Annotated in this window: 415 protein-coding genes, 2 tRNA genes, 6 pseudogenes and 1 riboswitch (2 of these 424 only partly in view); of the genes and pseudogenes, 253 read left to right on the top strand and 170 right to left on the bottom strand. The window is 71.1% G+C overall.

Translation table 11 applies throughout. The annotated features are described in order from the left end of the window. The 4 genes from sdhA to AS594_RS41050 form a co-directional block, all read right to left on the bottom strand. Window positions 1-656: the 5' end (the start) of a succinate dehydrogenase flavoprotein subunit gene (sdhA, locus tag AS594_RS13680; RefSeq protein ID WP_069927307.1), read on the bottom strand. 1,099 nt of this gene lie to the left of the window's left edge; only the first 656 of its 1,755 coding nucleotides appear in the window; it begins with the start codon at window positions 654-656; its stop codon lies beyond the left edge, outside the window. Between the two features lie 24 nt (window positions 657-680). Next, window positions 681-1,157, bottom strand: coding sequence for a succinate dehydrogenase hydrophobic membrane anchor subunit (locus AS594_RS13675; RefSeq protein ID WP_069927306.1), 477 nt, complete (start codon window positions 1,155-1,157; stop codon window positions 681-683). A 5-nt stretch (window positions 1,158-1,162) separates the two neighbouring features. After that, complete coding sequence (gene sdhC / locus AS594_RS13670) at window positions 1,163-1,543, bottom strand: succinate dehydrogenase, cytochrome b556 subunit (RefSeq protein WP_079144618.1); 381 nt, start codon at window positions 1,541-1,543, stop codon at window positions 1,163-1,165. Window positions 1,544-1,691: 148 nt separating this feature from the next. Beyond that, window positions 1,692-2,375: a 2-oxo-4-hydroxy-4-carboxy-5-ureidoimidazoline decarboxylase gene (locus AS594_RS41050; protein ID WP_240509005.1), complete on the bottom strand. Its 684-nt coding sequence runs from the start codon at window positions 2,373-2,375 to the stop codon at window positions 1,692-1,694. Window positions 2,376-2,502: 127 nt separating this feature from the next. Here AS594_RS41050 and AS594_RS13660 point away from each other — a divergent pair, with 127 nt between their 5' ends. From AS594_RS13660 to AS594_RS13615, 10 genes are all read left to right on the top strand, one after another. Beyond that, window positions 2,503-4,134, top strand: a complete 1,632-nt coding sequence (locus AS594_RS13660) for a beta-N-acetylhexosaminidase (RefSeq protein ID WP_079144882.1) — start codon at window positions 2,503-2,505, stop codon at window positions 4,132-4,134. Between the two features lie 176 nt (window positions 4,135-4,310). Beyond that, window positions 4,311-5,141, top strand: a complete 831-nt coding sequence (locus tag AS594_RS13655) for a DUF4328 domain-containing protein (RefSeq protein ID WP_079144620.1) — start codon at window positions 4,311-4,313, stop codon at window positions 5,139-5,141. A gap of 32 nt (window positions 5,142-5,173) precedes the next feature. Next, on the top strand, window positions 5,174-5,680 hold the full coding sequence (locus AS594_RS13650) for a hypothetical protein (protein ID WP_069927303.1): 507 nt from the start codon (window positions 5,174-5,176) through the stop codon (window positions 5,678-5,680). 97 nt (window positions 5,681-5,777) lie between these two features. After that, a complete protein-coding gene (locus AS594_RS13645) occupies window positions 5,778-6,365 on the top strand; it encodes a hypothetical protein (RefSeq protein WP_069927302.1) in 588 nt (195 codons plus the stop codon). Window positions 6,366-6,487: 122 nt separating this feature from the next. After that, the gene (locus AS594_RS13640) at window positions 6,488-6,751 is read left to right on the top strand and encodes a S1 domain-containing protein (protein WP_069927301.1); all 264 of its coding nucleotides are present in this window, start codon (window positions 6,488-6,490) and stop codon (window positions 6,749-6,751) included. A gap of 132 nt (window positions 6,752-6,883) precedes the next feature. Continuing rightward, complete coding sequence (locus AS594_RS13635; protein ID WP_069927300.1) at window positions 6,884-7,252, top strand: cupin domain-containing protein; 369 nt, start codon at window positions 6,884-6,886, stop codon at window positions 7,250-7,252. A 192-nt stretch (window positions 7,253-7,444) separates the two neighbouring features. Then, window positions 7,445-8,074 carry an RNA polymerase sigma factor gene (locus tag AS594_RS13630; RefSeq protein ID WP_069927299.1) on the top strand — a complete coding sequence of 210 codons (630 nt, stop codon included), beginning with the start codon at window positions 7,445-7,447 and terminating at the stop codon, window positions 8,072-8,074. Continuing rightward, entirely contained in the window at window positions 8,071-9,063 is a 993-nt protein-coding gene (locus AS594_RS44655; RefSeq protein WP_069932915.1) for a hypothetical protein, read from the top strand. Before AS594_RS13630 ends, AS594_RS44655 begins: the two co-directional genes overlap by 4 nt. A gap of 283 nt (window positions 9,064-9,346) precedes the next feature. Then, complete coding sequence (locus AS594_RS13620) at window positions 9,347-10,102, top strand: RNA polymerase sigma factor (protein ID WP_069935110.1); 756 nt, start codon at window positions 9,347-9,349, stop codon at window positions 10,100-10,102. Further along, window positions 10,102-11,187 carry a hypothetical protein gene (locus tag AS594_RS13615; protein ID WP_069932916.1) on the top strand — a complete coding sequence of 362 codons (1,086 nt, stop codon included), beginning with the start codon at window positions 10,102-10,104 and terminating at the stop codon, window positions 11,185-11,187. The genes AS594_RS13620 and AS594_RS13615 overlap by 1 nt, the downstream gene beginning before the upstream one ends. A gap of 310 nt (window positions 11,188-11,497) precedes the next feature. On the opposite strand, the gene AS594_RS13610 is transcribed toward AS594_RS13615, so the two are convergent. Next, complete coding sequence (locus AS594_RS13610; RefSeq protein WP_167368019.1) at window positions 11,498-12,259, bottom strand: L,D-transpeptidase family protein; 762 nt, start codon at window positions 12,257-12,259, stop codon at window positions 11,498-11,500. Window positions 12,260-12,659: 400 nt separating this feature from the next. Between AS594_RS13610 and AS594_RS13605 the strand changes: the two genes are divergently transcribed. From AS594_RS13605 to AS594_RS13585, 7 genes are all read left to right on the top strand, one after another. Further along, window positions 12,660-14,240: an acyl-CoA mutase large subunit family protein gene (locus AS594_RS13605; RefSeq protein WP_069927294.1), complete on the top strand. Its 1,581-nt coding sequence runs from the start codon at window positions 12,660-12,662 to the stop codon at window positions 14,238-14,240. Between the two features lie 87 nt (window positions 14,241-14,327). After that, entirely contained in the window at window positions 14,328-14,978 is a 651-nt protein-coding gene (leuE, locus tag AS594_RS13600; protein WP_069927293.1) for a leucine efflux protein LeuE, read from the top strand. Between the two features lie 437 nt (window positions 14,979-15,415). After that, the gene (locus AS594_RS41040) at window positions 15,416-15,613 is read left to right on the top strand and encodes a hypothetical protein (protein WP_079144622.1); all 198 of its coding nucleotides are present in this window, start codon (window positions 15,416-15,418) and stop codon (window positions 15,611-15,613) included. Between the two features lie 13 nt (window positions 15,614-15,626). Then, complete coding sequence (locus AS594_RS13595) at window positions 15,627-16,121, top strand: DUF6879 family protein (protein ID WP_240509004.1); 495 nt, start codon at window positions 15,627-15,629, stop codon at window positions 16,119-16,121. Further along, the gene (locus AS594_RS13590; protein WP_079144623.1) at window positions 16,118-16,948 is read left to right on the top strand and encodes a helix-turn-helix domain-containing protein; all 831 of its coding nucleotides are present in this window, start codon (window positions 16,118-16,120) and stop codon (window positions 16,946-16,948) included. Before AS594_RS13595 ends, AS594_RS13590 begins: the two co-directional genes overlap by 4 nt. A 280-nt stretch (window positions 16,949-17,228) precedes the next feature. After that, window positions 17,229-17,471 carry a DUF7848 domain-containing protein gene (locus AS594_RS48380; protein ID WP_079144625.1) on the top strand — a complete coding sequence of 81 codons (243 nt, stop codon included), beginning with the start codon at window positions 17,229-17,231 and terminating at the stop codon, window positions 17,469-17,471. Window positions 17,472-17,945: 474 nt separating this feature from the next. Continuing rightward, the gene (locus tag AS594_RS13585) at window positions 17,946-18,155 is read left to right on the top strand and encodes a DUF397 domain-containing protein (RefSeq protein WP_069927291.1); all 210 of its coding nucleotides are present in this window, start codon (window positions 17,946-17,948) and stop codon (window positions 18,153-18,155) included. Window positions 18,156-18,492: 337 nt separating this feature from the next. Here AS594_RS13585 and AS594_RS47250 read toward each other — a convergent pair whose 3' ends face one another. Together AS594_RS47250 and AS594_RS47915 are read right to left on the bottom strand one after the other, a co-directional pair. Beyond that, entirely contained in the window at window positions 18,493-18,984 is a 492-nt protein-coding gene (locus AS594_RS47250) for a phage major capsid protein (protein WP_079148210.1), read from the bottom strand. A gap of 107 nt (window positions 18,985-19,091) precedes the next feature. Continuing rightward, window positions 19,092-19,916 (bottom strand): annotated as a pseudogene (locus tag AS594_RS47915) (phage major capsid protein); the annotation flags it as partial. 344 nt (window positions 19,917-20,260) lie between these two features. Between AS594_RS47915 and AS594_RS13575 the strand changes: the two are divergent. The 3 genes and pseudogenes from AS594_RS13575 to AS594_RS13565 form a co-directional block, all read left to right on the top strand. Continuing rightward, a pseudogene (locus tag AS594_RS13575) lies at window positions 20,261-20,395 on the top strand (leucine efflux protein LeuE); the annotation flags it as partial. 159 nt (window positions 20,396-20,554) lie between these two features. Then, on the top strand, window positions 20,555-22,072 hold the full coding sequence (locus AS594_RS13570) for a hypothetical protein (protein WP_167368018.1): 1,518 nt from the start codon (window positions 20,555-20,557) through the stop codon (window positions 22,070-22,072). Continuing rightward, window positions 22,069-24,399, top strand: coding sequence for a glycosyltransferase (locus tag AS594_RS13565; RefSeq protein ID WP_069927288.1), 2,331 nt, complete (start codon window positions 22,069-22,071; stop codon window positions 24,397-24,399). Before AS594_RS13570 ends, AS594_RS13565 begins: the two co-directional genes overlap by 4 nt. A 104-nt stretch (window positions 24,400-24,503) precedes the next feature. On the opposite strand, the gene AS594_RS13560 is transcribed toward AS594_RS13565, so the two are convergent. Together AS594_RS13560 and AS594_RS13555 are read right to left on the bottom strand one after the other, a co-directional pair. Then, window positions 24,504-25,838 carry an alpha-2,8-polysialyltransferase family protein gene (locus tag AS594_RS13560; RefSeq protein WP_069927287.1) on the bottom strand — a complete coding sequence of 445 codons (1,335 nt, stop codon included), beginning with the start codon at window positions 25,836-25,838 and terminating at the stop codon, window positions 24,504-24,506. Further along, window positions 25,838-26,827, bottom strand: a complete 990-nt coding sequence (locus tag AS594_RS13555; RefSeq protein WP_069927286.1) for a glycosyltransferase family 2 protein — start codon at window positions 26,825-26,827, stop codon at window positions 25,838-25,840. Before AS594_RS13555 ends, AS594_RS13560 begins: the two co-directional genes overlap by 1 nt. A 187-nt stretch (window positions 26,828-27,014) precedes the next feature. On the opposite strand from AS594_RS13555, the gene AS594_RS13550 reads away from it, so the two are divergent. The 22 genes from AS594_RS13550 (at window position 27,015) to AS594_RS13445 (ending at window position 55,200) form a co-directional block, all read left to right on the top strand. After that, window positions 27,015-28,307, top strand: a complete 1,293-nt coding sequence (locus AS594_RS13550) for a DUF6716 putative glycosyltransferase (protein ID WP_079144629.1) — start codon at window positions 27,015-27,017, stop codon at window positions 28,305-28,307. Next, window positions 28,304-29,593 (top strand): acylneuraminate cytidylyltransferase, encoded by a 1,290-nt coding sequence (locus tag AS594_RS13545; protein ID WP_069927284.1) that lies wholly within the window; start codon window positions 28,304-28,306, stop codon window positions 29,591-29,593. The genes AS594_RS13550 and AS594_RS13545 overlap by 4 nt, the downstream gene beginning before the upstream one ends. A gap of 29 nt (window positions 29,594-29,622) precedes the next feature. Further along, entirely contained in the window at window positions 29,623-30,549 is a 927-nt protein-coding gene (locus AS594_RS13540) for an N-acetylneuraminate synthase family protein (protein WP_069927283.1), read from the top strand. A 22-nt stretch (window positions 30,550-30,571) separates the two neighbouring features. Beyond that, entirely contained in the window at window positions 30,572-31,654 is a 1,083-nt protein-coding gene (locus tag AS594_RS13535; protein WP_107357935.1) for a hypothetical protein, read from the top strand. Window positions 31,655-31,899: 245 nt separating this feature from the next. Beyond that, a complete protein-coding gene (locus tag AS594_RS13530) occupies window positions 31,900-33,147 on the top strand; it encodes an amidohydrolase (protein WP_069927282.1) in 1,248 nt (415 codons plus the stop codon). A gap of 137 nt (window positions 33,148-33,284) precedes the next feature. Beyond that, on the top strand, window positions 33,285-34,328 hold the full coding sequence (locus AS594_RS13525) for a BMP family lipoprotein (protein ID WP_069932917.1): 1,044 nt from the start codon (window positions 33,285-33,287) through the stop codon (window positions 34,326-34,328). Window positions 34,329-34,571: 243 nt separating this feature from the next. Then, a complete protein-coding gene (locus AS594_RS13520; protein WP_069930499.1) occupies window positions 34,572-36,098 on the top strand; it encodes an ABC transporter ATP-binding protein in 1,527 nt (508 codons plus the stop codon). Then, window positions 36,098-37,210: an ABC transporter permease gene (locus AS594_RS13515; RefSeq protein WP_069927280.1), complete on the top strand. Its 1,113-nt coding sequence runs from the start codon at window positions 36,098-36,100 to the stop codon at window positions 37,208-37,210. The genes AS594_RS13520 and AS594_RS13515 overlap by 1 nt, the downstream gene beginning before the upstream one ends. Next, the gene (locus tag AS594_RS45400; protein WP_069927279.1) at window positions 37,210-38,472 is read left to right on the top strand and encodes an ABC transporter permease; all 1,263 of its coding nucleotides are present in this window, start codon (window positions 37,210-37,212) and stop codon (window positions 38,470-38,472) included. The genes AS594_RS13515 and AS594_RS45400 overlap by 1 nt, the downstream gene beginning before the upstream one ends. Beyond that, entirely contained in the window at window positions 38,469-38,891 is a 423-nt protein-coding gene (locus tag AS594_RS13505) for a cytidine deaminase (protein ID WP_069927278.1), read from the top strand. The genes AS594_RS45400 and AS594_RS13505 overlap by 4 nt, the downstream gene beginning before the upstream one ends. A 6-nt stretch (window positions 38,892-38,897) precedes the next feature. Further along, a complete protein-coding gene (locus tag AS594_RS13500) occupies window positions 38,898-40,175 on the top strand; it encodes a thymidine phosphorylase (RefSeq protein ID WP_069927277.1) in 1,278 nt (425 codons plus the stop codon). A gap of 688 nt (window positions 40,176-40,863) precedes the next feature. Next, window positions 40,864-41,109: a hypothetical protein gene (locus AS594_RS44645; RefSeq protein ID WP_167367940.1), complete on the top strand. Its 246-nt coding sequence runs from the start codon at window positions 40,864-40,866 to the stop codon at window positions 41,107-41,109. 536 nt (window positions 41,110-41,645) lie between these two features. After that, a complete protein-coding gene (locus AS594_RS13495) occupies window positions 41,646-43,214 on the top strand; it encodes an RICIN domain-containing protein (protein ID WP_069927276.1) in 1,569 nt (522 codons plus the stop codon). A 1,646-nt stretch (window positions 43,215-44,860) separates the two neighbouring features. Next, window positions 44,861-45,130, top strand: a complete 270-nt coding sequence (locus tag AS594_RS13485; protein WP_240509003.1) for an STAS domain-containing protein — start codon at window positions 44,861-44,863, stop codon at window positions 45,128-45,130. Between the two features lie 274 nt (window positions 45,131-45,404). Then, on the top strand, window positions 45,405-46,580 hold the full coding sequence (locus AS594_RS13480; protein WP_069935108.1) for a glycosyltransferase family 4 protein: 1,176 nt from the start codon (window positions 45,405-45,407) through the stop codon (window positions 46,578-46,580). After that, window positions 46,577-48,031, top strand: coding sequence for an exopolysaccharide biosynthesis polyprenyl glycosylphosphotransferase (locus AS594_RS13475; RefSeq protein ID WP_069932920.1), 1,455 nt, complete (start codon window positions 46,577-46,579; stop codon window positions 48,029-48,031). The genes AS594_RS13480 and AS594_RS13475 overlap by 4 nt, the downstream gene beginning before the upstream one ends. Before the next feature lie 2 nt (window positions 48,032-48,033). Further along, complete coding sequence (locus AS594_RS13470; protein WP_069927272.1) at window positions 48,034-49,356, top strand: O-antigen ligase family protein; 1,323 nt, start codon at window positions 48,034-48,036, stop codon at window positions 49,354-49,356. After that, complete coding sequence (locus tag AS594_RS13465; RefSeq protein ID WP_079144630.1) at window positions 49,353-51,218, top strand: lipid II flippase MurJ; 1,866 nt, start codon at window positions 49,353-49,355, stop codon at window positions 51,216-51,218. The genes AS594_RS13470 and AS594_RS13465 overlap by 4 nt, the downstream gene beginning before the upstream one ends. Continuing rightward, window positions 51,208-52,020: a polysaccharide deacetylase family protein gene (locus AS594_RS13460; RefSeq protein ID WP_079144631.1), complete on the top strand. Its 813-nt coding sequence runs from the start codon at window positions 51,208-51,210 to the stop codon at window positions 52,018-52,020. The genes AS594_RS13465 and AS594_RS13460 overlap by 11 nt, the downstream gene beginning before the upstream one ends. After that, window positions 52,017-53,204 carry a glycosyltransferase gene (locus AS594_RS13455; RefSeq protein WP_069927271.1) on the top strand — a complete coding sequence of 396 codons (1,188 nt, stop codon included), beginning with the start codon at window positions 52,017-52,019 and terminating at the stop codon, window positions 53,202-53,204. The genes AS594_RS13460 and AS594_RS13455 overlap by 4 nt, the downstream gene beginning before the upstream one ends. Beyond that, window positions 53,201-53,896: a YveK family protein gene (locus AS594_RS13450; RefSeq protein WP_069927270.1), complete on the top strand. Its 696-nt coding sequence runs from the start codon at window positions 53,201-53,203 to the stop codon at window positions 53,894-53,896. The genes AS594_RS13455 and AS594_RS13450 overlap by 4 nt, the downstream gene beginning before the upstream one ends. Further along, the gene (locus AS594_RS13445) at window positions 53,896-55,200 is read left to right on the top strand and encodes a GNAT family N-acetyltransferase (RefSeq protein ID WP_079148211.1); all 1,305 of its coding nucleotides are present in this window, start codon (window positions 53,896-53,898) and stop codon (window positions 55,198-55,200) included. Before AS594_RS13450 ends, AS594_RS13445 begins: the two co-directional genes overlap by 1 nt. On the opposite strand, the gene AS594_RS13440 is transcribed toward AS594_RS13445, so the two are convergent. Together AS594_RS13440 and AS594_RS13435 are read right to left on the bottom strand one after the other, a co-directional pair. After that, entirely contained in the window at window positions 55,154-56,518 is a 1,365-nt protein-coding gene (locus AS594_RS13440) for a glycoside hydrolase family 26 protein (protein WP_069927269.1), read from the bottom strand. The two genes, AS594_RS13445 and AS594_RS13440, sit on opposite strands and share 47 nt — an antisense overlap. A 259-nt stretch (window positions 56,519-56,777) precedes the next feature. Further along, window positions 56,778-58,088, bottom strand: coding sequence for a cytochrome P450 (locus AS594_RS13435; protein WP_069927268.1), 1,311 nt, complete (start codon window positions 58,086-58,088; stop codon window positions 56,778-56,780). Window positions 58,089-58,230: 142 nt separating this feature from the next. Here AS594_RS13435 and AS594_RS13430 point away from each other — a divergent pair, with 142 nt between their 5' ends. The 3 genes from AS594_RS13430 to AS594_RS13420 all read left to right on the top strand — a co-directional run bounded on the left by AS594_RS13430 (window position 58,231) and on the right by AS594_RS13420 (window position 60,297). Beyond that, the gene (locus AS594_RS13430; RefSeq protein WP_069932921.1) at window positions 58,231-58,737 is read left to right on the top strand and encodes a hypothetical protein; all 507 of its coding nucleotides are present in this window, start codon (window positions 58,231-58,233) and stop codon (window positions 58,735-58,737) included. Between the two features lie 158 nt (window positions 58,738-58,895). Continuing rightward, the gene (locus tag AS594_RS13425; protein ID WP_240509002.1) at window positions 58,896-59,417 is read left to right on the top strand and encodes a tyrosinase cofactor; all 522 of its coding nucleotides are present in this window, start codon (window positions 58,896-58,898) and stop codon (window positions 59,415-59,417) included. A 19-nt stretch (window positions 59,418-59,436) separates the two neighbouring features. Next, window positions 59,437-60,297: a tyrosinase family protein gene (locus tag AS594_RS13420; protein WP_069930494.1), complete on the top strand. Its 861-nt coding sequence runs from the start codon at window positions 59,437-59,439 to the stop codon at window positions 60,295-60,297. Window positions 60,298-60,360: 63 nt separating this feature from the next. On the opposite strand, the gene AS594_RS13415 is transcribed toward AS594_RS13420, so the two are convergent. From AS594_RS13415 to AS594_RS13405, 3 genes are all read right to left on the bottom strand, one after another. Continuing rightward, window positions 60,361-60,624: a chaplin gene (locus AS594_RS13415; protein ID WP_069927266.1), complete on the bottom strand. Its 264-nt coding sequence runs from the start codon at window positions 60,622-60,624 to the stop codon at window positions 60,361-60,363. Between the two features lie 230 nt (window positions 60,625-60,854). Continuing rightward, window positions 60,855-61,853, bottom strand: a complete 999-nt coding sequence (locus tag AS594_RS13410) for a sigma-70 family RNA polymerase sigma factor (protein ID WP_069927265.1) — start codon at window positions 61,851-61,853, stop codon at window positions 60,855-60,857. Between the two features lie 102 nt (window positions 61,854-61,955). Continuing rightward, window positions 61,956-63,254 (bottom strand): MFS transporter, encoded by a 1,299-nt coding sequence (locus AS594_RS13405; protein WP_069927264.1) that lies wholly within the window; start codon window positions 63,252-63,254, stop codon window positions 61,956-61,958. A 62-nt stretch (window positions 63,255-63,316) separates the two neighbouring features. Here AS594_RS13405 and AS594_RS13400 point away from each other — a divergent pair, with 62 nt between their 5' ends. Beyond that, on the top strand, window positions 63,317-64,270 hold the full coding sequence (locus tag AS594_RS13400) for a LysR family transcriptional regulator (RefSeq protein ID WP_069927263.1): 954 nt from the start codon (window positions 63,317-63,319) through the stop codon (window positions 64,268-64,270). 12 nt (window positions 64,271-64,282) lie between these two features. On the opposite strand, the gene AS594_RS13395 is transcribed toward AS594_RS13400, so the two are convergent. Beyond that, entirely contained in the window at window positions 64,283-65,383 is a 1,101-nt protein-coding gene (locus tag AS594_RS13395) for a calcium:cation antiporter (protein WP_069927262.1), read from the bottom strand. 79 nt (window positions 65,384-65,462) lie between these two features. Here AS594_RS13395 and AS594_RS13390 point away from each other — a divergent pair, with 79 nt between their 5' ends. Then, on the top strand, window positions 65,463-65,747 hold the full coding sequence (locus AS594_RS13390; protein WP_069927261.1) for a hypothetical protein: 285 nt from the start codon (window positions 65,463-65,465) through the stop codon (window positions 65,745-65,747). 19 nt (window positions 65,748-65,766) lie between these two features. Here AS594_RS13390 and AS594_RS13385 read toward each other — a convergent pair whose 3' ends face one another. Next, window positions 65,767-66,534, bottom strand: a complete 768-nt coding sequence (locus AS594_RS13385) for an alpha/beta hydrolase (protein ID WP_069927260.1) — start codon at window positions 66,532-66,534, stop codon at window positions 65,767-65,769. A 102-nt stretch (window positions 66,535-66,636) separates the two neighbouring features. Between AS594_RS13385 and AS594_RS13380 the strand changes: the two genes are divergently transcribed. After that, window positions 66,637-67,791: an adenosine deaminase gene (locus tag AS594_RS13380; RefSeq protein ID WP_069927259.1), complete on the top strand. Its 1,155-nt coding sequence runs from the start codon at window positions 66,637-66,639 to the stop codon at window positions 67,789-67,791. A gap of 126 nt (window positions 67,792-67,917) precedes the next feature. Beyond that, on the top strand, window positions 67,918-68,289 hold the full coding sequence (locus tag AS594_RS13375) for a hypothetical protein (RefSeq protein WP_069927258.1): 372 nt from the start codon (window positions 67,918-67,920) through the stop codon (window positions 68,287-68,289). Window positions 68,290-68,392: 103 nt separating this feature from the next. On the opposite strand, the gene AS594_RS13370 is transcribed toward AS594_RS13375, so the two are convergent. From AS594_RS13370 to afsQ1, 5 genes are all read right to left on the bottom strand, one after another. Beyond that, a complete protein-coding gene (locus AS594_RS13370; protein ID WP_069927257.1) occupies window positions 68,393-68,593 on the bottom strand; it encodes a PspC domain-containing protein in 201 nt (66 codons plus the stop codon). A 92-nt stretch (window positions 68,594-68,685) separates the two neighbouring features. After that, on the bottom strand, window positions 68,686-69,249 hold the full coding sequence (locus AS594_RS13365) for a VanZ family protein (RefSeq protein ID WP_079144633.1): 564 nt from the start codon (window positions 69,247-69,249) through the stop codon (window positions 68,686-68,688). A gap of 183 nt (window positions 69,250-69,432) precedes the next feature. Continuing rightward, the gene (locus AS594_RS13360) at window positions 69,433-70,041 is read right to left on the bottom strand and encodes a hypothetical protein (RefSeq protein ID WP_069927255.1); all 609 of its coding nucleotides are present in this window, start codon (window positions 70,039-70,041) and stop codon (window positions 69,433-69,435) included. After that, window positions 70,038-71,579, bottom strand: a complete 1,542-nt coding sequence (locus AS594_RS13355) for a sensor histidine kinase (RefSeq protein ID WP_069927254.1) — start codon at window positions 71,577-71,579, stop codon at window positions 70,038-70,040. Before AS594_RS13355 ends, AS594_RS13360 begins: the two co-directional genes overlap by 4 nt. Then, a complete protein-coding gene (afsQ1, locus tag AS594_RS13350) occupies window positions 71,576-72,253 on the bottom strand; it encodes a two-component system response regulator AfsQ1 (RefSeq protein WP_176733210.1) in 678 nt (225 codons plus the stop codon). Before afsQ1 ends, AS594_RS13355 begins: the two co-directional genes overlap by 4 nt. 159 nt (window positions 72,254-72,412) lie before the next feature. Between afsQ1 and AS594_RS13345 the strand changes: the two genes are divergently transcribed. Continuing rightward, on the top strand, window positions 72,413-73,174 hold the full coding sequence (locus AS594_RS13345) for a SigE family RNA polymerase sigma factor (RefSeq protein ID WP_069932922.1): 762 nt from the start codon (window positions 72,413-72,415) through the stop codon (window positions 73,172-73,174). Between the two features lie 279 nt (window positions 73,175-73,453). Here the strand turns inward: AS594_RS13345 and AS594_RS13340 are convergent, their stop codons facing one another. Both AS594_RS13340 and AS594_RS13335 read right to left on the bottom strand, forming a co-directional pair. After that, window positions 73,454-74,041: a DUF1062 domain-containing protein gene (locus AS594_RS13340; protein ID WP_069932923.1), complete on the bottom strand. Its 588-nt coding sequence runs from the start codon at window positions 74,039-74,041 to the stop codon at window positions 73,454-73,456. A 379-nt stretch (window positions 74,042-74,420) separates the two neighbouring features. Beyond that, window positions 74,421-75,116, bottom strand: coding sequence for a uridine kinase family protein (locus AS594_RS13335; RefSeq protein ID WP_069927251.1), 696 nt, complete (start codon window positions 75,114-75,116; stop codon window positions 74,421-74,423). Between the two features lie 54 nt (window positions 75,117-75,170). On the opposite strand from AS594_RS13335, the gene AS594_RS13330 reads away from it, so the two are divergent. Next, window positions 75,171-75,587, top strand: coding sequence for a hypothetical protein (locus AS594_RS13330; RefSeq protein ID WP_069927250.1), 417 nt, complete (start codon window positions 75,171-75,173; stop codon window positions 75,585-75,587). Between the two features lie 96 nt (window positions 75,588-75,683). Here the strand turns inward: AS594_RS13330 and AS594_RS13325 are convergent, their stop codons facing one another. From AS594_RS13325 to deoC, 3 genes are read right to left on the bottom strand one after another with little or no spacing between them, the layout of a single operon-like run. Continuing rightward, on the bottom strand, window positions 75,684-76,574 hold the full coding sequence (locus tag AS594_RS13325; RefSeq protein ID WP_069927249.1) for an aldehyde dehydrogenase family protein: 891 nt from the start codon (window positions 76,572-76,574) through the stop codon (window positions 75,684-75,686). Next, window positions 76,567-78,003, bottom strand: a complete 1,437-nt coding sequence (locus AS594_RS13320; protein ID WP_069927248.1) for an aldehyde dehydrogenase family protein — start codon at window positions 78,001-78,003, stop codon at window positions 76,567-76,569. The genes AS594_RS13325 and AS594_RS13320 overlap by 8 nt, the downstream gene beginning before the upstream one ends. A gap of 5 nt (window positions 78,004-78,008) precedes the next feature. Continuing rightward, a complete protein-coding gene (gene deoC, locus AS594_RS13315) occupies window positions 78,009-78,965 on the bottom strand; it encodes a deoxyribose-phosphate aldolase (protein ID WP_069930493.1) in 957 nt (318 codons plus the stop codon). An 89-nt stretch (window positions 78,966-79,054) separates the two neighbouring features. Between deoC and AS594_RS13310 the strand changes: the two genes are divergently transcribed. After that, window positions 79,055-79,708: a PH domain-containing protein gene (locus AS594_RS13310; protein ID WP_069927247.1), complete on the top strand. Its 654-nt coding sequence runs from the start codon at window positions 79,055-79,057 to the stop codon at window positions 79,706-79,708. A gap of 338 nt (window positions 79,709-80,046) precedes the next feature. On the opposite strand, the gene AS594_RS13305 is transcribed toward AS594_RS13310, so the two are convergent. The 4 genes from AS594_RS13305 to AS594_RS13290 all read right to left on the bottom strand — a co-directional run bounded on the left by AS594_RS13305 (window position 80,047) and on the right by AS594_RS13290 (window position 84,660). Then, complete coding sequence (locus AS594_RS13305; protein ID WP_167368017.1) at window positions 80,047-81,255, bottom strand: glycosyltransferase family 39 protein; 1,209 nt, start codon at window positions 81,253-81,255, stop codon at window positions 80,047-80,049. 152 nt (window positions 81,256-81,407) lie between these two features. Further along, window positions 81,408-83,060 (bottom strand): phospho-sugar mutase, encoded by a 1,653-nt coding sequence (locus AS594_RS13300; RefSeq protein WP_069930492.1) that lies wholly within the window; start codon window positions 83,058-83,060, stop codon window positions 81,408-81,410. Between the two features lie 229 nt (window positions 83,061-83,289). Next, the gene (locus tag AS594_RS13295; RefSeq protein WP_069927245.1) at window positions 83,290-84,120 is read right to left on the bottom strand and encodes a purine-nucleoside phosphorylase; all 831 of its coding nucleotides are present in this window, start codon (window positions 84,118-84,120) and stop codon (window positions 83,290-83,292) included. A 102-nt stretch (window positions 84,121-84,222) separates the two neighbouring features. After that, window positions 84,223-84,660, bottom strand: coding sequence for a gamma-glutamylcyclotransferase family protein (locus AS594_RS13290; RefSeq protein ID WP_069930491.1), 438 nt, complete (start codon window positions 84,658-84,660; stop codon window positions 84,223-84,225). A gap of 193 nt (window positions 84,661-84,853) precedes the next feature. Here AS594_RS13290 and AS594_RS13285 point away from each other — a divergent pair, with 193 nt between their 5' ends. Then, window positions 84,854-86,293 (top strand): NAD(P)H-quinone dehydrogenase, encoded by a 1,440-nt coding sequence (locus AS594_RS13285; RefSeq protein WP_069927244.1) that lies wholly within the window; start codon window positions 84,854-84,856, stop codon window positions 86,291-86,293. A gap of 157 nt (window positions 86,294-86,450) precedes the next feature. After that, the gene (locus AS594_RS13280) at window positions 86,451-87,428 is read left to right on the top strand and encodes a DeoR/GlpR family DNA-binding transcription regulator (RefSeq protein WP_079144634.1); all 978 of its coding nucleotides are present in this window, start codon (window positions 86,451-86,453) and stop codon (window positions 87,426-87,428) included. Between the two features lie 12 nt (window positions 87,429-87,440). Here AS594_RS13280 and AS594_RS13275 read toward each other — a convergent pair whose 3' ends face one another. Then, window positions 87,441-87,998, bottom strand: coding sequence for a TetR/AcrR family transcriptional regulator (locus AS594_RS13275; RefSeq protein WP_069927242.1), 558 nt, complete (start codon window positions 87,996-87,998; stop codon window positions 87,441-87,443). Between AS594_RS13275 and AS594_RS44640 the strand changes: the two genes are divergently transcribed. Then, entirely contained in the window at window positions 87,997-88,134 is a 138-nt protein-coding gene (locus AS594_RS44640; protein ID WP_167368016.1) for a hypothetical protein, read from the top strand. The two genes, AS594_RS13275 and AS594_RS44640, sit on opposite strands and share 2 nt — an antisense overlap. A 46-nt stretch (window positions 88,135-88,180) precedes the next feature. On the opposite strand, the gene AS594_RS13270 is transcribed toward AS594_RS44640, so the two are convergent. Continuing rightward, window positions 88,181-89,935, bottom strand: coding sequence for an acetyl/propionyl/methylcrotonyl-CoA carboxylase subunit alpha (locus AS594_RS13270; protein ID WP_069927241.1), 1,755 nt, complete (start codon window positions 89,933-89,935; stop codon window positions 88,181-88,183). A 361-nt stretch (window positions 89,936-90,296) separates the two neighbouring features. On the opposite strand from AS594_RS13270, the gene AS594_RS13265 reads away from it, so the two are divergent. Further along, window positions 90,297-90,767: a hypothetical protein gene (locus AS594_RS13265; protein WP_069930490.1), complete on the top strand. Its 471-nt coding sequence runs from the start codon at window positions 90,297-90,299 to the stop codon at window positions 90,765-90,767. A gap of 15 nt (window positions 90,768-90,782) precedes the next feature. Here AS594_RS13265 and AS594_RS13260 read toward each other — a convergent pair whose 3' ends face one another. Both AS594_RS13260 and AS594_RS13255 read right to left on the bottom strand, forming a co-directional pair. After that, window positions 90,783-91,478, bottom strand: coding sequence for a B3/B4 domain-containing protein (locus AS594_RS13260; RefSeq protein WP_069935106.1), 696 nt, complete (start codon window positions 91,476-91,478; stop codon window positions 90,783-90,785). A 16-nt stretch (window positions 91,479-91,494) separates the two neighbouring features. Next, window positions 91,495-92,100, bottom strand: a complete 606-nt coding sequence (locus tag AS594_RS13255; protein ID WP_069927239.1) for a LysE family translocator — start codon at window positions 92,098-92,100, stop codon at window positions 91,495-91,497. 28 nt (window positions 92,101-92,128) lie between these two features. Here AS594_RS13255 and pdxR point away from each other — a divergent pair, with 28 nt between their 5' ends. After that, the gene (gene pdxR / locus AS594_RS13250) at window positions 92,129-93,679 is read left to right on the top strand and encodes a MocR-like pyridoxine biosynthesis transcription factor PdxR (protein WP_069930489.1); all 1,551 of its coding nucleotides are present in this window, start codon (window positions 92,129-92,131) and stop codon (window positions 93,677-93,679) included. On the opposite strand, the pseudogene AS594_RS13245 reads toward pdxR, so the two are convergent. The 3 genes and pseudogenes from AS594_RS13245 to AS594_RS13240 all read right to left on the bottom strand — a co-directional run bounded on the left by AS594_RS13245 (window position 93,660) and on the right by AS594_RS13240 (window position 95,157). Beyond that, window positions 93,660-94,264, bottom strand: a pseudogene (locus tag AS594_RS13245) (nucleoside triphosphate pyrophosphatase). The gene pdxR and the pseudogene AS594_RS13245 overlap by 20 nt on opposite strands. A gap of 60 nt (window positions 94,265-94,324) precedes the next feature. Beyond that, a complete protein-coding gene (mmpB, locus tag AS594_RS47240) occupies window positions 94,325-94,453 on the bottom strand; it encodes a morphogenic membrane protein MmpB (RefSeq protein ID WP_256096930.1) in 129 nt (42 codons plus the stop codon). Window positions 94,454-94,524: 71 nt separating this feature from the next. Then, on the bottom strand, window positions 94,525-95,157 hold the full coding sequence (locus tag AS594_RS13240) for a TetR/AcrR family transcriptional regulator (RefSeq protein ID WP_107357936.1): 633 nt from the start codon (window positions 95,155-95,157) through the stop codon (window positions 94,525-94,527). Window positions 95,158-95,228: 71 nt separating this feature from the next. Between AS594_RS13240 and AS594_RS13235 the strand changes: the two genes are divergently transcribed. Further along, a complete protein-coding gene (locus tag AS594_RS13235; RefSeq protein WP_338120159.1) occupies window positions 95,229-96,308 on the top strand; it encodes a GDSL-type esterase/lipase family protein in 1,080 nt (359 codons plus the stop codon). Then, window positions 96,305-96,481 carry an SGNH/GDSL hydrolase family protein gene (locus AS594_RS47565; RefSeq protein ID WP_338120158.1) on the top strand — a complete coding sequence of 59 codons (177 nt, stop codon included), beginning with the start codon at window positions 96,305-96,307 and terminating at the stop codon, window positions 96,479-96,481. Before AS594_RS13235 ends, AS594_RS47565 begins: the two co-directional genes overlap by 4 nt. 59 nt (window positions 96,482-96,540) lie before the next feature. Here AS594_RS47565 and AS594_RS13230 read toward each other — a convergent pair whose 3' ends face one another. Together AS594_RS13230 and AS594_RS13225 are read right to left on the bottom strand one after the other, a co-directional pair. Then, a complete protein-coding gene (locus AS594_RS13230; RefSeq protein WP_069927236.1) occupies window positions 96,541-96,750 on the bottom strand; it encodes an acyl-CoA carboxylase epsilon subunit in 210 nt (69 codons plus the stop codon). A gap of 12 nt (window positions 96,751-96,762) precedes the next feature. Then, entirely contained in the window at window positions 96,763-98,349 is a 1,587-nt protein-coding gene (locus AS594_RS13225) for an acyl-CoA carboxylase subunit beta (protein ID WP_069932924.1), read from the bottom strand. A 105-nt stretch (window positions 98,350-98,454) separates the two neighbouring features. Here AS594_RS13225 and AS594_RS13220 point away from each other — a divergent pair, with 105 nt between their 5' ends. The 5 genes from AS594_RS13220 to hutH all read left to right on the top strand — a co-directional run bounded on the left by AS594_RS13220 (window position 98,455) and on the right by hutH (window position 104,785). Beyond that, window positions 98,455-99,336, top strand: coding sequence for a biotin--[acetyl-CoA-carboxylase] ligase (locus AS594_RS13220; protein WP_069927234.1), 882 nt, complete (start codon window positions 98,455-98,457; stop codon window positions 99,334-99,336). A 361-nt stretch (window positions 99,337-99,697) separates the two neighbouring features. Further along, the gene (locus tag AS594_RS13215) at window positions 99,698-100,846 is read left to right on the top strand and encodes an adenylate/guanylate cyclase domain-containing protein (protein ID WP_069930487.1); all 1,149 of its coding nucleotides are present in this window, start codon (window positions 99,698-99,700) and stop codon (window positions 100,844-100,846) included. Between the two features lie 43 nt (window positions 100,847-100,889). Next, on the top strand, window positions 100,890-101,690 hold the full coding sequence (locus AS594_RS13210; protein ID WP_069927233.1) for an enoyl-CoA hydratase/isomerase family protein: 801 nt from the start codon (window positions 100,890-100,892) through the stop codon (window positions 101,688-101,690). A 44-nt stretch (window positions 101,691-101,734) separates the two neighbouring features. After that, window positions 101,735-103,027 carry a GGDEF domain-containing protein gene (locus AS594_RS13205; RefSeq protein ID WP_240509001.1) on the top strand — a complete coding sequence of 431 codons (1,293 nt, stop codon included), beginning with the start codon at window positions 101,735-101,737 and terminating at the stop codon, window positions 103,025-103,027. A 213-nt stretch (window positions 103,028-103,240) separates the two neighbouring features. After that, window positions 103,241-104,785, top strand: coding sequence for a histidine ammonia-lyase (gene hutH, locus AS594_RS13200; RefSeq protein ID WP_069932925.1), 1,545 nt, complete (start codon window positions 103,241-103,243; stop codon window positions 104,783-104,785). A gap of 48 nt (window positions 104,786-104,833) precedes the next feature. Here hutH and AS594_RS13195 read toward each other — a convergent pair whose 3' ends face one another. Then, window positions 104,834-105,136, bottom strand: coding sequence for a hypothetical protein (locus AS594_RS13195; RefSeq protein ID WP_069927230.1), 303 nt, complete (start codon window positions 105,134-105,136; stop codon window positions 104,834-104,836). Window positions 105,137-105,252: 116 nt separating this feature from the next. On the opposite strand from AS594_RS13195, the gene AS594_RS42940 reads away from it, so the two are divergent. The 4 genes from AS594_RS42940 (at window position 105,253) to AS594_RS13175 (ending at window position 109,428) form a co-directional block, all read left to right on the top strand. Then, entirely contained in the window at window positions 105,253-105,579 is a 327-nt protein-coding gene (locus AS594_RS42940) for a hypothetical protein (RefSeq protein ID WP_069927229.1), read from the top strand. A 199-nt stretch (window positions 105,580-105,778) separates the two neighbouring features. Then, entirely contained in the window at window positions 105,779-107,047 is a 1,269-nt protein-coding gene (locus AS594_RS13185; RefSeq protein ID WP_069927228.1) for a L,D-transpeptidase, read from the top strand. Window positions 107,048-107,224: 177 nt separating this feature from the next. After that, window positions 107,225-108,688, top strand: coding sequence for an ABC transporter permease (locus AS594_RS13180; RefSeq protein WP_069927227.1), 1,464 nt, complete (start codon window positions 107,225-107,227; stop codon window positions 108,686-108,688). A 53-nt stretch (window positions 108,689-108,741) separates the two neighbouring features. Further along, complete coding sequence (locus AS594_RS13175; RefSeq protein ID WP_069927226.1) at window positions 108,742-109,428, top strand: ABC transporter ATP-binding protein; 687 nt, start codon at window positions 108,742-108,744, stop codon at window positions 109,426-109,428. A 47-nt stretch (window positions 109,429-109,475) separates the two neighbouring features. Here AS594_RS13175 and AS594_RS13170 read toward each other — a convergent pair whose 3' ends face one another. After that, complete coding sequence (locus AS594_RS13170; protein WP_069927225.1) at window positions 109,476-109,940, bottom strand: GNAT family N-acetyltransferase; 465 nt, start codon at window positions 109,938-109,940, stop codon at window positions 109,476-109,478. Further along, window positions 109,937-110,785 carry a helix-turn-helix transcriptional regulator gene (locus AS594_RS13165; protein ID WP_079144636.1) on the bottom strand — a complete coding sequence of 283 codons (849 nt, stop codon included), beginning with the start codon at window positions 110,783-110,785 and terminating at the stop codon, window positions 109,937-109,939. Before AS594_RS13165 ends, AS594_RS13170 begins: the two co-directional genes overlap by 4 nt. A 119-nt stretch (window positions 110,786-110,904) precedes the next feature. On the opposite strand from AS594_RS13165, the gene AS594_RS13160 reads away from it, so the two are divergent. After that, complete coding sequence (locus tag AS594_RS13160; RefSeq protein WP_069927224.1) at window positions 110,905-111,972, top strand: NAD(P)-dependent alcohol dehydrogenase; 1,068 nt, start codon at window positions 110,905-110,907, stop codon at window positions 111,970-111,972. A 170-nt stretch (window positions 111,973-112,142) separates the two neighbouring features. After that, the gene (locus tag AS594_RS13155; protein ID WP_069927223.1) at window positions 112,143-112,484 is read left to right on the top strand and encodes a DUF1330 domain-containing protein; all 342 of its coding nucleotides are present in this window, start codon (window positions 112,143-112,145) and stop codon (window positions 112,482-112,484) included. Between the two features lie 74 nt (window positions 112,485-112,558). Here the strand turns inward: AS594_RS13155 and AS594_RS13150 are convergent, their stop codons facing one another. The 6 genes from AS594_RS13150 to AS594_RS13125 all read right to left on the bottom strand — a co-directional run bounded on the left by AS594_RS13150 (window position 112,559) and on the right by AS594_RS13125 (window position 117,239). Further along, complete coding sequence (locus AS594_RS13150) at window positions 112,559-113,629, bottom strand: hypothetical protein (RefSeq protein WP_079144637.1); 1,071 nt, start codon at window positions 113,627-113,629, stop codon at window positions 112,559-112,561. A 51-nt stretch (window positions 113,630-113,680) separates the two neighbouring features. Next, a complete protein-coding gene (locus AS594_RS13145) occupies window positions 113,681-114,289 on the bottom strand; it encodes a GNAT family N-acetyltransferase (protein WP_069927222.1) in 609 nt (202 codons plus the stop codon). A 114-nt stretch (window positions 114,290-114,403) separates the two neighbouring features. Further along, the gene (locus AS594_RS13140) at window positions 114,404-114,823 is read right to left on the bottom strand and encodes a DUF7919 family protein (RefSeq protein WP_069927221.1); all 420 of its coding nucleotides are present in this window, start codon (window positions 114,821-114,823) and stop codon (window positions 114,404-114,406) included. After that, complete coding sequence (locus AS594_RS13135) at window positions 114,820-115,386, bottom strand: hypothetical protein (protein WP_069932926.1); 567 nt, start codon at window positions 115,384-115,386, stop codon at window positions 114,820-114,822. Before AS594_RS13135 ends, AS594_RS13140 begins: the two co-directional genes overlap by 4 nt. A gap of 8 nt (window positions 115,387-115,394) precedes the next feature. Further along, window positions 115,395-116,063 (bottom strand): peptide-methionine (S)-S-oxide reductase MsrA, encoded by a 669-nt coding sequence (gene msrA, locus AS594_RS13130; RefSeq protein WP_420877783.1) that lies wholly within the window; start codon window positions 116,061-116,063, stop codon window positions 115,395-115,397. A gap of 72 nt (window positions 116,064-116,135) precedes the next feature. Next, window positions 116,136-117,239 carry a hypothetical protein gene (locus AS594_RS13125; RefSeq protein WP_069932928.1) on the bottom strand — a complete coding sequence of 368 codons (1,104 nt, stop codon included), beginning with the start codon at window positions 117,237-117,239 and terminating at the stop codon, window positions 116,136-116,138. Between the two features lie 69 nt (window positions 117,240-117,308). Between AS594_RS13125 and AS594_RS13120 the strand changes: the two genes are divergently transcribed. Continuing rightward, window positions 117,309-118,454: a cystathionine gamma-synthase gene (locus AS594_RS13120; RefSeq protein WP_069932929.1), complete on the top strand. Its 1,146-nt coding sequence runs from the start codon at window positions 117,309-117,311 to the stop codon at window positions 118,452-118,454. A 66-nt stretch (window positions 118,455-118,520) separates the two neighbouring features. Here AS594_RS13120 and AS594_RS13115 read toward each other — a convergent pair whose 3' ends face one another. The 3 genes and pseudogenes from AS594_RS13115 to AS594_RS13105 all read right to left on the bottom strand — a co-directional run bounded on the left by AS594_RS13115 (window position 118,521) and on the right by AS594_RS13105 (window position 119,834). Then, a complete protein-coding gene (locus AS594_RS13115) occupies window positions 118,521-118,772 on the bottom strand; it encodes a hypothetical protein (RefSeq protein ID WP_069927216.1) in 252 nt (83 codons plus the stop codon). Further along, window positions 118,769-119,253 (bottom strand): annotated as a pseudogene (locus AS594_RS13110) (sigma factor-like helix-turn-helix DNA-binding protein). The gene AS594_RS13115 and the pseudogene AS594_RS13110 overlap by 4 nt, the downstream one beginning before the upstream one ends. Before the next feature lie 32 nt (window positions 119,254-119,285). Next, on the bottom strand, window positions 119,286-119,834 hold the full coding sequence (locus tag AS594_RS13105) for a MarR family winged helix-turn-helix transcriptional regulator (protein WP_069927214.1): 549 nt from the start codon (window positions 119,832-119,834) through the stop codon (window positions 119,286-119,288). 149 nt (window positions 119,835-119,983) lie between these two features. On the opposite strand from AS594_RS13105, the gene ilvA reads away from it, so the two are divergent. From ilvA to AS594_RS13090, 3 genes are all read left to right on the top strand, one after another. Further along, window positions 119,984-121,213 carry a threonine ammonia-lyase gene (gene ilvA / locus AS594_RS13100; protein ID WP_069927213.1) on the top strand — a complete coding sequence of 410 codons (1,230 nt, stop codon included), beginning with the start codon at window positions 119,984-119,986 and terminating at the stop codon, window positions 121,211-121,213. 142 nt (window positions 121,214-121,355) lie between these two features. Further along, window positions 121,356-122,327 carry an ATP-binding cassette domain-containing protein gene (locus AS594_RS13095; RefSeq protein WP_069932930.1) on the top strand — a complete coding sequence of 324 codons (972 nt, stop codon included), beginning with the start codon at window positions 121,356-121,358 and terminating at the stop codon, window positions 122,325-122,327. Then, window positions 122,324-123,184 carry an ABC transporter permease gene (locus AS594_RS13090; RefSeq protein WP_069932931.1) on the top strand — a complete coding sequence of 287 codons (861 nt, stop codon included), beginning with the start codon at window positions 122,324-122,326 and terminating at the stop codon, window positions 123,182-123,184. Before AS594_RS13095 ends, AS594_RS13090 begins: the two co-directional genes overlap by 4 nt. A 63-nt stretch (window positions 123,185-123,247) precedes the next feature. Here the strand turns inward: AS594_RS13090 and greA are convergent, their stop codons facing one another. Next, window positions 123,248-123,745 (bottom strand): transcription elongation factor GreA, encoded by a 498-nt coding sequence (greA, locus tag AS594_RS13085; RefSeq protein ID WP_069927210.1) that lies wholly within the window; start codon window positions 123,743-123,745, stop codon window positions 123,248-123,250. A gap of 146 nt (window positions 123,746-123,891) precedes the next feature. Beyond that, complete coding sequence (locus AS594_RS13080; RefSeq protein ID WP_069932932.1) at window positions 123,892-124,311, bottom strand: DUF4307 domain-containing protein; 420 nt, start codon at window positions 124,309-124,311, stop codon at window positions 123,892-123,894. Window positions 124,312-124,408: 97 nt separating this feature from the next. Between AS594_RS13080 and mca the strand changes: the two genes are divergently transcribed. Further along, window positions 124,409-125,290: a mycothiol conjugate amidase Mca gene (gene mca / locus AS594_RS13075; RefSeq protein WP_069927208.1), complete on the top strand. Its 882-nt coding sequence runs from the start codon at window positions 124,409-124,411 to the stop codon at window positions 125,288-125,290. After that, window positions 125,283-125,591 (top strand): hypothetical protein, encoded by a 309-nt coding sequence (locus AS594_RS13070; RefSeq protein ID WP_069927207.1) that lies wholly within the window; start codon window positions 125,283-125,285, stop codon window positions 125,589-125,591. The genes mca and AS594_RS13070 overlap by 8 nt, the downstream gene beginning before the upstream one ends. A gap of 86 nt (window positions 125,592-125,677) precedes the next feature. Here the strand turns inward: AS594_RS13070 and AS594_RS13065 are convergent, their stop codons facing one another. Then, complete coding sequence (locus tag AS594_RS13065) at window positions 125,678-128,995, bottom strand: tetratricopeptide repeat protein (RefSeq protein WP_069932933.1); 3,318 nt, start codon at window positions 128,993-128,995, stop codon at window positions 125,678-125,680. A 217-nt stretch (window positions 128,996-129,212) separates the two neighbouring features. Here AS594_RS13065 and AS594_RS13060 point away from each other — a divergent pair, with 217 nt between their 5' ends. Then, window positions 129,213-131,234 carry a thioredoxin domain-containing protein gene (locus AS594_RS13060; RefSeq protein WP_069932934.1) on the top strand — a complete coding sequence of 674 codons (2,022 nt, stop codon included), beginning with the start codon at window positions 129,213-129,215 and terminating at the stop codon, window positions 131,232-131,234. 88 nt (window positions 131,235-131,322) lie between these two features. On the opposite strand, the gene AS594_RS13055 is transcribed toward AS594_RS13060, so the two are convergent. Continuing rightward, entirely contained in the window at window positions 131,323-132,549 is a 1,227-nt protein-coding gene (locus tag AS594_RS13055) for a glycosyltransferase (RefSeq protein ID WP_420877782.1), read from the bottom strand. Continuing rightward, complete coding sequence (locus AS594_RS13050; RefSeq protein WP_240509000.1) at window positions 132,546-133,760, bottom strand: glycosyltransferase; 1,215 nt, start codon at window positions 133,758-133,760, stop codon at window positions 132,546-132,548. Before AS594_RS13050 ends, AS594_RS13055 begins: the two co-directional genes overlap by 4 nt. 407 nt (window positions 133,761-134,167) lie before the next feature. Between AS594_RS13050 and AS594_RS13045 the strand changes: the two genes are divergently transcribed. Both AS594_RS13045 and AS594_RS13040 read left to right on the top strand, forming a co-directional pair. Then, on the top strand, window positions 134,168-135,661 hold the full coding sequence (locus AS594_RS13045; protein ID WP_240508999.1) for an ArnT family glycosyltransferase: 1,494 nt from the start codon (window positions 134,168-134,170) through the stop codon (window positions 135,659-135,661). A gap of 50 nt (window positions 135,662-135,711) precedes the next feature. Then, window positions 135,712-138,111 (top strand): galactose oxidase early set domain-containing protein, encoded by a 2,400-nt coding sequence (locus AS594_RS13040; RefSeq protein WP_079148212.1) that lies wholly within the window; start codon window positions 135,712-135,714, stop codon window positions 138,109-138,111. A gap of 178 nt (window positions 138,112-138,289) precedes the next feature. Here the strand turns inward: AS594_RS13040 and AS594_RS13035 are convergent, their stop codons facing one another. Together AS594_RS13035 and trhA are read right to left on the bottom strand one after the other, a co-directional pair. Then, the gene (locus tag AS594_RS13035; protein WP_069935105.1) at window positions 138,290-138,919 is read right to left on the bottom strand and encodes a TetR/AcrR family transcriptional regulator; all 630 of its coding nucleotides are present in this window, start codon (window positions 138,917-138,919) and stop codon (window positions 138,290-138,292) included. A gap of 49 nt (window positions 138,920-138,968) precedes the next feature. After that, entirely contained in the window at window positions 138,969-139,679 is a 711-nt protein-coding gene (trhA, locus tag AS594_RS13030; RefSeq protein WP_069932937.1) for a PAQR family membrane homeostasis protein TrhA, read from the bottom strand. 222 nt (window positions 139,680-139,901) lie between these two features. Here trhA and AS594_RS13025 point away from each other — a divergent pair, with 222 nt between their 5' ends. After that, window positions 139,902-141,725 (top strand): phosphoenolpyruvate carboxykinase (GTP), encoded by a 1,824-nt coding sequence (locus tag AS594_RS13025; RefSeq protein WP_069927200.1) that lies wholly within the window; start codon window positions 139,902-139,904, stop codon window positions 141,723-141,725. Window positions 141,726-141,956: 231 nt separating this feature from the next. Here the strand turns inward: AS594_RS13025 and AS594_RS13020 are convergent, their stop codons facing one another. Together AS594_RS13020 and AS594_RS13015 are read right to left on the bottom strand one after the other, a co-directional pair. Continuing rightward, on the bottom strand, window positions 141,957-142,346 hold the full coding sequence (locus AS594_RS13020) for an SCO4983 family protein (RefSeq protein ID WP_069932938.1): 390 nt from the start codon (window positions 142,344-142,346) through the stop codon (window positions 141,957-141,959). 129 nt (window positions 142,347-142,475) lie between these two features. Then, window positions 142,476-143,687 carry a pyridoxal phosphate-dependent aminotransferase gene (locus AS594_RS13015; protein ID WP_069927198.1) on the bottom strand — a complete coding sequence of 404 codons (1,212 nt, stop codon included), beginning with the start codon at window positions 143,685-143,687 and terminating at the stop codon, window positions 142,476-142,478. Between the two features lie 256 nt (window positions 143,688-143,943). On the opposite strand from AS594_RS13015, the gene AS594_RS13010 reads away from it, so the two are divergent. From AS594_RS13010 to mptB, 3 genes are all read left to right on the top strand, one after another. Then, entirely contained in the window at window positions 143,944-145,146 is a 1,203-nt protein-coding gene (locus tag AS594_RS13010; protein WP_240508998.1) for a low temperature requirement protein A, read from the top strand. A gap of 244 nt (window positions 145,147-145,390) precedes the next feature. After that, window positions 145,391-146,227: a S1 family peptidase gene (locus AS594_RS13005; protein WP_069932940.1), complete on the top strand. Its 837-nt coding sequence runs from the start codon at window positions 145,391-145,393 to the stop codon at window positions 146,225-146,227. Window positions 146,228-146,289: 62 nt separating this feature from the next. Further along, a complete protein-coding gene (gene mptB, locus AS594_RS13000) occupies window positions 146,290-147,870 on the top strand; it encodes a polyprenol phosphomannose-dependent alpha 1,6 mannosyltransferase MptB (protein ID WP_069932941.1) in 1,581 nt (526 codons plus the stop codon). Window positions 147,871-147,957: 87 nt separating this feature from the next. On the opposite strand, the gene AS594_RS12995 is transcribed toward mptB, so the two are convergent. Continuing rightward, window positions 147,958-149,568: an N-acyl-D-amino-acid deacylase family protein gene (locus AS594_RS12995; RefSeq protein WP_069932942.1), complete on the bottom strand. Its 1,611-nt coding sequence runs from the start codon at window positions 149,566-149,568 to the stop codon at window positions 147,958-147,960. Between the two features lie 61 nt (window positions 149,569-149,629). Beyond that, complete coding sequence (locus tag AS594_RS12990; RefSeq protein ID WP_069932943.1) at window positions 149,630-150,910, bottom strand: amino acid deaminase; 1,281 nt, start codon at window positions 150,908-150,910, stop codon at window positions 149,630-149,632. A gap of 189 nt (window positions 150,911-151,099) precedes the next feature. On the opposite strand from AS594_RS12990, the gene AS594_RS12985 reads away from it, so the two are divergent. The 5 genes from AS594_RS12985 (at window position 151,100) to AS594_RS12965 (ending at window position 155,549) form a co-directional block, all read left to right on the top strand. Further along, window positions 151,100-152,188: a sugar kinase gene (locus tag AS594_RS12985; protein ID WP_240509252.1), complete on the top strand. Its 1,089-nt coding sequence runs from the start codon at window positions 151,100-151,102 to the stop codon at window positions 152,186-152,188. Then, window positions 152,185-152,958, top strand: coding sequence for an IclR family transcriptional regulator (locus AS594_RS12980; protein WP_069927192.1), 774 nt, complete (start codon window positions 152,185-152,187; stop codon window positions 152,956-152,958). The genes AS594_RS12985 and AS594_RS12980 overlap by 4 nt, the downstream gene beginning before the upstream one ends. Beyond that, window positions 152,955-153,371, top strand: coding sequence for a RidA family protein (locus AS594_RS12975; protein ID WP_069935103.1), 417 nt, complete (start codon window positions 152,955-152,957; stop codon window positions 153,369-153,371). The genes AS594_RS12980 and AS594_RS12975 overlap by 4 nt, the downstream gene beginning before the upstream one ends. Window positions 153,372-153,494: 123 nt before the next feature. Next, complete coding sequence (locus AS594_RS12970; protein WP_069935102.1) at window positions 153,495-154,976, top strand: GntP family permease; 1,482 nt, start codon at window positions 153,495-153,497, stop codon at window positions 154,974-154,976. Between the two features lie 114 nt (window positions 154,977-155,090). Further along, window positions 155,091-155,549, top strand: a complete 459-nt coding sequence (locus AS594_RS12965) for a hypothetical protein (RefSeq protein ID WP_069932946.1) — start codon at window positions 155,091-155,093, stop codon at window positions 155,547-155,549. Between the two features lie 59 nt (window positions 155,550-155,608). On the opposite strand, the gene AS594_RS12960 is transcribed toward AS594_RS12965, so the two are convergent. After that, a complete protein-coding gene (locus tag AS594_RS12960) occupies window positions 155,609-156,967 on the bottom strand; it encodes a M14 family metallopeptidase (protein ID WP_069927188.1) in 1,359 nt (452 codons plus the stop codon). Between the two features lie 201 nt (window positions 156,968-157,168). Between AS594_RS12960 and AS594_RS12955 the strand changes: the two genes are divergently transcribed. Continuing rightward, window positions 157,169-158,482, top strand: coding sequence for an Nramp family divalent metal transporter (locus AS594_RS12955; RefSeq protein ID WP_069927187.1), 1,314 nt, complete (start codon window positions 157,169-157,171; stop codon window positions 158,480-158,482). Between the two features lie 76 nt (window positions 158,483-158,558). Here AS594_RS12955 and AS594_RS12950 read toward each other — a convergent pair whose 3' ends face one another. Continuing rightward, window positions 158,559-160,211 (bottom strand): chitinase, encoded by a 1,653-nt coding sequence (locus AS594_RS12950; protein ID WP_069933926.1) that lies wholly within the window; start codon window positions 160,209-160,211, stop codon window positions 158,559-158,561. A 306-nt stretch (window positions 160,212-160,517) separates the two neighbouring features. On the opposite strand from AS594_RS12950, the gene AS594_RS42935 reads away from it, so the two are divergent. The 15 genes from AS594_RS42935 to AS594_RS12875 all read left to right on the top strand — a co-directional run bounded on the left by AS594_RS42935 (window position 160,518) and on the right by AS594_RS12875 (window position 174,468). Beyond that, complete coding sequence (locus tag AS594_RS42935) at window positions 160,518-160,712, top strand: hypothetical protein (protein ID WP_069932947.1); 195 nt, start codon at window positions 160,518-160,520, stop codon at window positions 160,710-160,712. Window positions 160,713-160,743: 31 nt separating this feature from the next. Beyond that, entirely contained in the window at window positions 160,744-161,178 is a 435-nt protein-coding gene (locus AS594_RS12940; RefSeq protein ID WP_069932948.1) for a VOC family protein, read from the top strand. 540 nt (window positions 161,179-161,718) lie between these two features. Next, entirely contained in the window at window positions 161,719-162,609 is an 891-nt protein-coding gene (locus tag AS594_RS12935; RefSeq protein WP_069935100.1) for a hypothetical protein, read from the top strand. A gap of 195 nt (window positions 162,610-162,804) precedes the next feature. Continuing rightward, a complete protein-coding gene (gene cpaB / locus AS594_RS12930; protein WP_069935099.1) occupies window positions 162,805-163,512 on the top strand; it encodes a Flp pilus assembly protein CpaB in 708 nt (235 codons plus the stop codon). A 10-nt stretch (window positions 163,513-163,522) separates the two neighbouring features. Beyond that, window positions 163,523-165,154, top strand: coding sequence for a CpaE/TadZ family protein (locus tag AS594_RS12925; RefSeq protein ID WP_069927182.1), 1,632 nt, complete (start codon window positions 163,523-163,525; stop codon window positions 165,152-165,154). Beyond that, entirely contained in the window at window positions 165,151-165,540 is a 390-nt protein-coding gene (locus AS594_RS12920; protein WP_107357938.1) for a TadE family protein, read from the top strand. Before AS594_RS12925 ends, AS594_RS12920 begins: the two co-directional genes overlap by 4 nt. A 73-nt stretch (window positions 165,541-165,613) precedes the next feature. After that, a complete protein-coding gene (locus tag AS594_RS12915; RefSeq protein WP_240508997.1) occupies window positions 165,614-167,146 on the top strand; it encodes a TadA family conjugal transfer-associated ATPase in 1,533 nt (510 codons plus the stop codon). 7 nt (window positions 167,147-167,153) lie between these two features. Then, window positions 167,154-168,089 carry a type II secretion system F family protein gene (locus AS594_RS12910; RefSeq protein WP_069927180.1) on the top strand — a complete coding sequence of 312 codons (936 nt, stop codon included), beginning with the start codon at window positions 167,154-167,156 and terminating at the stop codon, window positions 168,087-168,089. A gap of 160 nt (window positions 168,090-168,249) precedes the next feature. Beyond that, the gene (locus AS594_RS12905; protein ID WP_069927179.1) at window positions 168,250-169,137 is read left to right on the top strand and encodes a DUF5936 domain-containing protein; all 888 of its coding nucleotides are present in this window, start codon (window positions 168,250-168,252) and stop codon (window positions 169,135-169,137) included. Window positions 169,138-169,142: 5 nt separating this feature from the next. Beyond that, window positions 169,143-170,936: a sensor histidine kinase gene (locus AS594_RS46115; protein WP_079148705.1), complete on the top strand. Its 1,794-nt coding sequence runs from the start codon at window positions 169,143-169,145 to the stop codon at window positions 170,934-170,936. A 97-nt stretch (window positions 170,937-171,033) separates the two neighbouring features. Further along, entirely contained in the window at window positions 171,034-172,137 is a 1,104-nt protein-coding gene (locus AS594_RS12895; protein ID WP_069932951.1) for a response regulator transcription factor, read from the top strand. A 191-nt stretch (window positions 172,138-172,328) separates the two neighbouring features. Continuing rightward, window positions 172,329-172,565: a hypothetical protein gene (locus tag AS594_RS12890; protein ID WP_069932952.1), complete on the top strand. Its 237-nt coding sequence runs from the start codon at window positions 172,329-172,331 to the stop codon at window positions 172,563-172,565. 41 nt (window positions 172,566-172,606) lie between these two features. Then, window positions 172,607-173,167 carry a hypothetical protein gene (locus AS594_RS12885; protein WP_069932953.1) on the top strand — a complete coding sequence of 187 codons (561 nt, stop codon included), beginning with the start codon at window positions 172,607-172,609 and terminating at the stop codon, window positions 173,165-173,167. Between the two features lie 34 nt (window positions 173,168-173,201). Next, window positions 173,202-173,813: a hypothetical protein gene (locus AS594_RS12880; RefSeq protein WP_069932954.1), complete on the top strand. Its 612-nt coding sequence runs from the start codon at window positions 173,202-173,204 to the stop codon at window positions 173,811-173,813. A 4-nt stretch (window positions 173,814-173,817) separates the two neighbouring features. After that, complete coding sequence (locus AS594_RS12875) at window positions 173,818-174,468, top strand: OmpA family protein (protein WP_069932955.1); 651 nt, start codon at window positions 173,818-173,820, stop codon at window positions 174,466-174,468. A gap of 134 nt (window positions 174,469-174,602) precedes the next feature. Here the strand turns inward: AS594_RS12875 and AS594_RS12870 are convergent, their stop codons facing one another. Then, the gene (locus tag AS594_RS12870) at window positions 174,603-175,118 is read right to left on the bottom strand and encodes a nuclear transport factor 2 family protein (RefSeq protein ID WP_079148704.1); all 516 of its coding nucleotides are present in this window, start codon (window positions 175,116-175,118) and stop codon (window positions 174,603-174,605) included. A gap of 101 nt (window positions 175,119-175,219) precedes the next feature. On the opposite strand from AS594_RS12870, the gene AS594_RS12865 reads away from it, so the two are divergent. Next, window positions 175,220-175,810, top strand: coding sequence for a PadR family transcriptional regulator (locus tag AS594_RS12865; protein ID WP_069932956.1), 591 nt, complete (start codon window positions 175,220-175,222; stop codon window positions 175,808-175,810). After that, entirely contained in the window at window positions 175,797-176,597 is an 801-nt protein-coding gene (locus AS594_RS12860; RefSeq protein WP_069932957.1) for an SGNH/GDSL hydrolase family protein, read from the top strand. Before AS594_RS12865 ends, AS594_RS12860 begins: the two co-directional genes overlap by 14 nt. Window positions 176,598-177,554: 957 nt before the next feature. Here AS594_RS12860 and AS594_RS12855 read toward each other — a convergent pair. After that, window positions 177,555-178,490 (bottom strand): PDDEXK family nuclease, encoded by a 936-nt coding sequence (locus tag AS594_RS12855; protein ID WP_079149152.1) that lies wholly within the window; start codon window positions 178,488-178,490, stop codon window positions 177,555-177,557. 291 nt (window positions 178,491-178,781) lie between these two features. Here AS594_RS12855 and AS594_RS12850 point away from each other — a divergent pair, with 291 nt between their 5' ends. The 3 genes from AS594_RS12850 to AS594_RS12840 all read left to right on the top strand — a co-directional run bounded on the left by AS594_RS12850 (window position 178,782) and on the right by AS594_RS12840 (window position 181,729). Then, on the top strand, window positions 178,782-179,534 hold the full coding sequence (locus AS594_RS12850; RefSeq protein WP_069932958.1) for a sensor domain-containing protein: 753 nt from the start codon (window positions 178,782-178,784) through the stop codon (window positions 179,532-179,534). Between the two features lie 88 nt (window positions 179,535-179,622). Then, complete coding sequence (locus tag AS594_RS45395; protein WP_206281714.1) at window positions 179,623-181,338, top strand: hypothetical protein; 1,716 nt, start codon at window positions 179,623-179,625, stop codon at window positions 181,336-181,338. A gap of 13 nt (window positions 181,339-181,351) precedes the next feature. Further along, window positions 181,352-181,729, top strand: coding sequence for a hypothetical protein (locus AS594_RS12840; protein ID WP_141746848.1), 378 nt, complete (start codon window positions 181,352-181,354; stop codon window positions 181,727-181,729). 127 nt (window positions 181,730-181,856) lie between these two features. Here AS594_RS12840 and AS594_RS12835 read toward each other — a convergent pair whose 3' ends face one another. Further along, window positions 181,857-182,237, bottom strand: a complete 381-nt coding sequence (locus AS594_RS12835) for a DUF192 domain-containing protein (RefSeq protein ID WP_069932961.1) — start codon at window positions 182,235-182,237, stop codon at window positions 181,857-181,859. Window positions 182,238-182,349: 112 nt separating this feature from the next. Between AS594_RS12835 and AS594_RS12830 the strand changes: the two genes are divergently transcribed. The 3 genes from AS594_RS12830 to AS594_RS12820 all read left to right on the top strand — a co-directional run bounded on the left by AS594_RS12830 (window position 182,350) and on the right by AS594_RS12820 (window position 185,000). After that, a complete protein-coding gene (locus tag AS594_RS12830) occupies window positions 182,350-183,174 on the top strand; it encodes a prepilin peptidase (RefSeq protein WP_069932962.1) in 825 nt (274 codons plus the stop codon). A 157-nt stretch (window positions 183,175-183,331) separates the two neighbouring features. Then, complete coding sequence (locus AS594_RS12825) at window positions 183,332-184,450, top strand: baeRF3 domain-containing protein (RefSeq protein WP_069932963.1); 1,119 nt, start codon at window positions 183,332-183,334, stop codon at window positions 184,448-184,450. Window positions 184,451-184,604: 154 nt separating this feature from the next. After that, on the top strand, window positions 184,605-185,000 hold the full coding sequence (locus tag AS594_RS12820; protein ID WP_420877781.1) for a winged helix-turn-helix transcriptional regulator: 396 nt from the start codon (window positions 184,605-184,607) through the stop codon (window positions 184,998-185,000). Between the two features lie 286 nt (window positions 185,001-185,286). Here the strand turns inward: AS594_RS12820 and mgrA are convergent, their stop codons facing one another. After that, window positions 185,287-186,324 carry an L-glyceraldehyde 3-phosphate reductase gene (gene mgrA, locus AS594_RS12815; protein ID WP_069935096.1) on the bottom strand — a complete coding sequence of 346 codons (1,038 nt, stop codon included), beginning with the start codon at window positions 186,322-186,324 and terminating at the stop codon, window positions 185,287-185,289. Window positions 186,325-186,490: 166 nt separating this feature from the next. Here mgrA and AS594_RS12810 point away from each other — a divergent pair, with 166 nt between their 5' ends. From AS594_RS12810 to AS594_RS12790, 5 genes are all read left to right on the top strand, one after another. Then, window positions 186,491-187,252: an isoprenyl transferase gene (locus AS594_RS12810; RefSeq protein WP_069927162.1), complete on the top strand. Its 762-nt coding sequence runs from the start codon at window positions 186,491-186,493 to the stop codon at window positions 187,250-187,252. A gap of 317 nt (window positions 187,253-187,569) precedes the next feature. Continuing rightward, the gene (locus tag AS594_RS12805; protein ID WP_069927161.1) at window positions 187,570-188,892 is read left to right on the top strand and encodes a PhoH family protein; all 1,323 of its coding nucleotides are present in this window, start codon (window positions 187,570-187,572) and stop codon (window positions 188,890-188,892) included. A 393-nt stretch (window positions 188,893-189,285) separates the two neighbouring features. Next, window positions 189,286-190,029: an aggregation-promoting factor C-terminal-like domain-containing protein gene (locus tag AS594_RS12800; protein ID WP_069927160.1), complete on the top strand. Its 744-nt coding sequence runs from the start codon at window positions 189,286-189,288 to the stop codon at window positions 190,027-190,029. Window positions 190,030-190,152: 123 nt separating this feature from the next. Next, window positions 190,153-191,499 carry an AI-2E family transporter gene (locus tag AS594_RS12795; RefSeq protein ID WP_069935095.1) on the top strand — a complete coding sequence of 449 codons (1,347 nt, stop codon included), beginning with the start codon at window positions 190,153-190,155 and terminating at the stop codon, window positions 191,497-191,499. Further along, window positions 191,496-192,236, top strand: a complete 741-nt coding sequence (locus AS594_RS12790) for a hypothetical protein (protein WP_069935094.1) — start codon at window positions 191,496-191,498, stop codon at window positions 192,234-192,236. Before AS594_RS12795 ends, AS594_RS12790 begins: the two co-directional genes overlap by 4 nt. A 69-nt stretch (window positions 192,237-192,305) precedes the next feature. Here AS594_RS12790 and AS594_RS12785 read toward each other — a convergent pair whose 3' ends face one another. Continuing rightward, window positions 192,306-192,839: an alkyl hydroperoxide reductase gene (locus tag AS594_RS12785; RefSeq protein ID WP_069927157.1), complete on the bottom strand. Its 534-nt coding sequence runs from the start codon at window positions 192,837-192,839 to the stop codon at window positions 192,306-192,308. Window positions 192,840-192,842: 3 nt separating this feature from the next. Next, window positions 192,843-193,397, bottom strand: a complete 555-nt coding sequence (locus AS594_RS12780; RefSeq protein WP_028813086.1) for a peroxiredoxin — start codon at window positions 193,395-193,397, stop codon at window positions 192,843-192,845. A 132-nt stretch (window positions 193,398-193,529) separates the two neighbouring features. Here AS594_RS12780 and AS594_RS12775 point away from each other — a divergent pair, with 132 nt between their 5' ends. Further along, window positions 193,530-194,513: a hydrogen peroxide-inducible genes activator gene (locus AS594_RS12775; protein WP_240508996.1), complete on the top strand. Its 984-nt coding sequence runs from the start codon at window positions 193,530-193,532 to the stop codon at window positions 194,511-194,513. A gap of 64 nt (window positions 194,514-194,577) precedes the next feature. Here the strand turns inward: AS594_RS12775 and AS594_RS12770 are convergent, their stop codons facing one another. The 3 genes from AS594_RS12770 to AS594_RS12760 all read right to left on the bottom strand — a co-directional run bounded on the left by AS594_RS12770 (window position 194,578) and on the right by AS594_RS12760 (window position 196,444). Then, window positions 194,578-195,102 carry a PadR family transcriptional regulator gene (locus tag AS594_RS12770; RefSeq protein WP_069927155.1) on the bottom strand — a complete coding sequence of 175 codons (525 nt, stop codon included), beginning with the start codon at window positions 195,100-195,102 and terminating at the stop codon, window positions 194,578-194,580. 125 nt (window positions 195,103-195,227) lie between these two features. Next, complete coding sequence (locus AS594_RS12765) at window positions 195,228-195,485, bottom strand: type II toxin-antitoxin system antitoxin (RefSeq protein ID WP_069932967.1); 258 nt, start codon at window positions 195,483-195,485, stop codon at window positions 195,228-195,230. Further along, the gene (locus AS594_RS12760; protein WP_069927153.1) at window positions 195,482-196,444 is read right to left on the bottom strand and encodes an SPFH domain-containing protein; all 963 of its coding nucleotides are present in this window, start codon (window positions 196,442-196,444) and stop codon (window positions 195,482-195,484) included. The genes AS594_RS12765 and AS594_RS12760 overlap by 4 nt, the downstream gene beginning before the upstream one ends. 249 nt (window positions 196,445-196,693) lie before the next feature. Here AS594_RS12760 and AS594_RS12755 point away from each other — a divergent pair, with 249 nt between their 5' ends. After that, a complete protein-coding gene (locus tag AS594_RS12755) occupies window positions 196,694-199,018 on the top strand; it encodes a transglycosylase domain-containing protein (RefSeq protein ID WP_069932968.1) in 2,325 nt (774 codons plus the stop codon). A 94-nt stretch (window positions 199,019-199,112) separates the two neighbouring features. Here the strand turns inward: AS594_RS12755 and AS594_RS12750 are convergent, their stop codons facing one another. From AS594_RS12750 to AS594_RS12740, 3 genes are all read right to left on the bottom strand, one after another. Then, window positions 199,113-200,957 carry an ATP-binding SpoIIE family protein phosphatase gene (locus tag AS594_RS12750; RefSeq protein WP_069927151.1) on the bottom strand — a complete coding sequence of 615 codons (1,845 nt, stop codon included), beginning with the start codon at window positions 200,955-200,957 and terminating at the stop codon, window positions 199,113-199,115. 262 nt (window positions 200,958-201,219) lie between these two features. Continuing rightward, window positions 201,220-201,894, bottom strand: coding sequence for a cytidylyl-2-hydroxypropylphosphonate hydrolase (gene fomD, locus AS594_RS12745; protein ID WP_069927150.1), 675 nt, complete (start codon window positions 201,892-201,894; stop codon window positions 201,220-201,222). Window positions 201,895-201,938: 44 nt separating this feature from the next. Further along, window positions 201,939-203,330: a class II fumarate hydratase gene (locus AS594_RS12740; RefSeq protein WP_069932969.1), complete on the bottom strand. Its 1,392-nt coding sequence runs from the start codon at window positions 203,328-203,330 to the stop codon at window positions 201,939-201,941. Between the two features lie 107 nt (window positions 203,331-203,437). Between AS594_RS12740 and AS594_RS12735 the strand changes: the two genes are divergently transcribed. Continuing rightward, on the top strand, window positions 203,438-204,973 hold the full coding sequence (locus tag AS594_RS12735) for a ricin-type beta-trefoil lectin domain protein (RefSeq protein ID WP_069932970.1): 1,536 nt from the start codon (window positions 203,438-203,440) through the stop codon (window positions 204,971-204,973). Between the two features lie 136 nt (window positions 204,974-205,109). Here the strand turns inward: AS594_RS12735 and AS594_RS12730 are convergent, their stop codons facing one another. Then, entirely contained in the window at window positions 205,110-206,786 is a 1,677-nt protein-coding gene (locus AS594_RS12730; RefSeq protein WP_069932971.1) for a fumarate hydratase, read from the bottom strand. A 166-nt stretch (window positions 206,787-206,952) separates the two neighbouring features. On the opposite strand from AS594_RS12730, the gene AS594_RS12725 reads away from it, so the two are divergent. After that, the gene (locus tag AS594_RS12725; RefSeq protein WP_069927146.1) at window positions 206,953-207,654 is read left to right on the top strand and encodes a DUF1707 SHOCT-like domain-containing protein; all 702 of its coding nucleotides are present in this window, start codon (window positions 206,953-206,955) and stop codon (window positions 207,652-207,654) included. 102 nt (window positions 207,655-207,756) lie between these two features. Continuing rightward, window positions 207,757-208,125 carry a WhiB family transcriptional regulator gene (locus AS594_RS12720; protein WP_069927145.1) on the top strand — a complete coding sequence of 123 codons (369 nt, stop codon included), beginning with the start codon at window positions 207,757-207,759 and terminating at the stop codon, window positions 208,123-208,125. A gap of 151 nt (window positions 208,126-208,276) precedes the next feature. Here AS594_RS12720 and glpX read toward each other — a convergent pair whose 3' ends face one another. Beyond that, window positions 208,277-209,308: a class II fructose-bisphosphatase gene (gene glpX / locus AS594_RS12715; protein ID WP_069927144.1), complete on the bottom strand. Its 1,032-nt coding sequence runs from the start codon at window positions 209,306-209,308 to the stop codon at window positions 208,277-208,279. A gap of 171 nt (window positions 209,309-209,479) precedes the next feature. On the opposite strand from glpX, the gene AS594_RS12710 reads away from it, so the two are divergent. Further along, on the top strand, window positions 209,480-209,995 hold the full coding sequence (locus tag AS594_RS12710) for a DUF4245 domain-containing protein (protein WP_176733211.1): 516 nt from the start codon (window positions 209,480-209,482) through the stop codon (window positions 209,993-209,995). A gap of 91 nt (window positions 209,996-210,086) precedes the next feature. On the opposite strand, the gene AS594_RS12705 is transcribed toward AS594_RS12710, so the two are convergent. The 4 genes from AS594_RS12705 to AS594_RS12690 all read right to left on the bottom strand — a co-directional run bounded on the left by AS594_RS12705 (window position 210,087) and on the right by AS594_RS12690 (window position 213,652). Next, window positions 210,087-210,677: a malonic semialdehyde reductase gene (locus tag AS594_RS12705; protein WP_069927143.1), complete on the bottom strand. Its 591-nt coding sequence runs from the start codon at window positions 210,675-210,677 to the stop codon at window positions 210,087-210,089. Window positions 210,678-210,802: 125 nt separating this feature from the next. Next, the gene (locus tag AS594_RS12700; RefSeq protein WP_069927142.1) at window positions 210,803-211,015 is read right to left on the bottom strand and encodes an exodeoxyribonuclease VII small subunit; all 213 of its coding nucleotides are present in this window, start codon (window positions 211,013-211,015) and stop codon (window positions 210,803-210,805) included. 45 nt (window positions 211,016-211,060) lie between these two features. Then, window positions 211,061-212,269 carry an exodeoxyribonuclease VII large subunit gene (gene xseA, locus AS594_RS12695; protein WP_069932973.1) on the bottom strand — a complete coding sequence of 403 codons (1,209 nt, stop codon included), beginning with the start codon at window positions 212,267-212,269 and terminating at the stop codon, window positions 211,061-211,063. Between the two features lie 9 nt (window positions 212,270-212,278). Continuing rightward, window positions 212,279-213,652, bottom strand: a complete 1,374-nt coding sequence (locus AS594_RS12690) for an APC family permease (RefSeq protein ID WP_069935093.1) — start codon at window positions 213,650-213,652, stop codon at window positions 212,279-212,281. Between the two features lie 87 nt (window positions 213,653-213,739). On the opposite strand from AS594_RS12690, the gene AS594_RS12685 reads away from it, so the two are divergent. After that, complete coding sequence (locus AS594_RS12685) at window positions 213,740-214,729, top strand: 4-hydroxy-3-methylbut-2-enyl diphosphate reductase (RefSeq protein WP_079144887.1); 990 nt, start codon at window positions 213,740-213,742, stop codon at window positions 214,727-214,729. Between the two features lie 54 nt (window positions 214,730-214,783). Next, window positions 214,784-215,536 (top strand): polyphosphate--glucose phosphotransferase, encoded by a 753-nt coding sequence (gene ppgK / locus AS594_RS12680; protein ID WP_069927138.1) that lies wholly within the window; start codon window positions 214,784-214,786, stop codon window positions 215,534-215,536. On the opposite strand, the gene AS594_RS12675 is transcribed toward ppgK, so the two are convergent. Beyond that, on the bottom strand, window positions 215,533-216,141 hold the full coding sequence (locus AS594_RS12675) for a GNAT family N-acetyltransferase (protein ID WP_069935092.1): 609 nt from the start codon (window positions 216,139-216,141) through the stop codon (window positions 215,533-215,535). The genes ppgK and AS594_RS12675 overlap by 4 nt on opposite strands. Window positions 216,142-216,192: 51 nt before the next feature. Between AS594_RS12675 and AS594_RS12670 the strand changes: the two genes are divergently transcribed. Further along, the gene (locus AS594_RS12670) at window positions 216,193-217,269 is read left to right on the top strand and encodes a winged helix DNA-binding domain-containing protein (RefSeq protein ID WP_240508995.1); all 1,077 of its coding nucleotides are present in this window, start codon (window positions 216,193-216,195) and stop codon (window positions 217,267-217,269) included. A 33-nt stretch (window positions 217,270-217,302) separates the two neighbouring features. Here the strand turns inward: AS594_RS12670 and AS594_RS12665 are convergent, their stop codons facing one another. Beyond that, a complete protein-coding gene (locus AS594_RS12665) occupies window positions 217,303-217,902 on the bottom strand; it encodes a DUF6542 domain-containing protein (protein WP_167368015.1) in 600 nt (199 codons plus the stop codon). Window positions 217,903-218,174: 272 nt separating this feature from the next. Here AS594_RS12665 and ychF point away from each other — a divergent pair, with 272 nt between their 5' ends. Beyond that, window positions 218,175-219,263, top strand: a complete 1,089-nt coding sequence (ychF, locus tag AS594_RS12660) for a redox-regulated ATPase YchF (protein ID WP_069927134.1) — start codon at window positions 218,175-218,177, stop codon at window positions 219,261-219,263. Window positions 219,264-219,352: 89 nt separating this feature from the next. On the opposite strand, the gene AS594_RS12655 is transcribed toward ychF, so the two are convergent. Together AS594_RS12655 and AS594_RS12650 are read right to left on the bottom strand one after the other, a co-directional pair. After that, window positions 219,353-219,934: a Uma2 family endonuclease gene (locus AS594_RS12655; RefSeq protein ID WP_069932976.1), complete on the bottom strand. Its 582-nt coding sequence runs from the start codon at window positions 219,932-219,934 to the stop codon at window positions 219,353-219,355. Between the two features lie 94 nt (window positions 219,935-220,028). Next, complete coding sequence (locus tag AS594_RS12650; RefSeq protein ID WP_079144647.1) at window positions 220,029-220,898, bottom strand: helix-turn-helix domain-containing protein; 870 nt, start codon at window positions 220,896-220,898, stop codon at window positions 220,029-220,031. A 49-nt stretch (window positions 220,899-220,947) separates the two neighbouring features. Here AS594_RS12650 and AS594_RS12645 point away from each other — a divergent pair, with 49 nt between their 5' ends. After that, window positions 220,948-221,379, top strand: coding sequence for a DUF2000 domain-containing protein (locus AS594_RS12645; RefSeq protein ID WP_069927132.1), 432 nt, complete (start codon window positions 220,948-220,950; stop codon window positions 221,377-221,379). 163 nt (window positions 221,380-221,542) lie between these two features. Here AS594_RS12645 and AS594_RS12640 read toward each other — a convergent pair whose 3' ends face one another. Continuing rightward, window positions 221,543-222,157: a hypothetical protein gene (locus AS594_RS12640; protein ID WP_069932977.1), complete on the bottom strand. Its 615-nt coding sequence runs from the start codon at window positions 222,155-222,157 to the stop codon at window positions 221,543-221,545. A 261-nt stretch (window positions 222,158-222,418) separates the two neighbouring features. On the opposite strand from AS594_RS12640, the gene AS594_RS12635 reads away from it, so the two are divergent. Beyond that, the gene (locus AS594_RS12635; protein WP_069932978.1) at window positions 222,419-223,492 is read left to right on the top strand and encodes a class I SAM-dependent methyltransferase; all 1,074 of its coding nucleotides are present in this window, start codon (window positions 222,419-222,421) and stop codon (window positions 223,490-223,492) included. A gap of 42 nt (window positions 223,493-223,534) precedes the next feature. On the opposite strand, the gene AS594_RS12630 is transcribed toward AS594_RS12635, so the two are convergent. Beyond that, the gene (locus AS594_RS12630) at window positions 223,535-223,966 is read right to left on the bottom strand and encodes a nuclear transport factor 2 family protein (RefSeq protein WP_069927128.1); all 432 of its coding nucleotides are present in this window, start codon (window positions 223,964-223,966) and stop codon (window positions 223,535-223,537) included. A gap of 151 nt (window positions 223,967-224,117) precedes the next feature. Continuing rightward, window positions 224,118-225,290 carry a threonine synthase gene (locus AS594_RS12625; RefSeq protein WP_420877779.1) on the bottom strand — a complete coding sequence of 391 codons (1,173 nt, stop codon included), beginning with the start codon at window positions 225,288-225,290 and terminating at the stop codon, window positions 224,118-224,120. 230 nt (window positions 225,291-225,520) lie between these two features. Here AS594_RS12625 and AS594_RS12620 point away from each other — a divergent pair, with 230 nt between their 5' ends. The 6 genes from AS594_RS12620 (at window position 225,521) to AS594_RS12595 (ending at window position 232,420) form a co-directional block, all read left to right on the top strand. Continuing rightward, entirely contained in the window at window positions 225,521-227,095 is a 1,575-nt protein-coding gene (locus AS594_RS12620; protein ID WP_069932980.1) for a S8 family peptidase, read from the top strand. 302 nt (window positions 227,096-227,397) lie between these two features. Continuing rightward, a complete protein-coding gene (locus AS594_RS12615) occupies window positions 227,398-228,150 on the top strand; it encodes a GntR family transcriptional regulator (protein WP_069932981.1) in 753 nt (250 codons plus the stop codon). A gap of 216 nt (window positions 228,151-228,366) precedes the next feature. Next, window positions 228,367-228,546 (top strand): hypothetical protein, encoded by a 180-nt coding sequence (locus AS594_RS12610; RefSeq protein ID WP_069927124.1) that lies wholly within the window; start codon window positions 228,367-228,369, stop codon window positions 228,544-228,546. Window positions 228,547-228,602: 56 nt separating this feature from the next. Next, window positions 228,603-229,022, top strand: coding sequence for a (deoxy)nucleoside triphosphate pyrophosphohydrolase (locus AS594_RS12605; protein WP_069932982.1), 420 nt, complete (start codon window positions 228,603-228,605; stop codon window positions 229,020-229,022). Window positions 229,023-229,188: 166 nt separating this feature from the next. After that, on the top strand, window positions 229,189-229,617 hold the full coding sequence (locus tag AS594_RS12600) for an ATP-binding protein (RefSeq protein ID WP_069927122.1): 429 nt from the start codon (window positions 229,189-229,191) through the stop codon (window positions 229,615-229,617). 199 nt (window positions 229,618-229,816) lie between these two features. Then, window positions 229,817-232,420: a SpoIIE family protein phosphatase gene (locus tag AS594_RS12595; protein ID WP_420877896.1), complete on the top strand. Its 2,604-nt coding sequence runs from the start codon at window positions 229,817-229,819 to the stop codon at window positions 232,418-232,420. 6 nt (window positions 232,421-232,426) lie between these two features. Here the strand turns inward: AS594_RS12595 and AS594_RS12590 are convergent, their stop codons facing one another. Continuing rightward, window positions 232,427-233,137: a PspA/IM30 family protein gene (locus AS594_RS12590; RefSeq protein WP_069932984.1), complete on the bottom strand. Its 711-nt coding sequence runs from the start codon at window positions 233,135-233,137 to the stop codon at window positions 232,427-232,429. A 209-nt stretch (window positions 233,138-233,346) separates the two neighbouring features. Here AS594_RS12590 and AS594_RS12585 point away from each other — a divergent pair, with 209 nt between their 5' ends. Next, window positions 233,347-234,549, top strand: a complete 1,203-nt coding sequence (locus tag AS594_RS12585) for an IS110 family RNA-guided transposase (RefSeq protein WP_069932985.1) — start codon at window positions 233,347-233,349, stop codon at window positions 234,547-234,549. 135 nt (window positions 234,550-234,684) lie between these two features. Here the strand turns inward: AS594_RS12585 and AS594_RS12580 are convergent, their stop codons facing one another. The 6 genes from AS594_RS12580 to AS594_RS12555 form a co-directional block, all read right to left on the bottom strand. After that, window positions 234,685-236,769, bottom strand: a complete 2,085-nt coding sequence (locus AS594_RS12580) for a TPM domain-containing protein (RefSeq protein WP_069935090.1) — start codon at window positions 236,767-236,769, stop codon at window positions 234,685-234,687. A gap of 214 nt (window positions 236,770-236,983) precedes the next feature. After that, a complete protein-coding gene (locus AS594_RS12575) occupies window positions 236,984-237,847 on the bottom strand; it encodes an arylamine N-acetyltransferase family protein (protein WP_069935089.1) in 864 nt (287 codons plus the stop codon). A gap of 83 nt (window positions 237,848-237,930) precedes the next feature. Then, on the bottom strand, window positions 237,931-238,701 hold the full coding sequence (locus AS594_RS12570; RefSeq protein WP_069932988.1) for a succinate dehydrogenase/fumarate reductase iron-sulfur subunit: 771 nt from the start codon (window positions 238,699-238,701) through the stop codon (window positions 237,931-237,933). Beyond that, window positions 238,701-240,650 (bottom strand): fumarate reductase/succinate dehydrogenase flavoprotein subunit, encoded by a 1,950-nt coding sequence (locus AS594_RS12565; RefSeq protein WP_069932989.1) that lies wholly within the window; start codon window positions 240,648-240,650, stop codon window positions 238,701-238,703. Before AS594_RS12565 ends, AS594_RS12570 begins: the two co-directional genes overlap by 1 nt. 22 nt (window positions 240,651-240,672) lie before the next feature. Beyond that, complete coding sequence (locus AS594_RS12560; RefSeq protein WP_069927115.1) at window positions 240,673-241,500, bottom strand: hypothetical protein; 828 nt, start codon at window positions 241,498-241,500, stop codon at window positions 240,673-240,675. Between the two features lie 62 nt (window positions 241,501-241,562). Next, window positions 241,563-241,856 (bottom strand): hypothetical protein, encoded by a 294-nt coding sequence (locus tag AS594_RS12555; RefSeq protein WP_069927114.1) that lies wholly within the window; start codon window positions 241,854-241,856, stop codon window positions 241,563-241,565. Between the two features lie 304 nt (window positions 241,857-242,160). Here AS594_RS12555 and AS594_RS12550 point away from each other — a divergent pair, with 304 nt between their 5' ends. From AS594_RS12550 to AS594_RS12520, 7 genes are all read left to right on the top strand, one after another. Beyond that, the gene (locus AS594_RS12550) at window positions 242,161-244,509 is read left to right on the top strand and encodes an ABC transporter family substrate-binding protein (RefSeq protein WP_069927113.1); all 2,349 of its coding nucleotides are present in this window, start codon (window positions 242,161-242,163) and stop codon (window positions 244,507-244,509) included. A 313-nt stretch (window positions 244,510-244,822) separates the two neighbouring features. Beyond that, window positions 244,823-246,694 (top strand): translational GTPase TypA, encoded by a 1,872-nt coding sequence (gene typA / locus AS594_RS12545; RefSeq protein ID WP_069927112.1) that lies wholly within the window; start codon window positions 244,823-244,825, stop codon window positions 246,692-246,694. A gap of 410 nt (window positions 246,695-247,104) precedes the next feature. After that, window positions 247,105-248,718 (top strand): peptide ABC transporter substrate-binding protein, encoded by a 1,614-nt coding sequence (locus tag AS594_RS12540; protein ID WP_069927111.1) that lies wholly within the window; start codon window positions 247,105-247,107, stop codon window positions 248,716-248,718. Window positions 248,719-248,850: 132 nt separating this feature from the next. Continuing rightward, window positions 248,851-249,780: an ABC transporter permease gene (locus AS594_RS12535; protein ID WP_069927110.1), complete on the top strand. Its 930-nt coding sequence runs from the start codon at window positions 248,851-248,853 to the stop codon at window positions 249,778-249,780. Continuing rightward, window positions 249,773-250,723, top strand: coding sequence for an ABC transporter permease (locus AS594_RS12530; RefSeq protein ID WP_069927109.1), 951 nt, complete (start codon window positions 249,773-249,775; stop codon window positions 250,721-250,723). The genes AS594_RS12535 and AS594_RS12530 overlap by 8 nt, the downstream gene beginning before the upstream one ends. Before the next feature lie 11 nt (window positions 250,724-250,734). Then, complete coding sequence (locus tag AS594_RS12525; protein ID WP_069927108.1) at window positions 250,735-251,793, top strand: ABC transporter ATP-binding protein; 1,059 nt, start codon at window positions 250,735-250,737, stop codon at window positions 251,791-251,793. Next, complete coding sequence (locus AS594_RS12520) at window positions 251,786-252,940, top strand: ABC transporter ATP-binding protein (RefSeq protein WP_069927107.1); 1,155 nt, start codon at window positions 251,786-251,788, stop codon at window positions 252,938-252,940. The genes AS594_RS12525 and AS594_RS12520 overlap by 8 nt, the downstream gene beginning before the upstream one ends. A 76-nt stretch (window positions 252,941-253,016) precedes the next feature. Here AS594_RS12520 and AS594_RS12515 read toward each other — a convergent pair whose 3' ends face one another. Then, the gene (locus AS594_RS12515; protein ID WP_069927106.1) at window positions 253,017-253,568 is read right to left on the bottom strand and encodes a hypothetical protein; all 552 of its coding nucleotides are present in this window, start codon (window positions 253,566-253,568) and stop codon (window positions 253,017-253,019) included. Window positions 253,569-253,907: 339 nt separating this feature from the next. On the opposite strand from AS594_RS12515, the gene AS594_RS12510 reads away from it, so the two are divergent. The 5 genes from AS594_RS12510 to AS594_RS12490 all read left to right on the top strand — a co-directional run bounded on the left by AS594_RS12510 (window position 253,908) and on the right by AS594_RS12490 (window position 259,592). Beyond that, window positions 253,908-255,530 carry a peptide ABC transporter substrate-binding protein gene (locus AS594_RS12510; protein ID WP_069927105.1) on the top strand — a complete coding sequence of 541 codons (1,623 nt, stop codon included), beginning with the start codon at window positions 253,908-253,910 and terminating at the stop codon, window positions 255,528-255,530. Window positions 255,531-255,572: 42 nt separating this feature from the next. Continuing rightward, complete coding sequence (locus AS594_RS12505) at window positions 255,573-256,496, top strand: ABC transporter permease (RefSeq protein WP_069927104.1); 924 nt, start codon at window positions 255,573-255,575, stop codon at window positions 256,494-256,496. Then, window positions 256,489-257,496, top strand: a complete 1,008-nt coding sequence (locus AS594_RS12500) for an ABC transporter permease (protein WP_069927103.1) — start codon at window positions 256,489-256,491, stop codon at window positions 257,494-257,496. The genes AS594_RS12505 and AS594_RS12500 overlap by 8 nt, the downstream gene beginning before the upstream one ends. 76 nt (window positions 257,497-257,572) lie before the next feature. Next, complete coding sequence (locus AS594_RS12495; RefSeq protein WP_069930475.1) at window positions 257,573-258,544, top strand: ABC transporter ATP-binding protein; 972 nt, start codon at window positions 257,573-257,575, stop codon at window positions 258,542-258,544. Beyond that, window positions 258,537-259,592 (top strand): ABC transporter ATP-binding protein, encoded by a 1,056-nt coding sequence (locus tag AS594_RS12490; protein WP_069927102.1) that lies wholly within the window; start codon window positions 258,537-258,539, stop codon window positions 259,590-259,592. Before AS594_RS12495 ends, AS594_RS12490 begins: the two co-directional genes overlap by 8 nt. A gap of 317 nt (window positions 259,593-259,909) precedes the next feature. Here the strand turns inward: AS594_RS12490 and AS594_RS12485 are convergent, their stop codons facing one another. Continuing rightward, window positions 259,910-262,036, bottom strand: coding sequence for a S9 family peptidase (locus AS594_RS12485; protein WP_069927101.1), 2,127 nt, complete (start codon window positions 262,034-262,036; stop codon window positions 259,910-259,912). A gap of 168 nt (window positions 262,037-262,204) precedes the next feature. On the opposite strand from AS594_RS12485, the gene AS594_RS12480 reads away from it, so the two are divergent. From AS594_RS12480 to AS594_RS12465, 4 genes are all read left to right on the top strand, one after another. Next, complete coding sequence (locus AS594_RS12480; RefSeq protein WP_069927100.1) at window positions 262,205-262,399, top strand: hypothetical protein; 195 nt, start codon at window positions 262,205-262,207, stop codon at window positions 262,397-262,399. Window positions 262,400-262,423: 24 nt separating this feature from the next. Next, entirely contained in the window at window positions 262,424-263,305 is an 882-nt protein-coding gene (gene mshB, locus AS594_RS12475) for an N-acetyl-1-D-myo-inositol-2-amino-2-deoxy-alpha-D-glucopyranoside deacetylase (protein WP_069927099.1), read from the top strand. Continuing rightward, entirely contained in the window at window positions 263,302-263,676 is a 375-nt protein-coding gene (locus AS594_RS12470; protein WP_069927098.1) for a DUF6113 family protein, read from the top strand. The genes mshB and AS594_RS12470 overlap by 4 nt, the downstream gene beginning before the upstream one ends. A gap of 167 nt (window positions 263,677-263,843) precedes the next feature. Then, window positions 263,844-265,910 carry a peptidoglycan binding domain-containing protein gene (locus tag AS594_RS12465; RefSeq protein ID WP_069927097.1) on the top strand — a complete coding sequence of 689 codons (2,067 nt, stop codon included), beginning with the start codon at window positions 263,844-263,846 and terminating at the stop codon, window positions 265,908-265,910. Window positions 265,911-266,145: 235 nt separating this feature from the next. On the opposite strand, the gene AS594_RS12460 is transcribed toward AS594_RS12465, so the two are convergent. Both AS594_RS12460 and AS594_RS12455 read right to left on the bottom strand, forming a co-directional pair. Next, window positions 266,146-266,979 (bottom strand): transglutaminase family protein, encoded by an 834-nt coding sequence (locus tag AS594_RS12460; RefSeq protein ID WP_069927096.1) that lies wholly within the window; start codon window positions 266,977-266,979, stop codon window positions 266,146-266,148. Window positions 266,980-266,996: 17 nt separating this feature from the next. Then, the gene (locus AS594_RS12455) at window positions 266,997-267,992 is read right to left on the bottom strand and encodes a GNAT family N-acetyltransferase (RefSeq protein WP_069932990.1); all 996 of its coding nucleotides are present in this window, start codon (window positions 267,990-267,992) and stop codon (window positions 266,997-266,999) included. Between the two features lie 141 nt (window positions 267,993-268,133). Between AS594_RS12455 and fdxA the strand changes: the two genes are divergently transcribed. After that, complete coding sequence (gene fdxA / locus AS594_RS12450) at window positions 268,134-268,454, top strand: ferredoxin (protein WP_018089397.1); 321 nt, start codon at window positions 268,134-268,136, stop codon at window positions 268,452-268,454. Between the two features lie 154 nt (window positions 268,455-268,608). Then, on the top strand, window positions 268,609-269,709 hold the full coding sequence (locus AS594_RS12445; RefSeq protein WP_069927094.1) for a bifunctional succinyldiaminopimelate transaminase/glutamate-prephenate aminotransferase: 1,101 nt from the start codon (window positions 268,609-268,611) through the stop codon (window positions 269,707-269,709). A gap of 146 nt (window positions 269,710-269,855) precedes the next feature. Here the strand turns inward: AS594_RS12445 and AS594_RS12440 are convergent, their stop codons facing one another. After that, on the bottom strand, window positions 269,856-270,305 hold the full coding sequence (locus AS594_RS12440) for an ATP-binding protein (protein ID WP_069927093.1): 450 nt from the start codon (window positions 270,303-270,305) through the stop codon (window positions 269,856-269,858). Between the two features lie 300 nt (window positions 270,306-270,605). Continuing rightward, window positions 270,606-271,613: a VldE C-terminal domain-containing protein gene (locus AS594_RS12435; protein ID WP_079148220.1), complete on the bottom strand. Its 1,008-nt coding sequence runs from the start codon at window positions 271,611-271,613 to the stop codon at window positions 270,606-270,608. A gap of 84 nt (window positions 271,614-271,697) precedes the next feature. Between AS594_RS12435 and dapE the strand changes: the two genes are divergently transcribed. After that, window positions 271,698-272,777 carry a succinyl-diaminopimelate desuccinylase gene (gene dapE, locus AS594_RS12430; protein WP_069927091.1) on the top strand — a complete coding sequence of 360 codons (1,080 nt, stop codon included), beginning with the start codon at window positions 271,698-271,700 and terminating at the stop codon, window positions 272,775-272,777. Window positions 272,778-272,846: 69 nt separating this feature from the next. After that, on the top strand, window positions 272,847-273,596 hold the full coding sequence (locus AS594_RS12425; protein ID WP_069927090.1) for an LOG family protein: 750 nt from the start codon (window positions 272,847-272,849) through the stop codon (window positions 273,594-273,596). A gap of 204 nt (window positions 273,597-273,800) precedes the next feature. Here the strand turns inward: AS594_RS12425 and folP are convergent, their stop codons facing one another. Next, window positions 273,801-274,661, bottom strand: a complete 861-nt coding sequence (gene folP / locus AS594_RS12420; protein WP_069927089.1) for a dihydropteroate synthase — start codon at window positions 274,659-274,661, stop codon at window positions 273,801-273,803. Between the two features lie 106 nt (window positions 274,662-274,767). On the opposite strand from folP, the gene AS594_RS12415 reads away from it, so the two are divergent. Both AS594_RS12415 and AS594_RS12410 read left to right on the top strand, forming a co-directional pair. Next, window positions 274,768-275,145, top strand: a complete 378-nt coding sequence (locus AS594_RS12415) for a DivIVA domain-containing protein (RefSeq protein WP_069927088.1) — start codon at window positions 274,768-274,770, stop codon at window positions 275,143-275,145. Beyond that, entirely contained in the window at window positions 275,142-275,735 is a 594-nt protein-coding gene (locus AS594_RS12410; RefSeq protein ID WP_069927087.1) for a DNA-3-methyladenine glycosylase I, read from the top strand. Before AS594_RS12415 ends, AS594_RS12410 begins: the two co-directional genes overlap by 4 nt. A gap of 77 nt (window positions 275,736-275,812) precedes the next feature. Here the strand turns inward: AS594_RS12410 and chcB are convergent, their stop codons facing one another. Beyond that, complete coding sequence (chcB, locus tag AS594_RS12405; protein WP_069927086.1) at window positions 275,813-276,613, bottom strand: 2-cyclohexenylcarbonyl CoA isomerase; 801 nt, start codon at window positions 276,611-276,613, stop codon at window positions 275,813-275,815. Window positions 276,614-276,926: 313 nt separating this feature from the next. Here chcB and AS594_RS12400 point away from each other — a divergent pair, with 313 nt between their 5' ends. Continuing rightward, window positions 276,927-277,094 carry a DUF3117 domain-containing protein gene (locus AS594_RS12400; RefSeq protein ID WP_003966491.1) on the top strand — a complete coding sequence of 56 codons (168 nt, stop codon included), beginning with the start codon at window positions 276,927-276,929 and terminating at the stop codon, window positions 277,092-277,094. A 140-nt stretch (window positions 277,095-277,234) separates the two neighbouring features. Here the strand turns inward: AS594_RS12400 and AS594_RS12395 are convergent, their stop codons facing one another. After that, the gene (locus AS594_RS12395; protein ID WP_069927085.1) at window positions 277,235-277,900 is read right to left on the bottom strand and encodes an O-methyltransferase; all 666 of its coding nucleotides are present in this window, start codon (window positions 277,898-277,900) and stop codon (window positions 277,235-277,237) included. A gap of 142 nt (window positions 277,901-278,042) precedes the next feature. Here AS594_RS12395 and sigE point away from each other — a divergent pair, with 142 nt between their 5' ends. The 5 genes from sigE (at window position 278,043) to AS594_RS12370 (ending at window position 283,042) form a co-directional block, all read left to right on the top strand. Next, entirely contained in the window at window positions 278,043-278,825 is a 783-nt protein-coding gene (gene sigE, locus AS594_RS12390; protein WP_176733142.1) for an RNA polymerase sigma factor SigE, read from the top strand. Continuing rightward, complete coding sequence (locus AS594_RS12385) at window positions 278,822-279,775, top strand: anti-sigma factor family protein (RefSeq protein ID WP_069927083.1); 954 nt, start codon at window positions 278,822-278,824, stop codon at window positions 279,773-279,775. The genes sigE and AS594_RS12385 overlap by 4 nt, the downstream gene beginning before the upstream one ends. 93 nt (window positions 279,776-279,868) lie before the next feature. Then, the gene (locus AS594_RS12380; protein WP_069927082.1) at window positions 279,869-281,596 is read left to right on the top strand and encodes a trypsin-like peptidase domain-containing protein; all 1,728 of its coding nucleotides are present in this window, start codon (window positions 279,869-279,871) and stop codon (window positions 281,594-281,596) included. Window positions 281,597-281,751: 155 nt separating this feature from the next. Further along, window positions 281,752-282,240: a sec-independent translocase gene (locus AS594_RS12375; protein WP_069927081.1), complete on the top strand. Its 489-nt coding sequence runs from the start codon at window positions 281,752-281,754 to the stop codon at window positions 282,238-282,240. 118 nt (window positions 282,241-282,358) lie between these two features. Beyond that, entirely contained in the window at window positions 282,359-283,042 is a 684-nt protein-coding gene (locus tag AS594_RS12370; protein WP_176733143.1) for a hypothetical protein, read from the top strand. A 112-nt stretch (window positions 283,043-283,154) separates the two neighbouring features. Here AS594_RS12370 and AS594_RS12365 read toward each other — a convergent pair whose 3' ends face one another. From AS594_RS12365 to AS594_RS12355, 3 genes are read right to left on the bottom strand one after another with little or no spacing between them, the layout of a single operon-like run. Continuing rightward, the gene (locus AS594_RS12365; RefSeq protein ID WP_069930473.1) at window positions 283,155-284,288 is read right to left on the bottom strand and encodes an Mrp/NBP35 family ATP-binding protein; all 1,134 of its coding nucleotides are present in this window, start codon (window positions 284,286-284,288) and stop codon (window positions 283,155-283,157) included. A 43-nt stretch (window positions 284,289-284,331) separates the two neighbouring features. After that, window positions 284,332-284,919 (bottom strand): DUF1003 domain-containing protein, encoded by a 588-nt coding sequence (locus tag AS594_RS12360; RefSeq protein WP_069927080.1) that lies wholly within the window; start codon window positions 284,917-284,919, stop codon window positions 284,332-284,334. After that, window positions 284,909-286,207 (bottom strand): magnesium transporter MgtE N-terminal domain-containing protein, encoded by a 1,299-nt coding sequence (locus AS594_RS12355; protein WP_069927079.1) that lies wholly within the window; start codon window positions 286,205-286,207, stop codon window positions 284,909-284,911. Before AS594_RS12355 ends, AS594_RS12360 begins: the two co-directional genes overlap by 11 nt. A gap of 174 nt (window positions 286,208-286,381) precedes the next feature. Between AS594_RS12355 and AS594_RS12350 the strand changes: the two genes are divergently transcribed. Then, complete coding sequence (locus AS594_RS12350; protein ID WP_069927078.1) at window positions 286,382-287,167, top strand: hypothetical protein; 786 nt, start codon at window positions 286,382-286,384, stop codon at window positions 287,165-287,167. On the opposite strand, the gene AS594_RS12345 is transcribed toward AS594_RS12350, so the two are convergent. Next, window positions 287,164-287,676: a hypothetical protein gene (locus AS594_RS12345; protein WP_069927077.1), complete on the bottom strand. Its 513-nt coding sequence runs from the start codon at window positions 287,674-287,676 to the stop codon at window positions 287,164-287,166. The genes AS594_RS12350 and AS594_RS12345 overlap by 4 nt on opposite strands. A 155-nt stretch (window positions 287,677-287,831) precedes the next feature. On the opposite strand from AS594_RS12345, the gene AS594_RS12340 reads away from it, so the two are divergent. Further along, window positions 287,832-288,800, top strand: coding sequence for a DMT family transporter (locus AS594_RS12340; protein ID WP_079144650.1), 969 nt, complete (start codon window positions 287,832-287,834; stop codon window positions 288,798-288,800). Here the strand turns inward: AS594_RS12340 and AS594_RS12335 are convergent. Then, window positions 288,778-289,893: a magnesium and cobalt transport protein CorA gene (locus tag AS594_RS12335; RefSeq protein WP_069927076.1), complete on the bottom strand. Its 1,116-nt coding sequence runs from the start codon at window positions 289,891-289,893 to the stop codon at window positions 288,778-288,780. The genes AS594_RS12340 and AS594_RS12335 overlap by 23 nt on opposite strands. 461 nt (window positions 289,894-290,354) lie before the next feature. Between AS594_RS12335 and AS594_RS12330 the strand changes: the two genes are divergently transcribed. The 4 genes from AS594_RS12330 (at window position 290,355) to AS594_RS12315 (ending at window position 293,500) form a co-directional block, all read left to right on the top strand. After that, window positions 290,355-290,939, top strand: coding sequence for a suppressor of fused domain protein (locus AS594_RS12330; RefSeq protein WP_069927075.1), 585 nt, complete (start codon window positions 290,355-290,357; stop codon window positions 290,937-290,939). 216 nt (window positions 290,940-291,155) lie between these two features. Continuing rightward, on the top strand, window positions 291,156-291,794 hold the full coding sequence (locus AS594_RS12325; RefSeq protein ID WP_069927074.1) for a DUF6758 family protein: 639 nt from the start codon (window positions 291,156-291,158) through the stop codon (window positions 291,792-291,794). Window positions 291,795-291,920: 126 nt separating this feature from the next. Next, window positions 291,921-292,787 (top strand): PHP domain-containing protein, encoded by an 867-nt coding sequence (locus tag AS594_RS12320; protein ID WP_069927073.1) that lies wholly within the window; start codon window positions 291,921-291,923, stop codon window positions 292,785-292,787. Between the two features lie 107 nt (window positions 292,788-292,894). Then, window positions 292,895-293,500, top strand: a complete 606-nt coding sequence (locus AS594_RS12315) for a MarC family protein (protein ID WP_069927072.1) — start codon at window positions 292,895-292,897, stop codon at window positions 293,498-293,500. A gap of 77 nt (window positions 293,501-293,577) precedes the next feature. Here AS594_RS12315 and AS594_RS44635 read toward each other — a convergent pair whose 3' ends face one another. Further along, window positions 293,578-293,730 (bottom strand): hypothetical protein, encoded by a 153-nt coding sequence (locus AS594_RS44635; RefSeq protein WP_093799180.1) that lies wholly within the window; start codon window positions 293,728-293,730, stop codon window positions 293,578-293,580. A 202-nt stretch (window positions 293,731-293,932) separates the two neighbouring features. On the opposite strand from AS594_RS44635, the gene AS594_RS12310 reads away from it, so the two are divergent. Next, window positions 293,933-294,850, top strand: a complete 918-nt coding sequence (locus AS594_RS12310) for an NYN domain-containing protein (RefSeq protein ID WP_069927071.1) — start codon at window positions 293,933-293,935, stop codon at window positions 294,848-294,850. 78 nt (window positions 294,851-294,928) lie between these two features. Here the strand turns inward: AS594_RS12310 and AS594_RS12305 are convergent, their stop codons facing one another. Together AS594_RS12305 and AS594_RS12300 are read right to left on the bottom strand one after the other, a co-directional pair. Beyond that, the gene (locus tag AS594_RS12305) at window positions 294,929-295,777 is read right to left on the bottom strand and encodes an alpha/beta fold hydrolase (protein WP_069927070.1); all 849 of its coding nucleotides are present in this window, start codon (window positions 295,775-295,777) and stop codon (window positions 294,929-294,931) included. A gap of 91 nt (window positions 295,778-295,868) precedes the next feature. Further along, window positions 295,869-297,902 carry a DEAD/DEAH box helicase gene (locus tag AS594_RS12300; RefSeq protein ID WP_240508994.1) on the bottom strand — a complete coding sequence of 678 codons (2,034 nt, stop codon included), beginning with the start codon at window positions 297,900-297,902 and terminating at the stop codon, window positions 295,869-295,871. 450 nt (window positions 297,903-298,352) lie between these two features. On the opposite strand from AS594_RS12300, the gene AS594_RS12295 reads away from it, so the two are divergent. Next, window positions 298,353-299,093, top strand: coding sequence for a ferritin-like fold-containing protein (locus tag AS594_RS12295; RefSeq protein ID WP_069930471.1), 741 nt, complete (start codon window positions 298,353-298,355; stop codon window positions 299,091-299,093). Between the two features lie 15 nt (window positions 299,094-299,108). On the opposite strand, the gene AS594_RS12290 is transcribed toward AS594_RS12295, so the two are convergent. The 4 genes from AS594_RS12290 to AS594_RS12275 form a co-directional block, all read right to left on the bottom strand. Next, window positions 299,109-299,375 (bottom strand): hypothetical protein, encoded by a 267-nt coding sequence (locus tag AS594_RS12290; RefSeq protein ID WP_069927068.1) that lies wholly within the window; start codon window positions 299,373-299,375, stop codon window positions 299,109-299,111. Window positions 299,376-299,618: 243 nt separating this feature from the next. After that, the gene (locus tag AS594_RS12285; protein ID WP_069927067.1) at window positions 299,619-299,846 is read right to left on the bottom strand and encodes a DUF3107 domain-containing protein; all 228 of its coding nucleotides are present in this window, start codon (window positions 299,844-299,846) and stop codon (window positions 299,619-299,621) included. 203 nt (window positions 299,847-300,049) lie between these two features. After that, window positions 300,050-300,688, bottom strand: coding sequence for a TetR/AcrR family transcriptional regulator (locus tag AS594_RS12280; RefSeq protein ID WP_069930470.1), 639 nt, complete (start codon window positions 300,686-300,688; stop codon window positions 300,050-300,052). 153 nt (window positions 300,689-300,841) lie between these two features. Further along, window positions 300,842-301,078, bottom strand: coding sequence for a hypothetical protein (locus tag AS594_RS12275; RefSeq protein ID WP_069927066.1), 237 nt, complete (start codon window positions 301,076-301,078; stop codon window positions 300,842-300,844). Window positions 301,079-301,194: 116 nt separating this feature from the next. On the opposite strand from AS594_RS12275, the gene AS594_RS12270 reads away from it, so the two are divergent. From AS594_RS12270 to moeZ, 7 genes are all read left to right on the top strand, one after another. Continuing rightward, on the top strand, window positions 301,195-302,160 hold the full coding sequence (locus AS594_RS12270) for an alpha/beta fold hydrolase (protein ID WP_069927065.1): 966 nt from the start codon (window positions 301,195-301,197) through the stop codon (window positions 302,158-302,160). An 8-nt stretch (window positions 302,161-302,168) separates the two neighbouring features. Then, a complete protein-coding gene (locus tag AS594_RS12265; RefSeq protein ID WP_069932993.1) occupies window positions 302,169-303,497 on the top strand; it encodes a DUF3152 domain-containing protein in 1,329 nt (442 codons plus the stop codon). 231 nt (window positions 303,498-303,728) lie between these two features. Next, entirely contained in the window at window positions 303,729-305,414 is a 1,686-nt protein-coding gene (locus tag AS594_RS12260; RefSeq protein WP_069933931.1) for a DUF3492 domain-containing protein, read from the top strand. A 319-nt stretch (window positions 305,415-305,733) separates the two neighbouring features. Next, a complete protein-coding gene (locus AS594_RS12255) occupies window positions 305,734-307,089 on the top strand; it encodes a hypothetical protein (RefSeq protein ID WP_176733144.1) in 1,356 nt (451 codons plus the stop codon). A gap of 337 nt (window positions 307,090-307,426) precedes the next feature. Continuing rightward, window positions 307,427-308,437: an NAD-dependent epimerase/dehydratase gene (locus AS594_RS12250; RefSeq protein ID WP_069927062.1), complete on the top strand. Its 1,011-nt coding sequence runs from the start codon at window positions 307,427-307,429 to the stop codon at window positions 308,435-308,437. Then, a complete protein-coding gene (locus AS594_RS12245; protein ID WP_069927061.1) occupies window positions 308,425-309,210 on the top strand; it encodes a spherulation-specific family 4 protein in 786 nt (261 codons plus the stop codon). Before AS594_RS12250 ends, AS594_RS12245 begins: the two co-directional genes overlap by 13 nt. Window positions 309,211-309,273: 63 nt before the next feature. Next, complete coding sequence (moeZ, locus tag AS594_RS12240; RefSeq protein WP_069927060.1) at window positions 309,274-310,452, top strand: adenylyltransferase/sulfurtransferase MoeZ; 1,179 nt, start codon at window positions 309,274-309,276, stop codon at window positions 310,450-310,452. A 142-nt stretch (window positions 310,453-310,594) separates the two neighbouring features. Here the strand turns inward: moeZ and AS594_RS12235 are convergent, their stop codons facing one another. The 5 genes from AS594_RS12235 to AS594_RS12215 all read right to left on the bottom strand — a co-directional run bounded on the left by AS594_RS12235 (window position 310,595) and on the right by AS594_RS12215 (window position 318,410). After that, a complete protein-coding gene (locus AS594_RS12235; RefSeq protein ID WP_069927059.1) occupies window positions 310,595-311,398 on the bottom strand; it encodes a ParB/RepB/Spo0J family partition protein in 804 nt (267 codons plus the stop codon). Then, window positions 311,398-312,162, bottom strand: coding sequence for a ParA family protein (locus AS594_RS12230; protein WP_069935087.1), 765 nt, complete (start codon window positions 312,160-312,162; stop codon window positions 311,398-311,400). The genes AS594_RS12235 and AS594_RS12230 overlap by 1 nt, the downstream gene beginning before the upstream one ends. A 108-nt stretch (window positions 312,163-312,270) precedes the next feature. Next, complete coding sequence (locus AS594_RS12225; protein WP_069927057.1) at window positions 312,271-313,887, bottom strand: alpha/beta hydrolase; 1,617 nt, start codon at window positions 313,885-313,887, stop codon at window positions 312,271-312,273. Between the two features lie 196 nt (window positions 313,888-314,083). Continuing rightward, window positions 314,084-315,640, bottom strand: a complete 1,557-nt coding sequence (locus AS594_RS12220) for an alpha/beta hydrolase (protein ID WP_069935086.1) — start codon at window positions 315,638-315,640, stop codon at window positions 314,084-314,086. Window positions 315,641-315,737: 97 nt separating this feature from the next. Then, the gene (locus AS594_RS12215; RefSeq protein WP_069932994.1) at window positions 315,738-318,410 is read right to left on the bottom strand and encodes a lysylphosphatidylglycerol synthase transmembrane domain-containing protein; all 2,673 of its coding nucleotides are present in this window, start codon (window positions 318,408-318,410) and stop codon (window positions 315,738-315,740) included. 176 nt (window positions 318,411-318,586) lie between these two features. On the opposite strand from AS594_RS12215, the gene AS594_RS12210 reads away from it, so the two are divergent. From AS594_RS12210 to nudC, 5 genes are all read left to right on the top strand, one after another. Next, window positions 318,587-318,979, top strand: a complete 393-nt coding sequence (locus tag AS594_RS12210) for an MGMT family protein (RefSeq protein ID WP_420877778.1) — start codon at window positions 318,587-318,589, stop codon at window positions 318,977-318,979. A 314-nt stretch (window positions 318,980-319,293) separates the two neighbouring features. After that, entirely contained in the window at window positions 319,294-322,677 is a 3,384-nt protein-coding gene (locus tag AS594_RS12205; protein ID WP_069930468.1) for an ATP-dependent helicase, read from the top strand. Between the two features lie 231 nt (window positions 322,678-322,908). Beyond that, window positions 322,909-326,886 (top strand): UvrD-helicase domain-containing protein, encoded by a 3,978-nt coding sequence (locus AS594_RS12200; protein ID WP_069932995.1) that lies wholly within the window; start codon window positions 322,909-322,911, stop codon window positions 326,884-326,886. 10 nt (window positions 326,887-326,896) lie between these two features. Beyond that, window positions 326,897-328,297 (top strand): dipeptidase, encoded by a 1,401-nt coding sequence (locus AS594_RS12195; protein WP_069927052.1) that lies wholly within the window; start codon window positions 326,897-326,899, stop codon window positions 328,295-328,297. Window positions 328,298-328,383: 86 nt separating this feature from the next. Further along, window positions 328,384-329,466 (top strand): NAD(+) diphosphatase, encoded by a 1,083-nt coding sequence (gene nudC / locus AS594_RS12190; protein ID WP_240508993.1) that lies wholly within the window; start codon window positions 328,384-328,386, stop codon window positions 329,464-329,466. Between the two features lie 117 nt (window positions 329,467-329,583). Here nudC and AS594_RS12185 read toward each other — a convergent pair whose 3' ends face one another. Next, window positions 329,584-329,838: a glutaredoxin family protein gene (locus tag AS594_RS12185; protein WP_069927051.1), complete on the bottom strand. Its 255-nt coding sequence runs from the start codon at window positions 329,836-329,838 to the stop codon at window positions 329,584-329,586. A 94-nt stretch (window positions 329,839-329,932) separates the two neighbouring features. Between AS594_RS12185 and AS594_RS12180 the strand changes: the two genes are divergently transcribed. The 5 genes from AS594_RS12180 (at window position 329,933) to AS594_RS43900 (ending at window position 333,920) form a co-directional block, all read left to right on the top strand. Then, a complete protein-coding gene (locus AS594_RS12180; protein WP_079144654.1) occupies window positions 329,933-332,221 on the top strand; it encodes an ATP-dependent DNA helicase UvrD2 in 2,289 nt (762 codons plus the stop codon). 183 nt (window positions 332,222-332,404) lie between these two features. Next, on the top strand, window positions 332,405-332,707 hold the full coding sequence (locus AS594_RS12175; protein ID WP_069930466.1) for a hypothetical protein: 303 nt from the start codon (window positions 332,405-332,407) through the stop codon (window positions 332,705-332,707). A 158-nt stretch (window positions 332,708-332,865) separates the two neighbouring features. Continuing rightward, the gene (locus tag AS594_RS12170) at window positions 332,866-333,252 is read left to right on the top strand and encodes a WhiB family transcriptional regulator (RefSeq protein ID WP_069927049.1); all 387 of its coding nucleotides are present in this window, start codon (window positions 332,866-332,868) and stop codon (window positions 333,250-333,252) included. Further along, window positions 333,249-333,572 (top strand): hypothetical protein, encoded by a 324-nt coding sequence (locus AS594_RS12165; RefSeq protein WP_069927048.1) that lies wholly within the window; start codon window positions 333,249-333,251, stop codon window positions 333,570-333,572. Before AS594_RS12170 ends, AS594_RS12165 begins: the two co-directional genes overlap by 4 nt. A 120-nt stretch (window positions 333,573-333,692) precedes the next feature. Continuing rightward, window positions 333,693-333,920: a hypothetical protein gene (locus tag AS594_RS43900; protein WP_141743772.1), complete on the top strand. Its 228-nt coding sequence runs from the start codon at window positions 333,693-333,695 to the stop codon at window positions 333,918-333,920. Between the two features lie 9 nt (window positions 333,921-333,929). Here the strand turns inward: AS594_RS43900 and AS594_RS12160 are convergent, their stop codons facing one another. Both AS594_RS12160 and AS594_RS12155 read right to left on the bottom strand, forming a co-directional pair. Then, on the bottom strand, window positions 333,930-335,327 hold the full coding sequence (locus AS594_RS12160) for an ABC1 kinase family protein (RefSeq protein WP_069927047.1): 1,398 nt from the start codon (window positions 335,325-335,327) through the stop codon (window positions 333,930-333,932). A 42-nt stretch (window positions 335,328-335,369) separates the two neighbouring features. Next, window positions 335,370-336,524 (bottom strand): ThiF family adenylyltransferase, encoded by a 1,155-nt coding sequence (locus tag AS594_RS12155; protein WP_069927046.1) that lies wholly within the window; start codon window positions 336,522-336,524, stop codon window positions 335,370-335,372. A gap of 210 nt (window positions 336,525-336,734) precedes the next feature. Between AS594_RS12155 and AS594_RS12150 the strand changes: the two genes are divergently transcribed. The 4 genes from AS594_RS12150 to AS594_RS12135 all read left to right on the top strand — a co-directional run bounded on the left by AS594_RS12150 (window position 336,735) and on the right by AS594_RS12135 (window position 340,543). After that, window positions 336,735-337,310: a M48 metallopeptidase family protein gene (locus tag AS594_RS12150; protein WP_069927045.1), complete on the top strand. Its 576-nt coding sequence runs from the start codon at window positions 336,735-336,737 to the stop codon at window positions 337,308-337,310. A 107-nt stretch (window positions 337,311-337,417) separates the two neighbouring features. Beyond that, window positions 337,418-339,076 (top strand): TerD family protein, encoded by a 1,659-nt coding sequence (locus AS594_RS12145; protein WP_069935085.1) that lies wholly within the window; start codon window positions 337,418-337,420, stop codon window positions 339,074-339,076. Window positions 339,077-339,087: 11 nt separating this feature from the next. After that, window positions 339,088-339,768, top strand: coding sequence for an AIM24 family protein (locus tag AS594_RS12140; RefSeq protein WP_069927043.1), 681 nt, complete (start codon window positions 339,088-339,090; stop codon window positions 339,766-339,768). A gap of 19 nt (window positions 339,769-339,787) precedes the next feature. Further along, window positions 339,788-340,543 carry an AIM24 family protein gene (locus AS594_RS12135; protein ID WP_069927042.1) on the top strand — a complete coding sequence of 252 codons (756 nt, stop codon included), beginning with the start codon at window positions 339,788-339,790 and terminating at the stop codon, window positions 340,541-340,543. 84 nt (window positions 340,544-340,627) lie between these two features. On the opposite strand, the gene AS594_RS12130 is transcribed toward AS594_RS12135, so the two are convergent. Together AS594_RS12130 and AS594_RS12125 are read right to left on the bottom strand one after the other, a co-directional pair. Beyond that, window positions 340,628-341,149 (bottom strand): NUDIX hydrolase, encoded by a 522-nt coding sequence (locus AS594_RS12130; protein ID WP_069927041.1) that lies wholly within the window; start codon window positions 341,147-341,149, stop codon window positions 340,628-340,630. Continuing rightward, window positions 341,146-342,612 (bottom strand): zinc-dependent metalloprotease, encoded by a 1,467-nt coding sequence (locus tag AS594_RS12125; RefSeq protein WP_069927040.1) that lies wholly within the window; start codon window positions 342,610-342,612, stop codon window positions 341,146-341,148. The genes AS594_RS12130 and AS594_RS12125 overlap by 4 nt, the downstream gene beginning before the upstream one ends. A gap of 191 nt (window positions 342,613-342,803) precedes the next feature. Between AS594_RS12125 and AS594_RS12120 the strand changes: the two genes are divergently transcribed. From AS594_RS12120 to AS594_RS12110, 3 genes are all read left to right on the top strand, one after another. Then, the gene (locus AS594_RS12120) at window positions 342,804-343,937 is read left to right on the top strand and encodes an SDR family oxidoreductase (RefSeq protein WP_069927039.1); all 1,134 of its coding nucleotides are present in this window, start codon (window positions 342,804-342,806) and stop codon (window positions 343,935-343,937) included. A gap of 208 nt (window positions 343,938-344,145) precedes the next feature. Beyond that, a complete protein-coding gene (locus tag AS594_RS12115; RefSeq protein WP_069930465.1) occupies window positions 344,146-344,607 on the top strand; it encodes a molybdenum cofactor biosynthesis protein MoaE in 462 nt (153 codons plus the stop codon). A gap of 408 nt (window positions 344,608-345,015) precedes the next feature. Next, a complete protein-coding gene (locus tag AS594_RS12110; RefSeq protein ID WP_069927038.1) occupies window positions 345,016-346,104 on the top strand; it encodes a YlbL family protein in 1,089 nt (362 codons plus the stop codon). A 47-nt stretch (window positions 346,105-346,151) separates the two neighbouring features. Here AS594_RS12110 and AS594_RS12105 read toward each other — a convergent pair whose 3' ends face one another. Then, on the bottom strand, window positions 346,152-346,709 hold the full coding sequence (locus AS594_RS12105) for a PPA1309 family protein (RefSeq protein WP_069933932.1): 558 nt from the start codon (window positions 346,707-346,709) through the stop codon (window positions 346,152-346,154). Between the two features lie 136 nt (window positions 346,710-346,845). Here AS594_RS12105 and AS594_RS12100 point away from each other — a divergent pair, with 136 nt between their 5' ends. From AS594_RS12100 to AS594_RS12085, 4 genes are all read left to right on the top strand, one after another. Beyond that, window positions 346,846-349,797, top strand: a complete 2,952-nt coding sequence (locus AS594_RS12100; protein WP_079144655.1) for a UPF0182 family membrane protein — start codon at window positions 346,846-346,848, stop codon at window positions 349,795-349,797. Window positions 349,798-349,847: 50 nt separating this feature from the next. Continuing rightward, window positions 349,848-349,921, top strand: a tRNA-Met gene (locus AS594_RS12095). 213 nt (window positions 349,922-350,134) lie between these two features. Continuing rightward, on the top strand, window positions 350,135-352,444 hold the full coding sequence (locus AS594_RS12090) for a tetratricopeptide repeat protein (RefSeq protein WP_069927035.1): 2,310 nt from the start codon (window positions 350,135-350,137) through the stop codon (window positions 352,442-352,444). A gap of 201 nt (window positions 352,445-352,645) precedes the next feature. Then, window positions 352,646-352,719, top strand: a tRNA-Met gene (locus AS594_RS12085). Window positions 352,720-352,879: 160 nt separating this feature from the next. Here AS594_RS12085 and AS594_RS12080 read toward each other — a convergent pair. Further along, window positions 352,880-353,296, bottom strand: a complete 417-nt coding sequence (locus AS594_RS12080; protein WP_069927034.1) for a Fur family transcriptional regulator — start codon at window positions 353,294-353,296, stop codon at window positions 352,880-352,882. 124 nt (window positions 353,297-353,420) lie between these two features. Here AS594_RS12080 and AS594_RS12075 point away from each other — a divergent pair, with 124 nt between their 5' ends. Beyond that, window positions 353,421-354,890: a catalase gene (locus tag AS594_RS12075; RefSeq protein WP_069927033.1), complete on the top strand. Its 1,470-nt coding sequence runs from the start codon at window positions 353,421-353,423 to the stop codon at window positions 354,888-354,890. Between the two features lie 138 nt (window positions 354,891-355,028). Here the strand turns inward: AS594_RS12075 and AS594_RS12070 are convergent, their stop codons facing one another. After that, window positions 355,029-355,442, bottom strand: coding sequence for a CBS domain-containing protein (locus tag AS594_RS12070; RefSeq protein WP_069927032.1), 414 nt, complete (start codon window positions 355,440-355,442; stop codon window positions 355,029-355,031). A gap of 188 nt (window positions 355,443-355,630) precedes the next feature. Then, complete coding sequence (gene hisN / locus AS594_RS12065; protein WP_069927031.1) at window positions 355,631-356,425, bottom strand: histidinol-phosphatase; 795 nt, start codon at window positions 356,423-356,425, stop codon at window positions 355,631-355,633. 160 nt (window positions 356,426-356,585) lie between these two features. Here hisN and AS594_RS12060 point away from each other — a divergent pair, with 160 nt between their 5' ends. After that, complete coding sequence (locus AS594_RS12060; RefSeq protein WP_069927030.1) at window positions 356,586-357,263, top strand: TetR/AcrR family transcriptional regulator; 678 nt, start codon at window positions 356,586-356,588, stop codon at window positions 357,261-357,263. Here AS594_RS12060 and AS594_RS12055 read toward each other — a convergent pair. The 4 genes from AS594_RS12055 to AS594_RS12040 form a co-directional block, all read right to left on the bottom strand. Then, window positions 357,229-357,552 (bottom strand): DMT family transporter, encoded by a 324-nt coding sequence (locus tag AS594_RS12055; RefSeq protein ID WP_069927029.1) that lies wholly within the window; start codon window positions 357,550-357,552, stop codon window positions 357,229-357,231. The genes AS594_RS12060 and AS594_RS12055 overlap by 35 nt on opposite strands. A gap of 89 nt (window positions 357,553-357,641) precedes the next feature. Continuing rightward, entirely contained in the window at window positions 357,642-358,652 is a 1,011-nt protein-coding gene (rsgA, locus tag AS594_RS12050; protein ID WP_069927028.1) for a ribosome small subunit-dependent GTPase A, read from the bottom strand. 15 nt (window positions 358,653-358,667) lie between these two features. Next, window positions 358,668-360,011: a 3-phosphoshikimate 1-carboxyvinyltransferase gene (aroA, locus tag AS594_RS12045; protein ID WP_069930464.1), complete on the bottom strand. Its 1,344-nt coding sequence runs from the start codon at window positions 360,009-360,011 to the stop codon at window positions 358,668-358,670. Window positions 360,012-360,247: 236 nt separating this feature from the next. Continuing rightward, complete coding sequence (locus tag AS594_RS12040) at window positions 360,248-360,961, bottom strand: M50 family metallopeptidase (RefSeq protein ID WP_069927027.1); 714 nt, start codon at window positions 360,959-360,961, stop codon at window positions 360,248-360,250. A 49-nt stretch (window positions 360,962-361,010) separates the two neighbouring features. On the opposite strand from AS594_RS12040, the gene AS594_RS12035 reads away from it, so the two are divergent. From AS594_RS12035 to AS594_RS11995, 9 genes are all read left to right on the top strand, one after another. Beyond that, window positions 361,011-361,826 carry an SOS response-associated peptidase gene (locus tag AS594_RS12035; RefSeq protein ID WP_069927026.1) on the top strand — a complete coding sequence of 272 codons (816 nt, stop codon included), beginning with the start codon at window positions 361,011-361,013 and terminating at the stop codon, window positions 361,824-361,826. A gap of 54 nt (window positions 361,827-361,880) precedes the next feature. Next, the gene (locus AS594_RS12030) at window positions 361,881-362,513 is read left to right on the top strand and encodes an alpha/beta hydrolase family protein (protein WP_069927025.1); all 633 of its coding nucleotides are present in this window, start codon (window positions 361,881-361,883) and stop codon (window positions 362,511-362,513) included. A 308-nt stretch (window positions 362,514-362,821) separates the two neighbouring features. Further along, the gene (locus AS594_RS12025; protein WP_069927024.1) at window positions 362,822-363,484 is read left to right on the top strand and encodes a sigma-70 family RNA polymerase sigma factor; all 663 of its coding nucleotides are present in this window, start codon (window positions 362,822-362,824) and stop codon (window positions 363,482-363,484) included. Then, window positions 363,481-363,807, top strand: coding sequence for a mycothiol system anti-sigma-R factor (gene rsrA / locus AS594_RS12020; RefSeq protein WP_069927023.1), 327 nt, complete (start codon window positions 363,481-363,483; stop codon window positions 363,805-363,807). The genes AS594_RS12025 and rsrA overlap by 4 nt, the downstream gene beginning before the upstream one ends. Before the next feature lie 141 nt (window positions 363,808-363,948). After that, the gene (locus AS594_RS12015) at window positions 363,949-365,382 is read left to right on the top strand and encodes an HD-GYP domain-containing protein (protein ID WP_069927022.1); all 1,434 of its coding nucleotides are present in this window, start codon (window positions 363,949-363,951) and stop codon (window positions 365,380-365,382) included. A gap of 298 nt (window positions 365,383-365,680) precedes the next feature. After that, window positions 365,681-366,925: an HD-GYP domain-containing protein gene (locus AS594_RS12010; protein WP_107357941.1), complete on the top strand. Its 1,245-nt coding sequence runs from the start codon at window positions 365,681-365,683 to the stop codon at window positions 366,923-366,925. 115 nt (window positions 366,926-367,040) lie between these two features. Beyond that, window positions 367,041-368,027, top strand: a complete 987-nt coding sequence (locus tag AS594_RS12005; protein WP_069927021.1) for a tetratricopeptide repeat protein — start codon at window positions 367,041-367,043, stop codon at window positions 368,025-368,027. Between the two features lie 116 nt (window positions 368,028-368,143). Further along, window positions 368,144-368,776, top strand: coding sequence for a peptide deformylase (gene def, locus AS594_RS12000; RefSeq protein ID WP_069927020.1), 633 nt, complete (start codon window positions 368,144-368,146; stop codon window positions 368,774-368,776). A 177-nt stretch (window positions 368,777-368,953) separates the two neighbouring features. Further along, window positions 368,954-369,694: a D-Ala-D-Ala carboxypeptidase family metallohydrolase gene (locus tag AS594_RS11995; RefSeq protein ID WP_069927019.1), complete on the top strand. Its 741-nt coding sequence runs from the start codon at window positions 368,954-368,956 to the stop codon at window positions 369,692-369,694. A 248-nt stretch (window positions 369,695-369,942) separates the two neighbouring features. Here AS594_RS11995 and AS594_RS11990 read toward each other — a convergent pair whose 3' ends face one another. Then, complete coding sequence (locus tag AS594_RS11990) at window positions 369,943-370,911, bottom strand: helix-turn-helix domain-containing protein (protein ID WP_069927018.1); 969 nt, start codon at window positions 370,909-370,911, stop codon at window positions 369,943-369,945. A gap of 82 nt (window positions 370,912-370,993) precedes the next feature. On the opposite strand from AS594_RS11990, the gene AS594_RS45390 reads away from it, so the two are divergent. Beyond that, entirely contained in the window at window positions 370,994-371,212 is a 219-nt protein-coding gene (locus AS594_RS45390; RefSeq protein WP_069930462.1) for a hypothetical protein, read from the top strand. Between the two features lie 143 nt (window positions 371,213-371,355). On the opposite strand, the gene AS594_RS11980 is transcribed toward AS594_RS45390, so the two are convergent. Both AS594_RS11980 and AS594_RS11975 read right to left on the bottom strand, forming a co-directional pair. Further along, window positions 371,356-372,378 carry a ribonucleotide-diphosphate reductase subunit beta gene (locus tag AS594_RS11980; RefSeq protein ID WP_069927017.1) on the bottom strand — a complete coding sequence of 341 codons (1,023 nt, stop codon included), beginning with the start codon at window positions 372,376-372,378 and terminating at the stop codon, window positions 371,356-371,358. Window positions 372,379-372,380: 2 nt separating this feature from the next. Next, a pseudogene (locus AS594_RS11975) lies at window positions 372,381-374,772 on the bottom strand (ribonucleoside-diphosphate reductase subunit alpha). Window positions 374,773-374,913: 141 nt separating this feature from the next. Continuing rightward, window positions 374,914-375,037, bottom strand: a riboswitch (cobalamin riboswitch). A gap of 111 nt (window positions 375,038-375,148) precedes the next feature. Between AS594_RS11975 and AS594_RS47560 the strand changes: the two are divergent. Continuing rightward, on the top strand, window positions 375,149-375,298 hold the full coding sequence (locus tag AS594_RS47560; protein WP_338120157.1) for a hypothetical protein: 150 nt from the start codon (window positions 375,149-375,151) through the stop codon (window positions 375,296-375,298). A 293-nt stretch (window positions 375,299-375,591) separates the two neighbouring features. Here the strand turns inward: AS594_RS47560 and AS594_RS11965 are convergent, their stop codons facing one another. The 3 genes from AS594_RS11965 to AS594_RS11955 form a co-directional block, all read right to left on the bottom strand. Beyond that, complete coding sequence (locus tag AS594_RS11965) at window positions 375,592-375,795, bottom strand: YbdD/YjiX family protein (protein ID WP_069927015.1); 204 nt, start codon at window positions 375,793-375,795, stop codon at window positions 375,592-375,594. Further along, window positions 375,792-378,011: a carbon starvation CstA family protein gene (locus tag AS594_RS11960; RefSeq protein WP_176733146.1), complete on the bottom strand. Its 2,220-nt coding sequence runs from the start codon at window positions 378,009-378,011 to the stop codon at window positions 375,792-375,794. The genes AS594_RS11965 and AS594_RS11960 overlap by 4 nt, the downstream gene beginning before the upstream one ends. Window positions 378,012-378,262: 251 nt before the next feature. Next, window positions 378,263-379,033, bottom strand: coding sequence for a GntR family transcriptional regulator (locus AS594_RS11955; RefSeq protein ID WP_069927014.1), 771 nt, complete (start codon window positions 379,031-379,033; stop codon window positions 378,263-378,265). 283 nt (window positions 379,034-379,316) lie between these two features. Between AS594_RS11955 and AS594_RS11950 the strand changes: the two genes are divergently transcribed. From AS594_RS11950 to AS594_RS11935, 4 genes are all read left to right on the top strand, one after another. Next, on the top strand, window positions 379,317-380,597 hold the full coding sequence (locus tag AS594_RS11950; RefSeq protein WP_069933000.1) for an extracellular solute-binding protein: 1,281 nt from the start codon (window positions 379,317-379,319) through the stop codon (window positions 380,595-380,597). An 80-nt stretch (window positions 380,598-380,677) separates the two neighbouring features. Then, window positions 380,678-381,691, top strand: a complete 1,014-nt coding sequence (locus AS594_RS11945; protein ID WP_069927012.1) for a carbohydrate ABC transporter permease — start codon at window positions 380,678-380,680, stop codon at window positions 381,689-381,691. Further along, on the top strand, window positions 381,688-382,566 hold the full coding sequence (locus AS594_RS11940; protein WP_069927011.1) for a carbohydrate ABC transporter permease: 879 nt from the start codon (window positions 381,688-381,690) through the stop codon (window positions 382,564-382,566). Before AS594_RS11945 ends, AS594_RS11940 begins: the two co-directional genes overlap by 4 nt. A gap of 7 nt (window positions 382,567-382,573) precedes the next feature. Further along, entirely contained in the window at window positions 382,574-384,112 is a 1,539-nt protein-coding gene (locus tag AS594_RS11935) for a glycoside hydrolase family 3 protein (RefSeq protein WP_069927010.1), read from the top strand. An 82-nt stretch (window positions 384,113-384,194) separates the two neighbouring features. On the opposite strand, the gene nagB is transcribed toward AS594_RS11935, so the two are convergent. Then, on the bottom strand, window positions 384,195-384,980 hold the full coding sequence (gene nagB / locus AS594_RS11930) for a glucosamine-6-phosphate deaminase (RefSeq protein WP_069930460.1): 786 nt from the start codon (window positions 384,978-384,980) through the stop codon (window positions 384,195-384,197). A gap of 155 nt (window positions 384,981-385,135) precedes the next feature. Here nagB and AS594_RS11925 point away from each other — a divergent pair, with 155 nt between their 5' ends. Together AS594_RS11925 and AS594_RS11920 are read left to right on the top strand one after the other, a co-directional pair. After that, entirely contained in the window at window positions 385,136-386,182 is a 1,047-nt protein-coding gene (locus AS594_RS11925) for an SIS domain-containing protein (RefSeq protein ID WP_069927009.1), read from the top strand. A 333-nt stretch (window positions 386,183-386,515) separates the two neighbouring features. Next, window positions 386,516-387,991, top strand: a complete 1,476-nt coding sequence (locus AS594_RS11920; protein ID WP_079144658.1) for a sensor histidine kinase — start codon at window positions 386,516-386,518, stop codon at window positions 387,989-387,991. Between the two features lie 209 nt (window positions 387,992-388,200). Here the strand turns inward: AS594_RS11920 and AS594_RS11915 are convergent, their stop codons facing one another. Both AS594_RS11915 and AS594_RS11910 read right to left on the bottom strand, forming a co-directional pair. After that, complete coding sequence (locus AS594_RS11915) at window positions 388,201-388,458, bottom strand: WhiB family transcriptional regulator (RefSeq protein ID WP_004937597.1); 258 nt, start codon at window positions 388,456-388,458, stop codon at window positions 388,201-388,203. Between the two features lie 317 nt (window positions 388,459-388,775). Beyond that, window positions 388,776-389,744, bottom strand: a complete 969-nt coding sequence (locus AS594_RS11910; protein ID WP_069927007.1) for a diacylglycerol/lipid kinase family protein — start codon at window positions 389,742-389,744, stop codon at window positions 388,776-388,778. 73 nt (window positions 389,745-389,817) lie between these two features. On the opposite strand from AS594_RS11910, the gene AS594_RS11905 reads away from it, so the two are divergent. Further along, window positions 389,818-390,249 carry a hypothetical protein gene (locus AS594_RS11905; RefSeq protein ID WP_069927006.1) on the top strand — a complete coding sequence of 144 codons (432 nt, stop codon included), beginning with the start codon at window positions 389,818-389,820 and terminating at the stop codon, window positions 390,247-390,249. A gap of 110 nt (window positions 390,250-390,359) precedes the next feature. Here AS594_RS11905 and AS594_RS11900 read toward each other — a convergent pair whose 3' ends face one another. The 3 genes from AS594_RS11900 to AS594_RS11890 all read right to left on the bottom strand — a co-directional run bounded on the left by AS594_RS11900 (window position 390,360) and on the right by AS594_RS11890 (window position 392,310). Continuing rightward, on the bottom strand, window positions 390,360-391,403 hold the full coding sequence (locus AS594_RS11900) for an RNA polymerase sigma factor SigF (RefSeq protein ID WP_079144659.1): 1,044 nt from the start codon (window positions 391,401-391,403) through the stop codon (window positions 390,360-390,362). Next, entirely contained in the window at window positions 391,400-391,813 is a 414-nt protein-coding gene (locus AS594_RS11895) for an ATP-binding protein (protein WP_028811722.1), read from the bottom strand. Before AS594_RS11895 ends, AS594_RS11900 begins: the two co-directional genes overlap by 4 nt. 236 nt (window positions 391,814-392,049) lie before the next feature. Next, entirely contained in the window at window positions 392,050-392,310 is a 261-nt protein-coding gene (locus AS594_RS11890) for a UBP-type zinc finger domain-containing protein (RefSeq protein ID WP_069927005.1), read from the bottom strand. A gap of 48 nt (window positions 392,311-392,358) precedes the next feature. Between AS594_RS11890 and AS594_RS11885 the strand changes: the two genes are divergently transcribed. After that, window positions 392,359-393,957 carry a Na+/H+ antiporter gene (locus AS594_RS11885; RefSeq protein WP_069927004.1) on the top strand — a complete coding sequence of 533 codons (1,599 nt, stop codon included), beginning with the start codon at window positions 392,359-392,361 and terminating at the stop codon, window positions 393,955-393,957. On the opposite strand, the gene AS594_RS11880 is transcribed toward AS594_RS11885, so the two are convergent. Beyond that, window positions 393,936-394,919, bottom strand: coding sequence for a 1-aminocyclopropane-1-carboxylate deaminase/D-cysteine desulfhydrase (locus AS594_RS11880; RefSeq protein ID WP_069927003.1), 984 nt, complete (start codon window positions 394,917-394,919; stop codon window positions 393,936-393,938). The two genes, AS594_RS11885 and AS594_RS11880, sit on opposite strands and share 22 nt — an antisense overlap. Window positions 394,920-394,978: 59 nt before the next feature. Next, window positions 394,979-395,569 carry an N-acetylmuramoyl-L-alanine amidase gene (locus AS594_RS11875; RefSeq protein WP_176733213.1) on the bottom strand — a complete coding sequence of 197 codons (591 nt, stop codon included), beginning with the start codon at window positions 395,567-395,569 and terminating at the stop codon, window positions 394,979-394,981. 251 nt (window positions 395,570-395,820) lie between these two features. On the opposite strand from AS594_RS11875, the gene AS594_RS11870 reads away from it, so the two are divergent. The 5 genes from AS594_RS11870 to AS594_RS11850 all read left to right on the top strand — a co-directional run bounded on the left by AS594_RS11870 (window position 395,821) and on the right by AS594_RS11850 (window position 400,665). Further along, window positions 395,821-397,233: a family 2B encapsulin nanocompartment shell protein gene (locus AS594_RS11870; protein ID WP_069927002.1), complete on the top strand. Its 1,413-nt coding sequence runs from the start codon at window positions 395,821-395,823 to the stop codon at window positions 397,231-397,233. A 76-nt stretch (window positions 397,234-397,309) separates the two neighbouring features. Beyond that, complete coding sequence (locus tag AS594_RS11865) at window positions 397,310-398,353, top strand: family 2 encapsulin nanocompartment cargo protein polyprenyl transferase (RefSeq protein ID WP_079144889.1); 1,044 nt, start codon at window positions 397,310-397,312, stop codon at window positions 398,351-398,353. Window positions 398,354-398,536: 183 nt separating this feature from the next. Next, on the top strand, window positions 398,537-399,130 hold the full coding sequence (locus AS594_RS11860) for a GNAT family N-acetyltransferase (RefSeq protein WP_069927000.1): 594 nt from the start codon (window positions 398,537-398,539) through the stop codon (window positions 399,128-399,130). Between the two features lie 94 nt (window positions 399,131-399,224). Beyond that, window positions 399,225-399,866, top strand: coding sequence for a dihydrofolate reductase family protein (locus AS594_RS11855; protein WP_338120156.1), 642 nt, complete (start codon window positions 399,225-399,227; stop codon window positions 399,864-399,866). A 49-nt stretch (window positions 399,867-399,915) separates the two neighbouring features. Further along, window positions 399,916-400,665, top strand: a complete 750-nt coding sequence (locus AS594_RS11850) for a DUF6304 family protein (RefSeq protein WP_069926998.1) — start codon at window positions 399,916-399,918, stop codon at window positions 400,663-400,665. Window positions 400,666-400,712: 47 nt separating this feature from the next. Here the strand turns inward: AS594_RS11850 and snpA are convergent, their stop codons facing one another. Then, window positions 400,713-401,351: a snapalysin gene (gene snpA, locus AS594_RS11845; protein ID WP_069930457.1), complete on the bottom strand. Its 639-nt coding sequence runs from the start codon at window positions 401,349-401,351 to the stop codon at window positions 400,713-400,715. A 201-nt stretch (window positions 401,352-401,552) separates the two neighbouring features. Between snpA and AS594_RS11840 the strand changes: the two genes are divergently transcribed. From AS594_RS11840 to AS594_RS11830, 3 genes are all read left to right on the top strand, one after another. Continuing rightward, window positions 401,553-402,617 (top strand): LysR family transcriptional regulator, encoded by a 1,065-nt coding sequence (locus tag AS594_RS11840; protein ID WP_079144660.1) that lies wholly within the window; start codon window positions 401,553-401,555, stop codon window positions 402,615-402,617. A gap of 90 nt (window positions 402,618-402,707) precedes the next feature. Beyond that, window positions 402,708-403,589, top strand: a complete 882-nt coding sequence (locus AS594_RS11835; protein ID WP_069926997.1) for an NAD(P)H-binding protein — start codon at window positions 402,708-402,710, stop codon at window positions 403,587-403,589. 29 nt (window positions 403,590-403,618) lie between these two features. Beyond that, window positions 403,619-404,803 carry a winged helix DNA-binding domain-containing protein gene (locus tag AS594_RS11830; RefSeq protein ID WP_069926996.1) on the top strand — a complete coding sequence of 395 codons (1,185 nt, stop codon included), beginning with the start codon at window positions 403,619-403,621 and terminating at the stop codon, window positions 404,801-404,803. 11 nt (window positions 404,804-404,814) lie between these two features. Here the strand turns inward: AS594_RS11830 and AS594_RS11825 are convergent, their stop codons facing one another. After that, on the bottom strand, window positions 404,815-405,480 hold the full coding sequence (locus AS594_RS11825) for an HNH endonuclease family protein (RefSeq protein WP_069926995.1): 666 nt from the start codon (window positions 405,478-405,480) through the stop codon (window positions 404,815-404,817). A 139-nt stretch (window positions 405,481-405,619) separates the two neighbouring features. On the opposite strand from AS594_RS11825, the gene AS594_RS11820 reads away from it, so the two are divergent. Next, window positions 405,620-406,498 carry an ATP-grasp domain-containing protein gene (locus tag AS594_RS11820; RefSeq protein ID WP_069926994.1) on the top strand — a complete coding sequence of 293 codons (879 nt, stop codon included), beginning with the start codon at window positions 405,620-405,622 and terminating at the stop codon, window positions 406,496-406,498. A gap of 73 nt (window positions 406,499-406,571) precedes the next feature. Here AS594_RS11820 and sodN read toward each other — a convergent pair whose 3' ends face one another. After that, on the bottom strand, window positions 406,572-406,967 hold the full coding sequence (gene sodN / locus AS594_RS11815) for a superoxide dismutase, Ni (RefSeq protein ID WP_069926993.1): 396 nt from the start codon (window positions 406,965-406,967) through the stop codon (window positions 406,572-406,574). A gap of 144 nt (window positions 406,968-407,111) precedes the next feature. On the opposite strand from sodN, the gene sodX reads away from it, so the two are divergent. Then, window positions 407,112-407,537 carry a nickel-type superoxide dismutase maturation protease gene (gene sodX, locus AS594_RS40995; RefSeq protein ID WP_069933002.1) on the top strand — a complete coding sequence of 142 codons (426 nt, stop codon included), beginning with the start codon at window positions 407,112-407,114 and terminating at the stop codon, window positions 407,535-407,537. Here sodX and AS594_RS11810 read toward each other — a convergent pair. After that, window positions 407,441-408,070: a CGNR zinc finger domain-containing protein gene (locus AS594_RS11810; RefSeq protein WP_069926992.1), complete on the bottom strand. Its 630-nt coding sequence runs from the start codon at window positions 408,068-408,070 to the stop codon at window positions 407,441-407,443. The two genes, sodX and AS594_RS11810, sit on opposite strands and share 97 nt — an antisense overlap. A gap of 86 nt (window positions 408,071-408,156) precedes the next feature. Here AS594_RS11810 and AS594_RS11805 point away from each other — a divergent pair, with 86 nt between their 5' ends. Next, the gene (locus tag AS594_RS11805; protein WP_069926991.1) at window positions 408,157-408,933 is read left to right on the top strand and encodes a class I SAM-dependent methyltransferase; all 777 of its coding nucleotides are present in this window, start codon (window positions 408,157-408,159) and stop codon (window positions 408,931-408,933) included. A gap of 66 nt (window positions 408,934-408,999) precedes the next feature. On the opposite strand, the gene AS594_RS11800 is transcribed toward AS594_RS11805, so the two are convergent. Genes AS594_RS11800 through AS594_RS11790 form a run of 3 tightly spaced genes read right to left on the bottom strand, consistent with a single transcriptional unit; the run spans window position 409,000 to window position 411,732 of the window. Continuing rightward, on the bottom strand, window positions 409,000-409,752 hold the full coding sequence (locus tag AS594_RS11800; RefSeq protein WP_107358108.1) for an amino acid ABC transporter ATP-binding protein: 753 nt from the start codon (window positions 409,750-409,752) through the stop codon (window positions 409,000-409,002). Window positions 409,753-409,762: 10 nt separating this feature from the next. Next, complete coding sequence (locus AS594_RS11795; RefSeq protein ID WP_069926989.1) at window positions 409,763-410,731, bottom strand: amino acid ABC transporter permease; 969 nt, start codon at window positions 410,729-410,731, stop codon at window positions 409,763-409,765. 44 nt (window positions 410,732-410,775) lie between these two features. Continuing rightward, entirely contained in the window at window positions 410,776-411,732 is a 957-nt protein-coding gene (locus AS594_RS11790) for an ABC transporter substrate-binding protein (protein WP_069926988.1), read from the bottom strand. Window positions 411,733-412,254: 522 nt separating this feature from the next. On the opposite strand from AS594_RS11790, the gene AS594_RS11785 reads away from it, so the two are divergent. From AS594_RS11785 to AS594_RS11765, 5 genes are all read left to right on the top strand, one after another. Beyond that, the gene (locus AS594_RS11785) at window positions 412,255-413,478 is read left to right on the top strand and encodes an NAD(P)-dependent malic enzyme (RefSeq protein WP_069926987.1); all 1,224 of its coding nucleotides are present in this window, start codon (window positions 412,255-412,257) and stop codon (window positions 413,476-413,478) included. A 195-nt stretch (window positions 413,479-413,673) separates the two neighbouring features. Continuing rightward, window positions 413,674-414,639 carry a zinc-binding dehydrogenase gene (locus AS594_RS11780; protein ID WP_069930456.1) on the top strand — a complete coding sequence of 322 codons (966 nt, stop codon included), beginning with the start codon at window positions 413,674-413,676 and terminating at the stop codon, window positions 414,637-414,639. Between the two features lie 60 nt (window positions 414,640-414,699). Continuing rightward, window positions 414,700-416,109, top strand: a complete 1,410-nt coding sequence (locus tag AS594_RS11775; RefSeq protein WP_240508990.1) for a cellulase family glycosylhydrolase — start codon at window positions 414,700-414,702, stop codon at window positions 416,107-416,109. 32 nt (window positions 416,110-416,141) lie between these two features. Then, the gene (locus AS594_RS11770) at window positions 416,142-416,351 is read left to right on the top strand and encodes a helix-turn-helix domain-containing protein (protein WP_069926986.1); all 210 of its coding nucleotides are present in this window, start codon (window positions 416,142-416,144) and stop codon (window positions 416,349-416,351) included. Then, window positions 416,351-416,929 carry a Clp protease N-terminal domain-containing protein gene (locus AS594_RS11765; RefSeq protein ID WP_069926985.1) on the top strand — a complete coding sequence of 193 codons (579 nt, stop codon included), beginning with the start codon at window positions 416,351-416,353 and terminating at the stop codon, window positions 416,927-416,929. The genes AS594_RS11770 and AS594_RS11765 overlap by 1 nt, the downstream gene beginning before the upstream one ends. 251 nt (window positions 416,930-417,180) lie before the next feature. Here the strand turns inward: AS594_RS11765 and AS594_RS11760 are convergent, their stop codons facing one another. Both AS594_RS11760 and AS594_RS11755 read right to left on the bottom strand, forming a co-directional pair. After that, window positions 417,181-418,194, bottom strand: coding sequence for a helix-turn-helix transcriptional regulator (locus AS594_RS11760; protein ID WP_069926984.1), 1,014 nt, complete (start codon window positions 418,192-418,194; stop codon window positions 417,181-417,183). A 1-nt stretch (window position 418,195) separates the two neighbouring features. Further along, on the bottom strand, window positions 418,196-419,065 hold the full coding sequence (locus AS594_RS11755; protein ID WP_069926983.1) for a DUF4097 family beta strand repeat-containing protein: 870 nt from the start codon (window positions 419,063-419,065) through the stop codon (window positions 418,196-418,198). A 149-nt stretch (window positions 419,066-419,214) separates the two neighbouring features. Between AS594_RS11755 and AS594_RS11750 the strand changes: the two genes are divergently transcribed. Next, window positions 419,215-420,063 (top strand): hypothetical protein, encoded by an 849-nt coding sequence (locus AS594_RS11750; protein WP_069926982.1) that lies wholly within the window; start codon window positions 419,215-419,217, stop codon window positions 420,061-420,063. An 86-nt stretch (window positions 420,064-420,149) separates the two neighbouring features. On the opposite strand, the gene AS594_RS11745 is transcribed toward AS594_RS11750, so the two are convergent. After that, window positions 420,150-420,335 carry a DUF6104 family protein gene (locus tag AS594_RS11745; protein ID WP_010061466.1) on the bottom strand — a complete coding sequence of 62 codons (186 nt, stop codon included), beginning with the start codon at window positions 420,333-420,335 and terminating at the stop codon, window positions 420,150-420,152. A 139-nt stretch (window positions 420,336-420,474) separates the two neighbouring features. Here AS594_RS11745 and AS594_RS11740 point away from each other — a divergent pair, with 139 nt between their 5' ends. The 6 genes from AS594_RS11740 to fxsT all read left to right on the top strand — a co-directional run bounded on the left by AS594_RS11740 (window position 420,475) and on the right by fxsT (window position 432,214). Further along, entirely contained in the window at window positions 420,475-420,945 is a 471-nt protein-coding gene (locus tag AS594_RS11740) for a CU044_2847 family protein (protein ID WP_069926981.1), read from the top strand. Window positions 420,946-420,952: 7 nt separating this feature from the next. Beyond that, entirely contained in the window at window positions 420,953-423,028 is a 2,076-nt protein-coding gene (locus AS594_RS11735; RefSeq protein ID WP_069926980.1) for a VMAP-C domain-containing protein, read from the top strand. A 149-nt stretch (window positions 423,029-423,177) separates the two neighbouring features. After that, window positions 423,178-424,209 (top strand): AAA family ATPase, encoded by a 1,032-nt coding sequence (locus tag AS594_RS11730; protein ID WP_069926979.1) that lies wholly within the window; start codon window positions 423,178-423,180, stop codon window positions 424,207-424,209. A 7-nt stretch (window positions 424,210-424,216) separates the two neighbouring features. Next, window positions 424,217-427,444: an SAV_2336 N-terminal domain-related protein gene (locus AS594_RS11725; protein WP_069933003.1), complete on the top strand. Its 3,228-nt coding sequence runs from the start codon at window positions 424,217-424,219 to the stop codon at window positions 427,442-427,444. Between the two features lie 397 nt (window positions 427,445-427,841). Further along, window positions 427,842-429,119 (top strand): aKG-HExxH-type peptide beta-hydroxylase, encoded by a 1,278-nt coding sequence (locus AS594_RS11715; RefSeq protein ID WP_240508989.1) that lies wholly within the window; start codon window positions 427,842-427,844, stop codon window positions 429,117-429,119. Between the two features lie 71 nt (window positions 429,120-429,190). After that, a complete protein-coding gene (gene fxsT / locus AS594_RS11710; RefSeq protein WP_069935084.1) occupies window positions 429,191-432,214 on the top strand; it encodes an FxSxx-COOH system tetratricopeptide repeat protein in 3,024 nt (1,007 codons plus the stop codon). Window positions 432,215-432,293: 79 nt separating this feature from the next. On the opposite strand, the gene AS594_RS11705 is transcribed toward fxsT, so the two are convergent. From AS594_RS11705 to AS594_RS11685, 5 genes are all read right to left on the bottom strand, one after another. Then, complete coding sequence (locus tag AS594_RS11705) at window positions 432,294-436,145, bottom strand: multifunctional oxoglutarate decarboxylase/oxoglutarate dehydrogenase thiamine pyrophosphate-binding subunit/dihydrolipoyllysine-residue succinyltransferase subunit (protein ID WP_069926974.1); 3,852 nt, start codon at window positions 436,143-436,145, stop codon at window positions 432,294-432,296. 264 nt (window positions 436,146-436,409) lie between these two features. Next, window positions 436,410-437,528, bottom strand: coding sequence for a HAMP domain-containing sensor histidine kinase (locus tag AS594_RS11700; protein ID WP_069930454.1), 1,119 nt, complete (start codon window positions 437,526-437,528; stop codon window positions 436,410-436,412). 68 nt (window positions 437,529-437,596) lie between these two features. After that, window positions 437,597-438,334 (bottom strand): response regulator transcription factor, encoded by a 738-nt coding sequence (locus AS594_RS11695; protein ID WP_069926973.1) that lies wholly within the window; start codon window positions 438,332-438,334, stop codon window positions 437,597-437,599. 74 nt (window positions 438,335-438,408) lie between these two features. Continuing rightward, the gene (locus AS594_RS11690) at window positions 438,409-439,146 is read right to left on the bottom strand and encodes a spermidine synthase family protein (RefSeq protein ID WP_069926972.1); all 738 of its coding nucleotides are present in this window, start codon (window positions 439,144-439,146) and stop codon (window positions 438,409-438,411) included. A 332-nt stretch (window positions 439,147-439,478) separates the two neighbouring features. Beyond that, window positions 439,479-440,141, bottom strand: coding sequence for a GNAT family N-acetyltransferase (locus AS594_RS11685; RefSeq protein ID WP_069926971.1), 663 nt, complete (start codon window positions 440,139-440,141; stop codon window positions 439,479-439,481). Window positions 440,142-440,331: 190 nt separating this feature from the next. On the opposite strand from AS594_RS11685, the gene lon reads away from it, so the two are divergent. Then, window positions 440,332-442,734, top strand: a complete 2,403-nt coding sequence (gene lon, locus AS594_RS11680; protein ID WP_069926970.1) for an endopeptidase La — start codon at window positions 440,332-440,334, stop codon at window positions 442,732-442,734. A 176-nt stretch (window positions 442,735-442,910) separates the two neighbouring features. Beyond that, complete coding sequence (locus tag AS594_RS11675; protein WP_069926969.1) at window positions 442,911-443,453, top strand: SAM-dependent methyltransferase; 543 nt, start codon at window positions 442,911-442,913, stop codon at window positions 443,451-443,453. Window positions 443,454-443,531: 78 nt separating this feature from the next. Here AS594_RS11675 and AS594_RS11670 read toward each other — a convergent pair whose 3' ends face one another. After that, window positions 443,532-444,416, bottom strand: a complete 885-nt coding sequence (locus AS594_RS11670) for a lysozyme (protein ID WP_069926968.1) — start codon at window positions 444,414-444,416, stop codon at window positions 443,532-443,534. A gap of 222 nt (window positions 444,417-444,638) precedes the next feature. Here AS594_RS11670 and AS594_RS11665 point away from each other — a divergent pair, with 222 nt between their 5' ends. Then, window positions 444,639-445,133 carry a MarR family winged helix-turn-helix transcriptional regulator gene (locus tag AS594_RS11665; RefSeq protein ID WP_069926967.1) on the top strand — a complete coding sequence of 165 codons (495 nt, stop codon included), beginning with the start codon at window positions 444,639-444,641 and terminating at the stop codon, window positions 445,131-445,133. A gap of 154 nt (window positions 445,134-445,287) precedes the next feature. On the opposite strand, the gene AS594_RS11660 is transcribed toward AS594_RS11665, so the two are convergent. Continuing rightward, window positions 445,288-446,070 carry a protein phosphatase 2C domain-containing protein gene (locus tag AS594_RS11660; protein WP_069926966.1) on the bottom strand — a complete coding sequence of 261 codons (783 nt, stop codon included), beginning with the start codon at window positions 446,068-446,070 and terminating at the stop codon, window positions 445,288-445,290. 386 nt (window positions 446,071-446,456) lie between these two features. Here AS594_RS11660 and AS594_RS11655 point away from each other — a divergent pair, with 386 nt between their 5' ends. From AS594_RS11655 to AS594_RS43895, 6 genes are all read left to right on the top strand, one after another. Beyond that, on the top strand, window positions 446,457-449,453 hold the full coding sequence (locus AS594_RS11655; protein WP_069930452.1) for a sensor histidine kinase: 2,997 nt from the start codon (window positions 446,457-446,459) through the stop codon (window positions 449,451-449,453). Further along, window positions 449,450-449,935, top strand: coding sequence for a roadblock/LC7 domain-containing protein (locus AS594_RS11650; protein ID WP_079144661.1), 486 nt, complete (start codon window positions 449,450-449,452; stop codon window positions 449,933-449,935). Before AS594_RS11655 ends, AS594_RS11650 begins: the two co-directional genes overlap by 4 nt. Beyond that, window positions 449,932-450,339, top strand: a complete 408-nt coding sequence (locus AS594_RS11645) for a DUF742 domain-containing protein (protein ID WP_069926964.1) — start codon at window positions 449,932-449,934, stop codon at window positions 450,337-450,339. The genes AS594_RS11650 and AS594_RS11645 overlap by 4 nt, the downstream gene beginning before the upstream one ends. Continuing rightward, on the top strand, window positions 450,320-451,030 hold the full coding sequence (locus AS594_RS11640; protein WP_079144662.1) for a GTP-binding protein: 711 nt from the start codon (window positions 450,320-450,322) through the stop codon (window positions 451,028-451,030). Before AS594_RS11645 ends, AS594_RS11640 begins: the two co-directional genes overlap by 20 nt. A gap of 40 nt (window positions 451,031-451,070) precedes the next feature. After that, window positions 451,071-452,306 (top strand): styrene monooxygenase/indole monooxygenase family protein, encoded by a 1,236-nt coding sequence (locus tag AS594_RS11635; RefSeq protein WP_069926963.1) that lies wholly within the window; start codon window positions 451,071-451,073, stop codon window positions 452,304-452,306. A 463-nt stretch (window positions 452,307-452,769) separates the two neighbouring features. Then, window positions 452,770-453,330, top strand: a complete 561-nt coding sequence (locus tag AS594_RS43895; RefSeq protein ID WP_141743773.1) for a hypothetical protein — start codon at window positions 452,770-452,772, stop codon at window positions 453,328-453,330. A gap of 75 nt (window positions 453,331-453,405) precedes the next feature. On the opposite strand, the pseudogene AS594_RS46110 reads toward AS594_RS43895, so the two are convergent. The 4 genes and pseudogenes from AS594_RS46110 to AS594_RS11620 all read right to left on the bottom strand — a co-directional run. After that, window positions 453,406-453,558, bottom strand: a pseudogene (locus tag AS594_RS46110) (YdcF family protein); the annotation flags it as partial. A 93-nt stretch (window positions 453,559-453,651) separates the two neighbouring features. After that, window positions 453,652-454,329: a histone deacetylase gene (locus AS594_RS11630; RefSeq protein ID WP_069926962.1), complete on the bottom strand. Its 678-nt coding sequence runs from the start codon at window positions 454,327-454,329 to the stop codon at window positions 453,652-453,654. A gap of 82 nt (window positions 454,330-454,411) precedes the next feature. Further along, the gene (locus tag AS594_RS11625; RefSeq protein WP_069926961.1) at window positions 454,412-455,629 is read right to left on the bottom strand and encodes a C40 family peptidase; all 1,218 of its coding nucleotides are present in this window, start codon (window positions 455,627-455,629) and stop codon (window positions 454,412-454,414) included. A 235-nt stretch (window positions 455,630-455,864) separates the two neighbouring features. Next, on the bottom strand, window positions 455,865-457,262 hold the 3' end of the coding sequence (locus AS594_RS11620; RefSeq protein ID WP_069933004.1) for an outer membrane protein assembly factor BamB family protein. Its footprint extends 1,476 nt past the window's final position; the window shows 1,398 of its 2,874 coding nt (coding positions 1,477-2,874); its start codon lies off the right edge, out of view; its stop codon occupies window positions 455,865-455,867.

The following is a 457,262-nucleotide window of genomic DNA, read 5'->3' as shown; positions in this document are numbered from 1 at the left end:
GTCAGGGTGTGGGCGTTCGACGTCACCTTGAAGAACTTGCCGGTGCCGCCGGAGGCGAAGATGACGGCCTTCGCCTGGAAGACGTGGATCTCGCCGGTCGCCAGCTCGTAGGCGACGACGCCCGCGGACTTGCGGACCCCGTCGACCTCCTGCATCAGCAGGTCCAGGACGTAGAACTCGTTGAAGAACTCCACGCCCTCCTTGACGCAGTTCTGGTACAGCGTCTGGAGGATCATGTGGCCGGTGCGGTCCGACGCGTAGCAGGACCGGCGGACCGGGGCCTCGCCGTGGTTGCGGGAGTGACCGCCGAAGCGGCGCTGGTCGATGGTGCCGTCCGGGGTGCGGTTGAACGGCAGGCCCATCTTCTCCAGGTCGAGGACCGAGTCGATGGCCTCCTTCGCCAGGATCTCGGCGGCGTCCTGGTCGACCAGGTAGTCGCCGCCCTTGATCGTGTCGAAGGTGTGCCACTCCCAGTTGTCCTCCTCCACGTTCGCCAGCGCGGCGGCCATGCCGCCCTGCGCGGCGCCCGTGTGGGACCGGGTGGGGTAGAGCTTCGTCAGCACGGCGGTGCGGCTGCGCTTCGTCGACTCGATGGCCGCGCGCATGCCCGCGCCACCGGCGCCGACGATGACGGTGTCGTACTTGTGAATCTTCATGGGTGGATTACCTCAGCCCCGGGCCTAGCGGATGTTCGGGTCGAAGGTGAAGATCACCAGCGTGCCCAGAAGGACGGTGAACACCGTGGCGGTGTACAGCAGGTTCTTCAGCCAGAAGCGGGTGTTCGGCCGCTCCGCGTAGTCGTTGATCACGGTACGCAGGCCGTTGGCGCCGTGCAGCATCGCCAGCCACAGCATGAGCAGGTCCCAGGTCTGCCAGAACGGCGAGGCCCAGCGGCCGGCCACGAAGGCGAAGCCGATCTTGGACACGCCGCCGTCCAGCACGAGCTGGATCAGCAGGTGGCCGAGGACGAGGACGACCAGCACGATGCCGGACAGCCGCATGAACAGCCAGCCGTACAGCTCGAAGTTCGTGCGCGTCGACCTGGGTGTCTTCTTGGTACGAGCGCGGGGGGCCTCGATGAGGGGAGCCGGGTTGTCGACGTCGTACAGGCTCTCACCCTCGACGGGGCCAACCGCGGAATTGGTCTCGATCGACATCTGCGTCAGCTCCCGAAGACTTCGCGTACGGCGTGGCCGAGCACGGGGTAGAGGGCGCCTGCCATCAGCACGATCCAGATGCCCATGACGGCCCAGAGCATCTGCTTCTGGTACCTGGTGCCCTTGGACCAGAAGTCCACGGCGACGACCCGCAGGCCGTTCAGCGCGTGGAAGAGGATGGCGGCGACAAGTCCGTACTCGAGCAGGGCGACGAGAGGGGTCTTGTAGGTGGCCACGACATCGTCGTATGCCTCGGGAGAGACGCGGACGAGAGCGGTGTCGAGGACATGCACGAACAGGAAGAAGAAAATGAGGACGCCGGTGACTCGATGAGCCACCCAGGACCACATACCTTCCCGGCCGCGATACAGCGTTCCAGCCGGCACGGAAAAACCCTCCGGGAGCGGGGATAGGGGCCATGCCGGCTTCAGTGTCGGTCTGGCCCGGCCGGGTACGGTCCACCGGCCCCGGCCATCGTAGCGACGACTTGTCGGTTCGTTCGCGCGGGGTCCACTGGTGTGATCAAAGAGGCAATCAAACAGCCACGGACGGGCTATCGGGGCGGTCCCCGCAACCGCTGTGGCCTGCGAGATCGGTGTTTGTCGGACAAACATCCGCTTTCCCGGGATCCGAAACAAGATGGGCGAGCCGTCCCCGTGCGAGCCGGCGCAGCTCGTCGGCGGCGACCACCCGTTCCTCCTCAGCCTCGTTGCCCAGCCGTGACCGGATGCCCGCCAGGACGTGGTCGAGCCGCTCCTCGGGCCGGTAGCCGTCCAGGCAGATCACGAAGGCGTGGCCGAAGCTGCTCTCGTACGCCGCGTGGGCCGCGCGCAGCGCCGTGAGCGCGGCGGGGGGAGCGCCCTCGCCGAGACCGGTGGAGGACTCCCTGGTCAGCGCGTCGGCGATCTCGTCCCGTGACAGGTCGTACGCCGCCTCGTCGGCCGCGGCCAGCAGCGCGTCGACATCCGGGTACGGGCGGTGGGCGGCGACCCGGCGCGCCCAGCGCAGGCTGGCGCAGCAGGTGATCAGTGCGGCCTCGGCGGCGTCGCAGGGCGCGGCGTTGAACCGGTCGAGACCGGCGGCGACGGGCCCCCGGCACTGCGCGGGTACGGCCGTGCGTCCCGGCGATTCGCTGGACAGCGGGAGCTCCTCGGAAGGGGGCCGGCGGGGAGGGGTGGGGCGGACGAGACCGGGAAGGCTGGGACGGAAGGGACGCAACGCTATCGACGCTCCGGTAAGGCTGTCCGACGGATGCGCGAACCTCACCCGAACGGGAGAGGTTGGCCACACATACTGGACGATTGGTGGACGTATGGGGGGCTGATTGGGCATCGTTCGCCCAATGATGTCGCAATTCCGGGGGCCGCTGGCCGTAGCCGCGGTCTCCCTGATCGTCCCGCTCGTCGCCACCGTCGCGAAGCCGGCGCCGTCCGCGCCACCGGCGTCGCCCGCCGAACCGGCGGCTCAGCCGAAGCCGGCGGCGCCACCCGCCTCGTCCGCACCGCCGAAGCGGTCGGCGCCCGCCGCGAAGGCCGCGCCGCCTGTGAAGGCGGGACCGACCAAGGCGCCCAGCGCCGTCCCCTCGGTGCGGCAGTACGACGCGGCCAAGGGCCCCGGCTGGCAGCCCCAGCGCTCCACGCGTGTCGTCGTGGCGCCGGGCGACAACCGTGCCCTCGGCGACGAGGGCCGGCTCCTGGCCCAGGAGCTGAAGCGCGGCTTCTCGGCCGCGGGGGCGGGCCGCGCGGGCGACATCGAGCTGGCGCTGAAGCCCGGCGGCGCGCCCGAGTCGTACACCCTCACCGTCCGCGACGGCCGGGTGCGCGTCACGGGCGCCGACGAGGCCGGTGTCTTCTACGGAACCCGCACCGTCAAGCAGGCCCTGGCCGCCGACGGCCGCCTGTCCGAGGGCGTCGTGCACGACAAGCCCGCCAAGCCGCAGCGCGGAGTGATGCTCGACACCGCGCGCAAGCACTTCACCGCCGACTGGATCGAGGACACCGTCCGCGAGATGGGCGACCTCAAGCTCAACCAGCTCGGTCTGCACTTCTCCGACGACCAGGGCTTCCGCATCGAGTCGGACAGCCACCCCGAGATCGTGTCCGAGCAGCACCTCACCAAGGCCGAGGTCCGCCGGATCGTGAAGCTGGCCGCGAGCCGCCACATCACCGTCATCCCGGAGATCGACTCGCCCGGCCACCTCGGCGCGGTCATGGACGCGCACCCGGACCTCCAGCTGCGCGACACGCGCGGTGTGGCGACGCCCGGCGCGGTGGACATCGCCAACCCGAAGTCGGCGCGGATCGTGGACGACCTGCTGAGCGAGTACGCCGACGTCTTCCCCGGCAGGTACGTGCACCTCGGCGGCGACGAGTACGCCGCCCTGCTCAAGCGGAACCCGGAGCTCTCGTACCCGGGCCTCGCCGGCGAGGCGGTCCGCAAGTACGGCCCGAACGCGAAGGTCCAGGACCTCGCCACCGGCTGGCTCAACGACCGCGCGGCGGCCCTGCGCCCGCACGGCAAGATCCTCAAGGCGTGGAACGACGGCCTGCACGCGGGCGGTGTGGTCAAGTCCGACCAGGACCGTGAGGTCGAGTACTGGACCGGCAAGGAGATCGGCGCCCGGCAGCCGCAGGAGTACCTGAGCGAGGGCCGCAAGGTGGTCAACGCCAACGACGAGTACCTCTACTACGTACTCGGCGAGCCCAACACGTTCACCTATCCGACGGGCCGCCGCATCTACGAGTCCTGGACCCCGCTGGTCCTGCGCGGCACAACCCCGGTGCCCGCGCGCTACGCCGACCAGATCCTGGGCGGCCGCCTGGCCATCTGGTGCGACCTGGCGAACGCCCAGACGCAGGAGCAGGTCGCGCGCGGCATCCACCTCCCGATGCGCGCCCTGGCGCAGAAGACCTGGGACGCGGGCACGCCGACGCTGGACTGGGAGGGCTTCAAGGCCCTGTCGCAGCGGACCGGCTGACCGGCTGACCGGCTGAGCGGCCGACCGGCCGCCCGACGGGCCCGCCGGGCCCGGGAACGCGATGGACGGCCCGGCCGGCGGCGGCGTATGTTCCGCGGGCGCGCGCCGGTCGGCGCCCGCGCCGTCGCCACCCCTCGGGGGAGGGGCGTCCCGTCACCTTGGGGGGTCGCCCAGCCGTGCTGTGCGCCAATTGCGGTACCGAGAAGGCCACCACCGGCACAGGGCCCTGCGAGGGCTGCGCGGCCGCCCCCGCGAACGGCGCGCCGCCGCCGGGCCCGCCCGCGCCGCTGCCCGCCGCCCCCGCGGCGCCCCGCTCGCCGGTCGGGCTCGCCCGCGCCGTGACGGTCCTGCTCGGCGCCGTCGTCGTGGCCGACGTGTTCTCGCTGTTCGTCTCGTTCCGGGCCCGGGGCCACTGGGACGACCGGGTGACCGAGGGCTTCGCCGCCGTGCCCGTCGAGGACCTGGACCTCACCGACACCCTGATGACCGTCTCGTCCACGGCCTACTCGGCCGTCTTCCTCGCGACGGCCGTCGTGTTCATTGCCTGGTTCTCCCGGGTGCGGAAGAACGCCGGCGTCTTCGCCCCGGACCTCCAGCGCAAGGGGCCCGGCTGGGCGATCGGCTCCTGGTTCGTCCCCATCGGCAACTTCTGGCTCCCGCGAGGGGTTGCCGTGGACGTCTGGGCGGCCAGCAGGCGGGACCCCCACGGCCCGGACGCCCGCGAGCAGGAGCCGCACACCGTCCTGACCGCGTGGTGGACGGCATGGGTCGTGGCGGCGCTCCTGGGCCGTCACGCCGTCAAGCGCTACGCGAAGGCCGAGGAGCCGGGCGCGCTCCTCGGCGCCCTCGACCAGATGATCGTCGCCGATCTCCTCGACATCGCGGCCGCCGCGCTCGCGATCCTGTTCGTACGCGCGCTGACGCGCATGCAGAGCGACAAGGCCGCCACCCTGCCCTTCGCGTCGACCCAGCCGCCCGCGAAGTCACTCGGCGCAGGCAGAATGTGACAGCACTGTAGGAACCATGGGGGGAGCGGGGCATGGGTTTCTGGGGTTACTTCGTCGTGGGCCGCAGCGCGCGGCCGCTCTCCGAGCTGGCCTCGCTCGCCGAGGTACGGGAGGGACTGTCGCTCCACGAGACGCGGGGCGACGGCTGGCAGGTGTGGGCGCGGCCCAGTGAGCCGCAGGTCGGTGACATGGGGGCGCTCGCCCGGGGGGTGTGCGGGGAGACGGGAACACCCGCGATCTTCGCGTTCGTCATGGACAGCGCCTGCGTGGTCGTGGAGGCCGCCACTTCCGCCGAGGCGGCCGGGTCCTGGTTCGGCTGCCTCGGACGCGAGGCGATGGCGGGCCACCTGGGCGCCGACGGACTGGTGCTGGAGGACCTCTTCCTGCCACCGGAGCGAGCCGCGGCGAAAGCGGTCGAATGGGCGGCCGCGACCGGCCGGACGGTGGCCCCGGGCGCGCTGCTCGACGTACTGCGCGAAGAGGCCGATCCCGTGGCCGAGGAGCTCTTCGCCCGCTTCCTGGACCGGCTGGGACTGTGAGCGGCGATGAGCGGACTGTGACGTAATCGCGGCCCGGTACGCAGTCGGAAGGAGAAGGGCCGCACCGGGCGGGCCCTGCTGTGCCGAGGGAGGCACCGTGACCCTGGTGGAACTGATCGGCCGCGCCGACGAACGGACCCTGGCGGCGAGCGCGGTGGCCTGCCTGGACCGGTGCCTGCCGCTGCTGGAGTACGTCGAGGGCGCCGAGCGCATAGGTCTCGACACGGACGAGGCGCTGAGACCGCTGTGGGTCGCGGTGGAGGGCGGCGACGCCTGGCTCGGCCGGCTGCGCAGGGTCGCCGCCGTGGTGGAGCGCGTCGCGGGCGCCGCCCCCGGGGAACTCGCCGGCTTCGCCATCCGGATGGCCGCCGCCGTCCCCGCCGCCTACGACCGGCCCGCGCTGCGCGCCTGGGCCGAGGACTGCTCGGCCGCGGTGCTGGAGGTCCACCTGCGGCTCGACGGCGTCGAACCGGGCGGCCACGAGGCGCGGGTGAAGGCGTACCGCGACGGCGACACCGACGGCATCAGCCCGCTCACGGCCGGCGAGCTGCGCCGCCAGTGCCAGCTCCTCGACATGCTGTCCGAGGACTCGGGCGGCGGCCTCAACCATGCCCTCCAGCTCTCGAACGAGGGCAAGCGCGTGCTGCGTGCGGCGGCGTCGCGCCGGGCCCGCGGCAGTGCCTGAAGCGATGCCCGTGAGCGACCGCACGACGGCCGAGCACCTCACCGTCCGCATCGAGGCCACCGAACGGCGTGCGTCACGGCCCGATGAGCGAGCCGGGGCCGCCGCAGAGGAAGGGACCCGGAATGCGTGACGCCTGGACCGCACTGAAGCAGGAGTTCCCGTTCGGCAGCGAGGTGACGGGCACGGTGGACCGTGTCGCTCCCTTCGGCATCTTCATCTCGATCGACGGCGGCCGGCCGGGCAGTGCCTTCGCGGATGTCGCCGGGATGCACCACGGCGGCACCGACGGGTCGCTGGTGATGTGGCCCGAAGTGGGCGACCCGGTCACCGGAGTCGTGGTGGACCACACGGACGGCCATGAACAGCTCAAGCTTCACCTGCGGTGATCGGGCCGGTGGCCGCCGGGCGGACGTCCGTTCGCCGGGCGGTTCCACCGTGTCGCACGGGTGCGAGCCCGGGGACAGACTGGGAGGAGGCGGGACATCCCGAGCCTCCCAAGAGCCCGCCGTGGAGGAGCCATGCAGGCAACGACCCGGAACGACGCTCCCGTCGAGATCGAGGGCGGCGGAGTGGAACTGCGCATGCGGGAGGTCGGCGGAGGCATGACCGTCGCCTTCGCACGGTTTCCCAGAGGTACGGACATGGGGCCGCTGGCCAAGGGCCTGCCCGACGACCTCTGCCAGTGCCCGCACTGGGGATACCTGCTCAAGGGGCGGCTGAAGATGCGGACCAAGGACGGCGAAGAGGTCTACGAGGCGGGCCAGGCGTTCTACTGGGCGCCCGGCCACGTGCCGGAGGCCCTGGAGGACTGCGAGTACGTCGACTTCTCGCCGACCGAGGAGTTCAACGAGGTCGTCGGTCACATCAAGGCGCAGATGGGCGGCTGACGGCCGGACACCCGCAGGACATAGGCCGCGCGGTGCTCCGGCGCCGGGTCCGGCGCCGGAGCCTCGTCGTGGGCCCGTGCGGGGGAGGGCTGTGACGTTTCCGTGCCCGCGGGCGCAGAGCAATGGGGGGCCTCGTGCTCCCGAGGGGCATGGGCACGGTGACCAGTGCCGAGTCGGCACGAAGAGGGACGTGTGGGCAAGGGCGGGGAGCGGCGTCGTACACAGGCGTGCGACGAGGAGCTGGGGGCTGCCGTCGAGCGCGCCCAGCAGGGGGACGAGGACGGATTCGCGACGGCGTACCGGCTCGTGCATCCGGGGCTGCTCGGGTACGTACGGGGGCTGGCGGGTGAGGACGCCGAGGACGTGACGTCCGAGGCGTGGCTGGAGATCGCGCGCGACCTGGGGCGGTTCCGCGGTGACGGGGCGGGGTTCCGCGGCTGGACGGCGACCATCGCCCGCCACCGCGCGCTGGACCACCTGCGCAAGCAGAAGCGCAGGCCCCGTACCTCGGTGATCGAGCAGGACGTACTGGAGCTTCCCGGACGGCAGGACACCGCCGACGACGCGATCGAGGCGCTGTCGACCGGGCAGGCGCTGGAGCTGATCGCCACGCTGCCGCGCGAGCAGGCCGAGGCGGTGCTGCTGCGCGTGGTCGTCGGGCTCGACGGGCCCGCGGCGGCCCGCGTGCTGGGCAAGCGCAGCGGATCGGTGCGGACGTCGGCATACCGCGGGCTCAAGCGGCTGGCCGAGCAGCTGGCGGACGGCGGCCGGGCGGGCGTTGTGACGTCCGCGGCGCCGCGCACGCTGAAGGATGAGACATGAGACGGATATGGGAACGGGCGTCCGATCAGGACGCGGTGGCCGAGCATCCGGCCACCCCGGAGGTCGAGGCGTTGCTGGCCGCCGTACGCCGGTCCACGGACCGCTCCGGCGGCGCGGGCACGGAGGCCGGTGCGCGGGCGGCGCTCGCCGCGTACCGCCAGGCGCGCGACTCCGGGGCACACGCCCTCCGGGGCCGCTGGTGGCGGGCCCGCAGGCGTGACGACTGGCGGCCGTCCCGGCGGCGGCGCGGCCCCCTGCCGGTCGGCGCGGCCTTCGCCTCGATCGCGGCGACGGTGACGCTGGGCGGGGTGGCGCTGGCCGCCGGCACCGGGATCATCCCGGCGCCGTTCGGCATGGGCGACGGCGGTACGGGTGGCTCCGGTGCTCCGGCGGCCGGCGCCACCCGCAGCGGCGCCCCGGCCGCCCCCCGGGCGAAGCGGGCGGGCGAGGACGGGGCGGGGGCGGCACGCCTTCCGTCGGCCGGCGTCACCCGCTCCGGCGCCGCGCGCCCGCCCCGGACGGGGGACGACGTGGCGCACTGCGTCGCGTACCTGGTGTCCCTCGGGCGCTCGGCCTCCGGCCCAGGTGCGGCTCCCGCCCCGCTGGCGGCCGGCGCCGCCGACGCCGGACTGACGGTGGAGGAGTACTGCGAGGGCGTGCTGGAGAGCGGGGAACGGCCGCCGGGGCAGGGAGCGGGGGACAAGGGCGCAACCAAGGCACCGAAGGGCTCGAAGACCCCGAAGCCGGCCGCCTCGTCCGGAATCCCTGACCAGCCGCGGGCCGGGCAGGACGACGGCGCCAAGCCGGACGACGCCAAGCCGGACGACGAGGCCGAGCCGGACGACGGCACGGCAGCGGATCCCGCGAACCCCGACGATGCCGCGAAGCCCGCGGGTGCGGGCGAGGACGAGGGCGACAGCGGCGACGGCGGCCGGCCGGGCGGCAGCGGCACCCGTGGCGACGGCGTGGGCGGAACCCGCGCGCGGTGACGCGGGCCCCGAAGGCGCAAGATGGGGCCGCCGCCGGCCGAGGAAGGACGACCGGGGCCGCCACCCCCCACAGGAGAGGCCCCGGTCGCCGTCCGCGGACCGTGCGGCGGCCCGTACTACTCTCAGCGCCGGGGATGCGTTTTCTGTCACAGCGCTCTCTGTCAGCAGGCAGTTGCGCGTTGTACAAGACGTGGACGCGACCCCTCGGAACGCCGTAGCGTGCTGGTTCGCGCGGAGCTGCGCGGCAGTGGTGACCAGCTGCGACTTGGAACAGGTTGAGGGAGTGCGGGGGGACGACGCGGAGCTGACCACCGCGGTGCTCGCGGCGCAGGACGGGAACGAAGACGCCTTCCGTACTGTGTACCGCGCCGTGCACCCGCGGCTGTTGGGCTACATACGAACGCTGGTCGGCGACCCGGAGGCAGAGGACGTCGCCTCCGAAGCGTGGCTCCAGATAGCCCGCGACCTCGACCGGTTCAGCGGTGACGCCGACCGGTTCCGGGGCTGGGCGGCGCGCATAGCGCGCAACCGCGCTCTCGACCACATCCGGATGCGCGGCAGGCGACCCGTCGTCGGCGGTGACGAGACGGAACTGGCCGCGAAGCCGGGCGCCTCCGACACCGCCGGCGAGGCGATGGAAGCCCTGGCCACGGGTGACACCCTCGCCCTCATCGCCCAGCTCCCGCAGGACCAGGCCGAGGCCGTCGTCCTGCGCGTCGTCGTCGGGCTCGACGCGAAGAGCGCCGCCCAGACCCTCGGCAAGCGCCCCGGCGCCGTACGGACAGCCGCGCACCGCGGTCTGAAGCGGCTGGCGGAGCTGCTGAACGCGGCGGACGCCGCCGCCGTGGACGCCGCCCTCGTGGGCGGCGGCGGGGGGATCGGCGGCGAAGGCGGTGAGGCCGTCAGCGGTACCGTTGCGGGCCCGGCCGGCGGAAGGCCGGAGCTCGGCGCCGTACCGCCCCAGCGACGTCCGCGACCGGGGCAGGTGACTTCCGCCGGTGTGACGCATTCATGCGCGCGGACGCAGAAGGACATGTGATGGCCGACGAGCGTTACGAGTGGCTCGACAAGGACGCGGCGGAGCGACTGCTCCGCGGAGAGCCGGTCGGGCCGCTCGGCGAACACGCACGCGCCGAGGCCGAGCGCCTGACGGCGGCACTGGACGGCGTCGCCCGGGCCGGCGGCCACGAGGCGCGGGAACTCCCCGGCGAGGCGGCCGCGCTGGCGGCGTTCCGCACGGCGAGGGCCGCGTCCCCCGAAGGCTTCTCCACGATACGTATCGGACGCAGGGCGGCCGTGCCGGTGCGCTGGGCCCGCCCCGTACGGATCGGACTGGCCGGGGCACTCGCAGGTGTCGCGCTCGGCGGCGTCGCGGTGGCGGCGGGCACGGGCGTACTGCCCAGCCCCTTCGGCCGCGACAGCGGCCCGGCGCCCGCGTCCACCGTGTCCGCCGCCGCCACGCCGCCGCCCGTCAACCCCGGGACCACCACCGCCGCACCCGGCGAGCCCGGCGGGCCCACCCCGGAAACCACCGGCACCCCCGACGGCGATCACCGCGGTCCGGGCAGCGGGGACGGCTCCGGGGAAGGCGCGGGCGCCGGTACGCACGAGTCCTCACCCGGGTCCGGCACCGGAGTGCTTCCCACGCTCCCCGGCCGGACGGGCGACGACGTACCGGGAACGGATGACGGCGCCGGCGAGGCTGCGGACTCCCGCGACTGGTATCGCAAGACCGCCAAAGCCTGCCAGGACTACCGCTCCGGCGATCTCGCACCCGACCGCGAACGACGCCTGGAGGCGGCCGCCAAGGGCGCCGACCGGGTGGAGCGCTTCTGCGACCGCCTCCTGGACGGGGACGGCTCCGGGGACGGGTCCGGCGGCAGCGACGACGGCGCGGGCGATCCCGGAGCAGGCCGCACCGGCGGCGACGCGGGCGGCGAGGGCCGCGACGACGGCCGGGGCGACGCCGACAAGAACGGCGGGAGCGACGGGACCGACGGGAGCCAGGGCGCCCCGGAAGGTGTGCACCGCCGGATGCCGTCGATCGCGTACACCCCGCCGTCCACGCCGACGACGGTCGAGCCGTCCGCCGCGCCCGTCGGCGCCTCGTCCCAGCAGGGCTGACCGGCCCGCCGCACCGGGGCCCCACCGCGCCGACCCGGCCCGCCGGCAAGCGCCCGCGCCGCCCCGGCCCACTCGCCACACACCGCGCTGACCTGCGCTTTTCCCCCACCGCACAGCGGGGTGTGACGTTTTTTGAGCCAGTGACGCAGTACAGAGTGAGCCGACTGGTCATCGGCAGCGCGACGAGCCGGGGTTCCCCCCGTACCTTCGGCTCCGCGCAACAGGCGCGGGCGGGACACGTTCCCCCGGTCCCGCCCGCGCCACTTCTCCTCTTCCTCTTCCGAGGCCTCTCCGCCGCCGGCCCGCCCGGCTACCAGTGGATGACGACCTTGTCGCCGTTGCGCACCTGCCCGAAGAGGCTCGCGATCTTCCCCTCGTCCCGCACGTTGACGCAGCCGTGCGACGCACCGCCGTAGCCGCGCGCCGCGAAGTCCGACGAGTAGTGGACGGCCTGCCCGCCGCTGAAGAACAGGGCGTACGGCATGGGGCTGTCGTACAGCGTCGAGACGTGGTGCCGGGATTTCCAGTACACCTCGAACGTCCCCTCGCGGGTGGGCGTGTACTGCGACCCGAATCGCACGTCCATCGCCGAGACGACCCGCCCGTCGATCATCCAGGACAGCGTGCGGCTGGTTTTGCTGACGCACAGGACCCGGCCCGTCAGGCAGCGCGGGTCGGGGGCGGCCACCGGGTCGGCGGTCGTGGGGTGCAGTTCGGCGCGGGTCGGCTTCCTGGTCATCCCGAGCAGCCTGTCCCAGGTGACCGTGTCGGTCGTTCCGGTGCGGGGCAGGGCGCGCTTGCCCTGGAAGGACGTGACGGCGGCCGCCGTGACGGAGCCGTAGTGGCCGGTGGGGGTGCGGGTGAAGTGGCCGATCTGGCGGAGCCGGGCCTGGAGTTCGCGTACGGGGTCGCCCTCGGCCCCGCGCGCCAGGAACACCCTGGGCGCCGGCGGCCGGGTGGTGGGCCCGGCCCCGGACGGCGACGCCGGCCGCGTGGCCGCCGGGGAGGCGTTCGCGGCGGCGCCGGGCGACTGCTCCGCGGACCCGGTGGGCGCCGCTGTGGGGGCGCTCACCGGTTTGTCCGCCGGTCCGGCCGCCGCCCCGTCCGGCGGGCGGAAACCGCTGCCCCGGTCGCGTGCCGCCCGGCGCTCCGGCTCCGCTCGCCTGCGCCGTACACCCCGCCGTCAGGGCCACCACGGCGGCGGTGGCGGCCGCTGCCGCCGCCCTTCGTCCGCGTATGGGCCCCCGGTACCGCTGCTTCTCGTCCATCCCGCCCCGCCCCGGTATCTCGTATGTCTGTGAAGACTGTTTCCCGCTCCGCCCGGTTGCGAAAGCACCGCATGACGGGAAGAGCTACGTTGTTGTGAGCAAGGTCCCAGGCTGCGGCTCTCCACCCGCCGCACGCCCGCCGCTACAGTCCGTCGCGAGGGTCGGTTCATTACCAGCCAGTACGTTCAGCGGGAGGCACAGCAGATGGCGCGCGAGTCGGAGTCGGGACTGCCTATTGAGCCGGTGTACGGGCCGGACGCCCTGGAGGGCTGGGACCCCGCGGAGAAGCTGGGCGAGCCCGGCCAGTACCCCTTCACGCGAGGCGTGTACCCGTCGATGTATACGGGCCGCCCCTGGACCATGCGCCAGTACGCGGGCTTCGGCACGGCCACCGAGTCCAACGCCCGCTACAAGCAGCTGATCGCCAACGGCACGATGGGCCTGTCGGTCGCCTTCGACCTGCCGACCCAGATGGGTCACGACAGCGACGCGGCGATCGCGAGCGGCGAGGTCGGCAAGGTCGGTGTGGCGATCGACTCGATCGACGACATGCGCGTCCTGTTCGGCGGGATCCCGCTGGACAAGGTCTCCACGTCGATGACGATCAACGCGCCCGCCGCGCTCCTGCTGCTGATGTACCAGCTGGTCGGCGAGGAGCAGGGCGTACCGGCCGACAAGCTGACCGGCACGATCCAGAACGACGTGCTGAAGGAGTACATCGCGCGCGGGACGTACATCTTCCCGCCCAAGCCGTCCCTGCGCCTGATCGCGGACATCTTCAAGTACTGCAAGGCCGAGATCCCGAAGTGGAACACGATCTCGATCTCCGGCTACCACATGGCGGAGGCCGGGGCGTCGCCCGCGCAGGAGATCGCGTTCACGCTCGCCGACGGCATCGAGTACGTCCGTACCGCCGTCGCGGCGGGCATGGACGTCGACGACTTCGCCCCGCGCCTCTCCTTCTTCTTCGTCTCGCGCACCACGATCCTCGAAGAGGTCGCCAAGTTCCGCGCCGCGCGCCGGATCTGGGCCAGGGTCATGCGCGACGAGTTCGGCGCGAAGAACCCCAAGTCGCTGATGCTGCGCTTCCACACGCAGACGGCGGGCGTGCAGCTCACCGCGCAGCAGCCGGAGGTCAACCTGGTGCGCGTCGCCGTACAGGGCCTCGCGGCCGTGCTCGGCGGCACCCAGTCCCTGCACACCAACTCCTTCGACGAGGCCATCGCCCTCCCCACCGACAAGTCCGCCCGGCTCGCGCTGCGCACGCAGCAGGTCCTGGCGTACGAGACGGACGTCACGGCCACCGTCGACCCGTTCGCCGGCTCGTACGTCGTCGAGAAGATGACCGACGAGGTCGAGGCCGCCGCCCTGGAGCTGATGGAGAAGGTCGAGGACATGGGCGGCGCGGTCAACGCGATCGAGCGCGGCTTCCAGAAGAACGAGATCGAGCGCAGCGCCTACCGCATCGCCCTGGAGACGGACGGCGGCGAGCGTGTCGTGGTCGGCGTCAACCGTTTCCAGCTGGAGACGGAGGAGCCGTACGAGCCGCTGCGCGTCGACCCCGCGATCGAGGCCCAGCAGGCGGAACGCCTGGCGAAGCTGCGGGCGGAGCGCGACCAGGCGGTGGTCGACGCGGCGCTGGTGGAGCTGAAGAAGGCGGCCGAGGGCACGGACAACGTCCTGTACCCGATGAAGGACGCGCTGCGGGCCCGGGCGACGGTCGGCGAGGTCTGCAACGCGCTGCGCGAGGTCTGGGGGACGTACGTCCCGACGAACGCGTTCTGAGGCGGGTGCGTCACTCACACGTGACCCGCGCGCCTGGCATGTGAAACGCGGAGGCGGAGTGTCGTACGTACATGCGACACTCCGCCCATGCTGGGTGTAACCGATCTGCCGACCTACCTCGTCGGGCTCGTCCTGATCATTCTTCTGCCGGGTCCGAACTCCCTCTACGTCCTGTCCGTCGCCGCGCGACGCGGCATACGCACGGGCTACACGGCCGCCGCGGGCGTGTGGTGCGGCGACGCGGTCCTGATGGTGCTGTCCGCGGCGGGCGTCGCCTCGCTGCTCCAGGCGAACGCGCTGCTCTTCGGGATCGTCAAGTACGCCGGCGCCGGTTACCTGACCTGGCTGGCGATCGGGATGATGCGGGCGGCGTGGTCGATGTGGCGCAGCCGCCACGAACTGACGGACGCCGGCGCCCCGGAGGCCGACGCGGCGCCGGCCGCCGAGCGCCCGTTCCGCCGTGCCTTCGTGATCAGCCTGCTGAACCCCAAGGCGATCCTCTTCTTCATCTCCTTCTTCGTGCAGTTCGTGTCAGAGTCCAACCCGGTCGTGGGGTTCGTGACTCTAGGCGTACTCGCCCAGGTGGCAAGCGTGTTGTACCTGTCTGCGCTCATCTTTGGCGGGTCCCGTCTTGCTGCTGCGTTCCGTCGTCGGAGGACGCTCAGCGCAGGAGCCACCTCGGCGGCCGGGGCGCTCTTCCTGGGGTTCGCCGTCAAGCTGTCTCTGGCAAGCGCGTAGGGGGCTGGCGTGTCTCACCTTGACGATGCTGCGGCCCTGTTCGCCCGCATGAGCCTCCAGGAGCAGCGTGAGGCACTAGGAGCTCTCGGCCTGCCTAAGAGGTCCCCGAAGGAGTCCCAGGAGCCCCCCAAGGTCACCCCGTTCTCTGCTTTGGTCAGTACGCCCAGCAGGCGGAAGCGGCGGCTACTCACCGTGAAGGCCGTGAGTACCCCTGAGACGTCCTGAGAGATTCAGGGACTTTGCCAACCCTCTAGGTCCCGCCTCCATGCGCCCCCGCTATCCCCTGTGTTGAGCGTTGCGCGGTCCCGGGCAGACCACCGCATCGGGGCGTGGCCGACCCGGTTTCCTGTCTTGGAAACTCTCACCCCTTGCGCCTCAGGGCGGTTGGTCGGAAGCATCGACCGGGACATGACGGAGCAGGCCAGGGAGGGAACCCCGTGAAGGTCACCAAGCTTGTGAGCACCTGCGACCTCAAGGATTGCCCGACGATCTACGCGACCGACAGGGGCACGCTGCTAGTGCAGGGGGAGACTCCGAACGACCACGGCCTAGAAATTCCAGCACACGAAACCATTGTAGAAATCCCGGAACAGCTTGTAATTGATCTTATCCGGAAGGGTCTTCGTGGCAACTAAGTCTCTCGGCGAATTGTTCGACACCTTCGAGCGAGAGGCGTTCCGGCTAGAGACCTTGGATGACTACAGCAAATCGGGGAACGTCGACGCCTATCGAACGTTCCTCGCCAGGGAGTCTCAGCCGGCCGACTACAACGAAGGCTGGGTGTCAGAACTCCGTTCCCACACAAGCAAGGGCAAGCGCGTCTATCGCGTTCATGTTCTCTCGCGGCCTCTCACTCCCTACCTGCGGTTCGAGTTGGGCTGGGGCTATCAGAAGAACATGATGGGCGGCGAGGAGTTCTTCATTCTCGACACCACCGAACAACCGAACCCCCTAGAAGGGGTTCCTGACTTTTGGCTGATGGATGAGACTCCAGTCGTCATGCACTACGACGAATCGGGAGCCTTCGCGGATCAGGAAGTTCTGAGCGAAGACCGGGCAGGCGAGTTCGTCGCGTACCGAGATACGGCCATGGCTCACTCCGTGCCGTTCCCGAAATGGTGGGCAAAGCACGGGGGCGAGTGAACAGAGCAGAACTAGGGGCCGCACTGCGGGCGCTTCGACTGGCATCCGGGAAGGAAGCTAAATCCGTCGCCCGCAGTGCTGTCATGTCCGCAAGCAAGCTAAGCAAGATTGAAACGGGCAAGCTCGCCCCGTCCGTCGTAGACGCTGAGGGCATTCTTACAGCCATCGGTGTTTCGAATGAGGTCAAAGCTGAGTACCTGGAAGCGGCCAGAGCGGCAGCAACAGAGGCAACGGCTTGGCGTCTCGTCCGACGAATCGGGGTGCACAAGGCTCAGCAGCAGACGAGGGCGCTAGAGGCGCAGATGAGGAGTCTGCGGCTTTTTCAGCCGGCCTTGGTTCCTGGCCTTCTCCAGACACCCGAATACATCCGGGCAATCCTTTCCCGGCATGACCTTGGCGAGGACGTTCTCACGCGCACCATCAGCGCGAGAATAGAGCGACAACAGGCCCTCTACGACTCGACCAAGGAACTCTGCTTCGTTATCACGGAGTCCGTACTGCGCTGGCGAATCGTATCAGCTACCAGGATGGCGGAACAGATAGACCGACTCGCGTCTCTGTCACGGCTGCCCAACATTGATATCCGCGTCGTTCCCCTGGCTGCACAGCAACAAGACATAGCCAACCACGCCTTTGTTATCCGGGACGACAGAACAGTCACTGTTGAGACCATCCACGCAGAGATTGTCGTCACCGACCCCCAAGACGTATCCCTGTACGTCCGTAAGTTCGAGCGCTTTGCCGCAACGGCGCTCGCGGGCGAGGATATGCGCGCCACCCTGGCCAGCATCCGTGACGGATTCTTGCGGGAACAGGAAACAGGCTAGGCGGAGTCCACTCGCCACGGAACCATTGCTTGCCACAGGGACCCGCTTCAGGGAGGCACTCAGCAATGAGCGAGACGAGCACGACAATGGCAGAAGCCGTGTACCTGCCGCTCCCTGCCGATCCGCCTCGGCCGTTCAAGGGGTGCCGCGTCTGCGCCGCGCTGGATACACAGCGCGCAGAGGCACTAGAACGTGGGGATTTCTCGGCGGCGACGGATGCGAACGTGGAACTGGCCGCTCACCCGAAAACGGGAAGCCACCGCCGCACGGGGCGGAAGTGATGGGTGCCATTCGAGCCGCGTACCGGCACGTCTTGCACCGCATCACTCAACACCCGGACACGGATGTCACCTACGAAGCGCAGTGCCTGAACTGTGCTTGGGAAGCGTCGCCCTCCGCGGACACGGCGGCGGTCGACGTGGAATGTATGAGCCACACAGCCCGGAGCAATCACCGGTCATTCCGCCGAGTCTGTACGTCGTTCGCCTTCGTCGTGCGCGACGAATCCCGCGAAGCATGGTGAGGCGCTTTTTCGGCCATATGGCTTGGCTGTCCTTCATTCTCTTGGTCGCCGCATCCTGCGGCGCGATCATCACCCTTGCCGCGACCGGCAAGCTTTAAGGGAGTAAGTAGCCATGTCTGTTCAGGAGTTACTGAACTTGGTTGCACCGCGAAGCGGTCAAGTGGACCCTGCTTCATGCGTTCAATGCGCATCACTGCGTAAGCAGGTGCGGAGGGCCACCCGTTCCGGAAATCGCACCGAGGCCATGAGAACCACGGAAGCGATGCGAGCGCACAAGAACTACGGCCACCCGGAAGAGACACGGCCGCTCCCTTCTGATCTTCCCAAAGACGCCCCCAGGTTGATCTAGGGGTGGACGTTTGGGATCAGCTCCCGCCCCGGTGGTGGAAACCCTGGACAGGTCGAGCGGCCGGGGCGGGTTGCACGACGGCGCGGAGACCGTTTCCCCGCAGCACGGCGAAGGGAATTGACACCATGACCCAACGGCCCGAATTCGAGTTCGTCACGGCGGCGGCATGCCGTGACGCCCGTGTGGACAACTGCCCTGAGGTGGCACTGAACGTGCCGGGAGTGGTGGCGTTGCGGGACAGCGAGCGACCCGACACCATCGTCACCATGACGTCCGCACAGTGGGCGAGGCTCACGGACGGCGTGAAGGCCGGAGAGTTCGACGTAATCGCCTAAGAGAGGTCCCGTGAAGACGTGCCCGCGCTGCGCTGCTGAGTGCCCTACAGACCCCGAGAACGGGTTGCCATGGTGCGCGCGGTGCGGGGCGTTCTTCGGCCTCTCTCTGCCAGCGTGCCGGGGCTTGTGGTGGTGGCGCAACGCTTCGACCCGAGCACCGGTCCTACGGCGAGAACACTGAACGGCAAGCCCAGTACCGCCCCTGTCGTTCACTGCCCCCGTGGTGGATGGCAGGGGCTTCCCTGTCTGGCTCCGAGCGGTTGCCAGTTTCCGGGCGTAAAAAATGAGGGGCACCCAGCCGCCGGCTGGGTGCCCTGAAATTCTGGTTGGTTCTCTGCTAGCTGGCGGCTGCCTTGAGGATCTGCACTGAAGCAGTCTCGGCGATTGCCAGTCCCGCGATCCGGTAGACCGACACATCCTTATCGAATTCCATGTGCTCCGACATGGCAACCCGGACTTCCGAGCGCGCGCCCATGTGAATTCGCGAGGGATCGGCCACAATCACGTGGCGAGCCGGAATATTCGCACTCACGTGGATAGGCAGGCCGAGGCCACGCACTGCCGCAGGATCGGTCACCGTGCCGGCAAGGTACGCCCCCGAAGTTCCGTTCTCGCGGGCCTTTCGCAACGCCTTGGCCTGATCCGGGGAAGCGAAGATAACACCCGGAGTCGCACCCGCCGCCTCAATAGCGGCGTAGGCATCGTGCACGTCGTCCCAGCGGTTTGCGGTAGCCCCAGCGGGAAGGTTCGTGGTCGCGCCAAGGCTGATAAGCCCCTTGAAGACCCTGTTCCCGTGCCCTGGAATGCATCGAAGTCCACCTTGAGGCAACGTTCTTCACCATGACGGACCCGATCAACTCCCTCATGGGGAAGGCCGCTCGCCTTGTAAAGGTCGGCATACTTGATCGGCTCAAAAGCGAGAGGGCCGAAGGTGGCCGAGTTCTCTGGAATCGCCGCACCCTCCGCAACAACGGTGGAGGAACCAGAACCCGTCAGGTTCGGCAGCATGAAGCTGCCGCCGTCGAATGGATGCACATTGATCGAGGCTCGCAGAAGAACGGACGCCGCGCGCAGGTGGTCAACGTATTCACTGGCGACCTTATCGGGGACGGCGTAACCACCGGTGCCCGGAGCGTTTTCCGCAACCAGAGTTCGATATTCCTCACCGGAGGGAAGAAGACTGCGCCACGAATCATCTTCTCGGCTGTCCTGCTGCCGGACAGTAAACAACCCCTTCTGCTTCGAGGTGATAGAGCGAACTTCAGTCTCGCGGTCACCGTCGGCCATCTCATCCCGCGCGTCTTGTACCAGCGCGTGAATCTGCGACTCGATAATCTGGAATCGCTGCCGCCGTTCCGGGATGGAAAGGCTCACATTACCGGCGAGATCTCGCAGCTCATTAACAAGCTCGGCACGCTGCGCGAGCAGGCCACGAGCGGAGTCAAAGCGGTAAGAGCCAGTCTTTTCGCGAAGACTCTTCTCAAGATTGCGGACCTCGTGATTCGCAGATATGCGATCTACCTGTGCGCGAAGTTCACCGCCAACGTTCGACCGATCTCCCTCAAATACAGTCCGAAGCGCATCGCGCCCTTCGGGCGTGCTTGCCTTAGCCTGGTTAATAACCGACAGGACACTCTCTCGCTTATCGCCAGCATTCTTGATGATGAATGCAACCTCATTGGCCGCCAGTCCGTCAGTGCGGCTCTCGGCAGCATCAAACACCTTGCACAGTTCGGGCTTCACTTTTTCTCCTCTGAGCATGGGCACAAAAAAGTCGCCCACCTCGGCTAAGTCGGAGGGCGACTCGATTGGTTGATTGGGTGGCTATGCTGCGGCGTTGAGCCGCCGAGCTTCAGCACGGGTGACATAAGCAGCCTGCGTGCGGCCCTGTCGGGCCAAACGTCGACAGGACGCGTCGCAATACAGCAGCGGTCTACCGGGGCCGTACGGCCGTTCCTAAGTGCGCTCGCAGACGTAGCAAGTAAGAGTTACGGGTTTCATCAGTTATCCCTCGGAGCGCTCAAAGAAGAGCGCGACTTCCTGGCAGGACAGGGCATGGATTGACCCATGGACCAGGAAGCCGCGCTCTCGGGCGCAGCACTACCACCGCCCTGATCTTCGGCGGCACGCACCTGGCCGCCGCCTTCCGCCGCCGCAGGCGGCTGTCGGCAGGCGCGACCTCGGCGGCGGGAGTGCTGTTCCTGGGGTTCGCGGCGAAGCTGTCGCTCAGCGGCGTCTGAGCGTCCGACCGCTCCGGGCCGTCCGTACGGGCAGGCGTCGCGGTGCGCGGCAGGTAGTTCTCCGGGCGGACGAGGGGAGTTCACCCGGGGGTCGTGCTGGGTTCCTAACGTGTCGCGGACCCGCAACCTGTCAGCGGGGCGGAAAGACCTTGGAGCATCATGACGAAGGCCCGCAACCGATGGCCGAGACCACGCGACGGTGAGAACCCCACCGGGGCGCCGGACGGCAACGGGATCAACGGGATCAGCCCCACCGGACTGGACGAGTGCCTGCGCGCGTGCGCCGTGCACAGCGGCAAGCTCGTCGCCGGACTCGACCGCCGTCGCAACGAACTCGCCGAGACGCTGCGGCAGTTGCTCGTCACGCAGGCCATGGCGGTGGAACCGGCCCCCGCGCCGGCCGCCTCCGGTGCCACGGCCCTGATCCGGCGGGCCGCCAAAGCCCCGGCGGGCGCCGCCGACGCGCTGGGCGGAGAGCTGCTCGACGCACTGCTGGCGGTCGGCAGCAAGGCCCTGGAGTGCGATTACGACGACGAGCTGAGGCTGGCCCTGCTCATCAGCGACACCGTGCTGACCGGGCGCAGGAACTCCCGGGCCGGCTGGCGGCTGCGCGCCCGCACACTGGAGGCCATCGGCGACGAGGCCGCCACCGTCGAGGCGTACGAGCGCTACCTCGCGCTGACCGACGACGACGGCTTCGGAGTGGCGCCCAGGATCGCCGGGATGCGGGAGGGCGGGCGGCGGCAGCACGAGCTGCTGCGGCTGCTGGAGCGCCAGTGCCCGGGGGCAGCGGCGTACACCGCCGGACACCCCACCGACATCTGGGCCGAGGGCCTCGCACTGCACGCGCGCGGCAGCCGGGAGCAGGCAGAACCGCGCCTGATCGGCGCGCTGCTCGCGATGGAGCGCGGCGGCAGCCCGGTGCAGGACATCCAGGCGGCGGTGAGCCAGTACCTCGAACTGCGGGTCGCGGCGAACGGCGGCGAGGCCGCGGAGCTGCGCGAGCTGATCACGCTCTACGCCGAGCAGCGCAGGAACCGGATGCGCGGACCGGTCGCCGACCCCACCTTCGGCGGCGTCGACTGGATCACCCTCGGCGAGTTCCGCAACCAGATCGCGGGCAAGTCCATCTGCCTGATAGCCAACTCCCAGCGCGTCGGGCGCGGCACGCTGGGAGCGGAGATCGACGCGTACGACCTCGTCGTCCGCTTCAACTCGTACAAGATCGACGCGGTCGCCACCGGCAGCCGCACCGACATCCACGCCACCATCCACAAGCACGGCTTCAACTGGGACCGGCCGGTCATGACCCGCCTCGTCTTCGGCGGTGTCTCCGGCGACTGGAAGCACTCGCTGCGCAACCGGCTCGTGCCGGGCGCCCAGAAGTACCTCGGCGACGAGTCGCTGCGCTGGCCGCTGCGCAACATCGGCAGGGTCGGCACGGAGGTGTGGTCGTCCATCCCCACCAGCGGCTTCAACATGCTCTGGCTGCTGGACTTCCTCGACGTCAGCCCGACGCTCGACCTCATCGGCTTCGACTTCTACGAGAGCGGCGCCTACCGCCTCCAGGAGGCGATGCGGATGCCCATCACCTCCGTGCACGAATACACCAGCGAAAAGGCGTGGGTCATGGAACGCGCCCAGAGCGTCAGTGACATGAGGATCTCCCTGCGATGACATCCACCACCACGGCGACGGCCCCGGCCGCCGGCCCCGCCAACGCGCTCACCGGCAAGCGCCGCATCGCCTTCGCCAGCTTCGTCGACGAGAACTACCTGCCCGGCTTCCTCGCCCTGCTGCGCAGTCTCGCCCTGTCCAATCCGGGCGTGTGCGAGGACTTCATCGTCCTGCACGACGACCTGAAGCCCTCCTCCGTGGCCCGCATCCGGGCGCTGCACCCGCGCGTCGAGCTGCGGCGCGTCGACGCCGCGCGCTACGACGCGTACGCGAAGGGCGACCAGGACAACTACCTGGTCCGCAAGGCGTACTTCATCCTCGACGTCTTCCGCATCCGCGACTACGACACCGTGATCACCCTGGACACCGACATGGTGGTCCTCGGCGACCTCGGCGAGCTGCTGAAACTGCGCGAGGGGCTCGCGGCCGTACCGCAGTTCTTCTACGGGCAGCACAAGCTCAACAGTGGTCTGCTCGTCATCCAGCGCGAATACCTGAGCGACGAGTTCTGCGCGCGGATCGACGCCACCGGACGCAGCGGCGCGTACGAACTCGACAAGCACGACCAGGGCATCCTCAACGCCGTGCTCGACGGGGACTTCGTCCAGCTCGACGCCCGCTACAACTTCGTCAAGCGGCGGCTGTCCGGCGACCTGCCCGTACCGGACGACACGGCGATCCTGCACTTCACGGGGCGGCACAAGCCCTGGCAGGGCGGTGAGGCGGGGTACGGGAAGGCGGAGGAGCGCTGGCGCGAGTTCGAGTTGTCCGACGCGCAGTTCCACGCCGCCTTCCTGGCGCAGTCCAAGGGCGCGCACCACGACCTGCTCGTGCACTTCGGCACCCCGCACGTCCGGCGCACCGGGGACGTGGAGAGCGCCCGCAAGGTCGCCGCGGCCCACATCGCGGCGGGGGAGTACCAGGAAGCGGTGGACCTGCTCGGGAGCGTACGCATCCCGCTGGACTCCGCCTGGCCGCACGAGGTCCTGGGCCACGCGCTGATGAGCGTGTCGCGCTACGACGAGGCCAGGGCGCAGCTGCTGCTCGCGACGGCCGCCCCGAACCGGGCCGCCACCGCCTTCGGCAGGCTCGCCCAGATCGCCTGGGTCCACGGCGACGACGAGGCGGCGCAGCGGTACGCGCTGGACGGGCTGCGGGTCGACCCGACCCACCGGGCGAACCGGCTGATGCGCCTGCGTACGGAGAACCCGCCGGCCCAGGAGGAGGGCGTCGCCGAAGAGCAGCTCGCGCACGTCGCCTTCTACATGGAGCGGCAGGGCAACGCGGGGGACAAGCTGCTGCCGGAGACCGTGCGGCTGACCTTCGACGCCGACACCGGTCCCCGGAAGTGGCACTCCGTCCACGCGCACCGGCTCTTCGACGAGGCGGCCCTGGAGCGCGTCAACGCCCGGCGGGGCCTGGTCATCGGCGGCGGCGGACTGTTCATCCCGGACACCGCGCCGAACGGCAACAGCGCCTGGCAGTGGAACGTCCCCGACGCGCTGCTGAACCGCGTCGACGTACCCGTCATGGTGTACGCCGTCGGGTTCAACGCCTTCGACGGCCAGTCCTACCGGGCCGGGCGCTTCAACACCGCCCTGCGCGCCCTCGTCGAGCGCGCGTCCTTCTTCGGGCTCCGCAACCACGGCTCGATCGAGAAGGTACGGTCGCTGCTCCCCGCCGAGCTGCACGACAAGGTGCGCTTCCAGCCCTGCCCGACGACCGTCACCCGCCGGCTGGTGGACGGCTGGACCGACCCGCGGCACCGTGAGAACACCGTGCTGGTCAACGCGGCGTACGACCGGGCGGGTCTGCGCTTCGGGCACGACTACGGTCACTTCCTCGCCGAGATGGCGAAGGCCGTGCGGGCGCTCGGCGCGCACGCCGAGGTGAAGTGCGTGGCGCACTCGCTGGACGACGAGAAGATCGCGTTCGATCTGCGGCGCGAGCACGGGGTGTCGCTGCCGGTCATCCCGATGTACGACTTCGACAACGACGCGATCAGGGACACGTACGCCCGCACCAAGCTGGTGATCGGGATGCGCGGCCACGCGGGGATGATCCCGTTCGGCTGCGGCACGCCGATCATCAGCCTGATCTCGCACCCGAAGATGGCGTACTTCCTGGCCGACATCGACCGGCCCGAGTGGGGTATCTCGGTCCACGACAAGAACCTCGGGGCGGTGCTCACCGAGCGCGCGCTGGGGCTGCTGGACGACCACGCGGCGTCGGTGGCTGACGTGCACGGCCGTCAGCAGGAGCTGTGGAAGGTCACCGAGGCGAACGCGGCCGACCTGCGGGTGATCCTGGGCCGCCCGGCCGGCTGACCCCGGACAACCCGGACACCTGTACGTCCGGACCCGTACGTACGAGAGGAGGGCGGGCCACTGATCAGCGGTGGCCCGCCCTCACCGTCGTACGAGACCCGCCGTCACCTCGGCGCGGCCTTCTTGAGCGCGGTCCTCTTGAGGGACCGGGCCCTGCGGACCACGCGCCGCAGCGTCGCGTTGCGCGGGATGAAGGCGAACTGCTGCGGGATCGCGCCCGGCAGGGCGAGCGTGGTCAGCCGGCGGCGCTTGAAGTAACGCCAGGTGCGGCCGTTCAGATGCCGCGTCAGGAAGCGTTCGGCCGCTGGGCGCAGGTCGGAGCGGATCTGCGGCTGCATGGCGAAGCCGACCGCCTGGAGGAGGCCCGCGAGGTCGTCCGGTTCCGCCGCCGTGCCGTCCCGCGCCAGGTCCGGGACCAGCGCGTCGACGATCGTGACGGGTACGCGGTTGCTGTTCTGGTACGGCGAGAGGCGTTCCAGCAGCACGTCGGTCCCGGTGCGGGCCACCGGGATGCCGTAGAACGTGCTCGCCGTCATCAGCGCCGTCGAGAAGCACCCGACCACCAGCGCGGGACGGAACCGCTGGTACAGCACTTCGGCCAGCACGGGGCTGTCCAGGACGGTCAGTTCGACGCCCAGCTCCCGCGCCTCGCGCTCCAGCACGCGCGACCAGCGGGCCGGGGCGGTGGGGTGGGGCTTGAAGATGATCCGCCGGTGGCCGCGCTCGACGGCGCCGCGCACCATTGCGACGTGCAGATTCTCCTCCTCCTCGGCGGTGAGGATGCCCAGCGCCGACAGGTACTGGCCGAGGAGGAGCGCCGAGTCGGCCGGGAGTGTCAACTCCGTCTCTGCGTCGGCGAGTTCGGTCAGGACCTTCAGGAACGCCTCGTTCGGTACGAGCTCCGGCGGTACGTCGAACTCCCCGAGCAGCAGCGGCGTCAGCCCCGGCACGAGGTCCAGGTGCAGCAGACGCCGTACGCGCGTACCGACCAGCGGGTCGAGCTTGTTGCGGGTCGGGCCGTAGCTCATCAGCCCGTCGGCGTACACCTCGACGGGCGCGTCCGTGAACAGCTGGGTGAGCGCCAGCGCGGGATTGACCTGGATGGATTCGACGACCAGTTCCACCGTGTCGTCACCGAGGCCCCACAGCAGCCGCAGGTGGCGTTCCCACAGCGGGATGTCGTCCACGCGCGGTGCCCAGGCGCCCGGGTGGAAGGGCGCGACGGTCTCGTTCCAGGACAGTACGCCGTCGAAACGGTCCCGCAGCCGCTCGAAGCCCGGCATCTCGTCCAGGGCGGGCGTCGTCTCGGGCGTCGTCGCGTTGTTGCTGACGAGGAGCAGGCGGCGGCCGGCCGGCGCGAAGCAGTCGCTGTCGATCGCGGCGGCGAGCGTGGCCGCGCCGTACAGCGTGGAGGCGAAGAAGATCTGCGTGGTGGGCATCAGGCAGCGACCCCCGGCGCGGCGGACGCGGCGGCGGGCCGGCGGCGCAGCCGCCGCAGCCGTACCGCACGCTCCGTGTCCATGGAATCCAGCGCGTCCCGGAGAAAGTCCTGCGGCATCCGCCTGAGCGCCGCCGTACTCATCGTCCGCAATTTCCGGGCCACGGCCGGTTCGAACCTTTCGATGCTTCCCAGGTGATGGGAAATGATGGCGCAGTACGTGCGCACCGCTTTCGGCAGCAGCCGGTCCGCGTCCGGGTCCTTCGCCGTTTCTTCGACGACCTGGTCGAAAGCGCGGATGAAATCGAGCTGCCGTACGTCACCGATCTGCGTCAGCGAGGACGAGACGCCCCGCCGGTAGAAGACGCCCAGCGTGCCGAGCGCCGCGAAGCTCTCGGCCTCCCGGTGCAGCCGCCAGATCCAGGGCCGGTCCTCGGCCGTGCGCAGTCCGTCGGTGAAGTGCAGCAGCCCCCGGTCGACGAGCCTGCGGTGGTACATGCCGGCCCACGCGAACGCGTAGTCGACGGAGGTGGAGCGGCTGGCCGGCAGGATCGCGTCGCGCGGCGACATGACGACGCCGCGCCTTCCGTGCGGGACGCGGTGCACCGTCCGCGTACGCCCGGTGCACTGCACATGGTCCGTACGCACGAAGTCGCAGCCCAGGTCCTCCATGGCGGCGAGCAGGCGCGCGTAGTGACCGGGGGCCAGCCAGTCGTCGCCGTCCAGGAAGGTCAGGTACTCGCCGCGCGCCGCGTCGATACCGGTGTTGCGGGCGGTGGCCAGGCCGCCGTTGGTCTCGTGTCTGACCAGGGCCGCCCCCGGAAGGTCGTGCTCGGCGCGCTGGAGGATCTCCGGCGTTCCGTCCGTCGAACAGTCGTCGACGAGGATGAATTCGAAGTCGTCCCGCGCGTTCGCGCGGAGACTTCGAAGGGTGTCTGGGGCGTATGTCTGCACGTTGAAGAACGGCACGACGACAGAGAGCTTGACCACCTCCGCGACGCTAGGGCGTGCCACGGCATTCGTTGCGACCCCCGGAAAGATGCCGGGTGAACGAAGAATGGCGGAATGGTTAACCTGCCTGCTTTCCGGGCGCCGACGCCGATCGTCGATGTGCTGTTAACCGTTTGTTGCGGCTGAGTTGGGCCGTCAATCGGAATGGCTCCCTAGTTTCGTCGATGTGCCAGCAAGTACCAGCAAAACCCTGCGGATCGCCGTGATCGCCGATTCCGATACGCGATGGAAATGGGGCGCCCTCACTGCCCGCCGTATCGCGCCGGAAGCCCGGATCGACGGTTTCCTGCTGCGCGGCCGGGCCACCCCCACACCCCGCCAGCTCGCCGAGGTCGGCGTGCCGGTGGACGGTGTGCGCGAGGTGACCGCCGCCGAGTTCATCGGGGAGATCGAGCACGAGCCGTACGACGTCGTCCTGCTCGCCCTCGTGGGCGGCGCCGTACAGGCGATGCTGCACGGCCTCGCGCCGCTGTGGCGCACCACCGAGCGCCGGCCCGTCATCGGCACCGGTTACGTCGGCGTCGTCTACGAGAAGCTGGCCGACGGGCTGCTGCTGCGCCACGGCGCCGACATCGTCATCGCCAACTCCCGCCACGACGCGGAACGCTTCCGCGCGGTGTACGAGGGGGTGGGCGCCGACGCCTCGGCCGTGACGGAGGCCGCGCTGCCGTTCCTCGGCGGCGACGGCTACACCGGCACGGACACCCGTACCGTCGTGTTCGCCGCCCAGCCCTCCGTCCCGCAGTCCCGCGCCGACCGCGCCTACCTGCTGCGCCGCCTCGTCCAGCACGCCCGGCTGCACCCCGGCCGCGAGGTGCTGCTCAAGCTCCGCAGCAAGCCGGGCGAGCACACCACGCACATCGAGGAACTGCCCTACCAGAAGCTCGCGGCCCGCATCGAGGGCGGCCCGCCGCCCAACTTCCGGCTCGTGTACGGGCACATGGGCGAGGTCCTGGACCGTACCGACCTCCTCGTGACGGTCAGTTCGACCGCCGCCCTGGAGTCCCTGCACCGCCGCATCCCGACCGCCGTCCTCACCGACCTGGGCGTGCGCGAGGTCCTCGGCAACCACCACTTCCTCGGCTCCGGCTGCCTCGCCTCCTGGGACCAGCTCGACGCGGGGCACCGGCCGCCGGCCGACGAGGAGTGGCTGGCGCGTCAGGGAGTGGCGGCCGACGGCTCGTACGACACCGCCTTCGACGCCGTGCGCAAGCGCGTCACCGCACTCCTGGGGCGCCCCGGCCTCCCGCCGGTCGCCCCCTACTACACCTCCGCCACCGCGCCGGGCTACCTCCCCGGCATCCTCGCCCGCCACCGCCTCGACGGCACGCGGACAACCACCGACGTCACCGGCGTACGCCGCGTCCTGCGCGACGCCGTACGGGAGGCGGCGCGCGGGGCCTACCGCCACGGGGTGCAGCGCGTGGCACCCGTCATCCGCCGCATGGGAGAACTATGAGCAGCCGGCCGCAGCAGACCGATGGTGTACGACGGCGCGTCCTCGCCGTGATCCCCGCCCGCGGCGGGTCCAAGGGCGTACCGGCGAAGAACCTCGCCCCCGTCGCGGGTGTGCCGCTTGTGGCACGCGCCGTCCGGGCGTGCCTGGGGGCCGGCCGTGTCACGCACGTCGTGGTCTCGACGGACGACCCCGCCATCGCGGCGGCGGCGCGGGGCGCGGGCGCCGAAGTGGTGCAGCGCCCGGCCGGTATCGCGGGCGACACGGCGACCAGCGAGGCGGCCGTACTGCACGCCATGGACGCCCACGAGGCGACGCACGGCGCGCCGGTGGACGTGGTGCTGCTGGTGCAGTGCACGAGCCCGTTCCTGACCAGCGAGGACGTCGACGGCGTCTGCGCGGCGGTCGTCGAGGACGGCGCGGACACGGCCCACACGGTGGCCCCGTTCCACGGCTTCGTCTGGCGCGAGGACGCCGCGGGGGCCGCCGCCGGGGTCAACCACGACAAGAGCTTCCGCCCCCGCCGCCAGGACCGTCCGCAGGATTTCCTGGAGACGGGCGCGGCGTACGCCATGGACGCCGCGGGGTTCCGCGGGGCCGGACACCGCTTCTTCGGGCGCACGGCGCTCGTCGTCACGGACCCGGCCCGTGTCCTGGAGATCGACGACCACCACGAGCTCGCCCGCGCCCGCGCGCTGGCGCCCCTCCTGGACTCCAGGGAGGCGGCGGGCGCCCTTCCGACCCGCGACGACGTCGACGCGGTCGTCATCGACTTCGACGGCACCCAGACCGACGACCGGGTGCTGATCGACTCCGAAGGACGCGAACTCGTCGCCGTGCACCGCGGTGACGGGCTCGGCATCGCGGCCCTGCGCAGGGCGGGGCTCAAGCTGCTGATCCTGTCCACGGAACAGAACGCGGTCGTCGCCGCACGGGCCCGCAAGCTGCGCATCCCCGTGCTCCACGGCGTCGACCGCAAGGACCTCGCCCTCAAGCAGTGGTGCGAGGAGCAGGGCGTCGCGCCCGAGCGGGTGCTCTACGCCGGCAACGACGTCAACGACCTGTCCTGCCTGGCCCTCGTGGGCTGGCCGGTGGCGGTCGCCAACGCCCACGACACCGTCCGTGGCGCCGCGCGTGCCGTCACGGCCGTCCCGGGCGGGGAGGGCGCGATCCGCGAGATCGCCACCTGGATCCTCGGCCCGTCCCTCACCCACACCACGAGCTCCGCGCCGAGTTCCACGCCCGACTCCACCCCGAGCCACATCCCCACCCTCACCCCCGCCCCGTAACTCACCTCCCCCGTAAGGAAAAGAACCACATGAGCACCAACTCGCGCCTCCGTACCCTCGGTTCCAAGACCGCGGGCCCCGGCCACCCCGTCTACGTGACCGGCGAGATCGGGATCAACCACAACGGCGACATCGAGAACGCCTTCGCGCTCATCGACGCCGCCGCCGACGCCGGCTGCGACGCGGTCAAGTTCCAGAAGCGCACCCCGGAGATCTGCACCCCGCGCGACCAGTGGGACATCGAGCGCGACACCCCGTGGGGCCGGATGACGTACATCGACTACCGCCACCGCGTGGAGTTCGGCGAGGACGAGTACCGCGCCATCGACGAGTACTGCAAGAAGCGCGGCATCGACTGGTTCGCCTCCCCGTGGGACACCGAGGCCGTCGCCTTCCTGGAGAAGTTCGACGTCCCGGCCCACAAGGTCGCCTCCGCGTCACTCACGGACGACGAGCTGCTGCGCTCGCTGCGCGCCACCGGCCGCACCGTCATCCTCTCCACCGGCATGTCGACGCCGCGCCAGATCCGCCACGCCGTGGAGGTGCTGGGCAGCGACAACATCCTGCTCTGCCACGCCACGTCGACGTACCCGGCGAAGGCCGAGGAGCTCAACCTGCGGGTGATCAACACCCTCCAGGCCGAGTACCCGAACGTCCCGATCGGCTACAGCGGCCACGAGACCGGCCTCCAGACGACGCTCGCCGCCGTCGCCCTCGGCGCCGCGTTCGTCGAGCGCCACATCACCCTCGACCGCGCCATGTGGGGCTCCGACCAGGCCGCTTCCGTCGAGCCCGGCGGCCTGACCCGCCTCGTCCGCGACATCCGCACCATCGAGGCGTCCCTCGGTGACGGCGTCAAGAAGGTGTACGAGTCCGAGCTCGGCCCGATGAAGAAGCTGCGCCGCGTCGCGGGCGTCGTCGCCGAGGGCGCCGACCGTGAGCCCGTCGCGGTCTGACGGACGAACGGTCCACATCGCCGTGAACGGCACCCCCGCCACCGACGCCTCCACTCTCGCCTTCGTCGAGAGCCCGGTCCAGCTCCTGAACGTCCTGGAGTGGGCCCACGCGACGGCAGGCACCGAGGCGGGCTCCGAGGCCCGGAACCGGCCGCACGACCTCACGGTCGTCGTCCTGTCGCCCACCGATCCCATGACCCGCGGCCAGCTGCGGCGCATGGCGGAACTCGCGCGCCACGAAGGCATGCGGGTGCGGTGGGAGGAGGCCCGGGGCGGGGCGGGGGCGCCGTTCCAGACCATCGGCGGGCTGGCGTCCGCCCTGCGCCGGGCGCGGCGGGTGGTGATCGGCGACCCGTTCTCGCGGTACGTACAGCTGCTGCTGACGATCACCCGCGCCCGTGAGCTGGTCGTCGTCGACGACGGCACGGCCACCATGGAGTTCATCGCCCAGCTCACCGGCGGCGAGCGGCTGGTGCGCTGGCACCGGCGCGGCGGCCGCCGGGGGCCGCGCGACCTCGTCTTCGGGCCGGTCTCGGCGGTCGCGCGCCGCCGCCTCACCCCGTCCCGCGCCCGCACGGTCGAGGTCTTCACCTCGATGCCCGTGGAGGAGGCCCCCGGGGTCACCGTCACGGCCAACGACTTCGGCTGGACGCGGGCCCGCTTCGGCCCGCCCCGCGTATCGCGCGGCGCCGACCTCGTCGGTACGTCGCTGGTGGAGACCGGCGTCGTGGACCCCGACCGGTACGTCGAGGCGGTCACCGCGCTGGCCCGCGCCCACGGGGCCACCCGCTACTTCGCCCACCGCCGCGAGAGCGCCGACAAGCTGCACCGGCTGGCCGTCGAGACGGGTCTGGAGATCGTCCGCCCCGACCTGCCGCTGGAGCTCATCGCCCGGCGCGGGCCCATCGGCCGGCTGATCCTGAGCTTCCCGTCGACGGTGGTCCACACGCTCCCGCTCGCCCTGGCCGGTACGGGCGTGCGGGTCGCCGTTTGCGACGTGGACCCGCTGTGGCTGAGGGACACGGCCTCACCCCGGGCCCAGGGTTTCCTGGCGGGCGTCACGACCACGGCGCGGGACGTCCAGCGACTGCCCGCGCTGGGCTGAATGTCTAGTTCGCCACATATGTGACCTTGCCCACGCGATCAAAGGCCCCCATCGCGGAAGGAGGGGGCCGGAGCCGGACCCGCCGGACGGGAAAAACGCCTGGTCGGCGCGGGCACGGGAGCGGCGGAGCTTACCCGCCCGGCAGTCGGTCCACACATCGCTCAGCGGCATTTCTTTCCCCTATGCGGCTGAAGTTTTGTAGATCGCTGGTTAGTTACCCCCCAAAGGCGCCTACTCTTTCAGAGATGAGCCAGCTGATCTGCGAGTCCGAAGAAGCAGCGCTGCCGGGTATGGTCCAGCTCCCCGGCACGCTGCCCGAGACCCTGCGTCTCGAGCTGATCGCCTTCCGGCGTGACCTGCACATGCACCCGGAGCTCGGGAACCAGGAATTCCGCACCACCGCCGCGATCAAGGCCCGCCTGGAGAAGGCCGGCCTCGCGCCGCGCGTGCTGCCCACCGGCACCGGACTCATCTGCGACATCGGGACGGCCCCGGCGGGCCGGGACGCCGTACGACCGATCCTGGCCCTCCGCGCCGACATCGACGCGCTGCCCATCCCGGACACCAAGACGGGCGTTCCGTACCGCTCCACCGTCCCGGACCGCGCGCACGCCTGCGGCCACGACGTGCACACCACGGTGGTGCTCGGCGCCGGTCTGGTCCTCGCCGAGCTGGACCGCCAGGGCCTGCTGCCGCAGCCGGTGCGGCTGATCTTCCAGCCCGCCGAGGAGATGATGCCCGGCGGCGCGCTCGGCGTGATCGAGGCAGGCGGCCTCAACGGCGTGGGCAAGATCATCGCCGTCCACTGCGACCCCAAGGTCGACGCCGGCCGCATCGGCCTGCGTACGGGCCCGATCACCTCGGCCTGCGACCGGCTGGAGGTCTCGCTGGACGGCCCCGGCGGCCACACCGCCCGCCCGCACCTCACCACCGACCTGGTCACGGCCGTCGCCAGGGTCGCCACCGACGTCCCCGCGCTGGTCGCCCGCCGCGTCGACGCGCGCGCCGGGCTGGCCGTCACCTGGGGCCGCATCGAGTCCGGGCACGCCTGCAACGTCATCCCGCAGCGCGCCGAACTGGCCGGCACCGTCCGCTGCCTGGACCTCGACGCCTGGCACGAGGCACCGGATCTGATCCACGCCGCGATCGACGAGATCGCGACGCTGCACGGCGCCAAGTCGGAGATCAACTACGTCCGCGGCGTCCCGCCCGTCGTGAACGAGCACGCCGTCACCGAGCTGCTCACCGACGCCATGGCCGCCAGGCGCGGACTGCACGCGATCGAGGACACCGAGCAGAGCCTGGGCGGCGAGGACTTCTCCTGGTACCTGGAGCAGGTTCCCGGCGCGATGGCCCGTCTCGGTGTGCGCACGCCTGGCGACACGGCCCGGCGGGACCTGCATCGTGGTGATTTCGACGTGGACGAGGCCGCGATCGAGGCCGGAGTCGAACTCTTCACAGCCGCCGCGCTCCTCGACGGACACCGTTCGTAATCAGCCACGCCGCCTTCCGTTCACGACGATCCGATAACAGCTGTCGTACGGTCGCTTATCCGGCATCTACGCGCGTTACGATCGCCGCGAAACCAGCGCCGGCAGAGGCGCTTCGGTCAGGTCGAAGGAGCCCTCCCTTGCGCCGCGTAACCAGGCTTGCCACTGTGGCAATCGCGTCCACAGCTCTCGCACTCTCCGCCACCGCGTGTGGCAAGACGTCGGACTCCGGTTCCGACTCCAAGGAAGCCAGCGCCGCCATCGCGTACGACATCGGCGGCCGTGGCGACCAGTCCTTCAACGACGCGGCGTACGCCGGTCTGGCGAAGGCCGAGAAGGACCTGGACATCAAGGGCAACGACCAGGAGCCCAACGAGGGCGAGTCGGACGCCGACAAGGTCCAGCGCCTCACCGGACTGGCCCGCGCCGGCAACAACCCGGTGATCGGTGTCGGCTTCGCCTACGCCCCGGCCATAAAGAAGGTCGCGCCGAAGTTCCCGAAGACCACCTTCGGCATCATCGACGACACCTCGGTGACCGGTAAGAACATCGCCAACATGGTGTTCAACGAGGAGCAGGGCTCCTACCTCGCCGGCGTCGCCGCCGCCAAGGCCACCAAGACCAACAAGGTCGGCTTCATCGGTGGTGTCGAGGTCCCGCTGATCAAGAAGTTCGAGGCGGGCTTCGCCCAGGGCGTCAAGGACACCAACCCCAAGGTCCAGGTGCGCACGCAGTACCTGACGCAGCCGCCGAACTTCGACGGCTTCTCCAAGCCCGACCTCGGCAAGGCCGCCGCCCAGGGCCAGCTCGACAAGGGCGCCGACGTGATCTACCACGCCGCGGGTCTCGCGGGCTCCGGCTCGATCGAGGCGGCCGCCACGGACGGCAAGTGGGCCATCGGCGTCGACTCGGACCAGTACAACCAGGAGGGTCTGGCCAAGTACAAGGCCAAGATCCTGACGTCCGTCACCAAGGACGTCTCCGACGCGGTCTACAACCTGATCAAGTCGGTCAAGGACGGCAAGCCGCAGAGCGGTGAGGTCCGCTACGGCCTCGACAAGGACGGCGTCGGCCTCTCCGACTCCAACCCCGAGTACCAGAAGATGACGGACCTCATCGCCGCCGTCGAAAAGGCGAAGGCCGACATCATCGCGGGCAAGATCAAGGTCAAGACCGCGCCGTAGGGCCTCCGGCCACGACGTGTGACCCCGGGGGACCGGGGAGGCGCTGTACGTCGCCTCCCCGGCCCCCGGGCCACGTCCGGGCCAGCTCTTTTCGTCATTCGGCAGCGCTACGCGCGTAGACGCTCCGGCGGCACGATAGTTTCGCCGCGCCCTGCCCTCCTTCCCCTGCCCGCCCGCCCTCCCGCTCCTTTCCGCCAAGGAGAGTGCGTCATCAACGCGTCCAGCCCGCCCCCCGCCGTAGAACTGCACGGCATCACCAAGCGCTTCCCCGGCGTCGTCGCCAACCACGACATCGACATCACCATCCGCAAGGGCACCGTGCACGCCCTCGTCGGTGAGAACGGTGCCGGCAAGTCGACCCTGATGAAGATCCTCTACGGCATGCAGAAGCCGGACGAGGGCACCATCACCATCGACGGCGAGCAGGCCACTTTCCACAGCCCCGCCGACGCCATCGCCCGCGGCATCGGCATGGTGCACCAGCACTTCATGCTCGCCGACAACCTCACCGTCCTGGAGAACGTGGTTCTCGGCGGCGAGAAGCTGTACGGCATCGGCAGCAAGGCCCGTAACAAGATCAAGGAGATCTCGGAGGCGTACGGACTGAACGTGCGCCCCGACGCCCTGGTCGAGAACCTCGGTGTCGCCGACCGCCAGCGCGTGGAGATCATCAAGGTCCTCTACCGCGGCGCCCGCATCCTCATCCTCGACGAGCCGACCGCCGTGCTCGTCCCGCAGGAGGTCGACGCGCTCTTCGCCAACCTCCGCGAGCTCAAGTCCGAGGGCCTGACGGTCATCTTCATCTCGCACAAGCTGGGCGAGGTCCTGTCGGTCGCCGACGACATCACCGTCATCAGGCGCGGCACGACCGTGGGCACCGCCGACCCGGCGAACACCACCCCCAAGCAGCTCGCCGAGCTGATGGTCGGCAGCGAACTGCCGTCGCCCGAGACCCGCGAGTCGACGGTCACCGACGTGCCGATGCTCCGCATCGAGAACCTCCAGCTGAACGCCACGGACCCCGACGGCGCCGTACGCGAGGTGCTCGCCGGTATCACCCTGACCATCCACAAGGGCGAGGTCCTCGGCATCGCGGGTGTCGAGGGCAACGGCCAGGCGGAACTGGTCGAGGCGATCATGGGCCTGCGCAATCCTGACGGCGGCGTCGTCACCCTCGACGACACCGACATCTCGCACGCGCCGACCCGCAAGCGCCGCGAGAGCGGCATCGGTTACATCCCCGAGGACCGCCACCGCCACGGCCTGCTGCTCGAAGCGCCGCTGTGGGAGAACCGCATCCTCGGCCACGTCACCGAGGAGCCCAACTCCAAGCGCGGGCTGCTCGACCTGAAGGCGGCCCGGACCGACACCGAGCGGATCGTGCGCGAGTACGACGTCCGTACGCCCGGCATCGAGGTCACGGCGGCCTCCCTGTCCGGCGGCAACCAGCAGAAGCTGATCGTCGGCCGCGAGATGAGCCACGCTCCCAAGCTGCTCATCGCCGCGCACCCCACGCGCGGTGTGGACGTCGGCGCGCAGGCGCAGATCTGGGACCAGATCCGCGAGGCGCGCCGCGAGGGACTGGCCGTACTGCTGATCTCCGCCGACCTGGACGAGCTCATCGGGCTCTCCGACACCCTGCGGGTCATGTACCGCGGCCGCCTGGTCGCGGACGCCGACCCGGCCACCATCACCCCGGAGGAGCTGGGCTCGGCCATGACCGGCGCCGCCAGCGGTCATCTGGAGCACGCCCCGGAGGACGAGGCCTGATGAAGAAATTCGACAAGGACCGGCTGATCCTGGGCCTCGCCGGCCCGGTGCTCGCGCTGGTCGTCGCCGTCGCACTCACCTCGGTGGTGCTGCTCGCCTCGGGCCGCGACCCGTTCGAGCCGTACAAGCTGATGGTCGAGAGCGCGCAGTACGCCGACATCCAGGTGCTCATCCTGAACCAGGCCGGCACGTACTACCTGGCGGCGCTCGCCGTCGCCGTCGGCTTCCGCATGAACCTGTTCAACATCGGCGTCGACGGCCAGTACCGGCTCGCAGCGATGATGGCGGCGCTCGTCGGCGCGGCCGTCGAGCTGCCCGGCCCGCTGCACATCGCGCTGATCGTGCTCGTCGCCATGCTGACCGGCGCCTTCTGGGCCGGTATCGCCGGTGTCCTCAAGACCCTGCGCGGGGTGAGCGAGGTCGTCTCGACGATCATGCTCAACGCCATCGCCACCAGCCTGATCGCCTGGCTGATCCTCACCGACAACTTCGGTGTCCAGCTGGAGGGCTCCAACGACCTCACCACGGGTGAGATCGCGGAGTCCGGCTGGTTCCCGAGCGTCGACATGGGCGACGGCGGCGAGATCTACGGCTTCACCTTCGTCGCCTTCGCGCTCGGCATCGTCTATTGGTTCGTCCTCAACCGCACCCGCTTCGGCTTCGACCTGCGCGCCACCGGCGCCAGCGAGAGCGCCGCCGCGGCCTCCGGTGTCGACGCCAAGAAGATGATCCTCACCGCGATGCTGATCTCCGGCGGTGTGGCCGGCCTGGCCGGTATGCCGACGCTGCTCGGCGACACCCACACGTACAGCCTCAGCTTCCCGACCGGAATCGGCTTCACGGGCATCACCATCGCCCTGCTCGGCCGCAACAACCCGGTCGGCATCTTCTTCAGCGCGCTGCTGATCGCGTTCCTGGACAAGGCGTCCGCCTCTCTCGACCAGTACGGGTACGAGAAGGAGATCGCCACGATCATGCAGGGGCTCATCGTGATCGCGGTCGTCGTCAGTTACGAACTCGTCCGCCGCTACGGGCTCCGCCGCCAGCAGCAGAAGGTGGGCGAGGAGCTCGCCGCAGCCGCCCGCAAGAACCGTGAGGAGGTGGCGGCGTAATGAGTACCAGCACTGTCTCCGCCGTGAGCGCGGCGCCCAAGAAGAGCGCCCGCCGCAAGCTGTCCGTACCCGTCATCCTGCTGATCATCGCGGGCGCGCTGGCGCTGGTCTCGCTGGTCCGCCTCATCAGCGGCGCCGACGACTTGACCTCCGTCGGCCAGGTATCCGGCGCGCTCCAGCTCGCCATCCCGATCGGCCTCGCCGGTCTCGGCGGCCTGTGGGCCGAGCGCGCGGGCGTCGTCAACATCGGCCTCGAAGGCATGATGATCCTGGGCACCTGGTTCGGCGCGTACGCCGGTTACCAGTGGGGCCCGTGGTCCGGTGTCGCCCTCGGCATCCTCGGCGGCGCGCTCGGCGGTCTGCTGCACGCGATCATCACGGTCACCTTCGGCGTGAACCACATCGTCTCCGGTGTGGCCATCAACATCCTCGCCGTCGGCGTCACCCGCTACCTGTCGAACTTCACGTTCGACGAGGCCCCGGGCGGCTCCTCGAAGCAGTCACCGCGCATCGACGAGATCACCAAGATCACCATTCCGGGGCTCTCCGACTGGTTGCGCGACATCCAGGGCAAACACTGGTTCTTCGTCTCCGACCTCGCCGGAGTCCTCGGCGGTCTGGTCACCAACCTCTCGCTGCTGACGATCGTCGCGCTGCTGCTGATCCCGGCCACCATCTGGGTCCTGTGGCACACGGCGTTCGGCCTGCGGCTGCGGTCCTGCGGTGAGAACCCGGTGGCGGCCGAGTCCCTCGGTGTCAACGTCTACAAGTACAAGTACATCGCCGTGGTCGTCTCCGGCGGCCTCGCCGGCCTCGCGGGCGCCTTCCTGGCCATCGTCGCGACCGGCATCTACCAGGAGGGCCAGACCGGCGGCCGCGGCTACATCGGTCTCGCAGCGATGATCTTCGGCAACTGGATGCCGGGCGGAATGGCGCTCGGCGCGGGCCTCTTCGGCTTCACCGACAGCCTCAAGCTGCGCGGCGGCGCCGAGAACGTCCACGCGATGCTGCTCCTGCTGGCGATCCTGCTGATGCTCGTCGTCTTCTGGCAGCTGTACAAGAAGAAGTACCTGCCCGCGGCGATCTCCGCCGTGGCCGCGGTGCTGCTCTTCGTCTGGTACTCGTTCACCGACGAGGTCCCGAGCCAGTTCGTGGACGCGGCGCCGTACGTCACCACGCTGCTCGTCCTGGCGCTCTCCGCGCAACGGCTGCGCATGCCGAAGGCGAACGGCATGCCGTACCGGAAGGGCCAGGGCAAGTGACGGACGCCGCGGCACCGGCCGACTGGGAAGCCCTGCGCAAGGCGGCGCGCGAGGCGATGTCCCACGCGTACGCCCCCTACTCGGGCTTCCCGGTCGGCGCCGCGGCCCTCGTCGACGACGGCCGCACGGTCACCGGCTGCAACGTGGAGAACGCCTCGTACGGCCTCTCCCTGTGCGCCGAGTGCGGCCTCGTCTCGCAGCTCAACGCCACCGGCGGCGGCCGCCTGACGCACTTCACCTGCGTCGACGGCCGGGGCGACATCCTCATGCCCTGCGGCCGCTGCCGGCAGCTGCTGTACGAATTCGGCGGCCCCGCGCTGCTGCTCGACACGTCGGCGGGTATCCGTACCCTCGCCGACATGCTCCCCGACGCCTTCGGCCCCCAGCACCTGGCGCCAGGCACCCCGGAAGGAACCTGAAACTGCATGGACGTCATCTCCGTCATCCGGACCAAGCGCGACAAGGGCGAACTGAGCCCCGAGCAGATCGACTGGGTCATCGACGCCTACACGCGCGGTGAGGTCGCCGACGAGCAGATGTCCGCCCTCGCGATGGCGATCCTGCTCAACGGCATGAACCGGGTCGAGATCGCCCGCTGGACCGCCGCGATGATTAACTCGGGCGAGCGGATGAACTTCGCCCAGCTCTCCCGCCCCACCGCCGACAAGCACTCCACCGGCGGCGTCGGCGACAAGATCACGTTGCCGCTCGCGCCGATCGTCGCCGCCTGCGGCGCGGCCGTGCCCCAGCTCTCCGGCCGGGGCCTCGGCCACACCGGCGGCACGCTCGACAAGCTGGAGTCCATCCCCGGCTGGCGTGCCCTGCTCTCCAACGAGGAGATGCTCGACGTCCTCGACTCCACCGGCGCCGTCATCTGCGCGGCGGGCGACGGGCTGGCCCCGGCGGACAAGAAGCTGTACGCGCTGCGCGACGTCACCGGCACGGTCGAGGCGATCCCGCTGATCGCCTCCTCCATCATGTCCAAGAAGATCGCCGAGGGTACGGGCTCGCTCGTCCTGGACGTGAAGGTCGGCTCTGGCGCCTTCATGAAGAACATCGAGGACGCCCGCGAACTGGCCTCGACCATGGTGGGCCTCGGCACCGACCACGGCGTGCGCACGGTCGCGCTGCTCACCGACATGTCGACCCCTCTCGGCCTGACTGCGGGCAACGCCCTGGAGGTCCGCGAGTCGGTCGAGGTCCTGGCGGGCGGCGGCCCGTCCGACGTCGTCGAACTCACCCTCGCGCTCGCCCGCGAGATGCTCGACGCAGCGGGCCTGAAGGACGCCGACCCGGCCAAGGCCCTCGCCGACGGCTCCGCGATGGACGTCTGGCGCCGCATGATCGCGGCCCAGGGCGGCGACCCGGACGCGGCCCTGCCGGTCGCCCGGGAGCAGCACGTCGTCCACGCGTCGGAGTCCGGCGTCCTCACCACCCTGGACGCGTACGCCGTGGGCGTCGCCGCCTGGCGCCTCGGCGCCGGCCGCGCGCGCAAGGAGGACCAGGTCCAGGCGGGCGCGGGCATCGAGCTCCACGCCAAGCCGGGGGACAGGGTCACCGCCGGGCAGCGTCTGATGACCCTGCACACGGACACCCCGGAGAAGTTCGAGTACGCCCTGGAAGCGCTGAACGGCGGGGTCTTCACGTCCCCCGAGGGCACCGAGTTCACCCCGAACCCGATCGTGCTGGGCCGCATCGCGTAACGACGGGCGCGAGTGGGCGGGGCCGGTGGATTCCACCGGCCCCGTTCTCGTTCGCCCACGCGGCGGCGTCGTCCGGGCAGCGGCGCGGGCGACGAACCTCTTGAGGCACCGCATGATGTCCTTGGTGGACATGCCCTCGGTGGTGCGTCTGGCGACGTAGTCCCGGGTCCGTTGGTCGTGCCGCATGCGGACCGCTGTACGGGGGCCGTGCGGCTTGGGCGAAGTGCGGGACGACGGCCTTGGCCCCGGCGGCGACTTCGTCCGACAGGGCGCTGCTGCGCGGGTGGGCTCGACCAGGAGCACGGGGTTGCGACTGGGGTTGCGCCTACCTGTTGCGACTGGGGTTGCGCCTGCTGTTGCGCGACCCGGAGCGCTGTCCCCGTGTCCACGCAGGTCACCACGCGGTTTCGCCGTGGCCGGACCGCTGACATCCCCGTTACGGCCGCTTTCGCCCATGTCCCCTGGCTGGAGTGAAGGAGAAAGGGACGGGCGGGATGGGCGGCACGGCCGCGGCCGGGGGCCGGGGCGTGCTCAGCCGGTTGCGCGTCGGCCGGGGCCGCCGCACCTCGCCGCCGTCAGCCCGGCGGCGGAGCCGGGACGGAAGCCGCCGGCGCCCCGGTGCTGTCCTTCGGTGCTGAGTCCCACCAAGGGGTGAGGCGGGAGAGTCCCGCTGGATGGAGGTACCCCTGTGATCGTCCGACTCCTGGGTGGCCCGCTCGCCGGGATCGAGCTGGAGACCACCGACGCCTGGGTCGGCCAGTGGCTCACGGCCGGTGACGCCGACTGGGGCCTGTACGTTCCCGCGACCCGGCGACCGGCACCGTCCTGGCGGAGGCCCGGGTCACCAGCCCGCGCCGCCGGTAGCCGGCCGCCCCAGCACCCGCTGCAACACCGAGCCCTGCTGCCCCGGACCTGCTGCGACCGAGGATCCTAGTTGGCGGGTGTTGCCCCCTTCGGTGCACGTCGTTTGCTGGCGGAGGGAGCTGATTGGCGGATCTTGAGGGCGATAGTTGACGGGCCCATATCCGTCGTAGTCACGGTGTGTGATCAATGGTGGCGACCACGTGTCTGGCGAGGTCTTCGAGGGCCTTGCAGAGCCCCGTTGACGCTGGGGAGTGGTGCCATTGCCGCTGATCTCACCCGAGCGGGACCCCCGGCGAAAAGCCGTGGAGGGTCCGGCTCGTAGAGCGTCCGGGCCCGCACGGTGAGGTGCCGCCCTTTCTCCCCAGGGCTGCGGTGCTGCCTCCGGACCGCACTGAAGGGTTCCCGCAGGCGCTGACGCATCGGAGACCTTGGTCTCCCGCCGGTCACAACCTGGCAATTTGGCTGCGCGCTGGTGACCGGCCAGTAATGGCCGGTTGCTTGACCTGTCTGACCTGCACCTTGAGCGCCTAGCTTCCAGATGTCCGGCCCGCAGCACACACCGCTGCGGGCCCATGAAGCGGCACAGCCGAAGCTCAAGGAGCGACGATGAAAACAATCAGAAGAAAAACCGCGAGACTTCTCCTCGCGCCCGCTGTTGCTCTGGGGCTGTTCGCGCCGGTCCTCGCCGCTGCCCCGGCCGCCGCTGCCCCGGCCGGCGCGGCGGCGGACGAGGCGTACACCTTCACCAACCCCCACGGCACCCTCAACTCCACTGGAAACAACGACGGCAATCAGATCTCTGTCACCCCCGACGGGATGAACTACAAGCAGTGGCGGCTCATAAAGCTCAGCAGTCCCGGCCAGTTCAACATCGCCAGCACGTCCTCCGGGAAGTGCATCTACGCGACCCAGCCCGCCACTCAGAGGTCGTGCGGCCAGGACGGTCAGCAGTGGCACTTCCGCCCCGTCGACGGCAAGCCGAACACCTTCGGCATCATCCGCCGTGCGGAAACGGGCACTGAGTCTTGCATGGACAACCGTGGCGGCCTCCACCTGTGGGGCATCCTGGCCCAGCCCAACGTCTGCAACGGCAGCGCGAGCCAGCAGTGGACGCTGCCCGAGTACAAGGCAGCCGAAGCCAGAAGCCTCGCCCTGGACTACTACAGCGACCTGTGTTCCAAGAAGATCTCCACCTGCTCGTGGAAGCAGAGCTCCGAAGGCCAGCCCGAGGTACTGCCCAGGCGTCCCGCTTCTTCGGTCTGGTTCAACGACACCAGTACCACGATGACCCAGATCTTCACCACGATCTATCACTCCGGCTGGGCCCAGTCGTTCTCAGCTGGCCTGTCGACCTCAGTCGGAGTCTCCACCCCTGTCCAGGCCATGATCAGCAACCAGCTGACCGCGACGCAGACGTACACCTCGGACGAGTCGACGATCAACGGCATCTCCGTGACCGTCCCTCCCAAGAGTTACGCCTGGGTCGACTTCGCCGCCGTCGGCAAGAAGGTCACCGGCACCTGGACGTTCAACACCGACAACCAGCCATGGACGACCGACGCGACCGTCACGGTCCCGGTCATCAAGTCCACGGCCGGCACGACGATGTACGTCGCCCGTACGAACGCGAACCCTCCCGGCAGTGGCTCCACCAGCGACGACGTCAAGCCCACCGTCATCGCGAAGACCGCGTCCGCCGTCATGGACGTGCCCGCAGGCGGCAAGCTGACCGCCGTACAGGGCGGCGTCAGGGTCAGTGACGCGGACGGTGCGACCATTGCGACGGTCATGCCCGGCGCCGTCACCGACACCAACGGCGTCATCCACAAGGCCGCTCTCGCGGTGGAAGGCACCACCGTCACTCAGACCATCGAAGGCGTACCCGGCGACACCATCACTGGAACCATGTCGCCCCCGACCTTCTCCCTGGGCGACGGCACTCCCGCCGGTTATACCTCCGCCAAGAAGAGCACCCGGACGATGGCAGCGGCGACCTTCAGCGCCTCCCAGGACAGCGACGCGTACGACAAGTGCATGGCCGCGAAGATCGGCACCAGCATCGTCAGCGGAGGCATCTCGGGCCTCCTTGGCGGTCCCCCCGGGGTTGCTGTAGGGATGATGACCGGCGCCTTCAGCGGCATCGTCATAGGAACGGTGACCTGCCCGAAGAAGTAGCCTGCCTCGCCAAATAAACGACCGTGTCCCCCGCTATCCAGCCAGCGGGGGGACACGGCCCTCTCGCGCCGGTTCACGTGCACGTGCCGCGAGCAGGCATGGTGATCAGGGTTCCGGGTGCCGTACGAAGTGCTTGAGGGCCAGTTCGACATCGATGTCTGCCCCGTGGCCTGGGCGTGCTCGACGACCGTGGTGTGGACCGCGAGCGCGGTTTTCACGGTCAGAGCGCCGGCCTGGATCGCCTCCCACGCCGCGCGCTCGAGATGGATCTAGTCGTCGGTCAGTTTCAGATGCCGCCGCTGCCGGATCGTACGGTGCATCACCACCTGCGTGGCGACAGGGCCCGATCTGCGGAACTGACCACAACCAGCGTTACGGAAGCAAGATCCGCCAACTACTGCGCTCGTCCGCCAAATAAGAATCTCGGTCGCACCTGCGGTGACAGGGTGAGAAGAGGGGCCGGGACATCCTCGTGCTCTGCGCCTGCCTCATACCGGCACCTCGGGCAGCAGCCCGTATCTTCTCAGTGGCGAGGCGACCCGATGAGCCAGCCTGCCCGCCGCCGTTAGGGACCGCTATATGCGGGCACACGCGGGGGAGTGGAGCAGAACAGGCCACTGGGGGCCGGCCGCAGTGGTTGGCGGTCGGCCCCCAGGCGTGTTCCGGCACGCCGGACCGGGCTGGGGGCGCCGACCCGCCCACCCCACATGAGAAGGCAAAACTGGAAGCGGGCCTTCCCGGTCCCAACGGACGCCGGCCCGGCGGCCGCGACCCCACCACCTCGGCTTCAACGGACAGGTGGGGGTTCGGCGGTCGGCCGCTGCGCAGCAATCCGGCTCCACCCGCGATGGTCGCCAATTGGCGACTGCTCCCCCGGCTGCCCGTGGCCGGTGCCCAGCCGGCCGTGGGCGGTGGTCACTGCGTCTGTCAGTCCGCACCCTCAGGAGCACGACGGTTGGAGCCGCGCCGCCCACAACGCCGTGAGCCGTGACGTCAGGTCGTGGCCGGCTGGGGCACCTCGAGGGCCTCGGCGACCCTGCGCGCCATCGCCGCCATGGGCGGCGAGAGGTAGCTGTCCAGGGAGTCGACGTCGTCGCACAGCTTGGCCCGCAGCCCGTGCAGGCACGCCTCGGTGAACAGCGTCTGCGGTTCGTCCTCGGGCTTCAGGGCCTCGTCGGCATATACCTGACCCCACGAGAAGCGCAGCTGCGCCTCAAGGTCGTCGGAGTGGGAAGTGGATCGCCCAGGATGCCGGCGAGCTCCTGCCGATCCGATTCACTGGGTCCGCTCGCCCGGCTGTGCTGCTGCCTGGTCTGCAGATATGACCGGAGGGTCTCCTCGGCTGTGCCGATGCGCTCGCAGTAGGCGGCGATCGCGGTCGAGGGATCTTCCGTCATCCAGTGCGCTTCAAGCCTTGCACCCCGTCCTTCAGGCGCTCTCGCGGGCCATGCCTAGCTCCCGCAGCACGCCCGAGCTGCTCCACCGTGAGCCGGTCTCGCCCGGTCTTGGTGTTGCTGTACCAGATGCCGAGTTTGGTCTCGGTCCCGTCGGGCAAGGTCTCCACCGCCTTCCGTGGCACCGTCCTGAAGACGCGGCCACCGATGAGTTACGGCCGTGGCGCGGGTCTCCCTCACGTGGATGCCGCTATGCCGACCGTTCTCGTCGTCGTCGGCCGGGTGACCCCGGCCGATGTCACCCGCCTGTGCGCCGAACTGGCCGGCCGGCTGGAGGGCACCTTCGTCACCGAAGTGATCTGTGACGTCGCCGGGCTGACCGATCCGGACCTCACCGCCGTCGACGCGCTCGCCCGCCTGCGGCTCACCGCCCGCCGGGCCGGCTGCCGCATGCGGCTGCACGGCGCCCGCCACGACCTGCTGGCACTGCTGCGTCTGGTCGGGCTCACCGACGTCGCCTGACGGCAGCGGGCGTTTGCGCCGGCCGTTTACTCCTTTCGACGCGATCACCCGATGGGCTGTTTCCGCAAAGGCGGACAACCCTCATTGACGCATGTCATCAACGGGTGAATGCGGTACCGCTCCAGGGCTCCAAATGGCGGAACAGGCGAGTTCAAGCGCGATTTTCTCACCGGCATTTGACAAAGTTCACTCCTGCTTTTGTCGCTTTGTTTCAAGGCCGGAATCCGCGTTGCTTTCTCGGTCAGTTCTAGCCCACGGACGAAGAGAGCCGCACTTGCTGCAACGAAGTTGGACGGAGCAGGGACAACTGACGGTTTTTCACCTGGTTCAGCCGGTGGACGGGGGAGTCGCACGCGTTGTCACGGATCTCGTCAGAGCGCAGACGAACGAAGGTCTGCGCACCGTTGTGGCCTGCCCACCGGGCGGCACGCTGGCCGCGGAGGCCGCCGCCGCCGGAGCGCGCGTCCACACCTGGCGGGCCGTACGGGCTCCCGGTGCCACATTGCCCGGTGAGGTCATGAGCGCCGCCGGGCTGATCCGGCAGAGCCGCCCGCACGTCGTACACGCCCACAGTGCGAAGGCCGGGCTGGCGGGCCGGCTCGCGGTACGCGGCCGGGTGCCGACGGTCTTCCAGCCCCACGCGTGGTCGTTCGAAGCCGTACGGGGCCGGGAAGCCGCGCTGGCCCTCACCTGGGAGCGGTACGGGAGCCGTTGGACGGCCAGGACGCTGTGCGTCAGCGAGAGCGAGCGCAGAACGGGCGAGGCGGCCGGCATCGCCGCCCGCTGGTCGGTGATCCGCAACGGTGTCGACCTGCGCCACTTCCGACCCGGCGGGGGCGAGAGCCGCGCCGCCGCCCGCGCCGCCCTCCCCCTGCTCTCCGGGCTGCCCGCCGGCACCCCTCTGGCGGTCTGCGTGGGCCGCCTGTGCCGCCAGAAGGGCCAGGACGTACTGCTGCGGGCCTGGCCCCGGGTGGCCGTGCCCGGCGCCCGGCTGGTCCTGGTGGGCGACGGCCCGGACCGCGACCGGCTGACGGCCCAGGCCCCTCGGGGCGTGCTGTTCGCGGGCGCCGGCCGGGACGTCCGCCCGTGGCTCCACGCGGCCGACGTCGTCGTACTGCCCTCCCGCTGGGAGGGGATGGCCCTCGCCCCCCTGGAGGCCATGGCCTCCGGTAGACCCGTGGTGCTGACCGACGTCAGCGGCGCCGCAGAAAGCCTGCCACCGGGCCAGGAAGCGCACTGCCTCGTCCCGCCGGAGGACCCGGCGGCGCTCGGCGCGGCGCTCACGACGCTGCTGGGCGACCCCGCACTGCGCGACTTGCTCGGCCGCGCGGCCCAGACCCACACCAGGGCGGCCCGCGACGTACGGAAGACCGCCGCGGCCGTCTCCGGTCTCTATCGGGAACTTCTCAGCACGCACCGACCCCTGACGAGGAAGCGCACCGAGCGATGACAACGGAGAGTGCATTCGCGCCCCACACCGCCCAGGCCACGGCCGTACCGCTCACGGTTCACCCACCCCGCAGCGCCACCGGCCGCCGCCCCGTCCCCCTCGCCCCACGGAGCATCCGCCGGCGCGGCCCCGTCGCGGGACTCCTCGCCGCCGACACACTCGCGGTGGCCCTCCCGCTGGCCCTGATGCCGTGGCCGGCCACGGTCCTCGCCCCCCTCCTGGCACTCACGCTCGCGCTGCACACCCACCACGGCCTCTACCGCCCGCGCCTGTCCCCCTCCGCGCTCTCGGAGCTCCCCACGCTCCTCCTCCTCGCCCTGGTCCAGTGGTACGCCACGGCCGAGGCCCTCGCGGCGTACGCCCCGCGCCACGCCGTGACCTGGAGTGTCCTGGCGCTCGCCGTCGCCGCGCAGACACTCCTCGGCTGCACCGGCCGCGCCCTCGTCTACCGGACCCGCCGCCGCACGGCCGTCCGCCGCCCGCAGTCGGCCCTGATCGTGGGCCGCGGCCCGGTCGCCCACCAGGTGACGGCGGCGCTGCAAGCCAGAGCGGAGTACGGACTGCGCCCGGTCGGCAGGGTCGACGAGACCCACACCTCACCCACGGACGGCCAGGACAAGCTGCCGGTACTGGCGACCCGCGAGGACGTGAGCCGGGCGGTCATCCAGAACTCCGTACGCCACGCCGTCTTCACCCACCCGTCCGAACAGACCCCCGGCACGGCCGAACTCGTCGCTCTGCTCTCCCAGCACGACTGCCGCCTGTGGCAGGTGGACGGCCGCACCCCCGCCGGCACCCCGCAGGAAGCCCGGGACCCGGACCACCTCTGGGGATTCGCCGTACGCCCCCTGCCCACAACCCCCGGCAGACCACTGTCCCGCGCGGCCAAACGGGCGATGGACGCCCTCGTCGCCGCCGTGGCCCTCCTCGTGGCCGCACCGGTCATGGCCGTGTGCGCCCTGGCCGTACGTCTCTCCGACGGCCCCGGCGTGATCTTCCGTCAGGAGCGCGTCGGCCGCGACGGGCGCCCGTTCACGCTCCTGAAGTTCCGTACGCTCCGCCCGGCCGACGAACACGAGTCGGCCACCCGCTGGAGCGTGGCCATGGACCGCCGCATGAGCGCGACGGGCAACATCCTCCGCCGCACGTCACTCGACGAACTCCCGCAGCTCTGGAACGTCCTGCGCGGCGACATGAGCCTGGTGGGCCCCCGCCCGGAACGCCCGTACTTCGTCACGAAGTTCAGCCACACCTACCCCGGCTACCAGGCCCGCCACCGGATGCCCGTGGGCATCACCGGCCTGGCCCAGGTCAACGGACTGCGCGGCGACACCTCGATCGAGGACCGGGCCCGCTTCGACAACCACTACATCGAGACCTGGTCGCTCTGGCAGGACGTGTGCATCCTCACGCGCACCGCCGCTTCCCTGTTCCGGCTCGGAGGCAGCTGAGCATGACCGCCCTGTGGACGACACCGCTGCCGCCCCCGCGCGTCCGCGGCCTGCCACTCCTGCCCCTGATCGCGACGGTGCTGCTGCTGGCGGTACCCGTCCAGACAGCGGGCGCGGGCACGTCCGCCAACGTCACACCGGCGGACCTGGCCTCCTGCGCCCTGGTGCTCTGCGCCCTCGCCGCAGTACTGCACCTGCGCAGGCGTCCGCTCACACCCGCCGCCGCTCTCGTCCTGGGCGCCCCCGCCCTCGGTATCGCCGTGGCCACCGCGACGGCCACGGACCCGACGGCGGCCCTCACCGGCTTCGTCCGCTACCTCCAGGTCTTCGTGCTGGTCCCGGCGGCGGTCCTCCTGCTCCTGCGCACCCCGCAGCACTTCCGCGTCATCACCGGCGCCCTGGCGGCCCTGGCACTGGCGCAAGGGGCGACAGGCGTCCACCAGTACGTCACCGGCACGGGCGCGTCGTACATGGGCGAGGACATCAGGGCGGTGGGCACCTTCGGCCCCACCGACGTCATGGGAATGGCAACGGTGGTCTCGTACGGCCTGCTGGCAGCCCTGGCCGTCGCACTCCGCTGCCCACCGGACGCCCCCGCCTGGCTGCGCCCCTGCGCGATCACGACCGCGGTGGCCCTCGTGATCCCCCTGGCCGTGTCCTTCAGCCGGGGAGCGTGGATCGCGACGCTGCTGGCGGCGCTCGCCATGATCCTGCTGACGGGTCCGCGCCAGGCGGCGAAAGCCCTGACCGCCCTCACCGCGGCGGCCGTCGTCCTGGTCGGCGGCTTCGGCGTCGGCTCGGAGATGATCTCCGAACGCCTCACCAGCATCACCCAGGTGACGGACGCCCCCGACCGCTCCGTCAACGACCGGTACACGATGTGGGCCGCCGCGACGAGCATGTGGCAGGACCGCCCGGCCGCCGGAGTGGGCCTCAAGGGCTTCCCCGCCCACCGGGACGCACACGCGTCGATCGGCCTCTCCTCGGGCAGCGACACGGCGGGCGCGGGCCAGACCTTCCACAAGCAGCCCCTGCTCTCCCCGCACAACATGTACCTGCTGGTCCTCAGCGAACAGGGACTGATCGGCCTCACGGCCTTCGTCGGGGCATGGGCGGCGGTCCTGGCGGCGGGGGTGCGCAGACTGACCCGCAGGACCTCGGGCAGCGCGGCGGACTGCGGACTGGCGGCGGTGGGCCTGACGGTCTGGCAGACGGTCGACTTCCTGTACGCCGACATCGGCGGCCCCTCGACCGTCCTCACCGGAATCATCCTGGGCCTGGCGGCCTGGTGGGCTCTGGCCCCCGCGGAGGAGCCGACCCCATGACAGACGCCACGCACCACCCCCCGACCCCCACGACGGCACCGGAGCGGGTGACCACTCACCCACGCTCGCACCCCGGGGCGGCACCGGAACGGGCGGCCTCGCACGCCACCGTGCCGGGAGCGGAAGTGCCGGGCCGCTCCCCGCAGGGCGTCGAACGCGACGAGCCGGGGGAAAGCACCCTGCCGGCCGTTCGGCGCCCCCGCGCCGGCGCGGCACCGGCCCCCGCACCCCCGCGACCACGCCCCCCGCAACGACACGCCCCGAAGCTCGGCCGCTTCCTGGCGCGCGCCGCCGCCGTCACCGCCGCCCTGACCGCCGCGAGCGCACTCCTGGGCCTCGTACGGGACCAGACCATCGCCCACCTCTTCGGCGCGAGCGTGGACAGCGACGCCTTCCTGATCGCCTGGACCGTGCCCGAGATGGCCGCCACCCTCCTGATCGAGGACGCGATGGCGCTCATCCTGGTCCCCGCCTTCAGCCACGCCCTGGCCCACCGCGCGGCCCAGCGCACGCGAGACCCCGACCTGCCGGACGACGCGGTAAGAGCACTGGTGCTGGCCACGCTTCCCCGCCTCTTCGCCGTGCTGTCCTGCGTGGCCGGCCTCCTGATCCTGGGCGCGCCCTGGGTGGTACGCGTCCTCGCGCCGGGCTTCAGCGACCCGGCGCTGGCCGTGGAGTGCACCCGTCTGACGGCCGTGACCGTACTGACCTTCGGCATCACCGGATACTTCAGCGCCGCCCTGCGCGCCCACGGCAGGTTCTGGCAGCCGGCCGGCGTCTACGCCGCGTACAACGTCGGCATCATCGTCACGACGCTGACGCTGCACCACCTCTGGGGCGTACGAGCCGCCGCGGCCGGCGTGGCGGTGGGCAGCGCCCTGATGATCCTCATGCAGCTCCCCACCTTCCTGCACCTGACCAGGACCACTCCGCACCCCGCCACCACTCCGGCCCTCCCCACCACTCCGGCCCTCCCCACGGCTCCCGCCCTCTCCGCCCCGCCACTCCTGGCCACAGCGGTCCTGGCCCCCGTGGTCCTCTTCGCGGTGGGCCGCCAGGCCCAGGTCCTGGTGGAGCGCTTCCTCGCGTCACCGCTCCCCGGCGGCGCCATCTCGCACCTGAACTACGCGCAGAAGGTCGCGCAGATGCCGATGGTCCTGTCCCTCATGATCTGCACGGTGACCTACCCGGTGGTGGCCCGCGCGATGGCCGAAGGGAACGAGGAGGGAGCCCGGCTCAGGGTCGAAAGAGACCTGGCCCTGGCCGGTCTGGTCGTACTCCTGGGTACGGCGATGGTCATCGGCTACGCGCCGCAGATCATCGAAGTCCTCTTCGAGCGCGGCGCGTTCGACGCCCGGGACACGGCCACCACCGCGACCGTCATGCGCGTGTACGCGGCCGGACTCCTGGGCCACTGCCTGGTGGGCGCCCTGAGCAGGCCGTTCTTCTCCGCCGGCCGGCCCACCTGGTACCCGGCCGCAGCCATGGCGGCGGGCCTGGTCGTCACCACCGCGGCCGGCGCGGCCGCGGCAGGCCCCTTCGGCGTACACGGCATCGCGGCGGCCAACGCCATCGGCATCAGCACGACGGCGCTGCTCCTCCTCGGCGGCCTCGGCTCCCGCGTGGTCCCCATCCGGGTCCGGGCCGTCATCGCCTCCCTCGCCCGCCTCGCGGCCGCGGCGGCCGCGGCGGGCGCGGCGGGCTGGCTGGCCGCACCGCTGATCGCCGCCCCGGCGGCGAGCGTGGCGGCCGGCTGCGTCCTGGTCCCCACCGCATTCGTCCTCTGCGGGCTCGCCGTCCGAGCCCCGGAGGTCGTCCATCTGCTGGCCCTCATCCGACAGAGGTTCCGTCATGGCCGCTGAAACGGCGACCCGCACCACCGAACACCCGCTGCCCGGACGCCACGGACGCCGCAGACGCGCGGGACGCCACGTACCCCACGCACCCGACTCACCCCACGGCGCGCCGTGGATCCTCATGTACCACTCGGTGGGCGACCCGGCGGACGACCCGTACGGCATCACGGTCGCCCGTGACCGGCTCGACCGCCAACTGGCCTGGCTGCGCCGGCGCGGTCTCACCGGAGTCGACGTCGGCACGCTGCTCCGCGCCGGAGCGCAGGGCCGTGCGGCCCGCCTGGTCGGGCTGACCTTCGACGACGGGTACGCCGACTTCCTGCACGAGGCGCTTCCGGTACTGCGCCGGCACGCCTTCACCGCCACGGTGTTCGTGCTGCCCGGCCGCTGCGGCGGCGCCAACGGGTGGGACCCGCTGGGCCCGAGGAAGCGGCTGCTGACGGAGGACGAGATCCGGGCGGTGGCGCACGCCGGCATGGAGATCGGCTCCCACGGCCTGTACCACCGGCGCCTGCCCGGCCTGCCCGCAGCGGTACTGCGCCGGGAGACGCTGCACAGCCGCGAGCTGATCCGGGAGATCACCGGCACGGCCCCGGACAGCTTCTGCTACCCGTACGGCGAAGTCGGCCCCGAGGCGATCGACGCGGTACGCGCCGCCGGATACACGTACGGCTTCGCGATCAGCCCCGGCCCCCTCCTCGGCCCGTACGCCCTGCCCCGCACGCACATCAGCCACGCCGACCGGGGCCTGCGTCTGTGGGCCAAGCGCCTGCGGCACGGCTTCCCCCTGCCCGGCGCCGCCCGATGAAGGCGCTGCACGTCATCACCGGACTCGGTGTCGGGGGAGCCGAGCAGCAACTGCGCCTGCTGCTGCGTCACCTGCCGGTCCACTGCGACGTTGTGACGCTGACGAACCCCGGCCCGGTGGCCGACGGGCTGCGCGCGGACGGCGTCCGCGTCGCGCACCTGGGGATGAGGGGCAACCGGGACCTCGGCGCACTGCCCGCGCTGACCCGGCTGGTCCGCCGCGGAAAGTACGACCTGGTCCACACCCACCTGTACCGCGCCTGCGTCTATGGCCGGATCGCCGCCCGGCTGGCCGGCGTCAGGGCCACGGTCGCCACCGAGCACTCCCTCGGGCAGGCGGAGATCGAGGGCCGCCCGCTCACCCGTGGCGCCCGCGCCCTGTACCTGGGGACGGAACGCCTCGGCTCGGCGACGGTCGCCGTGTCCAGGACGGTGGCGGAACGGCTGCGCGACTGGGGCGTACCGGCCGCGCGGATCCACGTCGTCCCCAACGGGATCGACGCCGCGCGCTACCGCTTCGACGCCGAGCGCCGCAGCACCACCCGCGCCCGGCTCGGCATCCCCGCCGACGCGTTCGTGGTCGGCGGCGTCGGCAGGATCGTCCCGGGAAAGCGGTTCGACGTGCTGGTCCGCGCGGTGGCGGCGCTGCCGGGCGCGTGGCTCCTGCTGGCCGGCGACGGCCCCGAGAGGGACGCGCTGCGCACGCTGACCGCGAGGCTGGGAGCCACGGACCGCATCCGCTTCCTCGGCGAATGCGACAACGCGGCCCCGTACCGCCCCGGCCCGCAACCGCCCTCCCACGGCCACTTCGCCACCGGCGCACCCCGCCTCCAGGTCCCCGAACTGCTCTGCGCCGTCGACGTCTTCGTGTCGACGTCACGCGAGGAGGCATTCGGCCTGGCCGTGGTCGAGGCACTGGCCGCGGGGCTGCCCGTACTCCACCGCGCCTGCCCCGCCGTCGACGACCTGCCACCCGGCCACGCGCCCGGCGCCCGGCGCATCAGCGACAGCGTCGGCGAGCTGACGGCGGCTCTTCGGCACCGGATGGAGGCCGGAGCACGCCGGCTGCCGCCGCCGCCCGCCGTCGGCCACTACGACATCGCCCGCAGCAGCGCACGGCTCATGGACGTGTACGCACACGCCCTCGACTCCGCTCCCCCGACCAGGAGAGAAGTACGACGATGACCGAGTCCCCCGAGCAGCAGCCCGCCGCCCACGGCCGGATCGGCCGGCTCCTCACAAAGATCAAACCGCACCTCGGCACCGCCCGCCTGCCCGTCTGGTGGCCGGTCCCCGTGTGCGCCGTGCTCGGCACCGTGTGCGGAGCGTCGTACGGCGCCATGAAGACCCCGGAGTACGCCGCGACCAGCTATGTGGTGGCCGTCCCCGCCAAGGGCACCGACCCCACCGCGGCCCTCGGCTACGCCCAGGCGTACGGCCGGATCACGACCAGCGACTCCACTCTCGCGTACGCGCGGGTGGCGGCGGGAGTGCCGCCGAAGGCGCTCCGTACGCAGGTCAGCACAGAGACGTCGCCCGACTCACCGATGATCGCGATCACCGGTACGGCCACCGGGCCCGCCGTGGCGGCGGACATCGCCAACGCCGTCGCGGAAGCCGTGTTCGTCAGCAGCAACCACGTCTCCAAGAACACCGGCGTCAAGCTGCTCGTCTTCTCCCGGGCGCTCACGCCGACCGAGCCGACGTCCCCCTCCGTCCCGGTCAGCGCGGCCGTGGGCGGGTGCGCGGGCGGCCTCCTCGGCGGTCTGGCCCTTCTCGTACGGCCGAGGCGCCCCCGCAGGACCGCTTCGGCTCAGGTGCCCGCCCCCACGGCGCACACCGAGCCCGGCGCCCACGCGGAACGGGAGCTCGTGTGATGAAGGACGCGACCCACCGGAGCCACACCCCCGGCGAGGGCGAGCACCGCCCCCACGCCCCCGCCCGCCCCCACGGCCGGGGCCTCACCGTCACCCTGTGCCGCGACCCCGCCCGGTTCGCGCGGCTCCGGCCGGAGTGGGACGCACTCCACCGCCGCTGCGCGTCCGCCACCCCGTTCCAGAGCCACGCCTGGCTCCACTCGTGGTGGCTCTCGTACGGAACGAACGGCCGGCTCCGTGTCGTACTCGCCCGCCGTGACGGCCGGCTGATCGGTGCCGCGCCGCTGATGCTCGTGCACCGCCCGATGCCGCTGCTCGTGCCCATCGGCGGCGCGATCTCCGACTTCTCCGACGTGCTGATCGACGACGAGGAGGCGCAGAGCGCGGTCACCGCACTGGAACGGGGGCTCGACCGGGCGGCCCGGCAGGCGGTCGTCGACCTGCGGGAGGTACGGCCGGGGGCGGCGGCCGAGCTGCTGTACGAGCGATGGACCGGCGCCAGGGCCCGCCTCACGGACTCCACCTGCATGGAGCTGCCCGCCGAGCCGATCGACGACCTCGTGAAGCGGATGCAGAGCAGCCGCGCCCAGCGCGTACGGGCCAAGCTGCGCAAGATCGACGCCCTGGGGATCGAGGAGCGCGAAGTCCCCGAGTCCGAAGTGCCCGGCGCCGTCGCCCGTCTCCTGCGTCTGCACGAGCTCCAGTGGCGGGGCCGGGGCGTCAACGTGGAGCACCTCAGGCCGCGTTTCGCCGAGCACCTGATGCGCGCGGGCCGGCGGATGGTGGGCGACGGTGACGCCGCCGTCACGGAGTTCCGGCTGGACGGCGAGGTGGTGGCCGTGAGCATGACCCTCCAGTCCGGTCTGCTGTCCGGCGGCTACCTGTACGGGGCCGACCCCGGCCTCCGGGACAAGAAGGTGGACGTCACGACGATGCTGCTGCGCCACGAGGCACATCTGGCCGCGGGGTCCGGCCGCGGCGTACTGAGTCTGCTGCGCGGCTCGGAACCGTACAAGAACCACTGGCGGCCCCAGGAGGTCACCAACCAGCGGCTGCTGCTGGCCCGGTCCGGCCTGGAACCCCTGCTGCGCGTACGCGCGTCGCAGGTGACCGTGCGGGACCGGGCCGCCGAGACCGTGACCACGCGCTTTCCCGCCGCGCGGGACTGGCGTGACCGGGTGAACAGCTGGCGGGCGGACGGCGCGGTCAGGGCCGGCGCCGTCATGGCCCGGGGGAGCGCCGGGACCCCGGCCGCCGTCAGGGATTCCAGTGCTCCGGGAAGCGGGGCTTCACGCAGACCGTGAAGTCCCGGACCCACTTGTTGATCCACTCACCCATCTTCACCGGCACGCACCACTTCTCGGACCCGGGCGTGCCGGGCGGCTCGGTCGGTGTCGGGTCGGCCGGTGTGGTCTCCGGGGGCGCCGACGGGGACGGCGCGGGCGTCTGGGGCGGGGACGGGACCGGGGGCGCGGACGGCGGCGTCCCCGGCACGGGGGACGACTGCCAGCCGAACAGCTTGGAGCGGAAGACCTCGGACGACCGGGGGTTCTCGTCGCACTGCCAGACGCCGTGCGGGCAGTAGTCGGTGATGGTCTGGTAGAGCGGCTTGTGCCGGGCCATCCAGTCGAGCATCCGCTCCATGTACTCCGGATTGTCGCCGTTGCGGAAGAGCCCCCACTCCGGGTAGGAGATCGCCTTGTTGTGCTCGGCGGCGAAGTCGACCTGCGCCTGCAAGCCGTACGGATCGGACACCTGCTGGTCGAAGGTGTCGCCCGGGGGCTGGTCGTACGAGTCCATGCCGATGATGTCCACGACGTCGTCGCCCGGATAGCACTCGGTCCACGGAATCGCGTCGATGCCCCGGTTCGGGGCGAAGTCGAAGCGGAACTTCTGGCCGGGGACGGCACGCATCGCCGTGACGATGCGGTTCCAGTACCGCTTCCATGCCTCCGGGTCGGGGGCGCAGCGGTGCGCGTACGTGGTGCCGTTCATCTCCCAGCCGAGGACGATCACGGTGTCCGGCACGCCCAGGTCCACCAGCCGCTTGGCCAGCTTCCGGTAGTGGCGGTCGAACCGGCCCGCGGCGCCCTCCTGAAGCAGGTCGCGGACCTCGTCGTCGGAGACGCGCTCCTCGTTGCCCTCCAGCATGGGCACGTTGAGTACGAACATCCGGTCCTCGGCCCCGCGCCGCCAGTCCGCCCAGGAGCGGAGGAACCCGGCGCGGCCTTCGATGTTCTCCCAGCGGTCGCCCGGTAGGTAGGTGTGTCCGACCGTCAGATCCGCGCCGCCCAGCCACTTCGACAGCTCGGCCATGCGCTTCACGCCGTCGGGCCCGTAGTCGAGATACGCGCCGATGGCGGGCGGCGGCTTCTCCGCCGGGGCCGGAGCGGGGCCCGGACCTGGACCGGCGGTCGCGCCGGGGTCGGCGGCCGCGTGCGAACCGGGGGTCGCACCGGGGTCCGGGGGTGTCCCCGGGTCCGGCCGCGCGGCGGGGACGGGGGGAGGGGTTCCGGTGTGCGCCGCCTCCGCCGCGCCTCCCGCGAGAACACCACCGGCGACAACGAGACTTATGGCAACCGTCCCGATACAGGTGCCGGTGAGACGGCGCCTCTCAGCCATGACTTCTCCTACCATCCGTCGTTCGTGCCGACGGTCCGACAGTAGGCAGAAAGTCGTACTAATGGGCTGTCCGCATGCTCGCCAATACGCCATTGGCGATGCGGGCCTCCTTGAACTCGGCCACTCGGGTGAATTCGCCGACCGTGGCGCGGGAGTAACGCGGACCGCTGCTGATCGTTGAACGGGGGTCGCACGGGAGTGTGCCTTCCCGGACGCGCGGCCCGAGGTCAGCCAGACCTCGGGCCGCGCGGTTTTCCGGTCAGGAGGGCTCGAACGCGAAACGCAGCGTGCGGACGCGGTTGTCGAAGTTCGAATCGACCAGCTCCGGCATTCCCACCGCCCGCACATCGCGCGGCCTCGTGAGCAACTCGTGGAAAAGCGCCTTCATTTCCTGCCGGGCCAGATGTGACCCCAGGCAGTAGTGCGGCCCGCCGCCGCCGTACCCCAGATGGGGATTCGGGTCGCGGGTGATGTCGAATGCATCGGGATTCGTGAACACCGCCTCGTCGCGATTGGCGGAGGCGTAGAAGAGCACCACCTTCTCACCCGGCCGGAACTCCCGTCCTCCCAGCGCGCATTCGGCCGTGACTGTCCGGCGGAACTGGATGATCGGCGTCGAGTGGCGGACGATCTCGTCCACGGTCCCGTCGGCGTACCGGTCGAAGTCCGACACCAGCAGGTCGCGCTGCTCCGGGTGGTCGGTCAGCAGCGCCAGGCCGTGGGCGATCGCGTTGCGCGTGGTCTCCACGCCGGCGACGAGCAGCAGGGAGAAGAAGGCGCCGAGCTGGCGCGAGGAGAGCGACTGACCGTCGATGTCGGCTCGTACGAGCGCGGAGATCAGGTCGTCGGTGGGGTGGCGGCGGCGCTCACGGGCGAGTTTCGCCATGACGAGCTGCATATGGGCCAGGGCGCGCAGCCCGCGTCCCGGCACCCGCAGCCTGGCGCGTACACCGCGCTTCACACCGACGTTCTCGGACGCGTGGTTGACGCGGTCGGCGATCTCCGGCCGGTAGCGCTCCGGGATCCCCATCAGGTTGCAGATCACCTCGAACGGCATGCGGGAGGCGACCGACGGCACGAAGTCGCCCGGCCGACGGGCGATCATCTCGTCCACGACCCGGCGGGCCACGTCGCGGATGTCCTCCTCCGCGGCGGCGAGCAGGCGCGGGGTGAAGGCGCGGGAAACGATCTTGCGCATCGTGGCGTGCTCGGCGCCGTCCATGTTGACCATGGAGTTGCCGAACACGGCCTTCGCCCAGGCGGCGGGCTCGGGAGTGGTGACGCCCGGCGCGCTCGCGAAGAGCCGCGGCTGTCGGCTCGCTTCCATGACGTCGGCGTGCTTCACCAGCGCGTAGAAGCCCTTCCCCGGCTTTCCCGCCCCGCTTGGCGTGCCGGGTTTCAGCGGGGAGCCCGTACCGTCCCCGAACCGCACCGGTGCGTCGAGACCGCGCAGCAGCGCGAAGGCTTTCAGCCGTTCGGAGCGCGGCAGTTGCCAGAACAGCGGATCGGCGAGATCGGCGTTGTGCTCCCGCAGCATGTGCTGCGTGGACGCCTGCTTCGGGATCGTCATACCCACACCCTTCAGGAGCTCGGGCGACCGTTTTGGCCCGAGCTGGTTGCTGCGGACGGGGGAACTATGCACTGGTTCGGGCGTTTGGCTCGTTCTTGCAGAGCAACAGCGTGTCTGCGAAACAGAGGGGACGTACGTACCAATGAAGTTGACCACCCGAGGTTCCGTCGCGGCGGCGTTCATGGCATGCATCGCGACCGCGGTGGCGGTATCTCCCGCCGCCGCCGGTACGTCGGCGCCCGTCGACCTGCCGCTGGAGAGCCTGGAGACGGTCCTGCCGGTCCAGGCCCCCGAGCTGCGCACCGGAGTGCCGGTGCCGGTGGCCGGCGTACCCGACGGGCCGCGTTACGTCACCGGCCGGATGCTACCGGAGAACGCCCTGCCGGCCGTGCCGTTCACGGCCGAGCTGCCGGAGATCACGTTCGAACTCCCCGTCGAGGACCCGCTGGGCGAGGGCAGCCTGGGCGCGCTGCGTGCCGTCTCCGAGGCCTCGGACGTGATGCTGTCGTCGCCGGGCGCCTCGGTGGGCGCGCCGCTGTCGGCGCCGCGCGGCGACCTCGCCGGTCAGCCCGAGCCGGTCCTGCCGCAGCTCGCGCTGATCACGCCGGTGCTCCAGGGCACGCCGGCGGCCGCCCTGCTCATGGACTGACGCTCCGCACGCGGTGGCCGGCGTCCCTTGCGGACACCGGCCGCCACGACCCGCCCGCCACCACCCACGAGAACTGTTCGGCCGGCGGGTCGTTGTCAGAACCGAGGCATGTGCACACCGGACGAGTGGACCGACGCGAGGGGCAAGGGGTATCCGGCATGGGCCTGATGACGCGCAGGAGGGCGGCGACCGCGCGAGGGGGTTCCCTGACCCGCCGCATTCTGTTGCGCGGCGGCTTCGCGATGGGCGTCATCGCGGGCACCGCGGGGGCGCTCGCCCCGATCCTCACCAAACGGCCGGGGCCCGCGACGGCCGCGGCGAACGGCCCGGAGGCCCCCGGGACGGCGGAAGCGGAGCGGGAGCGCCTCGCCGAGCGGTTCGCCGAGACGTACCGGGGCCGGCACATCCAGGGGACCGTGCGGGGCGCGCTGCCGGCGGGGGCGGCAGGCAGGTCGCGCCGGGCCGGTTCCTTCGGCGACGCGATGACCGTGGCGGCCGTACGGGACGTGGAGGTACGCATCGACGGCCGGCCGCTGCACGTCATGCGGCGCGCCGACGGCAGCTACCTCAGCCTGGTGAACCATTACGAGTCGTTCCCGACGCTGCTCGACGCGGCGCGCGCCGCCGTGGACGAACTGGGCGACGCCCAGCTGTCGGCGTCTCCCCTGCACAGTCTCTGAAGCCGGGAGGCCGACAGTGGTGTACACCCGAAAGAACCAGCGAGATCTCACCCGTACGGAGAAGAAGCGGCTGGTCAGCGCACTCCTGGAGCTCAAGCGCTCGGGGCGTTACGACGAGTTCGTGACGCTGCACGGCCGGCACTACGTCACCGACGACGAGGAGGGTCCGCGCGCCAGTCACATGACCCCTTCCTTCTTTCCGTGGCACCGCCGTTTCCTCCTGGAGTTCGAGCGGGCCTTGCGGGCGGTCGATCCGGGGGTGTCGGTTCCGTACTGGGACTGGACGACGGACAACTCTCCCGCCTCGTCACTGTGGGCCGAGGACTTCCTCGGGGGCACCGGCCGGGCCGGTGACGGGAAGGTGATGACGGGGGCGTTCGCGCACGCCAACGGGAACTGGAACATCCGCGCGCGGGTCGGGGACGGCTCCTTCCTCACCCGCAACCTCGGCCGGCCGTCCGACCCCGTCTCGCTGCCGACCCGGCAGGACGTGGCGAAGGCGCTGAGCGACCCGCTGTACGACGCCGGGCCGTGGAACTCCACCGTGACCAGGGGCTTCCGGAACAAGATCGAGGGGTGGGGGAGCGGCGGCACGGCCACGACGTACAACCACAACCGGGTGCACCGCTGGGTCGGCGGGGTGATGCTGGGCGCCACGTCGCCCAACGACCCGGTTTTCTGGCTCCACCACGCCTTCATGGACCTGCTCTGGGACCGCTGGCAGCGGGCGCATCCGGACTCCGGATATCTGCCGCGCAGGAAACTGCCCGCGTCCGATCCGCAGCACGGGCGGGTCTTCAGCCTCCACGAGCCGATGCCGCCCTGGGACGTCACACCCGCGCAGCTCCTCGACCACGGCCGCGTCTACCGCTACGCCTGACGGACACACGACTGCGGCCTCCCCGTACCTGAAGGGGAGGCCGCAGTGGCGTGCAGCGGGGGATCAGTGGCCGTAGGCGCCGTGCTCCGAGATGTTGGCGCAGGCGTTGCCGAACGCCGGGTTGAGCAGGCCGACGATGTTCACGGAGTTGCCGCACAGGTTGATCGGGATGTGGATGGGCACCTGGATCGCGTTGCCTGAGATGACGCCGGGGTTCTTGACGGTCTCACCGTGCGCTCCCGAGTCGGCGGTGGCCAGACCGGCGCTGCCGGCCAGCAGGGCGCCGGTGCCGGCGATGAGGGCAGCTGCCTTCGCGATGTGCGACATCAGTTCTCCTTGTGAGATGAAGAGGTCGACCGCAGGGCTTGCGGCCTTCACCTTCCTTCAACGCAGCAGCCGGAGGGCAGTAACGGATCTAAGGCAAAGTCGCCTTATCGCCGGAATCCGGGGTGATCCCGGCGGGCGTCCGGCTGATAAACCGAATGGCGATCGCCGCCCGAATCGCCGGCCTCACCGGAATATCGGTACGCGGGAATCAGCGGTACGGGGTACCGGCCTCAGTGCGCCACGTCGCCCTTTTCCAGATGCTCGGGCAGGTCGAAGAGCGGGAACCACCGCTTGGTGTCCAGGAAGGACGTGATCCCGCTGACCCTGCCCTCCACGATCTCGATGACCATGAGCGCCCACGGCTCGAAGCCGCCGTCGCCCGACTGGCTCGGGTGGTAGTGGGCGAAGGCCGGCGTACCGTTGGCCACGACCGGGACCAGCTTCGACCCCCGGCAGACCTCGCCGACGCCGAGCATCCAGCCGACGATGTCGTCGTGGCCCCGGAGCCAGAGGTCGTAGGGCGGCATGGACAGGGTGGCGTCCTCGTGGAGCAGCGCCGTCAGGGCGGTCATGTCGTACCCCTCGAAGGCCGCGACGTACCGCTCCAGCAGCTTCTTCTGTTCCTCGTTTAGCGGGTTCGCGGTGTCCGTCTCCTGCGAGCCGTGCTCGGCGATCGTCGCGCGGGCCCGCTGGAGCGCGCTGTTCACCGACGCGATCGTGGTCTCCAGCAGCTCGGCGACCTCGCTCGCCTTCCAGGCCAGCACCTCGCGCAGAATCAGCACCGCCCGCTGCTTCGGCGGCAGGTGCTGGAGCGCGGCGACGAACGCGAGCCGCACGCTCTCGCGGGAGACGGCGGTCTCCGCCGGGTCGGCCGTCGAGGGCAGCACCCGCCCGTCCGGCACCGGCTCCAGCCAGGTGATCTCGGGGCGGGAGTTGAGCGCGGCCTGCGCGACCGGGGTCGCCGCCGTGAGGTCCATCGGGCGGGCCCTGCGGTTGCCTGCGTTGAGCATGTCCAGGCATACGTTCGTGGCGATGCGGTACAGCCACGAGCGCAGCGACGACCGGCCCTCGAACTTGTCGAAGTTGCGCCAGGCCCGGACCATCGTGTCCTGCACGGCGTCGTCTGCCTCGAAGGCCGACCCCAGCATCCGGTAGCAGTACCCGGTGAGCTCCGTCCGGTGCTTCTCCAGCCGGGAATCCAGGTCCTGCGTCGTCAAGACATCACTCATCGGTCCACCCCACTCGCCGCCTTTGGCACCAGCTCTCGGGAAGTTACCGGACCCCACTGACAATCATGACTCAGCTGCGAAAACCCGCACCACGGGACCGACTTACACGCGTAGGGTGCTCCTGGTCCGCAGCGCCACGAGCTGGCGCTGCTCGACCCGGGCGACCCTGGTCCCGTACAGCGTGATCGACACGACGCCGAGCACGGCGACCAGTCCGAGGAGCACGGTGCCCGCCCAGCCCCCGGCGTGGAAGGCCACCGCGCCGAGCGTGCCGCCCACGCTGCTGCCCAGGTAGTACGCGGACTGGTAGAGCGCGGACGCCTGCGCCCGTCCTGTCTTCGCCGTACGGCTGACCGAGGACGACGCCACCGCGTGACCCGCGAAGAAGCCGGCGGTGATCAGTACCAAACCCGTCAGTACGGCGACCAGCGTGTCGGCCACCGAGAGCAGCAGACCCGCCGCCGTCGTGGACACCGCCAGGTACAGCGCACCCCGTCGGCCGAGGCGGGCGACGAGCTTTCCGGCCGCCGCGGAGGAGACCGTACCGACGAGGTAGACCAGGAAGACGGAGCCGACGACGCCCTGCGGGAGGCTGAAGGGGGCCTCGACCAGCCGGTAGCCGATCACCGTGTAGACGGCGCCGAACACCGTCATGAAGAGCGCGCCGATGGCGTACAGGCGCAGCAGCAGCGGGTCGGCCAGGTGACCTCGGACGGTCTTCGTCAGCGCCTTCGGGTTCAGCGAACCGGGCGTGAAGTGACGCGCCTTCGGGAGCATCAGCCGGAACACCACGACGCACACCACGGCCAGCACGCCGACCGCGGCGAGCGCCGCGCGCCAGTCCCACAGCTGCGCCGCCCAGCCCGTGACGATGCGGCCGCTCATCCCGCCGATGGAGTTGCCCGCCACGAACAGGCCGATCGCCGCGATCAGCGCCTTCGGCCGTACCTCCTCCGCGAGATACGCCATCGCGGACGCGGGCACACCGGCCAGCGCGGCGCCCTGCACGGCGCGCAGCGCCACCAGCCACTCCAGCGAGGGAGCGAAGGGCACCAGCAGGCCGACCGCGACGGCGACCGTCAGCGAGAGCGTCATCAGGCGGCTGCGCCCGAAGCGCTCCGAGAGGGCACTCATCGGCAGGACGAACAGGGCCAGCGCACCCGTCGCGGCCGAGACGGTCCAGCTGGCGGCGCTCGCGCTCGCGCCGAAGTCGGCGGAGATCAGCGGCAGCAGCGCCTGGGTGGAGTACAGGAGGGCGAAGGTCGCCACCCCGGCGGCGAAGAGCGCGAAGCTCATGCGGCGGTAGCCGGGGGAGGAGGGGGCGAGGCGGGAGTCGGTTTCGACAACAACGGCGTCGGCGCCCACAGGGGTGGTGGACGCCTTGGTACTGGCAGGAGGCATGCATCGAACGTAGACACAGCAGGTTCATGCGTCCAATGCACAAACGCGGAATAATCAATCCCATGGCGCATAACCACAGCTCACGGCCCCGGCTGTCACCGAGCAGTTACGAAGAAGACATCCAGCAAGTACTCGCGCCGCGCCTCGCGTACTTCGCGGCGGTCGCCCGCCACGAGCACGTCACCCGCGCCGCCCACGAGCTGGCCGTCCCGCAGTCGACGCTCTCGCGCGCCATGGTGAGGCTGGAGGAGGACCTGGGGGTCGCCCTGTTCGCCCGCAAGGGCCGTACCGTCTCCCTCACCCCCGCCGGCCGCACCTTCCTCACCACCGTCGAGCGCGCACTGGCCGAGGTCGAGCGAGCGGCGGAGTCGGTACGGGCCGACGCCGACCCCGCGACCGGCAAGGTCGCCTTCGGCTTCCTGCACACCATGGGATCGGAAACCGTCCCGGGGCTGATCCGCGCCTTCCGGGCCGACCACCCGCGGGTCCGCTTCCAGCTCGTCCAGAACTACGGCGAGGCCATGATCGAGCGGCTGCGCGCCGGCGACCTCGATCTCTGCCTGACCTCACCCGTGCCGGACGCCCCCGACCTGGTGGCCCGCCGCCTCGACGAACAGCGGCTGCGCCTGGTCGTCCCCGACGACCACCGCCTGGCCACGCGGAAGCGGGTGCGGCTCGCGGAGGCGGCCGACGAGGCGTTCGTGACCCTGGAACCCGGTTACGGGCTGCGGCGGATCACCGACGACCTGTGCGCAGAGGCGGGCTTCAAGCCGCGCGTCGCGTTCGAGGGCGAGGAGGCGGAGACGCTGCGGGGCCTGGTGGCGGCCGGGCTCGGCGTCGCCCTGCTGCCGCCGCCGGCGGTGGCCCGGCCCGGCGTCAGGGAGCTGACGGTGACCGCGCCGCGCGCCGTGCGCGAGATCGGCGTCGCCTGGCTCGACGGCCACCCGGACACACCCCCGGTGGCGGCCTTCAAGCGCTTCCTGCTGTCGCGCCGGGGCCATCTGCTGCCCGAATGACGCACGGGCCGGTCACGGACTGACGGCGAGCACCATGTACGCGGCCAGCAGGGCCAGATGTACGCCGCCCTGGAGAGGCGTCGCGCGTCCCGGCACGATGGTCAGGGTGCCGACGGCCACGGTGAGCGCGAGCAGCACCATGTGCGAGGCGCCGAGCCCGAGCAGCAGCGGCCCCTCCATCCAGACGGAGGCGACCGCGACCGCCGGAATGGTCAGCCCGATGCTCGCCATGGCCGACCCGAGCGCCAGGTTCAGGCTGGTCTGCACCCGGTCGCGCCTGGCGGCCCGTACGGCGGCGATCGATTCCGGCAGCAGCACCAGCAGCGCGATCACGACACCCACCACCGAGGCGGGCAGCCCGGCCGCCGCCACCCCCGACTCGATCGTCGGGGACACCCCCTTCGCCAGCCCGACGACCGCGACCAGCGACACGGCGAGCAGGCACAGACTGATGAGCGCGGTGCGCTTCGACGGCGGATCGGCATGCTCCTCCACGTCGATGACCTTTCCCTGCGTGGTCATCGGCAGGAAGTAGTCCCGGTGCCGCCAGGTCTGCGTCATGACGAACAGGCCGTAGAGCACCACGGCCGCGAAGGCGGCGAAGATGAGCTGGGCGGGGCTGAACTCCGGCCCCTGGGCGCTGGTGGTGAACGTCGGCAGGGCGAGGCTCAGCCCCGCCAGTGTCGCGACGGTCGCGAACGCCGCTCCCGTGCCCTCGGCGTTGAACACCGCCACCTTCCGCTTCAGCGAGCCGACGAGGAGCGACAGGCCCACGATGCCGTTGCAGGTGATCATCACGGCGGCGAAGACGGTGTCCCTGGCCAGCGAGCTGTTCTTGTCGCCGGCGTCGGCCATGAGCGTGACGATCAGCGCCACCTCGATGATCGTGACGGCCACGGCGAGGACGAGCGAGCCGAACGGCTCGCCCACCCGGTGGGCGACCACCTCGGCGTGGTGCACGGCGGCGAGCACCGCGCCGGCCAGGAAGCACGCCAGCAGCGCGACCACGGGCCCCGGCAGGTCGCGCCCCCAGGCGAAGACCAGCAGTACGACGGCGAACACGGGCACGGTGGTCGGCCAGTGCGCGGCGCGGGCGCGGACCAGACGGATCATGCGTCCGACCCTGACAGAGGGGTGCGCCGGACGCGCGTCGTACGGCGCGGACGGCGGTGGCGGCGCTAGCGTCGAAGCCATGCCTACGCCCACCACGCCGCAGCCGCACGAGCCGCCCGCCCGCTACACGGTGGCGATCAAGCCCCGGGCGGCCGATGCCGCCGGCCATCCCGACCACGGGTCCACGCTGCGGACGGCGGTCGTCCGGGCGACCGGGGGGACGGGGGCGTCCGGGTACCCCCGGTACGAGGGCGACGGCGTGGCGGCCGACATCGACCCGCGCTCGGGCGCGGTGGAGGCGATCACCCTCGACGGAGGAGAGCTTCCGTACGGCTGGGTGGCGGAAGCGGCGCCGGAGAGCTGAGCGGCGCCGCGCGAGCGCTTCAGCGCCGTAGCGCGTGGCCGAAGCCGGAGGCCAGCGGCATGCGCAGGCCCAGCGGCGGCGGCGCCGCCAGCGCGTCGGCCACCGGCCGCGCGTACCCGCGGCCGAAGAGCGCGCCCAGGACGAAGTCCGCCGCCAGGGCCAGCACCTCCGGCCGGTGCTGCCGCAGCGAGTGCCCGTCCGAGTGCACTTCGAAGCGGCACGTGTCCCGGTTGGCCTTCTTGGCCCGCTCCGCCAGCCGGTACGACAGCTCCGGGTCCGTACGCTCGTCATTCGTGCCGTGCACGATCAGCACCTGCCGCCCGGCCAGCTGCTTCACCGGCTCGGCCGCCGCCGCGACGTCGTCGTCCGGCAGCCACGGCGCGACGGCGAGCACCGAGTTGACGGCCGCGTGGTCCGCCGCGTGCAGCGCCGCCCGGCCGCCCATGTCCATCCCCGCCAGACACACCGGCACGTCGCCGTAGCGCCGTACGACCTCGTCCGCCGCCCACTTCGCGTCGGCGGCCAGCCGCGCGTCCGTGCCGTTCCAGCCGCGTCCGCGATACCGCACGACGTGTGCCACGAGTCCCTCGTCACGTCCCGCCGCCGCCAGACTCCGCGCCAGCGGCCGTACACCGGCGTACGCCAGCGGGGAGGGTCCGCGCGCCGACACCGGTTCGCCGGCGGGAAGCAGCAGAACCACACCGCACACCGTGCGGTCACCGCCCCCGGCCGCTCCGACCGGCCGGCCCAGCCGGGCCCCGGAAACCGCGATTGCTTGCTGTGCCATGACAGAACAGTCTCAGAAGGGCAGATGTACTCCACCCGTCCGCACGGTCACTGTTACGTATCGACAGAGGCGATCTACGCGCGTAGGCGCTAGAGTGCGCAGATGACGAGCGAGACCCCCAACACGCCCACCGCGGACCAGATCCGCCGCGCCCCGAAGGTGCTGCTCCACGACCACCTCGACGGTGGCCTGCGGCCCGGCACGATCATCGATCTCGCCCGCGAGGCGGGTTACGAGTCACTCCCCGAGACCGACGCCGACAAGCTCGGCATCTGGTTCCGCGAGGCCGCCGACTCCGGTTCGCTGGAGCGCTACCTGGAGACCTTCGCGCACACCTGCGCCGTCATGCAGACGCGTGACGCGCTCTTCCGCGTCGCTGCCGAGTGCGCCGAGGACCTGGCCGAGGACGGCGTCGTCTACGCCGAGGTCCGGTACGCCCCCGAGCAGCACCTGGAGAAGGGGCTGACCCTCGAAGAGGTCGTCGAGGCCGTCACCGACGGCTTCCGCGAGGGTGAGCGCCGCGCCAAGGCGAACGGCCACCGCATCCGCGTCGGCGCCCTGCTCACCGCGATGCGCCACGCCGCCCGCGCCCTGGAGATCGCCGAGCTCGCCAACCGCTACCGCGGCAACGGCGTCGTCGGCTTCGACATCGCCGGCGCCGAGGCGGGCTTCCCGCCCACCCGCCACCTCGACGCCTTCGAGTACCTCAAGCGCGAGAACAACCACTTCACGATCCACGCCGGTGAAGCCTTCGGGCTCCCCTCCATCTGGCAGGCGCTCCAGTGGTGCGGCGCCGACCGGCTCGGTCACGGCGTACGGATCATCGACGACATCGAGGTCGCGGCCGACGGCAGCGTCAAGCTGGGCCGGCTCGCCGCGTACGTGCGCGACAAGCGCATCCCGCTGGAGATGTGCCCGACGTCCAACCTCCAGACGGGCGCGGCCGACTCGTACGCCGCCCACCCCATCGGCCTGCTGCGCAAGCTCCACTTCCGCACCACGGTCAACACCGACAACCGGCTGATGAGCGGCACCAGCATGAGCCGCGAGTTCGAGCACCTGGTCGAGGCATTCGGTTACACGCTCGACGACATGCAGTGGTTCACAGTCAATGCGATGAAATCAGCATTCATTCCTTTCGACGAACGCCTTGCCATGATCAATGACGTGATCAAGCCCGGATATGCCGAGCTGAAATCCGAATGGCTGTTCCGCCAGACCGCCACGACCAGCGGTTCTTCCTCCACCCGAGGCTGACCGCACCGCGAGGCATGCGGCCGGGAACGTCAATTCCCGGCCGCTTCCGCGTGTTGGCGACGGAGTCGGGGCGTGGCTAGCTTGCAGAGCCGCTCCCCATCCCCCGTTTGCGAGGACGTTCTCTTCATGAAGCAGTCTGCTGCCAAGACCCTCGGTGCCGCCGCCCTCGGTGCCGCCTTCGCCGCTGCCGCAGCCGGCAGCGCCTCCGCGGCGCCTGCCGCCCCGGCCGTACCCGACCTGACGACCGTGCTCGGCTCCGCCACCACGACGCTGCCCGCGCAGGACGTCGTCAGCAAGCTTCCGGCCGGTGCCCCCGAGGCGCTGAACGGCGCGGCGAGCACCCTCACCGGCAGCGCCGCCACCCTGCCGGCGACGGTCACGGACGCCGTGTCCAAGGCGCGGCCGGCCGACGGGAAGAGCGGAGCCCGCAGCGCCGACCCGGTCAAGGGCCTCCTCGGCGGCCTGCCGGCCGGCACGCTGCCCGGCCTCGGTGGCTGACACGCCCGCGGCACGCACAGGGGCGCGCACCGGATCGGAATCCGGTGCGCGCCCCTCGCACGCGTGCGTACGTCCGGCCGTCGGACGGTCCTCGTACGCGCGGCTACCAGGCGGTCTTCGTGGTCTCCTCGCCGGGCAGGAACACCCAGAGCGCCAGGTACAGCAGGAACTGCGGCCCGGGCAGCAGACACGAGACCACGAAGATCACTCGCATCGTGGTCGCCGAGGTACCGAAGCGCCGTGCCAGCGCAGCGCACACTCCGCCGATCACTCGGCCGTTACGGGGGCGGACAAGGGCGGTCATGGCGGGCTCCTCGCGAGCTGGTCCGGGGGTCACTTCCGGTGTGCCTCCCGATGCCTCCATACTGCGCGCGGAGACCGGTCCAAAACGTCGCTCTACGGGGCGATCCCGACCCTGGGAATCGTCGGGGTGGACCCCTGAGGGACCTCGTCCCTGCGCCGCACCGCGCCGCCTCCCGGGGACCGCTCCTCCCGGCGGCGCAGACGCGCCCGCCCCATCGGTACGACCGCCAGGTGCGCCAGCGCCACCCCGGCGGTGTTCAGCAGCAGCGAGTCCACGTCGACGACCCGGCCCGGCACCCCGGTCTGGAGCAGCTCGATCCCCAGCGAGAACAGCGTGCCCGCCAGAGCCGTACGGGCCAGCGAGGCCACCGGCGACACGTACAGCCGGCCCCCTGCCATCGGCAGCAGCACGCCGAGCGGCGCCAGCAGCAGAAGCCCTTCACAGATACGCCGCGCCGCGCGGGCGGGACCGAGGGCCAGGTCCGCCTCTATGCCGGCCAGCGGCTCGAAGTTCGGCGCCGTCACCCACGGGACGTCCAGAGGGCGCAGCGTCAGCGACGCGACGAGCAGCAGATGCGCGACGAGGAGTAATCCTCCCGCCGCGCGGAGGCGGATGATGACGGCGCTGCCGTCCGAGCCATGACGCACGCCCCCCAAGACGCGGGTACCGGCCGGATCGGTTCCGCCCGGCGCGACAGTGTGACCTGCGCGGCACACCAGCCCGGCGGACGGAGCCGCGCGAAGGACGCGGCGGCGCGAAGAACGCGGCGCAACGGGGGACCGGTCAGCGGCGCGACGCACGGTCCAGCGGCGCGAAGGCGAAGAGCGTCGACGGACCGGTCAGCGGCCTGAAGGACGGATCTCGCCCAGCGTCGGCAGCACCGACTCGGGCCGGGCCTTGAGCGCGGCCGTGCACTGGTACTCGCGTACCGGATCGTCGGACGGCCCGCCGAGCACCACGGACCGGTCGGGTCCGGCCGCCGCGCTGTCCGCGTACGTGCAGACGATCTGCGCCAGAGCGTGCGTGGGCAGGTCCTCCGGCTGGCTGCTCAGCCGCAGCGCGTCCCGGGGATCGCCCTCGCGCGCCCCGGAAACGGCCAGCGTCTCCCGTACATCCGTGGTGAAACCCGCCTGCTTCTCCTCGTTCGCGGGCTCCTTCTTCAGCTCCGCCAGGAGCGTCTGGGCGACCCGCACACGGTCGGACAGCTTCTCCTCGGGGACCCGTACCGTGCGGTCCACCGACACCAGCTGCGCGCCGCAGACCAGGTACACCTGGAGCGGTACGCCGGCCGCAGCCTCGGCGGGCGAGTCCTGCGCCGACAGCTCGCACGGCACGCGGGACGGCGCGGCGCCCGCGTCGACCGGCACCGAAGTCGTCCGGATACCGCATCCGCCGAGCGCGGCGCAGAGCGCTGCGAGGGCCGCGAGACGGGTCAGTCCGCTCTTCACCGGCCGTCGCCCTCCTGTCCGTCCCGCACGCCGTCGTCCCCTTCGTCGTTCCCGTCCGCGGCCCGTGACACGTCGAGCGGCAGCCGCAGGACGAAGACCGCGCCGCCCTCCGGCGAGTTGGACGCGGTGATGTCCCCGCCGTGAATGTGCGCGTTCTCCATGGCGATGGACAGGCCGAGCCCGCTGCCCTCGGAGCGCGGCCGCGACGCGCTGGCCTTGTAGAACCGGTCGAAGACATGCGGCAGCACGTCCTCGGGGATGCCGGGGCCGTGGTCCCGTACCTCGATGAGCAGTTCGTGGTCGACGGGCCGCACCGACACCCGCACCGGGGAGCCGCCGTGCTTGAGCGCGTTGCCGATCAGGTTCGCGAGGATCACGTCGAGCCGGCGGGGGTCGAGGCGGGCCACGATGCCGCGCTCGGCGTCGAGGTCCACCGCGTCGAGCCACGCGCGGGCGTCGATGCAGGCGGTCACCTGGTCGGCCACGTCGACGTCGTCGAGGACGAGACGGGCCGTACCCGCGTCGAAGCGGGTCACCTCCATCAGGTTCTCCACCAGGTCGTTCAGCCGTCTCGTCTCGCTCACCACCAGGTGCACGGCGGGCGCGATCATCGGGTCGAGGTTGTCCGCCTCGTCCTCCAGGACCTCCGCCACAGCCGTGATCGCGGTCAGCGGGGTCCGCAGCTCGTGCGACATGTCGGCGACGAAGCGGCGGCTCGACTCCTCCCGCGCGCTCATGTCCGCGACCTTCTTCTCCAGCGACTCGGCGGCCTTGTTGAACGTACGCGACAGCTCGGCCAGTTCGTCCGTGCCCGACACCCGCAGCCGGGTGTCGAGCTTGCCCTCACCGAGCCGCCGCGCCGCGTCGCCGAGCCGTTGCACGGGCTTGAGTACGGTCGTCGCGGCCGCCTGCGCGAGCAGTGCGGAGCCCAGCAGGGCGAGAGCGGTGGCGATCGCGAGGGACCACGCCAGCGAGTTGAGGTCGTCGCGCTCCTGCTCCAGGGAGGTGACCATGTAGCCGGTGGGCCCGCCGCCGATCACCTTCGTGCCCGCGACCAGGGACGGCTTGCCCCTGGGACTGATCCGCACCCAGTAGAGGTGGTACGGGAACTCGTTGGCCTCCGTGACCTTCTGCCGCCGGTTCACCGCGTCCTGAAGCTCCCGCGGTACGTCCTCCAGCGTCAGCGCGTCGATGTCGGAGGTCCCCGCGATCGGCTTGCCCGGCTCCCGCTCGTCCACCAGCAGCACGTTGTAGCCGGGGCTGCCGCCGGCCGCCATCTGCGTCGCCGCGGCCTGGAGTTCCGCCTGCGTCGGCCGCAGCGGCAGCGTGGCCGCGCGGTTCTGCATCTCCTGCCGGAAGCTGTTCAGCGCCGCGTCCTGCGTACGGGTCAGCACCGCCTCGCGGTTGAGCCAGTACGCGATGCCCGACGCGGAGACGGCGGCCGTCAGCGCCACCAGGGCGAAAACGACGACGAGCCGCAGCCGCAGACTGGTCCACCGGGGCCCCGCCTGCGAGGACTTGACCTGGGCAGGGCTCACGAAGGCGAGTCCAGCCGGTAGCCGACGCCACGGACCGTACGGATGAGGGTCGGCGACGACGGTACGTCCTCGACCTTGGCCCGCAGCCGCTGTACACACGCGTCGACCAGCCGCGAGTCGCCGAGGTAGTCGTGCTCCCACACCAGCCGCAGCAACTGCTGCCGCGACAGCGCCTGTCCGGGGCGGCGGCTCAGCTCCAGGAGCAGCCGCAGCTCGGTCGGTGTGAGCTGGAGATCCTCACCGTTCTTGGTCACCGTCATGGCGGACCGGTCGATGGTCACGTTGCCGAAGACGGCGGCGTCGTTGGCCTCCCGCTCGCCCCGCCGCAGCACCGCGCGGATACGGGCGTCGAGGACCCGCCCCTGCACCGGTTTGACCACGTAGTCGTCGGCGCCCGACTCCAGGCCGACCACCACGTCGATGTCGTCGCTGCGCGCGGTCAGCAGGATGATCGGCAGCTGGTCGGTGCGCCTGATGCGCCGGCACACCTCGAATCCGTCGATGCCGGGCAGCATCACGTCCAGCACGATCAGATCGGGCCGCTGCTCGCGCAGCAGCTTCAGGCCGTCCTCTCCCGTCGCCGCGGTGGCCACACGGTGGCCCTGGCGTGACAGCGAGAGTTCGAGGGCCGTGCGGATGGCGTCGTCGTCCTCGATCAGCAACAGGAAAGGCACAGAGGTCATTCTGGCCCATGGGGGAGGGCTGGTTCGACCGTTGGAACGCCCCCGTCCCTGTGACAGGTCTGTGACAGTCGGCGGACACCCCGATGAAACTGGCCCGGCAAGCTCTTGGTCACACGGACAGCAACGGACTCCACCGACGGGGGGCGCGAGATGAACGCACTGCACAGCACCACCTCCAGCGCAGTTGTCACGCGTCTCCACGACGTCACGCGGAGCACCGAGAAGTCCGGTGCCGTGAGCCAGCGGGGGTGCGCTCGCGGCATCGGGCGTCAGCGCACGCAGCCGTTGCACGTGGCCGCGCTGCCGGACGCTTCTGTGGGGGGCAACGGGGGACACGGGGGGAACGGGGGAGCGGCGTACCGGGAGGCGACGGGGGAAGGCACTTCGGTGTCGGAGGTGGAGTTCACCACCTACGTCAAGGAGCGCCGCGCCTCCCTGTACGCGACCGCCTACCACCTGACCGGCGACCGGTACGAGGCCGAGGACCTGCTCCAGAGCGCCCTCTTCTCGACGTACCGCGCCTGGGACAGGATCAGCGACAAGGCGGCGGTCGGCGGCTATCTGCGCCGCACGATGACGAACCTGCACATCAGCGCCTGGCGCAGGCGCAAGCTGAACGAGTACCCGACCGAGGAACTGCCGGAGACGGCGACCGACACGGACGCGATGCGCGGTACCGAACTGCGCGCCGTGCTGTGGCAGGCGCTCGCCCGGCTGCCCGAACTCCAGCGCACGATGCTGGTCCTGCGGTACTACGAGGGCCGCACCGACCCGGAGATCGCGGACATCCTCGACATCAGTGTCGGCACGGTCAAGAGCAGCATCTGGCGTTCACTGCGCCGGCTGCGCGAGGACGAGGTCCTCAGCTTCGGCCGTGACGAGGAAGAGTCCTTCGGCGAGCTGGTGGCCTGAGGGGACGGGGGCCGCCGTTTCGGGGGAGACGGCGGAAGCACGGGGGAAGCGCGGCGGGGCCGGACAGGCGGGGGAGCCTGTACGACCCCGCCGCGTTGTGCTGTGCGGGGACGATCGACGTGTTGTCGAACCCCGGGCCGTGGCCACGGGGTTCGACAGGCGGGCCTGCGGCTTCCACGGAGCAGTCACCGTCGCAGCGCCGCTCCTCCTGTCGCTCCGACCGTGATCCCGCGGGCAGGTCCCGGCCCGTCGGGGCCGGCTTCCGGTCCCGAGGAGGGCTCAGTGCTTGAGCGTGAAGGTGAAGTCGCCGGAGAGCCTGCCGCTTAGCCGGACCGCCGAAACGATCCTCCCCTCCGTGATCAGTCTCTCGGCCCCGGCCCGCGAGAGACCGCAACCTTTGGCGATCAGCCGCACCGGCCGGACAGGGACCCGCGCCGCGAAGCGGACCGAGACGTCGGTCTTCCCCGAACTCCCTGCTTCGCCCGGGCAGGGGAGACCCCGTCCGCGGTCCAGGTGATCCGATCCGCCGGTGTCCAGGCGCCAGGCGTTGTCCCAGTCGAGGGCGATGCGACTACGCCGCCGCACGACCGGATCCTGGAGCAGCTCGGCTGCCAGGCCAGGGTCGTTGCCATGCAGCCGGTCGAGCAGCTCAGGTCGTACGGAACGCACGTTCATCCGCTCCAGGACCGTGACCTTCGCGGTTTCCCCGCACGTGGCGCAGAGCGCGAGGAGCCAGGCGTCGATGAGCTTGTGGTGGGCGTTGACGCGGAATTTGCCGCTCGTCCGGAAGCGCCGGGACGGGCACGCGTGGCAACGGCGGAGAACGGTCGGCAGGCAGGTGGGCACGACCACCCAGTTTTCGAGCACAGAAGTACACCGGTTTCAGTGAGAAGTCCGCAGCAAAAAGAAGCGCGGCGCAGACAGCGCGACGCGCGACAAATCAGCGCTCGGGAGGTCTCACAGGGTGTACAACGGCACGTCCTTGCCCAGACGACTTGGTCGGCAGCACGGTAACGGCGCACAGCGGAGCTGCTCCACTGGTTTTCGGGCGCCTCACGGCCGGTTCTGCCCGGCGGATCACGGACGAAGCCGAAGCCGGAGCCGGATCGGTGCAGGAGTCGAAGCAGGAGCAGGAGCAGGAGCAGGAGTCGAAGCCGGAGCGGGGCCGGGCGTCGGTCGGATCTCCCCGTCCCGCGACGGCGTAACGACCCGGCCCCGACCGGTCACATGGCCCGCCGGGACAGGCTCAGCGCGTCGCCGGGGTGCGGTGGCGGCCCGCCGCCGCGGCAGCCAGCCTGCCCAGTGCCTCGTCCTTCGCGCACGGGTACGCGCCCAGAGCCGTCTGGCGCCCCACGATCGCCCGCTCGGCCCGCATCAGCCGCCATCCCCTGCGCAGCAGGAACGGCACCGACTTGCGTCCCTCCCGCAGATCCCGCAGCAGTCGCCGGCGGAACGTCGTCGACGGGCGGCCCCGCAGGCAGAGCGCGTCGGCGAGCACACCCAGTTCCTGGCAGCGCGCCACGATGTCCGCCGCGAAGATCCCCTCCGCCACGAACAGCGGCGTGCGGTCGATGTCGACGGCTTCCCTGTCCACGATCGAGCTGGTGGCGATGGAGTACACCGGGACCGTCGTACGGCCCGTACGGCACAGCTCCTCGATCGCCGCGACCGCGGCGTCGGCGTCCCACGACAGCGGGGAGTCCCAGTCGATGTCCGTGCTCCCCTCGACCTGCGGGAGCGTGGGATCGTCGCCCTCTTTGTAGAAGTCGTCGAGGCGCAGCACGGGCAGGCCCGTACGGGCGGCGAGCGACGACTTTCCGGAGCCGGAGGGCCCCGTCAGCAGGACGACGCGTGTCGGTATGGGGGATGAACTCACGGGGAACCATTGTGCGGCATTGACCCGGTCGGGGGACTCCACCGGGAAGAGGTTGGTATCGAGCATCACATGTCAACTACGCTGCGTGGGCTCATGATTACTCACTCAGGCGGGAATCCCATGGCACGTCACGCAGGTCCCAGGTCCCAGCGGAACGCTCTTCTGCGCGCAGGTCTGGCCGTCACCGCCGCCGGTGCGGCCCTTGCCGCCGGCGGCGGTGCGGCGCAGGCCGCGCCGCCGGTGCCGAAGGAGGCCGGGATCGACGTACCGCTGGAGAACTTCGATCCGGCGGCCACGGGCCGGGCCCTGACCGGCGGTCTCACGGCCGCGACCGCCAGCGGCGTCGGGCCGGTCAAGGACTTCCACCTGAACCCGCTGGCCGGGACCGGTGTGGACCCCCTGGACAACGGACTGGGCACCCAGGTCGCCGACTTCCAGCCCCTCAGCACCGCCATGGTCACCGCCCCGCTCACCGAGGGGAACGCGCTGCGGGAACTGCCGCTGGTGGGTCCGGCGACGGGTCTGCTTCCGGGCTGACCGTCGTGTCGCCGCACCGCACGGGAGTGGCGGAAAGCGGATGGGCCCCGTACCGGCGAGCGGTACGGGGCCCATCCGCATGGGGGCGTCGTCGCGTCAGTACGCCGAGCCGGAGGCGCCCAGCGTGCCCGTCGGGTGCCAGACCGTCTTCATCTCCAGGAAGGCCGTCAGGCGGTGCGTGCCCGGGTCGGCCGACCAGTCCCCGTCCACAGGCTGTGGACGCAGGACGCGCTTGAGGTTGTCGGCGGCGGCGATCTCCAGATCGCGCGCCAGGTCCGCGTCCGCGCCCGAGAGGTCGATCGCGTTGACGTCCTGGTGCGCGGCGAGCGGAAGCGCGATCTCGCGCGTACGCCCGGACAGGACGTTGACCACACCGCCCGGCAGGTCGGACGTGGCCAGCACCTCGCCGAGGGCGAGCGCGGGCAGCGGGGACCTCTCCGAGGCGACGACGACGGCCGTGTTGCCCGTCGCGATCACCGGGGCGATCACCGACACCAGGCCCAGGAAGGACGACTCCTGGGGGGCGACGACCGTGACGACGCCCGTGGGCTCCGGAGTGGAGAGGTTGAAGAACGGGCCCGCTACCGGGTTCGCGCCGCCCACGATCTGGGCGATCTTGTCGGTCCAGCCCGCGTACCAGACCCAGCGGTCCACGGCCGCCTCGACGACCTCGGCTGCCTTGGACTTGGACAGGCCCTCCGCGTGCGCCACCTCGTGGACGAACTGGCTCTTGCGGCCTTCCAGCATCTCGGCGACGCGGTAGAGGACCTGGCCCCGGTTGTACGCCGTCGCACCCGACCACGCGCCGAACGCCTTGCGGGCGGCGACCACCGCGTCACGGGCGTCCTTGCGGGACGAGAGGGGGGCGTTGGCCAGCCACTTGTCCTTCGAGTCCGTCACTTCGTACACCCGGCCGCTCTCGGAGCGGGGGAACTTGCCCCCGACGTACAGCTTGTAGGTCTTGAGGACAGTCAAGCGGTCAGACATCGAGGTACGCCTCCAGGCCGTGACGGCCGCCTTCGCGGCCGAAGCCCGACTCCTTGTAGCCGCCGAAGGGCGAGGTCGGGTCGAACTTGTTGAACGTGTTGGCCCAGACGACGCCCGCGCGCAGCTTGTTGGCGACCGCGAGGATGCGCGAGCCCTTCTCCGTCCAGATGCCGGCGGAGAGGCCGTACTGCGTGTTGTTCGCCTTGGCGACCGCCTCGTCGGGGGTGCGGAAGGAGAGCACGGAGAGGACCGGTCCGAAGATCTCGTCGCGGGCGACGGTGTGCGCCTGCGTGACGCCGGTGAAGAGCGTCGGCGCGAACCAGTACCCGGAGGAGGGCAGGTCGCACGGCGCGGACCAGCGCTCGGCGCCCTCCGCCTCGCCCGTCTCGGCGAGCGCGGTGATACGGGCGAGCTGCTCGGCGGAGTTGATCGCGCCGATGTCGGTGTTCTTGTCCAGCGGGTCGCCCAGGCGCAGCGTGGAGAGCCGGCGCTTGAGGGAGTCGAGCAGCTCGTCCTGGATCGACTCCTGGACCAGCAGGCGGGAGCCCGCGCAGCAGACCTGGCCCTGGTTGAAGAAGATGCCGGTGACGATGCCCTCGACGGCCTGGTCGATGGGGGCGTCGTCGAAGACGATGTTGGCGCCCTTGCCGCCGAGTTCGAGGGTCACCTTCTTGTCGGTGCCCGCGATCTGGCGGGCGATCGCCTTGCCGACCGCCGTGGAGCCGGTGAAGGCGACCTTGTTGACGTCCGGGTGCTCGACGAGCGCGGCGCCGGCGTCCCCGTAACCGGGCAGGATGTTGACGACGCCCTTGGGCAGGCCCGCCTGGCGGCAGATGTCCGCGAAGAACAGCGCGGAGAGCGGCGTCGTCTCGGCCGGCTTCAGGACGACCGTGTTGCCCGTCGCGAGCGCCGGGGCGATCTTCCACGCCAGCATCAGGAGCGGGAAGTTCCACGGGATGACCTGGCCCGCGACGCCCAGGGGGCGCGGGTTGGCGCCGTACCCGGCGTGGTCGAGCTTGTCGGCCCAGCCCGCGTAGTAGAAGAAGTGCGCGGCGACCAGGGGGAGGTCCGCGTCGCGGGTCTCCTTGATCGGCTTGCCGTTGTCCAGGGTCTCCAGGACGGCCAGCTCGCGCGAGCGCTCCTGGATGATCCGCGCGATGCGGAAGAGGTACTTGGCGCGCTCGGCGCCCGGCAGCGCGGACCACTTCTCGAACGCCTTGCGGGCCGCCTTCACGGCGCGGTCGACGTCCTCGGCGCCCGCGCGGGCGACCTCGGAGAGCACTTCCTCGGTGGACGGCGACACGGTCTTGAAGACCTTGCCGTCGGCCGCGTCGGTGAACTCGCCGTCGATGAACAGGCCGTAGGACGGCGCGATGTCGACGACCGAGCGGGACTCGGGAGCGGGTGCGTACTCGAATGCGGATGCCATGGTGATCAGTCCACCGTCACGTAGTCGGGACCGGAGTAACGGCCGGTGCTCAGCTTCTGCCGCTGCATCAGCAGGTCGTTCAGCAGCGAGGAGGCGCCGAAGCGGAACCATTCGTTCGTGAGCCAGTCCTCGCCGACCGTCTCGTTGACCAGCACCAGGAACTTGATCGCGTCCTTGGTGGTGCGGATGCCGCCGGCCGGCTTCACGCCGATCTGGATTCCAGTCTGCGCCTTGAAGTCGCGTACGGCCTCGAGCATGAGCAGGGTGTTCGGCGGGGTGGCGTTGACGCCGACCTTGCCGGTGGACGTCTTGATGAAGTCGGCGCCCGCCAGCATCCCGATCCAGGACGCGCGGCGGATGTTGTCGTACGTCGACAGCTCGCCGGTCTCGAAGATGACCTTGAGGCGGGCCTTGTCGCCGCACTCGGCCTTCACGGCCACGATCTCCTCGTAGACCTTCAGGTAGTGACCGGAGAGGAAGGCTCCCCGGTCGATCACCATGTCGATCTCGTCGGCTCCGGCCTCGACCGCGTCCCGTACGTCGGCGAGCTTGACGGGGAGCGCGGCGCGGCCGGCCGGGAAGGCGGTGGCCACGGAGGCGACCTTGATACCCGTGCCGCTCAGGGCTTCCTTGGCGGTGGCCGCCATGTCCGGGTAGACGCAGATCGCCGCGACGCGCGGCGTCGTGCGGTCGGTCGGGTCGGGATTGGCGCCCTTGGCGCAGAGCGCCCGGACCTTGCCCGGGGTGTCCGCGCCTTCGAGCGTGGTCAGGTCGATCATGGAGATGGCCAGGTCAATGGCGTACGCCTTGGACGTGGTCTTGATCGAACGGGTACCGAGGGACGCGGCGCGCGCTTCGAGGCCGACGGTGTCTACGCCGGGGAGCCCGTGCAGGAAGCGGCGCAGCGCGGCGTCGGACGCGGTCACGTCGGCGAACGCGGATGCGGGTGCAGTGGTGGGCATGGTCACCACTGCAGCATATCTACGCGCGTAGCGACCTGTACACCCCCGGGCCCGGCCGGACCGGTGTGACGTGAGGCAGAATCGGCCGCATGACTAGCAGCCCCCGCACGCCGAACAACCCCGGCGGGCCCGCCGAGCCTCCGTACGCCGACCGGGTCTACCGGTCGACCGCCGCTCTGATCAGCGGAGTTCTGGTGCTTCTGCTGGCGGCCTGGATCGGCGGCGACGCGCTGGTGCGCGGAGAAGGGCGTACGCCGTGGGCCGCGGTGGCGGGGCTGCTGTTCGCCGTACCGCTGGTGGTCGCCTTCACGCTGCGGCCCGCCGTCTTCGCCAACGACGACCGGCTGCGGATCCGCAACCCCTTCCGTACGATCACGCTGCCCTGGGGGGCGGTCGAGGGCGTACGGGCCGGTTACTCCAGCGAGGTGTTCGCGGGCGGCACGAAGTACCAGCTCTGGGCGGTCCCCGTCTCGCTGCGCCAGCGCAAGCGCGTCGCCCGCCAGCAGGCCAGGCGGGCTACGGACGACCCGTACGGCCGGACGTCCGCGACCGCCGACGTCACCGACGCGCGGTCCCGGCGGGCGCCGGCCGACCAGACCGTCGACGACCTGCGGGAGCAGGCCGAGCGGTGCGCGTCGCGGCCGACCGCGCAGGGGGAGCCGGTCGTCCGCTGGGCGTACGGGATCATCGCGCCGTGCGTGGTGGGGGCGATCGCGCTCGCCGTGCTTTTCGCCACGGCGTAAGGGGGCGCGGCGGGTTCGGCGGGGGCGTTTTTCGCGGGGGCGTGGGGGTCGGTGCCGTGCCGGGGCGTCTCCTCGGGCGTCGAACGTGCGGACAGCGCTACGTTGCCTGCGGGGTGGTTGCGTTCGACGCCCTGCGGGGAGCGCCCCGGCACGTCCCCTCCCGGCACCGTGGAGTGCGATGCCGGGGTGGAGCGCCCCGGAACGTTCCCTGCCGGCACCGTGGAGTGCGATGCCGGGGTGGAGCGCCCCGGAACGTTCCCTGCCGGCACGTGGAGTGCGATGCCGGGGGTGGAGCGCCTCGGCATGTCGGCAGTGGAGTGCGATGGCGGGGTGTGTGGTTACGGTGGGCCCGGCCAGACCAGTTGCATGTACGCCCCGAACCAGAGGGACGAGAGCGCCGTCGCGGCCAGCACCATCACCGCGGTGAGCCGCCGCGCCCGCGCCACCGCCAGCGCCACCGGCAGCAGCAGCGGGAAGGCGGGGAGCAGGAAACGGGCGCGCGGGAAGTAGACGCCGCCGCTGCCGAGGACGACCAGCAGCATGACGCCGGTGAACACGAGCAGGGGCAGCGGCTGCCGTTCGGCGGCGCAGAGCGCGAACATGGCGACGGAGAAGAACAGCACCAGTGTCACCACCACCAGGTACAGGTGCGGTCTCGACTGGTAGAGGAGCAAGCGGCGCACCTCGCGCAGCGTGTCGGCGCCGCCGTCCCAGTCGTTGAGCCACAGCTTCTGTACGGCGAGGTAGCCGTCCCAGCGGCCGAGCCGTACGCCCACCCAGGCGACGTAACCGGTCCACCCCAGCGGCGCGATCAGCCCGGCCGCGAGCACGGCGGCGCGCGGTCCCCCTCCGCTCCGCCGCGCCTGCCACAACGCCACCACCGCCGTGACCGAGACGGCGGCCGCGACCGCGACGCCGGTGGGGCGGGTCAGGCCGGCGAGGGCGGCGAGGGAGCCCGCCCACAGCCACCGGCCGGTGAGCACGCAATGGAGCGCCCAGGCCGTCAGCGCGGTGAACAGCGACTCCGTGTAGCCCATCCACTGGACGGCTGCGACCGGCGCGCAGCCCCACAGGACGGTCAGCAGAGTGCCGGCGCGGCGCCCGTACAGCCGGTCGCCCACGGCGAAGATCCCCCAGGCGGCGACCAGGGAACAGACGACGGCGAGGAGCACGCCGACGCCGGCCCGCGAGCCCGGGGTGACGGCCGCGACGGCCTTGATCAGTGCCGGGTAGAGCGGGAAGAACGCGAGGTTGTTGCTGTTGCGGGCGGTGCCGAGGGCGGTGTCGTACCCGCTGTCGGCGATCTCCAGGTACCAGCGGGAGTCCCAGGAGGTGGCGAGGGCGGGCCACAGGCCGTGGCCCTTGAGGTGGGCCCAGTGCGCGAGCAGCAGTACCCCGGCGAGGCGTACGGCGACGTACCCCGCCAGGGCCGGGGCGGCCCGCCGCAGGGACGTCAGCGGCCGGTCCCGCGCTCCTCCGCACGGGCGCCTGACGGCTGGGACGGCCGTGCGGGGCCTGGCGGTCACCGGGGGTGCGGTCGGGGGCACTGCGGCGGCTCCTGGGACTCGGCGGGGGATACCGGGTCACCCTTCCTCGCACGGTCGGCGGAGGGCACGGAGCGCTGCATCACCTGCCGTACGCAAACCACTCGTCCGGGCGGTCGGTCCCGGGCAGGGAACCGGCCGCCCGTACGCGGTGATCAGATACCGGCGGCCGCCGACAGGTCGCGCTTGATCGCGGCGAGGATGCCCTCGGCCCGCTCCTTGGCGCCCGCCAGCTCGCTCGGGCCGCCGACCGGTACGACGGCCTCCAGGTAGCACTTGAGCTTCGGCTCGGTGCCGCTCGGCCGGACGATCACGCGGGCCTTCACCTCACCGTCCAGGTAGTACCGCAGACCGTCGGTCGGCGGCAGCTTGTCGGTGCCGCGCGTCAGGTCCTCGGCCGAGGTGACGGTCAGTCCCGCGAGGGAGGCGGGCGGCTGCGCGCGCAGGCGGCTCATGGCGTCGGCGATCACCGTGAGGTCCTGGACGCGGACCGACAGCTGGTCGGTGGCGTGCAGGCCGTGCTCGACGGCAAGGTCGTCGAGCAGGTCGAGGAGCGTACGGTCCTGGGACTTCAGCACGGACGCCAGCTCGGTGACCAGGAGCGCCGCCGTGATGCCGTCCTTGTCGCGTACGCCCTCGGGGTCGACGCAGTAGCCGAGCGCCTCCTCGTAGCCGTAGCGCAGTCCGTCGACGCGGGCGATCCACTTGAAGCCGGTCAGCGTCTCCTCGTACGGCAGACCCGCCGCGGCGGCGATCCGGCCGAGCAGGGACGACGACACGATCGACTCCGCGAAGGTGCCGCTCGCGCCCTTGTGGACCAGGTGCGCCGCGAGCAGCGCGCCGACCTCGTCGCCGCGCAGCATCCGCCACTCGTCGGTGCCGGGCACGGGCACGGCGACGGCGCAGCGGTCCGCGTCCGGGTCGTTCGCGACGATCAGGTCGGGCCGCGCGCGGCGGGCGGTGGCGAAGGCCAGGTCCATGGCCCCCGGCTCCTCCGGGTTGGGGAAGGCGACCGTGGGGAAGTCCGGGTCGGGCTCGGCCTGCTCGGCGACGAGGACCGGCTCGGGGAACCCGGCGCGGGCGAAGGCGGCCGTCAGGACCTCCTTGCCGACGCCGTGCATGGCGGTGTAGACGACGCGGGCGGTGCGCGGGGACCCGGCGGTGAGGACCTCGTCCGTACGGGCGAGGTACGCCTCCAGGACCTCCTCGTTGAGGGTGAACCAGCCCGTCTCGGGGCGCGGCACGTCCGCGAGGGACGCCACGGCGGCGATCTCCGCCGCGATCTCCGCGTCGGCGGGCGGCACGATCTGCGAGCCGTCGCCGAGGTAGACCTTGTAGCCGTTGTCGCGGGGCGGGTTGTGGCTGGCGGTGACCTCGACGCCGGCCACGGCGCTCAGGTGCCTTATGGCGAAGGCCAGGACGGGGGTCGGCAGCGGGCGGGGCAGCAGGGCGGCGCGCAGACCGGCGCCGGTCATCACGGCGGCGGTGTCGCGGGCGAAGTCGGCGCTCTTGTGGCGGGCGTCGTAGCCGATGACGACGAGGCCGTCCGTCTGCCCCTTCGCCTTGAGGTACGCGGCCAGGCCGGCGGCGGCTCGGACGACCACGGCGCGGTTCATCCGCATGGGGCCCGCACCGAGCTCGCCACGGAGGCCCGCGGTGCCGAACTGGAGGGTGCCGGCGAACCGGGCGCCGATCTCGTCCAGAGCCTCGGCGTCGATGAGCTTGGCGAGCTCGTCGCGGGTTTCGCTGTCCGGGTCCTCGGCCAGCCAGGCCCGCGCCCGCGCGATGAGCTCCTGCTCCTGCTGCACGATGTGGTCCACCTCTCGTGTGTGGTGCGTTGCGATTCGCCTGCGGCGAGCTTGTTCCCCCACGCGGCTCTTCCCGAACCGGGGCCGGCGCCGGACCCGGACGTGCCGGATCCGGCGCGGCCGGTCGTGCCGCGTGCGGCTGTCCTCGGCGGACGGGCCGAAGGCAGCCGCACGGACATTTCGCGGGGACCGCAGGGGGCGCGGCCGGGCGGAGGCCGGAGGCCGGGGGTCAGATGCGTTCGAGGACCTGGGCCAGGAGCGCGCCCATGCGGGTCGCCGAGTCGCGGCCGGCCTGGAGGACTTCCTCGTGGTTCAGCGGCTCGCCCGTCAGACCGGCGGCCAGGTTGGTGACCAGCGAGATGCCGAGCACCTCCGCACCCGCCTCGCGCGCCGCGATGGCCTCCAGGACGGTGGACATGCCGACCAGGTCGCCGCCCATGACGCGGACCATGTTGATCTCGGCGGGCGTCTCGTAGTGCGGGCCGGGGAACTGGACGTACACGCCCTCCTCCAGGGTGGCGTCCACCTCCTTGCACAGCGCGCGCAGGCGCGGCGAGTACAGGTCCGTCAGGTCCACGAAGTTCGCCCCGATGATCGGCGAGGTGGCCGTCAGGTTGATGTGGTCGCTGATGAGGACCGGCTGGCCGGGGCGCATGCCCGCACGCAGGCCACCGCAGCCGTTGGTGAGGACGACGGTCTTGCAGCCGGCGGCGACGGCGGTGCGCACGCCGTGCGAGACGGCGGCGACACCACGGCCCTCGTAGTAGTGCGTACGGCCGAGGAAGACCAGCGCGCGCTTGTCGCCGATCTTGTACGAGCGGACGGTGCCGGCGTGTCCGGCGACGGCCGGCGGCGGGAAGCCGGGCAGCTCGGTGACCGGGAACTCGTGCTCGGGCGCGCCCAGCGCCTCGGCGGCGGGCACCCAGCCCGACCCCATCACGAGGGCGACGTCGTGGGTCTCGGCGCCGGTCAGCTCCCGCAGGCGGGCGGCGGCGGCGTCGGCTGTCGCGTGGGGGTCGGCGAAGCCGTCGGTGGGGGCGGGGGTAACAGATGCGTTCACGCCGACGAGGGTAACCGGTGAATCCCTACGCGCGTAGATGTCGCTGCCGACGGTGTTGCGATCGTTGCTTTGTCGGATCGGACGAAGGCCGGCTCACACCCCTCAGCAGGGGCGCTTGCGCAGCTCCATCACGTAGTCGTGCGGGGCGCCCGCGGACTCCGCCGCGTCGGCGAGTTCCCCGAGGTAGCGGGCCGAGGGGAGGCCGCCCTCGTACCCGTTCAGGACGTACAGCCAGGTCGGCTCCTCGCCCTCCAGGGTGTGCACCCGCACGCGCATCCGGCGGTAGATGTCGAGTCCGACACCTTCCCAGCGGTCCATGGAGTCCTCGTCCATGGGAGCGATGTCGTAGAGCGCGACGAAGACCTGTGAACGCGGGGCTTCCACGATGGTGGCGAGCGCGCCGTCCCAGCCCATCGACTCGCCGCCGAAGGTCAGCCGCCAGCCGTTGAGCCAGCCGGTCCCGCGCAGCGGTGAGTGCGGTGCGCGGCGCGTCATCAGCCGCGCGTCGAGGTTGCCGGCGTACGCGGCGTAGAGCGACATGGGTCCGAGGGTACGGGAGGGGGTGGAGGAGCGGGGGCCGTGGAGCGTTGCGGCCGGATGGCGGCCCCGGGGCGGAAGCACCTTGAAGCGTGCGGGACAATGGAGTACGTACTGCATTCCCCCCGGGCGATCCCCGGATCCCCGGCCGAGCGGGCAGGCGGGCCGGGATTGACAATGCGAGGCGGACTTTTTCGTGACCCGGATCGTGATCATCGGTGGCGGACCCGGCGGATACGAGGCGGCCCTGGTGGGCGCCCAGCTCGGCGCGGAGGTGACCGTCGTCGACAGCGACGGTCTGGGCGGGGCGTCGGTGCTCACCGACTGCGTGCCGTCCAAGACTCTGATCGCGACGGCCGAGGTGATGACGACCTTCGACTCTTCGTACGAGGAGTTGGGCATCATCGTCGCCGACGACACGCCGCACGTCGAGCAGGCGGCCCGCGTGGTCGGCGTGGACCTGGGCAAGGTCAACCGCCGCGTGAAGCGCCTCGCGCTCGCGCAGTCCCACGACATCACCGCGTCCGTCACACGTGCCGGCGCGCGCGTGCTGCGCGGCCGGGGCCGGCTGGAGGGCCAGCAGGACGCCGACGGCTCGCGCACGGTCGTCGTGACGTACGGCGACGGCAACGAGGAGCGCCTCACCGCCGACGCGGTGCTGATCGCGACGGGCGGCCACCCGCGCGAGATCCCCGACGCGCTCCCCGACGGTGAGCGCATCCTGAACTGGACACAGGTGTACGACCTCGACGAGCTCCCGGAGGAGCTCATCGTGGTCGGCTCCGGTGTCACGGGCGCCGAGTTCGCCGGCGCGTACCAGGCGCTCGGCTCGCGCGTCACTCTCGTCTCCTCGCGCGACCGCGTGCTGCCGGGCGAGGACCCGGACGCCGCCGCGGTTCTGGAGGACGTCTTCCGGCGCCGGGGCATGAACGTCATGGCCCGCTCGCGCGCCGAGTCCGCCAAGCGGGTGGGCGACCGCGTCGAGGTGACCCTGTCCGACGGGCGTGTCATCAGTGGTACGCACTGCCTGATGGCCGTCGGCGCCATCCCGAACACGGCGGGCATGGGCCTGGAGGAGTCCGGGGTCCGGCTCAAGGACTCGGGCCACATCCTGACCGACCGGGTTTCGCGCACCAGCGCGCCGGGCGTGTACGCGGCGGGCGACGTGACCGGGGTGTTCGCACTCGCGTCGGTCGCCGCCATGCAGGGCCGCATCGCGATGTACCACTTCCTCGGCGACGCGGTGACCCCGCTGAACCTCAAGACCGTCTCGGCGAACGTCTTCACCGACCCCGAGATCGCCACGGTCGGCTACAGCCAGTCCGACGTGGACTCAGGGAAGATCGAGGCGCGCGTGGTGAAACTGCCGCTGCTGCGCAACCCCCGCGCCAAGATGCAGGGCATCCGCGACGGCTTCGTCAAGATCTTCTGCCGCCCGGGCACGGGCATCGTGGTCGGCGGCTGCGTCGTCTCGCCGCACGCGAGCGAGCTGATCCACCCGATTTCGATCGCGGTCGACAACAACCTGACCGTGGAACAGATCGCGAACGCGTTCACGGTCTATCCGTCCCTGTCGGGATCGATCGCCGAGGTCGCACGGCAGCTGCACACCCGCAAGACGTCCGCCGAGGCGTAGCCCCGCACCGCGTGGTGAGCGGGCCGGCGCAGCGGTCGCGCGGCCCGTTCACCCGGCGTACGCGCTTATACCACTCCGTGCCCCACTTTGGGCGCAACTTCTGTTATTCGGCGCAAACTGCTGAGAACTATCGGTCGCCCAGGTTACTGTCAGTTTCGTGTTCGCTGCAGAACGTCGCCAATTGATCCTCGAAATGGTGCGCGCCAACGGGGCTGTATCCCTCCGTGAGCTCGCCCGCGTCGTCCAGACCTCCGAAGTGACCGTACGGCGGGACGTGCGGGCGCTGGAGGCAGAAGGACTCCTCGACCGCCGGCACGGCGGTGCGGTACTGCCGGGCGGTTTCACGCGGGAGTCCGGCTTTCCGCAGAAATCCCATCTCGCGACCGCGGAGAAGACGGCCATCGCCGACCTCGCCGCGGGACTCGTCGAAGAGGGCGAAGCCATCGTCGTCGGCGCCGGGACGACCACGCAGGAGCTGGCCAGACGGCTCGCCCGGGTCCCCGGGCTCACCGTCGTCACCAACTCGCTGCTGGTGGCGCAGGCGTTGGCGCACGCCAACCGCGTCGAGGTCGTCATGACCGGCGGCACCCTGCGCGGTTCGAACTACGCGCTGGTCGGCAGTGGCGCCGAGCAGTCCCTCCAGGGGCTGCGGGTCTCCCGGGCCTTCCTCTCCGGCAGCGGACTGACCGCCGAGCGCGGTCTGTCCACCTCCAACATGCTGTCGGCCAGCGTCGACAGGGCCCTGGTGCAGGCCGCCGCCGAGGTGGTGGTCCTCGCGGACCACACCAAGCTCGGCACCGACACCATGTTCCAGACCGTGCCGACCGACGTGATCACCCGCCTGGTGACCGACGAGCCGCCGCAGCACGACGACCGTGCGGCCACCGAGTTGCAGGCCCTGGCGGATCAGGGCGTGCAGATCGCCGTCGCCGGGCCGGGAGCAGTGGGTCCCGGGGGCGATGCCGTCCCGCCGGGGCGTCAGCCGCGCCGCGACATGCCGCTGCCCGGCCAGCGGCGTACGCACCCCGGTGGCCCGGGCGGCGGCGCGCCGCTGCGCAGTGCCGGATCGCTCGCGGACCAGTCGGGGCCCGCCGAGCGGGAGCGGGCGCGCGTCGCCGATCTGCGCCGCCGCTGAGCGGTTTCGCGGTTACGCCGCCGGCTCCGCCCGCAGCCCCTTGAGCGTCAGCGTCAGCAGGCGGTCGGCCAACTCCGGATCGTCCGGCGCCTGTTCGGCGGCCAGCGCGATGGCGTTGGTCAGCTGCATCAGGTCACCGATCGACACGTCGGGCCTGACGGCGCCGCTCTCCTGGGCCCGTACGAGCAGCCGCTCGCCCGCCGCGTTCATGGGTGTACTGCATCGCGCGAGGGCGGAAGTCCGGTCGTGCGAGGCCGACATGAGCTCGCGGGCGAGACCCCGGTACTCACCCGCGTGAGAGATGATGTCGCGCAGCCAGGTGACGAGTGCCGAGCAGGGCGCCTCGCTGTCGGCGAGCTCGCGCGAATGCGCGATCAGTTCGTCGACAGCGCCCTGGAAGACCGCGCTCATCAGGGCGAGCCGGGTGGGGAAGTGCCGGTACAGCGTGCCGATGCCCACCCCGGCACGGCGGGCGACGTCTTCGAGTGACGCGTCGGTGCCGTGCTCGGCGAAGGCGGTACGAGCCTCGGCCAGTACGCGCTCGTAATTGCGGCGGGCGTCGGCGCGCATGGGCCGCACCGCCGCCGACGGGCGCGCTGCCGGTTCGGGCGGCGGTGTGTTCAGCTCCCCCGGTGTCCGGGGTCTGCTCGTCGCCATGGCCCTGCCCTTCTCCCGCTCCGGTCTCCAGGATGCCATTACGGGCTGAGGGCCCCGCCGACACCGGCGGGGCCCTCAGCTCGTACAGCCGGACGTCAGTCCTTGATCTCGCAGATGGTGGCGCCCGAGGTGACCGAAGCGCCGACCTCGGCGGCCAGGCCCTTGACGGTGCCGGAACGGTGCGCGTTCAGCGGCTGCTCCATCTTCATGGCCTCCAGGACGACGACGAGGTCGCCCTCCTTGACCTCCTGGCCCTCCTCGACCGCGATCTTGACGATCGTGCCCTGCATGGGCGAGGCGAGGGTGTCGCCGGAGGCGGCCGGGCCCGACTTCTTCGCGGCACGCCGCTTCGGCTTGGCGCCGGCGGCCAGGCCCGTACGGGCCAGGGACATGCCCAGCGACGAAGGCAGCGAGACCTCCAGGCGCTTGCCGCCGACCTCGACGACGATCGTCTCGCGACCCGACTCGTCCTCGTCCGCGTCGGCGCCCGGCACGGTGAAGGCCGGGATCTCGTTGACGAACTCGGTCTCGATCCACCGCGTGTGGACCGTGAACGGGTCGGAGGTGAACGCCGGGTCCGCGACGACCGCGCGGTGGAACGGGATGGCCGTGGCCATGCCCTCGACGTTGAACTCCGCCAGCGCACGCGCGGCACGCTGGAGCGCCTGCTCACGGGTGGCGCCGGTGACGATCAGCTTGGCGAGGAGCGAGTCCCACGCCGGGCCGATGACCGCCCCGGTCTCGACACCCGCGTCCAGGCGGACACCGGGGCCGGACGGCGGCGCGAACGCGGTCACCGTGCCGGGGGCGGGCAGGAAGCCGCGGCCCGGGTCCTCGCCGTTGATGCGGAACTCGATGGAGTGCCCGCGCACGGCCGGGTCGTCGTACCCCAGCTCCTCGCCGTCGGCGATGCGGAACATCTCGCGGACCAGGTCGATGCCGGTGACCTCTTCGGAGACCGGGTGCTCGACCTGGAGACGGGTGTTGACCTCCAGGAAGGAGATCGTGCCGTCGACGCCGACGAGGAACTCGACGGTTCCGGCGCCCACGTAGCCGGCCTCCCTGAGGATGGCCTTGGACGCGCGGTACAGCTCGGCGTTCTGGGCGTCGCTCAGGAACGGCGCGGGGGCCTCCTCCACCAGCTTCTGGTGGCGGCGCTGGAGCGAGCAGTCACGGGTGGAGACGACCACGACGTTGCCGTGGCTGTCGGCCAGGCACTGCGTCTCGACGTGGCGCGGCTTGTCGAGGTAGCGCTCGACGAAGCACTCGCCGCGACCGAAGGCCGCGACGGCCTCGCGGACCGCGGAGTCGTACAGCTCCGGCACCTCTTCGAGCGTACGAGCGACCTTGAGACCGCGGCCGCCACCGCCGAACGCCGCCTTGATGGCGATCGGCAGGCCGTTCTGCTCGGCGAACGCGACGACCTCGTCGGCGCCCGAGACCGGGTCCGGCGTACCGGCGACGAGCGGGGCACCCGCGCGCTGCGCGATGTGCCGGGCCGCGACCTTGTCGCCGAGGTCGCGGATGGCCTGCGGCGGCGGGCCGATCCAGGTCAGTCCCGCGTCGAGCACGGCCTGGGCGAACTCGGCGTTCTCGGAAAGAAAGCCGTAGCCGGGGTGAACGGCATCCGCCCCCGAATCCTTGGCGGCCTGGAGCACCTTGGCCATGTCCAGGTAACTGGCGGCCGGGGTGTCACCGCCCAGAGCGAACGCCTCGTCGGCCGCGCGGACGTGCAGAGCGTCCCGGTCCGGATCGGCGTAGACGGCTACGCTCGCGATTCCGGCATCCCGGCAGGCCCGAGCAACGCGGACAGCGATTTCGCCTCGGTTGGCGATGAGCACCTTGCGCACGATTGGCTCCCTCCTTGAAACAAGCTGAGTTTAGGGACTGCCGACACGGCCCTACGACCCATCCCCAATAGTGAGCTTGCCCACACGGAGCGTGATGCGAGGCTCGCGCGAGTCGCGAATTCCCTTGTCGCACCACGGTACGACGGGTTCCCTCACCGCACAGTAGCCCTCGGGTGTGGCGCAGGTCTCTGTCCGGGCGGCCAGCGGCGCGGCGGCTTTCTTTGTCGAGTCCCTACGAACGGCCGAATCATTCTTTGCCGGGGGACCGGCCGTGTCCGACCCCTTGTACGAAGGATTACCCGTTAGTAGCGTTTGAGTCTCGCGTACGTACTAGGGGTAACACCGGAAGAGGGTGGGCGCCGTGGCGCGCAGACCGATAGCTGCCGCTGCCGCGGCCGTGCTGTTCGTCGAAGCCGTCGGGATCGTGTTCGTCCACTGGATCCTCGCCAAGGTGGTCAGCGGCCAGTCGATGTCCCTCGCCGGGCTCGACCCCGATGTGATGTCCACCTCTACGTACCTGATGGGCGGCGGCTTCGGTCTCTACCTGGTGGCGTGCGGCGTCCTCCTGCTGCGCGCCGCGCTGTCGGACCGGCCGCCGGGCCGCGTCGGCCGGATCCTCCTGATCGCGTGCGCCGTGGTGCATGGCGTGCTGGGGGCGCTGTGCGTCGGTCTGGTGGGCTGGGTCGCGTTCGTGGTGCTGATGGCCTCGTTCGGGCTGATCGTGCTGTCGGTCATCGCGTACGGGAAGCGGGAGGAGCCGGAAGGGCTCACCGGTCCCGTGGACGCCCCGCCGGCCGGGCCGCCGGAGAACGGGACTCCGGCGCCGGCCTGACGGCCGGGCCGGCTCTCAGCACACGAACCTGGGCGAGGTCCGGCTCAGCACGGCGCACGACGGGGCGGTCGCGCTCCACAGCGCGCTCAACTCGTCGGTGAGCGCGGCGGTCAGGCGCCGTACGTCCTCGGGCGCCGAGCCGTGCATCGCCTCGGTGATGATCAGCACGTCGCTCGTCGAGCCGCTGACGGCGGAGGCGCCGCTCTGCCGGTTGGTCCAGCGCCGGGAGTGCGCCTTCCCGGCTTCGTCCGCGAAGATCACTTCTCCGGCGGCCGGATGCTCCGTCTCGCCGGAGAAGGTCACGTACTTCTCGTCACCGGCGGCGCGGCGGACTTCCAGATCACCCGAGATCTCGGAAACGTCGAACACGCCCACCGGGATCGCGAACGCGAGTGAGACGGCGTTGCAGAGATCGATCAGCGGGTGAATACGGGGCAGCGACTTCTCTTTCCTGAACCGCCGCAGCAGCGATTCGGAGGCGCAGCGGTACTGGGTCGGCTTGTGGCCCATTCTCGAAAAGGCCCGCCGCCACGCCTGGATCTCGGGAATCTCCCCCTCGGTGGAGAGGGCGAGCCGCGACTCGGCGATCGCGTGGTACTTCGCGAGCGCACGGCCGACGGGGGCGTCCTCGGTGATTCCTTCGGCGCGGACAACCCCCGGAACGAGTTCGGGGAAATCGCGCCAGATCTCGCTCGCATGCTGGAAACGCATCAGGTCGGCTTTCTTCTCAGAGGAACGCGAGCCGGGCACCGAGCGCGGCGAACGCGCCCGCGAAGACCCTGCGCACCCAGGTCAGGACACGGGGACGGGCGAGGACGTGGCGCCGCATCGCGGCGGCGAAAATTCCGTATGCGGCGAAGACGAGGAACGTGATCAGCATGAATACGGCGCTCAACTCGACCATGCGGACCAGGGCGTCCGGCTCTCCCGAGCCAACGAACTGGGGCAGGAACGCGAAGAAGAAGAGGGTGAGTTTCGGATTGAGGATGTTGATGAGTACGCCGGAGGTGATGACTTTCGCCGCCGACCGGGGTTCGGAGTCCTTCTCCGCCGTGAGGGCGTTCTTGTTCCGCAGGGTGCTCCACGCCATGTAGAGGAGATAGGCGACGCCCAGGTACTTGAGAATCTGGAATGCCGTCGCACTGGTGTGGAGCAGTGCAGCGAGGCCCGTGATCGCCGCCACCATGTGCGGAATGATGCCCAGGGTGCAGCCGATCGAGGCGACGGCACTCGCGCGGGCGCCACGTGAAAGGCCGGCCGCCATGGTGTAGAGCGCGCCGGTGCCGGGGGTGGCGACGACGATCAGTGAGGTCAGCAGGAACTCTGTGGTCATGTCTCAACCCTGGTCGCACAATGGCCTGATGAACAGGTCCATTGAGTGCGCCTCCGGCCGGTCCATAACTGCTTCCCCCGGGTCGGACTTCCTTCAGCTGGACCCGGGCGAGGCGCCCGTCGGCGGGCTGTCGGACTGGCTCGCGCGCCGGCTCCGGGACGGCATATCGGACGGCAGCCTCCCGGTGGGAAGCCGGTTGCCGGCCACGCGGGTGCTCGCGGCCGAACTGCGGGTGTCGCGGGGGGTGGTGACGGAGGCGTATCAGCGCCTGACCGAGGACGGGCATGTCGCGGGGCGGGGGAGGGCCGGAACGGTGGTGGTGGCGGCGCCGGTTGCCGCCGCTCCCGCGCCGCTCGCCCCTCCTGCGGCCGGTTCCCCTCGCGCCGCCGCTCCGGCTTCCGCTGATTCCCCGTACGCCGGGGATCTGCCCGCCGGGGCGGTCTTCGGCGCGACGCCGCCCGGCGCGGACGTCTTCGACCGATTGCGGGCGGCGCCGGCCCGCATCGACCTGTCGCCCGGTATGCCCGACCTGGCGGCGTTCCCGCGCACGGCGTGGCTGCGCGCGGAACGCGCCGTACTCAAGGACCTGTCGGCGTCCGACCTCGGATACGGAGATCCGCGCGGCGCCCCGGAGTTGCGCCGCGCGGTGGTGAACTGGCTGGCCCGCAACCGGGGCATCAGGGTGGACGCGGGCGAGGTCGTCATCACGTCCGGCACCGCCCAGGGACTCGGGCTGCTGGCGGAGGTGCTGCGGAACGACGGGATGTCCGCCGTCGCGGTGGAGGACCCGGGCTCGCTCGGGGCCCGCCACCACCTGCGCGACCGGGGGCTGGAGACACCGCCGGTCGCGGTCGACGCGCAGGGGGTGCGGGTCGGCGAACTGCGGGCCACCGGCGCCCGAGCGGTGCTCCTCACCCCGGCGCACCAGTTTCCGGCCGGGGTGGTGCTCGGCGGCGTACGGCGTCGGGAGCTGATGCGGTGGGCCGGGGAAGGCGGGCTGATCGTGGAGGACGACTACGACGCGGAGCACCGCTACGACCGGCCGCCGGTGCCCGCGCTGCGGTCGGTGCTGGCGGAGCAGGTCTGCTACGCGGGCAGCGTGTCCAAGCTGCTCGCGCCCGCGCTGCGGGTGGGGTGGATGCTGGCGCCGCCGAAGTACCGGGACGCGCTGGTGGCCGCCAAGCGGTTCGCCGATCTCGGAAACGCGGTGCTGCCCCAGCTGGTCCTGGCCCGGCTGATGGAATCGGGCGAGATGGAACGCCACTTGCGCCTGCTGCGCAGGCGGCACCGGCGGCGCCGGGACGCCATGATCGCGGCGATCGCGGAGCATCTGCCGGGGGCGGTGGTGCACGGCGCGGCGGCGGGCCTGCACCTGATGATCACCTTCGACGCCGCGCGGTGCGACGACATCGAGTGGGCGGCGGCCGCGCTGGAGCGCGGCGTGAAGGTCCAGCCCCTGTCGTGGCACAGGCAGCGCACCGGCCGCCCCGGACTGGTGCTCGGTTACGCCGCGACCGCGCCGGGAGGCATCGCCGAGGGGGTGGCGACGCTGGGCGAGGTCATGTCCACAGGTCGGTGATCGGCGTACCGAGGTCGGCGAGGAGGCGGCGCAGCAGTGGCAGCGACAGGCCGATGACGTTGCCGGGGTCGCCGTCGATGCCGTCGACGAACGGTGCCGAGCGGCCGTCGAGGGTGAAGGCGCCCGCGACGTGGAGGGGTTCGCCGGTCGCGACGTACGCGGCGATCTCGGTGTCGGTCGGCTCCCCGAAGCGGACCGTGGTGGACGCGGTGGCGGAGGCGCGGCGGCCGGTGGCCGTGTCGATCACGCAGTGACCGGTCCGCAGGATGCCCGAGCGGCCCCGCATGGACTTCCAGCGGGCGGTGGCGTCCTCGGCGTCGGCGGGCTTGCCGAGAGCCCGGCCGTCCAGCTCCAGTACGGAGTCGCAGCCGATGACGAGCGCGTCGGCGGCCTCGGGGCGGGCGGCGACGGACGCGGCCTTGGCCTCGGCCAGTACGAGCGCGAGCCCGGCCGGCGTGGGCGCGCTGACCGCGTCCTCGTCGACGCCGCTGACGACCACCTCCGGGGCGAGCCCGGCCTGGCGCAGGAGCCCGAGCCGGGCGGGGAGGCGGAGGCGAGAACGAGGCGGCGGCGCGGAGGAGTCATGCGGTTCATCGTACGAGGCGGCGCCCGGGAGCAGGCACTGCGGCCGAGCGCCCGCGGCGGTCAGTGGATGCCGAGTACGAACATCGCCAGCACCATCGCCAGGGCCAGCAGCACGCCCATGCGCCGGAGCATCGCCTGCGTCTCACGCAGCTCTTTCGGAGGCTCGTTCTCCGGGTCGGACCACAGCATGCCTTCGATCCTGCGGCCGGCACGGCTGCGGCGCCTGAGTACCTGTACTCAGGAGGGCCAGTACCAGGGGACTAATTCCGGGTGAACAGTCCCGACCGCGCCGCCGACACCGCCACCGCCGCCGCCCGCACGGCGTCCGCCTCGGCAAGCGCTTCCCGGCTCACCGCGAAGCGGTAGTAGAGCGGGGCGGACACCGACCGGATCACCTCGGCCGCGTCCGTGCCGGCCGGGACCTCGCCGCGACCGGCCGCCCGCTCGACGCACGGGGCCCACTCCCGGATGCGCGTCGCGTAGAAGCCGTTCAGCGCGCTCGCGCACTCCTCGTCGCACGCCGCTGCCGCGATGACCGCCTGGAAGACCGGGCCCATGCGCGGATCGGTGAGCGTCTCGCGTACGAGACGGGCGTTGGCCAGCAGGTCCCCTTCCAGCGAGCCGGTGTCCGCGGCGGGCACGGACTGCTCGGCCATGTCGCGCAGCAGGTCGGCGACGAGCCCGGCCGCCGATCCCCAGCGGCGGTAGACGGTCGTCTTGCCGACGCCCGCGTGCGCCGCGACCCGGTCCAGGTTCAGCCCGTGGAAGCCCGCCTCCACGAGTGCCGCCCGCGTGGCTTCGAGCACGGCGGTACGGACCTTGGCGGTCCGGCCGCCGGGTCGCACGGACCCCGGTGTGAACGAGGCGGCTTCCAAACGGGAATTCTGTTCCATTAGGCGCTCCGAGTCTGGTACGGTCCTCGCATCTTAACGGAACTTGCTTCCCATTAGGGAAAGGCTGTGCCATGAACTTCGGACTCGTCCGCCGTATCGCCGCCCCCGTCGCCGCTTCCGCACTCGTTCTCGGGCTGACCGGCGCGGCCCTGCCGGAGTCCTCGGCGCCGGCCGCCGGCCGCTGGAGCGCCGTCTGGGGCGCCTCCCCGCAACTGCCCAGCACCGGCTTCACCCCCAACTGGTCCCAGGAGGGGTTCTCCCGCCAGACCGTCCGCCAGGTCGTCCGGGTCACCGGCGCCGGCGAGCAGGTCCGTATCCGCCTCTCCAACGCGTACGGGACCTCGCCGCTCACGGTCACGGGCGCCACCGTCGCCCGTACGGCGAAGGGCGAGCGTGCCGCCGTCGAACCCGGCAGCGTCCGCCACCTCACCTTCTCCGGCAAGCGGTCCGTCGAGGTACCCGCGCGCGGCGAGCTGCGCAGTGACGCCGCCCCGCTCACCCTGGACCGGCTGGAGTCCGTCACCGTCACGCTCTACCTCGCCGGCACCACCGGCCCCGCGACCTTCCATGCCCAGGGCTGGGCCGACACCTACCGCGCCGAGGGCAACCACCGCGCCGACGCCTCCGGTGCCGCCTTCACCGACAGCACCCAGTCCTGGTACTACCTGTCCGGCGTCGAGGTCCGCGGTTCCGAGCCCAGGAGGAAGGACGGCATCGTCCTCTTCGGGGACTCCATCACCGACAGCTTCGGCTCGACGCCCAACACCGACCGCCGGTACTCCGACGCCCTCGCCGAGCGCACCGGCCGCCCCGTCGTCAACCAGGGCATCGGCGGCAACCTCGTCCTCAACGACTCCGCCTGGTACGGCGAACGCGCCACCGCCCGCTTCGGCCGCGACGCCCTCGACCAGCCCGGCGTCTCCACCGTCGTCGTACTCGAAGGACTCAACGACATCGGCTTCAGCGAGGCGAAGGACCAGCCCACTTACAAGCCCTCGCCCGTCGTCTCCGCCGCCAATCTCGTCGCCGGCTACCGCGAGCTGATCCGCGCCGCCCACGCCAGGGGCCTGCGGATCGTCGGCTCCACCCTCCTGCCGCTCAAGGGCTCCGACCACTGGGGCCGCACGCGGCGAAGGTCAGCGACGAGGTGAACCACTGGATCCGCACCTCGGGCGAGTTCGACGCGTACGCCGACTTCGACAAGGCGCTCGCCGACCCGGCCGACCCCGACCGCCTGCACCCGGCGTACGACCACGGCGACGCGCTGCACCCCAACGACGCGGGCTACCGGCTGATGGCGAGGACCGTCGCCGAGGTCCTGTGAGGCGACAGCGATGAAGGCCGGACCCGCTCGCGGGTCCGGCCTTCACGTCGTCGTAGGCCCTAGCCGGGCCAGTACGTCCGGCCCCAGGCCGTCGGCCCCGGCTGCGGCAGCCGGTGCCGCGCCACCCTGGCCGGGTCCGACCAGGCGGCCGGCGGTTCCTCCGCGCCGGACGGCGAGCCGGCCGCCGCCGCGGCGCGGGCCTGGACCACCGCGAGGGCGGCGGCCAGCTCCTCCGGGGTCGGGTTGCCCCGTATGACCTTGATCATCATCAGCGGCCCTTCCTAGAGCGGGATGTTGCCGTGCTTCTTCGGGGGGAGGGATTCCCGCTTCGTACGCAGCTGACGCAGCCCGCGCACGATGTGGCGGCGCGTCTCCGACGGCATGATCACCGCGTCGACATAGCCCCGCTCGGCGGCGACGTACGGGTTCAGCAGCGTGTCCTCGTAGTCGGCGATCAGCTCCGCGCGGGTCGCCTCCGGGTCCTCGGCGGCCGCGATCGTGCGCCGGTGCAGGATGTTCACCGCGCCCTGCGCGCCCATCACCGCGATCTGCGCGGTCGGCCACGCCAGGTTCAGGTCCGCGCCCAGGTGCTTGGAGCCCATGACGTCGTACGCGCCGCCGAACGCCTTGCGCGTGATGACGGTGATGAGCGGGACCGTCGCCTCCGCGTACGCGTAGATCAGCTTCGCACCGCGCCGGATGATGCCGCCGTACTCCTGGTCCACGCCCGGCAGGAAGCCCGGCACGTCCACGAAGGTCAGCACCGGCACGTTGAACGCGTCGCAGGTGCGGACGAACCGCGCCGCCTTCTCGGAGGCGTTGATGTCCAGGCAGCCGGCGAACTGCATCGGCTGGTTGGCGACGATGCCGACCGGGTGGCCCTCGACCCGGCCGAAGCCGGTGACGATGTTCGGCGCGAAGAGCGCCTGGGTCTCCAGGAACTCGCCGTCGTCCAGCACGTGCTCGATGGCGGTGTGCATGTCGTACGGCTGGTTCGCGCTGTCCGGGATCAGCGTGTCCAGCTCGCGGTCCTCGTCGGACGTCTCCAGGTCCGCCTCCTCCGGGAAGGCCGGCGGCTCGCTGAGGTTGTTCGAAGGCAGGTACGAGAGCAGCGACTTGACGTAGTCGATCGCGTCCTTCTCGTCACCCGCCATGTGGTGCGCCACACCCGAGGTGGTGTTGTGCGTGCGCGCGCCGCCGAGCTCCTCGAAGCCGACGTCCTCGCCCGTGACCGTCTTGATGACGTCCGGACCGGTGATGAACATGTGCGAGGTCTGGTCGACCATCACCGTGAAGTCGGTGATCGCCGGCGAGTAGACCGCGCCGCCGGCGCACGGGCCGACGATCAGCGAGATCTGCGGGACCACACCGGACGCGTGCACGTTGCGGCGGAAGATCTCGGCAAACAGGCCCAGCGCGACGACACCCTCCTGGATGCGCGCGCCGCCGCCGTCGTTGATGCCGACGACCGGGCAGCCGGTCTTCAGCGCGAAGTCCATGACCTTGACGATCTTCTCGCCGTAGACCTCGCCGAGCGAACCGCCGAAGATCGTGAAGTCCTGCGAATAGACGCAGACGGGGCGGCCGTCGACCGTGCCGTAGCCGGTGACGACACCGTCGCCGTACGGGCGGTTCTTCTCGATGCCGAAGTTCGTCGAACGGTGCCGGGCGAACTCGTCGAGCTCTACGAACGAGCCTTCGTCCATGAGCAGGTCGATCCGCTCACGGGCCGTCAGCTTGCCCTTGGCGTGCTGCTTCTCGACCGCGCGCGCGGAGCCGGCGTGCGTGGCTTCGTCAATACGGCGCTGCAAATCCGCGATCTTGCCCGCGGTGGTACGGATGTCGGTCTCGGTCTCGGGCTCGGACATCGGGATGCGGCTCCCTGCCTGGTCAGCGGACGGCTACTGGCACGTAGCGTAGCGGCGCGTGTGCCGCTCGGCAGTGCGTCGTTTGCCACACCTACGCTGGGTTGCATGACGCCTTCCGATGCTTCAGACCACCGCTGGTCCGACCTCGACCGGCCGCCGCTCAGCGCCAACGCGCTGCGCCGCGCACTGGTGCGCGAGGGCGCCCTGTGGACGTCCCTGGACGTCGTCCCCTCCGTCGGGTCCACCAACACCGACCTGGCGCGGCGGGCGGCGGACCTGCCCGAAGGGGCGGTTCTGGTCGCCGAGGAGCAGACCGAGGGGCGCGGACGCCTCGACCGGCGCTGGTCGGCGCCCGCACGCTCCGGACTCTTCTTCTCCGTACTGCTGAAGCCCGCCGAGGTCCCCGTCGAGAAGTGGGGCTGGCTGCCGCTGCTCGCCGGCGTCGCGGTGGCGACCGGGCTGTCCCGGGCCGCCGGCGTCGACACGGCGCTCAAGTGGCCGAACGACCTGCTGGTGACGGTGGGCGGCGAGGAGCGCAAGGCCGGCGGCATCCTCGCCGAGCGGGCCGACGACGGCGTCGTGGTCGGCATCGGCATCAACGTCACCCTGACCGAGAAGGAGCTGCCGGTCCCCGGCGCGGGCTCCCTGGCCCTCGCCGGAGCGGTCTCGACCGACCGCGACCCGCTCCTGCGGTCGGTGCTGCGCTCGCTCGACCAGTGGTACGGCGAGTGGCGGGCCGCCGGCGGCGATCCGGAGGCCGGCCGCCTCCAGGAGGCGTACGTGGCGGGCTGCGCCACGCTCGGCCGTACCGTACGGGCCGAACTGCCCGGCGGCCGGTCGGTGACCGGGGAGGCGGTGGCCGTGGACGGCCACGGGCGGCTGGTGCTGGCGACGGCGGACGGGGTCCAGCAGCCGGTGGGGGCGGGTGACGTCGTACACCTCAGGCCGGGGGCGAGTACAGAGGAGACGCGCGGGACGGGGGAGTGAGCTAGGGCACACCTGCCGTATCGTTGAGGCGATCCGCGACGGATCGGTGCGACAGACGATCGGCAGGACACACGGCAGTGCGCAGGGAACGGGCAGGAGGCGGTAGGTGACCGTCGACGACGCGGGGTCCTCTGCGGGTGCGCGGCGGGACCCGGGTACGGGTCCGGAGCCGGGTGCGGCCGCGCCGTCCGGGTCCGGTGCGGGTGAGGAGTCCTCTGTGGGTGCGGCAGACCCGTCCGGCGCGGGCCCGGACACGCCCGCCACGGGCGAAGACCCCCGGGGCGCCGGGGCCGGCCCGCAAGGCGCGACCGGTTCCGCCACAGGGTCCGGGACCGGCTCCGGTGCGGGCGCGGTGCACGGGATCGTCCGTGCGGACGGGACCGAGGGCGGCGTGCCCGCCGCTGTGGAGCCTTCGCCGTACCCCACGCCCCATCACGCCGTCGACCACACCGCCGAACCGACCGACGATCCGCTCGCGATCCGCCTGGAGCAGCTGATCCTCGGCGCCGAGCGTCGCTACACCCCGTTTCAGGCCGCCCGTACCGCAGGCGTCTCCATGGACCTCGCGTCCCGGTTCTGGCGGGCCATGGGTTTCGCCGACATCGGCCAGGCCAAGGCGCTGACCGAGGCGGACGTCCTGGCCCTGCGGCGGCTCGCCGGTCTCGTCGAGGCGGGGCTGCTCAGCGAGCCGATGGCGGTGCAGGTCGCCCGGTCCACCGGGCAGACCACCGCCCGGCTGGCGGAATGGCAGATCGATTCCTTCCTGGAGGGCCTGACCGAGCCGCCGGAACCCGGCATGACCCGTACCGAAGTCACGTATCCGCTGGTCGAGCTGCTCCTGCCCGAGCTGGAGGAGTTCCTGCGCTACGTCTGGCGGCGCCAGCTCGCCGCCGCGACCGGCCGGGTCGTGCAGGCGGCCGACGACGAGGAGATGGTCGACCGGCGGCTCGCGGTCGGCTTCGCGGACCTCGTCGGGTTCACGCGGCTGACGCGGCGCCTGGAGGAGGAGGAGCTGGGCGAGCTGGTCGAGGCGTTCGAGACGACCTGCGCCGACCTGGTCGCGGCCCACGGCGGCCGGCTCATCAAGACGCTCGGCGACGAGGTCCTGTACGCGGCGGACGACGCGGGCACGGCAGCGGAGATCGCGCTGCGGCTCATCGAGACGATGGCCGCCAACCCGACGATGCCGGCCCTGCGCGTCGGCATCGCCTTCGGCACGGTCACCACCCGCATGGGCGACGTCTTCGGTACGACGGTGAACCTGGCCAGCAGGCTCACCTCGATAGCCCCCAAGGACGCGCTGCTGGTGGACGGGGCGTTCGCCGAGGAACTGTCGCGGACCGGCGACGCGCCGGTCTCCGAGGCGGAGGCGGCGGCCCAGGCGGAGGTGGCGGAGAAGGAGGGCGTCGCCCCGCCCTCGTACCGCTTCGCGCTCCAGCCGATGTGGCAGCGGCCGGTGCGCGGGCTCGGCACGGTCGAGCCATGGCTTCTGACCAGGCGCCCCACCTAGGATCTCCCCGGTAACGATCGTTAACCGGGAGGGTGTGCGCGGTATGAGTGCGGAACAGGAACGCTTCGGGGAGTTCGTCGGCGTACGGCGGCACGGTCACGTCGCCGAGCTGGTCCTCGACCGGCCCAAGGCGATGAACGCGGTGTCCACGGACATGGCGCGCTCCATCGCGGCGGCGTGCGACGCGCTGGGCGCGGACCCGGGCGTGCGCGTGACGGTGGTGACCTCCAGCCACGAGCGGGCGTTCTGCGTCGGCGCGGACCTCAAGGAGCGCAACTCCTTTACGGACGCCGAGCTGGTACGTCAGCGGCCGGTCGCCCGGGGCGCGTACACCGGCGTGCTGGAGCTCCCCATGCCGACGATCGCCGCCGTGCACGGCTTCGCGCTGGGCGGCGGCTTCGAGCTGGCGCTGGCCTGCGACCTGATCGTGGCGGACCGCACGGCGGTGGTGGGACTGCCCGAGGTGTCGGTGGGTGTCATCCCCGGCGGCGGCGGTACGCAGCTGCTCCCCCGGCGGGTCGGGGCGGCGCGGGCGGCGGAACTGGTGTTCACCGCGCGGCGCGTGGAGGCGGCGGAGGCGGCCTCGCTCGGCCTGGTGGACCAGCTCGTGGACGCGGGCCGGGACCGCGAGGAGGCGCTGGAGCTGGCGGCGCGGATCGCCGGCAACTCGCCGGTCGGGCTGCGGGCGGCCAAGCGCGCGATGCGGCTCGGGCACGGGCTGGACCTGCGCGCGGGGCTGGAGGTGGAGGACGCGGCGTGGCGGTCGGTGGCGTTCTCGGGCGACCGGGCGGAGGGCGTGGCGGCGTTCAACGAGAAGCGCGCACCCCAGTGGCCCGGTGAATAGGGATCAAACGATACAAATCTCCCCGGACTCCCTAAGCTGAGGAGATGGGTGAGGATGTGCGGCTGCGGGCCGTCGTGACGCTGGCGCAGGCGATGGCGGCGGCGCACACCCCGCGAGAGTCCTGGCGGGCCGCCGCGCTGGGGGCGAAGGAGGCCCTCGGGGGCAGCTTCGCGGCGGTCTCGGTGTGGGAGCGCGAGCTGGGACGGCTGCGGGTGCTGGTCAACGCGGGGGAGCGGGCGGAGGGGGAGGAGGAGTTCCCCGCGGCCGAGACCTATCCCGTGCATCAGTTTCCCGAGATCGCGGAGTTCCTGCACGAGAAGTGGGCGGGCGGGGGCGAGCCGAACGCGTGGGTGGAGACGGCGGAGGGACCGGGGCGCGCGGCCGGACCGGGTACGCGGGCCCGTCCCGGTGGTCCCGCTGCCGCTGCTGCTGCTGCTGCCGCCGCTGCCGCTGCCGCTCCCGCCGGTCGCTCCGGGGTGCCCGCCGCCGGGCCTTCCGCCCCTTCCCCCGCCGGTCCCGCCGCGGGCCCCGCCGGGTACTGCCATCAGCGGGTGGCGGCGCTTCGGCGGCGCGGGCGCGGTTCGTGCGTGGTCGCGCCGATCGTGCTGCGCGGGCAGGCGTGGGGTGAGCTGTACGTGGCGCGGCCGGCCGGGGCGCCGGTCTTCGACCGGGCCGACGCGGACTTCGCGACGGTGCTCGCGTCGGTGGTGGCGGCGGGCATCGCCCAGACGGAACTGCTGGAGGAGGTCCGCAAGCTCGCGTTCACGGACCCGCTGACGGGGCTGGCGAACCGGCGGGCGGTCGACATGGGGCTCGACGAGGCGGTGGAACAGCACCGGGACTCCGGGGCGGTCGTCAGCCTGGTCGTCTGTGACCTGAATGGCCTCAAGCGCGTCAACGATTCGCTCGGCCACGCGGTGGGCGACCGGCTGCTGGAACGTTTCGGCTCGGTGCTCTCAGTGTGCGGCGCGATGCTGCCGGGGGCGCTGGCGGCGCGGCTCGGGGGCGACGAGTTCTGCCTGCTCGCGGTGGGGCCGACCTCGGACGCGGTGGTGAAGGTGGCCGAGGTGCTGTGCGTACGGGCGGGGGAGATGGACCTGGGGGAGGGGGTCGCCTGCGGGGTCGCCTCGACGGGGGACCCGATCGGGCCGGTCCGCTCCGCGCGCCGGCTCTTCCGGCTGGCGGACGCGGCGCAGTACCGCGCGAAGGCGGCGCGCTCGACCCGGCCCGTGGTGGCGGGCCGCGACGGAGCGGTGGTCCGCCTGGCCGACGCCCCGCCGGCCGCACCGCACGACCGGCGCGCGTTCCGGGGGCGCCGGCCGGGCGACGGGGGGTGAGTTCCCGCGGGGCGGCGCCCCGCGTACCCGGGTCCGGGGCGGCGCCCCGGGCCCCGTTCCTCGCATCCGGCGCCCGTGGGGCGTCCCGCATCCGGGGGTCTGCCCCCGCTGCCGGGAAGGGGCGGGTGGGGGAAAGCGGCGCAGCGCAGCTGTAAGGGGTACCACCACCCTCCACTAGTGACAGAGACGGATTCAGTCCGTAGGGTTCTGAATATGGATATGCACACAGTGGTCCTGGGGACGTCCGGGACGACCGCAGCGGACGTCATCGCCGTCGCCCGGGACAACGCCAGGGTCGAGCTCTCCCAGGAGGCCGTCACCGCCCTCGCCGCCTCGCGCGAGATCGTCGACGCGCTGGCCGCCAAGCCGGAGCCCGTCTACGGCGTCTCGACCGGATTCGGCGCCCTCGCCTCCCGGCACATCAGCCAGGACCTGCGCGCCCAGTTGCAGCGCAACATCGTCCGGTCGCACGCCGCCGGCATGGGCCCGCACGTCGAGCGCGAGGTCGTACGCGCGCTGATGTTCCTGCGGCTCAAGACCGTCGCCTCCGGCCACACCGGCGTACGCCCGCACGTCGCCCAGACCATGGCGGACCTGCTCAACGCCGGGATCACCCCCGTCGTCCACGAGTACGGCTCGCTCGGCTGCTCCGGCGACCTCGCCCCCCTCAGCCACTGCGCCCTCGCGCTCATGGGCGAGGGCGACGCGGCGGGGCCCGACGGCGTCGTCCGGCCGGCCGGCGAACTGCTCGCCGCCCACGGCATCGTCCCCGTCGAGCTGCGCGAGAAGGAGGGCCTGGCCCTCCTCAACGGCACCGACGGCATGCTCGGCATGCTGATCATGGCCATCGCGGACCTGAAGCGGCTCTACACCTCCGCGGACATCACCGCCGCCCTCAGCCTCGAAGCCCTCCTCGGCACCGACAAGGTCCTCGCGCCCGACCTGCACGCCATACGCCCCCACCCCGGCCAGGGCGAATCCGCCGACAACATGCTCCGGGTCCTCGCCGGCTCGGGCCTCACCGGCCATCACCAGGACGACGCCCCGCGCGTCCAGGACGCCTACTCCGTGCGCTGCGCCCCCCAGGTCGCCGGCGCCGGACGCGACACCATCGCGTACGCGCTCACCGTCGCCGAGCGGGAGCTCGCCGCCGCCGTCGACAACCCGGTCGTCCTGCCCGACGGCCGCGTCGAGTCCAACGGCAACTTCCACGGCGCCCCCGTCGCGTACGTACTGGACTTCCTCGCCATCGCCGCCGCCGACCTCGGTTCCATCTGCGAGCGCCGCACCGACCGGCTCCTCGACAAGAACCGGTCGCACGGCCTGCCGCCCTTCCTCGCCGACGACGCCGGTGTCGACTCGGGCCTGATGATCGCCCAGTACACCCAGGCCGCCCTGGTCAGCGAGATGAAGCGGCTCGCGGCGCCCGCGTCCGTCGACTCGATCCCGTCCTCCGCGATGCAGGAGGACCACGTCTCCATGGGCTGGTCGGCGGCCCGCAAGCTCCGCACCACGATCGACAACCTGACGCGGATCGTGGCCGTCGAGCTGTACGCCGCCACGCGCGGCATCGAACTGCGTGAAGGGCTCACGCCCGCGCCCGCCTCGCAGGCGGTCATCAAGGCCGTACGGGAAGCCGGAGTCGAGGGCCCCGGCCCCGACCGCTTCCTCGCACCGGACCTCGCCGCGGCCGATGCCTTCGTACGGGCGGGCCGGCTCGTCGAGGCCGTCGAGCCGGTGACGGGACCGCTCGCCTAGAGGCAAGCAGAGGAAAGAAGTACGGATCGAAGTGCCGAGGGCCGTGCGTCAGATGACCGGACGCGCGGCCCTTCGCATCGAGAACGCGAGGAACCCGGCGCCCACGCCGAGGAACGCGGTGCCGCCGACCAGGTACGGGGTCGTGTCCACGCTGCCCGTGTCGGCGAGCGCGAGATCCTGAGAGGCGTCGCCACCGGTGGAGGGTCTGGCCTGCTCCTGTGACTGCTGCTGCGAATCGGTCCGGGGCTTCGCCTCCCCCTCCGCCGTCGCGTTGGCGGACGGGACGAACCACAGGGCACACAGCAGTGTGCCCGCGGCGGTGGCGGTCAGCAGCGGTCGGCGTGCGGACACGTAATCGATCCCCCTTGAGGCAACCGGGAATTGGCCGAGGGCCGTGTACGCCGATGCTAATGAAAGCAGCGGGTCGCAGGAAAGTCGCGAGAGTCCGGCGGCCTACGCTCCGAGGCATGAACGCAAACGACACGTCACGCTTTGTCCGGCTCCAGGTTGAATTGGTGCTGGAAATTTCTGATCCCGAGACACTCACCGACGCCGCTCTCGCCCACGTAACCGAAGATGCCCACGCGGCGGACGTCGAGCGCACGCATGCCGAGGCCGCCGTCAGGGAAGACGTCGCGGAGGCCCTCGCGCACCTCGTGGACCCGTTCGATCTGATCAGCGACGTCCCCGGGGTGGAACTCGCGCAGGCCTCGTGGAGCAGCGAACGGATCGACTACAACCCCGACGCCGTGGAGTGGGACCTGGATGAGGACGACGAGGAGGGCCCGGCGTAGCTTCTCCGGTGAGCCCGGCGCACAAAAGCCCGCCGCTGCCGCAACCGGCGGCGGCGTGGCTGCGTCGGTCACTGTGATCAGTGGTGTTCCCCACATTCCCCCGAGATGTGGAACGGACGAATCGGAACAGGTGTTTAAGACATTGGCAGGGTGACGCTGCCCAGCGGCTCTGCCCGGGGATCTTGTGGGGACGGCAACGATGGAGAAGCGTGTGATGACGGACAGCAAGCGGCGCAGGGGCCTCATGGCCGCGTCCGCACTGCTTGGCGGCGTTCTGGTCCTTTCGGGCTGTAGCGGCGGCGACGACAAGGGCGGCAGCAGCGCCCAGAGCTCCAAGAAGTCGCAGGCCGAGGTGGACGAGGCGGCGGCCAAGGACACCTCCAAGGCCCGAATAGCGATCACACCCAAGGGTGGCGCCGACAACGTCAGCATCAACCGCGGCACCAAGGTCACCGTCACCGAGGGCAAGCTGACCGAGGTCACCATGACTTCGACCGCAGGTGACAAGGTGGCGGGCACGATCGCCGCCGACGGCAAGAGCTGGAAGCCGGACGCGCAGCTGGAGCGTTCGACGACGTACAAGATCTCGGCGACGGCGGCGGACTCCGAAGGCCGCGAGGCGCACGAGAACGGCTCCTTCACCACCGTCTCGCCGGACAACAGCTTCATCGGGAACTTCACGCCCGACGACGGCTCCAAGGTCGGCGTGGGCATGCCGGTGTCGATCAACTTCGACAAGCCGATCACCGACAAGGCCGCCGTCCAGAAGGGCATCACGGTCACGTCGACCAGCGGCCAGGAGGTCGTCGGCCACTGGTTCAGCCCGCAGCGGCTGGACTTCCGCCCCCAGGAGTACTGGAAGGGCGGCTCGACGGTCACCATGAAGCTGGAGCTCGACGGCGTCGAGGGCGCCGAGGGCATCTACGGCGTCCAGGACAAGACCGTCACCTTCACCGTCGGACGCAACCAGGTCAGCACCGTCGACGCCAAGTCGAAGACCATGACGGTCACGCAGGACGGCAAGACGGTCAAGACGATCCCGATCTCCGCGGGCGCCCCCGACAACCCGACGTACAACGGCCAGATGGTGATCTCCGAGAAGTTTAAGGAGACCCGGATGAACGGTGCGACGGTCGGCTTCACCGACGACGACGGCAAGGGCGAGTACGACATCAAGGACGTGCCGCACGCCATGCGGCTGTCGACCTCGGGCACGTTCATCCACGGCAACTACTGGGGCGACGACTCCATCTTCGGCAAGGCCAACACCAGCCACGGCTGCGTGGGCCTGAACGACGCCAAGGGTGCGAACGACCCCAACCAGCCCGGCGCGTGGTTCTTCAACAACTCGCTCGTCGGCGACGTCGTCATCGTCCAGAACTCCCCGGACAAGACCATCAAGCCGGACAACGGCCTCAACGGCTGGAACATGGACTGGGCGCAGTGGAAGGCCGGCTCCGCCGTCTGACCCGCCGCCCTCCCGGCCCGCTCCCCCCGCGTTCTCCGTAGCGCGTACGGCGGCGGGCGCCACCTCCGACTCGGGGTGGCGCCCGCCGCCGTTCTCGTACGTGGGGGGAGGCTTCTTCTCATCCGGCTCTCACGCCGGCCTTATCCCCCCATCACGCGCCGCTCGTACTTTCGCGTCATGTTCCTCACCTACCTCCGGCGCGAACTGCGCCACCGCAGAAAGGCGGCGTTCGTCGTCGCCTCCGGTCTGGCGCTCGGCATCGCGCTGGTCATCGTGGTCGGTTCGGTCTCCGCCGGCATGGGCCGCGCCCAGGACAAGGTCCTGGAATCGCTGTACGGACTGGGCACCGACATGACGGTCACCAAGGCCGCGACGCCGCCCGGCGAGAACGACACCAGCCGCAGACCGCGCTTCGAGTTCGACGCCAAGGGCAGCGGCGACGACAAGGAACAGAGCAGCGACCGCGTCATGGTGCAGGGCTTCCAGACCCTGGTGTCCCCCACCGTCGACAAGGTCGCCGGGCAGGACGGCGTCGCGGACGCGGCCGGCGGCCTGAGCCTCCAGGTCCTCAAGGTCAGCGGGCAGTTCAAGCGCGGCGAGGTCGAGAAGGCGCAGCCCGCGCAGCCGGGCGGGCCCGGCGGCGGCTCGGACGGCGGCGCGGTGCGGGGCGGCGGCGCCGCGTTCGGGGTCGACTCCTTCTCCGTGTACGGAACCGACGTCACCCGGCCGGCGCTCGGCCCGCTCACCTCCTCCGAGATCACCGCGGGACGCACCTTCACCGCGTCCGAGACCGACGCCGAGGTCGCCGTCGTCGACAGCGCGTACGCGAAGGAGAAGAAGCTCAGGACCGGTGGCTCCGTCACCGTCTCGGGCACGAAGTACAAGGTCGTCGGCATCGCGACGGCGGACAGCGGCGCCGCCGCCGCGAACGTGTACATCCCGCTCAAGCAGGCGCAGACGCTGGCCGGCGCGAAGAACAAGGTCACCACCGTCTACGTCAGGGCCGCCGACTCGCAGCGCATCGACGGCGTCAAGTCCGCCGTACTGAAGAACATCCCCGGCACGACCGTCACCACCTCCGCCGACCTCGCCGACACCGTCTCCGGCTCCCTGTCCACGGCCTCCGGACTGGCCGCCGGTGTCGGCAAGTGGCTGTCGGTCGTCGTCCTGGCCGCCGCCTTCCTGGTGGCCGGGCTGCTCACCTCCTCGGCGGTCAGCCGCCGCGTGCAGGAGTTCGGCACGCTCAAGGCGCTCGGCTGGAAGAGCGGCCGCGTCACCCGCCAGGTCGTCGGCGAGGCTCTGGCCAACGGTCTGCTCGGCGGCGCGCTCGGCATCGCGGTGGGTGTGGGCGGCGCGTACCTCGTCACCGCGTTCGGCCCCACGCTGACGGCGCAGCTCGGCGGCGGGGGCGCAGGGGGTGGCGGGGCCGCCGCCACCGTGACCGGCCCCGGCGGGCCCGGCGGCCCGATCCGGCAGGCCGGCGGCAAGGCCGTCGACATCGCGCTCACCGCGCCCGTCTCCCTCACCACGCTCGCACTCGCCGTCGCACTCGCCGTGGCGGGCGGGCTCGTCGCTGGCGGCTTCGGCGGCTGGCGGGCCTCCCGGCTCCGTCCGGCCGACGCGCTGCGCCGCGTGGCCTGACGTCCCCACCGGCGTCCCGAATCCCTTTTCGCAGCACAGGAGTTGAACCACCCATGTACCAGCTCAGAGGCGTCACCAAGCGCTACCGGCGCGGCAAGGAAACCATCGACGCGCTCGCGGGCGTCGACCTGACCATCGAGGACGGCGGCCGTCTCGTCATCCAGGGCCCCACCGGCGGCGGCAAGTCCACACTCCTCCAGATGCTCGGCGGCCTCGACCGCCCGACGGCCGGCAGTGTGGAACTCGACGGCGTCGACCTGGCCTCGCTGCCGGAGGCCCGGCTCACCAAGGTCCGCGCCGAAAGCATCGGCTTCGTCTTCCAGAGCTTCAACCTCATCCCCACCCTGACCGCCCAGGAGAACGTCGAGACGGCGCTCGTACCGCTCGGCCTGAAGGCGGCGGCCCGCCGCGAACGGGCGGCCGAGGCGCTGCACTCCGTAGGGCTCGGTGAGCGCCGCACGCACCTGCCCGGCGAGATGTCCGGCGGCCAGCAGCAGCGGGTCGCGATCGCCCGCGCACTGGTCAAGCGGCCCAAGGTGCTGCTGGCCGACGAACCCACCGGCAACCTCGACGAGTCGATGCGGGACGAGATCGTGGAGCTGCTGGAAGGGCTGTGGAAGGAACACGGGCTGACCTTCGTGATGGTCACCCACGACAGCGCCCTGGCCCGCCGCGCACCGCGCCTCGCCACGATCCGCAAGGGGCGCGTCACGGTGACGGAGAACGCGACGGCCGCCTAGCGGGGACGGGAGTGCGGAACCCGCGTGCCCCGGGCCGGCGCGTACGTTCAGCTCTCCGGCGCCCACACGTAGCGGACGTCCGGCTCGCGCTCCTCGTTGCGCGAGCCGTCCGTCCGCTCGGCCTCGGTGAAGCCGTGCCGCTCGTAGAAACGGTGGGCGGGGCTGTTGACCTGGAAGGTCCACAGCTCCAGTCCGCCGGGCGAGCGTTCCTTCGCGAGCTGTACGAAACGGTCGCCGATCCCGCGCCCCCGGTGCTCCGGCGCCAGGTACAGCTGCTCGACCGAGCCGGGCTCCAGCGCCATCATCCCGACCACGGCGCCGCCGCTCTCCGCCACCCACGTCTCCTGCTCCGGCACGACCACGTACCGGAAGAAGTCCCGCACCCCGTCGTCGCTGTGCGCACGCCTCACCGTCGGCAGCGCGGCGTCGTACGACCGCAGCCACACCTCGGCCACGGCGGCCGCGTCGTCGGGACCGGCCGCCCGGCGCAGGGTCACTTCCGCGTCACTCATGCGACGTACTCCACATCCGTACCCCAGTTCGCCAGCAGTTGCAGGGCCTCCTGTGACGGCGAACCCGGTTCCGCGTGGAAGGTGATCAGGTGCTGCTCGGGATCGTCGGCAAGCGTCAGCGTCTCGTACGCCAGCGTCAGGTCACCCACCAGCGGGTGGTGCAGACGCTTGCTGCCGTGCCCCTTGTCCTTCACATGGTGGGCCGCCCACAGGCTGCGGAACACCTCGTTCTTCACCGACAGCTCGCCGACCAGCGCGGACAGCAGCGGATCGTCCGGGTGGCAGCCCGCCTCCAGCCGCAGGAAACTCACGACCTCGCACGCCTTGAGCTCCCAGTCGACGTACACGCCGCGGAAGTCGCCCTCCAAGAAGAGGAGACGGGCCATGTTGCGCTCCTCGGGCGGGAGCGCCGTGATGTCACCGAACAGCGCGCGGGCCATGCGGTTGCAGCCGAGGATGTCGGTGCGCCGCCCGAGGACGTACGCCGGCACCCCGCCCATGGCGTCCATCAGGTGCTGCAACCCCGGCCGCAGGCGCTGCGGCCGCGACGGACGCCCGCGCTTGCGCGTCGGCTTCGCGAGGTGGGTGAGGTGATCGCGCTCGGCGTCGGACAGCCGCAGGGCGCGGGCGATCGCATCCAGTACGCCCATGGACACGTTGCTTCCGTTGCCCTGCTCCAGGCGCGTGTAGTACGCGACCGAGACCCCGGCGAGCTGCGCCAGCTCCTCGCGGCGCAGACCCGGGACGCGGCGGTGCCTGCCGAAGTCGGGCAGGCCCACGTCCTCGGGCTTGAGCCGCGCTCGGCGGGAGCGGAGGAACTCACTCAGTTCGGCGCGCTGGTCCATGACACACAAGTATTGCTCTTCGTACGACGGTGATCCTGACCCCGCCAGTGGTACGCACAGCAGACGTACGCACAACAGGGGGCTGGGTACGTCCGGGCAGGTCGGGCACGCTTTCCACCATGACCACTTCTTCCACCGCCCCGTCCGTCTCCTCCGTGGCCGCGTACGCAGCCCCCGCCGCGAACGCCCCGCTGGAGAAGATCTCCGTGCCGCGCCGCCCGGTCGGCGAGCACGACGTGCTGATCGAGATCAAGTACGCGGGCATCTGTCACTCCGACATCCACCAGGTCCGTGACGGCTGGGGCGAAGGCATCTACCCGATGGTTCCGGGCCACGAGATCGCCGGCGTCGTCACGGAGACCGGCCCCGGCGTCAGCAAGTACGCCGTCGGTGACCGGGTCGGCGTCGGCTGCTTCGTCGACTCCTGCCGGGAGTGCGAAGCCTGCCTCGCGGGCCAGGAGCAGCACTGCGCCAAGGGCATGACCGGTACGTACAACGCCCTCGACAAGAACGGCGAGCCCACCTACGGCGGCTACTCCACGCACCTCGTCGTCGACGAGAACTACGCCGTCCGCATCCCCGACGGCCTGTCGCTGGACGTAGCCGCCCCGCTGCTGTGCGCCGGCATCACCCTCTACTCGCCGCTCAACCACTGGAAGGCGGGCCCCGGCAAGAAGGTCGCGATCCTCGGCCTGGGCGGTCTCGGTCACATGGGCGTCAAGATCGCGCACGCGCTGGGCGCCGAGGTGACCGTACTGAGCCAGACGCTGAGCAAGAAGGAGGACGGGCTGAAGCTGGGCGCCGACCACTTCTACGCGACCAGTGACCCGAAGACCTTCGAGGAGCTGGCCGGCTCCTTCGACCTGATCGTCTCGACGGTCTCGGCGCCGCTGGACATGGACGCGTACCTCGCCCTGCTGAAGGTCGGTGGCGCCTTCGTGAACGTGGGCGCTCCCGAGGAGCCGAACTCCCTGAACATGTTCTCGCTGATCGGCGGCAACAAGACGCTGGCCGGCTCGATGATCGGCGGTATCGCCGAAACCCAGGAGATGCTCGACTTCTGCGCACGGCACGGCCTGGGCGCCGAGATCGAACTGATCGCCGCGGACCGGATCAACGAGGCGTACGAGCGGGTGCTGGCGAGCGATGTGCGCTACCGGTTCGTGATCGACGCGGCGACGATCTGACGCCGGGCCGGGCACCCGGCAACGGGTACCGCACCGGCCCTGATCGCGCGGGTCCGGCGCGTGGGCCCGGATCGCGCGGGCCCGCATTACCCGAGTGGTAATCGACGGCCGTGGCGCCCGGCGGAAGGATGTGACGCATCAGCCCGCCGCATCCTCCCGGAGGAAACACCATGAGCGCCTACGCCGTCGGTCACCTGCGCGCCGCCGCCCAGCACGAGGACATCTTCGCGTACATGGAGCGCATCCAGGACACCCTCGATCCCTTCGCGGGCCACTTCCTCGTCCACGGGAGCGAGGTGGAGGTCCTCGAAGGCGAGTGGCCCGGCTACCTGGTCGTCATAGGTTTCCCGGACCTCGACAAGGCGCGTGCCTGGTACGACTCCGACGCCTACCGGGAGATCCTGCCGCTGCGGACGCGGCACATCACGGGGGACGTCGTCCTGGCGGACGGGGTGGCCCCCGGCTACGCGGCGGCGGACACGGCGGCGAGGGCGCGGCAGCAGGCGGGGTGAAGGCGCCCCCGCCGCACCCCGCCCCCGCCGCCCGTCACCCGGCGCAGGCCGGCCGCGGGCGGACCACGGCCGTACTACGGCCTGCCGGACCCCAGCGCGGCGAGGCCGCGGGCGTGGTCGAAGGCCGGCACCGGGTCGTCGGCGTCGGTCCACGGTGCGGCTCCGCACCAGCCGCCGATCAGCCGGAACTGGGCCAGTGCCTCGGCGTAGCGCCCGGTCTTCACCAGCACGGCGGCCAGCAGGTGACGTATCTCGGGCAGCCGGTGGTCGTCGGGGGACGCCTGCGCCAGGTCGGCCTCGACCCGGGCGAGCACCGGCTTGGTGACCCAGGTGCGGTACGCCTGCTCGCCGTCCTGGCGCACGGCTTCGTGCACGGCGTGGAGGTGGAGCGCGGAGAGCAGGGCGCCGGCCGGCGCCGACTCCGCCGCCTCCTTGGCGAACTTGAACATGAGCTTGTGCGAGCCGTACCACTTCTGGCACCAGTACTGGAGTGCCTGCCAGTGGGCGTCGTAATGGTGCGGCGCCCGAGCCGTGACCTCACTCCACAGGCCGCGGAACTCGTCGTGCGGGAGCCCCAGTCCGCGGGCGGCGGCGACCATGGTGATCCACGGCGAGGGGTCGCGCGGCGCCAGCGCCGCTGCTTCCCGGGCGGCGTACATCGAGGTCGGCAGCAGCTCGGCGAAGAGCGCCATCTGCTCGTCCGACGTCTGGCCCGCGTACTGCGTGCCGCGCGCCGCCCAGGCGCGCAGGAGGAGGGCATGGGCGTGCACGACCACGGCGTCCGCGTCCCGGGGACGCTCGGCCCGCCAGATCCGCAGCCAGCGCTCGTCCTCGACGGCGATGTCCGCGAAGACTTCCACGAGCCGCCAGCGCGTCTCCCAGTCCTTGTCGTCCGAGGCCGCGGCCAGCAGACCGGACGCGGGTTCCCAGTCGCCCTGGCAGGCGGCGTCGACGGCGATCCGCAGCGCGGGCTCGTCGCGCGGGGGGCCGGGACGCCGGGTGTCGAGCTGATCGCGGGGGACGAGCCCGTAGGCGGCTGCGTCGAATCGTTTGGCCCGCTGGTTGCGAAGAGCGAGGCGGGTGACATGGACGACTGCCCATGCCAGTACGGCCAGGCCGACGAAGGGGATGAGGTTCGTGAACACGAGACGTAATAATCCCTGGTCAGGATCACGGTACGTACACGGGCGGGAGAATTACCGGACTCGGTCCGCCGGGCCGCTCCCGTCGCCCGGCCCGCCCTGCCACCGGCTCCGCTCCAGGGCGTACTCGACGTCTCCCTCCTCCCAGCCGTCGATGCTGTCGGGCCACTCGCCGAACCAGCGGCGTACGAAGAGGAGCCCGGCCTTCTCCATCACGCGCCGGGAACGGGAGTTGACGTACATGGTGTCCGCGGTGACCTTCCGCACGCCGAGGTCGGTGAACCCCTTGCAGATCAGGGCGCGGGCTCCCTCGGTGGCGTAGCCGTGTCCCCACGCGGCCCGGTTGAGCCGGTACCCGAGCTCGACGACATCGGCGCTGTCCTCGGCCGTCGGCCGGAACTCGAACCATCCGAAGAAGGCGCCCGTCGCCTTCTCCTCGGCGGCCCAGAAGCCGCGGGTCCCGATGCACGGATGGTCGTGCGTCAGCTGCGGCAGGACGCGCTCGACGATGAACCTGCGGGAGGTGGGCCGGCCTCCGTTGATGAAGCGCATGACCTCGGGGTCGCTGTCGAGAGCGACGAGCCGTTCGATGTCGCCACCGGCCTCGTCGCCGCGGAACGCGCGGAGGACGAGCCGGTCGGTCTCCAGGAAGATGCCGGGCATACGCGCATCTTCGCGGACGCCGGGCGGGCCCGCCGGCGAATAACTCGCCGGCGAACAGGGCCCGGAAAGGCGAGCAGGGCTCAGAAAGGCGAACTCGGCCCGGGAATCGGGGAGTCAGCTGCCGGTCGCCAGCACCGCCCGTACGAAGGCGGCCGGTGGCGCGTAGTCGTGCGCCTCGACGTAGTGGGTGATCAGCTCCGGCGCGGCATAGACGACGCCTTCACCGATGACACGTATCTCGGCACTGCCGCGCGGGCAGTTGTCGCGCGCGGCGCTGAGCCCGAGCATCCGCGCGGCGCACCACGGGCAGAAGTGATAGCCGCGGGTCTGCTGGACCCGGTGCGTGTGCTGCATGTCCCTGAGCGCTTCGACGAGGCCCGGCGGGGCGTCGCCCTTGGCGTACGGCCGCACCCGCGCGAGCCACCCCACGTTCACCTGCGGAAGGCCCCGGAAGTCGCGGGGCGCGTCGGGTTCCCGAGGCGCCATTCTGTCCGTGTCGTACGTGTACGGCGTGAGGTCTGCGTAGTAAGTCATGGTTGCTGTCTACCAGTCGCGTCGCCCTGTGCCCGCCCGCGACGGGCCCGGACCGGCAACGGGTGGCCGAGCAGGTCCCGGGCGGGCCGCACCACGCGCACGCGTGCGAGGTCCCGCACGGGGCCGGGTTCCTCCCAGGCGTGGACGAACCGGTCCGCGTCGCGGTCGAACACGACGGCGCCGCCCGGCAGGTCGATGCCGAACTCTTCCTCGCACCACGTCAGCATCGCCCCGATCAGCCCCTCGGCCCGGAAGTCCGCCTCGGGGAACAGCACCCGGTGGACCGTCAGCACGACGTGCCGGCCCGGCGGCAGGACCGCTTCGACCGCCCCGGCCGCCAGGCCCGCGCCCTGCCGCAGCCGGCCGCCCTCGGCGGGCGTCAGACGCAGCCCCGTGCGGTCGGCGGGCGGGTGGTCCAGGACGGGCGCGACGTCCAGCCAGGTGCGGGCACCGACCCGGTCGCCGGCGTGGGGCGGCGCGGCGACCACCTCCGAGTCGGCCGTGAGGTCGACGGCCACACCCCAGGTGGGGCCGAGCACACGGTAGGCCGTCGTACGGGACACCGTCCGGCTCAGTCCTCGGACGACACCGGAGCGACGCCGATCGGGCAGCTCACGCCCGTACCGCCGATGCCGCAGTAACCCGCCGGGTTCTTGTCGAGGTACTGCTGGTGGTACGGCTCCGCCGGCCAGAAGGGGCGGGTGTCCGCCGGGAGGATCTCCGTGGTGATCGTGCCGTGCCCGGAGTACGTGAGGACCTTCTGGTACGCCTCGCGGGACGCCTCCGCCGCTGCCGCCTGGGCGGGGGAGTGGGTGTAGATCGCCGAGCGGTACTGCGTGCCCACGTCGTTGCCCTGGCGGAAGCCCTGGGTGGGGTTGTGGTTCTCCCAGAAGACCTTCAGCAGTTGCTCGTACGAGACGGCCGACGGGTCGAAGACCACCCGGACCGCTTCCGTGTGGCCCGTCAGGCCCGAGCACGCCTCCTCGTACGCCGGGTTCTCGGTGTAGCCGCCCTGGTAGCCGACGAGCGTCGTCCAGACGCCCTCCGTCTGCCAGAACTTCCGCTCCGCGCCCCAGAAACAGCCCATGCCGAAGTCGGCGATCTCCAGGCCGTCGGGGTACGGGCCCACGAGCGGGTTGCCGAGGACCGTGTGCCGGGAGGGGACCTCGAACTCGGGGGTCGGGCGGCCCTTCAGGGCCTGCTCCGGGGTGGGGAGCTGGGGGGTACGGCCGAACATCATCACTCGGTCTCCTTCGCGGGGGGCGGCACCGGGACAACGTTCCGGCGCCGCCCGGAATTCCGCGCCGGCGGGTCAGCCCGGCAGGGTCGCCGGGCTGCCGCCGTTCGCCTCGTAGCCCGCGACCGCCAGCGCCCGGTACACCGCGTAGTCCGCCGCCGGGTCCGGGCTGTGCGTCCAGGGCAGCGCGCCGACGTGGCCGTCCACGTGCCGCAGCTGGTTCATCGCCTCCGACCAGCGTTCGGCGCGTACCAGGAAGAGGATCAGCAGGTGACGCACGTGCGCCAGCATCGGGTCGTCGGGGCGGGCGGCGTGCACCGCGTAGAGCGCGCCCTCCATGGCCTTCGTCACCACCGCGCTCTGGTAGAAGCCGTTCACGAGGTTGACCTCGGGCAGGTGCTCGTACACGGCGAACAGGGGCAGCGCCGCGAGCAGCGAGCCCTGCGGGGCGCGGGCGGCGGCGGCGGTCGCGAAGGTGTCGGCGGCGTTCCGGGAACCGTGCCACTTCTCGCTGCGGTAGCTCAGCGCGGCGAGGTGCGCGCCCATGTGGGCCGGCGCCCGGTCCAGGATCTTCGCCCAGAGCCGGTCGAACTCCGGCTCGGGGTAGGCCAGCCCGCGCGCGACGGCCAGTTCGACGATGTACGGAACGGGGTCGCCCGGCGAGAGCAGCGCCGCCTCTCCGCACACCGTGCGGGCCTCCTCCAGGATGATCCGGAAGTCGTCGGTGCCCGGCGTCGACGTGCGCCACGCCTGCTGCACCAGGAACTCGGCGTGCACCTGCGCGCCGCCCGCGTCCTTCGGCGACTCGGCCCGCCACGCCCGCAGCCAGCGCCCGCCCTCGCCCGGGTGCTGCGCCAGCTCCAGCGACGCGGCCCCGGCGAAAGCCTGCACGCGCTGCCAGCGCACCTCGCCCTCCTTGGGCGTCCCCGCGAGGAGCTGCGCGGCGGCCCGCCAGTCCTGCGAGCGCTGCACCACTTCCAGGACATCTTCCAGGTCCTGGTCCGGGCCCGGCATGCGCACGTCGAGCAGTTCCTGGCGTACGAAACCGTAGTCGGCCGGGTCGGCGGCCTCGGGGGAACCGGGCGCGACCAGGCGAATGCCGCCGCGCCTGCGCAGGACGACAGGGCCGATGACCGCCGCCAGCATGCACAGAGCGATCAGGAACCAGAGAATCTCCATGGCTCCATTGTCCCGGACCGCGCGGGGACGGCGGTGGGCGGAGGTGCGGACGAACTACGCTCGTGCCTCATGAGTGACGACCACAGCTTCGAGACCCTCGCGATCCACGCCGGAAACACCGCCGACCCCCTGACGGGCGCGGTCGTACCGCCGATCTACCAGGTGTCCACGTACAAGCAGGACGGCGTGGGCGGACTGCGCGGCGGCTACGAGTACAGCCGCAGCGCCAACCCCACCCGCACCGCCCTGGAGGAGAACCTCGCGGCGCTGGAGGGCGGCAGCGTCGGCCTGGCCTTCGCGTCGGGCCTGGCGGCGGAGGACTGCCTGCTGCGTACCCTGCTGAGCCCGGGCGACCACGTGGTCATCCCGAACGACGCCTACGGCGGCACCTTCCGGCTCTTCGCCAAGGTCGTCTCGCGGTGGGGTGTGACCTTCTCGGTCGCGGACAGCTCCGACCCGGCGGCGGTACGGGCCGCCCTGACCCCGAAGACCAAGGTGATCTGGGTCGAGACCCCCTCGAACCCGCTCCTCGGCATCAGCGACATCCAGGCACTCGCGGGCGTCGCGCGCGCGGCCGGCGTACGGCTGGTCGTCGACAACACCTTCGCGAGCCCCTACCTCCAGCAGCCGCTCGCGCTCGGCGCGGACGTCGTCGTGCACTCGACGACGAAGTACATGGGCGGCCACTCCGACGTCGTCGGCGGCGCGCTGATCGTCAATGACACGGCGCTCGGCGAGGAGCTGGCGTACCACCAGAACGCGATGGGCGCGGTCGCCGGGCCGTTCGACGCGTGGCTCGTGCTGCGCGGCATCAAGACGCTCGCGGTCCGGATGGACCGGCACAGCGAGAACGCCACGCGTGTCGCGGACATGCTGACGCGCCACCCCCGCGTCACCCAGGTCCTCTACCCGGGGCTGCCGGAGCACCCCGGTCACGAGACCGCCGCCAAGCAGATGAAGGCGTTCGGCGGGATGGTGTCGTTCCGCGTCGAGGGCGGCGAGGAGGCGGCGGTCGAGGTCTGCAACCGCGCGAAGCTCTTCACGCTGGGTGAGTCGCTGGGCGGCGTCGAGTCGCTGATCGAGCACCCGGGCCGGATGACGCACGCCTCGGTGGTGGGCTCGGCGCTGGAGGTCCCGGGCGACCTGGTGCGGCTGTCGGTCGGCATCGAGTCGGGCGACGACCTGCTGGCCGACCTGAAGCAGATGCTGGGCTGAGCGGGCGCGGGGCGCCGGGCGCGGTGGGGCGGGGCGGGGCGGCCCCCACTCCCACCCGCCCGGCTGCTACCAGCCCTCCAGCGGGGGTGCGATCTCCGACGGTGGCGCCACCCACGGCTGCTCCACCGCCGCCCACACCACGAAGGCCACCACCGCCGACGCGAGCAGCACCCACATCAGCCGCCGCGCCAGCATCCGGCGGCGCAGCAGCCGCGCGCCGCGCTCGGCGGCGTGCGGGCCCAGGTCCGCGGGGACCGGCGGGTGCGCGCCCTCCAGCATCCGCCGCACCTCGTCCTGCTTGCGGTCGGGGAGGCTCACGGCGCCGCCGCGTCCGGCTTGCTGCGCATCGTGGCCACCGCGCGCGTACAGATCGCCCTGACGCGCTCGGCCGGCAGCCCGATCTGCGCCGCCGCCTGTTCCTCGGCGACGCCCTCGTACAGACGCAGGACGAGGATCAGCCGTTCCTGCGGCGTCAGACGGTCCAGCACCCCGCCCCGCGCGGCGGGCCTGCCCCGGTCCGGGACGCAGAGCCGGCCGTGCTGCCGGTAGCGCCACGCGCGAAACGGGCGGCCAGCTCCTGCCGCGTGCGGTCGTACGGGTCCTCGCCGCGCAGCCGCTCCCAGTCCGCGTACGTACGGGCGAGCGCGGCCGTCACCAGCCGCCGCGCCCGCGGGTTGTCGTCCGGCGGCTCGGCCGTCAGCAGCGTCGCGGCATGCAGCAGCCGTCCCGCCGCACCCGCGACGAACGCCTCGAACTCCCGGGCCCTGCGGCGGTGCCGGTCCGCCTGCCGCTCTCGCACGCCCTCATATCAGGCCAGGAACGTGCCTCCGGTCAAGAGGTCGGAGGCACCTGTGAGCCGGCCCCGGCGCCCTCGGCGCCCTGCTCCGTGCCGGCCTCGGTCCCGGCCGCGCTCTGGCGGGCCGACAGCGCGGAATTGAAGCGCGTGAGAAGCGTGCAGAACGAATCCCGCTCCTCCTGCGTCCAGCCCTCGGTCACCTGCGCCATCAGTTCGCGCCGCGACGAGCGCACCTCGTCGAGCCGCGCCTGTCCGCGCGGCGACAGCTGGAGCACGACCGCGCGGCCGTCCTCCGGGTGCGACGTGCGCTTGACGAGGCCCGTGTCGACGAGCGGCGCGACCTGCCTGGTCACGGTCGACGAGTCGATGCCCATGCCCGCGGCCAGCGCCTTGACGCCCATCGGGCCTTCCTGGTCGAGCCGGTTGAGCAGCAGATAGGCCGCGCGGTCCATGGAGTTGCGGACCTGGCCCACGCCGCCGAGCCTGGTCTGCTCGGCGCGGCGGGCGAAGACGGCCACCTGGTGCTGGAGGGCATCGAGGAGGCCGGTGTCCGGATCAGTCGTCATGTCCTGGGAAGTGGGCATGGCTGGGGGCTCTCTTCGTGCGGTGGTCGGTTTGGTGGGGGACAGAGTACGCGGGTGGCAGCGGGTGCGTACCGGCGCTGCGAGAAACGGTGGGAAGGCCCCTCGGACCCCCGCGACCGTCCCGCCGCCGAGCTGCCAGACTTGCGGGCATGAGCTTCCGTACGTCCGACCCCTTCCGCAACCTCATCCTCGACGACATCCTCGGGGCGCAGAAGATGCTCTCCGGTGTCGCGAGGAGCACGGCGATGGAAGGCAGCCGGCATCTGTCGAAGCTGGTCGGGTCGCCGGTCCACCTCAAGTGCGAGAACCTCCAGCGCACCGGATCGTTCAAGCTGCGCGGCGCTTACGTACGGATCGCCGGGCTCTCCCCGGAGCAGCGCCCGGCAGGCGTCGTCGCCGCCAGCGCCGGCAACCACGCGCAGGGCGTCGCGCTCGCCTCCACCCTCCTCGGCGTACGCTCCACGGTCTTCATGCCGCTCGCAGCGCCCCTGCCGAAGGTCGCGGCGACGCGGGAGTACGGCGCCGAGGTGCGCCTGCACGGCCAGGTGGTCGACGAGACGCTGGCCGCCGCGCAGGACTACGCGGACCGGACGGGCGCCGCGTTCATCCACCCCTTCGACCACCCCGACATCGTCGCCGGCCAGGGCACGATCGGCCTGGAGATCCTGGAGCAGTGCCCGGAGGTACGGACGATCGTCGTGGGGGTGGGCGGCGGCGGGCTGGCCGCCGGGATCGCGATCGCGGTGAAGGCGCTGCGCCCCGACGTGCGGATCATCGGCGTACAGGCGGCGAACGCGGCGTGCTATCCGCCGTCGCTGGCGGCCGGGCGGCCGGTGTCGGTCGACACGGCGCAGACGATGGCGGACGGCATCAAGGTCGGGCGCCCCGGCGACGTGCCCTTCGCGGTGATCAACCAGCTGCTCGACGGGATCGTGACGGTCAGCGAGGACGAGCTGTCGAGCGCCCTGCTGCTCTGCCTGGAGCGGGCCAAGATGGTCGTCGAGCCGGCCGGGGCGAGCCCGGTCGCGGCGCTGCTGAGCAAGCCGGAGTCGTTCGAGGGGCCGGTGGTCGCCGTCCTGTCGGGCGGCAACGTCGACCCGCTGCTGATGCAGCGCATCCTGCGCCACGGCATGGCGGCGGCCGGCCGGTACCTGTCGCTGCGCCTGCGCCTGACGGACCGTCCGGGCGCCCTGGCCGCCATGCTGGGGGTGCTGTCGGTGGTCGACGCCAACGTGCTCGACGTGGGCCACGTACGGACCGACCCACGGCTCGGGCTCACCGAGGTCGAGGTGGAGCTGCATCTGGAGACGAAGGGCCCCGAGCACTGCGCCGAGGTCAGGTCGGTGCTGCGCGACGCGGGGTACACCGTCATGTCGTAGGTCCGCGGGTTCGTCGAACCCCTCCCCAGGACGCGATGTATCGCGTTACGGTGAACACCTCGTGCTTCAGCTTCGCCGGGCAGGACAAGTCCGGCAAACCTAAGATTCGCGTAGGAATTCGCCCTAACCCGGGGGGCCCGCAATGCCAGGCGCCATCCACGCCGAAGGTCTGGTGAAGACCTTCGGCGACGTAAAGGCTCTCGACGGTGTCGATCTCGACGTCCCGGAAGGCACGGTCCTCGGCCTCCTCGGCCCGAACGGGGCCGGCAAGACCACCGCCGTGCGGGTACTGACCACGCTGCTCCAGCCGGACAGCGGCAAGGCGGTCGTCGCGGGCCTCGACGTCCTCAAGCACCCCAACGAAGTGCGCCGGTGCATCGGACTGTCCGGCCAGTTCGCCGCCGTCGACGAGTACCTCACCGGGCGCGAGAACCTCCAGATGGTGGGCAGGCTCTACCAGATGTCCGCGAAGGCGTCGAAGGCACGGGCCGAGGAGCTGCTGGAGCGCTTCAACCTCGCCGACGCCGCAGGCCGTACGGCCAAGACCTACTCCGGCGGTATGCGCCGGCGGCTCGACCTCGCCGCCGCCCTCGTCGTCAGCCCGCCCGTGATGTTCATGGACGAGCCGACCACCGGACTCGACCCGCGCAACCGCCAGCAGCTGTGGGAGGTCATCCGGGAACTCGTCTCGGGCGGTACGACGCTCCTGCTCACCACCCAGTACCTCGAAGAGGCCGACCACCTGGCCCACGACATCTGCGTCATCGACCACGGCCGGGTCATCGCCCGCGGCACCTCCGACCAGCTCAAGGCCCAGACCGGCGGTGAGCGCATCGAGGTGGTCGTGCACGACCCCGAGCACCTCGCCACCGCCGACGAGGTCCTGCGCACCTTCGGCAAGGGCGCGAGCAAGACCGAGCTGCACACCCGCCGGATCACCGTCCCGGTCACCGGTGGCGCCAAACTGCTCGCCGAGGTCATCCGCGAGCTGGACACCCGCGGGGTCGAGATCGACGACATCGGGCTGCGCAGGCCCACCCTCGACGACGTCTTCATCTCCCTGACGGGTCACGCGGCCGAGGTCGCCGAGGAAGAAGCGGAGGCCGCCAAGTGAGCGCTGTAACGGACACCGCACCCGGCCCCAGGGCTCCACAGCCGCGCGGCGGCCTCGTCCAGTCGGCCACCGACTCGCTCGTCATCGCCAAGCGGAATCTGATCCGGATGGCCCGGATCCCCGAGATGGTCGTCTTCGGGCTGATCCAGCCCATCATGTTCGTGGTGCTGTTCACCTACGTGTTCGGCGGCTCCATCCAGGTCGGCGGGTCCACCTCCGCCTCGGCCTACCGCGAGTTCCTGATGGCGGGCATCTTCGCCCAGACCGTCACCTTCGCGACCGCCGGTGCGGGCGCGGGCATCGCGGACGACATGCACAAGGGCCTCATCGACCGCTTCCGGTCGCTGCCCATGGCCCGCGGGGCCGTCCTCACCGGCCGTACCCTCGCCGACCTCGTGCAGACCGCGCTCACGCTGGTGGTGCTGGCGATCGTCGCCGTCGTCGTCGGCTGGCGCGTGCACGAGAACATGGCCAAGGTCCTGCTCGGCTTCCTGCTGCTTCTCCTGCTCGGCTACGCCTTCTCCTGGATCGGCGCCCTGATCGGCCTCTCCGTCCGCACACCGGAGGCGGCGACGTCCGGCGGGCTGATCTGGCTCTTCCCGCTCACGTTCATCTCGAACGCCTTCGTCGACGCGAACCAGATGCCGCCCTTCCTCCAGCACATCGCCGAGTGGAACCCGTTCAGCGCCACCGTGCAGGCGTGCCGCGAGCTGTTCGGCAATCTGCCGCCCGGCTTCCAGACCTCCGACGCCTGGCCCATGCAGAACCCGGTCCTCGCCTCGGTGCTGTGGTCGGTGCTGATCCTGGTGGTCTTCCGCACCCTCGCCGTGCGCAAGTACCGCTCGGCGTCGGTCTGACCGTACGCACGCACGAAGCCCCCGGCCGGGACGTCCCGGCCGGGGGCTTCGTTACTGTCCTGCTCAGGCGCGGTACGGCGTGGCTTCGAGGATCGTCACCGAAGCCTTCTTGCCGTTCGGCAGCTCGTACTGCGCTTCCTCGCCGACCTTCTTGCCCATCACGCCGGTGCCCAGCGGGGACTGCGGCGAGTAGGTCTCGATCTCGGAGCTCGCGTACTCGCGGGAGGCGAGCAGGAACGTCATCGTGTCGTCCTCGTCGCCGTCGAAGGCGATCTTGACGACCGTGCCGGGGGCCACGACGCCGCTGGTGGTGGGGGCCTCGCCGACCTTCGCGTTCTCCAGGAGCTGGGTCAGCTGGCGCACACGGAGCTCCTGCTTGCCCTGCTCCTCCTTGGCCGCGTGGTACCCGCCGTTCTCGCGCAGGTCCCCCTCTTCGCGGGCAGCCGCGATCTTGCCGGCGATCTCCGTGCGTGCGGGACCCGACAGGTACTCCAGCTCGGCCTTGAGCTGGTCGTACGCCTCCTGGGTCAGCCAGGTGACGCTTTCGCTGGTCTGGGTCACAGGTGCTCCTCGTCGGTACTTGGAATACAAAGCAAGCATCGCCCTACCCAGAAGGATGTGCCTCCAGGGGCGGGCGAAACCACGAGCCTAACAATTCAGGCGGAAAAGGGGGAGGAGGAAAACGGCAAGAGACGGATCTCCGCAGGTCAGCCGGTGGAACCGCCGTCAGCGGTGCAGCCTGTCAGCTCAGTGCTGGTGGCCCTGGCCGTCGTACGGACCGTATAGATCTCGTCGATGCGCGCGGTGCCCGTCCGGTCGATACGGACGTCCCTGCGGCCCACCTCGGCGCCGTCCTCGGCGAGTGAGCGCAGGGTGCAGGTACCGGTCGCGTCCGCCTTCTTGCGTACTTCGAGGTGGACCTTCACCTCGGAGTCCGAGACCGTGGTGAACTTGATCAACTCGGCGCTGATCTTCTGGCCGGTGACGTAGTCGTAACCGAACCAGGCCGTCATCGCCAGCAGGGCGGCGCCCAGCACGGAGCCCACGATCTTGAGCTTGCGGTCCGCGCGCTCGTCCGCCGAGCGGCCGTAACGGCCCTCGGGCAGGTCCTGACGCACCGCGCTCATGATCGTTCCTCCTGGGTCGGGAACTCCGGAATTTTCCGCCCCCTGATTCGGTCACTATAGAAGCCGCTTATTGCGCCGAATCACTGAGGATCGAGTCTTGACTGAGCAGCTGCGACTGATGGCCGTTCACGCCCACCCCGACGACGAGTCGAGCAAGGGTGCGGCGACCATGGCCAAGTATGTGTCCGAGGGGGTGGACGTGCTGGTCGTGACCTGCACGGGGGGCGAGCGCGGTTCCATCCTCAATCCCAAGCTCCAGGGCGACAGGTACATCGAGGAGCACATCCACGAGGTCCGCAAGAGGGAGATGGACGAGGCCCGCGAGATCCTCGGCATCCGCCAGGAGTGGCTCGGCTTCGTCGACTCCGGCCTCCCCGAGGGCGACCCGCTACCGCCGCTGCCGCAGGGCTGCTTCGCCCTGGAGGACATCGACGTCGCGGCCGGCCGGCTGGTGAAGTCCATCCGTGCGTTCCGCCCGCAGGTCATCACGACGTACGACGAGAACGGCGGCTACCCGCATCCCGACCACATCATGACCCACAAGATCACGATGGTGGCCTTCGAGGGCGCTGCGGACACCGAGAAGTTCCCCGAGGCGGAGTTCGGCCCCGCCTACCAGCCGCAGAAGCTCTACTACAACCAGGGCTTCAACCGGCCGCGCACCGTCGCGCTCCACGAGGCGCTCCTGGCGCGCGGCATGGAGTCGCCGTACGGGGAGTGGCTGGAGCGCTGGAAGGAGTTCCAGCGGGCGGAGCGGACGCTGACCACGTACGTTCCGTGCGCGGACTTCTTCGAGATCCGCGACAAGGCGCTCATCGCGCACGCGACGCAGATCGACCCGGACGGCGGCTGGTTCCGCGTCCCGATGGACGTCCAGCGGGAGGTCTGGCCGACGGAGGAGTACGAGCTGGCCAAGTCGCTCGTCGATACGTCCCTCCCCGAGAGCGACCTGTTTGCGGGCATCCGCGACAATGCCTGATGTGAACGTAACCCTGGCAATGACGCAGTTCGTGCCGCTCGCCGCGGACAAGTTCGACAAGAACAAGGTGACCCCGGGTGTTCTCGGGTTCCTGGTGTTCGCGGCGCTGGCTGTCGGCGTGTGGATGCTGATGAAGTCGATGAACCGGCACATGGGCAAGGTCAACTTCGAAGAGGCGCCGGACCCGGCCGCGGAGCGGGAGAAGGTGGCCGCCCCGGCTTCCGGCTCCGCTTCCGCCGCCGGTTCCGCTTCGGCGCCGGCCCCGGAGGACCCGGCGGGGGACCGCCCCAAGGACGTGTAGGGCCGGAGAGGGGCGGGGGACGGGCCCTGCGGGGGGCTTGTTCCCCTGCCCGTCCCTCCCCGGCACCGGCGCGCCCCGGTGCGGGCTTACCCCCGCGCCGCCCCCACCGGCACCCCCATGACCTCCCGCGCATGCCGGTTCGGCACCATGCCGAGCCGCCATGCCTGCCAGCCCTCCGACAGGTCCACGCCCCGTTCCAGGACCAGGCCGTACGCCTCCGCGCAGTCCTCCAGCTTGCCGTCGCGGGTCGGGTGGGCCGCCGCGATCAGCTGGGACAGCTCCTCCTGGGCCACCGCGGTGCCCACCTCCGAGCCCCCCGGCGAACCGAACGGCAGCAGCGTGCAGCGCAGGAAGCGCGCCCAGTCCGCGCCGCGCCGGTCGTCGTACGACATGAAGAGGCGCACCGCCTGGTCGCACAGCTCCAGCGCCTGCGCCGGCCGGTTGTTGCCCGCGTCCACGATGGCCAGCTCCAGGCACGTCCACGCCTCGCCGTGCGCGACCCCGATGCGGTGGAAGTCGGCGCGCGCGTCCACCAGAAGCTGACGTGCGAAGCCGGAATTGCGTAGATTGCCGGTCTGTGCCGCCCGCTGGTCACGCGTGACGCGGCCCGAGTGGTGGCGGGCGCAGGCCAGCCCGTACACGTCCCGCATCCGCGAGAACATCCCGCGCGCCCGCTCCAGCTCGCGCACCGCCTGGTCCGTGTCGCCGCGCTCCTCCAGCGCCTGCCCGAGGTAGTACAGCGTCCACGCCTCGCCCCGCGCGTCCTCCGCCTCCCGGTGGCGCGCCAGCGCCTGGCGCAGCCGGTCGACGGCCTCGGACGCGTCGCCGTCCACCAGCCGCGCCCGGGCCAGCTGCGTCAGCGCCCACGCCTCGCCGCGCCCGTCGCGCGTACGCCCGTACAGATCCTGCGCCTCGCGCAGCTGCTCCTCCGCCCGCGGGACGTCGCCCAGCCGCAGGTACACCTGGCCGAGCTGGAAGTGCGCCCACGCCAGCCCGTGCAGGCTCTCGCTCTCGCGGTGGAGGACGAGGGCGGTGTCGAGGTGGGTGACGGCGTCGGCGAGGTTCGCCCGGTCACGTTCCACCGCCGCCAGCGCGTGCAGCGTCCACGCGCGGTCGGCGGCCAGCTCGTCCGACGCCTGGAGGGCGAGCGCCTCGCCCAGCTTCGCCGCCGCCTCCGTCAGGTTGCCCTGGTGGTGGAGCGTGATGCCCAGCGAACACAGGGCGCGGGCGGCGCCGGCCTCGTGCTGCGCCTCGAAGTACAGATCGACGACCGACGACAGCGTCGTACGGGCCTTGTCCAGCTCGCCGAGCTGGCGGGCCGCGATGCCCGTACGCCACTGCACCGACCGCACCAGCAGGCCCTGGCCCACGGCCTGCGTCAGCTCGCTGATCTCACCCAGGCGGTACAGGTCGCCGCGCAGCAGGCAGTAGTCGCACAGTGCGCCCAGCAGATTCAGCACGGCCTGCTGGTCGACGCCCTCCGCCTGGCGCAGCGCCGCCGTGATGAAGCTCGACTCGTCGTCCAGCCAGCGCAGGGCGGCGTCGAGCGAGGTGAACCCGTGGGCGCCGAAGTGGTCCGCCCGCGTCGACGTCTTGCCGTCGACCAGGCGGATCACCGCGTCGGCCAGCTCGCCGTAGTTGCGGATCAGCCGCTCCTGCGCCGCCGCCCGCTCCGCCGGCTCCTCCTCGTCGAGCAGCCGCCCGTGCGCGAAGGCCCGTACGAGATCGTGCAGGCGGTAGCGGCTGCCCCGGACGTGGTCGATCAGGCCCGCCTGCGCCAGCGCGGCCAGCAGACGCTGAGCCTCGTGCTCGTCGGTGGCCAGCAGCGCCGCTGCCGCCGCCGCGCCGAGGCTCGCCCGCCCCGCGAGCGCGAGGCGGCGCAACAGGCGGCGGGCCGCGTCCGGCTGGTCGGTGTAGCGCAGCCACAGCGCCCGCTCCACCGGATCGACCGGACCGTACGCCGCGAGATCCGCCGCCAGCGCACGCGGGGTCCGCGCGCCGAGGGAGGACCCCGCGACGCGCAACGCCAGTGGCAGCCCGCCGCACAGCTCGGCGATCCGGTCCGCCGCCTCCGCGTCGTACGGCCCCTCCTTCTCCTCGGCCACCCCCCGCAGCAGCTCCTCCGCGCCCGCGGTGTCCAGCGCCTCCACCGGCAGCTGGTGCACCCACGCGGGGAAGTCGGCGGGCAGATCGAGCGGCTCGCGGGCCGTCACCAGCACCAGGCTGTCCGAGCGCTCCGGCACCAGCGTGCGCACCTGCGCCGCGTCCGAGGCGTCGTCCAGCACCACCGTCACCGGCAGCCCCGTCAGATGCTGGTGGTACAGCTCGGTCAGCCGGCGCAACTGCTGCTCCCGCGAGGAGCTTCCCCCCGCTCCGGCCCCGGCTCCAGCTCCGGCTCCGGCCCCAGCTCCGGCTCCGGCTCCGGCTCCCGATTCCGCTCGGGCAGGGGAGACCCCGTTCCGGAAGAGCAGCTGCTCGCGCGGAGCGCCGAGCCGGTTGAGCAGATGCAGCAGCGCCTCCCGTGTCGACAGCGGCGTCTCGCCCGCCGCGTCACCGCGCAGATCCACCACGCACGCGCCCCGGAACTGGTCCCGCAGGTGATGCGCCGCCCGCACCGCCAGCGTCGTCCGCCCCGAACCCGGCGCCCCGTGCAGCACCACCACCGTCGGCCGCGTCTCCGTGCTGGCCCGCGCCGCGTGCACCCACTGCGCGATCTGCCCCATCGCCGTCCGCCGCCCCGCGAACGGCCCCTCGGGCTCCGGCAGATGCGCGAAGGACTGCTCCAGTACGGACCGCCTGCGCGCCGCCTGGCTGCGGTCGGCCCCGCGCAGCTGTCCGACGACGGCGGCCTTCTTCGCCGTACCTGTACGCCCGCGGGTGGCGGCCAGCAGGACATGCTGCTGGTCCAGGAACGGCCGTATCCCCCGTACGTCCAGCGCCGTCAGCCACTCCAGCCTGAGCTGCTCGGAACCGCCGGACCGGTCCGGCGCGCCGGCCCTGCGGTGTGCGGCGGGCCAGTGCGAGGCGGTGATCCTGGCGACGGTGGCGGCGGCCCCGGCGACGGCGACGACGGCGCCGGCGGTGAGCGCCGTGCCCGCGCCCGTACCGAGGGCCAGGTCCGCACCGAAGGCGGCGACTGCGGCAACGGCCGCGACCAGGGCGGGAGTTGCGAGAGCCGGCCCGCTGAATCGTTCCGCCAGGGACTGCTGCCCGGCCCGCGCCTCGTCCAGCGCCCGGACGTAGGCGGCGTACTCCTCCCCGGCCCGCGCCGCGATCTCCTCCAGCGCGTCCCTCCCGCGTGCCAGCAGCGCCTGACCGTCGACCCGGCCGCCCGACCGCCGTACCTGTTCCTCGACGGCCCGTACCAACAGCCGCTCGGCTTCCGCCCGGTGGCTGTCCCGCATGTGCGTCCCCCTCCGACAGCAACGATGTGCGGGACAAGTGTCCTGCTTGACGCGCGTCAGCGCGAGAGTGAGCACCTTCGGGACCTCGGAGGACTTCCGTAGCGCGAATCCCCCGGGGTGAACGACCGGGGCCCGGGCGGACCCGGTGGCCTCGCCCGCACATGCCGCCCGAGCCGGGCTCGCGGGCTTGTCGCACGCGGTGAGGCAGGATGGGAGTATGCCGAACCGCCTGGCTCATGAGACGTCTCCGTACCTGCTCCAGCACGCCGACAACCCAGTCGACTGGTGGCCGTGGTCACCCGGGGCCTTTGAGGAGGCGCGACGGCGGGAGGTTCCGATTCTGCTCAGTGTTGGCTATTCGAGTTGTCACTGGTGCCATGTCATGGCGCACGAGTCCTTCGAGGACGAGCCGACCGCCGCGTACCTCAACGAGCACTTCGTCAACGTCAAGGTGGACCGCGAGGAGCGGCCCGATGTCGACGCCGTCTACATGGAAGCGGTGCAGGCCGCGACCGGGCAGGGCGGCTGGCCGATGACCGTCTTCCTGACCGCCGACGCCGAGCCCTTCTACTTCGGTACGTACTTCCCGCCCGAGCCCCGGCACGGCATGCCCTCCTTCCGGCAGGTTCTGGAGGGCGTCAGCAACGCCTGGGTGGGCCGGCGGGACGAAGTCACCGAGGTCGCCGGGAAGATCGTCCGGGATCTGAGTGAGCGCTCGCTCGCGTACGGGGCGCCCGAACTGCCGGCGGAGGAGGAGCTGGCGCAGGCGCTGCTCGCGCTGACGCGGGACTACGACTCGACCCGCGCCGGCTTCGGCGGCGCGCCGAAGTTCCCGCCGTCCATGGTGGTGGAGTTCCTGCTGCGGCATTACGCGCGTACGGGGTCCGAGGGGGCCCTGCACATGGCCTCGCACACCTGCGAGGCGATGGCGCGCGGGGGAATTTACGACCAGCTCGCAGGCGGCTTCGCGCGCTATTCCGTCGACCGCGAATGGGTCGTGCCGCACTTCGAGAAGATGCTGTACGACAATGCGCTGCTGTGCCGGGTCTACGCCCACCTGTGGCGGGCCACCGGTTCGGAACTCGCGCGGCGGGTGGCGCTGGAGACCGCGGACTTCCTGGTGAGCGAACTGCGTACGCACGAAGGCGGATTCGCGTCTGCGCTGGATGCCGACAGCGACGACGGCACCGGCAGGCATGTCGAGGGCGCGTACTACGTATGGACGCCGGGGCAGCTTCGTGAGGTGCTGGGAGAGCAGGACGCGGAGTTCGCCGCCCGGCTCTTCGGGGTGACGGAGGAGGGAACGTTCGAGGAGGGCGCGTCCGTACTTCAGCTCCCGGTGGGGGAGGGCGTGGCCGACGCGGCGCGGGTGGCCGATGTCCGGGCCCGGCTGCTGGCGGCGCGCGGCGGGCGGGAGCGGCCCGGACGGGACGACAAGATCGTGGCCGCCTGGAACGGGCTCGCGATCGCCGCGCTGGCCGAGACCGGGGCGTACTTCGACCGGCCGGACCTGGTCGAGCGGGCGACCGAGGCGGCGGATCTGCTGGTGCGGGTGCACATGGACGAGGGGGCGCGGCTGACCCGTACGTCCAAGGACGGGCGGGCCGGGGCGAACGCGGGCGTGCTGGAGGACTACGCCGACGTGGCGGAGGGGTTCCTCGCGCTCGCGGCCGTGTCGGGCGAAGGGGTGTGGCTGGAGTTCGCCGGATTCCTGCTGGACATCGTCATCGACCAGTTCGTGGGTGAGGACGGGACGCTGTTCGACACGGCTCACGACTCCGAGAAGCTCATCAGGCGGCCGCAGGACCCGACGGACAACGCGACTCCCTCGGGGTGGACGGCCGCGGCGGGTGCGCTGCTGTCGTACGCCGCGCACACGGGGTCCGAGGCGCACCGGAGCGCGGCGGAGCGGGCGCTGGGTGTCGTGAAGACGCTCGGGCCGCGCGTGCCGAGGTTCATCGGGTGGGGTCTCGCGGTCGCCGAGGCGGCGCTGGACGGGCCGCGCGAGGTGGCGGTGGTGGGCGCGGGCGGCGACCCGCTGACGAAGGAACTGCACCGGGTGGCGCTGCTGAGCGGTGCGCCGGGGGCGGTGGTCGCGGCGGGTGAAACGGGCAGCGACGAGTTCCCGCTGCTGGCGGACCGGGGGCCCGGCGCGTACGTGTGCCGGCACTTCGTGTGCGACGCGCCGACCTCGGATCCGGCGGTGCTGCGGGAGCGCCTGGGCGAGGCTCCGCGCTAGCTTCGGCGGGCCCCGGCATCCCGTGACGTGCCCCGCTTCGGGAAAGGGCGGGCAGGGACGAAGAACCCCCGCCCGCCCCGCCCCGGCGTTACGGTGTCGGATCGGGAAGCGGGGTCTCCACCCGTACCGGTTCGGACGTGGCGCGCGCGCCGCGCCGGCGGTACAGCCACCGGTCCACCAGCAGGAACCGGCCCGCGAAGACCACCACCATGCTGACCGCCGTCGCGGGGACCGGGTCCAGCCCGCCCCAGGCGATGAACAGCGCCGCCAGCGGCAGCCGGGCGACCAGGTCCGCGTTCCCCACGGCCGCGAACGTGAGCAGCCGCACCGACCGGCGCCGGTGGCTCCGCCGCAGGCGGTAGAGCAGCGAGTCGACCAGGAGGAAGTTCCAGAGAAGGCCCGCCTGGTTGGCGATGATCTCGGCCGGGGCGTAGTGCATGCCGCCCGGACCGTTGAGGAGCCACAGCAGCGCCAGGTTCGGTACGAACCCGGACAGCCCGATCAGGCCGAAGACGGCGACCCGCGCCCGCGGGTCCGCGGTGCGCAGCGTGACGAGGTGGCGCAGGAAGCGCAGGCCCTCGCGCACCGTCGACTTGGACTCGCCCGCGTGCCGCTCCCCGAAGGCGTACGGCACCTCGGTGATCCCGGCCGGCCGGCAGCGTACAGCCAGTTCGAGCAGGATCTTGTAGCCGAGCGGCTGGAGGCCGTCCTCCCCGGTGGCGGCCCGGTCCACCGCCTCCCGGCGGATCGCGAAGAAGCCGCTCATCGGGTCGGTCAGGCCGCGCAGCGCCCGTGGGAACAGCGACTTGGTGACGGCCGTGGACACGCCGGACACCAGCGTCCGGTAGGCGCCCGCGAGCCCGGACCGGCTGCCGCCCGCCGCGTACCGGCTGGCGACGACGAGCTCCGCGCCGGTCGACCTGCCCCGTGCGAGCAGCTCGGGAACGAGCTCCGGCGGGTGCTGGAGGTCGGCGTCGATGACGACGATCCAGGGGGCGGCGGAGCGGCCGATGCCCTCGACGACCGCGCCGCCGAGGCCGCCGGTCGGCTCCGCCCTGTGGTGCAGGACGACGGGAAGCGGAGAGGAGCCCGCCGCGTCCTCGATGACCTCGCAGGTGTGGTCCGTCGAATCGTCCGCGAAGATCACCTCGGCGCTGAGGCCGGCCGAGGCCATGGCCGCGCCGATCCGGTGCAGCAGCTCGTGGATGTTGCCGGCCTCGTTGTAGGTCGGTACGACGACGGACACGTCGAGAGCCGTGCCGAACGGCACGTCGAGGGGCATGTCGACGGGCAGGTCGAGCGGGTCCGCCGTCACCGCGCCTCCCGCTGGGGTTCCAGGTGGGCGCCGATGTGCGAGGTGAGTTCCCAGTCCCTGCGCCCGGTGTACTCGCGCCAGACGGCGCGCAGAGCGGCCGCGGCGAGTACGACGGCGTACACCGGGCCTCCGACCGTGAGCTTCACGTACTGCCACGGACCGATCCGGAAACCGTACTCGCGGCCGAAGTCGTGCAGGGCGACGGCCTCGAAGACCATCATCGCGGCCATCGGCACCATCGGGAGCCAGGCGACGAGCGCGATGGGCAGGGACACCCCGCCGACCCAGGCCAGCAGCAGGCCGAGCGGGATCATGATGCCGGTGGCCGCCTGGAGGAACGGCGTCGAGAGGGTGTAGCGCGCCAGGAGGCGCTGGCGCCAGCCCGGGAGCCCGCGCCACTCGCCCTTGCGCAGGACCTGGAGGAAGCCCTGGTTCCAGCGGGTGCGCTGCTTGTAGAGGGCGAGCAGCGTGTCGGGCGTCTCCTCGCGGGTGACGAGCGCGGCGTGGTACGCGACGACGACCTTGGCGCCGCGCGAGGACAGCCGTACGCCCAGGTCGCAGTCCTCGGCGAGGCAGTCGCCGTCCCAGCCGCCGGTCTCGCGCAGCAGCGCGGCCCGGACGAAGACGGTGTTGCCGCCGAGCGGGATGAACCCCTTGCGGGCGTGCAGGTGCAGCCGGCTGCGGAACCAGAAGAAGTACTCCAGGCAGTTGCGCAGGCTGTACCAGCTCGTGTCGTAGTTGACGAGCTGTACGCCGCCCTGCACCACGTCCGCGTCGTCGCGGCGGAAGGCGAAGTCGACGTGGCTGAGCAGCTCGGGGTGGACGATGTCCTCCGCGTCGAACACGCCGACCACGTCGCCCTTCGCGTACGGCAGCGCGGTGTTGAGGGCGCGCGGCTTGTTCTTGGCCGCGTGCTGGTCCACCACGGTCTGCACCTTGTGCGGGTGTTCGGCGGCGAGCTGATGGGCGATGGCCGCGGTGCCGGGGTCGTCGTGGCCGACGATCAGCACGATCTCGAAGGCGGGATGGCCGATCTTCAGCATGTTCTCGACCGTGTGCCTGAGCACGGTCTCTTCGTGCCGGGCCGGGACGAGCAGCGAGAACGACACCCCGTGGTGTCCGTCCGGTTCGGCGAAGGCGGTCGCTTCCAGCGTCTCTGGCGTGCGCCAGGCGTGGACCATCCACCACAGCGTGACGCCGGCGGTGGCCATGAGTACGAGCGAGTCCAATAAAAGGACAGCGGAGACCATGAATTCCCCCTGGGTCTTCCTCGGTGTTCTGTTATTTCTCTCCCCGCCGGGGAAGCTAGCAGGTGCTTGTTTAAGGCGGCAACGAGGCATGGGTGACACACCGCCTCCATAAGCGGAATTCCAGATTCTTCTTATGTGGCCTGCCCGTTGTGTGCCATGCTGCTGCGGCATGCCCGGGTCCGGGGGGTCGGATCCGGGGTGTTGCAGGCCAGGGGGGTCTTCAGGGTGGGGGGATCTGCATGAGCAGTGCTGTGCTGCGCGCCAATACCCGTAACGGTCCGGAATTACGGCCTCGTCACGCCGCGTCCACATCTCGCAAAGCGCCGGAATCACCGGTCGGGTCAACGTTTCTCAGAGATTTCGTCTGGGTGGCTCCGCTGTTGATTCTGATCATTTCCGTACGTGCCTGGAACATCGGCAATTTCCCGTTCCCCAATGACGACGAGGGAACGTACCTGGCCCAGGCGTGGGCCGTACGCAACGGGGACCTCGCCCACTACACCTACTGGTACGACCATCCGCCGTTCGGCTGGATACAGCTCGCGGGGCTGGCCTGGCTTCCCGCCTGGCTCTTTCCCGAACTGCCGACGTTCGTCCAGGGCCGCGTCGCCATGCTGCCCGTCGTCGCCGCCGGCGCCGCCCTCGTGTTCGTCGTGGGCCGCCGCATCGGTCTCGGCCGCCCGGCCGCCGCATTCGCCATGCTGCTGTACGGGCTCTCACCGCTCGCGGTGACCCTGCACCGGCAGATATACCTCGACAACTTCGCGGTCGTCTGGGCGCTGGCCGCCTTCGCTCTCGCCCTGTCGCCCCGCCGCCACCTGTGGCACCACATCGCCGCGGGCAGCGCATTCGCCCTCGCCGTCCTCTCCAAGGAGACGATCGCGGTCCTGCTGCCCGTCGTGCTGGTGACTCTGTGGCACGGCAGCCATCCGAGGACCCGCAAGTTCTCGTTCGCCGGCTTCGGCTCGGGACTGGTCCTCACCGGCCTCTTCTACCCGCTGTACGCCACGCTCAAGGGCGAACTGGTGCCGGGCGCCGGCCACGTCTCGCTCCTCGGCACGCTCAAGTTCCAGCTCGGCGGGCGCGAGGGCAGCGGCTCCGTCTTCGAGGACGGGACCGACGCCAACACGCTGATCCTCGACTGGTTCTCGCGCGACCCCTATCTGCTGGCCGCCGGCTGCGCGGCCGCCGTGATCGGCCTCGCCGTACGCCGCCTGCGCCCCGTCGCCCTCGCCGTCCTGGTGCTGGCCCTGGTCGCACTGCGCCCCGGCGGCTACCTGCCGCAGATGTACGTCGCCCAGTTGCTGCCCTTCCTCGCGCTCACCGTGACCGGACTGGGGTGCGCGCTCGTCGCCCTCGTCCCGTCCCGCCACCGCGCGCTGCGCCCGGCGGCGGTCACCGCCCTGCTGGCCGTCGCCGCCGTGTTCGTGGCCCCGCACTGGTACCGCGAGGACCGGGACACCGTGCGCGGCGACGACAACGGCGTCTACCACGCGGCCTCCCGCTGGCTGCGCGAGACGCCGGTCGGCGACCGGGAACGCACCCGCGTCGTCACCGACGGCGTGCTGTGGCTGGACGCCGTCGAGGCCGGATACCGGCCGGGCACCGGCGCCATCTGGCACTACAAACTCGACCAGGACCCCGCGGTCGCCAGGACACTGCCGCGCGGCTGGAAGGACATCGACTACGTCGTGTCCACGCCCGCCCTGCGCGGCGAACAGCACAATCTGCCCACGCTGCGGGACCTGTTCGAGCACAGCGAACCGGTCGCGAGCTTCGGGGAGGGGGACGGCCGGATCGACATCCTCCGGGTCGACCGGGCCGACCGGCGCAAGCAGCCGCTCCAGAAGGGGGAGGGATGACCCCGCACCACTCGTACCGAAGGAACGCAGGGAGACCCGGGCGCGGCAGGATGCGCCTTTTCCTCACCGCGTTGGCCCTGCTCGCCGCGGGCTTCGGGCTGGCGCCGCTCGACGCCACACCCGCCAGCGCCGCGCCGAACCTGATAGCCAATCCCGGTCTGGAAACGCTCGACGCGCAGGGGGAGTTCCCCGAGTGCTTCGAGAAGTCCGGCTGGGGCGACAACGACTACACGTACACGGTGACGGACGACGCACACTCCGGGGACCGCGCCCTGCGCATCGACCTCACCCGCCGCACCGACGGCGACCGCAAGGCGATGATGCTGGAGAACGCGTGCGCGCCGAAGGTCACCGAGGGCCATCAGTACGACCTTTCCCTCTGGTACAGGTCGACGTCGCCCGATGTGGCCATGACGCTGTTCCGGCACGACAAGACGGCCGGCTGGGTCTTCTGGGCCGACCTCAACACCCTGCCGCAGAGTGCGGCGTACGCCCGTACCGAGGTCCGTACCCCGGTCGTTCCCGCGAACACCGACCAGATCACCTGGGGCGCGGCCCTCTACGGCGTCGGTTCGCTCACCACGGACGACTACGCGATGGTGGACGCGACCGTCGTGCCCGAGCCGCCCGTCGACCCGTGCGAGGGCAAGGGGCCCGAGTGCAAGGGCCAGTGGACGGTCCAGACCGCTCCGTCACCGGTGCGCGCCATCCACTCCGTACTGCTGCACACCGGGAAGGTGCTGCTCATCGCGGGCTCGGGCAACGACCGTGACGCCTTCGCCGCCGGCACCTTCAAGTCGTCGGTCTTCGACCCGGTGACCGGCAGGTACACGGACATCCCGACGCCCGAGGACTTCTTCTGCGCGGGGCATGTCCAACTGCCGGACGGGCGGGTGCTCGTGGTCGGCGGGAACAAGGACTACGCGTCGCCGGACGGGACGGTCGGGTACAAGGGGCTGAGGTCGAGTTACGTCTTCGATCCCAAGCTCAACAAGTACCTGAAGGTCAACGACATGCTGGCGGGCCACTGGTATCCGTCGGCGACCGCCATGGGCAACGGTGACGTCGTCTCGCTCGGCGGGCTGGGCGAGGACGCCGCCGGAACGGTCGTCAACGAGCACTTCAGCTTCGCCCAGAACAAGTGGCTGCCGTTGGGCGAGGCCAAGCAGGCGTGGTCGTTCTGGGGGCTCTACCCGGCGATGATCCTGCTCCAGGACGGGCGCCTCTTCTACAGCGGCAGCCACACCTTCGGCGTCGGACTGCCCGGGACCGGAGCCTCCGTCTACGACTACGAGAAGGGCACGGTCACCGACGTACCGGGGCTGCGGAAGAAGGACGAGCGCGACCAGTCCGCGTCGCTGCTGCTGCCGCCCGCCCAGGACCAGAAGGTGCTCACGGCCGGCGGCGGAAACCACACCGTCTCTCCCGACGCGCACCGGCTGGTGGACCTGATCGACCTCAAGGCCGCCTCGCCCGAGTACGTCGCCGGGCCCGACCTGCCGCAGGGCAGGTACAAGGACGGCACCTTCCAGAAGGGCGCCGAGGGCAAGGTCTACCTCTCGGCGGTGATCCTGCCGGACGGCAAGGTCCTGGAGACGGGCGGCGCGCTGCACACCTACCGCGAGGACCCGGTCTTCGAGGCGTCGATGTACGACCCGGCGACCAACACGTTCCAGCCGGGCCTGGCCGCCGACCCGGTGCCGCGTACGTACCACTCCTCGTCCACGCTGCTGCCGGACGGCCGGGTGCTGAGCGTCGGGGACAACCCGGGCGACGGGTCGTTCGAGCAGCGGGTGTCGGTCTACAAGCCGCCGTACTTCTTCAAGGGCGCCCGCCCGAAGATCACCTCGGTGGCCTCGCAGAACTGGGCGTACGGATCGGCGCAGCGCATCACGGTCGACCGGCCGGTGGTGAAGGCGTCGCTGATTCGTCCGGCCGCGGTCACCCACTCTTCCGACCCGAACCAGCGCCTGGTCGACCTGCCGATGACCGTCAACGGCAACACCATCGACCTCAGCCTCACCAGCAACCCCAACCTGGCGCCACCCGGCTGGTACATGCTGTCGGTCGTCGACGCGAAGGGACTGCCGTCGGTGTCGAAGTGGGTGCGGATCGGCCCGCGGGGGCAGGTGGCGGCGGAGCGTGTGCAGAGTTTCGCCGACGAGCTGGCGGCGGCCCCGAGGGGACCGGGGCACGGGGACCACGGGAAGCCGGAGGCCGCGAAGCGGGGCGTGAAGATGCCCGAGGGGTACGACGGCTGCGACCACGCGTACGGCGAGGTCAGCACCTGCGTGCCGTGGAAGTTCCCCAGGAAGGTGCCGGCGGCCGACCGGTGCGAGTGGCTGAAGTCCAAGGGGTACGGCGTCCTGGACGTACGGCACGACCGGCACGGCCTGGACCGGAACAAGGACGGCAGGGCCTGCGGGAAGGGTGACTTCCGCAGGCGGTGAGCACCTTCCGGTCCCGACGGACCCGGTGGCCCGGACCTGAGGCGGTCCGGGCCACCGGGCGTTCCACAGCCTTGCCGCACAGCCGCACAGCCGCACAGCCGCACAGCCGCACAGCACGGCGCAGCACAGCCGCACGGCCCACGGCGTCACGGCCCTACGGCCTCACCCCTTCAAGCCTTCACAGGCGGAAGCCGTTGTCGAGGGTGTCCAGCGTGCGGTCGACGAGGGTGGTCAGGTCGTCCTGCCTGCCGTGCTCGGCCCAGTACACGGTCGTCTCCATCAGCGCCGCCACGAAGCCCATCGAGACGACCCGCACTTCCAGCTCGTCCGCGTGCCGTCCGGTCCGCTCGGCGACCACTTCGCACAGCATGCGGCCGGTCACCGACATGCTCTCCATCATGCGGGCGCGTACGGCCGGAACCTCCGTCAGAAGCCTCGAGCGCAGGAGCATCTCCTCGGGCTCCTGGGCGAGGGAGTGGCGCAGCGCCTGGGTCACGACGAAGCGCAGCGACTCGACGAGCGGCTCGTCGGCCGGGCGGGCGCGCAGCGCGGATTCCATCAGCGGGTCGTACTCGTCGGTGATGACGATGTCTTCCTTGGCCGGGAAGTAACGGAAGACGGTCGACTGCGAGACCTCGGCGGCCTCGGCGATCTGCTCGACCGTGGTGGCCTCGTACCCCTGCTCGGCGATCAGCCGGTACGTCGCGGTGCGGATCGCGACGCGCGTCTTGAGCTTCTTGCGCTCGCGCAGGCCCGGGCGGCGGGGCGGTGCGGTGTCGGCGAGCGGGTGGGGGGTGTCGGAGGCCATCCCGCCATTGTCGGGCATCGGTCCGCGGGGGACGGGTGGGTGGAGGCCGTCAGCCCGAATAGGCCACCATCGAGATGCCCACATAGTGCGCGACGAAGGCGGCCAGGGTCAGCGAGTGGAAGACCTCGTGGAACCCGAACCACCGCGGTGACGGGTTGGGGCGCTTGAGGCCGTAGATCACGCCGCCGGCGCTGTAGAGCAGCCCGCCGACGATCACCAGGACCAGTACGGCGATGCCGCCCGCCCGCATGAAGTCCGGGAGGAAGAAGACCGCGGCCCAGCCCATCGCTATGTAGCAGGGGGTGTAGAGCCAGCGCGGGGCGCCGACCCAGAAGACCCGGAAGGCGATGCCCGCGAGTGCCGCCGCCCAGACGGCCCACAGCAGCGTGCGGCCGGTGGAGGCGGGGAGCAGCAGCACGGTGAGAGGGGTATAGGTGCCCGCGATGATGAGGAAGATGTTGGCGTGGTCGAGCCTGCGCAGCACGGCTTCGCCGCGCGGACCCCAGGTGCCCCGGTGGTAGACCGCGCTGACGCCGAAGAGCATGCACGCGGTCACGATGTAGATCCCGCAGGCCACCCGGGCGCGGGTGGAGTCCGCGAGGGCGATGAGTACGAGGCCCGCGATGACCACGGCGGGGAACATCCCGGCGTGGAGCCAGCCGCGGAGCTTCGGTTTGACCGGGCTCGGGAGGTCGATCTCGACGGGCCCCCGTCCGGGGCCGTCGGGTTGCGTGAGCTGATCGGACTCGGCGGACGTCATGCGATCAATCTTACCTACGCCACCGTAGGTTACGAGCAGGTAGGGGTGAAATGAGTGGTGATGCTCACGTGAGAGGCCCTCTGGACATATGGGCGCACGGCAAGGATCATCAGATGAGTGCGGTCGGCACCGGATGAGCGCCAACGAAACAACGTCGTGAAGCATCCGGGTCGCAGCCCCCACGGGGCATACACCTAAAAACACCCTCACTTAGGAGCAACCGTGGCGCGCGAGAACGCGGCTCCCACCACCCTTCCGACGAACCACCAGGAGCTGATCTCCTGGGTCGACGAGATCGCAGCCCTCACCGAGCCGGACCAGGTCGTCTGGTGCGACGGCTCGGAGGCCGAGTACGAGCGGCTCGCCGAGGAACTCGTGGCCAAGGGCACGTTCAAGAAGCTGGACCCGGTCAAGCGCCCGAACTCCTACTACGCCGCCTCCGACCCGAGCGACGTCGCCCGCGTCGAGGACCGCACGTTCATCTGCTCCGAGAAGGAGGAGGACGCGGGCCCGACCAACCACTGGAAGGCCCCCGCCGAGATGCGGGAGATCTTCGCCGGCGAGAAGGGCGTCTTCCGCGGCTCGATGCGCGGCCGCACGATGTACGTGGTGCCGTTCTGCATGGGCCCGGTCGGCTCGCCGCTCTCCGCCATCGGCGTCGAGATCACCGACTCGGCGTACGTCGCCGTCTCGATGCGCACGATGACCCGGATGGGCCAGGACGTCCTCGACGAGCTCGGCACCGACGGCTTCTTCGTCAAGGCCGTCCACACCCTCGGCGCACCGCTCGCCGAGGGTCAGGCCGACGTGCCGTGGCCGTGCAACTCCACGAAGTACATCTCCCACTTCCCCGAGGACCGCGAGATCTGGTCCTACGGCTCGGGCTACGGCGGCAACGCCCTGCTCGGCAAGAAGTGCTACGCCCTGCGCATCGCGTCCGTCATGGCGCGCGACGAGGGCTGGCTGGCCGAGCACATGCTGATCCTCAAGCTCACTCCGCCGAAGGGTGAGCCGAAGTACGTCGCCGCCGCCTTCCCGTCCGCCTGCGGCAAGACGAACCTCGCCATGCTGGAGCCCACGATCTCCGGCTGGACCGTCGAGACCATCGGTGACGACATCGCCTGGATGCGGTTCGGCGAGGACGGCCAGCTGTACGCGATCAACCCCGAGGCCGGTTTCTTCGGCGTCGCGCCCGGCACCGGTGAGCACACCAACGCCAACGCCATGAAGACCATGTGGGGCAACTCCGTCTTCACGAACGTCGCGCTCACCGACGACGGCGACGTGTGGTGGGAGGGCATGACCGAGGAGGCGCCCGCGCACCTAACGGACTGGAAGGGCAACGACTGGACCCCCGAGTCCGGCACCCCCGCCGCCCACCCCAACGCACGCTTCACCGTTCCGGCCGGCCAGTGCCCGATCATCGCGCCCGAGTGGGAGGACCCCAAGGGTGTGCCGATCTCGGCGATCCTCTTCGGTGGCCGCCGCGCGACCGCCGTGCCGCTGGTGACCGAGTCCTTCAACTGGCAGCACGGTGTCTTCCTCGGTGCGAACGTCGCCTCCGAGAAGACCGCCGCCGCCGAGGGCAAGGTCGGCGAGCTGCGCCGCGACCCGTTCGCCATGCTGCCGTTCTGCGGCTACAACATGGGCGACTACATGGGTCACTGGGTCAAGGTCGGCGCCGACAAGGACCAGTCCAAGCTGCCGAAGATCTACTACGTCAACTGGTTCCGCAAGAACGACGCGGGCAAGTTCGTGTGGCCGGGCTTCGGTGAGAACAGCCGCGTGCTCAAGTGGATCGTCGAGCGCCTGGAGGGCAAGGCGCAGGGCGTCGAGACCCCCATCGGCATCCTGCCGGCGAAGGGCTCCCTGGACACCGACGGCCTGGACCTCTCCGAGGAGGAGCTGGACTTCCTGCTGACGGTCGACAAGGAGGTCTGGCGCGAGGAGGCGGCCCTGATCCCGGACCACCTCAACACCTTCGGCGACCACGCTCCGAAGGAGCTGTGGGAGGAGTACCGCGCGCTGGTCGAGCGCCTGGGCTGACCCACGTCCCCACCGAGCTCCGCGGCCGGGCCTTCCTGACATCCGCCCTGACCTGTGGGGTCATGCGGCCCGCCGCGGCACAGCCCCCGAAGCCCCCTCACGGCTTCGGGGGCTGTTCTTCGTGGCCGTGCGGCCCGTGCGATCCATGTGGCTGCGCGGTTGCGTGGCTGCGTGGACGCGAAATCAATGGCACCCGGCCCGTGCGCCGCGAAGGCACGCGGGCCGGGGCCGTCAGTGGGCTCCGACGAGGCGGAGCTCTTCGAGCGCGGCCGCGTGGGCGTCCATGCGCTCGGCGGCCAGGATCGCGGCGGCGGTGTCGGCGCGCGAGGCGGCGACGACCAGCGCGCGGCCCGCGAGCTCGTGGGCCCGGCGGTGCAGCGCGATCGGAGCCGCGTGCGTGAGGCCGGCGTGCCTGGCCGGCGGGGCGCCGCGCAGCCGGGCGACCTGGGTGGCGATACGGTCGGCCGCCGCGCCGAGACCCAGTTCGTCGGTGACCGCTAGGAGCGCCGCCAGGTGTCCGGCGAGCTGGATGTCCAGCTCCTCCTCGCGCGAACGGTGCGGGAAGTCGGCCCGGTCGGCGGCCATGCGATGGACCGACTTGTTGCGGATCGGCTCGTACATGGGATGGCCTCCTGCCAGGGTCAGGAGACCAGCCTACATTAGATTCTGTCTAAAGTTGAGTCGAGTCGCGCCGAGGTGCGGTGGGTGGGCGCACGCCCGGAGGGTGCTTGCCCACCCGCCCAAGCCCGCCTATGTCTGTCCGTATCCGTCCAGGAAAGTGCCGATACGTGTCACGGCGTCCGTCAGCTCCTCCACCGCCGGGAGCGTCACGATGCGGAAGTGATCGGGCTCGGGCCAGTTGAAGCCAGTACCCTGCACGACCATGATCTTCTCGGCCCGCAGCAGGTCGAGGACCATCTCCCGGTCGTCCTTGATCTTGTAGACCTTGGGGTCGAGGCGCGGGAAGAGGTACAGCGCGCCCTTGGGCTTCACGCAGGTGATGCCCGGGATCTGCGTGAGCAGCTCGTACGCCGCGTTCCGCTGCTCCAGGATCCGGCCACCCGGCAGCACCAGGTCCTCGATCGACTGCCGGCCGCCGAGCGCCGTGGCCACCGCGTGCTGCGACGGCATGTTGGCGCACAGCCGCATGTTGGCGAGGATCGTGAGCCCCTCGATGTACGACGAGGCGTGCGCCTTCGGACCACAGACCGCGAGCCAGCCGCTGCGGTAGCCGGCGACACGGTAGTTCTTCGACAGGCCGTTGAAGGTGAGCGTGAGCAGGTCGGGCGCGATGGCGGCGGTCGGGGTGTGCGTGGCGCCGTCGTACAGGATCCGGTCGTAGATCTCGTCGGAGCAGACGATCAGATTGTGACGGCGGGCGATCTCGGTGAGCCCGCGCAGCATCTCGTCGTCGTACACCGCACCCGTCGGATTGTTCGGGTTGATGACGACGATGGCCTTGGTGCGGTCCGTGATCTTGCGCTCGATGTCGGCGAGGTCCGGCATCCAGTCGGCCTGCTCGTCGCAGCGGTAGTGCACCGCCGTGCCGCCGGCGAGGGAGACGGACGCGGTCCACAGCGGGTAGTCCGGCGCGGGGACGAGCACCTCGTCGCCGTCGTCCAGCAGCGCCTGCATCGACATCTGGATCAGCTCGGAGACGCCGTTGCCGAGGTAGATGTCCTCGACGTCGAGCTCGATGCCCTTGGTCTGGTAGTGCTGCATGACCGCGCGGCGCGCCGCCAGCAGGCCCTTCGCGTCGCCGTAACCGTGCGCGCCCGCGAGATTGCGGAGGATGTCCTCCAGGATCTCGGGCGGGCACTCGAAACCGAACGCCGCCGGGTTGCCGGTGTTGAGCTTGAGGATGCGGTGACCCGCCGCTTCGAGCCGCATCGCCTCCTCGAGCACGGGGCCGCGGATTTCGTAACAGACGTTTGCGAGCTTCGTCGACTGGATCACCTGCATGCTGGCCACCTTACGGGTGCATAACGGGACCCGCTTCGTGTTTTTGGCCACGCGGGTGGCCGCCGGGGTCGCGAAAGGGTGCCAGGGGGGTGGCCGGGCGCCGGGTGGGGTGCCGCGAGCCGGCTGTGCGTCCGGGGCGGAAACGCTGGACCGGCGGCCGGTCGGCGGATAAGGATTGCGCCCGGTCCACGGTCGGTTTTTCGCCCGAACGGCAGCCGTGGCCAACGTAGTTGATCCGGACTCTTGAGGAGAGCGCGTGGCCACAGGCAGTGAACGTTCCCGGATGATCGCCGCGCAGGACGGGCACAGGGTGACGCCTGCCGAACTGTTCTTCGACCTGGTGTTCGTGTACGCGATCACGCAGGTCACCGCACTGATGGCCGACGACACGACCCCGCTGCGCATACTCGGCGGGCTGGTGGTGCTCGCGCTCCTGTGGTGGTGCTGGTGCTGTTTCGCCTGGCTGGGCAATGTGGTGCGCGCCGACTCGGGGGCGCTGTTCGCCGTGCTCGTCGCCGTGATGGCCGTGATGATGGTCGTCCTGCTCACCGTTCCGGAGGTCTTCTCCGACCGGCCCGGCGGCCTGGACGCCCCTTTGGTGTTCGTACTCTGCTACGGCGCGGTCCGGCTCCTGCACCTGGTCTCGTACCGGATCGCCCATCCGGACGACCGGGCCCTGCACGCCACGCTGCGCCGGACGGCCCTGCTGTCGGTGGGTCCGCCGCTCGTACTGCTGCTGATCGGCAGCGCCCTCACCGGCGTCGCGCAGGTGCTGGTGTGGCTGGGTGCGGTCGTCATCGATTACGTCGGCATCTTCGTCACCGGGGCCTCGGGCTGGCGCATCGCCTCACCGGGACACTCCGCCGAGCGCCACGGGCTCATCGTGATCATCGCCCTGGGGGAGTCGATCGTCGCGATCGGCGTGGGGGTGTCCGGTTACCCCGTCACCGCCGCGGTCCTGGCCGCCGCGGTCGCCGGCCTGCTGGTCGTCACCGGGCTGTGGCGGCTGTACTTCCGGCAGTTCAGCGAGGCCGCGGAACACCGGCTGGCGCCGCTGGAGGGCGACGACCGCACGCGCCTGGGCCGCGACGTCTACACCTTCCTGCACCTGCCGCTCGTGGCCGGAGTGGTGCTCGCCGCGCTCGGGATGAAGAAGGCCCTGCACCAGGTCGCCGACGCCGGGCACTACGCCCTCTCCGAGCCCCTGCACGGCATCGCGGCCTGGGCCCTGACCGGCGGCGTCGGCGTGTTCCTGCTGGGGGCGGCGGCCATCGTGGTGCGCATCGGCGGGCCGAGGCCGGTCACCCTGATCACCGGTGGTGCGCTCTGCCTCGTGGCGGGCGCGGTGGTCGTCCTCGTACCGGCGCTGCTCGCCGTTGCGCTGCTGGCGGCGGCGGTGACCGCAATGGTCGCGCTGCACGGGCGTACGGCGTCACGGGCGGTGCTGAAGCAGTCGTGAAGCGGCCCGGATGCGGCCCTGAAGCGGCCCGAAGCGGTTCGGATGCTGTTCCGGTGCGGTCCGGATGCCGCCCCGGTGGGGTCTTGAGGCGGCCCTGACGGGTCCGGAAACCGGTCCGGCGATTGTCCCGAACCCGCCCTGATCGCGGTCTTGTCCAGCATGTGGAATCCACTAAGAATGCACATGACAAGTCCGGGGCGTGTGCGCCCCGGACATCCAGGTCGTTCAAGAGGGGACCCCCCACATGAAGAAGCCTCTCGTCGGCACGCTCTTAGCCCTGCTGCTCCTCGGCGCGGGAGCGGCGCCGGCCGCCGCGCAGACGGTTCAGCAGGCCCGGCCGGCCGTCAGGGCCGTCGACTTCGCCGGAACGGTGGCGCTCAGCAACTGTTCCGGCTCCGTCGTCCGTACGCCCGGCTCGCAGCCCGCGGACCCGGCGCTCGTCCTGTCCAACGGCCACTGCCTGGAGAGCGGCTTCCCGGCTCCGGGCCAGGTCCTGGTCGACAAGCCGTCCTCCCGTACCTTCGGCCTGCTCAACTCGGCCGGCACCAAGGTGGCGACCCTCCGGGCGAGCAAGATCGCGTACGCGACGATGACCGACACCGACGCCTCGCTCTACCAGCTCACCAGTACCTACGCCCAGATCAAGAGCGGCTACGGCATCGACGCCCTGGAGCTGAGCGCGACGCGCCCCGTGCAGGGCACGGCCATCAAGGTCGTCTCCGGCTACTGGAAGCGGATCTACAGCTGCGCCGTCGACGGCTTCGCGTACCGGCTGAAGGAGGGTGCGTGGACCTGGAAGGACTCAGTCCGCTACACCTCCGCGTGCAAGACCATCGGCGGTACCTCGGGCTCGCCCGTCATCGACACGGCCACCGGAAAGGTCGTCGCCGTGAACAACACGGGTAACGAAGACGGCGCGCGCTGCACGGACAACAACCCGTGCGAGGTCGACGAGAGCGGCAACGTGACCGTGCGCAGGGGCATCAACTACGGCCAGCAGACGTACGGCTTCGTCGCCTGCATCGGCGCCGGCAGCAAGCTCGACCTGTCCCGCCCCGGCTGCGCCCTCCCCAAGCCGTAGGCGCCCGTGGCGGTCCGGTGCGGCGCCCGGCCGGCCGGACGGCTCGGATAAGTTGAACGGTCATGGGGACGCTGAGTGCTGTCGGGTACCGCCGGCTGGGAGCCGTCGGATCGCTCGCGGCAGCCGTGGGCGGCACGGCCGCCGGCCGGCTGCCGGCGCGCGACCCGTGGGGGATATGGGTCCCCCACGGTTCCGTGACGACGGTCGCCGCCGCCGTCCTGGCGTACCTCGGCCTGACGCTCCTGGTCGTGTCCTGGTGGCGGTACGGGCGACTGGTCGCCCGGGGTGCGGCGGGCGGGGTGCGCGGAACGCTGGTGACGCTCGTCTGGTGGGCGGCGCCGCTCGTACTGGCCCCGCCGCTCCACAGCGCCGACGTCTACAGCTACATAGCCCAAGGGGCGATGGTCGTCGAAGGCCACGACGTCTACACGTCCGGCCCCTCGGTCCTCGGCCCGGACGAGCTGGGCGCCGACGCCGCCGCCAGCAGCGGCGCGCACTGGACCGACACCCCGGCCCCGTACGGTCCCGTCTTCCTCGTCCTGGCCAAGTGGGTCGTGCTCGCCACGGACGGCCGGATCGTCCCGGCCGTGCTCGGCATGCGGATCGTCGCCCTCGCGGCACTCGCCCTCATCGTCTGGTCGACCCTGCGCATCGCCCGCGCGTGCGGCGCGAGCGAGACCGGCGCGCTGTGGCTGGGAGCCCTCAACCCGCTGCTGCTGGTCCACGTCGTCGGCGGCATGCACAACGACGGCCTGATGATCGGCATCATGCTGGCGGGCGTGGTGTGCGCGCTGCGCGGCCGCTGGGTCCTCGGCAGCGCGGTCGTCGCGCTGGCGATGATGGTCAAGTCACCGGCCGCCGTCGCTCTCCTCTTCATCGGCGCGATCGTCGTACGCCGGACCTCCGGGCCGCTCGCGTGGCGCGTCGTCAAGGCGTTCGCCGTTCCCGCTCTGGTGGCCGGGGCGGTCGCGGTGGTCACCACGCTGCTCAGCGGTACGGGCTTCGGGTGGCTGCGGACGCAGAGCGTGGCCGGGTCGATCCACACGGCCCTCTCCCTCTCCAGCGACATCGGCCTGGGGGTCGGCGAACTGACGCGGCTGCTGTTCGGCTGGGACCCGCAGCCCGTCAAACGGGCGTTCCAGTTGGCCGGCCTGGTCCTGGCGCTCGCCGTGATCGGTTACGCGGCCCTGGCGACCTTCCGCACCGTGCGGCCCTGGCGGGGCGGCCGGCCCCCGCACGCACGTCCGCACGCGCCGCTGCACCCGGTCCACGGCCTCGGTGCGGCTCTGCTGGCGCTGGTCGTCCTCTCGCCGATGGTGCAGCCGTGGTACCTCCTGTGGGGCATGGCGGCGATCTCCGCCACCGCGTGGAACGGCAGGCTCGGCCGCGTCCTCGCGGTGCTGTCCGCCGCGCTGGTCTACGAGACCCACCCCAACGGCAGCACCCCGGGGTACGGCTTCGCCATGGCGGGCGCCGTGTGCGTGCTGGGCGCGGTGCTGCTGCGCGGCGAGGACCGTCAGCGCCGCGCAGCCGTGGCGGCCGGGAGTACGGAACGGTCGGTGATCCCCTCCGCGCGTCGCCCCTCCGCCCCGGCGGACCTGCCGCCGGCCAGGACGCAGAAGACCGCCTCCACGTCGGGGTAGCCGGTCCCGCCTTCTCTCCCGGCGGGGCCGCTCACCGCGTGCGTGCGGGTCACGGCTCCGGCCGCGACGCGCCGGCCGACGTGCGGGTCAGGCCGTACGGCGGACCGACCGGCCCGCGAGGACGTCCGTCCGCCTGCCGTCCTCGATCACGAACCGGCCGTCGATCAGGACGTGCGGGATGCCCACCGGCAGGGTGCGCGGGGCCTCGAACGTGGAGCCCGCCGCGACCGTGCCGGGGTCGAAGAGGACGAGGTCCGCGCGGTAACCCTCCCGTACGAGCCCCCGGTCGGGCAGCCGCAGCCGCGCCGCCGGACGCGAGGTGAGGTGCGCGACGCACTCCTCCAGCGAGAGGACTCCCAGGTCGCGGGCGTAGTGACCCAGGTAGTGGGGGAAGGTGCCGTACGCGCGCGGATGCGGCTTGTCGCCCTGGAGGATGCCGTCGCTGCCACCGGTGTGGACGCGGTGGCGCATGATCGCGCGGACGTTCTCCTCGTGTCCGACGTGCTGAAGGATCGTCGACCCCAGGCCGTCGTCGATCAGCAGGCGGCGCGCCGTGGCCCAGGGGGCCTCGCCGCGCTGTGCGGCGGACTCGGCGATCGTCCTGCCCACGCAGTCCGCCAGACCGGGGTCGCCGACGCCCGAGATCTCGATCGTGTCCCACTCGATGGGAACGCCGTGGCAGCCGTCCGCACCGACGACCTCCATGTGGTGCCGGATCCTCTCGGCACTCTCGTCGTCCCTCAGGCGGGCGAGGGTCGCCTCCGGGCCGCCCTCGCCCGCCCAGCTCGGCAGCATCGCGACGAGCGTCGTGCAGCCGGGTGTGTAGGGGTACGTGTCGAGGGAGATGTCCGCGCCGTCGTCGAGCGCCTTGTCGAGGAGGGCGAGGAGATCGGGCGCCTTGCCCCGGTTGACGCCGAAGTTCATGGTGGCGTGGGCGAGGTGGAGCGCGCAGCCGGCGTTGCGGGTGAGGGTCACCATCTCCTCGTACGCCGCGAGGGCTCCGGCACCGTACGAGCGGTGGTGCGGGCAGTAGTAACCGCCGTAGCCCGCCACCACGCGGCAGAGCTCGGTGAGTTCGGCGTCGTCGGCGTACATGCCGGGGGTATAGGTCAGGCCCGACGACATGCCGACGGCGCCCTGCTCCATGCCCTCGGCGACGAGCTGCTTCATGCGGGTGAGTTCGGCGGGGGTCGCCGGGCGGTCGTCCCAGCCGGCCGCGTACATGCGGACGGTGCCCTGCGGGACGAGGTACGCGGCGTTGACGGCGATGCCCTGGCGGTCGAGGCGGTCGAGGTACTCACCGACGGTCCGCCAGTCGAAGTCGACGGTCGTGTCCCCCGGCGCGCCGCCGTTCCACCCGGTGATCGCCCTGCGGACCTCGGTGAGGGTGCGGTCGTCGACCGGCGCGTACGACAGCCCGTCCTGGCCCAGGACTTCCAGGGTCACGCCCTGGGCGGCCTTGGCGCTGTGGTCGGGGTCGCGCAGGAGCGCGAGGTCGCTGTGGGCGTGCATGTCGATGAAGCCGGGGGAGAGGGCGAGGCCGTGCGCGTGCAGCGTCCGGCGGCCGGTGGGGCGCGGGCCGCCGTCGCCCTCCCGGCGGATCTCGGCGATGCGCCCACTGTGCAGGCCGACGTCGGCGCGGTAGGAGGCACCGCCGGTGCCGTCTATGACGCGTACGTCACGGATGACGAGGTCCATGGCTGTCGCTTGCCTCTCTGCGTGGCTGCTGGGTCGGTGTCGGGCCCCGCCCCTTCCGGGGCTAGAAGAACGTGCGGATGTAGTCCGTGACCGTGCCGTCCGCCTCGACCAGCGGGATCAGCTGCCACTTGTCGAAGGACGTGCAGGGGTGGGACAGCCCCAGACCCACCCAGTCGCCCACCTCCAGCTCCGCCTCCGGGTCCGTACGCAGCCAGCCGTGCTGGTCGGACAGCCCGGTGACCGTGATCCCGGTCGCCGGGCGCACCTCGCCCGTACGGGCGTCCCGTACCGCCAGCGCCTCCGGCAGGTGCAGGTCGTACGCCGCGTCGCGCTTGCCGGCGTTGACGAACGCCTGCTCCGGGGTGGGCCGGGAGACGACCTGCGCCCAGAGGCGGAACGCGGGCCGGAGCGCGCCCTCCTCGGGAACCCGGTTGAAGGGGGTGAGCCGGCTGTAGTGGTTGTCGTCGTGCGAGACGTACGCCCCCGACCTGAGCAGCTTGAGCACCGGGAGCGAGAGCTCGGGGATCTCCGCGAACACCTCGGCCACCGTGTCGAACCACGCGCTGCCACCCGCGCTGACCACCACGTCCGAACCGCCGTCGAACCGGCCCGCCTTGTCGAAGTCCGTCGCCAGCGCGACCAGTTCGCGCAGCCACGCGCGGACCTTGTCGCCGTCCGCCTGCGGGACCTCGCCCTCGTACCCGGCCACACCCACCAGACGCAGGGTCGCGGTGGCCGCCACCGCGTCGGCGACCGCCGCGCAGTCGGCCGGCGTCCGGGCGCCGGTACGGGCCCCCTCACCGGCGCCGAGTTCGACGACCACGTCCAGCGGGCGCGAGGCCGAGGCGGCCCGCAGCGCCTCGTCCATCAGCTGCACACCGCGTACGGAGTCGACGTAACAGATGCACCGGAAGTCGGGGTCGGCGTCCAGTTCGGCGGCCAGCCAGCGCAGCGCCGGCGCGTCGACGACCTCGTTGGCGAGGAAGATCCGCCGGATGCCGTACGCCCGGTACACGCGCGCCTGGTGCGGGACGGCGGCGGTGATGCCCCACGCCCCGTGCTCCAGTTGGCGCTCGAAGAGCTGCGGCGCCATCGAGGTCTTGCCGTGCGGCGCGAACGCGAGGCCGTGCCGCTCGGCGTACGTCTCCAGGAGGGCGAGGTTGTGCTCCACCGACTCGGCGGAGAGCGCGAGCACGGGGGTGGTGAAGCCGTCCGTGAAGAGGTTGCGGCGCTCGGCGGCGAGTTCCCCGACCGTCAGCCCCTCGGCGTCCGGCGGGAGCGCCTTGAAGCGGTGGTCCACACGCTCGTCGGCGAGTCGGCCGACCGGGTTGCCTACGGCCATGGGAGCCTCCTGATACGTCGTGTTGCAGCATGTGCAACGACCATTGCGCATATCGCTGGACGCTGTCTAACATCCGAGCCGACGCAGGGTCAATGGTGTGTCAGTGGTGAGTCAGCGGTGAGGAGCCCGATCGTGACCGCGCACGCGGACGAAGCAGCAGCAGTGGAGGTGGTCTGCCTCGGCGAGTCCATGGTGACGTTCCTTCCCTCCCGTCCCGGCCGCCTCGCCGACGTACCCTCCTTCGGCCGCGGCATCGGCGGCGCCGAGTCCAACGTCGCCTGCGCCCTCGCCGCTGCCGGGCACCGCGCGCGGTGGGTGGGCCGGGTGGGTGCCGACGGCTTCGGGGACCACCTCGTCGAGGCCGTGGCCGCGTACGGCGTGGACACCTCCGCCGTCCAACGCGACCCCGACCGCCCCACCGGCGTCTACTTCCGCACGGCGAACGACCGCGACGCCGACGGCTTCGAAGTCGTCTACTACCGCACCGGATCGGCCGCCTCCGCGATGTCACCGCGGAACATGCCGCTCGACGAGCTGGCGGCGGGCCGCGTACTGCACCTGTCCGGGATCACGGCCGCACTGTCCGCCGACTGCCTGGCCCTGATGCGTACGCTGACCGCCCGCCGCCCCGGCCGCCCCCTCGTCTCCTTCGACGTCAACCACCGCGCGCACCTGTGGCGCGACGCCGACGGCCCCCGGGCCCTGCTCGGCCTCGCGCGCGGCGCGGACCTCGTCTTCGTCGGCGAGGACGAGGCGGAGACGGCCTGGGGCGTCCGGGGCGCCGCCGCGATCCGCCGGACGCTGCCGGAGCCGGAGGTCCTGGTCGTCAAGCGGGGCTCGGCGGGCGCGACGGTCTTCACCCGTACCGCGGCAGGCGGCGACAGCGCGCCCGACACGGTCACCACCGTCCCCGCTCTCCGCGTCGATGTCGTCGCCCCCGTCGGGGCCGGAGACGCCTTCGCCGCCGGGTTCCTCTCCGCGACCCTGCGCGGTCTGCCCGTACGCGACCGGCTCCGGCACGGCCACCTCATGGCGGCCGCCGCCCTCACCGTCCCGGGCGACCTCGGCACGCCGCCGTCCCGCGCCCGCGCCGACCGCCTCGCCGCCCTCGGCGCCGAAGCCTGGGGGAGACTTCGTCTCGGCCCCGGCTGGACCGAAGAGACCGACGCGACCGAAGCGGCCGGAGCGGCCGGAGCCACCGGAGCGACCGAAGCGACCGAGCCGGCAGAACCAGCGACAGCACAGGGCGCCGCCGACCAGGAGGTACGTACCCCATGAGCCAGACCGTCGACCGCGCACTGAGCATCCTGCCGCTCCTCGCCGAGGGACCCGCCGACCTCGGCCAGGTCGCCGAACGCCTCGGCGTTCACAAGTCCACCGCCCTGCGCCTCCTGCGCACCCTCCACGAGCACGGCCTCGTCTACCGGCAGCAGGACCAGCGCTACCGCCTCGGGGCCCGCCTCTTCGCGCTCGCCCAGGAGGCCGTCGAGAACCTCGACGTACGCGAGATCGCACACCCCCACCTCGCCGCGCTCAACAACGAGTGCGGGCACACCGTCCACCTCGCCGTGTACGAGGAGACCGAGGTCGAGGTCCTCTACATCGACAAGGTCGAGAGCCGCTACCCCGTCCGCATGTACTCGCGCATCGGCAAGCCCGTCGCGATCACCGTCGCCGCCGTGGCGAAACTGCTGCTCGCCGACCTCCCCGAAGCCGAGCGCCGCGCCATCGCGGAGAAGCTCGACTACCCCACGTACACGTCCCGTTCGACGCCGAACGCCGCCGCGTTCCTCAAGGAACTGGCGCTCGTACGCGAACAGGGCTGGGCCACCGACCTCGGCGGCCACGAGGAGTCCATCAACTGCATCGGGGCTCCCATCCGCGGTGCGGACGGCCGGGTCGTCGCCGCCATGTCGGTGTCCGCGCCGAACGTCGTCGTCACCGCCGAGGAACTCCTCACCCTCCTGCCGCTGCTGCGCCGCACCGCCGACGCCATCAGCAGGGAGTACTCGGGCAACACACCCCCCAAGGAAGCAGCGAGCGCATGAGCAACGACAAGAAGACCGCCATCACTCCGCCCACCCACACCGCCCCGCCCGCCAAGTTCTCCCACGGCGTGCGCAAGGGCAACATCCTCCAGGTGGCCGGACAGGTGGGCTTCCTGCCGGCCGTCGCCGGCCAGGCGCCCACCCCCGCCGGTCCCACCCTGCGCGAGCAGACCCTCCAGACCTTCGCCAACGTCAAGGCGATCCTGGAGCAGGGCGGCGCGAGCTGGGACGACGTCATGATGATGCGCGTCTACCTCACCGACACCGGCCACTTCGCCGAGATGAACGAGATCTACAACGCGTACTTCGAGGAGCAGGGCCTCAAGGAGGCCCCGGCCGCCCGTACGACCGTCTACGTCGGCCTCCCGGCCGGACTCCTCATCGAGATCGACGCGCTCGCCGTCCTGAGCTGACGCCCGTCACCCCCCTCACCACCCCCCACGCCGTACGCCGTCACGGCACGGCGCCCACCGCCCGGGCGCCGTGCCGCGATGCCCCCTGCCCCGAAAGCCCCATGGAATTACGAGGTCCTCCTCATGTCCCTGCTCGCAGCCGCCCCCGCTCCCGCGGAGACCCCACCCCACACCGGGGGTCTCCTCACCCTCATCGACGGCACGGCCGGTCTGCTGACCGTCGCGGCCCTCGGCATCGCCCTGCTCCTCCTCCTGATCATCAAGGTCAGGATCCAGCCCTTCGTCGCCCTCCTCGCCGTCTCGATCGTCGTCGGCCTCGGCGCGGGCCTGTCCGTCACCGAACTCTTCGGCACGGTCCAGAAGTCGGCCGTCGTCTCCGTCATCGAATCCGGCATGGGCGGCATCCTCGGACACGTCGCGATCATCATCGGCCTCGGCACGATGCTCGGCGCGATACTCGAAGTCAGCGGCGGAGCCGAGGTGTTGTCCTCCCGCCTCCTCGGCCTCTTCGGCGAGAAGCGCGCCCCGCTCGCCATGGGCCTCACCGGCCTCATCTTCGGCATACCGGTCTTCTTCGACGTCGGCATCTTCGTCCTCGCGCCCATCGTGTACGCCGCCGCCAAGCGCTCCGGCAAGTCGATCCTGCTGTACGCCATGCCGCTGCTCGCCGGCCTCTCCATGACCCACGCGTTCCTGCCCCCGCACCCGGGCCCGGTCGCCGCCGCCGGCCTCTTCCACGTGTCGCTCGGCTGGGTCATCCTCATGGGCGTCGTCTGCGGCATCCCCGCCGTACTCGCGGCCTGGGCGTACGCCGCCTGGATCGGCAAGCGCGTCTTCGTCGAGGTCCCGCACGACATGGTCGAGGCCGCCGAGGACGCCAGGGCCGCCGTCGTCGCCGAGCAGACCGCCGCGGGCCGCACCCCGCAGGAGCAGCCCGTCTCGCTCGCCACGGTCCTGACCATCATCGGTACGCCGCTGGTCCTCATCCTGGCGGCGACGTTCTCCTCGATCGCACTGGACCCCTCCACTCTCCGCTCGGTCGTCGAGTTCTTCGGCAACCCCTTCGTCGCCCTGACGATCGCGCTGCTGATGGCGTACTACCTGCTCGGCATCAGGCGCGGCTGGTCGCGCAAGTCCCTGGAGCAGGTGTCGACCTCGTCGCTCAAGCCCGTCGGCAACATCCTGCTGGTCGTCGGCGCGGGCGGCGTCTTCGGCGCCGTACTCAAGGCGAGCGGTGTCGCCCAGGCCCTCTCCGACACCTTCAACGACGTGGGCCTGCCGGTCATCGTCCTCGCGTACCTGATCTCGCTCGTCCTGCGCGTCGCCCAGGGCTCGGCCACGGTCGCCATCGTCACCACGGCCGGAATCGTCCTGCCGCTCGTCGAGAACGGCGGCCACTCGCAGGCGTTCCTGGCGCTGGTCATCATGGCCATCTCGGCCGGTTCGATCTTCGCCTCGCACGTCAACGACGGCGGATTCTGGATCGTGTCCAAGTACTTCGGCATCTCCGAGCGGGACACGCTGAAGTCCTGGACGGTACTGGAATCGGTCCTGTCGGTGGCCGGATTCGCGGTCGCGGCGCTCCTGAGCCTGGTGATCGGCTGACCACGCCGTACGGTACGAGCAGAGGGCGTCCCGGGACCCGTCCGTCCCGGGGCGCCCTCTCGCCGGTCGGCGATACTGGGCCCCGGAGAACGAAAGCCGAGGAGACCGACGCCAGTGGACCCGCAGCCGCAGTACCACCCTCAGCCGCAGCAGGGCTTCGGCCCGCCGCCCCCTGCTTTCGCGCCCGCACCCGCACCGATGCCCTACTCCGGGCCGGGCCCCGCACCGGCGCCGCACTCCGGGCCGGGCCCCGCGCCCACGCCCTACGCAGGGCCGGTGCCCCCCGCAGGCCCCGACTTCCTGGCCGCGGACCGGCGTAACGCCGTCGTGGTCGACGCCGAGGGCGTGTCGCTCGAAAGCAACGGCGCCACCCTCGACTTCCCCTGGCGCGACCTGGCCACCGTCCACTACAAGCCGGGGCCCGGCGGCGAAGTCCTCATGGTGGCCGTCGCGCTGCCCGACGGCCGGTTCTACGAAGGCGTGGTCGTCGCCCGCAACCGGGCGAAGCTCCAGGAGTGGCTCGCGCAACTCGGGCCCGTACTGGCCCACTACCTCGCGGGACGAGGCCACTAGACGCCGAAGGGCGCCCGGCTCCGGCCGGGCGCCCTCCCGTCACGTCGTACCGTCCGCGCCTAGGCGGCGCAGTACTGCTGCTCCTTGCCGATCGACCGGTACATGCAGTCGGCGTTCTCCAGCAGTTGCAGCACCGCGTCCCGGTTGCGGCTCGTCTCGCGCTCGATCACCTCGTCGGGCGGGTAGAAACCGCCGCCGCCGAAGCCGCTCGGGTACATCTCGAAGGTGTACCCGAAGATCTTCTGGTTGCCCCACAGCCAGTCGTCGATCGACCCGTCCGTGATGTAGAGGTCGCTCGACTGCTCCGGGGTGTAGCCGTTGCTCGCGGCCATCTTCTGGCCGACGGCGGCGAAGGCGTTGCGGTCGTCCTGCGTCATGCCGGGCGCCGTGTCCGCGTTCGTGTAGCCGAACGGCCAGAGCACCAGCTCGCTGTACGTGTGGAAGTCGATGCCGGCCTTGATCTGCTGCTTGCCGCCGACGATCCGCGAGCGGACGAAGTCGGCGACGACCTTCACCTCGGGCGCGGACTCGGGGGCCCGGCCCCGGTACGTCTCGGAGCTGAACGACCCGGAGGAACCGCCGCAGCAGCCCCACTTGTAGTCCCAGTTGCGGTTCATGTCCGTACCGACGTACGACGAACCGGAGTTGGGCTGCCGGTTCTTGCGCCAGCTGCGGTACGAGCCGGAGGCGATGTCGTACTCGCCGCCGTCCGGGTTGAGGTCCGGCACGATCCAGATCTCGCGGTTGTTCACGACGTTGGTGATCCGGGAGTCCGAGCCGTAACCGGCGCCCAGCTCGCGCAGCAGGTAGAGCGCCATCTCGACGGTCAGGTGCTCACGGGCGTGCTGGTGGTGGGTGAAGAGGACCTCGGGCTCGTTCTCGTCGGTCGCCACGTTGTCGCTGATCTTGATGGCGATGAGGTCGCGGCCCTGGTACGACTTGCCGATCACGCGCTTGCTCATGAGGTTCGGGTACTGCTGGAGGCGCTGGTTGATCTCCGCGTTCATCTCGGCGTAGTTGTGGTAGCGCGAGTCGGCCGGCGGGAAGTCCAGCGGCTCGACGGCCAGCCCGTTGGAGCGGGCCGGTGGCCCCGGCAGCGCCTTGGGCGCGTATCCGAGCGCCTTGAGCCGCTTGAGCTGCGCGGCGTTGGCGCTGACGACGACCGAGTGGTCGTCGGCCTCGTCCACCGACACGCCGGTGGCCGCCACGGCGGTACGGGCGGCGGCGGAGGCGGGACCGTGGATCTCGTACTGCCTGATCACTTCTTCCGTCGCGGCGGCGGGGGCCCGGTCGGTGTCCGGCCCGGCCGGGCTGGCGGTCGCGGTGAGTGGCGCCGCCACGGCGAGTGCCACGAGGGCCGCGAGGCCCGCGAGGGTGGCGGACTTGGCGGACCCTCTTCCGCGTATGCGAAGTCGCATGCTGTCTCCTGGGTGGGGAGTGTGGGGGTGTGCGACGCATGTCGTGCGGGAGTGCTGGGCACATGGTGAGCGCATGGCATGAACTGGTCAAGAGCGGGGTTCGGCCACACGGTCCGCACAGTGGTCCTCTTGCGCGATCACCCCCCGCCCCGCTTTGGTGACGTGGATCACTCATCGGGGACGAGCGGGAGGACGCCGGAGATGGCAGAGACGACAGAGAGCGGCAGCGGCACGGGGAAGGCACTCTCCCCGCCGCGCAAGTCCAGTTGGAAGTACATCGGCCCCGGCATCGTCGTCGCCGCGACCGGCGTCGGAGCCGGCGACCTCGTCGCGACGCTGATCGCGGGCAGCAAGTTCGGTTACACGCTGATGTGGGCGGCCGTCATCGGCTGCGTCGTCAAGATCTCGCTGGCCGAAGCCGCCGGCCGCTGGCACCTCGCCACCGGCCGCACCCTCTTCGAGGGCTGGCGCAGTCTCGGGCAGTGGACCACCGTCTACTTCGCCATCTACGTCGTGATCTGGGGCTTCGTGTACGGGGCGACCGCCATGTCGTCCTCCGCCCTCCCGGTCGTCGCGCTCTTCCCGGACGGGCCGGGCCTCAAAACCTGGGCCATCATCATGGGCCTGATCGGGCTGGTCTTCGTCTGGTTCAACCAGTACGCAGTCTTCGAGAAGGTCATGACGGTCCTGATCGGCGTCATGTTCGTGGTCGTCGTGTACGTCGCGCTCCGCGTCGGCCCCGACGTCGGCGCGTCCTTCGCCGGCCTGCTCCCCGTACTCCCGGACGGCTCGCTGCTCTACACCCTCGGCCTGATCGGCGGCGTCGGCGGCACGATCACCATGGCGGCGTACGGCTACTGGGTGAACGCCAAGGGCTGGACCAACACGGGCTGGATGAAGGTGATGCGCCTCGACAACCGCGTCGCGTACATCACCACCGGCATCTTCGTCGTCGCGATGCTGATCGTCGGCGCCGAGCTGCTGCACTCCTCCCAGCTCGCCCTCACCAAGGGCGACCGCGGCCTGATCGACCTCGGCAAGATCCTGGAGGACCGCTACGGCACCGTCACCGCGAAGCTCTTCCTCGTCGGATTCTTCGCCACGTCCTTCTCGTCCCTCATCGGTGTGTGGCACGGCGTGAGCCTGATGTTCGCCGACTTCGTCGAACGCCTCCAGCGCGACCGCAAGGGCGCCCCGGTCGACGAGGGCACGGTGGAGGAGGTCGCGGCCGGGGTGAAGGAACGCTCGCTGCCGTTCCGGGCGTACCTGCTGTGGCTGACGTTCCCGCCGATGGCACTGCTGTGGCTGGACCAGCCGTTCGGCCTGGTGGTGGTGTACGGCGTGCTCGGCGCGTTCTTCATGCCGTTCCTGGCGCTGACGCTGGTGTGGCTGCTCAACTCCTCCCGTACGCCCGCCGAATGGCGAAACGGCCTGCTGAGCAACACGATGCTGGTGGCGGCGGGGCTGCTGTTCATCGTGCTGTGCGTACAGCAGGTGCGCGAGATCCCCTGGTAGCCGGACCGTCGAAGGTACGGACGGGACGCGACAGCGCCGCCGGGGGAGCGGCGGCGCTGCCGTGGTGGGGGCCGTGTTACGGCAGGTTGTGCACGTGCGGTCCCACCGCGTTGGACCAGGCGTTGCCGGCCGTCGCGTCCCAGTTCGTCGACCAGGTCATCGCGCCGCGCAGACCGGGGTAGGTCTTGGCGGGCTTGAAGGAGCCGCAGTTGGTGCCGCGGGTCAGGCAGTCCAGGGCGGCGTTCACGATCGACGGCGAGACGTACCCGCTGCCCGCGCCCCGCGTGGACGCTGGCACGCCGAGGCCGACCTGGCTCGGCGCGAGCCCGCCTTCCAGCTGGATGCAGGCGAGAGCCGTGAGGAAGTCGACGGACCCCTGCGAGTAGACCTTGCCGTCGCAGCCGAGCATCGAGCCGCTGTTGTAGAACTGCATGTTGACGACGGTCAGGATGTCCTTCACGGCGAGCGCCGTCTTGAAGTACTCGGTCCCGGTGTTCTGCATGTCGATGGTCTGCGGCGCCATGGTGAGGACGAGCCCGGAGCCCGCCTTGGCGGAGAGCTGGCGCAGCGCCTTGCTCAGGTACGTCGAGTTGATCCCGTGTTCGAGGTCGATGTCGACGCCGTTGAACCCGTACTCCTGCATGAGCGCGTGCGCGCTGTTGGCGAAGGCGGTCGCGGACGCGTCACTGTTGATCGTGACGTTGCCCTTCTCGCCGCCCACCGAGATGATCACCGACTTCCCGGCGGCCTTCTTCGCCGCGATGTCGGCCTTGAAGTCGGCGACGCTCGCGTACCCCACGGCCGGGTCGAGGTTGAAGACGATCTGACCGGGCGTGGCGGTCGAGTCGGCGAAGGAGACGGCGATGATGTCGTACTGCGCCTGTACGTCACGGAGCTTCTGGACGGTGGCGCCGTTGCTGAAGTTCTGCCAGTAACCGGTCAGCGCGTGCTTGGGCACGGCGGGCCCGGGGCCTGTGCCGCCGCCGGGAGCGGTCCGGCCGCTGACGGCGGCCGACTTGGGGGACTCGCCGGCGGAGTTCGTCGCGGTGACCTGGAAGTCGTACGCCGTGTCCGCGGCCAGCCCGGAGACGGTCGCGGAGGTCCCCGTGACGGACTGGACCTTCGTACCGCCGCGGTAGACGTTGTAGCCGGTGGCGCCGCTGACGCTGGACCAGGAGAGGGCGACGGAGGAGGAGGTCGTGGCGCCGACCGTGAGCTCGGCGGGGGCGGCCGGGATGCCCGGCTCGGGGTCGGTGCCCCCGCCGCCGTCGGGGCCGAAGACGGAGACGTCGTCGACGTAGTAGGCGCTCTGGCCGTACCAGCCGTGTGTGTAGACGGTCACGGAGGTGGTGGAGGGGCCGGCCTTGAAGCTGGTGGTGAGCTGCTTCCAGCCGGACGAGTCGGGCGTCCAGGTGGAGACGTCGGTGGTCCCGGTACCGCTGGCGCCGAGGTAGGCGTACCCGCCCTGGACCCAGGCGCTGAGGGTGTACGTCGCGCCGGGCTTGACGGTGACGGTCTGCGAACACCGGGCGTTGTCCTGGCCGCCGGGGGTGGCCTTGAGGGCGGCGGCGCCACCGTGCACGGGGGAAGAGACGGTGGCGCCGCTGCCGGCGGAGCAGGTCCAGTTGCTGAGCCCGGACTCGAAGCCGGCGTTCTTGGCCACGTTCAGGTCGGCCGCCTGCGCGGCGGGTGCGGCGAGGGTGGCGGTGATGAGGGCGGCGGCGGTCAGTGCGGCGGTGGAAAGCGCGAATCGGGGGAGGGGTAGGCGGTCCACTTGCTGCCTCCGGTGGGGGAGTGTGAGGAGGAGTCGCTGGGACGGTGGCCACCGTTTGTTGTTGGTCGTTGGTTGTGCGTCGTTCGTTGTTGGTCGATAAAATGGTTCAGACCAATTGAGTTGTCAAGTCCTCTGGCGCAAAGGCGGGTTGTGCCCGGGGAGGGCGCGCCGAGTGCCGGGTCGGTCGGTCCCACGTGTCCGGTGGACGGCCGCCTTCTCGGGGCACTGTCCGCGAGGCGGGTTTTCGTTGATGATGTCCACGTGATCACCCGCGTCAGCACCCTGCTCTCGGCGTTCGGCGTCCTCCTCGGCATGGTGCTGCTCGCCCTGGCCGTTCGTGAGTACGCGGCGGGGGCATCGGCTCTGTGGGTGGGAGCAGGGGCGCTGTTCGTGCTGGGTGAGGTCTGTGCGCTCGTACGCGATGTTCGCCGCTTGCGGGTGGAGTCGGCGGCCTGAGGTTGTCAGTGGTGCGCAGTACGGTCCTGTCATGGCAGCCAGAATCGATCTGACCCTTGATTGCACGGACGCGCAGCTCCTGGCCGCGTTCTGGAAGGCGGCGCTGGGATACATCGACGAGCCGCCGCCCGCTCCCTTCAAGACTCGGGAGGAGTGGCTCGCGCAGTTCGACCTCCCGGAGGACGACTCCGCGGACGACGGTGCTTGGCTCTGCGATCCCGAGGGGGTGGGGCCCCGGCTGTCCATTCTCAAGGTTCCCGAACCCAAGACGGCGAAGAACCGGCTGCACATCGACGTCCGGGTGCCGGGTCACGGCACCGCCGATGCGCGGTGGGAACGGATCAGGGCAGAGGCCGAGCGACTGGTGAAAGCGGGTGGGACCGTCCTGGAGGAGTTCGAGGGGCACCACGTGGTGATGGCCGACCCGGAGGGCAACGAGTTCTGCGTCGCCGCGGCCTCGGCCTGAGGGAACATGTCACCCTGTGGCGGCTTGTGTCGCGTGCCGCAGGTGTACCGAAATCATCAATGCCGACATGGGGCCTTGAGCGGCTGACCGAGCCGACGACGCCGGAGGTGCTTGCCCGGTGCCCGGCGCCCGGCGCCCGTGGCGAGTGGGCTCCGTCGGCAGGCGGAATGCCCCGTCTGACGCACACGGCGGACACGCCGTACGGCGGCACCGTCAAGCGGAACGGCCGGCGACGTCCAGTTGCATATACAACTCGCGCGCCCCACCCGCGCACAGTGCGGCTCGCAGCTCGCAGCTCGCAGCTCGTTTGTCGCCCGGGCGGCCGGCTGTCCACAGGGCTGGGTGTGGGTACCGAGCGAGCCCCACCCACCTACCCCCAACCCGGGGCCTCAACTCCCTCATCTGCGCAGCCGCACAAGAAAAATGAAAAGTGTTCTGCACCACGTAGGTCGTGGATAAAGTGCTGGTGCAGCACGACGGAGCAGCATCGATCTGCGGACGCCGGGATCAGCGGCGTACGGAGTGAACGGGGAAACCAACGTGCCGACCGCGATCGCAGTCACCAGTGCCGATTTGGTGTTGCCGCCCACCGATCCGCAGACGCCGACCGCCGCCCTGCTCCAGGCCCCGGACGCCCAGCCGCTGGAAGCCGCGCTCATCGACATGAACGTGATGCTCGAACGGTACGGATACGTCGTCGCCGTCTACCCCGCGTCGATCCCCACCGCCCACGAGCGCCGTCTCCACATCATCCGCTCGATGCTGGAGACCGACCGGCTCGCGCTCCTGAAACTCGATCTGCCGCCGCTGGGCATCGCCGTACTCGTCCGTCAGCTCCGGCAGTTGTCGATCTGCGACTTCAGCCCGGGCGTGGTCGCATCGGCGGCGAGGCTCCTCTCCCACTACATCTACGCCGGTGCGCTCCTGAACTCCGTCACCAAGCTCGACCGGGTGCCGGTCAGTCTCAAGTCGCACGCGAAGTCGTGGATGCCGGGTACGCACTTCGGTGTACTGGTCAATCCCGCACCGCAGTTGATCAAAATCAACAGCGGTGGCGATCTCGGCCACAGCGGCGGCCCGGTCCTCCCCGGACCCGAGTTCGCCACCCAACTCCTGGTCGGAAAAGGAACTCTGGCGTCCGAATGGGTCACCGGCACGCTCGCCCCCGCCTGGCAGGTTTCCGGCGTTCAGGAATCCGCCCTGCCCGGCGACTCCCCGCGCTGGTGGGGCACAGCGAAGATGATCGAGTTCGCCGCCTACCTGCCGGACATTTCCGTGCTCTACCAGCTTGTGGCGTCCGTACGGCGAGAAAAATGCCACTGGTGCGGCACCGAACTCATCGGTGACCGCTGCGGGTTCTGCTCGTCGCCCCTCACGCCGCACGAGAACGCGTCTCGTGCGGTCGGTGTCCTGAACCGGGGGTCGTCCTAGCGCCGCGCGGGGCACGATATTCCTCAGGCAGCGCACCTGTTCCACGCACCACTGTCACCCGCACCACCGCACCACCGCACCACCGCTCCGCGTCCACAGCTCCAGCCCAGCCCAGCGAAGCCGGCCCAGCCCAGCGAAGCCACAACCCCAAGCATGTCCGTGACCCGACGTTCCTGATCGAGGTAGCCCCACTCCATGAACTCACGTCAGCGCCGCGGCGTCATTCTGCTGCTCCTGTCGGTTCTCTGCGCCTTCGGGGCGTTCGCCGGCGTGCTCTCGGTGATCAGCGATGTGAACTCCAAGGTGGGCCCCGAAGTCTCGGCGTACCGGCTGAAGGACGACGTAGCGCCGTACAAGCAGCTCGACGCGGGGCAGTTCGAGAAGATCTCGATGCCGAAGCGGTGGCTTTCGGCCAATGCCGTGACCGACATCTCGGAGGTACGCGGAAAGATCGCGGTGACCCAGCTCCAGAGAGGTTCCCTCCTTCAGAGCGACATGATCGTGAAGAAACCCGAGCTGGGCTCCGGGGAGCAGGAGATCGCGATCATGATCGACGCGGCCACCGGTGTCGCGGGCAAGATCAACCCCGGTTCGCGGGTGAATATCTACGCGACCTTCGAGGGAGAGGACGAGGGGCAGCCGAACAAGTCGCAGGTCATCGTCTCCGGTGCCCGCGTGCTCGACGTAGGCAAGATCACCGCCCTGGAGCCGGGCAAGAACGACCGCAGCCGCCGGGCCACCGACGCCGTACCGATCACGTTCGCCCTGAACACACTCGATGCCCAGCGCGTGGCGTACGCGGAGTCCTTCGCCGAGCATGTGCGCCTGGCCCTCGTGGCCGACGGCAGCGACACGACCATCTCGCCGCGCGACCGCGAGTACACCCTCGACGGGGACAAGTGAGGACCGGCGTATGACGACTCGTATCCTCCCGGCGGTCGGCGACCCTGACGCCGCCCGCGCCATCACCACCCTCCTCAGCCAGCTCCCCGACGCGGAACCGGCCGGGCCCGTCACCGATTCGACGTCGCTCCTCGACACCCTCGCGCGGCTGGCGGGCGAATCGCTCGACGAGCTGCCCGAGGTCGTCCTCGTGCATGAGCGCATCGGTCCCGTGCCCGCGCTGGAACTCATCCGCGAGGTCGCACTCCGCTTCCCGGCGGTCGGCGTCGTCCTCGTCACCGCCGACACCGGCCCGGCGCTCTTCACGGCCGCCATGGATTCCGGCGCACGCGGCCTGGTCGGGCTGCCGCTCGGTTACGAGGAACTGGCGGCCCGCGTGCAGGGCGCCGCCTCCTGGTCCACGGGCGTACGCCGCCACCTCGGCACCGGGCCCGATGTCTTCTCGGGGCCCGGCGGCACGGTGGTGACGGTGACCGGCGCGAAGGGCGGCACCGGGGCCACGGTCGTGGCCGTGCAGCTCGCACTCGCCGCGAAGGCGTCGGGGCGTACGGTCGCACTCGTCGACCTGGACCTCCAGTCGGGGGACGTGGCGTCGTACCTGGACGTCCAGTTCCGCCGCTCGATCGTCGACCTGGCCGGCATCGCGGACATCTCGCCGCGCGTACTCCAGGACGCCGTTTTCTCTCACCCCACCGGCATCAGCCTGGTCCTCGCACCGGCCGAGGGCGAGCGGGGCGAGGAGGTCACCGACCGGGTGGCGCGGCAGGTGGTGAGCGCGCTGCGCAACCGATACGAGGTCGTGGTCGTCGACTGCGGCACGCAGATGAACAGTGCCAACGCGGCGGCCGTCGAGATGGCCGACCAGGCGCTTCTCGTCGTCACGCCGGACGTGGTGGCGGTACGGGCCGCCAAGCGCATGGTGCGGATGTGGGACCGCCTCCAGATCCGCAAGGCGGAGGAGACGACCACCGTCGTCAACCGCCACAACCGGAACACGGAGATCCAGCCGCCGCTGGTGGAACGGATCACGGGCACGAAGGTGGCGCGGGCCGCGATCCCCGCCAACTTCAAGGAACTCCAGGCGGCCACGGACGCCGGCCGCATGCAGGACCTGGACAGCCGGGGCACGGTCAAGCAGGCCCTGTGGGCGCTGGCAGGCGAACTGGGCCTGGTGAAACCGGCGGCGGGCGCGGGAGGCAAGGGCGGCGGGAAGCTCGTGCGGAGCGACCGGGGGGCGGTCGGTTTCCGAGGGAGAGGCAAAGACCGCGACCGGGGCGCGGTCACGGTCGAGCTCGCGGGAATGGCGCCTCTGATCATCTTCGTGATGGTCGCGATGTGGCAGGCGGTCCTGTTCGGCTACACGTTCTCGCTGGCGGGCAACGCGGCGGACGAGGGCGCTCGGGCGGCCACGGCGGCGGCCACGAGGGGTGACGACCCGGTGGCGGCATGCGTGGCCGCCGCGCAGGAGCGTCTGCCGTCGTCGTGGCTGGCGGACGCCGATGCTCCCTCCTGCCGCGAGGAAGGCAACCTGTGGAAGGCCGAGGTCGGCCTCAACACCCCGGTGCTCTTCCCCGGAGTCGGCAGCTTTCCGTGGGACGTGTCGGGCAGTGCGGGCGCCGCGATGGAAGGGGACGGGCCGTGAGACGTCTACTGCGCCGGATCGGCGGGCGGGAACGCGACCGGGGCGCGGCCATCCTGGAGTTCGCCGGCTTCCTGCCCGTCCTGCTGCTGGTCGCGATGGCCTGCATCCAGCTCGGCATCGTCGGTTACGCCGCCTCCCAGGCCGGTACCGCGGCACGGGCGGCGGCGCGTACGGAGGCGCAGGAGGAGTTGCGGGGGCAGGGCACCGCGACCGGCAAGGCGGCGATGAGCGACTGGCTGGCCGAACGTACGGACATCTTCGTGGACGACGGCCCCACCGTCACCGCCCAGGCGGTGGTGTCCATCCCTTCGGTCGTCCCCGGCATGGACGATTTCGGCGAGATCGAGCGTTCCGTCACGATGCCCGCCGACAAGGAGGAACCGTAACCGCCCCGCTCCGTACGAAAGGTCCCTACGAAGGAAGCGCACGAGCGATCCGCACCAGCGAGGAGTCACGCACATGAGTCTGCGGGCACGCATCACCGCCCCCGACGAGCACGCGGGAGGGCGGGAAGACGGCCATCTGGTCGCCACCTACCGGACCAAGCTGCTGGAGGAGATCGACCTCGCGGAGATGTCCTCGCTCGCGGCGGCCGAGCGGCGGGCCCGGCTGGAGCGCGTACTCGCCCACATCATCAGCCGCGAGGGGCCCGTCCTCTCCACCGCCGAGCGCTCCCAGCTCATCCGCCGCGTCGTGGACGAGGCGCTCGGACTCGGCGTACTCGAACCGCTCCTCGAAGACGCGTCCATCACCGAGATCATGGTGAACGGCCCCGACTCGATCTTCGTCGAACGGGCCGGCCGGGTCGAGCAGCTCCCCATGCGCTTCGCGTCGAACGAGCAGCTGATGCAGACCATCGAGCGCATCGTCTCGACCGTCAACCGCCGCGTCGACGAGTCGAACCCGATGGTCGACGCCCGCCTGCCGTCCGGCGAGCGCGTCAACGTCATCATCCCGCCGCTGTCCCTCACCGGCCCGACGCTCACGATCCGCCGCTTCCCACGGGCGTATCGCCTCCAGGAGCTCATCAACCTCGGCACGCTCGACGAGCAGATGCTGATGCTGCTGTCCGCCCTCGTGCGGGCCCGCTTCAACGTCATCGTGTCCGGGGGCACCGGTTCCGGGAAGACCACCCTGCTCAATGCGCTGTCCGGCCTGATCCCCGACCACGAACGCATCATCACCGTCGAGGACGCGGCCGAACTCCAGCTCCAGCAGGCGCACGTCATCCGCCTGGAGACCCGGCCGCCCAACGTCGAGGGCAAGGGCCAGATCACGATCCGCGATCTCGTACGCAACTCCCTGCGCATGCGCCCCGACCGCATCATCGTCGGTGAGGTGCGCGGCGGCGAGACGCTCGACATGCTCCAGGCGATGTCGACCGGCCACGACGGTTCGCTCGCCACCGTCCACTCGAACAGCGCCGAGGACGCGCTGATGCGGCTTCAGACGCTCGGCTCGATGTCGGAGGTCGAGATCCCGTTCGAGGCGCTCAGGGACCAGATCAACAGCGCCGTCGACGTCATCGTGCAGCTGGCGCGCATGGCGGACGGTTCCCGCAAGATCAGCGAGATCGCGATTCTGGTGTCCCACGGCCGGGAGCGGTTCCAGATCGCCACCGTCTCGCGCTTCGTCGCCCAGCCGATGAGCGCGGACCGTGTCGTCCACGGCCGGTTCGAACACCTCGGGCTGCCGCGCCGCATCGCGGACCGGCTGCACCTCGCGAACGAGCCGATTCCGCCCGCGTTCGGCGTGGTGGACCTCGACGACCCGCTCGGTCCGTCGTACCCGCAGAGGCCGTCGTACGCGCAGAGTCAGCCGTACACGCAGAGTCAGACGTACGCGCAGAGTCCGCCGTACGCGCAGAGCGCGCTCGATTCGCTCGGCCGGTCCGGTTCGCCTGGTTCGCCCGGTTCTCCCGGTTCGCAGAGCCCGCCGACCCCACCCGGCCCCAACCCGCACAGTGCGCTCAACGTACGAGAGGTCCAGTAGGTACGCCATGAACAATCCCGCAATGCTGGCGATCGGCAGCACACTGCTCTGCGGCGCCTTCGGCGTAGCCGGACTGCATACGTACGTCTCGGGCAAGGCCGCGCGGGCCGCCCTCGTCGACCGCCTCGCCATCACGGGCCCGAACGGCGTCGGCCGCCAGCGGCGCTTCACGGGTGTCGACCGGCGACTGCGCAGGACGGCGCTCGGCAAGAGAATCCACCTGCGGCTCTCGGCGACCGGACTCGACCTGACGGCGGGCGAGTTCTTCGTCTACGTGGTCGTCGGGGTGGCCGCCCTCTGGCTGATCGCCTCGTCCGTACTGGCGCCTTTCTTCGGCCCGGTGGCCGGCCTGGTCGCCCTCTGGGGTGCCAGCGCGTTCCTCAACTGGCAGCGGCAGAAGCGGATCGAGGCATTCATCAACCAGCTGCCCGATCTGTCCCGGATACTCGCCAACGCCACCGCCGCCGGACTGGCCCTGCGTACCGCGCTGAGCATGGCGGCCGAGGAGCTGGAGGCCCCGGCGGGCGAGGAACTGGCGGGAGTGGCGAACCAGTTGGCGGTCGGCCGGTCGATCGACGACGCGCTGGGGGAGCTGGCGGAACGGCTGCCGTCGCGCGAGCTGGTCGTCCTGGTCACGACGCTGGTGCTCTCCAACCGGGCCGGCGGCACGGTCGTCGGATCGCTCCGGAACCTCACCGAGACGCTGGAGGAACGGAAGGAGACGCGACGCGAGGTCCGCACCATGCTCTCCGAGGTCAATGCCACGGCGTACACGATTCCGCTGCTCGGCCTGGGCGCGATGATCATGCTCAACTCGGTCACGCCGGGTTCCATGGCCCGGATGACCAGCAATCCCGTCGGGCAGATCATCGTGATCGTCGCCATAGGGCTCTACGCGCTGGGTTTTGTCGTGATGCGCCGCCTGGGAAAGATCGATGTCTGAGCCCGGCCACGTGAGGCGACGAACCCGGCCTCGGCCCGGCCACGTGGGGCGACGAACCAGGGCTCGGCCCGGCCACGTGAGGCGACCAACCCGGGCTCGGACCCTCACCCGCCGCTGACATCAGAATCGCCCGTACGAGCTGAAACAGGAGGTATCCGGCATGGCACTGCTTCTCGCGCTGGTGGTCGGACTGAGCGTCGCGGGCGCGTTCCAGGGCATCAGGATGTACCGCGCCGAAGCCAAGATTCCCGGCGACCTGGCCGTCGCGCTGGAGATCGGCGCCTCGCGCGTCTCGGGGACCGAGTCGGCGGTGGACCGCCTCGGTATGCGCTTCGCCCCGGCCGTGCTGCGCCTGATGGGCCCGAGGCGGGTCGACAAGAAGCGGCGCAAGATCGACATGGCCGGCAACCCCGGCGGCCTCACCATCGACCGGTACGCGGCCCGGCGTGCCGTGTACGGCCTGTTCGGCGGGTTCTCGGCCCTCGTGCTGCTGCTGAAGGACCTGCCGCTCTTCGGTGTCTTCTGCATCGCGTACGGGCTGTTCGCAGCGGATGTCACCATCTGGCAGGCCATCCGCGAGCGCAAGGACGTCATCGAGCGGACCCTGCCGGACTTTCTCGACGTACTCGCCGTGGTCGTGAGCGCGGGGCTCGGATTCCGGCAGGCGCTGGACCGCGTCGCGGAGAAGTACGAAGGCCCGTGGGCCGACGAACTGCGCATCACCCTGCGCCAGATGGACATGGGTGTGAGCCGGCGCCAGGCTTTCGAGGAGCTGCGCAGGCGCAACGAGTCCGAACAGGTCTCCCAGTTCGTGACAGCGCTCCAGCAGGGCGAGGAACTCGGCGCGCCGATCGCCGACACCCTGATCCAGATCGCCAACGACATGCGCCGCACCGATGCCCAGAACTCCCGGCGCCGCGCCGCGAAGGCGATTCCCAAGACGACGGTGGTCACGCTCGCCTTCATGGTGCCGGCGACGCTGCTGCTGATCGTGACCAACATGTTCCTGGGGTCGGAGACCGACTTCGGCTCGGTCTTCGGCGGCTGACGGCCATGGTGTCGCTTCCGACGTTCCGGCTCGGGCGCGGGCTCCGGGGCGGGCTCACGGGCGGGGCCTCTCGCGGGCAGCGGGACGAGGGTGCGGGAGAGGTCTCGCGCGGGCCCCGGTTTTCGGCGGCGGGTGGCGGTACGGGTATCTCGCGCGGGCCCCGGTTTTCGGCGGCGGGCGGCGGTACGGGTGTCTCGCGCGGGCTCCGGTTCGCGGCGGCGGGAAGCGGCCCGGGTGCGGCGCTTCAGGGCGGTGTGACCGGGCCCGAGGCGGCTCCCGCGTCCGCCCTCGCCGACGACGTACCGGCCCCCAGCATCCCGATCCAGATCAACGCCCTCCAGGCGCTGTGCCGCCAGGTGTTCGGCTTCCGCCTTGCCATGATCGCGCTGGGCGCGCCCTTCGCGCTAGCCAGGGCCGGTGGCCAGTTCGGCGGGTGGCTGGTGGGCGGGGCCGTCGTGTTCAGCTTCGTGGGCTCGTACGCGATGCTGCGCGACTGGGAGGTGTTCGGCCCCCTGCTCATCAAGTACCGCACGCTGATGGGCGTGGACGTGGTCTTCGGGTCGGTCCTGCTGCTGACGGCCTCACCCGACTCGGCCCTCGGCTACGCCACCGTCTGTACGCCGCTTCTCGCCGGCCTGCTGTACGGGTGGCGGGGTGCGGGCATCTTCACCGCGATCCAGATCCTGCTGCTGGTGGCGGCCTACACGGCGTGGGCGGAACGGATGGCGAGCCCGGCCAGCACGCTGCTGATAAGCGGGTTCTGCGTGGCGGCCGGGATCATCGGCGTAACGCTACGGAATCTGATGTTCCGCTTCGGGGCTGCCACGCAGGCCCTCTCCGAGGCCAACGCCCGGCTCGCGGTCACGGACGCCGTGGAGGGCGAGCGGGCGCGCCTCGCGCGCGAGATGCACGACTCGGTGGCCAAGACCCTGCACGGCGTCGCGATGGCGGCGGAGGGGCTGGCGCAGTCGGCCGACCGTATGGACCCGCTGACCGTCAAGCACCAGGCGGGCATGGTCGCCCGCTCGGCGCGGCGGGCGGCTGCGGAGTCCCGGGAGATCCTCTCGGACCTGCGCCGGCAGGCGGATTACGACACCGGGGGAGTGGTCGTCGGGGACGAGCTGGCGGCGCGTCTGGCGGATTTCGGGAAGCGGACGGGGATGCGGACAGAGTTTCGCGTGGTGGGCGAGGCACCGCAGGCGCCGACGACCGGCACGGGCACCGATCCCGCGGCTGCACCTCTGCCGGCGCCTGCGCCTGTGCCCGCACCTGGTGGGGCTGCACCTGTGCGCGCACCTGTGCCCGCAGCGCCTGGGGCTGCACCTGTGTCGGCGCCTGGGGCTACACCTGTGTCGGCGCCTGTGCCGGAGTCTGGTTCTGTCCCCACCGTTCCTCATGCGATCGCGCGCCACCTCCTGACCATCGCTACGGAGGCCATGGAGAACAGCCACCGTCACGCCCACGCCTCGCGCGTGGCAGTGGAGTTCGGCGTCTTCGGCGGAGTGCTGCGCATCAGTGTGCTCGACGACGGTCGCGGTCTGCCCGCCGGCATCAGCCTCGACAACCTCCGCAAGGCCGGTCACTTCGGGCTGGTGGGGATGGTCGAGCGGGCGGCGGGAATCGGCGCCCGTATCCGCATCGGGCGGGGTCGCAGCGCGGGAGGAACCGAAGTACGCCTGGAACTGCCGACGGCGGCGCTGGTGCCGGCGGGCGCGACCGGCCCGCGATCGCTCTCCCCCTTGCCGGCGCTGCCACCACTGCCCCCACCACTGCCCCCGCCGAGGCGGCACTCGAACTGACCGAACGAGCCCCTGGCGATCCGAGCCATCAACCCACTGACCGCCCACGACCATCCGTTACTCGTCCCCAGTTACCCTCCCGAGAGGAGGCCGCACCATGCCGGACGAAAGCTCGTACAGCTCCGGGCCCCGTCAGTCCGTGTCGTCGCCGTCCCACGTCTCCCAGCACACGTCGTCGCACACGATCGAACCCCGCTCGGAACACACCCCCGCCGGGGTCCGCGTTCCCCCGCCGGCGGCGGCATTCCCTGATCCGTCCCCCGACCCTTTCGGCCCGCCGTCCCTCCTGCGGATCGTCGTCGCCGACGACAATCCGGTCGTACGGGCGGGCCTTGCCGTCCTGCTCGGCGGTCGCGACGACGTCGAGGTCGTCGCGGAGGCGGCAGACGGCCGCCAGGCCCTTGCCGCGGCTCAGCAGTACAGGCCGGATGTCGTGCTGCTGGATGTGCGGATGCCGGGCGTGGACGGCATCTCCGCGTTGCCGTACCTGGTGCAGGTGGCGCCGGTGATGATGCTGACGTACAGCCGCGAGAGCGAGATCGTGCGGGAGGCGTTGCGGTTGGGCGCGGGGGGCTACTTGGTGCACGGCGAGTTCACTGCGGAGCAACTGGTCGGAGCCGTACGGGACATCAAAGAGGGCCGCGCCCACTTCTCGGCGTCGGCCCAGGACGCGTTGCTGGCGCATATGCGGGGTGGTGGCGGCGCTGTACCCGGCGGGACGGGACCGGAGCTGTCGGAGCTGCCGGAGGGGCTCGGCACGGTGTACGCGACGGGGCGGCCCTACACGGGCGCGAGCCGGATCCCTGGCCACGCGGTGGGGCGCGATGCGACTGCACATGCTCGACCCGCGACCAATGAGGGGCCAGATGTCTCGAATTCGAGGCGACTGAACGAAAGCTCTTCGCATCTGCAATCTGACATGGCACAGTATTCAACGGATCGGCAGCGGTCGCAGGAGGGCCGACAGGCCCAGCGGGCGCGGAACGTACAGGACTTCGGGCTGAGCGCGCGGGAGGTGGAGGTCATGGACCTGATCGCCTCAGGCATGAGCAACCAGCAGATCGCCGCCACGTGCTTCATCAGCGAGAAGACCGTCAAGAACCACATCAACCGCATCTTCGCGAAACTTCACAGCGCGAGCAGGAGTGAGGCGATCGCGCTGTGGCTGGGATCGGCGAGGGGGACGACCAGTCATGGCTGAGCGGACGACGGCGGCGGTGGCGCCGAAGAAGAAGCAGGCCCAGGCCGACCTTTGGGCCCACAGTTGGGCCCACGGGCCCTCTGGCGGACGGCGTGTCCCGACGTACGTTTCTCGTGTCGCGGGCGGCACCGGCCAGGAGGAAGCCGGTACCGGCGGGACGCCTACGTCGGCCCAACTCGGAGGGGTACCCCATGTCGAACAACCTCACGCTCAAGACCGCGACGAAGGCCCAGCTCGCCATCAGCAGCTGGCGCAACACGGTCGTGTCCCGCATGCAGAAGCGAGCGGACGAGGGCGCGAGCGTCGTGGAGTACGCCGGCTTGGTCGTCGTGATCGCGCTGATCGTGGTGGCGGTACGGGAACTGGATCTGGACGACACGATCTCGGAGGCCATCAGCGACGCGGTGGAGGACATCACCGGCGGCTGATCCTCTCTGCGGCACGGCAGGACCGAGGGCAGACCCTTCCCATGTACGTCGTGGTGGTGGGGGGTCTGCTCTTTCTTGCGTTCGCGTACTTCGCCTTCGCCCAGGCGGCCGTGGCCCGCAATGGTGGGCAGTCGGCCGCTGACGCCGCCGCGCTCGCCGCTGCGCAGGAAGTACGGGACGAATTGACCGACGGTTTCATCGATGGCCTCGATTCGCCGGATGAACTGGCTGACTGGCTTGCCGGTAAGGGATTCATCGGCAATGGGCGGGCAGCCGCCGAGCAGCTTGCGGCTGAGAACGATTCGGGTCTTCGAAATTTTACAGAAACTCAGGTAGGCGGCAATCCAGCCTTCAAGGCGGAGATCGAGACGAACTACACGGTGGGGGACTCGATCATCCCGGGCACGGAGAATATTCGCGCCGAGGCTGATGCCACAGCAGTGATCGAGCCTCGCTGCGGTATTAAGCTTGGCAGTGATCTTTCGAAACTCGTTGAGATCGAATGTGACGACGGCGAGCATTGGGAGATTGACCCGAAAGACTTCACTGAAGCCGACTTGCCCTACCCGAACGATCTGTTCTCTGTTCATCTGGCCGAGTAATGGCGAGCGACGCACTGAGAAAGAAGAGTTACTGATGAGCATGCGGCACACCATGAAGGCCCGAAGGGCACTGACCGCGGTGGCGATCACGACTGGCTTGGTTCTCACGGTGGCTGGTTGCGGCGGTGATGGAGGCGATGGAAAGTCCAACGATGGATCGTCCTCTTCGACTCCGACCGGCAAGGGAAGCGAGGGTGGCGAAGAACCGACGGAGAGTGAGTCGCAGCCCCCCGCAGCAGACACTGTGCTGGCTGAAGTGACGGGTGGTGACGACAACACCACTCTGATTATTAATTCAGCAGTGCGGGACCAGGGGGGTTTCCTCACAGTCAACGGAAAGCTCAGGAACGGTAAGGGTGGTAGCTGGGTCCCGAACTCGTGGCGAGGTGACGAAAAAGAACTTTCTGGCAACGGAAGTTCGATGGCAGGTGCCTCACTGGTTGACAGGGTAGGTAAGAAGAAGTATCTCATCCTTCGGGATACCGATGGTCGTTGCCTCTGCACTCAGTTCTCCGGAGCCTTCAAGGAGAACGAGGAAAAGTCGTGGTTCGCTCAGTTCCCCGCCCCGCCAGCCGATACCACGAAGGTCGACTTCCAAATCGCTGACATGCCCGTGGCGTCCATTGAGATTTCCGATGGCGAGTAACCCTATGTCACACACATTCTCGCCCAGTCAGTCCGCCTGCCGGGCTTCGCTAACGCTGGCAGCGGCGTTGCTGGTCACCGGCCTCGTCGCCACGAGTGCTCACTCCGAGCCGTCACCAAGCGCACCACCCGGCAGCACCACCACGTCGCCGCCCCCCGATGTCGACCCCAACTCGCCGGGGCTAAAGCTGGGTGACGGGGCGACACTCGCGCCCGCCCGCGTCATCGACATCAAGTCCGTCGTCGAAGACCTCGGGGGCGAGGAGCGGCGCGAGGACACGAACTCCGACGTCAAGTTCGCGCTTCAGGCCGAGGTGCTCTTCGGCAAGGACAGTGCAAAGCTCAACTTGGAAGCCGCGTCCCGCATCAAGGCCATCGCCGAAGAGATCCTCGCCCAGAAGGCCACCAAGATCCGCGTCTTCGGCTTCACCGATGACCTCGGCTCGTACGAGCACGGCAAGGTCCTGTCCAAGAAGCGCGCGGACGCCGTGCAGCAGGAGCTGAACAAGTCACTCGACTCCAGCGTCACTTTCGAGATCCGCGGATACAGCGAGGACTACCCGATTGCCGACAACGACTCGGAAGAAGGCCGTAAGAAGAACCGCCGCGTCGAGGTCTCGTTCCCGCGTGGCGAAGTCTCCGGTAGCCAGAGCTGAAGCCCGCGTTCGTTTGGCGGGCCGTCCGTGTGTACGTCCGCCCGGCCGTATGCCATCCGTCCGGCCGGGTCTCAGGGCACTCGACCCCCTGTGACCCGGCCGCCCAAGCTGCCGTGCGTCCTTAGCTCGTCCGCTCAGTTCTCGGCGGGCCCCGGAGCGAGGCCGTCGGCCACCAGGCCGGCCAGTACCGCCTCGCCCAGTGCGTGTACCGCCGACTGCGGGCGCACCATCACCGTGAACTCCTTGATCAGCCCGGCCTCGTCGAAGTGCAGCAGGTCGATGCCGTGGATCGCCTTCCCGTTCACCGTGCTGCGGAAGGCCAGGACCGCCGAGGGGGCCTCGCTGCCGTCGGCGCTGGTTTCCGCCGTGCCGTCGTACTCGCCGACGTAACGGAAGTCCTCGAAAGTGCGCAGTAGGACGCCGAAGAGCCCCATCACCATCGGTTTGCCCTCGAACGGCCGGAACTTCACCGGGCTGTAGAGGCGGACGTCCTCCGCGAACAGTCCCTCCAGCGCGGCCAGGTCTTCCTTCTCCACGGCTGCCCGGAAGCGCTGGGCGGTGGCGGTGGCGGTGGCGGTGGCGGTGGCGGTGGGTGCAGTGAGGTTGGTGGGTTCGGTGGGTTTGGTGGTTCCGGCAGTCTCGGTCTTCATGGGGCGATCCTCTCCATGGCTATACTCATCAATCTGACTAGTCACTTTCTTGACTATGATGGTGAGGGAACATACGACGAAAAGGAAGGGGGACCGCGTCGATGGCTTTGCGACACGCCGTACTGGCCGCGCTGCTGGAAGGTGACGGCAGCGGCAGTGGCGGCGAATACAGCGGGTACCAGTTGGCCAAGGCGTTCGACATCGGCGTCGCGAACTTCTGGCATGCCCTCCCCCAGCAGCTCTACGCCGAGCTGACCAAGCTGGAGAAGGAGGGCCTGGTCGCAGGCCGGCAAGTCGTCCAGGAGACGCGTCCGAACAAGCGCCTCTTCCGCGTCACCGAAGCCGGTCTCGCCGAGCTCGAAGCCTTCGCCGCCACACCGTCGAAGCCCTCCTTCATTCGCGACGACCTGCTGGTCAAAGTGCAGGCCGCCGACTGTGTCGACACCGGCCCGTTGATCGAACAGCTGGAGGAGCGGGCATCGGTCGCCGAGGCCAAGATCGAGCTGTTCGGCAAGCTGCTCCGCAAGATGCGCGGCGAGCTGGACGAAGCGGAATTCCTGCGCCGGGGCGAACGCATCGGCCCGTACCTCACCTGCCTGCGCGGCCTGGCGCTGGAGCAGGAGAACAAGGAGTGGGGGCTGCGGGTCGCGGCCGTCCTGCGCGAGAGGCGGGCGGTCCATGCCGAGCGGTGAGAGCGTGACGTACGAGCGTTACGTCGCCCTGGGGGACAGCCAGACCGAGGGCCTGGGTGACGGCGACGACGTCACGGGGCTGAAGGGCTGGGCCGACCGCCTCGCCGAACACCTCGCGGCCGCGAACCCCCGGCTCCAGTACGCCAACCTGGCTGTACGCGGACGCCTCGCCGGCCAGGTCCGCGCCGAGCAGCTCGCGCCGGCCGTGGCTCTGCGCCCCGACCTCGCGACCGTCGTCGCCGGGGTCAACGACCTGATGCGGCCGAAGTTCGACACTGCGGAAGTGGTCGGACACCTTGAGGCGATGTTCGCCGCCCTCACCGAAACGGGGACCCGGGTCGTGACGGTCACGTTCCCCGACATCGGGAAGGTCGCGCCGCTCGCACGGCCGTTGCGGCCGCGCATGTACGCCCTCAACGCGGCCATCCGCGAGGCCGCCGCCCGCCACGGTGCTGTGGTCGTCGAAATCGCTGAGCACCCCTTCGCCGTCGACCCGCGCGTCTGGACAGCGGATCGGCTCCACCTGAGTCCCCTCGGCCACGAACGCTTCGCGTCCGCCGCGGCCCACAGCCTCGGGCTCCCCGGCGCCGACGCCGCCTGGGCGCACCCGCTGCCGTTGCCTACGGAGCCCGCCTTCGCCGGTTTGCGGGCTGCTCGTGCCGAACTCCACTGGGTCGCCGCCCACCTGGGCCCCTGGATCGGCCGACGCTTGCGCGGCCGGTCCTCCGGTGACGGGCGTACGGCGAAGCGGCCGCAGCTGGCGGCTGTGACCGCGCCGCCCGGGTGAGGTGAGGTGGGGTGAGGTGAGGTGGGGTGAGGTGGGGTGGGGTGGGGTGGGGTGGGGTGGGAGGCGCGGTCGGCCCACTCGCCGTCGAGTTCCAAGGCGGCGACCGGCGTACCGACTGCCGGGCCGGTTCCGTGGGCGTCGGCTCGTTCCACGACACCGGCCGCATTCCCACCGCACCGGCCGGCCAGTGGACAGGCGGCGGGTGGTGGTGAGCGGGGGCTTCGACGGGCCTGGGGCGTTGGTTGCTTCTGGCGTGGGGGCCGCCTTGACCAAGGTTGGCGTCGGAGGCCCGGCCCTCAAGGGCGCTCCTGCGTCGCGTCGCCTACGGCGATTGCGCTTCGCTCCACCCTTGACCGCCGAACCTCCGCCGCAATGCTTCTGGGGGGCGGCCCCCGGGGGAGCCCACGGGAACGGCTCGGGGAGTGGCCGCGCTCTCGTTGCCGGGCGGCGGGATCGGTGAGTGGGGCGCGGTCGGTTTTGGGGTGGCTCGGCCCCTGGCTCAGCGGGTGCGGCGACGGCCGTTGGTTGGCCGTCCCCATCCCACGCACAGCACACCCCGGCCCGACAGGTGGCCGACCGCTCGGGCGACCTGCGGACCCATGACAATGCGGACCGGGCGCGACAGGGTTGCCGTGATCGCCGGGACGGCGGTGCGGTTCGATGCTCCCGCGACGGCGGCCTGTTCGGCCGTACCACTCGCACCAGCCACACCCGTCACACCGGCTCGTCGTCCCGGCGCTGTCATGCCGCCGGTCGGAAGGAAACGCTCCCGTGAGGGCTGGAAGCGATACGACTGTGACGGATGTGGCTGGAGAGGGGCTGGGAAGCGTCAAGTTCCGGGTTAGTCGCGTTTTCCCCCTCCGAAGCGGGCTTCGCAGCCGGCGCGCGGCACAACCACCGCCACTGCGTGGGGCACATGAGCGGGGTGTTTACTGGAAGGCGTCAATCGGTTCCGGCTCATCCTCTGGCGAGCGTCAGCGCCCTGCGGATGTCCTCGATCATCGCCTCCGGACGGCGGTAGACGTCCATTGCCGTGAAGCGCAGCGTTCTTCGGATCAGTTGGCACAGGGCGAGGTCGTTGAAGCGGCGGACGTCTCTGTCGTGGGCGGCCCGGTCGCCGTGGTACGCGTATCCCTCGATCTCGACGGCCACGCCCTCCGCCCGGAACAGGAAGTCCACCGAAAGCCGCCTGCCGCCCAAGGGCCTGACCTGGGCCTGCGGCTCGGGGTGCAAGCCCGCTTCGTGTATGTGCAGGCGGGCCACCGTCTCGGCGGGCGAACCACTCCGCCTGTCCGCGAGCCCGAGCCGGGCACGCCCCGTACGCAGCCCGCGCCGGGGACCGGCCTCCAGAGCCGCAGCGATCGCTCCCAGGTGCGTGAAGGCTGGACGGCTCACCCCCGGATCGGTCCCCGGCGGGCGGATCGACACCGCTGACTCGACAGCGACCAGTGCCTCTTCCCGAGAGCTCGACCGCAGCAGATCCGCAAGCGTGCGGGTGACCGTGGTGACGCGAATGCCGGAGACGTACGCCGTAGCTCCCTCGGGCAAAGCCGCCCGGTGGACGCGGGAACGCGGCGGCAACGCGACCGACGTGTTCGCGGCGGTCGTGAGCTCCAGTCCCGGCTCCTCGGTACTCCCGCTCAGCAGCAACTCGATCCCGTGCACCCACGCCGCCGTCCGGTGGCTCGCGACCAGTCGCGGGTGCGCGAGTTGGAGCGCCCGCAACCGCACCGTCCTGTCGACCACCAGACCGGGCTCCGCCCAGCTGCCGTGCCGGACCTGGGTCCAGCCGTCCCGTTTCAGGGCGCGATGGAGACGGGCCGGTGTCCAGCCCATGTCCGTGGCCTGGCGGGTCAGCAGAACGCCGCGCTGGCGACGGGCCAGTGCGGTCAATGCGATCAGAGTGGCTGAGGTGGTTGGAGTAGTCAGTGTGGCTAACGCTGTCGGTGGCGTCGGTGGCGTCGGTGGCGTCAGGAGTGCCAGTGGTGTCGTTGCGTTCAGCGAGACCGGTTCCCCCGTGGTGCTCGTCATGCATCGAGGGTCCCAAGCCACCCCACGCGCCCGCGACCCCTGTGGACAACTCGCGTTCCGCACAGGCACCGTGGGCCCCTGGGCCCAGGTGCGGGAGCCGGATCGTTGTTACCGTGCGTGTGTCCGGAGTCGTACGTACGGGAGCGGTGAGACGTGAAGGCTCGTTCGGCTCGGCGGGCGGCGACCGCCGCCACAGCAGCGGCAGTCCTGTGCCTCACGGCCGCGTGCGGCGGGGCGTCCAGCGGCGACGCTGCCGCCGATGACCAGGCGGGCAAGGAGAAGCCCGCCGTCTCCTCCGCAGGCGGCGAGTCCGTCAGGAGTACCGGTGAGACCCTCAGCGAGGGTGAGTTGAAGAGAGTCGCCCTCGCGAGCGGCGACGTACCCGGCTTCGCCGTCGCTCCGATGGCGGGCGGCGGCGAGACCGGTAGCGAGCGCGCCGAGCAGCCCGAGTGCCAGGCGCTCGCCGACGTCATCAACGGCGCCCCCCAGCCCAGCCCGTCCGCCACCGTCCTGCGCACGCTCATGGACGAGTCGGAGGAGGACAGGGACGATCAGACGGTAGTCACCGAGATCCTCACCTCGTACCCGCGCGCCACCGGCGCGGCGCAGGTCCTCCGAGGCGTCAGCAAGGCCGTCGGGGCGTGCGCCGGCGGTTTCAGGACCACGGGTGGCGACGGCCCCTCGACGTACACCCGGGTGGAGCGACTGCCCGCACCCGAGGCCGGGCAGGAAGCCCTCGCCTACCAGGTCACCGGCTCCTTCGAGGGCACCAAGGTGCCGCTCGTCTTCCAGCTCGTACGGTCCGGATCGACGGTCGTCATCTTCTACGCCGCCAACTTCGTCGACGCCGGGACGCCCGAGATTCCCGCCCGGCTCGCCACGGCCCAGGCAGCCAAACTGCCCTGAGCCCGCCCCACCGGCTCCGGCGCGATTGAGCCCGGGTTGGGCCCGTGGGCCCATGCCCCGCGCACGGGTGTTCCGTACGGTCACCGGCATGGCACTCCACCTCCGGCGGGTCCGCGGCAGTCGTCAACCACGTACCGGAGCACGCCTGTTGGGGCTGCGCAAAGCGCAGTCGGGGCAGACGACGCTGGAGTACGCCGGACTCGTGCTGGTGGTCGCCGCCATCATCGCCACGCTGGTCGCCACCGGTCTCGGGCAGACGATCTCCCAGCAGGTGGGCGCGGCGGTGTGCCGGGTCACCGGAGGCGGCGACTGCGGGGGCCCGGGCGGGGACGGCGCCGCCGGCGACCGCCGGACGGGCGACGACGCACGTGGGCGGGACGACGCGCGTGGGCGTGGCGACGGTGACGGGCAGGGCGAGGGGAGTGGGCGAGGCCGTGACGAGACGGCCGTGTCCGACGGCGACGGTACGAAGTCGCCCGAGCGGCTCGCGTACGAGAAGGCACTCAAGGAGCTCCAGGACGCCAAGGACGCCGAGCGGAGCGACACCGCGAAAGCCGAACGGGCGGCAAAGGAACTCGGCAGAATCCTGGCCGAGGAACTCGGCATCACCGACGCCGTCGACTGCGTCACCAAAGGCAACGCCGCAGCCTGCACGGACACCCTCATCAACGTCCTGACCAGCCTGGTCGGCGGCGCCGTCGGCAAGCTCGCGGCGAAATACGGCGCGCCGTGGAAGTGGAAGAAGGCCGCCGAGCTCGTACGGACGCTGAAGAAGCACGGCGACGATCTGTACGAGGGCCTCACCGGCCTGGTCAAGAACCGCAAGCGCGTCAAGGACGCCCAGGACGCACTCGACGACGCGCGGCGCAAGCTCGACGGGAAGGAACCCGGGAAGCCGGACCAGCCCGCCAAGCGGCCCATCACCTGCGCCGCCGCGCACAGTTTCCCGCCCGGTACTCCGGTGCTCCTCGCCGACGGCACCCGTATCCCCATCGAGAGCGTCCGTGCCGGCGACCGTGTCACCGTGACGGAGCCCGTCAGCGGGGTGACAACCAGCCGCCGCGTCACGAACACGATCACTACGTACGACGACAAGCACTTCACCCGCCTGACCGTCCGGACGGCGGCCGGACTCCGTACCGTCACCGCCACCGACACCCATCCCTTCTGGCTGAGCGGCGGCGGTGCCCACGGCGCGCACGGTGCCCACGGCGCGCACGGCGCGCACGGCGCGCACGGCGCGGACCGTTGGGCCGACGCCGGTGACATCAGGCCGGGCGCGAGCCTCCGCGCCCCCGACGGCGCGGCCCTGCCCGTCGTCGCTGTCGCCCACCACACCCGGCGGCAGACGACGCACGACCTCACCGTCGCGGGAATCCACACGTATTACGTCGGTGTCGGCGGCCAGAACGCGCTCGTCCACAACAACGACTGCGTGGACAAGGAACTCCTCGACGAGATGAAAGAGACGGGCGTCAAGTTCGACCCGGAGAAGGTCATCAGGGCCGAGCGCAACGCGGAGGGGAAGATCGTGTTCCTGGAGGAGGGCAACTCGCGGGCGGGCCTCAAGCACATCATCGAAGAGCACGCAGACGACTTCGAGCGCAGCGGAATCGCCCGTGAGGACATTCCCGACCTGGTGATGCAGGCTGCGACCAAGGGCAAGAAGGTCGGCACGCAGGGCAAGGGGGACGGTCGGCCGGTCTACGAGGTCGAGTTCAAGGGACAGAAGCGAAGGGTGGCGGTGACGGTGGGGAACAACGGGTTCGTCGTGGGCGCCAACCCCAAGAGTGCGGGGCAGTGAGATGGGTGAAGGTGTGAGTGCAGCGGGTGGAGTGGGCGCAGCAGGTGGGGCGCGGGGCGTACGTCAGGTGCGGCTCGCCGCCGACTACGACTGCCACCCCGTGTGGGTGCGCGGCAGCGACGGCGTCAGCGACAACGTCGCGCCCGGCGAACTGCCGGTCGACCGGAACCTCGCGCAGGAGCTGGAGCGCTGGGGCGACGCGTACGACGCCACCCTCGACCGCGACGACCCCATGGCGTCCGGCTTCCCGGACCCACGCGACGAGGCGGCCTTCGCCGAGCGCGGCGCCGGGCTGGCACGCGAGCTGGCGCGGCAACTGGGGGAGGCATGGCGGGTGACGTATTACGACCCCCGGCTCGCCGAGGACGTCCCGTACGGGCCGGAGGAGTAGGGGCGCTGAACGGGGGTGGAGTTGCTGCGGTTGCGGGCGGCCCGGCTTCCCTCCCGCTGGAGTAGCGGCGTACGGGCCGGGACCGTGGCGCAGTGAACCCGGAACCGCCCGGGGGGACGGGAGGTCCTCAGGTCCGCTCGCCCGCCCGCACCCGCAGCACGGCCCCCGCCCGTACCCCCCACCCCTCCATCGCGCCCGCCTCCGCTTCCAGCACGTGCCGGGCCCGCAACCGGGGCAGGCCCAGCCGGCCCGGGGGCATCGTCCGTACGGTGATCACGCGCAAGCCCCTGTCCAGGTACGCCACATCGATCGCGAAGCGCATCCCGAACGTGTGCACGCTGCTCGCCGGGGTCAGCAGCAGTGCGCCGGTGATTCCGTCCCGGCCCAGGAGCCCCCGCGTACGCGCCCGCGTGGACACCGCGATCTCGACCGGTACGGGCGGCCGTGCGGGGCCGGGCCGGCCGCCCTCCACGGTCAGCGTCCCCGGCCCGTCCGCCCATCGCCCCATGCCGCTCATGCCCCCGAACGGTAGTCCCGTCCCGCCGTGCTGGGCCCACCCCCGGACGTCTCTGGGCCCACGGGCCCATGACCCGGCCCCCGCGCCGCCCTAGGCTCCTCACGTGTACGTCACGCTGATCGCGGCCGCCGCCCTCTGGGGCGCCCTCACCGGACTGCTCGTGCCCCGCGCCGCCTACCGGCTCGCCGTCGAGCCCGAGGAGGGCTGGCGCGCGGCGTGCCCGGCCGGGCATCCGTTCACCGGGCCCGCGCGCGGCTGGCTCGGCACCGCGCGGTGTGCCCGGTGCGCGGCGGCGGTGGGGGCGGCCGCTCCGGTACGTACTCCCGACGGCGCAGCGGAAGACGCCGGCGCGCCGGACCTCCCGTCCGACGGCGCGCCGTACCCGCGCGCCGTCGTTCCCGCCGTCCTCACCGCCCTCGCCTGCGCCCTGCTCGCGGCCGGCACCGGGGGCAGGCCCGAGCTGGGTGTGTGGCTGCTGCTGGCACCGTTCGGGGTGCTGCTGGCCGTCGTTGACCTGCGCGTGCACCGGCTGCCCGACGTACTGACCCTGCCGCTCGCCGCCGCGGCCGCCCTCCTGCTCGGACTGGCCGCGCTGCTGCCGGGCGACGGCGGGTCGTGGCCCGGTGCGCTGCTCGGCGGCGCCGCTCTCGGCGGCGGCTACTTCGTCCTCTTCCTGATCAACCCCAACGGCATGGGCTTCGGCGACGTCAAACTGGCCGTCGCCCTGGGGACCGCCCTCGGCTGGTACGGCTGGCCCGTGTTCTTCGCCGGGGCTTTCGCCGGGTTCCTGCTCGGTGCGGTGTACGGCGCCGGGCTGGTGATCCTGCGGCGCGCCGGGCGCAGGACCGCGATCCCGTTCGGCCCCTTCATGATCACCGGGACGCTGGCCGGGCTGCTGCTGGGCGGACTCGCGGCTTCTGCCGCCTGACAGCGCCGAGAGCGCGCGCCATCCGCGCAATCGTGAGAAGTTGCCATGAGACGCACGTATCGGATGTACCGCACGTAACTCACGCACGTACGGACGGGCGGCACGGGAAGCCGCCTGCCCGCGATCCACAGCCGCAGCCGCAGCCAGGAGTGCCCGAATGACGCAGCCGACCCGCCCCACCCCGGAACTGCTCGCCGAACTGCGCAAGCCCCGCCCGTACCCGGCGGTGTCGGTCACACTGCCCACGCACCGGCACTGGCCGGAGAGCCAGCAGGACGACATCCGCCTGCGCAACCTGCTCACCGAGGCCGAGAAGCGCCTCGCCGACGACCCGGAGGTCTCGAAGGCGCAGGCTGCCGCGGTGACGCAGCACCTGACCGCCGCGGCCGACGCGCTCGATCCGGAGTACTTCGGTGACGGCCTGATCGTCTACGCCTCGCCCGAGGAGCACCGCAGCTTCCTCGTCGGCGGGTCCGTGCCCGAGCGCATCGTGATCAATACGACGTACCTCACCCGCAACCTGGTCGCCCTGGAGGCGCGGGAGCGGCCGTACCTGGTCCTCGTGCTCAGTACGGGCGAGGTGCGGCTGTGGCGCGGGCAGGGCGATCAGGTGGCCGAGGACCAGAAGTCCGGCTTCCCGGTCATCTCGTCGGGCGCCGAGCGCGACAAGGCGCCCAGCCGGGACGGGGGCCAGTGGACCACCCAGGACTTCCGGAACATGCTCATGGAAGCCGACAGGAAGCTCACCGCGGTGCTCCAGGCGAGCCCGCTGCCGGTCATCCTTGTCGGCCTCAGCAAGCACATCTCGGTCTACCGCGAGGTCACCCACCACGGGCAGGCGCTCGCCGCCGAGCTGGAGGTGGGCGGGCTGGCGAACACCACGCCGGCGGAGATGTCGGCCCAGCTGGCCCCCGCCCGCCGGGCCCTCGCCGAGGCCGACACGGAGCGTGGGATGCGCGGACTCGACGAGGCCCGCAGCGGCAAGCGCTACTCCGCGGGCGTACAGGACGTGTGGCAGGCGGCGGGTGAGGGCCGGGTGGCGCTGCTCGTGGTCGAGGAGAGCCTGCGGGTCACGGCCCGGCCCGACACGGTGGAGGGCGCGGAACGGGCGACCCTCACGCTGCTGGAGCCGGAGGAGGCGGGCGTGCCGGGCGCGGAGGAGGACATCATCGACTCGCTGGTGGAGACGGTGCTGTCGGCGGACGGCGAGGTCATCTTCGTGCCGGACGACTCGCTGGCCGACGCGCACAGGGTCGCGGCGGCACTCCGCTACTGAGCCCGCCGGCCCGGCCGCTGTACGGCCCGCCGCCGCGGGGACCCCGGTCCCCGCGGCGGCGGCGACGCGCCCGGCCCCGGCGCCGCCTCCGGCCGCCCCGCGCCCCGGCTCACGGAGTGACCCTGCTGCGCCGACGCCGGCTCCCGTATGGTCGATGACCGTCAGTGACAGTCCGTACGGAGCAATGGAGTTGGCCGTGGCCAAGGACACCGGGCCCTACATCTGCGGCCTCGACGCCGCGATGGACGTGGTGGGCGGCAAGTGGAAGGCGCTGATCCTCTGGGCACTGGACGACGGGGGAACGCTCCGCTTCGGCCGGCTGAGGCGCCAGGTGCCCGGGGTCAGCGAGAAGATGCTGATTCAGCAGCTGCGCGAGCTGGAGGCGGACGGCATCGTTCACCGCGAGGTGTACCGGGAGGTCCCGCCCCGCGTCGAGTACTCGCTCACGGAGATGGGGCAGGGGCTCAACGCGGCCCTCGCACCGCTCGGCGCGTGGGCGAACGAGCACATGGAACAGATCCTGAGCGCCAAGCAGCGCGACGTCGCGTAAGCGGAGCGTCAAGTCCGCTCCTCGCGCCCGATTAGCCCGTGAGGGGGACGGGCGGCGGGCCGCAGAAGCGTATTTTCCCTAGTGCCGACTGGCCTCAGGGCCCGCTCGCAGGCGCGCCGGGAAAAATCCTGGGCGACTTTCGGCACGGCGCGGGCGCGAGCACCCTTTACGAAGGGTTATGGTGGAAACCCCCCCTCGGGCCGGTCCGTATCCCCCCACGGACCGGCCCGTTTTTTGTGCGCGGGGCCCGGCCGTCACACACGGACCACCCGTCGCACCGGCGCCGTCAGCCCCGCCCGGCCCAGATGTTCGTGCCCTCGGTGTCGACCGCGAAGGTGTCGATCTCCTTCAGCTCTTCGTCGGACAGGGCGGGCCCGTTGAGCGCCGCGACGTTCTCCTCCAGCTGCCGCACGCTCGACGCGCCGATCAGCGCCGACGTCATGCGCGGGTCGCGCAGCACCCACGCGATCGCCAGCTGGGCCAGCGACTGGCCGCGCCGCTGCGCGATGTCGTTCAGGCCGTTGAGGCGGCGTACCACCTCGTCCGACAGCAGACCGGGGTCGAGCGACTTGCCCTGGGTGGCGCGCGAGCCCTCCGGGATGCCGTTCAGGTACTTGCCGGTGAGCAGCCCCTGCGCGAGCGGTACGAAGGAGATGCAGCCCATGCCGGCCTCCTCCAGGGTGTCCAGCAGGCCGTCTTCCTCCGTCCACCGGTTGATCATCGAGTACGACGGCTGGTGGATCAGCGCGGGTACGCCCATGTCCCGCAGCAGCCCGGCCGCCTCCGCCGTCTGCTCGGCGTTGTACGACGACACGCCGGCGTATAGCGCCTTCCCCTGGCGCACCGCCGTGGCCAGCGCGCCCATCGTCTCCTCGAGCGGGGTCTCCGGGTCGAAGCGGTGCGAGTAGAAGATGTCGACGTAGTCCAGACCCATCCGGGTCAGCGAGGCGTCGAGCGACGACAGCAGGTACTTGCGCGATCCCCACTCGCCGTACGGACCGGGGTGCATCAGATAGCCGGCCTTCGTGGAGATGACCAGTTCGTCGCGGTAGGGGGCGAAGTCCTGCGCGAAGATCTTCCCGAAGTTCAGCTCGGCGGAGCCGGCCGGCGGGCCGTAGTTGTTGGCCAGGTCGAAGTGCGTCACGCCGAGGTCGAACGCGCGGCGCAGGATCGCGCGCTGCGTGTCCAGCGCGCGGTCGTCGCCGAAGTTGTGCCACAGGCCGAGCGAAAGGGCGGGCAGCTTGAGCCCGCTGCGGCCGGTGCGCCGGTACTCCATGGAGTCGTAGCGGTCACCGGCGGGGAGGTACGAAGGGGAATTATTCACATTCCCCTCCTTATCACGGACTTGTGACAGACCGGGTTGGGCCGCCGAGACGCCCGCGCAGTAGTGTGGCCGCTTCGGGACCGCACGTGCCCGGCTGGGGGAGCCGCGCGTGCCGGATGGTCCCAGGGACGTACCGAACCCGCACGACGCCATGAGGTGAGACCCAGTGAACCTGCGCGACCTGGTGTACAGGCTCTACGCACGCCGGGTGGAAGGCCGCCTCGATCACGACCAGGTGCCCAAGCACATCGGCGTGATCCTCGACGGCAACCGGCGCTGGGCCAAGGCCTCCGGCGGCACCACCGAGCAGGGCCACAAGGCGGGCGCCAGCAAGATCCAGGAGCTGCTCGGCTGGTGTGCCGAGACGGACGTCGAGGTCGTCACGCTCTGGATGCTGTCCACCGAGAACCTGGACCGCGCGGAAGCCGAGCTGACGCCGCTGCTCGGCATCATCGAGGGCGCGGTGCGTGACCTCGCCGCCGACGGCCGCTGGCGCGTGCACCATGTCGGGACGCTGGACGTGCTGCCCGCCCGTACCCAGTCGGTGCTCAAGGAGGCCGAGCAGGCCACGGTCGGCAACGAGGGAATACTCGTCAACGTCGCCGTGGGCTACGGCGGCCGCCAGGAGATCGCGGACGCGGTGCGCTCGCTGCTGCTGGAGCACGCGCGGAAGGGCACCTCCCTGGAGGAGGTCGCCGAGATCGTCGACGTCGAACACATCTCCGAGCACCTCTACACGCGCGGCCAGCCGGACCCGGACCTCGTCATCCGTACCAGCGGTGAGCAGCGGCTCTCGGGCTTCATGCTCTGGCAGAGCGCCCACTCGGAGTACTACTTCTGCGAAGTCTTCTGGCCGGCCTTCCGCAAGGTCGACTTCCTGCGCGCCCTGCGCGACTACGCCGCTCGCCACCGGCGTTACGGGTCCTGACCCACCCCCCGCACCGGCATCCGGAGGGTTACGGGCAGTTCTCGGCTCAACGACATGTCATATGCCATGGCATGACGGCAGGTGTTCGAGGGAATACCCCTTCCAGGTCGACGCCCGGTCCACGGACGTCGTATCTCAGTGAGCGGCAAGTCCGCTCGCCCGGGAGGCCCTTTGCACCAGGACGACCACGCCCAGGGCGTGGACGAAGCGGAGGGCCGGAGCTCGGCCCGCGCATCGTGGCCCGAGCCCGGTCCCACCGCTCGCGACGCCGTCGCACCCCGACCTCATGCGGGTTCAAAAAGGGGGTTCGTCCTTCCGTGGTGACCAGCACAAAGCGCCGCATGCCAGACAGGCGCACCTACGTTCTCGACACCAGCGTCCTGCTGGCCGACCCGAACGCCATGTCCCGCTTCGACGAGCACGAAGTAGTGCTTCCGATCGTCGTGGTCACGGAGTTGGAGGCCAAGAGGCACCATCCGGAACTCGGCTACTTCGCCCGTCAGGCCCTGCGCCTGCTCGACGACTGCCGGATCAGGTACGGACGCCTCGACGCCCCCATCCCGATGGGCGACCTGGGCGGAACGCTCCGTGTCGAGCTCAACCACTCCGATCCCGGCGTGCTTCCGGCCGGCTATCGATTGGGGGACAACGACTCACGGATCCTGGCGGTGGCACGCAACCTCCAGGCCGAGGGGTTCGACGTAACCGTCGTGTCGAAAGACCTGCCGCTGAGGATCAAGGCGTCCTCGGTCGGCCTGCTCGCCGAGGAGTACCGCGCCGAGCTCGCCATCACCGACTCCGGCTGGACCGGGATGGCGGAACTGCCCCTGACGGCGGAGCAGGTGGATCTGCTCTACACCGAGGAGACGGTGTACGAACCGGCCGCCGCGGACCTTCCCGTACATACGGGTCTGGTGATCCAGTCCGAGCGCGGCAAGGCGCTGGGCCGGGTCACCGCCGAGGGGATGGTCAGGCTCGTACGCGGCGACCGGGAGGCGTTCGGCATCCACGGCCGCAGCGCCGAACAGCGGATAGCGCTCGACCTGCTCCTCGACCCGGACGTCGGGATCGTCTCGATGGGCGGCCGGGCCGGTACCGGAAAGTCGGCACTGGCGCTCTGCGCGGGCCTGGAGGCCGTGCTGGAGCGCCGGCAGCACAAGAAGGTGATGGTCTTCCGGCCGCTGTACGCGGTGGGCGGCCAGGAGCTCGGCTACCTGCCGGGTTCCGAGTCCGAGAAGATGAGCCCCTGGGCGCAGGCGGTCTTCGACACGCTGTCGGCCGTGGCCGGGCGCGAGGTGATCGAGGAAGTGCTGGGGCGCGGCATGCTCGAAGTGCTGCCGCTCACGCACATCCGGGGCCGCTCGCTGCACGACGCGTTCGTGATCGTGGACGAGGCCCAGTCACTGGAACGGAACGTCCTGTTGACCGTTCTGTCCCGGATCGGGGCGAATTCGCGGGTGGTGCTGACCCACGATGTCGCCCAGCGCGACAATCTGCGGGTCGGCCGGTACGACGGAGTGGTCGCCGTCGTCGAGAAGTTGAAGGGGCATCCGCTCTTCGCCCACGTCACCCTCACCCGCTCGGAGCGCTCGCAGATCGCCGCGCTGGTGACCGAAATGCTGGAGGACGTACACCTCTGATCCCATAAGAGGGAAAAGGCAGTTGGCGCCGCCCGGCGGAACCCAGGATCCTAGCCGGGCGGCGTCGTGCTGCGCTCAAGTTTCCGTAAAACTCCTGGCACAAACGGCGTGTGAGCTTTCACACGCAACAGAGAATTGCTTCCCGGCGTCCGCTTCCGGCAGAGTCTTGCTTCCGTCAGGCCCCGCATACGGCACACCCGCATCTTCAGGGATGCAGCACCACACAACTCAACAGCCGTCGCCGTATGCCGCCCGAGTCACACGCGGCGCTCCTGAACAAGGAGTTGCCCACCGGGTCCGCGCCTCCACTGCCCAGCGATGGGGGAGGCCAGTGCCAGGGGCACGATTGCGTCCGCGAGGTCACCCGAGCGGGCACTGCTGGAAGGAAACCGTGTGAGCCGGATTTCGGTCCGGGGATTCGCCGTGGCTTCGGCTACCGCGGTCACCACTGTCGGCGCCGTTGTGGGCGTCGCCTCGGGCGACACTCAGCCCTCGAACGACAACTTCGAGGCGACCGCAGCCGACACGACGCTCCTCGCAGACATCCCTGCCGGCCAGCAGGCCCAGGTACAGACCGCGTCCCTGACGCAGCAGGCCGACGCACAGGCCTTCGCCGCCGACGTGACCGCGAAGAAGTCCGCGGAGGAAGCGGCCCGTCTTCAGGCCGCCAAGGACGCGAAGTCCAAGAAGGAAGCCGCCGAGGCGGAGGCCAAGGCAGAAGCGGAAGCCGAAGCCAAGGCGAAGGCCGAAGCCGACGCCAAGGAGCGCGAGAAGGAGGAGCTGGCCACCGCCGCGAGCCGCTCCGCGACGCGTGACGCGTCCAGCTTCGCCACGCAGGGCTCCTACACCGTCGCCGAGGTCCAGGCCATGGCGCGGCAGATGGTCCCCGGCGACCAGTTCCAGTGCTTCAGCAACATCGTGAACCACGAGTCCACGTGGAACTACCGGGCGAGCAACCCCTCGTCGGGTGCCTACGGCCTCGTGCAGGCGCTTCCCGCCTCCAAGATGTCGTCCGCGGGCGCCGACTGGCAGACCAACCCGGCCACCCAGATCAAGTGGGGCCTGAACTACATGGACGAGCGCTACGGCAGCCCGTGCGGCGCCTGGTCGTTCTGGCAGGCCAATCACTGGTACTAGGACCCAGTGACCGTTCAACCTCGCGGAGCCCCTCACCGTCTACGGTGAGGGGCTCCGCGCGTGTACCGTCGGGGTCCGATGCCTCCCCGGGGGGAGCGAGCGACGGGGAGAAGAGAGAACCACATGTCAACACAGCCACAGCCAGGGCCGGGATGGCTCAGCCGTACGGGCGCCAAGCTCACCCGGATGGGAGAGCTGCTGAACGAGCGCCGCGCCGCGGCCGAGGCGGAATCCGCCGACTCCGCCCCGGGCGGGACGTCGTACGGGCCGGGCGTCGAGGGCGAGGGCGTCGACCACGTCCCCGCGCCGCCCGCCTACGCGCCCGCCGTCCCGGCCAGGCCCGACCCCGTCGCCGCCGTCCCGTGGGGGATGCGCGTCGCGGCGGAGGCCGGCTGGCGGCTGCTCGTACTGGCGGGCACCCTCTGGGTGCTGATGAAGGTCATCAGCGCCGTACAGCTGGTGGTCCTCGCCTTCGTCGCGGCCCTGCTCGTCACCGCGATGCTCCAGCCCACCGTCGCCCGCCTGCGCCGGGTGGGACTGCCGCGCGGCCTCGCCACCGCCGTCACGGCGGTCCTCGGCTTCGTCGTCATGGGGCTGGTCGGCTGGTTCGTGGTGTGGCAGGTCATGGAGAACCTCGACAACCTCTCCGACCGCCTCAAGGACGGCATCGAGGAGCTCAAGCGCTGGCTGCTCAACAGCCCGTTCCATGTCACCGAGGACCAGATCAACGACGTCGCGAAGAACCTGAGCGACGCGGTCGGCACCAACACCGAGGAGATCACCTCGGCGGGCCTCCAGGGCGTCACCGTGATGGTCGAGTTCCTCACCGGCATGCTGCTCGCCATGTTCTCGACGCTCTTCCTGCTGTACGACGGGAAGCGCATCTGGGAGTGGACGCTCAGGCTGGTGCCCGCGCAGGCCCGGCCCGGCGTCGCGGGCGCCGGGCCGCGCGCGTGGCGCACGCTCACCGCGTACGTGCGGGGCACGGTGATCGTCGCGCTGATCGACGCGATCTTCATCGGCCTCGGCATCTGGTTCCTCGACGTACCGATGGCCGTGCCGCTCGCCGTCTTCATCTTCCTGTTCGCCTTCATCCCGCTCGTCGGCGCGGTCATGTCGGGCGCCCTGGCGGTGGTCGTGGCGCTGGTGACCCAGGGCGTGTTCACGGCGCTGATGGTGCTGGTCGTCGTACTGGCCGTACAGCAGATCGAGGGCCATGTGCTCCAACCGTTCATCCTCGGCCGCGCGGTGCGGGTGCACCCGCTGGCCGTCGTCCTCGCGGTGGCGGCGGGTGGCCTGGTCGCCGGTATCGGCGGTGCGGTGGTGGCGGTGCCGCTGGTGGCGGTGACCAATACCGTGGTCGGTTACCTGCGGGCCTACAGCATGGAGGCGGCGCTGCACGCGGCGCCGGTTCCCCGGACGGCTGCGGCGCCGGCCGATGCGGGCGAGAAGGCGGCGGTACCGGAATGATCTCCGAACCGGAGATGGTGGGGGACTTTCCGGACTGGCCCGAGCCCGGGACCGCGACGAGCGAGGACCGCCCCGCCACGCCGCGCGGCCGCAGGCCGTGGCTGTGGGCGGCAGGCGGCGCGGTGGCCGCCTCGGCGGTGTGGGCGGGCGGGCTGTACGCGACGGGGACCCAGCCCGTGGTCGACACGCGGGGCTTCCGGGTGGGGGACGGGCTGTGCGAGAAGGCGGAGCTGAACGCGCTGCGGCTGAGCCTCGGGAAGAGAACGGGCGACCCCATCGAAGCGGTGGTCGAGCACAGCGCCCTCGACAGGGTGACCTGCGACCTGAGCTTCGTGCCGGACGTGAAGCCGCGCGAAGGCGAGTTCAGGGCGAGTTACGAGGTGCAGATCATCGCTCATCTGCACAAGAAGGCCGACCCGGAGGCGGAGTTCGAAGCATTCGCCCGTCAGCCCCGCTGGGGCGACGGCGCGCCTGCCAGGCTGGAGGCCGTGGACGGCCTCGGTGAGAAGGCGTTCCTCATTCCGCCGCCCGCCGAGTGGGAAGGCCCGCGACTGGTGGTCCTCGACGGCGGAGCGGTGCTGGAACTCGGCATCACTCCCGGTTACGAGTCCTACTACGAGGGCGAGGGCGAGGGCGAGGGCGAGTTCGAAGAGCCGCCGCCGGAGCCGGACACGTCCGCGCTTCCGCCCCTGATGGTCGAGGACCTGCGGGACCTCATGGCCGCGCTCCGGAGCTGACGTACGTACCAACGGAGAAGGGCCCCGCGGACGCGATGTCCGCGGGGCCCTTCCCGTACGTACTGCTGACTACTCGGCCATGAGGGCTTCGGAGTCGATCGTGACGCCGACGGCCTGGATCACCGAGGCGATCTTGATCGCTTCCTGGATCGTCTCGCGCTCGACGCCGGCCTTGCGCAGGACCTGCTCGTGCGAGTCGAGGCACTGGCCGCAGCCGTTGATCGCGGAGACCGCGAGCGACCACAGCTCGAAGTCGACCTTCTCCACGCCGGGGTTGCCGATGACGTTCATCCGCAGGCCGGCGCGCAGCGTCCCGTACTCCGGGTCGGAGAGCAGGTGGCGCGTGCGGTAGAAGACGTTGTTCATCGCCATGATCGCGGCGGCGGACTTGGCGGCCTGGTACGCCTCGGGCTTGAGGTTGGCCTTGGCCTCCGGCTCCAGCTCACGCAGCACCTTCGGCGAGCGCGAGGCGATCGCGCAGGCCAGGACCGTGCCCCACAGCTGCTGCTGCGGGAGGTCGCTGTTGCCGATGACCGAGCCGAGGTTCAGGCGCAGGTCCTTGGCGTAGTCCGGTACGGCGGACTTCAGCTCGTCGAGGGCCATGGGTCACTCACCGGCCAGCAGGGCGACCGGGTCGAGGGTGTTCTCGCCCTTGGTCCAGTTGCAGGGGCACAGCTCGTCGGTCTGGAGCGCGTCGAGGACCCGGAGGACCTCCTTGGGGTTACGGCCCACGGAACCGGCGGTCACCATCGTGAACTGGATCTCGTTGTTCGGGTCGACGATGAAGACGGCGCGCTGCGCGAAGCCGTCCTCGCCCTCGATGCCGAGGTCACGCATGAGCTCGTGCTTCGAGTCGGCCAGCATCGGGAACGGCAGGTCGGTCAGGTCCGGGTGGTCCTTGCGCCAGGCGTGGTGCACGAACTCCGAGTCACCGGAGAAGCCGAGGATCTGCGCGTCGCGGTCGGCGAACTCGTCGTTCAGCTTGCCGAAGGCGGCGATCTCGGTGGGGCAGACGAAGGTGAAGTCCTTGGGCCACGCGAAGACGACGCGCCACTTGCCCTCGTAGGACTTGTGGTTGATCTGCTCGAACTCCTTGCCGGTCTCCAGGGAGACACAGGCAGTGAGGTCGTACGTGGGGAACTGGTCACCAACAGTGAGCACGCGCGCTCCTTGCAGAGAGGGAAATCCCGATTCAGGGGTTTCCTGGGGGTTGGACGGATCCCCACAGTGACACAGGAAGCATTGATCGCAGAAATAGCTAGACTGGCTTGATCCGATCGGAGGTGGTTATCAGTGGCCAGTAGTAATGGAAACGGCGTGGGGGCCGTGGGCGGCGCCAGGGCCAAGCAGCCCAGCCTCTCGCAGCTGCGCGCGTTCGCCGCCGTGGCGGAGTACCTGCACTTCAGGGACGCGGCCGCCGCGATCGGCATGAGCCAGCCGGCGCTGTCGGGGGCGGTCTCGGCGCTGGAGGACGCGCTCGGAGTGCAGCTCGTCGAGCGTACGACGCGCAAGGTGCTGCTGTCTCCGGCGGGGGAGCGGCTGGCGGTGCGCGCGCGGGCCGTGCTGGAGGCGGTGGGCGAGCTGATGGAGGAGGCGGAGGCGGTACGGGCGCCCTTCACCGGGGTGCTCAGGCTCGGGGTGATCCCGACGGTGGCGCCGTATCTGCTGCCGACGGTGCTCACGCTCGTACACGAGCGGTATCCGGACCTGGACCTCCAGGTGCACGAGGAGCAGACGTCGTCGCTGCTGGAGGGGCTGGCGGCGGGGCGGCTCGACCTGCTCCTGCTCGCGGTCCCGCTGGGCGTGCCGGGAGTGGCCGAACTGCCGCTCTTCGACGAGGACTTCGTGCTGGTCACGCCGCGCGAGCACTGGCTGGGCGGGCGCGAGGACATTCCGCGCGAGGCGCTCAAGGAACTGCACCTGCTGCTGCTCGACGAGGGGCACTGCCTGCGGGACCAGGCGCTCGACATCTGCCGGGAGGCGGGGCGTACGGAAGGCGCGCCGGTCACGACGACGGCCGCCGGGCTCTCCACGCTGGTGCAGCTGGTCGCGGGCGGGCTGGGCGTGACGCTGCTGCCGCGCACGGCGGTGCGGGTGGAGACGGACCGCAACGACCGGCTGGTGACGGGGTACTTCGCCGACCCCGCGCCGTCGCGCCGGGTCGCCCTGGCCATGCGGACGGGGGCGGCGCGCCAGAGCGAGTTCGAGACGTTCGCCCAGGCTCTGCGGGAGGCGATGAGGCGGCTGCCGGTGCGGGTCGTGGCAGAGGCGGGGTGAGCCGGCCGGGGGCCGGTCCCGTACGCCTAGGGCCTGTGGGCGACCGGCAGGGAGCCGGCGGGAGTCATCCGCGTACCTCGGCGGCGAGCTTGTCGAGTCGCGCGGCGGCGAGTTCCAGCCAGCGCAGGTCGGCTTCGAGATGGAAGAGGGCGTGGTCGCAGATGAGCTGGTCGGTGAGATCGCCCCGGCGCTTGCGCTCGGTGAGGTCGCGCATCATCCGCAGGTGCTCGGCGCGCTGTACGTCGAGGAGGCCGGCGGCGCTGCGTCCGGTGAGGAGGGCGAGGACGACCTTGGTGTAGAGCGTCGACCGGAGGTAGGGCTCGGGCTTCTCGGGCTGGGCCAGCCACCGCTCGACATCGGTGATGCCCGCTTCGGTGATGGCGTAGCGCTTGCGCTCGGGGCCGCCTTCGGACTCCACGCCGTCGACTTCGACGAGCCCGTTCTTGAGCAGTCGGGACATGGTCGAGTAGACCTGGCCGTAGTGCAGGGGGCGGTCGTGGCCGAACCTGTCGTCGAAGGCCCGCTTGAGGTCGTAGCCGTGGCGGGGACCGGTTTCCAGGAGCCCGAGCAGGGTGTGGCCGATGGACATGCGCTGCACGATACCCAGTGCGTATACATGGCGTGCATAGTCGAGGTGGCCCCCGGAGGGCGGAATCCGGGTCGGAGCCCCGGTTCGGGAAGGGGCGGGCAGGGAACACCCCCGCCGGCCCCGGCCTACTCCTCCCGGGGTTCCTGACCCGCGTCCCGTGTTTTGGGGGGCCGCCCCCGCCGGGGGATCGGCCCGGCGCCGCCCGGAAGGCGGCCGGACTCCGACAGCGCGCGCCGCAGCAGGAACTCGATCTGCGCGTTGGCGCTGCGCAGCTCGTCCGACGCCCACCGGGCCAGCGCGTCGTACACGGCCGGGTCCAGCCGCAGCAGCACCTGCTTCCGCTGCTGCTGCGGCTGCTTCCGTCGCGGGGCCTCGTCCGTCACTGGTAGAGCGTGCCGGTGTTGAGGACCGGCTGCGCGGCCCGGTCGCCGCACAGCACCACCATGAGGTTGCTCACCATCGCCGCCCGGCGCTCGGAGTCCATTTCGACGATGTCGTGCTCGGTGATCCGGTCGAGGGCCATCTCGACCATCCCCACCGCGCCCTCGACGATCAGCTTGCGCGCCGCGACGACCGCCCCGGCCTGCTGCCGCTGGAGCATCGCGGAGGCGATCTCGGGTGCGTACGCGAGGTGGGTGAAGCGGGACTCGATGATGTGGACGCCGGCCGCCTCGACCCGCGCGTGCAGTTCGACCGCGAGCTTCTCGGTGATCTCCTCGGCGTTGCCGCGCAGCGACAGGCCGCCCTCGTCGTGTGCGTCGTACGGGTACTCGATCGCGATGTGCCGTACGGCGGCCTCCGTCTGCGTGGCGACGAACTCCAGGAAGTCGTCGACCTCGAACGTCGCCTGGGCGGTGTCCTCCACCTTCCAGACCACCACCGCGGCGAGCTCGATCGGGTTGCCGTAGGCGTCGTTGACCTTCAGGACCGCCGTCTCGTGGTTCCTGATCCGGGTCGAGATCTTCGAGCGGGTGGTCAGCGGGTTGACCCAGCGCAGTCCGTCGGTGCGGATGGTGCCCCGGTAGCGCCCGAAGAGCTGGACGACGCGTGCCTCGCCCGGCGCGACCATGTTGAGGCCGCACATCGCGAGGAAGGCCGCGAAGGCGACCAGTATGCCCGCGATGATCAGTGCGGCCTTCGGGCCCGTCGAGTCGAACGTGGCGCCGGCGGCGATGAGACCCGCCCCCGCGAGCAGGCCGAGCAGGCCGAGGAGCAGAGCGAGGCCGCCGCCGATGCTGTGCGCCGCCCTCTCGCGGACGCGTGGCGCGGGCATGTCGGGCAGGTCGGCGGGTGCGGACGGGGCGGGTGCGGACGTGCTGGTCGCGGGTTCGGTGGCGGGCATGGTGGTCCCCCGGTTTCGTGCGGTGATCGTCGGTTCGGCTGGTCTATCAAAGTGATATCACTTTTTTGAGGACCATAAACCCGTGCGGCGGCCTTCGCAACCCTGGAGGCCCCTCAGGAGTCGGTTCCAGAGAGACGGGTGCTGATTGTCACGTACGGAAAAGACAGGATCGGCAGTCCTTTGTCCGCAGGTGCGGTGTTAGCTTCTTGAGCTGACATCCGGGGGCTCGATGAGCGGAGTTACGGAGTAATGGGCCGAGCAGAAGCGCGACAGAACGCGAAGCGCGGTGCGCGCCGGGCGAAGAAGGCGGGTGGCATACGCCGCTTCTTCACCTGGAAGAAGATGCTGGGTACCTTCTTCGGGCTTTGCCTGCTCCTCATGGGCGTCTTCGTGGCGCTGTACATATGGGTGCCCGTACCGGCGGCCAACGCCGAGGCCAAGCTCCAGAGCAACGTCTACAAGTACAGCAGCGGCAAGATCATGGCCCGGTCCGGCAAGGTCAACCGCGAGATACTTCCGCTCGCCAAGATCCCCAAGGACGTACAGACCGCCTTCGTCGCCGCCGAGAACCAGAACTTCTACAAGGACTCCGGCGTCGACTTCAAGGGCACCGCCCGCGGCCTGCTCAACACCCTCACGGGCAAGGGCAAGCAGGGCGGCTCGACCATCACCCAGCAGTACGTCAAGAACTACTACCTGACCCAGGACCAGACGGTCACCCGCAAGCTCAGGGAGCTTGTGATCTCCATCAAGGTGGACCGGAAGTACAAGAAGCCGGACATCCTGGCCGGGTATCTCAACACCAGCTACTTCGGACGGGGCGCGTACGGCATCCAGGCCGCGGCCCAGGCGTACTACAGCGTCGACGCCGAGAAGCTGTCCGTCGAGCAGGGCGCTTACCTCGCGGCGCTCCTCCAGGCCCCCAGCCAGTACGACTGGGCGGTGGCGAGCCCCACCAGCAAGAAGCTGGTCACGGCGCGCTGGAACTACGTCCTCGACAACATGATCGAGATGAACGAGCTGGACCGGTCCGCGCGCGACGCCATGAAGTTCCCCATACCGCGCGACCCCAAGGGCGCCGCCGGTATGGAGGGCCAGACCGGTTACCTGGTCGACGCCGCGAAGGCCGAGCTGCGGAAACAGGGCGTCAGCGAGGCCGAGTTCGACGCGGGCGGATGGACGATCACGCTCAACGTCGACGAGAAGCGCCAGAAGGCGCTGGAGAAGGCGGTCGAACGGCAGCTGGAGTCCAAGCTCGACCGCAAGAAGAACAAGGTCGACGCCACACTCCAGGCCGGTGCTACCTCGGTGGACCCGAAGACCGGCAAGATCGTCGCGATGTACGGAGGCGTGGACGCCACCAAGCACTACTTCAACAACGCCACGCGGTCCGACTACCAGCCGGCCTCCACGTTCAAGCCCGTCGTCCTCGCCGCCGCCCTGGAGAGCAACTCCAAGACGCAGAGCGGCATCCCGATCACGCCCAGCACCATCTACGACGGCACGAGCAGACGCCCCGTGAAGGGCAGCACCACCCCCTTCGCCCCGCAGAACGACCTGGGCAAGAGCTACGGACAGATCTCGGTCCAGCAGGCCATGCAGAACTCGGTCAACTCCGTCTTCGCGCAGATGCTCGTGGACGTCGGCGCCCCGCGCGTCAAGGAGACCGCGCTCGACATGGGCATGGAGGACAAGGGCGGCTTCGACGAGCGTCCCGCCATGTCCCTCGGCGTGATGGGCGCCAGCACGATGGACATGGCGAGCGTCTACGCGACGCTCGACAACCACGGCAAGAAGGTCACGCCGACCATCGTGAAGTCCGCCGAGCACAAGGACCGCCCGGGCGGCCGCGTCGAGATGCCCGAGCCGGCCGAAGAGCGGGTCCTCGACCGTTCGACGGCGGACAGCGTGACCAAGGTGCTCACCGGAGTGGTGGAGAGCGGTACGGGTGCCCGGGCCGCCAGCCCCAACTACAACGCGGCCGGCAAGACCGGTACGTCGGAGAAGAACCGGTCGGCCTGGTTCGTGGGCTACACCCCGGAACTCTCCACCGCCGTAGCCCTCTTCGGTGAGTCCACGAAGCCGGGCGGCGGGCAGGTCTCCCTGACCGGTACGGCCAACGCGGGCCGGGCCAGCGGAGGCGGCTTCCCCGCCAGTATCTGGGGGGACTACACCCTCGGCGCCCTCGGCGGCGGCTCCGACGCCGACTTCGACCTGGAGATCGACCCGGACGACGCCTACGTGCCCCCGCCGAGCGACACCCCCGACCCGACCGTCACCCCGAGCAAGCCCTCGGCGACGCCGTCCAGCACACCGCCGACGACGCCGTCCAGCACGCCCTCCACGACGCCGTCCAGCACACCGCCGACGTCGCCGTCCAGCACGCCCTCCACCTCGCCGCCGCCCATCACGATCGGCCCGCCGGACCCCGGCGGTGACAACGAAGGCTCCGACGGCGGGGCGGACGGCGGCGCGGACGGGGGAGCCGACGGCGGCGCGGACGGCGGCGCGGACGGGGGAGGCGACGGAGACGCCCGAGGCCCCAACGGCGACTTCGTACCGCCCAGGCCCTGACGGACACACGCGCGGGAGAAGTACCGGACGAAAGACGAAACGGCTGCGGCGGACACCTCCGGGTGTCCGCCGCAGCCGTGTGTACAGCGCGCGCCTACGGGCGGGTGGCCAGCTCGAACCAGACCACCTTGCCGGACGACAGGCGTGTGGCGCCCCACCGTCTCGCCAGCCGGTTCACCAGGAACAGCCCGCGGCCGCCCTCGTCCGTGTCCCGGGCCCGCCGCTGCCTCGGCAGCTGCGGCGAGTCGTCACCGACCTCGCAGCGCAGTACGTCCGTACGCAGCAACCGCAGCGTCACCGGCCGCTCGGCGTACCGCACCGCGTTCGTCACCACCTCGCTGACCAGCAGCTCCACCGAGTCGCTCAGCTCCTCCAGACCCCAGCGGGCCAGCGCGCGACGCGCCAGCCTGCGGGCCCGGCCGGGCGCCTGCTCCTCCGGCTCCAGGAACCAGTACGCGACATCGCTCGGCGCGATCCCGTCGAAGCGGGCCGCGAGCAGCGCGATGTCGTCGTCCCGGTCACCGGGACCGAGCATGTCGAGTACGTCGTCGCACAGGGCTTCCAGCGGCGGCGAGTGGTCGGGACCCGTCAGCTGCGCGGTGGCGGCCAGCCGCTCCCGCAACTGCTCGATGCCCGTCCACACGTCCCGCAGCCGCGACTCGACCAGGCCGTCGGTGTACAGCAGGAGAGTGGCGCCCGCCGGGGCGTCCAGCTCCACCGCCTCGAAGTCCACCCCGCCTACGCCGATGGGCGCACCCGGCGGCACCCGCAGCACCTCGGCCCGGCCGCCCAGGTGCAGCAGCACGGGCGGCGGGTGGCCCGCGTTGGCGATGGTGATGCGGTGCGAGACCGGGTCGTAGACGCAGTACAGGCAGGTCGCCATGCGGTCGGAACCGAGCCGCTGCGCCTGCTCGTCGAGGTGGTGCAGGACCTCCTGCGGCGGCAGGTCGAGACCGGCGAGGGTCTGCGCCGTCGTCCGCAGCTGGCCCATGATCGCGGCGGACGTCATGGAGTGGCCCATGACGTCACCGACGACCAGCGCGACGCGGCTGCCCGGCAGCGGGATCGCGTCGTACCAGTCGCCGCCGACGCGGGCCGTCTCGGCGGCCGGCAGGTACCGGGAGGCCAGCTTGACGCCGGTCGGCTGCGGGAGCGAGTCGGGCAGCATCGTGCGCTGGAGCTCGTCGGCGATGTACGCCTCGCGCCCGTACAGCACGGCCTTGTCGATCCCGAGCGCCGTGTGCGTCGCCAACTGGGCGGCGACCAGCAGGTCGTTCGCCTCGAAGGCCGGGCGCTCCGGGCGGCGCAGGAACACGGCCGCGCCGATCACCCGGCGACGGCCGCGCAGCGGCGCGAGGATCGCGCGGCGACCGGACGGCAGTCCCATGGCCTCGCCGAGCAGTTCGGACATGGCCGCCCGCGCGGAGGCGGAGTCGCCGAACACCGGGCGTACGCCTCTGAGCACCTCGGCGAGGGCGCCTCCGCTGCGTACCTCGCACAGCTGCGGGGCGGGCAGCGGCTCGGCCTGGAGGTCGATCTCCTCGGCCCCGTCGTCCGCTAAACGCAGCCGGTCGGTGCGGCGCAGGCGCAGCATGAACGGTACGGCGGGGCGTTCGTCGCCGACCGGCAGCGGGTCGCGCAGGTACACGAGGATCGCGTCGGTGAAGGTCGGCACGGACGCCCGGCACAGGCCGAGCACGATCTCGTCGAGGTCGATGCCCCGGGCGATCCGCCGCGTCGCGGCGCCCACGAAGCGGAGCCGGTCCCCCTCACTCCTGGCAGCCCCGGCCGGCTCCGGGACACCGCCGGTGGCCGGAGTGGGAGCGTGCGCTGGACTCGGCACTGCCGGAACCTCCTCCTGCCGTGGCCGGGTGCGCTCGTGCGGCCTGGCAACCAGTGGCTGCCGGCCTTCGTGCGAGGTGGACTGGTGCTCCGTCACGCGTGGGGTTCCGTCCGTCCGGGGAGCTTGTGCGATGCAATCGCTTCGTGTGGCGATATACCCGCTCTGCGGGCGGCCTCGACAGGACGGTGGCCCCCGAACCCGGCAGACTTGCTCTCCGGCACGGCTCCACCCCCCTGTGGTGACTTACGGTCAGGCTGTGCGCCGGGCCCGCCAGTTGAGAGCGGGACCGGTGCGCACAGTGCGCTCAGTGTTGCGGAAGGCGATCCTACGTTTGACCCATGGGGGCCTATCAAGGGTCTCACGGAGCCATGTGAACAGGAGTGCGGTCCCAGTCATCGGGCAACCGGGGAACGGCCCACCTGGGATCGGGCCGCCAGTTCTCCCAGCCGTCACGGAACGGGGCGCCCCACGCGGTGATCAGGCCGACCGCCGCTCGCCCCGCCTCCCGTACCTGCCGGGCCTGCGCGTCGCTCAGCAGCCCCACCCGCCGGGCCTGCTCGAACTCGTCCTCGTCGAGCCAGCACCAGGCGCGGTCCGGGTGCACGGAGATGTCGAGGAAGTGGTCCTCGGAGTCGACGCCGCCCGACCAGCGGGTGCGCGGCTCCTCCAGGTTCACGTACCAGTTCTTGAACCGCCAGCCCCGTTCCCAGAACAGCCACACCGACCACGGGTCGCCCGGCCGCGCCAGCTTCAGTACGCCGGTGCCCCACCACCGCGAGGTGGTCGTGGTCCGCGGCGCCGTGTACCGGGTGGCCAGCGGCTCCTCGTGCACCGGCGTGCCGTCCGCGAGCACCGGCCGCACGCACTGCGTGCCCGGCGCCATCCACACCGCGAGCAGCTCGTCGGTGTCGCGGACGACCGTGACGGGGCGGCAGATGTGGATGCGGTCGGAGGCGTTGCCGCGATAGCGCCAGAGGATGTGGTCCCCCGGCGCCCAACGCGCCCCGCCCGCACCGCCTGCCGTAGCTGTCATGAGCAGATCTTAGGAGTACGTTCCGCCGACTGCTGCGACCGAGGTCACGGGTGCGTCATACGCAGCACGTCCAGCGCCTCGTCGAGCTGCTGCTCGGTGAGATCACCGCGTTCGACGTACCCGGACTCCAGGACGACTTCGCGGATCGTCCGGCGCTCGGCGAGGGACTTCTTGACGACCTTGGCCGCCTCTTCGTAGCCGATGTACTTGTTGAGCGGGGTGACGACCGACGGTGACGACTCCGCGTACTCGCGGGCGCGTTCGACGTCGGCGGTGATCCCGTCGATCGTACGGTCCGCCAGCAGCCGGGAGGCGTTGGCGAGAAGCCGCAACGATTCCAGCAGGTTCTTGGCCATCACGGGCAGCATGACGTTGAGCTCGAAGTTGCCCGCCGCACCGGCCGCGGCGACCGTGGCGTCGTTCCCCGTCACCTGGGCCGCGACCATCAGTACGGCCTCGGGAATGACCGGATTCACCTTGCCCGGCATGATCGACGACCCCGGCTGGAGGTCGGGAAGGCGGATCTCGGCCAATCCGGTGCGCGGCCCCGAGGCCATCCAGCGCAGGTCGTTGGAGATCTTCGTCAGGGAGACCGCGATCGTACGGAGCTGGCCGGACGTCTCGACGAGGCCGTCCCGCGCGCCCTGTGCCTCGAAGTGGTCGCGGGCCTCGGTGAGCGGCAGTCCGGTGGAGCGGGCAACCTCGGCGATGACCGCGGCCGAGAAGCCCGGCGGGGTGTTGATGCCGGTGCCGACGGCCGTGCCGCCGAGGGGGAGTTCCGCGAGGCGGGGCAGGGAGGCGCGCAGCCGTTCGACGCCGTACCGCACGGCCGCCGCGTAACCGCTGAACTCCTGGCCGAGGGTGACGGGCGTGGCGTCCATCAGGTGCGTACGCCCCGACTTGACGACGTCCGCGAACTCCGCCGCCTTGCGCTCCAGCGCCGCCGCGAGGTGGTCGAGGGCCGGGATCAGATCGCCCGTGACGGCGGCGGTCGCCGCGATGTGGATGGACGACGGAAACACGTCGTTGGACGACTGCGAGGCATTGACATGGTCGTTGGGATGGACCGGGCCGCCGAGACGCTCGGTGGCGAGCGTGGCGACGACCTCGTTCATGTTCATGTTGGAGGACGTGCCGGAGCCGGTCTGGAAGACATCGACGGGAAAGTGGTCGTCCCAGCGCCCCCGCGCGACCTCTTCGGCCGCTTCCCGGACCGCCCGGGCGATGTCCTTGTCGAGCACGCCGAGTTCGGCGTTGACCAGGGCGGCAGCGGCCTTGATACGGGCCAGCGCCTCGATGTGGGCGCGCTCCAGGCGCTGTCCGGAGACGGGGAAGTTCTCCACGGCCCGCTGGGTCTGGGCGCGCCACTTGGCGTGCGCCGGCACCCGTACCTCACCCATCGAGTCGCGCTCGATCCGGTAGTCGTCAGTCGTCATCGTGGCGTACCTCCTCAGAAAAGTTGAGCACTTGTCTTGTTCTGCGTATTCCCAAGTCGCCTACCCGCCAGTAAATACCGGGGGTAACAACAAACCGGGGAGGCGCAATGCAGCGCACACGGCTCAGACTTCGCTCCACTGTCGCGGCCGCCGCCGCACTGGCGGCCGCCATCGGCGGCAGTCTGGCGGGGACGGCCCCCGCCACCGCCGCCGACAGGGCCGCGACGGCTTCCACACCCGCTTCGACACCCCTTCCGGCCGAACTGGAGGCCGTCCGCGCGGCCGAGGCCGCGAAGCTCTACGGCGATCCGGCCGAGCGGCCCATGGACCAGCGCAAGACCGGGCTGATCTCGCTCGGCGACAGCGAGATCTCCGGCGAGGGCGTCGGCACGTACGAACCCGGCACCAACGGGCCCGACAACTGGTGCCACCGCTCGCCGGACGCCGCGATCCACCGCACCGGGATACCGGCCGACGTCACGTACAACGTCTCCTGCTCGGGCGCGTACACCGGAAACATCAGGATCGGCGGCAGCAAGCAGTACGCCGACGAGCTGGTCCAGAGCGACAACCTGGCCGTCAAGGCCCGCAACACCCGCATCAAGATGGTCCTGCTGGTGGCCGGCGCGAACGACGACCTCCAGTTCGGCCCGGTGATGACGGACTGCGTCACGCGCTGGCTGACGATCCAGGGCACCTGCGAGCCCAAGTACGCGCCCGGCTGGCAGGGGCGCGTCGACGCGCTCGTGCCCAAGGTCGAGCAGACCGTCCGGGACCTGCGGACGGTGATGCGCGGCGCGGGGTACGCGGACGGCGACTACAAGATGGTCGTGATGGGCTACCCGAGCCCCATCGGACCCGACTTCAAGGACAACCCGAACTTCCCGGGCAAGATCCCGGGCGGCTGCGTGGGGTACGACTCCGACGCGGCCTGGGGCCGCAACACCGCGGTCCCGGTCTTCGAGCGCGGGATGCGCGCCGCGGCGGCGAACACGGGCTCCGTGTATCTCGACAACTCCCGCCTCTTCCACGGCCACGAGGTCTGCATGGACGACCCCTGGGCGCGGGGCCTGTACATCGACCTCTCCAAGCCCGGCATGCCGGACTCGAACTCGGTCCGCCAGTCCTTCCACCCGAACATCCGCGGCCACGCGGCGTTCGCCTCCTGCCTCACCCAGGTCTACAACTCCGCGCTGCGCGAAGCGAGTTGCGGTGACCCGGCCAGTACGGGGAAGCCCGTGCTCTTCCCGGGGGCGTGGGACGACGCGTACAAGCCGCTGAAGAACGCGGCCACGGGCACGTGCGCCGACGTGCCCGGCTCGACGACGCGCAACGGGACGGCCGTGGGCGGCTGGGACTGTCACGGCGGGCGCAACCAGGGCTGGTGGTACGACACCGCCCAGAAGTCGCTCCGTACGGAACTGAGCCACGACCGGTGCCTCGACGTACCGGGCGCGAAGTACCAGGCGGGTGCCGGGCTGGTCCTCTGGAACTGCTCGGGTGCGGCGAACCAGCAGTTCGTACGCGACGGCTCCACGATCCGGCCGGCGGCCTCGACGGGCCTGTGCGTCACGCTGGCGGCGGCGAAGGATCCGCTGCGGCTCCAGGCGTGCACGGGAGCGGCGAACCAGCAGTTCGCGTAGACCGGGCGCACGGCACGACCGTGCGGGCTCCTTGGCGGTGGCCCGCACGGCGTGGGAAGCCCGGCACACGCCCCCGGAAACAGGCCCGCCCCCCGCCCGCTGCGTCGCGGACGGGGGGCGGGCGGTGCGCCGGGGGTCAGGCCAGGCCGGGACCGCGGACCGGGATCGAGGTGAACGTCGGGGCCGGGGCGGGCTCGGTGAAGAAGTCGTTGCCCTTGTCGTCGACGACGATGAACGCCGGGAAGTCCTCCACCTCGATCCGCCAGACCGCCTCCATGCCGAGCTCCTCGTACTCGACGACCTCGACCTTCTTGATGCAGTCCTGCGCGAGGCGCGCCGCGGGGCCGCCGATGGAGCCCAGGTAGAAGCCGCCGTGCGTACCGCACGCGTCCGTCACCTGCTTCGAGCGGTTGCCCTTGGCCAGCATGACCTTCGAGCCGCCGGCCGCCTGGAACTGCTCGACGTAACTGTCCATCCGGCCGGCCGTCGTCGGGCCGAAGGAGCCGGAGGCGTACCCCTCGGGGGTCTTCGCCGGGCCGGCGTAGTACACCGGGTGGTCCTTGAGGTACTGCGGCATCTCCTCGCCCGCGTCCAGCCGCTCCTTGATCTTCGCGTGCGCGATGTCACGGGCGACGACGAGCGGGCCGCTGAGCGACAGCCGCGTCTTGACCGGGTACTTCGTCAGCTCGGCGAGGATCTCGTCCATCGGCTGGTTCAGGTCGATCTTGACGACGTCGCCCTCCTCGGAGAGCTGCTCGTCCGTCGTGTCCGGCAGGAACCGCGCCGGGTCCTTCTCCAGCTGCTCCAGGAACACGCCCTCGGCCGTGATCTTCGCGACGGCCTGGCGGTCCGCCGAGCAGGACACGGCGATCGCGACGGGGAGGGACGCGCCGTGCCGGGGCAGGCGGACGACGCGCACGTCGTGGCAGAAGTACTTGCCGCCGAACTGCGCGCCGATGCCGATCTTCTGCGTCAGCTCGAAGACCTTCTCCTCCAGCTCCTTGTCGCGGAAGCCGTGGCCGGTCGGCGAACCCTCGGCGGGCAGCTCGTCGAGGTAGTGCGCGGAGGCGTACTTCGCGGTCTTGAGCGCGAACTCGGCGCTCGTGCCGCCGACGACGATCGCGAGGTGGTACGGCGGGCACGCGGCCGTACCGAGCGAGCGGATCTTCTCCTCCAGGAACTTCATCATGGAGGTCTCGTTGAGGACCGCCTTCGTCTCCTGGTAGAGGAAGGACTTGTTGGCCGAGCCGCCGCCCTTCGCCATGAAGAGGAACTTGTACGCGCCGCCGTCGGTCGCGTACAGCTCGATCTGCGCGGGCAGGTTCGAGCCGGTGTTCTTCTCCTCCCACATGTTCAGCGGGGCCATCTGCGAGTACCGCAGGTTGAGCTTGGTGTAGGCGTCGAAGATGCCGTGCGAGAGGGCTTCCTCGTCGCCGCCCTCCGTGAGCACGTTCTGGCCGCGCTTGCCCATGACGATCGCCGTGCCGGTGTCCTGGCACATCGGCAGCACACCCGCCGCCGCGATGTTCGCGTTCTTGAGCAGGTCCAGCGCCACGAACTTGTCGTTCGAGGAAGCGTCGGGATCGTCGATGATCCGGCGGAGCTGGGCGAGGTGCGCGGGGCGCAGGTAGTGCGAGATGTCGTGCATCGCCTCGGCTGCCAGGGTGCGCAGCGCCTCGGGATCGACCTTGAGGAACGTACGGCCGTCGGCCTCGAAGGTGGAGACACCCTCGGCGGTCACCAGGCGATACGGCGTGGTGTCCTCTCCCAGGGGGAGCAGATCGGAGTACGCAAACTCTGGCATTTCGGCCATTCCTCAACTCGGCAGACGGCAACTGGCCTCCATTGGCGCAGCCCGTCCACCAGCGTAAGACGCCTGCGGAGCGCCGGGTCTGTGAGGTAAGGCTCAGTTGGCGCCGGGCCCGGTTGGCGGACGTACGCACTAGTCGCGATCTATCGCGTCTGGGTACGCTGGGGCGGTGGACCTCGACAAGAGCCAATCAGCGGCCTCCGGCCCCGGGCACCCCCAGCAGCAGGCCGGCCCGCCGGTGCCCGCCGAGCCCGCCCTCCGCGCGTCGGACGCCGACCGCGACCGGACCGCCGACATCCTGCGTGACGCCATGGCCGAGGGGCGGCTGACCGCCGAGGAGCACTCGGACCGTATCGACGCCGTCTACCGGGCCAAGACCGTGGCCGAACTGGAGCCGCTGGTCCGGGACTTGCCCGCCCCCGGCGGCGCCCGGCGTGAGCCGGCCTCGGCGGCGTACGACCCGGTGGATCCGTCCGTACGGGCCGCGGCGGACAACCTGGTCGCCGTCTTCAGCAGCTCGACGCGCAAGGGGCGCTGGCGCATCGGCGGCAGGACGAACGCCTTCGCGCTCTTCGGCAGCGTCGAGATCGACCTCACCGAGGCGCTGTTCGGCCAGCGGCTGACGGTGATCAACGCGACCTCCCTCTTCGGCAACGTCGAAGTGCGCGTCCCCGAGAACATCACGCTGCGCGGCGGCGGTACCGGGATCTTCGGAAACTTCGAGGTCGACACCCTCGAAGCGCACAACCCCGAGGCGCCGGTCGTGGTGGTCAACGGCTACTCGGTGTTCGGAAACATCGAGGCGAAGCCCAAGCGCGGAAAGCGCGTCGCGGACCTGCACGGTCGAATCCGCAAGCACCTCGGACACTGACACGGACCGAGACGGTTCGAAACCCTGTGCATAGGCGTGCGTACAGCGGGTAGGGAGTGCTTCATCGCTGCTCGCTCCCGAAGCCGTCGTCAGGAGTAGACCGTGCTGCATCCGCCGCATCAGTCCGTGCAGGTCGCCGCCGTTCCGTCGCAGCGCGCGCCGGCCCGGGATCAGGCCGGCCCATGGCACACGGAGGCGGTGTGCCGCCGGGACGAAGCCGGGCTGTTCTTTGCCCCGTCGAAGGAACCGACGGCCGCGAGGCTGGCACGGGAAGAAGCCGCGAAGAGGGTGTGCGCGCGGTGCCCGGTGATGGTCGAGTGCCGGGAGCACGCGCTGCTCCAGCCCGAGCCGTACGGCGTGTGGGGCGGCCTGACCGCCGCCGAGCGCCGGGTGGTACTGGCGAGGCGCAGGCGGCGCGAGATGGAGCTGGGCCAGGCGGCCCAGGCGGGCAGGATCGCCGCCGCGGGCTGACCGGGGCACGGCACAAGGAACGAACAAGGCCCCGGCAAGAGGCACAGAGGCCGAGGCGCAGAAAACAGAGGCACAGAAAAAGGGGCGCCCCCTGCGTACAGCCGGGGCCGCCCCTTTCTCGTGCGTACGGACGCTTCGCCGTACGGCGGTGTTACTTCGCGCGGTCGAAGTCGATGGCGCTGTAGGCGCGCAGCTTCGAGAGGCGGTGCGTCGAGTCGATCTGGCGGATCGTGCCCGACTTGGAGCGCATCACCAGCGACTGCGTGGTCGCGGTCTCCGAGCGGTAGCGGACGCCGCGCAGCAGCTCGCCGTCCGTGATGCCGGTGGCGACGAAGAACACGTTCTCGCCGCTGACCAGGTCGTTCGTGTGCAGTACGCGGTCGAGGTCGTGACCCGCGTCGAGGGCCTTCTGGCGCTCGGCCTCGTCCTTGGGCCACAGCTTGCCCTGGATCGTGCCGCCGAGGCACTTGATCGCGCAGGCGGAGATGATGCCCTCGGGCGTACCGCCGATGCCCATGAGCAGGTCGACGCCGGTGCCTTCGCGCACGGCCATGACCGAGCCGGCGACGTCACCGTCCGAGATGAACTTGATGCGCGCGCCCGTCTCGCGGATCTCCTTGACGATGCCCTCGTGACGGGGGCGGTCGAGGATCATCACGGTGACGTCCTCGGGCGTCGAGTTCTTGGCCTTGGCGACCCGGCGGATGTTTACCGAGACGGGAGCGTTGATGTCGACGAAGTCGGCGGCCTCCGGGCCGGTCACCAGCTTCTCCATGTAGAACACCGCGGACGGGTCGAACATGGTGCCGCGGTCGGCGGCGGCGAGCACGGCGATGGCGTTCGGCATGCCCTTGGCGTTGAGCGTGGTGCCGTCGATCGGGTCGACGGCGATGTCGACCTCCGCGCCGGTGCCGTCACCCACGCGCTCCCCGTTGAAGAGCATCGGGGCCTCGTCCTTCTCGCCCTCACCGATGACGACGACGCCGTTCATCGATACGGTCGAGACGAGCGTCCGCATGGCCTTCACCGCTGCGCCGTCCGCGCCGATCTTGTCACCGCGGCCGACCCACCGCCCGGCGGCCATGGCGGCGGCCTCGGTGACCCGGACGAGCTCCAGGGCCAGGTTGCGGTCGGGGGCCTCGGGCGAGACCTCGAGCTGAGACGGAAGATGGTGCTCGGTCATCGGAGCGCACCTTTCTGTACGGCGACGGCCGGAGTGTAGAGGGTGGTGCCGACTCTATCGGTACGTCGACAAAATGAGCAGAGGGGGGCACGTATGAGCGGCATATCGGGATGAGATGCCCCTCGCGCGGGCCGTGACCGAGCATGGGGGACCATGGGGGGCGTGGCAGGTATGAGAGGCAAGCAGACGGTCCGGGACATGGTGCTGTCGATGGCGGCGATCGGTGTCGTCGTCGCCGGCGTCTACACGCTGGTCCCGCACGACGACTCGGCGGACCCGGTCAAGCCGGTCGACTACCGGGTCGAGCTCATCACGGCCCGGCGGGCGGCGCCGTACCCGGTGGCAGCCCCGGTGGGGCTCCCGGAGACGTGGAAGGCGACGTCGGTCACGTACGACCGGCAGGACGGCAACTCCTGGCACCTGGGCTTCCTCGACCCGGAGCGCGAGTACGTCGCGGTCGAGCAGTCGAACGGGCCCGCGGAGAAGTTCGTCCACAAGGTCAGCCAGCAGGCGACGAAGACCAGCAGGACGGTGCGCGTCGGCGGCGAGACCTGGCAGCGCTGGGAGGGCCCGAAGTACGACGCGCTGGTGCGCGAGGAGAAGGGCGCCACCACGGTGATCACGGGCACGGCGCCGCAGAAGCGGCTGGCGGAGATGGCCGCCGCGCTGAAAGCCGAGAAGTCCTGACGCGATGACGCGGTGACGCGATGACGCGTACGACGGAGCCGCCGGACCCTGTGGGGGTGCGGCGGCTCCGTCGTGCGCGTCCGGGGTGGGGTCAGACGGTGGTGATGACGTCGTCGTAGGACAGCCGCGGGGAGCGGGGGAACCACGCGTCCTCGCCCGGCTTGCCGATGTTGACGATCATCAGCGGGGTGTGGTCGTCGTCCAGGAACTCCTTCTGGACGCCGGCGAAGTCGAAGCCGGTCATCGGGCCCGCGGCCAGCCCGGCGGCGCGGACGCCGACGATGAAGTAGGCGGCCTGGAGGGCGGCGTTGAGGCCGGCGGCGGCCTCACGGGCCGGGCGCTCGGAGAAGAACATGTCCTTGGCCTGCGGGAAGTGCGGGAGCAGCGCCGGGAGCTCCTCGTGGAACTCGTTGTCGGCGGCGAGGATCGCGACCAGCGGGGCGGTGGCCGTCTTCGGCCGGTTGCCCTCGGCCATGTGCGCGACGAGGCGCTCGCGGGCCTCGGGGGAGCGGACCAGGACGACGCGCAGCGGCGACTGGTTGAACGCGGTCGGACCGAACTTGACCAGGTCGTAGATCGCCTGGACCTGCTCCTCGGTCACCGGCTCGTCGGTGAACGTGTTCGCGGTGCGGGCCTCGCGGAAGAGGAGGTCCTGGGCGGCGGGGTCAAGTACGAGAGACATGCGGTCTACCTTCCGGACGTGCAGGGGGATCAGGCTGTGACCTCACCGTAAGCGAAAGTAGGTTAAGTTTCAACTAAAAGTGGGGCGTGGTGATCCGCTTCACAGCGCCCCTGTTGCGCCCCGCCTCAGCTCTCGTCGGCGAGCGAGGCGTCCAGGCGGGCCCTGGCACCGTCCAGCCACCGCCGGCAGATCTTCGCCAGCTCCTCGCCGCGCTCCCAGAGCGCGAGCGACTCCTCCAGCGTCGTGCCGCCCGCTTCCAGGCGCCGTACGACGTCGATCAGCTCGTCCCGGGCCTGCTCGTACCCGAGCGTCGTCGCTGTCTCGTCCGTCTGTGCCATGTGATCCACCCTATGTGTGCGTACGAACGGCAAACGTCAGCCAGGTCACTCCGCGACGCGCACGCGGAACTCGCCCTCCGCCACCCGGGCCCGCAGCGCGTCCCCGGCCGATACCTCGCCGGGGGAGCGGACCACCCCGCCGTCCGCCCGCTGGAGCACCGCGTACCCGCGCTCCAGCGTCGCCGCGGGCGACAACGCCACCACGCGCGCCCGGGTGTGCGACAGCTCCGAGTCCGCGCGGTCCAGCAGGTGCCCCAGCGTGCGCCGGCTGCGCGCCACCAGGGCGTCCACCTCGGCCTCGCGGTCCTCCACCATCCGCTGCGGCCGCTCCATCACCGGCCTGGCCAGCGCATGCGCCAGCCCCCGCTCCTCGCGGTCGAGCAGGCCCCGCACGGTCCGCAGTGCCCGGTCGCGCAGCAACTGCACGCGGTCCAGCTCCTCGCCGACGTCCGGAACCACCTTCTTCGCCGCGTCCGTCGGCGTCGAGGCCCGGAGGTCCGCCACCAGGTCGAGCAGCGGGGAGTCCGGCTCGTGCCCGATGGCCGACACCACCGGCGTACGGCAGCCGAACACGGTACGTACGAGCTGCTCGTCCGAGAACGGCAGCAGATCCTCGACGCTGCCGCCGCCCCGCGCCACGATGATCACGTCGACCTCCGGCAGCTCGTCCAGCTCCTTGACCGCCTGGACGACCTGCGCCACCGCGCTCACCCCCTGCACCGCCACATTCCGCACCTCGAAGCGGACGGCCGGCCAGCGCCGCCGCGCGTTCTCCAGGACGTCGCGCTCGGCCGCCGACGCCCGGCCCGTCACCAGCCCCACGCACTGCGGCAGGAACGGCACGGGCCGCTTGCGGTCGAGTGCGAAGAGCCCCTCGCCCGCCAGCGACTTCTTCAGCTGTTCGAGCCTGGCGAGCAGCTCGCCGATGCCCACCGGCTTTATCTCCGTCGCCCGCAGCGACAGCTGCCCGCGCGGCGCGTACCACTCGGGCTTCGCCCGCACCACGACGCGCGCGCCCTCCGCCACCACGTCCGCGATCGGGTCGAACACCTGCCTGAAGCACGTCACACCGACGGAGATGTCGTGCGAGGGGTCGCGCAGCGTCAGGAAGACGACCCCGGCGCCCGGTCTGCGCGAGATCTGCGTGATCTGCCCCTCGACCCACACCGCTCCGAGCCGGTCGATCCACCCGCCGATGAGGCGCGAGACCTGGCCGACCGGTAGTGGGGCGTCCGCGGACGTGTTCAGAGCCATGTACGAAGGCTAGCCGCCGGCACCGACACCGGGACCGGTCCGGCGCCCCCGTTGCGCGGCCACCACGATCAGCCCCACCACCAGCCACACGGCCCCCACGAACTGCGCCGTCCCGGAAGCCTCCACGATCACCGCGACAGCCACCCCCCCCCCCAGCACCGGCAGCAGCACGTGCCGCCACCACACCGGCGGGCCCTCCATCCTCCGTACGGCGAACCAGCTCACCACCGACACGTGCAGCAGCACGAACGCCGTCAGCGCCCCGATGTCGACCACCGACACCAGATGGTCCAGGCCGTCGTCGCGCCGCGACGCCCACACCGCCGCCACCGTCGTCACCGCGGCGGCCACGCCCAGCGCGATCCGCGGCACGCCCGAAGCGGCGTCGACCTTCGCCAGTACGCGCGGCAGCCGCCGCTCCCTGGCCATCGCGAACAGCAACCGCCCCGCCGCCGCCTGCCCCGCCAGCGCCGCGAACGCCGCGCCGATCGCCTTGCTCACCGCCACCAGATCCCCCAACCAGGTCCCGACCGACGTGTCGAGCGCGTCGTAGAACGCCGTCCCCTGCTTCCCCGGCTCCGCCGCCAGCTCCGCCGCCGACACCGGCTGGAGCAGCGCCGCCAGGTACGTCTGCGCCACGAACAGCACCCCGGCGAGGGCCAGGCAGAACAGCACCGCCCGCGCGACCTTGGCCGAGCCGCCGGTGACCTCCTCCGCGAACGACGCGATCGCGTCGAACCCGAGGTACGACAGCACCGCCACCGACACCGCCCCCACGACCGCCGCGAGCGAGAAGCCGCCCAGGGAACCGTCGCCGGACAGCGGCGACAGCCAGCCGCGCCGCGCCCCGTCCTGCGCGAGCACCACGACCGCGGCCACCACGAACACCAGCAGCACCACGATCTCCATGGCCAGCACGGCGAAGCCGACCCGCGCGGCCGCCCGTACGCCCCACATGTTCAGCCCTGTCGTCACCACCACCGCGAGCGCCGTCCACACCCACTGCGAAACGGCCGGCACGAGCGCGTGCATCGCGATCCCGGAGAAGAGGTACGCGACCGCCGGGATCAGCACGTAGTCGAGCATCGCCATCCACCCGGCGATGAACCCGGGGCCCTCGCCCAGCGCCTTGCGCGCGTACGCGAAGACCGAGCCCGCCCGGGGGACCACCCGCACCATCTGGGCGTAGCTGAATGCGGTGAACGCCATCGCGACCGTCGCCACCAGATAGACGAGCGCCACCGCGCCGTGCGACCTGGCGTCGAGCGTCCCGAAGACGCCGACCGGCGCCATGGGAGCGATGAACAGCAGCCCGTAGACGACGAGATCCCGGAATCCGAGACTCCGCCGCAGCTCGCCGGTATCCTCCACGGTCACGGTCATCGCGCCTCCGTACGTAGAACCAGGCGTCCAGTCTTGATCACCGGGGCCGCCGTCGGCGTCCCCTGGCGTCCGTAGCGCGGCCTTACGATGGTGGACATGACTGCTACCGCCGCCCGTCGTGTCCTTCTCGCCGCTCCCCGTGGCTACTGCGCGGGCGTGGACCGTGCCGTGATCGCCGTGGAGAAGGCCCTGGAGCAGTACGGGGCGCCGATCTACGTCCGGCACGAGATCGTCCACAACAAGTACGTCGTGCAGACCCTGGAGAAGAAGGGCGCGATCTTCGTCGACGTGACGGCGGAGGTCCCCGAGGGCTCGATCGTCATGTTCTCCGCCCACGGCGTCGCGCCGACCGTGCACGAGGAGGCCGCCGAGCGGAAGCTCGCGACCATCGACGCGACCTGCCCGCTGGTCACCAAGGTCCACAAGGAAGCGGTCCGGTTCGCCAAGGAGGACTACGACATCCTCCTGATCGGCCACGAGGGCCACGAAGAGGTCATCGGCACCTCCGGCGAGGCCCCCGACCACATCACCCTGGTCGACGGCCCCGAGGACGTCGCCAACGTCACCGTGCGGGACGAGTCGAAGGTCGTCTGGCTGTCCCAGACCACGCTCTCGGTCGACGAGACGATGGAGACGGTCGACGCCCTGAAGCAGAAGTTCCCGAACCTGCTCTCGCCCCCCAGCGACGACATCTGCTACGCCACGCAGAACCGTCAGATCGCGGTCAAGAAGCTGGCCGAGGACGCGCAGCTCGTCATCGTCGTCGGCTCCAAGAACTCCTCCAACTCGATCCGCATGGTCGAGGTCGCCCTGGACGCCGGCGCCCCCGCCGCCCACCTGGTCGACTTCGCCGACGAGATCGACGAGGCGTGGCTGGACGGCGTCACGACGGTCGGTCTGACCTCCGGAGCCTCGGTGCCCGACGTCCTGGTCGACGGCGTACTGGAGTGGCTGGCCGAGCGGGGCTACGCCGACGTGGAGACCGTGAAGACGGCCGACGAGTCGATCACCTTCTCGCTGCCCAAGGAACTGCGCCGCGACCTGCGCGCGGAAGCGGCCCGCCTCTCCGGGAAGTGACTTCCCGTACGGCCGTCTACGCCACTGTCGGTGCCGCACCGTAACGTTGTGTCCATGAACGTGTTCGGAGTGGACATCGGCGGATCCGGCATCAAGGGCGCTCCCGTGAACCTGGAGCGCGGCGACCTGGCGGAACCGCGGCACAAGGTACTGACCCCGCAGCCGGCGACGCCGGACGACGTCGCCGGGTGCGTGCAGGAGGTCGTCGGCCAGTTCGGCTGGAGCGGCCCGGTCGGCATCACCTTCCCCGGCGTCGTCACGGACGGGGTCACCCGTACCGCGGCGAACGTCGACAAGGGCTGGATCGACGTCGACGCGCGCGCCCTGCTCGGTGACCGGCTCGGCCTGCCGGTCACCGTCCTCAACGACGCCGACGCGGCCGGTGTCGCCGAGATGACGTTCGGCGCGGGCGCGGGCCGCAAGGGCGTGGTCTTCCTGCTGACGTTCGGTACGGGCATCGGCAGCGCGCTGTTCATCGACGGCAAGCTCGTCCCCAACACCGAGCTCGGCCACCTGGAGCTGAACGGCCACGACGCGGAGAAGCACGCCTCCACGAAGGCCAAGGAGGACGAGGACCTGAGCTGGGAGCACTGGGCGAAGCGGGTGCAGAAATACCTGGCCCACGTCGAGATGCTGTTCTCGCCGGAGCTGTTCGTCATCGGCGGCGGGGTCAGCCGCAAGGCCGAGAAGTTCCTGCCGCTGATCAAGGGCGTCCGCGCCGAGATCGTCCCCGCGCAGCTCCAGAACAACGCGGGGATCGTGGGCGCCGCGATGGCGGCGGCCGCGACGGGGGCCGTCGGCGCCTAAGGGTCCGTGACCGGGGCGGCCGGGCCTTCCCGCGGCCTGCGGGCGGCCGGGGCTTCCCGCAGCCGGCGCCACTCGGGGGCCAGGACCGCCCACACCTCCTCGTCGTGGCGCACGCCCCGGTACAGGTAGCTCTCCCTCAGCACCCCTTCGCGGACCATGCCGAGACGTCTGGCGACGTTGAGGCTGGCGGTGTTGTCGGCGCCCGCGACCCACTCCACCCGGTGCATGCCGCGCTCCTCGACCGCCCAGTCGATCATGAGCCGGAGCGCCCGGGTGATCAGGCCGCGCCCGACCGACGTCGGCTCCAGCCAGCAGCCGGCCTCGCAGTTGCCGGCCGCGGCGTCGAAGATCCGGAACATGACGCCGCCGACCAGGGTGCCGTCGGCCCAGATGCCGTACAGGCGCCCGGAGTCGGCGGCGGCCTTGTCGGCGTACCTCTGGAGGAACGAGGTGGCGGACGGCAGGTCGGTGACGTGGTCGGGGAGCTCGACGAAGCGGCCGATGTGCTCGCGGCCCCGGTCCATGTGGGCCAGGAACTCCTCGGCGTTCCACGGCTCCAGGGGCCGCAGCTCGGCGCCGTCGTCACCCAGCGATTTCGCGAACATCCTGTCCCTTCGGCCTGCGGATTCCCCGGAAGCCCAGCCTAGGCTGGCCCGGTGACCGCCGAGCCGCCCGCACCGTCCACACCCTCCGCGACCCGGCTGATGCGCGCCCGCGCCCAGGGCATCGGCAGCGGCCGGCGCGGGCGGTCCGTGGCCGAGGTCATGGCGCGCGCCTTCGCCGTGCAGGCGCAGGACGCGGCGGCAGCGGCGCTCGGGATCCGGGCGCGTTCGACCGGGCTCACCGTTGCGGACGTGGTCCGGGCCACGGACGTCGAGCGCCGCGTCGTGCGGAACTGGTTCATGCGCGGCACGCTGCACCTGGTTCCGGCCGCCGACGTGCGGTGGCTGACGTCGCTTCTCGGGCCGGTGTTCCTCCGGCAGAGCGCGCGCCGCTACCGCGAGCTCGGACTCGGGGAGGACGACCTCCTCCGCGGAGAACAGGTGATCACCACCGCGCTGCGCGGCGGCCCCGCGCCGCGGGCGGAACTGAGCGCCCGGCTGGCGGCGGCCGGGTTCGCCACCGGGGGCCAGGTGGCGATTCACCTGCTGCGCCGGTGCGCCCTGCTGGGCCTGATCTGCCACGGCCCGGCCGTCGGCGGCGAGCCGTCCTTCGTGCTGCTCGACGACTGGCTGGGGAGCGCCGGGGCGCCCGAGGTCACGCCGCGGGACGCGACGGCCGAACTGGTGCGCCGCTACCTCGCCGCGCACGGGCCCGCCTCCCCGGAGGATTTCGCCACCTGGTCCGGGCTTCCGCCGTCGGCGGCACGGCGCGTCTGGCCGGAGGCGGAGGCCGGGGCGTACGGGGCCGAGGCGGAACCCGCCGAGGCGGTGGGCGACGTACGGCTGCTGCCGGCGTACGACGACTACCTGGTGGCCTACCGGACCCGCGCCCTGTCTGTGCCGCCCGGCTACGAGCGGCTGGTCCACCCCGGCGGCGGGCAGGTGCGCGCCACCGTCACCGTGGACGGTCTGGCCTGCGGGACCTGGAGCCGGCGTGCCGGGCGACCGGTCACCCTCGCGCTCTTCGAGTCCTTCGAGTCCCTGGAGCCCTTCGGCGCCTCGGCGGCGCGGGTACGCGCGGGCATCGCCGCCGAGGAGGCGGACGTCCCGCGCTTCCTCGGCGAGGGGTAGCGGACGGCGGAGAAACACCGCCCCACCACTTCGCTACTCCACGGGGTCGGGGCTTCCGCGCCGCGTGGCGGCCGCGCGCTGGGCGGCGGCCTGGGCCGCGGTCTGGAGCGCCCGCCGCCGCGCCATCAGCCGCACTTTGCGTACGGTCGCGATCACACCGGCCACGAGCGTCCCGCCGTACAGCCACCCGGCGTGTACGGCGAGGGCCGTGACCACCGCCATGACGCGGCTGCCGAACCCGCCGGCGCCGCCGGCGATCGGCACCAGGCCCACGGCGAAGGCGATGGGCACGGCGATCGGGGCCGTGACCAGGTCGGCGGGCCGCGCCCACAGTGCGGTCAGGGCGCTGACCGGCAGGAACAGCAGCCCGTACACGACCGGCGAACCACCGAACAGCAGCCGGTCGAGGCCACCGAGCACGAGCATCACGGCGGAGGCGAACAGCCCGCTGCCGAGCCCGGTCAGCCGGGGATTGGGAAGCCGCCGCAGGGCCAGTACGACGGGTGGCACCGGACGTGCCGGTCTCGCCGCCACCCGGTAGACGGCGGCGGCGTCGGCGGACCCGCCCGGGGGGAGCAGGGGGGTCTGCGACCGCTGCTGGGGACGAGGGGGACGTGCCCTGTGTTGCTCCACCCGGACAACGTAGGTCGCGGGGAGGGAGGAATCAGGCGCAGGACACGCCCTTTGGCCGACCTTGGCCGTGCGTTCGATGCCACGTGGCCGATCGGACGCTCTTGAAAGCGCCCGCCGGATGGCCATCGAGTGGCTGCGGGCCTCCCGCCGGACTCCCGCCGCGCTCCCCACGGGCTCCCGCCGGGTTCCCGTCGTCGGCCCCGCGCCGCCCGCCCGTAAACTGGGGGATCGGTCCACTCCCGGGCCAGTCCTCACTCCAGGAAGTCGCCAACGTGTCGCTCACGATCGGAATCGTCGGCCTGCCGAATGTCGGCAAGTCGACCCTGTTCAACGCCCTGACCAAGAACGACGTGCTGGCGGCCAACTACCCGTTCGCCACCATCGAGCCCAACGTCGGCGTCGTCGGCGTCCCCGACCCCCGCCTGGCGAAGCTCGCCGAGATCTTCAGCTCCCAGAAGATCCTCCCCGCCACGGTCGACTTCGTCGACATCGCCGGCATCGTCCGGGGTGCCTCGGAGGGTGAGGGCCTCGGCAACAAGTTCCTGGCGAACATCCGCGAGTCCGACGCGATCTGCCAGGTCATCCGTGCCTTCAAGGACGAGAACGTCGTACACGTGGACGGCAAGGTCTCGCCGAAGGACGACATCGAGACGATCAACACCGAGCTGATCCTCGCGGACCTCCAGTCGGTCGAGAAGGCGGTGCCGCGCCTGACGAAGGAGTCCCGTCTCCAGAAGGAGAAGGTCGCGGTCCTGGCGGCGGTCGAGGAGGCCCAGAAGATCCTCGAAGCCGGCACCACCCTCTTCGCGGCGGGCATCACGGCAGGCACCGAGAAGGGCCGGCTCCTGCACGAGCTGCACCTGCTCACCACCAAGCCCTTCCTGTACGTCTTCAACGTGGACGAGGACGAGCTGGTCGACGAGGACTTCAAGAACGAGCAGCGCGCGCTCGTCGCCCCCGCCGAGGCGATCTTCCTCAACGCGAAGATCGAGTCCGAGCTGATCGAGCTCGACGACGACGAGGCGCTCGAACTCCTCCAGTCCATGGGGCAGGAGGAGCCCGGCCTCGCCACCCTCGGCCGGGTCGGCTTCGACACCCTGGGCCTCCAGACGTACCTGACGGCAGGCCCGAAGGAGACCCGCGCCTGGACGATCAAGAAGGGCGCGACGGCCCCCGAGGCGGCCGGTGTGATCCACACCGACTTCCAGAAGGGCTTCATCAAGGCCGAGGTCATCTCCTTCGCCGACCTGGTCGAGACCGGCTCGGTCGCCGAGGCCCGCGCGAAGGGCAAGGCCCGCATGGAGGGCAAGGACTACGTCATGCAGGACGGCGACGTGGTGGAGTTCCGCTTCAACGTGTAGTCGACTGCGTGATCGGAAGGGGTCGGACTCCGGGGAGTCCGACCCCTTCCGCATGCCCGCGCCGACCGGGTGGTGACTTCGGTTGCTTCTCAGCGGCTTCTGGGTGGTGTGAGCGTGTCGAGGTCGAGGCTGATCCCGAAGGGCACCGGGCGCTGGAGGGTGCCCCGGAAAATACCGGCCGGTGCGTAGGCGCCGGTGGGTTCGTCGAGTTCGTAGACGTGGACGACGGGTGCCCCGTCCTCGTCCTCGATGCACCAGTAGTGGGGGATGCCGGCCTCTGCGTACTTGCGGAGTTTGACTGTGCGGTCGCGGTGGACGGACTCGGGGGATACGGCCTCCACGACGAGCTTCACGTCCTCCGGGGCGTACCAGGTGCGGTCCGGGTCGTACGGCTGGTCCGTCAGCAACAGGTCCGGCTCGGGACGGTTGCGGGCATCGAGGCGAATCGTCATCTCCCGCTCGACCTCGAAGCCGGTCGGCGCCTGCGCCATGAGTGTGGTGGTCAGGGCGGTGACGAGGCGGCTCTGCCATGCCCGCCGGGGCGACGTCGTGAAGACGAGGGCTCCGTCGATCAGCTCGGTGTGGCGGGGCGCCTCGGGGAGGCGGTCGAGGTCCTCCGCGAACCAGCCTTCCGCGCGCGGCGGGCGCATCCAGTCGGGCAGTGCGGTCATGAGCCAAACCTAGCGATGCAGCCCGGCCGGTGAGGCGTTCCGGCGTACGCCCGTCCCCGGAGCCGGAGCCGCGTCCGCGCCTGTGGGTACTGCGTCAGCCGCTCGTCGGGCGCGTGGGGCGGAGAGGGCCGGGCTCCGGTGGGCGCGGGCCCTTCGTGCGTCCCGGGGCGGCGGGGACCGTGCGCGCGTATCGGCCGGGGGTGACGCCCACGTGGCGTTTGAAGTGCCGGGTCAGATGGGACTGGTCGTAGAAGCCGGCCGCGGCCGCCACCTCCGCCGGAGGCAGGCCGTCGAGGAGCAGTCGCCGGGCGCGGTCGACCCGGCGGGCCGTCAGGTACTGGTGCGGGGGGATGCCGAACGCGGCCGTGAACGCCCGCACCAGGTGCGTCGGGTGCGCGTGCACCAGTTGCGCGGCCTCGTCCAGGCTCACGCCCTGGAGCACCCGTTCGTCGAGGAGTTCCCGCAGGCCGACGGCCACGCCCCGGCCGGGCTTCGGCGGGACGGCCGGGCGGGGGCGCAGGTGGCCGCGCAGCCGTTCCCCGACCAGGGCGAGACGGCTCTCCGCCTCCAGTTCGTCGCCCCGGTGCGACAGGGCCGAGTGCAGCTGTCCGACGCGCCGGCGCAGCAAGGGGTCGACCAGGCCGGGGCCGTCCGCCGCCGGGCCGATGAAGCTCTCGTCCAGCTGGGTCAGGTCCAGGTAGAGCACCCGCTTGCGGAAGCCCCGCGAGGTGGCGGACTGGCCGTTGTGCGGCACCTGCGGCGGGAGCAGGGACACCGTGTCGTGCGGAGTGCCGTGCTCACGGCGGTTCAGGTCGTAGCGGACCGCCCCGTCGTCGACGATCAGCAGGGTCCACACGTCGTGGACGTGCATCGGGTACACGTGCGCGGTGAAATGCGCGTGGAAGACCTCCACGACGCCCGGGATCCGCGGCCGCCACGCGGAAACCTCCTGCCGCACCACCATGCCAAGAACGTACAAGAAGTGGCGCCGGGGCGGTCGGCAGTCTCGGAGCATGACGATCGAGAACATCCCCGTACGGTTCGACACCAAGATCGCTGTGCTGCTGCGCGAGGATCTGGAGACCTGGCAGCGGCTGAACGTGACCGCGTTCCTGGTCAGCGGTCTCGGCTCGCAGCTCCCCGAAGTCGTCGGCGAACCGTACGCCGACGCAGACGGCACCCCCTATCTGCCCATGTTCCGCCAGCCCGTCCTGGTCTTCGAGGGGACGAAGGAGACCGTGACCGCCGCACACGGCCGCGCCTTGTCACGCTCGCTTCCCCGGTCGGTGTTCACCTCGGACCTTTTCGCCACGGGCAACGACCGGGACAACCGCGCGGCGGTGCGGGCGGTGCCGAAGGACCAGCTGGATCTGGTGGGCCTCGCCGTGTACGGGCCGCGCAACGCGGTCGACAAGGTGCTCAAGGGTGCCCGTATGCACCCTTGAGACGGTCGGCGTACGGCGGGAACCCGGTCGGCGCCGGGCGGCGAGGCGTGGTGGGGGAGACCCCGTGGGTGAGCCGATCGCCGGCGGGGGGTCCGGCGCGAGCCCGGCCGCGGGGGTGCCCGTCGCCTCCCGGCCGGTCAGGAGGGGATGTTCACCCGGGTGGTCAGGAGGGCATGTTCACCTGGGCGAGGACCACTTCGAACTCCTCGATGCTCCGGGTGATCACGTTCGCCTGGGCGGTGGCCTCTTCCCGTACCGCCGCCACGGCGCTGCGCGAGTCCACCAGCTTCTGGCGATCGGCGTAGAACGCTCCCACGGTGGCCCGGCCCGTCGCGCGGTCGATGAGCAGCGACCCGCCGACGAAGCCCGGGATGTTCCGCAGCTTGGGCATGGCGGTGTCGCGGAACGCCTCCACCAGCCGGTCCGCGTCCGCCGGCTCGAACTCCATGCGGACCAGGCGGAACCACGCGCCCGGCTGCAGTCCTTGCGGGGGACTGGCGACCGCCGCCTCCCAGTTGTCGATCGCCACCGTCCGGGCGAACGGCGCGACCATCTCGGCGCGCCGCTCGCGCAGGCGCTCGTCACTCGCCTGGCGGCTCGCCTCGTCGTCCCACCACGACCCCACCATGAGCTTTCCGAGCTCGCGGTCGACGAACAGCCCCATCCCCCGGTAACCGGGCTGCTCCGACAGAAGTCTGCGTCCTTCGGTGGCGAGCGCGTCGGCCACTCCGCCGAGCTTGGCGGGATCACCGGTCGCGTACATCGTGCGAACGTACATGGCGCCCTTTCCTACGGTCCGGCGGCCGCGCGTGCGCGACGACCCTCCGTCCGGCGCGGGGCGGGCCCCTGGTGGGCCCGTCCTCCCCGGGTTCCATGTGACGGGTCCTGAGGGCGGGAATCAAGGTGGGCAGGGCGTTCGGGTGACTGCGCGAGTGTTCCCGGCGGGGACGGCGGCCCGACCGGCGGAGCATGGACGGCGGAGCCCGCTCCGGCCCGCGCACCCGACGGTGGTGCCCGGCGGGCGGCGAGGAGGAGCGAAATGACCGAGCAGACGCTGGACCCCGAACGGCAGGAACGATTCGCGGAACGGATGCTTCAGGTACTCAACGACTCCTGCCTCGGGTACCTGTGCAGCCTCGGCCACCGGACGGGGCTGTTCGACGCCATGGCCGGTCTGCCCCCGTCGACCAGCGTGCGGATCGCCGAGGCCACCCGCCTCGACGAGCGGTACGTACGGGAGTGGCTCGGCGGGATGACCGTCGGCGGGTTCATCGAGTACGACCCCGCCCGGAGCACCTACCGGCTGCCGCCCGAGCACGCCGCCTCCCTCGTCCGCGCCGCCGGACCGGGCAACCTCGCCTCCTCCATGCAGGACCTGGCGATGCTGGGCAACGTCGAGGACAAGGTGCTCGACGCGTTCCGCCGGGGCGGTGGCGTTCCGTACTCGGCGTACCCGCGCTTCCAGGAACTCCTGGCCGCGGAGACGGCGCGGGTGTACGACGCGGTCCTCGTCGACACGGTCGTCCCGCTGGTGCCCGGCCTCCCGGAACGGCTGAGCGAGGGCATCGACGCGCTCGACATCGGCACCGGTCAGGGCCACGCCGTCAACCTGCTGGCCGCCTCGTTCCCCGCCAGTCAGTTCCTCGGCGTGGACATCTCCGACACCGGCATCGCGGCGGCACGCGAGGAGGCGGAGCTGCTCGGGCTCGACAACGCCAGGTTCGTCGTGTCCGACTCGGCCGCGCTCTCCGGTACGTACGACCTGATCACGGCCTTCGACGTGATCCACGACCTCGCGCGGCCGGAGCGCACCCTGTCGGCCGTGGCCGGGGCGCTGCGGGACGACGGTGTGTTCCTGATGGGCGACATCGCTGCCTCCAGCAAGCTGGAGGAGAACATCGGCCACCCGCTGGGCCCCACCCTCTACACCTTCTCGGTCTTCTACTGCATGACCGTCTCGCTCGGGGAGGGCGGCGCCGGTCTCGGCACGGTGTGGGGCAAGCAGCGGGCGCTCCAGATGCTCGGGGAGGCGGGGTTCGACGACGTCGAGGTACGCGAAGTGGAGGGCGACATCCTCAACGTGTACTACGTGGCCCGCAGGCGCCGCCGGTGACGGGAAGGGCCCGGCGGTGACGCCGCGCCCTTCCGGAGGTGTTCAGACCGGTGCGTTCGGCAGGAGACCGAGCTGGCCGAGGAAGTCCAGCTGGTCGAAGTACAGCCGATAGCTGACGATCTTGCCGTCCTTGACCGTGGCGGCGTCGCAGCCCCGTACCCTCACTTCCCTCTGCGTCGGCTCCAGGCTCTCGCCGGACGGGAGCACCAGCGGACCGGTGTTCCGGCCGGCGAAGTAGCCCTCGTCGATCGCCGTGTCGCCGCATTCGTACGCGTACGTCGATTCGTATGTACTGTCCGGGAGCGCGTCCGTCATCTGACGCCAGTACTCACCGATGTTCTCCCGGCCCTTGACCTCCCCGTCCGGCGTGACGGCGACCGCGTCCTCCGCGAAGCACTCCATGACGGCCTTGAGGTCCGTGCCCGTGGTGAGCGCGTTGGTGAGCCGGTCCATGACCTCGCGTGCCTCTCCCATGATCCACCTCCAGTGTGAGCGTGGTGGCATGTTCGTCTCATTTTCCCACAGGATGGGACGAATGCCGCACCGGTGTGAGGGCGCGTGGGCGGGCTCGGCGGGTGGGCGCCACGCCCGGCGGCCCCGCCGACCGGGCTCTCCGCGCTTCCGCTCACCGCGCCGCGAGCCCCGTTTTCGCCCCCGCGCCGCACAGCGGGATCACGGCCGTCCGGCCCTCCTGTGGCGGTTGTGCGGTCATCGCCGCCCAGCACGCCACCCCGGTCGACTCGACGAAGAGGCCGCGCGCCGCCAGGTCCAGCTGTGCGGCGCGGATCTGGTCGTCGGTGACGGTCAGGAAGGTTCCGCCCGACTCCCGTACCGCCCGCAGGATCTGCGGGGCGCGCGGCGGCCGGGGGATGGCGATGCCCTCCGCGAGTGTGGGGGGCGCCGGGGACGCGGGCGGGCCGGCGGGCAGGTCGTCCGCTCCCGCGTGGAAGGCCGTCGCCAGGGGTGACACCGCCCGGGCCTGTACGGCGATCAGGGCTGGGCGGCTGTCGACGAGCCCCTGGGCGTGCAGCTCGTTGACCGCGAGCCAGGCGCCCAGAAGCAGGGTCCCGTTGCCCACGGGGACGACCACCGCGTCGGGGAGCCGGCCGCCGAGGTCCTCCCACAGTTCGTAGACGTACGTCTTCGTGCCGTGCAGGAAGTAGGGGTTGTGGACGTGGCTCGCGTAGAACGTCCCGGGCTCGTCGGCCGCCGCGCGGGCGGCCGACGCGGTGGCCTCGCGGTCGCCGGGGACCAGGGTGACGAAGGCGCCGTGTGCCCGGATCTGCTCGGTCTTCTTGGGGGAGGTCGCCTCGGGGACGTACACCGCGCAGGGCAGTCCGGCCCGTGCGCAGTACGCGGCGACCGCCGTGCCCGCGTTGCCGCTGCTGTCCGCGACCACCCGGGCCACCCGCTCGGGACCGAGACGGCGCGCGAGTTCCGCGAGCATGACCGCGCCGCGGTCCTTGAACGAGAGCGTCGGCATCAGGAAGTCGAGTTTGGCCGAAACGGAGCCGGTGAGCGGGACGAGCGGAGTGCGGCCTTCCCCGAGCGTGAGGCCGGCCGCCGCGCCCCGGAGCGGCAGCGCCTCCTCGTACCGCCACAGTGAATTCACCCGACCGGCAAGGGACTTCAGCGGCACGGGGGAGGAGGGGGTGAAGTCGAGGTCCCAGGGGCCGCCGCAGGTCGGGCAGTGCCAGGCGAGGGATGCGACGGGTGCGCGGGTGCCGTCCGCCGGACAGCGGTACGTCATGGACGCCGGCGAAGCCGCCGGGGGTGGGGAAGTCGTCGGGGTCGTCATGCGGGAAGCGTAGACAGGGCCGTGTGGGGCGGACGTTCATGACGGGCGTGTGGCAGGCGTATTGCGGGTCTGATTTGACTCTTGTGGGATTCCTATAGATGCGCCAATCTTTCGCCAGGCAGCGAGGCGCGGGAAACGGCGCGGACTCCGAAGCGTTGTTTTGTCATGCCCCTGTCGCAACGCCGCACAGCCCCCCACCAGCGCACCGCCAAATGAGGAGGACCCCTCACATGTCAGTGATGCGTAGTTCCCGGCGAAGAGTTGTCGTTGCCAGTGCCACCGCTGTCGTAGCCCTCGCGCTCGGCGCGGTCTCCGCCCTCCCCGCCACCGCGGCCGACGCCGCCGAGGGCCGGATCCTGAACGCGGGAGCCCCCGGAACCATCGCGGGCAGCTACATCGTGACCCTCGACGAGGCGGCGGCCGACGCCGGTTCGGCGGAGGGCAAGGCGCTGGCCAAGGAGTACGGCGCCAAGATCAAGAAGACGTACACCGCGGCCCTCAACGGGTACGCCGTCGAGCTGTCCGAGGCGCAGGCGAAGAAGTTCGCCGCCGACCCGGCCGTCGACGCCGTCGTACAGAACCGCACCTTCAAGGTCAGCGCGACCCAGCCCAACCCGCCGTCCTGGGGCCTGGACCGCATCGACCAGAAGGCCCTTCCGCTGAACCAGAGTTACACCTACCCGGACACCGCGGGCGAGGGTGTCACGGCGTACGTCATCGACACCGGAGTGCGCATCACCCACAGCGACTTCGGCGGCCGTGCCTCCTACGGCTACGACGCCATCGACAACGACAACACCGCGCAGGACGGCCACGGTCACGGCACCCATGTCGCCGGGACGGTCGCGGGCGGCGCGTACGGCGTCGCCAAGAAGGCCAAGGTCGTCGGCGTCCGCGTCCTCAACAACCAGGGCTCCGGCACGACCGCCCAGGTCGTCGCCGGCATCGACTGGGTGACGAAGAACGCCGTGAAGCCGGCCGTCGCGAACATGAGCCTCGGCGGCGGCGCCGACGCCGCCCTCGACACCGCCGTACGCAACTCCATAGCCTCCGGCGTCACCTACGCGGTCGCCGCGGGCAACGAGAGCACCGACGCCTCCACCAAGTCGCCCGCCCGGGTGGCCGAGGCGATCACGGTCGGCGCCACGACCAGCACGGACGCCAAGGCCAGCTACTCGAACTACGGCAGCATCCTGGACATCTTCGCGCCGGGCTCGTCGATCACCTCGGCCTGGAACACCAGCGACTCGGCGACCAATTCCATCTCCGGTACGTCGATGGCCTCCCCGCACGTCGCGGGCGCGGCCGCCCTGTACCTCGCGGCCAACAAGACCGCCACCCCGGCGCAGGTTTCCAGCGCGCTGACCTCGGCCGCCACCACGGGCGTCGTGACGAGCCCGGGAACCGGTTCGCCGAACCGTCTGCTGTACGTCGGCACGGGCGACACCCCGCCGCCCACCGGCAAGCGGTTCGAGAACCTCACCGACTACGCGATCAGCGACAACGCCACGACCGAGTCGCCCGTCACCGTCAGCGGCATCACCGGCAACGCGCCCGCGACGCTGAGCGTGCCGGTCGACATCAAGCACACGTACATCGGTGACCTCAAGGTCGACCTGATCGCCCCCGACGGCACCGCCTACACCCTCAAGGGTTACGGCACGGGCGGCAGCTCCGACAACCTGATCACCACCTACACGGTCAACGCCTCCTCCGAGGTGGCCAACGGCACGTGGAAGCTGCGGGTCAGCGACAACGCGGCGTACGACACTGGGAAGATCGACTCCTGGGCGCTTCAGTTCTGATCCCACCGCGACAAGCGGGATGAGCGGATGAGCGGTTGAGCGGAGGGCGGTCGCTTCGGCGGCCGCCCTTCTCCGCGCGCGCGTGTCCGGTCTGCTGACGGTGCGTCGCCGGACGGGGATGCGGTGGCCGGAGGCGTGATCGAAGCGGTGCGGATCTTGGCGGCGGCTTTCGGCTTCTATACCCCGGTAAGTCCCTGCATGAAGGCAAGTCATCACTTCGGGTGAAACTTTGGCCTGCGCTTGCGGTCAACAACCCACGGTTGCCACGCTGTTGCTGTCTGTCAACCTGATGGGAGTGGCGAGTGACATTCGGTGAGCAGCCGGCCTATCTGCGCGTCGCGGGCGATCTACGGCAGAAGATCGTCGACGGTTCCCTGCCACCCCACACCCGGCTCCCGTCGCAGGCCCGCATCCGTCAGGAGTACGGCGTCTCCGACACCGTGGCGCTGGAGGCCCGCAAGGTCCTGATGGCCGAGGGGCTGGTCGAGGGCCGCTCCGGCTCCGGCACGTACGTACGGGAGCAGCCCGTTCCGCGCCGCGTCTCCCGTGGAGGTTACCGGGGCTCCGTACCCTCGACGCCGTTCCGGCAAGAGCAGTCCGAGGCCGGCGCGCGCGGTACGTGGGAGTCCAGCAGCGAGCAGGAGGAGGCGACTTCGTCCATCGCCAAGCGGCTCGGCATCCAGGAGGGCGACCGGGTGATGCGCACCCGGTACGTCTTCAGGGACGCGGGGGAGCCGATGATGCTCTCCACCTCCTGGGAGCCCCTTGCCGTGACGGGGCGTACGCCGGTGATGCTCCCCGAGGAGGGACCGCTGGCCGGCTGCGGTGTCGTCGAGCGGATGGCGGCCATCGACATCGTCGTGGACAACGTGGTGGAGGAGGTCGGCGCGCGGCCCGGGCTCGCGGAGGAACTGCTGAGGCTCGGCGGCGTACCAGGACACAGTGTGCTGGTCATCGAGCGGACGTACTACGCGTCGGGGATGGCGGTCGAGACGGCCGACGTGGTGGTGCCGGCCGACCGGTACCGGATCACGTACCACTTGCCCGTGAAATGACGGCTGCGCGGACGCGGTCGGCCGCCGCTCATCCGCCCGCAGCGGGGGGCGCACGCTTCGGAGTGCGCCCCCTTTCGCGTGGCTGGATGCGTACCTCTTTGTGTAAAGACGTATCCGCTGAGTAAAGGTCAGGCGTACGCTCGGGCATATGCGGATTGCGGTTTCCTGGAGATCCTTATCGTTAGAGGCGAGCGGGCCGGCGGACGGAGGCGCACGATGACCGACAGCGGTGCTGTGCTTCCCTGGCTGGTGATACGGCAGGACGACAACGGCAACCGCTATCGCGTCGGCCGGTACGCGACGCGGGCCGAGGCGCAGAAGATCGCCGACAGCTTCGACGACCGCGGTCACAAGCAGCTCTACTGGGTGGAGCGGCTGGGCCAGAGCGTGCAGTAGGCGCGGACGAGGGTGCCCGTGCGGGCGCCGTCCCCATACGCCCGTAGGCTCGCGCCATGACTGATCGTGTCGTCGTGGTGGGTGCGGCCGTGTTCGACGAGGGCCGGCTGCTGGCCGCGCGCCGCAGCGCGCCTCCGGAACTGGCCGGCCGCTGGGAGCTGCCCGGGGGCAAGGTGGAGCCCGGTGAGACCCCGGAGGAGGCGCTCGTGCGCGAACTGCGCGAAGAGCTGGGCGTCGAGACCGACGTGCTGGACCGCATTCCCGGCGAGTGGCCGCTGAAGCCCGGCTATGTCCTCCAGGTGTGGACCGCCCGGCTGCTGTCCGGCACCCCCCGCCCCCTCCAGGACCACGACGACCTGCGCTGGCTGCGGCCGGGCGAGGCGGACACCGTCGACTGGCTCCCCCAGGACCGCCCGGCCGTCGCCGAGGCGGTACGCCGCCTGAGCGCCCTTCCGGGGCCCGCCGCACAGGGCTGAGAGGGCCCCGGACCGGGCCTGCCGGCCACGGCGTGCGGATACGGCCCGTACGCCGTTCGTGCCACCGTGCTTCCGCGTCTGCGATAGCCGGGACCCTAAATCGGGTATGTGCTGATTAACCCCCCGAAAAAGGACGCGGGTTTGCGGCTGGTCTGGGATCTGGGATGTGGTCGGCGTGATCGACACCGACGGCGACTGCGCCGAATGGACGTTCCCTGCTGAACCCGATGCCGTCCGCAGCGCCCGCCACGCCGTCCGCGAGGCGCTGCGCGCCTGGGGCCTGCTCGACACGGTCGGCGATGTCACGGTGCTGCTGGTCAGTGAGCTGGTGACCAATTCCTTGCGGTACGCCTCCGGGCCGATCGGCGTCCGCCTCCTGCGCCCCGACGCCGGCAGTCGTCCGCCGGGCGCGCGCCCCGTACTGGTGGTCGAAGTCTCGGACCCCCTTCCGGATCCGCCCCTGGAACGGGTCGCGGACGCCGATGACGAGGGAGGACGCGGTTTGCAGCTGGTTGCCTGCTCCGCCCGGCGGTGGGGCACCCGCCGCGGCAGAACGGGCAAGACCGTGTGGTTCGAGCTGGCTCTCCCTGGTTAGAAGAGTCAAGGGACAACGATCACCTCACGCCTTTCCTCCGTGGATTCCCGCGGCCGAAAAGGAACGAGACCGTGCTGTGATCGTGAACGCCGTGCCGGTTGCGGCCGTAGTGCTGAATACTGCGGGAAGGACCGGTCCGGTGCGTTGAGCTGGAGGGGACGGTCGCGTGAACGAGATACCAGCGGCAGCGGGCGAAGTGATGTGGCAGAACAGCCCGCCCGGCTCGATCTACGACTACATAAGAGTCGCGTCCTTCTCGATCGGCCCGAGCGGGCTGGTGGAGCAGTGGAGCAGGCGCGCCGAGGAACTGTTCGGCCTGCCCGCGTCCGATGTCGTCGGCAAGGATCCGGTCGAGGCGTTCATGCCGCCCGAGCTGCGGGTACGCGGCCGTCGCCGGCTCTCCGAGATCCTCGACGGCAGGGAGTGGACGGGCTTCGTCCCCTTCCGGATGCCCGACCGCACAGGCGGCCCGGGCGTCGTGGACCGCGACGACCGCGACGGCGGTGCGGGGCGGGAGGGCCGCGAAGGACACGAGGGCCGTGCGGCCGACGGGGCACGCGGCGCGCACGGCGTCGCCGAGATCTATGTGATGCCCAGCGCCACGGCCGACGGCGAACGGGCCGCGCTCTGCCTGGTCGTCGACGTCCGGGCCATACGCCGGATCGAGACGGACCTCGCTGCCTCGCAGGCCATTTTTGGCCAATCTCCCTTCGGCTTCCTGCTGTTCGGTACGGACTTCACCGTCCAACGGGCCAACAAGCGCTTCGCCACCGTCTTCGGCGGCGCCATGGAGGACCACCGGGGCCGCACCGTGTACGACTACCTCACCCGGAGCGAGGCGGACCGTATGACCGCCGCCCTGGGGCGGGTCCTGGAGACCGGTGAGGCCGTCACGGACATGCAGATCGTCGGCACCGCGCCCGGCGAGACCGAGCGCAGGCACTGGTCGGTCAACCTCTACCGGGTGCACAGCGGCTCCGGCCGCCCCATCGGCGTCGCCGGGCTCGCCACCGATGTGACCCGCCGTCATGTCGCCGCGCGCGAAGCCGCCGACGCCCGCCGCAACCTCGCCCTGCTGAACGAGGCCGGCGCCCGCATAGGCAACTCCCTCGACCTGGAGACCACCGCCCGCGAACTCCTCGACGTAGCCGTCCCCGGCTTCTGCGACCTCGCGTCCGTCGACCTCTACCAGGGCCTCCTGGCCGGTGACGAGGCCCCGCCGGGCCGGGCCGACGGCAGCGCCGAGCTGCGCCGCGTAGCCTTCGCCAGCGCCGTCTCCGACGGCCCGCTGTCCGCCCCCGGAGGTGTGGCGGACGGCAACGAGCCGGCGCCCACCGAAGTGGGCGCCGTACACCGTTTCCCGTTCAACTCGCCCTGCGCCGGCGCTCTGCGGACCGGGCGCGTCCAGGCGGTGCCGGGCGAGGACGGCAGCCTCGTCCACACCACCCTCGCCGTGCCGATGGTCGCCCACGACACCGTGGTCGGCCTCGCCCAGTTCTCCCGTACGAAGGGCAGCGAGCCCTTCGGGGAGCGCGACTGGGCGCTCGCCACCGAGCTCGCGGCCCGCGCCGCCGTCTGCATCGACAACGCCCGCCTCTACCGGCGCGAGCACGAACGCGCCCTGATCCTCCAGCGCAGCCTGCTGCCGCCCGGCGACCCCGAGGCCGCCGGGCTCGACATCGCCTGCCGCTACCTCCCCGGCAACACCGCGACCGAGGTGGGCGGCGACTGGTTCGACGTCATCGAACTGCCCGGACACCGCACGGCCCTGGTCGTCGGCGACGTCATGGGACGCGGCCTGCGCGCCGCCGTAGCCATGGGAGAACTCCGTACGGCCGTAAGGACCCTGGCACTGCTCGACCTCGAACCCGCCGAAGTCCTCTCCGCCCTTGACGAGATCGCGCGCGGTCTCGGCACGCCCAGCGGCGCGCAGCACGCCTCCCGCGCCTCCCACCGGGCGCGGGAGGCCGACCTGTCGGAGGTCTACCTGGCGACCTGTGTGTACGCCGTCTACGACCCGGTCACCCGCCGCTGTACGTTCGCCAACGCCGGCCACCTGCCGCCCGTCCTGGTCGAACCGGGCGAGGAGGCGCTGCTGCTCGACGTGCCGCCGGGGATGCCGCTCGGCGTCGGCGGGGAGCCGTTCGAGGAGGTCGAGGTCGAGGTGCCGGAGGGGGCGCTGCTGGCGCTCTACACCGACGGGCTCGTCGAGTCGCGCGACCACCCCCTGGACGAGGGGCTGATGGCCTTCCGTGCCGCGCTCGCCGATCCGGTGCGCCCCCTGGAAGACGTCTGCGACCACGTACTGAACACGCTCGACACCCGGCACGGCGAGGACGACATCGCCCTGCTCATGGCCCGCATCCAGGGGATGCCCGCCGAGTCGGTGGGCGACTGGTCGCTGCCGCGCGAGCCGCGCTCGGTCGGCCGGGCGCGGGAACTGGCCCGGGGGCAGCTGGTCACCTGGGGGCTCGAAGACCTGGTGGACACCACGGAACTGCTGGTCAGCGAGCTCGTCACCAATGCGCTCCGGTACGGCGAGGGCGACATCAGGCTCCGGCTGCTCCTCGACCGTACGCTCGTGTGCGAGGTGTGGGACGCGGGGCTCGTGCAGCCGCGCCGGCGCCGCGCCCGCGACACCGACGAGGGCGGGCGCGGGCTCCAGCTGGTGGGACTGCTCAGCGCCGCGTGGGGGTCGCGGCGCACCCCTCGCGGGAAGACGGTGTGGTTCGAACTCGCGCTGCCGACGGGGGAGGCGGAGAAGGCCGAGCTCAGTGTCGATCAGCTGCTGAGCCTCTTCTGACACCCGTCACCGGGTCTTCATGGCGGCCAGCCTGGCCTCGATCTCGGCGTCGTCGCCCAGGCTGTCCAGCTGCTCGAACTGGGCGTCCAGGGACGACGCGGCCAGCTCCTGCTTGCCCATGGCCCGCGCCTCCTCGCGGCGCACCTTCTCCTCGAAGCGGCTGAGCTCGCTCGTCGGGTCCAGGACGTCGATGTTCTTCACGGCGTCCATCATCTGGTTCTGGGCCTGCGCCGACTTGGCGCGCGCCACCAGTTCGTCGCGCTTGGAGGCCAGTTCGGAGAGCTTGGTCTTCATCTGGACGAGACCGGCCTTGAGCTTGTCGACGACCTCCGTCTGCAGGGCGATGACCGGCTCGGCGGCCTTCGCCTCCTTCTCGGAGCGGAGCTGGCGCTGGAGCGCGACCTTAGCGAGGTTGTCGAACCTGTCGGCCTCCGCTGCCGGCCCGGAGCCGCGCATCTCGTCGGCCTTCCTGCTGGCGGCGAGCGCCTTGACGCCCCACTCCCTGGCCGCCTCGACGTCCTCCTTGTGATCCAGCTCCAGGAGCCGGAGGTTGCCGATGGTGGTCGCGACCGCCTCCTCCGCCTCCGCGATGTTGGCCGTGTAGTCGCGGATCAGCTGGTCCAGCATCTTCTGCGGGTCCTCGGCCTGGTCGAGGAGGGCGTTGATGTTGGCCCTCGCGAGCTGGGTCACGCGGCCGAGGATGGTCTGCTTCGTCATCCGTGTCCTTAAGAATGTTGGGCGGTCCGGGAGGACCGGGCGTGGCTGATGCGTTGTTGCCGTTGATGGCTCCAGGAGAATGGCCACCCGGTCCTCCGGGACGCTCCGACTGCTGATTGAGAACTGCGGGCATCGCTGGTTAAGGACCTGTCGGCGGAGTGTTCTTCGGGCCGTGGAAGTGCTGGTCACGGAGGAATGGAGCGACGCGGTTGACCACCCGGCACGCGCGGATATGGGTCGGCATCGACGCCGGCAAGGGCCACCACTGGGCGGTGGCGGTGGACACCGGCGGCGAGACACTGTTCTCGACGAAGGTGCTCAACGACGAGGCTCAGATCCTGACTCTGATCGACACGGCACGCGAGAAGGCCGACGAGGTGCGGTGGGCGGTGGACATCCCCGGCCGGGCCTCCGCCCTGCTGCTGGCCTTGCTCATCGCGCACGGCCAGCAGGTCGTCTACATTCCCGGCCGCACCGTCAACCGGATGACCGGCGCCTACCGCGGCGAGGGCAAGACCGATGCCAAGGATGCCCTGGTCATCGCCGACCAGGCCCGCATGCGCCGCGACTTCGCTCCGATCGAGACCCCGCCGGAGCTGGTCTCCACGCTGCAGCTGCTGACCGGCTACCGGCGTGACCTGATCGCCGACCGGGTCCGGCTGATCAACCGGCTGCGCGACCTGCTGGTCGGCATCTGCCCCGCGCTGGAGCGGGCCTTCGACTACTCCGCCGCCAAGGGCCCGGTGCTCATGCTGACCGAGTACCAGACCCCGGCCGCACTGCGCCGGATCGGCGTCAAGCGGCTGACCACCTGGCTGGAGCGACGCAAGGTCCGTGGCGCCGGAGAACTCGCGGCCAAGGCCGTCGAGGCCGCCCAGTCCCAGCTCACCGCCCTGCCCGGCGAGAAGCGGGCGGCCAAGCTGGTCTGCGACCTCGCCCACCAGCTCCTGGCACTGGACGAGCGGATCAAGGACAACGACCGAGAGATCCGCGAGGCCTTCCGCCTCGACGAGCGTGCCGAGATCATCGAATCGATGCCCGGCATGGGCCCGATACTGGGCGCCGAGTTCGTCGCCATCGTCGGCGACCTGTCCGGCTACCGCGACGCCGGCCGCCTCGCCTCCCACGCGGGCCTGGGACCGGTCCCGCGCGACTCCGGCCGCAGAACCGGCAACTACCACCGGCCCAAACGCTACAACCGGCGCCTGCGCTGGCTTTTCTACATGTCCGCGCAGTCCGCGATGATGCGGCCGGGCCCGTCGCGGGACTACTACCTCAAGAAACGCGCCGAGGGGCTGATCCACACTCAGGCACTGCTCGCACTCGCCCGCCGACGAGTCGACGTCCTGTGGGCGATGCTGCGTGACAAGAGGCTGTTCACCTCCGTCCCACCAGTCACGCAGACGGCTTGACTTCGTCATTGAGATTCTCCTTGGTCGTGAGGTGTACGGCCGGGTCGTGAGGTGTACGGCCGGGCGTGAGGTGCACGGTCGGGTGGGAAGGTGTACGGCCGGTCGGAAGGTGTACGGGCCTGTGGGTGCGCGGGGTCAGAAGCGGCCGCCGCCGCCTCTGCGGCCCCGCGTGCCGCCGCCCCCGAAGCTGCCGGGGCCGCGGCCGAGGCCCCCGCCGCCACTGAAGCCGCCGCCCCCGCCGAAGCCGCCGCCCCGGCCGCCGCCGAGGATGCCGCCGAGCAGGATGCCGCCGAGCACGGCGCCGTTCAGACCGCCGCCGCCCACGCCTCCCACACCGAAGCCTCCGACGCCGCCGCCGAACTGGTCGGCGTACCCGCTCACGTCCTGCTCGGCCAGACTCTGCGCCTGCCGGGCCATCGCGTCCGCCTGCTGCGCCTCGGCGAGCGCGCTCGGCGCGTCGGAAGCCGCCAGCGCCGCGGACCGTTCGAGGTGCCGCTGCGCCTCCGCGAGGCGGGTGCGGGCCTGGCTGCCGACCCCGCCCCGGTTCGTCGCGATGTAGCCGGCGGCCGCGCCGATCGACGAACGGGCGGCGAACGTCGCCTGGTCGAGCAGCGCGCGTGCCCGCCGCGCCGCCGTCTCGCGCTCGCGCGCCCCCGCCAGGGCCTCGTCCAGTACCGCGTCGGCCTCCTCGACGCGGCGCAGGGCGTCGATCGGGTCGTACCGCCCCGCCTGCTTCTCCTGCCGCACGCCGGCGACGACCGACTCGGCGCGGGCGATGCGCCCCCGGAGGTCCGCCGTCGCCCCGCCGCCCTCCAGGAGCCCCCGCGCGTCGGCGAGGTCCGTCTCGGTCTCCGTCAGCGCGCCGGGCAGTCTGCCCGCCGCCTCGGCGAGTTCGCGCGCGCGGCGGTCCACGGCGTCGACGAGCGTGGCCGCCTGGCCGACGGCGCCCTCGGCCGCCCGCACGAACACGGCCGCCTTGCCCGTGTCGCCCGCGTCCACGGCCTGGCGTGCCTCGGTGAGGCTGGTGGTCGCGAAGGCGAGGCGGTCCTTGGCCTGCTCGGCGTGGCCGGCGACGGGAGCGGCGGCGGAGTCGGCGTACCTGTGCCGCATGGCGGCCAGCACGGCTTCGGCCGTGCTCGTACGCCCGACGAGGTCGCGGAAGGCCGCTTCGGCGGCGGCGAGCGCCTGCGGGGCGTTCTGTTCCAGGGCCCGCAGCCGGTCGAAGGAGTCCGACTCGGCGTCGAGCCTGCGGTTGGCGTCGGCGCAGTGGGCGATGATCTCGTCGAGCATGCGCCGGCGGGTGGCGTCGTCCTCCGGGTGGGCGTCGTCGAGCTGCTGGCACAGCCGGAAGGCGACGGTCAGTTCGCTCTTCGCGTGCGCGAGTGCCTCGGCGAAGGGCCGGGCCGCCTCCTCGCCGAACTGGGCGGAGGCGAAACCCAGTTCCTCCTCGCTCGTGTGGATCGCGTCGTCCGCCCCGACGAGTTCGCGCCTGGCCCGCGCGTCGAGTTCCGACAGCGGCGTCTGCGGCTCCTGGGCATTCCGGGCGTGCCGTCCCGGGGTGGTGCGGGTGGTGGCGCGCCGTCTGCGCCGGACGTACGTGTAGGCAGCCAGCGCACCGGCCGCGCCCACCAGGACCACCGGAAGCACCAGGTCGCCCGCGCCGCTCACGCCGTCGTCCGGGCCGGCGCCGGGATCGGCGGGGCCCGGGGTGATGTCGGGCACCGGTACGGGCTCGCCGGCGAGCACGGCGGCGAAACCGTTCGCCGCGCCGATCGCCGCGCCCGCCCAGTCGTTCGCCCGCAGCGCGGGCTCGACGGCGGTCCTGGCGACGTCGTCGAGCTCGGCGTCGGTGAGGCGTGATTCCTGGTCGACGGAGTAGGCGTACTGCCGGTCGTGAGTGGCGACGGCGAGCAGCGCGTCGTCGCGGCCGAGGCCGTTGCGCTCCGCGGTGTCGTCGGCCCAGCTCTGCGCCGATCTCCCGGAGAAGTCACGGACGTACGCGACGAAGAGCTGGACGCGGCGGGTGTCGTAGAGCCGGTCGAGTGCCTCTTCGACGGCGTTGTCGCGGTCGCCGAGGGCGCCCACCCTGTCGGTGATCTGGCCGTCGCGGGAGAGGCCGATGGGGTCTTCGGCGCGGGCGCCCCCAGCGGCGGGCAGGGCGAGACAGCATGCGGCCAGCAGTGTGCCGAGGAAGGCCCGGGCGGCGGCGGTTCGCGTCACGTTTGTGAGGCTATGTCCGTGCTGCGCGGCCCGCGAGCGGAGGGCCGGGCGGTGCCCTGCGGGGCTCGTACGCCGACCCGACCCCGACCCGGCCCGACCCGACCCCGGCCCCGATCCGGCCCCGATCCGACCCCGGCTCGACCCTGACCCGAGCCCGCCCAGCCCAGCCCCGCCCCGCCCCTTCCCGGACCGGGGCCGCGCCGTGGCCCCCGCGTCAGACCAGCTTGGTCAGCAGCAGGTCCGCGTCGTCCGGGGTCAGGTCGATCCCGAACACGTCCGACAGGACCTTCGGTACCTCGTGCGGCTCCAGCTCCCGCACCTCCGGTCCGCCGGCCGCCCCCGGCCGCACCGTCGTCATCGTGCGGTTGTCCAGGAGGTGCAGCCGGTCCGGGTGCACCCGCTGGACGAAGGGGCGGGAGCTGAACGGCGAGTGCGGGCTCGTCGCGATGAAGTGGTTCGCCGTACGGAAGTCGACCGGGTACTGCGGGTCGAGCGTGAAGGTGTGCCGCGCCATCCACCCGTCACCGGTGTCGTCGCTCTCGCCCTCCCGCCCGCCCGTCGGCTGGTAGAGCGTCCACCCGTCCGCGCCCGGCGTGACCTCCCCGCGCCGCAGCCGGTACGCCCACACGCCGTCCGTCGTCTCGCTGCCCCCGGGGCCGTCCACCAGCTCGACCGGCTCCAGCGGGCTCGCCCCGAAACCGATGTCGCTCAGCCACCGCCGCCCGTCGATCTCCACGATCAGCATCGCGTGCGTCGTCGGGAGCATCTTCGGCGCGCCCATCCTGATCCGGCCCAGCACCGCGAAGAACGTGAAGCCGAGCCGCTCCAGAGCGGCGGCGTACAGGGAGGCGTGTTCGAAGCAGTAGCCGCCGCGCGGGCTGCGTATCAGTTTGTTCTCCAGCGTGGCGAGGTCGAGCGGCACGTCCCCGCGCAGCACCGCGTCCAGGTTCTCCCAGCGCACGCCCAGCACGTGCGCGCGGTGCAGCGCGCGCAGCGTCTCCAGCGTGGGGGAGCGGTCCCCCTCGTACCCCACGTGTGCCAGGTAGGCGTCCAGATCGAGTGCGTCACCGTTCCACATGCGTACGTTCCCCGTCGTCTCGTCCGTCGACGCGCGCCGCCCTCCGGCGGCGTGCGACTGGTGAAGCGAGGGGTGCGGGGCCTCTATTCCGTACGCCGGAAGATCTTGTCGCCCAGCCAGACCAGCGGGTCGTACTTGCGGTCGGCCGCCCGCTCCTTCAGGGGGATCAGCGCGTTGTCGGTGATCTTGATGTTCTCGGGGCAGACCTCCGTGCAGCACTTGGTGATGTTGCAGTAGCCGAGCCCGTGCTCGTCCTGCGCGGTCTTCTTGCGGTCGACGCCGGCCCCGGCGGCGGCGTCCAGCGGATGCATGTCCAGCTCGGCGATCCGCATCAGGAAGCGCGGCCCCGCGAAGGACGCCTTGTTCTCCTCGTGGTCGCGCACCACGTGGCAGGTGTCCTGGCACAGGAAGCACTCGATGCACTTGCGGAACTCCTGCGGACGCTCCACGTCGATCTGCTGCATCCGGTAGTCACCCGCCGCGACCCCCGGAGGCGGAACGAACGCCGGCACCTCCTGCGCCTTCGCGTAGTTGAACGACACGTCCGTCACCAGGTCGCGTACGACGGGAAACGCCCGCAGCGGCGTGACGGTGATCGTCTCCTCGCGCGAGAAGACCGACATCCGCGTCATGCACAGCAGCCGCGGCCGCCCGTTGATCTCCGCACTGCACGAACCGCACTTGCCCGCCTTGCAGTTCCACCGCACGGCCAGATCCGACGCCTGCGTGGCCTGGAGGCGGTGGATGATGTCGAGGACGACCTCGCCCTCGTTCACCTCGACCCGGAAGTCCTCCAGGGCGCCGCCGTCCGCGTCGCCGCGCCAGACCCTGAAGGCCGCCGTGTAGCTGCTCATCAGTGGAGCTCCTCTTCGGCGAGGTACTTGACCAGCTCTTCCTTCTCGAAGAGGCCGAGCAGGTCGGGGCGGATGGGCTCGGTGGTCTCCCGTACGAGCGAGATCCGGCCCTGCACCGGATCGGCCGGCACCGTGCTGCCCGGCACGTCCGTCAGCCGGCAGAGCAGGTTGACCCGGCGCCAGGCCCGTTCCATGGCCGGGCAGTCCTCGCGGGTGTGGCCGCCCCGGCTCTCGGTACGCTCCAGCGCCGCCCGGGCCACGCACTCGCTGACCAGCAGCATGTTCCGCAGGTCCAGCGCGAGGTGCCAGCCCGGGTTGAACTGGCGGTGGCCCTCGACCCCGGCCCGCCATGCCCGTACCCGCAGGTCGGCCAGCTTCTCCAGGGCCTGCTTCATCTCCGGCTCGCGCCTGATGATGCCGACCAGGTCGTTCATCGTCTGCTGGAGTTCCTGGTGGAGCGTGTACGGGTTCTCGGGCGGGCCGCCGCCCGCCTCCCCCGGCCCCGGGCCCTCCGCGCTGAAGGGGCGCAGCGCCTCGGCCGCCGCCGCGTCCACCTGGGCGGAGTCCGGCCGGGGACGCGCGGCCGGCTCGCCCAACCCGATGGCGTACTGCGCCGCGTGCAGCCCGGCCCGGCGCCCGAAGACCAGCAGGTCGGAGAGCGAGTTGCCGCCGAGCCGGTTGGACCCGTGCATGCCGCCGGCCACCTCGCCCGCCGCGTACAGGCCGGGGACGCCCCGGGTGGCGGCGGTGTCGGAGTCGACGGCGATGCCGCCCATCACGTAGTGGCAGGTCGGGCCGACCTCCATCGCCTCGGCGGTGATGTCGACGTCCGCCAGCTCCTTGAACTGGTGGTACATCGAGGGCAGCCGGCGCCGGATGGTCTCGGCCGGCATCCGCGTCGACACGTCGAGGAAGACGCCGCCGTGCGGGGAGCCGCGCCCGGCCTTGACCTCGGAGTTGATGGCGCGCGCGACCTCGTCGCGGGGGAGCAGCTCGGGGGGACGCCGGTTGTTGTCCGGGTCCTCGTACCAGCGGTCGCCCTCCTCCTCGGACTGCGCGTACTTCTCCATGAAGACGTCCGGGATGTAGTCGAACATGAACCGCTTGCCGTCGGAGTTGCGCAGCACACCGCCGTCGCCGCGCACCGACTCGGTGACGAGGATGCCCTTCACTGACGGCGGCCAGACCATGCCGGTCGGGTGGAACTGCACGAACTCCATGTTGAGCAGCGGCGCGCCCGCGAGGAGCGCCAGCGCGTGGCCGTCGCCCGTGTACTCCCACGAGTTCGACGTCACCTTGAAGGACTTGCCGATGCCGCCGGTGGCGAGGACGACTGCCGGCGCCTCCAGGACGAAGAAGCGGCCGGACTCGCGCTCGTAGCAGAAGGTCCCGGCGACCCGGTCCTCGGCGTCCTTCAGGACGCGGGTGACCGTGCACTCCTGGAAGACCTTCAACCGGGCCTCGTAGTCGCCGAACTCGCGGAAGTCCTCCTGCTGGAGCGCGACGATCTTCTGCTGGAGCGTGCGGATCAGCTCCAGGCCGGTCCGGTCACCGACGTGCGCCAGACGCGGGTACTCGTGCCCGCCGAAGTTGCGCTGCGAGATCCTCCCGTCCGGCGTACGGTCGAACAGCGCGCCCCAGGTCTCCAGCTCCCACACCCGGTCGGGTGCCTCGCGCGCGTGCAGCTCCGCCATCCGCCACTGGTTGAGGAACTTGCCGCCGCGCATGGTGTCGCGGAAGTGGACCTGCCAGTTGTCGCCGGAGTTCACGTTGCCCATGGACGCGGCGATGCCGCCCTCGGCCATCACCGTGTGGGCCTTGCCGAAGAGCGACTTGCAGATGACGGCCGTACGGGCGCCCTGCTCCCGCGCCTCGATGGCGGCGCGCAGTCCGGCGCCGCCCGCGCCGACCACGACGACGTCCCACGCCTGCTGTTCGAGCTGCGTCATCAAACACCCTTCATTCAGTCGTCTAGAACAGCCGCGGGTCGTCGAAGACGCCGGACGCCACCAGGTAGACGTAGAAGTCCGCGAGGGCGACGCTGATCAGCGAGGCCCAGGCGAGCTGCATGTGGCGGGCGTTGAGCTTCCCGACCCAGCCCCACAGCCGGTAGCGCACCGGGTGCTTGGAGAAGTGCCTGAGCCGGCCGCCGACGATGTGCCGGCAGGAGTGGCAGGAGAAGGTGTACGCCCAGATCAGCACGATGTTGACCAGGAAGACGATCGTGCCCAGACCCATGTGGCCCCACGCGTACGTCTCGTCGCGGAAGGCGAGCACGGTGTCGTACGTGAGGATGCCGGCGACGGGGACGGCGGCGTAGAAGAAGTACCGGTGGATGTTCTGGAGGATCAGCGGGAAGCGCGTCTCGCCGGTGTACGTCTTGTGCGCTTCGGCGACCGCGCAGGCCGGGGGCGAGGCCCAGAAACTCCGGTAGTAGGCCTTGCGGTAGTAGTAGCAGGTCAGCCGGAAGCCGAGCGGGAAGATCAGGATGAGCAGGGCGGGGGACAGCCCCCACCAGCTTCCGAAGATCTCCCAGTTGGGTCCGCCCTTCATCGGTACGCAGTTCTCCGCCAGGCACGGCGAGTAGAACGGCGAGACGTAGGGCGCCGCGTAGTAGTCGGCGTTCGCGAAGGCCCGCCAGGTCGAGTAGACGATGAAGGCGAGCAGCCCGGCGGCGGTCCCCGCGGGGGCCAGCCACCAGCGGTCCGTACGCAGATGCCGGGCGGTGATCGCGGCGCGTGAGGCGTCGTGGACGCCGTGGTCGCCCGTGCGGGGCTGGGGTTCTGTGCCAGTGGCCAACGGGGACTCCGTATGGAGCGGCAGTCGGGACAGGGCGGGTGCCGGGAGGCCGTGCGTACCCGCTAGGGCGCGTGCCGGTCCCGTGCGCCGAGGCCCTCGTCGTCCGAGTCGGTCCACAGCGCGCTGTTGTACGGGTCGTCCGAGATGGCCACCAGGTCGGGGCGCTTCTCGGGCCGGCGCAGGGTGGGAGCGGCCTCGCTCAGCAGGGCCAGGCTCTCGCGGAGGTGGCCGGCGTCGGTGCGCACCCGCCTGATCTCCAGGCTGCCGCCGCCGACCTGCTGCTCCAGCCGTTCCACCGACTGGACCAGGCTGTCGAGGCAGCGCTGAACCGCTGCCAGCTCGTCTTGCAGGGACATGTGGTGCCCTCATTTCCACGGTGGCGCGTGGTAACGCTCATGCGCCTGCGAGTGTCGCGCGTCACGTCCCCACTTGTGAAGGGATGTGCAGCGATTCTCGGCGCGCGGCCCCTCGTGCGCCCCCTTCTGTTGGGCCGCACGGGTGGGGTTCGGGAGGTTTGCCGCCGTGTCGCCGACGGCTCACGCGCGGGGTCCTTTTCAGTTGGGGGGTAATAGATGTGATCACCATCATATGCCGCCATAAGTGAAAAACCGGGCCCATTTCGACAGGGGATGGGCCGGGCCGGCCCTGGAGGTACCAGCCATGTCCCACGTCGGCGTCCCACGCGGGGAGGCAGCCCCGGTGAACCACCGCACGCCTCAGCGAGCGCGAGCGGCCCGCTGTCTCGCGCTCGTCACCGCCGGTGTGCTTGGGCTGCCCGCCCTGGCGGGCTGCTCGTCGGGCGACGACGACACGCAGGGGGTGACGGCCCCCCAGGACATCGCCCCGGCCGGGCGCGAGCAGGTCGCCGACGGCGGCACCGTGCGCTGGGCCGTCGACACGACGCCCGCCACTCTCAACGCCTTCCAGGCCGACGCGGACGCCGCCACGAGACGGATCGCGGGCGCCGTGCTCCCGTCGCTGTTCACGCTCGACGCGCGCGGCCGCCCGCAGCGCAACGCCGACTACCTGGAGTCCGCCGAGATCGTCGAGCGCGAGCCCAAGCAGGTCGTGCTCTACAAGCTGAACCAGCAGGCCGTGTGGAGCGACGGCCGGGAGATCGGGGCCCCCGACTTCGTGGCGCAGTGGCGCGCCCTCAACGGCCGGGACACGGCGTACTGGACCGCCCGCAACGCCGGCTACGAGCGCATCCAGAAGATCGAGCGCGGCGCCAGCGACCTGGAGGTCCGCGTCACCTTCGCCAAGCCCTACGCGGACTGGCGCTCGCTCTTCACGCCGCTCTACCCGAAGAGCGTCATGGGCAGCCCCAATGCCTTCAACGACGGGGCCCGCGGCAAGCTCAACGCGACGGCGGGCCCCTTCGCGCTCAAGGAGCTGGACCGCGCCGGCGGCAAGGCCACGCTGGAGCGCAACCCCCGCTGGTGGGGGCAGCCCTCCAAGCTCGACACGCTCGTCCTGCGCACCGTGACGCGCGACAAGCGCGCCGCCGCCCTCGCCGCCGGTGAGCTCGACATCGCGGACATCGGCCGCGGCACCGCCGACCGCGTCGCCCTGGCCGCCCGGGACAAGGGCGCGAAGGGCCAGCAGCTGAACCACGGCCCGGGCGCCACGGTCACGCCGGCCTCCGCGCTCAGATCCTGGGCACTCGCCCACGGCTCGTCCGAGGAACTGGCCGCGGCCGAGCAGGAGGCCCGTAAGAAGTCGCGCGAGGCGATCCGCGAGTACGCCGACGAGCAGAGCGCACTGCGCGGCTTCGTCGTCCGCAAATCCCTAGAACCCGCTTACACGCAGCTCGCGCTGAACGGCACGTCCGGCCCCCTCACCGACGACCGGGTGCGCCGCGCCGTCGCCCGGGCCATCGACCGCCGCGAGCTCGCCGAGGCCGTACTGAAGCCCCTCGGCCTGCCCGCCGATCCGCTCGGCAGCCACCTCGCGCTGGCCGGCCAGGAGGCGTACGCCGACAGCAGCGGCGCACTGGGCGACCAGGACACGCAGGCGGCCCAGGCGCTGCTCGCGGACGCGGGCTGGACGCCGGGCGGCGCGGCGACGGCACCCAAGCAGGACGCGGCGAAGGCGGGCAGCGCGGCGGAAAAGAAGGAGAAGAGCAAGCAAAGCCGGGCCGACGAGGGCATGTACATCGTCGGTGACGAGAGCGACGGCGGCAGCGCCGCGGACAGCGCGGCCGGCAGCGACTCCAAGCCCGGCGGCTCCTCCGCCGCGGAATCCGGTACGTACGTCCTGGCCCCGGCGCCCGCCGCGGCCCTCCAGGGCCGGGCGCTGCGCATGCAGGCACGTTTCATCACCTCGAAGAACGGCGAGGCGGGCGCCCGCGCCAAGGACAGCGCCGACGGCAAGAAGAAGGGCGGGGTCGCCGGCGCCTACGCGCCGCTCGGAACCGCCGCCCCAGCCGCGCCCGGCGCCGCGCGCGGGCCTCTCGGCAAGGACGGCAAGGCTCTGACCCTGCGATTCGTACTTCCGGCGGGCCCCGGCTCGGAGTCGCTGCGTACGGTCGGGGAGAAGATCTCGGGGATGCTGGAGCGCGTCGGGGTCCGCACGGAGATGGTCAAGGTCCCCGACGACAGCTACTTCAAGGACCACATCGCCTCCGGCGACTACGACCTCGCCCTCTACTCCTGGCCCGCCACCGCCTACCCGGCCACCGACGCCCGCCCGATCTTCGCCAAGCCGGAGCCGGCCGCCGACGGGTCGCTCGTGGTGGAGCAGAACTACACGCGCGTCGGCACCGACCACATCGACCAGCTCTTCGACCAGGCCATGACGGAACTGGACGAGAAGGCCGCCCGCGACCTGGTGAGACGGGCCGACGCCCGGATCTGGGCGGCGGCCGGGTCCATCCCGCTCTTCCAGCGTCCGGAGCTGGTGGCCGTCAAGCCGGAGATCGTCAACGCCGGTGCCTTCGGTTTCGCAGCCCCGCGCTATCAGGACATCGGCTTCAAGAAGGCCGAAACCCCCAAGCAGGGGAAGAACTAGCAGGTCAGAACCCTCAGGATTGGCTCAATTCCCTTGCCCGCCGGATCCCCGGCGGGCAAGGTGCTGTGTGCCCCTTGACCCGGCGCCGCTCCGCACCCCGACCCCCGCGTGCACGGCGGAAAACCCGTCCCCGGCGCAGCTCCCCAGACCCCCGGAGCCGTTGCGCGGGGCCGGTACCGATCGCCCGGGAAGCCCGCCCGGCTCACTCCCCGTACCATGGGGGGTAGCCGTGGCGCGACCGCCCGGCGGGCGTATGAGGAAACGAACCGAATACGACGCCCGATCCCACGATCGAGAGAAGCGCAACTCACCCATGCCCACGCGCCACGACATCCGTAACGTAGCCATCGTCGCCCACGTCGACCACGGCAAGACCACGCTGGTCGACGCCATGCTCAAGCAGGCGGGCGCCTTCGCCGCGCACGCCGCCGAGAGCCTCGACGACCGCATGATGGACTCGAACGACCTGGAGCGTGAGAAGGGCATCACGATCCTGGCCAAGAACACGGCCGTCAAGTACCACCCCAAGGATGGCGGCGACGTCATCACCATCAACATCATCGACACCCCCGGCCACGCCGACTTCGGTGGTGAGGTCGAGCGCGGCCTGTCGATGGTCGACGCGGTCGTCCTGCTGGTCGACGCCTCCGAGGGCCCGCTGCCGCAGACGCGCTTCGTGCTCCGCAAGGCGCTCCAGGCCCGGATGCCCGTCATCCTCTGCATCAACAAGACGGACCGTCCCGACTCCCGGATCGACGAGGTCGTCAACGAGACCTACGACCTGTTCCTGGACCTGGACGCGGACGAGGACCAGATCGAGTTCCCGATCGTCTACGCCTGCGCCCGTGACGGCGTCGCCTCGCTGACCAAGCCGGAGGACGGCACCGTCCCGGCCGACAGCGAGAACCTCCAGCCGTTCTTCGACACGATCCTGTCGCACGTGCCGGCCCCCGAGTACGACGACGCCGCCCCGCTCCAGGCGCACGTCACCAACCTCGACGCCGACAACTTCCTCGGCCGTATCGCGCTGTGCCGTGTCGAGCAGGGCGAGCTGCGCAAGGGCCAGACCGTCACGTGGATCAAGCGTGACGGCACGATGTCCAACGTCCGCATCACCGAGCTGCTGATGACCGAGGCGCTCACCCGCAAGCCGGCCGAGAAGGCCGGTCCGGGCGACATCTGCGCCATCGCGGGTATCCCGGACATCATGATCGGTGAGACCCTCGCCGACCCCGAGAACCCGATCGCGCTGCCGCTCATCACGGTCGACGAGCCGGCTATCTCCATGACCATCGGTACCAACACCTCGCCGCTGGTCGGCAAGGGCGGCAAGGGCCACAAGGTCACCGCCCGCCAGGTGAAGGACCGCCTGGACAAGGAGCTCATCGGCAACGTCTCGCTCCGCGTCCTGGACACCGAGCGCCCCGACGCCTGGGAGGTCCAGGGCCGCGGTGAGCTCGCGCTGGCCATCCTGGTCGAGCAGATGCGCCGCGAGGGCTTCGAGCTGACCGTCGGCAAGCCCGAGGTCGTCGTCAAGATGGTCGACGGCAAGAAGTACGAGCCGATCGAGCGCATGACGATCGACTCGCCCGAGGAGCACCTCGGCGCCATCACGCAGCTCATGGCGACCCGCAAGGGCCGCATGGAGACCATGACGAACCACGGTTCGGGCTGGATCCGCATGGAGTGGATCGTCCCGTCGCGCGGCCTCATCGGCTTCCGTACGGAGTTCCTGACGCAGACCCGCGGTACGGGCATCGCGCACTCCATCTTCGAGGGCCACGAGCCGTGGTTCGGCGAGCTGCGCACCCGTAACAACGGCTCGCTGGTGGCCGACCGCGCCGGTACGGTGACCCCCTTCGCGATGATCAACCTCCAGGAGCGCGGTGTCATCTTCCTCGACGCCGGCACCGAGGTCTACGAGGGCATGATCATCGGTGAGAACTCGCGTTCCGACGACATGGACGTGAACATCACCAAGGAGAAGAAGCTCACCAACATGCGTGCGGCTTCCGCGGACAACACGGAGAACGTGGTGCCGCCGCGCAAGCTCTCGCTGGAGCAGTCGCTGGAGTTCTGCCGCGACGACGAGTGCATCGAGGTGACCCCGGAGACCGTGCGTATCCGCAAGGTCGTCCTGGACCAGAAGGAGCGCGGCCGTACGGCTTCGCGCGCCAAGCGCTGACCTTCCCGACACTTCGTCAGGCCGGAGGCCCGGCTCCCCGCGCAAACTGCGGGGAGCCGGGCCTTTCGTCAACTCGTTTTGTGGGGTCGATCGTTCGGATACCGGGCGTCACTCTCCGGAAGCTGCGCCAACAGTCCGTTTCGCGGGCGTCTGTCTAGGATCGCTTTGTCCGGAATTCGGGCAGGTGTGCCTCATTGATGTTGTCAAACCGAGACCCTTTAAGTGTGGTTTACGGCTCGGGTGTACTTAATAGTTGGCTCCATTGAGCTCGGGTCAATGGGTCACGCACTGTGGGGAGTGTCGACTCACGAGCACACTCGGGGTACATGCGACTGATCGCCGTCAGGGGTGTCGGCGTCTGTCTGCGTACCCCTCTTGTAGTGAATCAGTGGACTCATGAGGAGGAACCCATGCGCGGTGCCAAGAGCGCCAAGTGGGTCGCGGGTGCGATCGTTGTCGCCCTGACTGCGACCGCCTGTGGCGGCAGTGACACGGACAGCAAGAAGAAGCCTTCCGGGAAGCCGGAGGGGTACGTCTCGATCGACGTCGGTGAGCCGCAGAAGCCGCTGATACCGGCGGACACCAACGAGACCAACGGCTCGTACGTCATCCAGTCGGTGTTCACCCAGCTCCTGGACTTCGACAGCAAGGGCGAGATCGTTCTCACGAACGCCGAGTCCGTCGAGACCGAGGACTCCAAGACCTGGACGGTCAAGCTCAAGAAGGGCTGGAAGTTCCACAACGGCGAGGCGGTGACCGCGCAGTCGTACATCGACGCGTGGAACTGGTACGCCAACGTGGACAACGCCCAGCAGAACGCCTTCTGGTTCTCCGACATCAAGGGCTACGCCGACATCCACCCCGAGAAGGGCAAGGCGAAGGGCAAGGAGATGTCCGGGCTGAAGGCCGTGGACGACACGACCTTCACCATCGAGCTGACGGACAAGGTTCCGTACTTCAACTACAAGCTCGGTTACGCCACGTTTGCGCCGCTCCCGAAGGTCTTCTACGACGACCCGAAGGCGTTCGGCCAGAAGCCGATCGGCAACGGCCCGTACAAGTTCGAGAAGTGGACCCACAAGAAGCTGATCCAGGTTCAGGCCTGGGACGGCTACCAGGGGCCGAACAAGGCCGCCAACAAGGGCATCCAGTTCAAGAACTACGCCACCGTCGAGGCCGCCTACCAGGACGTCCTCTCGGGCAACCTGGACATGATCCGCCAGGTCGGTCCCAAGGACCTTCCGAAGTACAAGAGCGACCTGGGCTCCGGCGCGATCGAGCAGGAGTACGCGGCGATCCAGACGCTCGTCCCGGCCTTCTACTCCAAGACGTTCAAGGACATCGACCCCAAGGTCCTCCAGGGTCTGTCCATGGCGATCGACCGTGACACGATCACCAAGACCGTCCTGAACAACACCCGTACGCCCGCGACGAGCTTCACGCCGCCGCAGGTCAAGGGTAACCAGCCGCTCGAGTCGGACATCCTGAAGTTCGACCCGGTCAAGGCGAAGAAGCTGGTCAAGGAGGGCGGCGGCGTCCCCGAGAACAAGATCTCGATCCAGTACAACGCCGATGGTGGCCACCAGGAGTGGGTGACCGCGGTCTGCGAGTCCATCCGCAACGCCACGGGCGTCGACTGCGTCGGCGACCCGAAGCCGGACTTCCCGACCGACCTCGAAGCGCGCGACAACGACGAGGTAAAGGGCCTGTACCGCGGCGGCTGGGTGGCCGACTACCCGGTCAACGTGAACTTCCTCAAGGAGCTCTACCACTCCAAGGCGGAGTCCAACAACGGTCGCTTTGCCGACAAGCAGATCGACGCGCTGATGGCGAAGGGCGACAAGGCCGACTCCCTGGAGGAGTCTGTCGCGGCGTACCAGGAGGTCGAGAAGAAGCTGGTCGACAAGATGCCGGCCATCCCGCTCTGGTACTACCGCATCAACGGCGGCCACGGTAAGGACGTCGACAACGTCAAGGTCGACTTCCACGGTGACCTCGAGCTGACTGCCGTCACCACCAAGTAAGTACGCCTGCGGGTTACTTCCCCACTTGGCCGTCATCCGCCGTCGCTCATCCAGCGACGGCGGGAGGCCCCGGGGGTCGTCTCTGTGAAGAGACGGCCCCCGGGCCGCAGTTATCCCCACACGGAGGCACCCATGGGGCGCTATGTCGCACGACGACTGCTCCAGATGATCCCGGTATTCATCGGATCGACCCTTCTGGTCTTCCTGATGATGTACGCACTGCCTGGCGACCCCGTCAAGGCGCTCGCCGGTGAACAGCATGTAGACCCCGCCCAGATCGCGTCGCTGAAGGCCAAGTACGGGCTCGACCAGCCGATCTGGCAGCAGTACCTGAACTACCTGTTCAACTTGTTCCAGGGTGACTTCGGTCAGCAGATCGCCAGTCAGCGACCCGTTGCCGATGTCATCGCCGAGGCGTATCCGGTCACTGTCCGGCTCGCGCTCTTCGCTTTCGTCTTCACGGTCATCGCCGGTATCTCCCTCGGTGTGATCGCGGGCCTGAAGGCGGAGTCCGTGCGTGACCGGGGACTGCTCCTCCTCACGCTGCTGCTGATCTCCATGCCGTCCTTCGTGCTGGGTTACCTCGTGCAGTACTTCTTCGCCTTCAAGCTGCAACTGGTAGAGCCGAATGTGAGCATCGAAGCGAGCTGGGACGAGCTGATCATGCCGGCCGCGGTGCTGGCGTCCCTCTCCCTCGCATACGTGGCACGGCTGACTCGTACGTCCATCGCGGAGAACCTGCGCGCGGACTACATGAGGACGGCTGTCGCCAAGGGCCTGCCGCGTCGCAGGATCGTCGGTGTCCACCTGATGCGCAATTCGATGATCCCCGTCGTCACGTTCCTCGGCACCGACATCGGCACGCTCATGGGCGGCGCGATCGTCACCGAGGGCGTCTTCAACGTCAAGGGCATCGGTCTCACCGTCTTCGAAGCCCTGGGCCGTCGCGAGGGCGCAACGGTGGTCGGCATCGTCACGCTGATCGTCCTCGTCTACCTCGCCGCCAGCCTTCTCGTCGACCTGCTCTACGCGGTCCTGGACCCGAGGATCCGGTATGCCTGACAAGACCGCGCTCTCGGCCGCGGAGGTCCCCGTACCTGCCGCGCCGCCCATCGCCACGGAAGCCGGCCCCGGCCCCGGCAAGCCGCGCAGCCTCTGGTCCGACGCCTGGCACGAGCTGCGCCGCAACCCGCTCTTCCTGGTCTCCATGGTCCTGATCGTGATCCTGGGCGCCATGGCGATCTTCCCGTCGCTGTTCACCAGTGCCTCACCGCGCGACGCCGACCTGGCGAAGCACTACCTCCAGCACCCGAACTGGGGCAACTTCTTCGCCCCCGACTGGTTCGGTTACGACGCCCAGGGCCGCTCCATCTACGCCCGGGTGATCTACGGAGCGCGTGCGTCGATCACCGTCGGCATCGTCGTGACCGTCCTGGTCACCTTCTTCGGCGGCCTGATCGGCATGCTGGCCGGTTACTTCGGTGGCTGGCTGGACAGCGTGCTGTCCCGGCTGACCGACGTGTTCTTCGGTATTCCGTTCATCGTCGGCGCCATGGTGATCCTGACCAGCTTCGAAGAGCGCTCGGTGTGGGTCGTGATCCTCGCGCTCGCCTTCCTCGGCTGGACCCAGATAGCCAGGGTCGCCCGTGGCTCGGTCATCACGATCAAGCAGGCCGACTACGTGGTCGCCGCCAAGGCCCTTGGCGCCTCCACCTGGCGGATCCTGATCCGGCACATCCTGCCCAACGCGATCGCGCCCGTGATCGTGGTCGCGACCATCGCGCTCGGCGGTTACATCGCGGCCGAGGCCACGCTGTCGTTCCTCGGCATCGGGCTCGCCCCGCCCACCGTCTCGTGGGGCATTGACGTCTCGTCGGCCAAGGACCAGCTGCGCAACGCGCCGTACGTCCTGATGATCCCGTCGGTCATGGTCTCGCTCACGGTGCTGTCCTTCCTGATGTTCGGCGATGCGGTCCGCAACGCCCTCGATCCCAAGATGCGCTGAGGGAGGCGTACGTGACTATCATCGACAAAACCGCGCACGTTCCCGCTCCGCGCGATCCGGCGGACGACGGCGGCCCGCTGCTCGAAGTCCGCGACCTGCACGTGGAGTTCCACACCCGCGACGGTGTCGCCAAGGCGGTCAACGGTGTGAACTACACCGTCAGTGCCGGCGAAACCCTTGCCGTCCTCGGGGAGTCCGGTTCGGGCAAGTCCGTCACCGCACAGACGATCATGGGCATCCTGGACATGCCGCCCGGTCGCATCTCCTCCGGAGAGATCCTCTTCCGGGGCCGGGACATGCTCAAGATGTCCGGCGAGGAGCGGCGGCAGATCCGTGGCCGGAAGATCGCGATGATCTTCCAGGACGCGCTGTCCTCCCTGAACCCCGTGCTCAGCGTCGGTTATCAGCTCGGCGAGATGTACCGCGTGCACCAAGGGCTGTCCCGCAAGGACGCCAGGGCCAAGGCCATCGAGCTGATGGACCGCGTGCGCATTCCGGCGGCGAAGGAGCGGGTCAACGACTACCCGCACCAGTTCTCCGGCGGTATGCGCCAGCGCATCATGATCGCGATGGCACTGGCTCTGGAGCCGGATCTGATCATCGCGGACGAGCCCACCACGGCTCTCGACGTGACGGTCCAGGCCCAGGTGATGGACCTGCTCGCGGAGCTTCAGCGCGAGTACAACATGGGCCTGATCCTGATCACCCACGACCTCGGCGTCGTCGCCGACGTCGCGGACAAGATCGCCGTGATGTACGCGGGCCGGATCGTCGAGACCGCGCCGGTCCACGAGCTGTACAAGCGCCCCGCGCACCCGTACACGCGTGGACTGCTGGACTCGATCCCGCGCCTGGACCAGAAGGGCCAGGAGCTGTACGCCATCAAGGGCCTGCCGCCCAACCTGACGCGCATTCCGTCCGGTTGCGCCTTCAGCCCGCGTTGCCCGAAGGCGCAGGACATCTGCCGCACGGACATTCCGGCGCTGCTGCCAGTGACGGAGCGGGACGGTGGCGAGCTGCCCGGTCGCGGCAGTGCGTGCCACTTCTGGAAGGAGCAGATCCATGGCTGAGCTGAAGAAGAACGACGAGGCTGCCGCCGTGGACGCGACTCCCAACGTCACCGCGGTCGAGACCGTCGACGCCTCGACCACCCAGGAAGCGGTGGCGGCGATCGAGGCACCGGTGGAGCGCGGTGAGCCGATCCTCCAGGTCCGCAACCTGGTGAAGCACTTCCCGCTGACCCAGGGCATCCTGTTCCGCAAGCAGGTCGGCGCGGTCAAGGCCGTCGACGGGATCTCCTTCGACCTGTACCAGGGCGAGACGCTCGGCATCGTCGGCGAGTCCGGCTGTGGCAAGTCCACGGTCGCCAAGCTCCTGATGACGCTGGAGACCGCCACGGCCGGCGAGGTCTTCTACAAGGGCCAGGACATCACCAAGCTGTCGGGGCGCGCCCTGAAGGCCGTACGCCGCAACATCCAGATGGTGTTCCAGGACCCGTACACGTCGCTCAACCCCCGTATGACGGTGGGCGACATCATCGGTGAGCCGTACGACATCCACCCGGAGGTCGCGCCCAAGGGCGACCGGCGCCGCAAGGTCCAGGAGCTCCTGGACGTCGTGGGCCTGAACCCCGAGTACATCAACCGGTACCCGCACCAGTTCTCCGGCGGCCAGCGCCAGCGCATCGGCATCGCCCGCGGCCTCGCGCTCCAGCCCGAGATCATCATCTGCGACGAGCCGGTGTCCGCACTGGACGTGTCCGTCCAGGCGCAGGTCATCAACCTGATGGAGAAGCTCCAGGACGAGTTCAACCTGTCCTACCTCTTCATCGCGCACGACCTGTCGATCGTCCGGCACATCTCGGACCGGGTCGGCGTCATGTACCTCGGCAAGATGGCCGAGATCGGTACGGACACGCAGATCTACGACCACCCGACGCACCCCTACACCCAGGCGCTGCTGTCGGCGGTCCCGGTCCCCGACCCGGAGGCCCGCGAGGGCCGCGAGCGGATCATCCTCACCGGTGACGTCCCGTCCCCGGCGAACCCGCCGTCCGGCTGCCGGTTCCGTACGCGCTGCTGGAAGGCGCAGGACAAGTGCGCGGAGGAGATGCCGCTGCTGGCGGTCCCCGAGCGCTTCAAGTCCTCGGACACCCCGGCCGCGCACGAGTCGGCGTGCCACTTCGCCGAGGAGAAGGACGTCGTCCACGCGGCGTAACCGCTTCCGCGCGAGAAAAGGCTCAAAAAGGAGTGCCCGGACCGTTTCGGTCCGGGCACTCCTCTTTTATTTCTGGTTACCGGTTGGGCTTGATGTAGAAGTAAAGCCACGTGTCAGGGGTGCACCAGGGCATTTCTCCCGGCTTGCGATTCATCAGTGAAGCGCGGATACCGAGGCTGCCCGGCTTTCGCTTGGTCGCCTTTACCGTCTTGTTGATGGTGTGCGACCTGGTGGTCAGACCTGCCCTGTTCGAGTAGGGGTAGGGGTCGGAAAAGACAGTTCCTCCGGTGTTGTGACCGAGCACGACCGACCCCACGGCCAGCTTGCGGGTTTCTCCCACCGAGTACGAGATCTTGACGCTTTTCACCCTGATGGAGGTCCGGGTCACCTTGCCGAGCTTCCATGTGACCCTGGCGTTCCAGCCCGCTCCCGCCTTGCAGGTGTCCTGGTGTGCCTTGTCTATGCCGGCCAGACCCGTCGTAATGGTCTGTCCCGCATTCGAAACCCTGGCCACATCGGTGGTCCCGGGCTTGATGGCTGCCTGTGCGCTGCCGGCGCTGAACACGGTCAGCGCCGCCGATGCAAGTGCCGTTGTGCTCAGCATCGTCTTTTTGGTCAGCGTCTTCATTTCAGCTTCCCCCGCAATTTTAAGACGACAGACGCAAGGCGTGGTCAAATGCCTTGCGCTGATTTCTGGTTACATGGAATCAGCCTTCAAGGGGCCGCTCCACCGAGTTGAGCAAGATCTGAGGAAAATGTTGCCGCCCCGGGATTCCGGTAATTCGCACCGTTTTCCAGGGACATAACGGTGATTCACCGCCAGTGGCGCACCGCCGGCCGGCGGTCGGCCCCGACGCGCCACGCCGGGCGTCGGCCGGTGCCCATATGGGGTGTCGCAGCGTGCGGCGGATCAGGATATGGGGTGGTATGGCCCGAAGTGATGCATAGGGCCTAGGAGGGAACTCTCATGCGCGGAGCCACCCGTGCCACGTGGATGGCATGTGCCCTGGCCGTCGCCCTCGCGGCGACAGCCTGCGGCGGCGGTGACAGCGGCGGCGGTGCTGCGGGTGTGGTCAGTTCGTCCTGGGGTGATCCGCACAACCCGCTGGAGCCCTCGAACACCAACGAGGTGCAGGGCGGCAAGGTCCTCGACATGCTGTTCCGCGGCCTCAAGCGGTACGACCCGAAGACCGGCGAAGCCAAGGACATGCTCGCCGAGAAGATCGACACCGCGGACTCGCGCTCCTTCACCGTCACCATCAAGGACGGCTGGACGTTCAGCAACGGCGAGAAGGTCACCGCCAAGTCCTTCGTCGACGCCTGGAACTACGGCGCGCACCTGAAGAACAACCAGCGCAACGCCTACTTCTTCGGCTACATCGAGGGCTACGACAAGGTCCACCCCGAGAAGGGTGAAGCCACCGCCGAAACCCTCTCCGGCCTGCGGGTGAAGGACCAACGGACGTTCACCGTCAAGCTCACCCAGAAGTTCTCCACCTGGCCCGAGACCCTCGGCTACGCCGCTTTCGCCCCGCTCCCCAGGGCGTTCTTCGACGACCACGACGCCTGGCTGGCCAAGCCCGTCGGCAACGGCCCGTACACCGTCGACTCGTACGTCAAGGGCTCCCGGATGAGCATGCGCAAGTGGGAGCGGTACCCGGGGCCCGACAAGGCGCGGAACGGCGGCGTGGACCTCACGGTCTACACCGACAACAACACCGCGTACACCGATCTCACCGCGGGCAACCTCGACCTCCTCGACGACGTACCGGCCTCCCAGCTCAAGAACGTCCGGGCCGACCTCGGCGACCGGTACATCAACACCCCGGCCGGCATCGTCCAGACCCTCGCCTTCCCGTACTACGACGAGCGGTGGAACGCCGACGGCATGGAGAAGGTCCGCACGGGCCTGTCCATGGCGATCAACCGGCAGCAGATCACCGACACGATCTTCCAGAAGACCCGTACGCCCGCCCACGACTGGACGTCCCCGGTCCTCAGGCAGGAGGGCGGCTTCGACGACACGCTGTGCGGCAAGGCGTGCGACTTCGACCCGGCCCGCGCCAAGAAGCTCGTCGCCGAGGGCGGCGGCATCCCCGGCGGCACACTGCGGATCACGTTCAACGCGGACACCGGTTCCCACCGGGAGTGGGTCGACGCCGTCTGCAACAGCATCAACAACGCGCTCGGCAACGATCGGGCGTGCACGGGCGCGCCCGTCGGCACCTTCGCCGACTACCGCAGCCAGATCGTCGACCGCAAGATGGCGGGCCCCTTCCGGGCCGGCTGGCAGATGGACTACCCGCTGATCCAGAACTTCCTCCAGCCGCTGTACTACACGAACGCCTCGTCCAACGACGGCAAGTGGTCCAGCGAGAAGTTCGACAAGCTCGTCGACGAGGCGAACGCCGAGTCGGACCCGGCCAAGGCGGTCGGGAAGTTCAGGGAGGCCGAGAAGGTCGTACGCGACGAGATGGCCGCCATCCCGCTCTGGTACCAGAACGGCAGCGCCGGCTACTCCGACCGGATCTCCAACGTGGCCCTGAACCCCTTCAGCGTCCCCGTCTACAACGAGATCACGGTCAACTGACCGCCGGGCCACCCGTAGGCGTTTCCCTCTGAGGAGCCCTCCATGGGACGTTATGTGATCCGGCGTCTGCTACAGATGATCCCGGTCTTCTTCGGCGCCACCCTGCTCATCTTCCTGATGGTCAACGTCATGGGCGACCCCATCGCGGGCCTGTGCGGCGACCGGGAGTGCGACCCCGCGACCGCCGCCCGGCTCCGCGCGGAGTTCGGCCTCGACGAGCCCGTGTGGCAGCAGTACCTGACGTACATGGGGAACGTCTTCACCGGCGACTTCGGCACCGCCTTCAACGGCCAGAAGGTCACCGAACTCATGGGGACTGCCTTCCCCGTCACCATCCGGCTGACCCTCGTCGCCGTCGTCTTCGAGGTCGTCATCGGCATCAGTCTGGGGGTGCTCACCGGACTGCGCCGCGGCCGGCCCGCCGACACGGGCGTACTGCTCATGACCCTCGTCGTCATCTCGATTCCGACCTTCGTCACCGGTCTGCTGCTCCAGCTGCTGCTCGGCGTGAAATGGGGGATCATCAAGCCCGCCGTCTCGTCCGACGCCACCGTCGACGAGCTGCTGGTCCCCGGCCTGGTCCTGGCGTCCGTGTCGCTGGCGTACATCACCCGCCTGACCCGGACCTCCGTCGCCGAGAACTCCCGCGCCGACTACGTCCGTACAGCCGTCGCCAAGGGGCTGCCCAGGCGCCGCGTCGTCTCGCGCCACCTGCTGCGCAACTCGCTGATCCCCGTCGTCACCTTCATCGGTACGGACGTGGGCGCCCTGATGGGCGGCGCGATCGTCACCGAGCGGATCTTCAACATCCACGGCGTCGGCTACCAGCTCTACCAGGGCATCCTGCGCCAGAGCTCCCAGACGGTCGTCGGCTTCGTGACCGTCCTGGTGCTGGTGTTCCTGCTGGCGAACCTGCTCGTCGACATCCTGTACGCCGTACTCGACCCGAGGATCCGGTATGCCTGAGCCCTACTACGAACCCGACGCGGCGGTCCCGGTGGCCGGCGCCGGGGCCGGCGCGGATCTTGCCCCGGACGAGGGCCCGCCGGAGAAGGGGCCCGGGGGAGGCTTGCGGGGCACCGGCCCCGCCGGGCCGGACCTCTCAGCCGTCTCCGGCGGACGGGCCCGCAGCCTCTGGTCCGACGCCTGGCACGACCTGCGCCGCAATCCCGTCTTCGTCGTCTCCGGAATCGTCATCGTCTTCCTCGTCGTCATCTCGGTCTGGCCGTCCCTCATCGCGAGCGGCAACCCGCTCCACTGCGACCTCGCCAGGGCGCAGCAGGGCTCCCAGCCCGGCCACCCCTTCGGCTTCGACGGCCAGGGCTGCGACGTCTACACCCGGACCGTCTACGGCGCCAGGACCTCGGTGACCGTCGGCGTCTGCGCGACGCTCGGCGTGGCTCTGCTCGGCAGCGTCCTCGGCGGACTCGCCGGCTTCTTCGGGGGCGCGTGGGACGCGCTGCTGTCCCGCATCACCGACGTCTTCTTCGGCATCCCCGTCGTACTCGGCGGCCTCGTCTTCCTCTCCGTCATCACCAGCACCACCGTCTGGCCGGTGATCGGGTTCATCGTGCTGCTCGGGTGGCCGCAGATCGCCCGTATCGCACGCGGCTCCGTCATCACCGCCAAGCACCACGACTACGTGCAGGCGGCGCGCGCGCTCGGCGCGAGCAACGCGCGGATGCTGCTGCGGCACGTCACGCCCAACGCTGTCGCCCCGGTCATCGTCGTGGCCACCATCGCCCTCGGTACGTACATCTCCCTGGAGGCGACCCTCTCGTACCTCGGCGTCGGTCTGAAGCCGCCGACCGTGTCCTGGGGCATCGATCTCTCCGCCGCCTCGCCGTACGTCCGCAACGCCCCGCACATGCTGCTGTGGCCGGCGGGCGCGCTCGCGGTCACGGTGCTCGCCTTCATCATGCTCGGCGACGCGGTGCGCGACGCCCTCGACCCCAAGCTGCGCTGAGGAGCCTCGCCATGACAGCCACGCCGCCGACGCCCGCCGCGTCTCCCGTGCCCGCCGCGCCCACCTCGTCCCCGCGCTGCTCGACGTGCGCGACCTGCACGTGGAGTTCCGCACGCGCGACGGGATCGCGAAGGCCGTCAACGGCGTCACCTGCTCCGTCGCCGAGGGCGAGACGCTCGCCGTGCTGGGCGAGTCCGGTTCGGGCAAGTCCGTCACCGCGCAGGCCGTCATGGGCATCCTCGACATGCCGCCGGGGAAGATCACGGGCGGCGAGATCCTCTTCCAGGGCCGCGACCTGCTCCAGCTCGGGGAGGACGAGCGGCGGAAGGTCAGGGGCCGGGAGATGGCCATGATCTTCCAGGACGCGCTGTCCTCCCTCAACCCCGTGATCAGCGTGGGCGAACAGCTGGGCGAGATGTTCGTCGTACACCGGGGGATGTCCCGGAAGGACGCCAGGAGCAAGGCCGTCGAGCTGATGGACCGGGTACGGATCCCGGCGGCCCGGGAGCGCGTCGGGCAGTATCCGCACCAGTTCTCCGGCGGGATGCGCCAGCGCATCATGATCGCGATGGCGCTGGCACTGGAACCCTCGCTGATCATCGCGGACGAGCCGACGACCGCGCTGGACGTGACCGTACAGGCACAGGTCATGGACCTGCTCGCGGAGTTGCAGCGCGAGCTGGACATGGGGCTCATCCTCATCACCCACGACCTGGGGGTCGTCGCGGACGTCGCGGACAAGATCGCCGTGATGTACGCGGGACGGATCGTGGAGACCGCGCCGGTGCGCGACATCTACAAGGCGCCGGCCCACCCGTACACCAAGGGCCTGCTCGAATCGATTCCGCGGCTGGACCAGAAGGGCCAGGAGCTGTACGCCATCAAGGGCCTGCCACCGAACCTCACGCGCATCCCGCCCGGCTGCGCCTTCCACCCGCGCTGCCCGCTGGCGCGTGACGTGTGCCGGACGGACGAGCCGCCGCTGTACGACGTGCCGGACGGCCGCGGCAGCGCGTGCCACTTCTGGCAGGAGGCGCTCCATGGCTGAGTCGACCCGGCGGACCGAGGCAATTCTCGAAGTACGCGGGCTGCACAAGCACTATCCGCTCACGCGGGGCATCGTCTTCAAGAGGCAGGTCGGCGCGGTCAGGGCGGTCGACGGCGTCGACCTCGACCTGGGGGCTGGGGAGACGCTCGGGATCGTGGGGGAGTCGGGCTGCGGCAAGTCGACCCTCGCCAGGATGCTCGTGCATCTGGAACGGCCGACGGCCGGGGTGATCCGCTACAAGGGCGAGGACATCACCAAGCTGTCAGGGCGCGCCCTGAAGGCCGTACGCCGCAACATCCAGATGGTGTTCCAGGACCCGTACACGTCGCTCAATCCCCGTATGACGGTGGGCGACATCATCGGTGAGCCGTACGAGATCCATCCCGAGGTGGCGCCGAAGGGCAGCCGTCGGCAGAAGGTCCAGGACCTGCTGGACGTGGTCGGGCTGAACCCGGAGTACATCAACCGCTATCCGCACCAGTTCAGCGGCGGGCAGCGCCAGCGCATCGGCATCGCGCGGGGGCTCGCGCTCCAGCCGGAGATCATCGTGGCCGACGAGCCGGTGTCGGCGCTGGACGTGTCGGTCCAGGCGCAGGTCGTCAACCTGCTGGCCCAGCTCCAGAACGAGTTCCGCCTGAGTTATGTCTTCATCGCGCACGACCTGTCGATCGTGCGGCACATCTCTGACCGGGTGGGCGTGATGTACCTGGGGCGGATCGTCGAGATCGGCAGGGACGCCGAGATCTACGACCACCCGACGCACCCCTACACGCAGGCGCTGCTCTCCGCCGTGCCGGTGCCGGACCCGACGGCGCGCGAGCACCGCGAGCGCATCCTGCTGTCCGGCGACGTACCGTCGCCCGCGAACATCCCGTCCGGCTGCGGGTTCCGCACGCGCTGCTGGAAGGCGCGGGACCGGTGCGCGGCGGAGGTGCCGCTGCTGGCGGTGCCGGCGGTGTTCCGGGACGAGGTGTTCCCGGCTGCGCACGACTCGGCGTGCCACTTCGCGGAGGAGAAGCACGTGGTGCCGGTGGAGAAGGGGCGGTAGGCGGCCGTGCCGCAAGGGCCGAAGTGCCGTCACGGCATGGCCGCGGCCCCCGTACCCAAGCGCCCGGCGAAGACGGAAGTGACGCTCTCTCACATCTTGGGCGAAGGGTCACGGATCGACGTCGCCGCGTGCCCGACACAGCGCGGCGCAGGGCGACATCGCGCCATAAAAGCCGAACAATTTCGTTAACACGCAAGCAACTTGACCGACGCAACTCCGATATACGAACACGTCAGGCTCAGCAGCGTACGGCCGTGCGGGTGCCGTTGCCCGGCCGGGGTCGCGCCATGTCGTCCCCGGCCGGGTGCCCCGGGAGGTCAGCGCAGGCCCAGGGACCGCTTCAGGAAGTCGACCTGGAGCAGCAGCAGGTTTTCCGCGATCTCCTCCTGGGGCGTCATGTGCGTCACCCCCGACAGGGGCAGCACCTCGTGCGGCCGGCCCGCCGCCAGAAGCGCCGATGACAGCCGCAGGGTGTGGGCCATCACCACGTTGTCGTCCGCCAGGCCATGGACGATCATCAGCGGCCGGTGCGTGCCGGCCGGCTGCGACAACCCCTCGTCCGTGACGAGCGAGTTGGCGGCGTACACCTGCGGCTGCTCAGCCGGGTCCCCGAGGTAACGCTCCGAGTAGTGCGTGTCGTACAGCCGCCAGTCCGTGACGGGCGCCCCCGCGATCCCCGCGTGGAAGACGTCCGGCCGGCGCAGCACCGCGAGGCCCGCCAGGTAACCGCCGTACGACCAGCCCCGGATCGCGACCCGGCCGAGATCCAGCGGGAAGTCCTCGGCCAGCGCGTGCAGCGCCTCGATCTGATCGTCCAGCGTGAGCGTGAACGCGTCCCTGATCTCCTTCTCCCAGCCGGGGGAGCGCCCGGGCGTCCCCCGCCCGTCGGCGACGACCACCGCGAAACCCTGGTCGGCGAACCACTGCGAGGTGAGGTACGCGTTGTGCGCGGCAACAACGTGCCGCGCGTGCGGTCCTCCGTACGGGTCCATCAGCACCGGAAGCGGCCCGTCCCCCTCCGAGTAGCCCGTGGGGAGCAGGACGGCGCACGGAATCCGCCGCGCGCCCCCCTCCACGAGCCGCACACGCGCGCGCAGCACCGGCTCCTCGGCGTACGACGCCACCACCGCCTCACGCTTCCCGTCGCGCAGCACCTGCACCACCGTGCCGCTGCTTTCCGGCCGCGCCGAAGCCAGCACGGTCACCCCGCCCGACCGCACCGCCGAATGCACCCCGGGCCCCTCGGAGAGCCGCTCGACGCCCAGCTCGTTCACCCGGTAGACGTGCACCTCGCCGGTCTCCGGGGCGGCCGCCTCGGCCCCCGCCGACGCCGAGACCAGCACGTCCCCGTCCGACACGTCCAGCACCGCCCGCACCTGCAACTGCGGCCCGGTGAGCGCCCGGTCGCCGACGGCCAGCACCCGCGCCCCGCCCTCGTCGGCGATCCGTACGAGCCGCCCGTCCGGCGCCCAGGCCGGTACGCCGTCGAAAAGTTCCAGCCACACCGGGTCCTCGTCCACGTGCACGGTCCGGGTCGTGCCGGTCGAGGTGTCCACCGCCAGATACAGCTGGCCGCGCTGGTCCCGCGACTGCACGAGCAGCAGCGGAGCGCCGGCCTCCGACCAGTGGACCCGCGCCAGGTACGGATACCGCGCCCGGTCCCACACCACCTCCGTACGCTCGCCCCCGTCGAGCCCGTACAGGAAGAGCCGCACCTCGGCGTTGGCCGTCCCCGCCGCCGGATACGCGACCCGGGCGGGCTCGCTGTGCGGATTGGCCGGATCCGAGATCCACCAGCGCGCCACGGCGGTGTCGTCCGCGCGGGCCACCAGCAGCCGGTCCGAGTCCGGCGACCACCAGAAGCCGCGCGAGCGGGACATCTCCTCGGCCGCGATGAACTCCGCCAGGCCGTACGTCGTGTTCTCGTCCTCCGGCTCGGCGAGCGCCCGGTCGTTGTCGCCCTCGGCGCCGATCACCCGCAGGGCGCCCTGTGAGACATACGCCACATGCAGCCCGTCCGGCGAGGGCCGGGGGTCGAGAACCGGCCCCGTGGCGGGCAGTTCGCGCGAGGTTCCCGCCCGCAGCTCGGCCGCGAAGAGCCGGCCCGACAGCGCGAACGCCGCCAGCTCGACGGCCGCGTCCACGGCATAACTCACGATCCCCGCGGACCCTTCGCGGCTGCGCTCGCGGCGCACCCTCTCCTGTGCGGAGAGCTGCTCGGCACCGCCGCCGAGCAGTTCCCCGGGGTCCGCGGCGACGCGCTCCTGCGCGCCCCCCTCCAGGTCGAGTACCCACAACCGGTTCTCGCGGTCGGTGCCCGAGGAGGAGCGGAGGAACGCCACACGCGCCCCGTCGGGCGACACCGTGAACGCGCGTGGCGCCCCCAGGGTGAAGCGCTGAGTCCTCGCGTGCTGCCGGGGAAAGGAGAGTTGATTCGACGTCATATGCCTGAAGCTACCGCCCGGTGCACACTCCATGCGCCCCTCGTGCTGCCGTGCACCGAACAATGCGTATGCACGGATAGTTATGATCCGTAGCGCTTGGTGGGTATGTACCTGCCGGCGACTGTCCGCATGCCCGTTCTGGACCTGAGTAAGTGGAGGTGAACCGCCGTGGCACTCTCGATTTCGGCGGTAGTGCTGTTGGCGATCATCGTCATCCTGATGGTTCGGAAATCAGGTCTGAAGGCCGGACACGCGGCGGTCTGCGTGCTGCTCGGCTTCTACCTCGCCAGCTCGTCCATCGCACCCACGATCAACGAACTGACCACGAACGTGGCCGGTGTCCTCGGGGGCATCAAGTTCTGAGCGGGGCCTCGTAGGGTGGTCCCCATGACGGACCACCCAGCCCGTCGTCTGCTTCTGGTGCACGCGCACCCCGACGACGAGTCGATCAACAACGGGGCCACCATGGCCAAGTACGCCGCCGAGGGCGCCGCGGTCACCCTGGTGACCTGCACCCTCGGCGAGGAGGGCGAGGTCATCCCGCCCGCCCTCGCGCACCTGGCCGCCCACCGCGACGACACCCTCGGCGCCCACCGCGTCGCCGAACTGGCCGCCGCGATGAAGGAGCTGGGGGTCACCGACCACCGCTTCCTCGGCGTCCCCGGCCGGTTCCGCGACTCGGGGATGATGGGCGCCCCGCAGAACCACCGCGAGGGTGCCTTCTGGGCCGTGCCGGTGGACGAGGCGGCGGCGTACCTGGTCGAGGTGATCCGTTCCGTACGCCCGCAGGTCCTCGTGACCTACGACCCGGACGGCGGCTACGGCCACCCCGACCACATCCAGACCCACCGCGTCGCCATGCGCGCCGCCGACCTCGCGGCCGACCCGGACTTCCGCCCCGGCCTCGGGGCGCCCCACACCATCACCAAGATCTACTGGAACCGGGTGCCGCGCAGCTACGCCGAGGCCGGCTTCGCCCGCCTGCGCGCGGCCACGGTGAGCTTCCCCGGCACGGGAGTCGTGGACGACATCCCCGGAGTGGTCGACGACGAAGTGATCACCACCGAGATCGACGGCACGGCGTACGCCGCCGCCAAGACCGCCGCGATGCGGGCCCACGCCACGCAGATCGCCGTGGAGGGCGACTTCTTCGCCCTCTCCAACAATCTCGGCCAGCCCGTCCTGACCACGGAGTACTACGAGTTGGTACGCGGCGAACGCGCCCCCGGCGGCCGTGAGAACGACCTCTTCGCGGGAGTGACGACATGACCCCGACCCCCGCCCGGATCGGCGGCTATGTCCTGCTCGTCCTCCTCGGCGCGGTCACCGGCGCGGCGGGCGTGCTGGTCCACGCGGCGTGGTTCCCCGGCGGCCTGCTGCTGTCGCTGCTCGCCGCGGCGGGCGTCTTCTACGGCGGCATGTACCTCACGGGCACGAAGTCCGGCGTCGGCGCGTCGGCGGCGGGATGGCTCGTGGCCATCGTCTTGCTGACCGTCAGCCGGCCCGAGGGCGACCTGCTCATCGGCGGCAGCTCCGTCTCGTACGCCTACATGCTGGGCGGCATGGCCATCGCTGTGATCTGCGCCACGATGACGCAACTGCCGCAACAGGTCGCGCCGCGCGCCCGACTTGGCAAATGACGTACCACTTGAGTCCGTGAATCGGTCGCGACCGCACAGCCGTCGTACGCCCGCAGCCCAGGGTGCGGGACGCCTGTCGGCGGCGGCCAGTATGGTGGTGCGCGCCGCCGAGCCGCCCGCAGTACCAGGTAAGAGCGGGCGAGCGGAGCTAACCGGGAGAACCTGCCTTGAGTCGTGAAACTGACAGTTCGTCCTCCGGCCCCCAGGGGCGTGGCGGAGCCGCGTACCCCTCGGGTACGCCGCCGTACGGATCCCGCCAGTATCCGTCGTCGCACCCTGGGCAGGACGGTCCCGAGGGCAGCGCCGAGGCCGCGGGGCCGGTGGACGCGGACGAGCCCAGGACCGAGACCACGCTGACCACCCGCATCCGGATCAACATCCCCGGATCGCGGCCGATCCCGCCGGTCGTCATGCGTACGCCCATGGGTGACGTGGAGCCGCCGTCCTCGCCCGCGAACGGCGAGCGCACGGGCAGCACGCCGCGCCCGCCCGAGCCCTCCCGGGACACCCCGCCCGCGCCGCAGCGCGACGAGCCGCGCCCCGGTGCGGCCGACGCCTCCGGTCCTGGCAACGGCTCCGCCGGCGGTCCGGCCAACGGCTCCGCCTCGGGCGAGGACAAGCCGCCGGCCAGCGACTGGTTCGCGCCGCGCAAGTCGTCGGCCGGCCCCGCGCCGTCGTCCCCGGGCCCCTCGGGCCCGGCGCAGGGCGGCGGGCAGCGTCCCGACCTCCCGTACTTCACGCCCGAGGAGCCGCAGAGCCAGGGCTCCACCGCGCCGCTGCCGCGCCGCAGCCCCGGCGGTTCAGCCCCCGCCGCGAACGGCAGCGGGCCGGGCACCCGTCCCGCAGGCCCCACCGGTCCCCTGGGCCCCGTGGGACCCTCGGGCCCCACCACCGGCCCGGCCACCGGACACGCGACGTTCCCCGGCCCGACGATCGACAGCTCGCCGTTCGCGGGTCCCGATTCCCCGGGCCCCGGCATGCGCCCGCCGGGTGCGCCCACTCCCTCGGTGTCCGGCCCGCCGCGCATGTCCGACGACACGGCGGTACTGACCCCGCAGAACCCGGCCGCGGGTCCCCCCGCCGGCGGCAACGTCTCCGGTGACACGCTGACCAGCGGCATCCCCGTGGTCCAGCCGGCCGACCGGCACTCGCCGTTCGCCCCGCCCCAGGGTGACGCCCGCTTCGCACCGGACCTGACGCCGCACGCCCCGGGCGACGGCGGTCCGGCGGCCCCGGCCGCCCCCGCGCGCACCGCCCCGCCGTCTCCCGCCGCCTCCGCGCCCGCCAAGAAGGGCCGCTCGAAGCTGGTCCTGGTGGCCGTGGGCGTCGTGGCCATCGCAGGCGTGGCCTACGGAGCGGGCCTCCTGATGAACCACTCCGACGTACCGAAGGGCACCACCGTCCTCGGCGTCGACATCGGCGGCGGCACGAAGGAAGAGGCGGTCGGCAAGCTGGAAGCCGCGCTCGGCAAGCGCGCCGCCACCCCGCTCCGGCTCACCGTCGACGGCAAGGAGACGCAACTCCCGCCGGACAACGCGGGCCTCAGCCTGGACAGCCAGGAAACCGTGCGCGGCGCCGCGGGCAGCGACTACAACCCCATGTCCGTGATCGGCTCCCTCTTCGGCGGCGAGCGCGTCGCCGAACCGGTGATCCCCGTCGACGAGGAGAAGCTGAGCGTCGCCCTCGCCGACCTGGCGGGCACCTCGGGCACGGCCAGCGAGGGCACGATCAAGTTCGTACCGGGCAAGGCGGTCGCCGTGCCGGGCAAGGCGGGCAAGCAGCTCGACGTCGGCCGCTCGATGGTGCGGGTCAGGGACGCGTACCGCGCCCAGGTGGAGACCGGCAGGCCGAACACGGTGGAGCTGCCGGTCGTCACCAAGGCCCCGAGGATCGACAAGGCCGAACTCGACCGGGCCATGAAGGAATTCGCGCAGCCCGCGATGTCCGGCCTGATCACGATCAAGGCCGGCGGCAAGCAGATCCAGTTCGGCCCGGCGAGGTCCCTGCCGAAGATCCTCTCCATGAAGCCGATCGACGGCCGTCTGGTGGAGGTCTACAACAAGCCGGCGATCGAGCAGCTCCTGGAGGGCGTGTTCGACGGCGTGCAGATCACCAAGGGCGACGGGAAGAAGCACCCGGTCACCGCGGACGACGTGGCCTTCGCCATGCGCACCGCGCTCCTGGGCAAGACCCCGGCGGAGCGCGTCCAGGAGATCAGCCTCAACCCGAGCTGAGCGGGAGTACCAGCGCGAACGGCCCGCACCTCGCCCACCGGCGTGAGGGGGCGGGCCGCGCAGGGGGTGGTGTTCGGGACGTAGAGCGTGATTTGTGCGCAGGCAGTGGGCGTCGTACAAGGACCGCTGCCCTCGCGGCTATATCATGCAGTCCCGAACGCCGCCCCCGGAGCGGCCCGCCCCCGGCACCACAGAGCCCCCGCACCGCAGGGCCCCCGCACCATGAACCGGTGCCTCAGTTCAGCCGGGCCCGAGCCGCCCGCGCCCGGAGCCGGACCGCTTCCGCCGACGTGGGGTCCACCGCCGCCACCACCTCCGCGTACGCCTCCAGCTCCGCCGCCCCACGCAGGAAATCGCCCCGCTCCACGAGCAGTCGTGCCCGCTCGTACCGGAGCCGCGCCGCGTGCGACGGCAGCAGCAGGGACAGTTCCACCGCCCACAGCTGGACGTCCGTACGCTCCGGGCGGGCCGACGCCCACGCCCTGATGTTGTTCAGGATCCGCAGCACGATCTCCAGCGGGTCCGCCGGCAGCAGCATCGACGGGTCCAGAGGTTCCCCCGTGGCCCCCGCCACCAGCAGCTCCGCGTCCGCCCCCGTGAGCAGCCGCCCCCCGTCGAACGGGTCGACCAGCACCTGCTCGCCCGGGTCGCCGAAGCCCACGACGAAGTGCCCGGGCAGCGCGACCCCGTACACCGGCGCACCCGCCCGCCGCGCCACCTCGATCCACACCACCGACAGCAGGATCGGCAGCCCGCGCCGCCTCCGCAGCACCTCGTGCAGCAGCGAGGACTCCAGCCGCTGGTAGTCCGCGGGCGTCCCGCCGAACCCGCACCGCGCCCCCAGCAGGTCCGACACGGCCGAGGCCCACCCCCGAGCCCCGCCGGGGCGGTACGGCAGGAGGCCCGCCAGCCGGTCGAGTTCGATCTCGGCCGCGTCCATCCCCGCCTCGTCCAGCGAGGCGTCCGCCTCCGCGCCCACGAGCAGGCACAGCAGCGCGAGGTCCGGCCGCTCGGAACGGGCCTCCTCGGCGAACCGCCGGCGCCGCTCGGATTCGGTGGGTCGTGGCATACGTGTTCGTACCCGTCCTAAGCCGGTCGGAAGTGGTGGTAGCTGTGGTGCGTGGCGAAGCCCATGCCGTCGTACAGGGCCCGCGCGCCTTCGTTGTCGGCCTCGACCTGGAGCCACGCGGCCGACGCGCCCTCGTCCAGCGCCCGTCGCGCCAGCGCCGTCATCACCGCGCCCGCGAGCCCCTGCCGCCGGTACGCCGGATCGACCTCGACCGCCATGAAACCGGCCCAGCGCCCGTCGACGACACACCGCCCGATCGCCGCCGGCGTCTCCCCCTCGCCCGCGACGGACGCGAACCACACGGAGGGCCCGCTCTCCAGAACCCGCAGCACGTGCGGCCCCGGCTCCGTGAACCGCTGGTACCGCGAGAGCCAGCCCGCGTCGCACTCCCGGTGCAGCGCGACGCGGGAGACGTCGGAGTCCAGGTCCCCGATCGGGGCGAGCCCGGCGATCCGTACCTGGGCGGTGACTTCGCGGGACCACCCGTGGTGCGCCAGTTCGGCGGCGAGACGTTCCTGGGTGCCCTCGGCGCCGGTGGCGACCTGGACGTACGCGGGGAGACCCCGGGCGGCGTACCAGTCCCGTACGTGCCCCAGCGCCACGCCGACGGGCATCCCGGGATCACCAAGCGGCAGTGCCGAGTTGGCGCGCCGGGTGAAGCCGCCGGCGGCACGCAGCAGCCACTCGCCGAGCGGCTCGCTCTCGACGGGCTGCCACGCGCGGGCGCCGGCCCGAGCGAGCTCCTCGAAGGTCGCCGCGGGGCCGCGCCGCCGGGCCGGGGCGGAGGGCACGACCTTGCCCGCGACCAGGGTGGATTCCGCGATGCGGACCACCTCGCCACTCCGCCGTGTGATCCACAGCACACCGTTGTCCCAGGATGTGAGAACACCGACCGTGTCGGTGAACTTCGCTCCCGGTGATCCGGCTTCGGCGAGGCGCCTGACTGATACACGTTTGCCCACGTCGTCAGGCGAAATACGGACCTCGAGTCGTCCGCCGGTAGTGAATTCCACAGCTCTGTGCGCCCCTCCTGTTCGGATCGTGCCCGGGAACGGAGATACTAGAGGCGGGCATCGACGACGCCGCGCTCCCGCGCGCCACGTGGACGGAGCCGCAGATCGGCCCGCCGCGCCCTATCGAGGAGGAACGACAGCGTGACCTACGTCATCGCGCAGCCTTGTGTCGACGTCAAGGACAAGGCGTGCATCGAGGAGTGCCCGGTCGACTGCATCTACGAGGGCTCCAGGTCCTTGTACATCCACCCGGACGAATGCGTCGACTGTGGTGCCTGTGAGCCGGTCTGCCCGGTCGAGGCCATCTTCTACGAGGACGACACCCCCGAGGAGTGGAAGGACTACTACAAGGCGAACGTCGAGTTCTTCGACGAGCTCGGCTCGCCCGGTGGTGCCTCCAAGCTCGGCCTGATCGAGCGCGACCACCCCTTCATCGCAGCGCTCCCGCCGCAGAACCAGTAAGCGGCGAGGCAAGTGCGCCGCCCCGGTCCCGTACGGCCTGCTCGCCGTACGGGACCGACGCGTATCCAGAGCCGGAACAAGAGCCACAGCCGGAGCCGGCGCCCGGGCCAGTGCCCGCGCCCGCTCCCGTACGAGCACGAGAAAGCGATCCACCGTGTCCGCAGTCACTGACCGCCTGCCCACCTTCCCCTGGGACAAGCTGGAGCCGTACAAGGCGACCGCGGCCGCCCACCCGGACGGCATCGTGGACCTGTCCGTCGGCACCCCCGTCGACCCGGTTCCCGAACTAATCCGGCGGGCTCTCGTCGCGGCGGCGGACTCCCCGGGCTATCCGACGGTGTGGGGCACGGTCGCGCTGCGGGACGCGCTCACCGGGTGGGTCGAGCGGCGTCTCGGCGCGCGCGGCGTGGCGCACACCAACGTGCTGCCCGTCGTCGGCTCGAAGGAGCTGGTGGCCTGGCTGCCGACGCAGCTGGGCCTGGGCCCCGGCGACCAGGTGGCGTACCCCCGGCTCGCCTACCCGACGTACGAGGTCGGCGCGCGGCTGGCACGCGCCGAGCCGGTCGTCTACGACGATCCGGTCGCGGACCTCGACCCGGCCCGCGTCAAGCTGCTGTGGCTCAACTCGCCCTCCAACCCGACCGGCCGCGTGCTGGCCAAGGACGAGCTGATCCGGATCGTCGCCTGGGCGCGCGAGCACGGGGTGCTGGTCTTCAGCGACGAGTGCTACCTGGAGCTGGGCTGGGAGGCCGAGCCCGTCTCCGTACTGCACCCCGACGTCTGCGGTGGCACGTACGAGGGTCTGGTCGCCGTCCACTCGCTCTCGAAGCGGTCCAACCTGGCCGGCTACCGCGCCGCGTTCCTGGCGGGCGACGCCGGCGTCCTCGGCGACCTGCTGCAGATCCGCAAGCACGGCGGCATGATGACGCCGGCGCCCGTCCAGGCGGCGACGGTCGCAGCGCTCGGCGACGACGCGCACGTGGCGGAGCAGCGGGAGCGGTACGCGGCCCGCCGGGCGGCGCTGCGCGGCGCGCTGGAGGCGCACGGCTTCCGTATCGAGCACAGCGAGGCGAGCCTGTACCTGTGGGCCACCCGCGACGAGCCGTGCTGGGAGACCGTGGGGTACCTGGCGGGGCTGGGCATTCTGGCGGCGCCGGGCGACTTCTACGGGCCCGCGGGAGCGCGTTTCGTACGGGTGGCATTCACCGCCACCGACGAGCGCGTCGCGGCGGCGGTCAAGCGCCTCGGCGGCTGACGCCCACGCGGCCCACAGCCACGCGGCCCACAGCCACGCGGCCCACAGCCACGCGGCCCACAGCCACGCGGCTCAGGGCTGACGGCAGGCGCGAAGGGGCCCCGGGGAGCACTGCTCCCCGGGGCCCCTTCCATGTGCGGTACGGACTAGCCGAGCGGCAGGTTCGCGGCGGGCAGCGCGCTGGTCGGCAGGGCGCTGCCGGCGGGGAGCTTGCCGCCGGTCGGCAGACCCTCGCCGGCCGCGGTGGAGGCGGTGTCGCCGAGGACCTCGCCGGCGCTTCCGGCGACGTCACCGGCCGCCTTCTGCGCGGCCGGGGTGGCCGTCTTGCCGGCCTTGCCGACGGTCTTGCCGGCGGCCGGGACCGCCTTCTTGACGGCCTTGCTGCCGGTGTCACCCGCCGCCTTGGAGCCCTTCTGCGCCGCGCTGTCGACGGAGTCGCCGACACCGGCGCCGTCCAGGGCGGTCAGGCCACCCAGGTTGGGGGCGGCGGGGAGGTCAGCGGCGCTCGCGGAGCCGGCCGCACCGACCACGGGGGCTGCGCCGGCCGCGATGAGGAGTGCGGCGCGGGCGATCCGACGGGTCAGGGGGAGAGACATGGTGCTCCTTAGACGGGAGAGACGACGTTGATTGGAGACTGTCTGTCCGACGATCAGACGCCGTGACAACCGCTGAAGGGGCGGTTGAGGTTGCGGTGCGCCAAGGTAAAGAGTTTGCAATGCGTCGCATTATCGGCTCCGGATGAACCCGGGCAAACAGCGCCGGCCGCGAAGGGGTGACCGAGGCGCGGTCGCCTTTGTTTCCCAGGGATTTGGAGGAGCGAGGGGTGACGGTCCGCAGGCGCGTACGCACTCCCGCTTCCGGCCGGTCCGCTTACCGCTTTCGGGTGATCGTCCGTACTACTGCGCGGTGGTGATCCGGACCTCGGCGGAGGTGCTCGGCTCGTTCCCGGAGCGCCATTCCCTTCCGGCATTGGCGGCCGTCCACACGCGGCCGGCGTACGCGACCTCTTCGATGCGGAGCTTCGAGGCATGGGCGACGGCCCAGTGCGCGAGCTCCCAGCCGCGCCGGTCGCCCCTGGCCCCGCCGACGCCCGCGGCCTGCGCGGGAACGGGCACGGTGACGGTCGCCGCCGCGGGGGCGGCGGCGAGGCGGGCGCTCGTACCGGCCGCGTCCGCCCGGCCCACGGCACCTGCCGCGTCCGCTTCGCCCGCTTCGTTCCTCACTCCGGCGCCCGCACCCGCGGCCTGCGCCTTGGGCAGCACATCGGCCCCGAAGTCCCGTATCAGCGCGGCCCGTACGTCGGCGGGCCTGCCCGGCTGCGCGTCGCGGGGCGGGGAGCAGGTCAGCGACGCGGGGGCGCGCCCGGTGAGCGCGGCGGCCAGCAGCGCCGCGTCCGGCTCGTGTTTCGCGTACGCCTGGGGGAAGCCGCTGCGCTGGACGCGCTGAGCGGCGACCGTCAGCGGCAGCCGCGAGTACCCCGGGACCTTCTCCAGGTGCTCGTAGAACTTCTCGGACGCGTAACCAGGGTCCATGATCTGCTTCTGTGTGCCCCAGCCCTGTGAGGGGCGTTGCTGGAAGAGGCCGAGCGAGTCGCGGTCGCCGTACCTGATGTTGCGCAGGGCCGACTCCTGGAGCGCGGTCGCGAGCGCGATCGTCACCGCCCGCTCCGGCAGCCCGCGCGAGGTGCCGACGGCGGAGATGGTCGCGGCGTTGACGGCCTGTTCCGGGCTGAGCTCGTACGTCGCGCCGTCGCCCTCCGCGGAACGCACGACGCAGCGCGGCGCACCCCCGCCGCCGGAGACGTACTGCATCACCAGATACCCGGCCAGCGCGAGGAGCACGGCGACACCCGCCGCTGAGCGCAGGATGCGGCCGCGAGTTGGGGAAGAGGCGGACTGAGACACGCTGCCTAAGGTACTGGAGGGGGTTCGCGCGCTCGTGGGGGACGACCCGGTGGCCTCCGGCCAGGGAACGTTACGCTCGGGGGCATGGCCGAATCTCCGCTTGACCTCTCCCTGGACGCCCCCGCGCTGACCGCCCGGCTCGTCGACTTCCCGTCGGTGAGCGGCGGCGAGAAGGCTCTCGCCGACGCCGTCGAGGAGGCGCTGCGCGCGCTGCCGCACCTCACCGTCGACCGGTACGGCAACAACGTGGTGGCCCGTACGCACCTGGGGCGCGCCGAGCGGGTCGTCCTGGCGGGGCACATCGACACCGTGCCGATCGCCGGCAACGTGCCGTCCAGGCTCGACGAGAACGGCGTTCTGTGGGGCTGCGGCACGAGCGACATGAAGTCCGGGGTCGCCGTTCAGTTGCGTATCGCCGCGACGGTCCCCGAGCCCAACCGTGACCTGACGTTCGTCTTCTACGACAACGAAGAGGTCGCCGCTCACCTGAACGGTCTCGGACACGTCGCCGACGCCCGTCCCGACTGGCTGACGGGCGACTTCGCCGTACTCCTCGAACCGTCCGACGGGCAGGTCGAGGGCGGCTGCCAGGGCACGCTGCGGGTGCTGCTGCGCACGGCGGGGGAGCGGGCGCACTCCGCGCGCTCCTGGATGGGGTCGAACGCGATCCACACGGCCGCGCCGATCCTGGCGAAGCTGGCGGCGTACGAGCCGCGGCGGCCCGTGATCGACGGCCTGGAGTACCGCGAGGGCCTCAACGCCGTCGCGATCGAGGGCGGTGTCGCCGGCAACGTCATCCCCGACGCGTGCACGGTGACGGTCAACTTCCGTTACGCGCCCGACCGCAGCGAGGAGGAGGCGCTCGCGCACGTACGGGAGGTCTTCGCGGACTGCGACATCGCGGAGTTCGTCGTGGACGACCACTCGGGCGCCGCGCTGCCCGGTCTCTCGCATCCGGCCGCCGCCGCGTTCATGGCGGCGGTGGGCGGCACCGCGCAGCCCAAGTTCGGCTGGACCGACGTCTCGCGCTTCAGCGCGGTCGGGGTGCCGGCGGTCAATTACGGTCCGGGGAACCCGCTTCTCGCGCACAAGCGGGACGAACACGTGGCCGTCGAGCGAATCACGCACTGCGAGGAGCGACTTCGCGCCTGGCTGACTGCCTGAATTTCACTGTTCGTCACGTGTGTGGACCTACGCTGTCCGGACAATGTTCGGCAGCGGAGGGAGTACGGCATGGCGATTCCTGAAGAGGAGCGGGTACCGGAAGAGCAGCGTCTGGGGCCTGTGGTGCGCCGCGGCGACCAGATCCAGCCGGGCACGACCGACCAGCGGCTGCTGGACTCCAACGGTGATACCAGCTGGGTGCACACGGACCCCTGGCGGGTCATGCGGATGCAGGCGGAACTGGTGGACGGGTTCGGCGCACTCGCCGAACTGCCGCCCGCCATCAGCGTCTTCGGTTCGGCGCGCACCCGGCCCGGCACGCCCGACTACGAAGCGGGCGTGGAACTCGGCAGGGGGCTCGCGGAAGCCGGGTTCGCGGTGATCACGGGCGGCGGGCCCGGGGCTATGGAGGCGGCGAACAAGGGGGCGCGGGATGCCAAGGGCATCTCGGTCGGGCTCGGTATCGAGCTGCCCTTCGAGCAGGGCATCAACCCGCACGTCGACATCGGCGTGAACTTCCGCTACTTCTTCGTCCGAAAAATCATGTTCGTGAAGTACGCGCACGGATTCGTGGTCCTGCCGGGCGGCCTCGGCACCCTGGACGAGCTCTTCGAAGCCCTCACGCTGGTCCAGACCCGCAAGGTCACCCGCTTCCCGATCGTGCTGTTCGGTTCGGCCTACTGGAGCGGGCTGGTGGAATGGCTGCGCGACACGGTGATCGCGCAGGGGAAGGCGTCGGAGAGGGACCTGCTGCTGTTCCACGTGACGGACAGCGTGAAGGAAGCGGTGGCTCTGGTCTCGAAGGAGTCGGAGAGGTAACCGCGCCGCACCGCGCGGGGCTTGCCTCGTCCCGCCCCCTCCTGCCCGCCGAGCGGTGTCGCGGCGGGCAGGAGGGCGGGCCGGGAACGTGCCGCACGGCGGTGGCCCCGCCCCGTTCGACGGGCCGCTCAGGCCAGGACGCGCCGCGCGGCCGACGAGCCGCTAGCCGCTCAGGCCAGACCCGCCGCGGGGCCGAAAGGCCGCTCAGGCCAGACCCCGCCGCGCCACCGCGGGAGGCCGGCGGCCCGCGATGGACGCCACCATGTCCAGTACCTGCCGTGTCTCCGCGACCTCGTGCACGCGGTACACCTGGGCGCCGAGCCAGGCCGACACCGCTGTCGTGGCCAGGGTCCCGACCACCCGTTCCTTCACCGGCCGGTCGAGCGTCTCGCCGACGAAGTCCTTGTTGGACAGGGAGACCAGCACCGGCCACCCCGTCTCCACCATCTCCCCGAGCCGCCGCGTCGCCTCCAGGCTGTGACGCGTGTTCTTCCCGAAGTCGTGCCCCGGGTCGATCAGGATCGCGTCGCGCCGTACGCCCAGCTTCCGCGCCCGCTCCGCCAGCCCGACGGTCACGTCCAGGATGTCCGCCATCACGTCGTCGTAGGAGATCCGGTGCGGCCGGGTCCGGGGCTCCGCCCCGCCCGCGTGCGTACACACCAGGCCCACGTCGTAACGGGCCGCCACCTCGGCCAGCCGGGGATCGACGCCGCCCCAGGCGTCGTTCAGCAGGTCCGCGCCCGCCTCGCAGACCGCCTCGCCCACCTCGTGCCGCCACGTGTCGACGCTGATCACCACGTCCGGGTGGCGCCTGCGCACCTCGGCCACGAACCCGACCGTACGCCGCGCCTCCTCGGCCGCGCCGACCTCTTCGCCCGGGCCGGCCTTCACGCCGCCGATGTCGATGATCGCGGCGCCCTCCGCGACGGCCTGTTCGACGCGGGCCAGTGCGGGCTCGTCGTGGAACGTCGCACCCTGGTCGTAGAACGAGTCAGGGGTCCGGTTCACGATCGCCATGATCACCGGCTCGTGCGCTCCGAACTCGCGCCGTCCCAGCCTGAGCACCGTGTTTCCTCCTTGAGTCGGTCGCCTGCGACCTTAACTGTCAGTGGCGCATGGCACGATCGGGACTGGACAGTTTGCGCTTTGCGCGTGGCCCGGGGAGACGCTCGTGTTCTTGTTCTTGGTGGTGGCGATGGTCGTCGTGGTCGCTGCGGTCACGCTCGCCGTGGTCGGGGGAGGCGACGACAGCGGCGGAGCGCTGCCCGAGGCGGCGCCCCAGCACCTGGTGGACCCGCTGCCCGCGTCGCGCCCGGTGGGCCGGGCGGACATCGAGGCGCTGCGCCTGCCGCTGGCCGCCCGTGGTTACCGGATGGCCGACGTCGACGACGTGCTCGGCCGTGTCGGCGCCGAGCTCGCCGAGCGGGACGCGCGGATCGCGGAGCTGGAGGCCGCCCTGGCCGGGGTCCAGGCCAGAGAGGTCGGCGGGACCGGGCTCTTCAAGGACGGTCCCCGCACGGACGCACCGGGCGAGGAGCCGCAGTCGTGATCGGCGGAGCCGAGCCGGGCCCGGACGGCCTCCTGCGCTGCCCGTGGGGCCTGGCCACCGAGGAGTACGTCGCGTACCACGACGGGGAGTGGGGCCGCCCGGTCCACGGCGACGACGCCCTGTACGAACGGCTCTGCCTGGAGGCGTTCCAGTCGGGGCTCTCCTGGCTGACGATCCTGCGCCGCCGCGAGGGCTTCCGTGCAGCCTTCGCCGGTTTCAGGATCGCGTCGGTGGCCGCCTTCACCGACGTGGACGCCGCGCGCCTGCTCGCCGACCCCGGGATCATCCGCAACCGCGCCAAGATCGAGGCGACCCTCGCCAACGCCAGGACGCTCGCCGGCTGGCAGGCCGGCGAGCTGGACAGCCTGATCTGGTCGTACGCCCCGGACCCCGCGACGCGCCCGGCCCCGAAGACGATCTCGGACGTTCCCGCGATCACCGAGGAGTCCGTGGCGCTCTCGAAGGCACTCAAGAAGCGCGGGATACGTTTCGTCGGCCCCACGACGGCGTACGCCCTGATGCAGGCGTGCGGCCTGGTCGACGACCATCTGGCCCAGTGCGTGGCGCGCGGCGGTACGGCAGGGGCCTAGCGGCCCGTCGGGGCCGGCGGCCGACGTGACGCGGGCTACCGGCCGGCGTACGCGGGCTACCGGCCGGCGTACGCGGGCTACCGGCCGAGGTACTTCGGCTTCTCTTTGGCGATGAACGCCTGGACTGCGATGGCGTGGTCCTCCGACGCGCCCGCCCTCGCCTGGAGTTCGTCCTCTTTTTCGAGGGTCTCGCCAAGGGTGTGACCCGCGCCGTACGCCAGGGACTCCTTGAGTGCGGCGTACGCGAGCGTCGGGCCGGCGGCCAGGGTGCGGGCGACGGCAGCCGCCTCGGCCGCGAGGTCGTCGGCCGGCACCAGCTTGTTGGCGATGCCCAGGTCGAACGCCTCCTGCGCCGAGACCGAGCGCGGGAAGAGCAGCAGGTCGGCGGCGCGGCTCTGGCCCACCAGGCGCGGCAGGGTCCACGAGACGCCCGAGTCGGCGGTCAGCGCGACTCCGGCGAAGGACGTGTTGAAGGCGGCGGTGTCGGCGACGACCCGGTAGTCGGCGGCGAACGCGAAGCCCGCCCCGGCGCCGGCCGCGACTCCGTTGACCCCGGCGACGACGGGCTTCGGCATCTCGGTCAGGGCCCGCACGATGGGGTTGTAGTGCTCGCGGACCGTGCTCATGGTCTCGCCGCTGCCCGTCTCGCGGTCGGCGGCGAGCGAGGCGATGTGCTCCTTGAGGTCCTGGCCCACGCAGAAGGCGCGGCCGGTGGCGGTGAGCAGGACCGCCCGCACCGCCGGATCGGCGGCGGCGGCCTGCACCGCGTCCCTGAGTGCGACCTTGGCCTCGGTGTTCATGGCGTTCATGGCGTCGGGACGATTGATCGTGATCGTCGCGAGTCCGTCGGTCACCTCGTAGAGCACGGTGTCGGCCATTGATGAGTCCCCTTTTACGGCTGGTCAGGCATGTCCTGCTCAGCATGGCGGAGATCACCGGGGCTGCACATGTGACCTGCGTCTAACAATGTGAGGTCGCTGGGTGCCCGGCGGCGGCGAAGTATCGCAGGCGGACCGCCGAATTGGGTGGTTTTGAGAGAGCGCGTTGCACAAGCGATGCCGAGCGATGTTGGTCATAGGGGTCCGCCATGCGGGATAATGACCTGGAAGCAATGTGTTCGATGCCGGTGACACAGCTGCCCGACACGGGGCCGCCGGCTGCGATGAGCTGGTTTCAGGAAGGGGAACGAGCATGGCGGCCATGAAGCCGCGAACGGGCGACGGCCCGCTCGAGGTGACCAAGGAGGGGCGGGGCATCGTCATGCGCGTTCCGCTCGAAGGCGGCGGACGACTTGTCGTCGAGCTGACTCCGGATGAGGCCGATGCGCTCGGCGACGCTCTGAAGAAGGTCGTCGGCTGAGGCGGAAGCGCCCGAACTTTTCACTGCCCCGGTACGCCGCAAGCGTGCCGGGGCAGTGCTATGTCCGGAGTGTGGCCATGTGCGGGGCGCGCCGGAGCAGGTGCGGGCCGCGGCCGCCGTCGGGCCCGCGGCCCGGCAGGTCAGCCGCGGCGTACCGCGCAGAGCAGGCCGTCGCCCACCGGCAGCAGCGTGGGGATGAGCTGGTGACTCTCGCGCACCTCGCGCAACAGCTCGCGCAGCCGCAGGACCTCGGCCGGCTGAGCGGCGGAGTCGACGGTGCGGCCGTCCGCGAAAACGCCTTCGAACACGACGATCCCGCCGGGCTTCAACAGGCGCAACGATTCAGCGAGGTAGTCCATGCTCTCCAGCCGGTCACCGTCGCAGAAGACCAGGTCGTACCCGCCGTCGGCGAGGCGAGGGAGTACGTCGAGGGCGTGCCCGGGGATGAAGCGGGCGCGGTTCGCCGCGTAGCCGGCCGCGCGGAACGCCTCACGGGCGAACTGCTGCCACTCCGGCTCCGGGTCCACGGTGGTGAGTACGCCGTCGGCCCGCATCCCGTGGAGCAGATAGATGCCGGAAACGCCGGTGCCCGTACCGATTTCCGCGACCGCCTTGGCGTCCGCGGTGGCGGCGAGGAGCCGCAGCGCGGCCCCCGTACCGGGCGACACCGCGCGCAGTCCTGCCTCCCGGGCCCGATCACGCGCCCAGTGCAGGGCTTCGTCCTCGGCGACATAGGCGTCGGCGAACGCCCAGTTCGTCTGCCGGTTGGCGGTAATGGCCCTCTCCTGTCCCCGTAGTTGGCGCACCCGTGACTGTATCCGCTGACGTCGGGAACCCGCAGATGGGACCGGGCGTTGAAAGAGGACAGGGGGAGACATGGATCAGGACCGCAAGCGGGTTCCAAATTCACGTAAAGATGCTTATCCGGAGCTAACGGGCGAGGTGGCTATGGTAGGGGCTCCACTGGACACCACCAGAGCCGATAGGGGAGGTGCGGCTGCGCCTGTGGATCGGGGAGGAGTGCTGCGGCGCTTTCTCAGGTCGGCGGGTGAGCCGAAATCCGTGACCGACATTGCTGACCGCGCACCTTCCGCGTCCTCCGCACAGACCGCGACCTTCGCCTCAGACGCGGAATCCCAGGCGTGGACTCCTCCCAGCTGGGAGGAGATCGTCAGCACGCACAGTGGTCGTGTCTACCGCCTCGCCTACCGTCTGACCGGCAATCAGCACGACGCCGAGGACCTCACGCAGGAAGTCTTCGTCCGCGTCTTCCGCTCGCTGTCGACGTACACGCCCGGCACGTTCGAGGGCTGGCTGCACCGCATCACGACGAACCTGTTCCTGGACATGGTCCGCCGCAAGCAGCGCATCCGCTTCGACGCGCTCGGTGAGGACGCCGCCGAGCGGCTGCCGAGCCGTGAGCCGTCCCCGCAGCAGGTCTTCAACGACACCCACTTCGACGCGGACGTCCAGCAGGCGCTGGACACCCTCGCGCCCGAGTTCCGTGCGGCGGTCGTGCTCTGCGACATCGAGGGCCTGTCGTACGAGGAGATCGCCGCGACGCTGGGCGTCAAGCTCGGCACGGTACGCAGCCGGATCCACCGCGGTCGCTCTCACCTGCGCAAGGCTCTCCAGCACCGGTCACCGGAGGCCCGTGCCGAGCAGCAGCGCTCGCTCGCGAGCGTGGGCACCGGTGTGCCCCTGGTGGGCGGAGAGGGCGGAGCCGAGTGAGTGGCACCCGACCGACCTCTGCCGAACAGCACCTGGGGGACCGGCTGGCCGCCCTGGTGGACGGTGAGCTGAGCCATGACGTCCGCGAGCGTGTCCTGTCGCACCTGGCGACCTGCGCCAAGTGCAAGGCCGAGGCCGACGCCCAGCGCCGCCTGAAGAGCGTCTTCTCCACCGCCGCACCGCCGCCGCCCTCCGAGGGGCTGCTCGCGCGGCTCCAAGGGCTGCCCGGCGGCGGCCCGGGTGGCCGGGACGGCGACGACGACCCGGCACCCTTCGGGCGGGGTGGCTTCGGGCAGGGCGTCTTCGGCGCCGACCCCCGGCAGGGGAGATCCGGCAGACCCGGCAGCAGTTTCGACTTCGACTACGTTCCGGCCGCCGGGCACACCGGCGTTCTGCCCGGCGCCGCGCCGTGGCGCGGCTTCCGGATCCACGACGTGGGCCGCGCGGAGGCGGAGCGCTCCGGCGGGCGCGGGAGGCGGCTCGCCTTCGCCGCCGCCAGCGCGGTGTCGCTCGCGGCGTTCGCGCTCGGCGGCGCCATGCCGGTCGGGTCCGCCGGCGAGCCCACCACGAGGGGCGGCAGCTCGGGCAACAACGTCACGCCGCTGCGCGCGGCGGGCCCGAGCGGGGCCGCCACCGAGAACACCCGCCGCCGTACCGCCGGAAGCGGCCTTCCCGCCGCCACCGCCAGTGCCAACGCGGCGGCCAACGTCGCCGTGCCGGCCAGGCTCTTCGGGGCGGCGACGACACAGGGCGGTGCGCAGGGGCTTTCCCTGACGCAGCCGTTCCCGGCGCCCGCGCTCACGGCCCAGAGCCCGCTGCCGCTCATACGCCGGCCGGGTTCGGCCCTCGCCCTCGCGTACGCCCCCGGGCACAGCGCGCCGGTGACCGTGGCGCCATCACCGCTTCGGACGGCCGCTCCGTCCGCGCCCGGGCTGCCCGTTTCCCGCTGAGGCTGGTTGAATCCTCGCAGGGTGCCCCGAGGGGGCACGGACAACGAAAGTGGCACTGCCCTGCGGGCGTGCTCGTGGGGTTGCGGGGAGAGCATGGACGAGGGCACGCCCACCGGTTCGAAGGCAAAGTGGTGGAGCCGCCCCGCGCCGGTGCGCGGGGTTGCGGGTGCGGAGCCGGAGCGCGACCCGGAACAGGACGCGGGCGAGGTCCTCGCGGCACAAGCCCATGCGGCCGCGCCGGGGACGGCGACCGGAGCCCGCGCGACCGTGACCGGAGCGGCGGCGGAACCCGCCGAGCCGAATCCGGAGCCGAACCCCGAGCCCGAGCCGGCGGTGGCGGCTGACCCGGCGCCGGGCCAGGCCGCTGAGCCCGCTCCCCAGGCGCGTCCGCAGCCGCTGCACGCGCCCGACCCGTACGCCACCCCGCCATACGGCGGCCCCGGCCCGTGGGCGCCGGCGCCGCCCGTGCAGCGGCCGGTACCGACCCCGCCGCAAGGAACGTTCGTACCTCCGGGAGCGCCCGGGACAGCCGCGACGAACGGGGTCGGAGTCCCCACGGGCCCGGCTCAGCAGCCCTCCCACCACCACACCCAGCCCCAGCCGCACCCCTCGCACCCCCGGCCCTCCCACTGGCTTCAGTACGACCCCTGGGGCGCGCCCCAGCAGCCGCTGACCCACCCCGGTGACCCGGTCGGCGGGGTGCGGCCGAGGAAGGGCCGCCGGGGCGCGCTGTTCGTGGGGGCGCTGCTGATCGCGCTGGTGGCCGGCGGTATCGGCGGAGGCGTCGGGGCGTACGTCGAGCGCAACGGCGGCATCACCCGCGTCGAACTGCCCCAGGCCCGGTCCGAGGACGCCAAGGGCCGCGCCCCCGACAGCGTCGCGGGCATCGCGGCCAGCGCCCTGCCCAGCGTCGTCACCCTGCACGTCAGCGGCGTCGGCGAACAGGGCACGGGCACCGGCTTCGTACTCGACGCCAAGGGCCACATCCTCACCAACGACCACGTGGTGGAGCCCGCCGGAGCCGACGGCACCATCAACATCACCTTCAGCGGCGGCCAGACCGCGAAGGCGAAGCTCGTGGGCAAGGACAGCGGCTACGACCTCGCGGTCGTCCGGGTCCTCGGGGTCGACGGACTCAAGCCCCTGCCCCTGGGCAACTCGGAGAACGTCCAGGTGGGCGACCCGGTGGTGGCCATCGGCGCACCCTTCGACCTTCAGAACACGGTCACCTCCGGGATCATCAGTGCCAAGGAGCGCCCCATCACCGCGGGCGGCGAGAAGGGCGACGGCAGCGACGTCAGCTATGTGAACGCGCTCCAGACCGACGCCCCGATAAACCCCGGCAATTCCGGCGGCCCCCTGGTGGACGCGCAGGCCCGCGTGATCGGCATCAACAGCGCCATACGCGCGGCGGACAACAGCGCGGGCCTCGAAGGCAGTCAGGGCGGCAGCATCGGCCTGGGCTTCGCGATCCCCATCAACCAGGGCAAGCGTGTAGCCGAGGAGCTGATCAACACCGGGAAGGCGACGCACCCGGTGATCGGCGTCACGCTGGACATGAAGTACACGGGCGACGGCGCCCGCGTCGGCACCAAGGGCGCCGACGGCCCGGCGGTGACGCCCGGCGGTCCCGGAGCCCGCGCCGGTGTCCGCCCCCGCGACGTCATCACCGAGGTCAACGGACAGAGGGTGCACAACGGGCAGGAACTCATCGTCAAGATCCGCGCCCACCGCCCCGGCGACCGGCTGGAGCTGACCGTGGTGCGCGCGGGCAAGGAGCGGACGGTCTCCGTGACGCTCGGCTCGGCGGACGGCAACTGAGGGAGAAGCACACACAGGTCCACGTGAGTGTTACGTGAAGGTACCGTCCGGACAGATTGGGCGGGTACCGTGGACCGGGCCCGGACCGGTCCTCTGCCTGCGGGCGGAGGAGGCCCACCCGACCTGCGGGCGCGGAGAACCCAAGGAGCAACAAGGTGTTCAGTGACATAGGCGGACTCGAGCTGGTGACGCTCGTGGTTCTCGCCGTGCTCGTCTTCGGGCCGGAGAAGCTGCCGAAGCTCATTCAGGACGCCTCGGCGATGATCCGTAAGCTCCGCGAGTTCTCCGAGAGCGCCAAGCAGGACATCCGCTCCGAGCTGGGCCCGGAGTTCAAGGACTTCGACTTCGAGGACCTGAACCCCAAGACCTTCGTGCGCAAGCAGCTGATGGACAACGACGACCTCGGTCTCAAGGAGATCCGCAGCAGTTTCGACCTCAAGAGCGAGATGGCCGAGGTCGCGGACGTGGTGAAGGGCCGCGACAGCGGTACGCCGTCCGGTGCGGTGAGCGGCACGAACGGCTCGAACGGTTCGGCCGGCAAGGCGAACCTGACGAAGGACTCCACCGGCACCCCCGACCTGCTCAAGAAGCGTGAAACCCCCGCTCAGAGCGAGCGTCCGCCCTTCGACGCCGACGCCACCTGAGTCCCGCCCTTCCCGACGAGCCGCACCAAGGTGGCTATCCTCCATCTGTCCGGATGTGAGGACGCCCGAGGGGGGCGGGCCGATCCGGACGCCACGGAACAAGGAGGCGGCCGGATAGATGGAGACCACGAGTCGGGTCGGAGCGCAGGGAGCACCCCTGACGCCCAGCACGTCCACAGCGGAGGGGGTGCCAGCAGCCCGGCGTACGGTCGACGGCTATCTGCGCGCGCCCTTCCCCTGGTACGGACTGGATGACGCGTTCACCGGGCCCCGCTGGCTGATGCAGGTCGGCACGGCGGCTGACGGCACGGTGCAGCACGGTTCCACGGGCCACGGCGAAGAGCCGTCGATAAGGCCCGCGACCGACGAGACCCAGGAGAAGGAGCGCTTCGCGGTGGTCGTCACCGTCGCCAGCAGCCCGGTGCGGCGCAGTGGCGACGGTACGGGCGTACTGGAGGCCACGTCGGTCTCCTCCGCGGCCTGGCTGGCCGGTTCGGGCCTGCTCTCGGCGACCTGGCCCGCGCACCTGGACCACTCGCTGCGCGACGACTGGCTGGACCAGCAGACCGAGACGGCCTTCGAGCTGGCCGACGACCTGTCGGGGCCCGCCTGGTCGCAGCTGTCGCTGCCGGTGGACGGCGTACCGACGCCCTTCCACTACCGCGAGTCCGAGTTCGGCTGGGTACTGGCCGGGGCCGGCGAGGACGGCGTGATCCTCGGGGCGTACGGGCGCGGGATGAGCGCGTACGGACTGGGTTTCTCGGTGGTCAAGGACATCACGACGTACGACCAGGGCCAGTAACCGGCGGTCGCACGGCGCGCTCGCGCCGCGGCGGCACGGATGTACGACGAAGGGGGCGCCGCTCACTCGGAGCGGCGCCCCCTTCGGGGTGTCCGGAACGTTCCCGGACGCGTCAGAACTTGTTGCGCGGGGTGATCCCCAGCGACATGCCCGACAGGCCGCGCGCGCGGCCGCCCAGCTTGCCCGCGATCGTGCGCAGCGCCGCACCGGCCGGCGAGTCGGGGTCGGTCAGCACGACGGGCTTGCCCTCGTCGCCGCCCTCCCGCAGCCGTACGTCGATGGGGATGGAGCCCAGCACCGGCACGTTCGCGCCGGTCGTCTTCGTGAGCCCCTCGGCGACCTTCTGGCCACCGCCGGTGCCGAAGACGTCGACCATCTCGTCGCAGTGCGGGCACGGCAGGCCCGACATGTTCTCGACGACTCCGACGATCTTCTGGTGGGTCTGTACGGCGATGGAGCCCGCCCGCTCGGCGACCTCGGCCGCGGCCTGCTGAGGGGTCGTCACGACCAGGATCTCGGCGTTCGGCACGAGCTGCGCGACCGAGATCGCGATGTCGCCGGTGCCGGGCGGCAGGTCGAGCAGCAGGACGTCCAGGTCGCCCCAGTAGACGTCAGCGAGGAACTGCTGGAGCGCGCGGTGCAGCATCGGACCGCGCCACACGACCGGCGCGTTGCCCGGGGTGAACATGCCGATGGAGATGACCTTCACGCCGTGCGCCGACGGCGGCATGATCATGTTCTCGACCTGGGTGGGCCTGCCGTCGACGCCCAGCATACGGGGCACGCTGTGGCCGTAGATGTCCGCGTCGACGACGCCGACCTTCAGCCCGTCCGCCGCCATCGCCGCGGCCAGGTTGACCGTCACCGAGGACTTGCCGACGCCGCCCTTGCCGGACGCCACCGCGTAGACGCGGGTCAGCGATCCGGGCTGGGCGAAGGGCACCTCGCGCTCGGCGGTGCCGCCGCGCAGGGCCCCCGCCAGCTCCTTGCGCTGCTCGTCGCTCATCACGTCGAGTTCGACGGAGACGCTGGTCACACCCTCGACGCGCTCGACCGCCTCGCGCACGTTCGTGGTGATCGTCTCGCGCATCGGACAGCCGGAGACGGTGAGATAGACCGTGACGGCAACTGCGCCGTCTGCCCCGATCTCAACCGATTTGACCATGCCGAGTTCAGTGATCGGTTTGTGGATCTCGGGGTCGTTCACCGTCGCCAGTGCTTCGCGCACCGCGTCTTCCATAGCCATACCGTGATGGTACGGCGCGTACCGCCGCCCCGGGAAAGCCCTGTCAGCGGTCGCCTTCGTCACTCTCGGAAGCGGCCTCCGGCGGGAATAGGGAGCGCCGCTGCTCTAGCTCCTTCACCAGGTCCACGAATTCGGACCGGATCCAGTCCCGGGTGGCGACCTCCCCCAGCCCCATCCGCAGCGACGCGATCTCCCGGGTGAGGTACTCGGTGTCCGCGATGGACCGCTCGTTCTGCTTGCGGTCCTGCTCGTGGGTGACCCGGTCCCGGTCGTCCTGGCGGTTCTGCGCGAGGAGGATCAGCGGGGCGGCGTACGACGCCTGGAGCGACAGCATCAGCGTCAGGAAGATGAACGGGTACTCGTCCCAGCGCAGGGCCTGGGGCGCGAAGATGTTCCACAGGACCCACAGGGCGATGGTCAGGGTCATCCAGACGAGGAAGCGCCCCGTGCCCAGGAACCGCGCGATCCGCTCCGAGAACCGGCCGAACGCCTCCGGGTCGTACTCCGGCAGCAGCCGCTTGCGCGCGGGCCTCGGCTGGTCCAGCCGCACCCGGGACGCGCGGGGCAGCGCGCTCGCCCCCGTCGCCGTCCGGCCGCGCTCCCGCGCCTCGGCGCTCCTGTCAGTGCCCACGGACGGCCTCCCCGCGCGGAGTCCCCGGCGTCTGCGGCGGCTCGTGGAACTCCGTCTCGCGCCAGTCGTCGGGCAGCAGGTGGTCGAGTACGTCGTCGACCGTCACCGCGCCGAGCAGCGAGCCGCTCGCGTCCACGACCGGCGCGGAGACCATGTTGTACGCCGCCAGGTAGCTCGTCACGGCCGGCAGCGGCGTGCCCGGCGACAGCGGCGGCAGGTCGGACTCCACGACCGAGCTGACCAGGGTGAAGGGCGGCTCGCGCAGCAGGCGCTGGAAGTGCACCGTCCCGAGGTACTTGCCCGTCGGGGTCTCGTCCGGCGGGCGGCAGACGTACACCTGCGCGGCCAGTGCGGGGGAGAGGTCCTGCTGGCGTACGCGTGCGAGCGCGTCCGCGACCGTCGCGTCGGGCCGCAGCACGATCGGCTCGGTCGTCATCAGACCGCCGGCCGTCCGCTCCTCGTACGCCAGGAGCCGCCGCACGTCGGCCGCGTCGTCCGGCTTCATCAGCATCAGCAGCCGCTCCTTGTCCTCCTCCGGCAGCTCGGACAGCAGGTCGGCGGCGTCGTCCGGGTCCATCGCCTCCAGGACGTCGGCCGCCCGCTCCTCCTTGAGTTTGCCGAGGATCTCCACCTGGTCGTCGTCGGGCAGCTCTTCCAGTACGTCGGCGAGCCGGTCGTCGTCGAGCGCCGCGGCCACCTCGGCGCGGCGCTTGGGCGTCAGGTGGTGCAGGGCGTTGGCCAGGTCGGCGGGGCGCAACTGCTCGAACGTGGCCAGGAGGCTCTCCGCGCCCTGTCCGTGCTCCTCCAGCGAGAAGCCGCTCACCGCCGACCACTCCACGGTCAGCGTCTCCCCACGGCGCCGCAGCGCGCCGCCCTTGCCCTTGCGTACGAAGACCTTGTCGATCTCCCAGTCGCGGCGGGCGGGCAGCTGCACGATCGACACGTCGAGGACCGTGACCTCCTCGCCGGTGTCCACCAGGCGCACCCGGCGGTCGAGGAGCTCGCCGAGGACCAGACGCTCGGTCGGGCGCTGCTCGAAACGGCGCATGTTGACCACGCCCGTCGTGATGACCTGGCCCGACTCGACACCCGTCACGCGGGTCATGGGCAGGAAGATCCGGCGTCGGCTGACCACCTCGACGACCATGCCGAGCAGGCGCGGCGGCCGGTTGCCCACGCGCAGCATCGCCACGAGGTCGCGCACCCGGCCGACCTGGTCGCCGTTGGGGTCGAACACGGCGATGCCCGCGAGGTGCGAGACGAAGACCCTGGGGGCGCCTGATGCCATGAGGTGCGCCTCCCTTGGTGGACAAAACGGGGTCCGGTAACGGGTTCAGGCTAGCCCGTGCCGGTCGCCACCGCTCCAACGGGGCGTCCGGACGGCTCTCTGCCGGACGGCGTAGACAGCACGGGTACGCTGCCTGCTGCCACCCCGGACACCCGTATGAGAGGCAGTGCGCTTGTGACTGCATTTCCCCCGGCCGCCCGAGCCCGCCGGGCCGCCCTGCTCGGCGTCGTGTGCGTCGGGCTGACCGCGGCGCTCACCGCCTGCGGTGAGGAACCGGTCGACCCGGACAAGGGGACCAACGGGGTGGGCAGACTCTCGGCGCCGGCCATCGAGGCCAAGGCCCGGAAGGCGGCGCGCGACGCGGAGTCGGTACGGCTCTCGGGCACCGTCGTCAGCAAGGGGCGCTCGTACAGGCTGGACATGCGGCTCAAGGAGGACGGCGGCACCGGCTCCGTGACCTCCAAGGGCAGCACGTTCGAGCTGCTGCGGATCGATGACGAGCTGTTCATGAAGGCCGGCGCGGACTTCTGGGACCACGGGACCGGGGCGGGAAAGCCGTCCGACGGCCCGGACCCGTCGGACGAGGGCGCCGCCGGGAAGCTGGAGGACAAGTACGTCAAGGTCCCGGCCGACGACCCGGTGTACGACCAGCTGCGCGGCTTCACCGACAAGGACGTCCTGCTCGACGGCCTGCTCGGGCTGCACGGCAAGCTCAGCAAGGGCGACCGCGCGAAGGTCGGCGGCGTCCGCACGATCGAGGTCACCGGCGGCAAGGGCGTCGGCGGGAGCCTCGCCGTGTCGCTGCTCGGCACGCCGTACCCGCTGAAGCTGGAGCGGGCCGGCGGGGCGGGCGTGGTGAGCCTGGCGGACTGGGACGAGGAGTTCGCGCTGGAAGCGCCGGGCAAGGACGAGACCGTCGACTACGGCGGCCAGCTCCCCAAGACCTCGGACGCGTCCTAGCCGCGCTTCTTCTTCCGCTTCATCAGGAGGCGCGGCAGCGCGGCCGGTACGGGCAGGCGCGTTGTGGCGCTCGTCGGCAGGGGCCGGGCGGCGAGCGAACCGTCCGGCAGATCGGTGGACGCGCCGCGCGGCTCCAGACGCAGTACGCGGCACTCGCGGGCCCAGCGCTCGGTCATCTGCTCGGCGTCGGGCGCGTTCAGGCGTTTGCCCTTCAGCTCGGCGACGGCGGCCTCCCAGGGCTCGGTGCCGGGCGCGAGCTCGGTCACGGCGGCCGTCCAGGTGACGAGCCGGCCGCCCTTGTCCTTGCTGCGTACGGTGACTTCGGCGGTCGCGCCGTCGGCCAGGCCGGGGAAGGGCTGCTCGCCCGGGCCGTCCCCCACCACGCAGACGGCGCCGTCGTGCCAGACGTGCCAGAGCGAGCGGGCGGGGCCGGTGCCTCGTACCCAGATGAGGCCGGACTTCTTGGTGGCCTCCTCGACGAGGGCCTGGTCGAGCAAGGTCTGCGTCATGCGGGCCAGCCTAGGCGGTGCCCCGCGGGGCTTGTTCCCCCACCCGCCACTTCCCGCAAGCGGGCCTCGGCCCCGGACACCGCCCGATCGAACGCCTGAGGGGCCGGAGTGGCCGGGCGACGACCGATGGCTCAGGACAGTTCCGTAATGCGGCGATGCCCCTTACCGTGATCCCCGTGCCAGCAACCGCCCGCCGCACCGACGGCGTCACACCCACCGCGCCCACCGCGCCCGCTCCGCCGTCCCCGGGACTCCACACCGCGCCCCGCGTGGACCTCGTCCTGCTCGGGGTGGCCGTGGCCAGCGTGTCGTTCTCCGCGCCGCTCATCGCGGCGACCGCCGCTCCCGCGCTCGCCATCGCGTTCTGGCGCAACGCCATGGCGGTCGGCGTCCTGAGCCCGGTGGTGCTGCTCAAGCACCGGGACGAGCTGCGCCGCATCGGCCGCAGGCCGCTGCTGCTCGCCGTCGCCGCCGGCGCACTGCTCGCCCTGCACTTCGGGCTGTGGCTGCCCAGCCTGCGGATGACCTCCGTGGCGTCCTCCACCGCGCTGTGCACCACCACCCCGATCTGGACGACCATCCTGCTGCGGATGCGCGGCCACCGGCCGCCCCGCATGGTGTGGGCCGGGACCGTGCTCGCCGTCGTCGGCGTCGTCATCCTGACCGGCGTCGACATGACGCTCTCCCCCCGCGCTCTCGCGGGCGACGCGCTCGCCCTCGGCGGCGGCGTCGCGGCAGCCGGGTACGTCCTGCTCGGGGCCGAGGTGCGCCGGACGGTGAGCACCACCGCGTACACCTACGTCTGCTACTCCACGACCGCCCTGATCCTGCTGGGCACCTGCCTGGTGGCGGGCGCCGACCTCGGCGGGTACAGCGCGACCACCTGGCTCCAGCTGGCCGCGCTCACCGCCGCCGCCCAGCTCCTCGGCCACTCGCTCCTCAACCGTGTCGTGAGCACCCTGGGCCCCTCCGTCACCTCGACGGCCATCCTCCTGGAGACCCCGGGCGCCGCCCTGATCGCCGCGCTCTGGCTGGGGCAGCTGCCGCCGGTGGCCGCCTACCCCGCGCTGCTGGTGATCCTGGCCGGTCTGGCGCTCGTGGTCAGAGCCAGCCGTTCCGCTTGAGCGTGCGGTGGATGGACACACACACCACCACGATCGAGCCCAGCACCAGCGGATAGCCGTACCGCCAGTGCAACTCCGGCATGTGGTCGAAGTTCATGCCGTAGACACCGCAGATCATCGTCGGTACGGCCACGATCGCCGCCCAGGACGTGATCTTGCGCATGTCCTCGTTCTGGGCGACGGTCGCCTGCGCGAGGTTGGCCTGGAGGATCGAGTTCAGCAGCTCGTCGAAGCCGACGACCTCCTCGTGCACTCGCGCGAGGTGGTCGGCGACGTCGCGGAAGTACTTCTGGATGTCCGGGGCGATCAGCCGCATCGGCCGCTCACTGAGCTGCTGCATCGGCCGCAGCAGTGGCGCGACGGCCCGCTTGAACTCCAGGACCTCCCGCTTGAGCTGGTAGATCCGGCCGGCGTCGGTGCCACGCGGGCTTCCCTTGGCGGGCGCGGAGAAGACATCGATCTCGACCTCGTCGATGTCGTCCTGCACGGCCGCCGCCACCGCGATGTACCCGTCGACGACATGGTCGGCGATCGAGTGCAGCACCGCCGACGGCCCCTTGGCGAGCAGCTCCGGATCGTCCTGGAGCCGGTGGCGCAGTGCGCGCAGCGAACCCTTGCCGCCGTGCCGCACGGTGATGACGAAGTCCTTGCCGGTGAAGCACATCACTTCACCGGTCTCCACGACCTCGCTCGTCGCCGTCAGTTCGGTGTGGTCGACGTAGTGGATCGTCTTGAAGACGGTGAACAGGGTGTCGTCGTAACGCTCCAGCTTCGGCCGCTGATGTGCGTGTACGGCGTCCTCCACGGCTAGCGGGTGCAGCCCGAACTCGGCCGCGATACCGGCGAATTCGGCCTCGGTCGGCTCGTGCAGGCCGATCCAGGCGAAGCCGCCGCCCTCCCGGACGCGGATCATCGCCTCGTGCGGGGTCAGGCACTCGGCGTCCTTCACCCGGCGCCCGTCGCGGTAGACCGCGCAGTCGACGACCGCGCTGCTCGCGGACGGGTCACGGGTGGTGTCGTAACTGCTGTACACGGCGCTGCTCTTGCGCAGGGACGGACGGACCGCTGCGCGCAGGTCACGGATCATCGACATGGCGGGCTCCTTCACGGAGAAGCCGTCTGCGAGGCATGGCACTGCCCGGAATGGAGACGTGCGGGCCACGGCGTCGGGGCGGCCGTACGTCGGCAAAGCGGGCGGCACCGCGGGACGCGGTGACGGCGTTCGCTCAGACACGGATCAGGCAAAAACGAAGTGCTCTTCCGTCGCGCGAAATGCCGTGAGCCCCATGGGTTTTACCGGTTGGCGACCGGGTACGAAGGGCTTCAGGCCCCGGGGAACACTGACGGTGCGGAAGAGCGGTTGGTACTGCCTGGACGACTTCGATCCACCGCAGCCCCACCTCCTCCGGCCGGTCCCCCGTGGGGGATGACGTGATGTCGGGGCTCGAAAGCCACGCTTCTGCGTGCTGCCCTGACCAGCGGCCAAGACTATCAGCCCACTGTTGTGTCAAGGCTCTCCCTTTGCCCGTTCCGTACGCGACTTATGCTCGCGGCATGGGAGAAGTTCTTGCGCTGGTCGAAGCCCGTTTGCGTACGGCTCTGGGCGAACCGGACGCGCGTGCCGCGGTGACGTTCCTCGGTACCGACCGAATGGAGGTACTGCGCTTCGTCGACGGCGACGTCATCCGTTACGCCACCCTCGGCATGTCGGCCCAGCCGATGGCCGACCCGACCGCCGTTCTCGCCGACCCGGTGAAGGGCCCGCGCGCCGAACTGGTCCTGTCGGTACGCGCCGGTCTCGCCGACACCGACCAGGTACTGCGGCCACTCGCGGTCCTCGCGGCGTCCCCGCAGGTCGAGGGCGTGATCGTGGCGCCGGGGGCCTCGCTGGACCTGGGGGAGCCGCTGTGGCCGGGGGCGCCCTTCAGCTCCGTACTCGTCGCGGAGTCCGGTGGTCTGGTCGAGGACCTGGAGCTGGACGCCCCGATGGACCCCGTGCGCTTCCTCCCGCTGCTGCCCATGACGCCGAACGAGGCCGCGTGGAAGCGGGTCAAGGGCGCCCAGGAGCTCCAGGAGCGCTGGCTCACGCACGGTACGGACCTGCGCGACCCGCTGCGGGCGTCGGTGCCGCTCGACTGATACCGGCGGGCGTAGCCCTGCCCGGCGCTCGGCGACCGGCCGGAGCGCGTCGAAGACGCCCGGGGCGAGTTCCGCGCAAGCGGTGTTGTGCGTGCTGATGAAGGCGCTGGAGAGACCAATGGATGCAAACAGCATCTAATATTCGGAAGGGGAGGCGCGCTCCGGACGGGTGATCGTCCTTGACGCGGCGACGGCCGGGGAGGACCGTTGGGGCCTATGAGGGGCGAACCCAGTTGCCCGAAGTGCGGTGGCCGGGTCAGGGCGCCCGGTCTCTTTGCCGACTCCTGGCAGTGCGATGTGCACGGGACAGTGCATCCGCAGCAACCCGTGATCCCGCCCAGCGTCGAGGCCCTCACCGTGGCGGTGAAGCGTGCCAAGGTCCCGGTCTGGATGCCGTGGCCGCTGCCCGTCGGCTGGCTGTTCACCGGGGTGACCTGCGCCGGTGACGACCGCAGTGGCTCGCGTGCCACGGCCGTCGCCTGCTCGGGACCCGGGCCGCTCGGCGGACTCGGCGAGATACTGCTGATCGCGGAGGAGCTCGGCGTCGGTCTCGGCGCGCGCTACGCGGGCGTGGAGGGGCCCGACCCCGGCGCGTACATGAGCATGGACAAACCACCGCAGGTCAAACTCCTCGCGGCCGGCCGGCCCACGCCCTTGTGGCATCTGTCCGGCACCCCGGACGACCGCGCCGTCTTCGCGGGCGAGGCGTGCGGTCTGTGGCTGTGGGCGATCGTCTGGCCGGAGCAGTCGGGCCTGATTCTGTACGACGAGCTGATACTGACCGATCTGCGTGAGGCGGGCGCGGAGGTGGACCTCGTACCGTGCGGGGCACTCTCACCGCGGCTGTTGTCCTGACCCCGGCGCCCGGGGGAGGGGTCGGGCCGGCCCGGCCGGGGGAGGCGCCCGGCGGACCCGGCGGCGTTCGAATCCCGGCTATCCTTGACCGGTCCCCCGTCCCGCCGATCCCCGGAGTCAAGCGTCGTGCGCATCGACCTGCACACCCACTCCACGGCGTCGGACGGCACGGACACCCCGGCCGAGCTGGTGCGCAACGCGGCGGCGGCCGGACTCGACGTCGTGGCGCTCACCGACCACGACTCGACGCGCGGCCACGCCGAAGCGATCGCCGCGCTCCCCGAGGGCCTGACCCTCGTCACCGGCGCCGAGCTCTCCTGCCGTCTCGACGGCATCGGAATGCACATGCTGGCGTACCTCTTCGACCCGGACGAACCCGAGCTGTCGCGCGAGCGCGAACTGGTCCGTGACGACCGGGTACCGCGCGCCCGCGCGATGGTCGGCAAGCTCGGGGAGCTGGGCGTGCCGATCGCCTGGGAGCAGGTGGCCCGTATCGCCGGGGACGGCTCCGTCGGCCGCCCGCACATCGCCTCGGCGCTGGTGGAACTCGGCGTCGTGGAGACCGTTTCCGACGCCTTCACGTCCGACTGGCTGGCCAACGGCGGCCGGGCGTACGTCGAGAAGCACGAACTCGACCCCTTCGACGCGATCCGCCTGGTCAAGGCGGCCGGCGGTGTCACCGTCTTCGCACACCCCGGCGCCGCCAAGCGTGGCGACACCGTCCCCGAGAGCGCGATAGCGGCGCTCGCCGCCGCCGGCCTCGACGGGATCGAGGTCGAGCACATGGACCACGACGAGCCGACCCGTGCGCGCATGCGGGGACTCGCCGCCGAGCTCGGGCTGCTGGCGACCGGGTCCAGCGACTACCACGGCAGCCGCAAGACCGTGCGGCTCGGGGAGTACACGACGGACCCCGAGATCTACGGCGAGATCACCCGGCGTGCGACCGGCGCGTTCCCGGTGCCGGGCGCCGGCGGACGTCTCCTGCCGTAGCTCCACCGCTCTTCCCCCCGGTGGCCGTACGGCTTCGCGGCTCCGCAGCCCGTGGCCCGGTCACTCCGCATTTCCCCTCGTAAGACCCTCTTCTCGCAAGGCTCACTGTGCTCGACTTCGCCGTTTTCGGATCCCTCTTTCTCACGCTTTTTGTGATTATGGACCCTCCGGGGATCACCCCGATCTTCCTCGCCCTGACCTCCGGCCGGCCTGCCAAGGTGCAGCGCAGGATGGCCTGGCAGGCCGTCGCTGTCGCCTTCGGTGTCATCGCCGTCTTCGGCCTGCTCGGCCAGCAGATCCTCGACTATCTGCACGTCTCCGTGCCCGCGCTGATGATCGCGGGTGGCCTGCTGCTGCTCCTGATCGCGCTCGACCTGCTCACCGGAAAGACCGACGAGCCGACGCAGACCAAGGACGTCAACGTCGCCCTCGTACCGCTGGGGATGCCGCTGCTGGCGGGCCCGGGCGCCATCGTCTCCGTGATCCTCGCCGTACAGCACGCCGGGAGCGCCAAGGCGCAGGTCTCGGTCTGGGCGGCGATCGTCGCGATGCACGTGGTCCTGTGGCTGACCATGCGGTACTCGCTGCTGATCATCCGCGTGATCAAGGACGGTGGCGTGGTCCTGGTGACGCGCCTCGCGGGCATGATGCTCTCGGCGATCGCGGTCCAGCAGATCATCAACGGTGTCACGCAGGTGATCCGGGGAAGCTGACCCGGTACCTGACGCACGAGCGCCCCCGTACAGGTGTACGGGGGCGCTTACCTCACCAAACAAACCACTACAGAGTGTTATGAAGCCGAGGTCTCGGCCGGGCGGATGTAGATGCGCTGGCCGACAGAGGCGGCCTGCTGCACGATCCGGTTGACGGAGGCGGCGTCCACGACGGTGCTGTCAACGGCGGAGCCGTCGACGTCGTCCAGGCGCATGATTTCGAAGCGCAAGGCTTCTCCCTTCGTCTGATCCTCCTGCTGGAGAACTGTGTGTGGGACCACGAGGCTAGGCGCCCCGCGTTCTCTGACGGTTACAACCGTGTGCCCATCGCATTCATTCCCTACGCTAAGGAAAACTTTCGACTATCTAAATACTCGCTGGTAGTGGCACCGGTTGTGCCCGTTCGCTCACGCCACGGACAATGAGAGCCGTATGGACGACGCACAGCCTTCGGGCCCCACCGAACTCGCCAGGGTCACCGCCCGCCTGGAACGCACCAACGAGCTGCTCCAGCGCATGCTCGCCGAGGTGGCGAAGACCCCCTCCACCCATGCGATCTTCGTCGACGCCGGGTATGTCTACGCGGCTGCCGGTCTGCTCGTGACCGGGACCGAGGACCGCAGGTCCTTCGACCTCGACGCGGAAGGGATGATCGAGGCGTTCATCGACAAGGCCCGGACGATCTTCGCGGACAGCAGGCTGCTGCGGGTGTACTGGTACGACGGAGCCAGGCGCCGCATCCACACCACCGAGCAGCAGTCGATCGCCGAGCTTCCCGACGTCAAGGTGCGCCTCGGCAACCTCAACGCGAACAACCAGCAGAAGGGCGTCGACTCCCTGATCCGTACGGACCTGGAGTCGCTCGCCAGGCACCGCGCCATCAGCGACGCGGCGCTGGTCGGCGGGGACGAGGACCTGGTGTCGGCGGTCGAGGCCGCGCAGGGGTACGGCGCGCGCGTCCACCTCTGGGGCATCGAGGCGGGGGAGGGGCGCAATCAGGCGGAGCCGCTCCTGTGGGAGGTCGACAGCCAGCGCACGTTCGACCTCGACTTCTGCAAGCCGTACGTCACACGCCGTCCGGTGACGACGTACGAGAACGAGGGCACCCCGCGGCCCTCCCGCGAGGACGTCCGCTTCATCGGCGCTCAGATCGCGGCGGCGTGGCTCGGGGCGCGGGGCCGTGAATCGCTGGCCGATCTGCTGCCGGGCCACCCGTACCTGCCGGGTTCCGTGGACCAGGAGCTCCTGGTGGAGGCGGAGCGGCTGCTCCAGCGGTCCCTGCGCGGCCACGCCGACCTGCGGCGGGCACTGCGGGACGGCTTCTGGCAGCACCTTCAGGCGCAGTACTAGCCGCCGGGGCCCGGTGACCGGTGGAGGTCCGCCGCGACCGGCGGCCGGCGACCGGTGGTCAGCGGCCGGCGGCCGGCGTCACACGGCGCCCAGGGCGTCCCAGAACCCCGCCAGTGCCTTCGCGGTCGCCTCCGGCCGGTCGGTGTTCGGCGAGTGCTGGGCGCCGTCGATCACCGTCCGGTCCGCGCCGAGCCGTTCGGCCATGTCGTCGAGCAGGGGCACCGGCCAGGTGTCGTCCGTGCTCCCCGACACCACGTGCACCGGCATTCCCGCGGCGGCGAGTTCCGCCACGCGGTCCGGTTCGGCCGTCAACTGCCGTCCGGTGGCGACGAGCTGGGCGGGATTGTGCCGCAGCCAGCGGGCGTGCAGGGCGGTGCCGTCCAGGTCGGTGTCCTCGGGCGGATCGAGTGCCCGCATGGCCTCCCAGACCTGATCCATCGTCATGACTCCGAGGGCCTGCGTCAGCAGGGCGATTTTCTGCTGCTGGGCGGGCGAAACCTCGGCGGGGCCCGACGACATGAGCGTCAGCGAGGCGAACGGCGAGGCGTCCAGCAGCACGGCCGCCCGGGCGATCTGGCCGCCTAGGGAGTGTCCGACGAGGTGTACGGGCGCACCGGTCGTCTCCGCCTGCGCGAGTACGTCGAGTGCCAACTCGCGCCGGGAGTAAGCCTCTTGGCCGCTCGGACCCTCGGACTCGTACTGCCCGCGCCCGTCGACCGCCACGGCCCGGTAGCCCGCCTCCGCGAGCGGCACCAGCATGGCGATGAAGTCTTCCTTGCTCCCGGTGTACCCGGGCAGCAGCAGCGCGGTGCCTCTCGGTTCCGCGTGCCGGGGCTTCGCTTCGAGTGCGGCGAATACGCCGCGCGGCGTGCGCAGGGTGAGCGCGCGACTGCCGGGGGGCGGGGTGAACGTGGGCGGCCTGCTCATGCGACGAGGCTAACGCGCCGACGGCCCGGCCCCCGCGAACGGGGACCGGGCCGTCGGTACGGGACCTGCCTGCGCAGGACCCGGCGCTTGCTCAGCTCTCCGGCTGGGCGGCAGCGGCCACACGGGTGCGGCGCCGCGGTGCCTTGACCGGAGCGGCCTCCGCGTCGGCGGACGCGGGGACCTCGGCGGCCTCGGCGGGCTTCGCGGCGCGGGTGCGGCGGCGGGGCGTCTTGACCGGAGCGGCCTCGGCGTCGGCGGCCACGGGAGCCTCGGCAGACGCGGGGACCTCGGCGGCCTCGGCGGGCTTCGCGGCGCGGGTGCGGCGGCGGGGCGTCTTGACCGGAGCGGCCTCGGCGTCGGCGGCCACGGCGGCCTCGGCGACCGCCTCGGCCGGCTTCGCGGCGCGGGTACGGCGACGGGGCGCCTTCGGGGCCTCGGGCTCCTCGGCGGGGGCCGGGACCGTGGCCTCGACCGTGTCCACGGCCGTGTCGGCGGCGCGGGTGCGGCGGCGGGTGCGCTTCGGGGCCTCGGGCTCCTCGGCGGGGGCCGGGACCGTGGCCTCGACCGTGTCCACGGCCGTGTCGGCGGCGCGGATGCGGCGGCGGGTGCGCTTCGGGGCCTCGGGCTCCTCGGCAGGGGCGGGGACCATGGCCTCCACCGTCTCCACGACGGCCTCGGACGCGCGGGTACGGCGACGGCGGCGCGGCGTGCGGGGCTCGACGGGAGCCTCCGCGGCCTCGGGAGCCGCAGCGGCCTTCGGCGTCTCGGCGGGTGCGGAAACCGCCATCGCCTCGTCCGCCACCGGAGCGCCATTGCGCGTACGGCGACGCTGACGCGGCGTACGCGGGGCACGCTCCTCCGTGGCGGCCGGCGCTGCGGCGGCCGGTGCGGACTTCCGCCCCCGGCCACCCGTCTCGCCGAGGTCCTCGACCTGCTCCGCGCGCAGACCCGCGCGGGTCCGGTCGGCCCGGGGCAGTATGCCCTTCGTGCCGGCGGGGATGCTCAGGATCTCGTACAGGTGGGCCGAAGTGGAGTACGTCTCCTCCGGCTCGTCGAACGGCAGGTCCAGCGCCTTGTTGATGAGCTTCCAGCGCGGGATGTCGTCCCAGTCGACCAGCGTGACGGCGATGCCCTTCGCGCCCGCGCGGCCGGTGCGGCCGACGCGGTGCAGGTACGTCTTCTCGTCCTCGGGCGACTGGTAGTTGATGACGTGGGTCACGCCCTCGACGTCGATGCCGCGCGCGGCGACGTCGGTGCAGACCAGCACGTCGACCTTGCCGTTGCGGAACGCGCGCAGCGCCTGCTCGCGCGCGCCCTGGCCGAGGTCGCCGTGGACCGCGCCGGAGGCGAAGCCGCGCTTCTCCAGCTGCTCGGCGATGTCCGCCGCGGTGCGCTTCGTACGGCAGAAGATCATCGCGAGCCCGCGGCCGTCGGCCTGGAGGATGCGGGAGACGAGCTCCGGCTTGTCCATGTTGTGCGCGCGGAAGACGTGCTGCGTGATGTTCGCGACTGTCGCGCCCTCGTCGTCGGGCGACGTGGCGCTGATGTGCGTCGGCTGCGACATGTACCGGCGGGCCAGACCGATGACGGCGCCCGGCATGGTCGCCGAGAACAGCATCGTCTGACGCTTCGGCGGCAGCATCTTCATGATCTTCTCGACGTCGGGCAGGAAGCCCAGGTCGAGCATCTCGTCGGCCTCGTCGAGCACGAGCGAACGCACGTGGGAGAGGTCGAGCTTCTTCTGGCCCGCGAGGTCCAGCAGACGCCCGGGGGTGCCGACGACGATGTCGACGCCCTTCTTGAGCGCCTCGACCTGCGGCTCGTACGCACGGCCGCCGTAGATGGCGAGCACACGGACGTTGCGCACCTTGCCGGCGGTCAGCAGGTCGTTGGTGACCTGCTGGCACAGCTCACGGGTGGGTACGACGACGAGCGCCTGCGGGGCCTCGGTCAGCTTCTCGGGCGCCGCCCGGCCGGCCTCGACGTCCGCGGGGACGGTCACGCGCTCCAGCAGCGGCAGGCCGAAGCCCAGCGTCTTGCCGGTGCCGGTCTTGGCCTGGCCGATGACGTCGCTGCCGGAAAGCGCGACGGGGAGCGTCATCTCCTGGATGGGAAAGGGGGACATGATGCCGACGGCCTCAAGGGCCTCGGCGGTCTCGGAAAGGATCCCGAGGTCTCGGAACGTAGTCAGGGTGCTGCCTCTTCTGTGAGACGCGACGCGGGGCGAACGAGGGGGGTCGTACCGTGCCTGGTTCTCGTCCGGCCGAAAACGGGCCGGGAGGCGCGGGACCACGTGCCTTCGCTCAAGCGCTCGTGTCGCTGAGGGGGCCCCTCATCTTGCGGTCGTACGCCTTGGTACGCCCCGCGTGGAGGGCTGTCGGGTCGGAGCCGATCGGGCCACCGACCGGGCATCCTCATTCAGATGCGCCGCGTAATGCCTTGGGCACTTTGCGAGGCGCATTACCACTGTACCCCGGATTCGCGCAGGTGTGTCGGTACGATTTCCCGGATCGGGGTGACCGTGCTTGCTGACCAGGCCCTTACGGACCGGGGAGAGCGGGCTATTGTGCGGTTCATGGAGACGCCTGACAACGCCACTGCACCCGAAGAGACACCCCGCACCGGTATCGCCGCCCAGGACTGGGCCACGGCGTCGACCGAGCCGAACTACCACGCCGCGGTCGTGGATCTGCTGGGCGCACTCGCGTACGGAGAGCTGGCGGCCTTCGAGCGCCTCGCCGAGGACGCCAAGCTCGCCCCGACGCTCGCCGACAAGGCGGAGCTCGCGAAGATGGCGTCGGCGGAGTTCCACCACTTCGAGCGGCTGCGGGACCGGCTGACGGCGATCGACGAGGAGCCGACGGCCGCGATGGAGCCCTTCGCGAAGGCGCTCGACGACTTCCACCGCCAGACCGCGCCGTCCGACTGGCTGGAGGGCCTGGTCAAGGCGTACGTCGGTGACTCGATCGCCAGTGACTTCTACCGCGAGGTGGCGGAGCGGCTCGACTCGGACACCCGCGCGCTGGTCCTCGCCGTGCTCGACGACACGGGCCACGGGAACTTCGCGGTGGAGAAGGTGCGCGCCGCGATCGAGGCCGACCCGCGCTGCGGCGGCCGCCTCGCGCTGTGGGCCCGCAGGCTGATGGGCGAGGCGCTCTCCCAGGCACAGCGGGTGGTGGCGGACCGTGACGCGCTCTCCACGATGCTCGTGGGCGGCGTCGCCGACGGGTTCGACCTGGCGGAGGTGGGGCGGATGTTCTCCCGGATCACCGAGGCCCACACCAAGCGCATGGCGGCGCTCGGGCTGGCGGCGTAAGCCCGCGAACGGGCGTTACGCCGCCGCTGAACGGCGGATGCGACCCCTGGGGCGGATGAGGAGCGAGAGCAGTACCGCTCCCACCGCCACCGCGCCGACTAGCGTCGCCACGACATGGCCGGGGCCGAGTGCGGAGTGCGTGACGTACGCGCCGAACAGGGCCCCGAGCGGGCCCGCGGCCAGGACCACGCGCCGTTCGGGCAGCCGGTCCCCGAGCCGGTGGGCGGCCGCCCAGGCGAGGGCGAAGCCGAGGGCGATGGAGCCGAGAGCTTCCAGAATCACGTGGGTTCCTCCCGTGCGGCCAGGTGCGAATGGGTCACAGCCCGTACTACCCCCACCTTGCGGAAGGCAACCCTCCGCCGGCCGGTCGAGCAGGCCGGCCCGGAGGACAGGACAGCCGGCCCGGAGGACAAGACAGACGAACAGACGGAACCGGCCCGGTGGGAAGTCCCACCGGGCCGGTTCCGTCTGTGGTGATGCGGTGTGGTGCTGCCGGAGCCGCTCGCGCCGCCCGGCAGCCGGCGCCTACAGCGCGCCGAAGCCCACCCTGCGCGTCGCCGGCTCGCCGATCTCCACGTAGGCGATCCGGTCCGCGGGGACGAGGACCGTACGGCCCTTGTCGTCCTTGAGGCTGAGCAGCTGCGCCTTGCCGGCCAGCGCGTCGGATACCGAGCGCTCGACCTCCTCGGCGGACTGCCCGCTCTCCAGAACGATCTCCCGGGGCGCGTGCTGCACGCCGATCTTGACCTCCACGGCTATGTCCCTCCGACGGTCAGTGCTGCGGTGCGCGGTCGTCGCGCCGTACGCAGCACACATTAGCCCGGTGAGGGGACACGGAACGCTCCGACGCCGCACGCCAGAAGCGAACACGCCCGGGAACAGATCCGGGACGCGCGCGGTACGCGTACCGGACACGCCCCGGACGCGCCCCGGAACGTACGCCCGCCGTTCCCGCGTCAGTGCTCGCTGCCGTGCAGCGGGAAGCCCGCGATGCCGCGCCAGGCGAGCGACGTCAGCAGCTGCACCGCGGTGTCGCGCGGGATCGTGCTGCCACTGGAGAGCCAGTAGCGGGCGACCACCTGGGACACCCCGCCGAGACCGACGGCCAGCAGCATCGACTCGTCCTTGGACAGGCCGGTGTCCTCCGCGATGACCTCACTGATCGCCTCGGCGCACTGGAGCGACACACGGTCGACCCGCTCGCGCACGGCGGGCTCGTTCGTCAGGTCCGACTCGAAGACCAGACGGAACGCGCCGCCCTCGTCCTGGACGTACGCGAAGTAGGCGTCCATCGTCGCGGCTACGCGGAGCTTGTTGTCCGTGGTCGAGGCGAGAGCGGTACGCACCGCCTGGAGCAGCGACTCGCAGTGCTGGTCCAGCAGGGCCAGGTACAGCTCCAGTTTTCCCGGGAAGTGCTGGTACAGGACCGGCTTGCTCACACCGGCTCGCTCGGCGATGTCGTCCATCGCCGCGGAGTGGTACCCCTGTGCGACGAAGACCTCCTGCGCCGCGCCCAGGAGTTGATTGCGTCGGGCTCGGCGGGGCAGGCGTGTGCCGCGTGGGCGTGCCGCCTCTGTCTGCTCGGTGGCTGTCACGCCGCCTCCCATGTCTTTCATTGTCGCGGCCTTTCAACAGCACGGCCGTTCCGTGCGCCGTGTGCGCCGCGCCCGCCATCGTACTTTTGGGTAACCCGGGTGCGCGCGGTGCGGACGGAGAATTTCACGGACCGGACAGCCACGGAAGGCCGCTCAGCGGTAGTCGTCCTCGTCCAGGGCCACGACGCGGGCCTGTTCCGCGGCGTCTCCGTCGGTCGCCTCGCCCCGGTCGATGCCGGTGGGGGAAGCGTCGTGAGCCTCCAGCCACGCCGTGCGCTGCTCCGCGGCGTCGGCTTCGGAGGCGTCGTTGTCGAGCTCGTCCGGTTCTTCTTCGAGAGGTTCTTCGTCCGCCTCTGCGAAAGTCTCCGGGTCGGTCGGATCGAGTGGCATGCGGAACTGCCTTTCGGGAGGAAGCACGGGCCGGCGCGTACGCCCTTTGCCTCCGAGGGTAGATCTGTGACGGCGAACACACGATTCAGTGCGTGATCGTCTCGTAACATTGCCGCATGTCTTCGACCGAGCTGCCCGGATCCAGCCTCGCAGCTGCCACCGCGGTGCCGCGGGTCAGCGCGGTGCGGGTCGCCGAGGGCGAGAAGCTGCGCACCGTCACGCTCCCCGGACTGACGCTGCACGTACGGGCGCGGCCCGCCGCCCGCGCCGGACTGCCGCCCGCGCTGTACGTGCACGGACTCGGCGGATCCTCGCAGAACTGGTCGGCCCTGATGCCGCTGCTCGCCGACGAGGTGGACGGCGAGGCGGTCGACCTGCCCGGTTTCGGCGATTCCCCGCCGCCCGACGACGGCAACTACTCGGTCAGCGGCCAGGCCCGCGCCTGCATCCGGCTGCTCGACGCGAGCGGACGCGGACCGGTCCACCTCTTCGGCAACTCGCTGGGCGGCGCCGTCGCCACGCGCGTCGCGGCCGTCCGGCCCGACCTGGTGCGCACCCTCACCCTCGTCTCGCCCGCCCTCCCCGAAATCCGGGTGCAGCGCACGGCGGTGCCGACCGGGCTGCTCGCGCTGCCGGGGGTCGCCTCCCTGTTCGCCCGGCTCAGCAAGGACTGGACCGCGGAGCAGCGGACGCGCGGCGTGATGGCGCTGTGTTACGGCGATCCCGAGGCCGTCACGCCCGAGGCTTTCCAGAACGCCGTCCAGGAGATGGAACGGCGGCTGGAACTGCCGTACTTCTGGGACGCGATGACGCGTTCGGCGCGGGGCATCGTCGACGCGTACACCCTGGGCGGGCAGCACGGTCTGTGGCGGCAGGCGGAGCGGGTGCTCGCACCGACGCTGCTCGTGTACGGAGGGCGGGATCAACTCGTGTCGTACCGTATGGCGCGCAGGGCGGCGGCGGCGTTCCGTGATTCGCGGCTGCTGACCATGCCCGACGCCGGTCACGTGGCGATGATGGAATATCCGGAGGCGGTCGCCAGCGCTGTCCGGGAACTGATCAATGACAGCGGCAGGAGCTGATCCGGCGCGTGGGACGTCATAGTCGCCGAGGCCCCGCACCCAAGGGGGCTGCCGGGAAACCCGCCATACCGGGGCCCGCCGAGGAGGCGCCGGCAGGTCCGGACGCACCGGGTGGACGGCGCGGACGTGCGAGAACCGCGGACTACGAGGCCGCGTCCGCCCCCCGGCGGCCACAGGAGCGGCAACAGCAGTACGGCGGCACCCCCGCTCACGGGGTGCCGCACGTGCGCGGTGGCCACCCCGAGCAGCGCGAGCCCGGCGGCGGCTGGGGCGCCGCGCCCGACGGCAGGTACGGCGACCGGCAGGGGGCGGCGCAGGGCCCGCCGCAGCCGCAGGCCCGCTACGCGGCGGCCGGGGCGCGCATTCCGGGGCCCCGGCAGGAGTTCGTCGAGGCGTTCGACGCACCGCGGCGGAGGGTGCCGGCGACCGGTCCTTCCGGCGCGGGCGCCGACCGGGAGCGGGACGAGACGGCTGCCGCCGGTGACGGCGACGGCGGTTCTCCGGACACGTACGACGACGGACCTGCCAGGGGCGGCAAGGGGCGCGCCTTCACCGGCGTCGCCGCCGCCGCGGTGACCACCGTGCTCGCCGTGGTCGTCGCCGGACAGGTCGCCCAGGGCGAGAAGGACCCCGTGGCCGCCCCGGCGGCCGGGGACCGGGCCACCCGCGAGAGCGACGCCTCACGTTCCGACCCCCGGCCGACGCCGTCCCGGGAGCAGGCGGCCGCCGCCCCGGCGACGTACGACCAGCAGATGTCCCGGACGTACCCGATCGCCCCGAAGCTCACCGGCCGGGGCGAGTTCCAGGCGATCGGCGGGTTCGACAAGGCGCCCGGCAAGGGGCAGAAGTACACCTACCGGGTGGACGTCGAGAAGGGGCTGCGCCTCGACGGCGCCCTCTTCGCCCGCGCCGTGCAGGAGACGCTCAACGACGACCGGAGCTGGGCGCACAACGGTGCGATGACGTTCGAGCGGATCTCGTCCGGCCGGCCCGACTTCGTCGTCACGCTGGCGAGCCCCGGGACCACCGGCGAGTGGTGCGCGAAGTCCGGTCTCGACACGCTTTCCGGCAATGTCTCGTGCGATTCCGCGGCGACCGAGCGGGTCATGATCAACGCCTTCCGGTGGGCGCAGGGGGCGCCGACCTTCGGCAAGGACAAGATGTTCGCGTACCGGCAGATGCTCATCAATCACGAGGTCGGCCACCGGCTCGGACACGGTCACAAGAACTGCGAGACGCCCGGCGAACTCGCGCCGATCATGCAGCAGCAGACGAAGTCGCTGGACATCGGAGGCATCCGGTGCAAGCCCAACGCATGGGTCTTTCCCGGCAGTTGAGCCGACAGCCGGCCCCCGGCGCGCGCTGGCCGCAGCCTGACACTCCGTAACGGAAATTCCCCTTAGCGCGACAGAACGCTACGGCGGGGTGAAAGTTACGCGGGTTCACCCCTTTTGGTGGCGCGACGGACAACCGTCCGTCGCGTCACCGTCATGTCCGCATACGGTCGGTCCCGCTGCGAGTCGCCGGACCAACGGTGGCCGCCCACAAGGGAGATCGGGGGTGTGCCCGTGCGGATCGCACTGCTCACGGAGGGTGGCTACCCGTATGCGACAGGTGATTCCAGGCTCTGGTGCGACCGGCTCGTGCGCGGGCTCGCGCAGCACGAATTCGATGTCTACGCCCTGAGCCGCAGCGCCGACCAGGAGGCGCGGGGCCGGCTCCCGCTGCCGCCCCACGTGCGGCTGGTGCGTACCGCACCGCTGTGGGCGCCACAGGACGACGGCCGTACGTACGGGCGGCGCGAACGGCGCCGGTTCGCCGGGCACTTCCGGGAGCTCGCCGCCGCGATCTGCGCCCAGGAGGACGAGAGCGCGGGCGACCGGTTCGCCGCCGGGCTCTACGGGCTCGCGGAGCTGGCCGCGGAGCACGGCGGGCTCTACGCCGCCCTGCGCTCCGAAGTGGCCGTACGCGCCCTGGAGGCCGCCTGCCGCGCCCCCGGTGCCAACCGCGCCGTACAGGCCGCGAAGGTCCCCGACTACCTCGCGTTCGCCGACCTGCTGGAGCGCGCGCTGCGGCCCCTGTCGCTCGACTGGTACGACGACCGGAGCCTCGGTGCCGTCGATCTGTGCCACGCGGCTTCCGGTGGCTCCGCCGCCCTGCCGGGGCTGTTGGGCAAACGCTTCTTCGGCGTACCCCTGCTGGTCACCGAGTACGGCGTACAGCTGCGGGCCCGCTATCTGGCGGAGGGGGGCACCGGGCGGAGCGCACCGGTACGGGCGCTGCTCGCCGCCTTCCACGGCAAGCTCGCCGCCGAGGTGTACGACCGCGCCACCCTGATCACGCCGGGCAATACGCACGCCAGGCGGTGGCAGGAGCGGTGCGGCGCCGACCGCGCGAAGCTGCGTACGGTCTACCCCGGCATGGAGTCCGAGCGCTTCGCGGGGCTGGGCGAGGGCGGCGACGGAGGCGACCCGGGCACGCTCGTCTGGGTCGGACGCGTGGAGCCCGCGAAGGACCTCGTCTCGCTGCTGCACGCCTTCGCGGAGGTGCGGAAGGCGGAGCCGCGGGCCCGGTTGCGCATCGTCCACAACCCGTACGGGCAAAGCGCTGTCGCCGCCGGATATCTCGCGCACTGCCAGGCCCTGGCCGCCCAGCTCTTCCCCGACGAGGCGGCCGACGCGCACGCCGTCGGGGACAACCCCGTCTCGTTCGAGGAGATCGGCGGGCCGGAGGTGCCGGACCTGGTGGACGCGTACGCGGCGGGGAGCGTGGTCGTCCTCTCCAGCGTCGTCGAGGGCTTCCCGGTCAGCCTGGTCGAAGCGATGTTCTGCGGGCGCGCCACGGTATCGACGGACGTCGGCGCGGTCGTCGAAATCATCGGCGGCACAGGGCTCGTGGTCCCGCCGCGCAACCCCCGCGCACTGGCCGACGCCTGTGTGGCGCTGATGCGTGATACCGAGCGGCGCGAACGGCTGGGAGCGGCGGCGCGGGCACGCGCGCTCGAACTCTTCACCGTCGAGCAGAATCTCGCGGCATTTCGAGGCATTTACCTGGAGCTGATCTCCCACTGCCCGGTACGGCGCGAACCGGTGGGCGCGGACGGCGAACCCCTGCTCTTCGCCCACCCGGCGGAAGCACATGTACCGGGCAGCTGGGCGCGCGGTGCCTCCGGCCCCGGCTGGGCGGACGCCGCAAGCGCGTCGCAGCGGGTGGGCGCGGGCGCCGGGACGGGACCGGGGGAGCGGGATGTCTGAGCGACACGGCGGACAGCAGGATCCGGCGAGACCCTCGGCCGGTACGGGGCCTTCGGCCATCACGGGAGCAGCGGCCACGGTTCGGGCAACGGCCACCGCACGGGCAGCGGCTGCCACGGGGGCATCGGGCACGGCGGGGACCGCGTCGCCCCCCGGAACCCTCGCCTCCGGGAGTGGGGCGGGGACGGCGACCGCGATGCCGGCGACCGCGACCACGCCCGGGAACCCCGCGACCGCGACCGCAACTGCGGTGGTTGCCGGGGGCGTTCGGGGCGGGAGCGGGGCCGGTGGACCGAACGTCAGTGGAGGAGGCATGTCGATGAGCGCAGCCCGTACACCGGCTGCCCCCGGCGGGGGCGTGTGGGACGCCCCCCGTACCCCGCTGAGTCCCGGCGCGTGGGACACCGGCGCCCCGCTGACGGCCGCCCCCCCCGCATCCGCCGCCCCCGCCCCCGCATCCGCCGACCCCGGCCCGGGAGCCGCCGTCCCCGGCACCGCCGTGTCGCCGCCGCGCCGTGGACCCGCGGACCCGGTACGGGCGCTGATGCACCGCCACCGGGAGCTGTGCGAGCGGGCCGTCGACCCACTGGAGATCGCCGCCGGGCTCGAAGCGCACGGGGTGACCGACAGGACCGCCGCGCGTTTCCGCCACCGGGACGTCTTCGCGCTGGCCGAGGAGCTGTACGCACGTGTGCCGCGGGTCGGTGACAGCGCCGTGCACGCCCCCGCGCGTACGCCCCGGGGGCGCGCCGGCTGGATCGCGTACGCGCTGCTGCCCGGCGTCGCGTGCGCCCTCACGGCCGCCGGGCTCCGACTCACCACAGGCCGCGTGGGGTGGGCGGTCGCCGCGACCGGGGTACTGGTCGTCGCGGTCGCCGTCACCCTGTGCCTGCGCCACGGCCCCCTGCGCGCCGAGGGGCGCACAGCGCCCGCCGCACGCCTGTGGGTGTGCTGGCTGCTCGCGTACGCCGTCTTCGGCGACGGGCTGCTCGGTCAGCTCGTCGCGGGCGGCCCCGACGGACCGTGGCCGATGGAGAGCACGACGCTCGTGGCCCTCGCGTGGGCCCTCGTCCCGGCCGCGTGGTGCGCGCACCTCCTCGGCGTACAGGCGCGGCGCAAGCTCGCCACGAGCCGGGGCACCGAGGAGTTCGCGGCGTCGGTACGTCCGCTCCTGATCGGCCTCACCGGGCTCTTCGTGGGCGTACTCCTCTGTCTCCAGATCGCCGTGGTGAGCGCGGCCGGGGGCAGCGGCCGGGCCCCTCTCGCCGCCGGCGTCGCTCTGGGCGCGCTCCTCTTCCTCGCCCGGCTGCTCACCGTCCACGGTTTTCCCCGCCCCGCGCAGGCGGGCCTTGCCGCCGCTGCCGCCCTACAGATCACCGCCCTTGCCGCCGTACTGGCGGCCCGCCTGCCCGGCTGCGGCTTCCTCGCCCGGCCCGTCGAGTACCTCGTCGGGGCCGGCGGCCCGGGCACCGTACCCGCCGCCGCCTGCGCCCTGCCCGCGCTCGCCCTGCTGGTCCACGCCACCGCGGCCCTCTCCCGCACCTCGGCCCACGCCGGCCGGCCGGAAACCGCCGACCCCCGCCCGAAGGGGCCGGACGGCGGGGCCCGAAGGGACGGCCGTGAACGACAAGACGGACGGCACGGCCCCGACGGACGCCACGGCCCGCCCCACTGACCAACCACCTGACCACCGGACCGGACCACAACCGGACCGGACCACACCGGACCGGCCCACCACCGGACCGGACCACACCGGACCGGACCACCGTCGGACCGGACCGGCCCACCACCGGACCGGCCCACCACCGGACCGGCCCACCGTCGGACCGGACCACACCACAGCGGACCACACCGCACCCGGACCGAACCGGACCGCACCAATCCGTCCAGCCTCCCGCGGAGCCGACGCCGCGGGCGTACACCGCAGCACTCACCGCAACATCCCCGAAGGAGAACGTGACCATGACCCCCCAACCCCCAACTTCCGCCGGTCGGCACCGAGGGGACGCGCGATGAGGGTGCTGCTGCTGGGTGCCAACGGATATCTCGGCCGCTTCGTCGCCGACCGGCTGCTCGCCGACCCGGCCGTGCAGCTCACCGCCCTCGGGCGGGGCGACGACGCCGACGTACGGTTCGACCTCGCCACCGGCAGCCCCGGTGCGCTGACCCGCTTCCTGGACGCCGTGCACCCCGGCGTCGTCATCAACTGCGCCGGCGCCACCCGCGGCGGCGCCCGCGAACTGACCCGGCACAACACCGTCGCCGTCGCGACCGTCTGCGAGGCACTGCGCCGCAGCGGCTGCGGAGCGCGGCTCGTGCAGCTCGGCTGCGCCGCCGAGTACGGACCCTCGCAGCCGGGGTCGTCCACCGCCGAGGACGCCGTGCCCCGCCCCGGCGGCCCGTACGGCGTCAGCAAGCTCGCCGCCACCGAGCTGGTGCTCGGCTCCGGGCTCGACGCCGTCGTGCTCCGGGTCTTCTCACCGGTCGGACCCGGAACGCCGGCGGGCTCGCCGCTGGGCCGCCTCGCCGAGGCGATGCGGCGGGCGATGCAGTCCGGGGACGGCGAGCTGAAGCTGAGCGGCCTCGGCGTGCAGCGGGACTTCGTCGACGTACGCGATGTGGCGCGCGCCGTGCACGCGGCCTCGCTCTCCGCCGCGCAGGGCGCCGTCAACATCGGCACCGGCCGCGCGGTCCGGCTGCGGGACGCCGCCGCCGTCCTGGCCAGGGTCGCCGGCTACGGCGGCGCGCTCCACGAGCTCGACGCGCCCTCCGGCTACGTCCCGGGCAGCGCGGCGGCGGCCGCGCGCAACGGCGGAGTGGGCAGCGTGCTCTCCTCGGTGGGGCCGCAACGCGGCGAGATGTCCCCGGATCACCTGGGAACCCCGTACCCGTACCCGGACGGCTGCGGCAGCTGGCAGCAGGCCGACGTGCGCACCGCGCGCGACCGCCTCGGCTGGCGGCCCCGGATCAACCTGGAGGAGTCGCTCGCCGACATCTGGATGGAGGCCGCATGCCGCATCTGACCAGGCCCAGGCGGCAACAGGCCGCGACCGCCGCCGACCGCATGGGCATCGGGGTCCCCGGGTACGCGCACCCGCTCGTCGCCCCCGTCGAGTGGGGCGAACTCAACCGCCCCGGTACGCCGCTGCACTGGGTGGCGCTCAACGTGGCCGACGGGCCGGGCGACCGCCCCGACCCGCACTGCCTGGAGGCCGCAGGCCGCCTCCGCAACGCCGGGGTGCGCGTCCTGGGCCGGATCGACATGGCGTACGGGGCGCGCTCCTTCGGTGAGCTCGTCTCCGACGCGCACCGGTTCCGCGACTGGTACCGGGTCGACGGCTTCTATCTGGACCGCTGTCCCAGCGACCGGACAGACCTGCCGGGGGTGCGCCGCGTGACCACCACACTGTCCGGCGTCCCGGAGGACGGCGCCCACCTGGTCCTCGGGCACGGCACACACCCGTATCCCGGCTACGCCGAGAGCGCGGACCAGCTGGTGACGTTCTCGGGGCCGTGGACGGACTACCGCTGGTCACAGGTGGCGGAATGGACGGCGGACCACCCTCCCGAGCGCTTCTGCCACCTGGTGCACGGGCTGCCGCGCACGCACCTGGACGAGGCCGTCCGTATCGCCCGCTGGCAGGGTGCCGGGACGGTCTTCATGACGGACCGGACGGCCGTCGGCGACTACGGCTGCGGCTACAGCGACGGTGACGGACAAAACGCACCATTCGAGACTCTGCCCGGCTACTGGGACGAAATCGTCTCGCGGATCGGACCGGGTGTCTCGGAATGAGAAGGGGCGTGGCAGTGTTACGCGGAGAACAACCGTACTGTTTGACCGACCTACGGAGTCCCCGTGTCGCTGCCACCCCTGGTCGAGCCCGCTGCCGAGCTCACTGTTGACGAGGTTCGCAGGTACTCCCGCCACCTGATCATCCCGGACGTCGGGATGGACGGGCAGAAGCGGCTGAAGAACGCCAAGGTGCTCGCCGTGGGCGCCGGCGGCCTGGGTTCGCCCGCGCTCATGTACCTCGCCGCGGCCGGCGTCGGCACGCTCGGCATCGTGGAGTTCGACGAGGTCGACGAGTCGAACCTGCAACGCCAGATCATCCACAGCCAGGCCGACATCGGCCGCTCGAAGGCCGAGTCCGCCCGTGACTCGGTCCTCGGCATCAACCCGTACGTGAATGTGGTTCTTCACGAAGAGCGGCTCGAAGCCGAGAACGTGATGGAGATCTTCTCCCAGTACGACCTGATCGTCGACGGCACCGACAACTTCGCGACCCGCTACCTGGTCAACGACGCGTGCGTGCTGCTCAACAAGCCGTACGTCTGGGGCTCGATCTACCGCTTCGACGGCCAGGCGTCCGTCTTCTGGTCCGAGCACGGCCCCTGCTACCGCTGCCTCTACCCCGAGCCCCCGCCGCCGGGCATGGTCCCGTCCTGCGCCGAGGGCGGCGTGCTGGGCGTGCTCTGCGCGTCCATCGGCTCGATCCAGGTCACCGAGGCGATCAAGCTGCTGGCCGGTGTGGGTGACCCGCTGGTCGGCCGGCTGATGATCTACGACGCCCTGGAGATGCAGTACCGCCAGGTCAAGGTCCGCAAGGACCCCGACTGCGCGGTCTGCGGCGAGAACCCGACCGTCACCGAGCTCATCGACTACGAAGCCTTCTGCGGCGTCGTGTCCGAGGAGGCGCAGGAGGCGGCGCTGGGTTCGACGATCACTCCCAAGCAGCTCAAGGAGTGGATCGACTCCGACGAGAAGATCGACATCATCGACGTCCGCGAGCCGAACGAGTTCGAGATCGTCGCGATTCCGGGTGCGCGGCTCATCCCCAAGAACGAGTTCCTCATGGGCTCCGCCCTCCAGGACATGCCGCAGGACAGGCGCATCGTCCTGCACTGCAAGACGGGTGTCCGCAGTGCCGAGGTCCTCGCGGTGCTGAAGTCCGCGGGCTTCTCGGATGCGGTGCACGTCGGCGGCGGAGTCATCGGCTGGGTCAACCAGATCGAGCCGCAGAAGCCGATCTACTAGGCCCCGCAGTTTTCGCGGGCCCCGCGGTTTCGCAGGCCCTGCTGTTTCCCTGCTGGTGTCGTACGCAGGTCTATGTACGAAGGGGCCGTCCCGCACGTCATGTGCGGGACGGCCCCTTCGCGCGTCCGGGGGCAGGGCGCGGTCAGCGCGCGCCGGCGAGCAGTTCGGCCACCCTTTCCAGCGCGGCGGGCGCCAGGTTGCGGCGCAGTACCTCGACCAGCTCCTCCGGCGTACCGCGGCTGTCGAGGGTGATTACGCCGTAATCGCGCCGCCGCCGCGCCTTCGGTACGGGCGCGGGGGCATCGAGGGGCGCGTCGCCGGGCAGCCGCTGTTCGTCGCGCGGCAGCCGCGCGATGCGCCGGGCGTCCTCGACGGAGACGCGCCCGTCGGCCAGCGCCTCCTGAAGGTCTTCGCGCAGCTTCATCAGGGACAGCCGCTGGGACACGAACCCCTGGGTCTTGCCGATCCGGGCGGCCACCTGCCGCTGCGAGTAGCCGTACGACGTGATCAGGCCCTGGATGGCCTGTGCCTGTTCCAGCTCGGTGAGGTCGTCGCGCTGGACGTTCTCGATCAGCGCGTCCTCGTCCGTACGGGTCGCGTCCTCCCGTACGAGCACCGGCACTTCGCGCAGCCCGGCGAGCTTTGCGGCCGCGAGCCTGCGGTGGCCGTGCAGGACGACGTACGGGGCGTCGCCGACGGCCCCCTCGTGCTGCGGATGCACGGCGAGGAAGGCGCCGCGCGAGACGACGCCGAGGGCCTGGAGCACTCCGCGTTCGCGCAGCGTCTCGGCCAGGCCGTCGAGGTCGCGCAGCTCGTGGCGCGGGTTGTCGGGGTTCTCGGCGAGGTCCGTGACGGGAACGGTCAGCGGGTACGCGTCCCGCCCGGCCGGCGGCACGGGGTCGTCGCCCGGGGTGAGCAGGGTGGCGAGGTCGGTGCGGCGGCCCATCAGCGGCTCACCGCCTTCTTGGCGGCGCGGGCGCGCCGGGGCCTGGCCGGGGCCGGGATCACCGCCAGGCCGACCTCCAGCGCGAGCCGGAAGAAGTCCTCGCGGGCCTGGAGTGCGACGCGGTTGGCGCCGTACTGCGTGACGACGAGGCCGTCGGCGGACGCCCGGGTGTGCAGCTTGTAGTGGCGTACGACGGTCCGCGCGAGGGGCCAGCCCTGGGCCTCGACGAACGCCCGGGTCTGGTCGAGGTCCGCCTTGCCGTCGCGCGGGTCCCAGTTGTTGATGACCACGCGGAACGGCAGCCCGCGCGGCTTCACGACGCGCTCGACGGTGCGCTGGGTGGGCTGGAATCCGAGTGGTTCGGGTTCGATGGGCACGATCACGTCGTGCGCGTTGTCCAGGACGGCGCGCAGCGCGTCGGCTGCGGCTCCCCTCCCGAGGGGGTCGTCGCCGCCGGTCCCGGCCAGGTCGAGCCAGCCGGGGGTGTCGACGAAGACGTGCTGGGCGGAGGGGATGCGGGAGAGCGCGGCGAGCCCGGGGAGGTCGTCGTGCGCCTGGACGAAGTCGAACGGCAGGCCGTCGCCGACCCGTTCCGACCACCACACCGCGGAGCCCTGCGGGTCGATCGAGACGGCGACGACGGGCGGCCGCCCGCCCTCGGGCCCGGCGCCGAGCACGTCGGCCGTGACGGCGGCGAGGTTGACGGCGAGCGTGGATTTACCCACGCCGCCCTTCTGATTGAGGATCACGTGTACGTGTGCCACGACCACTCTCCCTGATTCACGCAAATCCGACATTCGGGATTTACGCCAACTGTGACAGTGGTGCGCGGGCAGGCCGGGCGTACACGCCGTGGGCGGCGCTGTCCGCTGCTACGAGCAGGTGGTGTTGTCCGCCGGGACCTTGCCGTCCAGGAAGTACCGGTCCACGGCGCTGGCTATGCATCCGTTGCCCGTGAGGTAGGCGCCGTGGCCCTCGCCCTCGTACGTGATCTGCACGCCGACGCCCTCGCCCAGCTCCTCCACCATCCGCAGCGAGCCCTCGTACGGTGTGGCCGAGTCGCCCTTGCCGCCGATCACCAGGATCGGGGCCGCGCCCTCGGCACCGACCTCGGGGGTCTCGTGCTCGCCGTCGACCGGCCAGGAGGCGCACCAGCCGGCCAGGTCCCACGCCAGGAAGGGGCCGAAGACGGGGGAGACCTTGCGGAAGTCGGCGAGGTGGGCCGTCCTGACCTCCTCGGCGCTCACCCGCCCCTTGGCGTCGGCGCAGCTGATGGCGCGCTGGGCGTGCTGGTCCCTGCCGTAGCGCCCGTTCTCGTCGCGGTTGTTGTACGAGTCGGCGAGCCGCAGCAGCGTCCCGCCGTCGCCGCTCTCCGCCTCGTTCAGGGCCGCGGTGAGCGTCGGCCAACTGTCCTCGCCGTAGAGCTGCGACAGCACTCCCGTGACCGCGAGGCTCTCGGTGAGGGGACGGCCGGTCCCGGTCGGCAGGGGCTTCTTGTCGAGCCGGTCGAGAAGCCGCGCGAGGCGGGCCGTACCGGCCTCCGGGGTGGTGCCGGTGCTCTCGAAGTAGTTGTCCAGGGCGCGCTGGAAACCGAGCACCTGATTGCGCGCGTGACGGACGAAGTCCGCGGACGGGTCGACGACCGCGTCCAGTGCAATGCGTCCGACTCTGCGCGGGAAGAGATGGGCGTACGTGCCGCCCAGCTCCGTGCCGTAGGAGAAGCCGAAGTAGTGCAGCTTCTCGTCGCCGAGCACCTGGCGGACGAGGTCCATGTCGCGGGCGGCGTTGCTCGTTCCGACGTGCGGCAGGACCTTTCCGGAGCGCTTGGCGCAGCCCGCGCCGAAGGCGACCGCGTCGTCGAGGTAGCTCCTCTCCTCGGCGCGGGTGTCGGGGGTGAAGTCCAGCCGGAAGGACGCCTCCGTCTGCCGGTCGTCCCGGCAGACGACGGCGGAGCTCGCGGCGACGCCGCGCGGGTCGAAGGCGACCAGGTCGTAACGGGTGTGCAGGGCCGTGAAGCCGGGGGCGTGGCCGGGCATGCCCGCCACGCCCGAGCCGCCCGGGCCGCCGAAGTTGAACAGGAGCGAGCCGACGCGCCGGTCGCTGTCCGTGGCCCTGGAGCGGATCAGCGCGATGCCGATCGTCCCGCCGTCCGGCTCGCGGTAGTCCAGCGGCGCGGTCAGGGTGGCGCACTGCCAGTCGCCGCCGGGCGCCCGGGCGTCACGGCCCGCCCCGACGGGCGCGGCGCACCGCTTCCAGTCGAGCCGCTGGCCGGTGAGCGCGGCGGGGAGGGCGGGCAGCCGGCCGCCGCTCACGTCCGGGCCTGGGTCCTGCCCGCGCTCCCGGTCGGCGGAAGTGGCCGGCGCGGAGGCCGTGGAGGACGCGGCGGGCCGGTCGTCGCCGCCCGCAGAGCCGCTGCCGCAGCCGGTGGCCGCTCCCGCGACGAGGAGCGCAGCGGCTGCCACGGCGGCTGCCCGTACATGACTGGCCATGGTGGCTCCCCAGCGCTCAGGACTCGAAAACAGATTCGCAATCCTAGGCGGCCCCACTGACAGTCGCACTCGCCGCCGGGCGGCGTGCCCCACCGACCGTCGCACTCGCCGCCGGGCGGCGTGCCCCATCGACAGTCGCACTCGCCGCCGGGCGGCTTCCCCCCACTGGCAGTCGACGCACTCGCCGCCGGGGGACCTAGGGGCACACGGTCCCGTCGGCCGGCACCTTGCCCCGCAGCAGGTACGCGTCCACGGCGCCCCGCACGCACTTGTCGCCGCCGCTGTACGCGCCGTGGCCCTCGCCCTTGTACGTCAGCTCGATGCCGACGCCCTTGCCCAGCTCCTCGGCCATCCTCTTCGCGCCCGCGTAGGGCGTCGCGGGGTCGCCGGTGGTCCCGATGACGAGGATCGGGGCCGAGCCCGGCGCGCTCACGTCGGGGGTGTCCCACTGGCCGTCCACCGGCCACGCGGAGCAGCCCATCAGACCCCAGCCCCAGGCCTCACCGAAGAGGCGCGACGCGGCGCGGAACGCGGGGAGCTGCGACTTCGCCCGCTCCATGTCGTAACGCGCCTTGTCGTCCACGCAGTTGATGGCCGCGTTGGCGGCGGCCAGGTTGCTGTACGTACCGTCGGGATTGCGGCCGTTCATGGAGTCCGAGAGGCTGAGCAGAAGCTCGCCGTTGCCGCCGTCCGCGTCGTCGAGCCCCTGCTCCAGGTACTTCCAGTACTCCCGGGAGTACAGCGTCTGGGCGATGCCGTTGGTGGCGTGGCTCTGGGTCAGGTCGCGGTCGCCGATGCCCTTGACGGGTTTCTTGTCGAGCCGCTCCAGGAGGTCGACGACGAAGTCCTCGATCTCCTTCACGGAGTCGCCGGGCAGCGTGCACGCGTCGCCGCGCCGGACGCAGTCCTCGGCGAAGTTCTCGAAGGCGAGCTGGAAGCCCTTCGCCTGGGTGAGTGAGCCCCGTTCGGAGGTCTGGGTCGGGTCGACGACCGCGTCGAAGACCGCCCTGCCGACCTTCTTCGGGAACAAGTGGGCGTAGACGCCGCCCAGTTCGGTGCCGTACGAGATGCCCAAGTAGTGCAGCTTGTCGTCGCCGAGAGCCTGCCGCATGAGGTCCATGTCGCGGGCGGCGTTGGTCGTGCCGACGTAGGGCAGCTCTTCGCCCGAGTTCTCCTCGCAGGCGTCGGCGTACGACGCGAGGCCGTCGGTGAAGGTCTTCTCCTCCGCGGCGTCGTCCGGGGTGCTGTCCTGGGCGTAGTACGCGTCGAGTTCCTCGTCGTCCTTGCACTGGACGCCCACGCTGCGGCCGACGCCGCGCGGGTCGAAGCTCACCAGGTCGTAGCGGGAGCGCAGTCCCTCGTACTCCGGGGCCAGGGAGGGCAGGCCCGTCAGTCCCGAGCCGCCGGGCCCGCCGAAGTTGAAGATCAGGGAGCCGATGCGGTTCTTCGTGTCCCGGGCCTTCGCGCGGATGAGTGCCAGCTCGATCGTGTCGCCGTCGGGCTTCGCGTAGTCGCGCGGTACGTCCATGAACGCGCACTGCCACGTGTCGCCGCCCGGGAGGGGGGAGGGGGAGGCGCCGCCGCCCTCCGCCGCCGACGGGGCGGGGCAGTCCGCCCAGTCGAGCGTCTGGGCGGCGAGGTCCCTTCCCCCGCCGGTTTCCTTGTCGCCGTTGTCGGAACAGCCGGAGAGGGACACGAGAACGGCCGTCGCGGCAAGGACGGCCGTGGCACGCAGGGCGGCGGGAGTCGGCATACGTCCATCGTGCGACGGTGTGCGGGAGCGTGCGCCCCGGGGAGCGCCATTCGGACGGCGTACGAACGACGGCGTACGAGAGCGGTCCCCGAGGCCCCTAGAGCTGGCCCCTTCGGGTCAGATGGTTGAAGAACAGCCAGCCCGGCAGCACCGGGAGCCAGAACGTCAGCAGCCGGTACAACAGCACGGCCGGGGTCGCGATCGCGGTGGGCAGCCCCGCGAAGGTAAGAGCCGCGATGAGCGCGCCCTCGACCGCGCCCACACCGCCGGGCGTCGGCACGGCGGAACCCAGGGCGTTGGCGGTCAGGAAGATCAGCGCGATGGTGGCGTAGCTCAGCTGGACGTCACTGTCGAAGGCGCGGACCGATGCGTCCAGGCACATCACGAACGCCGCCGTCAGCAGCAGCATGCCGCCGATGCCGGTGACCAGCTTCTGAGGCCGCTGGAGTACGTCGAGCATGCGCGGCACCACACCCGCGAACAGCGACCGCACCCGCGTCACCACGAACCTGCGCAGGAGCGGCACGGCCGTCACCACGAGAGCCAGCACAGCCGCCGTCAGCAGCCCGGCGATCACCGTTCTGGACGGGGACAGCGTGGGGGTGCGTTCGGTGCCCGTCACATAGCCGAAGACCATCAGCAGTGAGATGTGACTGGCCAGCCCGAAGAGCTGCGACGCGCCGACACTCGCCACCGCGAGCCCCGGCCGCACCCCGGCGCGCTGGAGGAAGCGCGTGTTCAGGGCCACGCCACCGATCGCCGCCGGCGCGACCAGCTTCACGAAGGACCCCGCCACCTGCGCCTTGACCGTGCGCCAGAACGGCACCTTCTCGGGTACGAATCCCAGCAGGCTCATCGCGGCGGCCGGATAGCTGAGCGCTGAGAACAGCACGGCCACGGCCGCCCAGCGCCAGTCCGCCGTCGCGATCGCCTCACTGACGTCGTTGGCCATGAACGTCGAGATCAGGAAGTACGCGACGAACGCGCCGGCGATGACGGTGACGAGCGTGCGCGGTCTGATCCGTTCGAGACGGGCCGGCTCGACCAGTGCCTGCGGACGGATGAGCAGCACCTGGTGACGGATCTGCGACAGCAGGTCCTCTTCCCGTGCCTGCTCCAGCGCCTCCTCTATGGCGTCCTTCTCGGCCTTCTTCTCGGCCCGTACGTCCTTGCGCCCGCCGGTGCCCGCCGTCTCGTCGGCGCCCCGCCCTTCCGCCTTGGCGGACTGCGAGGCTTCCAGCACCGCCTCGCGCTCGCGCTGGGAGCGTTCGCGCGCGAGTCTGCGCAGCGTCGCGCGCGTGGAGCGGCTCAGGGCGATCGGCTGGAGCAGCGGCAGGCTGTCGGCGACCGCGTCCGGTCCCAGTACCTCCAGGGCGGCGGCCACCGCCCGCTCGGCGCCCGCGCGCAGCCCGAGTGTCGTCAGGAGCTGTGCCACGTCCATGCGCAGGACGATGTCGCTCGCGGCGATCTCACCACCACGGAGATCGGTAAGGATCACCCTGCCGGAACGATCCACCAGGATTGCGTCGCCGACGAGCCTGCGGTGCGCGATACGGCGCGACTGGAGGGCCTTGACCTGGCGCCACGCTCCGCGCAGCAGCTCGTCGGTGATCTCCTCGTCGGGCAACGAGTCCAGCGAGCGGCCGCCCAGGTGCTGGTAGACGAGCATCACGGCGTCCGGGCCGAGCTCGGACGTGGCGATCAGCCTGGGCGCGTTGGCCCCGGCCGCGATGGCGGCGTACGCGAGCAGCGCCTCCTGCTCCAGCGCCTGGCGCAGGGACTGGATCGAACGGCGCTGGGTGATGCCGCGCAGCGTCACCTGACGCCACACGCGGTAGAAGAACCCCTGGGCCTGCTGCTCGCGGTCCACGACCGTGACGTCGAGGGGCGGCCCGTCCTCCAGGGTGACGAGATAGCGGCGCCCGCGGTCGCCCTGCTCGGCGGAGTCCGGCACGTCCTCGGCGCGCATCGCCGTCACGGGACGGAAGCCCACGCGCCGCAGTCCCGCGAGGAGCGTCTGCCCGGTGGGCCGTACGTTCGGCGACCCGACGGCGTACAGCGTCCCGTACGCGACGGTCCAGCCGATCAGCACGGTCACGATGATCGAGAACGGTGTGGTCTGGCGGCCGACCAGTACGGCGAACGAGTTCAGCAGCAGCACCGCCCACAGGGCCACCCGCCAGCGCGGCCTGCGGGCCATGCCGACCGCCGTCATGTAGGCGATGACGGGCGCGAGGTAGCCGTGCACGGGATCGGTGAGTTCGCCGTTCGCGGTCGCCTGGGTGAGCGCTTCCCTGATGGTGTCCGGGGCGGCGTCCGAGACCCACAGGTCGGTGGCGAGCGCCACACCGTGCGCGAGCACGGCGGCGAGCACGCCGTCGGCGATCCGCAGGCCGTCGCGTTTGATCAGCCGCTCGATTGCGAAGGCGACCGGGAGGATCAGCACGGCGATGCTGGAGATCAGGCCGGCCAGCTTGATGAACACGTCCGGCGTCTGACCCGTGCCCTTGCTGATGTCCTGTTCGAGCCCCGACGCGGTGCCGTGCGCGAAGGCCGCGATGGCGAGCACGCAGACGATGCCGAGTACGCCAGCGAGCAGCCGTACCAGGTCGGAGGGGCGGTGCACGCGCGCGGAGAGCAGCGGTTCGTCACCGGAGACGCGGTCGATGTGGCTTCCTTCGGGCCCGCTGTCCATGGTCTCGGTGGGCCTTTCGGGTGCGTCAGGGTGCGACTCGGCGCCAGGGGTGCTCACCGCCGGGGGAGGCTGCACGCCCTGCTCCTTCGTCGTTTCTTCTTGATCTCGTATCACCTGTCACCGCCCGGACGATGGTGGCACGACCGGATGACAGAGGGGGGCATCAGGGTGCATTGCGCGGGCGTCACGTGTTCTGGACGGGTGGGGTACGCCCCTCCGCGCAGTCCGCGCTGTCGGTGCCGTCGTGCAGGATGGACCGGATGAGCGACGAATCGGAGACCCCGGCACTCCCCGAGTACGCCGAGCGCGTGCTGGAGGTCGCGGAGATGATTCCACCCGGCCGTGTGATGACGTACGGGGACGTCGCCGAGTGGCTGGAGGAGGGCGGCCCGCGCCAGGTGGGGCGGGTCATGGCGCTCTACGGCGGCGGCGCCCCCTGGTGGCGCGTGGTGCGTTCCGACGGCGTACTGCTGCCCGGCCACGAACCGCGCGCGCTGGGCCACTACCGCGCGGAGGGCACGCCGCTGCGGACGGCCTCCCGGCAGTCCGGCACCCATGTGCCGCGCCTGGACATGAAGCGGGCGCGGTGGGACGGCGCCGCGGCCGGCGGCGGAAGTGCACAAGCTCACACGACTCACACCTGACAGCTTCCTGCATGCGGAGCCGTGGCGGGAGAAGCCAGGTCCGCACGGGGCGCCGGGAGGTACGGGAGGCGGACTCGCTGCGTCCCCGCCGCCCACTGGCGTAGCGTCGTCCGAACGCGGCACGCGCACCCCACTCGTCCCGCGGCCACCGCGGCCCGCGCGGGCCGCCAAGTCAACCCGTACACCCACCAGGACCGGCGATCCACGTGAGCTCCTCCCCTTCCACAGGTTCCCCAGGTTCCGCGCACTCCCCGGGTTCCACAGCCTCCGCTGCTTCCCCGGACTCCCCGGACTCCCCGGACTCCCCGGAGTTCCTGGGATCCACGGCTTCCACGGAATCCGCCTGGAATCCGCCGCACCGTCAGGCCCGGCAGCGGACCACCGGCGCGTTCCGGCTGGTGCGCACCCGACCGGCCCCGGTGGACCCTCCTCTTCTGGACGCACGGCAGCGTGCGGTGGTTGACCACGCGGGCGGACCACTGCTGGTCCTCGCGGGCCCCGGCACCGGCAAGACGACGACCCTGGTGGAAGCGGTCGCCGCGCGTATCGCCAAGGGGGCCGACCCGGAGCGTGTCCTGGTACTCACGTTCAGCCGCAAGGCGGCGGTGGAACTGCGCGACCGCATGGCGCTGCGGCTCGGCGGCGCGTACGGACCGCAGGCGACCACCTTCCACTCCTTCTGCTACGCCCTGGTGCGCGCCCACCAGGACAGCGACCTCTTCAGCGAACCGCTGCGACTGCTGTCCGGCCCCGAACAGGACGTCGCCGTACGCGACCTCCTGGCAGGCCACGTGGACCTGGAACGGGACGGCCGGACCGCCCCCGTGCACTGGCCGGACGAGCTGCGCGCCTGCCTCACGACACGGGGCTTCGCCGACGAGGTGCGCGCGGTGCTGGCCCGCAGCCGGGAGCTGGGGCTCGGGCCCGACGCCCTGGGCGCCTTCGCGACGCGCACCGGGCGGCCCGACTGGAAGGCCGCGGCTGCCTTCCTGGCCGAGTATCTCGACGTACTCGACATGCAGGGCGTCCTCGACTACGCCGAACTCGTCCACCGCGCGGTGCTGCTCGCGGAGCAGGCGGAACTCACCGGCCGGCTCAGCGCGCGGTACGACGCCGTCTTCGTCGACGAGTACCAGGACACGGACCCGGCGCAGGTCCGCCTCCTGCGCGCGCTGGCCGGTTCCGGACGCACCCTGGTGGCGTTCGGCGACCCGGACCAGTCGATCTACGCGTTCCGGGGAGCGGACGTCGGCGGGATCCTCGACTTCCCGGACACGTTCCGGGGAACGGACGGCAGCCCTTCCCCGGTGGAGGTCCTCACGACCTCCCGCCGCTCGGGAAAGGCCCTCCTGGAGGCCACCCGTCTGCTCACCCGCCGGATGCCCCTGACGCGCCTGCCGGCCGAGAAGGTACGGGCCCACAGGGACCTCGCCCCGGTCCGCGAAGGGGGCCGCACGGAGGTCTACACGTACCCGACGGCGGGCACCGAGCTCGACAACATCGCGGACATCCTGCGCCGCGCCCACCTGGAGGAGGGCGTGCCGTGGAACGAGATGGCGGTACTGGTCCGGGCCGGCGGTCGTACGATCCCCGCCGTACGACGCGCCCTGACCTCCGCGGGCGTTCCCCTGGAGATCGACGGAGACGACCTGGCCCTGCGCCACGAACCGGCGGTGACCCCACTGCTGACAGCCCTGCGAGCGGTGGCCGAGGCGGCCCTCGCGCCACCGGCCCGCCGCGGCGATGCCGGTGCCCACGCGGACCGGCAGGCCGTACCCGCCGACCCGAGTCCGGAACATCACACTCCCGACGCCACCACCACCTGGCTCAGCACCGAGGTCGCCGCCGAGCTGCTCGCCTCGCCGCTCGCCGGTATGGACACCGCCGACCTGCGCCGCCTCGGGCGCGCCCTGCGCGACGAGGAGCGCGCCGCCGGGAACCGGCTCCCGCCGCCCTCCGACGAACTGCTCGCCCGCGCCCTCGCCGAACCCGGGCGCCTGGCCGCGCACGACCCGGCGTACGCACGCGGAGCCCAGCGCCTCGGCGCGCTCCTGCGCGAGGCCCGCACGCTCCTCGAAGCCGGCGGCACCGCGGAAGAGGCCCTCTGGGAACTGTGGAACGGCACCTCCTGGCCGAGGCGCCTGGAACGCGCCGCCCTGCGCGGCGGAGCGGCCGGCCGCAACGCCGACCGGGACCTCGACGCCGTGTGCGCGCTGTTCGACACCGCGGCACGCGCCGAGGAACGCTCCGGCGGGCGCGGCGCCCTGAACTTCCTGGAAGAGCTCGACGCACAGGACATCGCCGCCGACACCCTCAGCAAGCGCGCCGTACGGCCCGACGCGGTACGCCTGATGACCGCGCACCGCTCGAAAGGGCTGGAGTGGAGCCTGGTCGTCGTGGCGGGCGTACAGGAGGGCCTGTGGCCGGACCTGCGCCGCCGCGGTTCGCTTCTCGAAGCGGACCGGATCGGCCGCGACGGCCTCGCCGAGCCGCTCACCCCCGGCGCCCTCCTCGCCGAGGAACGCCGGCTCTTCTACGTCGCCGCCACCCGCGCCCGCGACCGCCTGGTCGTCACCGCCGTGAAGGCCCCCGCCGACGACGGCGACCAGCCCTCGCGCTTCCTCACCGAGCTCGGCGCGGAGCCCAGGGACGTCACCGGCCGCCCCCGCCGCCCCCTCGCCGTGGCCGCCCTGGTGGCCGAACTGCGCGCCACCACCGTCGACCCGGCGGCGACCCCCGCCCTGCGCGACGCGGCCGCCCGCAGACTGGCCCGCCTCGCCGCCCTCGCCGACGAGGACGGCCAGCCGCTGGTCCCCTCGGCGCACCCGTACCGCTGGTGGGGTCTGTACGACCCGACGCACAGCGCCGTCCCCCTGCGCGACCGCGACCAGCCCGTGGCGCTCTCGGGAAGCGCACTCGACCAGCTCGCGAACACGTGCTCCTTGCAGTGGTTCCTGGGACGCGAGGTGAAGGCGGACGCACCGGCGACCGCCGCCCAGGGCTTCGGCAACGTCGTCCACGTCCTCGCCGACGAGGTCGCGTCCGGCCGTACGCCCGCCGACCTCGCCGTGCTCATGGAGCGCCTCGACTCCGTCTGGGACGCCCTCGCCTTCGACGCCCCCTGGAAGTCCCAGCAGGAGAAGGAGCACGCGCGCGTGGCGCTCGAACGCTTCCTCCAGTGGCACGTCATGGACCGGGGCGGCCGCACCCCGGTCGCCACCGAGCACGACTTCGACGTGACCCTGGAGGCGGGCGGCGAGTACGAGGTCCGCATCCGCGGTTCCATGGACCGCGTCGAGACGGACGCCGAGGGACGCGCGTACGTCGTCGACTTCAAGACCGGGAAGGCCGCCCCCACGCGCGACGAGGTGGCCCGCCACCCGCAGCTCGCCGTCTACCAGCTCGCCGTACGGGAAGGAGCCGTCGACGAGGCGTTCGGGGGAACGCGCCCCGAGCCCGGCGGCGCCGAACTCGTACAGCTGCGCCAGGCGGCGGCCAAGAAGGACGGCGGGGAGGCACTCCCCAAGATCCAGGCGCAGGAGCCGCTCGCCGGTGAATGGGTCGGCGACCTGCTCGCCACCGCCGCCGGGCGCGTACTGGACGAACGCTTCAGCCCTGCGACCGGCCAGCACTGCACGCACTGCGCCTTCCGCGCCTCGTGCAGCGCGCAGCCGGAGGGCCGTCACATCGTGGAGTGAGAGCCGAGGGCGGCCCACAGCGGCGAATACCGGACCGAGCCCTGCCGCCTCGCCCCGACGCCCTGCCCTGCCGCCCTGCCCTGACGTCCTGCCGCGCTGCCGCGCTGCCCTGACGTCCTGCCGCGCCGCCTGCGCCGTCGGGCAGAGACCGCCGGACAGCGGGTTGTCGACAGCCCGTAGCCCCCGTGCGACGTTCCGTCGTTGTCAGTGGGGCCGGATAGCCTCTCTGGGGTGTCAGCCCGAATCACCGACCCCGAGCAGCTCAAAGAGCTCCTCGGCATCCCGTTCACCCCGGAGCAGATGGCGTGCATCGTCGCACCGCCTGCCCCGCAGGTCATCGTGGCCGGAGCCGGTTCGGGCAAGACGACGGTCATGGCCGCGCGGGTGGTGTGGCTGGTCGGCACCGGACAGGTCGCCCCCGAGCAGGTGCTCGGCCTGACCTTCACCAACAAGGCGGCCGGGGAGCTGGCCGAGCGCGTCCGCAAGGCACTGATCCGTGCCGGGGTGACCGACCCCGACGTCATCGACCCCGACAACCCTCCCGGCGAGCCCCGGATCTCGACGTACCACGCCTTCGCCGGACAGCTCCTCGCCGAGCACGGCCTGCGCATCGGCCTCGAACCGACCGCCCGCCTCCTCGCCGACGCCACCCGCTACCAGCTCGCCGCGCGGGTGCTGCGGGAGGCGCCCGGACCGTACCCGGCGCTGACGAAATCCTTCCCCGCACTGGTCAGCGACCTGCTGGCACTGGACGCGGAGCTGGCCGAGCACCTCGTGCCGCCGACCCACCTCGCGGCGTACGACACCGAGCTGCTGCACACGCTCGCGTCCGTCAAGCTCTCCAACGCCGACCTGCGCAAGGTCCCCGAGGCCGCCACCGCCCGCCTCGAACTCCTCGACCTCACCACGCGCTACCGCGAGGCCAAGCGCAGCCGTGACCTCCTCGACTTCGGTGACCAGATCGCGCTCTCCGCCGAGCTCGCGCTCACCAGTGAGGAGGCCGGCCGGATCCTGCGCGACGAGTTCCGGGTGGTCCTGCTCGACGAGTACCAGGACACGTCCGTCGCCCAGCGCCTCCTCCTTTCGGGGCTGTTCGGCGGCGGCACAGGGCACGCGGTGACGGCGGTCGGCGACCCCTGCCAGGCGATCTACGGCTGGCGCGGGGCGTCCGTCGCCAACCTCGACGACTTCCCCACCCACTTCCCGTACGCCGACGGAACCCCCGCCGCCCGCTTCTCGCTCAGCGAGAACCGCCGCAGTGGCGGCCGCCTCCTCGACCTCGCCAACGGCCTCGCCGTCCCGCTGCGCGCCATGCACGAGGGTGTTGAGGCGCTGCGTCCGGCTCCGGGCGCCGAGCGCGACGGCATCGTCCGCTGCGCCCTGCTCCCCACCCACGCGGAGGAGATCGCGTGGCTGGCCGACTCCATAGCCCACCTCGTCCGTACGGGAAAGGAGCCCGGCGAGATCGCCGTCCTGTGCCGTACGGCGGGCGACTTCGCCGAGATCCAGGGCGCGCTGGTGGCCCGCGACGTACCGGTCGAGGTGGTCGGCCTCTCCGGACTGCTGCACCTCCCGGAGGTCGCGGACCTCGTCGCGGTCTGCGAAGTCCTCCAGGACCCCGGAGCCAACGCCTCGCTCGTACGCATCCTCACGGGCCCGCGCTGGCGCATCGGCCCGCGCGACCTGGCGCTGCTCGGCCGCCGAGCACGGCTGCTCGTCCACCGCGCTGCGGGCGTCGACGCGGACGCGGACCCCGACGGGAGGCTGGCCGAGGCGGTCGAGGGCGTGGACCCGGCGGAGGTCATCTCGCTGGCGGACGCGCTCGACACGTTCCTGGAGTCCGGCGGCGGCCCGGACGACGGCCTGCCCTTCTCCGCCGACGCCCGGGTCCGTTTCGCCCGCCTGGCGGCCGAGCTGCGCGACCTGCGGCGCTCGCTCGCGGACCCGCTCATGGACGTACTGCACCGGGTGCTCGCCACGACGGGCCTCGAAGTGGAACTGTCCGCGTCCCCGCACGCCCTGGCCGCCCGCCGCCGCGAGACACTGAGCAACTTCCTGGACACCGCGGCGGGATTCGCCGCCCTGGACGGCGAGGCGAACCTACTGGCCTTCCTCGCCTTCCTGCGCACGGCCGCCCAGTACGAGAAGGGCCTGGACAACGCCCTGCCCGGTGGCGAGAACACCGTGAAGGTCCTCACCGCCCACAAGTCCAAGGGCCTGGAGTGGGACGTCGTGGCGGCGCCGGGCCTGGTCGCGGGCCACTTCCCGAGTGAGCAGTCCCGCGACTCCTGGGCCTCGCAGGCGAAGGTCCTGCCGCACGCGCTGCGCGGCGACGCGAAGACGCTCCCGGACGTCACCGACTGGGACGCCAAGGGCGTCAAGGCGTTCAAGGACGCGATGAAGGCCCACCAGCACACCGAGGAACTGCGCCTCGGGTACGTCACGTTCACGCGCCCGCGCTCGCTGCTGCTGGGCTCGGGTCACTGGTGGGGTCCGACCCAGAAGAAGCCGCGCGGGCCCTCCGGCTTCCTGCGGGAGCTGTACGACCACTGCGCGGCCGGGTTCGGCGAGATCGAGGCATGGGCGGACGAGCCTGCGGAGGGCGAGGAGAATCCCTCGCTGCGTGAGTCGGCGGCGGACCGGGCGTGGCCGCTGCCTCTGGACCCGACGTCGATGGAGCGCCGCCGCCGGGCGGCCGAGACGGTCATGGCGCACTTGCGGAGCCTGGCTACGGAAGGGACCGACGAGGCGGCGGAGTGGGCGGCGGAGGAGGCTCCCCCCGCCGACTTCGACGAGCCCGGGGAGCCGGAGTACGAGCCGAACTTTGAGCCCGACTTCGAACCGGAGCCCGACTTCGAAGCGGATTACGACGCGTCCCCGGCCGACTGGGACAGTCTGCTCACGAAGCGGCCGGCGCACGCGGCGGAGCGGACCACGGACGTCACGGCGGCGATCGACGCCGTCGGCGCGGGGGCGGCGCCCGAGGCGAAGACCCACCCTCAGGCCGATGCCGATGCCGATGCCGATGCCGATGCCGATGCCGATACCGATACCGATGCCGAGGTCGACGCCGCGGCTGCGGCCGGTGCCGATTCAGGTACCGATCCCTACAGCAACGCCCATCTCGGGACAGCCCCCCACGCAGACCCCCACATCGACCCGCAGGCCGGAACCGACACTCCTGCCGCGCACGGCGCTGCCTCCGCGACAGGCGGCCGCAGCGGGGCCGAGGCTCACGCACGCCCCCACTCCGAGCCCGCACTTCCCCCCGGCGCCGTGCCCGCCGCCCGGACCCACTCGCGTGCGGAGGCGCTCGACGGCGGCGAGTACGCGACCGCCGTACCGTCCGCTCCGCACCACGACGCCGGGCACGCCCGCCCCCACCCCACCGACGCCCCCGCCGTACCGCCGACACGGCCGGCCGGGGCCTCCGCCCCGCGCCGCGCGGCAGACGCCGGGGCGAGCGCCCCCGGCTTCCGGGGAACCCCCTCGCAAGCCGTCCTCACCCCGGAAGAGGCCCGCGCGGTCGCCTCCTGGGACCGGGACCTCGACGCTCTCGCCGGTGAGCTGCGCCGTGCCCGCGCCACCACCCGCGACGTTCCCGTACCGCCGTCCCTCACGGCTTCCCAGCTCCTGCGCCTCGCCGCCGACCCCGACGGCTTCGCCCACGAACTCGCCCGTCCCATGCCGCGCCCGCCCCAGCCCGCCGCCCGCCGTGGCACCCGTTTCCACGCCTGGGTGGAGTCGCGGTTCGAAGAGCTGCCGCTGCCCATGCTCGGCCCGGACGAGCTGCCCGGCCGTGACGAGACCGACGCCGAGATCGCGGACGAGCGCGACCTGGCGGAGCTCAAGGAGGCGTTCGAACGCACCCCGTACGCCCGCCGCACCCCGTACCGCGTCGAGGCCCCCTTCCACCTCACACTCGCGGGCCGCGTGATCCGGGGCCGGATAGACGCCGTCTACCGCGACGAGGAGACCGGCGCGTACGAGATCGTCGACTGGAAGACGAGCCGCACGCGAGCCGCCGACCCCCTCCAGCTCGCCGTCTACCGCCTCGCCTGGGCCGAGCAGTACGACCTGCCCCTGGACTCGGTGGGCGCCGCGTTCCTCTACGTGCGCACCGGCGAAATCGCCCGCCCTGCCAACCTCCCCGACCGCGCCCGGCTGGAGCGGATCCTGCTGGACGAGCCCGGTCCGGCGGCCGGATAGGCTCGGGGCCATGAGCGACACCCCGGACAGCGTCGTCCGTACGTACATCGACACGCACCGCGCGGCCTTCCTCGGCGACCTCGCCGACTGGCTCCGCATCCCGTCCGTGTCGGCGCAGCCGGACCACGCCGCCGACGTACGGCGCAGCGCCGAATGGCTGTCCGCGAAGCTCCGGGAGACCGGCTTCCCGGTCACCGAGATCTGGCCCACGGCGGGCGCCCCGGCGGTCTTCGCCGAGTGGCCGAGCGGCGACCCTGCCGCCCCCACCGTGCTCGTGTACGGACACCACGACGTGCAGCCCGCCGCGCGTGAGGACGGCTGGCACACCGACCCCTTCGAGCCGGAGATCGTCGACGGCCGGCTCTACGCCCGCGGCGCGGCGGACGACAAGGGCCAGGTGTTCTTCCACACCCTCGGAGTCCGCGCGCACCTCGCCGCCACCGGCCGCACCACCCCCGCCGTCAACCTCAAGCTCCTCATCGAGGGTGAGGAGGAGTCCGGCTCCCCGCACTTCCGCGCCCTGGTCGAGGAGCGCGCCCAGCGCCTCACCGCCGACGCCGTGATCGTCTCCGACACCGGCATGTGGTCCGAGGACACCCCGACCGTCTGCACCGGCATGCGCGGCGTGGCGGACTGCGAGATCGAGCTGTACGGACCGGACCAGGACATCCACTCGGGGTCCTTCGGCGGCGCCGTACCCAACCCGGCCACCGTCGCCGCCCGTCTCGTAGCGGCGCTCCACGACGAGGACGAGCACGTCACGATCCCCGGTTTCTACGACGGGATCGTCGCGCTCACCGACCGCGAGCGCGAACTGTTCGCCGAGCTTCCGTTCGACGAGGCCGAATGGCTGGGTACGGCCAAGTCACGGGCCACCCTCGGCGAGGCCGGTCACACCACCCTGGAGCGCGTCTGGGCCCGCCCGACCGCCGAGGTCAACGGCATCGGCGGCGGCTACCAGGGCCCCGGCGGCAAGACGATCGTCCCGTCCTCCGCGCACCTGAAGCTGTCGTTCCGCCTGGTCGCGGGCCAGGACCCGGACAAGATCGAGCAGTCTGTACGCGACTGGACCGCCACCCGCGTCCCGGCCGGAATCCGCCACGAGATCACGTTCGGCGCCGCCACCCGGCCGTGTCTGACGCCGCTCGACCACCCCGCCCTCCAGTCCGTCGTACGGGCCATGGGCCGCGCGTTCGGCCGGAAGATCCTCTTCACCCGCGAGGGCGGCTCGGGGCCCGCGGCCGATCTCCAGGACGTACTCGGTGCGCCCGTACTCTTCCTGGGCATCTCCGTACCGTCCGACGGCTGGCACGCACCCAACGAGAAGGTCGAGCTCGACCTGCTCTTCAAGGGCGTCGAAACCGCCGCGTACCTGTGGGGCGACCTCGCGGCGCACTGGCGCGCCTCCTGAACCTGACACCCGTCCGAATCCACCAGGGGGAGTTGGAAGCACCTGTGAGCACCTCGACCGACCAGACCGGCCTACCCGCAGTGAGCATGGACAGTACGGACGCCACGAAGACCGTGACCACCACAAGCAACGTGGGCACCACGGACAGCGCGGGCACCACGGACAGCGCGGGCATCACAAGCAGCGCGAGCAGCGCGGCCAACGCCGACGCGTCGGCCGGCGCGGGCAGTGCCGACGGTGCCGCCGTCACCGAGCAGCCGATCGGGCTCACCGCTCCCAGCGGCATCGACCGCGCCGCCCACCACCGCCTCGACGAGGCGTGGCTGGCCGCGGCGTGGAGCCACCCGACGACCCGCGTCTTCGTGGTCTCCGGCGGACAGGCGCTGATAGACGACACCCCGGACGGCCGCACCGAACTCGTGATGACTCCGGCCTTCGAGGCGCCGGTCACCGAGACCCACCGCTACTTCCTCGGTACGGACGAGGACGGCGTCAGCTACTTCGCCCTCCAGAAGGACTCCCTTCCGGGCCGCATGGACCAGTCCGCGCGCCCCGCCGGCCTGCGCGAGGCCGGGCTCCTGCTCGGACCGCGCGACGCGGGGCTGATGGTCCACGCGGTGGCCCTGGAGAACTGGCAGCGGCTGCACCGCTTCTGTTCGCGCTGCGGCGAGCGCACCGTCATCGCGGCGGCCGGGCACATCCGGCGCTGCCAGGCGTGCGGCGCCGAGCACTACCCGCGTACCGACCCCGCCGTGATCATGCTGGTCACGGACGAGGAGGACCGGGCGCTCCTCGGCCGCCAGGTGCACTGGCCGGAAGGCCGGTTCTCGACGCTCGCGGGCTTTGTGGAGCCGGGCGAGACGATCGAGGAATCGGTGGCCCGTGAGGTCTTCGAGGAGGCGGGCGTCACGGTCGGCCGCGTCGAGTACGTCGCCAGCCAGCCGTGGCCGTTCCCGTCCAGCCTGATGCTGGGCTTCATGGCGCGTGCCACGTCGTCGGAGATCAACGTGGACGGCGACGAGATCGAGGAGGCGCGCTGGTTCTCCAGGGACGACCTGCGCGCCGCCATCGAGTCCGGCGAGATCCTGCCCCCGTCGGGCATCTCGATCGCGGCCCGCCTGGTGGAGCTCTGGTACGGCGAGCCCCTGCCGAAGCCGGTGAATCCGTAGCACCGGCAACCGAACCGCACGCGCCGCGCACACGCGTCGCGCATACGGAAGGGCCCCGGCGTCACCGCCCGGGGCCCTTCCGTCACGTGCTCGTCCGCGCGCTCGTCCGTACGCGCGTCAGACGGCCAGCGCCTGCTTGACCTGCGCGAGGCTGGGGTTGGTCATGACCGCCTGCTCACCAGAGGCGGGAACCACGAGGACGGTCGGGACCGTCTGGTTTCCGCCATTCGCCTTCTCGACGAAGGCCGCCGACTCAGGGTCCAGCTCGATGTTGATCTCGGTGTACGCGATGCCCTCACGGTCCATCTGGCTCTTGAGCCGACGGCAGTAGCCGCACCACGTCGTGCTGTACATCGTCACTGTGCCCTGCATCGAATGCGCTCCTCTGGTTCGCTGAAGTCCACTGGGGTCCGTTTCCCCAGCGCGTCGGAATGCCAGTGAGTCGAACGTACGGGACCCGACCGCCATTCCCGCATTAGTACGACCGGAAGCCCGGGCCTGTGGACAAGCGCCGCATCCACCTCTTGCGACCTGGCAGCATGGCGGGGTGACAGCAGCAACGCACTCCTCTCTCTTCCCGCAGGTCCCCGACTCGGCGGACGCGGTGCTCGAAGGGCTCGACCCCGAGCAGCGCCAGGTCGCGACGGCCCTGCACGGTCCGGTGTGCGTGCTGGCCGGGGCCGGCACCGGCAAGACACGCGCCATCACGCACCGCATCGCGTACGGCGTGCGCGCCGGGGTCCTCCAGCCCGCCAGTGTGCTGGCCGTCACGTTCACGAACCGCGCCGCGGGGGAGATGCGCGGACGGCTGCGCCAGCTCGGTGCGGGCGGTGTCCAGGCGCGCACCTTCCACTCCGCGGCGCTCCGCCAGCTCCAGTACTTCTGGCCGAAAGCAGTCGGTGGTGACCTGCCCCGGCTCGTCGAGCGCAAGATCCAGCTGGTCGCCGAGGCGGCGGCGCGCTGCCGTGTCCGGCTCGACCGCAACGAGCTCCGGGACGTGACGGGCGAGATCGAGTGGGCGAAGGTCACACAGACCGTCCCCGGTGACTATCCGGCCGTGGCGGCCAAGGCGGGCCGTGACGCTCCGAGGGACGCGGCGGAGATCTCGCAGATCTACGCGATGTACGAGCAGCTCAAGCGCGACCGAGGGATGATCGACTTCGAGGACGTGCTTCTCCTCACCGTCGGCATCCTCCAGGACCGGCACGACATCGCCGACCACGTGCGCAGCCAGTACCAGCACTTCGTGGTGGACGAGTACCAGGACGTCAGCCCGCTCCAGCAGCGGCTGCTGGAGCTGTGGCTGGGGGACCGGCCGAACCTGTGCGTCGTCGGCGACGCCAGCCAGACGATCTACTCCTTCACCGGCGCCACCCCGGACTACCTGCTGGACTTCCGCACCAAGTACGCGGACGCCACGGTCGTGAAGCTGGTCCGCGACTACCGCTCGACGCCGCAGGTCGTCCACCTGGCCAACGGGCTGCTCGCCCAGGCGCACGGCCGGGCCGCCGAGCACCGTCTGGAACTGGTTTCCCAGCGGGAGCCCGGCCCCGACCCCGTCTATACGGAGTACGCGGACGAGCCCGCCGAGGCCGAGGGCACCGCCCGCCGCATCCGCGACCTCGTCGCCGCGGGCGTGCCGGCCGGCGAGATCGCCGTGCTGTACCGCATCAACGCCCAGTCGGAGGTCTACGAGCAGGCACTGGCCGACGCCGGGGTGCCCTACCAGCTTCGCGGCGCCGAGCGGTTCTTCGAGCGCCAGGAGGTGCGCAAGGCCATCAACGGTCTGCGCAGCGCCGCCCGCTTCGGCGACAACGACCCGCTGCTCGACGATGTCGTCGACCTCCCCTCCCAGACCCGCGCCGTCCTCAGTGGCAACGGCTGGACCACTCAGCCCCCGGCCGGCTCCGGCGCGGTGCGTGACCAGTGGGAGTCGCTGGCCGCACTGGTCCGTCTCGCCGAGGACTTCGCGCAGACCAGGCCCGCGGCGACGCTCTCCGACCTCGTGGCCGAACTCGACGAGCGCGCGGCCGCCCAGCACGCGCCCACCGTCCAGGGAGTGACCCTCGCCTCGCTGCACTCCGCGAAGGGCCTGGAGTGGGACGCCGTGTTCCTGGTCGGTCTCACCGAGGGCATGATGCCGATCACGTACGCCAAGACCGACGAGCAGGTCGAGGAGGAGCGGCGCCTGCTGTACGTAGGCGTCACGCGCGCCCGTCTGCATCTGGGCCTGTCCTGGGCACTGTCCCGCTCCCCGGGCGGCCGGGCCTCCCGCCGCCCGAGCCGTTTCCTGAACGGGTTGCGCCCCGGCTCCGCCGCCTCCGGCGGCCGTGGTGCGGGCGGCGGCGCGAGCGTCGTGCGCGGCAGCGGCGGCACCGGCACAGGAACCGCCATCGGTGGTGCGCCCAAGCGCCGGCGCCGCTCCTCGGCCCTGTGCCGGGTGTGCGGAAAGACCCTCACCGACGCCGGTGAGGTGAAACTGATGCGCTGCGAGGACTGCCCGTCGGACATGGACGAGGCGCTGTACGAACGGCTGCACGCCTGGCGGGCCGGCCAGGCGCGGGAGCTGGGCCAGCCCGCGTACTGCGTCTTCACCGACAAGACGCTGATGGCGATCGCCGAGGCGGCGCCGGGCGAGCCGGGCGAACTGGCCGTCATCTCGGGGGTCGGCGCGCGGAAGCTGGAGCGTTTCGGAGCCGATGTGCTGGCCCTCTGCGCAGGTCACGACCTCGGAGAGGCCGACGAGGAAGACTGATTCAAACTCGTCGAAAAAATAGTTTGCGCATGCCAGGGCAAGCCCCATAGGTTCTTAACCACGGGAACAGCGACTTCTCTGAAGCCCTGATTCCGTGCTGTACTTATCCGAATACGTAGGGACCGGCCTCGTGCCACCAGGTCCCCGAGACGCCGAGAGGAGGCGAGCCCAGTGACCAGCTTCATGACCTTCACCAAAATGACCGATCGCTCGGTCGTCGCTTCCTGCCCGCTCGGCTCCTCGCTCCGGGGCACCGGTATGTCCGGCGGCATTGCCGCCGTCCGTCCCGCGTCCCTGGCGAGCCTCCCCGTCCTGGTCCTGGCGCGCAATGAGCGACCGACCGAGGCACCGGAAGCAGCAGTAGCAGCGGCACAGGTGAAGACCTATGCCCTTGCGGCCGCCGGTGCCGGATTCAAGAAGCAGACGACGCAGCACCACACGATGTGGGCCTTCCGTGGGCTCGAACCCTGGAGTGATCCAGCCTGATCCAGGATCAGGCAGGCGCCTCCAGGGCCGCGGAACCCCACCAGGGATCCGCGGCCCTTCTGTTTTTCCCGAACGGGAAGAGCGGAACGGAGGGGCCTCGGGACAGCAACCGCCACCCGGCCGACCGGCCGGAACGACTCGACGAGGAAAAAACCACCGTGCAACTCGACACGCACGCCCCGTCCGTACCGCCTTCCCAAACGATCACCCCGCCCGGTCTCACGGAGGACTCCGCCTTGACTGCCCCGACCCCCCTCGCCCCCCTCACCGCGCTCACCGCGCTCGACGACGCCATCGAGAACCTCGGCGTGCCCGTCCCCTGCCGTTCGTACGACCCGGAGGTCTTCTTCGCCGAGTCCCCGGCGGATGTCGAGTACGCCAAGTCGCTCTGCCGCACCTGCCCGCTGGTCGAGGCGTGCCTCGCCGGCGCCAAGGAGCGCCGCGAGCCCTGGGGCGTCTGGGGTGGCGAGCTCTTCGTCCAGGGTGTCGTCGTTGCCCGCAAGCGGCCGCGTGGCCGCCCGCGCAAGAACCCGGTCGCGGCATGAACGTCACCGGAACCATCGACCGACCCCATACGCACGATCCCAAGAAGCAGGCCCCGATGACCTCTTCCCCCAGCGAGCCCTTCGGCTCCGCTACCCACGACGTCACGATCACCGGCGCGAACGACTCGCGTCAGAACAGGAACCGCGAGATGCAACTCATCCCAGAAGCCCTGGCCCGTGCCCATATGCAAGAACGCCGGCGGGAAGCCGAGTCGGAACACCAGGCCGTGCGCCTGGTCGCCGCCCGGCGGATGCAGCGGCGCGCCGAGCGCGTCTCACTGCGGGCCCGCCGCGCTCTGGCCATGGCGGTCATGCAGTAACAGGCATGTGCCCAGCAGGCAGCAATTGAGGGAGCTCCCCGCGGGGGCCGGTCCTGACGGACCGGCCCCCGCGGTGCGTTGTGCCGACCGCCGCGCCCGCGTCGGGGATATCGTCACGGAGTGCTGAGTTCTCCCGGGGAGGACCCCCGGTCTCCCGAGCAGCCTCCTGATCCGGCGGAGCCGGACGGTGAGCCCATCGTGTGCTCCCGCTGCGGCAAGCGGGCCGAGGGCACACCACTGACCTGGACCTGCTCCGTGGAGAACGGCCACCGCCGCTACTTCTGCGACGCATGCGCGCGCGCCAACCTCAGGGCGATCGAGGGCCGGCTCGATTCGCCCTGGTGGTGAACGGGCCGCTCACGCCCCGGCCGCCGCCCCGTCCTCGTCCTCGTCGGCGAGGAAGCCCGGCATCCACTCCTCCAGTTCCTGCCGAAGCCGTACGGTCGCACCCAGCTGGCAGAGCACTCCGATGGTGCTCAGCGTCACCCGGTGGATCAGCAGGTAGGCCGGCGGCAGATTTAGCTGCTTGCCCAACTGGTGGGCGGGGGAGCGCACATCGGCGATGCGTGCCGCCTGCTGCCGTATCCAGCTCCGGGTGAACGTGAACTCCTCCGCCTGCGCGGGCTCGATGATCGGCAGAAGGTAGTCCAGCACCGCGTCCGGGTCGAGCTCGATGTTGTCCTTCACGAAGCCCTCCTCCCGGAGCAGCTCGTACACCGCCTCGGCCTCACCGTCGATCGTCATCCGCAGCGAGGTGCCGATCGTCGCGGGCAGCCCGCCGGGCAGCCGGTCGACCGTGCCGAAGTCCAGTACCCCGAGCCGCCATTGACCGACCGCCCCGGACTCGCCGTTGCCGTCGTCCTCGGCGTCCGCGCCGTCCACGGGCAGCAGCCGGAAGTTGCCCGGATGCGGGTCCGCGTGCAGCAGGCCCGTGCGGGCGGGTCCCGAGAAGAGGAAGCGGGCCAGCAGTTGCCCCGCCCGGTCCCGCTGCTCCGTCGTCCCGTCCGAGATCACATCGGCCATCGGTATGCCGTCGATCCACTCGGTCACCAGTACCTGATCGCTCTGGTGCACCACACCGGGGACCACCACGTCCGGGTCGTCCGCGAACATCTCCGCGTGCTGCTGCTGTGCCTGGGCCTCCAGTTCGTAGTCCAGCTCCTCCGACACCCGGTCGCGCAGCTCGGTGATGAGCGGCTTGATGTCCATGCCCGGGACCAGCGGACCGAGCAGCCTGGCGAAACGGCTCAGTTGGTTCAGATCCGAAAGCAGCGCGTCCCCGGCTCCCGGGTACTGGACCTTGACGGCCACCGCGCGCCCGTCGTGCCACACCGCCCGGTGCACCTGGCCGATCGAAGCCGCGGCCGAGGGCTTGTCCTCGAACTCCTGGAACATGTCGCGCCATCGTGCCCCGAGCCGCTCTTCCAGCACCGCGTGCACCGTGCGGGTCGGCATCGGCGGCGCGGCTTCCTGAAGCTTGGTGAGCGCCGCCCGGTACGGCCCCGCGACCTCTTCGGGCAGGGCGGACTCGAAGACGGACAGGGCCTGCCCCAGCTTCATCGCACCGCCCTTCAGCTCGCCGAGGACCTTGAACAACTGGTCGGCCGTGCGCTGTTGGAGCTCGCGGCTCACGATCTCGGCCGACTTGCCGCCGATCCGCTTGCCCAGGCCCCAGGTGGCTCGGCCGGCGAAGCCCAGTGGCAGTGCCGCCAGCTTGGCGGTTCGGGTGACCGCCTTCCGGGGAAGATCAGACATGAGCCCCTCCAAATCCCAGACACCCGTGGCCGCCAGCGACGGTCACCCCGCCATTGTGTCCTGTGGCTCCCGGGCTGCCGAGGCGCACTCCCCCTCAGTCTGCCCACCCGCGCCGCAGGAGCAGTCGCGGTGCGGCGCCATGTGCTCCTGCCGCCAGTCCAGGAGCGGCATCGAGACCTCCCAGCGCACCCCCGTAGTGGCCGGCAGCTCACCGTCCAGGAAGGACAGGGCGTGCGCCGCCGCCAGCCCCGCCACCGACGCCGCGAGACCGATGTCACATCCCGGTACGGGCCCGCCCCGGCCGGAGCGCCACTGCGCCAGCATGCGCGGCCATCCCGGATCCCGGTCGGCCCGCCCCAGCGCCATACAGCCCGCGCACGCACTCCCGCCCGGCAGGACCAGCGGCCCCACCACCCCCGTCGCCTCGACGACCCCCGCGTAGAGATGGGGAGTTCCCGAACGCAGCCACGGCTCGGCGGTGACGGGGTCGGGCGCGTAAGCGGCGGTTCCGTCCCGGGGCGCCACGATCACCAGTGAAAGCGCCGGCTCGCCCCGGCCCGTGTCGCCCGCCGCCCCGGCGCTCTCCGCCGCACGCGGAAGTCGGCCGGGCGCTGCCCGGCGCACCAACTGCCGCGCCGCCACGTCCCGCCGGCCGCCCACCGATTCCGCCCCCAGCCCGCCCGGCGCGACGTCCCAGCGCTCCGTACACCCGCCGTCCAGCACCTCGACCCGTCCCACGCCTGCGGCGGCCAGCACCGACGCGACGGTCGCGCCGACCCGTCCGGCGCCCCGCACCTGAACCCGCATCGCGCGGCGGGCCGCCAGCCGCCGTGCCCCGCCGCCCGGTTCGCGGTGCACCACCGAAAGGGACGCCAGGTCGGGACGGAGCCGGTCGAACACGTCGGCGCGCCCCCGCAGCGCGTCCGCCTGCGCACCGCCCGCCGTCGCGTCGTCGATCAGACCCGCCGCCGTCAGCCGCTCCACCAGGTCGTCCACCCGTCCGTCGGGCAGCCCCATGGCCCGCGCTTCCTCCCGCAGCAGTGGCAGGCCGCGCGTTCCGTCGAGCAGCCCGAGGAAACTCCCCGTCGCCGTGTCCACCGGGCCCACCGTCACCGCGTGTGCGGACGTCATGCCGAATTGCACGGTCTGCCGGTCGCGCCACGCTCGCCGCAGCGCGGGCTTCACCATCGGATGCATATCGCCGTCCCCCGTCGGTCTGTCGCAAGATCCGCTTTCGGATCCCAGAATGCACGGCATGCTCGAAGAGGGGCGAAAGTTGTCCACAGGTGCTGTGTATTCGTCGTATCAGTCATACCGGTCGTTCAAATGCCCCACCCCACGGAGTGGATCGCGTTCGAACCAACCGGAGGTAGGACTTCCGCCACGGGCAGCGGGTAACGTCGTGGCGTGCCCGTCGACCCCCTGCACAGTGCGACACCTCAGCCGCCCCGCGGCTCGCGGTCGAGCGCTGTCGAGGTCCGCAGAAGTGCCCGCCGCAGCAGAACGGTCTCCGCGTACCGGGAGGGCGACCGCACGATCGTGCTCATCCCCGACCGGATGTCGGAGGCGGAGGAGCAGCGCTGGGTGACGGTGATGCTCGACAAGCTCGCCGCCCAGGAGAACAAGCGCGTCTTCGGTGACGCCGAACTCGCCGAGCGCGCCGACCGGCTGTCCGCCCAGTACTTCGACGGCAGGGCGCGCCCCGTCTCCGTGCGCTGGGTGACGAACCAGAACACCCGTTGGGGATCGTGCACCCCGGCCGAAGGCAGCATCCGGCTCTCGCACCGCCTTCAGGGCATGCCGGAGTACGTCGTCGACTACGTGCTCCTCCACGAGCTCGCCCATCTGCTCGTACCGGGGCACGGCCCCCGCTTCTGGCGGCTCTTGGAGGCGTACCCGCGCACCGAGCGCGCCCGCGGGTACCTCGAAGGAGTGGTCGCTGCCGAGCGGCTGCCGTACCTGCCCGGCGCACGCACCGAGTGACCCTCGGTGATTGTGTACCGAGTGTGTACCGGCCTGACCGGATGCGCACATTCGCGGGTTAGCCTGACGCGACGCATTCACCTTGGGATGGGGGACGGTCGTTACGCATGGCCAGGGAATTTCAACGCGGCCACAAGGCCAAGATCAGTGACCTCACAGCCGGCACCGATCTGTACGTAGGAGTGCAGATCGCGGCGCCCGGACTGACCTTCGACATCAGCTGCTTCGGGCTCGACGCCAACGAGCAGCTTTCGGACGACCGGTATTTCATTTTCTTCAATCAGCCGAAGTCGCCCGAGGAGTCCATTCAGCAACTCGGCGCGCAGTCGGGAGACACCGAGTCCTTCCGGGTCACGCTGGACCGCGTCCCGGCCGGCATCCACCGGCTCTCCTTCACCGCGACGATCGACGGTCCGGGGCAGATGTCGCAGGTGGGGCCCGGATACATCCGGATCGTCGCGGGCGGTGAAGAGGTCGTCAGGTACGCCTTCACGGGCTCCGAGTTCACGACCGAGCGCGCCGTGATGCTGGGCGACTTCTACCTCAAGGACGTCTGGCGGTTCGCCGCGATCGGCCAGGGCTTCGACGGCGGACTCGACGCCCTGCTGAAGAACTTCGGCGGCGAGGTGGCCGAGGAACAGCCGGCCGCGCAGCCGCAGGCCGCGGCGCCCTCCTTCGCCCCGCCGCCCCAGGCGGCGCAGCCCGCCCCGTCCTTCGGCGCACCCACGACGCCGCCGGCTCCGGCCCCTGCGCAGGGCTTCGCGCCGCCTCAGCAGCCCGCACCGCAGCAGCAGCCCGCACCGCAGACGTACGCCGCACCGACGGTCGCAGCGCCGATGCCGATGCCGCCGCAGGCCGGCGCCGCACCGTCGGCCCCGCCGTCGCCGTACGGCCAGCCGCCTCAGCAGCCCCAGCAGCCGCAGTTCGGACAGGTTCCCGGCCAGGTCCCGGGCCAGATGCCGGGTCAGTTCCCCGGCCAGGCCCAGCCCCCGGCCGGACCCGGCGGCTACGGACAGCCCGCCCCGTACGGACAGGCCCCGGGCATGCCGCCGGGCGCACCGCAGGGAATGCCCCAAGGTGTCCCGCAAGGCGCCCCGCAGGGTGGCGGCGGCCTCAAGGCGGCCCTCCAGCCGTACCGCGAAGCAGCCACCGGCCAGCGCTGGACCCCGCAGAACCAGCAGCTCATGCGGGTCGAGCTCGGCATGGGCGGTACCGCGGTCCTCGCCCGCCAGGGCAGCATGGTGATGTACCAGGGCAAAGTCGACTTCAGTCACAAGGGCGCGGGCTTCACCGGCCGCATCGTGGGCAACGCGACCGGCCAGGAGATGCAGTTGATGCGCTGCTCCGGCCGCGGCCAGGTCTTCCTCGCGGAGGAGGGCGCGCACCTGCACCCCATCGAGCTCCAGGGAGACGGTATCTGCGTCTCCGCGGAGAACGTTCTCGCGTTCGACGAGTCGCTCCAGTACGAGGTCCGCCGCATCGAGGGGCACTGCATCCCCGGCGGCGCCCTGTTCACCATGCAGTTCCAGGGAACGGGCACCGTCGTCGTGAAGACGCACGGCATCCCCGTCGTCCTGCCGGTCACGCCGACCACGTTCGCCGACGCCAACGCGGTCGTCGCGTGGTCCTCGGCGTCCCAGGTGATCCTCTCCAGCCAGGTGCGGCTGCGCCGCAACGCCTACCCGGGCCACAGCGGAGAGACCGTCAACCTGCAATTCCGGGGAGCACCCGGAAACTTCATCGTCGTCCAGCCCTACGAGGTCTGAGGGAGCCCGTCATGAACCAGCAACTCGCGGGCTACGCCCCGACCCCGATCGCGGCCCGTATGGAGAACCACGGGCGCGCGATGCTCAAGGTCGCCATGGCCACCGGCCAGGACCTGTACGCGCGCACCGGCTCGATGGTGGCGTACGAGGGCTTCATCCAGTACGAACCGAACCCGCCGGCGGCCCGCCAGATCGCGGCCCAGTGGGTCACGGGCGAGGGCGCGCCGATCATGAAGTGCGCCGGTGACGGCCTGCTCTACCTCGCCGACTACGGCGCGGACGTCGTCGTCATCAACCTGAACAACGACTCGCTCTCGGTCAACGGCAGCAACGTGCTCGCCTTCGACGCGCACCTCCAGTGGGGCGTGGAAAAGGTCAAGGGCATGGCCAAGTTCGCCGGTCAGGGCCTGTGGAACGTCGAGATCGCGGGCACCGGCTGGGTCGCTCTGACCTCCCGCGGTACGCCGATCGTCGTCGAGTGCGGCCGAGGCGAGGACGAGACGTACGTCGACCCCGACTCCCTGGTCGCCTGGTCCCCGAACCTCAAGGTGAAGGGCAAGCGCAGCTTCAAGGCGTCCGCCCTCGTCGGGCGGGGCAGCGGAGAGGCGTACCAGATGGCCTTCTCCGGCGAGGGAATCGTCGTCGTACAGCCCAGCGAGGACAGCACCGACCGCCTGCGGGTCCGGGGCTGAGGGGGAGCGAGAACACATCATGCAGAGCCCGCTTTTCAGTCACACCGAACAGCAGTCCCAGGACCGGTACACGGTGCAGAACCCGCAGCTCCTGCGGGTCTCGCTGACCGGCCACGACGACGTCCTGGCCCGCAAGGGCGCCATGGTCGCGTACCAGGGCCTGATCGATTTCGACGGCGAGTACCAGTCGAGCGGCCAGCGCCGTGCCCGCGCCAACACCGGTGAGGGCCTCGACCTGATGCGCTGCTCCGGGCAGGGCACCGTCTACCTCGCCAATCTCGCGCAGTACGTCCACCTCGTGGACGTCGACCGCGAGGGCATGACCGTGGACAGCGCGTACGTCCTGGCGCTGGACTCCTCGCTCCACACCGAAGTCATCGCCGTGGACAGCCAGTACGGCATCTCCGGCACCGGCAAGTACCAGCTCAACATCACCGGGCAGGGCAAGGTCGCGCTGATGACCTCGGGCCAGCCCCTGATGCTCCAGGTCACGCCGGACAAGTACGTCAACGCCGACGCCGACGCGATCGTCGCCTGGTCCAGCTCCCTGCGCGTGCAGATGCAGGCCCAGACGCACTCGTCGAACGTCCGCCGGCGGCGCGGTACCACCGGTGAAGGGTGGGAACTCAGCTTCCTCGGGCAGGGCTTCGCGCTCGTACAGCCCAGCGAGGTGATGCCGCCGCAGAACGCTCAGCTCGGCGAGGGCATCGCCGCGCAGTTCGGCGTGGGCCAGCAGGGCGCCCGCGGCCAGAACCAGAACAACGCCTGGAACTGACCGGACCGGCCGCCCCTGGGGCGCGGGTAAGGGGCGGGCTCATAAGGGCCCGCCCCTTACGTGTCACCTGTGCGCGTACGCCGTCTACAGCGCCGCGCGCGTACGTTCCATCAGCCTTACGACCGACTCGTCCGCCACGCCCGCCACTTCGTCGTACGAGAACCAGCGCAGGTCCAGCGACTCCTCGCTGATCGCCTCGACAGCGCCGCCCGGCGCCAGCGCCGCGTACTGGACGTCGAGGTGCCAGTTGCAGGGGGCGGGAATCGGGTGCCGGTCCAGCCGCACCGGCCCCACGGGCAGCAGGGTCAGCCCCGCGATGCCGGACTCCTCGGTGGCCTCACGCAGCGCCGCGTCACTGAGCGTCGCGTCGCCCGGCTCGCAGTGGCCACCCATCTGGAGCCACATGTTCAGCTTCTTGTGCAGCGTGAGCAGCACCCGTCCGCGTCCGGCATCGACGACCAGCGCGCTCGCCGTGACATGCCCGGCCTCGCACGCCTTCCACATCCCGTCCGGGTGCGCCGACAGGTGATCCAGATAGGCGTCGCGCAGTTCCTCCTGGTCCTCGTAGCGCTTGAGTACGAGGACCGCGTCGTCGTGCAGGCTCACTTGTCGCTGTCGCCCTCTGTGCCGGTCCCGTCGTCGGCGTCGGTGTCCTTCGTCAGGTCCGGCTTCCGCGTGCCGCCGGCCGCCTCGCCGAGCATCTTGTCGAGCTCGGAGAAGTCCATCTGCTCGCGGTGCACGAACCCGTCCGGGTCGTCCAGGTCGTCGGCCGTCGGCAGCATGTCCGGGTGCTCCCACAGCGCGTCGCGCCCGTCCAGACCGCGCGCGTCCGTGAGCGAGGCCCACAGCCGTGCGGCGTCCCGCAGGCGACGCGGTCGCAGTTCCAGACCGATCAGTGTCGCGAACGTCTGCTCGGCGGGGCCGCCGGACGCCCGGCGCCTGCGCAGCGTCTCGCGCAGCGCGTCGGCGGACGTCAGCCGGGGCTTCGCCGCCTCGTGCACGACGGCGTCCACCCAGCCCTCGACGAGCGCGAGCGCCGTCTCCAGACGGGCCAGCGCCGCCTTCTGCGCCGGGGTGTCCTCCGGCTGGAACATGCCCTGCTGGAGCGCTTCCTGAAGCTGCTCCGGGTGCGAGGGGTCGAGCTGGCCGACCACGTCCTCAAGCTTCGAAGTGTCGACCTCGATGCCGCGCGCGTACCCCTCGACCGCGCCGAACAGGTGCGAGCGCAGCCACGGCACATGAGCGAAAAGCCGCTGGTGGGCGGCCTCGCGCAGCGCCAGATACAGCCGCACCTCGTTCTTGTCGACGCCCAGGTCCTTGCCGAACGCCTCGATGTTCAGCGGCAGCAGCGCGGCCTTGCCGGCCGGGCCCAGCGGCAGACCGATATCGGTCGATCCGACCACCTCGCCCGCCAGTACGCCGACGGCCTGCCCGATCTGCTGGCCGAACATCGCCCCGCCCATGGACCGCATCATCCCGAGCAGCGGGCCCGCCATGGCCTGCATCTCCTCGGGCAGTACGTCGCCCATGGCCGCTCCGACGCGCTCGGCGACCGGGTCCACGAGCTGCTTCCACGCCGGCAGGGTCGCCTCGACCCACTCCGCGCGGCTCCACGCCACCGACGTGGCCGCACCGGAGGGCATCGAGGTCACGCCGTCCAGCCACAGATCGGCGAGACGCACCGCCTCCTCGACCGCCGACCGCTCACCTGGGCTCACGCTGGAGTCCTTGGTGCCGTCGGCGGTGCCGGCCGAGACCGTCTGGCGGGCGATGTCCTTGGCCATGTCCCAGTTCACGGGACCGCCCTCGTAGCTGAGCATCTGCCCGAGCTGCTGGAACGCCGCCCCCAGGTCGTTCGGGTTCAGCGAACCGAACATCGCGGCGAACGGATTGTCTCCGCCCGGGCCGCCCTGACCGCCCGAGCCGCCCGGCAGACCGCCGAACCCGCCGAACGGGTTCGCCGGACCCTGGCCACCCTGGCCACCTCCCTCGCTGCCCTTCTTCTTGCCATCGTCGCCGTCCTCCGGCTCCTCCGGCGGAAGGCCGAATCCGAATGGGGTGTCACTCACGGGTTTCCTCGGCTCGTAAGGCCGCCGGCTCAGGCCGGCGGCAGCTGCCCGACATCACCACCCAGCGTAGACACCGGAACCCGAGAAGGGCTCGGTGCTCCGCCAGGACTCTGCCTGCGGCAGGATGGACGCCACCTGGTCCGTACGCGCCAACGCGTGTACGTACTGAAGACAACCGCTGGAGACGCCTGGTGAGTTCCCCAGATCCGCAGGTTCGCGCATCGCAGAACGCCGAAGTTCGCCAGAGGCGAAACGACTCGCCCCGGGCCGGCCGTGGTCCCGTCGTCGCGGTCACGGGTGCCGCCTCGGGCATCGGCGCGCTGCTGACCCGGCGCCTCGCCGCGTCCGAGGAGATCAAACAGGTCGTCGCGATCGACGAGCGCCGCGGCGAGGTCGCCGAGGCGCAGTGGCACATCCTGGACGTACGCGACCCCGCCATCGCGGAGAAGCTGCGGGGTGCCGACGTCGTGGTGCACCTCGCTCTCGACCTCGACCTGGAGTCCGACCCCGCCGCCCGTACGGCGTACAACGTCCGGGGCACCCAGACGGTGCTCACCGCCGCAGCGGCGGCCGGAGTCCACCGCGTCGTGCTGTGCACGTCGGCGATGGTCTACGGCGCCCTGCCCGACAACGACATCCCGCTGTCCGAGGACGCGGAGCTGCGCGCCACGGCGGAGGCCGCCGGTGTCGGCGACCTCCTCGAAATCGAACGGCTGGGCCGCCGTGCGCCCCGCGCGCACCCCGGCCTCAACGTCACGGTGGTACGTCCCGCCGTCCTGGTCGGCGGTACGGACACCGCCCTCACCCGCTACTTCGAGTCGCCCCGCCTCCTCGTCGTCGCCGGTTCCCGCCCCACCTGGCAGTTCTGCCACGTCGAGGACCTGGTCAGCGCGCTGGAGTACGCCGCGCTGGAGAAGGTCGACGGCGAGCTGGCGGTCGGCTGCGACGGCTGGCTGGAACAGGCGGAGATCGAGGAGCTCAGCGGCATCCGCCGCATGGAGCTGCCGTCCGCGGTGGCCCTGGGCGCCGCGGCCCGGCTGCACCGGATCGGCCTCACGCCGTCCCCGGCCGGGGACCTCGCCTACACCATGCACCCGTGGGTGGTGAGCGTGAGCCGGCTGCACGCCGCGGGCTGGCGGCCGCAGTGGACCAACGAGGAGGTACTGAGCGAACTGCTGGAGGAGGTCGCCGGCCGGCACACCGTCGCGGGCCGCCGCCTCGGCCGCAAGGACGCCACGGCGGCGGGCGCCGCGGGCGCCACGGTCGCCCTGCTGGGCACGGCCGCGCTGGTACGCCGCGTACGAAAGGCCAGGGGCCGCATGTAGGACCCCCGCGTCAGGACCCCCGCGTAAGGACCCCCGCGTCAGGACTCCCGCATGCAGGACCCCGTGTGCAGGACTCCGGCATGCAGGACCCGTGTGCAGGACTCCCGTACGCAGGACTCCCGCATGTAGGACTCTCCATACGGCGGTCCCGCACAGCCGGTCGAAAGCGCTATTCCGTATGCCAGTGCGGTACGGCACGATGGGCAGCATGGCAGGCACGTACTCCCACCCGGGCGAGCAGGCGGCGCAGGACCCCATCCGGCTGCTGGCGATTCGCGACACCCCGCTCTCCCTCGACGAGGTCTTCCGGGCGGTGGGGGACGACGCCGCGGGCGGCACGGCGCTGTTCGTCGGCACCGTGCGCAACCACGACGGGGGCGCGGACGTCGACAAGCTCGGCTACTCCTGCCACCCCTCGGCGGAGGACGAGCTACGCCGTGTGGCCGAAAAGGTCGCCGCGGATTTCCCCGTCCGCGCTCTGGCGGCCGTCCACCGTGTGGGTGACCTGCGAGTCGGCGACCTCGCGGTCGTCGTCGCGGTGTCCTGCCCGCACCGGGGCGAGGCTTTCGAGGCATGCCGCAGGCTGATCGACGATCTCAAGCACGAAGTGCCCATCTGGAAGCACCAGACCTTCTCCGACGGGACGGAGGAGTGGGTCGGCGCGTGCTGATGGATCTCCGCTGAAACCCGGTAGGCGCGCAAGCGCCCCGATTTGCGTAACCGGGCCCCTGCCGTGAGCGTTGGACGCACCGGTGGCTAATCTGCTGATCGGCCGAATGCGGTCGGTCCTAGGGGTCGGGAGGTCGGAATGGCGGCACTCGCGTGGTTGCTGATTCCGCTTGTCGCCGCACTTGGTGCTGCGATATGGGGAAGCTGGGCTGCCAGAAATCGAACGGCCGGCGACGTCTCCGAACTCGCCGGCTACGCGCGGTTCCGTGAGGCGATGGAGAAGTCCCACTCCGGTCCGGACCCCGTCTGACGCCGCGTGAAGCTGCCCCGACCGTACGTCCGGGCCTCCGGGCCCCGTACGGACCGGCCCCAGCGGTGTACTGACAGGCCCGTCCCGTACTGTCGTTCCATGCCACGCCGCACAGCGACGATGCTCGCCTCCACCCTCATCCTGATCGCGCTGCTGTGCGCGGGCGTATTCATCAAAGTCCCGTACTCGGAGATGTCTCCCGGCCCGACGGTCAACACTCTCGGTGAGGCGCGCGGCGAACCGGTACTCCAGATCTCCGGTCGCAAGACGTACCCCACGAGCGGCAATCTCAACATGACTACGGTCAGAGTCACCGGCGCGGACTACAGGATGAACCTCGTCGAAGCGGTCTACGGCTGGCTGGCGCACGACAGCGTGGTGGTCCCGCACGACACTCTTTACCCGGACGGCAAGACCGAGGAAGAGTCGACGCAGGAGAACGCCGAGGAATTCAGCCAGTCCCAGGAGAGCGCCAAGACGGCGGCTCTGCGGGAACTGGGCATTCCGGTGCGGACGCGGGTCGTCGTGTCGACCGTTCTCAAGAACAGCCCCGCCGAGGGCAGGCTGCACGCGGGCGATGTCATCAAGGCCGTGGACGGTACGCCCGTCAAGGACCCCAAGGACGTCGCCGGGCTCGTGACCAAGCACAAGCCCACGGAGAAGGTCGTCTTCACGATCGTCCCCGCGAAGGACGCGGCCGCGGCGGAGAAGGCGGGCAAGGAGCCGGTGGGCAGCGAGGACATCGCCATCACCACCAAGAAGGCCGGCGACGACGACCGCGCCATCGTCGGCATCCAGGCGGGGCCCGACCACACCTTCCCGTTCAACATCGACATCAAGCTGGCCGACGTCGGCGGTCCGAGCGCGGGCCTGATGTTCTCGCTCGGCATCGTCGACAAGCTCACCCCCGGCCCTCTGACCGGCGGAAAGTTCGTGGCGGGGACCGGCACGATCGACGAGGCCGGCAAGGTCGGCCCGATCGGCGGCATCGAGATGAAGACGGTCGGCGCGCGCAACGCGGGCGCCGAGTACTTCCTGACGCCCGCCGACAACTGCGCGTCGGCGGCGACGGACATCCCGGACGGCCTGACCCTGGTGAAGGTCAAGACGATCGACGACGCGAAGAAGTCGCTGGAGAAGATCCGCGCGGGGGACACGGCCGGCCTGCCGCGGTGCACGACGGGCTGACCGCCGGCCCGCACGGGCGACCGCGGCCCCCACGGGACGCGCGGTGCCTACGCCTCGAAGGTCGCGGCCAGCGCCTCGGCGAGACCCGGAACGAGCATGGCTCCGGTGAGCACCTCGGTCGGGGAGTCCTTCTCCCGCAGCCGCAGCGCCGACTCGCGTACGCCGTTGCGCAGCACGGCCACCGTCATGCGGACCTCCTGGCGGTCGGGGTGCTTCGCCACCCACTTCGCCAGCTGGGCCTCGTTCAGGCCCTCGGGGACGGACGCCTCGGCGGACGGCGGGAGCATCAGCCGCTCCACCGTGAGCGCGCATCCGGCCACCGCGTCGGGCCAGGCGATCGTCGCGAGGAACTCGTCGAGCGCGGTGCCCGCCGGAATCTCTTCCTGCTCGACGGGCGTGAGCGTGGCCGCCGGCTCACCCTCGGCGAGACCGAGCTGGGCGGCGAGGCCCGGCTCCTGGGCACGCAGCTGGGCGGTGTCGACCAGGGCGAAGAGCCTGGCGGGCTGGTCCCAGCCGAGGCCGGAGGTGTATTCGTCGATTTCGAGCACGGCGCGGGTGAGCGGGCTCGTGGCCATGGGGGGCCCGGAGGGAGAAACGTTGGACATGGTCGACATCCTGCCTCCTTCGGACCCCAAAGCGGGAACTGAGTAAAGCTTCAGTAAGTTGCATGAGTGGGCTCTACGATCGCGGAGCCTGCTTCTACGACAGCGAACTTTCGAGGTGCGCACCTTGGCTTTCCAGATGCCGGACCGCGGCGGAGGCCCGCAAGGGCCACGGATCAGAGTCGGCCGCCCGTCCCGGCGTGTCCGGACCCTGCTCATGACATTGGGCGTCCTGGCCGTCCTGGCCATGGCTTTCGTCATGTTCGCCGGGTTCTGGACGGACTGGCTCTGGTACCGCTCGGTCAGATATTCGTCCGTTTTCACCACCACCCTGTGGACCAAGATCGGGCTCTTCGCCGTCTTCGGGCTGCTGATGGCCCTGGCCGTCGGCGTGAACATCTGGCTCGCGCACCGGCTCAGGCCGCCGCTGAGCGCGATGTCCCTGGAGCAGCAGAACCTGGACCGCTACCGGATGGGCATCGCCCCGTACAAGAAGTGGGTGCTCCTCGGGGTAACCGCTCTGGTCGGGCTGATCGCCGGCGCCTCGGCGTCCGGTCAGTGGCGTACCTGGCTCATGTGGATCAACGGCGTGTCGTTCGGGCAGAAGGACCCGCAGTTCCAGCTGGACGTGTCGTTCTTCGCGTTCGACCTGCCCTGGTACCGCTTCCTGCTCGGCTTCGGCTTCGCGGCCGCCGTGCTCTCGCTGATCGCCGCCGCGCTGGTGCACTACCTGTACGGCGGACTGCGGATCACCAGCCCCGGCGCCAGGGCCACCGCCGCGGCGACCGGCCACCTGTCGGTCCTGCTCGGCCTCTTCGTGGCGCTCAAGGCCGTCGCGTACTGGCTCGACCGGTACGGCCTGGCGGTGAAGTCCAGTGACTTCAAGGCCACGGGCAACTGGGCGGGTCTGCGGTACGTCGACGCGAACGCCTACCTCCCGGCGAAGACGATCCTCTTCTGCATCGCCGTCATCTGCGCGCTGCTGTTCTTCGCGACGCTGTGGCGCCGCACCTGGCAGCTGCCCGTCATCGGTTTCGGCCTCATGGTGCTCTCGGCGATCCTGATCGGCGGGCTCTACCCGGCGATCGTGCAGAAGTTCCAGGTCCAGCCGAACGAGCAGGCCAAGGAAGCGCCGTACATCAAGAAGAACATCGACGCGACGCGCAAGGCGTACGGCATCGACGACGCGAAGGTGGACGACTACCAGGGCGTCGGCGACAGCAAGGACAACTCCCAGCTGCGCAAGGACGCCGACTCGGCGGCCAGCTACCGGCTGATCGACCCGAACGTCGTCCCGCCGACCTTCGACCAGCTCCAGCAGGAGCGCAAGTACTACCAGTTCCCGACGACGCTCGACGTGGACCGGTACAAGGGCCAGGACACGGTCGTCGGTCTGCGCGAGCTCGACCTCAAGGGCATCCCCAAGCGCAACTGGATCAACGACCACTTCACGTACACCCACGGATACGGCGTGGTCGCGGCGAAGGGCACCGCGGTCAAGCCGGACACCGAGGGCGCCCCGGACTTCATCGAGTCCGGCCTGCCGTCCCAGGGCATGCTCGGCGAGTACGAGCAGCGGATCTACTACGGCGAGAAGACCGAGCAGTACTCGATCGTGGGCGGCCCGCAGAAGGAGCTCGACTACGAGAAGAACGGCGAGCCCACCAAGACCACGAGCTACAAGGGCAAGAGCGGAGTCAATCTGTCGAACCCGCTGAACCGCGCCGCCTACGCGGTGGCCTTCAGCGAGCCGCAGATCCTCTACTCGGGAGCCATCGGTGAGGGCTCGCGGATTCTCTACAACCGCACGCCCAAGGAGCGGGTCGAGGCGGTCGCGCCCTGGCTGTCCCTCGACGGCGACGCCTACCCGGCGGTCGTCGGCGGGCGCGTCCAGTGGATCGTCGACGCGTACACCACTACGAACGGCTACCCCTACGCCTCGCGTACGACGCTGGGGGACACCACGGCCGACTCGCTGTCCCAGACCGACAGCCAGCGCGCGGTGATCGCCCAGCAGAACCAGGTCAACTACATCCGCAATTCGGTGAAGGCCACCGTCGACGCGTACGACGGCACGGTCAAGCTGTACCAGTGGGACACCGAGGACCCGGTCCTCAAGACCTGGATGAAGGCGTTCCCGGACACGGTGCAGCCGAGGGGCGAGATCGACCCGGCGCTGATGCAGCACCTGCGCTACCCGCAGGACCTCTTCAAGGTGCAGCGCGAGCTGCTCACCCGCTACCACGTCGAGAGCCCGTCGCAGTTCTACAGCGGCAGTGACGCGTGGCAGGTGCCGGACGACCCGACGACCGGCGAGAAGAGCTCCGTACCGCCGTACTACCTGAGCCTCAAGATGCCGCAGGAGCAGGACCGGAAGTTCTCGCTCACGACGACGTTCACCCCCAACGGGCGACCGAACCTCGGCGCCTTCATGGCGGTCGACGCCGACGCTTCGAGCAAGGACTACGGCACGATAAGGCTCCTGAGAGTCACGGGCGACGTGCCGGGTCCGCAGCAGGTGCAGAACCGCCTCAACAGCAACGCCGAAGTCGCCGAGTTCGTCAGGAACATGAAGGGCGCCAACTCGGACATCGAGTACGGCAACCTGCTGACGATCCCGCTGAACGACGGCTTCCTGTACGTCGAGCCGGTGTACGCGCAGGGCAACAACGCCTATCCGCTGCTGAAGAAGGTCGCCGTCTCGTACGGCAGGGAGACCGTCTTCAAGGACACGCTGGGTGAGGCGCTGAACGCCGTCTTCGGTGAGGAGGGCGAAACGCCTCCGCCGCCGGGCGACGGTGACGACGACACCACCAGGCCGCCGCCGTCCGACGGCGACGAGTCGCTCCAGAAGGCCATCGAGGACGCCCAGAAGGCGTACGACGAGGGCCAGGAGGCGCTGAAGCAGCAGGACTGGACGGCCTACGGCAAGGCGCAGGAGAAGCTCCAGGACGCGCTTCAGCGGGCAGCCGACGCCGGGGCCCGGACGGAGGCGCCGGCCGAGCAGGGTGCCGAGGGCGGGAACCCCGAGAAGCCGGGGAGCACGGAGAAGCCCGAGAAGGCCGCCGAGCAGGACGGGAAGGGCGACTAGGCAGCTGAGCTGGGACATCCCCGCGCCGTGGTACTGTTTGAACACAACGGCGCGGGGTGGAGCAGCTCGGTAGCTCGCTGGGCTCATAACCCAGAGGTCGCAGGTTCAAATCCTGTCCCCGCTACTGAAGAAGAAGACGAGGGCCCGGATCTCGAAAGAGATCCGGGCCTTTGTTGTGCGCGCGGAAGCTCGCGCGCCCGTACGAAGCGTCCCTCTGATGGGGGGAGTTGGTGATTGAGCGTTTGGAGTGTCTCTCTGTGGGCATGTCGACAAAACGCTGAAGTGACCTCACTGGCTGCGGTATACCAGGTGTACGCGGGTTGCGGGTGGTGCGACGATGGTTTTTATGGGGGACAGGACAACTCTGTTGGAGACAGGGCGGTTTGTGCAGCGAGACCAGGAGCACGCTGTTGACACCGTGGACACCGCCGAGGCCGAGTTCGAGGCGCGCCACCGGACCGCCGCCGAGAAGGGCGACACCGAGGCCATGAGCGTGCTCGGCTCGCTGCTGCTGCGCCGCGGCGACCTCGACGGCGCCGAGCCGCACCTTCGCGCCGCCACCGCCGACGGCGACCGCGCCGCCGCGAACAATCTGGGCGTACTCCTGCACCAGCGCGGATACGCCGACGAGGCGGCCGGGTGGTGGCGCATCGCCGCCGTGGCCGGCTCCGCAGCCGCCGCGCACGCCCTCGGACGCCACTACCGTGAGCGCGGCGACGAACCCGCCGCCGAGTACTGGCTGCGCCAGTCCGCCGAGCAGGGGCACGCGCTGGGGGCGTACGCCCTCGCCGACCTCCTGGAACATCGCAGCGACGTGGGCGCCGAGCGGTGGCTGCGCGCCGCAGCCGAGCAGGGCCACCGGGAAGCCGCGTACCGCCTCGCCCGCACCCTGGACCGCCGCGCCGCCGCCGAGGCGCACGCCGGTGTGCCCGACCCCGCAGCGGCGCCGGGGGGCGCCGACGCGCGCGCGAGGCGCGCGGTGGCATCGGGTACGGGCGCGGGCGGACCGAACGGGGCCCGTGGCGCCGGTGCGGCCGCGGGCGTGCTCGGCGCCGGTCTCCCCGCCGTGGTCAGCAGGGGCAGGGGGCGCCTCGACTTCGACACGAACACCCGGCACTCCGGCTCCGGAGCGGGCGCGGGCTCCGGCGCGGGCTCCGGGACCGCGCCCGGCCTCGGCCCCTCGGGCACCCGTTACCCCGGTGACGGGTACGCCGGGGCCGGTGCGGCCACCGTCCCCGCCACCGGTACCGGCCGGCCCGCCCGCGGCGGCGCGGACGCGGGCGGCACGGACACCGGTGCGCACGAGGCTTCCGGTGAGGACGGTGCGGGCCAGGCCACCGGCACCCGGCACGCCACGGGCGCCGGGAACCGGCGTACCGGCGGCGGACCGTTCGGCACCGGCACCCGGCACACCGGGATCGCCGCCGGGGAGCTGCCCCCCGCCGTGGAGGCCGAGCAGTGGTACCGGCAGGCCGCCGCGCGCGGGCACCGGCGTGCCGCCCTGCACCTCGGCGCCATCCTGGAGGAGCGCGGCGAGCTCAAGGAGGCCGGGCGCTGGTACCTGACCTCCGCCAAGGACGGCGAGGCGCGGGCGGCGTGCGCCCTGGGCTTCCTGCTGCGCGACGCCGGGGACGAGGAGAGTGCCGCCGTGTGGTGGCTGCGCGCCGCCCAGGACGGTGACGGCAACGCCGCCAACGCGCTGGGCGCCCTGCACGCCGCCCGTGGCGAGCAGCAGACCGCCGAGCGCTGGTACCGCGCCGCCCTGGACGCGGGAGACGTGAACGGGGCGTACAACCTCGGGCTGCTCTGCGCCGCCCAGGGGCGTACCGCACAGGCCGACCAGTGGTACCGGCGCGCCGCCTACGCGGGCCACCGCGAGGCCGCCAACGCGCTCGCCATCCTGCTGCTCCAGGGCGGCGACGCGGCGGGCGCCGAGCCGTGGTTCTCCAAGGCCGCCGAGGCGGGCAGCGTCGACGCCGCCTTCAATCTCGGCATTCTCTACGCGGGTCGCGACGACGACCGTACGGCCTTCGCCTGGTACGAGCGCGCCGCCGCCGCCGGTCACACCGAGGCGGCGCTCCAGGTCGGCATCGCCCTGCTGCGCGACGGCGAGGACCAGGACGCCGAGCGGCACCTGCGCTGCGCGGCGGGCAGCGGCAGCGCCGAGGCGGCGTTCCGGCTCGCCACGCTGCTCGACAGCAGGCAGCCGCCCGCCGGCCCGCCCGGGCTCGGTGAGCCGCTGAGCGAGAAGACCGAGTGCGAGGAGTGGTACGAGCGGGCCGCCGAGCAGGGGCACCGCCGCGCCCAGGTGCGCGTGGGCATGCTCGCCGCGGGCCGCGGCGACCTGGAGGGCGCCGCCCGCTGGTACCGGGAGGCCGCCGAGGCGGGCAGCCGCAACGGCGCCTTCAACCTCGGACTGCTGCTGGCCCGCGAGGGCAGCGAGCCGGAGGCGGCTCTGTGGTGGTCCCGCGCCGCCCACGCGGGTCACGGCCGAGCCGCGCTGCGCCTCGCGCTGCTCGCCGCCCGGCACGGCGAGCTCGACGAGGGCGAGCGGTGGTGCGCGCGGGCGGTGGAGCTCGGGCCGGCCGAGGTCGCGGAGCGTGCGGCACGGTTGCGCGAGGCGCTGCACCAGGAGCTCACGGCGTAGACCCGGCGTGGCCCCGGCTGCTGGCGGATCGTTTCGCCACTGTTCACCACAGGTCAACGCCACGCACGGGAACGGGTCACCGTCTCGTACGGGAACGAGTCACCGTCTCGTACGGGAACGGTTCACCGCTTCGTACGGGAACGGGCGTGCGGGAACGGATTTGCGCTGGTCGGCGGCACGACGTAGAGTCGTGTTTACCGACGCGGGGTGGAGCAGCTCGGTAGCTCGCTGGGCTCATAACCCAGAGGTCGCAGGTTCAAATCCTGTCCCCGCTACTGAAAAGGTAGCCGAAGGCCCGGATCTTGAAAGAGATCCGGGCCTTCGTCGTACACGGAACACGTGCGGGCGTCGCACACCCAACACGCGCAGGCCACGAGAAGGGCCCGGCACCAGGATCTGGTGCCGGGCCCTTCTGGCGCTGTGCGTTGTTGCGCGTCAGGCGGAGGCGCAGTTGGGGCACGTGCCCCGGTAGGTCACTTCCACGTCCGAGATCGTGAAGCCGAAGCGCTCGGTGTCCGGCAGGTCCGTCAGGGGATTGCCGACCGGGTGTACGTCCCGTATGGCGCCGCACTGCGCGCACACCAGGTGCTGGTGCGGGCGGTGCGCGTTCGGGTCGTACCGCTTCGCCCGGCGGTCCGTGGAGACCTCCAGCACCTCGCCGAGGGACACCATCTCGCCCAGCGTGTTGTAGACGGTCGCCCGGGAGATCTCCGGCAGCTTCGCGACGGCGCGCGCGTGCACCTCGTCGGCGGTCAGGTGGATGTGGTCCCCGTCGAGGACTTCGGCCACGACGCGCCGCTGTGCGGTCATACGCCAGCCGCGTCCGCGCAGTCGTTCCAACAGGTCACTCATGGGACCAGCCTAACAGTGGAGGGACCAGGTCCCGAACAGGTGTGACTTTGGATGATTGCTTGACTTAGACAATGTCCATTGTAGGATCGGGAACGGCAAACGCCAAGGGACAGGACTTGCAGGTATGACGCAGGAGGCGCACGTGACGCAGGGACCGCTTACCACGGAGGCCGGCGCGCCGGTCGCCGACAACCAGAACAGCGAGACCGCTGGCGTCGGCGGCCCCGTTCTGGTTCAGGACCAGGCGCTGCTCGAGAAGCTCGCGCACTTCAACCGCGAGCGCATTCCGGAGCGCATCGTCCACGCGCGCGGCGCCGGCGCGTACGGCACCTTCACCGTCACCCGTGACGTCTCGCAGTGGACGCGGGCGAAGTTCCTCTCCGAGGTCGGCAAGAAGACCGAAACGTTCCTGCGCTTCTCCACGGTCGCGGGCAACCTCGGCTCCGCGGACGCCGTGCGCGACCCCCGCGGCTTCGCGCTGAAGTTCTACACGGAGGAGGGGAACTACGACCTCGTCGGGAACAACACCCCCGTCTTCTTCATCAAGGACGCCATCAAGTTCCCCGACTTCATCCACACGCAGAAGCGCGACCCGTACACCGGCTCGCAGGAAGCCGACAACGTGTGGGACTTCTGGGGCCTGAGCCCCGAGTCGACGCACCAGGTGACCTGGCTGTTCGGTGACCGCGGCATCCCGGCGACGCTGCGGCACATGAACGGGTACGGCTCGCACACGTACCAGTGGAACAACGAGGCCGGCGAGGTCTTCTGGGTCAAGTACCACTTCAAGACCGACCAGGGCATCAAGAACCTCACCACCGACGAGGCCAACCGCCTCTCCGGCGTCGACCCCGACTCGCACCAGCGCGACCTGCGCGAGGCCATCGAGCGCGGCGAGTTCCCGTCCTGGACCGTGCAGGTGCAGATCATGCCGGCGGCCGAGGCGGCGACGTACCGCTTCAACCCGTTCGACCTGACCAAGGTCTGGCCGCACGCGGACTACCCGCCGATCGAGATCGGCAAGCTGGAGCTCAACCGCAACCCGGAGAACATCTTCGCCGAGGTCGAGCAGTCGATATTCAGCCCCGCGCACTTCGTGCCGGGCATCGGCCCGTCGCCCGACAAGATGCTCCAGGGCCGCCTCTTCGCGTACGGCGACGCGCACCGCTACCGCGTCGGCATCAACGCCGACCACCTGCCGGTGAACCGCCCGCACGCCACCGAGGCGCGGACGAACTCCCGTGACGGCTACCTGTACGACGGCCGCCACAAGGGCACCAAGAACTACGAGCCCAACAGCTTCGGCGGCCCCGCGCAGACGGGCCGGCCGCTGTGGGAGCCCGTCCCGGTCACCGGCGCCACCGGCAACCACGAGGCGCCGAACCACGCCGAGGACGACGACTTCGTCCAGGCGGGCAACCTCTACCGCCTGATGTCCGAGGACGAGAAGGGCCGCCTGATCGACAACCTGGCCCAGTTCATCTCCAAGGTGTCGCGCGACGACATCGCGGAGCGCGCGGTCAACAACTTCCGTCAGGCGGACGGTGACTTCGGCAAGCGGCTGGAAGCCGCGGTCCAGGCCCTGCGCGGCTAGTACGGACCGCTTGCCGTAGGCAGAGGGCCGGATTCCTCCCCGAGAGGAGTCCGGCCCTCCTTCGCGCTCCGCTCGGCCGCTCAGCTGCTCGGCTGCTCGGCTGCTCGTGTCGCTGGGGCGCTGGGTCGCCCGTGTCGCTCAACCCACCAGGGCGTCCGGTTGCGACCGTTGCTGTCTGCGGCCCGGCGCCCAGCAGCGGATGATGTCGCGTACGGAGACGACGCCGACGGGCCCGGTGCCGTCCAGCACGATCAGGTGCCGGAAGCCGCCGTGTGCCATGGCGTCGGCGGCGTCCTCCAGCGTCCAGGACGGCGCCGCGAAGACGACGTCGGTGGTGGTGTGGGTGCCGGCCGTTTCGAGGTCGGGGTTCTGGCCCGACCCGACGGAGACGAGGATGTCGCGTTCGGTCAGAATGCCGACTCCGCCGGCGTCGGTGTCGAGGACGACGGCCGCCCCGACGCGGCGCTCCGCCATCAGACGGGCTGCCTGGCGGAGTGTGTGGGCGGGGCCGATGGTGAGGACCACCGTGCTCATGGCGTCACGGACGAGCATGGACAGAGCCACCTCCTTGGTGAAGCGGTTGTCGAGAGCACCGCGCTACGAGAACCGATTCACAAGTTCACAAGTGGGGGGACTGTCAGAGTGGCAGGCGGGCGGGAAGGCAACAAGAGGGCGCGGGAGGCGTATCGCGTGATCATTTGCCCCCGCGCGCCGGTTTCCCGGGCGCGGGGGCGGAGCCGCTAGTCGCGGAGGTAGTTCAGCATCTCCTCGTGGAGCAGGCCGTTGGACGCCGCGGCGTTGCCGCCGTGCGGGCCCGTCACTCCTTCGAGGCTGGTGAAGACACCGCCCGCCTCCTGGACGATGATCGCGTTCGCGGCCATGTCCCAGAGCGAGAGCTCGGGTTCGGCGCAGATGTCCACCGCGCCCTCGGCGACCATCATGTACGGCCAGAAGTCGCCGTAGCCGCGCGTCCGCCAGCAGTCGCGGGTCAGGTTCAGGAAGCCGTCGAGCCGGCCCCGCTCCTCCCAGCCGCTGAGCGAGGAGTACGCGAAGGACGCGTTCTCGATCCGGTCGACCTTGGACACGTGGAGCCGGGTCGCGGAGGTGAGGCTGCGCCCGGTGTACGCCCCGCCGCCCTTCGCCGCCCACCAGCGGCGGCCCAGCGCCGGCGCGGACACGACGCCCATCACGGGCTGGAAACCGTGCTCGCCGGCTTCCATGAGGGAGATCAGGGTCGCCCACACCGGTACGCCGCGCACGTAGTTCTTCGTACCGTCGATCGGGTCGACCACCCAGCGGCGCGGGCCCGTTCCCTGGAGCCCGTACTCCTCGCCCAGAACGGCGTCTCGCGGCCTGCCGCGGTGCAGGTGGCTGCGGATCAGCTCCTCGGCGGCCTTGTCGGCCTCCGTCACCGGTGTCATGTCCGGTTTCGTCTCGACCTTGAGATCCAGAGCCTTGAAGCGCTCCATCGTCGTGGCGTCCGCGGCGTCCGCGAGGACATGGGCAAAGCGCAGATCATCGTGATAGTCGGGCATGACTGAACAGTATCGACCGTGTTGTGCGCGAACCACACGGTCTCGCTGTGCGGGCGCGGTCCCCCGTCCGCGCGCTCCCCGCACCGCCGCCCGGGCGCCATTGACAGTGCCCCGCGGCGCGTCAACTCTGAAAGCGGAGCAGAGCCGGGGAGGCGACGCGATGGCCACAGCTCGACAGGCCCTGCTGGACGCCGCCCTCACCGCGCTCGCGCGCCGCCCGTGGTCCGGTGTGCGGATGGTGGACGTGGCCGCGGCCGCCCGGGTCTCGCGGCAGACCCTCTACAACGAGTTCGGCAGCAAGGACGGTCTCGCCCGCGCGCTCGTGCGGCGTGAGGCGGACGGGTACCTGACCGGTGTGGAGCGGGCGCTGGCGGGGCGGCCGGCGGGCGTCGACGACCGGCTCGTGGCCGTCGCCGAGTGGACCGTCGGCGCCGCCCGCGCCAATTCGCTCGTCCGCGCCCTGCTCACCGGCTGCTGGGGCGAGTGGCTGCCCGGACCGGGCCCCGCCCGCTACGTCCTCGGGACCGCGGTGTCCCCGGTGCCTGCCCAGCGCCGCGCCGACGCCGGCTCGCCGGGAGCCGCCGAACTGGTCGCGGCCGTACGGGAAAGGTCGCTCGCCGCGCTCGGCACGGGTCGTACGAAGGAAGAGGCGGCGGTCGTCGCGTACCGCTGTGAACTGGCCGTCCGTCTCGCACTGTCGTACGTCGTGGCACCCGCGGCGTCGGGGGACGACTTCGCGCGGATACTGCGGACCGCTCTGGGCGGGGCGGCGGGCGGGACGGCGGGCGGCGGCGGTCCGGGGCTCAGTGGGCCGAGCCCGAGAGCTGGAGGCCGATGACGCCGATGATCACCAGTGAGATGGAGATCAGCTTGAGCGTGGAGACCATGTCGCCGAGGAAGATCATCCCGTAGATCGCGGTGCCCGCGGCGCCGATGCCCGTCCACACCGCGTACGCCGGCCCCACGTCGAGCCTGCGCAGCGCCAGCGTCAACAGGCCGAAGCTGCCCAGCGCGAAGGCGCAGAACGCGACCGTGGGCCAGAGTCTGGTGAACCCGTGGGATAGCTTCAGGCAGACCGCGAAGCCGGTTTCCAGCAGTCCCGCCACCATCACCAGCAGCCACGCCATGGTCGGTTTCCTCCAGCGTCGGTGACTGCTTCGTCTGACTTGGTGGATTATGCCCCCATTGAGGGCCCGCAGACGTAAACGCGGCGTGATCAGTCGCCTTCGCGCCGCTCCCGCGTCGCGAGCAGACGGCGCAGCGAGTCGAGCCTGGCCGGATCGGCGTGACCGTCGGCCACCCACTGGTCCAGCGCGCACTCCGCCTCGTCGTGGCTGCAACCGCGCGGGCAGCCCTCCGTTCCCGGTTCGAGGTCGGGGAAGGCGAGGATGACGCGTGAGGGATCCACGTGGTTCAGCCCGAAGGAACGGACACCGGGCGTATCGATCACCCAGCCGTCGACCCCCGTGAGCGGCAGCGCGAGCGCCGACGTGGTGGTGTGCCGGCCGCGGCCGGTGACCGCGTTGACCACGCCGGTCGTACGCCACAGGTCCTCCGGCACCAGCGTGTTGACCAGCGTCGTCTTCCCGACGCCCGAGTGGCCGACGAACGCCGTCACCTTGTCCTGGAGGTGCTTGCGCACCAGCTCGGTCGCCGCCCCGTTCGCCAGGTCCTCGCGGCTGGTCACGATGTACGGGACGCCGAGGGGACGGTAGGCGGACAGCAGCTGGTCCGCCGGCGCCAGGTCCGACTTGGTCAGTACGAGGAGAGGTTCGAGCCCGGCGTCGTACGCCGCCACCAGGCAGCGGTCGATCATGCGCGGGCGCGGCTCGGGGTCGGCCAGGGCCGTGACGATCGCCAGCTGGTCGGCGTTGGCGACGACCACCCGCTCGAACGGATCGTCGTCGTCGGCGGTACGGCGCAGCACCGAGCGGCGCGGCTCCACCCGGACGATGCGGGCCAGGGTGTCCTTGTCGCCCGTCAGGTCGCCGACGATGGCGACCCGGTCGCCCACGACGACGGACTTGCGGCCCAGCTCGCGTGCCTTCATCGCGATGACCGTACGGTCGTCGACCAGGCACGTGATGCGGCCCCGGTCGACGGTCAGGACGAAGCCCTCGACGGCGTCCTCGTGCTTGGGGCGGGTATGGGTCCGAGGCCGGTTGCCCTTGCGGTTGGGGCGGATCCGGATGTCGTCCTCGTCGGGGTTCTTGCCGTAGCGGCGCATGTCGTCAGGGCCCCGTCAGTTTCCGTCGAGCATTCCGGTCCACATCTGCGGGAAGTCGGGCAGTGTCTTCGCGGTGGTCGCCACGTTCTCGATCTGTACGTCCTTCACGGCGAGCCCGATGATCGCGCCCGCCGTCGCCATGCGGTGGTCGTGGTACGTGTGGAAGGTCCCGCCGTGCAGGCGGCGCGGCCGGATGCGCAGGCCGTCCTCGGTCTCGGTGACGTCGCCGCCGAGGGCGTTGATCTCACGGGTGAGAGCGGCCAGCCGGTCGGTCTCGTGCAGCCGCAGATGCGCCACGCCGCGCAGGACGGACTCGGAGTCGGCCAGGGCGGCGACCGCCGCGATGCCCGGGGTCAGCTCGCCGACGTCGCCGAGGTCCACGTCGATGCCGTGGACCGTACCCGTACCGGTGAACGTCAGACCCTGCTCGGTGAGCTCGCAGGAACCGCCCATCTCGGTGAAGATCTCACGCAGCGCGTCACCCGGCTGGGTGGTGCGCTCCGGCCAGTCGGGGATCGTGACGCGGCCGCCGGTGATCAGGGCCGCGGCGAGGAACGGCTGCGCGTTGGAGAGGTCGGGCTCGATGGTCAGATCGCGGCCCAGCAGGGCGCCGGGGGAGACCCGCCAGACGTTCGGCTCGCCGCCGGACTCCGGGGTGTCGACCTGGGCGCCGACCGCGCGCAGCATGTCGACGGTCATCAGGATGTGCGGCATGGACGGGAGGGTGGCGCCGGTGTGACGCACCTCCACGCCCTGGTTGAAGCGCGGCGCGGACAGCAGGAGCGCGCTGACGAACTGCGAGGACGACGACGCGTCGATGTCGACCGCTCCGCCGTCCAGCGCGCCGCTGCCGTGCACGGTCAGCGGGAGCGCGCCCCGGCTGTCGTCGTCGATACGGGCGCCGAGGGTGCGCAGGGCCTCGATGACGGCGCCGAGGGGGCGTTCGTACGAACGGGGGTCGCCGTCGAAACGGATGTCGCCGTCGGCGAGCGCCGCGACGGGCGGCAGGAAGCGCATCACGGTGCCGGCGTTGCCGACGTCGACCGTGGCGGGGCCGTGCAGCCCGGCGGGGATGACGCGCCACGCCTCGCCCGAGCCGTTGAGCTCGGCGGTGGCCGACGAGCTGGACGAGACGGTCTCCTCGATGCCCACGCCCATGGCGCGCAGGGCGTCGGCCATCAGCAGGGTGTCGCGGGAACGCAGCGGGCGGCGCAGCCATCCGGGCTCGGCGGCGAGGGCGGCGAGGACGAGAGCGCGGTTGGTGACCGATTTCGATCCGGGCACGGTGACGGTCGCGTCGACGGCTTCGCCCGCGCGCGGGGCGGGCCAGAGGGCGGGGTGCACGGAGCTTTCGGTCATGGCCATCACTTTAGTGGTTCGCGGCGAACCCGGATCTTGATCAAATACGCTGAAACCGGGGCGTAACTCAGCGGTGTCCGTACGCCGACGGGCGGTAACAGCCGCCAACGGCACTCACGGCACTCACGGCACGCATGGCGCTCACCACACTCACGGCACGCACGGCGCTCACCGCACTCGTGACCCTCACCGCACTCGCGGCTCTCGCGCTCCGGGCAGCCGGCCGTCGGCGGCCCTCACAGCCCGAGCAGCCACCGGCCGCCGCCGAGCAGTGCGCACACCGACACCGTGTGGAAGAAGAGCAGCCACACCAGGGCCGGTACGTGCGTGAGTCGCGACAGCTGGTCGGCGTCCGAGTCCGGGGCGCCGCCGTGACGGCGCTTGGCCTGGAGCTCGAAGGCGGGCCGTACGCCACCGATGAGCATGAACCAGACGGCGGCGTACGCGAACGCCGCCTGCACCTGCGGCGTCGTCAGCCAGGAGATGAGGAGGAAGGCGGCGCCGGTGACGATCACGGTGAGGGCGCCGTACGCGTTGCGGATCATCACCAGCATCGCGAGCAGCAGGGCCGTCGCTATCCACAGGAAGAGCGTGATGCGGTTCGAGGCGAGCAGCCAGGCGCCGCCGATACCCAGGAGCGAGGGGGCGGTGTAACCGGCGGCGGCCGTGAGGATCATGCCGATGCCGGTCGGCCTGCCCCGGCTGACGGTGAGGCCGCTGGTGTCGGAGTGCAGTCGAATGCCGTCCAGGCTCCGGCCGGTGAGCAGGGCGATCAGGCCGTGACCGCCCTCGTGCGCGATGGTGATGGCGTTGCGCGCCACCCGCCAGACGGCGTGCGGGACGACGACGGCGAGTGCGGCGAGGGCCGTCGCGATCACGAGCCACTGGTCGGGATCCGGCTGCGTACCGAAGAGGCGGTCCCACAGGTCGCCGAGCTGGGTGGTGTCCATGTTCCGGGCGGCTCCTTGAGGTCTGGGCAGTCGTGGCAGTCTGGCACTTATGTGCGGACGGTATGCAGCGAGCCGGCGGCCCGAGGATCTCGTCGGGCTCTTCGATGTGCGGAAGTGGGACCCCAAGGAGGCGCTCGCCCCGGACTGGAACGTGGCGCCCACCAAGGAGGTCCACGTCGTCCTGGAGCGTCCTGTGAAGGACGCGCCGCAGGACGGTCCGGTTCGGCAGCTGAGGACGCTGAAGTGGGGGCTCGTCCCGTCGTGGTCGAGGTCGCCCGAGGGTGCGGCGCGGATGATCAACGCGCGGGCGGAGACGGTGCACGAGCGGCCGTCGTTCCGGCAGCCCTTCGCTTCGCGCCGCTGCCTCATTCCGGCCGACGGCTACTACGAGTGGGTCACCGGCGCGCAGGAGCGGCAGCTTGAGGAGGAGGGGAAGAAGAAGCGGCCGCGGAAGCAGCCGTACTTCGTTGCCCCGGCGGACGGGTCGGTCATGGCGATGGCCGGGCTGTACGACTTCTGGCGCGACCCGACGCTGCCGGAGGGGCATCCGCAGGCGTGGTGGGTGACCTGCTCCGTGATCACCACCGAGGCCGAGAAGTCGCCGCTGGCGGTCGCCCCGGCCACCGGGCCCGGCTCGCTGGCCGACATCCACCCCCGGATGCCGCTCATGCTGACGCGGGACCGGTGGGACGCGTGGCTGGATCCGGCCCGTACGGACGTCGAGGAGGTACGGGAACTGCTGGCGCCGCCGCCGGGCGGACTGATGCGGGCGTACCCGGTGGCCACGGCCGTCAGCAACGTGCGCAACAACGGGCCCGAGCTGCTGGAGGAGCTGGCGGCGCCGGAGGTGGAGACGCTGTTCTGAGGTGATGGGCGTGGGACTTTTGAGGACCCGGCGGCGCGGGCGCAGGATGGGCGCGTGACGCACAGCGAAACCGTGGAGACAGAGGCAGGCCGGGCGCGCATCACCTGGGCCGAAGCCGAGGCGCCCTGGATCGTCCTGGCCGTGAGCCACGGCGCCGGCGGTGGGATCGGGGCGCGGGACCTCCAGGGGCTCGCCGCCGCGCTGCCCCCGCTCGGGGTGACCGTTGCCCTGGTGGAGCAGCCCTGGAGGGTGGCCGGGAAGAAGGTGGCCCCCGCGCCCAAGACGCTGGACGCGGGCTGGCACGGGCTGTGGCCCGCGCTGGCCGGGCGGGGGCTGCCGGTCGTCTCCGGCGGGCGCAGCGCCGGGGCGCGTGTCGCGTGCCGCACCGCCGCCGGTCTCGGCGCGCACGCCGTCCTCGCGCTCAGCTTCCCGCTGCACCCGCCCGGCCGGCCGGAGAAGTCCCGGGCGGGGGAGCTGCTGGGCGCCGGTGTCCCCACGCTGGTCGTACAGGGCGGGAACGATCCCTTCGGCAAGCCCGCGGAATTCCCCGGCGGAGAGTACGAACTGGTGGAGATCCCCCACGCGGATCACGGGTTCGCCGTACCGAAGAAGGCGGGAAGCACCCCCGAAGAGGTGGTCGCGACGATCACGGACGCCGTCGGCGGCTGGATCGGCGGACTTCGCTGATCATCGGCGGACGCCGGGAATGCTGGTCATCGGCGACGCCGGGAATGCTGATCATCGGCGGACGCCGGGAATGATGAGCGCGGCACCTCTGTTATTGCGTGCGTCGACATACACCGCACGTACGTGGAGAGGGAGTCCGTCGCATGGGATCGACCATCTGCCCGAGCCGCTCGAACACCGCTGACCTGGAGTGGACGGTGCTCACCGCGGCCAAGACCGCCCCTCGTCGGGCGGCGGCCGGGCAGGATCGTCGTCTATCCTCCGATTCGAGCGGGTCCGCATTCGGCCCCGCCACGGCGTTGGAGGAGGTGGGTCCGGTCACTGGGACCGACACAGGGACCGACGACGGCGGCCAGGCGGCGGAGGAGAGCACCGTCGAACGCAACGCGCGTTTCGAGCGTGATGCCCTGGGCTTCCTCGACCAGATGTACTCGGCCGCGCTGCGCATGACGCGCAATCCGGCCGATGCGGAGGACCTGGTGCAGGAGACGTACGCCAAGGCGTACGGGTCCTTCCACCAGTTCCGTGAAGGTACGAATCTGAAGGCGTGGCTCTACCGCATTCTGACGAACACCTTCATCAACACATACCGGAAGAAGCAGCGGGAACCTCAGCGCAGCGGCGCCGAGGAGATCGAGGACTGGCAGCTCGCGCGCGCCGAGTCGCACATGTCGACCGGCCTGCGCTCCGCCGAGTCGCAGGCGCTCGACCACCTGCCCGACTCGGACGTCAAGTCCGCGCTGCAAGCCATCCCCGAGGAGTTCCGCATCGCGGTCTACCTCGCGGATGTAGAGGGCTTTGCGTACAAGGAGATCGCGGACATCATGGGTACACCCATCGGTACGGTGATGTCCCGGCTGCACCGGGGCCGCCGCCAGCTGCGCGGCATGCTCGAGGACTACGCGCGCGACCGCGGGCTGGTTCCGGCGGGTGCCGGAGAGTCGAACGACGGGAAAGGTTCGGGCTCATGAGCTGCGGAGAGCCGCACGAGACTGACTGCTCAGAGGTCCTGGATCATCTCTACGAGTTCCTCGACCACGAGATGCCTGACAGCGACTGCACCAAGTTCGAAGTGCACTTCGAGGAGTGCTCGCCGTGTCTGGAGAAGTACGGCCTCGAACAGGCCGTGAAGAAGCTGGTGAAGCGCTGCTGCGGCAGTGACGACGTACCGGCGGACCTGCGATCCAAGGTCATGGGGCGCATCGACCTGATCCGGTCGGGGCAGGCCGTCCCCGAGCAGGACGTCACGGCCACGGCGGCGCCCGATCTGCCGGCCGCCGCCCGCGAGGCGTAGCCTCCCCGCCCGCTTGTCACGAAGTCGGCCGATTATCACTCGAAGGTGCTAATCGGCCGCTTCGTCGTCTCCGGACCCGCTCAACTCGCTAGCGTGGCGCACGCATGGTGGCGGGCGGACCGGGACAACAGGAGCCAGCTGGTGAGAGCCCTTTCGGTGGCGGCGCGCGCGTACATCCTGTGCGTGCTGCTCGCGGCCGCCTGTTGTACGCTCCCCGCCCTGTGGCCGGGCGCCGGTGTCCCCTGGAGGACCGCCGCGCTCCTCGCGGCGCTCTGCGCGGGCTGCGAACTGCTCGGGCGCCGGCCCTTTCTCGTCAGCGCGGTACGGGTCGGCGCGGGCTCCTTCTTCCCGGTGCTCTTCGCCGCCGTACTGCTCCTGCCGCCTCCGGCCGCCGCACTCGTCGCCGTACCCGGCGCGCTCGTCGGCCATGTCGAGCAGCGCCCGCGCGCGGTCCGGCGGGTCTGGCGGGCGGCGCAGCTGGCGCTCGCCGCGTGGTGCGCGGCGCACATCTGCGCCCACCTCGACGGCGGCGCCGCGCTGGGAGGCGGCGCGGGCGGCCTCGGGCCGTCGCAGGCCGTGCCCGATTTTCCGTACGTCCTGCTGCCCGCCGGGGCCGCCGTCCTCGGGTTCTGCCTGGTCCTGACCGCACTCGACGGCGGCATCCTCGCCACCGCCGAGCGGCTGCCCGCGCGCACCGCCTGGCGCGGGCTGCTGCTGCGCTCCGTCCCGCCGCACTGCGTGCAGGGGCTGGCGGGGCTGATGACGGCGGTGCTCTGGCGCAGTCCGTACGGGCCGCTCGCCGCGCTCTTCGTGCTCCTGCCGATGTACATCTCCTGCTGGGTGTTCGCGCAGTACCACCGCGAGCGCGCCGCCCATCAGGCGACGATCCGCGCCCTCGTGCAGGCGGTCGACCTCAAGGACCAGTACACGCGCGGGCACAGCGAACGGGTCGGCCGGGCCTCCGTCATGATCGCGCGTGAACTCGGCATGGAGGAGGACCGCGTCGAGGGCCTGCGCTTCGCCGGAATCCTGCACGACGTCGGCAAGCTCGGCGTGCCGACGCGGCTGCTCCGCAAGGACGGACCGCTGACACCGGAGGAGCGTCGCGTCATCGAGCTGCATCCGGAGTACGGGCACGAGATGGTCCGGGGCATCGGATTCCTCGGGGAGGCGCGGGCGGCGATCCTGCACCACCACGAGCGGCTGGACGGAAGCGGTTATCCGTACGGGCTGGCCGGGGGGCAGATCCCGGAGTTCGCGCGGGTCGTCGCGGTCGCGGACGCGTTCGACGCGATGACGTCGACGCGGTCGTACCGGCGGGCGCGGCCGGTGGCGACGGCTGTGCGGGAGCTGGAGCGGTGCGCGGGAACGCAGTTCGACCCACGGATGGTGCAGGCGCTGACCAGGGCGCTGGCCCGCCACGGCTGGCACGTCCGGGTCACTTCGGACGAACAGACCGACCCGAGAGGAAACGTCCCGCCACCGCGTGGGGGCGACACGTCCGGTGCGGGCGAGGGGTCGGCCGCGCCCGCCGGTGCCGTGGGCCGGCCGCAGGCACCGGGCCGGTCCGAGTGAGCACGGCCGGCGTGGTGGCGTCCCGTACGCGCCCCGCGGGGATGCTGCCCACCCCGCCCGCTCCCGAACCGGGGCAGCCCTCGGGCCCCGGACACGCTCCGGGCATGTCCCCGAGCGCCGGACGGGCCGGCTGCCGCCGCCCGCGGCCACCGCGGGCCCGCAGGTGTTCGCCGGGCGTGGTCGCCGCGCGGCGGAGCCGGGCAGTGCCCCGGCGGGAAGGGCCGGCCGGGGGAAAGACCCCTCGGTGGACGGGGTGTGCCGGGTGAGGGGGCACAGGCCCGCCTGCGCCCTCGCGCTCGTGTACTGCGTCGCCGCCGCGGTCACCGCCTGGGCCCTCGGCGACACCCTCTGGCACGGGATCACCGAACCCGGCATCGCCCTCGCCTTCGGCGCGCTCATCACCGTCGGGGAGCTGTCCCGGTGGGGTGTACGCAGCGGTCCGGCCGCTCTGCCCGCCCAGCGCGAACCGGCCCCGCTCGGCGCGGCCGGGGCCCTGGCTTACGCCCTGCTCGGTCAGAACGCGGGTCAGCCCACCACCCACGGAGTCCTCCAGGTCGTCGCCGTGGTCGTCGCGGGCGCCCTCGCCGGCGCCGTGCCCCACGTCGCCGCCGGGCACGGGCCCGCCCTCGACCACGTCGTGCGCCGCGTCCTCACCGTCGCCTTCGCCGCCGTGTGCTTCCAGCCGCTCTACAACTCCGGACTGTGGGGCAAGTGGATCGGCCACGGCCCGTACCACGCCCTCCTCCTCGCCCTCCTGCTCGTGCTCACGGCCCTGTGCGACGCCGTCCTCGCCGCCGTCATGGCCCGCGCCCGTACCGGCTACCCGTACGGGCCGCTGCTCCGCGACGAGCTGCGGGCGCTGCTCGGCATCGGCTCGGCCGTCTGCGCCACCGGGGCCGTCATGGCGCTCGGCGTCGCCGTCGCCGGGCTCTGGGCGCTGCCCGTCTTCTGCGTACCACTGCTGCTCACGCAGCTGTCCTCCCGCCGGTACGCCGCTGTGCGTACGACGTACCGCCAGACCATCACCTCGCTCGCCCGCGCGACCGAGATCGCCGGCTACACCCCGCAGGGCCATGCCCGCCGCGTCGCCCAGCTCAGCCGCGCCGTGGGGCGTGAGCTGGGGCTTTCCGAGCCCGACCTCACGGTTCTGGAGTACGCGGCGCTGATGCACGACATCGGACAGCTCTCCCTGCTCGACCCGGTGCAGGGAGGCGCCACCGCCTCGCTCCCGCCCGCCGAGCAGCGCCGTATCGCCCTGCTCGGGGGAGCGGTCGTGCGCCAGACCGGAGTCCCGGCCGAGGTCGCCGTGGTCGTCGAGCGGCAGGCCGACCCCTACCGTGAGCAGCCGCTTTCCGCCCGTATCGTCCGCGCCGTCAACGCATACGACGATCTCTCGGGGGAAAGCGGAGGTGGACTGGGCGGGCCGCTCAGCGCCCTGGAGCAGCTGCGTCTGGGCACCGGCCGCGACTATCAGCCCGAGGTCGTGGAATCCCTGGCGCGTGTCCTGTCCCGGGGCGGTCTGACCCCGTCCCCACCTGGGTAACCCATGGGTAATGAGCGGCCCTCCGACCCGGCATGGTTGGATGCGAAGAAGAGGAACAAGAGGGCGTCCGGGGGGACTGACCTTCAGCGACCGGCAGGCGGGACAGGCGGGAATCGTGAAGATCTTCGGGAAGGTACGGCATCGGCCATCCGCCTCGTGGCGGCAGGCCACCGACCGCGCGTTCACGCTGATCGGTGACGGTCGGTACGAGGACGCGGGGGCTCTGCTGACACGCGCGGCGGACCTCGAACCCTGGTTGTCCGAGTCCTGGTTCAACCTGGCGCTGCTGCACAAGTTCCGGCACGACTGGGAGCAGGCGCGCTCCGCCGGGCTGCGCGCTGTCGCGCTCCTCGACCGGGAGACCGGAGCCCCGGACTGGTGGAACGTCGGGATCGCGGCCACCGCCCTCCAGGACTGGCCGCTGGCCCGCCGCGCCTGGCAGGCGTACGGCCTGAAGGTGCCGGGCGAGCCCACCGAGAGCGGCGAGCCGCACGGCATGGAGCTGGGCAGCGCGGCCGTCCGCCTCTCACCGGAGGGCGAGGCCGAGGTGGTATGGGGCCGCAGGCTCGACCCGGCGCGGATCGAGGTGCTGTCGATCCCGCTGCCGTCGTCCGGGCGGCGCTGGGGCGAGGTCGTCCTGCACGACGGTGTGCCGCACGGCGAGCGCGTCATCGCCGCCGGCCCGTCGTTCCCCGTGTTCGACGAGATCGAGCTGTGGGCGCCGTCGCCCGTGCCGACCTGGGTGGTGCTCCTGGAAGCCGCCACCGAGGCCGACCGGGACGCCCTGGAGCGGCTGGCCGCAGACGCGGGGTTCGCCGCCGAGGACTGGTCGTCGTCCGTACGGTTGCTCTGCCGGTCCTGCTCCGAGTCGCAGATGCCCAGCGACGAGGGCGACGGCGAGCACCTCGACCCGCACGACCACAGCGAGCCCGGACACCCCGGGCCGCTCGGGCACCGCACGGCCGGCGCCGGTGAGCTGTGGCTGCCCGAGCGCGAGTGCGGCATCGCGGCGCCCGCCGGACTGGTGCGCGGGCTGCTCGACGGGTGGGTCGCCGACAACCCCGACAGCCGCGAGTGGCGGGATCTCGAAGAGGTCTGCTGACGGGCCGGCCGGCCGGTCCGGTTGAACGGTCTGCTGAAACCTGCCCCCGGGCTGCCCGTAGGCTGTACGGGCATCGGATTCGGTATTCGGGGTTTTGAGGAAGGCGTACGGCGGACATGGCGCAGCAGGAGACGGACCAGCAGGAGATCAACGACGGGTTCGTCGTGGACACGGAGAACACCGAGGAGCGCGAGCAGGCGTACCGCGAGCGCGGCACCGCCCGCCCCATCACCGTCGTCGGGAACCCGGTCCTCCACAAGGAGTGCAAGGACGTCACCGAGTTCGACGACAAGCTCGCCGCGCTGATCGACGACATGTTCGCCAGCCAGCGCGCGGCCGAGGGCGTGGGCCTGGCCGCCAACCAGATCGGTGTCGACCTCAAGGTCTTCGTCTACGACTGCCCGGACGACGACGGTGTGCGCCACGTCGGTGTGGTCTGCAACCCGGTCCTGGAGGAGCTTCCGCAGGACCGGCGCCAGCTCGACGAGTCCAACGAGGGCTGCCTGTCGGTCCCGACGGCGTACGCCGAACTGGCCCGCCCCGACTACGCCGTGGTCCGTGGCCAGGACGCCCAGGGCAACCCGATCAAGGTGCGCGGCACCGGTTACTTCGCCCGGTGCCTCCAGCACGAGACGGACCACCTGTACGGCTACCTGTACATCGACCGCCTGTCGAAGCGCGACCGCAAGGAGGCGCTGAAGCAGATGGCCGAGGGCACAGCGCGCTACGAGACCGTCCCCAACGACTGACGTCCTCCGTCTTGCCGCGGGGCGACTGCCATTACTGCCATTGGTCCGACAAATGACTTCGGCAGTCGCCCTGTTGACGCGCGTCCGCCAGCCCGTCAGTCTCGGGCGTGCCCCCCGCGGCCACTGCTCTGGCGCTCCGCGCTTCCGCGTTTCCGCGCTTCTCGGTATGGAGGTCCCATGCTCCGACGTACGGCGAGAACCGTCCTCTGTCTTGTCATGCTCATGGTTGCCGGATTGGCCGGTATGGTCGCCACCGCCGGCACCGCGCACGCCGACGGCTGCTACACCTGGTCCCGCACCCTCTCCCAGGGCGCCACCGGAGCCGACGTCACCCAGCTCCAGATCCGGCTCGGCGGCTACCCCGGATACGGCGCGGTGCTCGCCATCGACGGCGACTACGGCCCCGCCACCACGGCCGCCGTCAAGCGCTTCCAGTCCGCGTACGGGATCGCCGCGGACGGCGTCGCGGGAAGCGCCACCTTCAGCAAGCTCTACGCGCTCCAGGACGACGACTGCACGCCCGTCCACTTCACCTACGCCGAACTCAACGACTGCAACAGCACCTGGGAGGGCGGCGCGGTGAGCGCCGCCACGGCCAAGTCCAACGCCCTGCGCACCATGTGGAAGCTGGAAGCCCTGCGCCACGCGCTGGGCGACCAGCCCGTCACCGTGACCAGCGGCTTCCGGTCGCACGCGTGCAACGACGCGGTCGGCGGGGCGAGCGGCAGCCGCCACCTGTACGGCGACGCCGCCGACCTCGGGGCCGGCCCGCACTCCCTGTGCACCCTGGCCAAGCAGGCCCGTAACCACGGCTTCAACGGCATCCTCGGTCCGGGCTACCCGGGCCACAGCGACCACACCCACGTCGACCACCGCGCGAGCCGCTTCTGGTCGGCGTCGAGCTGCGGCGTCTCCTGACGCGTTCCGCGGAACGTCGAGTGGGCGTTCTCGGGAACGTCGAGCGGGCGCTCCCCGGAACTGAAACCGAGCGCTCCCAGGAACGTCGGCTGTGTGTTCCCGGGAAGCGAAACCGAGCGTTCCCGGGAACGTCGACTTTGCTTCCCCGGAACCGAAACCGAGCGTTCCCGAGAACGTCTTTCGAGCGTTCCAGGGAGCCGCTGCCGTGCGTTCCCCGGAACGCACGGCAGCCCTGTGAAGGGTTGCTCTCAGGCGGCCAGTGCCGGTCCCCGGAACGTACGGCGGTACGCGTTCGGCGTCGTCCCCAGTGACCGTACGAACTGATGACGCAGAGCCGCCGCGTTCCCGAACCCCGCGCGGCCCGCGATCGCGTCCACGGTGTCGTCCGTCGCCTCCAGCAACTCCTGCGCGAGCAGCACCCGCTGGCGCAGCAGCCACCGGTACGGCGTCGTGCCCGTCTCCTGGAGGAAGCGGCGCGCGAACGTCCGGGGCGACATGTGCGCCCGTTCCGCCAGCTGCTCCACGGTCATCTCCTGGTCCATATGCCGCTCCATCCAGCCCAGCACCCCGCCCACCGTGTCGCAGCGCACGTGCGTGAGCGGACGCTCGATGTACTGCGCCTGGCCTCCGTCGCGGTGCGGCGGGACGACCATGCGGCGGGCGATGGTGTTGGCGACCTCGGACCCGTGCTCCTGGCGGACGAGGTGCAGGCAGGCGTCGATCCCGGCGGCGGTCCCGGCCGATGTGATGACCGAGCCCTCGTCGACGTACAGCACGTCGGGCTCGACCTTCGCTCGCGGGTGGCGGCGGGCCAGCTCGGCGGAATGCCGCCAGTGGGTGGTGCAGCGCCGCCCGTCCAGCAGTCCCGCGGCCCCCAGCACGAACGCGCCCGAGCAGACGCTCAGCACCCGCGCGCCCCGGTCGACGGCGCGGCGCAGGGCGTCGAGCAGCGGCTCGGGATAGGTGCGGGCCTCGCAGTGCTGGTCGGCGGGAACGGCGATGAGGTCGGCGCTCTCCAGCCGTTCGAGACCGTACGGCACGGAGAGGGAGAAGGCGCCCGAACGGGCGGCTATCGGGCCGGGCTCTGCGGCGCAGACGGCGAAGTCGTAGACGGGAAGTCCCTGATCGCTGCGGTCGATCCCGAACACCTCGCAGATGACGCCGAGTTCGAAGGGGTTGACTCCGTCGACGAGTGCCACGGCAACGTTTTTCAGCATGCGTGCAGTGTGGCAGTAATTCGAGGTTCCATGACAGTCCTGCCACTGACTTTTCTTGGCCCCGAAGACCAGAGTGGACGCCATGGAAACCTTCTTGAACTACCTCGCGGTCCTCGTCGTCTTCACTCTCGTCACCCTCCCGTCCTTCATCGGCCACGCCAGGGAACGCCGGATCGACCGGCAGCTCAGGCAGGCCGAGAACCCCCGCCCGCGTCGGTCCGAGACCATCCGCAGCGCCCCGGGACGGCGGCCGGTGAGGCGGTCCGTCGCGGCGGACGTGCTGTCACCGGCCGGCAGGTGAACCCTCTGCGAGCGGTGCCCCGACGGCGGCCCGAAGACCCCCGAGAAGCCGAACGGCGCCGCGAAGGTCGTGCCCCACCGGCTGGTGGGGCACGGTCCTTCACGACGCCAGGCGCGACCGCCCGCTCGCGGTCCGACGGCGGTCTAGAAGTCGTCGTCGAAGGCGACCGAGCCCTCTACCGCGACCTGGTACGCCGACGGGCGGCGCTCGAAGAAGTTCGTCAGCTCCTGCACGCCCTGGAGCTCCATGAAGGAGAACGGATTCTGCGAGCCGTACACCGGCGGGAAGCCGAGGCGCTCCAGCCGCTGGTCGGCGACGCACTGGAGGTATTCGCGCATCGACTCGGTGTTCATGCCGGGCAGGCCCTCACCGCACAGGTCGCGGCCGAACTGGAGCTCCGCCTCGACGGCCTCCTTCAGCATGTCCGTGACCTGCTGCTGGAGAGCGTCGTCGAAGAGCTCCGGCTCCTCCTTGCGGACGGTGTCCACGACCTCGAACGCGAAGTTCATGTGCATGGTCTCGTCGCGGAACACCCAGTTCGTACCCGTCGCCAGGCCGTGCAGCAGGCCCCGCGAACGGAACCAGTACACGTACGCGAACGCGCCGTAGAAGAACAGGCCCTCGATGCACGCCGCGAAACAGATCAGGTTCAGCAGGAAGCGGCGGCGGTCGGCCTGCGTCTCCAGGCGGTCGATCTTCTCGACCGAGTCCATCCACTTGAAGCAGAACTGCGCCTTCTCGCGGATCGAGGGGATCTCCTCCACCGCGTCGAACGCCGCCGCGCGGTCGTCCGGGTCGGGCAGGTAGGTGTCGAGCAGCGTCAAGTAGAACTGGACGTGCACGGCCTCCTCGAAGAGCTGGCGCGAGAGGTAGAGGCGCGCTTCGGGGGAGTTGATGTGCTTGTAGAGCGTCAGCACGAGGTTGTTGGAGACGATCGAGTCGCCCGTCGCGAAGAACGCGACCAGCCGGCCGATCATGTGCTGCTCGCCCGGCGAGAGCTTGGCGAGGTCCGTGACGTCCGAGTGGAGGTCGACCTCCTCCACCGTCCACGTGTTCTTGATCGCGTCCCGGTAGCGCTCGTAGAAGTCCGGGTAGCGCATGGGACGCAGCGTCAGCTCGAAGCCCGGGTCGAGAAGGTTTTTAGAGATTGCAGCGTTTTCGCTCATGATTACTGGCACGCCTCGCAGGACTCGGGGTTCTCAAGGGAGCAGGCGATCGCGTCCGCGTCGGGGCGGCGGGGCCTGCTGTACGGGGATGGGGGCCGCGGCAGCCGCGCCGGAGCCGGCCGCGCGGGCGATGCGGGTCGCGGGGCGCGAGCGCAGGTAGTACGTCGTCTTCAGCCCCTTCTTCCACGCGTAGGCGTACATCGAGGAGAGCTTCCCGATGGTCGGCGTCTCCAGGAAGAGGTTCAGGGACTGCGACTGGTCGAGGTACGGCGTACGGGCCGCCGCCATGTCGATCAGACCGCGCTGCGGGATCTCCCACGCGGTGCGGTACAGGGCCCGTACCTCCTCGGGGATCCAGCTGAAGCCCTGCACCGAGCCGCTGGACTCGCGCAGCGCCTCGCGGGACTGGGCGTCCCAGACGCCGAGCTTCTTCAGGTCCTCCACCAGGTACGCGTTGACCTGGAGGAACTCACCGCTGAGCGTCTCGCGCTTGAAGAGGTTGGAGACCTGCGGCTCGATGCACTCGTACACGCCCGCGATGGACGCGATGGTCGCGGTCGGCGCGATCGCGAGGAGCAGGGAGTTGCGCATGCCGGTCTTCGCGATACGGGCGCGCAGCGCGTCCCACCGCTCCGGCCAGGTGACCTCGACGCCGTAGTGGTCGGGGTGCAGGACGCCGCGCGCCGCGCGGGTCTTCTCCCAGGCCGGGAGCGGGCCGCTGACCTCGGCGAGGTCGCAGGACGCCTCGTACGCGGCGAGCATGATGCGCTCGGCGATCCGCGTGGACAGGTCGCGGGCCTCGGCCGAGTCGAAGGGCAGGCGCAGCTTGAAGAAGACGTCCTGGAGACCCATCGCGCCCAGGCCCACCGGACGCCACTTGGCGTTGGAGCGGCCGGCCTGCTCGGTCGGGTAGAAGTTGATGTCGACGACGCGGTCGAGGAAGGTGACGGCCGTGCGGACGGTCTCGTCCAGCCGCTCCCAGTCGATCTCGCCGTTCCCGAGAACGAACGAACCGAGGTTGACGGAGCCGAGGTTGCAGACGGCCGTCTCGCCGTCGTCAGTGACCTCCAGGATCTCGGTGCACAGGTTCGAGGAGTGGACGACGGAGCCGGGCTCGGCGGTCTGGTTCGCCGTACGGTTCGACGCGTCCTTGAACGTCATCCAGCCGTTCCCGGTCTGCGCCAGGGTGCGCATCATCCGGCCGTACAGCTGGCGCGCGGGAATGGTCGTACGGGCCAGGCCGTCGGCCTCCGCCTTGCGGTACGCCTGGTCGAACGCGTCGCCCCACAGGTCGACGAGCTCGGGAACGTCGGAGGGCGAGAACAGCGACCAGTCGGCGTCCGCGTCGACGCGGCGCATGAACTCGTCGGGGATCCAGTGCGCGAGGTTCAGGTTGTGCGTACGCCGCGCCTCCTCACCCGTGTTGTCGCGCAGTTCCAGGAACTCCTCGATGTCCGCGTGCCACGTCTCCAGGTAGACGCAGGCCGCGCCCTTGCGCCGGCCGCCCTGGTTCACGGCGGCGACGGACGAGTCGAGGGTGCGCAGGAAGGGGACGATGCCGTTCGAGTGACCGTTGGTGCCGCGGATCAGGGAGCCGCGGGCGCGGATGCGGGAGTACGAGAGGCCGATGCCGCCGGCGTGCTTGGAGAGGCGCGCGACCTCGTGGTAGCGGCCGTAGATCGAGTCGAGCTCGTCGAGCGGCGAGTCCAGCAGGTAGCAGGACGACATCTGCGGGTGGCGCGTACCGGAGTTGAACAGCGTCGGCGACGACGGCAGGTAGTCCAGGCGGCTCATCAGGCGGTACAGCGCGGCGACCTCGTCGGCGGCCGGGGGGGAGTCGTCCTTGGCGAGGCCGGACGCCACGCGCAGCATGAAGTGCTGCGGGGTCTCGATGACCTGACGGGTGATGGGGTGGCGCAGGAGGTAGCGGCTGTAGACCGTGCGCAGTCCGAAGTAGCCGAAGCGGTCGTCGGCGTCCTGGTCGACCAGCGCGTCGAGGCGGGCCGCGTGGGCGTTCACGAAGTCGGCCGTGCGGTCGGCGATCAGGCCCTCGCGGTGGCCGACGGACACCGACTCGGAGAACGTACGGACGCCCTGCGTCGCCGCCTCGTCCCGGATCGTACGGGTCAGCAGGCGGGCCGCGAGGCGGGAGTACGCCGGGTCCTCGGAGATCAGCCCGGCGGCGGCGTCGGTGGCGAGGCCCCGCAGCTCTGCCGCGTCGGACGCCGCGTTGCGGCCGCGCAGGGCGGCCGCGGCGACTCTGCCCGGGTCGGTGTCGGGGAGGTCGGCGGTCAGGTCGGTGAGGGTCCGCAGCAGTGCGGTCCCGGCTCCGGGCCCGTCGGACGGCTCCGTCGATTCCGTGGCAGTGGCCGGATCGGCTGACGCGATGGTCACAGGGGTGCTCTCCCTCGCTCGGCGCGGGGCCGGCGGGGGAGCGGGGGCGTACGGGCACACGTCACCCGTCGAGGGCGGCACACCGCGTAGCGTCCACCGGCCCAACCGCGAGGCCCGGACGTGTCGGTATCCGGTTCGGTCGAGCCGGATACACCGTCGGCAGGTCTTCGGACTCCCGGGTGCACAAAAGCACACCGATCACACCGTTGCGGGACAGTTCCGGATTCACACCGGATTCCCCTGCGGCGACAGCGAGCATGAGCATACATGTGGGGGCGGTTGGATGATGCACCCCCCACATGTTGTGTCACGCGGGAAGGGGACCGCAGTTGTCACAGGGCGCCGCTATCGTCGTGAGCACAAGGAGGTACGCCCCATGACAGCTGTCGCCGGCCGGCCCCACCTGCTCCCCGAAGAGTTCGACGAGGCCACGCGCATACTCGCCCGCACGACCGAGGGCGTGCGTCTGGAGCTCATCGACGGGCGGCTGAGGAGCAGGGTTGTTCCGGACGGGGACCACGGGTGAATCATTCAGTGGCTGACGCGCATCTGCTTGCAGTCTCGTCCCGAGCTGTGGCTCCATCCGGACCAAGGGCTGAAGGTGCAGGCGTACCGCAAGGGCCGCGCGCCCCGACGGCTCACTCGCGCCCAGTGATGCCTTCGTACGAGAACGCGCACACCGTCCCGTTCGGCAAGCCGGTGGCGCTGCCCGGCCCGGTCGAACTCACCCTGGAGACCCAAGCCCTGAAGGAGTGGGTGCGCTGACGCCGACGGGCCGCCGTACCCCCGAATGGGGCGCGGCGGCCCGTGGGCGACCGTTCAGCAGCAGCGGAAGCCCTCGCGGGGGTCCGCCTCGCGGGCGTCCGTGCGGCTGCGCTCGAACTGGCGGCGGGTCATCACCGGCGCCCCGGGGTCGCAGGAGCGCGCGTGGGCGACGTACCGGTCGTACGCCGACTCGCCGGTCAGCTCGCGGACGTACCAGCGGATCCGGCCCGCCGCCCGCCGAACGTCCGTCAGCGTCATTCCGGCGTCCCCGTCCCGGCGGCCGCCGTCTCCTTGCGGTTGCCGCCCTCCGGGCCGACGCCGGCGGCGACCAGTTCGGCCTTCTCCTCCTTGGTGGCGATGATCGAGGCGGGGGCGACCAGCTTGGACTCGACGTACGGCGCCTCGTGGAGCTTGACGCTCTCGGGGTCGCGGATCGCCTTGAGGCAGACCCGGCCGGCGTCCGCGAGCACCACCACGATGAGGACCGCGAAGAGCGCGCACAGCACGCCGTCGACGGTCGAGTTGGTGACGACGGTGTGCATCTGGTCCATGTTCTTGGCGGGCGGCAGCACCTGGCCCGCGTCGATGCCGGCCTGGTACTTGTCGCGCTGGGCGAAGAAGCCGACCTTCACGTCGTCCGAGAAGATCTTCTGCCAGCTCGCGGTGAGCGTGACCGCCACGTCCCAGGCGAGCGGCACCGCGGTGACCCACGCCCACTTCAGGCGGCCGGACTTCACGAGCAGCGTGGTGCAGACGGCGAGGGCGACGGCGGCCAGCAGCTGGTTCGCGATGCCGAACAGCGGGAAGAGCTGGTTGATGCCGCCCAGCGGGTCGTGCACGCCGACCCACAGGAAGTAGCCCCAGCCGCCGACGACGACCGCGCTGGCGAACCAGACACCGGGCTTCCAGCTGACCTGGCGGAACGGCTTGTAGACGTTGCCCAGCATGTCCTGGAGCATGAAGCGTCCGACGCGCGTGCCCGCGTCCACCGTGGTGAGGATGAACAGCGCCTCGAACATGATTGCGAAGTGGTACCAGAAAGCCTTCATCGCGGTACCGCCGACGACGGCCGAGAAGATCTCCGACATGCCGAGCGCGAAGGTCGGCGCGCCACCCGTGCGCGAGAGCAGGCTCTGCTCCTCGACGTCCTTCGCGGCCTGGGCCAGCGCCTCGGGCGAGATGGAGAAGCCGAGGTTCGTCACCGCCTCGGACGCCGCCTGGACGCTGTCCCCGACGACGCCGACGGGGGAGTTGATGGCGAAGTACAGGCCGGGATCGATGATGCAGGCCGTGATCATGGCCATCACCGCGACGAACGACTCGGTCAGCATCGCGCCGTAGCCGATCATCCGGATCTGTGTCTCCTTCTGGACCATCTTCGGCGTGGTGCCGGAGGAGACCAGGGAGTGGAAGCCGGAGAGCGCGCCGCAGGCGATGGTGATGAAGACGAACGGGAACATCGAGCCGGCGAAGACCGGCCCGGTGCCGCTGGTCGCGAAGTCGGTGACGGCGGGCATCTTCATCGTCGGCAGCGCTATGAAGACGCCGAGGGCGAGCAGCCCGATCGTGCCGACCTTCATGAAGGTGGAGAGGTAGTCGCGCGGCGCCAGCAGCAGCCACACCGGGAGGACCGAGGCGAGGAAGCCGTACACGATCATCCAGATGACGAGCGTGCCCGGCTCCAGCGTGAAGGTGTCCGCCCACGAGGACTCCGCGACCCAGCCGCCCGAGACGATCGCGAGCAGCAGCAGCGCGACGCCGATGACGGAGACCTCGCTGACCCGGCCGGGACGCAGGACGCGCAGGTAGACGCCCATGAACAGGGCGATCGGGATGGTCATGCCGATGGAGAAGACGCCCCACGGCGAGTGCGCGAGCGCGTTCACGATCACCAGGGCGAGCACCGCCAGCAGGATGATCATGATGGCGAAGACGGCGACCAGGGCGGCCGCGCCGCCGAACGGTCCTATCTCGTCCCGCGCCATCTGGCCGAGCGAGCGGCCGTCGCGCCGGGTGGAGAAGAAGAGCGTCACCATGTCCTGGACGGCGCCGGCGAGGATGACGCCGACGATGATCCAGATCGTGCCGGGCAGGTAGCCCATCTGCGCGGCCAGTACGGGACCGACCAGCGGACCCGCGCCCGCGATGGCGGCGAAGTGGTGGCCGAACAGGACGCGGCGGTCGGTGGGGTGGAAGTCGACACCGTTGTCGAGCCGCTCGGCGGGTGTGGCCCGGTTCTTGTCGACCTTCAGGACGCGGTGGGCGATGAAGCGCGAGTAGAAGCGGTACGCGATGGCGTACGAGCCGAGGGCCGCCGCCAGCATCCAGGCGGCGGAGACCTCTTCACCGCGCGAGAGGGCGAGTACGGCCCAGGCGATGGCGCCCACCAGGGCCACCGAGGCCCAGATGGCTATGGACTTCGGGGACAGGGCCCCTTTTCCCTGGGCTGGCGTTGTCGACTGCGGCTCCGGCATGACGATCCGTCCCCTCGCGCGATCTTTCTCGTAACGTGCGCGAAATCTAGGTGCTGTGACCGTCGTCCGTAACCCCCTGTCCGCATATCGGTACGGACACGGCCCGACCATTGCAGGTCAGGGCCGTACCGGAGCTCCTTCGTGTCAGGCCCGCGTCATTCCGTCGGCCGCTTCAGGTTCGCCACGCCGTGCTGTCCCGGGAGCGACCCCCGGACCCCCGGCCGCGCTGGGAGTGCCGTCGCGTCAGTCCGTCATTCCGTCGGCCGCTTCAGGTTCGCCACGAACTTGTAGCGGTCGCCGCGGTAGACCGAGCGCACCCACTCCACCGGCTCGCCGTTGCCGTCGATCGAGTGCCGGGACAGCATCAGCATCGGCAGGCCCACGTCCGTACCGAGCAGCCCGGCCTCGCGCGGGGTGGCCAGCGACGTCTCGATCGTCTCCTCGGCCTCGGCCAGCCGTACGTCGTACACCTCCGCCAGCGCCGTGTAGAGCGAGGTGTACTTCACGAGCGAGCGGCGCAGCGCCGGGAAGCGCTTCGCCGACAGGTGGGTCGTCTCGATCGCCATCGGCTCGCCGCTCGCCAGCCGCAGCCGCTCGATCCGCAGGACCCGGCCGCCCGGCGAGATGTCGAGCAGCCCGGCGAGCGTGTCGTCGGCGGTGACGTAACCGATGTCCAGGAGCTGGGAGGTGGGCTCCAGGCCCTGTGCCCGCATGTCCTCCGTGTACGAGGTGAGTTGCAGCGCCTGCGAGACCTTGGGCTTGGCCACGAACGTGCCCTTGCCCTGGATCCTCTCCAGCCGGCCCTCGACCACCAGCTCCTGGAGCGCCTGGCGCACCGTCGTACGAGAGGTGTCGAACTCGGCGGCCAGAGTCCGCTCCGGCGGTACCGGGGTACCGGGCGGCAGGGTCTCCGTCATATCCAGCAAATGCCGCTTGAGCCGGTAGTACTTGGGCACGCGCGCGGTGCGCGTCGCCGCCGCCGCCGTGCCCTCGGCCTCCGTGCCGCCCCCGTCCGTGGCCATGACCCGCCTTCCCGACTTCTGTGCTGCTGCCGTCACCGGCTCCTCCGACTGTCGCGGCTCACATGGTGGCACGGCCTTGTCGAAGGTCGTCGCCCTTGCTCAGGTGTCGGTCCGATAACGGACGCGAGAGCCCTTCTTATACACCCTTGACACCCCTAAAGGTCTAGGCCAAGCTCCCGGTACTGGTCTAAACCATTAAAGACCAAGGTCCCACCCCCGGGCAGTACTTGTCGTAAGTCTTCGCGGTGGGCAGGGGGGTTGCAGGCATCCTGAGGAGGGTGGCGTGAAGCGCAAGCTCATCGCGGCGATAGGCGTCGCGGGCATGATGGTCAGCATTGCCGCATGTGGCGGCTCGGAGAGCACGGGCGGCGGCGACAAGGCGAAGCCCAAGGAGCTCACCGTCTGGCTCACGGTCGACGCCCAGAACAACTGGCCCGAGCTGGTCAAGGCGGCCGACGACGCGATCGTCAAGAAGTACCCGGGCATCAAGATCAAGCACGAGTACTACGGCTGGCCGGACAAGAACGCCAAGCTCGACGCCGTACTCGCCACGGACAAGGCTCCGGACGTGGTCGAGATGGGCAACTCCGAGATGGTCGGCTACATGGCCACCGGCGCGTTCGCCGAGATCGACCCGTCGAAGTTCGAGAAGTCGGACGAGTGGCTGGACGGCCTCAAGCTGTCCGTCACGTACGAGGGCAAGACCTACGGTGTGCCGTACTACGCCGGTGGCCGTGTCGGCACCTGGCGCAAGGACATCGCCGCCGAGGCCGGCGTCAAGGCCACGCCGAAGACGTACAAGGAGCTCACCTCCGCCCTGGACAAGATCCAGAAGAAGAAGGGCGACAAGTTCAGCGCCTGGTACCAGCCGTCGCCCGACTGGTACGCGGCCATGTCGTTCGTCTACGACGCCGGCGGCTCCATCGCCGAACAGAGCGGCGACCAGTGGAAGTCCAACCTGTCCTCGCCGGAGTCCCTCAAGGGCCTGGGTGAGTACAAGAAGGTCCTCGACGCGTACATGCACGCCGACAAGACCAAGGACGAGGCCGACCGCCCGATCGTCTTCGGCCAGGGCAAGGCCGCGACGATGTTCGCCGCCGCCTGGGAGGGCGGGACCGCCGCCGACCCGAAGAACGACAAGGTCGGCAAGCTGGCCGACAAGATCGAGAACTTCGTGATGCCCGGCCCGTCCGGCAAGAACCTCCCGGTCTTCCTCGGCGGCTCGGACCTGGCCGTTCCGGTCAAGTCCGACGCTCAGGCCGTCGCGGGTGAGTGGATCAACGCGTTCACCGGCGCCGAGGGCCAGAAGGGCCTCGTCGCGAAGGGCAACCTCCCCAACAACAAGTCGGACTTGGAGCCCCTGAAGTCCGACCCGGCGACCGCTGTCCCGGCCACCGCCGCCGCGTCCAGCTGGTTCGTTCCCACCGCTCCCGGCTGGGGCCAGGTCGAGAAGGCCAAGATCCTCCAGACCATGCTCAAGGAGATCGGCACCGGCAAGAAGTCGGTCGAGGCCGCCGCGAAGGCCGCCGACGCCGAGATCGACAAGGTCATCAACACCAAGTGACCTGAGCGGGCAGGGCCTCGCCGCTTCCGGCGGGGCCCTGCCCGCCCGCAGTACGGAGAGGGAGCTGTGAGGAGCGCGCGATGAGTGCCGCAGAGACAACCACCGCCAAGGTGCCGCCGACGCGGCCGTCGCCATCACCACGGAACGGGGCGGGACTTCCCGGGGGGTCCACAGGGACCGGAAAGACTGTCAGAAAGCGGACAGCCGGCAGCGCCGCCGTGCCGTGGGCGCTGCTCGCCCCCTGCCTGCTGATCATCCTGCTCGTCATGGGCTATCCGCTGGTACGGCTGGTCACGCTCTCTTTCCAGAGCTTCGGCAAGTCGGAGCTGTGGGGCTTCAAGGACGCCGAGTGGGTGGGGTTCAAGAACTTCAGCGCCATCCTGGGGGACGGCGAGTTCTGGGCGGTCGTCGTACGCACCGTCGTCTTCACGGCCGGCGCGGTCGTCCTCACGATGGTGCTCGGCATGCTGATCGCCCTGCTCATGCAGCGGGTGTCCGGCTGGGTGAAGGCGCTCATCAGCATCGCCCTGGTGGCGAGCTGGGGCATGCCCATCATCGTGGCCACCGCCATCTTCAAGTGGATCTTCGACACTGATTACGGCGTACTCAACTGGCTGCTGAGCAAGCTGCCAGGGGTCGAGATGGCCGGCCACAATTGGTTCGCCAGCGGCACGCAGGGACTCGCCGTGATCACGCTGCTGGTCGTGTGGGGCGCGGTGCCCTTCGTGGTCATCACCCTGAGCGCCGGTCTCACCCAGGTCCCCAAGGAGATGGAAGAGGCCGCCCGGCTCGACGGCGCCGGTGCGTGGGGCGTCTTCCGCTGGGTCACCCTGCCGATCCTCAAGCCCATCATCGTCATGCTGACCACCCTCTCGGTGATCTGGGACATGGGCGTCTTCCCGCAGGTCTTCGTGATGCGCGGCGGCAACCCCGAAGCCGAGTTCCAGCTGCTCACCACGTACTCGTACCAGAAGGCGTTCGTCGTCAACGACTACTCGGGCGGCTCCGCCATCGCCCTGGTCACCGTGCTCCTGCTGCTGGGTGTGGTCGCCGTCTACATGCGTCAGATGCTCAAGATCGGAGAGGTGGAGTGACCTCGACCACCGCGGCTCCCGCTGCCGTCCAGCGCCCCAAGAGCCGTTCCCGCAGGGGCAGGAAGGGCAAGGCCGGCTGGAACGCCGTCGGCCTGCTGGTCTTCGTCGTCATGGGCTTCCCGGTCTACTGGATGCTCAACACGGCGTTCAAGCCCGCCAAGGACGCGATCGACCCCGACCCGCAGTTCTTCCCGAGGCCGTTCACCCTGGAGAACTTCCGGCGGGCGTTCGACGTCGCCGACTTCTGGGGTCCGGTCGGGCGCAGCCTTGCCGTCTCGTCCGTCGTGGTCCTCATCGGCATCGTGCTGGGCATGCTCGCCGCGCTCGCCATCTCCCGGTTCGCCTTCCGGGGCCGCAAGATCGTGATCGTGGGCATCCTCGCGGTCCAGATGGTGCCGCTGGTCGCCATGATCATCCCGGTCTTCCTGCTCCTGAACGAGCTGGGTCAGTACGACAAGCTCACCGGCCTGATCGTCACGTATCTGACCTTCGTCCTCCCCTTCACCGTGTGGACGCTGCGCGGCTTCATCGTGAACATCCCGAAGGAGCTGGAAGAGGCGGCCATGGTCGACGGCTGCACGCGCACCGGCGCCTTCGTCCGGGTCGTCTTCCCGCTGCTGGCCCCCGGGATGGTCGCCACGTCCGTCTACGGATTCATCCAGGCGTGGAACGAGTACCTGTACGCGCTGATGCTGATGAGCCAGCAGAACCAGACCGCCACCGTCTGGCTCGGCAACTTCACCACCAAGAACGGCACCGAGTACGCCCCGATGATGGCCGGCGCCACGATGATGGCCGTCCCCATCGTGATCCTCTTCCTCCTCGTCCAGCGCAAGATGGCCGCAGGTCTGACGGCCGGCGCAGTGAAGGGATAACGCCGCCATGACGACACTCGTAAGCCCCACGGACACGCTGACCCGCGACGCCCTGGCCGTCCTCCAGCCCGGTTTCGAAGGCGCCACCGCCCCCGACTGGCTGCTGCGGCGTGTCGGCGAAGGTCTGACCTCGGTCGGCCTCTTCGGCCGCAACATCACCTCCCCGGCGCAACTGGCGGCGCTCACCGCGCAGTTGCGTGCCGAGCGTGACGACGTGCTCGTCGCGATCGACGAGGAGGGGGGCGACGTCACCCGCCTGGAGGTCCGTCACGGCTCCTCGTTCCCCGGCAACCTCGCGCTCGGCACCGTCGACGACACCGGCCTGACCAGGGACGTCGCCCGCGAACTCGGCCGCAGACTGGCCGAATGCGGGGTCAACCTCAACTGGGCGCCGTCCGCCGACGTCAACTCGGACCCGGGCAATCCGGTCATCGGCGTACGTTCCTTCGGCGCCGACCCGCACCTCGTGGCCCGGCACACCGCGGCGTACGTCGAAGGTCTCCAGGCCGCCGGTGTCGCCGCGTGCACGAAGCACTTCCCCGGGCACGGCGACACCGCCGTCGACTCGCACCACGCGCTGCCCCGTATCGACGTGGATTTGGACACACTGCACGCCCGTGAGCTGGTGCCTTTCCGGGCCGCGATCGCGGCGGGCTCCAAATCTGTCATGAGCGCGCATATCCTGCTTCCTGCGCTCGACCCGTCCCGTCCGGCCACTCTGAGCCCGCGGATCCTCACCGGTCTGCTCCGCGAGGAGCTCGGCTACGACGGGCTGATCATCACCGACGGCATGGAGATGCAGGCCATCTCCGCGACGTACGGAATCGAGCGCGGCAGCGTCATGGCGATCGCCGCCGGCGCCGACGCGATCTGCGTCGGGGGCGGACTGGCGGACGACGGGACCGTACTGCGGCTGCGCGACGCGCTGGTCGCGGCCGTGCGGGACGGCGTACTGCCGGAGGAACGGCTGGCCGACGCGGCCGCGCGCGTGCGCGCCCTCGCGAGCTGGACGAGTGAGACCAGGGGGGCCCGGGGGGCTCCCGGGCCGGGCGCGGCTTCACAGGAGGGGACCGCGCCCAGCCCGGGCGCGGGTGCGCCCGACGCGGTCGGTCTGGTGGCCGCGCGGCGCGCGCTGCGGATCACGCGGAGCGCCGGTTTCGAGCCCGTCACGTCCGCCCCGTACGTCGCTTCCTTCTCCCCGGTCGCGAACATCGCCGTCGGTGACGAGACGCCGTGGGGGGTGGCCGCCGAGCTCGCTCGCCTGCTTCCGGGCACCACGACAGGCACGTACGGCAGCGAGAACTGCACGCCGGAGCAGGTGATCGGGGCCGCGGGGGACCGGCGCATCGTCGCGGTCGTGCGCGACGCCCACCGCCACCCGTGGATGGCGGTCGCGCTGGAGACACTCACCGCCGCCCGGCCCGACACGGTCGTCGTGGAGATGGGCGTGCCGCAGGCCCAGGCGCGCGGGGCGCTCTACATCGCGACGCACGGCGCCTCGCGGGTGTGCGGCCGGGCAGCCGCGGAGGCCATCGCCGGCGCCTGACGCCCCCGTCGCCGGCGTGCGGCGGTACGACGAAGTGCCGGGGCCCGGGGGGACCTCGGCACTTCGTCCGTCCAGCGGACCGCTACAGACCCTGCCAGGCCGGCTTGGCCGCGTACGTCGCCCGGAAGTAGTCGGCGAGCTTCAGCTTGGACGCCGCCGCCTCGTCGACCACGACGGTCGCGTGCGGGTGCAGCTGGAGGGCGGAGGCCGGTACGAGCGCCGCGACCGGGCCCTCCACGGTCTGCGCGACGGCCTCGGCCTTGCCCTCACCGGTGGCGAGCAGCACCAGGTGGCGGGCCTCCAGGATGGTGCCGATGCCCTGGGTGATGACGTGGTGGGGCACCTGGTCGATGTCGTTGTCGAAGAACCGCGCGTTGTCGACACGGGTCTGCTCGGTCAGCGTCTTGATGCGCGTGCGGGAGGCGAGCGAGGAGCACGGCTCGTTGAAGCCTATGTGCCCGTCGGTGCCGATCCCGAGCAGCTGGAGGTCCACGCCGCCGGCCTCGCCGAGCGCGCGGTCGTACGCCGCGCACGCCCCCTCGATGTCCTCCGCGGAGCCGTCGGGCCCCATGAACGAGGACTCCGTCAGGCCGAGCGGCTCCACGACCTCGCGCAGCACGACGGAGCGGTACGACTCGGGGTGGCCGGGGGGCAGGCCGACGTACTCGTCGAGCTGGCAGATCCGGGCACGGGACGGGTCGGCCTCGCCCGCGCGGACCTTGGCCGTCAGGGCTTCGTAGATGGGCAGCGGGGAGGAACCGGTGGCCACGCCGAGCAACGCGTCGGGCTTGTGGCTCAGCAGCCGGCCGATGGCCGCCGCGATGAGCTCGCCGCCCGTTCTGGCGTCCGGAACGATGACAACTTCCACGCTGAGCCTGCCGATCTGAGAGGGGGAGCCGATTGTGGTATAGACCAATCTAGCAGAGCCGAAGCCCCGCGCCGGGGCGTCTTCACCATGCGGATCCCCGCCGTTCCATGGTCGACTGAGAGGCGCCGATCGTCACCTTTTTGGAGGCACCGAGCATGGTCGAACTGCCCGGCAGGATGATGTCCGCCGAAATCGCTGAGCAGCCCCAGGTCCTGCGCCGGATCCTCGAAGCCGGCGCCCCGCGGATCCGCGAGACCGCCCGGGCCGTCGCCGCGAGAAGCCCGCGCTTCGTCCTGCTCGCCGCGCGCGGTACGTCGGACAACGCGGCCCTCTACGCCAAGTACCTGCTGGAGATCCAGCTCGGTCTGCCGTGCGGGCTGACGTCCATGTCGACGACGACGGCGTACGGGGCGCGCCCCGACCTCAGGGACGTTCTCGTCGTCACGGTCAGCCAGTCCGGCGGCTCGCCCGACCTCGTGGCGTCCACCAGGGCGGCCCGGCAGGCCGGTGCGATCACGCTCGCGGTGACCAACAACGCGGACTCCCCGCTGGCGGCGGTCAGCGAGTACCACATCGACATCCTGGCAGGCCCGGAGAAGGCCCTCCCGGCCACCAAGACGTACACCGCCTCCCTGCTCGCGCTCTACCTCTTCGCCGACGGTCTGCGCGGCGGCGACGGGTCGGCGGCGGCGGTCCTCCCCGCCCTGGCTGACGGGATCCTCGCGCGCCGGGCGGAGGTCAGGCAGCTCGCCGGCCGCTACCGGTTCGCCGACCGCATGGTCATCACCTCGCGCGGCTACGGCTATCCGACGGCCAAGGAGGCGGCGCTCAAGCTCATGGAGACGAGCTACATCCCCGCCCTGTCCTACTCCGGCGCCGATCTGCTGCACGGCCCGCTCGCCATGGTCGACAACATCTCCCCGGTCATCGCCGTCGTCACGGCCGGCAGGGGCGGCGAGGCCCTCCAGCCCGTCCTCGACCGGCTGCGGGGCCGCGGCGCCGACCTGGTGGTGATCGGCCCGGCGGCGCAGGTGGAGGCGGCCTCGGCGGGCTTCGTACTCTCGCTGGAAGACGTCCCCGAGGAGCTCCAGCCGGTCCTGGAGATCCTGCCGCTCCAGCTCTTGGCGTACGAGGTGACGATCGCCAGGGGGCAGGACCCGGACGCCCCGCGCGCCCTGGCGAAGGTCACCGAGACCCACTGACGCCCGGTGTGCGCGAGGGGCCGCCGGGACGGCGGTGACGCACGCGTGGCCGAGTGCGGCCTCCGGCAGATAATCTGACCCTGCACGGCCATAGACACAACGTAATGGTCTAGTCCACAATGTACAGGTAAAGCCTCCATCCTCCCCGCACAGGAGGGTGGACCGAGGCACCGGCGCTCTCTGCCCTGACTGCGTCGTGGCCTCTGACGGCCGCGCGGGACCGCACACCCGCGCACGGCCGGAGCAGCTCCGGGCTGCGGTGCCAGGAGGGCTGAGGGTCCCTCCCAGGCGCCGCGGCCATGGGGTTGCCGGAGCGAAGGTACGCTCGCACACGTGCCCTCCATGAACGACCTCGTCCGCCAGCACACCGCTCTGAGTGAAACCGACCTCGAGTGGCTCCATCTGCTGGTCTCGGAGTGGCAGCTGCTCTCCGACCTCTCCTTCGCCGACCTCGTCCTGTGGGTTCCCACGCTTGACGGGACCCGCTATGTCTCCGTCGCGCAGATGCGCCCCAACACCGGCCCCACCTCCTACCAGGACGACATGGTCGGCCACCTGGTCCCGCGCGGCCGCCGCCCGCTTCTCGACGCCGCCCTCGACGAGGGCCGGATAGTGCGCGAGGGCGACCCCGAGTGGCGGGAGGAGGTCCCGGTCCGGGTCGAGTCCATTCCCGTACGCCGCGAAGGCCGCGTCCTCGGCGTCATCGCGCGCAACACGAACCTGCTGACCGTGCGCACCCCCAGCCGCCTGGAGCTGACGTACCTCCAGAGCGCCTCCGACCTGGCCCAGATGATCGCCGCCGGGTCCTTCCCGTTCCCCGGCCAGCAGGTCGACATGGACGCCTCTCCGCGCGCCGGCGACGGGCTGATCAGGCTCGACGCGGACGGCATCGTCCAGTACGCGTCGCCGAACGCCCTGTCCGCGTACCACCGTCTCGGCCTCGCCTCCGACCTCGTCGGCCACCACCTCGGCCAGGCGACCGCCGAACTGGCACCGTCCCGCGGTCCGGTGGACGAAGCCCTGGTCAAGCTGGCCAGCGGCTACGCCCCGCGCGAGACCGAGGTGGAGGGGAGCAGCGGCGTCATCCAGCTGCGCGCGATTCCGCTGAAGCCCAAGGGCACCCGCATCGGTTCACTCGTACTGTGCCGGGACGTGACGGAACTGCGCCGCCGCGAGCGCGAGTTGATCACCAAGGACGCGACCATCCGGGAGATCCACCACCGGGTGAAGAACAACCTCCAGACGGTGGCGGCCCTGTTGCGGCTCCAGGCGCGCCGGATGGACTCCGAGAAGGGTCGCGAGGCACTCAACGAGGCGGTGCGCCGGGTCGGCTCGATCGCGATCGTCCACGAGACGCTTTCACAGAACCTCGACGAGCGCGTCGAGTTCGACGAGATCGCCGACCGGGTCATCGCGATGGTCGCCGAGATCTCGCCGGGCAAGGTCAACTGCCGTCGCACGGGCCGCTTCGGGATACTCGACGCCGAGGTCGCCACGCCCCTCGCGATGGTTCTCACCGAGATCATGCAGAACGCGCTGGAGCACGCCTTCGGGCCGGCGGACCACGGTTCGGTCGAGGTGGCGGCGGTGCGCGGCGGCGACCGCAAGGACGCCCGGCTGCTGATCACCGTGCAGGACGACGGCCGCGGACTGCCCGAGGGATTCGACCCGAAGCGCATGGGCAACCTCGGTCTGCAAATCGTACGGACGCTGGTGGAGGGTGAGTTGGGAGGGACGTTCGACATGGTCCCGGGTCCCGCCGGCGGCACCCGGGTGGTACTCGACGTACCCGTCAGCGCCGACAAGTAACACCGGGTCGGACGGAAGAGCGGCCGGGCGGAACCGCGAGCGGGCGGAGCGGCGGGCGGAAAAGCGGCGAGCCCCGGACCGAGGGTACGGTCCGGGGCTCAAAGCTCACGTTGCTAAGCGCATCGGGGGTACTGCGCGCTGCGGCTCGGGGCGGGTGGTGCGTACGCGCTGTACGCGCCGCCAAGCTCAGGCTCGTGCGGGGTGGTGGTTCAGGCGGTCGCGTTACGCGCCCGGTTGCGAGCGGCGCGGCGCTTCATCGCGCGGCGCTCGTCCTCGCTGAGGCCACCCCAGACGCCGGAGTCCTGGCCGGACTCGAGCGCCCACTGCAGGCACTGCTCCATGACGGGGCAGCGGCGGCAGACGGCCTTGGCTTCCTCGATCTGCAGCAGCGCAGGACCGGTGTTGCCGATGGGGAAGAACAGCTCCGGGTCTTCCTCACGACAAACGGCGTTGTGACGCCAGTCCATGGCTGCTACCTCTCCTTGGTATTACAAGCACGTTGCTTGTGAATGTGAACGCTTTCACGAATCCCCCCGCAAGTGAAGGGCCGACTGCCAGTTGCCTGGTGTGGGTCCTGTGTGGAGGAGGGGTTCTGGCTTTCAGTGGAGGCTGGTGTTGCGGGCCGTCCCGATCGCCATGTAGAGATTCCCAAACCTCGGCAGCGGATACAACCCCTTCTGGAAAGTTTTTTTTGATTCCTCGGTGTCGGGTAGGTCACAGCCGTACTTCTATGGGGTGTAACCCAGCCCGTACGTTCGAGTTAAAGGACTTTTGCACCTTCCGCTCACACAATCACACGCAGTGCACGGCGAACGCCTGTGAACGTCACGCTCGTACGCAGCCCCAGGTGGTCACCGTCCATCTGGAAGGGCAGTGGGGCCTTCGAATGCAAGGTGAAGTCGGTCAGGTCGTGCAATGTCACCGCATGTTTACCGTGCGGCCCGCGCTCGGGCGTCGAGGTCAGCAACTGGGTCGCGTAACGGGCCACGGCGGGGGTGGACAGCTTGCTCAGCCCGAGCACGTCCAGGGCCTTGTCGAAGGAAGCCTCCGGGGACGCGTACATCGGGCGATTGCCCAGGTAGGTCCAGGGGGAGGTGTTGCAGATTATGGACAGCACGAGATCTTCGACCGGGTCGTGACCGGGGCGCTCCAGCGTGATCAGGCCCTGCAAGCGGTGCGGCTCCCTCAGGAACTGGCGTACCACCTGGCGCACATAGAGGGCGTGCGTCGAACGCTTTCCTCGCTCCCGGTGCTGCTCGACCCGGCCGATCACTCCGGCGTCGAATCCGAATCCCGCGCAGAACGTGAACCAGCGGGCCGGAACTGATTCGTCCTCCGTACCCGGGGTACCCGCCGCCAGACCGAGACCGACCGTGCGCTCGCTGCGCGTGCGCAGCGCGTCCAGAATGGCGCCGGTCGCCTCGACCGCGTCGTTCGGAATGCCGAGGGCGCGGGCGAAGACATTGGTGGAACCGCCCGGGACCACCGCGAGGCGCGGAAGCCTCTCCGGGTCCGGGCCCTCGTGGAGGAGACCGTTGACGACCTCGTTGACCGTGCCGTCGCCGCCGAGCGCCACGACCAGCTCTATGTCCTTGCTCTCCACTGCCCGCCGGCCCAGATCGCGGGCGTGCCCGCGGTACTCGGTCGTCACGACTTCCAGCTTCATCTCGCTGGCCAGGGCATGGATCAGGACATCGCGGGTGCGTGCGCTGGTGGTGGTAGCTGCCGGGTTGACCACGAGGAGTGCACGCATGGGCGCCAGACTACCCAGTGGGTCGTACCTGGCCCAGACCTGGTCCGCCGGGGCGGGCGGTTACGCTGCTGGGGTGAGCAATGAGCAGACTCCCGAACCCGCCGCCGACCCCCGCCCCAGCCGGCTGACCGCCGCGGCGGGGCTCGCCGCGCTGGAGGGCCTGGCCCTGGTCGCCGGTGGCGCGTACATGCTCGTGATGGGGCTGCTCGGCAGCCCCGACAAGCCCGAGCAGGCGGAGATGGGCGGCCTGACGCTGCTCGTCCTGGCGCTGCTGCCGCTGCTGGCGGCGCGGGGGCTGATGAAGTGCCGCGCGTGGAGCCGCGGGCCCGCGATCATCACCCAGATCATGGCGCTGCCGGTCGCCTGGACCCTGCTGCGCTCCGAGGGTTCCCTGCTGATCCCGGCCGGTATCGCGCTGGCGGTGGTGGCGGTGGCCTCGCTGGTCCTGCTGGTCAATCCCGAGACGAACCGGGCGCTGGGCATTCGCGGTCCCCGCGACGCGTAGCGACAGCGCCGCGGGTCACCGCTCGGGGCGGCCGTAACCGCCGTAATCACTCGGGGCGGCCGTAACCGCCGTATCGACCCGTATCGACCCGTATCGACTCGGCGGTCGGGCTACTCCTCGACGAGGAGCTTCTCGCGGAGCTGCGCGAGCGTCCGTGCCAGCAGCCGGGAGACGTGCATCTGCGAGATGCCGACCTCCGTGGCGATCTGCGACTGCGTCATGTTCCCGAAGAAACGCAGCAGCAGGATGCGCTTCTCGCGCGGTGGAAGGTCTTCCAGGAGCGGTTTCAGTGACTCCCGGTACTCGACGCCTTCCAGCGCCTCGTCCTCGGAGCCCAGGGTGTCCGCGACGGCCGGGGACTCGTCGTCGGTGTCCGGTACGTCCAGCGAGAGCGTGCTGTAGGCGTTGGCGGACTCCAGGCCCTCCAGGACCTCTTCCTCGGAGATGCCCAGGCGCTCGGCCAGCTCGTGCACGGTCGGGGACCGGCCGTGCTGCTGGGAGAGCTCGGCCGTGGCCGTCGTGAGCGAAAGACGCAGCTCCTGGAGCCGGCGGGGCACCCGTACGGCCCAGCCCTTGTCGCGGAAGTGCCGCTTGATCTCACCGACGACGGTCGGAGTGGCGTACGTCGAGAACTCGACGCCGCGCTCCGGATCGAACCGGTCCACCGACTTGATCAGGCCGATCGTGGCGACCTGGGTGAGGTCGTCGAGCGGCTCGCCGCGGTTGCGGAAGCGGCGGGCCAGGTGCTCGACGAGAGGCAGATGCATGCGCACCAGCCGGTTGCGCAGCTCCGCCTTCTCGGGCGATCCGTCCGGCAGCTTGCGCAGCTCGATGAAGAGAGCCCGCGCGCCGCTGCGGTCGTGCGGGTCGTGGCGCCCGTGTTCCCGCTCCGTGGAGTGCTGTCCCTGCTCGCTCATATGGCCCGCCCGCTCTGCCTGCTCCGCCGCCACCGTGCCCACCAGGCCGTCCACCGGTCTGTCGACCACCGGCCCGGAGGCCACCGGTTCGTCGACCGGGTGGGGCCGGGCCTGCTGCTCTGGGATGCCCGCGGGTGAGGGAGCCGTCCCGGCCTCCCCGGCCGGGACCGCGCGCCCTTCCCTCGGCGCCTGTGGGCTGAGCTCCTCGTTGCGCACCGGCCCGTCCCCGTTCCTCACGCCGGCCCGGGTCCCGCGCCGCGCTGTTTGTACAGGCTGATGGTGACCGTACGGTCCTCCGCGACCGTGGAATCCACCTTGCCCGCGAGTGCCGACAGCACCGTCCAGGCGAAGGTGTCGCGCTCCGGTGCGCGACCGTCGGTGGTGGGGGCCGAGACGGTGACGTCGAGTGAGTCCTCGACGAGCCGGAAGACACAGCTGAGGACGGAACCGGGCACGGCCTGCTGGAGCAGGATCGCGCACGCCTCGTCGACCGCGATGCGCAGATCCTCGATCTCGTCGAGGGTGAAGTCCAAGCGCGCCGCGAGTCCGGCCGTGGCCGTACGCAGCACGGACAGGTAGGCACCTGCAGCGGGCAGCCGGACTTCCACGAAGTCCTGGGTCCCGGGCTCGCCTGCGATCTGGGACACCCTCACCTCCAAGGTGGCACAAGCTCTTTCGGGGGTCCGGGGGAAGCCCCCGAAGCCGCGCGGTACGTCGTTCGATTACGTCGTTCGCCGGTGACGCTATCGCGATCCATTCTGCCCTGTCGCCGGGGCCCCCACCCGGGCCTGTCACTCATGGTAAGCATATGAGTACGCACAGTGGCTAGGGGTCTGCGGCGCCCAATTGGAAACAACCGGCGCCGGGTTGACGTACCCACGCGTCAGACGATCGAACCGTCCTCGTAGCACCAGCGCCAGTCGTCCCCGGGCTCGAAGCTGCGCACCACCGGGTGACCCTCTTCCTTGGCGTGCGCGGACGCGTGCCGGTACGGCGACGAGTCGCAGCACCCCACATGGCCGCACTCCAGGCACAGCCGCAGCTGGACGGGGTGGCTGCCGGCCGCCAGACACTCCCGGCAGGTGTCGCTCAGCGGGACCGGTTCGGGGTGCGGCAGTGTGGCGACGTGCGGGCACTCGTTCATGATGGCCAGGTTACGGCGTGGGCGAGGAAGAGGGCGGACGGAAAACCGATGGACGCATTGCCACTGCTGGTCCTGATCGCGGGGAGTGCGGTGGTCGCGGGCGCCGCCCGCAGGACGCCCGTACCGGCCCCGCTGCTGCTGGTCGCCGCCGGGCTCGCGGCGACGTACATCCCGGGCGTGCCGGACTACACGCTGAGCCCGGACATCGTGCTGCCGCTGCTGCTGCCGCCCCTCCTGTATACGGCCGCCGTGGACAGCTCGTACCTCGATCTGCGGGCGAACATCAGGCCCGTCGCCTTCCTGTCGGTCGGCTACGTGCTGTTCGCGACCGTGGTCGTCGGATACTTCGCGTATCTCGTCGTTCCCGGGCTCCCACTGACGTCCGCGCTGGTCCTCGGCGCGGTCGTCGCGCCGCCCGACGCGGTGGCGGCCACCGCCATCGCCCGCCGGCTCGGACTGCCGCCGCGCATCACCGCGATCCTCCAGGGCGAGTCCCTGGTGAACGACGCGACCGCCATCACCGCCTTCAAGGTGGCGCTGGCGGCCGCGGCCGGCGAGGGCGCCAGCTGGGCCGGCGGGATCGCGGAGTTCGCCGTCGCGGCGGTCGGCGGGGTGGGGGTGGGACTGCTGCTCATGGTGCCGCTGCACTGGCTGCGTACGCACCTGAGGGAGCCACTGCTCCAGAACACCCTCTCCCTGCTGATCCCCTTCGTGGCGTACGCCGCTGCCGAGCACGTGCACGCCTCCGGGGTGCTCGCCGTCGTCGTCGTAGCCCTCTACCTGGGGCACCGCTCCTGGCAGGTCGATTTCGCCACCCGGATCCAGGAGCACGCGGTCTGGAAGATGGTGTCCTTCATCCTCGAATCGGTCGTGTTCGCGCTGATCGGGCTCCAGCTGCCGTACGTCCTGCGCGGGCTCGGCCCCTATGGGGGCGGTGAGGCCGTCTGGTACGCGTTCGCCGTGTTCGTGGCGGTCGTGGTGGCGCGCTTCGTGTGGGTGTTCCCGGCGACGTACCTGCCGCGGGTGCTCTCGCGGCGCGTGCGCGAGCGCGAGCCGGGCGTCACCTGGGCCTCGCCCGTGGTCGTCGGGTGGGCGGGGATGCGCGGCGTGGTGTCCCTCGCGATCGCCTTCTCCATCCCGCTGACCCTCGGGCAGGGCGAGCCGTTCCCCGCGCGCAACCTCGTCCTCTTCCTCACCTTCACGACGGTGATCGCCACCCTGGTCGTGCAGGGGCTCACTCTGGCGCCGCTCATCCGTCTGCTGAAGATGCCCGGACGCGATGTGTACGCCGAGACGCTCGCCGAGGCGCAGGCCCAGAGCGAGGCTTCGGCGGCCGCCGAAGCGCGGCTGGAGGAGCTGCTCGCCGATCCGCGGAACGCCCTGCCGCAGCCGCTCGCGGACCGGCTGCGGACCGTTCTGGAGAGGCGGCGCAACGCCGTGTGGGAACGGCTCGGCGCCGTCAACCAGGAGACCGGGGAATCGGCGGACGACACGTACCGGCGCCTCGCGGGGGAGATGATTGCCGCGGAACGGGCGGTCTTCGTGGAACTGCGGGACCAGCGGCGCATCGACGACGAGATGCTGCGCAACCTGATGCGCAGGCTGGACCTGGAGGAGGCGGCGGCCTACCGCGCGGAGCCGGGCTGAGGGGAGCCGGGCCGAGGGGAGGCAGACCGGGCGGGGGCCGGTTCGGCGGAGTCCGGCCGTCCCGTGACGACGGCCGCGAGGGTGGTGCCGGGCGGGAAGGCGCCCTCCGTGGCGAGCGTGGTCAGCCCGTACAGCATCTTCGCGACGTAGAGCCGCTCCACGGGCAGCCCGTGCCGTTCTTCGAAGTCCGCGGCGAACGCTTCGAGTTCCGGGGTGGTACGGGCGTAACCGCCGCAGTGGAAGCGGTCGTCCAGCGTCCAGTCGCCGGCGGGGGCGCCGAAGGCGGCGTGCTGGAGCGTGCGTATGCCGTCACCGAGGAAGCCGCCCTTGAGTACGGGGAAGCCGATGGCCCGCTGCCCGGGCCCCAGGCCCGCCGCCAGGCCGGCCACGGTGCCTCCGGTGCCGCAGGCGACCCCCACGACATCGGCGGCGTCCCGGAGCTCCCGCCCGAGTGCGACGCACCCGTGCACGGCGAGGGCGTTGCTGCCGCCCTCGGGGACGACGCAGACGCTCTCAGGCGCCGCGCCGGGCACCGCCTCGGACACGAGGGCGGCGAGCACGCCGGGCTCGGCCTTGGCGCGGTACGTCGTCCGGTCGACGAAGTGCAGCCGCATGCCGTCCGCCGCGCACCGCGCCAGCGAGGGGTTCAGGGGCCGGCCCGCCAGCTCGTCGCCGCGTACGACGCCGACCGTCGCGAAGCCCAGCAGGCGCCCGGCCGCGGCCGTCGCCCGCAGGTGGTTGGAGTACGCGCCACCGAACGTCAGCACCGTGCGCCCCGCCGCCGCCCGCAGGTTCGGCTCCAGTTTGCGCCACTTGTTGCCCGGCAGGTCCGGGTGGATCAGATCGTCGCGCTTGAGCAGCAGCCGCAGGCCGCGACGGGTGAAGCGCTCGTCCTCGGCCGGCCACAGCGGCGACGGCAGCCGCGGCCGCAGCCGGGAGAGGTCGAGCGCTTCGGGGGTCATGCTCCCATTGTCGCCACCGGTGCCGCACGGGCCACGGGGGGCCACGGACACCGCAGGCGTTACGCGAGGCGCTCCTGGATCCTGGCGCGCATGGTGTTCATGGAGAAGCCGCGCGGGTCTATCTTGCCCGGCTGCCACTCCAGGTGACCGATCACCGAACGGGAGTTCCACCCGTGGTGCCGGCAGACCGCGGCCGCCGCCCGCTCGATGGCTTCGAGCTGAGCCCCGGGCCAGGGGTCGTCGCCGTCCCCGAGGTTCTCGCACTCGAAGCCGTAGAAGTGCCGGTTTCCGTCGGTGTTCGACTCGTTGTCGGGCGGCAGCGCCCGCTCGGCGATGACGGCCCGCAGCACGTCGTCGTCGCCCATCCCCGCGTGGTTCGCGCGGCCGTACCCGACCAGATGGACCGAGCCGCTCTTGGCGATCACGCCGTGGCAGAGCGGACCGGGGAGGCCGGGATAGCCGTCGCGGCAGATACGTACGGTCTTGGAGGTGCCTGAGGTGACGGTGTGGTGGATCATCACGCCGTGCACAGGGCCCCAAGGGCCCATGTGGTTGCGGTTGTGGGTTCGCCAGTCGCCGACCTGGACGACGTGGATGCCTTCGTCTCTCAGTACGTCGAGGAATCTGCTCGCGGACATGGGTGAGGCCATGGCCGCCTCCTTAGGTGAGTCGCGCATCATCTCGTAACGCTGCTTGTACCCGAACTCCGCTGTCCCGGCTATCCGTTCGGACAGCGTGCGAGCCGATTCGGTCATCTCGCGCACAGGTGCGTGACCTCGGCGCCGTGCGACCTGCCCCGCCAACCGGTGATCTAGTCACACTCTTTTGTGTAATGGCGCCGTCACTCTCCGGCCTGCGAGGCTTTTCGGCGCAGCTCAGCACATGATCGAGAGGGAGTCAGATGTCGGTCGAGGCAGGTTCCGAGATCCGCGAACAGCAGGCGCAGCCGCAGCAGAGTCTCGGTACGGCCGCAGCGCGGAACTTGGCGACCACCACCAAGTCCGCACCGCAGATGCAGGAGATCACCTCGCGGTGGCTGCTGCGGATGCTGCCGTGGGTCCAGGTCCAGGGCGGTACGTACCGGGTGAACCGGCGGCTCAGTTACGCGGTGGGCGACGGGCGGGTGACTTTCGTACAGACCGGGGAGCGCGTCGAGGTCATTCCCGGCGAGCTGAACGAGCTGCCGGCGCTCAGGACGTACGGCGACGAGGGGGTGCTGGCCGAGCTGGCCCAGCGGTGCGAGCAGCGGGAGTACGCGGCGGGAGACGTGATCGCGGCCGCCGGTGATGCCGCGGACACGGTCTATCTGCTGGCGCACGGCAGGGTGGAGAAGGTCGCCGACGGGGCGTACGACGACGAGGCGGTCCTCGGAGTCCTCGCCGACGGGGCCTACTTCGGCGACCAGGCGCTCGTCGAGGAGGAAGACACCTGGGCGTGCACGGTCCGCGCCGCGACCGCGTGCACGGTCCTCACGCTGTCCCGCCAGTCCGTCATGACGCTCGCCGATCGAGCAGAAACGTTGCGCAATCACCTCACGCGCGTACGGTCGCTGCCCCGCCAGCGCACCAACAAGTACGGCGAGGCGCCGATCGACCTGTCCGCGGGCCACGTCGGCGAGCCCGTCGTCCCGCACACGTACGTCGACTACGACGCGGCGCCGCGCGAGTACGAGCTGAGCGTCGCGCAGACCGTACTGAAGGTCCACAGCCGGGTCGCGGACCTCTACAACCAGCCGATGAACCAGACCGAGCAGCAGTTGAGGCTCACCGTGGAGGCGCTGCGCGAGCGCCAGGAGGACGAGCTCATCAACCACCGTGAGTTCGGACTGCTCCACAACTGCGACTACGGGCAGCGCATCCAGCCGCACGACGGCGTGCCGAGCCCGGACGACATGGACGAGCTGCTGTCGCGGCGGCGCGGCTCCAAGCTCTTCCTCGCCCACCCCCGCGCCATCGCCGCGTTCGGCCGCGAGTGCAACAAGCGCGGTCTGAACCCGGAAAGCATCGAGATCGGCGGCAACCGGGTGCCCACCTGGCGCGGTGTCCCCATCTTCCCGTGCAACAAGATCCCGGTGAGTGACGCCCGTACGACCTCGATCATCTGCATGCGTACCGGCGAGGCCGAGCAGGGCGTCGTCGGACTCCAGCAGAGCGGCATCCCGGACGAGATCGAGCCGAGCCTGTCCGTGCGCTTCATGGGCATCGACGAGCAGGCGATCATCCGGTACCTGGTCACGGCGTACTACTCGGCGGCGGTGCTCGTGCCGGACGCGCTCGGGGTCCTGGAGAACGTCGAGATCGGCAGGTGGCGCTGAGCCCGGCACTCACCCAGGCGGTCCGTGTTCCCGGGGGAGCACCGTACAAGCACTGCTGGAGGAAGTGACCGTGACGATGACCAGAGCGGAAGCGGCCGCCACCGAGGGGCAAGAGGCGGCGGCCCTCCTCGAACGCACCCGCAGGACCGTCGACCCGCAGCTGCGCACGGGAGTGGAGAGCCTGCCGGGGTCCATACGGCGGATCGCGATGTACCACTTCGGCTGGGAGCGGGCCGACGGCACACCCGCCGAGGGGCAGTCGGGCAAGGCGATCAGGCCCGCACTCGTCCTGGCCGCCACCCAGGCGCTCGGCGGGGACCCGGGCCGGGCGGTTCGGGCCGCGGCCGCCGTGGAGCTCGCGCACAACTTCACGCTGCTCCACGACGACGTCATCGACGAGGACCCGACGCGCCGAAACCGGGCCACGGCCTGGACGGTGTTCGGCGTACCGGACGCCATCGTCGCCGGGGACGCCATGTGCGCCCTCGCCCTGCGGCTGCTCGCGGAGGACCCGCACCCGGCGGCGGCAAGGGCGTCGGCGCGGCTCGCCGCCTGTGTCATCGAGCTGTGCGCGGGACAGCAGGCGGACTGCGCGTTCGAGCGGCGTGGCCCGGGGGAGGTGTCGCTCGACGAATGCCTGACCATGGCCGAGGCGAAAACGGGAGCCCTGCTCGGCTGCGCGTGCGCCCTCGGCGCGCTCTACGCGGGCGCGGACGACGAGGAGGTCGCGGCCATGGACGCCTTCGGGAGGGAGGCGGGGCTGGCGTTCCAGCTCATCGACGACCTGATCGGGATCTGGGGCGACCCGTCCCACACGGGGAAGCCTGCGGGCGCCGATCTGGTGGCCCACAAGAAGTCCCTCCCGGTCGTGGCGGCGCTGACCTCGGACACCGAGGCCGCGGCCGAGCTGGCCGCCCTGTACGCCGGGCCGCTGGACGCGGCCGCCGTCCGGCGCGCGGCCGACGCCGTCGACCGGGCGGGCGGGCGTGACTGGGCCCAGGGGCACGCGGCGGACCGTATGGCCCAGGCCGTGCAGCACCTCTCCCGCGCGGTTCCGGACCTCGCGGCGGCCGGCGACCTTCTGTCGCTCGCCGAGTTCGTGACCCGGAGAACCCGCTGACGTGCTGACGTGCTGACGTGCTGACGCGCTGACGCGCTGAACGGGCTTGGCGGAGTACGTGCTGTGGGCGGGCGCCCGGGGGAAACCCCGGGCGCCCGTCGGCGTCCGGGCGTCAACTCTAGGATCTGGTACGTCAGTTCGTACGACGGATCATCCGGATCCCGGAGAGAAGAGGCCACAACCGTGGGCGTGGACATACGACAGGCGGGGGAGGGCGACCGTGAGGCGCTCGTACGGCTGCTGGACGCGGCCTTCATGGACGACCCGGTGAGCAGCTGGGTCTTCCCCGACCGGGCGCACCGCGCCCGCGTGCACGGCACGTTCCTCGGCGTTTTCCTCGACGTGGCCCTGCGCGAGGGACGGGTCGACATGACCGAGGACGGATCGGCCGCGGCCCTGTGGCTCCAGGTGCCGGCCGGGCCGCCCGATGAGGAGGACGACACTCCCGTACGGATGAGGGAGGCCGCCGATCCGGACAACGAACGCGCCGAGCTCGTCGGCCGGCTCACGGGCGAGGCGCATCCGCACGACCGGGCGCACGCGTACCTGCTGCTCATCGGCGTCTCCCCGGACCGCCAGGGCGAAGGGCTCGGCACGGCGCTGATCCGGCCCGTCCTCGACCGCTGCGACCGTGACGGCGTACCGGCCTACCTGGAGGCGAGCAGCGAGCGGAGCGGCAAGCTGTACGAGCGGCTCGGGTTCGCCTTCACCGGCCGTACGGTCGACCTCCCCGACGGCCCCCACATGTGGCCCATGTGGCGCGAGCCCGTGCGCTGACGCCGGCGGGGCCTTCGCCCGGCGGTGCGCCGCTCAACTTCGGCGCGGAAAAAGGGCCTTGCGCAACCACTACGGATAGAGCACTCTACCTGTAGTGGTTGCGGCGCCCGGTCGGTCGGCCGCCGCGGACCTTCCTTACGACCAGAGGATCAGTTTGCGCAAGCTCACGTATTTCGTCGGTATGTCCATCGACGGTTTCATCGCGGCGCCCGACGGCACCCACGACTTCTATCCGGTGAGCGAGTCCCTCGTGAAGGACTTCTTCATCGGCGAGTATCCCGAATGCCTCCCGACGCACGTGCGGCAGCATCTCGGTGTCGACGACCTGGAGAACAGGCACTTCGACACCATGCTCCAGGGGCGCGCGACGTACGACGCGGCGCTGGAAGCGGGCATCACCAGTCCGTACAAGCACCTGCGCCAGTACGTCGTGTCGCGCAGCGTCGACAAGGCGATCGACCCCGAGGTCGAGGTCGTCTCCGGTGATGTCGCCGCCAAGGTGCGCGAGCTCAAGCAGGAGGAGAGCGGGCTCGGGATCTACCTGGCGGGCGGGGCGAATCTCGCCGCGCAGCTCATGGAGGAGATCGACGAGCTGGTCCTCAAGGTGTACCCGATCGTGGTGGGCTCCGGCGTCCCGGTGTTCTCCGCCGAGTTCCGGGTGTTCGACTTCGAACTCGAGTCCACCCGCAGCTTCGACAACGGCACGCTCGTGCTGACGTACAGCAAGAAGCGCTGACGCCGGGGCTGTTCGGGTGTGGACGCCCGAACGGGCTAAAGTCCCGCTCATGACAGGAGAGCCATGGGCCGGCTGGTACCGCGACCGTGAGGGTTCCGTCGCCGTCCGCATAGCGGCGGACGGACAGCGGCTTCGTACCCGCATCAGGGGAGTGGACTTCGAGGGCGACAGCTTCGACGCGCTGGACCCGGCGGCCGGGCCGCCGCCCGAGGGGGCGGGGTTCGCGCTGTCGGGCGGCTCGCTGTGCGACTGCGTACTCGAATGGGACATCCCGATGCCCGTGTACGCCGACGGGCGGGTCCACCGGGCCACCCTCAGCTGCCTGCTCGCGCTGGGCAGGCCGCTTCCGGCAGGCGGCCTCGACCGCGAACATCTGGCTCTGACCCTGCACTTCGACGGCGCGGCGTACGAGTCGGAGCGGGCGGAGCACGACTTCGAGCACGCTCTGACGGTCATCCAGCGACGGCTGCCGCCCGGCGCGTACCTGCGGTCCTGCATCTCCTGCGCCTTCTCCGACTACCACCCCGCCGCGGGCGGTCTGTTCGGGAATCTCGCCTGCTTCCGGGGGGCCAAGGAGAAGTACCGGGCGGTCGCGGGCAAGGACGAGCTGTTCGAGCTGTGGGACGAGCGGTCCGGGTTCGTACAGGAGACCTGGGCGTGCGCGGACTTCGAGCGCAGGCCGGCCGGGGGGCCGGGGACGGGATACCGCGGCGCGTTCCCGTACGTGCGGGCGGACTCGGCCGCCCCACCGGTCCCGGTGGTCCCGCAGACCCCGCTCGCCGCGGAAGCGACGGGCTAGCGAGGGGCCTGCGGGGCGTGCATCCGGCAGGAGACGGCCGCTTCCGGTCAGGAAGCGGCCGGGGCGAAGCCGTTCTGCCACAACTGGTTGACGCGGTTGCGCTCGCGCTGGTCGGGGGTGGCGTTCTGGCAGGACGTGCCGGGGCCGCCGCCCGACATCAGCTCGCTGCATGGGCCCGAGTAGTGGTCGGGCAGACCCAGCACATGGCCGGTCTCGTGGGAGGTGACGCGGGTCGAGTTGTACTGCTGGTTCTGGCGGTAGTCGAGGAAGATGTACCCGCTGCCGTGGCCGTCGGTGCTGGCGTACGAGCCGCGGGGGTCATTGCCCTCCCGGTAGACGAAGTCCGGGTTGGAGCCTTCCTGGAGCTTCACGTTGGTGACGGAGCTGTTCCAGATCTGGGTGCTCCTGGCTATCTGCGTGCGGAAGCTCGGCGCGCTCGCCGCGGAGTAGACGACCGTGACGGCCAGGGCGCCGGGGTTGGCGGCGCGCTTCTCGGCGACCGACTTCTTCACGGCGTCGAAGAATGCCTTGTTGGCGGCGGCGTTCTCCTTGGACTTCTCGTACGTGACGTACGAGTTGTTCGAGGCCGAGGCCGAGGGCGCCGCCGTCGCCGGTACGGCGCCGAGCGTCGCGGCGGCGAGGCCGAGGCCGAGAGCGGTGGTGAGGAGGGTTCTTGGGTGCCGCATGTTCATGTGGGGGGCTCCTACTCGTTCCGTTCATGTCAAACGGTTGGGTAGGGAGAGTGTCGGGTCCGGAGGTCCGGCCGGGGATGATGCCAGCCGGTGATAGCACGAGCGCATCACCCGCCCCGGCTCCGCCGAATCAGCGGTGATTCCTGTGCTTATGGCGTCTGGTGTGCCCCGGGCGGCCCGCCTTAGGGTCGGGGTATGGAGCTTGAGGTCAGGCACCTTCGCGCGTTGTGCGCCATCGCCGACACCGGCAGCCTGCACAAGGCCGCCCGTACGCTCGGGATGAGCCAGCCGTCGCTGACCACGCAGCTCCGCCGTATCGAGAACGCGCTGGGCGCGGAGCTGTTCTCGCGCGAGCGCACCGGCTGCCGTCCGACGCCGCTGGGGCGTGCGGTGCTCAGCAGGGCGCGCCCCCTCGTCGAGCAGATGAGCGCGCTGGTGGCCGATGCGAGAGCGGCCGCCGTCCGTTCCTCGGAAGACCCGCACCTGCGGATCGGAGCCACCGCCAGCCGGGTCATCGGAGGGTGGCTGCGCAGACTGCGGACGCGGCTGCCGGAGTCCGCCACCTCGCTCCATGTCGACGTATCGGCCCATACGCTGCTGCGGCTGCTCGCGGCCGGGCAGCTCGATGTCGCCTTCGTGCACGAGGTGGAGGGCTCCGCGCTGCGGATGCCGGCGGGCCTCGAACAGCGCGTACTGGTCGAGCGGGAGCCGCAGTTCATCGCGATGTCGCGCGACCATCCGGCGGCCGGCGGGTCCGTGGTGGAGCTGACCGACCTGGCCACCGACCGGTGGATGGTCGACCCCACGGTGGACGGCGAATGGGAGGGCGTGCGGCGCGTGTTCGCCGCGGCCGGTCTCGACCCGCCCGTTCTGCGCGGGGACTACCACACGGCGACGTCCCTGATCGTGATGGGCGAGGCGGTCGCCCCCTGCCAGCCGACCTCGGGACCGCGCGACGACATGGCGATCCGCCCGCTGCGGGGCGACCCGCTGGCCGTACGGCTGCTGCTCGTCTGGCGGCCGGGTTTCACCGGGGCGGCAGGCGTGTACGCCGATCTGGAGGCCGCGTACCGCGAGGCGGCGATGCGGGCGCCCGGCTACCGGCAGTGGCTGCTGCGCAACGAGAGTCCGCTGCCGGCGGCGAGCGCGCCGGCGTGCGGCGAGGTGGGCGTACGCGGGCCCGGCCGACCGGGTCCTTTCGTCCGCTCCGATGGTGCCAATGGCCGTACGAAGGAATGCTGCCCGGCCGGGGGCCATTGAGGGTGTAGGGGACGGTCGCCACCAGGACGGTCGCCACCGCCGTCCCACAGCGACGTAAGACGCAAGAGCGGCAGCAAAGGACACCCCCTCATGACCCCAGCAATCGCCGTCACCGGAGCGAGCGGCCGGATCGGCGGACGTGTCGCACGCCGTCTCGCCGGCGCCGGTGTTTCGCAGCTCCTCCTCGGCCGCGACCCCGCCCGGCTGCCCGAGCTGCCCGGCGCGGTCAAGGCGCCCCCCGCCTCCTACGGCGACGCGGAGGCGATGCGCGCCGCGGTGGACGGCGCCGGAACGCTCTTCCTCGTCTCGGCGCACGAGGCCCCCGGGCGGGTGCGGGAGCACAAGACCGCCGTGGACGCGGCCCTCGCGGCGGGCGCGGAACGGATCGTGTACGTGTCCCTCCTGGGCGCGGCGCCCGACGCGACCTTCACCTTCGCCCGCGACCACTGGCACACCGAGCAGTACATCCGCTCCACCGGCGTACGCCACACCTTCCTGCGCGACAGCTTCTACCAGGCCGCGCTCCCCGCGATGACCGGCAAGGACGGCGTCATCCGCGGCCCGGCCGGGGAAGGACGCGTCTCGGCCGTCGCGCACGAGGACATCGCGGACGCGGCGGCCGCCGTACTGCTCGCCGAGCTGGAGGGCCTCGACAGCCACGACGGCGCCACGTACGAACTGACCGGCCCCCAGGCCCTGTCCTTCGCCGAGATCACGCGGGAGCTGAGCCGGGCCACGGGCCGCGCGATCAGTTACGTGCCGCAGACGCGTGAGGAGGCGTACGCCTCACGGGCCGTGTACAAGGCCGAGCCGTGGGAGGTGCAGGGCTGGGTGTCCTCGTACGAGGCCATGGCCAACGGCGAGATGGAGGCCGTCTCCGACGACGTCCCCCGCCTGACCGGCCGCCCGGCCACGACGTTCGCCGAGTTCCTTCGCGAAAACCCGGACAGTTATCGGCACTTGGCCGGATAAGGTCCCTTTCCATGGTGACACGTGTGAGCATGGAAACGGCCGAGCGGCGGGCACGGCTGGCACGGCGGCACCGGCTGGCGGCGGAGTCCAGGGCGGACGACCCGGTGGAGGTGGCGCGCGACCTGGTGGCGCTGCACGGCACCGACCCGTCGTCCGTCCACCTCGGGGCGCTGGTACGGATGAAGGCGGGCGGCGTCGCGGACGTCGAGCGCGCGCTGTACGAAGACCGCTCACTGCTGCGGCTGCTCGGCATGCGGCGCACCGTTTTCGTCACGTCCCTCGACGTCGCCCCGGTGATCCAGGCCGCGTGCTCCCGCGCGCTGGCCGCACGGGAGCGCCGCCTGCTGCTGCAACTCCTTTCGGCCGCGGGCGTGGCCGCCGACGCCGCCGGCACCGAGGAGTGGCTCGCCGGGGCCGAGCGGGCCGCGCTCGACGCCCTGGAGGCCGGGGGCGAGATCACGGCCGCGGAACTGGCGGCCGCCGACCCACGGCTGAGCACCGAGCTCGTACTGTCGAAGGGCAAGTCCTACGAGGGCTGGCAGAAGGTCGCCAGCCGCCTGCTGCTCCTGCTCGCCGCCGAAGGGCTCGCCGTACGGGGCAGGCCGCGCGGATCGTGGACGTCCCACCAGTACCGCTGGTCACCACTGACCCGGTGGTGTCCGGACGGCCTGCCCGAACCGGACACCCGGGATGCCGAGACGGAGCTGGCCAGGCGCTGGCTGCGCACGTTCGGTCCCGGCACGGCCGACGACCTGCGCTGGTGGACGGGCTGGACCAAGACGCAGGTCAAGCGGGTCCTGGCCGAGCTGCGCCCGGTCGAGGCCGACCTGGAGGGCGGCGGCACCGGCCTGCTGCTCGCCGACGACCTCGATCCGACGCCCGCCCCCGCGCCCTGGGCCGCGCTGCTGCCCGCCCTGGACTCGACGCCGATGGGCTGGCACGCCCGCGACTGGTATCTGGGTGAGCACGCCCTTCGTCTCTTCGACCGCGCGGGCAACATCGGCCCCTCCCTGTGGTGGAACGGCCGGATCGTCGGCGGCTGGGCCCAGGACGCCACCGGGGAGATCGTCTGCCGCTTCCTGGAGGACGTGGGCCGGGACGCCGAAGCCGCCGTACGCACGGAGGCCGAGCGTCTCGCCCCGCTGCTGACGGGCGTACGCCTGACGGCGCGTACGCGGGGCAAGACCTGGCTGGAGGAGGAGCTGACGGCCTGACCGGGGTCGCCTCAGAGGGCCAGCTCGTACGTGATCTCCTCCGTCTGGCACTCCACGACCATGTTCTGCATCGCCGCCAGCTCGTCGGAGTCCACGGACAGCTTCCAACGCGCCTTCACCGCGGCCCACTCGGCGATGTACCGGCAGTCGGCACTGTCGTCGGACGGCTCCCACCGCGCCGGATCCCTGTCGCCCTTGCGGCGCTTCTCGGAGGCCGTGACTGCGGCGAGCACGCGCGGGTCGCCCATGTCGTTCGCGTACCGCTCCCGTTCCTCGTCGGTCCACGCCGACGCTCCGCTGCGCCACGCCTCGGCGAGCGGCACCAGATGGTCGACGTCGAGGGCTCCGGCACCGAAGTGGTCCTTCTTGTCGTAGTACGAGTGCCACGCACCTCCCGTGATGGTGCACCGCCCGTCGACGGCGGGCGGAGTGGTCGCCTCCGCGATGATCACCTCGGCGCGGGTGTCACAGCCGTCCTGGTCCGGATCGGTCCAGTGCCTGAACCTCCCCGCGCTGTACCCGGCGCTGTCCTCGGCCGCGACCGGCAGGCTCTCGATGACCTTCTCGACTGTCGTGGTGACCGTGTCACCGGGAGCGGCGCCGGCGCCGGGCGCCGCCCCGACGACGACCGCGGCGGCGGCGAGGAGTGCGGGCACCAGGGACGTGAGCTTGCGCATACGGATCCCTCCATCTCGTACGGACGGACGGACCAGTACTAGCGGCACCTGTCACCCGGACACGCCGCGGAGCCCCCACGAATCACCCGCACGGGTGCGCGGCGGAATGCGGAGGCGGAACCGGAGCGCGGGCGGCACCATGGCGCCTGTGACTGGGACGCAGCGTGACTTTCTGGCGGTGGCACCGCGGTACAGCCCGACCCGGGAGCTGCTCTCGGCGGCGGCCGGACGCAGGGGGATGGACGTCGTGACACTCGCCGTCCCCGGTGGGACGCCTTTCGCGGGGGAACGGGAGGGCGGTCATTACTACGGCGGCCCGCTGTTCGCGGCGAGGGTCGCCGACGACCTTTCGGTCGCGCCCCTGGAGCCGGCCGACGAGTGGCTGTCCGCCCTGCCCGGAGAGTTCACGCGGAGACATGTCACCACGGGGACCCTGGAGACGGCGCGACGTCTGAGGCGCCCCATGTTCGTGAAGCCACCGAGGGACAAGAGCTTCCCGGCCGGGGTGTACGCCGACGGGCACTGCCTGCCCGGCGGGCTCGCACCGGACACAAGCGTGCTCATCAGTGACGTAGTGACGTGGAAGGTCGAGTTCCGGTTGTTCGTCCTCGACGGGGAGGTCCGCACGGGCTCGCAGTACGCCACCTTCGGACAGCTCGACGCGGCGCCCCTGGACGGACACCGCCACCGGGGCACGGTCATGGACTTCGCGGAGCGCCTGCTCACCGCCTGCGGCCGTACGCTGCCCAGCGCGGTGGTGGTGGACGTCGGCCTGCTGCGCACGCCCGCGGGCGGCCCGGCCGGGGAATGGGCCGTGGTCGAGGCCAACATGGCCTGGTTCAGCAACTGTTACGCCGCCGATCCCGACCGCGCACTCGACGTCGTCCTGCGCGGCGCGGGCCCACGCGCGCGACTCACGGAGCGCGACCGGCCGTTCTGGCGGCCCGGCACCGCCCCGGCCGGGGCAGGGCCCGGGAAAAGAAGACCGCACCCGCTCCGTCAGGGGCCGCCGGGGTAGGCGGTCTGCGGACCGGGTGCGGGCACGTGGGCGTCGTACCCGCGCGAGGGCGGGCCGGAGAGCCTCGGCCGGGTCAGGCCTTCTTGGTCTCCCAGAAGATCTTGTCGATCTGGGCGATGTAGTCCAGCGCCTTCTGGCCCGTCGCGGGGTCGGTCGAAGCCTTCGCGGCGCTGAGCGCCTTGAGGGCGTCATTGACGAGCTGGTGCAGCTCCGGGTACTTCTCGAAGTGCGGGGGCTTGAAGTAGTCGCTCCACAGCACCGAAACGTGGTGCTTGGCGAGCTCCGCGCGCTGCTCCTTGATGACTGTGGCGCGCGCCTGGAAGTGCGCGTCGTCGTTGGCCTGCATCTTTTCCTGCGTGGCCTTGACCGACTCGGCCTCGATGCGGGCCTGGGCCGGGTCGTACACGCCGCAGGGCAGGTCGCAGTGTGCGCTGACCTTCACCTTGGGGGCAAACAGGCGGGAGAGCATGTAAGAGCTTCCTTCCTCGTGATCGTCTTCTCAGGGGGGACATTACTCCGTGAGAGACCTGTTTTCGCGGGTGCCCCCATGGGCTTAGGTCAAAAGTCCAGGGTCAGTATGGGACTGGTGGAGGATCGGACCGGGAGGTGCCGGATGGTGGATCAAGGGCGGGATCCGACCGCGATGTTCGGGGTCGCCGAAGTGACGGGACTTTCCATGGTGCCGACACTGCGGCACCGGGATCAGCTGCTGGTGCACTACGGAGCGGTACTGCGGCCGGGGGACGTGGCCGTTCTGCGCCATCCCCTCCAGCAGGATCTGCTCATCGTGAAGCGGCTGGTGGACCGGCGGGGGGCCGGCTGGTGGGTGCTCGGCGACAATCCGGACGCCGAGGTCGTGGACAGCCGGGCGTTCGGGGCGGTGCCCCCCGAGCTGATCCTGGGACGCGTCCGCGCCCGGTACCGCCCGATCCGGGACGGGCGTCAGCGGTCGGCCGTGGTGGTGCTCTCCTGGCTGCTGTCCGCCGTACGGCCCGTATTCGCCGACCGGTCGGTCTCCAGGCGCTTGCGGGCCCGGTAGGCGGCGACGTTGGCACGGGTCGCGCAGCGGTCCGAGCAGTAGCGGCGCGAGCGGTTGGTCGAGGTGTCGAGGTAGGCGTTGCGGCACGGCGGCGCCTGGCACAGGCCGAGGCGGTCCGCCCCGTGCTCGGTCAGGTGGAAGGCCAGGCCCATCGAGGCGATGGCGGCGTACCCCGCCGTCGCGTTGGACGGGTGGTCGGCGAGGTGCATGTGCCAGTCCGGGCGGCCGTCCTCCTTGCGCGTCTCGTGGCCCGAAATCTGCGGGCTGACCGGGAACTCCATCAGCAGGGAGTTCAGCAGGTCGACGGCGAGGGTCTCGTCGCCCCCGTCCGCCGCCTCGAAGATCGCGCGCAGGCGGCCCCGTACGGAACGGAAACGCGTGACGTCCGCGTCGGTCGCCCGCCGGGCCGCCGACGCGTTGCCGCCGAAGAGCGACCTGACCGCTTCCACCGACGTGAGGGTGTCCTTGTTGCGGGCCGGCTCCTCGCTGTTGACCAGGCGCACGGCGTAGTCCGAGTAATAGGCCAGTTCCACTTGTAGTCCTTACGAGGGCGGTCTAGGGTCTGCGTAATGGCTGTTTGTGCTTCGAGGGTATTACGGAACGGAGCGGAGGAGTTCTGATGGCGGAGACGGGCTTGGGAATGGCGGCGCGCACGGACTGGGCGGCCTGGCAGGAGAGCTGGGACCGGCAGCAGGAGTGGTACATGCCGGACCGCGAGGAGCGGTTCCGGGTGATGCTCGACATGGTCGAGGCGCTGGTCGGCCCCGAGCCGCGGGTCCTGGATCTGGCCTGCGGTACGGGAAGTATTACGGACCGGCTGCTCAAGCGGTTCCCGAAGGCCACCAGTACCGGGGTCGATCTCGACCCGGCGCTCCTCGCCATCGCGCGCGGGTACTTCGACGGGGACGGGCGGGTCACCTTCGTGACGGCCGACCTGAAGGACCCGGACTGGACCCGTGCGCTGCCGTACGCGTCGTACGACGCCGTCCTCACGGCCACGGCGCTGCACTGGCTGCACAGCGACGACCTCACCACCCTGTACGGGCAGCTCGGCGGCCTGGTGCGCGACGGCGGCGTCTTCATGAACGCCGACCACATGATCGACGAGAGCACCCCGCGCATCAACGCGGCCGAGCGCGCCCACCGCCACGCCCACATGGACCGCGCCAAAGCCGATGGGGCGCTGGACTGGGCCGAGTGGTGGGCCCTGGCCGCCAAGGACCCCGTACTGGCCGAGCCGACCGCCAGGCGCTTCGAGATCTACGGCGAGCACGCGGACGGCGACACCCCGAGCGCCGCGTGGCACGGGCGGACGCTGCGCGAGGCCGGCGGCTTCGGGGAGGCGCGGACGGTGTGGCGCTCACCGTCGGACGCGCTGGTGCTGGCGGTGAAGTAGGCCAAGGCCGGAAAAACGAGAGAGGCGGTACGGACCCGGAGGTCCGTACCGCCTCTCTCCCAACCGCTAGAGAACCTTCGACAGGAACGCCTTCGTGCGGTCGTGCTGCGGGTTCGTCAGTACGTCGCGCGGGTTGCCCGCCTCGACCACCACGCCGTCGTCCATGAAGACCAGCGCGTCGCCGACCTCACGGGCGAAGCCCATCTCGTGCGTGACGACGATCATCGTCATGCCGTCCTCGGCGAGACCGCGCATGACGTCGAGCACGTCGCCCACCAGCTCGGGGTCGAGCGCCGACGTCGGCTCGTCGAAGAGCATCAGCTTCGGCTCCATGGCCAGCGCGCGGGCGATCGCCACACGCTGCTGCTGGCCGCCGGAGAGCTGCGACGGGTAGTTCTTGGACTTGTCGGCCAGGCCGACGCGGTCCAGCAGACGCTCGGCCCGCGCGCGGGCCACCGCCTTCGCCTCGCCCTTGACCTGGATCGGGGCCTCCATGACGTTTTCGAGCGCCGTCATGTGCGGGAAGAGGTTGAAGCGCTGGAAGACCATGCCGATGTCCCGGCGGTGCGCCGCGACCTCGCTGTCCTTCAGCTCGTAGAGCTTGTCGCCCTTCTCGCGGTAACCCACGAGCCGGCCGTCGACCGAGAGCCGGCCGGCGTTGATTTGCTCCAGGTGGTTGATGCACCGCAGGAACGTGGACTTGCCGGAGCCGGACGGGCCGACCAGGCAGAACACCTCACGCGGGGCGACCTCCAGGTCGATGCCCTTGAGGATGTGGGCGGCGCCGTAGGACTTGTGTACGCCCTCGGCCTTCACCATGGCGGTCATGTCATGCCCCCCTCGGGCTGGAGAAGGACGTCAGGTTGCGCTTGACCTTCTGCCACGGAGTCGGCGGCAGCGTCCGCAGGGAGCCCCGTGCGTAACGGCGCTCCAGGTAGTACTGGCCGACGCTGAAGATGCTGGTCAGGACCAGGTACCAGACGGAGGCCACGAGGAGCATCTCCATCACGGCGAAGGACGTGGAGCCGATGTTCTGCGCCGCTCGTGTCAGGTCCACGTACGTCACGACCGCGACCAGGGACGACGTCTTGAGCAGGTTGATGAACTCGTTTCCGGTCGGCGGCACGATCACCCGCATCGCCTGCGGCAGCACCACGCGGCGCATGGTCTTGCTGTTCTTCATGCCCAGCGCGTGCGCCGCCTCGGTCTGGCCCTCGTCGACCGACTGGATGCCCGCACGGACGATCTCCGCCATGTAGGCACCCTCGTTCAGGCCCAGGCCCAGCAGGGCGACCATGAACGGGGTCATGACGTCGACCATCTCGTCCTTGTAGAACCCGATGTTCAGGATCGGGAAAATCAAGGCGAGGTTGAACCACAGCAGCAGCTGGACGAACACGGGCGTGCCGCGGAAGAACCAGATGTACAGCCACGCGACTGCCCCGGTGACGGGGTTCTTCGACAGTCGCATGACCGCGAAGACGACACCCAGGACCAGGCCGATGGCCATCGACAGCACGCTGATCAGCAGCGTGCGGCCCATGCCCTCGATGATCCGCTGGTCGAAGATGAAGTCCCCGACCGTGTCCCACTGGACGTTGCCCTGCGAGAACGCGTAGATCAGCGTGCCGAGCAGCGCGACCACGATCACGCCGGAGACCCAGCGGCCCCAGTGCCGTACCGGGATGGCCTTGATCTGCTCGGGGGGAGCGGTGGAAGCGGGGGTGGCTTCCGCCTTGGCGGCCGGAGAATCCTCGGGGGGCTCTTCGGCGGGCGCCTTGTCGAACTTGTCAGTCACTGTGACTGCCCTTCAGTGAACGCTTGGGGCGAGAACGCCGTGACTTACTTGCCGGCGTTGACGGTCGCCTCGGTGACGGCGCTGTCCTTGACGTCCCACTTCTCCAGGACCTTCTCGTACTCGCCGTTCTTGATGATCGCGTCCAGAGCCGCCTTGATGGCGTCACGCAGCTCCGTGTTGTCCTTGTTCACGGCGATGCCGAACGGGCCGGCGCCGATCTGGCCGCCGGTGACCTCGAAGTCCTTGCCGCCGCCCGCGGTCTTCGCGATGTGGGCCGCGACCGGGTAGTCGTTCAGGTCGGCAACGGCGCCGCCGATCTTCACGCGGGTCTGCGCCTCGGCGTCGGTGTCGAACGACGAGATCTCAAGCTTCTCCTTGCCGCACTTCTTGGCCTGGTCCTTGAAGGTGTCCTCGTAGATCGTGCCGCGCTGGACGGCGACCTTCTTGCCACAGAGGTCGTCCAGGGACTTGATGTTCTCCGGGTTGCCCTTCTTGACCAGCAGGGAGACGCCCGAGTTGAAGTAGTCGACGAAGTCGACGCCCTTGCCGGCCTTCTTGCCCTTGTCGTCCAGGCCCTCCTGGCGGGCCTTGGTGTCGCTCATGGCCGACATGACGATGTCCTGGCGACCGGTGTTCAGCGACGTGATCAGACCGTCGAAGGTGCCACTGGTGAACTTGAACTCGACACCGAGCTCCTTGCCGAGAGCGGCGGCGATGTCGGGGTCGATGCCGACGATCTTCCCGCCCTCCTCGTACTCCATCGGAGCGTAGGCGGCGTCCGTACCGACCTTGATCACGCCGGCGTCCTGGTACTTCTTGGGCAGCTTGTCGAAGAGCGGGGCGCTGGACGACTTCGTGCCCTTGGTTTCCTCGGTGCCCGAGCCGGAGCCGGTCTGGTCACCGCAGCCGGCGAGCAGCAGAGCACCGGCGACCGCGATCGCGCCGACCGCGGCTGTCCTGGACTTGGTGGCGGTCGTACGACGGGTGTTGCGTGCGGTCATGGTTGGTTCCTCCGGCGGGAAAGGGGAGTGGCCTGGGAGGCCGGGCACACTACTTCGAGTATCGCGACCTCGTGTGATTACGGCATCTTGCCATTCGGACTAGCCCATTCAGGGCTCCAGTCATGTCAAAATCGGGTAACGGGTGACCCCCGAATCTCAACAGGCCGGTACATCAAGGCCGGACCTTCTGTTGAGTACTGCCTTTTCGGCCGGAAAATCTCCGGTCCGTCTCGTCATATGGATCCGAATCATGCCGTCAAACGGACTTGTCCCCACATGCACGCATGAGTCGTGTCTCCGAAGCGATACGGGCTCGTCGGTGATGCCGTCGATCAGGTAGAAAAGACGGTTACACCCCTCATCCGGGGCTCAGGGCGCGTGTGCGGCGCGCCCGCGCGTACGTACCTCCTCTCTGTCAGGGCGGGCCAACCGCCGGCGCAGGGAACGTACGCGGTGCCCGCCCACCCCTCCTCAACCAGGAGCGGCCACCCTCAACTGATGAAGACTTAAGGGGTAAAACAAATGGCAGCGGAGATCGTCAATCCTCGCAGCGACAGCACTACGGAGAACAGTGCGGAAGGGGCTCATGAGGAGCCCTTCGATCCGGCCTTCGCCCTGCACCGCGGGGGCAAGATGGCCATCCAGGCGACCGTGCCGGTGCGCGACAAGGACGACCTGTCCCTCGCGTACACGCCGGGCGTCGCCAAGGTGTGCAGCGCCATCGCCGAGCAGCCGGAGCTCGTGAACGACTACACCTGGAAGTCGAACGTCGTGGCCGTCGTGACGGACGGCACGGCGGTCCTGGGGCTCGGCGACATCGGCCCCGAGGCATCGCTCCCGGTGATGGAGGGCAAAGCGATCCTCTTCAAGCAGTTCGGCGGCGTCGACGCGGTGCCGATCGCGCTCGCGACGACCGACGTGGACGAGATCATCGAGACCGTCGTGCGGCTCGCCCCGTCCTTCGGCGGCGTGAACCTCGAGGACATCTCGGCGCCGCGCTGCTTCGAGATCGAGCGCCGGCTCCAGGAAGAGCTGGACATTCCGGTCTTCCACGACGACCAGCACGGCACGGCCGTGGTCACCCTGGCGGCGCTGCGCAATGCGGCCAAGCTCACCGGCCGTACGCTCGGCGACCTGCGCGCCGTGATCTCGGGCGCCGGTGCGGCCGGGGTCGCCATCGCGAAGTTCCTGCTGGCGGCCGGTCTCGGTGACGTGGCCGTGGCCGACCGCAAGGGCATCGTGAGCCGGGACCGCGAGGACCTGACGGACGTCAAGCGCGAGCTGGCGGAGCTCACGAACCGGGCCGGTCTGAGCGGTTCCCTGGAGACCGCGCTGGTCGGCGCCGACGTCTTCATCGGCGTCTCCGGCGGTACGGTGCCGGAGCCCGCGGTGGCGTCGATGGCGCCTCAGTCGTTCGTGTTCGCCATGGCCAACCCGAACCCCGAGGTCCACCCGGACGTCGCGCACAAGTACGCGGCGGTCGTCGCGACCGGGCGCAGCGACTACCCGAACCAGATCAACAACGTTCTGGCGTTCCCCGGGATCTTCGCGGGCGCGCTCCAGGTGCGGGCCACCCGGATCACCGAGGGCATGAAGATCGCGGCGGCGAACGCGCTGGCGGACGTCGTCGGTGACGCGCTGGCCGCGGACTACGTGATCCCGTCGCCGTTCGACGAGCGGGTCGCCCCGGCGGTCACCGCGGCGGTCGCCGCGGCGGCTCGCGCGGAGGGTGTGGCGCGGCGGTAACGCTCCCGCTCCGCCCGTACGGGCCGCGCCGCGTCCTCCGCGAGGGGGCGGCGCGGCCCTTCGGCTTTCCGGGGGCGGGAGCCCGGTGGGGTGCGCCGGGTGGCGCCACGGGCGCGCTTCACCGCTCGTGTGAGCGACGCGTGTCACACCCGTGCGTGGTTCCGTCGTGCGTCGGACCGCCCTATCGTCATGGTCATGTTCGCTGCCTACGCCGCCCGCATCGACCGTGACCAGCCCCTCAACGGACTTGAGCTGGGCGAGCGGCCCGCGCCCGAGGTCAAACCGGGCTGGACCACCGTCACCGTCAAGGCCGCCTCCCTCAACCACCACGACCTGTGGTCGCTGCGCGGGGTAGGTCTCGGCGAGGAGGCCCTGCCGATGATCCTCGGCTGCGACGCCGCCGGCATCGATGCCGACGGCAACGAGGTCGTCGTGCACTCCGTCATCGGCGAGACCGGCCACGGCGTCGGGCCGCGCGAGAAGCGCTCGATCCTGACCGAGAAGTACCAGGGCACCTTCGCCGAGCAGGTCACCGTCCCCGCGTGGAACGTGCTGCCGAAGCCCAGGGAACTGTCGTTCGCCGAGGCCGCCTGCCTGCCGACCGCCTGGCTCACGGCGTACCGGATGCTGTTCACGAACGCGGGCGTACGCCCGGGTGACACCGTCCTCGTCCAGGGCGCCGGCGGCGGTGTCGCGACCGCCGCGATCGTGCTCGGCAAGGCGGCGGGGCTGCGCGTGTACGCGACCAGCCGCGACGAGGCCAAGCGCAAGCGGGCCGTCGAGCTGGGCGCGGTGGAGGCGTTCGAGCCCGGCGCGCGGCTGCCGCAGCGGGTAGACGCGGTGATCGAGACCGTCGGCGCGGCCACCTGGTCGCACTCCGTGAAGTCGCTGCGCCCCGGCGGCACCCTCGTCATCTCGGGTGCGACGAGCGGCCCGAACCCGCCGTCCGCCGAGCTGAACAGGATCTTCTTCCTGGAGCTCAAGGTCGTCGGCTCGACGATGGGTTCCAAGGACGAGCTGGAAGACCTGCTGTCCTTCTGCGCGGCGACGGGCGTACGCCCGGTCATCGACGAAGTGCTGCCGCTGGACCGGGCCCGCGAGGGCTTCGAGCGCATGGCGGGCGGCGAGCTTTTCGGAAAGATCGTGCTGACAAACTCTTGATGGTGCGTCAGTTCTGCTGATTGCCTCTCCGGTACGCGTCGACGTGCTGGAGGGGTGTTCGTGCGAACGTTCAGAGGCATCTGCGGTTTCGTCTGTACGGTCGCACTGGTCACCGGGGCCCTCGCCCCGGCGGCCGGTGCGAGAGAAGCGGGCGGCGGAGAACGTCACGGCGGCGGTGACACGGTTCCCCGTCTCACCGACGACCGCGGCCGCGTCCTCACGCTGCGCGGCTGGAACGTCGAGGACAAGACGAACCGGGGCGACAAGGCGCTGTCCGCCGTCACCGAGCGGCACTTCCGCGACCTGCGCGCCCGCGGTTTCAACTTCGCCCGGCTCCTGATCTTCTGGGACGACCTGGAGCCCCGGCGCGGGCAGTACAGCGCGGCGTACCTCCGGAAGATCGAGCGGATCCTGGACTGGGCGCACAGGTACGACATCCAGGTGCTCGTCGACGCCCACCAGGACGTCTTCGGCCCGGCCTTCGGGCACCGCGGTATCCCGGAGTGGGCGACGCGTACCGACGGGCTGCCGTTCACACCGAACCCGGACGACTGGTTCTCCGAGTACTTCCAGCCGGCCGTGCAGCGCGCCTTCACGCATCTCTACGAGGACGCGGACCTCCAGCGTGCCCAGGCGGCCATGTGGCGGGTGCTCGCCGACCGCTTCGGGGACCATCCGGCCGTGCTCGGGTACGACCTGATCAATGAGCCGATGGGTGAGCTGAGGGAGGGCGAGGACCTGCCCACGGCCGCCCGGCGCATCGAGCGCGACCAGATCACGCCGATGCACAACCGTCTCGCTGACGCCGTGCGGTCGGTGGACCGCGACAACTGGGTGTTCGTCGAACCCACCCCGATCGTGGGCGAGGGCGTGCCCACCGGTCTCGGGAAGATCAAGGACCCGAAGGTCGTGTACGCGCCGCACTTCTACAACACCGCCATGGAGGCGGGCGCCGACTACGACCCGGCGGCCGGCTGGATCGAGTCGTACGAGGCCGCCGTCACCGCGTACCCCGAGGAGCACCGCGTGCCGGTGGTCGTGGGCGAGTGGGGACCGCTCAACACCGCGCTCCCCCGCATGGGCCTCTTCTACCGCGACGCCCTGGCGTCCATGAACCGCTACAGCTCGGGCTGGGCGGGCTATGTGTGGTGCTACGGCGGCGGCTACTGCGCGGTGGACGCGGCGGGGGAGTTCCGTACGAACAAGGAGCAGACGGCGTCGCCGTACGCGCCCGCGGTCGCCGGCCGGGTGCGCTCGGAGTCGTACGACCCGGCCACGCGGACCTACCGCCTGTCGTACGTCGCTTCCGGGCGCGGCGGCCCCACCGAGCTGTCGCTGCCCTCGCGCGCCCGGGACTGGCGCGTACGGGTGAGCGGGCCGGCGTGGGTGGACGGCGGGCGCGTCCACGCCCGGGCGGGCGCGCGGATCTCCGTGACGGTCACCGCCGCTCCAGGCGTCAACCAACGTTGACAGCCGACGGGTGTCAATGTAGGTTGACGCACATGACCGATGCAACGGATCTCGCCCAGCGGGCGGGTGACCAGGACCCCCGGGTGGGGCTGCGCGCCGTCGTAGCCCTGCGGCGGCTGCTGGAGCAGCTCGAAGCCGTGCAAGTGAGAAGTGCCCGCGCCAAGGGCTGGTCGTGGCAGGAGATCGCGGCCGAACTCGGCGTCAGCCGGCAGGCCGTCCACAAGAAGTACGGGAGGCGTTGATGTTCGAGCGGTTTACGAAGAGTGCGCGGGGTGTGGTGAAGGGCGCGGTCGTCCAGGCGCAGCAGGCGGGTGCGGACTCGGTGACCGAAGAGCACATGCTGCTGGCCCTGCTGGGCCAGGACGGCACGCGCTCGTCCGTCGCCCTCACCTCCCTGGGAGTCGCCGGACAGCGCGAAGCGGTGGCGCGGTCGCTGGCCGACGTGCGGCGCCTGGGCGGGATGTCGAAGGCGGACCAGGAGGCGCTGGCCGGTATCGGCATCGACGTCACGGAGATCGTCTCGAAGGTGGAGGAGACGCACGGACAGGGCGCGCTCCAGTCCGGGCGCGGGGCGCGGCGCGGTCTGAGGACGGGGCACCGCCCCTTCACGCCGCAGGCGAAGGCCGTACTGGAGAAGTCCTTGCGGGTCGCGCTGGGCCGGGGCGACCGGCAGATCGGCGACGAGCACCTCTTGCTGGCGCTGACGGTGCAGCCGGGGGCGGTGGCGGACGTGCTGACCGAGTACGGCGCGACGTACGGGGCGGTGGAACAGGCCCTGTCCGGCGGTTCGGGCGGTTCCGGCGCGGCCGGGACGGGCTGAGGGGGCCGCCCGGACGGCCGCCGTCGGGGGCGCGGGGTGCGGGGTGCGGTGGTGGGGCACGGGTGCCGGCGGCGTTTCCGCCGTCCGCACCTTCCCGCACCGCGACCGCCGCCCCGGCCCCCCCACTGAGCGCCGGAGGGGCGAAGGGCCGGACATCGGCCGGGGGGTGACCCCGGCCCCGGAGTCCGGTCTGCCTGTCTGCCTGTCTGCCTGTCTGCCTGTCTGTCTGTCTGTCTATTTGTCTGTCTGTCCTAGACCTTCGGCCCTTGCAGAAGTGCGGACAGGTGGGCCGCCGCCGTGGACAGGTGGCGGCGTGCCTCGCGGAGCTGGTCCTCCGTCACGCCGTGGTCGCGGGCCGCGTCGCGGACGTCGTCGCGGAAGCGGTCCAGCAGGCGGTCCAGGTCCCGCGCCGGGTCGCCGGACGGCGGCTCCTGGGCCCATTCGGGCGCCGGAGGCGGCGGGTCCGCCCGGTCGACCGTGACCTCGGCCGGGGTCCCGGCCGGCTGCGACGTGCGGCCGAGGAAGCCGAACTGCCTGGTGATCTCGGCGAGGCCGTCCCGTACCCCCTTCGGCCAGTCGCCCCGCGCGAACCGGTCCTGCACCTGCTCCTGCACCTGCTGCGCGATCCGCTGCATCTGCTCGCGCGCCTTCTCCTGCGCCTTCTCCTGGGCCTCCTTGGCCTGGCGGCGCGCCTCCTGCGCGTCCTCGCGGGCGCGGCGGCTCTCGTCCTTCGCGCGCCGGGCCTGCTCCTTCCACTCCTGCCTGGCCCTGCGCAGCTCCTCCTTCGCCGCCTGCCACGCCTCGCTGTCGCCGAACGCGCTCTCCCAGTCGCCCGCCTTGGGCGGCGACCCGGCGCCCTCGCCCGGGACGGTCCGGTGCCGGGTCTCGCCGGCCGCGGCCCGCATCTCGCGGCGCAGGTTGCCCGCGGCGCCGCGTACGTCGTCGCGGATCTCGGCGGCCAGCTCGGAGACCGACTCGCGGATCTCCAGCTCCAGGTCGGCCAGCTCGCCGCCGCGGCCCGCCAGTTCGGCGCGGCCCGCGTCGGTGATCGAGTAGACCTTGCGGCCGCCCTCGGTGGCGTGCGTGACCAGGCCCTCGGCCTCCAGCTTGGCGAGGCGGGGGTAGACGGTGCCGGCGGACGGGGCGTACAGGCCCTGGAAGCGCTCCTCCAGGAGCCGGATCACCTCGTAACCGTGGCGCGGGGCTTCGTCGAGCAGCTTGAGGAGGTACAGGCGCAGTCGGCCGTGGGCGAAAACGGGGGGCATGTCAGAGCACCTTCTTGTCGGCCGGGGCTTCGGGGTCCGTCTCGTACGGGTCCGCACCGGCCGGCGGGCGGCGGAGCAGGGCGATGGAGCCGGACACGGTCGTCGCGCGCAGCCGGCCGCTGCCCGTCCCGAGGGTGCCGGTGATCCGCTTCGCTCCCCACTGCCCGCTGACCCGCAGGTCCTCGAAGGCGTTGGAGACGGAGCCGCTCGCCGTGTTCGCCTCGACCGTGGCGTCGGCCGGGTGCGGCAGCCGGATGGCGACCTCGCCCGAGACCGAGGTGAGGGAGATGTCGGCCGGCTTCCCGGCGGGGTCGACGTCGACGGCCATGTCGCCGCTGACGGAGTCCGCCCGTACGGACGTTCCCGAGCCGTCGACGACGGTCAGGTCCCCCGATACGGAGTGGAAGCGGAGCTCGCCGGTGACGCCCTGCGCCTCCACGCCGCCCGCGACGGTGTCGGCGCGCACGGCGCCGGAGAGGCCGACGAGCGTGATGTCACCGGTGACGCCGCGTACGTCCGTACGTCCCCCGATGCGCGAGACGACGGCGCCCGCGCCGATGACTCCGACCGCCACCGAGGAGTTCACGGGGACCGCGAGGGAGACCACCGCGCTGCGCTGCGGGCCCCTGCGGTCGAGCCACGTGAGGAAGCCCTTCCAGGGCAGGTCCTCGTACGTGACGGTGAGGGTGCCGTCCTGATGGGTCACGGTCAGCGGCGGGCCGTCGATCTCCGTCACTTCGAGGCGGGCCGGGCCCTCCTCGACGCCGACGACGTTCACGGTTCCGTTGACGATGCGCACCTGGAGCGCCGTCACCGGGTCTTCGAAGGTGAGCTTTCGCGGCTCGGCGACCGCCCATGCCGGCTCTGTCATGTGTCCTCCCCGATCTGGCTGGACGGACGCAACATATCGCGTCTTTCCAGAAACACGATATATCGCGGACTTGCGAAGTCAAGGCGCCGACGGCGCGAGCGGCCCACTCATACGCGCCACCAGGGGGCAAAGTGCCCTAGCGTGAGGGCATGAACGCGACATCCGGATACGGCTCGGGCCCCGTGGGAGCACTGCTGCTGTGCGGGGCCGAGCCGGAGGCGGTACGCCCGGCGGCCCATCTGCTGCGGGAGCGGCTGCTCCTGGCACCGGCCTGCGACGCGAGCGGCTCCGCCCCGGCGGGGCGCTGGAGCGTCGTCGTTCCCGAGGGCAAACCGTGGCTGGACGACGGCGAACCGGTCGACCGGGTGCTGGCGGGCTGGGCCACGGCGCTCGCCGTCGGCGTCACATGGCCGGTTCTCGCCCTCTGGTGGGACGCCGACCGCACCGGCTTCACGCTCGCTTCGGGCTTCCGCCGCCAGGTCGGTTACGAATGGCTCGCGGACGGCACGCCGGTGGGGGAGGACGAGGCGATGCGTACGTTCGCGGCGCGGCTCGGGCTCGACCCCGTACTGGACATGGAATCCCTGGCGGCGCTCACCCGGCCCGACCCCGACGCCGACGGCAGGGCCAGGCTGCTCGGGCTGATGGCGGTACTGTCCCGGCTCGGCGTCGTGCTCCCCGCCGGCCTGTCCCCGGGCGAACCGGCCGACCGGCTGCGGGAGGCGGCGCGGGTGCAGCCGGGTGCGGAGTCGGTGGAGTGGTCCGGGTGGCGCGACGCCGTGCGCGCGGAACTCGACGTGGTGGAGAGCGGTCCCGTCGGCCCTTGGGTGCGCGGCCCCAGGGCCCGCCTGCTGAACGGGGCCCAGCTGGCGGCCGGTGTCGCGCTCGCCCTGTGGGGCCTGCGGCGGCGCAGCGGCGGCTGGGCGTTCGCGGGCGGCGTGCTGGTGGCGCAGGGGGCGCTCGGGCTGGCCTACGACCGGCTGCGCGCCCGGGACTGACGCGGTGCGGCCGGCGCCGGTGCCCGCGTCTGTGCCCGGCCTCGCGCCCCTGCGCCCGTGGTGCGCCGCCCCCGGGCGCAGGGGTGTTACTCGTCCTCGTCGTCCTCGTCGTCCAGACGGGCCAGCCAGGTCGCGAGGCGCTCGACCGGAACCTCGAAGTCCGGGTTGAGGTCGACGAACGTACGCAGCTGCTCGGCGAGCCACTCGAAGGTGACTTCCTCCTCGCCGCGCCGCTTCTCCAGCTCCTCGATGCCGCGATCGGTGAAGTACAAGGTGTTGCTCCGTGGGGTGGGACAGGGGTGGACAGCGGTTGTTCCCAGCCAGGATAGGCACTGATCGCCGAGTCCCTCGCGCTCGTACCCAGCAGCGATTAACCTTCACCATTCATCGCGTGGGGGAGCGGGGGACGCTGTGGCCAATGGGATCGCACAGGTTCGGCTCGACGACGGGACCGTCGTCTGGGCACGTGTCAGCGAGGCGCAGGAGCTCGAACGGGGCGGCGGCTACCGGGACACCGGGATCGGTGACCGGGTCGTCTCCATGGCGGGCGGACTGACCGATGTCGTCCAGGGCGTGGTGCGGTCGCTGCGCGCCGGGCTGGACCCCACCGCGCCCGTCCAGGTCGCGGTGACCTTCGGCATCGAACTGTCGGCCCAGTCCGGCAAGGTGATCGGCGTTCTCGCCGACGGCGGCGGCAGGGCGTCCGTCTCGGTCTCCCTCACGTGGACCGAACCGGTCGCAGGGCCGCCCGGCGATCCGGCCGCCGACCCGGCGGCGCCACCGGCCGCCGGACCGCCCGGGGCTCCGGGGGCGCAACCGGTCGCGGACCCGGCCGCCGGGCCGGGGTCCGGCCCCGGTCCTTCGGCCCGCGGCGCGGTATGAGCGCGCCGTGAACGTCTTCGACGAGATCGTGCGCCCCTCGCTCGTACGCATTGCCGCGCCCGGAGGCGGGTATGACCCGCACGGCGCCCGCTACTGGGGCAGTGGTTTCTTCATCGCCCCCGGCTGGGTGCTGACCTGTGCCCATGTGGTGGGGAAGGGGGCGGCCGGCGTGTGGAGGGGTGAGCGCGCACTCGGCATCACCTGGCAGGGCGGTACGACCACGGGCGAAGTGGTCCTCGCCAAGCCCCGGCCCGCCGACCCCGAAGAGCCCCCGTACCGCTGGGAGTTCCCCGACATCGCCCTGGTCCGGGTCCCCGACGCCCAGGACGCCGCCTGCGTCTGGCTCAGCGAGCGGCCCCCCGCCATCCCCGCCGACGTGAGCCTGCACGGCTGGTCCAGGGAGACCGGCGACCTCGGCATACGGCACGGCGTCGGCAAGGCGCACGCCACCGACGGCAAGGCGCTGCTGCTGCGCGGCAGTCTGCCCGTCGAGGGCTGCTCGGGCGGGCCCGTCGTCGACCTGAGGCACGGCGCCGTCATCGGCATGAACAAGGGGCGCGGGGAGCACGAGGGCGCCGCCGTACCCATCACCGCCCTGCGTGAACTGCACGACCTGCGGGGCGGCGAGATTCTGCACACCGTCCTGCGCGAGCACGACCGCCACCACCTGCGCCGCTTCCGCAGCACCGCGGCCCCCGGCGGCTGGGTGCGGGCGCAGGCCGACCGGCGGCGCAAGGGCGCCCCCGGGTTCCTGCCCGCCGCGCGCGCCCACCTCTTCGGCCGGTTCGCCGAGCTGTCGCCGCCCACCGGGCCCGGCGAGGTCATGGTCCTCGTCGACGACGTCAAGCGCCGTGTCCTGCACAGCGATTACCAGTCACCCATCGAGCACGACCCGCGCACCTGGCGCGACGGCGTCGGCCTGCTGCACGACCTGCGCGGCCAGGAGAGCGGACACGATCTCGACGTCGACGCGGTGCTGCTGTACGCCGCCAAAGTCGTCAGGCATCTCGCCGGGCAGGGCCGGGGCCGTTCCGACGGGCCCCAGTGCGCCGCGCTCGGGGAGCTCGCCGAGTGGATCACCACGCAGGGCGAGTCCGCGCACCAGGCCATCCGCGAGGAGATCGCACAGGTGCTGGAGCTGCCGGAAACGGAGGCTCCAGCACCGGCGTTCGGGTCCGGCTTCGTACGGGAGCGCCCGGCCGGGCAGGCGCGGGCGGACGTACTCGTGGAGATCGACCCGGTGCACTACGGCGACCGCTACCCGTGGCGCGTCAAGCTCCTCTACGAGGGGCGGACCGTCAGCCCGCTCTCCGGGGACGACCGCGGGGTGCCCCGCGCCGAGCTGCGCGAGACGCTCCGCGAACCGCTCGCGGACGCCCTGCGCCGGGGCGACAGCGGGGAGCATCTGGCGGCGGTCGAGGCCCTGTTGCCGCGCGAACTGTTCGACGAGCCCCTCGACACCTGGCGGCTCTCCCCCGAGGACGATCTCTTCGACGAGCACAGCATGGCGCTGGGGGAGCGCCGTATCGTCGTCATACGGGACCGCAGGCGCCGCGACCGCCCGGCGAGCCCCGAATGGCGCCGGCGGTGGAAGGCCGCCGTGCGGGGGCCGCTCACCGTCGTGCCGCTGCGCGGCGAGGTGCCCGCGTCGGGGCACGGCCCAGGCGCCCGCCGGGAGTCCCGCAGGGCCGCGTACGCCAGGCTGTCCGACGCCGAGGACGGCACCGTGCCCGTGTACTGCGGACCGGTCGGCAGCGGCGACGGGTTCGACGCGATGGCCGCCGCGCTCGCGGCCGGGCATCCGCTGGCGCTGTGGCGCAGATGCGGCCGGGAGCACGGCGACTGCCGGGAGTTCCACGCGCGCGCCGACGAACTGCTGGTGCGCGCCGACGGCGTGGACGGCCTGCACCGGCACATACGTTCCCTGCGCATCATTTCGATGGACCCCGACGCGACACCCGACACGGTGGCGGAGGCGGCCTGGGCCGACTCCGTCGCCGTACTCTTCGATCCGCCCGACCGTCCGCCGTACGACGGCGTGCCGCTCCAGGTTCCGCCGCCGCTGTCCGGGCCCGGCACATGACGGCCCGTCAGGCACGGGCGGGCGGGCCCGGCCGAAACCCGGCAACCGGCCCTGAACCGGGGTCGGCAGAAAGGGAGTTGAACGGTAACGTCAGCCCCCCGGACCGCCGGGCCGGCTCCCGTCCCCACCTACCCGCGAGGTGAAAATCAGTGACAGACTGGCGGATCTATCGCGGCGCGGGGCTGCCGCACGACGGAGTGCAGCGGTTACCCGGCCCGCCCCCGTGGCGTGATTTCGCCTCCGTGGGCCAGGACACCGACGGCAGCGGCTCCACGGACCCCGCGGCCACCGACCCGAGCGCGGCCCGCAGGCTCGGCGTCCAGCGCCGGCTGGTGGAGAACCACCACCCCAGACCCGCCGAGGTCGACGCGGTCAACGCGGCCCTGTACCTGCGCCGGCCGTTGCTGGTGACCGGCAACCCGGGCACCGGGAAGTCGACTCTGGCGCAGGCCGTCGCCCACGAGCTCGGCCTCGGGCGCGTGCTGCGCTGGCCCATCGTCAGCCGCTCCGTTCTCCAGGACGGGCTCTACCGCTACGACGCCATCGGCCGCCTCCAGGACGTACAGCTGGAGCGGGCGCAGGGCGCGGGGCCGTCGGCGGCGGCGTCGAGCATCGGCTCGTACGTACGCCTCGGACCGCTCGGCACCGCGCTGCTGCCGTCCGAGCAGCCGCGTGTGCTGCTCGTCGACGAGCTCGACAAGAGCGACCTCGACCTGCCGAACGACCTGCTGAACGCCCTGGAGGAAGGCGAGTTCGCCATCCCCGAGCTGGAGCGGATCGCCGACCGCGAGCCGGTCGTCGACGTCCTGACCGACGACGGCCGCAAGGTGCCGGTGCGCGGCGGCCGGGTCCGCTGCACGACCTTCCCGTTCATCGTCCTCACCTCCAACGGCGAGCGGGACTTCCCCGCCGCGCTGCTGCGCCGCTGCATCCAGCTGGAGCTTGAACCGCCCGGCGAGGAGCAGCTCACCGCCATGGTCGAGGCGCACCTCGGAAGTGAGGCGGCGACCGAGGGACGGGACCTGATCGAACGCTTCCTCGGCCGCGAACCCGGCGAGATCATCGCCGCCGACCAGCTGCTCAACGCCCTCTACCTCACCCAGCACGCCCCTCGCGCGGAGCGCGTCACGCGCGAACGCATCGCCGAAATGCTCATGCGACCACTCGACCGCCCGAGGTGAGTGCCGGATGGACCTGGGGGAACTTGTCGGCAGGCTGAGGAGCGGCGGCCTCGACCCCACGGCCGAGGAGGTCGCGGACGCCGTCTGGCTGGCTCAGTGGCTTCCGTCGGACCGTACGCCGACGGGCGCCTCCGGCGACCCCCGGGAGCCGGGCGAGGACACCGGCGGCGGCCGGTCCGGCCGGGAGGGCCGGACGACCGCACCGCCCGGCCGTCCCGGCGCCGGCACCGGCGCGGACGACCCCGGCCCGTCCCCGGCGTCCGGTCCCGTGTCGCTCTACGCACCCGGCGGCGGGGGCGGCGACGGCCCCGGTGGCCCCCGGGCCGCGGCCGGGGCCGCCCGGCCGGGCTTCCCGGTACGCGCCCCCGCGGCCGCCGCGCTGCCCGGGCTGCTCGGCCTGCAACGCGCCCTGCGGCCCCTGCGCCACTACACGACCACCGCGGCCCGGCCGGCGGCCGGCGGGCGCCTCGACGAGGACGCCACGGCCGAACGCAGCGCCATGACCGGCGTGCTGTGCCCCGTGCTGCGCCCCTCCGAACGCCGCAGCGTGGACATCCAGCTGCTCATGGACGCCGGGCCCGCGATGGCCGTCTGGGAGCGGATGGTCGAGGAACTGCGGCAGGCGTGCCAGCAGTCCGGGGTCTTCCGCGACGTACAGGTCCATCAGCTGTACGACGCCGGGGACGGCGGCGCGCCCCTCATCGGCACCACGACCGGCCCCGGCGGGCATACCCGGCTGCGCCCCGCCGACCAGTTCCACGACCCGACGGGCCGCAGGCTCACCCTCGTCGTCAGCGACTGCGTCGGCCCGCTGTGGCAGCAGGGCCGGGCGCAGCGGCTCATCCACCAGTGGCCGCGCAGCTCCCCGCTGGCCGTCGTCCAGCCGCTGCCGCCCCGCCTGTGGGCCCGTACGGCGCTGCCCGCCGAACCGGGGCTGCTGGTGCGGGCGGCGGGTTCCGGCGGCCGTACGGCCTTCGTCCCCGACGAGGAACCGTGGGAGCCGCTGGAGGCCACGGCCAGGCCCGTGCCCGTACTGCCGCCCACGCCCGAGGCGTTCGGCTCGTGGGCGCGGCTGCTGTCCGACCACGGCGGCAGTACGGTGCGTGGCTGGGCGGCCTGGACCGACGCCCACGGGCCGGCGGACGTCCTCGCCCAGGAACTCGCCCCGCCCGCCGCGGAGCCCGCTCCCGAGCCCGGCCGCAGCGCCGACGAACTGCTGCGCGCCTTCCGGGCCAACGCCTCACGCGGCGGTGTCCGGCTCGCCGTCCACCTCGCGGCCGCGCCCCTGACCCTGCCCGTGATGCAGCTCGTGCAGCGGGCGATGCTGCCCGACACCGGCCCGATGGAACTCGCCGAAGTGCTGCTCGGCGGGCTGCTCAGGCAGCTGCCCGGAACGGAACCGGGATCGGGGACGCCCTGCTACGTGTACGCGGACGGGGTGCAGGAGCTGCTGCTGAACTCGCTGGGGCAGGACGCCGCCGCCCTCGTGCTCAAGCACTGCTCTTCGTACGTCGAGCGGCACTTCGGCAAGGGGGCCCGCAACTTCTCGGCGCTGGCCGCGGCCAGGCTCTCCGAGCTCGGCGCCGCCACGGACCCCGGACTTCCCTGGGGGCCGGGCGCGGACGGGGGCGCGGGGGAGGACGAGGGAACCGGCGCCGAGCCCGAGCTGTTCGCCGAGATCCCCGCCCGGGTGCTGCGCTTCTACCTGCCCGACCTCATCACCCCCGTACCGCTGGCCGAGGCCGAGCGCCTCCTGGGCCAGTGGCGCTCCCAGGCCGACCCCTCGCTGCTCCGCCGCGCCCGCGAACGCGCCGAGGCGGCGCTGCGGGCCGGTGGCCCGGCCCCCGGCGGCCCCGGACCGGACAGGGCGCCCGACCACGGGACCGGCGCGGCGCGGGCCGGGCTGGTGCTGGGCCGGGTGCTGCTCGCGGAGGCGGGGGCTCCGGCTGTGCGCGGCTCGGAGCGCGGCCGTGAACTGCTGCTGCGCGCGGCCCGTACCCTCGCCGAGGCCCGCGACCGCGCGCCGGATGGCAGCCCGGCCCGTGCCGACGCCTGCCTGGAACTCGCCGCCGCGCACCACGCCCTGTGGCGCGAGACGCGCGACGACCAGCACCTCGCCGCGGGCCTGGACGCGCTCGCGGGAGACCCCGGCCTCTGGCTGGCCGCGTCCCGCCGGACGCTGCGGCTGCGCCGGGGGCGGCTGCTGCTCGCCCTGCACCGGGCCGAAGAGGCCGTACGTGAACTCCGTTCGGGGTGCGACATGCTGGACGCCGAAGACGCCCCCGACAGCCTCCGCTGCCCCGCCCTCCTCGACCTCGCCGAGGCCCTGCGCGCCGCGGACGCCCCGCACGCCGGCATCGCCGAGGTCCTGGCCCGCGCCGCGCGGGCCGCCGGCGAGGACCCGGCGCTGCGGCTGCGCTGCCTGACCGCCCAGGCCCGGCTGCACGACGCGGCGGGCGACCCCGCGTCAGCCGACCGTGCGTACGAGAGTGCCTCCGGCCTCGCACCGCCCGACAGCACCCGGCGCTGCGAACTCCTCACCGAATGGGGCGAGTCGCTGCTGCGCCGCGCCGCCGCCGAACCGGACACGGCCGGCGAGGACACCGTGGGCCGGGCGGAAAGCGTCCTGCGCGAGGCGCTCGCCGGGATGCCCGCCCGCTCCGCGTCCCGCAGCAGGCTGCACCTGCTGCTCGGCAGCGCGCTGGCGCTCCGCTTCCAGCGGGTCGGTTTCCTGCCGGACCTGTACGAGGGCCGCCACCTGCTGGAGGAGGCCGCGAAGCGGCTGACGGACACCGGCGTACGGGCCGAGGCGTGGCTGGTGGTCGGCCGCGCGCGGCTGGAACTCGCCCGCGTATCGGCCGCGACGCTTCTGTCGGACGCCCTCCAGGCGTACGAGAGCGCTCAGCGCGACGCCGACGGTGCGCACGGGACCCGGCCGGGCTCCCGGACAGCGGCACGGGCCGTGTACGCGCAGGGCTGTGTGCTGGAACTCATGGGCCGTACCGGGGCCGCCCGCAGGTCGTTCGAGCGTGCGCACGAGCGGTGGCAGCGGTTGATCTCCTCCCTGGTCGAGGTGGACTGGGCGGAGGCCGCGGCGCCGCGAGAGCGGATCGAGCGGCTGACGGAGCGGCGCCGGGGAGCCGGAGCCCGGGCTGACGATCAGAGTCCGGAGGAGGCGGACCGGCGCCGCCCGGCGCCCCCCTGGTGGCCGTTCACCGGGGCGAAGGCCGGTTGACCGGAGTGAAGTCGAACATGTTTCTGTTTCCCCGCTGTCGGGAAGAACTGGGCAGCCGCTGCGGCCGTGCGGGACGGGTGCCGGCAGGGAGGAGTCAAGCGTGTCGCACTGGAACACCGCGGTTGCCGGCCCGGGGCAGGACGCCGGGCCCCCTCCGGCCGTACCCGACCTCACCGACGCCGACCTGCGGACTTTACGTGTCATGGACGACCCGGAGGTCCGGCGTGCGGTCGACGAGGTGCTGCACCGCACCCGGGAGCTCGCCGAGTCGTGGTGGGCGGGGGAGGACTCGACCAGAGGCTGAACGCAGTCGCTTTCCGGTCAGATCGGTGGCACGGCCAACCGGTCGGAGGGACCAGCCCTGGACGACGGCAGGAAGGGAGGAGCCGGGATGCCCATGACCCCGATCCCCGCCGCCGTGTTCGGCCGGCTGGCCCGCACCCGGCCCGCCCCGGCCGCCACCGCCGCACTGAAGGCCGGTCTGCACGCCCGCCGGCTCCTGCTGCTCAAGTCGTTGCTGGTACGCCTCGACCGGCAGCCGGCCCCCGTCGACCCGGCGGTACGGGAACGCTTCGCCAGGCACTGGCGGCTGCTGGAGCACGCGGAACTGCGCGACCCCGCCGAGGTCCGCGCGGTCGTCGACTACCCGCTGACCGGCGCCTGGCTGGCCGAGTCCCTCACGGCACCCGCGGGCCCCCTGCTGGACCGGCACCTCGCACACTTCGGCTCCATAGCCGTCACCGCGGCTCTGCGCGCCGGCTGCGACCTGCGCCTGACCCTCGACGCACCCGGCGGGCGGCTCCCCCTGCCCGGCCTGGGCTCCCTGCGCTGCCCCGCCCACCGGGCGACCCTGCACGCCCGCGGCAGGTGCGTACGCATCACCGGAGGCGGTCGTACGTTCGCCCTGCTGCGGCGGGGCACCGGTGGCCGCGCCGGACTCCTGGGCGGCGGACCCGGCTGGTCGGGCCTGCGCACCCTGCCCGGCACCACCGCCGTCCTCGACGACCTGCACCCGTACCGGGTCCCGCCCCGGATCCCGGGCAGCTCCGCCCCGCCCGTGGCCGAACGGGACGGTGTCAGCCACGACTTCTGGGCGCACCTCTGGCGGCGTTCCCTCGAACTGATCGACACGACGGACCCGGGGCGGGCCGCCGAGATACTGGCCGTGCAGCGCGTCGTCGTGCCGCTGGCTCCGGCGGCGCCGCGGCGCGGCGAGGACCAGCCGGCGAGCGCCACACTCCGGGCGGCGCCCGGCGGCCTGCTGGCCTCTCCGCCGGCCGGGCCCCACGAGTTCGCCGAGGTGCTCGTTCACGAGACCCATCACACGAAGCTCGCCGCCCTCCACGAACGCGTACCGCTGTACCGGCCGGGCGGGGAGGACCTGCACCCGGTCGGCTGGCGCCCCGACCCGCGTCCCGTGTCGGGCGTACTCCAGGGCGCGTACGCGCATCTGGCGCTCACGGACCTGTGGCGGCGGGCCGCGACCGGGGCCGGCTCCCCGCCCGCCTGGCGGCGGCGGGCCGCGCACCAGTTCGAGCTGCATCGCGGACACGTCGCGGAAGCCTTGTCCGTACTGCTGGAATCCGATGAACTGACCGTAGAGGGCCGGGAGTTCGCCGGTGAGATGCGAGAGCACCACGCGAGCCTCGGAGCGACTCAGCGGATCTGTGGGTAACACTGTGTCAAGTGACCGTTACGTTCGGTCGGCGAGTGCTGGTACGGGGCGCAAGACAGGGAGACGTGTACATGGTGGATCAGCGGCGGTCGGGCGGCGCCGGTGCGGCAGGGCGTGACGGCCAGGGGGGACCGGAGCGCTTCCTCGTGGTCTTCCCCGGCTACCACCGTCCGTGGGCCAACTGGATCGCGCAGCGCCTGGAGTTCCACGGCCGGCGGGTCACGCTCCAGCGCTGGGACCCGCCGCGCGAGGTGCCGCTGGAGGAATCGCTCGGCGATCTCCTGATGTCGACCGGCCGGGTGCTGCTCGTCCTCAACGACTGGTTCTTCGAGCTGGGGCCACGGGCGGCAGGCGAGTGGAACGACGTACTGCGGGGATACGTCGCGGACAACGCCGACCGGTTCGCGGCCGTCAACCTCACCAACCGCCAGCTGCCCCCGGCCACGGCCGTCCTGGAACCCGTCAGCCTCTGGAGTACGGGCGAGGAGGAGGCCGAGGAGCGGCTCCTCGGCCGGCTCGGCATCGACTACCGGCGCACCACGGGCCGCCAGCCCCCGGCGAGCGGCTCCCGCTTCCCCAACACCCCGCCCGAGGTCTGGGGCGAGGTCCCGCGCCGCAACCGGCGCTTCACCGGCCGCGACGACATCCTCACCGAGCTCCAGGAGCGGCTGACGGAAGCCGAACGCGGCAACTCCGCCTGCACCCTGCTCGGCATGTCCGGCATCGGCAAGACCCAGATCGCCGCCGAGTACGCCCACCGCTTCAGCACCGACTACGACGTCATCTGGTGGGTCAACTCCGACGACCGCAACATCCAGCGCGACCGGTTCGGCGAGCTCTCCGTGGAACTCGGGCTGCGCAGCGGCAACGAGCCCGGTGAGCGCATCCGGGCCGTGCGCGACGCCCTGCGGCGCGGCGAACCGTACAGCCGCTGGCTCGTCATCTTCGACGGCTGGGACGACACCGACGGCGCGGGCGTCCTGCTGCCGCACGGTCCGGGCCACACCATCGTCACCTCGCGCAACAGAGGGTGGGGCGAGCACACGGACGTACTCGACGTGCCCAGCTTCGACCGCGCGGAGTCCACCGGCTACCTGATGCGCCGGGCCCCGCACGTCACCTCCGCGCAGGCGGACGAGGTGGCCGCGGAATTCGGCGACGTACCCCTGTCGCTCGTCCAGGCCGCCTCCCTCCTCGGCGAGACCCGGATGGAGGTCCCGGAGTACCTGCGCATGGTCCGGGAGGGACGGCTCTCCACCGTCGAGGAGCCCGCCGGGGACGGGTTCCCCCACTCCTCGCTCACCTCGTGGTCGATCCTCATCAACCGGCTCCGCCGGACCCAGCCGCAGGCCGTCGAAGTGCTCAGCCTGTGCGCGTCCTTCGCCCCGGGCAGGATCCCGCTCGGGCTGGCCCGCGCGTACCCGCAGGCGGACCTCCCCGAGGAACTGCGCTGGATGAGCACCGACCTGACCGCCTGGACGCGGGCACTGGACACCCTCGTCACGTACTCGGTGCTCACCCGCGAGAGCCGCGGCCCCGTCAACACGGAGATGGGACCCCACCAGGAGTCCGTGCACATGCACCGGCTCGTCCACGACATGGTGTCCCGGCTCACCAGCGACGAGAACCGCGAGACCTACCGCAAGGCCGTACGGACGCTGCTGGCCGAGGCCGACCCCGGCAACCCGCTCGACAGCAGGCAGTGGCCGCAGTACGCCGAGCTGCTGCCGCACCTGGAGCCGTCGGGCGCGCTGAGCAGCTCCAACGCCCGTGTGCAGGCCGCCGTACTGAACTGTCTCCAGTACTGCCGGCGCAGCGGCGAGTTCACGGCCGGCACCCGGCTCGCGGAGAAGATCCGCAACCACTGGACCGTCTTCATGGACCCGCTGGCCCCGAACATGCTCGACCTGACCACCCAGCAGAGCAACCTGCTCCGCTCGGCGGGCCGCTTCCGCGAGGGCTACGAACTCGACAGCGCCATGATGCAGCGGCTCCGGGCCGCCGAGCCGCGCAACGAACTCGGCGAACTCAGCATCAATGGCAATCTCGCCAGCGGACTGCGCAGGCTCGGCCGCTACCAGGAGGCGCTGGAACTGCAACGGCAGGTGCTGGCCGACGAGGAACGGCTGCTCGGCGAGAACGAGCTGACCTCCCTCAACGCCCGGCACAACCTCGGAGTCGGACTGCGCCTGCTCGGGCGCTACCGGGAGGCGTACGAACTCGACCTGGAAACCCTCAGCAGGCGCCAGAACGCCCTGCGCACCCGGCACATCACCACGCTCAACTCCGGCAACGCGGTGGCCCACGGGCTGCGGCTGCTGGGCCAGTACCGCGACTCGGTGGCCCGGCAGGAGCCGGTGGTGCGGCTCCACGTGCAGGTGCTCGGCCCGCTGCACCCGCAGACCCTGGCCGCGCGCACGCACCTGGCGCTCGCCCGGCGGCGCGAAGGCGGCTTCCAGCAGGACATCGGGCCGCTCATGGACAGCCTGATGGAACAGCTGGAGCAGGTCCACGGCAGGACCCACTACAGCACCCTGTCGTTCATCAACGACTACGGGAACTTCCAGCGCGAGCACGGCGACCTGGCCAAGGCGAAGGATCTGATCGCCGAGGCGGAGGCCGGATACCGGGCACTGCTCGGCCCCGCGCACCCCGTCGCCACGGGCATGCTCGCCAACACCGGTCTGGTGATGCAGGCGGCCGGTGACCGCAGCGAGGCCATGTCCATGTTCGAGTCGGCGCTCGCGGGCCTGACCGCCACCCTCGGGGCCGACCACCCCTGGGTACTGGGCTGCGCCCTCAACGCCTCCGGCGGCCGCAACTTCAACGGCAGGGTCGCGGACGCCGCCGACCTCAGCCGGGACACCCTGCGCAGGTCCCGCCGGGTGCTCGGCGACGAACACCCGCTCACCCTGTCCTGCCAGACGGCGCTCGCCGCCGATCTGCGGGCCCTGCGGGAGCACGAGGAGGCCGAGAAGGTGGAGGCCGACGCGCTGCTCACCCTCACCCGGACCCTCGGCGCCCAGCACCCGCACACACTGTCCGCGCGTCAGCGGACCCGCCCGTACTGGGACTTCGAGGCGTACCTCGGCTGACGGGTTTCCCCGGCCGCACGCCGGAGGGCCCGGTACCGCGGCGACGCGGTACCGGGCCCTCCGGGCGTACGGGCTCTGATCAGGCGTCGAAGACCTCGTTGAGCAGCTGCTGCTGCTCCGCCTGGTGGCGCTTGGCCGAGCCGACGGCCGGGGACGAGCCGTGCGGACGCGAGATGCGCCGCAGCCGCTCGCCGTGCGGGATGTCGGCGCCGACCGCCAGGTCGAGGTGGTCGATCAGGTTGAGCGCGATGAACGGCCACGCCCCCTGGTTCGCCGGCTCCTCCTGCGTCCACAGGTACTTCTCGGCATTCGGGTACTTCGCGATCTCCTCCTGGAGCTCCTTGCCCGGCAGCGGGTACAGGCGCTCGAGGCGGATGATGGCGGTGTCCGTCGTGCCGCGCTTCTGACGCTCGGCCTCCAGGTCGTAGTAGACCTTGCCGGCGCAGAAGACGACCTTGCGGACGGCGGCCGGGTCCACGGTCGAGTCACCGATCACCGGGCGGAAGCCGCCGGTGGTGAACTCCTCGGCCTTGGACGACGCCGCCTTCAGACGCAGCATCGACTTCGGGGTGAAGACGATGAGCGGCTTGTGGTGCGGGTTGTGGACCTGCCAGCGCAGCAGGTGGAAGTAGTTCGACGGCAGGGTCGGCATCGCGACCGTCATGTTGTCCTGGGCGCACATCTGGAGGAAGCGCTCGGGACGGGCCGACGAGTGGTCCGGGCCCTGTCCCTCGTAACCGTGCGGAAGCAGGAGCGTGACGCCGGACGTCTGGCCCCACTTCTGTTCGGCCGAGGAGATGAACTCGTCGACGACGGTCTGCGCGCCGTTGACGAAGTCACCGAACTGGGCCTCCCACATGACCAGCGACTCGGGCCGGGCGAGCGAGTAGCCGTACTCGAAGCCCATGCACGCGTACTCGGAGAGCAGCGAGTCGTAGACGTTGTAGCGGGCCTGGTCGTCGGAGAGGTACTGGAGCGGGGTGTAGTCCTCGCCGGTGTTCTGGTCGACGAGCACCGCGTGGCGCTGGCCGAACGTACCGCGGCGGGTGTCCTGGCCGGACAGCCGGACCGGGACGCCCTCCATCAGCAGCGAGCCGATGGCGAGGGTCTCGCCCATGCCCCAGTCGATCGTGCCGTCCTCCACCGAGGCCGCGCGGCGCTGCATCTGCGGCATCAGGCGCGGGTGGACGGTGATCCGGTCGGGGATGTTGACCTGGGACTCGGCGATCCGCTTGACGACCTCCTGGGAGACCGCCGTGGCGATGGCCACCGGGAACTCGGCCTGGACCTCCGGGGTGTGGGCGGGAGCCGGGTTCGAGGTGGCCTCGCGGACCTCCGCGAAGACCTTCTCCAGCTGGCCCTGGAAGTCCTGGAGCGCCTGCTCCGCCTCTTCCAGCGTGATGTCGCCGCGACCGATGAGGGACTCGGTGTAGAGCTTGCGCACCGAGCGCTTCACGTCGATCAGCGTGTACATCTGCGGGTTGGTGAACTGCGGGTTGTCGCCCTCGTTGTGACCGCGGCGGCGGTAGCAGATGAGGTCGATCACGACGTCCTTGTTGAACGCCTGGCGGAACTCGAAGGCGAGCCGCGCGACGCGGACCACGGCCTCCGGGTCGTCGCCGTTGACGTGGAAGATCGGCGCCTCGATCATGCGGGCCACGTCGGTCGCGTACATGGAGGAACGCGACGACTCCGGGGCGGCGGTGAAGCCGACCTGGTTGTTGATGACGATGTGGACCGTGCCGCCGGTGCGGTAGCCCCGCAGCTGCGACATGTTCAGCGTCTCGGCGACGACGCCCTGGCCGGCGAAGGCCGCGTCGCCGTGGAGCGCGACGGGCAGGACGGTGAAGTCCGTACCGCCCTTGTTGATGACGTCCTGCTTGGCGCGGGCGACACCCTCCAGGACCGGGTCGACCGCCTCCAGGTGCGAGGGGTTCGCGACGAGCGAGACCTTGATCTGCTCGCCGTCCAGGCCGGTGAAGGTGCCCTCGGCGCCCAGGTGGTACTTCACGTCGCCGGAGCCGTGCATCGACTTCGGGTCGAGGTTGCCCTCGAACTCGCGGAAGATCTGCGCGTACGACTTGCCGACGATGTTCGCGAGGACGTTCAGGCGGCCGCGGTGGGCCATGCCGATGACGACCTCGTCCAGGCGCGACTCGGCGGCGGAGTCGATGACCGCGTCGAGCAGCGGGATGACGGACTCGCCGCCCTCCAGGGAGAAGCGCTTCTGGCCGACGTACTTGGTCTGGAGGAACGTCTCGAACGCCTCGGCGGCGTTCAGGCGGCGCAGGATGCGCAGCTGCTCCTCGCGCTCCGGCTTGGCGTGCGGGCGCTCCACGCGGTCCTGGATCCACTTGCGCTGCTTCGGGTCCTGGATGTGCATGAACTCGACGCCGACGGTCCGGACGTACGAGTCGCGGAGCACACCGAGGATGTCGCGCAGCTTCATCATCGACTTGCCGGCGAAACCGCCGACGGCGAACTCGCGCTCCAGGTCCCAGAGCGTGAGGCCGTGCTCGTTGATGTCCAGGTCGGGGTGCTTGCGCTGCTTGTACTCCAGCGGGTCGGTGTCGGCCATGACGTGGCCGCGGACCCGGTAGGAGTGGATCAGCTCGAAGACGCGGGCGGCCTTGGTGACGTCGTCGTCGTGCGAGACGTCGATGTCCCTCAGCCAGCGGACCGGCTCGTACGGGATCCGCAGGGCCTCGAAGATGTCGTCGTAGAAGCCGTTCTCGCCCAGGAGCAGGTTGGAGAGGATCCGCAGGAACTCGCCGGAGGCGGCTCCCTGGATGACCCGGTGGTCGTACGTCGACGTCAGGGTCATGACCTTGGAGATGCCCAGCTTGTTCAGGGTGTCCTGCGAGGTGCCCTGGAACTCGGCCGGGTAGTCCATCGCGCCGACGCCCATGATGAGGCCCTGTCCGGGCATCAGGCGGGGCACGGAGTGGACGGTGCCGATGCCGCCGGGGTTCGTCAGCGACGCGGTGACGCCGGTGAAGTCGTCCATCGTCAGCTTGTTCGCGCGGGCGCGGCGGACGATGTCCTCGTACGCCTGCCAGAACTCGAAGAAGTTGAGCGTCTCGGCCTTCTTGATGGCCGCGACGACGAGCTGGCGGTCGCCGTTGGGCTTGACCAGGTCGATGGCCAGGCCCAGGTTGACGTGCGCGGGCTTGACCAGGGTCGGCTTGCCGTCCTTCTCCGCGAAGGAGTAGTTCATCGACGGCATGGCCTTGAGGGCCTGCACCATCGCGAACCCGATGAGGTGCGTGAAGGAGACCTTCCCGCCGCGGGCGCGCTTGAGGTGGTTGTTGATGACGATGCGGTTGTCGAACAGCAGCTTCACCGGGACGGCGCGCACGGACGTGGCCGTGGGCAGCTCCAGCGAGGCGTTCATGTTCTTGGCGACGGCGGCGGAGGGGCCGCGCAGCGTCACGTACTCGGGACCCTCGGGGACCTCCTTGGCGGCGTCCGCCTTCGGCTCGGCCTTGGCCTTCGCGCCGGCCTGCTGTGCGGCGGCCGGTGCGGGGGCGGAGGCGGGCTTGGCGGCGGGAGCCGTGACCGGAGCGGCCTTGGCGGGGGCCGGGGCCTGGGCGGCGGGCTTCGCCGCGGCGGGGGCGGGCTGGGTGGCCGCGGGCGTCGCCGGGGTGGCGGGCGCGGCGGGTGCCGGAGCGGCCTGGGCCGGCTGTGCGGCGGCCCCGGTCACGTCATCGGCTTCGGGCGTGGCGGTCTTCTCCGCCGCGGGGGTGGAACCGGGCTTGTAGTCGGCGAAGAAGTCCCACCAGGCGCGGTCGACCGAATTCGGGTCCTGGAGGTACTGCTGGTAGATCTCGTCGACGAGCCACTCATTGGGACCGAAGGCAGCGGCAGGGTTCTTCCCTTGCCCGTCTTGGTCGGTCGAGACGCTCGGGCTACTGGGGGACTGAGACGACACGGCGTTAACCGCCCTCTTCCGCTTCGCAAGGTGATGGACAGCGGAAATAAAGGCTACGCCTCCCCGGCCGAGAGGTGCAGGCCGGGCGGGCCTTCCGTCGCGTAAGTCACATCGGAGCGCTGGTTTCGGCGCCTGGAATGGCGGGAAACAAGCGTGGTTCCGGTGTAATCCGCTGCGGTCCGGACAGGACGGACCGTGGTTACGGCCCACTTTGGGCCGAACCCCCAAGAGAAGACACGCAGAACGTGTCCTTCCGGTTCGACCCTACGTCAACTGACGAGTAGCGGGCTTCCCCGGAAGAGTGACCTGGATCCGGCAGCCGCGCACGGATTCGGCCACCCCGATGCGTCCGCCGTGCAGATCCACCGCCCAGCGCGCGATCGCGAGGCCGAGCCCCGTACCGCCGTCGCTGCCCGGACCGTGCGGGGCGGGCAGGCTGCCCCGGTTGAATCGCTCGAAGACCCGGTGCCACTCGGACTCCGGTATGCCCGGCCCCTCGTCCAGGACCTCCAGGTCCAGGCTCTCGGGCTGCGCACCGCGCCGGGCGCGCACGGTGACGCGCCCGTGCGGCGGGCTGTGCTTGACCGCGTTGTCGAGGAGGTTCGCGACGACCTGGTGCAGGCGCTCGACGTCCGCGTGCGCGGTCAGCTCGGGCGGCGAGACGTCCAGGTGCAGGTGGACGTCCGTACGCGTATGACTACCGGAGCCGGAGGCCAGACCGCGCTGCGAGGCGATCACGTTGACCTCCTTGAGCACGCCCGAGAGATACGGCCAGACCTCGAATCGGTGGGCCTTGAGCGGTACGACGCCGTTGTCGAGGCGGGAGAGGTCCAGCAGCGTCTCGACCAGCCGGCCGAGGCGCTCGGTCTGTTTGAGCGCCGTGCGCATCGTCTCGGGGTCCGCGGCGGAGACCCCGTCCACGACGTTCTCCAGTACCGCCCTGAGGCCCGCGATGGGGGTCCTGAGCTCGTGGGAGACGTTGGCGACCAGTTCCTTGCGGTGGCGGTCCACGGCCTCCAGATCGTCCGCCATGCGGTTGATCGTGGCCGCCAGCTCGCCCAGCTCGTCGCGACGGCCCGCGCCGCGCACCCGCCGGGTGTAGTCGCCGTGCGCGATGGACTTGGCCACCGTCGTCATCTCGTCCAGCGGGGAGGTCAGGCTGTGCGCCACGAACTGGGTGATCAGCATCGAGGCGATGACCGAGAAGACCGTGATGAAGCGCAGCTCGGTCTTGGTGCGCAGGGCGACGAGGATCAGACCGGTGGTGATGAAGACCGAGACGACGACGAGGGTGCCGAGCTTGGTCTTGATCGAGAAGGGCCGCAGCCTGCTGCCGGGCCGGTTCTCCGGTCCGCTCCTCGGCCGGTTCCACAGCTTGTGCATCAGCCTGATCAACAGCCTGTTCCCTGGTCTGTTCCCCGGCCGGCTGCCCGACCGGCTCGCCGGCCCGGTCATGCGGGTGGTGTCTCCAGCGCGTAGCCCACGCCGTGCACGGTACGGATCCGCTCGGCGCCGATCTTGCGGCGCAGCGCCTTGATGTGGCTGTCGACGGTCCTGGTTCCCGAAGCGTCCGCCCAGTCCCACACCTCGGCGAGCAGCTGCTCGCGCGAGAGCACGGCCCGCGGCGTGTTCGCCAGGCAGACCAGCAGGTCGAACTCGGTCGGCGTCAGGTGTACGTCGTCACCGCGCACCCGCACACGGCGCTGCGCGTGGTCGATCTCCAGTTCGCCCAGGCGGAGGATGCCGCTGCGGGGCGTCGAGGCGGCGAGGGTCGCCCGCTCGACGCGGCGCAGCAGGACGTGCACCCGGGCGGCCAGCTCACGCATGGAGAACGGCTTGGTCATGTAGTCGTCGGCGCCGACACCGAGCCCGACCAGCATGTCGGTCTCGTCGTCGCGTGCCGTCAGCATCAGGACCGGTACCGGCCGCTGCGCCTGCACGCGCCGGCAGACCTCCAGGCCGTCGAAGCCCGGCAGCATGATGTCGAGAACCATCAGGTCCGGCTGCCACGCCTCGGCGGCGTCCACCGCCGCCGGTCCGTCGACGGCCGTCTGCACCTGAAAGCCCTCGGCGCGAAGTCGCGCGGCAATGGCGTCGACGATGGTCGCGTCGTCCTCGACGACCAGCACCCGGCGCTGGGCGCCCGGAGTGGCCGCGAGGCCGTTGTGGCTGGTGTGTGTCTGCTCCATTGCCCCGCCCCTGGGAGTTCTCTGCTAGATCCCACGTGTAGGGCAGCAGCGTAGATGCACTGACAGCGTCCCGGCTACGCAGGGCGAACCGCGAGATGGACCACGTCAGGAACGCCCCGGGCAACTTGGATCTCTTCCGTCCGAACCAAGTTGAATCCGGCATTCCGCAATGCGTCCTCGAAGGCGGGGGACGGTTGGGCCGACCAGACGGCGAGGATTCCCCCTGGTCTCAGCCGCCTCATGCACCCCGCAAGCCCTTGCGGGGAGTACAGATTGGCGTTGTCGTCGGTGACGGTCCAGTCGGGGCCGTTGTCGATGTCGAGGCAGAGCGCGTCGTACGTGTCCTGGTACGTACCAGCGCTCCCGATTCGGTTTTCCCTGACGTAATCCACGAGATCGGTGTGAATGATCTCGCATCGTGGATCGGCGAGCGCGGCACCGGAGATCCGGCTCAGCGGCCCCTCGCGGTGCCAGTCGATGACCGCCCGCTCACGCTCGATGACGACGATCCGCCCCCAGCGCGACTGCTCGGCGGCGCGGGCGAGCGAGAAACCGACGCCGAGACCGCCGATGAGGAGGGAGGGAGCGTAGGGAGCGGACGGGGTGTCCGAGGGGGAAGGGGGCTGGGGAGCGGAGAGGGCGTCGTGGGCGGCGTCGACCAGGAGGCGCTCGGAGCGGCCGTCGGAGGTGTCCATCAGGAAGCAGCCGTTGGCGATGATCTCGAAGTGCGCCCCGCGCTCGCGCAGGACGACTTCGCCGTACGGGCCCTCGCGCCGGTCGACTGTGACGGCGTACGGAGCCTGGATGGCCATGGGGGAACCTCCCGGTGACGGTTCGGTGCTGCGGCTGCTGCTGCTTCCTTCTGATCCGGAGGCCATCCTGGCGTCGCGCGAGGCCGGGAAACAAACCTTCCGGTAAGAAGCCGCACCGGGAGAGTGAGGCGATTTTCGGCCAGTACCCGGCGTCCGGGCCGGTCGGCCGAGCAGGCTCTCCCTCGGCCGAAGGCGGCGCCGCGACGGCGGGCGCGAGTCCGGCGCCGCGCGGTCCCGCTCGGCCGTCCCTGGCGCCGAAACGCCCGTGAGGGCCGGGGCCGGCCGTCGATTCCGCCGCTCACCTCGACCGGTACGTCACCTCGGCCGGTACGTCACGCCGCCCGGTACGTCACGCCGACCAAGGGGGCGCACTCCTGCCAGCCCAGCGACTCGTACAGCCCCCGCCCGTCCGTCGTCGCGCCCAGGATCCCGACCGTGGCGCCCTGTGCGTACGCCGCCTCATGGAGCACGCTCATCACCAGCGCGCCCAACCCCTTGCGCCGGTGCGCGGGCGCCGTCTCCACCTGGTCCACGACGGCCGTCCCGCCCGTCGGGGCGACCTGTCCGCGCGCGGCGAAACCACCGTCGGGGGCGACGACGAGCACGCGCGTCACCCCTCCGCGTCGCCAGGACTTGAGCGCGTACCCGTCGGGAGCGGCCGGCGTTTCGCGTCCCGGCCGACCGGCCAGCGGTGTCGTCATCAGCCAGCCCGGGCCGTCGGACACCCATTCCGGGCCGAGCCAGGGCGCCACGGTCTCCGGCTCCAGGAACACCTTGAGGGCGACGGCCGGCGCGCCGTACGCCTCGGCCAGCTTGCGGACCGTCGCCTCGTCCGCGTCGGTCAGGACGTGCCGGGTGGCGTGGTGGGGCAGCCCGACGTCGACCGTGAGGCCCCACGGCTGCGGGACGGGGTCCGCCGCGCCACGCGACACGACCCATCCGTCCACCCATGCGCGGATCGCGTCGGCGGGGGAGTCGAAGGCTGGGACGGGCATGGCGGCACGCTCCTCGTGTAATGGATGAGTGTGCACTTAGGGTATTACGCAGAGCCGTTGACGTCACCCCTGTCCGGGCTTCCGGGGATGGCTTGATCGCCCACAGCGAACGCGTCCGGACGGCGGGAACATTCGGTCGCGGCCGAGCATTGAGTCGGCATAACGCAAGTTCACTGCCGAAGGGGAGATCATGGCATCGACGTCCAACCCGCTCACCCTGCCCGTGCTGCCGCTCGATGACGAGGTCGTGCTGCCCGGAATGGTGGTGCCCCTGGACCTGTCCGACACCGACGTACGCGCCGCGGTGGAGGCCGCGCAGGCCGCCGCCCGCTCCAGCGGCAACAAGCCACAGGTCCTCCTCGTTCCGCGCATCGACGGCACGTACGCCGCGACCGGCGTCCTGGGCACCGTCGAGCAGGTCGGGCGGCTCTCCGACGGCGACCCCGGCGCCCTGATCCGCGGCCGCAGCCGCGTCCAGATCGGCGCCGGGACCACCGGACCCGGCGCCGCGCTCTGGGTCGAGGGCACGGGCGTCGACGAGACGGTGCCCGACCCGCTCCCCGGAGCGGTCACCGAGCTGGTGAAGGAGTACAAGGCGCTCGCCACCAGCTGGCTGAAGAAGCGCGGCGCCTGGCAGGTCGTCGACCGCGTCCAGCAGATCGACGGCGTGTCCGCCCTCGCCGACAACTCCGGCTACTCGCCCTTCCTCACCACCGCCCAGAAGGTCGAGCTGCTGGAGACCGCCGACCCGGTGGTCCGCCTCAGGCTCGCCGTGAAGTGGCTGAGCGAGCACCTCGCCGAGCAGGACGTCGCCGAGTCCATCGCCAAGGACGTGCAGGAAGGCGTCGACAAGCAGCAGCGCGAGTTCCTGCTGCGCCGCCAGCTCGACGCCGTACGCAAGGAACTGCGCGAGATCAACGGTCAGGACGGCGAGGACGAGTCCGACGACTACCGGACCCGGGTCGAGGCCGCCGACCTCCCCGAGAAGGTCCGCGAGGCCGCCCTCAAGGAGGTCGACAAGCTGGAGCGCTCCTCCGACCAGTCGCCGGAGGGGTCGTGGATCCGCACCTGGCTGGACACCGTCCTGGAGCTGCCCTGGACCGAGCGGACCGAGGACCAGTACGACATCCGGGGCGCCAAGGCGGTCCTGGACGCCGAGCACGCCGGTCTGGAGGACGTGAAGGAGCGCATCACCGAGTATCTCGCGGTGCGCAAGCGCCGGGCCGACCGGGGCCTCGGCGTCGTCGGCGGCCGTCGCGGCGGCGCCGTGCTGGCCCTCGTCGGGCCGCCCGGCGTCGGCAAGACGTCGCTGGGCGAGTCGGTCGCGCACGCGATGGGCCGCAAGTTCGTACGGGTCGCGCTCGGCGGCGTACGCGACGAGGCGGAGATCCGCGGACACCGCCGTACGTACGTCGGGGCTCTCCCGGGGCGGATCGTGCGCGCCGTCAAGGAAGCCGGGTCGATGAACCCCGTCGTCCTCCTCGACGAGATCGACAAGGTGGGGTCCGACTTCCGGGGCGACCCGGCGGCAGCGCTGCTGGAGGTGCTCGACCCCGCCCAGAACCACACCTTCCGCGACCACTACCTGGAGGTCGAGCTGGACCTCTCCGACGTGGTCTTCCTCGCCACCGCCAACGTCCTGGAGGCGATCCCGGAGGCGCTGCTCGACCGTATGGAGCTGGTCAGGCTCGACGGCTACACCGAGGACGAGAAGGTCGTCATCGCCCGCGACCACCTGCTGCCGCGCCAGCTGGAGCGGTCGGGCCTGGAGCCGGGCGAGGTGACGCTGGACGAGTCCGCGCTGCGCAAGCTCGCGGGGGAGTACACCCGTGAGGCGGGCGTACGGAACCTGGAGCGCTCGGTCTCGCGCCTCCTGCGCAAGGTGGCGGCCAAGCACGAGCTCGGCGAGCAGGAGCTGCCGTTCACGATCACGGACGGTGACCTGCGCGCCCTGATCGGCCGGCCCCACCACGTACCGGAGTCGGCCCAGGACCCGTCGGAGCGCCGTACGGCGGTCCCCGGCGTGGCCACCGGGCTCGCGGTCACGGGGGCGGGCGGCGACGTGCTCTTCGTCGAGGCGTCACTGGCCGACGAGGAGACGGGCGGCGCGGGGCTGACCCTCACGGGCCAGCTCGGCGACGTCATGAAGGAGTCCGCCCAGATCGCGCTCTCCTTCCTCCGCTCGCACGGCGCTGAGCTGGAGCTTCCGGTCGGCGACCTGAAGGACCGGGGCGTCCACATCCACTTCCCGGCGGGCGCGGTCCCGAAGGACGGCCCGAGCGCCGGCATCACCATGACGACGGCGCTCGCGTCGCTGCTGTCCGGGCGGCTGGTCCGTACGGACGTGGCCATGACCGGTGAGGTGTCCCTGACCGGGCGCGTCCTGCCGATCGGCGGTCTGAAGCAGAAGCTGCTGGCGGCGCACCGGGCGGGCACGACGACGGTCGTGATCCCCAAGCGGAACGAGGCCGACCTGGACGACGTGCCGGCCGAGATCCTCGACAAGCTGGAGATCCACCCGGTGACGGACGTGCGCCAGGTACTGGAGATCGCGCTGGCTCCGGCAGAGGTACGGGTGCCGGCGGCGGCGTGACGGACGCCGCCGGTGGCCCGGCTGTGGCAGGCCCCCCGACCCCTCGCCCGAGGGAGCGGGGGCCTCCGCTTGCGCCGGACGACAGCGGGCTTCCGCGCGAAAGGGCAGGTAATCGGATACAACGGAGGTAGAGCGCGAACGGCGGGAAAGGCGACAGGCGAGGGCGAGGTGGCGGCATGGGCGTTCCGGAGCGGCTCACGGTGGCCGTCGGGCTTCTCGACGTACGCCCCGACGACCGCGTACTGGAGATCGGCTGCGGGCGCGGTGTGGCGGCCGGCCTGATCCTGGAGCGCCTGCCGCGCGGTGAGCTGGTGGGGCTGGACCGCTCCGACGTGGCTGTCGCGGCGGCGAGCGAGCGCAACGCCGAGGCCGTGTCGGCGGGCCGGGTCAGGTTCGTCCGTACCGCCCTCGCCGACGCCGATCCCGACGCGCTCGGACGCTACGACAAGATCCTCGCCATCGACGTCAACGTCTTCTGGACCGGACCGGCCACCCGCGAGCTGGAGGCCGTCACCCGGCTGCTCCGGCCGACGGGCAGCCTGGTGCTCTGTTACGACCCCCCGGACGCGGCGCAGGTCGCCAAGGTCAAGGGCCTGCTGCTGACGCACCTGAGCGACGCCGGTTTCATCGCCACCGCGACGACGCATCAACTCGCGGACGGATCGTCCCTGCTGGCGGTGGTCGGAGCGGTCGCCCAGCTGCCGGTCGACGGCGCCTGAGGCACTGGCCGGGACATACGCACCGGCTCCGCACCCGGACCGCGACGCTCCCGGCACCGGATGCGGGACCAGGACCGGTCAGCCGTAAGCGAGAGCCTGGACACGGTCGAGGGCGCCGTTGAACTTGTTGTGGTCGCCGACGGTGGGACCGGTGGAGGTGTACTGCCACATGGTCTGTACGCCCCAGCCGGCCGGCAGTTCACCCACCGTCGTGTCGTACCGGGCGATCCATAGCGGGTTGACGGAGCCGAAGCCGCCGTAATTGCCGGTGCAGGTCTTCCACCAGCTGGTCGCCGTGTAGATGACGGCGTCGCGGCCGGTGCGGGCCCTGTAGGTGGTGAGGAAGTCGCGGATCCAGGCGACCATCGCGCTCTGCGTCTTGCCGTAGCACTGCGCGCCGTACGGGTTCCACTCGATGTCCAGCGCCCCGGGCAGCGTCCTGCCGTCGCGCGACCAGCCGCCGCCGTTGTCGACGAAGTAGTTGGCCTGGTTGGCACCGCTGGAGTCGTTCGGTGTGGCGAAGTGGTACGCGCCGCGGATCATGCCCACGTTGTACGAGCCGGTGTACTGCTGCCCGAAGTAGGGGTTTTTGTAGTAGTTCCCCTCGGTGGCCTTCACATAGGCCCACTTCACACCGCTGCTCCACAGGGTGGACCAGTTGACGTTGCCTTGGTGGCTGCTGACGTCCACGCCTTCGGTCTGCGTGACACGGGTGTCGCGCGGCAGGTCACCCTGGCCGTCGTGCTCGACGACTCCCATGCCCATGTGGGCCGATCCGCGTTCGGGCTTTCCGCCTGCGCCTGCGCCTGCGTCGGCGTCGGCATCGGCGTTGGTGGCGGCGACGGTGGCGGTGGCCGCGCCGGGGAGGGTGAGGACGAGCGCGAGAGCGGAGAGGAGGGCGAGGAGAATCCCGGCCGCCGCGGTGCGCGGGCGGCGGGCCGTTCCGGATCTGTGCACGGGCATTGCGTGCCTCCGAAAGGCTCGGTGGGGGAAGCAGAAACAGGCCGTGGGGTGACCTGTCGACAAAGTCCCTGGTGTGGACATGTCATCCATGAAGCTACGCACGTAGACCGGGGGCGCGGAAGGGGGTCCGGGTTCCGCCGTTGGTCTACTCCTGCGAAATACTGGCCGAGCTGCGGCAATGGCCGCTGGTGAAAGAAAACTTCAGGGTGAGGAAAGCGCGCAATGAGTTCTGACGTGCACGGAAGCGGAAGAGCGGATGACGGGCGCACACCGGAGGCGAGTGGTGTGGACCACGTATTCCTCGCCCTGGAGCGGGAATTGGCGGTCTTTCTGCGCCGGGCTCGCGCGTCCTCCGGCGACATGGCCCGCGAAGTCCACCCGGAGCTGGAGCCGGCGGCGTACGGGCTGCTCGTACGTCTCGACGAGGCGGACCGGCAGCGGGCCACGGAACTGGCCGCGTGGTTCGGCGTCGGCAAGGCGACGATGAGCCGGCAGCTGCGGGCCCTGGAGGACCTCGGCCTGGTCACGCGCGAGCCCGATCCGGCGGACGGACGGGCCTCGCTGGTCGCGCTCACGGACGAGGGACGGGCCCGTTTCCGCCGGGTGCGGGACGCGCGGCGCGCCCGGTACGTACGCAAGCTGGCGGACTGGGACCGGGCTGAGGTCGCGGAACTGGCGCGGCTGCTGCATCAGTTGAACGCGCGGGCCGAGGGGTGAGGCCGGCGGCCGGCCCCCCGGACCACCGGGCGCCGTGCGGGGTGTCCTCGAACGCAAGGCAGGGGGCCGTAGTCCTCAGCTCCACGTAGACCTCACAGCTCCAACGTGGCCCCTTCCACAGCTCCACGTGGCTCCTCACGGCTTCACGTAGACCTCACAGCTCCACGAAGACAACCGCCGCGTCGTCGTGCCGCTTCCACCGCCGCATCAGCGGCGACGCGGTCTCGCCGCGTTCCCGCGTCCGTACGCGGTCGATCAGGCCCTGCGCGCCCTCCTTGCGCAGTACACCCACGCACTCGGCCCAGTCCCCCTCGCCGAACATGTCCACCCAGCGCGACGCCCCGTCACTGAGCGCCGCCATGGACCGCACCTGCGCCCGCGCGGTCACGCCCGTCACCGCCAGCCCGGCCACCGCCGGGTCCGCCGCCGCCGTGAAGAAGCCGCCCTCCGCGTTGCGCAGGGCGTCCGTGGCCACGAGTGAGGCGAGCACCTCCGGCGGGACGCGGTCGAGGCGGTCGTCGAGTACCGCGCGCACGGTGCCGTCGGGGGACTCCAGCAGCAGTGCCGAGTCCGACAGCACCAAGTGCTCGATCTCGTCCGTGCCCCAGCGTGCCAGGACCACCGTCGCCTGGGGCGTCCGTACGTGAGAAAGGTCACAGGTGTCGCGGTGGGCGTCGGCGGTACGGCGAATCGCCTCCGCCAGGACCTCGGCAAGGGTCAAATCACGCCGCGAAGCGGACAATTCGAGCAGTGCGCCGCCGAGCCGGGCAGTGAACCAGGGGACGGAATGAACGCACGCGTAGTCGCCCGCCGGGGGCGTCACCCCGTCCAGCAGGACGAGCGCCCCACCCTGGCCGGCGGCAGGCAGGGCGACAGACGCCCAGTCCTCATTGGGGCGTTCGGGGTCACCGGGGGCCGTGGCCAGTTCGAAGCGCATGCGACCCAGTCTGCACGAGCCGCCGACGTGTGGCCCGACGGCTTTCCGGCGGCGCTCAATTGGCCCGTACCAGCAGGTGAAGCACGGGTTTATGGGCGGAATGGGTTACTCCGTGAAGCTGCGGGGGCGCATCCTGCCAAAGGCCGGGCCGAACTTCCAACCGGCGCTCCGCGCGCGCGTGAGACGAATCGCATGGGGAGTTGTTCGCCAACTCCCGATTGATGTTCACTCGTTCAGGTGGCGGAGCGGGTGATGCGCGCCTTCTTCCCATAAGCGCTGGAATGGTCTGAAGCCATTCGAGTCACTACCGGGGTGGGGCGTTCTCGTGTGACCGGTCGTCACCTCGGCCACGTGAGCAGACGAGTCAAGCAAGAATGCGAGCACCGGTGCAGAAAAAGCGGCCTCGGGGCGATAGCGGTATTGGCGAGCGGACCGAACGCACCGTACGGGTACGCAGCCGGCTGGTCGCCGGCGTGGCCGTCGTCGGCGTCACCGTCCTCGCGGCCGGTACCCCCGCCATCCTCAGCGCCTCCTCCGAACTCTCCGAGTCCCAGCGCCTGGTCACCCTCGCCGAACTGAACCGGCAGGCAGTCACCCTCGCCCACTCCCTCGCCGACGAACGCGACGACGTCACCGCGTTCATCGCCGCCGGACGCGGCGGCGGCGAAGAGGCCGGCGCCGGGGCGGACGACGGGGACAGCGGCAAAGACACCGGGCTCTCGGCGAGCCGCAGCGCCCGTGTCGACCGCCAGATGGACGAGATAGAGCCCGCGGCCCCGGCCGCCCTGCGCCGCGACCTCGCCAGGATCCCCGGCATCCGCCGGGACGCCCTCACCGGCAAGGGCACCGCGCTGGAGGCCCACAAGGCGTACACCGGGGCGATCGAGAAGCTCCAGGACCTCGCCGACGAGCTCGCCGACAAGACCCCTCCGCGCGCCGCCGAGGCCACCCGCGCCCCGGCCTCGCTCGGGCACGCCACCGAGCAGGCGGCCGCGACCCGCGGACTGCTGCTCGCCGCCCTCTCGGTGCCGCGCGAGAGCACCGGCAACCGCGTCGACCCCGTCACCGGGCTCCTGGTGCCCGTCCCGGAGGACCCGGACTCCGAGAGCGTGCGCGCCCGTAACGCGCTCACCGCCGCGGCCCAGCAGTCGCGTGTGCGCGAACTCGCCGCGCTCGCCGACTTCGACCAGGCCGCCGGGCACACCGCCCGCGAGTCCCTCAAGACCACCGTCACCGGACCCGAGGTCAAGACCGCCGAGCAGTTCCTCGCGCGCCTCACCGACCAGCCCCAGCTCTCCGACGCGGAGCTCGGCACCGACCGCGCCAAGGCCGAGGCAGCGCTGTCGGCCCGTATCAACCTGATGCGCGGCGTCGAGTCCTCCCTCGGCTCGGCGCAGGTCAACCGGCTCTCCCAGCTCCGCGACGACGACGTCACGGAGCTGGAGATCCGCATCGCCCTGGCCGGCGCCTGCCTGCTGTTCGCCGTCGGCGTCAGCACAGCAGTCGCCCGTACGCTCACCCGCCCGCTGGCCGTACTGCGCCTCGGCGCCGCGCGCCTGGCCGCCGAACCGGAGCCCGGTGGCGAGGCCGTCGAACCGGTGCGCTTCAACGGCCGGAACGACGAGTTCGCCCAGGTCGTACGCTCCCTCAACACCCTCCACGCCCGGCTCGCCGAGGTCGGCGCCCGCGCGGAGAAGCTGTCCGGTGACCGTACGCACCTGATCGGCCAGCGCGAGACCCTCGCCACCCAGCGCGCCGAACTCCAGGAGCAGGTCGCCGAAACCGCCGCGCGGCTGGAGCGGATGCGCCACACCGTCCACTCCACCTTCGTCAACCTCTCGCTGCGCACGCTGGGCGTCGTCGAGCGCCAGCTCGGCGTGATCGAGAGCCTGGAGGAGCGCGAGCAGGACCCGGAGCGCCTCGCGACCCTCTTCAAGCTCGACCACATGGCTACTGTCATGCGCCGCCACGGCGAGAACCTGCTGGTCCTGGCCGGTACGGAGCACGGCCAGGGACAGCAGGGCCCGGTGCCGCTCGTCGACGTGCTGCGCGCCGCCGTCAGTGAGATCGAGCGGTACGAGCGGGTGGCGATCCAGTCCATTCCGCCGCACGCCCAGGTCGCGGGCTTCGCCGCCAACGACCTCAGCCACCTTCTCGCCGAACTGCTGGAGAACGCCACCTCGTTCTCCCCGCCGGACGCGAAGGTCGAGCTGTCCGGCTGGCTCCTGGAGAGCGGCGAGGTCATGCTCTCCGTCCAGGACGAGGGCATCGGCGTACCGCCGGACCGGCTCACCGAGCTGAACGCGCGGCTCGCCGAACCCGCTTCGCACGAGCCGGGCGACGGCACCGACGGCGGCATCGGCCTGCACGTGGCCGCGCTGCTGGCGGCCCGGCACGGCGTACGGGTGACACTGCGCGAGCAGAAGCAGGGTGGCGTCGCCGCTGTCGTCGTACTGCCCGACGCCCTCCTGCCCTCCGCCCCGCCGATGGCCGCGCCGCCCGCAGTGCCGGTGGCGGGGGACGCGCCCACGCTGAACCTGCCGGGATCGGTCGCCGAGGCCAACTCCAATGCTCTGCCCGGACGTTCGGCGCTCGACGATCCGCTGCGGGAGGGCCGGAAGGACCCGCTCGTGGAGGCGGCCGAGCGGACGATCCGTGAGGACGTGGAGCAGTCGGAGCAGGACGCCCGGCCCGAGGCCGAGGCCGAGGTCGAGCCCGAGGTGGAGCCGGCGGCCGACGACGCGCCCGAGGCGCAGGCCGAGCGGGCCGAAGCGGCGGACGGTGGCACCGAAGCCACCGGAGCCACCTCAGCCACCGGAGCCTCCGCAGCCGGCGAAGCCACCGAAGTCACCCGGCCCGCCGTGCCCGCCGCTGCGACGCCGACCGTGCCCGACCCCTACGCCATCGGCCCCGACGCACATGAACGCGCCGCGGACGGGAACGCGGACACCGGGGCGCCGGTCGACGAACCGACGTGGACCATGCGGCTGCCCCAGCAGTCCACGGCGCCCGCGGGCGAGATGGACGCCGACTCGGAGGTGGCCGCCCGTAGTGCCGACGACACCGACGCCGCCGCCGAGGCCGGAACAGCCGCATCGGTCACCCCCGCCACGACCAGGATCGAGCCCGTCACCGACAAGGGGCTGCCCAAGCGCACCCCCAAGGTCGTCAAGTCCGGCCCGGCGGAGCCCGCCGAGCGCTCCGGCAGCGTCGACGCCGACGCCCTGCGGCGTCGGCTCGGTGGCTTCCACCAGGGCGCGATCAAGGGCCGCCGCGATGTCGAGGCGGAGATCTCGGCCAGCGAGGACCGCACAGACACAGAAGAAGTCACCGATCCAGAGACAGAAACCAAGGGGGACACAGTTGAGGAGGCACGCAGTTGACTGCGTCCAGCACGTTCGGGCTGAGTAGCGAAGCCCGCAATCTCCATTGGCTGTTGAGCAACCTCGTGGACGAGGTGCCGGGTCTCCTCTCGGTCGCCGTCGTCTCGTCCGACGGGCTGCTCCTCCTGTCCTCCGACCCGGAGCAGAACCTCGGACCGGCCACCCCCGCCGTCCGCCAGGACGGCCCGAAGGGTTCGAGCGCCGACCTCGCGACCATCGTCTCGGGACTCGCCAGCCTCACCCAGGGCGCGGCGAAGCTGATGGACGGCGGCGGCGTCAAGCAGACGATGATCGCGATGGAGTCGGGCAGCGTCTTCGTGATGTCGATCAGCGACGGCTCGCTGCTCGGCGTGCACGGCTCGCCGGACTGCGACATGAGCGTCGTGGCGTACCACATGGCGCTCTTCGTCGGCCGTGCCGGCCACGTCCTCACCCCCGAACTCCGCAGTGAGCTGCGCAAATCGTTGGAGAGCGCCCTGTGACGCCGTCCACCACCGCCAAACTTCCGGTACGGGGCGACGGCCGCAGGCCCGCCCGCGTACGCCCGTACTCGCTCACCGGCGGCCGTACCCGCTTCACGCACGTCCTGCTCGTCGAGACCTTCGTGGCGGCGATCGAGGCGGCCGAGGAGCGGCGCGAGCTGACCAACGGCGGCCTCCAGACCCGTGTCATGCCGGAGATGCGCGCCATCGTCGAGCTGTGCCGCCGTATGCGTACGGTCGCGGAGATCTCCGCACTGCTGAAGATGCCGCTGGGCGTGGTCCGCGTGCTCCTCAGCGACTTGGCCGACCAGGGAAAGATCCGTGTGTACGGGACCGGGCACACGCCCGGCCAGCCGAACCGCGCGCTGCTCGAAAGGGTGCTGAGTGGACTCCGTCGTCTCTGAGACCGAGACCTTCCCCGCCCGCACCGGGCACACGTCCGCGATCCCGTCGCAGCCCGGGGCGCCCCTGCCGGAGCAGCACGGGCTGCCGGCCCTCCCGCCGCAGGCGGACGAAGGCGCCCGGGACTGGCAGACCGACCGCACCCGGGCCCCCATAGCCACCAAGATCGTGGTCGCGGGCGGCTTCGGCGTCGGCAAGACCACGTTCGTGGGCTCCGTCTCGGAGATCACCCCGCTCCAGACCGAGGCGGTGATGACCACCGCCAGCGAGGAGACCGACGACCTCTCCGCGACGCCCGACAAGACCACGACGACCGTCGCGATGGACTTCGGCCGCGTCACGCTCGACGACGACCTCGTGCTGTACGTCTTCGGCACGCCCGGCCAGCAGCGGTTCTGGTTCATGTGGGACGACCTGGTGCGCGGCGCGATCGGCGCGGTCGTCATGGCCGACACGCGCCGGCTGTCCGACTGCTTCCCCGCGCTCGACTACTTCGAGAGCTGCGGGCTGCCGTACATCGTCGCCGTGAACCACTTCGAGGGAACGACGGCGTACGAGGCCGACGACGTCAGGGAAGCCCTGACCGTGCCGCCGCACGTACCGGTTGTGATCATGGACGCGCGCAAGCGGATCACGGTGGTCGAGTCGCTGCTCGCCCTCGTCGGCCACGCGCTCGCCGTCACGCCCGAATAGCGCCGCACCCCCGAACAGCTACTCAACGGAGAACCCCGCCATGCGGAAGATACTCATAGTCGGAGCCGGTCAGTCCGGTCTCCAGCTCGCCCTCGGACTCCAGACCCGTGGGTACGAGGTCACCCTGATGTCGAACCGCACGGCGGACGAGATCCGGTCGGGCCGGGTCATGTCGACGCAGTGCATGTTCCACACCGCCCTCCAGCACGAGCGCGACCTCCAGATCAACTTCTGGGAGTCGCAGGCCCCGAAGATCGAGGGCCTGGGCGTCTCCGTCGCAGCCCCGGACTCGTCCCGCGCCGTCGACTGGGTCGGCAAGCTCGACGGCTACGCCCAGTCCGTCGACCAGCGCGTGAAGATGGCCGGCTGGATGGAGACGTTCGCGCAGCGCGGCGGCCAGCTCGTCATCCACGGCGCGGCCGTCTCCGACCTCGACTACTTCTCCCGTACGTACGACCTGGTCATGGTGTCGGCCGGCAAGGGCGAGCTGGTCTCGATGTTCGGGCGCGACGCGTCCCGTTCGCCGTACGACGCCCCGCAGCGCGCTCTCGCCGTGGCGTACGTCCACGGGCTCGGCCCGCGCCCCGAGCACCCCGACTTCGAGGCGGTCCGCTGCAACCTGGTGCCCGGCGTCGGCGAACTCTTCGTCATGCCGACCCTCACCACCTCCGGCCGCGCGGACATCCTCTTCTGGGAGGGCGTCCCGGGCGGCCCGGTGGACGCGTTCAAGGGCGTCAAGGACCCGGCGGAGCACCTGTCGCTCACGCTGGAACTGATGGAGAAGTTCCTGCCCTGGGAGTACGCGCGCGCGACGAAGGTCGAACTGACCGACGCCAACGCGACCCTGGCGGGCCGGTACGCCCCGACGGTGCGCAACCCCATCGGCCGGCTGCCGTCCGGCGGCCTCGTCCTGGGCGTCGCCGACGTGGTCGTAGCGAACGACCCCATCACCGGGCAGGGCTCCAACTCGGCGTCGAAGTGTGCCGCGTCGTACCTCTCGTCGATCACGTCGCACGGTGACCAGCCGTTCGACGAGGCGTGGATGCGGTCGACGTTCGACCGGTACTGGGACACCGCGCAGCACGTCACCAAGTGGACCAACGCCATGCTGGGCGTCCCGCCGGAGCACGTCCTGAACCTGATCGGCGCGGCGGGCGGCCTCCAGCCGGTCGCCGACCGCTTCGCGAACGGGTTCAACGACCCGGCGGACTTCGAGAACTTCTTCTACGACCCGGAGAAGACGAACGCCTACCTGGCCTCGGTCGCCGGCGCCTGAAGGGCTTCTGACCAGCGGCTGGGTAGTCGTCATTGGTCGTTGCCGGCTGTTGCCGGCCGGTCACGGACGGCCCACAGGCGGCCCGGCCGTGAGTGACTGCGGCTGTTGATGTGAGTCCTAGCGGCAAAGACCCCCAGCCTCTATCGGCTGGGGGTCTTTGCGCTGGTGGGGCGCGGTTGGTTCCGGACCGCCGACATCCGCCTTGTAAGTTCGCCCAGGCGCGTCGCCAGCCTCACTTAATTAGAGGCCATCTCATTTGGTCAATTGTGTCTGACGGCCCGAAGGGCGCCCGCGACATCGGAGAACCCGCAACGTATCCTGAGATGGAGGGCTTCCTGTCAGAGGGCCGCGGGTTGAAGCAAGCCGGCGGGGTGCAGCAGAGCAGCAGTCGTTTTGGGCGGTCGCGCCCGAGAAAAAGACCTGACCGTCTTCGCGAGCAGTATCCCACGCTAGGAGCATCGGTATGCCTGGCAGCGAATCCGGCGACCGTGTCATTCTCTTCGCAGACAAGAACTTCCTCGGCCTGGGCCAGTTCCTCGCCGAAGGGTTCTATGATTCATCGGACTTGAGCATCGGAAACGACGTCATTTGTTCCGTCAAGGTGCCCTCGGGTTTGGTGGTGCGCCTCTATGAACACTGGCACTTCCAGGGTGGCCATCTGGACGTCGATCAAGATGCCCCGGATCTCGGTGGGTGGGCAAGGACAGCAAGTTCGGCCGTCGTCTACAAAACGTCCGATCCTCCTCCCGAGATCAGAAAGATCGTTCTCTACGAAGGTCCGCAAATGGCTGGTGCGGCTCGGGTCGTCGGGCCGTACAATTTTCCTTTCGAGGAAACGCGCCCCCAAGTCCCGCTTGGTTCTGCACTCATCCCGGATGGAATGGTCCTTCGAGTCTATCCAGAAGTAGTATTCAGCCCACCCCTCGACTTCACGGACTACTTCAGTGACATCATGAACTTGGGTCCCCAAGGCGCCGAGAATTACTCATGGAAGGCATACAAGCAGCCCGGTGGGGATCCTTAGGGGCGCCGAGTGGACCGCCGCCCGGCTCGTTATTGGCCGCAGTGGCGGATGGCTAACAGATGGTTGCGGGCGTGATCAGAGTGTGGGAACAAGGCAGCTCGTGAACCCTTGGGCGCGCAGCCGCTCGTAAGCCGCCGTGACTGAATGGGGGAATTCCTGTCGGATCATGAACCCTTGTTCTGGGTAGATCAGCAGGCGCTGCTGAGCACCGACGAGCATGTCCACCACTGACGAGAAGTACGGCGGCGCGTGACGGGCCGCTGACCGGCCATCTGACCCAGGGTGGCGAAGACCCCGGCCCCCTTTGGGCCGGGGGTCTTCTCACGGGCCCGGTCGTCCCCGCCCGATGAGGTGCTCGACCTCTCTCGCGGTCCAGTGACCGGCCGCACCTGGGCAGTTCGCCACGTAGCTCGCGATCGTCGCTCCGTCGAACCCGCCCGCGCCGAGCAGCCCCGTGGCCAGGTAACGGACGTAGGCGGCGGAGGGCTTGACCCACGGGACGTCGTTGACGCCCCAGGGGGCCGTGAAAGTGAGGGCGGGTACGCCGTCCACCGTGCCGGGGCAGATGAGCGTTTCGTAGCGCCCGGCTCCGAGCACGGCCCTGCCGCTGCTGAGAACGCCGCTCAGGTCGAGGTCCACGCCCGGTTCCCGGTACATCTCCTGGGCCGCGATGTCCGAGAACTGCTCCACGGTGACCAGGTGGGCCCGCGCGAGAACCCGCCCGCCGGCCTCGGGGTCGTAAAACGCCCGCCCGCCGGCCCACACCGGAGACCGCGTGGCGAAGTAGAGGGCGCCGTCCAGCCGCACCGGGACGGATGCCGCCGGAGGGCGCCGGTCCCGGCAGCCCGGGTACGTCCGGGAGGCTCCAGGTGGGCGTCCGCCGGCGAGGTAGAACGTCAGACGGTCCAGGTGGGTGTTGGAGCCGTAGGACGTGTACCAGACGTGACGCGGCTCGGCGCCGTCGCGGCGCGCCGTGTCGATGACGCGGGTGCTGACCACTGCCTTCCCGTACCCCCGAGGCGCCGTCCCTCCGCATGCCCCGCCGGCTGCCGGCCTGTCCTCAGGTCCCGGACGGGCCGGATCATCCGGCAACCGGGGCCGCCTGCGACGCGTAACCCGCGTCCGAGCCCGCCGAGGCACCGCGCGGAAGCTTCGGCGGGGTGTAGGACGACAGGGGCTTGAGCCTCGGGTCCGGGCGGACGGCGCCCAGCACGGGGTTGGCCGCGATGGGTGAGACCTTCACGCGGGCGCCGGGGCGCGGCGCCTGTACGACCAGGCCGTCGCCCAGGTAGATCGCCACGTGGGTGGCCTCGGGGAAGTAGACCACCAGGTCACCGGGGCGCAGGTCCGGCAACGCCACCTTCGGCAGCCGCCGCCACTGCTCCTGGCTCGTGCGCGGAATCTCCCGGCCCGCGTGCGCCCACGCCTGCGACGTGAGACCCGAGCAGTCGAAGGAGCCCGGCCCCTCCGCCCCCCACACGTACGGCTTCCCGATCTGCCGTACGGCGTACTCCAGCGCCCGCCCGCCCAGCCGCGACGGCGCCCGCGCGGCGGCCGAGCCGGGGCTGCCGAGCGCGCCCGAGGCGAGCAGGTCGCGCTGGGCGGCGCCGGTTCTGCGCTCCTCCAGCCGCGCCACCTCTTCGAGCTGTTCCTCCGTCAGCGTGGCCAGCAGCTCCTCGACCTCGCCCAGCCGAGCCCGTACCTCGTCGCGCTGTTCCCGCTGCTTCCTGGCGAGCGTCTGCCGCTTGTCGAGCGCCGCGCGCTCCCTGGTCGCCAGTTCGTCCGCCCGCCGCTCACGGCTCTCCAGCCGCGCGATGGCCGCCGCCCGGTCCTCGGCCGCCCGCTGGAGTACGTGGCCGTGCGTCAGCGCGTGCTGCGGGTTTCTGGCCAGCAGCAGCCGCAGGTACGGGGAGAGGCCGGTCGTTCCCTGGTACTGCTCGCGGGCGAGGCGGCCCGCCGCGCCCCGGCTCTCGGCGAGCACGACCCGCGCCCTGGAGAGGCCCGAGGTGACCTTCCTGACCTCGGTGAGCTGCTCCTTGACGGTCTCCTCCGTCGCCTTGTACGTCTCACTGGCCTCCTCGGCCCGCTGGTACAGCTTCTGGAGCTCCGTCAGCAACTGGGGAACGGTCGTCGCCCGCCCGGACAGCGCGGGGGGCGCGGGCGCGGGCGACGGTGGGGAGGGAGGCCGGGGGACCGGGGCGCCCGGTACGGCGGCGGTGGCCGGTACCGGCAGTGCCGTGAGCACTGTGGCGGCGGCCAGCGCCACCGTACAGACGGACTGGGAGAGTCTGCCCGACACGTCATCACCTCCGGTTCGCGGCCGGGCGGTCCGGCCCCTACGTGATGATGTGCGTCACCGCCCGGGCGAGGGGCGGGCTGCTGGGCGGGATGGTCCAACACCATCACCCGTCGAGGGCCAATGAGAACAGCGACCGGCGTGCCTCCCGCGCTCCGGGAACGCGCGGCACGTGTGCCTCCCGCGCCCGGGGACGCCGTGAACGCGGGGCCCGGGTGCCTTCCGCGCCCCGGTGGCCTCAGTCGAGGGGCAGTGCGTAGAAGTTGCGACCGCGCCACAGCACGGCCCGGTTGCCGGAGGTCTGCGCTCGGTACGACGCCCAGGCGTCCTCCGCGCCCGGCGCCGTCACGCCGGAGTCCTGGAACTTCCACAGCCGCCGGCCGTCGCGCGCGCCGATCGCGGTGGCCTGCGTGTCGTTGAGCGCCAGCACGGTGCGGCCGCTGCCGCTGAGGGCGACGCGGGGAGTGGCCCGGCCGGGGTACTCGGTGGCGCGCTTCCACTGCTGGGCGCCGGATGCCGTGTCGACGGCGTACACCTTGTTCGAACCGCTCGGGACGTACAGCGTCTTGCCCGCCACGACGCCGCGGCCGAAGCCGAACGGCGCGTCGTCCGCGGGGCCGGAGGCGTTCCTGAGCTTCCAGAGCTTCTTGCCGCCACGGGTGTCGTACGCCTGAAGCTCTCCCCCCACCGCCGCGTAGAGCCGGCCGGACGGGTCGTCGGTGGCGCCCGCGTCGAGGCGTACGCCGGGCAGGAACTTGCGCCACAGCGTCTTGCCGGTCCTGCGGTCGACGAGGACGAACGCCGACCTGCCCTTCGCGTTCTTCCGCTGGTCCGCGGTGAGGGAGCCGGTGTCCTGGCGGACCAGCAGGCTGTCCGGGCGGGTGCCGACCGCCTCGTAGCGGGGCACCGGGCCGGGCCGCCCGTTCGGCATCTCCGTGCGCCACAGCTCCTTGCGTGCGGCCATGTCGTACGCGAGGAGGTAGGTCCGCGTACGCGTCACCCTGTCCTTCTTCCCGCCCTTTCCGCCCTTGCCGAGGGTCTCGACCCGCCCGGAGAACCAGACGACCGGGCCCTCCGCCGCCACGCGCCCGCCCAGGGTGGCTCTGGTGTCCTTCCGGCCCTTCGTCAGGAGGGCGGCGTGCGGCACGCGGTGCACGGCCCGCCCGTCCTTCGCGGACAGCCAGACGAAGTCGGCTGACGTGACGACGAAGCAGTGGGTGTCGTCGGCGGCCTCGGGGCCGTACTTCGTGCCGGCGGCCTTCTGTTCCCAGACCGGTCGGCCGGTACGCAGATCCAGCGCGGTGGTCGTCTCTTCGCCCGGGATCAGCAGCAGCCGGTCGCCCCACAGGCGGGCGGGCGGGCCGCCGGCGGGGAGCGCGACGGGGTGCTGGTAGTGCCAGAGCGGGTCGGGGGCGACGCCCGGCAGCGCCGTGCGGCGGGCGGCGGGCTTGGGGTCGGCCGTCGGGGGCGGCGGGGCGTCGTCCTCGCCACCGGAGAGGGCCAGCGCTCCGGCCCCGCCCACGACCAGTCCCGCGGCCCCCGCCGCGAGCCCGGCGAACAGGCCACGCCTGCTGAGCCCGCCCAGCCGGCCGCCCAGCACCGCTCCGGCGGGAGCGGTGGGGCGCGTGGGAGCGGA

The organism is Streptomyces agglomeratus (assembly GCF_001746415.1).
Classification (GTDB): domain Bacteria; phylum Actinomycetota; class Actinomycetes; order Streptomycetales; family Streptomycetaceae; genus Streptomyces; species Streptomyces agglomeratus.
The sequence above is the reverse complement of the archived record's forward strand: the minus strand, read 5'-3'. Positions and strand labels throughout refer to the sequence as shown.

Excerpts from the sequence above, each read along its gene's own strand:
- AS594_RS13070 (WP_069927207.1), top strand. The coding sequence starts at position 125,283 with ATGCCTGATGTGAACGTAACCCTGGCAATGACGCAGTTCGTGCCGCTC.
- AS594_RS11805 (WP_069926991.1), top strand. The coding sequence starts at position 408,157 with ATGGCGGAGACGGGCTTGGGAATGGCGGCGCGCACGGACTGGGCGGCC.
- AS594_RS11850 (WP_069926998.1), top strand. The coding sequence starts at position 399,916 with ATGACAGGAGAGCCATGGGCCGGCTGGTACCGCGACCGTGAGGGTTCC.
- AS594_RS12655 (WP_069932976.1), bottom strand. The coding sequence starts at position 219,934 with ATGACCGCACTGCCCGACTGGATGCGCCCGCCGCGCGCGGAAGGCTGG.
- AS594_RS13495 (WP_069927276.1), top strand. The coding sequence starts at position 41,646 with ATGAAAACAATCAGAAGAAAAACCGCGAGACTTCTCCTCGCGCCCGCT.
- lon (WP_069926970.1), top strand. The coding sequence starts at position 440,332 with ATGGCATCGACGTCCAACCCGCTCACCCTGCCCGTGCTGCCGCTCGAT.
- AS594_RS12110 (WP_069927038.1), top strand. The coding sequence starts at position 345,016 with ATGCCACGCCGCACAGCGACGATGCTCGCCTCCACCCTCATCCTGATC.
- AS594_RS12825 (WP_069932963.1), top strand. The coding sequence starts at position 183,332 with ATGACGCAGCCGACCCGCCCCACCCCGGAACTGCTCGCCGAACTGCGC.
- AS594_RS13035 (WP_069935105.1), bottom strand. The coding sequence starts at position 138,919 with ATGGCCTCCGACACCCCCCACCCGCTCGCCGACACCGCACCGCCCCGC.
- AS594_RS13060 (WP_069932934.1), top strand. The coding sequence starts at position 129,213 with ATGCCGAACCGCCTGGCTCATGAGACGTCTCCGTACCTGCTCCAGCAC.
- AS594_RS12555 (WP_069927114.1), bottom strand. The coding sequence starts at position 241,856 with ATGTCCCTGCAAGACGAGCTGGCAGCGGTTCAGCGCTGCCTCGACAGC.
- AS594_RS12865 (WP_069932956.1), top strand. The coding sequence starts at position 175,220 with ATGGCTTTGCGACACGCCGTACTGGCCGCGCTGCTGGAAGGTGACGGC.
- AS594_RS11765 (WP_069926985.1), top strand. The coding sequence starts at position 416,351 with ATGTTCGAGCGGTTTACGAAGAGTGCGCGGGGTGTGGTGAAGGGCGCG.
- AS594_RS12885 (WP_069932953.1), top strand. The coding sequence starts at position 172,607 with ATGTACGTCGTGGTGGTGGGGGGTCTGCTCTTTCTTGCGTTCGCGTAC.
- AS594_RS13675 (WP_069927306.1), bottom strand. The coding sequence starts at position 1,157 with ATGTCGATCGAGACCAATTCCGCGGTTGGCCCCGTCGAGGGTGAGAGC.
- AS594_RS12165 (WP_069927048.1), top strand. The coding sequence starts at position 333,249 with ATGAACGTCACCGGAACCATCGACCGACCCCATACGCACGATCCCAAG.
- AS594_RS11880 (WP_069927003.1), bottom strand. The coding sequence starts at position 394,919 with ATGACCCCCGAAGCGCTCGACCTCTCCCGGCTGCGGCCGCGGCTGCCG.
- AS594_RS12700 (WP_069927142.1), bottom strand. The coding sequence starts at position 211,015 with ATGGCACAGACGGACGAGACAGCGACGACGCTCGGGTACGAGCAGGCC.
- AS594_RS12305 (WP_069927070.1), bottom strand. The coding sequence starts at position 295,777 with ATGAGCAGGCCGCCCACGTTCACCCCGCCCCCCGGCAGTCGCGCGCTC.
- AS594_RS13540 (WP_069927283.1), top strand. The coding sequence starts at position 29,623 with ATGAGCACCAACTCGCGCCTCCGTACCCTCGGTTCCAAGACCGCGGGC.
- AS594_RS12105 (WP_069933932.1), bottom strand. The coding sequence starts at position 346,709 with ATGTCCAACGTTTCTCCCTCCGGGCCCCCCATGGCCACGAGCCCGCTC.
- AS594_RS12740 (WP_069932969.1), bottom strand. The coding sequence starts at position 203,330 with ATGACGACTGACGACTACCGGATCGAGCGCGACTCGATGGGTGAGGTA.
- AS594_RS11665 (WP_069926967.1), top strand. The coding sequence starts at position 444,639 with ATGAGTTCTGACGTGCACGGAAGCGGAAGAGCGGATGACGGGCGCACA.
- sodN (WP_069926993.1), bottom strand. The coding sequence starts at position 406,967 with ATGCTCTCCCGCCTGTTTGCCCCCAAGGTGAAGGTCAGCGCACACTGC.
- AS594_RS12335 (WP_069927076.1), bottom strand. The coding sequence starts at position 289,893 with ATGTCGATGATCCGTGACCTGCGCGCAGCGGTCCGTCCGTCCCTGCGC.
- AS594_RS13145 (WP_069927222.1), bottom strand. The coding sequence starts at position 114,289 with ATGCCCGGCATCTTCCTGGAGACCGACCGGCTCGTCCTCCGCGCGTTC.
- AS594_RS11830 (WP_069926996.1), top strand. The coding sequence starts at position 403,619 with ATGGAAACGGCCGAGCGGCGGGCACGGCTGGCACGGCGGCACCGGCTG.
- fomD (WP_069927150.1), bottom strand. The coding sequence starts at position 201,894 with ATGACAGCTACGGCAGGCGGTGCGGGCGGGGCGCGTTGGGCGCCGGGG.
- AS594_RS12355 (WP_069927079.1), bottom strand. The coding sequence starts at position 286,207 with ATGGCATCAGGCGCCCCCAGGGTCTTCGTCTCGCACCTCGCGGGCATC.
- AS594_RS13640 (WP_069927301.1), top strand. The coding sequence starts at position 6,488 with ATGCGTGACGCCTGGACCGCACTGAAGCAGGAGTTCCCGTTCGGCAGC.
- AS594_RS13255 (WP_069927239.1), bottom strand. The coding sequence starts at position 92,100 with ATGACCACAGAGTTCCTGCTGACCTCACTGATCGTCGTCGCCACCCCC.
- AS594_RS45395 (WP_206281714.1), top strand. The coding sequence starts at position 179,623 with ATGGCACTCCACCTCCGGCGGGTCCGCGGCAGTCGTCAACCACGTACC.
- AS594_RS11770 (WP_069926986.1), top strand. The coding sequence starts at position 416,142 with ATGACCGATGCAACGGATCTCGCCCAGCGGGCGGGTGACCAGGACCCC.
- AS594_RS11955 (WP_069927014.1), bottom strand. The coding sequence starts at position 379,033 with ATGGCCACGGACGGGGGCGGCACGGAGGCCGAGGGCACGGCGGCGGCG.
- AS594_RS13185 (WP_069927228.1), top strand. The coding sequence starts at position 105,779 with ATGGAGAAGCGTGTGATGACGGACAGCAAGCGGCGCAGGGGCCTCATG.
- AS594_RS13095 (WP_069932930.1), top strand. The coding sequence starts at position 121,356 with ATGCCAGGCGCCATCCACGCCGAAGGTCTGGTGAAGACCTTCGGCGAC.
- AS594_RS13435 (WP_069927268.1), bottom strand. The coding sequence starts at position 58,088 with ATGACGATCCCGAAGCAGGCGTCCACGCAGCACATGCTGCGGGAGCAC.
- dapE (WP_069927091.1), top strand. The coding sequence starts at position 271,698 with ATGGCCGAATCTCCGCTTGACCTCTCCCTGGACGCCCCCGCGCTGACC.
- AS594_RS12055 (WP_069927029.1), bottom strand. The coding sequence starts at position 357,552 with ATGGCGTGGCTGCTGGTGATGGTGGCGGGACTGCTGGAAACCGGCTTC.
- AS594_RS13465 (WP_079144630.1), top strand. The coding sequence starts at position 49,353 with ATGACAGACGCCACGCACCACCCCCCGACCCCCACGACGGCACCGGAG.
- AS594_RS12880 (WP_069932954.1), top strand. The coding sequence starts at position 173,202 with ATGAGCATGCGGCACACCATGAAGGCCCGAAGGGCACTGACCGCGGTG.
- AS594_RS13650 (WP_069927303.1), top strand. The coding sequence starts at position 5,174 with ATGGGTTTCTGGGGTTACTTCGTCGTGGGCCGCAGCGCGCGGCCGCTC.
- AS594_RS12910 (WP_069927180.1), top strand. The coding sequence starts at position 167,154 with ATGAACAATCCCGCAATGCTGGCGATCGGCAGCACACTGCTCTGCGGC.
- AS594_RS12870 (WP_079148704.1), bottom strand. The coding sequence starts at position 175,118 with ATGAAGACCGAGACTGCCGGAACCACCAAACCCACCGAACCCACCAAC.
- AS594_RS11715 (WP_240508989.1), top strand. The coding sequence starts at position 427,842 with ATGACCCCGATCCCCGCCGCCGTGTTCGGCCGGCTGGCCCGCACCCGG.
- AS594_RS13390 (WP_069927261.1), top strand. The coding sequence starts at position 65,463 with ATGCCTACGCCCACCACGCCGCAGCCGCACGAGCCGCCCGCCCGCTAC.
- AS594_RS13290 (WP_069930491.1), bottom strand. The coding sequence starts at position 84,660 with ATGTCGCTCTACGCCGCGTACGCCGGCAACCTCGACGCGCGGCTGATG.
- AS594_RS12155 (WP_069927046.1), bottom strand. The coding sequence starts at position 336,524 with ATGCATCCGATGGTGAAGCCCGCGCTGCGGCGAGCGTGGCGCGACCGG.
- AS594_RS12255 (WP_176733144.1), top strand. The coding sequence starts at position 305,734 with ATGAGCGCAGCCCGTACACCGGCTGCCCCCGGCGGGGGCGTGTGGGAC.
- AS594_RS13545 (WP_069927284.1), top strand. The coding sequence starts at position 28,304 with ATGAGCAGCCGGCCGCAGCAGACCGATGGTGTACGACGGCGCGTCCTC.
- AS594_RS44640 (WP_167368016.1), top strand. The coding sequence starts at position 87,997 with ATGGGCCGCACCGCCGCCGACGGGCGCGCTGCCGGTTCGGGCGGCGGT.
- AS594_RS11825 (WP_069926995.1), bottom strand. The coding sequence starts at position 405,480 with ATGCGCAAGCTCACGTCCCTGGTGCCCGCACTCCTCGCCGCCGCCGCG.
- xseA (WP_069932973.1), bottom strand. The coding sequence starts at position 212,269 with ATGGCTCTGAACACGTCCGCGGACGCCCCACTACCGGTCGGCCAGGTC.
- AS594_RS12310 (WP_069927071.1), top strand. The coding sequence starts at position 293,933 with ATGGACGACGCACAGCCTTCGGGCCCCACCGAACTCGCCAGGGTCACC.
- AS594_RS12425 (WP_069927090.1), top strand. The coding sequence starts at position 272,847 with ATGGCGATTCCTGAAGAGGAGCGGGTACCGGAAGAGCAGCGTCTGGGG.
- AS594_RS13380 (WP_069927259.1), top strand. The coding sequence starts at position 66,637 with ATGACGAGCGAGACCCCCAACACGCCCACCGCGGACCAGATCCGCCGC.
- aroA (WP_069930464.1), bottom strand. The coding sequence starts at position 360,011 with ATGACCGAAAGCTCCGTGCACCCCGCCCTCTGGCCCGCCCCGCGCGCG.
- AS594_RS11685 (WP_069926971.1), bottom strand. The coding sequence starts at position 440,141 with ATGCCCGTCCCAGCCTTCGACTCCCCCGCCGACGCGATCCGCGCATGG.
- AS594_RS12710 (WP_176733211.1), top strand. The coding sequence starts at position 209,480 with ATGAGAGGCAAGCAGACGGTCCGGGACATGGTGCTGTCGATGGCGGCG.
- AS594_RS12975 (WP_069935103.1), top strand. The coding sequence starts at position 152,955 with ATGAGCAACGACAAGAAGACCGCCATCACTCCGCCCACCCACACCGCC.
- AS594_RS12505 (WP_069927104.1), top strand. The coding sequence starts at position 255,573 with ATGGGACGTTATGTGATCCGGCGTCTGCTACAGATGATCCCGGTCTTC.
- AS594_RS11965 (WP_069927015.1), bottom strand. The coding sequence starts at position 375,795 with ATGACGCTGACGGACGTTCGGCGGGCGGCGGGCCGGATCCGCTGGTAC.
- AS594_RS42940 (WP_069927229.1), top strand. The coding sequence starts at position 105,253 with ATGAACGCAAACGACACGTCACGCTTTGTCCGGCTCCAGGTTGAATTG.
- sodX (WP_069933002.1), top strand. The coding sequence starts at position 407,112 with ATGGTGGATCAAGGGCGGGATCCGACCGCGATGTTCGGGGTCGCCGAA.
- AS594_RS12090 (WP_069927035.1), top strand. The coding sequence starts at position 350,135 with ATGGTTTTTATGGGGGACAGGACAACTCTGTTGGAGACAGGGCGGTTT.
- AS594_RS12605 (WP_069932982.1), top strand. The coding sequence starts at position 228,603 with ATGACTGATCGTGTCGTCGTGGTGGGTGCGGCCGTGTTCGACGAGGGC.
- AS594_RS12400 (WP_003966491.1), top strand. The coding sequence starts at position 276,927 with ATGGCGGCCATGAAGCCGCGAACGGGCGACGGCCCGCTCGAGGTGACC.
- AS594_RS12510 (WP_069927105.1), top strand. The coding sequence starts at position 253,908 with ATGCGCGGAGCCACCCGTGCCACGTGGATGGCATGTGCCCTGGCCGTC.
- AS594_RS12645 (WP_069927132.1), top strand. The coding sequence starts at position 220,948 with ATGACGATCGAGAACATCCCCGTACGGTTCGACACCAAGATCGCTGTG.
- AS594_RS13485 (WP_240509003.1), top strand. The coding sequence starts at position 44,861 with ATGCCGACCGTTCTCGTCGTCGTCGGCCGGGTGACCCCGGCCGATGTC.
- AS594_RS12275 (WP_069927066.1), bottom strand. The coding sequence starts at position 301,078 with ATGCCACTCGATCCGACCGACCCGGAGACTTTCGCAGAGGCGGACGAA.
- AS594_RS11800 (WP_107358108.1), bottom strand. The coding sequence starts at position 409,752 with ATGGTGAAGGCCGAGGGCGTACACAAGTCCTACGGCGCCGCCCACATC.
- AS594_RS13635 (WP_069927300.1), top strand. The coding sequence starts at position 6,884 with ATGCAGGCAACGACCCGGAACGACGCTCCCGTCGAGATCGAGGGCGGC.
- AS594_RS13530 (WP_069927282.1), top strand. The coding sequence starts at position 31,900 with ATGAGCCAGCTGATCTGCGAGTCCGAAGAAGCAGCGCTGCCGGGTATG.
- AS594_RS11980 (WP_069927017.1), bottom strand. The coding sequence starts at position 372,378 with ATGAGCGAAAACGCTGCAATCTCTAAAAACCTTCTCGACCCGGGCTTC.
- nudC (WP_240508993.1), top strand. The coding sequence starts at position 328,384 with ATGGACAGTACGGACGCCACGAAGACCGTGACCACCACAAGCAACGTG.
- AS594_RS12650 (WP_079144647.1), bottom strand. The coding sequence starts at position 220,898 with ATGGTGGTGCGGCAGGAGGTTTCCGCGTGGCGGCCGCGGATCCCGGGC.
- AS594_RS12570 (WP_069932988.1), bottom strand. The coding sequence starts at position 238,701 with ATGAGCAGCTACACGGCGGCCTTCAGGGTCTGGCGCGGCGACGCGGAC.
- AS594_RS11990 (WP_069927018.1), bottom strand. The coding sequence starts at position 370,911 with ATGCTGAAAAACGTTGCCGTGGCACTCGTCGACGGAGTCAACCCCTTC.
- AS594_RS12940 (WP_069932948.1), top strand. The coding sequence starts at position 160,744 with ATGGCAGCCAGAATCGATCTGACCCTTGATTGCACGGACGCGCAGCTC.
- AS594_RS13210 (WP_069927233.1), top strand. The coding sequence starts at position 100,890 with ATGAGTGCGGAACAGGAACGCTTCGGGGAGTTCGTCGGCGTACGGCGG.
- AS594_RS11925 (WP_069927009.1), top strand. The coding sequence starts at position 385,136 with ATGGTCGAACTGCCCGGCAGGATGATGTCCGCCGAAATCGCTGAGCAG.
- AS594_RS44655 (WP_069932915.1), top strand. The coding sequence starts at position 8,071 with ATGAGACGGATATGGGAACGGGCGTCCGATCAGGACGCGGTGGCCGAG.
- AS594_RS12380 (WP_069927082.1), top strand. The coding sequence starts at position 279,869 with ATGGACGAGGGCACGCCCACCGGTTCGAAGGCAAAGTGGTGGAGCCGC.
- AS594_RS13475 (WP_069932920.1), top strand. The coding sequence starts at position 46,577 with ATGACAACGGAGAGTGCATTCGCGCCCCACACCGCCCAGGCCACGGCC.
- AS594_RS13220 (WP_069927234.1), top strand. The coding sequence starts at position 98,455 with ATGACGCCTTCCGATGCTTCAGACCACCGCTGGTCCGACCTCGACCGG.
- AS594_RS12370 (WP_176733143.1), top strand. The coding sequence starts at position 282,359 with ATGGAGACCACGAGTCGGGTCGGAGCGCAGGGAGCACCCCTGACGCCC.
- AS594_RS11700 (WP_069930454.1), bottom strand. The coding sequence starts at position 437,528 with ATGCACAAGCTGTGGAACCGGCCGAGGAGCGGACCGGAGAACCGGCCC.
- AS594_RS13405 (WP_069927264.1), bottom strand. The coding sequence starts at position 63,254 with ATGCCTCCTGCCAGTACCAAGGCGTCCACCACCCCTGTGGGCGCCGAC.
- AS594_RS12175 (WP_069930466.1), top strand. The coding sequence starts at position 332,405 with ATGACCTTCACCAAAATGACCGATCGCTCGGTCGTCGCTTCCTGCCCG.
- AS594_RS12785 (WP_069927157.1), bottom strand. The coding sequence starts at position 192,839 with ATGGCCCTCGACGAGCTGAAGTCCGCCGTACCGGACTACGCCAAGGAC.
- AS594_RS11760 (WP_069926984.1), bottom strand. The coding sequence starts at position 418,194 with ATGCCCCCCGTTTTCGCCCACGGCCGACTGCGCCTGTACCTCCTCAAG.
- AS594_RS12185 (WP_069927051.1), bottom strand. The coding sequence starts at position 329,838 with ATGCAGGGCACAGTGACGATGTACAGCACGACGTGGTGCGGCTACTGC.
- AS594_RS13455 (WP_069927271.1), top strand. The coding sequence starts at position 52,017 with ATGAAGGCGCTGCACGTCATCACCGGACTCGGTGTCGGGGGAGCCGAG.
- AS594_RS12070 (WP_069927032.1), bottom strand. The coding sequence starts at position 355,442 with ATGCTCGTCCGTGACGCCATGAGCACGGTGGTCCTCACCATCGGCCCC.
- AS594_RS12755 (WP_069932968.1), top strand. The coding sequence starts at position 196,694 with ATGGGCCGAGCAGAAGCGCGACAGAACGCGAAGCGCGGTGCGCGCCGG.
- rsgA (WP_069927028.1), bottom strand. The coding sequence starts at position 358,652 with ATGCGCCGCTACGGCAAGAACCCCGACGAGGACGACATCCGGATCCGC.
- AS594_RS12210 (WP_420877778.1), top strand. The coding sequence starts at position 318,587 with ATGGACCGGATGAGCGACGAATCGGAGACCCCGGCACTCCCCGAGTAC.
- AS594_RS13065 (WP_069932933.1), bottom strand. The coding sequence starts at position 128,995 with ATGCGGGACAGCCACCGGGCGGAAGCCGAGCGGCTGTTGGTACGGGCC.
- AS594_RS12345 (WP_069927077.1), bottom strand. The coding sequence starts at position 287,676 with ATGACGCAGACCTTGCTCGACCAGGCCCTCGTCGAGGAGGCCACCAAG.
- AS594_RS13335 (WP_069927251.1), bottom strand. The coding sequence starts at position 75,116 with ATGCTCGATACCAACCTCTTCCCGGTGGAGTCCCCCGACCGGGTCAAT.
- AS594_RS12595 (WP_420877896.1), top strand. The coding sequence starts at position 229,817 with ATGTGGCAGAACAGCCCGCCCGGCTCGATCTACGACTACATAAGAGTC.
- AS594_RS12515 (WP_069927106.1), bottom strand. The coding sequence starts at position 253,568 with ATGAAGACGCTGACCAAAAAGACGATGCTGAGCACAACGGCACTTGCA.
- AS594_RS13040 (WP_079148212.1), top strand. The coding sequence starts at position 135,712 with ATGCGCCTTTTCCTCACCGCGTTGGCCCTGCTCGCCGCGGGCTTCGGG.
- AS594_RS12860 (WP_069932957.1), top strand. The coding sequence starts at position 175,797 with ATGCCGAGCGGTGAGAGCGTGACGTACGAGCGTTACGTCGCCCTGGGG.
- AS594_RS11995 (WP_069927019.1), top strand. The coding sequence starts at position 368,954 with ATGCTCCGACGTACGGCGAGAACCGTCCTCTGTCTTGTCATGCTCATG.
- AS594_RS12135 (WP_069927042.1), top strand. The coding sequence starts at position 339,788 with ATGCAGAGCCCGCTTTTCAGTCACACCGAACAGCAGTCCCAGGACCGG.
- hutH (WP_069932925.1), top strand. The coding sequence starts at position 103,241 with ATGGATATGCACACAGTGGTCCTGGGGACGTCCGGGACGACCGCAGCG.
- AS594_RS12875 (WP_069932955.1), top strand. The coding sequence starts at position 173,818 with ATGTCACACACATTCTCGCCCAGTCAGTCCGCCTGCCGGGCTTCGCTA.
- AS594_RS12705 (WP_069927143.1), bottom strand. The coding sequence starts at position 210,677 with ATGTCTCTCGTACTTGACCCCGCCGCCCAGGACCTCCTCTTCCGCGAG.
- AS594_RS13080 (WP_069932932.1), bottom strand. The coding sequence starts at position 124,311 with ATGAGCGCGGTGCGTCAGGACCTGCCCGAGGGCCGTTACGGCCGCTCG.
- AS594_RS12535 (WP_069927110.1), top strand. The coding sequence starts at position 248,851 with ATGGGGCGCTATGTCGCACGACGACTGCTCCAGATGATCCCGGTATTC.
- AS594_RS12970 (WP_069935102.1), top strand. The coding sequence starts at position 153,495 with ATGTCCCTGCTCGCAGCCGCCCCCGCTCCCGCGGAGACCCCACCCCAC.
- AS594_RS11755 (WP_069926983.1), bottom strand. The coding sequence starts at position 419,065 with ATGACAGAGCCGGCATGGGCGGTCGCCGAGCCGCGAAAGCTCACCTTC.
- AS594_RS11690 (WP_069926972.1), bottom strand. The coding sequence starts at position 439,146 with ATGGCCATCCAGGCTCCGTACGCCGTCACAGTCGACCGGCGCGAGGGC.
- AS594_RS12530 (WP_069927109.1), top strand. The coding sequence starts at position 249,773 with ATGCCTGACAAGACCGCGCTCTCGGCCGCGGAGGTCCCCGTACCTGCC.
- AS594_RS13500 (WP_069927277.1), top strand. The coding sequence starts at position 38,898 with ATGGACGTCATCTCCGTCATCCGGACCAAGCGCGACAAGGGCGAACTG.
- AS594_RS12625 (WP_420877779.1), bottom strand. The coding sequence starts at position 225,290 with ATGACGACCCCGACGACTTCCCCACCCCCGGCGGCTTCGCCGGCGTCC.
- AS594_RS12760 (WP_069927153.1), bottom strand. The coding sequence starts at position 196,444 with ATGCCCGCCACCGAACCCGCGACCAGCACGTCCGCACCCGCCCCGTCC.
- def (WP_069927020.1), top strand. The coding sequence starts at position 368,144 with ATGGCGCAGCAGGAGACGGACCAGCAGGAGATCAACGACGGGTTCGTC.
- cpaB (WP_069935099.1), top strand. The coding sequence starts at position 162,805 with ATGAACTCACGTCAGCGCCGCGGCGTCATTCTGCTGCTCCTGTCGGTT.
- AS594_RS13570 (WP_167368018.1), top strand. The coding sequence starts at position 20,555 with ATGACGAAGGCCCGCAACCGATGGCCGAGACCACGCGACGGTGAGAAC.
- AS594_RS13225 (WP_069932924.1), bottom strand. The coding sequence starts at position 98,349 with ATGTCCGAGCCCGAGACCGAGACCGACATCCGTACCACCGCGGGCAAG.
- AS594_RS12630 (WP_069927128.1), bottom strand. The coding sequence starts at position 223,966 with ATGGGAGAGGCACGCGAGGTCATGGACCGGCTCACCAACGCGCTCACC.
- AS594_RS11670 (WP_069926968.1), bottom strand. The coding sequence starts at position 444,416 with ATGCCCGTGCACAGATCCGGAACGGCCCGCCGCCCGCGCACCGCGGCG.
- AS594_RS45390 (WP_069930462.1), top strand. The coding sequence starts at position 370,994 with ATGGAAACCTTCTTGAACTACCTCGCGGTCCTCGTCGTCTTCACTCTC.
- AS594_RS13345 (WP_069932922.1), top strand. The coding sequence starts at position 72,413 with ATGAACGCACTGCACAGCACCACCTCCAGCGCAGTTGTCACGCGTCTC.
- AS594_RS43895 (WP_141743773.1), top strand. The coding sequence starts at position 452,770 with ATGCCTGGCAGCGAATCCGGCGACCGTGTCATTCTCTTCGCAGACAAG.
- AS594_RS12325 (WP_069927074.1), top strand. The coding sequence starts at position 291,156 with ATGAGGGGCGAACCCAGTTGCCCGAAGTGCGGTGGCCGGGTCAGGGCG.
- AS594_RS13275 (WP_069927242.1), bottom strand. The coding sequence starts at position 87,998 with ATGCGCGCCGACGCCCGCCGCAATTACGAGCGCGTACTGGCCGAGGCT.
- AS594_RS12540 (WP_069927111.1), top strand. The coding sequence starts at position 247,105 with ATGCGCGGTGCCAAGAGCGCCAAGTGGGTCGCGGGTGCGATCGTTGTC.
- mptB (WP_069932941.1), top strand. The coding sequence starts at position 146,290 with ATGGGGACGCTGAGTGCTGTCGGGTACCGCCGGCTGGGAGCCGTCGGA.
- AS594_RS11935 (WP_069927010.1), top strand. The coding sequence starts at position 382,574 with ATGACGACACTCGTAAGCCCCACGGACACGCTGACCCGCGACGCCCTG.
- AS594_RS12160 (WP_069927047.1), bottom strand. The coding sequence starts at position 335,327 with ATGTCTGATCTTCCCCGGAAGGCGGTCACCCGAACCGCCAAGCTGGCG.
- AS594_RS13430 (WP_069932921.1), top strand. The coding sequence starts at position 58,231 with ATGAAGTTGACCACCCGAGGTTCCGTCGCGGCGGCGTTCATGGCATGC.
- AS594_RS11960 (WP_176733146.1), bottom strand. The coding sequence starts at position 378,011 with ATGCCGGAGCCGCAGTCGACAACGCCAGCCCAGGGAAAAGGGGCCCTG.
- mmpB (WP_256096930.1), bottom strand. The coding sequence starts at position 94,453 with ATGCTGTGGTCCGACCCGGAGAACGAGCCTCCGAAAGAGCTGCGTGAG.
- glpX (WP_069927144.1), bottom strand. The coding sequence starts at position 209,308 with ATGACCGAGCACCATCTTCCGTCTCAGCTCGAGGTCTCGCCCGAGGCC.
- AS594_RS12295 (WP_069930471.1), top strand. The coding sequence starts at position 298,353 with ATGGAGACGCCTGACAACGCCACTGCACCCGAAGAGACACCCCGCACC.
- AS594_RS12685 (WP_079144887.1), top strand. The coding sequence starts at position 213,740 with ATGGTGGACATGACTGCTACCGCCGCCCGTCGTGTCCTTCTCGCCGCT.
- hisN (WP_069927031.1), bottom strand. The coding sequence starts at position 356,425 with ATGCCCGACTATCACGATGATCTGCGCTTTGCCCATGTCCTCGCGGAC.
- AS594_RS12080 (WP_069927034.1), bottom strand. The coding sequence starts at position 353,296 with ATGAGTGACCTGTTGGAACGACTGCGCGGACGCGGCTGGCGTATGACC.
- AS594_RS13445 (WP_079148211.1), top strand. The coding sequence starts at position 53,896 with ATGAAGGACGCGACCCACCGGAGCCACACCCCCGGCGAGGGCGAGCAC.
- AS594_RS12520 (WP_069927107.1), top strand. The coding sequence starts at position 251,786 with ATGGCTGAGCTGAAGAAGAACGACGAGGCTGCCGCCGTGGACGCGACT.
- pdxR (WP_069930489.1), top strand. The coding sequence starts at position 92,129 with ATGAACAGGTCCATTGAGTGCGCCTCCGGCCGGTCCATAACTGCTTCC.
- AS594_RS12485 (WP_069927101.1), bottom strand. The coding sequence starts at position 262,036 with ATGACGTCGAATCAACTCTCCTTTCCCCGGCAGCACGCGAGGACTCAG.
- AS594_RS12980 (WP_069927192.1), top strand. The coding sequence starts at position 152,185 with ATGAGCCAGACCGTCGACCGCGCACTGAGCATCCTGCCGCTCCTCGCC.
- AS594_RS11835 (WP_069926997.1), top strand. The coding sequence starts at position 402,708 with ATGACCCCAGCAATCGCCGTCACCGGAGCGAGCGGCCGGATCGGCGGA.
- AS594_RS12300 (WP_240508994.1), bottom strand. The coding sequence starts at position 297,902 with ATGTCCCCCTTTCCCATCCAGGAGATGACGCTCCCCGTCGCGCTTTCC.
- AS594_RS12690 (WP_069935093.1), bottom strand. The coding sequence starts at position 213,652 with ATGACCGTGACCGTGGAGGATACCGGCGAGCTGCGGCGGAGTCTCGGA.
- AS594_RS12675 (WP_069935092.1), bottom strand. The coding sequence starts at position 216,141 with ATGTTCGCGAAATCGCTGGGTGACGACGGCGCCGAGCTGCGGCCCCTG.
- AS594_RS13460 (WP_079144631.1), top strand. The coding sequence starts at position 51,208 with ATGGCCGCTGAAACGGCGACCCGCACCACCGAACACCCGCTGCCCGGA.
- AS594_RS11865 (WP_079144889.1), top strand. The coding sequence starts at position 397,310 with ATGACCAGAGCGGAAGCGGCCGCCACCGAGGGGCAAGAGGCGGCGGCC.
- AS594_RS12590 (WP_069932984.1), bottom strand. The coding sequence starts at position 233,137 with ATGACGAAGCAGACCATCCTCGGCCGCGTGACCCAGCTCGCGAGGGCC.
- AS594_RS12330 (WP_069927075.1), top strand. The coding sequence starts at position 290,355 with ATGGGAGAAGTTCTTGCGCTGGTCGAAGCCCGTTTGCGTACGGCTCTG.
- AS594_RS12565 (WP_069932989.1), bottom strand. The coding sequence starts at position 240,650 with ATGACGCAGCTCGAACAGCAGGCGTGGGACGTCGTCGTGGTCGGCGCG.
- AS594_RS13125 (WP_069932928.1), bottom strand. The coding sequence starts at position 117,239 with ATGGAGATTCTCTGGTTCCTGATCGCTCTGTGCATGCTGGCGGCGGTC.
- AS594_RS12035 (WP_069927026.1), top strand. The coding sequence starts at position 361,011 with ATGTGCGGACGGTATGCAGCGAGCCGGCGGCCCGAGGATCTCGTCGGG.
- deoC (WP_069930493.1), bottom strand. The coding sequence starts at position 78,965 with ATGCCCACCACTGCACCCGCATCCGCGTTCGCCGACGTGACCGCGTCC.
- AS594_RS12575 (WP_069935089.1), bottom strand. The coding sequence starts at position 237,847 with ATGTGGAACGGTGACGCACTCGATCTGGACGCCTACCTGGCACACGTG.
- AS594_RS12060 (WP_069927030.1), top strand. The coding sequence starts at position 356,586 with ATGGCCACAGCTCGACAGGCCCTGCTGGACGCCGCCCTCACCGCGCTC.
- AS594_RS11635 (WP_069926963.1), top strand. The coding sequence starts at position 451,071 with ATGCGGAAGATACTCATAGTCGGAGCCGGTCAGTCCGGTCTCCAGCTC.
- AS594_RS13140 (WP_069927221.1), bottom strand. The coding sequence starts at position 114,823 with ATGACTTACTACGCAGACCTCACGCCGTACACGTACGACACGGACAGA.
- AS594_RS12895 (WP_069932951.1), top strand. The coding sequence starts at position 171,034 with ATGCCGGACGAAAGCTCGTACAGCTCCGGGCCCCGTCAGTCCGTGTCG.
- AS594_RS13605 (WP_069927294.1), top strand. The coding sequence starts at position 12,660 with ATGGCGCGCGAGTCGGAGTCGGGACTGCCTATTGAGCCGGTGTACGGG.
- AS594_RS12245 (WP_069927061.1), top strand. The coding sequence starts at position 308,425 with ATGCCGCATCTGACCAGGCCCAGGCGGCAACAGGCCGCGACCGCCGCC.
- AS594_RS13005 (WP_069932940.1), top strand. The coding sequence starts at position 145,391 with ATGAAGAAGCCTCTCGTCGGCACGCTCTTAGCCCTGCTGCTCCTCGGC.
- AS594_RS13160 (WP_069927224.1), top strand. The coding sequence starts at position 110,905 with ATGACCACTTCTTCCACCGCCCCGTCCGTCTCCTCCGTGGCCGCGTAC.
- AS594_RS13205 (WP_240509001.1), top strand. The coding sequence starts at position 101,735 with ATGGGTGAGGATGTGCGGCTGCGGGCCGTCGTGACGCTGGCGCAGGCG.
- AS594_RS13615 (WP_069932916.1), top strand. The coding sequence starts at position 10,102 with ATGGCCGACGAGCGTTACGAGTGGCTCGACAAGGACGCGGCGGAGCGA.
- AS594_RS47560 (WP_338120157.1), top strand. The coding sequence starts at position 375,149 with ATGACAGCTGTCGCCGGCCGGCCCCACCTGCTCCCCGAAGAGTTCGAC.
- AS594_RS12115 (WP_069930465.1), top strand. The coding sequence starts at position 344,146 with ATGGCAGGCACGTACTCCCACCCGGGCGAGCAGGCGGCGCAGGACCCC.
- AS594_RS12620 (WP_069932980.1), top strand. The coding sequence starts at position 225,521 with ATGTCAGTGATGCGTAGTTCCCGGCGAAGAGTTGTCGTTGCCAGTGCC.
- AS594_RS12635 (WP_069932978.1), top strand. The coding sequence starts at position 222,419 with ATGACCGAGCAGACGCTGGACCCCGAACGGCAGGAACGATTCGCGGAA.
- sigE (WP_176733142.1), top strand. The coding sequence starts at position 278,043 with ATGGTAGGGGCTCCACTGGACACCACCAGAGCCGATAGGGGAGGTGCG.
- AS594_RS11780 (WP_069930456.1), top strand. The coding sequence starts at position 413,674 with ATGTTCGCTGCCTACGCCGCCCGCATCGACCGTGACCAGCCCCTCAAC.
- AS594_RS13310 (WP_069927247.1), top strand. The coding sequence starts at position 79,055 with ATGACTAGCAGCCCCCGCACGCCGAACAACCCCGGCGGGCCCGCCGAG.
- AS594_RS12905 (WP_069927179.1), top strand. The coding sequence starts at position 168,250 with ATGGCACTGCTTCTCGCGCTGGTGGTCGGACTGAGCGTCGCGGGCGCG.
- AS594_RS12145 (WP_069935085.1), top strand. The coding sequence starts at position 337,418 with ATGGCCAGGGAATTTCAACGCGGCCACAAGGCCAAGATCAGTGACCTC.
- AS594_RS12795 (WP_069935095.1), top strand. The coding sequence starts at position 190,153 with ATGTCAACACAGCCACAGCCAGGGCCGGGATGGCTCAGCCGTACGGGC.
- AS594_RS12225 (WP_069927057.1), bottom strand. The coding sequence starts at position 313,887 with ATGGCCAGTCATGTACGGGCAGCCGCCGTGGCAGCCGCTGCGCTCCTC.
- AS594_RS11915 (WP_004937597.1), bottom strand. The coding sequence starts at position 388,458 with ATGGACTGGCGTCACAACGCCGTTTGTCGTGAGGAAGACCCGGAGCTG.
- AS594_RS13410 (WP_069927265.1), bottom strand. The coding sequence starts at position 61,853 with ATGAGTGATGTCTTGACGACGCAGGACCTGGATTCCCGGCTGGAGAAG.
- AS594_RS13235 (WP_338120159.1), top strand. The coding sequence starts at position 95,229 with ATGAACTTCGGACTCGTCCGCCGTATCGCCGCCCCCGTCGCCGCTTCC.
- AS594_RS48380 (WP_079144625.1), top strand. The coding sequence starts at position 17,229 with ATGGGTGCCATTCGAGCCGCGTACCGGCACGTCTTGCACCGCATCACT.
- AS594_RS11870 (WP_069927002.1), top strand. The coding sequence starts at position 395,821 with ATGTCGGTCGAGGCAGGTTCCGAGATCCGCGAACAGCAGGCGCAGCCG.
- AS594_RS13450 (WP_069927270.1), top strand. The coding sequence starts at position 53,201 with ATGACCGAGTCCCCCGAGCAGCAGCCCGCCGCCCACGGCCGGATCGGC.
- AS594_RS12440 (WP_069927093.1), bottom strand. The coding sequence starts at position 270,305 with ATGTCTCTCCCCCTGACCCGTCGGATCGCCCGCGCCGCACTCCTCATC.
- AS594_RS11840 (WP_079144660.1), top strand. The coding sequence starts at position 401,553 with ATGGAGCTTGAGGTCAGGCACCTTCGCGCGTTGTGCGCCATCGCCGAC.
- chcB (WP_069927086.1), bottom strand. The coding sequence starts at position 276,613 with ATGGCCGACACCGTGCTCTACGAGGTGACCGACGGACTCGCGACGATC.
- AS594_RS13050 (WP_240509000.1), bottom strand. The coding sequence starts at position 133,760 with ATGGCCACCGCCGGCGTCACGCTGTGGTGGATGGTCCACGCCTGGCGC.
- AS594_RS13155 (WP_069927223.1), top strand. The coding sequence starts at position 112,143 with ATGAGCGCCTACGCCGTCGGTCACCTGCGCGCCGCCGCCCAGCACGAG.
- AS594_RS12985 (WP_240509252.1), top strand. The coding sequence starts at position 151,100 with ATGGTGACGTTCCTTCCCTCCCGTCCCGGCCGCCTCGCCGACGTACCC.
- AS594_RS13015 (WP_069927198.1), bottom strand. The coding sequence starts at position 143,687 with ATGCAGGTGATCCAGTCGACGAAGCTCGCAAACGTCTGTTACGAAATC.
- AS594_RS46115 (WP_079148705.1), top strand. The coding sequence starts at position 169,143 with ATGGTGTCGCTTCCGACGTTCCGGCTCGGGCGCGGGCTCCGGGGCGGG.
- AS594_RS11890 (WP_069927005.1), bottom strand. The coding sequence starts at position 392,310 with ATGAACGAGTGCCCGCACGTCGCCACACTGCCGCACCCCGAACCGGTC.
- AS594_RS12770 (WP_069927155.1), bottom strand. The coding sequence starts at position 195,102 with ATGTCCATCGGCCACACCCTGCTCGGGCTCCTGGAAACCGGTCCCCGC.
- AS594_RS13370 (WP_069927257.1), bottom strand. The coding sequence starts at position 68,593 with ATGACCGCCCTTGTCCGCCCCCGTAACGGCCGAGTGATCGGCGGAGTG.
- AS594_RS12550 (WP_069927113.1), top strand. The coding sequence starts at position 242,161 with ATGTCCCACGTCGGCGTCCCACGCGGGGAGGCAGCCCCGGTGAACCAC.
- AS594_RS13375 (WP_069927258.1), top strand. The coding sequence starts at position 67,918 with ATGAAGCAGTCTGCTGCCAAGACCCTCGGTGCCGCCGCCCTCGGTGCC.
- fxsT (WP_069935084.1), top strand. The coding sequence starts at position 429,191 with ATGGTGGATCAGCGGCGGTCGGGCGGCGCCGGTGCGGCAGGGCGTGAC.
- AS594_RS12270 (WP_069927065.1), top strand. The coding sequence starts at position 301,195 with ATGTCTTCGACCGAGCTGCCCGGATCCAGCCTCGCAGCTGCCACCGCG.
- AS594_RS11820 (WP_069926994.1), top strand. The coding sequence starts at position 405,620 with ATGGCGCCTGTGACTGGGACGCAGCGTGACTTTCTGGCGGTGGCACCG.
- AS594_RS13415 (WP_069927266.1), bottom strand. The coding sequence starts at position 60,624 with ATGTCGCACATCGCGAAGGCAGCTGCCCTCATCGCCGGCACCGGCGCC.
- trhA (WP_069932937.1), bottom strand. The coding sequence starts at position 139,679 with ATGACGTCCGCCGAGTCCGATCAGCTCACGCAACCCGACGGCCCCGGA.
- AS594_RS12040 (WP_069927027.1), bottom strand. The coding sequence starts at position 360,961 with ATGGACACCACCCAGCTCGGCGACCTGTGGGACCGCCTCTTCGGTACG.
- AS594_RS13565 (WP_069927288.1), top strand. The coding sequence starts at position 22,069 with ATGACATCCACCACCACGGCGACGGCCCCGGCCGCCGGCCCCGCCAAC.
- AS594_RS13395 (WP_069927262.1), bottom strand. The coding sequence starts at position 65,383 with ATGATCCGTCTGGTCCGCGCCCGCGCCGCGCACTGGCCGACCACCGTG.
- mshB (WP_069927099.1), top strand. The coding sequence starts at position 262,424 with ATGACGGACCACCCAGCCCGTCGTCTGCTTCTGGTGCACGCGCACCCC.
- AS594_RS13515 (WP_069927280.1), top strand. The coding sequence starts at position 36,098 with ATGAAGAAATTCGACAAGGACCGGCTGATCCTGGGCCTCGCCGGCCCG.
- AS594_RS12235 (WP_069927059.1), bottom strand. The coding sequence starts at position 311,398 with ATGGGCCGCCGCACCGACCTCGCCACCCTGCTCACCCCGGGCGACGAC.
- AS594_RS12075 (WP_069927033.1), top strand. The coding sequence starts at position 353,421 with ATGACGCAGGAGGCGCACGTGACGCAGGGACCGCTTACCACGGAGGCC.
- AS594_RS12610 (WP_069927124.1), top strand. The coding sequence starts at position 228,367 with ATGACCGACAGCGGTGCTGTGCTTCCCTGGCTGGTGATACGGCAGGAC.
- AS594_RS13175 (WP_069927226.1), top strand. The coding sequence starts at position 108,742 with ATGTACCAGCTCAGAGGCGTCACCAAGCGCTACCGGCGCGGCAAGGAA.
- AS594_RS13240 (WP_107357936.1), bottom strand. The coding sequence starts at position 95,157 with ATGGAACAGAATTCCCGTTTGGAAGCCGCCTCGTTCACACCGGGGTCC.
- AS594_RS45400 (WP_069927279.1), top strand. The coding sequence starts at position 37,210 with ATGAGTACCAGCACTGTCTCCGCCGTGAGCGCGGCGCCCAAGAAGAGC.
- AS594_RS13385 (WP_069927260.1), bottom strand. The coding sequence starts at position 66,534 with ATGGCACAGCAAGCAATCGCGGTTTCCGGGGCCCGGCTGGGCCGGCCG.
- AS594_RS11790 (WP_069926988.1), bottom strand. The coding sequence starts at position 411,732 with ATGACCGCACGCAACACCCGTCGTACGACCGCCACCAAGTCCAGGACA.
- AS594_RS12995 (WP_069932942.1), bottom strand. The coding sequence starts at position 149,568 with ATGGACCTCGTCATCCGTGACGTACGCGTCATAGACGGCACCGGCGGT.
- AS594_RS11785 (WP_069926987.1), top strand. The coding sequence starts at position 412,255 with ATGGCAGCGGAGATCGTCAATCCTCGCAGCGACAGCACTACGGAGAAC.
- AS594_RS13325 (WP_069927249.1), bottom strand. The coding sequence starts at position 76,574 with ATGTCTGACCGCTTGACTGTCCTCAAGACCTACAAGCTGTACGTCGGG.
- AS594_RS11885 (WP_069927004.1), top strand. The coding sequence starts at position 392,359 with ATGGACGCATTGCCACTGCTGGTCCTGATCGCGGGGAGTGCGGTGGTC.
- AS594_RS13330 (WP_069927250.1), top strand. The coding sequence starts at position 75,171 with ATGGCACGTCACGCAGGTCCCAGGTCCCAGCGGAACGCTCTTCTGCGC.
- AS594_RS13400 (WP_069927263.1), top strand. The coding sequence starts at position 63,317 with ATGGCGCATAACCACAGCTCACGGCCCCGGCTGTCACCGAGCAGTTAC.
- AS594_RS13660 (WP_079144882.1), top strand. The coding sequence starts at position 2,503 with ATGTCGCAATTCCGGGGGCCGCTGGCCGTAGCCGCGGTCTCCCTGATC.
- AS594_RS12340 (WP_079144650.1), top strand. The coding sequence starts at position 287,832 with ATGCCCCTTACCGTGATCCCCGTGCCAGCAACCGCCCGCCGCACCGAC.
- AS594_RS11695 (WP_069926973.1), bottom strand. The coding sequence starts at position 438,334 with ATGGAGCAGACACACACCAGCCACAACGGCCTCGCGGCCACTCCGGGC.
- rsrA (WP_069927023.1), top strand. The coding sequence starts at position 363,481 with ATGAGCTGCGGAGAGCCGCACGAGACTGACTGCTCAGAGGTCCTGGAT.
- AS594_RS13165 (WP_079144636.1), bottom strand. The coding sequence starts at position 110,785 with ATGGACCAGCGCGCCGAACTGAGTGAGTTCCTCCGCTCCCGCCGAGCG.
- AS594_RS12365 (WP_069930473.1), bottom strand. The coding sequence starts at position 284,288 with ATGGCTATGGAAGACGCGGTGCGCGAAGCACTGGCGACGGTGAACGAC.
- AS594_RS11750 (WP_069926982.1), top strand. The coding sequence starts at position 419,215 with ATGAACGCGACATCCGGATACGGCTCGGGCCCCGTGGGAGCACTGCTG.
- typA (WP_069927112.1), top strand. The coding sequence starts at position 244,823 with ATGCCCACGCGCCACGACATCCGTAACGTAGCCATCGTCGCCCACGTC.
- AS594_RS11945 (WP_069927012.1), top strand. The coding sequence starts at position 380,678 with ATGAGTGCCGCAGAGACAACCACCGCCAAGGTGCCGCCGACGCGGCCG.
- AS594_RS13170 (WP_069927225.1), bottom strand. The coding sequence starts at position 109,940 with ATGAGTGACGCGGAAGTGACCCTGCGCCGGGCGGCCGGTCCCGACGAC.
- AS594_RS12140 (WP_069927043.1), top strand. The coding sequence starts at position 339,088 with ATGAACCAGCAACTCGCGGGCTACGCCCCGACCCCGATCGCGGCCCGT.
- AS594_RS12835 (WP_069932961.1), bottom strand. The coding sequence starts at position 182,237 with ATGGGGCGATGGGCGGACGGGCCGGGGACGCTGACCGTGGAGGGCGGC.
- ppgK (WP_069927138.1), top strand. The coding sequence starts at position 214,784 with ATGAACGTGTTCGGAGTGGACATCGGCGGATCCGGCATCAAGGGCGCT.
- AS594_RS12925 (WP_069927182.1), top strand. The coding sequence starts at position 163,523 with ATGACGACTCGTATCCTCCCGGCGGTCGGCGACCCTGACGCCGCCCGC.
- AS594_RS12960 (WP_069927188.1), bottom strand. The coding sequence starts at position 156,967 with ATGCGACTTCGCATACGCGGAAGAGGGTCCGCCAAGTCCGCCACCCTC.
- AS594_RS13120 (WP_069932929.1), top strand. The coding sequence starts at position 117,309 with ATGAGTGACGACCACAGCTTCGAGACCCTCGCGATCCACGCCGGAAAC.
- AS594_RS13180 (WP_069927227.1), top strand. The coding sequence starts at position 107,225 with ATGTTCCTCACCTACCTCCGGCGCGAACTGCGCCACCGCAGAAAGGCG.
- AS594_RS12990 (WP_069932943.1), bottom strand. The coding sequence starts at position 150,910 with ATGGCCGTAGGCAACCCGGTCGGCCGACTCGCCGACGAGCGTGTGGAC.
- AS594_RS11875 (WP_176733213.1), bottom strand. The coding sequence starts at position 395,569 with ATGGCCTCACCCATGTCCGCGAGCAGATTCCTCGACGTACTGAGAGAC.
- AS594_RS13560 (WP_069927287.1), bottom strand. The coding sequence starts at position 25,838 with ATGCCCACCACGCAGATCTTCTTCGCCTCCACGCTGTACGGCGCGGCC.
- AS594_RS11725 (WP_069933003.1), top strand. The coding sequence starts at position 424,217 with ATGGACCTGGGGGAACTTGTCGGCAGGCTGAGGAGCGGCGGCCTCGAC.
- AS594_RS13105 (WP_069927214.1), bottom strand. The coding sequence starts at position 119,834 with ATGCCCACTTCCCAGGACATGACGACTGATCCGGACACCGGCCTCCTC.
- snpA (WP_069930457.1), bottom strand. The coding sequence starts at position 401,351 with ATGCGGCACCCAAGAACCCTCCTCACCACCGCTCTCGGCCTCGGCCTC.
- AS594_RS13440 (WP_069927269.1), bottom strand. The coding sequence starts at position 56,518 with ATGGCTGAGAGGCGCCGTCTCACCGGCACCTGTATCGGGACGGTTGCC.
- AS594_RS13260 (WP_069935106.1), bottom strand. The coding sequence starts at position 91,478 with ATGCGTTTCCAGCATGCGAGCGAGATCTGGCGCGATTTCCCCGAACTC.
- AS594_RS12470 (WP_069927098.1), top strand. The coding sequence starts at position 263,302 with ATGACCCCGACCCCCGCCCGGATCGGCGGCTATGTCCTGCTCGTCCTC.
- leuE (WP_069927293.1), top strand. The coding sequence starts at position 14,328 with ATGCTGGGTGTAACCGATCTGCCGACCTACCTCGTCGGGCTCGTCCTG.
- AS594_RS12820 (WP_420877781.1), top strand. The coding sequence starts at position 184,605 with ATGACCGTCAGTGACAGTCCGTACGGAGCAATGGAGTTGGCCGTGGCC.
- AS594_RS13585 (WP_069927291.1), top strand. The coding sequence starts at position 17,946 with ATGACCCAACGGCCCGAATTCGAGTTCGTCACGGCGGCGGCATGCCGT.
- AS594_RS12955 (WP_069927187.1), top strand. The coding sequence starts at position 157,169 with ATGGCAGAGACGACAGAGAGCGGCAGCGGCACGGGGAAGGCACTCTCC.
- AS594_RS13425 (WP_240509002.1), top strand. The coding sequence starts at position 58,896 with ATGGGCCTGATGACGCGCAGGAGGGCGGCGACCGCGCGAGGGGGTTCC.
- AS594_RS11660 (WP_069926966.1), bottom strand. The coding sequence starts at position 446,070 with ATGCGCTTCGAACTGGCCACGGCCCCCGGTGACCCCGAACGCCCCAAT.
- AS594_RS12500 (WP_069927103.1), top strand. The coding sequence starts at position 256,489 with ATGCCTGAGCCCTACTACGAACCCGACGCGGCGGTCCCGGTGGCCGGC.
- AS594_RS12220 (WP_069935086.1), bottom strand. The coding sequence starts at position 315,640 with ATGCCGACTCCCGCCGCCCTGCGTGCCACGGCCGTCCTTGCCGCGACG.
- AS594_RS12195 (WP_069927052.1), top strand. The coding sequence starts at position 326,897 with ATGAGCGACACCCCGGACAGCGTCGTCCGTACGTACATCGACACGCAC.
- AS594_RS11675 (WP_069926969.1), top strand. The coding sequence starts at position 442,911 with ATGGGCGTTCCGGAGCGGCTCACGGTGGCCGTCGGGCTTCTCGACGTA.
- AS594_RS12490 (WP_069927102.1), top strand. The coding sequence starts at position 258,537 with ATGGCTGAGTCGACCCGGCGGACCGAGGCAATTCTCGAAGTACGCGGG.
- AS594_RS12890 (WP_069932952.1), top strand. The coding sequence starts at position 172,329 with ATGTCGAACAACCTCACGCTCAAGACCGCGACGAAGGCCCAGCTCGCC.
- AS594_RS12735 (WP_069932970.1), top strand. The coding sequence starts at position 203,438 with ATGCAGCGCACACGGCTCAGACTTCGCTCCACTGTCGCGGCCGCCGCC.
- AS594_RS12790 (WP_069935094.1), top strand. The coding sequence starts at position 191,496 with ATGATCTCCGAACCGGAGATGGTGGGGGACTTTCCGGACTGGCCCGAG.
- ilvA (WP_069927213.1), top strand. The coding sequence starts at position 119,984 with ATGAGCTTCCGTACGTCCGACCCCTTCCGCAACCTCATCCTCGACGAC.
- msrA (WP_420877783.1), bottom strand. The coding sequence starts at position 116,063 with ATGATGTTCGGCCGTACCCCCCAGCTCCCCACCCCGGAGCAGGCCCTG.
- AS594_RS13320 (WP_069927248.1), bottom strand. The coding sequence starts at position 78,003 with ATGGCATCCGCATTCGAGTACGCACCCGCTCCCGAGTCCCGCTCGGTC.
- AS594_RS12730 (WP_069932971.1), bottom strand. The coding sequence starts at position 206,786 with ATGGCCGAAATGCCAGAGTTTGCGTACTCCGATCTGCTCCCCCTGGGA.
- AS594_RS12250 (WP_069927062.1), top strand. The coding sequence starts at position 307,427 with ATGAGGGTGCTGCTGCTGGGTGCCAACGGATATCTCGGCCGCTTCGTC.
- AS594_RS13230 (WP_069927236.1), bottom strand. The coding sequence starts at position 96,750 with ATGATGATCAAGGTCATACGGGGCAACCCGACCCCGGAGGAGCTGGCC.
- AS594_RS11910 (WP_069927007.1), bottom strand. The coding sequence starts at position 389,744 with ATGCGTGCACTCCTCGTGGTCAACCCGGCAGCTACCACCACCAGCGCA.
- AS594_RS12460 (WP_069927096.1), bottom strand. The coding sequence starts at position 266,979 with ATGCCACGACCCACCGAATCCGAGCGGCGCCGGCGGTTCGCCGAGGAG.
- AS594_RS13020 (WP_069932938.1), bottom strand. The coding sequence starts at position 142,346 with ATGTACGAGCCGATCCGCAACAAGTCGGTCCATCGCATGGCCGCCGAC.
- AS594_RS12640 (WP_069932977.1), bottom strand. The coding sequence starts at position 222,157 with ATGTACGTTCGCACGATGTACGCGACCGGTGATCCCGCCAAGCTCGGC.
- AS594_RS13470 (WP_069927272.1), top strand. The coding sequence starts at position 48,034 with ATGACCGCCCTGTGGACGACACCGCTGCCGCCCCCGCGCGTCCGCGGC.
- AS594_RS12915 (WP_240508997.1), top strand. The coding sequence starts at position 165,614 with ATGAGTCTGCGGGCACGCATCACCGCCCCCGACGAGCACGCGGGAGGG.
- AS594_RS12100 (WP_079144655.1), top strand. The coding sequence starts at position 346,846 with ATGCCGGACCGCGGCGGAGGCCCGCAAGGGCCACGGATCAGAGTCGGC.